Consider the following 461,373-nt stretch of genomic DNA (forward strand, 5'->3'; position numbering starts at 1 on the left):
GGCTTATGTTATTAACCTCTGTAATGGTAGTACTGCGGGAAGTGTTGGAGGTGGCGATACTACTCAGTGTGCTATTGGCAACTACCCGAATGCTGGATCTTCGCGCCCGCTGGTTTTATATCGCGCTATTACTCGGTGGATTGGCTGCAATCGTCTATGGTGAAAACCTTGCGCGAGTCTCCCAGGCAATAAATGGTACAGGCCAGGAGCTGGTGAATGCCGGAATATTAATCATAATCTATATATTATTAATAATAGTCACCACCTTGTTGTTACTTAACTACCATAAGCAGCAATACCATTTACCCATCATACAGGGCGCTATGCTACTGGCAGTCACACTCGCAATTATGCGTGAGGGGTCAGAAATTTATGTTTACCTTACTTCCTTTTGGCTGCACCCACCACTCTTACCTTCCGTAATAATCGGTGCATTGCTAGGTGCCGGTATCGGCTATAGCTTAGGTGCATTATTTTATTACTTTTTATGTAGTCTATCACCCAAATATACTTTGATGACCTCCTGTATATTACTCACCATATTGGCAGCCGGAATGATTCTTCAGGCCACGCAATTATTCATTCAAGCAAATTTACTGCCTGGGCAAGAGCCCCTCTGGGATAGCTCCCAACTATTAAGGGAGGACTCAATCCCAGGACAGCTACTCTTTGCTATAGCTGGCTACGAAGCCACACCAACCCCTCTGGAAGTAATGGCCTACGCAGGCAGTATTTTTCTTATGCTGTGCGTGCTTGGGGGTGTTTATTATAGGTGTTCCAGAGATTAACCAGTGGGTAGATAAGTTATTCCATGAGGGTTTATTTACGCCTTTTCTTATTGAGGGCATTCTCGTAAATGTAGTCTTTCATTCTTATGGCCGAATCATCCATACTTTCAAATAACACATATTCACGCAATCCTGCTTTGAGACAGAGTGTATTAAATTTTGCGGCTGGTGTGTGCTTAGTGTTCATAATATAGCTTGAAATATATAGGTCTTTTAGCCCCCATTTTAATCTGCACATGGGCTTCCATTTCCATGGGGTTATTCCTCTCATGAACACTATTTCTCTATTAAAGTCTATTTTTGTCTGCACAGGGAAGAGCTATCCCCTTAGGCCAATTAAGGTGGAGAGCAATATAGGAGATACACAGAGAACAACCCACTCAGGACCAAGATCCAGCGTGATATTAGCGATATATAAAGTTAGCAAGCTTAATTCTGCTAAAACAATAAAGATAACACAGTATGAGTTTCTCTTAATAGTTACTGTGCCATCAGTGATGATGCATTTTTGGATAAATTCATGGTCTACTAACTACTAGAATTTTAAATGTGAAGTCTTCTTCATAGTGGTTTTATCGTATATTTTATAAATAAAAATATGTAGCTGACACTGCTAGGCCAGCCACCATACCTTAACAGTTTATAAAATCATTAAGCAGTTTAACCTGCTAAGTATGAACCCTGCCGTTATCTGAAATATATATCGAAGAAGTGTCCTTAAGTATAATGGAGCTCCATAATCGTTTCATCGAATTCATCCTGATCTACGATTTTAAATCCAAAACGCTCGAAAAAAGGTTTCATGATGTCATGTCCCTCAACATAACAAATGGATATAGAATCAAAGCCTTCAAGTTTCTTTATTTCTGCTAATACGAGTTTCACTGCTTCTGAACCGTAGCCTTGACCTTGAAAGCTGATATCAATCAATAGTTGATCTATAAAGATTTCCTTTGGTTTGCCATCCCCATGATTTGGATAATATTGGATAAATCCAATGGGCTTATCCCCAAGATAAACGCCTCTATTGATATAATGATCATTAAATTTGGATGCGGCAATAGCTTCTGATGGAAGAGCAACATAGTTTTCCTGCTCTTTTGTGATATCAAGGTCAATCATATCGACCCAATTATCTTTTGTTATTTCTCGTAAGTTAATGTTCAATGATATAAATCCTTTTTATATACAATGAGAAGACTAATATTAATTTATAGAGGTGGAACACAGAGCAGTGAGTGCCTTTGTTCTACATTATTATGGGTTTACTTGAATCACTAGCTGCCGTTCTATGGTCTAAATACTTTCTTAGGCACTTGGCTTTATTGAGAGCTTTGCTCCTCAACTCGTAGTTATCACAAGCATATACATCAATTTTTTGAACAGGTAATAAGCTTCGCGAGAATTTCCTTGGCTTTCTTTTATCAGTGAAAGATTATAGATGGTTTCCGCCTTTGATGCAGAGATACATTCATTTGTCTAATAAAATATATATGAGGCTACTACAAAAAGTGGAGTCAAACAAACTAATACAAGTGTTCCATTTCTCATTATGATTTTTCGCTGCTGGTGCTGCCTGAGCAGTCCTCTAGGAACCAGTAAGAACTCCAGTTTACTGCCTGCGATTATTAAGTTTTTGTGCTCGAACATTCAGTTGGTAATCTCCAACGCTAGACAGCAAGCACACAACACCGCAAATGAAGGCGAAGAAGGCTAGAATCCAAAAAAAGACAGGTTGATCTTTGACTGTTAAAAGAATTTCTTCTGGACGGAAACGTCCCTTTGTTAGGAGGAATTTTCCATCCAGCACAAGCCAAGGAATCAGCCCTAAAAATATACCTGAAGCTATCAGCAAGTTGATAATTGGCGGCTGATGAGATTGCCTAGGGGCTCCGAATTCTATTAGTGCTTTCCAGTTCATATAAAATCTTAATACAGGGATAAGGTGGCGGTTTGGATAATATTAACGCGTCGTAAACTTGTTCAGTGACGGGTGGAGCGTACTTCAGCGAATTTTTATATCTGGCCCAATACACAATTCATTTCTGTTTCCACAAGCCATGCCAGATCTATAAAGCGACTTACCTCAACAAACGTGCACACAGGCTTTATTGTAGAGAATAGCTCTCCATGTGCTTTTGCTGCTTCTTCCCAGCGGGATATATCGGTAAGCATGATACGGGTTCTGATGATACCCGTCGGTTTCCCTCCTGCTTCTAGTATGGCCTTCATCGAAAGCTCCAGACAGTACTTCGTTTGAGCATACATATCACCAATGTAAGCTGTCTGGCCATCCTTGATAGGTGCCGTACCAGAAACAGAAATTAGGTTTCCAACTCGGCACGCTCTGGAAAAGCCTATCGGCTCTTCCAGATGAGAACCTGAGGAGATTAGTTTTCTCATGTTTCCCTACTTGAGTAAAACACCCACTGTAACGCAGTGAGTACAGGCCTGTAAGATCAAAGTTACTTCTGCAAATTACAAGGAACGAACAGCGAGTAGTTTTCTTATCGTAACAGTATTTAACCAAACTATAACAGATGCTACTGTAAATTGACCTAGCGAGTGGAGAAAGAGTTTCGGCCAGAAATCTATTTCCTCAGTTAGCAGTGGGTGCCAAACATATACAAGAGTCAAGTTTCCTGGAAATAGAAATATCTTGTACCCAGGCATACCGCCGCCCCAGACATTCCAATTTAGCGCAAATGTAATGAGCCCAATTACTAACGCTAAAGCACCGCCATAAATCGCGATGGTAGTCGACTTGAATTTACTCATCGTGCATCATATCCCTTAAAGCAGAGGTGTGATTTTATGAGCGACCTACGTCTTATGATTGTTAGATAACTAGTGATCATGATTACACTATTACTTGTTAGATTTCTATGTGTCTTGTGTGCTGAGCCTGTTCATGATTTATGGCGTTCGGGTTAGGGGCGGCTGGAGCGGAGCATAGGCAGTTCCAACCGTGTTGTTTCGCCGCGACTTCAACCCTTTCTATATGTGTCACCCACAACAGTTTTTTTCCCGCTGGGTTGGCGGACATTTTACCGTGCCATAAGAACAGAATACGCAACAATCACCAGGCTTTGGCTTAAGCAGAGTTTGGCACTGTCCACATTCATAAAAAATATACAATAACTTATAGGTATGACCTCAGTATTTTTGTGTCGGCACTTGGGGCAAGTAATCATCGTTTCTAGAACCATGGTAGCCTTAAGCTCACTCTACGATTAATGTCGTACAAATAATGTCCAAAGTAGCAGTGAGATACACATCCGCTGGCTATGCTTGTTAGCTACCTTTAAGTTTATCGGTAAACGTATGGTTGATGGCCGTGCCTTTGTTTAAAAACTTATAATTTAGCAAGTGATCCAAACCCTTGTAATTAATGTGCTCACACTGATTTTCACTCTTAGCGTTCATTTCATCGCAAATATCATTTGCCATCTGAGGCGCCGGCCAAATTTCATCATTTCTGCCGGTCATCAGCACGACTTTGGCTCTTATATCATTAACAGAAATATCTGCTTTATTCCCATCAACACGGTTCGCTAATGACTGAGCATATAGATCCCTCAAACCATTTACCGGCCTAGAGGGTTTAAACGGAACGTGAGTTAATTCCCGCCCTTTCTCCGTCCAGCTTGATGCAGGTACTTTTGTCCAGTCTTTTAAAATGCCTGCCCAAACTACTGAGCTTGGTGCTATTGCCACTACCTTTGAAATCTGCTCATCTTTTGACGCTAAGAGTAGTGCCAGTTCGGCGCCCTTAGACCAGCCAACAATTATTAACTCATCTGGTTTTACATTATTTTGACTCTTTAACCAAGACTTAGCCTCAGTGAAATATTCCAGTGGGATCTTCTCTAGTTCTAGAGGTAAACCATCGGCATTAAAATAAGCTAAAGCCAACGTTGGATATCCTGCGTCGACAACAGACTGAGCGAGCTTTTCAGGTAGCCCGCCTTCTGACCCGCCCAGGACCAACACAGCAACCTGCTGCTCAGCTGATGATGATGGATAATATTTTCCGACAAAACCGTTGTTCTCTAAATTAAAATCAATAGTAGAGGCATTTAAGCTTTGGCTCATTAACAGTGAATAAATCAATGTAGCTTTCATGATCTTCTTTAACATGCTTTTTATTTGTCCTATATGGCTAAAATTTTATTGATTACTGAAGACCTGTCTCTGTGTTAGGCTGAAACTTAACTCTACAAGGTATCTACTAAACGTGGATAAGTCTTATATCTAAGTGCTATTAACGCCCTCAACATTCTGCTTGAGATTGTTAGGCGGGACTCTTTGTGAATATCCGTTTACTTGTTTTTGCTGAGACGTACTACAAATGGGTGTCTTTCAGTTGCCCACTCATGGCAGAGATCTGATAAGTACTGAGTTAACTCAGCTTCTGTAATTTCTGGCGGAATAAATATTCCAGCGTCTCGGTGCTTACCTTCAGAACCCTGGAAGAAGGTTTTCCAGTATTTTTGGCTTCTTTCAACTAAGACTTCTCTACCGAAAATGTTGTATTTGTATCTTTCCATGATTTTAGCTACTTGTCTGATCTAATTTCGATATAAAAGGTGATCACCTTGTTGCAAGTTCAGCGCCGAAGATGTGATGTTTCGATAACATTGTTATACCTTTTTCCAGGCAATGCAATTTTCAGTGAAATTGGCTACTTCGTGGTGATTTAGTGATCTTTTTAGTGATGACTCTAACAAAGGGATCTTTGCATTTGGATTATGTAAAACTACAGCCTCTTTAGCATGGTCGTGTATCACCACAATAGCGCTAACATACGTTTTGCCATTTTTTTTTAGCAAGGCGCCTTTTCTGGATATTTCTTTAATTTCACCATTATGCTTTGCGATAAACTCTGCTCTGCCAAGCATTGCTGTTTTTAATTCCGGATAAAATAGGAGATCTTTTGTTGCAAACGGCCTGGCATCATAAAGAACTATTACGCAAGGCGAGTCAGTTACTTTGTAATTCTTAAACTGCTCACAAGCAGACTTTATACTATTCCTTATTCTCCGAGAATTAACGCTGTATACTTCACCTTTCCCTGCTTCGAAAATTTTTGAGATGGCTTCTTCATCTTCATTGGGTTCGAGTTCCTTCACTTCCCAGTAACTATCGATATCACCTAGCGGAACTAGGTAGTTAGGTGTTTTTTTATTTGGCACATTTGACTCTGGGATTCGCTCGAATGCGATGCCAAATTTTTTCAATATATCTTCTAGCAAACTTTCAGATTTAGTCATAATTAGGTAAGTCTTGGGTGTAACGCCTCAATCATCCGATGCTTTGGTGATCAGCTGCATTAACTTGTTAAGTTTTTTCTCTGTTCCTTTCTCGGCAGCTGGTTTAATAGTGGACTCTGGCTGTTTAGGGCTAGGGTCATTAAAGTAGCTAAAAAGCGAAGTTAGAATAACACCCGGAACCGCACCTAAAAGACCATTGTATGCACTATGCCTGTTAGCCCTTATTTGCTCTAAATTAAGCCTTCTTTGCCATTCGTGATTGGCAATTATAAATTGAAGGCTATCAGCTGGATATTACGCTTGCCAGCCTGCAAGATATTTATCGAAAAAAGAAGATACAAAGACAGTATCGATATCCGAACAATCTGCAAACTGCTTTTCTCTGGCTTGCTTCTCCATTAAACGATCTTCTAGTTGATGGGCTTTTTTCCTTAAGTATTCAAATTTTCTGCCTGAAACTTGACACTTATATAGTGATAATCACGACCACTATATAAGTGATTACTATTCCGGAGACAATTTCACATCAATTTTCTGAAAAGTAAGCTAAATCAGTAACTTATATTAATTTGGTACCAATGTCATATTTGAAGTGGTAGTTATAGTGACCACTACCCTAATAATTACTTGTTGGCTTAAGATATTGACCTCAATTATTTTTTCTTGTATCTGGCTTGATCCAGAAATAACAGTCACAAAGAGCTAAAAACCTTGGTCAAATTGATCACTTATGTGAAAAGGATCTGAGTTATTCAGGTGCTACAGCAATGGTTATTATTAAGCAGGAAGGGTGGTCTTGAAAAAGAGAGAATTGAAGATTTTGGGGGCTATCTACAAGCGGTAGGTTAGAACCCTATACTGCTTGTGACTACAATAAATCTTGTGTAACTAGGGCTATAAATATTTTGGCTATCATAAGTTGATTTCTACCAGCTTAAGTTACTTGATTTAAATGCTGGGTTTTAAGCCCTCCATCCTCACAGATTCATCTTAACTTACTGGCTGCCACTAAAAATTAATCCTGTTGTTTTTTTGAGCACCGCACTGCTTCTCATGCCACTAAGTTCAAATCCCTGCAGATAAAACTACTACGCCCCCCCTGAAGGGGGATGTGTGCGTTAGTACCATTTCTTTACTCTGCAATAGGTCACACCCCAGAGAGGGTGGGCACTTGTGTCAGAGTCGCTAGGTTAGAAGCACTCTTTGAGTTAGGTATAACAACAATAACTAGGTTGATCTATTTCCTTGCCTGTCATTCTCTGACAGTCATTTGCTCACAGGGATACCAGCTTTTCGCTGGGATGTATCCGACTGCTGAGCCTAGCCGTGAATGCCTGGCAATTTGAACCTCATATTGACTGTTGTGCCCTTGGCTTCTTTAACCTTTGTTGGAAGAACCTTTCTCAGCTTCAGAGCTTGCTGTTTCTCAATCGGTGACTTTGGTATTCAAATTCAGGAAATCTAGTCCTCTTGATCCGCTGTTTGTGTGATTGAGGGCTCAGATACCTGGCTTATAAAAAATAACAGCGAAAAGATGACTAAGAGAAAGCAATAATGAACAGTCCATTTCCCCTAAAAAGGCTACTGGCCAGTACAGGCCTTGTACTTGGTACACTATCTAGTGCCCACGTTAATGCCGGTACCGCTTTTGTACATTTATTCGAGTGGAGCTGGAATGATATTGCCAGTGAGTGTGAGAACTTTCTTGGGCCTAAGGGTTTTGATGCGGTGCAAATATCTCCACCCAATGAGCATATCAGCCTGTCCACCTGGTGGGCGCGCTATCAGCCAGTGACTTATACCAACTTAACCAGTCGCAGCGGTACTGAGCAGGAACTGCAAAGCATGATCAATCGTTGTCATGCAGCAGGAGTAAAAGTCTACGCCGATGCGGTAATTAACCATACGGCGGCCTGGAATGGTGGTGGCACCGGTTGGGGAGGCACTCAGTGGACCTTGCTGGACCATCCGGAGTTTTCTGATAACGACTATCACTCCGATTGCACCATAAATAACTACAATGATGCCAATCATGTGTGGAGCTGTCGGTTGAGTGGTTTGCCAGATTTGGATACTGGCTCCAGTTATGTGCAGGGAAAACTCGCTGGTTACCTGAGTAAATTAAAAGGCATGGGAGTTGATGGCTTCCGTATTGATGCCGTCAAGCACATGTCCCCCGGTGATTTACAGGCAATTGTGAATCAAGCTGGCAACCCCTGGGTTTTTTCCGAGGTTATTGGTGCTGCCGGTGAGGCCTCAGAAATCCAGCCTTACAATTATACCTTTCTAGGCCGGGTTACTGAATTTAAATATGGCACCGATGTAGCCAGCAACTTTAACGGTCAGATTAAAAATCTTGCCACTATTGGTGAAAGCTGGGGACTGCTCTCCTCCAGTGATGCCGTTCATTTTATTGATAACCACGATCGTGAGCGGGGCCATGGTGGCGGTGGGAATCTGACTTATCACGATGGAGCCAAATATAATCTGGCCAATGTCTTTATGCTGGCTCATCCCTATGGCTACCCCAAGGTAATGTCCGGGTATAACTTTACCGATACCGACATTGGCCCTCCCAGCAGTGGCCCGAATAACTGTCAAAATGGTGCCTGGGTCTGCCAGCATCGCTGGGGCAATATCGCCAACATGGTAGGTTTTCGTAACTATACCAATGGCACTGCCATGAATAATTGGTGGGACAATGACAACAACCAGATTGCCTTTGGCCGTGGCAACAAAGGATTTGTGGTGATCAATAATGAGGGTGACTCTCTGAACCAGACGCTCTACACCGGCATGCCTGCAGGGGATTATTGCAATGTGTTGGCGGGCGATAACGAGTGTAGTGGCGAGGTGATTACTGTAGATAGTAGCGGCTATGCCACCTTTAATGTCGCTGCCAACTCTGCCGCGGCAATTCATGGTGGGCAATTGGCGACGCCTTGTGACGATTGTGCTGAACCTGGTTTCCCCAGCCTTTACTTTCGCGGTACCGCCAACAACTGGGGTAGTACAGCATTCGAACAAGTGGGCGATAATACCTGGCAATTAGTTGTGAACTTTGATGGTCAGGCGGACCAGCGTTTTAAGCTGGATATTTATGGTGATTGGATAGAGAACTACGGCGATGATGGTGCCGATGGTACTTTGGATAAGACCGGTGCAGATATTTATACCTCTGTGAGCGGTAATTACCGAATCGAAGTCAACGACCAGAGCCTGAGTTACAGCCTAACTGAAGTTTCCTCAAAGCAGGCACCGGTTGCGGTTGTCACTCCCTCAGCAGTTACCGTTGCGGTCAATGAAAGTATCACGTTGGATGCCAGCGCTTCTAACGATACCGATGGCAGTGTGGTGTCTTATAGCTGGAGTAGTGGTGGCAGCAACGCTAGTGCTTCCCTGAGTTTTGCCAACGCTGGAACCTATACAGAAACCGTAACGGTAACGGATAACGATGGCCTGACTGACAGTGCCACTGCCGCCATTACTGTGACTGATCCCAACGGAGGTTATGCACAGAACTTCACGGCACTGCATTTTCGGGGAACGCCCAATAGCTGGGGCACCCAGGCCATGACTTTGATAGCAGATAATATCTGGCGTACTACGGTTGTATTTGATGGCAGTAGCAACCAGCGTTTTAAATTTGATGTAAGCACTAACTGGGATGAAAATTACGGGGACAACAATGCCGATGGTTCTCTGGAACAGGGTGGCAATGATATTTATACCAATGTGTCTGGTACTTATCTTGTTGAAGTGAATGATAAAACACTCAGTTATACCCTGACTTGTGTGGATTGCGGCAGCCATGCCTCTAATTTTGCCTCTCTACACTTTCGTGGAACGCCAAATAACTGGGGAGCTGAGGCTATGCAGTTAGTGGCGGACAACCTTTGGGAAATTTCAGTTAACTTCGATGGTCAATCCCAGCAGCGTTTTAAGTTTGATGTGAGTGGCGATTGGAGTGAAAACTATGGTGATAGTGACTCTAATGGAACTTTGGAGCAAGGTGGTTCTGATATTTACACCTCCGTTACAGGGAACTATAAGGTGCAGATGAATGATCAGACCTTGATTTATAGTCTGGTAGCCCAGTGAATATTATCTAGTATTGATACAGAAAACCCGGCTTCGAGCCGGGTTTTCTGCAATAAAAGACTGTATTTTCTAGTCAATTGTCAAGCTTGAAGATATGGCCTTCAAAGGGGAGAAGATTAAGTGTTATTCTGCCCTGGCCATTTTGGATAACCAGCTGTTGCTTCGCATTGTTGATCTGCCCTTCTAATGCATAGCTGCCGTCTTTCATTTTCCACTGTTTAAGTAGCTCATTGGGGATCATCAGTTCGAATTTGCTGGCCTCTCGATCAAAATTTGCAACGATCAAGAGTTTTTCCGTTTTATTCCAGCGCGCAAAAGAAAATTGTTTTTCCCCATAGCCGCTATCCTGTTTGCGGTTGTAGCTGTGCAAGTCCAGATAATCGCCAAGTAAGGCCGGGCTTTGTTTGGAGAAGTTGAGCAGGCGCTGGTAGAAGCTGCGCAGCTCTTTTTCTTCTTTTGTCAGCAGTGCAGTGTCAAAAGCGCCCTCATTATTCCAGCGGCGCACACTAGGTACTGACCAGTAGTCGAAAATGGTGGTGCGGCTGGCTTTGCCGAAGCCGGCATCTTTGTTGGCGGGCTCTCCTAACTCCTGTCCAAAGTAAACCAAGGTTGGGGCTGGAGAGAGCGCGGCAGACACCAGCATTGCAGGTTTGCCTGCCTCTGGGTTGCCAGAAAATTGTGGGCTGGCAATACGCTGCTCGTCGTGGTTCTCCATAAAGCGCAACATATGAGAGGAAATATCTACCAGGCTTGCCTGTACCTCTGCGATTTTATCTGCGCTGCCCTTGTTCTCCATGACCGCACGAATAGCGTCGTAAGTACCGACTTTATCGTAGAGATAATCCATTTTGCCCAGATGCAGATAATCCCGATAGCGCTCTGGAGTATAGATTTCGGCAAGTAACAGTGTGTTGGGGTTGCGCATTTTGATGGAGGAATTCAGGTAGCTCCAGAATTCTACCGGTACCATACCGGCCATATCATAGCGGAATCCGTCCACGCCAAAGTCCAGCCAGTAGTGGGCGATATCGCGGAATTTTTTCCAGGTATCCGGGACTTTCTTGTCTGCCCAAAACTGGGCGTGGGCCCGGTAGTCGCGCTCGGCATACTCCTGGGGTAGCTCAGAAAAGTTCTTGCTGTTATCGGGGCGAACGCCAAAATTAATTTTGACGGTTTCATACCAGTCGTGCATGGCAGGTTGTGCACGGCGCGCGCCATTACCGGTCCATTTCGCTGGACTCTCTACAAACTGCCCATCGACAAGATCATTGGCTTCGCCATTGAGTGGCTGATAACTGTCTTCTGCAACGGGCACGCGGAAGTCTTCGCCCACCACATAGTAGAAATTGTTGTTGCGGGCGTAGGTGACCTGGGTGTTGTCGCCAGCTCCAAAATCCTGCACGCCTTGGGGCTTATCGAGAGAATGATAGGCGCGGGCTACATGGTTAGGCACTATATCGATAATTACTTTCAGGCCGGCCGCGTGGCTGCGTTCCACCAGTGCGCGGAATTCCTGTAATCGCTCTGCTGGGTTATTGGCCAGGTCCGGGTTTACGCTGTAGTAATCCTTGATGGCATAGGGAGAGCCGGCGCGGCCTTTGACCACATCTGGATCATCGTTACTGATACCGTATTCCGTATAGTCGCCAACGAGCGCGTGGTGCAGGGCGCCGGTGTACCAGATATGGGTGGCGCCCAGCGCGTGGATTTCATTCAGTGCTTTTGGGGTAAAGTCGGAGAACTTGCCCACACCATTCTCTTCGAGTGTGCCCCAGGGTTTGTTGGTACTGTTAGTGTTGCCAAATAAGCGCGGTAGCACTTGGTAGATAACAGCTTTTTTCTCCGCAACTTTTTCAGCGGGCTGTATTTCTTCCGGGCTGCTCTCCTGGCTGCAGCCGGCAGTGCCGAATAGAGCAGCGCCCAGTAGGGAAGCCGAAAGGAGTTTGGCAATAAACAGGGAATGTAACTTCTTCATTGTTTCCTGATGACTTTAAATTTTTTTGTCAGTGAACAGCGGTTTGCTGAATTATTGATTTTTGAGCACTAAATCCAGCGGTTCTTTGTGCCAGTCAAATTTAACCAGCAGTTGCTGCTTGCGCTTGTTGTACCAGGCCCCACGGGGTGCCTGAGCAAAGTCTTTTTCACTGTCGAAAATAGGCAGGGATTCGCCGGTAACATCGAGCTGCGCAGGCACTTGTTGCCAGTTGTGGATCTTTAAATTGACCTTGCGGGATTCCGGCATACCGGTATAACCGTCTCCTTCACGCTTAAAGGCGAAGGTTAAACCCTGCTGTTTGTTTTCCGCTGAGAAATGCAGCTTCTCGTATTTGCCTTTTTCAAAAGCCTGCGCGGTAGCGCCATCATCTTCATAAACATAGCGCTCGGACTTTGCTGCTGATGGGTGCGCGTAGTAGTCCAGGATCAGGTTTTTACTGGAGTAATCGCGGCTGCTGTGAATATCGTCAATGGTGGGAATAATGGCGCCGGCCCGCACCAGTACAGGGATCGTTTTCAGGTTCACCTCTACCAGGGCCTGATCGCCAGAATATTGTTCATCAGTCCAGTAATCGAACCAGGTGCCGCCGGGCAGTTTTACCGCGACCTCATCCACATCTTCTTCCACGACCGGGGCAACGAGGAAGTCCTGCCCCCAAAGGTAGGCATCCTTGTAGTCCAGGAGAGATAGGTCACTTTCGTTTTCGAAAAACAGCGGGCGCATCAGCGGCATGCCGGTCTGGCTGTTTTCGAAGGCGAGGGTGTAGTTGTAGGGCAGCAGGCGATAGCGTAGTTTTACATACTCGCGCAGGATATCGCGGGTGCGACGATCGTGGAAAACCGGTTCGGAAGCAATATGCTCCTGGGCGTGCGGGCGGTAAACCGGTTGGAATACGCCGTACTGTAACCAGCGGATATAGAGTTCGCGGTCAAATTTCTCACCGCCGGCAAAGCCGCCCAGGTCTGAATGGGTGTAGCCAAAGCCCAGCAAGCCCATACTCAGAGCCAATTCCACCTGGGGCTGTAAGCCACCCCATTCCCGAGCGACGTCGCCGGTCCAGGGAATCATGCCGTAGCGCTGGGAGCCGGCAAAACCGGAGCGCATCATAATAAAGGGGCGACGCTCAGGGTGCTTTGCCGTTTGGCGTTCGTGCAGTAATTGCGCCCAGGCGTGGCCGAAGGCGTTGTGGATCTCATCGGCCATACCGATTGCGTGAACGGTATCGGAGGGGTGAACTTCCGGTTCACCCAGGTCGCCCCACCAGCCGGCTACGCCCTGTTCCAATAATCCGTCGTAAATATTCCAGAACCAGTCGCGGCCATCTTCAGAGAAGACATCGATCAGCCCGGTATTGCCGAAGTAGAAATCAAAACGCTTGGGTTCTCCGGCCAGGTTTTTCGCCAGGGCATTATTCGCCACGGCTTCCTGCCAGCGCTCGGAGGTGGAGAGGACAAAAGGCTCGGTCACCAGGATGGTATTGATGCCGCGATCTTTTAGGTCGGCCATCATTTTTTCTGGCTCGGGAAAGGCCTCCTTATCCCAAGCCAGGTTGCCCATATGGCCTTTGATATCCGGGCCAAACCAGTAGAGGTCCAACACCAGGGCGTCCAGGGGGAAATCTTCTTCGGCAAACTTATCCACGGTTGCGCGGACTTCAGCTTCGCTGTGATAGCCAAAGCGCGAGGCGAAGTTACCCAGGGCCCAACGGGGTGGCAGGGGCTGTTTGCCGGTAGTGGATACATAATTTTCCAGCAACTGTGGATAAGTATCACCGGCTACCACGATGTAAGCGGTGCGCCCGGCTACAGCTTCAAATTGCAGGATATCTTCTTCGTTTGCGCCCAGATCCAGGGTGCCGGTGGCAGAGTTGTCGAACAGCAGAATGTATTTGTTGCTGGACAGTACTGCTGGCAGGGAAAAATACATCTGGTTGGATTCGGTGGTGTATCCGTAATGGGCACGGTTATACAGGGGCAGGCGTTGACCGCGACGGTCCATCCCCATAACCCGCTCTCCGCCACCCAGCAGTTTTTCCTCTGGCGACAGTGCGAAACGGAATCCGCGCATCGTCTCGGTGGCAAAGAAACCACTCTCTTCACTCAGGATTTGTTCGCTACCGCGCAAGTACTCGATTCGGAAGGGAGACTTGTGGATGACTGCAGTAAGCGAGCCAGTGCGGTAAACGAGCTTGTCCCCTTTTTGCTTCAGCGTAGCCTCGGGTCGGCCGGCAGAATCGCTGGCCAACGCAAATGAGGGCAACTGCTTCAGGCCTTCGCGGCGATAATGCACCGATAGCGCTGACGGACCAACCGGGGTGAGGGTGACCTCGCCCTCACTCGTCTGTACAGTTAGTGAGTCTTCGCTCATGGTGTGATCGCGGTAGTTGCGCTGTTCAGCGGCCAGGGATTGAGCGCTCAGGCAGAGTGTAGCTGCGAGACACACCAGGCGCAGGAGTGGGAGTTTTAGGATCATCGCGCGGGACTTCAGTTGCTTGATTAGGATTCACAGTTTCGTGTTGGCCCGGCGTATACGCATGGGCCTGAGTTTATCCTAAAGCGAAGGATCTGGCCCGCATCCTCCCCTATGGGGGAGGATGGATGCTCCGGGAGTGCGTGTGAGAATGGCAGAATAAGCATAACTAGTGATGCGGTGACCTCTATGACCCAATCAGCAAGCAGCGCCGTTGCGCCGCAAGCCCAGCAACCGCGCTTGCCCTTTTGGCAGGTGTGGAATGTCAGTCTCGGTTTTCTCGGGGTGCAATTTGGCTTTTCTCTGCAAAATGCCAATGCCAGTAGAATCTTGTCTGATCTGGGGGCGGACCTTCACTCCCTGTCTCTATTCTGGATAGTGGCGCCGCTAATGGGACTGATCGTACAGCCGATCGTGGGTTCAGCTTCGGACCGGACCTGGAGTCGCTTCGGTCGCCGCAACCCCTTTATCCTTTTTGGTGCTATCGCCGCAGCCCTGGGGATGGCGTTTATGCCCAATGCCGGGATTGTGGTGGCGATAGTGGCCCCCATTATCTTTGGCGGCGTTATGTTGGCCCTGATGGACGCGGCCTTTAACGTGACCATGCAGCCTTTCCGCGCCCTGGTATCCGACATGGTGCCATCAGAGCAGCGCACCCTGGGTTACTCGATACAGTCTTTGCTGATTAACATTGGCGCCATCTTCGGCTCCATGTTGCCATTTATTCTGACCAATGTGATCGGTCTGGAGAATACCGCTCGTGCGGGAGAGGTGGCGCCCTCCGTTATATGGGCTTTCTATATCGGCGCCACAGTGCTGCTGGGCAGTGTGTTGTGGACCGTGTTGCGCACCAAGGAGTATCCGCCGGAGCAGTACAATGCCTATAAAGGTCTCGACTCCGCGCAACTTGAGCGGGAGAGACAGCAAAAAGTCCCACTGGCAAAGCGCTTGATTGGTTTTTTCCAGCTGCTAATTAAAATGCCGCGCACCATGCGCCAGCTGGCCCTGGTGCAATTCTTCTCCTGGTTTGCCCTGTTTATTATGTGGGTTTACACCACGCCCGCGATCACTCAACACGTCTGGGGAGTGGAGGCCAAGTGGTTTGACCCAGCTTACCTGGAAAGCGTCAAAGAAATTCCCGCACATATCGCTGCTGCCAAGGGTGCTGCTGGTGACTGGGTAGGAATTATTTTTGCTGCTTACTCCCTGTTCGCAGCGATCTTCTCCATTGTCCTGGCCCGTTTGTCTCAGGTACTGGGGCGTAAGCTCACCTATTCCCTATCGTTGGCACTGGGCGGTTTGGGCTACATCAGCTTCCTGTTCTTCCAGGGGGGCGATCCCACACAGGTGAATCTGTTGATTACAGAAGTTTCCGTACCCAGTGGCGCCCTGGGATTATTGCTACCAATGGTGGGTGTGGGCATTGCCTGGGCCGCTATTCTGGCGATGCCCTATGCGATCCTCTCCGACTCGCTGCCAGCGGATAAGACCGGTGTTTATATGGGGATTTTTAATTTCACTATCGCCGCACCGCAGATTGTTTCCGCCCTGGTAGCTGGCTTGATATTGAAAACAGTTTTCGAAAACCAGGCAATTTACATCATTGTTTTGGCGGGGGTGTGTATGTTGCTTGGCGCTATATCGGTAGCGCTGGTGAGGGAAAGTTCAGAACCCGAGCCCGCATTAAAGGCAACTACTACAGCTTGATAAAAAGTTGTAAAAGATCGTTAGAAAAGCCCCTATTTGGGGCTTTTTTATTGCCGGGATTCCAGGTTTTCGCAAAGTTTTCGCATTTATAGGTCTACGGAATTTTATGGCAGCATTTTGACAGTCTGGTGTGAGCGTACCTAGACTGGGCGGATCTCACCGGAAATGAATTAAATTATGTCGATATTCCCTGCAATTGATCAGGCACTAGAGGCTTTTGCCAGCTTTGTCTGGGGTCCCCCTTTATTAGTGCTACTCGTTGGTGGCGGCCTCGCGCTATTAATCTATTCTCGTGGCCGTCCCTACCGCCATCTTGGGCACAGTATTGGGCTTTTAAGTGGCCGATATGATGACCCCAATGACCCTGGCCAGGTGAATCACAGCCAAGCGCTCTCTACAGCGCTGTCGGGAACCCTGGGGTTGGGCAATATTTCCGGGGTTGCTATCGCAATTACGATTGGTGGGCCTGGGGCGATTTTCTGGATGTGGGTAACCGCCCTGGTGGGGGTGGCTACCAAGTTCTATACAGCGACGCTGGCGGTGATGTTTCGCGGTCGCGATGCCTCCGGGGAACTGCAAGGTGGCCCCATGTATGTTATTCGCGAGGGGTTGGGCCGAGGCTGGATGCCGCTCGCGGTACTGTTTGCCGTGGCGGGACTCTGCGGTATGTTGCCGGTGTTTCAGTCCAATCAAACCACGCAGCTACTGCGCGAGTCTTTTGCTGAGCCCTTGGGTTGGGTAGCGCCCGGAGGTTCACTCACTTTTGATTTTGTTATTGGCTTATTAATTGCTGTTGCATCGGCCTACGTTATTGCCGGGCGTATCCAGCGTATCGGTAAATTCTCCGCAAGAGTAGTGCCGGGCATGGTGCTGCTTTATTTGGGCATGACCCTTGTGGTAATTGCCAGCTTCTGGGAGCAGGTACCGGCAGCATTTGCGCTAATTTTCTCCGATGCTTTCAGCGGTCAAGCTATTGCTGGAGGTACTCTGGGTTCGGTAATCACAGTAGGGGTGAGCCGGGGCGCATTTTCTAATGAGGCGGGTATAGGCACAGAGTCTTTAGCCCATGGTGCAGCGAAAACCCGTGAGCCCGTTCGAGAAGGCGTGGTTGCCATGCTGGGCCCCATTGTAGACACACTGGTTATCTGCACTTGCACTGCCCTGGTGATACTACTGACTGGCGCTTGGCAGCAGGAAGGGGATATTGCCGGCGTTACCCTGACTGCACAGGCATTTTCTCAGGTATTTGGGCAGTTTGGTCCAATTTTGCTACTGCTAATGGTCCTACCACTGGCTTTTAGCACCATCGTCACCTGCTGGTATTACGGTATGAAGTGCTATGTTTTTCTTTTTGGCGGCCGCTGGCAGGGCCTTTATACCGGGCTCTATATGATACTGATTGTATTGGGTGCGGTGGCTTCTCTGAGCGCGGTCAACAGCATTATTATTGGCATGTACGCCGTAATGGCTGTGCCCACTATGGTTTCCACATTACTGCTGGCACGGCATGTAAACCGTGCAGCGCATGCGTATTTCACCCGTATGGAAGTCGCAAAGCGGGAAGGGGCAGAGGCCTCTCAATAGCAGGCGTTTTTCCAGGCAAAGAAAAGGCGGACTTAATAGTCCGCCTTTTTTATGGTGCCTTTTCACAAGTGTCTAGATTTTACCTAAGGCACAACAGATACCTTTGTGCCGACTCTGGCGTGGCGGTAGAAAATCTTCGCCATATGCCAGGGGATGCGAATACAGCCATGGGAGGCCGGGTAACCGGGTACATAACCGGCATGCATGGTGACTGGGCCATTAATCCGCATCATGTAATCCATTGAGGCTCCGCGGAAGCGAGACCCGGCAGGCTTGCGATGGCGGCGTACATCCACATTACTGCGCAGTACTTGGCCACGAGAGCTTATATAGTGACCGTACAGGTTGGAGCGGTGGCTGTACTTCTTCTGTGAAATACGAAAGTTACCAGTAGGAGTTCGATGGCCTGGTTTACCGGTAGAGACCGGGGACATGCCGGCGAGACGTCCTCCCTTATAGAAGTAGGCCATCTGGTCACTTAAGTCGATCACAATACGCGGTGTACCTTGTACATGGCCTTTAAACCACATATGCCGGCTATTTTGTGGTTGAGCTTGTTGGTATCTGCCGTATCGAGAATATGCCCTTTGGTTCCTGCTGTATCGAGAGTAGCTCCTTTGATTCCTATTGTATCGGGAGTGTCCCCTATACTCTCTCCGGTACCTGTAATCTCTGCTATATCTGGAGTGCCGGTCATAATGCCCTCCATGCCCCTGATGAGCGACATACCTTGAGCCCTGGCGGGAATAGGGATTGGAATAATCCGCAGCATAGGCCAGGGGGGCCAATATTGCCGATCCAACAACCATCAGCGCAGCGGCGAACGAAGCGTTTTTGCGTAGAGCTCCTTGTACCTTTTGTAGGGATGTTTTCTGTCGTGTAGGTATAATTTGATGGTTTTGCAGCGAAGGTCGGTTATGCATTACACACCTCTCTATTGCCAGTGGGCCGTGTAAACAACCATGGATTTAGAGCCTAACCATTGCCTGCCAGGGTGCGGTATCCCTAGCACCCAATCAGAAGCACGGCGCAGGTCAGAGATTTCCCCAAAGCAGCTCCCCGTATACTCGGCCTCAGCTGCGGGATGGGTTAGCACAGGTTTTCACCAATGCAGGTCCAAGGGATGGTAAGGTCCGTGTCTTGGGCCAGTCACATCAAAAAGGAATAAGTGAATTGCTGGTTATTAATCTCACAGACATTTGCAAGAATGGTTTGCGAAGGGATTGATAGGCGTTAGAGCTCCAATCTGAGGAATTATCTTAAAGAGACTTCTTTAGCGGGGTCTTTAGCCGATAAAGTACCAGCGGATTTGCCACATTAGTGAACTATTCACTAGCGGGATCAGGGGTTAATTTATGGAGCGTTTATTTACCTATGGCACTCTTCAGCAAGAGAATGTACAACTGGAGACTTTTGGCCGTAAGTTACAAGGATCTGAGGATACTTTAATTGGTTACCAGCTTTCTGAAATAAGAATTATAGATCCACAAGTTGTGCAAACTAGCGGCAAGGAGTTTCACCCCATACTGAAGTACACAGGGCGTTCTTTTGATACGGTTGAGGGTACAGTTTTTGAAATCTCTGCCGAAGAGCTTGCTCAGTCTGATGCCTATGAAGTGGATGCCTATCAGCGGGTTGCCGCCAAATTGAAATCTGGTATAGAAGCCTGGATTTATGCTGAGGCAAACTAAAGACGTCATTTACTAAGGTAGTTATGCTTTTATTAGAGGGCATAGGGAGGTGTTTCACAGGGGGGGATGGCCGAGGGGATGCGGATACTGCAGATCAGGCCAGCTTTTTCTCGATTTCTCTGTGAATCAATAGATATGAAACAATATTTCGATAAAGGCAAGAAGGGCCTGGTTGACCTTTCCCGTAAAGTGCCAGCTGAAATCACCGGCAGTTTAAAAGTTTTTCAAGAAGTAGTTGCCGGACTGCCAATATTTTCTTCTGCGGAGCGCAGTGAGAATTTTATGCAGAGATACGATGAAAAACATTACTTTGTGATTCCCTATCAGCTCTCACAAACTGGCTTTACTCTGCACACAATGCGTTGTTTACCTGATGATGCCCCAGAGGTAAATGATCTACCCAAACGCCGAATATTTCACTTTCCCAACTCCCATTATGAGGGGAGTTTACGTAAATTTATGGTGGAGAGCGCCGTAGAGTTATCCCTGGAAAGGGGAAATTCTGGAAAGAGTTCGCTCGAAAGACTGGCGGATGATATCGACAAACTCGATAGAAAATTGACCGTTGGTATGCTGTTAGTTGGGGGTGTTGCCGCAGTGTTTAATCCCCTGATCGGTGCCGGGCTGGCAGCCAAGGCGGTGCTGCCCGGTATGAGTGGCCTGGTCAATAAATTCGGCTTGCGCCCAGCCGGAGAAAAGCTATCGGAATTACAGAGCAAAAAAATGCTTCGTCAGGCAGAGGAAGATGTTGCCAAGCAGTTTTCCGAATCGAATACCCTCAAGGTGATCAATCCTATTCTGCAAGAATTGGAATTAGCGCTGAGAACCACTGAAGCCCAGCACGACCCATTGACCGATCCCAATTTAGCCGATGGCTCAATCCCTGCGCTGGATAGCGAGCGCAGGCGCGAGTTGACCGAGCGAGCGGTTTATCATGTATATAAGGATATTTATCTAGATAAAAAGCTGGTCAAGCTGGCTCAGCTGGGGCCGGAGGACTTGCGTTGGTTTGAGGTGCTTTTGCAAACCTAGAAAAATTAACTTTATAACTTAAGTAGACAGCCTAGTAAGTAAAATTTATATGGCTACTAGGCTGTACAATTTAGATAACGTTAATTTTTAGAAATTATACGTTATGGCAAGAGAAGATAGGGATGGTTTATACTGATTCATTTCGTAGATCGTGTGCTCCAGACTAAGCCCCCAATTATTATGGGTGAAACCAAAGGAAACACCATAGTATGGATCGCTGCCATCCGAAGACGTTTTCTCGGAGTTCATCGCGAGAACTTCTTCGTAGGGTTTTCGGAATTTTGACATACTACTTACGCTAGTGTAGCGGTGAAGAAAAACTTCTTTTGACTCATAGATCGTTTTCCATTGTTGGTAACCTAATCGAAGACCTGCGTGAAATTTTTTAGTAATATCTGTAGTTACGAGCACCCCAAGTGTCTTAGAATTTCCTGATAATGATACTTTGTAGTTGGTGTGATAAAGGTGTTCACCACTAGGATCATATTCGTCAGAGTGAGATCTAGTTAATATTTTTTGGTTGTCTTCGCTTTCTCCAAGGTCTGTATATCCACCCTCAAAAGCTAAGAAATTGTTAAGGCGAAATCCTAGGATTAAATTCCATCCCTGGGATTTTGTTACTTCGGCTATAAAGCTAGAATTTACCTGCAAGGTATCGGCATCTGCGTCAACGATGCCGTAGGATGATTTAATGTATAAATTATTGTCTTGCGCTATGTTGGGGCTAGCGAAAATTATTAAAGCAAATGCGGGTGCTAATCTTTTCAATGTATATCTCTCATTACAAAGTGCCAATTAAGAATCGATAAAATCATTTTCTTTGTGCAAAACTGCTTTGTGGCTTCCCCTTTTTCTCATGGTGGCTTGCTAATCATCTTCTTTGGGAGCTGTACCTCTAAGAGGAAGGGATATTGTAATAGATGATTTATACTATCAATGCGGTTAAATATTTATTTGATTACACGCTATTACAGGGGTTAATAAAATATTTTTATTTTCTGTTGTGCTGTTTAGAGGTTATTAGTTAATTCCGTGTCTTGAAAATGTGAGTGTATTCTGTTTGTTTTTTATCTCAGAGTTTTCGGTTGTTATTAAATATTGCTAAATTTTTCAATTCTTACATCTCCCACAAGGAAAAGTTGTAATCTTTCTAATGTTCTTTTCAAGTGTGGCATTTTCCAGTGCAGTTGCTCACTCTCAATAGAGTCCCAAACTTCTAACGTAATAAAAGTATTTTTTTCCTCTGCAGAAGCCAGTATTTTATAGCTTAAACAGCCGCTTTCACTCTTAGAGTTCACCGCCAGAGTAGTAAGCAATTCTTTTGCTTCTTTTGTAGTTCCTGCCTTTACTATTACTTTAGCCATTACAAATAGCTTACTCATTGTCTAATCTCCAATTTTCTGTTAAGTATTGCGTTTAACAACTAGAAATACACCTGCAACCATCAACACTAGCCCACAAAGTCTTTTGAGGTCCAGGCTGTTTTGCTGTGCACCTAGAAGAGCAAAGTGATCGATAGCGGCAATAGCAATTAGCTGCCCAAGCAGAACAAAGGATATAGTATTGCCAACGCCGTATTTTGGTGAAACCCAGGTGACGCTGAGTACGTAAAACGCAACTAATATCCCGCCGAGATAAAGGTGCCAGGAGATATCTTTGTGAAAACCGGCTACTTGGAAACCTTCAGTTTTAAATAAGTAAATAATAGAGATGGTCAGTCCGACAAAAAACAAAATCGTCGTAGCGAGAGCCGAGCTGCCAAGCTTCACACCTAGACCGCTATTTAACGTGGCCATCACCGGGATGCCGATTCCGGCAATTAACATTAGCGACGGATAAAGAATTGAGCTAGGCACTGCTGGAACCTCACTGAAGGGGTTTTAAGGCTATAACTGCTCATGTAGATGAGTTGTGTTGGCCCACAATGGAAGCTGAAGGGTTATGGAAAGCTGGCGCAGGGACATCAGTTTGCGCCAGCATTATTGATGCGTTATTAACGGCTAGTTTATTAACTGTTTAACGATCGCTTTACCAACAGCATGTGCACTGGCTGGGTTTTGTCCAGTAATCACACGGCCATCCTCGATGACAAATTCCTGCCAGGGTTGCACTTTGTTAAATCGAGCAGATTTTCTGCTGATAGCTTCTTCAAGCAGAAAGGGGATATCTTCAATGGTGCCAAAATCGATTTCTTCTTCTCGGGTAAATGCAGTCACAGACTTAGTTGCCAGTAAGCTTTCACCATTGCTCAAAGTGATAGGCAGCAGGCCAGCTGGTCCGTGGCACACGGCAGCAAGTACGCCGCCATTTTCATAATGCTCTGCAGATAACTTGGCAAAGTCCTCATTGCTTGCTAAGTCGGAAAGTAGACCAAACCCACCTGGGTAGAACACCGCATCGTAACTAGCAGTATTCAGCTGGTTTACTGGAATAGTGTTGTTGACACGGTTCTGGAAGTCTTCATCGGCCAATACCTGGCTGTTGACCTCATCTCCTTCAATATCTGTACCGTAGAGTGGTGCTTTGCCACCTTTAATAGAGGCAATATCGTAATCAATGCCATTTTCTTTAAGTACATGCACGACGTGAGTCAGCTCAGGGGAGTAGGTGCCATTAGCTTGGTCGGTTTCCCCGAGGGTTGCATGGTTGGTTACGGGAATAAGTACTTTCTTCATGAATCTGTCCTCTGTGTTAAGCATTCAGTGGGGAGGATTCTAGGTTGTCCCTGATAAGATGATAATATGAGATTTCTGTGAAATACTTTTGCTAAATAGCAATAATGGTGGGGTATGGATACATTTGACGGTGTAGTCGAATTTGTTGCTGTAGCTGAGTGCCAGGGTTTCTCTGCGGCCGCCAAGCAGCTGGGGTGCAGTACCAGCCATGTGAGCCGGCAGGTGGCTCGCTTGGAGGAGCGTCTGGGGAGTGCGCTTCTGGCTAGAACAACGCGCTTGGTCAGCCTGACTCAGGCTGGGGCTGTTTATTACCAGCGCTGTAAAGAGCTGGTTGTGGGTCTGCAACAGGCCAATGAACAGCTAAGCCTGCAGCAGTATGAGCTGAGTGGCACGTTGCGCGTGAGCTGCGCTGGTTTATTTGCTGAACAGTATGTGGCTCCAGCACTGATGAATTTCGCCTTACAACACCCTGACTTAAAGATCGACATTGATTTCAACAGCCGAATGGCCAATTTTGTAGAGGATGGTATCGACTTTGCGATCCGTTATGGCCGCCTTGAGGACTCTGGGCTGGTGGCTCGCAAGCTGGCTGGACGCCAGATGATGGCAGTTGCCAGCACTGAATATCTTGATCAATTCGGCAGGCCAATCCACCCACAGGATTTAAAGTCGCACAGTTGTATTGTTGCGAATAATGAGAACTGGATATTTGATATAGAAGGCACCGAGGAGTCTATTCGCGTTAATGGACGCTGGAGAAGTAATAATGCCCATACAGTGGTTAACGCATGTGAAAAAGGCCTAGGTATTGCCTATATGCCAAAAAGCAGTTTTAACCGCTCTATAGAGTCACAGCTATTAGAGCCCGTACTGGAGCCTTTTTGGGGGCGCGGAGCCAGCAGCTGGATTGTGTATCAGAATCGCCGCTTTTTACCAATACGAGCGAGAATGGCCATTGATTATCTAATGGATCACTTTTCTAGTTGGCAGGAGTAAATATGATAAATATTCTAGAAAACCTTCCGAAAAACACTGAGGTTGAGCACTTCCAGGACATCGTAAAAAGTGATGCTATACGAATTGAAAGAATTGTTTCATACGGACAGTCTTCACCGAAGGAAGGTTGGTATGATCAGAGTGAACACGAATGGGTGCTTGTACTGAGTGGTTATGGTGTGGTGGAGTTTGACTGCGGGGAGATATGTCAGCTGAAGTCTGGTGATTGCTTATTGATAAAGGCTGGAAGAAAGCACCGGGTGATTAAGACATCCTCTGATGAGGCGACGGTATGGTTGGCAATATTTTATCGCGAATAAACTTAAAATGAAGTTCAAAAATAATTGAATTTTGTAGTTTAAATATATCTTCTGTTAACCAAATTTTTTGTAATTTGTAAGTTTAAATTCTTTAATTAACTTCTCTGCACCTAAGCTATGGGTTATTTCTCTTCGATACACCAAGCAGATTTCATCTTTGAAGCCTGGTTGGTCTTTACTAACCCATTGAAGCTGATTTCTTCCAATTGTTTGAGCAACTCGACCAGGAATAATACCGACCCCGACCCCCTCAAGTGTCATATTTGTGATCAGTTCGTGGCTAGAGGAAGTAATATATTGTTTATATTTGTTATTTTTTTCCATGTTTTTTATCAGCCAGTCTGTTTGCATCAGCGCTGGGTCATAAATTAATACGTCCCTAGACTGTATTTTTTCAGGGTTATGCCAAAAACTCACCATATCATGACAGAGGTGCTTTATTATCAAATCAGGATGGGATACGGGATTTACCACAATGCCGATATCAATTTTCCAGCTGATCACTGATTCGACAATTTCCCGAGAAAGCGCGTGTTGGAAGCTTAATTCGATACCTGGATTTTGAGCAATGAATCCGGCTAGCCTTTCAGGCAGCATATGTAGTGAGATGGAGCTGTGACACCCGATAGTGAAGTGACCAACAGCTTCTTTGTTTTCGCGCAGCGCTGAGTACTTTACCTCATCCCAATCATCAAGTAACTGTTGAGCACTTTTTAATAGTCTTAACCCTGCACGAGACAATTGCACACCAGTTTTTTCTCGTATGATTACTTCTGTACCAAGCTGTCTTTCCAGCCTCTTGATAGCCGCGCTTAAACTCGGCTGCCGAATCCCTAATCTCTCTGCAGCTCTTGAGATATTTTTTGTTTTAGCAACTTCAATAAAATAATTGAGTTCATCAGCGTGTGGAAACATAGGTATAACTTATTTAGCCACTTAAAAAGCCAGTGTGTTTAAGCTGAGTCTACATCGACATTTATTTTGTTGCCATAGATATTGCCTATGGCAACCAGCGACGACATCTATTTTTCAAGTTTCAACTCCCATGCTAATTTCTTCGCCTTCCTAGTATTCAAATTATTTCTGGAGTCAGGGTGTCTACATCATCTCTAAGCTATCCGGCGGTAGCGAATGGTAGTGCGGTAACTTATGAAACTAATTTCAATTCAGTTTTAACTTTTCCTCTACATGCTTGGTATGAGTGGGGATACTTACATAATCCAATTACTGCGAGTGACATAGACCTTTCTAGAGTTAAGCACTCCTATGCATTACTGCAGGAACAGCTTGGAGATGATGGAAACCCTATCTACGGTTTGCACACAAGTTATGGAGAGAATGAACGCAATCGCTTAGATCCAAATCAGTGGAAAGAGACACAAGTCAATCTTCTGGAGTACTTAAGAGTTGGTGTTGGTGCGCCATTACCGAAATCGGTAGTCAGGCGTGCATTAAAGTTACAGGCTCTAAAAACAGCGCACGGCTTATCTGGTATCCATCCTTCCACTTATCAAGCACTTCTTAAGCTGGCCAACAGTGAAACGCTTCCGAGGGTACCTCGAAAAGGGAGCCTTGGAGCCAGTGGTGATTTGATTTCCATGGCCCATGCTATTTCACCACTATTTGAACAAGGGCCAAGAGGCCCCCGTGATGTCATTGGGCTTGTAAATACCAATGCTATGATGGCTTCCTGGGCTATTGAGCATGATTATCAGCTAAGAAAGCTATTAAGAGATTGTTTCAAATCTGTGGCATTAACCTCCATGGCCATAGGGGCGGGAGATGAACACTTCTCCGAAGGGTTGAGCTACGGAGAGGTGCACGGTAGTTATGCTCGTGCTGGCCAATTACTTACCCTGTTACGACGTGATTACCTGCGCTCCTCAAGAGTTATCGAGGGTGAAAAAAGCTTATTACAAGCCCGATATTCTGTTCGCTGTGCCCCCCAGATATTAGGCCACTGCCTTGACCTATTGGATTATTCAGAGGCAAAAATTCGTTCCGAAGCCACTGCCGTTGCAGATAACCCTCTAATTCTTGAATCAGGTCCATGGCATGGCGGATTGTTTTATGCAATTGGATTGGCAGCTTCTGCCGAGTTTATGCAGGAAATTATCCATCGCTTAGCCGAAATGCTTGATCGACAAATATTGATTTTGATGGATCATCGCTTGAATGGAGGACTGCCGGATAATTTAAATGCTGAATCGTTTAACCACTGTAAAGGAATTCATCAGTTATCGTCGGCTCTATTCCAGGAAATAAAAGCTAGATCGACACCTGTGCGTCAGATGAGTTTCTCGTGTGAAGGAAATAATCAGGATTTGGTTCCCTGCGGAATGACTGCTCTCAATAATATCAGTGACCAACTGGATAGTTTAAGGGAAATTATTCGAGCAGCGACTTTTTGCTCAGCTAGGGCAGCAATAATGCGTTCAAGTGGCGATTTGCCAGAAGCATTAAAATTAGTGAATTGGCCGCAATATACAACATCTCAATTAGAGAGCATTCTATGAAATTTAACTATTTAACAGGAAATTTTGGTATTGAGATTTCCGCTAAAGAAATTTCTGAATTAGATCTGGACACTAAGAAAACATTAAAAAATTTATGGCATGAACATGAACTTTTAGTTATCCGAGATATGGACCTGGATACTCAGGCATTTGTTAGGTTCTGCAGCTTGTTTGGGGAGCTTCAGAAGAACTATTTCTTCTTTCAAGGTCACTCAGAGGGTTATCCACAAGTTGCTAAAATTATTAAAGAGCCTGGTGAAAAGAAAAATACAGGAGGAATATGGCATCACGATCAGGGCTATTACTCCAACCCGGTAAAAGGTATCGCATTGTACGGTATTGATATTCCTCCTAGGGGTGGTGATACCCTATTTACAAGTTCAACGCTTGCTTATGAGAATCTGTCAACTGTAATGCAACAGTTAGTCGGTTCACTCAATGTGATACATACGACAGAGTTGATGCTTAAAAAACAGCCGCTGAAGAAATCAGTAAAAGGTAAAGATGGAGATGATTCAAGTATAGAACGAGCACTAAAATTGATGCCACTAGAATCTGCTATACATCCAGCAGTCTGTAAAAATTCTGTAACCGGTAAGCCTTTTCTCTACTTAAACCGAACTACCACCTCGCAATTTGAGGGAATGACATGCGATGAGAGTATGGGGCTTTTGAATTATTTATTTCAGCATATAGAAAAACCAGAATTCAATTGTCGAGTGCAATGGCGTCCTGGGACCTTGGTTATTTGGAATAATCACCAAGTCTTACACTATGCCGTCAATGATTACAATCAACGACGAGAATTACATCGTGTACATTTTTCTGCTGAAAAACCGATTAAGTACTATAAGTGATTAATTGGTGGATTTTATGAATTATTATGAGCTACGAGCTGAATTTTTACATGTCAATAGTCAGCCTGAAATTGAAAGGCAGAGTTTAAAAGATGAACAGGTGAGGCGATTATTGCGAGAATCCTTTGAAAAATCTGATTATTATCGCAAGCTAATTATAAATAATAACATTGACATAGAGGAAATAAGAAGTTTTGAAGATTTATATAAGCTACCGATTATAAGTTCGGAAGTATTTTCAACTTCTATGTCAGAAGTTAGTATGAGTTATGACAATATTGTTCGTTATTGCCATACTTCAGGCAGTACCGGTGCACCCAAGCGCGTGCCTTATACACGTAAAGATATTGAGCTGGCAATAATCTCTCAGGCTCGAAGCTATTTGCTTGCAGGTGTTGAACCATTCGATAAGTGTTTATGTGCAATGACTTATGGTCCTTGGCCTAGTGGGATGATCTGTCATGCTGCCAGTGAAATTTTTGGTCTCACTATTCCTGCAGATTCTTTTCTAGGAATTGATCATCAGCTACAGAGTCTACAAAAAGATAAGCTGAATTATATGGTTTGCTTACCTTCATTGTTACCGAGGCTAGAGCGTTACTGTCTGGAAAAAAACATATCGCCCGCGTCTTTGAGTGTTAGGAAAATATTCGTAGTGGGTGAATTGTTTTCAGAGACTTTTCGGAGTTACTATGAGGGGGTATTCAACGCCAAGTTGATTAACATGTATGCAAGTACGGAATTTGGGCTAATAGCGAGTGAATGCCAATATCATAACTTACATGTCTGGGAAGATTTTTTTCATGTAGAGGTTATTGATCCAGATACGGGTAAGTTATGTGAAGATGGCGTTACAGGGGAATTAGTAATAACAGCGCTGAAACGTGAAGCTCTTCCTCTGATTCGTTTTAACACACACGATTTGGTTGAAATGTATAAGGAGCCATGTGAGTGTGGCCAAACTGGAGCCTATTTGGGCCCCATCAGAGGGCGTCGCGATAATATGTTCACAATCAATGGGGGAAATATATATCCAATTGTGTTGGAAAATATTGTTACAGCCATTCCTGGACTCAGCTCCTTTTACCATTGCATTATTGATAAGATTGATGGGCACGATCAATTATCATTTAAAATTGAAGCTAAAGATAATGTTGATGATCAGGAGAAAGAGTATTTGGCGGGTGAGTTTTATAGAGAGTTGACTAGTTTTGATCTAACGCTTCGTATGATATTCCTTGGGCTTGAGTCTGCGTCAAGACTAAATATAGATATCCTGCAGCCTGGTATAATTAGTCAGAAATCAGGGAAGATTAGAAAAATTATAGATAGAAGGTGATTTCTGCATCATCAATATCTTTTCAGTTTGTTGTTTTTGTGGTTAAGTGTTCCCCCGTATAGATGTAGTATCTCGAGTAAGGTTGAGGCTGGCTTAAAGTTAAACATTGTTGGTTTGATAGGTGTGAATTTGGGTAAGCTTTACTTTTTTATTAATAAAAATAAAATTTCATATGGGGTGAGCTCATGTTCAGATGTTGGATTTTTGCGTATTTATTTTTGATGTCCTCTTTTTCTTTGGGGGTAGAGGTTGACAAGTCACCATTGATAGTTGGCGATTCGATAAGCTTTTCATCCGCAATCTTAGATGAAAAGCGCATGTTGAATGTTTACCTACCAGCGAGTTATCAACGCGACACTAAAAGAAGTTACCCGGTAATCTATCTTTTAGATGGTTCTATGAATGAAGATTTTGTTCATATAGCTGGTTTATTGCAATTTGGATCCTTTTCCTGGATTAATATGCTACCGGAGTCGATTCTTGTTGGAGTCGTAAATGTAGACAGGAAACGGGATTTTACATTCCCCTCAGCTAAGAAGCTGGATAGGCAAGAGTTTCCAACCTCTGGTGGTTCGGATAATTTTATAGGTTTTCTTGATAGAGAAGTTCAGCCTCTAATTGAAAATAATTATCGTGTAAATGGAGATTCTACTTTGATTGGCCAGTCCCTTGGGGGGCTTTTGGCTACAGAAATTCTATTTAAACATGCAGATCTCTTCGATAATTACATCATTATTAGTCCAAGCTTGTGGTGGAGCGGAGAGTCTCTTTTGAAACAAGTTCCTAAAGATTGCTGTGATGATAAGTCGGTCTATGTAGGTGTGGGGAAAGAAGGGGAGGTCATGGAGCGGCTGGCAAGAACTTTATTCAATAAGTTAGATAGTAATAAAAATAATATACACTTCGGTTATTTTGAACAGCTGGATCATGGTGATACGCTGCATCTTGCTGTATATGATGCATTTGATAAAATTTTTAATGCTAAATATTTAGGTGATAAAAAGGATTAATTGTGTGCAAGTAGGCAGTAGTATTATGTCCTGATTTGTTGATCAAGTGGTTCTATATTTTAAGATCATTTGTTTTTTGAAGGGAGGGTATTTATTAGCCCTTCCTGTAGCTCTTTTTTGTCCAGCTGGTGATATTTCCTCTTGATTTCATTGATATCCACGCTGGGCTTGGGAAAAGTCATTTTTAAGGACTCCATTGCATCTGCCACTATGGAGGCAATCGCAAGATTCCTAAACCATTTGTGGTTTGCGGGAATAACAAACCATGGAGCATGAGAGTGGCTGCATTTTTTTAGGATATCCTCAAAAGCCTGGGTGTAGGCATCCCAGTAGCTTGCCTCCGTATAATCGCTCTCGCTGATTTTCCAGTGTTTGCTTGGGTCATCAATACGCTGTTTAAAGCGTTTCAGTTGTTCATCTGCATCAATATGCAGGAAAAATTTTAATACCAGGGTGTTGTGGTCGGCTAATAATTGTTCGAAGTGGTTGATATGATCGTAGCGCTTGGACCAGATGCTCTCTGGTACCATATTATGCACCCGTTGAATTAATACATCTTCATAGTGGGATCGGTTAAAAATCGCCACATGTCCCTGTGCGGGGGTGACTTTGTGACATCGCCATAGGAAATCATGGGCGGCTTCTTCTTTAGAAGGCTGCTTGAAGCTGGTCACTGTACAGCCTTGGGGATTCATTGCTCCAAGCACATGATTAATTGTGCCATCTTTCCCGGAGGCATCCCGACCCTGCAGGCAGATCAATAGAGAGCGCTTGTGCTCAGCATACATAAGATACTGCTGTGCGCGAATTCTTTCATCCAATTTATCAATGACCGGCTGAGCCTCTTCGCGATTGTTATAGCAATCTTTAAAACTGGCATCGATCTTATCTAACTGTATCTTGCTGCCAGGTTTCACCTGGAATGCTTCGAAGCAATTCATAGTTTTATTTCTTCATGATAAGTTAAATGATTTATCCATACAGAATGGATTAAATATCCTGCAGACGTTGGTAGAGTAGCTTCTTCACCAGATCCAGGATAAACATCCACAAAATCATATAGAGCCAAACGAGCCCGATAATACGCCAGGGAATAGCAGGTACCAGCCAACCAAATCCACACATTAAAACCGTGAGCGCCTGAGTGCCGACAATAGCGATAAATAACTTCATTGCGGGCAGTGGCTTTGCGAAGAAGGCAGAGCGGGAGCGCACGACAAAAAGTAGTAAGTGACCGCCGGCAACAATTTGTAAAAAAATAATCGTTTGGATCTGAGACTTATCCAGGGGTATCCAGGATTGCCACTGGCTATTTTGAAGCCATTCCATACCAATCAAGAGGAGCCCCATGGTTTGTGCGATAGAAAAAATGCCGATAATGGTCGAACCCAGTAATAAATCACGCATTTCCCAGTGCACTGGCTCTTTAGGCAGCAGGGTGTTGTCGTAGGCAATAGTCATAATGGGGATATCGTCGAGCAGTGCCACTAATACGATCATGACTGGGGTGAGGGGAGAAAAACCGAAGAGGATAGTGGCAAACACCACCACCACCATAATATCCAGGGTCATGGATACCCTAAAGAGCACATAATTAATAATGCGCTCAAAGATCTTGCGTGCTTCGTCGATAGCATCCACTACAGTGGAGAGGCCCGGAGCAGTGAGAATAATCGCCGCTGCGGCACGGGCCGCATCGGTGGCGCCACTAACAGCAATTCCGCAATCAGCTTGTTTTAGGGCAGGCGCATCGTTGACACCGTCGCCGGTCATTGCCACCTGGTGCCCTCTCTCTTGTAAGGCTTTTACGATTGCGTACTTATGCTCGGGGAAAACACGGCCAAAGCCGTCGGCACGTTCAACACAATCGACCACCTGCTTGGATAAGTGGTCCATATTCTCCGAGTCGGTAAAAACATCGGCGGCGGCGTAAATATTCTGCCCAATCCCCACCTGAGCAGCGATTTCTTTGCCGATAGCGACGTCGTCGCCAGTAATCATTTTTACCTGCAGCCCGTGCTCCCTGGCCCGACTGATAGTCTGTTTGGAATCGTCCCGAGGCGGATCTTCTAAAGAGAGGATGCCAAGAAAGTCCCAGCTTTTCCCATCATTGGAACGCGCCACACCCAGGGAGCGTAAACCCCGTGCGGCGAGTTCCTGCACACAGTCTGAGGCTTTCTTTTCATTATCACCACTGAGCTTGCACAATTGCATCACCGCTTGGGGCGCACCTTTGCAATAAAACAGAGAATTTCCACTGTCATCGACTACTTGGGCCTGGGCACGCTTGATTACTGGGTCGAAAGGAGTGAATTCTTTTAGCTGGTAATTATTCAGTGCTTTCTTATCTTTGAGGCCGGCAAAAATTGCCTGATCGATCGGATCACTAGAACCTTTTTCCGAGGCGAGCGCCGCGGCGAGAATTAACTGTTCCGGGCTCTTGGCGACAAATAATTTGGGGTCGTGCAGACTTAGTTGGTTCTTGGTGAGTGTTCCGGTTTTATCGGAGCAGAGAATATCGACCCCAGCAAGCTCCTCGATAGACTCCAGTCGCGAGACTATGGCTTTTTTTCGGGATAGCGCCAGGGCACCGAGTGCGTTAGTGACAGTGATTACGGAGGGCATTGCCACGGGAATCGAGGCAATTAATAGCACCAGGACTGTGCGTAAAATATTAATAATGTCCGACCAGTGCCAGCTGGGGGCCACTACGATATCCCGATAGAGCTGGGTACCTACCAGTAACAAAGCCAGCACCAGGCACAGCACTATCAGGAAATCGCCAATATGAGTAACGGCTTTTTGCGAGTGGGAGGCGCCTTGGCCGGCACCGGCTACCAGCTTTGCGGTGCGGCCAAAAAAAGTATTACGCCCGGTGCCAATTGTAACGGCGGTCATTTCGCCGCGCTTGGCGATACTACTGGAATAACCGATGTCTCCTATTTTTTTGCTGACCGGTAATGACTCACCCGTTAGGGCAGCCTGATCGATACTGATGGATTTGCCGTCGACAAAGCGCACATCTGCGGGCACCACTTGGCCGAGCTTGATTCGTACAATATCCCCGGGAACCACATCGGCGGCGTCAATGGTATGAAAACTACCATCGCGCAACACCTCCGCTTGCGGCGCCATGCTGGCCTTGAGCGCGGCCAGGGCATTAGAGGCCTTGTGCTCCTGCCAAAATCCCGCGACGGCGTTGTAAAGGAGTAGCGCCATAATAATGGCGAAATCTGGCCAGTGACCGATAAGTGCCGATAGCAGGGCGGCGGCTTCGATCATCCAGGGAATGGGTCCCCAAAAAAAACGCAGAAACTTGAGTAGTGCGCTTTGTTCTTTCTCCTGGATGCTATTGGGGCCATAGCGTTGCAGCCGTGTCTCGGCCTCGGCCTGGCTTAACCCCTGAGGTGAGGTATTGAGTGCCTGGTAAACGGAGGGTAAATCGGCTTTCTGCAGGTCAACCTGGGAGCCTTTTAAGTCGGCTTTACTGGCGTTTCCGCTTTCGGATTTTGGCCCGGGTATTGGCACGGATCGATTCCGCCTGTTGAAAAAAAATTCCCGTCGAATGGTCCGCCTGTTAACGACAGTTGGGGTTAAATACGGCTAATCATTATTGAATGATTGGGCGGTGTATCCATATTAATTGAACATTATAGGCTGTGATCTGATGGATACCGGTAGCTAATAATTTTCACCTTGATCAGCTTAAAGATAGCCTTTTTTAAAGGTGTCCAGACTGAAGTCCCAAAAGGCTTTAACGCGTGCTGAATTGCGCATTTGAGGATGAGAAAGTAACCAGAAATGACTTTGAAACTCTTTAAGCTCGAATACTTTCTTTAGTTTGTAAGGTTGCACCATTTTTTGGTCCCCTTCGGGCAAAATGGCAAAACCCAGCTTTGCATTGGCTGCACCTGCCGCCGCCATTACCGAATTACAGTAAATTACTTTGCGACTATTCTTAAATGTTTTTTCACTCCAGCGACCAATTGGCAAACTTAAGCCGCGATAACCAATAATGTTTTGCTGCTTAATTTCATCCAGTGTCATTGGACTGCTAACCAAGTCTGGGTGGGCAAAAATATGCCAGTTGATATCAAAGAGCTTCTTGGCAATGAGGTTATCCGGAGCGCTAGGTGATCCACGAAAGGCAATGTCCGCCTCCCTCTTTTCCAGTGATAGATGTTCCGCCGAGTCTATGAGTTCAAATTCAACTTTGGGGTGGTGTAGGCGAAAGGCGGCACAGAGTTTTGGAACCACCTCATAAGAGTAAGAGCCAATTGAGGTAATACGGATAATGCCTTCCATTTCCAGGTTTTTAATGCCGGTATTCAAGGCAATGGCATTGATATTCTCGGCGGCTTTTCTGGCGTGTTCTAAAGCTGCATTTCCTTCGTCTGTGAGGAAATAGCCCTGCCTGTCCGCCACGAAAAGCTGGCAGCCAAGATCTTTTTCCAAGGCCTGTAGACGCCTCCAGGCGGTGGAATGGTTTACCCCCAAGGCTTTGGCTGCACTCTGTAGGGAACCGTGATCTGCCACGGCTATCAGATATCGAAGATCGTTCCAGTCCATTATTTTGCATTTATGCAATTATAAATTGCATAAATTGATAATTTAGTTGCCAATTTGCAGAGATTATAGTCTCCGCATCATTGATGTTCACTAGCTGGAGAGACTATGAGTCACAAAATTCTTGCCGTTTATGCCTCTGCCTTGGGGGACCACTCGACTTCTAGGTCACTGGCTAAGCACTGGCTGATACGACAGGCTGCCACTGAAGTCACCGAGTTGGATTTAAGTATTAACCCGGTTCCGCATTTGAGCGGTGAAATGGTAAGTGCCTTCTTCACCCCTGAGGAGCAGAAAAGTGCAACCCAGAAAGCGCTAACGGAGTATTCGAATAACCTTATTGAACAGGTCAAAAATGCAGATACGGTACTGATTGCAGCACCCATGTATAACTTTGGTAGCCCATCTACCCTGAAAGCTTGGTTTGATCACCTAGCGCGGGCCGGAGTGACTTTTACCTATACAGAAAATGGACCAGAGGGTTTGATTAGAGATACCAAAGTGGTCTTGGTCACGACATCTGGGGGTTTCTATAAAGATTCTGTTATTGATTTTCATGTGCCCTACATCAAGCATTTTCTCTCATTTATTGGCATCGACGATGTCACGGTCATTTATGCCGAAGGGCTGAATATGGGGGATGACCACAAAGAGACGGCCTTAACTCAGGCTAAGGTAGCTCTGGAAGCAATCTGATCTATGAGGCGCACAGCAAAGTAAAATAAAGCAAAGAAAAAAGCCGGCTTTGGGCCGGCGGAGAAGCAGACGTCGAAAGGATAAATGACGTTGCAGAGAGACAGAAAAACCAACTTATAGCCCTGGGAGAGATACTGCCGTTTTTCTGAAATTGGCAGCCGGTGGTTGTTGCCACCAGCTGGTAAAATTTTTTGACGGGCTGTTAAAGTCTGAAATTAATTCCTGAAATTAATTATTGTTTCGCAATACAGCGGCGCCAGCGGCGGGCAAAACCAGCGTGTTTTCTCTCAGCTCCATTGCAAACAGGCCTGGAGTAATATCCTCGGCCCCAAAAAACTCTTGTGGCAGAGCGTAGCTTTCCTCAGTGGCGCCTAGGTTCAGGGCGACCAGGTACACTTCCTTATCTGCGCGGCGCACGAACACCAATAAATCATTGCCGGTATCGAGTACTTCCTGTTGTGCGGTTGCCAGACTTTGGGGCAGTTGCCGGTGCCATTTTATCAATGCACGGAACTGGTTGAGCATAGAGTGCTGGCTGTCTTGCTGCAGATTCACGGCTAAGTTCCGGTGACTCTGGGAAATCGGTAACCAGGGTTTCCCGCTGGTGAAGCCGGCTTGATCAGCGGTATCGGTCCAGGGCATAGGCGTGCGGCAGCCATCGCGACCTTTGAACTCGGGCCAAAGGTTAATACCGTAGGGGTCCACCAAATCCTCAAAGGCGATATCCGCTTCCGCCAGACCCAGTTCTTCCCCCTGATACAGGCATACGCTACCGCGCAGTACAAGTTGCATCAGTAGGAACAGGGGCGCGCGCTTTTGCGCTAGCTCCGGACTAAGGCCGCGGTTCCAGCGGGTGATAGAGCGCGGAACATCGTGATTGCTAATGGACCAGCAGGGCCATCCTTTTTCAATTACCGCGCGGTTCTTTTCCAGGGTTTCGCGCAGGAATTGCGCGCTGCAATCCTCGGTTAATAAATCGAAGGAATAGGCCATATGTAGGCGCTGTTCCGTGGTGTAGTCCGCCATGATCTTATGGGTATTATCGTCACCCACTTCGCCCACGGTAACGGTACCCGGGTATTGATCCATCAGCTGGCGCACACGCTGTAAAAACACCAGGTTTTCTGGCTGGGATTTGTCGTTCTTGTGCCATTGGTAATCGTAGTGATTGACCGGCGGCAGTCCTTTTTGATCCAGCTTAAGCGGGCGGGGAGGATTATCGCTGAGGGCCTGTTGATGGAAGATAAAATTCACCGCATCCAGGCGGAAACCATCCACACCGCGATCCAGCCAGAATTTCATATCCGCCAGTAACTGCGCCTGCACCTCGGGGTTGTGCACATTGAGATCCGGCTGCTCTTTGAGGAAGTTGGCCAGGTAGTATTGACGGCGGCGGGTACACCAACGCCAGGAGCCACCACCGAAAACAGATACCCAGTTATTGGGCGGGTTGCCATCGGCTTTAGGGTCCTGCCACACATACCAGTCGGCTTTGGGATTGTCGCGGCTGCAGCGGCTCTCCTCGAACCAGGGGTGCTGATCTGAGGTGTGACTCAGAATCTGATCGATAATAACTTTCAGGCCGCGGGCATGGGCGGCCTCAATTAAGCGGTCGAAATCCTGCAGATTGCCGAAAATCGGGTCCACATCGCGATAGTCCGCCACGTCATACCCAAAATCCACCATGGGGGATTTAAAGAAGGGGGATATCCAAATAGCGTCCACACCAAGGGACTTCACGTAATCCAATTTCTGGGTGATACCTGGCAGGTCGCCGATACCATCGCCATTGGCGTCGCAGAAACTGCGGGGGTAAATCTGGTAAATAACGCTGTTGCGCCACCACTCGGTGCTGTTGCCGCTCATGGATTACTGCCTTGTCTCATTATTCGAAGGGTGGGCGGGCCCACTCAGGAAAGGATAGGGTGAGTATGGCGAAGGGCGGAGCCACGTTCCTCCTCCCCATAGAGGGGGGGAGGGGCTGACCGGGGGGATTTAGAGCGGGAGTAACAAGTTTCGGGAACTGCTCAAATAGAGATGTGGAGAAATCCTGTAGTGGAGTTTTGCGCACATCCCTGTGCCCCGACTCGCAGTTATTCCTATGGGCGGTCCTGCACCGAGCGCAGCATTTGTTCGGCCAGGGTAATCGCTTCCTGGCGGTCTTTGACATCCAGCTTTTGGTAGAGGCTGCGGATGTGGGTTTTGATGGTACTCGGCGCCACTTTGAAGTGCCTGGCGATACGCTCGTTCGAAAGGCCTGAATGAATAGCGTTTAAAACCTGCCACTCCCTTGGAGTGAGTGGTGAGTGACGCAGAAAATCCGGTACCGCGTCGCTGGCGAGAATCTCGCGAATAATAGTGTCGTCCAGCTCAATACGAATGCCACCGTCCAACTCCGGCTGTTGCTGGGCGAGTTTAATCAGTACTTGGGCCTTGTCGGTGGACGCCTCATCCAAGCCCCGTTCCAGCGCAGCCTTGAGAATCACAATCAGGGGTTTGCCAATTTGTAGAAAGCTGGCGCGAAATCCTCTACCTGCGGCCAGCAGTAGTGCCTCGCTAATGGCCTCCACGGCCTCACCGTGCTGTTCGCGCAGCCACAACAGGTGGGATTCCAGCACACGGTTGCGCAGGCGATCGGTGACTAAATGACACTCTTCCGCGACCTGTTGCAGGCGGCTCAGCAGGCGATTGGCGTCGGACCAGCGGTGCAGTTCAATCAGTGCGCGCACATGGTTGCGGCCGTGGCACTGTTCAAAGTGATTACTGGGCCTGTCTGCAACTGGCGCAGCTTGCTCCAACCAGCTGGCAATGGCTTGTCGGTTGTCCAGGGCGCGCCAAGTGCGAATACGCGCGGCATCGGCATTGGCAACCCAGTCGCGGTGGTAGCGTCCATCTGAGAGTAAGCGGTCTATGCGGGCCAGCCACTCCAGCGATTCCTCTTTTTCTCCGCGTGCCTGGGCTAGTTTCAGGAGCAGCGTGTATTCCGGCAGTAGCCAGTGTTCACCCACTTTGCGGTTGATCTGCATTCCCCGCCGGGCCGAGTGCTCGGCGCTCTCTAAATCTCCCTTTTCCCACTGCAGCTGCCCGAGCAGGCGGCAGACAAACTCGGCGATGGGCAGGGTGGAGAGGTGGTGTTTCTGCACCAGGTTGGACACCTTCTTCTGCAGTGAGGCAGATTTTTGTAGAAGCCCCTGGGCGAAGGCGATCTCACTCTGTTGGCAGATGGCCCAGGCGGCGCTGGGAATATCTCCCTCGGCGATGGCCAGGGCCTCCACCTCCAACATATGGGTCGCGGCGGGCTCTAATGCGCCCAGGCAAAAACTGGTCTCACCGGTGACAAGCAGTGCCGAAATCCGCTCGCCTAGTTGGTTGGGTTGTAAAAGTCCCAGGGCCTCTTCGGCATACTCTTTGGCCTGCAGGGTCTGGCCGCGAGCGATGGCCACCTGGGCGCGCATGGTGGCGAAAGCCCCTTCAAACTGACGCCATTGCTGTGGATCCTGCCGCTGCAGCCAGCTCTCGGCGGTGGCGAGCATTTTCTCGCACTGGTCGTATTCAAAATTCTCCCGCGCCATTTTTGCCGAGAGCAGGGTGAAGCGCGCACTCTGCTGCAACGCCTCACTGCCGAGCCATTCCAGGCAATCACGCAACAGGCGCGACTGCCCGCCGCGCAGCAGTATTTCTCCCTGGCTATCGAGCAGCTGACACAGGCGCTCGCGGTCACTGCCAGCGAGGGCATGGCGCAGGGCTTCCACCGGCTGTCCCATTTCTTGCCAGGAATCACAAGCGAGAGCGTGCAGGTGCAACAGCTGCTCTCGATTGGTGAGCTGGCGCTGCAGGAAGCGGGCGAAGACTGGATGGAAGCGGAACCACTGGCGACTGGAGTCCTGTGCCTGCAGGAAGAGTCCGCGCCGCGCCGCTTCTTCCAGCAGTTGTTGGCCATCGTTGCGGCCACTCAGGTGTTCCGCCAGCTGGGCATTGACACGGGTGAGGATCGAGGTGCGCGCGAGTAACTCGCGCAGCTCTGGCTCCAGCCTTTCCAGCACTTCTTCGGCCAGATAGTCGAGGATATGGCTGTGGCCCTGTTCCAGTTCCGTCAGGTAGCGGTCTACTTCTTGGCGATCGCGCACCGACAGGGCGAACAGTTGTACCGCCGGCGGCCAACCCTCGCTCAGGTGGTGCAGTTGTGCGGCGCGGTCGCCATCGAGATTAAATGGCAAGCGCTGCTTCAGCAGACGTGCGATCTCTTCGGTATTCAGGGCCAGTTGATCGCTGCCCAGCTCCAATAGGCGGCCTTGTACGCGCAGGGTGGCCAGCCCCAGGGGCGGCTGGCTGCGGCTGGTGAGAAGGACCCCGACGCCTGGAGGTGCGTGGCGCAACAGGAAGCGAGTGACGCTGTGCACCGCCTGGTTGTCGATATGGTGGTAGTCGTCGAGCACTATGCGCAGTTCGCTGGGCAAGCTGCGCAGTTCACCCAGCAGATGACTGATGACAGTTGTTGGATCTGGGCTTTGTGGCGCCGCCAATAAGCGACAGGTTTGCGGTACGCCTTTGCCGGTAGCGCGATGCACGCTTTCCACCAGATAACGACAAAACTGGCTCGGCTCATTGTCGCTGGCATCAAGGGTATACCAGGCCATTGGATTTTCCTGCGCCGAGGCCCAGGAAGTGACCAGCGTGGTTTTACCGTAGCCCGCTGGTGCCGTCACAAGCAGCAGCTGGTCGCTGTGGCTGTCGTCGAGCAGTGCCAGTAAGCGCGGGCGCACCAGGGTATGCTCGGGGCAGTCCGGCAGGCTGTATTTGGAAGTTAAAAGCATCGCTGCGGGCAGGATTGTTTTAAATGTCTGATTTTTATACAGGGATATTATGCACTAGCGGAGCGCTTTTGTGACAGATTTGCGCCGAGGATAGGACGACTTGCTGGATTCTCTTTGGCTAATACTAGAAGTGGCTTTGCTTATGACGGTATATTGATCGGCGGATCCAGTCAGTCTTACCGATCCAGCCCAAAGAGACAAAACAATCAGAAAGAGACCCTGCGGCCAGTTTTTGGCTTGCGATGTCCGGTGTCAGGAACACATCCCTGTGTTCACCGAGACCGGCGTAGAGCTACCCGACAGCGTTATCTGCTTTCCCGGCTGACATTCGTTGCCGTAATACACGAACGTTTGTACGCAGTGGGGGATTCTTGGATCACTGGATTATGAAAAAACAGAGTTATTTCCGAAAAAAATTTGGTGAATAACTGATGCCGTCAGGGAAGTAGGTGCGGCTTCGACAACAATAATAAAAAAGAGGGAGTTATGGCCGATATTGTGGTTTTGGCAGCGCCGGCTGTGGATGCCGCACACAGGAACTGTGTAAAGCACTTGTTTTCCATGCTCAGGGAAACCCTGGATGACGACTGGGCGCGCCTTCATTGCGATACTTTTCCTACTGTGGAAGCACTGCCAGGTAATACCCAGCGAGTATTTGAAGATATGCGCAAGTGCGAGGTGGATAGTCTGCGTGCGCGCAAATTCCTACTCAACACCCTGGCTGAGAACTCGGCGCAATTGGGGGATATCCATAGCCGTAGTGGTCTCTACGAGAGGACCCAGACAGCCATTTATCAAACTCTACAAAAGGCTGCAGCCGCCGCTGGCGATTGCGCTCCGGTGTTGCTTATCAGTCATTCGGCCAGCTGTCTTAGCTTGTCCAACTATTTGTGGGATGCCCAGCGGCCCAGCGTTAACCACGGTGTCTGGCGCGATGGCGGGCCAGCCGAGGTGCGCAAGGGCTCCGCGCGGGAGCGCTTTTTGCGCCTGAAAACCCTCAGCCATTGGTATACCCTCGGGGCCGGCACGCCGCTGTGGTTTGGGGCCAGGCAGCGCGATCAGATCCAGGCGGTGGCTACGGCCTCCCGCGGGTATCAATTCCGCTGGAAAAATTTCTATCATCCGAATGACCTGCTCGGCTGGCCTCTTAAGCCTCTCAGCCCCAGTTACAACCAAGCGGTATTTCGGGATTACGCGACAAAGCCACTGTCCGATCCAGATAATGCCCTGGCCGGTCCGCAGCTACTGCCATCGGAGGATTACTGGCGCAATGAATTGGTGTGGGAGCAGCTCGGCAAGGACCTGAGCACTCTTCTGCAAAACACCAAGCCGAAGGCAGGCGCATCCGCACAGCGATCTCGGCGGGCAGTCGCGGTATAATCGCGGCACTAGCTACTACTCCCGAATAAGGATGGGTTTTACCATGTCGCTGCAATTTCACTCCGTCCCGGTCACTCCTTTTCAGCAGAATTGCACCCTGCTCTGGTGCGAAGATAGCAAGCGTGCCGCAGTGGTGGATCCAGGTGGCGACCTGGACAAAATTCTGGCAGCGGCGCAAGAGCGCGGGCTCAACATTGAGAAAATCCTGCTTACCCACGGTCATCTGGATCATGTGGGTGGCACTGCGGCGCTGTCTAAACAATTGCAGTTGCCGGTTGAGGGCCCCCACGAGGGCGATGGTTTCTGGATCGAGCAGCTGCCGGTACAGGCGCAGATGTTCGGTTTTCCCTCAGTGGAGGTGTTCACCCCCGATCGCTGGTTGCAGCAGGGTGATACCGTGACCGTCGGCGACCAGGAGCTGGAGGTGCATCACTGCCCTGGCCATACCCCGGGGCATGTGATCTTTTTCCATCGTCCGAGCAAGTTGGCACTGGTGGGCGATGTGCTTTTTGCTGGTTCAATTGGCCGCACCGATTTCCCCCAGGGGGATCACGATACTTTGATTCGTTCGATCACCGAACACCTGTGGCCACTGGGTGACGATGTACGCTTTGTCCCGGGTCACGGTCCTATGTCCACTTTTGGTCAGGAGCGTCAGACCAATCCGTTCGTCGCCGATAAACGTTTCGGCTGATAGGCGGTATCTGCAAAACAATAATCCATCGGGAGACCCTTCCCATGCCTGTAAAGCTGAGTGTTTTCCTGTTGATTCTGGCCACTGCTATTAGTGGTTGCGCTGTTATTTCCGAGGCGGATTGCCGCAGTGGGCTCTGGTATGAGCGCGGCCTACATGACGGCGCCCGCGGGCGCTCCCAGGCGCTGGTGTACGATATCGCCAAGGAATGCCAAAGTTACGAGATTTATGTGGACAGTGAGGCCTGGTTGCAGGGCCACGAAGAGGGCGTGGAACAATTTTGTACTGCTGAAAATGGCTACGCTCAGGGACGTCAGGGGCGAAAATATGAGGGGGTATGCACTGGGCCCACCGCAGATATTTTTTTGCAGAATTACCAGCGTGGCTTGGCCGACTATCGCGTAGCGCAGCAATATCGCGATTTATTGTGGCGCCGAGATAATTTAGAACGTGAGCTTTACTCCCTACATCGCGCCCTTAGGCACAGTGATAGCGACAACCAGAGGCGTGCGCTTTACTTCCAGCACAGCCGACTCGAATGGGAGTTGCGCATGTTGGATTTAGAACTGCACCGCTATGGCCTTTTCGGCCCAGACTATTTCACGCCGGGTTTTTATCCGCGCGGCTTTTTTTCATCCGGTTTTTTTTACTGGTGAAGTTAGTGGGTTGATATGGCTAGTCAATTCAGTCATTTCCCCCGATCCCAGTTTGGATTTTCAAGAGAGTTATTCCCATGGCTATTTGGCACGTTACTCCCACCCTGGAAGAGATTAACCGTGGCACCGCCCAGTGTATGCCCGGTTATCTGGGCCTGGAGATTACCGCAATCGGTGAGGATTACCTGGAGGGCAAGCTGCCGGTGGATCATCGCACTCGCCAGCCGTTCGGTATTCTACATGGCGGTGCCAATGTGGTGTTGGCGGAAACCCTGGGATCTATCGGTGCCAATCTGCTGGTGGATACCAGTAAGTTTTACTGCGTTGGCCAGGAGATTAATGCCAATCATCTGCGTCCTGTGCCGGAGGGTGAAGTTACTGGCCGGGCCAAGCCGGTACATATCGGGCGCACCAGCCAGGTGTGGGAAATTCTGATTTACGCCCCCAATGGCAAACTGAGTTGTATCTCCCGAATTACCATGGCAGTTGTGGCTCATGCCGCTGGATAAACTTTACCGGGTTTTATTGAGGCGGTTTTTATGAGTGAAGTGCGGGAATATTTTTTTGAAGATATTCCCTACCGCCTGGTGCGTTCGGCAAGGCGCAAGCGCCTGGGTCTGGTATTGGCTCAATCCGGCGTGGAAGTTCGTATTCCTCAGCGCTGCGCTGCCCGCCACGGCCATCAGTTTTTGCAGGAAAATATCCAGTGGGTACGCGCCCAATTGCTCGCTGCCAACCAGCGTGCGGCACAGGTGCCACAATATCGGTTTGAGTTTGGTGAGCACTTTCCTTGGCTGGGTAAAATGCGCCCCTTGGAGCGCGCGTCTAATCGAGGTGGTGCGGCAATCACCGAAGAGTCCATTCATCTCTATACCTTATCGCCAACCCCCACTACGCAGCAATTACAGGGGGCCCTACAGCGCCTCTACCAGCGCGAGGCGTTGGCCCTATTAACAGAAAAGTCCCAGCGCTTGGCCGAACAACTGGACTTGCAGTTTTCCACACTGCGAATTCGGCGCACCAAGAGTAAGTGGGGGCACTGCAGTATTCGTGGAGACCTGCAATACAACTGGTTGGTATGCCTGGCACCGGAACCGGTGGTGGATTATCTGGTGGCCCATGAGGTCAGCCATTTGCGTCACCATAATCACGGCCGCGATTTTTGGCTGCTGGTACAGAGTGTTTGCCCTCGCTATAAGGAGCTGCGCCGCTGGTTGCGCGATAATGGCCACCGCCTCACGGTATAGACTTTACCGACAGGTCCCATTGATTTCAGATGTTTTGAATATTCAGTAATTTCCTATGAGCAGAAAACCGCGTTTTATCACTCCGCGTAAGACGGTAAAAAAATCTTTGCCCACCCAGGCAGAAGCCTGCGTGGAAAAATTCAGCCACGATATGCGCGGTCTTGCCCGTGTGGGTAAAAAAACAGTATTTATCGATAATGCCCTGCCTGGTGAAGAAGTGCGTTTTCGTTATAGCACTCATCGGGCTCGCTTCGATGAAGGTGTTACCAGTGAGATAATTCAGGCTTCGCCACTGCGCTGTGAACCGCGCTGCCCCCATGTGTCCCTGTGCGGGGGCTGCTCCCTGCAACACCTGCAGGCCGATGCGCAAATTGTCGAAAAACAAAAAATCTTGTTGGATCAGCTGGCCCGTTTTGGTGGTATTAAACCTGAGGAAATTTTGCCTCCACTACTAGCAGAACCTTACGGCTACCGGCGCAAGGCGCGTATCGGTATTCGCCTGGTGAAATCGGCAAAAGGTAAAAAACTCGTTTTTGGTTTTCGCAAAAAGCGCAGCAACGATTTGACCGATATCAATGAGTGCCATGTTTTGCACCCCTCCATCGCTCAACATATTCCCGCGTTGAAGCTACTGGTGGCGGAGAGCGAGGGGCGCGCGCACTTTTCCCAGTTGGAAGTGGCGGTCGGTGATGATGTGGCGGCCTTAGTGTTACGACACCTGCAGCCTTTATCGGAAGGGGATCGACAGCGCTGGCAAGACTTCGCTAAATCATCAGGTATACACATGTATATACAACCTGGTGATGCGGCTTCGATTCAGCCTCTGTGGCCAGAGAATGGCGAGAATTACCTCAGTTATCGTCTGCCAGAATTTGACCTGAGCCTGCACTTCCAGCCGATGGATTTCTTCCAGGTGAATTTCGAGGTCAACCGACAGATGGTGAGTCGTGCTGTGCAGTTATTGGACCCGCAACCCGGCGAGAGGGTGTTGGATCTTTTTTGCGGATTGGGAAATTTCACCCTGCCATTGGCACGCCGCGCCGGGGAGGTCATCGGTATCGAAGGCCTGGGTGCTCTCACTCAAAGGGGCAAGGATAATGCCGAACTTAATGGGCTGAACAATGTGCGCTTTCACACTGCCGACCTGAATGAGGAAATGGTGAAAAAGGCCTGGGCCAGTGACGGCTTCGATAAAATTTTGCTGGACCCACCGCGCGATGGCGCCCTGCAGGCGGTGCGTGGCATTGCCCGTTTCAAGGCGCAGAAAATTGTTTACGTGTCCTGTAACCCGGCGACTCTGGCGCGGGATGCGGGAGAATTGACCCAGCTGGGTTACCGTCTTAAGCAGGCCTGTGTTATGGATATGTTTCCGCAAACAGCCCATGTGGAATCCATGGCGGTATTTGAGCTGGATTCCTAAAGCCATTTATTCAATTTTTTTCCGTCTCTGTGTGTCATTTAAAAAGTCCTGAGGAGCGGAGGTAAAGCAGTTTTACCTGATGCCAGAGCAGTGGCCTGTGCGTTGGTGCGGGGGGCAAACTGGCGTAAACTGCTGGCAAACTTATCAAGCGAAGATGTTATGCAAAGCGAACCCTTAACTGATGATTTTGAAGAAAACTGCGCACGTTTTTTGCCAGAGGCAGCCGAACAGGGCTGCGTCTGGGCGCTGCAGGGGGAAGAGGGCTTTGCGTTGTGCGAATCCGAAAAGCGCCCACAGACTGAAGTGATGCCCTTTTGGTCCCAGCGGGAATTTGCCCAGGCACACTGTGAGGGCGATTGGGCGGAATACCAAGCGGTAGCTATCGACCTGGAAGAATTTATGGATGACTGGCTCACCGGTATGCACGAGGATGTACTGCTGGTGGGGCTGAACTGGAACAATGAGCTGGAAGGTGTGGAGCTGGAACCCATCGACCTGCTGGAGCAATTGGAGCAGGAGCTGCAATAAGCTGCGCCATAGTGCCCCACCCAGCGGATAAAAATTAAACAACGGGGTGTCTTAATGGAGCAGTTTCTCGGCCTGCGTACAGTAATTTACGGTGTAACAGATATTGCAGAGGCCCGTGCCTGGTATGCGCAGCTGCTGCAGAAAGAGCCCTATTTCGATAGCGATTGCTATGTGGGTTTTCATCTCGGCCATTGTGAACTGGGCCTGAATCCGGATGCGCGCAGCGCGATCAGCCGCGCGGATGGGGTGATCGCCTACTGGGCGGTTGCGGATATGGCCGCACAGGTCGAGCGTCTTGGAGCCATGGGTGCGCGACAACACAGCGATGTGGTGGATGTTGGCGAGGGCGTACTGATGGCGAGTTTTCTCGATCCTTACGGCAATATTATTGGCCTGATTGAGCAATCCCAGGCCGTGTCGGAGGATTCGAACCAGTAAACGGAGCAGTCCCCGTGAACAAACCACCAGTTTCCAGTTTTCGAAAATCTCCTGATAGCTTTGCCGCAGAGAGCCTTGCCCAAATTGGCCGGGGCTATGTGGCGCCAGACAGAGTCGCTCTGATTACGGGATGTTCCAGTGGTATTGGTCGCGAGCTGGCCCTGGCCTTGCATCGCCGCGGTACTATTGTTATCGCTACCGCGCGACGCCCGGAAAGCCTGCAGGAACTGGCGGACCTGGGCATCGCTACCGAAGCTTTGGATGTTAATAGCCAGGCAGATATTAACCGGGTGCTACACGCTCTCAAGGCCGCCTACGGTCGCCTGGATATATTGATCAACAACGCCGGTTACGGGCAGATGGGCCCGCTGATGGAGCTGGATACCCGCTCCCTGGAAAATCAATTTCGCACCAATGTATTTGCACCGCTGGCACTGGCGCGCGCTAGTGTGCCGTTGATGCGCTCGTGCAAGAGTGCTGTAATTTGTAATATCGGTTCCGTATCCGGTGTTTTGGCTACCCCTTTCTCTGGGGCCTACTGCGCTTCCAAAGCGGCCCTGCACACACTCTCGGAAGTCTTGCGCCTGGAACTGAAACCTTTTGGCATTCGCGTAATGACAGTGCAACCTGGGGCTATTGCCTCAGAGTTCGGTCGCCACGCGGAAGTATCACTGCGCGGTCTCTTGCCTCCGGATTCAATGTATAAGCGCCAGGAGGAGGTGGTGCGCGCCCGCGCTCAGGAGTCACAACAGAACGCCACTTTGGCTAGTTCCCTGGCGCGCAAGTTGGTACGTGAACTTCTACGCAAACGGCCGCGCACACTGGTGCGTATCGGCAATCGCAGCCGCCTGTTGCCCTGGCTTGCGCGCTGGTTACCGCATAAATTGCGGGACTGGATTTTATTGCGCCGTTTCAAGTTAAACCGTTTGGCGCACAAGGTATAAGTGAGGCTTAGGACTGCCTCCCCGGTGTTTTTCATTTGAGTGATTAATTACTTTTCTGCTCGATGCATTACTAAAATTATCCACATAAAATTTTTAGCCATTAACTAACAGTCGTGCCTGTGATTCAGCCAGTCCTTCACTTCTGAAAAACTACCGCGAAATAGGATAGGGCTGTCACGCTTTTCCATCAGGTGGTTGTAACCACCATCGTAATAATCTCGCAATAAACACATCACCAGTGGAATATAGGCCTCACTGTTTCCACTCTGTTGTAATTCTCGATTTGCATCCATAAGTTGTGCATCCAATGTTTGATGGCGTAATCCACCGAGGCGCTTGCGGATTTTACTCAGGTTGTTGCGCAGTTCTTCTCCCAATGTCGCTGCGGAGTTGCCAGCAGTTTTAAAGCGCGGCAGGGCCTCACACACATAATCTTGCACAATACGCCGGGCTCGTTGCTCCAGCGGTTCCTCCACCAGGACTCTGGGAGCGCTTTTCATGGCATTTTGTAATACTGGGGGCAGGGCACAGCGGCCAATAAGCCGGCTTTCATCCTCGATAAAAACTGGTCCGGTAGCTTGCGACAGCTTGAGTAAATCGATACCCACTTGGTTTTCAAAATCGATTTGAGAAGGCTGATCACAACCCGTACGGCCAAAGCTGGAGCCGCGGTGCTTGGCAATCCCCTCCAGATCGAGTGCGCGTTCTGCACCCTGGATTAACTCTGTCTTACCACTGCCGGTGTGACCGGCAATAACGATCAGCGGCAGCTCTTGGCTCAGGCCTTCTAGCTGGCTGAGCAGATAGGTGCGCATAGCCTTGTAGCCACCATCAATCAGTGGATAATCAATTCCCACATCTCGCAATAACTGCTGTGTAGTGCACGAGCGCAGGCCGCCACGAAAACAGTAAAGGTAACCCTGGGGGTGGCGATGAATAAATGTACTCCAAGCTTTGAGCCTATGCTCTACGACTTTATCCGTGGCTAGTTGCCATCCCAAATCAATAGCGGCCTGTTGCCCCTGCTGTTTGTACTCGGTACCAATTAACTCCCGTTGTTGGTCGTCTAATAACGGGTAGTTTTCTGCATGGGGAAATGCTCCGCGCTGAAACTCCACCGGTGCTCGTACATCCATCAGCGGAATATTGTGTAGGAATAGATCACGGTAATTCGTAGTATTTTTGCGCAAGGAGGGTCTCCAATATTGCTGTGGAGAGCTTCACTCATTAATGAGGGCTGACCACTCTGAGGCTCTTATAGAGTTAATCAAAGAAACTTTGGTCGATTGTAAGGCTTTTGCTTGTTTGTGCGCCAATCCGCTTTAGCGGTTAACCGAATAAAATGGCTCCAGGGTATGCCGCCACCAATAATTGAGGAGCTAGTAGAGCATTAGTCGCGAATACTTGTGGGTAATTAGCTAAAGGTGTATGTAACGCTTTGGGTTAATTTAGGGCAGGGCCCTTTATGCTCAATTAATAAATAAGAAGAAAAGATATGGTTAGTAATAGGGTGAGAATTTCAATAGGGAGCAGTTATTAATAATTTGGTATCCGTTATGGTTTGGATATCATAATTTTTAGTGAAATTTGACGCCACTAAAATACCTGGGCAGAAAATATCTCCGGATATTCCAATATTTTTATCTAATTTTACACTTTGCCCTATTAGCATAAGTCCAATTAAAATTTCTCTTAATTGTAATAATAAATATAGATTTCCTATTGGTCCATAAAACTATTGGAAGATTGCTCTCGACTTCCATTGAAACCGAGCCATTGAACTTGGTTGGCGCAAATTATGCCTCTAAATGATCAGTGAAGAGTGGTCTTCCGGCGCCTTTATTCCCGTCAATACCTTATCCTTGTATACCCTGAATGAGTTGCCCCGTGGAATTCTTCACGAGTGCTACATTCAGGAAATACGTATTTATGACCCTAGATCAGTTGCTTATTCTAATCATTATCGCGATTACGATAGCGCTGTTTATCTGGGGGCCTTGGCGCCACGATATGGTGGCGCTCTCTTCCCTGCTCGCTTGTGTGTTTTTTGGATTAATTCCCCCTGAAAAAGCATTTGCTGGATTTGGTCATCCGGCAGTGGTCACTGTGGCCTGCGTGCTGATCCTCAGTCGTGGCCTGCAGAATACCGGAGCTATGGGAGCCCTGGCCCAGCGGGTAGTGCCTCGAAGCGGCAATATCACAGTATCAATGTTACTCCTGACTGGGCTCGGTGCTCTTCTATCAGGGTTTATGAACAATGTGGGGGCTTTGGCGCTGTTGATGCCGGTAGCGGCGGATATGGCGGAAAAACAGGGCCTGGCTCCGGGTAAGGTGCTAATGCCCTTGTCTTTCGCCACGATACTCGGTGGCATGACTACCCTGATTGGAACGCCGCCAAACCTGGTGGTCTCCGGTTTCCGCGACAGCGCCGGGGCTGGCAGTTACGGCATGTTCGATTTCACCCCGGTGGGCTTGGCAGTGACCCTGGTTGGCCTGCTCTTTATCGGTCTGCTTGGCTGGCGCCTGGTGCCAGGTCGCGGCCAAGCGGGTGCGTCCAGTTTCGATACCGGGACCTACCTCACCGAGGCACTGGTTGGGGAAAAGAGCGCGGCAGTGGGTAAGAGCCTGGGTGAAATTGGCAAAGTATTGGGGGCTGAGGATGCACAGGTAGTCGGGTTGGTGCAAAGCGATGCTCGGGTAGCGGCAGTAGCGCCCTGGCAGCGGGTGCAAAGCGGGGACATTCTGGTAATCGAGGCAGAACCCGCATCCTTAGCAGCGAGTCTTACCAGGCTTGGACTCACCATGGTTGGTGGGGCTGAGACAGAAAAAGACAAGAAAGTGGTTGTACAGCTGGGAGGGGCAAAGCCGCTGCAGGACGAGGATTCTCGGGATAAGAGTAAGGAAAAGAGCGTCCCCGCCGGTGAGGAAATGCAGTTGCGCGAACTGGTTGTAATGCCCAATTCTATTTTGGTGGGGCGCTCGACTCAGTTTTTACACCTTTCGACCAACTATCAGATTAATCTGCTGGCCCTCTCCCGGCGCGGGCGCCGATCGGTGAAGCGCCTGCGTTCTACGCCGTTACAGGCGGGCGATGCCCTGCTGATGATGGGGCCGGATAACCATCTCAATAGGTTTGCCCGGGAACAGGGCTGCGTGCCTCTGGCTCAGCGGGATATCGGCATGCCGAACAAAGAGAAGGCAGTCATTGCCCTGCTTGCTATGGCATTGGGAGTTGCGGGTGCAGCCTTTGGCCTGGTCCCCGCAGCGGTCTCATTTGCTACCTGTGTGCTGGCTTTTATGGCACTCAAGGTTGTGCCGCTGCGAAACATTTACGAGGCCTTGGATGGCTCTGTGATTGTTTTGTTGGGCACATTGATTGCCGTGGCCGAGGTGATGGAAAGTACAGGGGCGGCGGACTTGGTGGCACAGGTGCTGCTGGATAGTTTGGCTCAGGGTAGTTCGGTATTGGCTCTGGTGTTGATATTGATCGTTACCATGACATTGTCGGACTTTATGAACAATGTGGCTACTGCGGCGGTGATGTGTTCAATTGCCATTAGTACCGCTGAACAACTGGCGGTGAATCCGGACAGCTTTCTAATGGCTGTGGCCATCGGCTCATCCTGCGCTTTTCTAACCCCGGTGGGCCACCAGAACAATACCTTGATTCTGGGGCCGGGGGGGTTCGATTTTGGTGATTATTGGCGCATGGGGCTGCCCCTGGAGATACTGGTGGTGCTTGTAAGTATCCCCATGTTGCTGTGGGTATGGCCGCTCTAAGCTCAGGCGATGGAGTCGTCCACAGGCTGCGCTAATTCTGCAAGATAGTTGCTACAAAAGCGCAGTATATCGGTCACTGTGACGATACCCACCAGTTCTCCTTCGCGCATGACCAGTACCGAGCCGATACCCGTATCGGCCATAGCCATTAGGATTTTATCCAACGGATCGTGGATATCGGCAATAAAGGGCCGGCGCGCGCACAGGTCGTGGACATAGAGTTGTTGCTCTTCCAGTCGGTGTCCGGGGGCGTTGGCCCTTTCGATATCTCCCTTGGAGATGACCGTTTCCAGGTCTCCGGCACGGGTTACTGGCAGATGACGCACCTTGTGCTCTTCCATTAGCGCAAGGGCATCCTCAACGGTGGCATCAATATCGATGTGATAGGGAAACGGCGTCATCAGAGCCGCTAAAGTGGGCATGTGATGAATATTATGGGTATTGGACATAGCGAGCGTCAGGTATCCAATGGTTTTTGGCAATGAGCGCTATAACAAAAGTCAGCGCAATAATTTGCAATTGGCGACTGCGGTTACAATATAGCCAAAATAGGGATGTTTGAATATCCTTTTGTTCAGGCGAATATCCACGCCTTTGTTACATTTTGTTAGCAATAACCGTGAAGATTCCTATTATATTCAAATGATAGAGCGTAAACGGTTGATATTTGTTGGCGAAAGATTATTATTCGCGACCTCAGCCGAGAAATATAATCAGTGTTTCGGTTTCAATACCGGAAAAGGCTGAAGTCGGCTAGCTTTTAATAATGCATTTGCCGAATATATCTAGCGCTGGAGTCGACCGGTGCAAGGGTATCTCGTTTTTCATTCGGCTAATTCGTAATATGCCGAATATAACATCACTTAACCGCCAGTAATCGGCTAGTGGTGCTGTTAACAATTTTGATATTTCGAATAACCGGACTCGACTCTGTGTCGGCCTCCGCCACAGTGTTTTCTCTGTATTTTTAATAACCGTCGTTGAGGTTTATTGAATGTTCCAGGAATACGAACAACTCGAACAGCAAATTGCCGAGCATCAGGCAAGAATCGAAGAACTGCAGGAGCAAATGGCTCAGGCAGAACGCAAAAAAGATGGCGTTATCGCGTTTGATAAGGCACTGGTTAATCTGGCTGCCGAATATCAGATGGAAGAAGAGGAATTCTTCGTTGCACGTGGCCGCCAGGTCGTTGAGTGGCTGGTAGACCAGCTGAATGATGAAGACGCTCCTGATTACGTACAGACTCTTAAGTCTCGCGTTGCCCGTCACCTGAAAAAAGAGGGTGATAGCCCCCGTCGCGGCCGCCGTGCTGCAGCTACTGCGAGCAAGTCTGCAGAGCCCAAGCTGGAAACCGGTCACTACCGCAATCCGTATACCGGTGCCACTGTAGAGAAGAAAAAGCGCAACCCTAAAGCGCTGAGCCAGTGGATCGATGAATACGGTCTGGAAACCGTTAAAGAGTGGAAGATCTAATTCCTTTCAGGTTTCCTATCCAGCACCGGTAATACTGGTGCTGGATAATCTCCACCAGGGAATTCTTTACATTTCTTAAAAATTTAAACGCATTCTCCTGTATTTCATCGAATATGGGTTTACTACCCCTATATCCTTTGCATAACCTCCAACCACTATTGGATTGAGAGTATCTTCTTGTGTTTACCCGAATTACCAGTCTGCTAATCATTGGCTTTATAAGTTCGCCTTGGGTCAACACTTGGGCGGAAAGCGCGACATCAAATACCAATAGCCAGGTTATTTATTTGGTGCGCCATGGGGAAAAAGAGCTGGGGCCTAATGCTGGCAAAGATCCACAACTAGCAAAAGCTGGCAAGGCCCGTGCCGAGCAGTTGGCGCGGATACTCAAAGGTGTGGAAATTGATGCGGTATACAGCACCGATTTTACTCGCACCAGGGAAACTGCCCGCCCATTGGCTGAACAGCGAGGTTTGCCGGTACAAAGCTATGATTACCGTAAATTAAAAGAGTTTGCCGTGGATTTGGACCAGGCCGGCGATCGAATCTTGGTCGTTGGGCATAGTAATACTACGCCGGAAATGGTGGCCCTTCTCGGAGGGGAACAAGGTGCTCCAATTAGAGAATCCAATGAATACGATCGCCTCTATATTGTTATTCGTGATCGAGGCCAGGTAACCACTCTGTTACAACGCTACGGTAAGGACAGCAGACAACATCACGTAGCTGAACTTTCACAAACGCAGTAGCCGCTTAGTTGTGTATACGCCAGTCGAGCAGCTCGCGCACAAAATCTCCAACAATCGCTGAGGCCGGTCCGTATCGGTGCTCGGTGAAAGCATCGCCCACACTGCTGGGTTCTAAATTTAATTCCACACTGTGTGCTCCCGCCAGGTTGGCACATTCTACAAATCCGGCAGCCGGATAGACATTGCCGGAGGTGCCAATACTGATAAACAGGTTGCACTGGCTCAGGGCTTCGTAAATCGCCTCCATCTGCAGCGGCATTTCCCCAAACCACACCACATGGGGGCGCAAGGTACCTGACAGTCCACAACAGTCGCAGTGATCGCTAACCAACAAATCCTCCCGCAGGGAAAACAGCTGGCCGCTGCTGCTGCAGCGCGCTTTGAGCAGTTCGCCATGCATATGGATCAGATGATGGCTGCCGGCGCGCTCATGGAGGTCATCGATATTTTGGGTAACCAACAAAAATTCTCCGGTGAATTCTTTTTCCAGTGCGGCCAAAGCCTGATGAGCTGCGTTGGGTACTACATCTCCAGATATTAGATGTTGACGACGTTCGTTGTAAAAACGCTGTACCAGCTGAGGATTGCGCTCAAAAGCTTCGGGGGTAGCGACATCTTCGATACGTTGGTTTTCCCATAGGCCGTCGGCCCCGCGAAAAGTACGGATACCAGATTCTGCGGAGACACCGGCGCCGGTCAGCACCACGATACGTTGATATTGCATAGGAAATAATTTCGTCAAGCTGCTGTGATTAGGGCATAAAAATATATTGGACAGTTTACGGAGATCAATATTTTATCGAAAGCCTGAAAGCTTTAGTTATGTAGAGCAAGAAAAATATTACGGTTGATAGGCATAAATCAGATGGCCAAGTTAAAGCGGCCAAGATTGACCGCTTAATTTATTGAGGTAACTTTTTTGGTTTCCTCAGTGTAATTTAAGACGAGGGCTCACCGCGCGGTTGGCCTGTCCAATGAGATAAAGCAACATCGCCTTTGGCCAGCCGTGGATTGCCGCCAGGTGCATGCGATAGAGTGAGCGGTAGGCAAAACCTGCAATACGCCCTTCTACGGTGAGACTGCCTTTTACCAGGGTGCCCATCAAATTTCCTACCGCAGTGTATTTACTCAGTGAAACCAGGGAGCCTCGATCCCGATAGTAAAAATGTTCCAGGGGTTTGTTCTCAATCAAAGCGATCAAATTGGAGGCGGTGAGTTTGGCCATCTGTTGTGCTGCTTGAGCGCGCGGCGGTACCCGCTGATCGTCACCATCGACGCAACTGGCACAATCTCCCATGGCAAAAATACTTGGATCAGTTTGAGTTTGCAGTGTGGTTTTCACCTCTATTTGATTGAGGCGATTAGTGGCGAGCCCATCGAGACGGTTGAGAAAATCGGGAGCTTTGACCCCAGCGGCCCAGACGCGAATCGCTGCGGGAATTTCCATGCCGTCACCGGTGGTGAGACCCGTGGGATTGGCACTCGCGATACTGCAACCGGTGAGTACGCGCACTCCCATTTTACTCAGTTCGCGCTCGGCGTTATTGCCCAAGCGCGCCGGCAGGGCCGGCAACAGGTGCGGTCCGGCTTCGACTACGGTGATATCAATAGCGTCCGAGCTGATTCGCCCATAGTTGCCCATCTGCTTGCTTGCATCCACCAGCTCTGCCGACAACTCCACTCCGGTAGCGCCGCCACCAACTATAGCAATCTGCAAGCTGTTGTTAGTGTGGGTTTCCAGGCGCAAAAAATGATTGAGAAGCTGCTGGTGGAATTTCTGTGCCTGCTCACTGCTGTCGAGAAAGACGCAATGATCACGTACGCCGTGAGTGTGGAAATCGTTGCTCTTGCTGCCGATACAGAGAACTAAATAATCGTATTCCAGTTCGCGGGAAGCCACCAACTCATGGCCCTCGTCATCCAGCACCGCCCCCAAAGTGACAACTCGACGCTTTCTGTCGAGAGACTGTAGCGCGCCGAGCTGGAATTCATAGCCGTTAGCGCGGGCGTGTACTTGATAGTTAAGGGCGTCCATATTGGCGTCTAATGCGCCAGCGGCAACTTGATGGAGCAGGGGCTTCCAGATATGGGTACGATTCTTATCGACCAGAGTAATTTGTGCTGTGGGAGAGTTGCGTCTTTTTCCCATGAACGGGGTAAAACTGAAATAGTGCCCGAGCCGCGTGGCTAGATGTAGCCCACTAGCGCCGCCGCCGATGATCACAATTTTTTTCATGGTGGGTGGTCTTCCTGTCGATTACTAATAAGCCGACTCCCCAATCTGTGAAGACCTATCGCCGCAATACATGGTTAGCGGCGCTTGTTTTGCTGTCAGTATCCTCCGCATTGGCAGTGATATCAACAGGCCCGAACAAGTGATGATAAATAGAAATAAAAGCGGAATGATTACACTTGGCTGTGTTCCGCCTCGCTATTGTGAGTGATTAACTGCCGCCAGTGGCCATCCCGACGCAGGCGTATCTTTGGCTGGGGGTTGCCCCTAGTGTTGATCACTCCGATGATGGCGGCCTGGCTGCAGCCACTCTGTAGTAGGGCGCGAACGCAGGCTTCAGCCTTACTGGCAGGAACAGCGGCGAGCAGGCCACCACAGGTCTGTGGATCAGTGAGTAGCGCCCAGTGTGGTAGGGATTGCCACTCCCGGGGGTTTTCCACAAAGGAATAGGCACTGGCGTTCTGCGGTTGTAGGCTGGATAACCAGCCGCGCTCAATGCACTGACGGGCGCCGGGAATCAGTGGCAGCGGCTCGGCGATTAGAGTGGCACTGAGCCCATCGGGTTTCAGCATTTCCAATAAGTGGCCGAGTAAACCAAAGCCCGTGACATCAGTGAGAGCGTGGGCGCCGTGTTGGGCGAAAACCCCAGAAGCGGCGGCATTGCTGTGCAGCATGGTCTCCAATGCCTTTTGCAGCCAGCGACCTTTGGCTTCCCCCATCCCCTCGGCGGCGAGAATGGTGCCGATGCCCAAGGGCTTACTCAATATCAGACAGTCTCCTGTGTGAGCCCCACATTTTTCCAGCAGTTGCTCGCGCTCAGCCAGGCCGTTCACAGTGAGGCCCAACTGCATCTCCGCTCCTTCGGCAGTGTGGCCACCGGAGAGTACGCAATGGTGGCGGTTGAGTTCGTAAATCGTACCGGCGAGCAGCTGTTGTAAGTCCCGTTGGGTGATTTCTTCTGCCGCGGTGGGCAAGGTGGCTAATACCTGTGCGCTCACCGGGCGGGCATGCATAGCGAACAGGTCAGAGAGTGCGTGCAAAGCGGCAAGTCGCCCGAACAGCCAGGGGTCTGCAACCGGGGCGCGCAGTTGGTCGGAACTCTGCACCAATAATTGCGAGGCGGGCAGGTCCATCACGGCGGCATCATCTCCAAGTCCGCGCAGTAGGTACTCAGATTGCTGTATGGGAAGCTTGGCCAGAGCGCCGCGTAGTACTTCAGGGCCTACCTTGGCACCGCAGCCATTGCAGCGCATGCTCGCCAGAGAGATGCCCTGGCGCTGGTTCAGTGTCTCGCGAGGTTGGGCGCTCGGCATCTCTTCCATGCTGATGGGTAGATCGCTAAAGCGCTGCATAAAGTTGCGATCAATATGGTCTTTCCAGCGCCACAGGGGGGCTCCCACTGCGGCAAGTCCATTACGCACCGCAACCGCGCGCTTGCCGCCACAGGCCAACAGGCTCAGAAAGCGCTTTTGCGGTCGGTAATTTTTCAATGGCTGTCCGGTGAGAGTGGCGCGCAGATTGTGAAACAGCACCGGCCCTTGCCGCACTGCGTAGACACCCGCCTTGGGCAGCGGCCCGGCGGAAAAACTGGCCACGTCACCGGCGGCAAAGATTTCCTGATGTCCCTGGGCACGCAGTTTACGGTCTACTACTACGAAGCCTTTATCGTCCAGAGCTAGCTGGGAATCCGCCAGCCAGGGGGGAGCACAAGCGTTGGTTGAGAGCAGCACCTGATCCAGGTCGAGTAACTCGCCATTGTTGTTGCGTACGCCCTGCTCAGTAATTTCTGATACCGGCCAGTTGTGATGTATCTCTACGCCGAGGCTATCGAGCTCACGGGCCACTAATTTTCGCGCGAGAAAAGGATAGCCTTGGGGGATTTCATCAGCTCCGTGTATCAGGTGTATTTGTACGCGCCCGGAATAGATCTGCTCCTCCAGGCTATAAGCCATTGCCATGGCCAGTTCGCAACCACCAGCACCGCCGCCGACAATACCCAGGCGCAGAGATGTGCGATTTTTCTGTACATGTCTCTGCAGTTTTTGCCAGAAGTTGTAAAAATGTCCGATAGGCTTGATGGGGATTGCCAATTCTGAGCCGGGCAGCTCACGCACCGGGGTGGCACCGACATCCAGGGACAAGAGGTCGTACTCTAATGGTGGACGCCCGAGCAGGGATACCGTGTGCGCCTTTACGTCGATATGGTGGGCACAGGCCTGAATAAAACGAGCGCCTGCAGCGCGACACAGGCGCGCCAGATCGATATGGGTGTCATCCAGTGAATAGTGGCCCGCTACCATCCCCGGCAACATGCCGGAATAGGCGGTTTGGATTTGTGGAGAAACCAATGTCAGGCGCGCACCCGGCAGCGGGTTCATTGCCCACATTTGCAACACAATGGCATGGGTGTGGCCACCGCCGACCAGAACGATATCCTGATAGTTAGGATGCTCCTGCATTTTTGCTCACTACTGATTTCTGCAACAGTTGCTGGGGTAAAGCCATTGCCCGCCAGCCAAATTCTCCCGCCGTGCAAATTCACTTCTGGATAAATTTTAGACAGCGTGAGTTGGGGCGAGACTGATCACACGACGTCAGCCTTCATTATCGCGAATCGCGACGCCAGGGTAAAAAAAACTGTGGGGCTGGTCTTTACTTTATGGGCTTGGCTGTCGTTGCAGCTTGCGTTCAACTCATTTCGCGGCGCGATTTTTCCAATGCCAACAGAGCCTGCCCGTCATAATGCCCGCTTTCATCACCTGCTGTGGTGGTTGATTGGCGGATTATTATTGCTGGAAGGCTTTTCATTCGTGCTTTCCGGTTTGGTACGCGATAAGGCCAGTACATGGATGGCCGAACGCGGACTGGATTTTCAGGCGCAACACTTTCGAGTGTCTCTGCTGGACTTAAGCTTGTTGCTTGTGGATGCGCGTGCAATCAACCGCGAAGGGAGAGGGTTTTCCGCCCAGGAAATTCTGCTGGATTACAGTTGGTGGCAGTTGCTGCGTGGTCGCGCCAATCTGCCTCGAGTCTCTATTAGTGGCGCCTATATGGATCTGCAATCTGTGCCGGGAGAATGGCGCAGAGAATGGGAGGTGGGCGGCTGGGATTTGGCACAGGTTGAGCGCAAGGATAGGGATTTTAAGCTGGCAATTGAGCGAGCACGAATTCGTAATAGCGAACTCTGCTATTTACACAAGCCCATCTGGTCTACAGCCTCCTGCGTTTACATTGGCGATATAAGAGCGCGGGATTTCACCCTGGGGCTGTGGCGCAAAGGAAATGCTCCCCTAAAAGTTGATATTGCCGCTGCTGGGATTGAATTACACGAATTATTAGCCAGAGAGAGAAAGTCTGGGCGATATAACACTACTTTGGCGCATCTGCACTTGAAGTCTGGGGATTTTCGTTGGCCTAGTTTGCGCACCGAAGCGGATGCCTTCCACGCAGAATTTTTTTCCAGTTGCCCGCCACAACAGTGGGCCGATGCGATTCACGGATTACAGCGCTTGATCGGCCACTGTGCCGCAGCGCGTCGTCTGAAAGTCGCTGGGGATTTAAAATTTGATTTTGGTCGTGTCGCTATGGCGCAGTGGCGCCGTGCCAATGGCGAAGGTGTTTTATTGCGGCGCAGCGATCAGCGTTGGCAGGACTGGCGCGCAGAAACCATTACTATCCGCGATTTTGATTATGTTCGCCCGATTAAACGGCTGCGCTGGCGTCGTGCGGGCGCTACCGCCTTCGATTGGTGTCCACAGCACTTACGCGATGCCAAACACCACTTTTGTGTGCGAGCCACTACCCTGAATCTCCCCGGTCCTACCAAGTTTGACTGGAATCAACCGCTCAAAATAATTACCGGTCCCAGTCGCGCCCAACAGGTGCGCTATGTGGATGTCGCCCAGCCCCACAGGCAGCCTCTGACAGCACAGCAAGCTCGGCTGGGTCCACTGGAGTTTGATAAGGCCAGCCGAATTCTCTCAGTGGGCAGTTTATCGGTGGATAGTGCCAGCGGCTGTGTGCCCGGTGAATTGTGGGGTAAACCCGACCACTGCGTGCGCTTAGCTGGTTTACGTGGAGAGGAAAAAGTGGCGCTGCGTTTTGGTTCGCAGTCAAAGTCGATTCCATGGGGAGCTGCTAGTGGGCCAATGTATCTGGGACAGATGCAGCTAGAGGGATTGGCAGAAGAGAGGCTGCGACTGCGTCAATTAAAATGGGAGGGTATCGACACTTTAGCATCGGATACACCTTACTCTATTCAGGATTTTTCCCTGGAATCCCTTTCCGGTTGTTTATCGCGAGGCTTGCTGCCTGAGGGCTTGGGGCCCTTGTGCGCCCAGCTCAGCAGTCTTAAGGGACGAGGTAATTTTGCCTGGCAACCAGGTGAGGATGGGTATGCCATTTTTGGCAAATTGGGGGTGCAACGACTTATGTTGGGGGAAACCCCCAGCGGTAATAAAGGGCTTTTACTACAGAAAATGGCCAACGGCAGCGGATATTTTCGCCGCGAAGCCGTTGAAGATCCCTGGGCTGCCAGCGCCATGGCATCAAGTATCGGCCCGATAGACGCGGATTATGGTACGGAGAAGGGCAATCTAGAGGAACAGGGGCCTCAGGCCAGTAACCAAATGGCCAGTGTGAATGCGCCAAACTTCAAACTGGAAAATGCCAGTTTGCAGCGCTTAGATGGTTGCTTACCAGACTCCTGGGCACGGTTAATTTACCGGGATTCTCTGCCACTTGAGGAAATGCCCACTTGCTTTGACTTTCGTGACTTGCGCCAGCAACAGCCTCTTCGCATTGCTTGGCGCGGAGGCTTTGATATTGCCACTGCAGAATTTTCTATCGAGCGTGCTCTGGCACACACGACGCAAAATCGCTCCCTGCTAAATATTGAAGACCTGAATTTACCACTGGTTAGAATCCGTTATTTACCAGCAGCGGCGCTCAGCACTTATATCGCCTTGCCTGAAAGTGCACTGGAAATACTGGATATTTGCCTACCGGATATCGCGGTACTTTCTGATATTCACATTCGCTGTATAGACCTGCAGAAGTTGCATTTAGGCGAAGCCTTCCACTTGGAGTTTGGTCGACAGCAAGCATCGGCCAATTTGAATGACTCCAGCATTGCTCAGATTCAACTGCTGGAGATGGACGGAATAGCTGCGCTGGATATTCAACAGCTTTCTCTGCCAGAATTGGAATTTCTCTGGTCCCGCAATGGTGCTGCCACTTCAGAAATAAAGTTTGACAAGCTGTCTGCAGAGTCCCTTTTGGCTTGTCTACCACAGCGACAGGGCATAATGGGAAAACTCCCCCATTGTATATACAGTCGGGACTTGCACTCTATCAATAGCAGTGGGGTGTCACTGGGAGTGACAGAATTTACCCGTGCTGCCTCTGCCGAGCCCATTTGGCAGTTTGCAAAACTTGACATTCCTCGGATTTATTTTTCCCCCGGCTCCATCGATCTCTACGATTTAACGATCGACAATATCTTAGTTTGTGGTTTACAGCGCCTGTTCCCTAGTGAAATCGATAGGGCAAACCTGGCTGACTGTATTGAAACACCACAGATAAAATTTACGGGTAACCCAATTAGTATCGGCTTTGAAAGTAGCATTGATCGGATTAGTTCTGGCGCTGTTTACACTGGTCCAATCGCTTTTTGGCAAAAAGGCAGAGATTTCCTGCAGGCAGGCCTGCAACAGTTGAGTTGGCGGGGAGTCAACTGGAATGGTGGGAAGGACTTTTCTGTTGCCGACTTAAAGATTCTCAATACCCGGGTGTGCCTGCCAGACTCCGGCAAGATTGTAACGATAGAAAGGCTTGAGCGATCCAGAGCTGGAGATACGCGGAGCTGTTATGGCGTCGATGAGCTGTATATGCCAGGTTTGCAGCGCGTATCCCTAAGTCGGCCTTTTACTCTTGAGGGCTCCTTACATTTAGCTGGTCTCTCTATTCCACGCAAAAGTACTGAGCCAATTAAAATACCCAACTTTCAGCTGGATAATATCTCTTTTGAGGGGGAGGCACTGGTACGGGTGCAGGGTGCCAGTGGCTGTTTACCCGCCGGACTTTTGAAAGACAAAAATATTGCCCCTTGTTATCAGTTGAGCCAATTACGCTTGGGAGGTATGGAAAGTCTACAAGGGGCGACCGGGAGGGTTTTTCTGCTCAGGGACATCAGTGTGGCGGAAATACAAATGCATGAGAAGGGCTTTACGCAAGCATTGTCTTTCCCGTTGTTGAAGACGCAGAGATTGCAAGTGGAGCAATTGCGTTTGGAGGGACGATCTCTAGGAGTACAACAACTACGGCTTCTGAGTATCGCCAGCTGTATTCCCGCCGGTTATTTTGATCAAGGGATTCATTGCTTCAAACTCGGAGCCGTTGAGTTGGATGGTAACTTCAATGGCGTACACGGGCTAACTCTTCCACTGTTTAAGGTTGAGAATATTGATCTTTTTTCACCACGAGGCGAATTATTAGTAGAGGGGGAGAGTATAGAGATTGCCCACTTTTCTATGAATTCAGAAGAATGGTACTTCGCCTGGGGGGAGGCCGTACATTTCCATTTCTTCAACCGGGATCCTGGTGTTCCCGAGTTTGAACGCCACAGTACCATTGGGGACTTTAGACTGTTGCATATTAAAGGCTTGAGTTTCCATAAGCGTATGGAGTTATTGACGATTGATTTTATCGATTTCCTGCGCCCACGTTTTATCTTGTTGAGGGATGAGCAGGGTCAGTTTCCGGTAACCTGGGAGATTGCCGAACTGCGAGGGATACCGATTAATCAATATCTGCATAGGAAGAAAAAACACCGGCCTCCACTCTTATACCATATTGGTGATATCCACCTACGCCATGGTACTTTTACCTGGGTGGATCGAAAACATGAGTTTCGCGCACGGCTGCCAGTACGCGATATCAATCTTAATCTCAGCGATATCAGTAATGTGGGGGAGCATCCTCCAGCTGTGATTGTCGCGAATGGCCGCCCCGGTGGATTTGGCGATATTCAATTAGGGGGGACAATAGACTACTTGGGGCAAAAAAAATGGAATGCGGATCTGACCGGTTACTTAGCTAATGTAAATCTGATACCGGCTACGCCTTATATGGCCAAGCTACTCGGTTTCAAGATACTGCAGGGGCAGATGGATGCGGTGGTGAATATCCATGTCTATGAAAATCAATTAAATGCCTTTGCCGATGTGGTGTTGGAAAAAATAAAGGTTCGGCGTGTACGAAAAGATGATCAATTACCAGTTAAGAAGAGGTTTATCCCTCTGAACCTTGCCCTTTGGTTGTTAAAAGATGGTAAGGGGAATGTGAAATTTGGTATGCCCGTAACCGGCAATATCCGCGATCCAAAATTTTCTATGGAGTATGTCTTCAGCGAGTTATTACATAAAGCCATTATGGATGCTTTATTTAGTTACTTCACCCCCTATGGTATTTATCTTTTGGCTAAATTGGCCTGGGGGCGATTTATGGCGAAGTCCTTTGATTCTATCGATTTTGCTCCCGGCAGTGCGGAGTTAAGTGGATTGGCGCTGGCACAACTTCAGCAAATGGTTGCAGTGTTACATAAACATCCGGATGCACGTCCTGGTGTTTGTGGTATTGCCAATGCCAGGGATTGGAATGCAATGTACCCAAATTCAACAATTGGTCTACGCGGTAGTCGCAGATTTTTATCAAATTTCTACCGTAGGCCGCCGATTTTCTTGCGTGAAGAATTCGAGAAGCTAGCTTTAGAACGCAGTCGAAAAGTTGAGCGCTATTTGATTGATGCAGGTATCCCGGCTGCTGAGCTTATTCCTTGCGCACCGGATTATATGGGACGTGACTTTGGTGATCCAAGAGTTGAATTTTCTAATTAATATCAGTGGTATATTTCTAAAGAAAGTTGATATTTGATGGGGTGCCTTATTCTCTATGGTGGAGATATATCATCCTCTTGGATGAGTGTTTAGTAGAAGTTTAAGTGGCTATATTTATCAGTGTGGAGATATGTTGTTATTAATAAATGAAATACTTTCTATATTCTAGCTTGCTTTATTTATCAATAAAATCTGCAAGATATTCTATGTTTTTTCAGTGAAGTTTGGGTTATAAATGCCCAAAAGGTAAATCATATTATCATATTTTGAAGTGCTTCTCAATTTTGTGACATAGTTGGGATGAGTATACCTCTCTTTGGGTAGTGCTATTTACTACTGATATTGCGACTATCTGTCAACTTATTTACTGCTATAAGTATTCAGGGATTGAATATGAGAATAATTATATTTTTCCTACTGCTGTTCTCAAGTTCTTCATTTGCTATTGAGCAGCAGCAACCTCTAAAAACCATGTCTACATGCCTGGTTATGAATAAATGGAGCTCCTGGGGGATGTGGGAATTCCAGGTTTATGCTATGGCCAGAGAAAAAATCTTAATTGGTAATAAAGAAAACCACTTTCTTATTACGGCAGACGAACCAGGTTTTCGTCATATCGTTGCGGGGGAAGTAGTGGCAAATTACCCAGAGGCAATCACCCTGAAAGCGCTTGGTAGCCAGTGTATGGAAAACTGCCCAGAGAATCACACTAAAAGAATTAACTGGTTCAAGCGCCGTTGTAAGTTTTATGAGTCTTAGATTGCCCTGTGGCAACAGTTAGTAAGTGTACGCTTCTATAGCTTTACAGAAGAGAGAGGAAAATATGAGTGATACTAATCCAGTACAGGGAAGCTGCCTGTGTGGTTCTGTGACCATCAAGGCCGAGCTGCCTTCTTCTGACCTTGGAGTCTGTCACTGTAGCATGTGTAAAAAGTGGAGCGGTGGTCCACTGTTGGCGGTGGACTGCCAGACCAGTGTGGAAATCTCTGGTGAGGAGCATGTATCTGTATTTGACTCTTCGGACTGGGCTGAACGCGGTTTCTGTTCCAATTGTGGCTCCCATCTCTTCTACCGTTTAAAGGAAACCCAGCAGTATTCAGTTCCTGCGGGTATCTTCGAACTTCCCCCAGAAGTGACAATGACCCATCAGATATTTATTGATGAAAAGCCCACATACTATAGCTTTGCCAATGAGACCAGAAACATAACCGGCCTGGAGCTGGTCACTGAATTTTCCGGAGAGTAAGTGATCACACACTCCTGGTTACTTTTGGGGGGACCATTTGTCCCCCTTTAAGGTTACTATTGTTCGCTAACAGCGCTATCGGTTTGAAAGCGGCTGTGCCCATAGCAAATCGTGGGTAATTTGGGCTATCTGGAAGCAGCATTATCAAGCTGTGAAAAGGGCCTGAAAATTTGCAATGATCAAGTAGTAATAGGGAGTGGCAGAGTGCCATGACAGAAACACAGATAGTAGAAATTTTCCTGGCCAATCAGTGGTGGTCCATAATCGCCTTGGTAGTATGTGTCATAGGTGTGACCCTGTGTTGGTTTGGGGGCCTAATGGCTGCATTGACTGCCTTGGGTAATAAGCACTGGGTTTGGGGAATTGTCACTATATTTCTTGGCCCGATTACCGGAATTCCCTATGCGTTGCGGTATAAAGAAGCGGAGTATGCTCGCTCTTTGATGCTTCGAGGAGTATGGGTGTTGTTGGTTGGTTTGGTTATTGCTATTTTGGTTTTATTTTTAGGCCGCTAGATTTATTGCGCGTTACTTTTAAGTAGCGCGTATCTCTCCCGGAATATTTCCCTACTACATTTTCCTGCTACATTTCTTTGCTACTGCAGACTGTTTTAATTGCAGGATTTATGAGATTACATTTTTTAATCTTTAAGGTTGAGTGTGATTAACTTTAGTGTTGATGCCTGCTCTGTGCTTAAAGGTTCTATATATAATTTTTTGATGTTGCTGTGTTTTTAGGGTGTTGAAAATATAAGTTATTTTTGTTCGGGTTAATTATTTCTTAATTGTGGTTTTTTTAAATTGCAGGAACCTCTTAAGTTTTGATGTCGGTTTGAGTGGGGTGTTTAATTGTTCTTGTTGAATTTGTTCAAGGTTTTCTGAAATTTTAATTTTGTTCGTTTTTTTGTGTAAAAGCTTTCGCTAGGCTTGTTTGTTTTTTAGGTTAGTGGAGAAAAATCTATTTTTCAGTTTTTAAATAGGATATTTGTACCATTTTGAGGTTATTAATATCCTTTTTCTGTGTGTGGAAATAAAAATAAATAAAATAATTGGCGTGTTTTTCTTGAAAGAGGTCCTTGCTCGTCGATAGAATTCGGCGTGTATTTTATTGTTGGGGATTCCGCAATAAACTGTCTTTAAAGGAATGATGGGTGCTTAAGGGAGGAAAGTCACATGTGTTGTTGTTTTTAGTAGCTGCTTTTGGGTTCTTTAAAGGTGAAGAGCTTTCTATTTGCTGTTGTTTTTGAGGTTGAGGTTTTTATTTTTCGATCTGTTTAGATCTCTGTCGTTTGGTTTTTTAACATGTTGACTTTTGTTCGTAACTTTTTTGTGCTGCAGGTTTTAAGTGTCAGTGCTATTGCTTATGGGTCTGCCTTGAGCGGGCCGGACATAGATATTGATGGTAAGTATTTTCTACAGCCTCAGAGTACCTTTAAATTTGGTACGATGGCTCTTTATTTGAGAGAATACAAAAATGGGAACTACACCCGAAATATCTCTTTGATGTCTCCAGGTGATGGTGATCCCTCAGGAGCTTATATAACTGTATCTTCGGCGGGTAAATATTATTATGAGTACTGGCATGAGTATTGCCAAGTAGGTGATATTGGATTTCCACCAGAAGAGGTTACATCGTGTCCGGCAAATCAGTTTAAAAAAGTTAAGTTAGGCACTCATACCGTTAACGTTATATTTCAACCAGCAGCGCCCTCCAGTATCAATTACGGCACTTTCGATAGTGATGGGGCTTACAAGGTTAGCTGGTCTTCCAGTACTGGTGCAGGCCGGTATGAGCTCTACCGTAGGGTAAATAGTGGCTCTTGGAGCAGGGTTTATAACGGTTCTGGAACTAGCTTTAATGAAAGTGGCCGCTCTAGTGGTAACTACCAATATCGTGTACGAGCCTGTAACACCGCAAAGAATTTATGTGGTGCTTATAAGAACGGCGGAACCATAAAGGTAGAGCTGACTCCATCAACCCCAACCTCTATCACTGTTCCCAGTTATACCTCCTCTAGCAGCGTTAATATCAGCTGGGCTGCCAGCAGCGGGGCTACTCGCTACGAGGTACAACAACGCAAGGATAACGGCAGTTGGTCCGGCAATATTTATTCTGGTTCATCTACCAGTACAACGGTTTCTTCCCTGAGCCATGGTAGTACTTACCGCTTTAGAGTGCGGGCCTGTAATACCACTTGTTCTGGCTATCGAGAAAGTAAAGATTTAGAAGTCTATTTCCGTCCTGGCGTACCAACACCTAAATTAAATACCACCACCAGCCTCGATGGTAAATATACTGTCAGCTGGAATACCAAGCAGTTTGCCACCAGTTATCAGTTGGTCGATGGCAGTGGCTCCACTCTGTACAATGGTTCTGGTTTAAGTAAGAGTTTCTCTGGTGTTAGCAATGGCTCTTATAGCTATAAGGTTCGCGCTTGTAATGCCAAGGGCACTTGCTCCAACTACTCCTCGTTAGTAACGGTTAAAGTCGATCGCGCTGTTGGTGTGCCCGTAGCCTCAGCTTCGCCAACCAACAGCTGGGATGGCAAGGTCAAGCTTAGCTGGAGCGAAGTTAAAAAAGGCGGTCTTACCGTTGAATATCAAGTGGTAGACAGTGCAAATAAGCAGCTTTATCGCGGCACTGCACGCAGCTACCAGCTGAGTAACTTGCAAGACGGGCGCCACTGCTACCGGGTGCGTGCACTGACCTCAACAGATCAGTCCAACTATTCACCGGAAGCCTGCGCCACCGTAGCGTTACTGAAGCCACCTGTAGCGCCTAGTTATATCACTGTACCTTCCTCTACTGGCGAAGCTTATACCGTGAGCTGGCCATCAGTTGCCGAAACTGATAGTTATCTGCTGCAGCAACGTATGAATAATGGCAGCTGGAAAACCGTGTATAACGGTGCTGGCAACAGCTATAAATACAATGCCTCTCCATTAGTATTCGGTACGCACGATTATCGCGTACAGGCCGCGAACAAAGCGGGCTCTTCCGACTTTAGTAATACCTTCACGGTAACGATGGAGCTGGATCCCACGGTACAGATTCGCAAGCAGCTGTACTACAACGAAGCCGATCAGGTACCTGCGGCCCAGGAAAATCCTGCCCAGGGTATTTTCTCCCGGGATAGAGCGGCCTTCCGCTACCTGGATCTGATGTATATCGTTGATACCAACACCAATACGGTGATTAACCCTTATGCCAGTGGTGAAGCCACGGTTGAATTTTCCAGCCTGTATGACACTGCCGAGCGTAACCGCGCTACAGAGGTAGAAGCGTTTATTTTTGAGCAGCTCACTCATCATCCCAACAATGAAAACCTGCAACGTTTCACGCTGGATGTTTACTACGATCGCGCGGTAGCGGAAATGATCCTGGCTAATGAAGCCCTGGATAATGCCCGTATTAGCCGCCTGCGTAACGAAGCGGTAGAGGTCGAAGTTGGCCATATAGAAACTGCACACCAGTTGTTGAAGGATGCCCTGGAGCAGTACAACTCCCTGCTGACCTATGCACCGGAGTTTTTAGCACAATGGGGTCCCTCCCGTGGTCAAATTAGCCCCCGCTACTACGACCCCAATGACCTGGCACAAAAAGATGTAACCCCAGCAGAATTACTGTTCACCGGTTACAAAGATGTCACCATGCTCTATCAGCTGATGAGCAAATTGGCTTCTACTAAAGTGCAGCAAGCGCGTCTGGCCGTCGTTGCCGGACAGACCAATACCACCCTGCTGGCACAAATGGTTGACGAGATGAATACGCTGCGCAGTGAGTTGATTGCTAAAGAGCAATCATTGCGTGCGATCTTCCCGAATACCGACTTTACCCAGGTGCAAGGTTTCTCTGGTCTGCCCGAAGCGGTGTATGCATGGCAAACCCATCTCAGCGATTTGGAAAACTCCGTGAGCTGGCTCACGGGCGAAACCAATATTCTGGGCCTGCCACAGGACTCAGTGTTGCTGGTACAGGGTTACGGTATCGATGGCAACACCGTGTTTGATTCCTTCAATGCACTGAGTGACTTCCTCGGTAATGACAGCAGTGGCCCTATTGCCACCGCACAGAATAGTCTCGCCGCCGCAAAAACCAGCTACGAGAACTACCGCCACAGTGCCGACAAGCTGGCCACGGAATATACCGACCGCCACCAGCAGTTGGGCAACTGGCTGTACAGCCTGTTGGGCTTGGAGTTCCCAAGTAACTGCTTTAGCAAAGACTGCATTATTGTTGAAGAGTCTGCACAGCAAGGTAGTGAAATTGCGTTGCAGGCAAACAATATCGATATCGCGCAAATCGCATTGAGCAACAACCTGCAGCGTATGGAAGACCTGCTGAGTGCGATTGAAATCGAAATCGAGCGACGTGCGGAGGAGGAAGGTATCGTCGACGGCATGTCGAAGATCATCCTGGATTACGGCTCCAAGCAGGAATCCATTTCTAAGCAAATCACCAAGATTCGTAAAGAAGCGGAGAAATCCAGAAAACGCGATGGCTTCCTGAAAGTAGTGGGTGGTGCAATTAAAGCCTACTACACCGGAGATACAAGCACGCTAGAGCAAGGTATCGATCAGGTGGTTTCTAGTCATATCAATCTCAAGAGCATTAAAGATATTGGCAAGCTAGAAGCAATGAGTATTCGCTTGGGTGCAGAAGAGCGAGCGAAGCTGAATGACAGCAGCAATAAATTGTTGGATGTAGAAAGCCGAGCGCGCGTGCGCACCATGTGGCTGGAGGCAAATACCATCGCGCTGGATATTGCCCAAGCGGAAGCTACGGTTGAGCAAGAAGTAGAACGTTTAGTCGGCATGCTGAATCAGGCACAGCGGGTTATGAACCAAATGTTCACTACTAATGCCAATCTGGCTGAACGTTATTTTGCTGACCCGATCCATGCCAGCCGCCTGACTACGGAAATGTTGCGTGCAGAGCGTCACTTTGAGGAAGCGCAGAAGTGGTTGTTCTACGCGGCCAGTGCGCTGGAATACAAGTGGCAAGAATCGTTTGTGGGATCAGTGACTGGCTCCAGAAAGGAAGACATTTTCCAAGTGCGCAATGCCCAGGAACTGAGGGATTTCTATAGTGAGCTTTTGACCTTCGATCAACTTCATAAGCTTGGAAGTATAGAGCAGGCGACGGACACCTTCTCTCTGAAGGATGATGTGTTCGGCTATGTGGATAAAATCAATGGTATTTCACAAACCTATGCACATCCGGACCCCGCTCAACAAGACGGTCCGCGGCTGAGCCCGCAGCAAGCCTTGCAGGAAAAGCTGCGCCTGTTGTCGCGTAAATACGGCAGTGATACCTGGGTAACCGTGGAATTTAGTACTGTGAAAGAATTACCGCGCAGTAACTTCTTCCTGGGGCCGGTTATTGCCGACAACGGTGATTTGTCTTGCTTGGCAACTGGTGGTAATTACCTGGATAAAATTGAAACCGTTGGTCTTAATATCCCCCTTGCATATAGCGTTAGTGGTGAAACCGAAACGCCTGCATTTTTGACTTATGGGGGCACTAGTTTCCTGCGTAGTAAAACTCCGGGAACTCTGGTGGAAAATGCGGATGGAGTTGGTATTCAGGACGAGTTTATAACTCATAGCACTCGATTCTGGGATGCCGTTGAGGGAACTGGGCTGGCGTTCAGAAATAGCTACCGTGTTTCTATGTCTGCGAACTTGGATGTGCTTAATAGTGGCACTGGTTCAAATTCCACGATTACCAGTGCATTTAAAGAACGCAGTGTCGCCGCCACTGGCTGGCGCTTGTCGCTCAAGTTGGCAGACCGTTATGGTTCACTGGTAGACCTCAATGCGGTTAAAGATGTTGAGTTGATCTTTAACCATCGTTTTAAACCGAGAAATGTTGATAGCTGTGGTGGCGATGATGGCACTGGTCCATTGTTGCTACTGCGTAAACCTGTAGTTCATTAATCTTATAAATAGATGCATCTCACATTGTGTGAGGTGCATCGTTAATTATCTTAACCTTCTTGTGCTTAAGTTTTTGTGCATATTTCGTTGTGCTTGTTAGGTTATTTTATGAATAGAGTATTTAATATTTAGCATGATAAAGATATTCAAATTGACAGGCCCACTATTTGCCGTTGGGTTTGTGTCTTTTAGTTTCTTGCCACAACATGCCCAGGCCGGGTGTAGGATTGATGGTGAGCATTCTATAGGTGGATCTAGGGGACAGGTTGTTTACGACTGTTTTGTTCAATTGCCATCTAGCTTCACACTCAGCTATTCAAATCGTAAGGCGACATTAGCCTGGAAAGAGTATACGCTCACCAGCGGAGAAACCAGACATGAAGATTACTCTCTTATTCAAACATTTAATGGCAAAGAGACAGTTTTAGATGGCTATCCTCCTTCAACTGGTTCTCGTGTTGTTAATTTAACAGCCAATGGTACTTATTCTTTTTGTTATAAAGCGGAAGGGGAGGCGGGCTTGGTTGGGCCTGGGTTTATTGGGCGCCCAATGACCAGAGAAACCTGCCGTGAGGTAACTGTTACCTCTACGCCTTCTACTATAAATTATCCGACTTTTGATAGTGATGGCTCATATTCCATTAGTTGGTCATCAAGTTCTGCAGCTAACCGCTATGAGCTATATCGCAGTATAAATGGGGGTTCTTGGAGTAGAATTTATAATTCATCTGGCACCAAGTTTAATGAAACTGGTAAATCCAATGGAAGCTACCGATATCGCGTAAGAGCCTGTACATCCGATATGTGCAGTGATTATAAGACCGGTGGGACCCTCAAAGTAGAAAAAACCCCATCAACCCCTTCCTCTATCACTGTTCCCAGTTATACCTCCTCTAGCAGCGTTAACATCAGCTGGGCTGCCAGCAGCGGGGCTACTCGCTACGAGGTACAACAGCGCAAGGATAACGGCAATTGGTCCGGCAATATTTATTCTGGTTCATCCACCAGTACAACGGTTTCTTCCCTGAGCCATGGTAGTACTTACCGCTTTAGAGTGCGGGCCTGTAATAGCACTTGCTCTGGCTATCGAGAAAGTAAAGATTTAGAAGTCTATTTCCGTCCTGGCGTACCAACACCTAAATTAAATACCACCACCAGCCTCGATGGTAAATATACTGTCAGCTGGAATACCAAGCAGTTTGCCACCAGTTATCAGTTGGTCGATGGCAGTGGCTCCACTCTGTACAATGGTTCTGGTTTAAGTAAGAGTTTCTCTGGTGTTAGCAATGGCTCTTATAGCTATAAGGTTCGCGCTTGTAATGCCAAGGGCACCTGCTCCGACTACTCCTCGTTAGTAACAGTTAAAGTCGATCGAGCCGTTGGTGTGCCCGTAGCCTCAGCTTCGCCAACCAACAGCTGGGATGGCAAGGTCAAGCTTAGCTGGAGCGAAGTTAAAAAAGGCGGTCTTACCGTTGAATATCAAGTGGTAGACAGTGCAAATAAGCAGCTTTATCGCGGCACTGCACGCAGCTATCAGCTGAGTAACTTGCAAGACGGGCGCCACTGCTACCGGGTGCGTGCACTGACCTCAACAGATCAGTCCAACTATTCACCGGAAGCCTGTGCCACCGTAGATTTACTACAAGCGCCAGCAGCGCCGAGCTATATCACTGTGCCTTCCTCTACCGGTGAAGCTTATACTGTGAGCTGGCCATCAGTTGCCGAAACTGATAGTTATCTGCTGCAGCAACGTATGAATAATGGCAGCTGGAAAACCGTGTATAACGGTGCTGGCAATAGCTATAAATACAATGCCTCTCCATTAGTATTCGGTACGCACGATTATCGTGTACAGGCCGCGAACAAAGCGGGCTCTTCCGACTTTAGTAATACCTTCACGGTAACGATGGAGCTGGATCCCACGGTACAGATTCGCAAGCAGCTGTACTACAACGAAGCCGATCAGGTACCTGCGGCCCAGGAAAATCCTGCCCAGGGTATTTTCTCCCGGGATAGAGCGGCCTTCCGCTACCTGGACCTGATGTATATCGTTGATACCAACACCAATACGGTGATTAACCCTTATGCCAGTGGTGAAGCCACGGTTGAATTTTCCAGCCTGTATGACACTGCCGAGCGTAACCGCGCTACAGAGGTAGAAGCGTTTATTTTTGAGCAGCTCACTCATCATCCCAACAATGAAAACCTGCAACGTTTCACGCTGGATGTTTACTACGATCGCGCGGTAGCGGAAATGATCCTGGCTAATGAAGCCCTGGATAATGCCCGTATTAGCCGCCTGCGTAACGAAGCGGTAGAGGTCGAAGTTGGCCATATAGAAACTGCACACCAGTTGTTGAAGGATGCCCTGGAGCAGTACAACTCCCTGCTGACCTATGCACCGGAGTTTTTAGCACAATGGGGTCCCTCCCGTGGTCAAATTAGCCCCCGCTACTACGACCCCAATGACCTGGCACAAAAAGATGTAACCCCAGCAGAATTACTATTCACCGGTTACAAAGATGTCACCATGCTCTATCAGCTGATGAGCAAATTGGCTTCTACTAAAGTGCAGCAAGCGCGTCTGGCCGTCGTTGCCGGACAGACCAATACCACCCTGCTGGCACAAATGGTTGACGAGATGAATACGCTGCGCAGTGAGTTGATTGCTAAAGAGCAATCATTGCGTGCGATCTTCCCGAATACCGACTTTACCCAGGTGCAAGGTTTCTCTGGTCTGCCCGAAGCGGTGTATGCATGGCAAACCCATCTCAGTGATTTGGAAAACTCCGTGAGCTGGCTCACGGGCGAAACCAATATTCTGGGCCTGCCACAGGACTCAGTGCTGCTGGTACAGGGTTACGGTATCGATGGCAACACCGTGTTTGATTCCTTCAATGCACTGAGTGACTTCCTCGGTAATGACAGCAGTGGCCCTATTGCCACCGCACAGAATAGTCTCGCCGCCGCAAAAACCAGCTACGAGAACTACCGCCACAGTGCCGACAAGCTGGCCACGGAATATACCGACCGCCACCAGCAGTTGGGCAACTGGCTGTACAGCCTGTTGGGCTTGGAGTTCCCAAGTAACTGCTTTAGCAAAGACTGCATTATTGTTGAAGAGTCTGCACAGCAAGGTAGTGAAATTGCGTTGCAGGCAAACAATATCGATATCGCGCAAATCGCATTGAGCAACAACCTGCAGCGTATGGAAGACCTGCTGAGTGCGATTGAAATTGAAATCGAGCGACGTGCGGAGGAGGAAGGTATCGTCGACGGCATGTCGAAGATCATCCTGGATTACGGCTCCAAGCAGGAATCCATTTCTAAGCAAATCACCAAGATTCGTAAAGAAGCGGAGAAATCCAGAAAACGCGATGGCTTCCTGAAAGTAGTGGGTGGTGCAATTAAAGCCTACTACACCGGAGATACAAGCACGCTAGAGCAAGGTATCGATCAGGTGGTTTCTAGTCATATCAATCTCAAGAGCATTAAAGATATTGGCAAGCTAGAAGCAATGAGTATTCGCTTGGGTGCAGAAGAGCGAGCGAAGCTGAATGACAGCAGCAATAAATTGTTGGATGTAGAAAGCCGAGCGCGCGTGCGCACCATGTGGCTGGAGGCAAATACCATCGCGCTGGATATTGCCCAAGCGGAAGCTACGGTTGAGCAAGAAGTAGAACGTTTAGTCGGCATGCTGAATCAGGCACAGCGGGTTATGAACCAAATGTTCACTACTAATGCCAATCTGGCTGAACGTTATTTTGCTGACCCGATCCATGCCAGCCGCCTGACTACGGAAATGTTGCGTGCAGAGCGTCACTTTGAGGAAGCGCAGAAGTGGTTGTTCTACGCGGCCAGTGCGCTGGAATACAAGTGGCAAGAATCATTTGTGGGTTCAGTGACTGGCTCCAGAAAGGAAGATATTTTCCACGTGCGTAATGCCCAGGAACTGAGGGATTTCTATAGTGAAATGTTGTCCTTCGATCAGTTGCGCAATCTCAGTGGCACTCAGCAGGCGACGGATACCTTCTCGCTGAAAGATGATGTGTTTGGCTATGTAGATGATATCAACGGTATTGCACAGACCTACCAACATCCAGACCCTGCCCAACAAGGTGGTCCTCGTTTAAGTCCGCAGCAAGCACTGCAGGAAAAGCTGCGCCTGTTATCGCGTAAATACGGCAGTGATACCTGGGTAACCGTGGAATTTAGTACTGTGAAAGAATTACCGCGCAGTAACTTCTTCCTGGGGCCAGTTATTGCAGACAATAACGATCTGAGTTGTTTAGCTGCAGGTGGATCTTACCTGGATAAAATTGAGACTATTGGGCTCAATATCCCCCTTGCATTTAGCGTTAGTGGTGAAACCGAAACTCCAGCCTACCTAACTTATGGCGGTACCAGCTTTTTACGTAGTAAAACACCAGGAACTCTGGTGGAGAGTGAGGATGGCGTCGGTATTCAGGATGAGTTTATTACCCATAGCACTCGATTCTGGGATACTGTTGATGGAGCCAACTTGGCTTTCCGTAATAGTTATCGGGTTCCTATGGCCGCTAATTTAGATGTACTTAATAGTGGTGCAGGTTCTAGTTCTACGGTGACTAATGTATTTAAAGAACGTAGTGTCGCCGCCACTGGCTGGCGCTTGTCGCTCAAGCTGGCAGATCGCTATGGCTCACTGGTAGACCTCAATGCGGTTAAAGATGTTGAATTGATCTTTAATCACCGCTTCAAATCAAGAAATATAGATAACTGTGGTGGCGATGATGGCCCTGGTCCATTGTTGCTACTACGTAAGCCTGTAGTTCATTAATCTCATAAATAGGTGCATCTCACATTGTGTGAGGTGCATCGTTAATAATCTTAACCTTCTTGTGCTTAAGTTTTTGTGCATATTTCGTTGTGCTTGTTAGGTTATTTTATGAATAGAGTATTTAATATTTAGCATGATAAAGATATTCAAATTGACAGGCTCACTATTTGCTGTTGGGTTTGTGTCTTTTGGTTTTTTGCCACAAAACGCACAGGCTGGATGTATAAAGGATGGTGAGCATTCTCTAGGGGTGAGAAATACTGTTTACGACTGCAGGGTAGACTTGCCAGCTAGCTTCACACTCAGCTATTCGAACCGCAAGGCTACTTTAGCCTGGAAGGAGTATTCTCTATCGAGCGGAGAAATAAGAAATGAAGATAATTCCATTGTTCAAAGAGTTAGCGGAAAGGAGACCGTTTTAGATCACTATCCGCCTTTAACTGGTTCTCGTGTTGTTAATTTAACAGCCAATGGTACTTATTCCTTTTGTTTTAAGGCAGAAGGAGTTATGGGGTTAGATGGGAATGGATTTGTAGGACGTCCATTTACTAGGGAGACCTGTCGTGAGGTAACTGTTACCTCTACGCCTTCTACTATAAATTATCCAACTTTTGATAGTGATGGCTCATATTCCATTAGTTGGTCATCAAGTTCTGCAGCCAGTCGTTATGAGCTTGAGCGCAGTATAAATGGGGGTTCTTGGAGTAGAATTTATAATTCATCTGGCACCCAGTTTAATGAAACTGGTAAATCCAATGGAAGCTACCGATATCGCGTAAGAGCCTGTACATCCAATATGTGCAGTGATTATAAAACCGGTGGGACCCTCAAAGTAGAGAAAACGCCATCAACTCCATCCTCTATCACTGTTCCCAGTTATACCTCCTCTAGCAGCGTTAGCATCAGCTGGGCTGCCAGCAGTGGGGCTACTCGCTACGAGGTACAACAGCGCAAGGATAACGGCAATTGGTCCGGCAATATTTATTCTGGTTCATCTACCAGTACAACGGTTTCTTCCCTGAGCCATGGTAGTACTTACCGCTTTAGAGTGCGGGCCTGTAATAGCACTTGCTCTGGCTATCGAGAAAGTAAAGATTTAGAAGTCTATTTCCGTCCTGGCGTACCAACACCTAAATTAAATACCACCACCAGCCTCGATGGTAAATATACTGTCAGCTGGAATACCAAGCAGTTTGCCACCAGTTATCAGTTGGTCGATGGCAGTGGCTCCACTCTGTACAATGGTTCTGGTTTAAGTAAGAGTTTCTCTGGTGTTAGCAATGGCTCTTATAGCTATAAGGTTCGCGCTTGTAATGCCAAGGGCACTTGCTCCAACTACTCCTCGTTAGTAACAGTTAAAGTCGATCGCGCTGTTGGTGTGCCCGTAGCCTCAGCTTCGCCAACCAACAGCTGGGATGGCAAGGTCAAGCTTAGCTGGAGCGAAGTTAAAAAAGGCGGTCTTACCGTTGAATATCAAGTGGTAGACAGTGCAAATAAGCAGCTTTATCGCGGCACTGCACGCAGCTACCAGCTGAGTAACTTGCAGGATGGTCGCCACTGCTACCGGGTACGTGCACTGACCTCAACAGATCAGTCCAACTATTCACCGGAAGCTTGCGCCACCGTAGCGTTGCTGAAGCCACCTGTAGCGCCTAGTTATATCACTGTACCTTCCTCTACTGGCGAAGCTTATACCGTGAGCTGGCCATCAGTTGCCGAAACTGATAGTTATCTGCTGCAGCAACGTATGAATAATGGCAGCTGGAAAACCGTGTATAACGGTGCTGGCAACAGCTATAAATACAATGCCTCTCCATTAGTATTCGGTACGCACGATTATCGTGTACAGGCCGCGAACAAAGCGGGCTCTTCCGACTTTAGTAATACCTTCACGGTAACGATGGAGCTGGATCCCACGGTACAGATTCGCAAGCAGCTGTACTACAACGAAGCCGATCAGGTACCTGCGGCCCAGGAAAATCCTGCCCAGGGTATTTTCTCCCGGGATAGGGCGGCCTTCCGCTACCTGGACCTGATGTATATCGTTGATACCAACACCAATACGGTGATTAATCCTTATGCCAGTGGTGAAGCCACGGTTGAGTTTTCCAGCCTGTATGACACTGCCGAGCGTAACCGCGCTACAGAGGTAGAAGCGTTTATTTTTGAGCAGCTCACTCATCATCCCAACAATGAAAACCTGCAACGTTTCACGCTGGATGTTTACTACGATCGCGCGGTAGCAGAAATGATCCTGGCTAATGAAGCCCTGGATAATGCCCGTATTAGCCGCCTGCGTAACGAAGCGGTAGAGGTCGAAGTTGGCCATATAGAAACTGCACACCAGTTGTTGAAGGATGCCCTGGAGCAGTACAACTCCCTGCTGACCTATGCACCGGAGTTTTTAGCACAATGGGGTCCCTCCCGTGGTCAAATTAGCCCCCGCTACTACGACCCCAATGACCTGGCACAAAAAGATGTAACCCCAGCAGAATTACTGTTCACCGGTTACAAAGATGTCACCATGCTCTATCAGCTGATGAGCAAATTGGCTTCTACTAAAGTGCAGCAAGCGCGTCTGGCCGTCGTTGCCGGACAGACCAATACCACCCTGCTGGCACAAATGGTTGACGAGATGAATACGCTGCGCAGTGAGTTGATTGCTAAAGAGCAATCATTGCGTGCGATCTTCCCGAATACCGACTTTACCCAGGTGCAAGGTTTCTCTGGTCTGCCCGAAGCGGTGTATGCATGGCAAACCCATCTCAGCGATTTGGAAAACTCCGTGAGCTGGCTCACGGGCGAAACCAATATTCTGGGCCTGCCACAGGACTCAGTGTTGCTGGTACAGGGTTACGGTATCGATGGCAACACCGTGTTTGATTCCTTCAATGCACTGAGTGACTTCCTCGGTAATGACAGCAGTGGCCCTATTGCCACCGCACAGAATAGTCTCGCCGCCGCAAAAACCAGCTACGAGAACTACCGCCACAGTGCCGACAAGCTGGCCACGGAATATACCGACCGCCACCAGCAGTTGGGCAACTGGCTGTACAGCCTGTTGGGCTTGGAGTTCCCAAGTAACTGCTTTAGCAAAGACTGCATTATTGTTGAAGAGTCTGCACAGCAAGGTAGTGAAATTGCGTTGCAGGCAAACAATATCGATATCGCGCAAATCGCATTGAGCAACAACCTGCAGCGTATGGAAGACCTGCTGAGTGCGATTGAAATTGAAATCGAGCGACGTGCGGAGGAGGAAGGTATCGTCGACGGCATGTCGAAGATCATCCTGGATTACGGCTCCAAGCAGGTTTCAATTAAGCAGCAGATTGCCAAAATTCGTAAAAAGGCGGAACAGTCTAGAAAGCGGGGTAGCCTGTTTAAAGGGATTGTGAAGTCGGTAGCAGCTATCGTGAGTCAAAATTGGGCTCAACTAGCGCAAACGGTAAAAGAAACCGCAGAAACCGTTGCTGAGCACAACCGCAATATAAAAACGATTAAAGATATTGGTAAATTGGAGGCAGAGAGCGCCCGCCTAGCGGCGGAAGAACGCGCGACCTTAAATGACAGCTCAAATAGACTACTGGGTGTGGAGAGTAAGGCTCGCGTGCGCACTATGTGGCTGGAAGCAAATACCATTGCGCTGGATATTGCCCAAGCGGAAGCTACAGTTGAGCAGGAAGTGGAACGTTTGACCGGCATGCTGAATCAGGCACAACGGGTTATGAACCAGATGTTCACTACTAATGCCAATCTGGCTGAGCGTTATTTTGCCGACCCGATCCATGCCAGCCGCCTGACGACTGAAGTACTGCGTGCGGAGCGTTACTTTGAAGAAGCACAGAAGTGGTTGTTCTACGCGGCCAGTGCCCTGGAATACAAGTGGCAAGAATCTTTTGTGGGATCAGTCACTGGCTTCAGAAAGGAAAGTATTTTCCGTTTGCGCAATGCCCAGGAACTGAGGGATTTTTATAGTGAAATGTTGTCTTTTGATCAGTTACGTAATCTCAGTGGCACTCAACAGGCGACGGATACCTTCTCTCTAAAGGACGATGTGTTTGGCTATGTGGATAATATCAATGGTATTGCACAGACCTACGTTCATCCGGATCCTGCCCAACAAGGTGGCCCGCGCTTAAGCCCGCAGCAAGCCTTGCAGGAAAAGTTGCGCCTGTTGTCGCGTACTTATGGAAGCGATACTTGGGTAACCGTGGAATTTAGTACTGTGAAAGAATTACCGCGCAGTAACTTCTTCCTGGGGCCGGTTATTGCAGGTAATAATGATCTGAGTTGTTTAGCTGCAGGTGGGTCTTATCTGGATAAAATTGAGACTATTGGGCTCAATATTCCCTTACTGCACAGTGTCAGTGCTGAAACAGAAACTCCGGCCTACCTAACCTATGGTGGTACTAGCTTCCTGCGCAGTAAAACGCCGGGAACCTTGATGGAGAGTGCGGATAGTGTAGGTATCCAGAATGAATTTATTACCCATACCCCGCGTTTCTGGGATACCGTTGATGGAGCAAATCTATCATTCCGCAACAGTTTTCGAGTGCCAATGGCTGCAAATCTCGATGTATTTAATAGCGGTGCAGCTTCCGTTTCTACAGTGACCAGTGCGTTTAAAGAGCACAGTGTTGCCGCCAGTGGTTGGCGCTTATCTTTCAAGTTGGCAGATCGTTATGGCTCATTAGTAGATCTCAATGCCGTTAAGGATGTTGAGTTGATCTTCAATCATCGCTTCAAGTCGAGAAATATAGATACTTGTGGTGACGATGATGATACTGGTCCTTTACTGCTACTACGTGAGCCAACAGTACAATAGTTTCATTGTTAGTACTATTTCATTAACAGTCTAATAAATTGACAATTCAGTCGCGTTTTAGTGCTTGGATTGTCTTTTATTAGATTAATAATGGTTGCTTTTCATATTTCAATATGGATGAAAATTAAAATATTTATATGAAAAATTATTTACTAAAAAGCACTGGCTTGGTAACTGCATCAATTGCAGTTGCATTTATGGCTGGTTTCTCAGAACAGGCTTTGGCAGCATGTAAACCTGAACCAGCTGAGCCAGGGACAGTCCCATTTGAATATTGTACGGTTGATTTACCTCAATATTTCAATCTCAGCTACTCAAACCAAAAAGTGACTTTGAGCTGGAAGGAATACTCCCTTTCATCTGGAGAGATAAGGAGGGAAAGTAATACAATTAAGCAAACTAGAAATGGGGTTACAACAGTTCTAGATAGTAACCCCGCAGCAACGGGTTCCCGTGTTGTCAGTTTGACAACTGGTGTTAACTACAAATTTTGCTACGAGGCATTTGGTCCTACAGGATATTTTTCAACAAAAAAAATGGCGAAATCGGCGAGAAATTCGATATGTCATTCGGCAGCAGTAACGACAATACCTGGAGCTATAAATTATCCGACTTTTGATAGCGATGGTTCATATTCCATTAGTTGGTCATCAAGTTCTGCAGCCAGTCGTTATGAACTTGAGCGCAGTATAAATGGGGGTTCTTGGAGTAGAATTTATAATTCATCTGGCACCAAGTTTAATGAAACTGGTAAATCCAATGGAAGCTACCGATATCGGGTAAGGGCCTGTACATCCAATATGTGCAGTGGTTTCAAAACCGGTGGGACCCTCAAGGTAGAAAAGACCCCGCCAACTCCATCCTCTATCAGCGTTCCCAGTTATACCTCCTCTAGCAGCGTTAACATCAGCTGGTCTGCCAGCAGCACCGCTACGCGCTATGAGCTGCAACAGCGCAGGAATAATGGCAGTTGGTCAGGTGTTTATTCAGGCCCTGCTACCAGTAAAACGGTTTCCTTCTTGGTTCATGGCAGTACCTATCGATACAGAGTGCGCGCCTGTAATACCACGTGCTCCGGCTATGTGGAAAGTGGCGACCTGCAAGTTTATATTCGTCCAGGCGTACCGTCGCCAAAATTAAATCCGGGCACCAGCCTCGATGGTAAATATGAGCTTAGTTGGGACGCTGAGCAGTTTGCCACCAGCTACCAGGTTGTAGATGGCAATGGCTCCTCTGTTTACAATGGTTCTGGCCTGAGCAAGAGTTTTACTGACATTAGCAATGGTACCTACAGCTACAAGGTGCGCGCTTGTAATGTTAAAGGCACCTGCTCCGTTTACTCTCCACCGGTCAACGTTATAGTGGATCGTGTTGTTGGTATACCGGTGCTGTCTGCAGCACCCACTAGTAGCTGGGATGGCAAAGTAAAATTAAGCTGGACAGAAATTGATAAAGGCGGTCTTACCGTTGAATATCAAGTGGTAGACAGTGCAAATAAGCAGCTTTACCGCGGCACCGCACGCAGCTACCAGCTTAGCAATTTGCAAGACGGGCGCCACTGCTACCGGGTACGCGCACTGACTTCAACAGATCAGTCCAATTACTCGCCAGAAGCCTGTGCCACCGTAGATTTGCTACATCCACCAGCAGCGCCGAGCTATATCACTTTGCCTTCTTCTACCGGTGAAGCTTATACCGTGAGCTGGCCATCAGTTGCCGAAACTGATAGCTATCTGCTGCAGCAACGTATTAATAATGGCAGCTGGCAGACTGTGTATAACGGCTCTGGCAATACCTATAAATACAATGCTTCTTCATTGGTATTCGGTACCCACGATTATCGTGTACAAGCGGTCAACAAGGCGGGCTCCTCCGACTTTAGTGATATCTTTACGGTCACCATGGAGCTGGATCCCACAGTACAAATCCGCAAGCAGCTGTACTACAACGAAGCCGATCAAGTACCGCCAGCGCAGGAAAATCCTGCCCAGGGTATTTTCTCCCGGGATAGAGCGGCCTTCCGCTACCTGGACCTGATGTATATCGTTGATACCAACACCAATACGGTGATTAACCCTTATGCCAGTGGTGAAGCCACGGTTGAATTTTCCAGCCTGTATGACACTGCCGAGCGTAACCGCGCTACAGAGGTAGAAGCGTTTATTTTTGAGCAGCTCACTCATCATCCCAACAATGAAAACCTGCAACGTTTCACGCTGGATGTTTACTACGATCGCGCGGTAGCGGAAATGATCCTGGCTAATGAAGCCCTGGATAATGCCCGTATTAGCCGCCTGCGTAACGAAGCGGTAGAGGTCGAAGTTGGCCATATAGAAACTGCACACCAGTTGTTGAAGGATGCCCTGGAGCAGTACAACTCCCTGCTGACCTATGCACCGGAGTTTTTAGCACAATGGGGTCCCTCCCGTGGTCAAATTAGCCCCCGCTACTACGACCCCAACGACCTGGCACAAAAAGATGTAACCCCAGCAGAATTACTGTTCACCGGTTACAAAGATGTCACCATGCTCTATCAGCTGATGAGCAAATTGGCTTCTACTAAAGTGCAGCAAGCGCGTCTGGCCGTCGTTGCCGGACAGACCAATACCACCCTGCTGGCACAAATGGTTGACGAGATGAATACGCTGCGCAGTGAGTTGATTGCTAAAGAGCAATCATTGCGTGCGATCTTCCCGAATACCGACTTTACCCAGGTGCAAGGTTTCTCTGGTCTGCCCGAAGCGGTGTATGCATGGCAAACCCATCTCAGCGATTTGGAAAACTCCGTGAGCTGGCTCACGGGCGAAACCAATATTCTGGGCCTGCCACAGGACTCAGTGTTGCTGGTACAGGGTTACGGTATCGATGGCAACACCGTGTTTGATTCCTTCAATGCACTGAGTGACTTCCTCGGTAATGACAGCAGTGGCCCTATTGCCACCGCACAGAATAGTCTCGCCGCCGCAAAAACCAGCTACGAGAACTACCGCCACAGTGCCGACAAGCTGGCCACGGAATATACCGACCGCCACCAGCAGTTGGGCAACTGGTTGTACAGCCTGTTGGGCCTGGAGTTCCCGAGCAACTGCTTTAGCGAAGACTGCATTATTGTGGAAGAGTCTGCGCAGCAAGGTAGTGAAATTGCGTTGCAGGCAAATAATATTGAACTTGCACAAATTGCACTGAGCAACAACCTGCAGCGTATGGAAGACCTGCTGAGTGCGATTGAAATCGAAATCGAGCGACGTGCGGAGGAAGAGGGTATCGTCGACGGTATGTCGAAGATCATCCTGGATTATGGCTCCAAGCAGGAATCCATTTCTAAGCAAATCACTAAGATTCGTAAAGAAGCGGAGAAATCCAGAAAACGCGATGGTTTCCTGAAAGTAATAGGCGGTGCGATACAGGCATACTATTCAGGGGGAACAAATACAGGTCTACTTGAACAGGGTACTAGCCAGGTAATTTCAAGTCATATCAATCTCAGGAGTATTAAAGAAATTGGTAAGCTTGAGGCAATCAGTATTCGCTTGGGTGCAGAAGAGCGAGCTGAATTAAATGACAGCAGCAATAAACTGTTGGATGTCGAAAGCCGTGCCCGCGTGCGCACTATGTGGCTGGAGGCAAATACCATTGCACTGGATATTGCCCAAGCGGAAGCCACGGTTGAGCAAGAAGTTGAACGTTTAGTCGGCATGCTGAATCAGGCACAGCGAGTTATGAACCAGATGTTCACTACTAATGCCAATCTGGCTAAGCGTTATTTTGCTGACCCGATCCATGCCAGTCGCCTGACTACGGAAATGTTGCGTGCAGAGCGTCACTTTGAGGAAGCGCAGAAGTGGTTGTTCTACGCGGCAAGTGCCCTGGAATACAAGTGGCAGGAATCTTTTATTGGTTCGATCACGGGTTCCAGGAAGGAAGATATTTTCCGCTTGCGCAATACTGAGGAGTTGAGGGATTTCTATAGTGAAATGCTGGCTTTTGATCAGTTAGGTAGCCTTAACGGAACTCAGCAAGCGACGGATACTTTTTCTTTGAAAGATGATGTATTTGGTTATGTAGATGATATCAACGGTATTGCACAGACCTACGTCCATCCGGATCCGGCTCAACAAGGCGGTCCGCGCTTAAGCCCGCAGCAAGCCTTGCAAGAAAAGCTGCGCCTGTTGTCGCGTAAATACGGCAGTGATACCTGGGTAACTGTGGAATTTAGTACTGTGAAAGAATTACCGCGCAGTAACTTCTTCCTGGGGCCGGTTATTGCCGACAACGGCGATTTGTCTTGCTTGGCAACCGGCGGTAATTACCTGGATAAAATTGAAACCGTTGGGCTTAATATTCCTCTGCTACACAGTGTCAGTGGTGAAACAGAAACTCCGGCCTACCTAACCTATGGTGGCACTAGCTTCCTGCGCAGCAAAACTCCGGGAACCCTGGTAGAAAATGCGGACGGTGTTGGTATTCAGGACGAATTTATCACCCATACACCTCGATTCTGGGATACTACTGATAGAACTAATCTGGCCTTCCGCAGTAGCTACCGTGTATCCATGACCGCGAACTTGGATGTGTTTAATAGTGGCACAGGTTCCAGCTCTTCAATGACTAGCGTCTTTAAGGAGCGGAGTGTTGCCGCGACGGGTTGGCGTTTGTCAATTAAATTGGCAGACCGCTTTGGTTCGCTGGTGGATCTCAACGCGGTTAAAGATGTTGAGCTGATCTTTAACCATCGTTTCAAATCGAGAAATATAGATACCTGTGATGACGATGGCGATACTGGCCCATTGTTACTACTGCGCGAGCCGGTAGTCCATTAACTCTCTTTTTTAATGCCTAATAATTAGAGTATTAATTCGGCAACCCAGCAGTAATCATACTGCTGGGTTGCCGTCTTTATTGAAGATTATTTTTTACAGCATGACTCACGCTGGAGTCTATCGATAAAAACTACGAGTCTTTAAAGTGTTTTTTGGGGAAACACTGATTTTAAAAACAAGGATGCTTATGCTACGCAATTTATTGCTTTCTTGCTGCATGGTTGTGTCATCTACGGCTGCTGTTGCCGCCAATGAACACACCGCTTTGCAAGCACCCGTTCTCAATCTGCCGACAGGTCCGGGCAGTATCTCCGGGCTCGGTGAGGCTTTCACCCCTAATTTAAATACCGGCACCAGTTCACGCCTAGTGAACTTGGCTGTGCCCCCTGGGCGTAATGGACTGGCTCCGGATGTATCACTGGAATACAACAGCGGGTTTGGTAACGGGCTATTGGGATTGGGGCATAAACTGGTTATTCCCTATATCCAGCGTCAAACCGACAAGGGCCTGCCTAATTATTCAGAGTGGGGTCAGGCTGATCGGCAGGATAACGACCGCGATGGTCGCACCGATGAGTTTGATGAGTTTGATACGTTTATCAATCACCTGGGCGAAGAATTAGTTCTGGTGGAAGACGGTGTTTATCGCACCAAAAATGCCAGCGATTTTGCTCGCTATGAGCGTCTGTCGAAGGGGTGGCTGGTGACCCAATCCAACGGCCTGCGTTGGTATTTGGGGCAAGACTCTAATAGCCGAGTCAGTGGCAACAACGGCATATCGGTATTCTCCTGGTATCTAGAGGCGGTAGAAGATACCCATGGCAATCGTATCGACTATCAATATCGCAAGTTGGATGATGGCGTTCAGATTTATCTGGACAGGATTCAATATAATACGAATGGCGATATGGCGGTGCAGTTTCACTATGAAGACCGCCCTGACATCCTAACAAATTATAAAGCGGGCTTTGAGATTAAAACCGCTTATCGCTTACAGCGCGTGGAAACACAATTTGCCGGGCGCCACTTACGTAAATACGAATTTTCCTATCAGCCACTAACGGAATGGCAAAGCCTCTCTTTGTTACAGGAAGTCCATTCCAGTGCAGGCGAGGGTGAATCTACGGTAACTCTGCCACCAGTGCGCTATGGCTACACCCACTACCAGCAGGATCAGGTGTTTATGTCACCGATGCCGGCTGCGAGTCAGGTACCACTGAATAACCCCGACGTTGCCTTCTTGGATATTAACCGGGATGGTTTGCCAGATGTTGTTAACACGGCACCAAATAAAGACGTTTACTGGCTTAATTTAGGTCCTGATAAAGATGGCCTGCCGCAATGGCAGAGTTATCGTGAAATGAATACTTTCACTACCAGCCGTATTTCCAGTGACTCGGTCACCTGGGCTGATATTGATGGCGCTGGTGATGTGAATCTATTGCAGTATAGCTCTGGTAGTACCCATTACTTTCATCTTGATGATAACTATAGTTGGCAGTATAGCGGTGCTATAGATGGACTCTATATTCCTCTCGATAGTCCCCATGTGGATATGCTGGACATCAACAATGACAAACGTATCGATGTCTTTGCGACGATAACCAATAGCAGCGGTAAGGTTTTATCCCATGTGGTGCAGCTGAACCATCCCGATGGCTGGTCACAGCCTATTCAATTGCCGATGCCCACAGGCACCGCAGCTATGCGTTTGGGTGATCCCAATGTCTTTCTCCGGGATATGAACGGAGATGGTCTGCCTGATCTGGTTTGGGTCAGCAATGGCTACGCGGCTTACTACGCTAACCGTGGCCTGCAGGGTTTTGCTCCCGCAGTAGTGTTTGCCAATAGTCCCGATACGTTACACAACCTCAAGAATGTTCGTGTTACTGATATCAATGCCGACGGCCGCGCTGACCTGGTGTATCTGAATGGAACCCATGTATCCATCTGGCTTAACCAGGGCCTGAACAGCAACCAACATCAATTAGCTCAATTTGGCCAGCCACAACTGATCCAGGCCCAAGGCAATGTTGCTCCCGAAGAGGTGCGCCTGGTCGATATTAATGGTAACGGCTCTACGGATATTGTTTGGTACAGCCCCGGTCGCGGTGCTAATACTTTTTATTTCGCAGAGCTATTCCCCAATGAGCAACCGAATCAGCTAAAAACGATCGACAATGGCCTGGGTGCATTGACGACCCTGGAGTACGGCTCTGTTGTTGAGGAGATGGTGAGAGACCGCGAGGGTAACAGCCCCTGGTCGCAGGGTATCCCTGTGGCAATGCAGGTACTTAAGCGCGTTGTTGTGGATGATGGCCGCGGTGGTGAACAGCAAACCACCGAGATGGATTACTGGGACGGCTTCTACGATGCTGCCGATAAAGAATTCCAGGGCTTTGCACACAGTGAAGAGCGCCGCGTGGGTGATGCCAGTACCCCGACACTGGCAACCCGCTACGAATTCCACCTGGGCCAAAAAGCCGATGGTACCGAACAGGAAGCCCTACAGGGCAAGATCAAACAAATAGAAACCCGCGATGCCTTCGGCGGAATTTTTTGGCGCGAGGAAAATCAGTGGGAGTTGCGCCAACTGCTGTCTGGTTATGCCGAGGAAAGCCGCAAAGTCGAGTTTGCGGCTATGACCGAACGCCAGCAGCATATGCTGGAGCGGGGCAGCGGTACCCCAGTGACCCTTGCCTGGGAGTATGACTACGATAATTACGGCAATACCACTTATATCAAAGAGCTGGGCCGTACCGATGGCAACTGGCAGGATGAGCGTATTACCCAATTGCGCTTCAGTGCGGAATCCGCCTCTGCACAGGGCCACTGGTTCCTGCACCTGCCGCTAGAGCGCAAGGTTACCGACCTATCGGGCCGCGCTGTGGCCAAAGAGCAGTGGTTCTACGATGATGAAAGTTTCTCCGCTGGTAATTTAGGCGCGGTCTCCAAGGGCAACCTGACCCTGCGTCGACTCTGGCACGATGCTGAGAGTGCAGATGCCTATGTTGCCGCAGAGCGCCACCGCTACGATGCCTTCGGCAACCGCATTCAAAGTTATGACCCCTTGTGGGACGCCAACACAGGCCACCAAACCAAAGTCACTTACGACTCGCAATATCACACCTTCCCAACAGAAGTGGGTTTGCATACCGGCAGCCGCTGGCTCACCGCTCGTGCGGGTTATGACAAGGGCCTCGGTGTACTTACCGACTACACCGACTTTAACGGGCAGCAGACCCAATATGGTTACGATAGCCATGGACGCCTCACCGCCATGGCCAAGCCAGGGGACAGCCTGCAACTCCCCACGGTCGAGTACGATTACCAACTGGCGCAGATGGTAGATGGTCACCGTATCAGCTGGGTAGAGACTCGCCAGCGCGAGCGGAGTGGTGCTAGCGGTACCATCGACAGCCGCCGTTTTTACGACGGTCTGGGCCGCACCCTGATGGTGCGCAGTGAAGCCGAGCAACCGGGACAGGTTGTGGTCAGCGATCACAGTAACTTTAATGCGCGCGGCCAGGTAGTGCAGACCGCACTGCCTTACTTTGCTCAGGGGCTCGCCTATCGCGCTAATGATAAAGGTCAGCACCACCGACAATATCTTTACGACGCCCAAGGGCGTACCCAGGAGGTTTATCAGCCCTATACCGCGCAAAGTGGGGAAAGTGTCTTCAATCGCATCACCTATTTGCCCATGGCACAGGTGCTGGAAGATGAAGAGCAAACCCGTGCGAACAGTGTTCACCATGGCGCCGCCAAAAAACTGGTGTTTGATGGCCTGCAAACGGCGCAGGGTGAATACCGCCTGAGGCAAGTCGATGAAATTGTTGGAGCCAATACCCAGGGCGGCATCGGTGGTGCCACCTGGTCCACCTATTACGACTACGACCTCAATGGTAATTTTACCCGCCTGCAGGATGCACAAAATAATGTGCGCACCATGCACTACGACGACCTGGGGCGCATGCGCTTCTTGGACGACCCCAACCGCGGACAGCGCTGGCAGTACTTTGACGATGCCGGCAACCTACTGGCCACCCGCGATGCCCTGGGGCAGGAGCGGCACTATCGCTACGACGGCGCCAACCGTCTCTTTGCCGAGTATCAATTATCGCCGCGAGGAGAAGCTCCCAGCGGCGCAAATTGGCAACCGGGCTTGCAGCTGGGCTCTACTTCACCGGTAGTCAGCTACCAGTACGACCAGCGCGGCGAAGAGGGCGGTGCCTTCCTGCTTGGGCGCCTGGCCAAAGTGACCGACCAAGCCGGCTTCGAGCAATGGGGTTATGACGCACGCGGCCGAGTGGTACAGCGCCAGCGTAAGATCATCGGCCCGCAAATTGACAGCCCCCTCTATACCTCGCGCTTCGCCTATGACAGTGCCGGGCGTATGACACAGCAGTTCTACCCCGACAATAGCCGGGTGAACTTCGAATACAACGCCCGCGGTTTACTCGAGCGTATCCCGGGAGTGGTGGAACGCCTGGACTATACCGCCAATGGGGTTTTGCAGCACCAAGGGCTGGCCAATGGTGTTGAAACTGATTGGGGCTTTGACGAGCGCCAGCGACTGGCTGGCTTGCGCACCCAGCGCAGCGGGGACGCCCTGCCACTGCAACAGTGGGATTACCGTTTTGATGCCGTCTCCAATGTACTCGGTATCGACGACAAACGCCCCAGCGACGCTCTCGCCGCAATGGCTGCCGAACTCGGCGCAACCAGTGCCCAGGCAGCCTCCCTGGCAAAAAATATTGTCTACAGCTACGACGATGTCTATCGCCTGACCGGCGTTGCCGACGATATCGAGCAGGTTTATTACAGCTACGACAAAATCGGCAACCTGCTGCAAGTGGGTCGCGCGAGTGTCGACTTGGCAGATATGGCTACCGCTGGAAATACCCAGATCACAGATCTGCGTTATGGCGGCAGCCATGACAATGGCAACACTGGCGCCTCCAACCGCAGCAGCCGAGGCAGCCTGCCCGGACCCCAAGCGTTGAGCTGGGCTGAAGGCCTGATTGAATACGATGACAACGGTAATCGTACGCAAGCCGGCGACCAGACCTACCACTGGGACCACGACCAGCGCCTGACTTACGCCGGTAATACGCAAACCGCTGACCAGTACGGTTATGACTTTAAACACCAGCGCCGCTTTAAAATCACCGAACGTGCAGGCGGAGCTCGCAGCGTCACTCTGTATATCGACGGAGATAGTGAAGTACGTGATGGCAAATTACTGAAGTACATCAGTGTTGGCCAGAAACGTATTGCCCGCAGTGACCAGAGTGGAGAAGTGTTCACGCCGACTGAGTATTACCTGCACACGCACGTAGGTTCTACCGACCTGACTCTGGATAAGGCTGGCAAGATCATTAATGCCTTTACCTATAAGTCTTACGGCGAGCTGGAAAATGTCTTCGGCGATAGTACCGCAGCACCTTACCGCTATGCGGGTAAAGAGTTGGATAAGTCTACAGGGTTAGGCTACTTCGAACGACGTTACCTGCAGTCTGACTTTGGTACCTTTATCAGCCCGGATCCAGTGCTAAACCATTCGGGACGTTTTGTAGATCCACAGCGTTGGACGCCTTATCGTTATGCGCGGAATAATCCAATTAATTATGTGGATCCCAATGGTGAAACGGCTATTAGGCAGTATAACCAAAGCAATAACTCCTCAGCACAAGTAAATAGTGGTATGTCGGTTAGTTATTCCAGTGGTAATGGAGTTGCCGGTGATAGTTCTAGGGGTGCAAATACGAGTAATGAAAGCAAGCTAGGTGCTCATGGGGGCGTGGTAAACAGCTCACAAAATCTAGAAAGTAAACACCATGGTAATTTAGACTTTGAACGAAAAACTGTACAAAAGAAAAATTCTTGCACCTCATCAAATCTTATTTGTAAGGCTCATACTGGAGGTGAAAAAAAATATAAAAATGATACTGATGTTCGAGATTGGTCAGAATATGGGAGATATAACCCTGAAGAAATATTAGGGTTTTATAAGTGTGGCTGTGGAGAGGGAGAAGCTGAGCTTGTTAGGGGTACTACAAAAGTTAAGCCTTATTGGAAGGAAACTAATAGTACGCTTGGTCTCTATAATACTCATTACCCTGATAATAAATGGGATACTATAAATGCAAGGTGGGTGACACAGCGGCCAATAGCAAATCCATTTAATCCACTTGAATCTCCCATACCTGAATTACAGCAGTGGGCGATTGATAAATTGGGAGTTGATGAGAGTAATTAATGAGAAAGTTGATTCTATTGGTATGTTTTTTGACAGCTTGTGCGGATCCTGTTAGTTCAGTTTCCGATGAGAAAAAATTGGTTTTCTCCATTGATAAAGGTGATTACCCTCAGGTGAAGGAAGAACTTGAGAAAGGAGTTCAGGTTAATGTTCCTGTGGGTAGGGATACTGCTCTTATGTATGCGTCTGGCGCAAATTTACTTAAGCCCGAGTATGTGGAGATAGAAAGTGGAAATAAATTAAGGTCTGTTGAGAAAGTAAGAATTATAGAGTTGCTATTGTCTTATGGGGCAGACCCAAATGTTAGAAATGATGAAGGTAAAACTGCGCTTCATTACGCTGTCATTAATGGTTGGGTTGGTACTGTCTGGTTGTTGCTTAATAATGGTGCAAACCCGAATGAGCAAGATGACTTTTTAAGTACGCCCATGTGGTATGCAATAAACCACTGTCATAAGCAGATTTTTGATTTGCTTGAGGCGTATGGAGGAGTTGTTCCAGCAGAAGAGAGCTTAAAGGATGTGAGTGATGCTTCTTGTGATATAGATATCCCTGGAAAACAGTGAGGCAATGATGTTCAGGGTGGCTCATAAATGTATTAATTTATGAGCCATTATTGTCATTCAGAATAAGTTTGTATTAGATCAAAGAGTCTAAGGGTGAATTTAGTGGTGTGACTTATAGCTGTCCGTAAAGAAGGTGAGTTTTTTTGGTGGTTGGTGCGGGGCAGTAGATTCTGATGTTTATATGCGTCTATAGAGTTATCGGTAGTGGCTTTCATTGTCATTATGTGTTGCTGCATGCAGCTCCAGTGTGGATGGTTGTAGTGTTAGTTGTGTTGCGTGATTTTTTGGTTGAGTGAGGTTCTGTTTCGCTGTTGACTTCGCTTGGTGATGATTGTCATTTTTAGTGGGTTAGGATCGGTTTTTTATTTTTCTAGGGTAATGCGATAAATTTTTAAAAAATCATTGTTGGTGGGTTATGTTCGACAATAAATTTTTATGTGGATTATTTTGGGGTGGTTTTTAAGTTGTAGATTTTTAGGTATGGACATAAGTAAATTTAGGGAGGAAAGTCATCTGCGGTTCTGTTGTATAAAGGATGGTCTTAAGCTTTTTTGCTGCTCGTAGTGGTTGTTTGGCTATTATGCGCTTTCAAAGCTTATTGGCTTTGTGTCTATGTAAATCATAGTAATTTGGTTTTTAAAATGTTGACTCTTGTTCGTAACTTTTTTGTGCTGCAGGTTTTAAGTGCCAGTGCTATTGCTTATGGGTCTGCCTTGAGCGGGCCGAGCACAGATACTGATGGGAAATATTCCTTGTCATATAAGTCTGTAGCGCCACTTGGGATAATGGGTGTATATCTAAAAGAGTATAAAAATGGAACTTTTACTCGGAATATTTCATTAGACTATGGGTTTTCCAGTTCAAACTCTACTAAATCTGTAACCGTTTCTTCTGCCGGTAAATACTTTTATGAGTATTGGCATGAACACTGTACTCCAGATATTATCTCCCCTGATGATTGGGAAGATAAAGTTACATCTTGCCCTGCTTCCCGATTCAATAGGGTTAAGTTAGGCACTCATACCGTTAACGTTATATTTCAACCAGCAGCGCCCTCCAGTATCAATTACGGCACTTTCGATAGTGATGGGGCTTACAAGGTTAGCTGGTCTTCCAGTACTGGTGCAGGCCGGTATGAGCTCTACCGTAGGGTAAATAGTGGCTCCTGGAGCAGGGTTTATAACGGTTCTAAAACTAGCTTTGATGAAAGTGGCCGCTCTAGTGGTAACTACCAATATCGTGTACGAGCCTGTAACACCGCAAAGAATTTATGTGGTGCTTATAAGAACGGCGGAACCATAAAGGTAGAGCGGACGCCATCAACCCCAACCTCTATCACTGTTCCCAGTTATACCTCCTCTAGCAGCGTTAACATCAGCTGGGCTGCCAGCAGCGGGGCTACTCGCTACGAGGTACAACAACGCAAGGATAACGGCAATTGGTCCGGCAATATTTATTCTGGTTCATCTACCAGTACAACGGTTTCTTCCCTGAGCCATGGTAGTACTTACCGCTTTAGAGTGCGGGCCTGTAATAGCACTTGCTCTGGCTATCGAGAAAGTAAAGATTTAGAAGTCTATTTCCGTCCTGGCGTACCAACACCTAAATTAAATACCACCACCAGCCTCGATGGTAAATATACTGTCAGCTGGAATACCAAGCAGTTTGCCACCAGTTATCAGTTGGTCGATGGCAGTGGCTCCACTCTGTACAATGGTTCTGGTTTAAGTAAGAGTTTCTCTGGTGTTAGCAATGGCTCTTATAGCTATAAGGTTCGCGCTTGTAATGCCAAGGGCACTTGCTCCAACTACTCCTCGTTAGTAACAGTTAAAGTCGATCGCGCTGTTGGTGTGCCCGTAGCCTCAGCTTCGCCAACCAACAGCTGGGATGGCAAGGTCAAGCTTAGCTGGAGCGAAGTTAAAAAAGGCGGTCTTACCGTTGAATATCAAGTGGTAGACAGTGCAAATAAGCAGCTTTATCGCGGCACTGCACGCAGCTACCAGCTGAGTAACTTGCAGGATGGTCGCCACTGCTACCGGGTACGTGCACTGACCTCAACAGATCAGTCCAACTATTCACCGGAAGCTTGCGCCACCGTAGCGTTGCTGAAGCCACCTGTAGCGCCTAGTTATATCACTGTACCTTCCTCTACTGGCGAAGCTTATACCGTGAGCTGGCCATCAGTTGCCGAAACTGATAGTTATCTGCTGCAGCAACGTATGAATAATGGCAGCTGGAAAACCGTGTATAACGGTGCTGGCAACAGCTATAAATACAATGCCTCTCCATTAGTATTCGGTACGCACGATTATCGTGTACAGGCCGCGAACAAAGCGGGCTCTTCCGACTTTAGTAATACCTTCACGGTAACGATGGAGCTGGATCCCACGGTACAGATTCGCAAGCAGCTGTACTACAACGAAGCCGATCAGGTACCTGCGGCCCAGGAAAATCCTGCCCAGGGTATTTTCTCCCGGGATAGGGCGGCCTTCCGCTACCTGGACCTGATGTATATCGTTGATACCAACACCAATACGGTGATTAATCCTTATGCCAGTGGTGAAGCCACGGTTGAGTTTTCCAGCCTGTATGACACTGCCGAGCGTAACCGCGCTACAGAGGTAGAAGCGTTTATTTTTGAGCAGCTCACTCATCATCCCAACAATGAAAACCTGCAACGTTTCACGCTGGATGTTTACTACGATCGCGCGGTAGCAGAAATGATCCTGGCTAATGAAGCCCTGGATAATGCCCGTATTAGCCGCCTGCGTAACGAAGCGGTAGAGGTCGAAGTTGGCCATATAGAAACTGCACACCAGTTGTTGAAGGATGCCCTGGAGCAGTACAACTCCCTGCTGACCTATGCACCGGAGTTTTTAGCACAATGGGGTCCCTCCCGTGGTCAAATTAGCCCCCGCTACTACGACCCCAACGACCTGGCACAAAAAGATGTAACCCCAGCAGAATTACTGTTCACCGGTTACAAAGATGTCACCATGCTCTATCAGCTGATGAGCAAATTGGCTTCTACTAAAGTGCAGCAAGCGCGTCTGGCCGTCGTTGCCGGACAGACCAATACCACCCTGCTGGCACAAATGGTTGACGAGATGAATACGCTGCGCAGTGAGTTGATTGCTAAAGAGCAATCATTGCGTACGATCTTCCCGAATACCGACTTTACCCAGGTGCAAGGTTTCTCTGGTCTGCCCGAAGCGGTGTATGCATGGCAAACCCATCTCAGCGATTTGGAAAACTCCGTGAGCTGGCTCACGGGCGAAACCAATATTCTGGGCCTGCCACAGGACTCAGTGTTGCTGGTACAGGGTTACGGTATCGATGGCAACACCGTGTTTGATTCCTTCAATGCACTGAGTGACTTCCTCGGTAATGACAGCAGTGGCCCTATTGCCACCGCACAGAATAGTCTCGCCGCCGCAAAAACCAGCTACGAGAACTACCGCCACAGTGCCGACAAGCTGGCCACGGAATATACCGACCGCCACCAGCAGTTGGGCAACTGGCTGTACAGCCTGTTGGGCTTGGAGTTCCCAAGTAACTGCTTTGCCGAGGACTGTGTGATTGTCACGGAGGATGCGCAGAACGGTAGTGAAATTTCTCTGCAGGCGAACAATATCGATATTGCGGAAATTGCACTGAGCAACAACCTGCAGCGTATGGAAGACCTGCTGAGTGCGATTGAAATCGAAATCGAACGACGCGCGGAGGAGGAAGGTATCGTCGACGGCATGTCGAAGATCATCCTGGATTACGGCTCCAAGCAGGTTTCAATTAAGCAGCAGATTGCCAAAATTCGCAAAAAGGCGGAACAGTCTAGAAAGCGGGGTAGCCTGTTTAAAGGGATTGTGAAGTCGGTAGCAGCTATCGTGAGTCAAAATTGGGCTCAACTAGCGCAAACGGTAAAAGAAACCGCAGAAACCGTTGCTGAGCACAATCGCAATATAAAAACGATTAAAGATATTGGTAAATTGGAGGCAGAGAGCGCCCGCCTAGCGGCGGAAGAGCGCGCGACCTTAAACGACAGCTCAAATAGACTACTGGGTGTGGAGAGTAAGGCTCGCGTGCGCACTATGTGGCTGGAAGCAAATACCATTGCGCTGGATATTGCCCAAGCGGAAGCTACAGTTGAGCAGGAAGTGGAACGTTTGACCGGCATGCTGAATCAGGCACAACGGGTTATGAACCAGATGTTCACTACTAATGCCAATCTGGCTGAGCGTTATTTTGCCGATCCGATCCATGCCAGCCGCCTGACGACTGAAGTACTGCGTGCGGAGCGTTACTTTGAAGAAGCACAGAAGTGGTTGTTCTACGCGGCCAGTGCACTGGAATACAAGTGGCAAGAATCTTTTGTGGGATCAGTCACTGGCTTCAGAAAGGAAAGTATTTTCCGTTTGCGTAATGCGCAGGAGCTTAGAGATTTCTATAGTGAGCTTTTGGCTTTCGATCAACTCCATAAGCTTGGAAGTATAGAGCAGGCGACGGACACCTTCTCTCTGAAGGATGATGTGTTTGGCTATGTAGATAATATCAACGGTATTGCACAGACCTACGTCCATCCGGATCCGGCTCAACAAGGCGGTCCGCGCTTAAGCCCGCAGCAAGCCTTGCAGGAAAAGCTGCGCCTGTTGTCGCGTAAATACGGCAGTGATACCTGGGTAACTGTGGAATTTAGTACTGTGAAAGAATTACCGCGCAGTAACTTCTTCCTGGGGCCAGTTATTGCCGACAACGGTGATTTGTCTTGCTTGGCAACTGGTGGTAATTACCTGGATAAAATTGAAACCGTTGGTCTTAATATCCCCCTTGCCTATAGCGTTAGTGGTGAAACCGAAACGCCTGCATTTTTGACTTATGGGGGCACTAGTTTCCTGCGCAGTAAAACTCCGGGAACTCTGGTGGAAAATGCGGATGGAGTCGGTATTCAGGACGAGTTTATAACTCATAGCACTCGATTTTGGGATGCCGTTGAGGGAACTGGGCTGGCGTTCAGAAATAGCTACCGTGTTTCTATGTCTGCGAACTTGGATGTGCTTAATAGTGGCACAGGTTCAAATTCCACGATTACCAGTGCGTTTAAAGAACGCAGTGTCGCCGCTACTGGCTGGCGCTTATCACTCAAGCTGGCAGATCGCTATGGCTCATTGGTAGATCTCAATGCGGTTAAGGATGTTGAGTTGATCTTTAACCATCGTTTCAAGCCGAGAAATGTTGATAGCTGTGGTGATGATGATATTGGTCCACTGTTACTACTGCGCGAGCCGGTAGTCCATTAACTCTCTTTTTTAATGCCTAATAATTAGAGTATTAATTCGGCAACCCAGCAGTAATCATACTGCTGGGTTGCCGTCTTTATTGAAGATTATTTTTTACAGCATGACTCACGCTGGAGTCTATCGATAAATACTACGAGTCTTTAAAGTGTTTTTTGAGGAAACACTGATTTTAAAAACAAGGATGCTTATGCTACGCAATTTATTGCTTTCTTGCTGCATGGTTGTGTCATCTACGGCTGCTGTTGCCGCCAATGAACACACCGCTTTGCAAGCACCCGTTCTCAATCTGCCGACAGGCCCGGGCAGTATCTCCGGGCTCGGTGAGGCTTTCACCCCTAATTTAAATACCGGCACCAGTTCACGTCTAGTGAACTTGGCTGTGCCCCCTGGGCGTAATGGACTGGCTCCGGATGTATCACTGGAATACAACAGCGGGTTTGGTAACGGGCTATTGGGACTGGGGCATAAACTGGTTATTCCCTATATCCAGCGTCAAACCGACAAGGGCCTGCCTAATTATTCAGAGTGGGGCCAGACTGATCGGCAGGATAACGACCGCGATGGTCGCATCGATGAGTTTGATGAGTTTGATACGTTTATCAATCACCTGGGCGAAGAATTAGTTCTGGTGGAAGACGGTGTTTATCGCACCAAAAATGCCAGCGATTTTGCTCGCTACGAGCGCCTGTCGAAGGGTTGGCTGGTGACTCAATCCAACGGCCTGCGTTGGTATTTGGGGCAAGACTCTAATAGCCGAGTCAGTGGCAACAACGGCACATCGGTATTCTCCTGGTATCTAGAGGCGGTAGAAGATACCCATGGCAATCGTATCGACTATCAATATCGCAAGTTGGATGATGGTGTTCAGATTTATCTGGACAGGATTCAATATAATACGAATGGCGATATGGCGGTGCAGTTTCACTATGAAGACCGCCCTGACATCCTCACAAATTATAAAGCGGGCTTTGAGATTAAAACCGCTTATCGCTTACTGCGCGTGGAAACACAATTTGCCGGGCGCCACTTACGTAAATACGAATTTTCCTATCAGCCGCTAACGGAATGGCAAAGCCTCTCTTTGTTACAGGAAGTCCATTCCAGTGCAGGCGAGGGCGAATCTACGGTAACCCTGCCACCAATGCGCTATGGCTACACCCACTACCAGCAGGATCAGGTGTTTATGTCACCGATGCCGGCTGCGAGTCAGGTACCACTGAATAACCCCGACGTTGCCTTCTTGGATATTAACCGGGATGGTTTGCCAGATGTTGTTAACACGGCACCGAATAAAGACGTTTACTGGCTTAATTTAGGTCCTGATAAAGATGGCCTGCCGCAATGGCAGAGTTATCGTGAAATGAATACTTTCACTACCAGCCGTATTTCCAGTGACTCGGTCACCTGGGCTGATATTGATGGCGCTGGTGATGTGAATCTATTGCAGTATAGCTCTGGTAGTACCCATTACTTTCATCTTGATGATAACTATAGTTGGCAGTATAGCGGTGCTATAGATGGACTCTATATTCCTCTCGATAGTCCCCATGTGGATATGCTGGACATCAACAATGACAAACGTATCGATGTCTTTGCGACGATAACCAATAGCAGCGGTAAGGTTTTATCCCATGTGGTGCAGCTGAACCATCCCGATGGCTGGTCACAGCCTATTCAATTGCCGATGCCCACAGGCACCGCAGCTATGCGTTTGGGTGATCCCAATGTCTTTCTCCGGGATATGAACGGAGATGGTCTGCCTGATCTGGTTTGGGTCAGCAATGGCTACGCGGCTTACTACGCTAACCGTGGCCTGCAGGGTTTTGCTCCCGCAGTAGTGTTTGCCAATAGTCCCGATACGTTACACAACCTCAAGAATGTTCGTGTTACTGATATCAATGCCGACGGCCGCGCTGACCTGGTGTATCTGAATGGAACCCATGTATCCATCTGGCTTAACCAGGGCCTGAACAGCAACCAACATCAATTAGCCCAATTTAGCCAGCCACAACTGATCCAGGCCCAAGGCAATGTTGCTCCCGAAGAGGTGCGCCTGGTCGATATTAATGGTAACGGCTCTACGGATATTGTTTGGTACAGCCCCGGTCGCGGTGCTGATACTTTTTACTTCGCCGAACTGTTCCCCACTGAGCAACCGAACCAGCTAAAAACAATCGACAATGGCCTGGGTGCATTGACGACCCTGGAGTACGGCTCTGTTGTCGAGGAGATGGTGAGAGACCGCGAGGGTAACAGCCCCTGGTCGCAGGGTATCCCTGTGGCAATGCAGGTACTTAAGCGCGTTGTTGTGGATGATGGCCGCGGTGGTGAACAGCAAACCACCGAGATGGATTACTGGGACGGCTTTTACGATGCTGCCGATAAAGAATTCCAGGGCTTTGCACACAGTGAAGAGCGTCGCGTGGGCGATGCCAGTACCCCGACACTGGCAACCCGCTACGAATTCCACCTGGGCCAAAAAGCCGATGGCACCGAACAGGAGGCCCTACAGGGCAAGATCAAACAAATAGAAACCCGCGATGCCTTCGGCGGAATTTTCTGGCGCGAGGAAAATCAGTGGGAGTTGCGCCAACTGCTGTCCGGTTATGCCGAGGAAAGCCGCAAAGTCGAGTTTGCGGCTATGACCGAACGCCAGCAGCATATGCTGGAGCGGGGCAGTGGTACCCCCGTGACCCTTGCCTGGGAGTATGACTACGATAATTACGGCAATACCACTTATATCAAAGAGCTGGGCCGTACCGATGGCAACTGGCAGGATGAGCGTATTACCCAATTGCGCTTCAGTGCGGAATCCGCCTCTGCACAGGGCCACTGGTTCCTGCACCTACCGCTAGAGCGCAAGGTTACCGACCTATCGGGCCGCGCTGTGGCCAAAGAGCAGTGGTTCTACGATGATGAAAGTTTCTCCGCTGGTAATTTAGGCGCGGTCTCCAAGGGCAACCTGACCCTGCGTCGACTCTGGCACGATGCTGAGAGTGCAGATGCCTATGTTGCCGCAGAGCGCCACCGCTACGATGCCTTCGGCAACCGCATTCAAAGTTATGACCCCTTGTGGGACGCCAACACAGGCCACCAAACCAAAGTCACTTACGACTCGCAATATCACACCTTCCCAACAGAAGTGGGTTTGCATACCGGCAGCCGCTGGCTCACCGCTCGTGCGGGTTATGACAAGGGCCTCGGTGTACTTACCGACTACACCGACTTTAACGGGCAGCAGACCCAATATGGTTACGATAGCCATGGACGCCTCACCGCCATGGCCAAGCCAGGGGACAGCCTGCAACTCCCCACGGTCGAGTACGATTACCAACTGGCGCAGATGGTAGATGGTCACCGTATCAGCTGGGTAGAGACTCGCCAGCGCGAGCGGAGTGGTGCTAGCGGTACCATCGACAGCCGCCGTTTTTACGACGGTCTGGGCCGCACCCTGATGGTGCGCAGTGAAGCCGAGCAACCGGGACAGGTTGTGGTCAGCGATCACAGTAACTTTAATGCGCGCGGCCAGGTAGTGCAGACCGCACTGCCTTACTTTGCTCAGGGGCTCGCCTATCGCGCTAATGATAAAGGTCAGCACCACCGACAATATCTTTACGACGCCCAAGGGCGTACCCAGGAGGTTTATCAGCCCTATACCGCGCAAAGTGGGGAAAGTGTCTTCAATCGCATCACCTATTTGCCCATGGCACAGGTGCTGGAAGATGAAGAGCAAACCCGTGCGAACAGTGTTCACCATGGCGCCGCCAAAAAACTGGTGTTTGATGGCCTGCAAACGGCGCAGGGTGAATACCGCCTGAGGCAAGTCGATGAAATTGTTGGAGCCAATACCCAGGGCGGCATCGGTGGTGCCACCTGGTCCACCTATTACGACTACGACCTCAATGGTAATTTTACCCGCCTGCAGGATGCACAAAATAATGTGCGCACCATGCACTACGACGACCTGGGGCGCATGCGCTTCTTGGACGACCCCAACCGCGGACAGCGCTGGCAGTACTTTGACGATGCCGGCAACCTACTGGCCACCCGCGATGCCCTGGGGCAGGAGCGGCACTATCGCTACGACGGCGCCAACCGTCTCTTTGCCGAGTATCAATTATCGCCGCGAGGAGAAGCTCCCAGCGGCGCAAATTGGCAACCGGGCTTGCAGCTGGGCTCTACTTCACCGGTAGTCAGCTACCAGTACGACCAGCGCGGCGAAGAGGGCGGTGCCTTCCTGCTTGGGCGCCTGGCCAAAGTGACCGACCAAGCCGGCTTCGAGCAATGGGGTTATGACGCACGCGGCCGAGTGGTACAGCGCCAGCGTAAGATCATCGGCCCGCAAATTGACAGCCCCCTCTATACCTCGCGCTTCGCCTATGACAGTGCCGGGCGTATGACACAGCAGTTCTACCCCGACAATAGCCGGGTGAACTTCGAATACAACGCCCGCGGTTTACTCGAGCGTATCCCGGGAGTGGTGGAACGCCTGGACTATACCGCCAATGGGGTTTTGCAGCACCAAGGGCTGGCCAATGGTGTTGAAACTGATTGGGGCTTTGACGAGCGCCAGCGACTGGCTGGCTTGCGCACCCAGCGCAGCGGGGACGCCCTGCCACTGCAACAGTGGGATTACCGTTTTGATGCCGTCTCCAATGTACTCGGTATCGACGACAAACGCCCCAGCGACGCTCTCGCCGCAATGGCTGCCGAACTCGGCGCAACCAGTGCCCAGGCAGCCTCCCTGGCAAAAAATATTGTCTACAGCTACGACGATGTCTACCGCCTGACCGGTGTTGCCGACGATATCGAGCAGGTTTATTACAGCTACGACAAAATTGGCAACCTGCTGCAAGTGGGCCGCGCGAGTGTCGACCTGGCAGATATGGCCACCGCTGGAAATACCCAGATCACAGATCTGCGTTACGGCGGCAGCAATGACAATAATAACAACGGCGCCTCCAACCGCAGCAGCCGTGGCAGCCTGCCCGGACCCCAAGCGTTGAGCTGGGCTGAAGGCCTGATTGAATACGATGACAACGGTAATCGTACGCAAGCCGGTGACCAGACCTACCACTGGGACCACGACCAGCGCCTGACTTACGCCGGTAATCAGCAAGCCGCTGACCAGTACGGTTATGACTTTAAACACCAGCGCCGCTTTAAAATCACCGAACGTGCAGGCGGAGCCCGCAGTGTCACCCTGTATATTGACGGAGATAGTGAAGTACGTGATGGCAAATTACTGAAGTACATCAGTGTTGGCCAGAAACGTATTGCCCGCAGTGACCAGAGTGGGGAAGTGTTCACGCCGACTGAGTATTACCTGCACACACACGTAGGTTCTACCGACCTGACTCTGGATAAGGCTGGCAAGATCGTTAATGCCTTTACCTATAAGTCTTACGGCGAGCTGGAAAATGTCTTCGGTGATAGTACCGCAGCACCTTACCGCTATGCGGGTAAAGAGCTGGATAAGTCCACGGGTTTAGGTTACTTCGAACGACGCTACCTGCAGTCTGACTTTGGTACTTTTATTAGCCCGGATCCAGTGCTAAACCATTCGGGACGTTTTGTAGATCCACAGCGTTGGACGCCTTATCGTTATGCGCGAAATAATCCAATTAATTATGTGGATCCGAATGGCGAAGCTGCCATTAAGCTAAATGATGGAAGAGGGAAGGTAGCTAATAAAGCGGAGTTACTAGCAATCGAAGCTAGGTACAAAACTATGATTGTCGGAGCCAAGAGGAAAGGTTGGGATATTGCTGCTGGTGTATTAGAAAACTTTATGAGCCAAGAAAAAGATCCTTTTGAAATACCTTCAGAATGGCTTCTTCAGCAACCATCAATTAAGGAAGGAGTAGAACTAAATAAGCAACGCTTTTACGATACCTTGATGGAAAAAGCTGATTTAATGAACTCCGGAGAAACAACTTGGGATGCGGATTATTGGGATGTTCAAGTCAAGGCAGATTTGTTTTCTGAGTTTTATTATGCTAGCGGAACCTCGACTCTTACATCATATGGATATTTCAATCTCGAAGCAGGGGGAGATGGGACAGTAACCATTACAGGTACTATTCGACATGTTTGGTATGATCGCTATGATTGGCACGATGGTTTGAGTGCGACAGTCCCAATTTTTGGAAGAGTCGGCGATGAGTCAGGAAATAAATTGGTAGAAGGTGGAAGGGCGAAGGAATTTGATATGCAATCAGAGTGGACGGAGAACGTGAAATGGTAAGTTCAATTATTAAGAGCACTATAGCTTTCGCACTCTTGATGGCTGGTGCCGAGGTGTGCGCAAAAGATCTTGAGTGTGAGTTTCGTCCGGTTTTTATGAATGTAAAACCTGGGGAGAACCCTTATGAGCTGGGATCTGAAGATTTAAGTACAGAGATTCGAGATAATCTTATGTTGATCCTTAAATATTATGGGAAGGATGTGGAGGTGCTAGGTCAGTCAAATTTAAAGATTTCCTGTGACTTGTACTCTGATTTAGATTTTCTTGTAAGTGTTACGAAAAAATCTCAAGATAAGACTTGGTTAAAACAACATGAAATGTTGAAAAAAACATATAAGAAATAGAGGTCTGGTAAACGTTAGCGTGTTGACTTTTTATAGTGCAGATAGTGGCTGAAGTTAGTGAAGCTTCTGTGTGAGATAAAGTCCGATCTAACTTACTTGCTCATTTTTTTATTAGGCTTCCAGGTACTCAGTGATTACATTTTCTGGGTGCTTGGGTGCTTGGGTGCTTGGGTGCTTGGGTGCTTGGGTGCTTGGGTGCTTGGGTGCTTGGGTGCTTGGGTGCTTGGGTGCTTGGGTGCTTGGGTGCTTGGGTAGATTTTTGGGGGAACAATTAAACTTTTATTTTTTGTTTTTTCTTCATGTCTCATATGTTTCTGTTTGAATTAGGGTTTGTTCTTCTTAATATGAACTTATAAGCCTTCTTAAAAAGATGGCAGCACTCAATGTCTCAATTAACTGTTACTCTCTATTTTTAATCTACTTAGGCAAAGCCTCTCACGATCATCAAATAAATGTTTCGCACACAATGCGACTGCCACAAAAGTACCAAACCCAGTACCCGCAGCAATCGTAAACATAATCAAAATCTGATATTTCACCGCGATAGTAGGCGCGGTACCGGCTAGTATCTGCCCGGTCATCATACCGGGTAGAAAGACAATACCGGCTGCAGCCATCATATTGATCGTTGGCATCAACCCCGCGCGCATCGCATCCCGTCGAAATTCAATACTGGCTTGCCGCCAGGTTTCCCCCAGCATTAGACGATTTTCAATAATATCCTGTGAACGCCGCATACTTTCTGTTAGTCGATCCAGGCCCAGGGCAACACCGGTCATGGTATTCCCCAGAAGCATCCCCAGTAGTGGAATAGAGTATTGCGGTTGGTACCAGGGCTGGGGGCCAATGAGAATCACCAAGCTTAATATTGTCACGCTAAATGCGGAAACCAGCATGGATAAAGTGCCAATGGCAAAACTCCAGCCTCCGCGTAGACGATATTTTTGCCGTGAGACGACTTGTTGCCCGGCAAACAATAACATCGCCAGCCCTAACAGGCTCACCCATAACAGGGTGCCTACGGCGAATAGCGCTTCCAGTATGATTCCTACAAGCGCCAGCTGTATCGCCGTGCGCACCGCCGCAATAATCAGCGGTTTACCGAGCTGTAATCGGGCAATATGGGTGCAAATTGCCAGGGCAACTACCAGTGCTGCAGCCAGCGATAACTGCCACCAGGAAAGGTCGATCATACTCATTTAGATAGTTCCCGCTCGACAAGACAGCTGCCTTGAATTTCAATATGTCTGCTGGCTACTCGTTGGATTTGCTCTCTATTATGCGCCACCCAGATGACGGGGTATTGGTGCTTGTTGATTTCACCCATAAGCCATGTTTCTACTTTGCTCGTAGTATCTGCATCCAGATTGGCAGTAGGTTCATCCAGTAAAAGTGCCTGTGGAGTGTAGGAAAGCGCACGAATAAGTGCCAAACGCTGTTTCTCCCCGGAAGAGAGCCGGCTTACCTGCCACTTTGTTGCCTCCTCGGGAAACCCCAATATTTTTAACGCTTGCTCCATCGGCTGATTAAAGTGTTCGCCCACTGTCTCGTACCACCAGGCACTTTGTGCCGGTACCAACATAACCTGGCGGCGCCACTGGTGACCAGACATAGCCTCTTGTAAATTATTGCCAAGAGAGATCTGGCCGTTGTGAGGATCGACATCGGCGATGGCACGTAGTAAGCGGCTTTTACCAGATCCTGAGGGGCCAGATAAGCAAACAACTTCGCCTGGCGCTATAGCTAGATCTACTTTCTGAAGTAAATCGTTACTCAGCTTTTCTATATGTAGTTTAGACATGATTCTTGCTGCTTACTTCTATTTATTGGGTTTCTAGGCTTCTTAAGGACTGAGGGATAAACCTGTTCTCTATAAATAAACCTGCTTCGATATTATAACCAGAATATTAATTTTCCTGATGAAATAATTTGGAAGCTAAATGTCATATTAATGGGTTAAATTTTTCATGCTAATATTTTTAGTGGCTGCTATCTGTGTCAGTTGTTAATATGATTTTAGAATGGGTTGATAGGGGGGTGAGTCTCATTGGAGGCCTATCTTCTTTTGGTATTCATGAACTCTGATGAAGAATAGCAATCTCGAAAGATTGTTAGGTGAAAATCTCCCTGTTGGAAATTGTGCTGGGTCTGCCTATAAAAAGCGGCTGAATTTAGTGCTGCTTTGAAAATATTTATGTGAGTGGTTGGTTGAGGGTGCTTGAAAAAGTTTTTAAGATAAATTTTAAAAAAATTTTATAATCCTGTTTTTTTTTGGATAGACGAAGTTTTTGTTGTCAAATAATTTAATTGTTGCATTGTTTTAAAGGTAAAAAAGGAGGGTCAAACTGAATATTGTCGAGTCCGGTGAGTATGTTGAATTAGTGTTGGTGAGAAGGTCCTGATGCATGCTTGTGTAGGTTTTTGCTTTTTATTTACTTAATGTAACTATAAATATGAGTTGGTTTAATTGGTTTTTTCACCTAGTTGGCTGCTTTTCTAGGTCAAGAAATAAGTTTCTTAAAAATGCTTGGATATATCAATCTTTCGGCTGTCTTTTCAGTTAAGTCAAGTTTGATATGTTATTTTGAGGTTAATCTTAGAATCAGTGAAATGGGTTGACACAAGACGGGTTCTTAGGTGGAAGAAAAGAAGCATGTAATGTACTTCTGGATAGCATATCCAGTGTATATGGCTAGTTGGGTAAAGGGAGATTGACTGATAAGGCAGTTAGGCCGCGGTCAGTCATGGATTAAGTGGAAACTACTGATGAGACTTTGGGGCTCAATGCTTTATGAAGACTTGCCTGAGAACCAGTTAGTCTAGGATTTGATAGTGGCGTAATGAGTGTCAGTCATCACAAAATTTATCCTTAAACCACCTGATAGACAGGAAGGGACAGAGGTCCTAAGGTAAGCCTTACAATAGATCGAACGTCTAAAACAGTATTTCCCCAGAATAGGGGAGGATTTTATGAAAACGCAGGATAAGCGTATCACCGCTGAATTCCTCGCTGCTCAGGCTGCGGGTTCATGCCGAATAGAAGGCCTCAAGGTGGCTCCTGAAGAGGAAGAGCGGATGAGAGATATCATTTCTGGAAAAGTTGATGCAGAAGAAGATATTCAGAAAATAGTGGATGCCTTCAAAGCTCAAAATACCAAAACGAAAGAATAAATTTATTAGCTTTTAGACCATTAGAGTTTTGAGACATGGATGCCTACGCCCAATATGATATTTATGAGTACGATCCGTACTTGTTGCACAATTCAGAATGCCTAAAGAACTTGTTAGGATTTACTGATACGTCATCTCTTAACGAAGCGGAAAGGGTGATCACTCAGCGCACATTGGCAGATCTGATAGCCTCTCCCGTGACTCCCACCTTTGATCTTGTACATCTATGTGAGATCCATCGACGCTTATTTCGACATGTGTACCCATTTGCGGGGAAAACAAGAAAAGTAGAGATTAGTAAAGGTAAAAAGTTTGGTAGTGAAGACGAGCGGCTCGTAGAAAAGCAAGCTTGGCGGTTCTAGCAGGCTCTTCAAATAGTCCAGCATGATGAAGGGGTTCGTTGCTCTTCACACCTTACCCTTTCAATCAAGTTCGCCGAGCGTTCACTCTGCTTTTAGGGAACTCTAAACAAAAGCCTCATTTTTTAGAACTCCCTACGGTTTATATGTAATCAAGAGTTGAGTGAAAAGTAGGTAATCAGGATTGCTTTGCCAAGTATGAAGTTTTTTGAAGATCTTGATGTTGTTTACTCGGCATATAAAAGATAGTAGTTGTTGCTTTAAAACAAGAAAAAATTTACTTTGTAAAAAATTAATAATAAGCGATTTATGGATAGTTAAAAGGCTTTAAGCTTGTAAGTAGAAGCTTTTGCCAGAGATGAAAGTGTTGCAGAGCTAATAAGCTTGATCTACTTCTTATAAGTTTTGCTGTGGACAGGTAACCAGGTTCAGGCTTGGGTCTGGCAACCCCAGTAGATGCAAGTTGCAGCAGTCTATAGTCGAGTAGCCGGGTGAAATAATTTTTGCTTTCAAGCTTACCGATGTCGAGGTTCTTCCCAATCTAGAGATATTGGCCTAGCAATAGTAACTTACCCCCCTTTGAACCTCCCGCCCCAGTCCGCCATAATCCGCTCCTTCCGAATCGAATAACGAGTGCTGTATGACCGACACCTCTGTCTATGAGGCCACAGAGCGCCTGCCGTTAAAGGAGTACACCGAGAAGGCGTACTTGGATTACTCCATGTATGTGATCCTGGATCGCGCCCTGCCGAATATTGGTGACGGCCTGAAGCCTGTACAGCGGCGAATTGTCTACGCCATGAGCGAGCTGGGCCTGAAGAATACCGCCAAGTATAAGAAGTCCGCGCGCACGGTCGGCGATGTAATCGGTAAGTACCATCCCCATGGCGATAGTGCCGTGTATGAAGCGATGGTGTTAATGGCACAGCCGTTCAGCTACCGTTACCCGCTGATTGATGGCCAGGGCAACTGGGGCTCGCCGGATGATCCCAAGTCCTTCGCGGCTATGCGTTACACCGAGTCGCGTATGGGCAAATATTCTGAAGTGCTGCTGTCGGAACTGGGCCAGGGCACAGTGGATTGGCAGCCAAACTTTGATGGCACCATGGATGAGCCCTGTGTGCTGCCGGCGCGGGTGCCGAATATCCTGTTAAACGGTACCACCGGTATTGCCGTGGGTATGGCCACCGATATTCCGCCGCACAATTTGCGCGAAGTGGTTAACGCAACGGTGGCACTGCTGGAAAACCCCAAGGCCACAGTGGAAGAGCTATGTGAGCATATTCTCGGTCCGGATATGCCTACTGAGGCGGAGATTATTACCCCGCGCGAAGACATTCGTAAGATTTACACCAGTGGTCGCGGCTCTATCAAAATGCGCGCCCTGTGGAGTAAGGAAGACGGCGATATTGTGATTACCGCGCTTCCCCACCAGGTGAGTGGCGCCAAGGTGCTGGAGCAGATCGCCCAGCAGATGCAGGCGAAGAAGCTGCCGATGGTGAGCGACCTGCGCGATGAGTCGGATCACGAAAATCCCACCCGCCTGGTGATTGTGCCTAAGTCCAACCGGGTGGAAATGGAATCGGTGATGAATCACCTATTCGCTACCACCGACCTGGAGCGCAACTACCGCGTCAATATGAATATGATCGGTATCGATGGCCGTCCGCAGGTGAAGTCCCTCGATAAGATCCTGCGCGAGTGGCTAACCTTCCGCGCCACTACCACGCGCCGCCGCTTGCAGTTCCGCCTTGATAAAGTAGAGAAGCGCCTGCACCTGTTGGCCGGCTTGTTGGTAGCCTTCCTCAATATCGATGAAGTGATCGAGATTATCCGTACCAGCGACGAGCCCAAGCAGGAGCTGATGGACCGCTTCGAGCTGACGGATATACAGGCGGATTACATCCTCGATACCAAGCTGCGCCAGTTGGCGCGCCTGGAAGAGATGAAAATTCGCGGTGAGCAGGCGGAGCTTGAGAAAGAGCGCGATACCCTGACCAAGACTCTGGACAGTGAGCGCCGCCTTAAAACCTTGATCAAGAAAGAATTACTGGCTGCAGCTAAGGAGTTCGGCGATGAACGCCGTTCGCCCATCGTGGCCCGTGAGGAAGCCAAGGCATTTAGCGAATCGGAGCTGCTATCTTCCGACCCCATTACCGTGGTGGTTTCTGAGAAAGGCTGGATTCGTGCCGCTAAAGGTCATGAGATCGATGCGGCGGCACTGAGTTATAAGGCCGGTGACAATCTCGGTTTTGCCGCGCGCGGCAAGAGTAACCAGCCGGCGCTGTTGCTCGACAGCACCGGGCGCAGTTATTCCATCGCCTCCCATACCTTGCCATCAGCGCGGGGCCAGGGCGAGCCATTGAGTGGCCGTATCAACCCGCCTTCCGGTGCCACATTTGAGGGGCTGCTCATGGGGTCGGACGACCAGCGGGTTCTGTTGGCCTCCGATGCGGGCTATGGTTTTATCGCCAAGCTTGCCGACCTGCAGTCGCGCAACAAGTCGGGCAAGGCCATGCTGACCCTGCCCAAAGGTGCTCAGGTCTTGCCGCCGCAGTTGTTAGATAGTCCCGAAGAGGCACTGTTGGCGGCGGTAACCTCTGAGGGTCGCATGCTGGTATTCCCCGTCACAGAGCTGCCGGAATTATCGAAAGGCAAGGGCAATAAGATTATCAATATCACTGCCGCACGGGCTGCTAGCCGCGAGGAAGTGGTGGTGGGAATCGCCGTGTTGGAGGGTAAAAACCAGCTGGTCGTGCATGCCGGTAAGCGCCATACCAAGATCAAGATCTCGGAAATGGAGCACTACCGCGGTGAGCGTGGCCGACGGGGCAACAAGCTGCCACGGGGCTTTCAGAAGGTCGATAGCATCGAGGTGCTGGAAAAATAAGCCTTTACTAATGTGGCACGGTAAAAGCGGTCATTGTGACCGCTTTTTTATTGCCAGTTTTTAGTATTGATAAGCCGCGCATTGATGAAATAATAAGCAGGCTTATAATGAGCGCCCTCAAAAAGGGGGAGACTATGTCAGGGATGGGCGGGTCCGGAAAAGACAGCGCAACCGAGATGAGCTTTGCGCTGCATAGCGCGGCGCGCCTGTTGCGGCGTAACTTTGACCGCCGAGCACGGGATCACGGCCTCAGCGATGCCCGCTGGCAGGTGCTCTGGCATCTGACACGGGAGCAGGGACTGAAGCAAACTGCCCTGGCGGGACGCCTGGAGATGGCACCGATCAGCCTGGCGCGCCTGCTCGACAAGTTGCAGGGCGAAGGACTGGTGGAGCGACGGCCCGATCCACAGGATCGGCGCTGTTTTAGGATTTATCCGACCGACCGGGCACAGCCGGCTATGGCGCTGCTGGGAGACCTGGCGGAGGAGACCCGCAGTCACGCCTTGGATGGCTTTACTGCGGCGGAAATAGGACAACTGCAGACGCTGCTCGGGCGGCTGCGCAAGAATCTGGTAGGCGAAGAGATTGAATGTGACTGACAAGCTGCACCTGAAGCTAAAGCCGAGTGCGATGCGCAAGCTGGGGGCCGCCCTGGGATTGGCGTTTGTCGCCCTGGCGGCCGGCTGGAGCCTGTATGGCGGCGGCGATATCGTCGAGACGCAAAACGCCTATGTAAAGGCGGATAAAGTTTCCCTGGCACCAGAAGTTCATGGTGTGGTGACCAAGGTGTTGGTCAGTGCCAATGAGCCGGTTTTTAAGGGCCAGTTGTTGATTCAAATTGACCGCACGGCTTATGAGCTGGCGGTGACCGAAGCTGAGGCGCGCCTGGCTCAGGTGCGCAATGATCTGCTGGCGCGCCGCGCCGAATATGCCGAGGCGGATGCCGCCCTGCAGCAGGCGCGCAAAGATGCAGATTTCTACCGGCGCCAACTGGAGCGCAATGAAAAACTGGGCAAGGTGGCCTTCTCTGAAGCGGAGTTGGATAGCGCCCGTCAGCAGCTGGAGCGGGCCCGCGCGCAGATCACCATCAATGCGGAAAAGCTCTCCAGTCTGCGTGCCGAGCTGGGCGGCGACCCCAGTGTGGCCCTGGAAGAGCAGGCCGACCTCAAGGTGGCCCAGGCGCAGTTGGACAAGGCCAATTATCAACTGTCGCGTACCCGTATTATTGCACCTATGGATGGCGTGATCGCCAATACCCTGCCACAAGTCGGAGAGATGGCCACCGTCGGCGAGAGCCTTCTGTTTATGGTGGGCACCAGCGGCCTGTGGGTAGAGGCCAACCTTAAAGAAACCGAGCTGGCCAGGGTGCGCACGGGCCAGCAGGCGGAGGTGACCCTCGATGCCTACCCGGACTTTGAATGGCAGGCCCAGGTGGACAGCATGAGTCCGGCCAGTGGCAGTGAGTTTTCACCTACTCCGCCGCAGAATGCCAGCGGTGAATGGCACAAGGTAGTACAGCGGGTACCGGTGCGTTTGCGCCTCTACCCCCTCAAGGATGCGCCGCCGCTCCGCGCGGGTATGAGTGCTAAGGTGCGTATCGATACCAGTGAGGATGCCAAGGTAGTATCCGCACGCGCCTCTACCGATGAGAGTGGCAGGGTGGTTCTCTAGAAGCACTTCAGTGGCTGGGATTTGCGCTGTGCGTTGGAGCGGTCGGTTTGGCTGTCAGAATCTGGCTAACCAGTGGCAATCGGCCAAAAAAAAGGCCCGCAATGCGGGCCCTGTAATTTACTCTTCGACTCTGTGCCAGGTCTGGGTGCGGTAAAGAAAACCGAGGTACCCACGCACTTTCAGGGTGTTGTCGTTTTCCAGCCAGAGCTTGCAGTCGTACACCTTGCCTTTCACCGGGTCCATAATTTCCCCGCCTTCGTATTTCTTGCCTTTCTGCACCATATTGGTGATCACGTCCATTCCTACCAGAGGCTTGCCCTTTAGGTCACCAGGGCAGTTCTCGCAAATGGTGTCATTGGGCTTCAGCAACAGCTGAACGATCTTGCCGAAGTACTTACCGTCCTTTTCATAAATTTCCACGATGGATCTGGGCTTGCCGGATTCGTCATCGATAGTGCGCCACTTGCCTACAACATCTGCGGCATTGGCCTGCAGGGCGAACAACAGGCCGAATGTGGCCAGGAGCAGGTTTCTGATCATCTGTAGGTTTTCCTCTATTCAGTGGGTGACCCAGATCTTACAGCAAGTCACTTGCAGCGACACCGCATAAGTCATCATCGGGTAAAAAAATAACCGCATACAGACGACATTTGACCGCAAATACCAGCAATTTGTTCGCAAGTTGTACCAATTTGGCCCTATTAAGAGCTACAGCTCAGCGGGATGCGCTTGCCGGATTCCGGAGGGGCACTGGCCCAGACTTCGTGTTGAGGGTGCTCGTCAAATGGGCTCTGCAGTAGCTGGCGCAGGGTACGCAAGGGTTGGTAATCACCGGTTTCGGCGGCCTCAATAACCTTCTGTGCCAAGTAGTTGCGCAATAGGTATTTGGGGTTTGCTGCCAGCATCGCTCGGTTGCGGGCGCAGGAATCACTGTGCTCACGCGCCAGGCGTCGATCGTAGTGCCCCAGCCACTGCTCGAGGGCGCTGTGCTGAGCCTCGGTGAGACATTCCTGAATTCCTTGGGCGGGACGCTCTCCGCGGTAGTGGGATAGAGCGCGGAAGAAGAGGGTATAGTCTGCCTCCCCCTGTTGTAACAACTGCAGTAGATCTGCGCAGAGAGCCTGATCGCCCTCCTCCTCGGTGGTGAGCCCCAATTTGGCGCGCATCCTCGCAGCAAAGGCATCGGTCACCTGGGGTTGGAACTGCTCCAGGCAGTCTCGCAGTGCCTCTACACTGACAAAGCCGGAGAGAGCGTGAGCCAAGGCATTCAGGTTCCAAAGTACTACACCGGGCTGCTGCTCGAAGGCGTAGCGGCCGGTATGGTCCGAATGGTTGCAGATAAAGGTGGGGTCGTAGTCATCGAGAAAGGCATAGGGGCCGTAGTCGAAGGTGTCGCCAATAATCGACATATTGTCGGTATTCAATACGCCGTGGGCGAAACCCACCGCCTGCCAGCCCGCCACCAGTTCAGCACTGCGTCTGGTGGTAAAGCGCAGCATGGCCTCTGCCTGTTCACCAATACTGAGTTCTTGGGAGTCGGGGAGAAAACGCCGGCAGATCTCGCCGATAAGCTGTTGTTGGGCCTGCAGCTGCTTGGTGTAAAACAGGTATTCGAAGTGACCGAAGCGTACATGGCTTTCGGCCACGCGGATCAACATGGCGCCCTTTTCAATTTGCTCGCGGGTTACCGGCTCGTCACTACCGACGATACTCAACGCGCGGGTAGAGCGGATGCCCAGGCCACTTAGGGCCTCGCCGGCGAGATATTCGCGTATGGTGGAGCGCAACACTGCGCGGCCGTCGCCAAAGCGGGAATAGGGGGTTTGGCCGGCACCTTTCAGGTGTAATTCCCAGCTTTTGCCCTGGTGTTCAACTTCCCCCAACAGCAGGGCACGGCCGTCGCCCAGATCCGGGTTGTAGACGCCGAATTGATGGCCTGTGTACTTCATGGCAAAGGGTCGGCTGCCGTGAAACAATTTGGCACCACACCCCAGTTGGGCCCAGTCGGGATTACTCGCCTCAGCGGCATTGATACCCAGCAGCTGCAGCACAGCGGGATTGATATCGATAAGCTGTGGATGCTTGAAGGGAGTGGGGTTGATGCGGCGGCCAAAGGCATCGCCCATATCGGCGTAGCGGTGGCTGAGGGTAACTTCGCTGAGTTTCATAGATTTTGGGTTTGGGCTAAAAATAAATGTTGCCAGGCATGTTACCGGCATTAATCGCTATTCGCAGGGACGCTTATACCGCAAGTAGGCGTAGAGGGCGTGTCTGTGATTGCCAGTGCTGCTCCTCCTGGTAAAGCAATTCCTCTATCGCCGGGCTGCTATCCAGCCATTCACGCTCAATTTGCAAGCGATAGGCATCTCCCTGGTCTGCCAAGTTGATTCCCCGCAAAGTGCGCTCTGTGCGGTCGCGATGAATAATGCTGGCAAGGCGCAGACACAGCAGTAAATCTGGGCTTGGGTGGAAACCGTAGTGCTCTTTTGGTGCTTTGATTGGACCGCGCTGGTTGCGCACTAGGTAGGCCAGGTGCTCCTGTTCGCCGTTGGAGAATCCAGCCATATCCGCATGCTTGATCATATAGGCACCGAGCTTGCGAAAGCTGCTGTGGGTGAGTGCCAGCCCCACTTCGTGTAGCTGGATGGCCCAGCGCAGTCGTTGCCTTCCCTCCAGCGGGTATTCGGGGCGCAATTGCTGCAATAGTTTGAGGGCGGTGTCGTTCACTCGGCGCACTTGGTTCTGGTCAATCTGCCAGTGCTGTACCACAGCGTCTACAGTACTGGCACGGCGATCGCCACCGTGCAGCCGTCCCGCCAGGTCATGCACTATGCCCTCGCGGATGGCATAGGGCGAAACCTCCATGTGCTGGATATCCAATTCACAGAAGATGGCGTGCAGGATTGCCAGGCCGGCGGCGAATACAGGGTGCCGCTCCTCGTCGAGATCGGGCAGCTCCAGTTCGGCGATATGCTCCACTTTGGCAACTTCTTTGGCGAGACGGTCGATATCCTCGTGCACGATATCCGCCACCTCTCCTCCATTCAGTACCCGTGAAACCGCCTTCACGCTGCCAGAGCAGCCGATAACTTCCGCTTCGGCGGCAATGTGTTGTAACCCTTGCAACTCGGCGCGGGCGGCGCGCTGTGCGCGCTTAAAGTGGTTGACGGTATTTTCACTGATCAGGCCATCGGCAAAAAAGCGCCTACTGTAGGAAACGCAACCCATTTCCAGACTTTGTAACTGTTGGGGGGATTCGCTGCCGCGCACCAGTTCGGTGGAGCCACCGCCGATGTCGATAATGCAGCGAAGCCGTGGTGGGCCGTCGGCGGCGGCCATTACGCCACTGTAAATCAGGCGTGCCTCCTCAATACCGCTAATAATTTCCACGGGCACGCCGAGAATGGATTCGGCTTCTTCGAGAAAACCATCGGCATTAGCCGCGGCGGCGCGCAGGGTATTGGTACCGACGACGCGAATATGATCCACCGGTAGTTTTTGTAGTACAGGTTGAAAGCGAGTGAGAGCGGTCAGGGCGCGCTCCGATACCACGGGGTTTAGGTGGTGGTGGGCGTCCAGCCCCTCTGCCAGTCTCACCATGGCGCGGTCGGTATGCAGGCGTACCATGCGTTGATCGCGAAATTCCGCTAACAACAGGTGGAAGCTGTTGGAGCCGAGGTCGAGCGCAACGTAGCGCTCACTTGGTGATTGCATCGACATCCTAAGACCCGTGTTAGTTAAGACGGCAAGCTACTCTACTATTAACTGTATAACCTTGTGCTCATGTTGATTATTTCAATCTGGCGGGGTCTTCCCCCTGGTTGTGGCGAAAATGCGCGTAAATCTTCCTTTCGTGAGAATAGCTCGTCATAGGTTGATGCCTGTGCCCCTATAAGTTGTTCGATATGTACTTCCCCTAAATTGGCATCGAATTCTTGGGGCAGGGAAATTCACTCCGGTTGAATATGTTTTACAAACCTTCAATACCTAACGATATCCCTCTATACCCAAAAGAGTTGAGCTGGTTGTCGTTCAATGAGCGAGTGCTACAGGAAGTTGAAGACGAAACTGTACCCATTATTGACCGGGTGCGTTTCCTGGGAATTTTCTCTAACAATCTCGATGAATTTTTCCGTGTACGTGTAGCAGATGTGCGCCGTCTTGCCGCGTTCGCAGGGGCTGAACAGGAGAAAAGACATTTTGCCAAACTACTCGGGCAAATTAATGAGCGTGTACTGCGCCTGCAGCGACGTTACGCACGAGCTTACGCTAAAGCACTGGCAGATCTCGATAAACACAATATCCATGTAGTTAGGGAAACCACGCTAACTGAGCACCAACGCACCTTTGTCGAAGAATATTTCCATCGGGAAGTGTTGCCAGAGCTGGAGCCTTTTTTTATTGATGACCTTGATACTATGCCGCTGCTTAATGAGGCGAGTATCTATTTTGCCATTTTTCTTCGTTTAAAAGATGGTATCCAGCGTTATGCGGCAATGGAAATTCCCACTAATACTTTATCGCGTTTTGTTGTGATTCCACCCCGTGAGGGAATGCGTGAAAAAGTATATATTGTTCTCGACAATATTATACGGGCCTGCTTGGTGGAGGTGTTTCGCCAGGTTTTGCCGATTCGCTCGGCCAAAGCGTATATGTTCAAGATTAGCCGTGATGCTGAGCTTGAATTGGGTGAGCAGATAACCCAAAACCTCGTGGACCGTATGGAGAAATCTCTCAAGAGGCGTAAGCGTGCCGATCCGGTGCGCCTTGCTTACGATGCAGAAATGCCTGAAGTACTCCTAAATATGGTGAAGAAAAAATTAAAAATGGGGCGCTATGATACTTATACACCTGGTGGGCGCTACCACAACTCCAAAGATCTGATGAAGTTCCCCGCAGATTCTGGGAGTTATATCTATAAGCCACTATTACCGCTGCCAACGTTACCTGGTAAGGGGGGCGCCTTTGCACATATTCGCAGTGCCGATCGGCTTTATTATTACCCTTATCATGATTTTCGCGTAATCACCAATTTGCTCGCATCTGCAGCAATTGATCCACAGGTGCGAGAAATTCGGATCAACCTCTACCGGGTTGCAAAGAATTCACGGGTGGTGGCTGCTTTGATCAATGCCGTGCGGAATAATAAAAAGGTCATTGCTGTTGTTGAGTTGCGCGCGCGATTCGATGAGTTGGCAAATATTCACTGGTCGAAGGAGCTTTCCGATGCGGGAGTAGAGGTTATTTATGGTGTTCCAGGATTGAAAGTCCACTGTAAATTGATTTCTATTCTTCGTCGAGAAGAGGGTAAGGATAAGCTTTACAGTCATTTGGGAACAGGCAATTTTAATGAGAGTACTGCGCGAATTTACTGTGATTTTAGTTTGTTAACTAATAATCAGGAGTTGGGCCAGGATGTCTACAATGTTTTCGAATTTATTCGGCGTACTCGACGTCGTCCGGTGTTTCAGCATATCGCAGTTTCACCTCTGACAAACCGTGCTGCGCTTTTGGGGGCAATAGATCGAGAAATTGAGGCCGCCCAAAGGGGCGATAGAGCTGAGTTGTTTTTTAAGTGTAATAACTTGGTGGATAGCCAGGTAGTGGAGCGGCTTTACAGTGCAAGTGCCGCAGGAGTAAAAGTAAGAATTATTGTACGAAGTATGTGCACCTTAGTGTGTGAAACAGCAGGTCTTTCTGACAATATTCAAGTTGTCAGTTTGGTAGATAAGTTTCTGGAGCATGCGCGTGTTTATATATTTTATAACGGTGGAGGGGAGATAATGTGGCTCTCTTCAGCAGATCTTATGACTCGTAATTTAGATCACCGGGTGGAAGTGACTTTTCCAATTATGAATGCTGATCACCGTGAGATGATTCGAAAAATTTTGGAGCTGCAATGGAGTGATAATCAAAAAGCTCGGATTGTGGATGCGAGACAGAGTAATACTAAAATTGCCAACTCTGGCAAAAAAAACTGTCGTTCCCAGGATGCTATATACCGCTATTTGAAGAAGCAGTCTGACGCTTGAACTTAGTTGGTTTCGACAAGAACTGGTTTGCAGGCGTTAAAAGCACTCACAGTAATTTGGCTCACTTAGTCCAGGCTGAACCCCACCAACTTTCCTCGACTGAATGAAAAGCGATAGCGTTGTCCGATTTGCAGCCATTCATAGCAAGTCGACTGGATAATCATACGTGGAAACTGTGGGGTAACTACCCAGGTCTGGAAATCATTGCCAGGTCCTCTCCCGATCAGCCAATAGTAATCCCCTCTTTTGCAAAAGGCGCTGGGTGCGCAGGGTTCGCTACCCCAAACATAGGCCAGTACATCGTATTGCATTGGCACACTGGCCTTTTCCTGAAAAGGCTGGGGCTCACTGCCGGTGAAGGTGTAGAGGTTGTCGAATGGAATTGGGCGAAACCCCTGTGCTGGAGTTGCGCAGCTGACTACTTGGGGTTTTCCTGTGATACGGGCGTGAGGAGGCGGCGCCTTTTCCTTACCGGGAATGGTCATTTCACTGGGCAGATATCCGCAGCCACTGACCGTTAATAGAGCCAGGGCCGCTAGAGTTGCGGCCCATGCAAGTATGCGCACTGATCACCTATTCGAATTGTGGGGGCCTCCTACCAATATAGCCATAGATTGAGTGCTTATTTGTTGCGGGCGATGGCCGGAGCACGGCGATGGAAGCGCCACTTACGCCGGTAGGGGAAGGCGCTCTCCACATGCCCGGCGCGGATACGGTCTTGCAGGCGTCTCCAGTATCGATAATCGTAGAGGTCGCTGTGCAACCTCTCAAAAGCTGAGCGCGCGGTGGGATTACCGGAGAAGAACAGGCGGAACTCCTCGGGGAAGACGTCCGCTTCATCCACGGTGTACCAAGGTTTGTCTGCCAGTTCCTGCTCGGGTGTTTGCGCTTCGGGAATCTTGCGGAAATTGCACTCCGTCAGCGGGCACAGCTCGTCGTAATCGTAGAAGACCACGCGGCCGTGGCGGGTCACACCAAAGTTCTTAAGAAGCATATCGCCGGGGAAGATATTGGCTGCCGCCAGTTGCTTGATGGCATTGCCATATTCCTCCATCGCTTCTCGAGTTTCCTCTTCGTTGGAGGTTTGCAAATAGAGGTTGAGAGGTTCCATGCGCCGTTCTACATAGAGGTGCCGGATAATTACCCACTTCTCATTAATGACTAGCTTGGAGGGCGCTACCTCCTGTAGCTCACGCAGTAGTTCCTCACTAAAGCGATTGCGATAGAAGATGAAATTGGTGTATTCCTGAGTATCGGCCATACGCCCAACGCGGTCTGAGCGGGATACAAATTTATATTTCTCCCGCACAATTTCTTCGGTGACGGTTTTGGGGCGATCGAAGCGATCCTTAATGACTTTGAACACCACTGGATAGGAGGGCAGGGTAAATACGCTCATTACCATGCCCTTGATGCCGGGTGCTATCACAAACTGATCGTTGCTCACCTTCATATGCGCAAGGATATGGCGGTAGAACTCGGTCTTGCCGTGCTTGTGGAAGCCGATGGAGTTGTACAGTTCCGACTTTTCCTTGAGCGGCATAATAGTGGAGAGAAAGCGCACGAAACGCGAGGGAATGGGCGCATCCACCATAAAATAGGAACGGGTGAAGCTGAAGATAATACTAGCGGAATCATTGCTGTGCAGCAGGGTATCCACAAAAATACCACCACGGCCGTTATTCAAGCAGGGCAGAATAATAGGCACCACTTCGCCATTAAAAATCATGCGACCCACTAAATAGGCGGCCTTGTTGCGGTAGAACACAGACTCCAGCATATCTACACGCAGCTGTTTTTCATTCTCCAGCTTGGCCAGCGGTGCCTCGCGTAAAAGCGCACAGATATTTTCGATATCCCGTTGCATATTTTCCCAGGGGGCGGAAAAGCTGAAGTCTTTGAGGATGTCCTCGATCATATATTCGAGTCCATCACGACCGCTATAGCTGATATAAATGCTGTAATCCCGCAGCGGTTTGTCATCTGGTGCACGAGAGGGTTTGACAAAAATATTTTTGTCGTGAATATCCGCGTGTCGGAATTGGCTGCAAAAGACCGAATTGAAGAAGGTTTCGGCAATCTCGTAGTTGCTGTGATTGGCGATTAGTTGTGCGTAGGTGGCGCGGGCATCCCGCCACAATTCCAGTTGGCTGGTATCTTTACTGGTAACTGAGTGCACTAGTTTGAGCACCTGGTTGACCTTGGTTTTGTACAGGTCGATGCGTTCCTTGTTGGCCTCATGTGCGGCCTGCCAGGAAGCGGTCTCAAAGCGCGCCTTGGCGCCCAGAGTGATGTTCTGATAGTCTGCGAAATACGCATCAAAACCATTCAGGATGGTCTTCGCGATGCGGCGGGCGGTCGGTGAGTGATTGGTCATGCACTAGACTTGGTTTTTGTGTTTCAGGTTAAGCATCTGCCTGGGGAGCATTTGGGGTGGCTGACGGGGTTAACCCGCGCCTTACCAGATTCCACCGCCCCGGCGCTTGCCGATCTCCCCGCGGCAGGGAATAAGCGGATAGTAGCACGGCACGCCGGAGTACCAGTTGAACGATTGGATCAGTAGTTTTGTCTTTTTCTTTGCGGTGATCGATCCGGTGGGCACTCTGCCGGTATTTATTGCCGTCACTTCCCGTCACGCCGAATGGCAAAAACGCAAAATCGCCTGGCTGGCCGTATTGGTAGCCGCTGGCATCTTGCTGTTCTTTTTATTGGTCGGTCAATTCCTGTTGGAGGCAATCGGTGTACCGCTGTCAGCTTTTCAAGTGGCGGGTGGCGTAGTGTTGTTCCTGTTTGCCCTCACCATGATATTTGGCGATAGTAAGCCAGAACAGGAGATGGAGATTGTCCGGGAAGGCCACGAGACCGCGATATTCCCGCTGGCGGTGCCCTCAATAGCCTCGCCGGGCGCCATGCTAGCAGCAGTGGTACTTACCGATAATCATCGCTTTGATATGATGCATCAACTCAACACTGCCACGGCGATGCTGGCGGTATTGGGGATTGTGATTGCACTATTACTAACCGCAAATTGGATCTATCGGTTTATAGGGGATGCTGGCGCCAGTATCGTCAGCCGGGTGATGGGCCTGATACTCGCCTCGGTAGCCACCACCAATGTACTACTGGGTATACAGCAGTTCTTCTCTATCTAAGCTGCCCAGTCAGAATGAGCAGGCACTTCGAACGTCAGTTGGGGTGTCTGTACAAGTTCTCTTGCCGACTAGTTTCGATTATTCCATGTTTCGATTTCCCCATGAAAGATGTGTTTTACTCAATAACAAGATGCTATTGAATACTGTATTGTACTATGGTGAAGCATGCTTTCTCTGTGACTTTATTATGCCGGTACAGCCAAAATACGTCTGAGTAATATTTTATGGCTTATTATTTTGTTTTCTAAATATCATTAATAAATGGCCAAAAGAAGACTGTAGTCACAGTTACGCCCTTTGTTTGTCAGGCAATAATCAGATGGTTGTTCACATCACTAAACCTAACTATGATTAAGTGATGCATAATGATAAGTAATTGTTTTACAAGAAATGAATTGGCTAAGAGATAAGATCTTCAAAAGACAATCCTTTATCATTTTCTTGATGTGTTCCCCTTCTGTATTTTTGTTGTCATTTTGGGAGCATCGGGAACATATTACACACCATTCTTAAGGGATTTTTATGGTGGTGAACCCACTTTTATTTATTCATGTTCCAAAAACTGCAGGAACAAGCTTTCGGTTTGGCGCATCAACATATTTTGGCGATGGTAGTATTTGTCTTGATTACGGCCCAGGATCGAAGCATACCAGCGATATTGTGAAAGCTTGGATGGGTGATAATCCTGATCTGTGGGTATTTTTTCAGAAGATGAAATACAAAAATGTTAAAATGCTTGCAGGTCATTCAAATTCAGTACGTTATCTTCCAATATTTGGGTTGGAAAATACAGTAACAATTTTGCGAGATCCAATACAGAGGTTAGTGTCAGAATATAAACACTATTCTCGACATAATGGGTATAAAGACAGTTTTAAGTCTTTTTATAGAAAGTCATCATTCACCAACCGGCAGCTAAAAATTTTCCGTAGGTTTTCCTGGCCACTTTTCGGTTTTGTTGGTTTGACTGAGAGGTATGATGAATCCCTACAGTTGCTAAATAATAAATATGGAATAGAAATACCGTATTTAACAATGAATTTAGGGCGTGAGGATCTTAAGGGGAAATATGATATTCCTCAGGACCAATTAGATGAAACGTGTATTAGGAATGCTCGTGAAATTGATCTATATGATAAGGCAGTGTCACAATTTGAATGGAGAGTCTCACTTTTCAAGAACGGCATGAAATTTGTGGCCGGCTTGCTTAGCGGTCAGGCCAAGGAACATATTCTAGGGTGTGCTATTCCCGAGCAAAGCGATGATGCGGTTGTACTGCGTGTGAAAGTTGATGGGGCCTATAAGGGCGAAGTTCTAGCGAATGAATATCGTGCTGATCTACGCGCAAATGGTGCAGGCCGTGGTGGTTTCGTCGGTTTTTCTATAGATATCTCTGGCTTTGCAAAGGGCGCAATTCTGGAGTGTGAGGTGGCTGAGACGGGGCAACCGCTAGTAAATTCTCCCTGGGTAATTCGCGGTGAAGATTAAGTCTATTGGAGAAGTGACTTTTCTTCGTTATTCCTACCGATCTTTCTATGGTCTATATTGACTGACTCTCCGGGCTATCAATCGCCAGCAAACTTATTGCCTACCTAGTAGAGGCATTTTTGAGCTGCGGATAAGAGCATGATACTAATCCCAGTTTTACTAATCTTTGGGGCCTTCTCCTGGTATATCTGCACCCTCGCTGCCGGTGGTGGGGCCATGCTGATGATACCGCTGGTCGGCCTCTTGATAGGGCCACATTTGGTGGCTCCTACGATTACGATTGGCAGTGTTATTGCCGCACCTTCCCGCGTGTTGTTGTTTTGGCCATATATTAATTGGAGCGTTATTCGCTGGATGCTACCCGGTAGTATTCTGGGGGCGATGGTTGGTGCCTATATTTATAGTCAAATGCACCCAATATGGCTTCAGCTCTTTGTGGGCATCTTCTTGATGTCCACTTTGGTTCAATATCGGCTCGGTAGAAAACAATCTTCTTTTCCAATGCGTTTACCCTACTTTTTCTTACTTGGTGTAGTAGTCGCATTTCTCTCTGGGATTATTGGTGCTATTGGCCCGGTGCAGAATCCCTTCTTTATCAATTACGGTGTTGATAAGGAAAATTTGATTGCAACCAAGGCGTTGAACACCATGGTCTTACAGGCCACCAAAATAATGACCTATCTTAGCTTTGGTGCTATCACCATGAATTTGGCAAGTTATGGCGTTGCTATTGGTATTGGAGGGATTATTGGGGTTTACCTTGGTAAGTATCGCGTCTTGCGTATGAGTACACAGCGCTTTCATTACTATATGCTCGCTCTAATGTTCATTTGTGGAGTGTTTCTCGCATTACGATCTTTGACACAAATTGTTCAGTTAAGACCAGATGTTTTTTCTGATATCACCTTACTCAGTTAGGTACTTGTCGCAAAACGAGCCTATACCGATAAGCATTGAGACAGTGGAGTAATCTCTGTGATTAAGGATTAGTAATGAATAGGGGAATTGCTGCAATGTTGTGTCTTTTATGTAAATTCGAACTTTAGTGGTTGCTAGTACCTATGGTGCTCCGATTGAGAGCCAAAAGATAGGCAAAACTTCATTGAGGGGGCGGATTGATCACTGTGAAAGCGTTAGCTAGCCAGAATGTCTCGCGTTAAGTGAGAGGCTGTCATTTACTGCTTTGGAGGAAGGCATTATAAGGGGTAAGTGTTATCCCCGCGCGCCAAGACTATGAAAGACAGAATAATAAGACTGCGGTTACTGGATCTTTGGCGTTCTATTTTTAAATATTGGTACATCCGTCCCTCTTTCTATGTTTTTCTACTTTTAACCTTCTATGTCCTTTTCCTGCCCAAGATTCCGGTATGGGCGCATACTCCTCTGGACGTGAACACCAATGAGCAGGGGGAAAATTCCACCGGACTCCATGCGATATGGCACGACAAGGGTGGAGAGAGTGATATTTATAGTGCACGACAAGCTCATGAGCAGGGGAAGTTTCGCACTTTGGAAACAGCGGGTTCCTCCGGTCTAAGCGCCGGTGTTTTCTGGTCTCACTTTACGTTGCGCAATCGCGACAGCCACCCGCTAACCCTAAATATTGAGTATGTCGATCACCAGCTGGTCGGTTTGCAAGCTTTTAGTCGGAAGGCGGGCAGTGGTGATCTCTTCCGCGAAGTGAGCAACCTTTCTATTTATGAGCCTTTTGCCCGTCGGCAGGTGGCGCATAACCGTTTTGTTTTTCCAGTGACCATCGCACCGGGGACCACTCAGGAGCTAATGGTAAGGTTCGATTCTGGCGAATTGGGTGTGGTCTTTCCCAGTCTGCGTATCTGGAGCCCCCAGGCATTGCAACAAAACAGTAAGGGTGAGACGAGCCTGATCGCTTTTCTGTTTGGAGGCTACTTTCTAATGGCAGTCTTTGCTCTGGTGGGAGCGATCGCAATCAAAGAAAAGATTCTCTATATCTATTCTTTCTACTGCGCTAGCAAAATCCTGGTGTGGGGCACGGTGCTGGGATATACCCATCAATACCTGATGACAGGCAGCTTCCACTGGGGATACGGCTCTCTTAGTGGGGCTGTGGCAATTATGGCCGGGCTTGTCTTTGCACGGACATTTCTCGAAACCCGTCAGTTCACGCCAAAGTTGGACTTCCTCTTACAGCTGATGTTGCTCAACGGTGCTTTCCTGATTGGTTGCGTGTTTTTAGAGCTGAAGGCCCTTTCCCAAATATCCATGATCATCGCATTGCTTTGTTATCCCCTGATCGTGCCCATCGCTATGATTCGCTGGCGCCAGGGAGAGAATGCTGCAGGAGTGTTTGCCCTGGGGTGGGCCACCCTAGTGCTGGGACTACTGGTGCAGGCAATGCGTGATCTCGGTTATGTGGTGCACAACCCAGTCAACTACTATTGGCCGCCGGTGGCCTCTTTTGTGGAGATGCTGGCGATTATGGCAGCGATCGGTTTAATGGTGCAGCGCCTGCGGTTACAGAAGGATCGGGCGGAAAAAAAATACCTGCAACAGCTGGAAGTATCCAAGATTGATCTTGAGGAGTTGGTGCAGTCACGCACCAGAGAGCTGGAAGCTGCTAAGGCCAGGGCGGAACTGGAGGCACGTACCGATCCACTAACTGGCATTCACAATCGCCGCAGTTTTTTTGAAGAGGCCAATCTTTTGCTCAAATTGGCTCAACGCAAGCAAATTCCCCTGGGTATATTGATGTTGGATATAGACCGCTTTAAATCAATCAATGATCGCCACGGCCACCTGATCGGTGATCAGGCCTTGTGTGCTACTGCCCGGGTAATAGCCCAGCATGTGCGTGAGGTGGATGTGTTTGGGCGCATAGGCGGTGAGGAATTTGCACTGTTGGTTAGTGCCGATGGCCCAGGTACGCTGTCTGTTGCCAAGCGTATCCATGAAGATATCGCCAAAATTATGATCAAGTCCGCTCTGGGGCCGGTGCAGTTTACCGCTAGCATCGGTGTGGCCCAGCTGCAGGGAGAGAGAGACGTGCTGGAATTATTGCAGCATGCCGACAACGCTCTCTACCGGGCCAAAAGGACCGGTCGCAATCGTGTATTAGAGTATGCGGTGGCGGAGGGCTGAGCTACTGCACATAGGTCACTGCGTTGAGCACCCTGATACGCACGTTTTCCGGTAGAGGTACCAGACCGATATTGCCGGCTTCCGATTGGGAATTTTGGCTCAACATAAAGACCAGCATCTGTCTTAGAGCCTGAGCAACATCATCTTTCTGATTGGCGTAGAGCAGCAACCAGGAAAAGCTGGTAATCGGGTAGGCATCTTTCCCTTTGGGGTCCCAGACCCAGGCGATCAGGTTGGGTGCGCCGCTCACAGGCAGTTTACTATCGGGAAATTCCACTTCTTCTAAAGCAGCTACTCCGCTCTTGGCATTGGCTTCGATAAATTGGCCCGCGCGATTTTCTAGGATTGCTACCGGTAAATTGACTATGTTGGCAAAGCCGTGCTCCACATAACCGATAGCGCCGGGTATTTCTCGTACTTTGGCCGCTACACCCTGGTTACCTGGTGCGATTTTAAAGGTCGACAGCCGGGGCCAGTCGGGTGTGCGGTCCAGGCCAATATTCTCACGGAATTCTTCACTAACGGCGCTGAGGTGGCCGGAAAAAATATAGGAAGTTCCGGAGCTCTCGGAGCGGGTAACCACTGAAATATCTGTGCGTGGTAATTTAATATCTGGATTACTGGCGGCGATGATCGGGTCGTCCCAATGGCGGATCTTGCCCATAAAAATGCCCACATAGGCTTCCCGCGACAGCTTCAATTTATCGATACCCGGTAAATTAAACACTAACACCACTTGCCCGGCAGTGACGGGTAATACAACACCTCCCTCCTTAAGCTTCTTGAGTTCATCGATTTCTATGGCCGCATCTGAGGCGGCAAAATTAACAGTATGGCCGAGAAAATCGCGGATGCCGTCGCCGCTGCTGCTCATTTCGTAAAAAATAAAAATATTGTTCTCGCGGTGGGTAAACTGGCGAAACCACTCCACATAAATCGGATAGGGGAAACTGGCGCCACTGCCCCGCAGATTAACGGGGTTTTCCGGCACCTGGGCTTGCACTTGTAGGCCGAAGAGTGAAATGCCAGCGGTCACCGCCAGTATGGCTACAAGGCGGCGTAGTACCGCGGTGTACCTCGATAACATGGGCTACCTCAACTAAAGGGTCGCCGGTCTCTTATTGGAGACCAGCGACGAGCCGCCAAAAAGGCTTCGATTAAAAAATTCTAGCAGGACCGGCGGCTTCGTGTGAAAGCGCGCCGTTCTGGGATGACTAGCTGCCCACTTCACCGCCGTCGTCCCTGTAGATGGCCAATACCGAGGGGCGCGGTGGCAGCTCCGGATTGTTATCCGGCCAGCGGTGCAAGGGGTGGTCGTAAGTAGAGTTGAGCGCGTCGGCCGGGTGTTGCACTGCGATAAACAGAGTTGTGCCATCGGGAGTAAACTCGGGGCCGCACACCTCAGCGCCCTGCGGGCATCCAAAGAAGTGTTTCGGCGCGGCGCGCATTGGCCCCTCGGTGGCCATGGCCCAGAGGCCGTCGTGAAAGCCGAAGCGCTCGCAGCCGTCAGTGGCCACCCACATGTTGCCATGAGGATCGAAGGCGACATTGTCCGGGTTGGTAAACCAGCCGTGATTAGAAATATTGTAAGTGGATTGCTGCCCGTAAGCGCCGCGCTCCACGGGATTCTCCGCATTGGGGTTGCCGCCAAGTAAAAACTGTTGCCAGCGGAATTGGTCGCTGGTGTGATCTCGGCCGGTTCTTTTACCAGGCATGGTGGGGGGCACAATTTCCAAAATATGCCCGGCAGTATTTTGGTGACGGGGATTAGCCGCATCCACACCGTCTTCGGCGCGGCTTTTATTCTTGGTTAACATCACATAGGTGCAGTCGTTGTGGGGATTGGTCTCTACATCCTCCGGGCGGTCCATGGGAGTGGCGCCCAGCAGTGCAGCGGCCTGGCGTGCGTCAATCAAGACATCTGCTTGATTGTGAAAACCGTTGCTGCTGTTTAGAGGGCCCTGCCCAAAAACTAGTGGCAACCATTTCCCACTTCCATCCGCATCAAAGCGTGCCGCATAGAGGGTGCCTTCGGTCAGTAAATTGCGATTGTGGATTGGATCTTTGGGCAGATAAGTCTCTTTGGAGACATAGCGGTAGACGAACTGATGTTCGTCGTCATCGCCGCCATAGGCCACCACCGGTTGGCCCGGTTTACAGACCAGGGTAAAGCCCTCGTGTTCAAAGCGGCCCAGGGTGGTCAGCTTGCGCGGTATAGATTGCGGGTCGTAGGGGTCGTATTCCACCATCCAACCAAAACGATTGGGTTCGTTGGGTTCTTGCTGTATATCGAAGCGTGGGTCGTAATCACCTAGGTTGCGATTGTGGGGCCTTACGCCGAAGTCACGGTGATTGCGCGCCTCGCGAGTATCCTCGACTTTGTTGGGATCTCCTTGGAAGGCGCCACCAAATCCCTCCTCGGCCACCAATACCGTGCCCCAGGGAGTCTTGCCACCGGCGCAGTTGCCAATGGTACCGAGCACCTGGGTGCCAGAGGGATCTGCGGTTGTTTGCAAGCGTTTGTCTCCGGCGGCGGGGCCACTAATTTGCATCGGCGTGGTCGCGGTGATGCGGCGATTGTAGGGGCTCTCCAAAACCGGCTGCCAGCCTTTGTCGGTACGTGTAATTTCTATTACCGAGTGGCCACAGGCGGCTAGTTCTATGGCTACATGCTCGGCACTGACTCCCCGCGTGGCACTATACTCATCGTTGTAACCAGAGAACATCAGGTGTGGTTGGGTGTACTCGTGATTTACACATAGTAGGCCGCGATCGCTGTTACCACTCTGGCAGTGGATATCTCCGTGCCCGGCAGGGGTATTCTCCGCCAATGGCATAAAGGCGATAAAGTCGTTGTTATAGCCAAAGCGTTGAGATTGCCCCTTCGCCGTCAATTGTTTCGGCTCAAATTCTTTGAGGTTAGCGACAATGGGGTCGCCCCACCGTAGCAGGATATCGGCGCTGTAACCCTGCGGTAAATGATGTTTGAAGTCCAAGCTGTGGGGAACTTCCTGAAATGAGAGATTCTCCCGATGATGCTCCGATCCGCAGCCAGGCATAAAGCTGGTTGCGGCGCCCGCAGCCGTGGCACCACCAATGGCCTTCAATAGCTTTCTACGGTCAGGGTTTTTAGGAGAATCTTTCATTGCTGCTGCTCCGTTGCGGGGAACCTAATAAAATTAAATTAACCTGACCTAATTAAATCGATGACATATCTTTTACGCAATCGATTAATTAAAAGAGGTTAATAAAAAGCGATAAATAAATAAGGATATTTAATTTATCTGGGAATTTTTCCAGCTATTTCTGAAAGCTTGATGACAGCTTAAAAAAACCGTCATGTAAAGTTCATAGTCGCCTACTAGTCTGCGCCCCAATAAATACGCCGCCGGGACTAATTGGAGTGGGACGCCATGAAAAGCACAACCATCAATTTTCGAACGCCCAACACCCCCGTTACCACGCTTGCCATAGCAGTTTTTTGTGCTAATAACGGCTTGAGTGGCAATGCTTATGCACAAGAGAGCCAGGCCCGCACCATGGAAACGGTGACGGTTACCGCTCAGGCCAACAATGCGCGCAGCGACCTGGATCGCCAGCGTGACTCCAACAAGCTGGTGGCAGTACAAACTTCTGATGCCATTGGTGAGTTGCCGGATGCCAATGTAACAGAAGCCCTGCAGCGGATGGCTGGAGTTTTTATTGCCCGCGACCAGGGTGAGGGACGTTTTGTGGGGGTGCGCGGTATTGATCCCAACTTGAATGCCGCCAGCATCAATGGCGTCAGTCTGCCCGCACCAGAAATTGGCAGTCGCGCTGTGGCTCTGGATGTCATCCCCTCAGACCTACTTGCCAGCTTAGAAGTATTCAAAACCCTTACACCGGATATGAGTGCAGACTCCATCGGCGGGGCCATAGAAATCAAGAGTATTAACGCGCTGGACTACGATGGCAGCCGCTATAAATTCAGTGTTGAAAACAGTTATAGCGAACTGCAAGAGGAGCACAGTCCAAAATATGCAGCCACCATGACCAATGTTTTCGATCTCGATGGCAACAGGCGCTTTGGTGTCGCTCTGGCAGTCAGTCATCAGCAGCGAGATTTCGGTTCTGAAAATATTGAAACCGATGGTAGCTGGGAAGCGCTTGTGGCCGAGGACGGTAGTGCGGGTATTGGGGCAACCGAAATAGAACAGCGGGATTACACGATTACTCGTGAGCGCACCGGTATGGCCGCGAATTTCGACCTGAAATTGAGTAGTGGTGCACGAATCTATCTGCACAATCTCTATTCCGACTTCTCAGATCAGGAGATCCGTCAACGCAATTCCTGGAAACTGGATGCAGAACGCGATGAGCCAGAGACGATCTCCAGACATAGCGCCATTTGGGAAGAGGCGGCACTGGAAAAATCCTTGAAAGATCGCCTGGAAGAACAGGAGATTATTTCAACAGTATTGGGTGGAGAGCATAATTTCGAACAATGGGGTCTTGCCTACGTGCTGGGTTATTCTTACGCGGAGGAATCTGAGCCACATCGCCGCGATACCGACTTTGTCCTTGAACCACTGCGCCTGGGTTATGTGGAAGCGGGTAAAACTCCGCGTATGGCAGTGGACAGTAGCGACGCTGAAAAAATATTAGATCCCGCCAATTATCAACTGGACGAGTTGGTTATTGAGGATAATTTCTCCGAGGATGAAGAGTTGAGTTTACGTCTGGATTTTACCAGGGAGATAAACTGGGGCACCTATGACTCAACGGTGCAATTTGGCCTGCACGAACGCCAGAGGGAAAAACGTGGTGATCTGAATGCCAGCGTTTATGATGGTTTTGCCGGTGACTATACCTTGGCAGATTTTGTTCGTAACGATATTGATTACCGTCTCGATACCTTCGGACCGGGAGTTAATCCAGGCAATCTCAATCGATTTATTAATCGCAATATTGCCAGTTTTGAGATGGATGAAACTGAAACCGCCCTCTCTTCTGCGCGTGATTACCAGATGCAGGAAGACATCAGTGCGCTCTACGTAATGAATAGCATCGAACTTGATCGCGCTCAATGGGTCTTTGGAGTGCGCTATGAACGCACCGATTTCAGTGCCGAAGGAATGCGTGTGATTGAATCCGAAGAGCCAGTACCCGGTGCCGATTTCATTGCCGATGAGGTCTATGCAAGTGCGGTCAATTATCAGCGCGATTACGATCACTTCTTCCCCAGTGTAAACTTCAAGCTTGATTATAGCGATAATATTGTGCTGCGTGCGGCCTACACCGAGTCCCTGTCGCGCCCCTCATTTGGCCATCTGAATCCCTCGCCGGCGCAAATTGAGTACGACGATGGTGAGCTAGAAGTGGAAGCCGGCAATCCAGCTCTGCAACCTTATGAATCTCGCAACCTGGATTTCTCCGCAGAATACTACGCGGATCATCTGGGTATGCTATCGCTGGGATTGTTCCACAAGTCTATCGATAATTTTATTGTGATGTCCGATGTTTCCAGTAGTGCGGACTTTACTCAGTATATCGGTAACCTGATAGTGGAAGAGGCCGAAATACTTCAGCCTATCAATGGTGAAAGGGCACGGATTAACGGTGCGGAACTGGCTTGGACACAGGGCTTCGATAATGGTTTCCTACTGCGTGCTAACGCGACCTTCACAGACTCTGAAGCCCGTCTAGGACTGGGGCCGGATCGTCAACGTAGCGATGGAATATCTATGCCATTCCAAGCAGATCTGGTGGGGAATTTTATTGTCGGTTATGAGCGAGACACTTTTAGCCTGCGCTTGTCTGCTGCTTTTCGCAGCGAGCGATTGCTGGAGGTAGATATGGAGGATGCATCCCGTGATCGTTATGAAGAGGATCACTTACAATTGGATCTCTCTGTGCGCTACCACTTGAAAAACGGTTTACTGCTGACATTCACCGGAGTGAATTTGACCGATGAGCCTTATTATGTGCATAACTCTGGTTTCAACGGTCAATATGAAGAATACGGGCCGACTTATGCCCTGGGCCTGAGTTACAGCACTTTCTAGCGGGACAACATCTAAAGCATTTTTAATAAAATTACGGTGTTTATTCACTGCAAGGAGCCTCACACAGGTGGGGTTCTTTCTCCGGAATTGAATGGCTCTCCATGAAACAACTGCATTTTATTATTGCGATCATGCTCGCCGCTGCGCTACTCGTTAGCTGTGGTCACGATGTGGATTCTGTTTTACGCATTAAAAAGGCCTTGCCGGAACGGGTAATTCCCTTGGGTGCGATAGACGCAGAACAGATTCTGCCGATACGGGTTGGGACTGAGCAATATTTATTGCTTGCCAGCGAGCGTCGCGGTTTGCTTGTAATAAATTCCTACGGAGAAATACTCGCCTCCCAAGAGGGAAGGGTGGAACGCCTAGCCGTGAAAGCTCTGCCTAATGAAAATTTACTGGTGGCCTCCTACGATGAGCGCCTGGCGCAAATAAATTTACATGAAATACGCCACAGTGATGCTTCAAAAAACGTAAATTTTAGGCTACTGGGTAGCCAGAAAATGCCAACTCCACAGAGTGCCCTGTGCTTTTCCCAACAAGAACAGCGCACTCATTTGTTTAGCATTGGTGAAGATGGCATAGGTCGTGAATATTTATTATTCCCAGCCCAACAACAGTGGCAGATGCAAGAAGTACGTCCACTCTATTTTGGTGAGCAAGTTAATGCTTGCGCAGTAAGCCCACGCTCCCAACGCCTGCTAGTATCTCAACCACCCATTGGAATCCTGAGCTTAAATACAAACGCGGAAAAGGATGAGCAGCGTAAATTATTCCTCAGTGCTCAATGGCTTGGTGAAGACTTCGGCAATCTATGGTTTGATGCTCGTAGTGAAAGTCTGTGGCTGAGTGCAGGTGATCAGATACATCGCTACCGACTGCCTTTTTCCTCAGAGGAACCAGAGTGGCACCTTCATATTAACGAGAACCACTCGGTAGTCTCCCCAGTATTCTTAAATGGTCAGCTCTGGGCCCTGGATGTTGGTCGGGATCAGCTGTTGGTTTTTGATGATGTGGAAAGTGATTACTTAGAAACTGAGTCTACAGGGTTTGACCGCGAGAGCGGTGATTCAATCGTCAGTGTATTTGCTCGCAATCAGACGGACCCTGTAGAGTCATTTGGTGATGCTGCCGATGATCCTGCTATCTGGGCCAATAAATCCCAGCCACAGAATAGCCTGATTTTGGCAACTGACAAAAAAAGTGGCCTGAATATTTACAATTTATCAGGAAAGCTGCTCGAACATTTTGCTGTGGGACGTGTGAACAATGTGGATATCCGCAGTATAGAACATCCGCATTATAGTGCATTAGCGGCAGCATCTAATCGCTCGACCGCCGGGGTGAACCTCTTTGCCATCACAGCTGAGGGGCATGTGGAGCACCTGGGGATACGTGCTATAAATTTGCAAGATCCTTATGGCCTATGTTTGCAGAAAACCGATAATCAACTTTTTGCTTGGGTATCGGATAAAGATGCTGCCTTGCACCAGTTTGAAATTGATCTTGGCGAGAATCCCACAGAATTTTCGTTAAAAAAGCATACAGAAATAGTCGTAAATAGCCAGGTTGAAGGCTGTGTCGTTGATGATAAGTGGCAGAGGCTCTTTTTTGCCGAGGAGGATCGGGGGATTTGGTCACTGGGCCTTAAAAAGCAACAGAATAGTGAATACCAGGCTAAATTGGTTGCTGAAGTGGATGGTCAGACCCTGGTGGATGATGTGGAAGGGCTCGCCCTCTACCTAACAGAGGATAGTGGTTACCTGATCGCCTCTAGCCAGGGTAATGACAGTTATGCGTTATTCACACGTGATGGTAATGACTTTGTTGGTCATTTTAGGGTAACAATGAATGTGCGCTCAGGTATCGATGGAAGTTCTGAAACCGACGGTCTGGATGTTACCAGCCTGAATCTTGGGCCGGAATATCCAATGGGCTTGCTTGTTGTCCAAGATGGCAGGAATCGTCTGCCCAATGCCAAGCAGAATTTCAAATTGATTGATTGGTATACGGTGAGTGAGGCATTGGGTTTGTCGGTCTTTGTTAAAAATTAACCATTTATATTTATTATGACAAAAACATGATGGAATTTTCTATAGAATTGCTATGAAAAATATCAGGGTTCGTCTTTGCTATAAACCTGATATACATAATAAAAATTGTTTTTTATATTTCCTGCTCCAAGCTATGATCTAGCGTTATTGGTTATAGTGATTTTGATTAAATTTTCCATCTGAGTCAAAAAATCAAAATTTGGTGAAAGATTAAATCTAGGGGATCTCTGAATAATTCCGTGATTCCTCTGGCCTTCAGAGTAGTTTTCAATCAAAATGCTACTTTGCAGGAATACCTAGAATTTCCAAGAAGTTGCAATACCAAATGTAAATCGCTCTGAAACCCTTGAGGGGTAGGCCATATCTGCCACGTTCCAGCTCTTGTAATAGGGATATTCGCGGCCTGCTGCGGTTAACCTCTGTAACCCTAAAGGGCCGTGGGATTATTTCGGAATTATTTAGAGGCTCCGCTGCATCTCCGATAATGATTTTTGACTTATTAATGGATTAATTGTTGGGGCAGGTTTTGTATAGGTGGTATGTTTGCTTATTAACCAGCTCTTTAAAATCCCAGCTACTAACTGCCCCTGCTACTTTAAAGCTTAAATTCAGGAATATATTCAGCTGCAATTTTATCTACAAACTGGATTGGCAATCCGCCAATTAAATTTGTAAGAACAACTATGGATAGTTTATCCTCCGGATAGTGAATCATAGTTGACGCATTTCCGCCGCTCGCACTAACTGCACGGTGATGTTTCCGATCGATAACTTGCCATCCAATAGCATAACCATTCTCTACATGATTAAACCCAGCAGTTTGGCCATTCTTTAAAGTGATCGGTGTCCAAAGAGAATGGAGGTTTTTGAGCAGCTTTTTAGACTGCAAGGCAATAAGATATTGCGCAATTTCTGTTGCTGTTGAATTCATGCCAGCTGCACTTTGTAATATGTAAGGGAATTCAACGTAGTTATTTTTGTGCTGGCCCTTATCGGAATCGTAGAGATATTGCCTTGCATGATTGCTAATAGGACGCGTCATGTGTTCAAAGCCGGCATCAGCTGTTAATTTCATATTGGCGATTTTAAGCTGATTTTCGGTAATGAATTTTGGGAAGCCACCTTGTACGTATTTATCGATTATTTTACCGATAATAACATAACCCGTCTGATTATAACTAAACTGTGTGTTTACTTCAGATTTTAAAGGTAATTATTTTACTTTGTTCCATGCAGCATCTGGGTTTCCACGAACAACCAAGTCAGCAAGATAACCACTGAAAATATTGGGCAGCCCAGAAGTGTGTGCCATTAAATGTTTTATCTTTATTGACTTCCAGTTGGCAGGTAAGTCAGTAAGGTGTTTGCCAATCTCATCATCTAAGGAAAGGCGTCCTTGCTCTGCGAGCTGTAGCAATGCAACACCCGTAAACGCCTTAGTCATTGAGTTAATTGGAAATACAGTGTTGGATCTTACCGGCACATTGTCTTGTAAATTAGATAATCCATAATTTCCCAGTTTGATTATTTCACCGTTTTTAACGATGGCCAATTGGAGACCAGGGATTTGGCGCTTATCCATGATACTTTTGATAAGATTATCCACAGAGTCTGCATATGCTGGAAAGCTGAAGGATATCATAACAACAGCTGGAATTGTTAAGCGTAGTCTAGTTAGTAATCGAAGCATATAATTCATAAACAATATATATCCTTATTGTTTTCCAATCTTGGGGGAGCTTTATAGCTGAATTGTCTTTTTTATAAAGAATATGATCAACGTTATAGCAAGACGGTTATCTTGCCATAGATTCTTAAAAGAAGGATGTTTTACTATAGAAATGTAATTATTTGTAATTTCTATTTTTCATGGATATTTATGCAGTCAATGTATTTATAGGCTAAATTATTGCTGCTCAAATATACTCAAAATTAATACACACTTCTTTATGGCGAATATCTAAGGTAGCAAGTATTTATATATTAAATATCCGTTAATCACTTTAAGTTAAGAGCAGTTAAATTTCCGGTTCCTGTTGGGTTGTACAATGTATACCTCCACCACCGGCTGCTATGCCATCAATATTGATTTGTATAATATCGCGATTAGGAAATGCTCTTTGTAATTTTCGCTTGGCTGAGGCATCTGCATAGTGATCGCCGAACTCAGGTGCTATGACCGCGCCATTGCAAACATAGAAGTTAATATATCCAGCGGCGAAATCCCTGTTGTCAAACCGCTCTCGAACTATTGAAGGTGCCTCTAATACAATAACTTCTAGTTCGCGGCCACTGGCATCCGTTACAGAGCGTAGAATCTCAAGATGCCGCTTTGTTACGGCGTGATCGAAAGAGTTGGGATCGGGATCAAAGCCGGCAACAACTACACCTGGATGTACGAAACGGGCATAAAAATCTGTATGTCCGTCAGTGATATCCATATCTTTAATGCCAGGTAACCAGATAATTTTCTCTAGACCAAGAAGCTGCTTTAATTCCCGTTCGCATTGTTGCTTACTAACACCTGGATTACGGTTATCGTTGAGCACACAACTCTCGGTTATGATCGCGGTACCATACCCATCAACCTCTATCCCGCCGCCTTCGAGTATCAGGTTAGTTTGGATACTGGGCACACCGGCCGACTGAGCAGTGAATGCAGCAACTTCTGCATCATTATCAAAATCCTGCTTTTCTCCCCAACCATTGAAGTTGAAGTCAATAGCCGCTTTATTACCGTTTTCATTTACAATAAAAACGGGGCCTGTATCACGTATCCACAAGTCATCTAGAGGGCAAACAACTAGTTCGATCTTATCTCCCATTAGTCGCCGGGCAAGTGGGAGATCTGCTTGTCGAACCAGCATTGAAACTGGCTCGTACTCCGCAATCGTCAGTGCAATTGTTGCCAAATTCTGCTGGACTTCCCTAAGGAGTTTCCGTCCCCAAATTTTGCGGCTTGCACCAAAGGCCATCCAAGTACGCAGGTGAGGCTCACCCTCATCTGGCATGTACCAAGTACTTTTACTATTCATTACTGCAAATGACTCCTTGGTGCCACTCAGTAGAGAGGCTGCAGTAAAAGCACCTAGAACCTTAACGAAATTACGACGATTGGTCATAAAGTGCCCTCCCTTTCTTAAATACAAATGATGCTACCGAAGATGACAAGTTGATTAAAAGGATATCAGGTTAACTAACCCATAGCAGCAATCCATGTATATTTTCCTCTTTTATGGCTACCAATAATTCACAATAAATATAAAGTTCACAATCATCATAAAAAAGTGATTCATTGCTTCTTAAAATACGCAATTCAGAATCATCTGAGTTTGAAAGTGTTGGCCAGTGACGTTTTTTATCAAGTAACTCAATATCTAATGGAATAAATGCCTATGAATAATCGATTATCTTAGTTCTTATTTCACCTAATGTCGGTTTTAATAGATCATATAGTTTACCTAAGCTATTCCATGAGCAACCATGTGAGCAGTAAGGCTCTTGCTGAGTATCGTTAAATGACAGATTTAATTTCTACTCTAATGCTTTTTTTGCAACAGATGCCAAAACTATTATTGTGAATTAATGTTGAAGTTCATGTCCAAGGGTCAAGCATATAATTCCATTTTTTGTAACACTTAAAATTGGTCATTTTATTGTTAGTTTTTTTCTGTAGGCATGAAAAATATACTTTTTAAATTGCCAATTTATTCACGGAGGCTTTTTCAAAGCCTTAGGATCCAGATGGGGTAAGCTTTAAACATAGAGTGTTGTTTATGGCTTAAGTAGCAGGCTTGCTGGCATCTTTGAATTGTTATCTTATTCTTGTCTGGTAGAGGGCGCTTAGATGAAAGTTGTTTTTTATCCTCTCAATTTATTTAAGCTTTTCTTTAAGGCTGCATACGGCGATCTTTCCGAGATCTAAATAACTTCCTGATGCTCAAAATCAGTTAATAAGTCTGACATTATTTGATACAGTCCCATACACTTTTTTTCGTCATGATATTATGTGGTGTCTGAAGCTGGAATAAGCATCATCACAATATCACTTTCACTTATTAACTAGGCGGAGCCCTCTAAGTCCAACTTAAACTGCCAGGAACTTAGGGGGCTTGGTGTTGAAATTTTATGCTCGGATGAGTATCGTTAGGGGGTGACGGCTATAATTACAGCTAACCATTAATATATATTTACCATCCACTAACACTATGTTTTTCGCCTACTTTGGCGATCATTCGTATCTGTTGTTTTCCACCTTCAGATCTCTTGAATACTAAAGAGCTAACAGAAACTTCATAGGATTGCTCTCCAGTCATTTTTGCTATAACTTCAGTTAAAGATTTTTCGAGATCTTCTGCAGAAATACAAATTAAGTCTTTATTTCTATCTAAATCCATTGTCTACCTCTATTCTCACCAGTTGTTACAATCAATTTCTATCGTAAATTCAATAGCGCCATCATCAGAGCATCCCCCTGATGCGTATTCAAATAGACTTATGTAAATTGAGTGAAACTTAGAACCTGTAATTTTCTCTAAGTTTTGCCTTAACTCTGCTTCTAATCTTCCTGGTGAGAGGGACTTTAGTTTTTTAGGATTTTCTTCCATAAATAAATCCATTTAACGGGAAAAGGTCATAAAATATTTAGCTCAATCATTACTGGTGTAAATTTCACCAGTCGGTATACCCTACAATAATATGTCCTCATTGTGTATATGTTCAATTCAAAATTACAATTTATGTTGTTTTTTTGTATTTTATCTCAATGTGGTAGTTTTTTAAGTCTAAGTTTTCGTGTCCATCTTTGAGTTGTGTATGCATACCTCTTGGCAATCCCTTGATCTTGATCTCAATACCGGACTCCGGGAATTTACCCTTTGCATACATTTCTATAAATCTGCTTGCCAACTTATGCCCATCATGAAGATGTTTTTCTGGCCAACCCACCAGGCTAATGTCGGGCATTCAAAATATTCGCATCCCCCTTGGATGTAACCAAATTCCATCTTTCTCGGGAGATTACATTAGAAAAACATGTTTTTGTAAAGAAGGTCTCCGTGGTTCAAAAAAAGTATCTGACCACTGATCAGGCGTTTAGAGCCTAGCGGTTTGAAAGTCTATTACAGCCCCCCCTTTGTTCTGTAATGACTTTAATAATACCAATGGTGTTTTTGAGGTGCTTAAATGATTGTACGTCCTTGAACTCACCTGACACTATAGCCATGCTGTTAGTTTATATTGTTTTTTGATATAACTCCGGTGATTACGTTTTTAGTAGTTGCCCATTGTTTCTGGCAGTAACCAAATTTTAGGTTATGACTCTGGTGTGCCATTGTTTCACATCCTTTATCATCGCCTTGTAAGTTTTATCATTAGTTTTGATTGTGCTGCGACATTCCATATTGAATAAAACAATTTTCTTTTTATTTGTAGCTACTTTGCCTGTGTCGATGTCTACTTCCAGGATGGCACTTTCTAGTTGCGAAATGTCAATACTGTCTTTTTTGCTTTGATACTTAAACCAAGATTTAATCTGCTTGGCTATATGTAGATCTACGGCGCCAGAAATAGAATGATGAGCTTCGCCCGAAAGAATATTTACAAAGATAGTGCCATCTGGTAAGTCGGACATCATTTCTAGGTCATTGCTCATGCGCCAGCCGAAAAACATTTTACAAACTATATCTGCATAATGATTTAATCGCTTCCTACGCATTTTTTTAATCCAATATTCATTGCTGGTATTTTTTGTCACTCCGTATTTTGTAATGTAAGTGACATTTCATGCCAGCTAAGCCCGCCATGATCAGAATCCGATTTTCCAAGGTGTATAAAGCCGTATTTGGCATGCATGCCAATAAGTTCAGCCTGACATATAAGGTAAATTTTTATTTTCCCTATATCCCGCATGGACTCAATAAATCTCTCCATTAACGTACTTGCCATGCCTTTCCCTTGATATTTAGGGTGAGCTACCACAGACATGATGATAATGTTCTTTCCACTCGGATCATGGCCTATTAATTCTTTGAAGTTTTCATCGGATAGTTCAACCTTATGGGTTGCTCCTGAATTAATAAAACCAATAATTTCCTCACTGTTTTCTATAACGAGAAAACCATCAGGGTAGGTCTTAATTCGCTTTAAAATTTTTTCTCTAGTTGCGGCCTCGTTACCGGTATAGGATACAGACTCAATCTCATAGCACCTATCCAGATCTAGCTCATTTGCAGTGCGAATGTTTACTTTAGACATTTTCGATTAATAGTCCTAAGAAAAAACATTTATATGGTGATTAACAGGACCTCTACCACCTTGATTTCTATTCCAAACGCATTTCTGCGCTAATGTCTCCCAAAAAACATAATAAATCAATCTGCCACTTCTAAATGGTTCCATGGTGCATACCAGAGGCTGATAGAGCAATAAATCTACAATTCTTTGAGTTTAAGAGGCGTTCTATCTTTTTGCGGAGGCTCGATAAAAAGAGTGATCAAGGTGATCTAAATCTTTCAGTAGATTCGGTCATATTTTTTGAGAGTATGTGGGGAAATAGGAATGTTGGAGGGGGAGGACGCTAAGGGTATTCCCTAGCGCCGGATGAAGAAGATTTAAATACCTAACTCAGCCCGAAGGGCTGCCATCTTTTGCGCATTTTCTTCTTTGGAGAGTGGAGTACCGGGGTCTTCTTCCAGCTTTAACTGTTCCGGGGCACCGAGTTTTTCTCCTTCCAGTACGCGCGTACAAAGCTTGCGGTAGTGCTCTGCAAATACCGGGTAGGCGATAGATTCTGGGTTGTTGGAGAGAAAATACCAGTTGGATTCACGCCCAGCATGGTAAACCGCTGGGTGACTCCAATTGTGATTGGTTTTGGGGCTGGGCGCATTGCAGGCTTCGCGGTAGGCGGCGCGGGCTTCTGGCAGGCCGTTTTCGCCGGCGGCACAGAGCTGCAGCATTTTGTGAACTGTGGGCAGGTATTCGCTCTGCAGTATCGCGCGCTTTGCGCCCTGCATAATATCCTGGGCTTCAAAAGCGGCCAGCGCTTCGAGCCACAGGCGTTTTGCGTGATGCAGGGTTTCGGTATCTGGAAATGCGGCACTGAACTGGTTGTGGTAATTCAGTTTAAACAACGCGAAGACTTCGTTAATCGCGCGCTTTTTTTCGTTCAGTAGTTCCTGATCTTGCGCATTACCAGTTTGTGTCTGTGAGTATGTCGCCGATTGAGCGGTCGCGGGTGCGCTGGTTTGCGCTGTTGTGGGCGTCTTGTGGATTGCCATAAGAGTTTCCTATTGCCAACTTGTTGCGCTCTGCCCATTGATGGCGAGCGTGACGCACAAATACGGCGTCCCAGCTTTTGCGCGCGGCGTTTTGGCCGCGCCAGTAAATAATAAATTCCGGCACCAGTGATAGGGCGAAGTCACGCTCTATCTCGCACTGGTTCACCAGATGGCTCAGGCAGTCGCCGCCGGGCTGCCAGTTGCGCGCTATGGGTTTGGCTACCGGGTTTTTCTCAATACCCTGGCAGTAGTAGGCCCATTCCTCGCGAGCGTACTCAATAAACAGCTCGCCCCAGCGCGCGCTGTGGCCACCGCGCTCTGTCCACTTGTAAATAAATTCCGGCAGCAGTTCGGCGGCAAAGCGCGGGTTGATTGCCAGGCGCTGTAGCTGTTCCCAGGTATGTTCACTGGGTTGCCAGTCGCGCGTCATGGCAGTGGGTTTGCGCTTTTCAATAAATGGAGTTTCTTGTTTCTCCCAGTCTTCCATGATCCAGTCATTGAATTCCAGATCCCAGGAAATGGATTGCTTGCCGCTGGAACGGTGATAGTCGAGGAAGCGCTGTAGGCCGCGGCTGACAAATGTACTGGGTACCCCCTCGTCGGCCAGTTTGCGCAGGGTGTCGTTGTTCGGTTGCCAGTTATCCGGCAGGGCCTGCTTGCGTTGGGCAGTAGCGCGAAAGGCTTCCCATTTGCTCTTTACCTGGCGCAGGAACAGTGAGCCAAAGGAGTGGCGTGGCTCGGCCCGTTCGCGCCAGTAGGTGACAAACTCCGGTAACTGCTCCCGCACAAAGTGTTCCGGGATACCGAGCTGGCCGATGCGCGCCATAGTTTCGGCATCTGGCTGCCAGCTGGGGGCAATGGTGTTGGCATTGCGGTTGGCTGGTGCCGGGGCGCGGCTCGGTTCCGGGGTTTGAGCCAGGGCTGTAGGGCGGCGGTGTTCACTGGGCAGGGTGAATTTGAGGACTTCACTGCTACCGAAAGGGGCTGCGCCCAGCATCAGGGCGCCCTGATTGCGCAGGCTGGTGGCTACCCGCTGGATATCTGCTGCCTGCCAGAACGGCAGAAGCAGATAGAGTTGCTCGCCGGTGGCGGTAAACCAGTCCCGCCCAGCGTAGGGCTCTGCGGGCAGGAAAGGTATCAGGTCGCCCAGGGCGGTGAGCAATACCGCTTCCTCCAGGCCAACAGTTGAGGCCAGAGTTGGGGAGATACTCAGGGGTCTTTCGGGGAGCAGGGGGTGTTTCATGGCGCGATAATAACACTCCGGCGTGGGGCTTGCGCGGCCTTTACAGTGGCTCTTTATGGCCTGCTTTTGCCAGGGCAAGGCGCGCCAGTCCAGCCGCTAAGCTGAATAATGGCGGCCCGAAAATAGGGCAGGGTAAATTGTGGCTGTAACCCGTTGCCTTACCCCTGGGGTAAGGTTGTAACTTTGTCGCCAGAAACGGTATTGAGGGAGAGCATTATGGCGAGAGAACAGCAAGCAGCGCAGACACTATTCCGCCTCAGTGGCGTGAGCTGTGCCGGCTGTGTGAATAAGATTGAAAGCGCCGTGCAGGGTGTTGCGGGGGTGCAGGATGCCCGCATAAACCTGGCCGATAAAACCCTTAAGGTGCAGGGCGCGGCGGCGCCGCAAAGTTGCATCGAGGCGGTGCGCCAGGCGGGTTATGACGCCGAGGTGGCCAAGAGTAGCGAGCGCCAACGGCGCGAAGAGCAGCGCGCCCAAGAAGAGCGCCACTATCACCAGTTGCTGTGGCGCTCCGCTATTGCCCTGGGTGTGGGCCTGCCGTTGATGGCCTGGGGCCTGATCACCGATAAGATGTCCGTCAACAGCTTCGCAGATCAGCTGGCTTGGGGCGCCATGGGGCTTATTACCCTGGCAATTCTGGTGTTCTGTGGTGGTCAATTTTTCAGTGGGGCCTGGAAAGCGCTACGCCACCACAGCGCTACTATGGATACCCTGGTGGCCCTGGGTACCGGTACGGCCTGGCTTTTTTCCATGTTGGTGGTGCTGGTGCCCCACCTGCTGCCGGAAGCGGCGCGCCATGTGTACTTTGAGGCCAGCGCTATGATTATCGGCCTGATCAGCCTGGGCCAGGCACTGGAAGTGCGGGCTCGCGGGCGCACCAGTGCGGCGGTGGAGAAACTGTTGGAGCTGCAGGACACTTCGGCGCGGGTTCTTCGCGACGGTAAAGAAGTGGATCTGCCGATTGAGCAGGTTCAGGCCGGTGACCAGTTGCGCGTGCGCCCCGGAGAAAAGATCCCGGTGGATGGCGTGGTGCTGGAGGGTGGTAGCCTGGTGGATGAATCCATGCTCACCGGCGAGCCGGTGCCGGTGAAGAAAGGCGAGGGGGACAATCTGGCTGCTGGCACCCTGAACAAGAACGGCAGCTTGCTGTTCCGGGCGGAAAAAGTGGGGGCGGACACCCGCCTGGCACAAATTATTGAGATGGTCAAAAACGCCCAGGGCTCACGGGTGCCCATTGCGCGCCTGGCAGACAAAATCTCGGCCATTTTTGTGCCGGTGGTGATGATCATCGCTGTGGCGGCGGCATTGGTCTGGTTCAACCTGGGACCGGATCCGCGCGCCGCCCATATGCTGGTGGTTCTTACCTCGGTGCTGATTATTGCCTGCCCCTGCGCCCTGGGGCTGGCTACGCCCATGTCGGTGATGGTGGGCGTGGGTAAGGGTGCGGAGTACGGTGTGCTGGTGCGCAACGGCAAGGCGTTGCAGCAGTCCTGCAATCTGGATGTGCTGGTTGTGGATAAGACCGGCACGCTCACCGAGGGCTCACCACGCCTCACCGATATCGAGAGCGAAGGCGATAGCGATGAGTTACTGCGTTTGCTGGCGAGCCTGGAACAGGGCTCGGAGCATCCGCTGGCTGAGGCGGTTGTGACTGCGGCCCATGAGAAAAAGCTTGATCTACAAAAGCCCAGTGATTTCGAAGCCATTACCGCACATGGGGTGATGGGGGTTATTTCCGGTAAAAAGATACTGCTCGGTAACAGTAAGTTAATGCAGCGGGAAAATATTCCCCTGGGTGACTGGAAGGCCCGCGCCAACAATCTGGCGGAGGCAGGGCGTACGGTGATGTATGCGGCAGTGGATGGTGTACTGCAGGGAATTATCGCTGTGGCTGATCCGATTCGGGATGATGCCGCAGCGGCCATAGCCCGTTTGCGTAAGTTGGGCTTACGCCTGGAGATGCTGACTGGTGATAACCAAGCCAGTGCCGAGGCCGTTGCCCGCCATCTTAAAATCGATAAAGTGCACGCTGAGTTATTGCCGGAAGACAAAGAGCGCATAGTGGCGCAACTGCAGAAAGACGGTGCGCGTGTGGGCATGGTGGGAGATGGTATCAATGATGCCCCAGCACTGGCTCGCGCCGATGTGGGCTTTGCGATCGGCGCCGGTACCGATGTCGCTATCGAAAGTGCCGATGTCACCCTGATGCGTTCCTCCCTACATGGAGTCGCCAATGCGGTGGAATTATCGCGGGCGACTCTCGGCAATATCAAACAGAACCTTTTTGGAGCCTTTATTTATAACACCCTAGGTATACCCATCGCCGCAGGGGTACTATTTCCGCTCACCGGCATGTTGCTGAGCCCGATCGTAGCAGGTGCCGCTATGGCACTTTCCTCGCTCACCGTGGTGAGCAATGCCAACCGCCTACGCTTCTTTAAGCCCTCGGAGGTGCACTAATGATTGCGACCTTGGTAAATACGATCGGAGTACTGCTAATTATTGCCATCATCTGGTGGTTCTGGCTGGGCCCAAGGCGCGGTGCGGCAAAGACGGTGGCGGTCAGTGAACAACTGCAAATACTGGTCAAAGATGGGGTTTATGAGCCGGATCATATTCGCCTGCCTTCGGGTCATGCCGCCACCCTGCATTTTTTACGGGAAGATCCCAGCCCCTGCTCCGAGTGGGTGATTTTCCCCGATCTCGAAATCAGTGCTGAGCTAGCGCTCAATAAAGAAACCACGGTAGAAATCCCTGCGGCCAAACCGGGAAAATATCCCTTTAGCTGCCAGATGCAGATGTATCGTGGGACGCTTACCCTGGAATAAAGTGAACTCAACCGGCAGAGGTCAGTTTATTTTCTGCGAACAAGTCAATTAAGGTGTAATTTTTTCCAGTCAGGACCGACAACATTAATAGGCCTTCAGGCACTTCCTTCAAAGCTAACCCGACTTAGAACACTTAATGGGTCATAGGAACATAGGGAAGTGCCCGGAGGAGACAGAGGGGAAGCCACTAGGTTTTCCAGAAGTGCTATTTACGATTTGGTCCCTAAATAATGAACACCTTTTTGCAAAAAACTTCTAGGGCCCTGCTGGGCCTTTCATTTACATTGATTGCTGCTGCCTTGTTTCTTGGCCAGAATGGGGGCCTGGCCTCCATTTTCGGATTTTATGGCGTTAATAGTGAGGCGGGCTTGCACATCGTTAGAATAGCCGTAGCACTACTCTTTGCGGTAGCTGCGGTTTTAGCCCTGCTATCACTGTTAAAACCACAATATATTCGCCCCCTGGCACTCCTGATTATATGTATATCCTTGGTCCCTTTGTTAAGTCTCTTCGGAAGTGCGCATTGGATCGATAGCCTCGGTGGGTTTCCCGCTATTGGCTCCGGGCAGGGCGTGATCAAGTACCTTGCCCTCACCGCGATGGGTCTGACACTGTTGAGCTGTAGTGCTTGTCAGTCAATGCGCTATATCTGGCTGAACTATTTACCAGTGGGGTTGGTTCTGTTGTGGATTGGCGGAATGAAGTTCACTGCAATAGAAGCCCAGGGTATTGAGGGCCTGGTGAGTAGTTCACCCTTGATGGCATGGCTGTATAGTGTCTTCAATATACAACAGGCCTCCAATCTGATTGGCATCTATGACTTGATCGCTCTGATCATTCTGGCTTTGGGGTTAGTCATCCGGCCCCTGTTTTGGCCGGGAATACTGCTCTGTGGTGCGGTGTTTGTGACAACTCAGACTTTTTTATTCAGCTATCCCGGAAGCTGGCAAAGCCCTGGAGTTTTGGCCTCTAGCGGCATATTTATTATTAAAGATCTTTGGTTTATTGCCAATCTGCTAATAATGATCGATATCCGTAAACATCTAAGTCACTCAGTTATCGTTAAGTAACATATTTGCGCCTAATCTTAGATATTGAGGTTTAAATAATGGTATTTTTATATTTTGGAGCATAAATGACTTCTTTGGCAGTTGGGCCTTGAGGGTTTCATTTCCTTCTGCCCCTGCCTCTAAGTAGACCTTTTATGGCGGCATAACATATGGATGATTTAATCTTTTTGCCCTTTAGCCAGTTTTTAGAAGACTCGTCTACTGAGTTAATATGTCTAGGTAACACAGGGATGTGTAGCTTTATGACTACTAAATAAAAATGAGGTGTTTATTGGTCTTCTAGTCTTGATTATTTTTTTAAGAATAATTCCTAATTTTTAGTCATATATTCAGAGAGATTTTCTTGCTGTCTAGGTAGTTACTTCCCGTTGTCTATCTGTCTAGATCTTTCTAAATATTTAAATGTGGTTTTTATTTTTCTTTTGTCAGGACAGCAAACTTAAATAGAAATTTCCTTACATGAATAATTTATTCCTTTCTTAAAATGGCAGCATGGCTTTTGGTGACAATTTTTCACTATGTTTGCATAATTGCGAAATTATTTGGAACCGTATCTAAAGGTCAAAGTCCATTAACCTGACAATAACGCCTCACAAGTATTTCTTAAATAAAGCGATGTTTACTTGGTCGGGCAAAAATAAGGAAGTAAATAAACCCAGGAAGGAAATCGCACATGCATAAATAATGGCTGTTGATATGACTTTACGAATGAAAAAAGCGGTTTCGTCACTGAAGAAACCTGCATTAAACAAAACTCTATTGGCGATGATTCTGGTGGGGGTCAGCTCTAATACAATTGGCCATGGCTACGTGGAAGAATATGGTGGAGGTGTGGCATCTGCGCGGGGTACTTTATGTAAATACCCTCTAGCCTCTACAGGTCAAAAAAACATAAATTGTGGAGCCGTTCAATGGGAGCCGCAAAGTGTTGAAGGGCCCGAAGGGTTTCCAGAGAGTGGCCCTGCTGATGGCATGATCGCTAGTGCCGGTAGTAATGTATGGTCACCATTAAATGAACAAACTGCTGACCGCTGGCTGAAAACCCCCATAACTGCTGGTAAACAAACTTTTAAGTGGCACTTTACCGCGAATCACGTAGCTCGTGACTGGAAATATTATATTACCAAACCGGATTGGAACCCCAATCAACCATTATCCCGAGCTTCATTTGATTTAAATCCATTCTGTACTATTGATGGAAATAATCAAAAGCCACCCATTGATATGCATCACGAATGCGTGGTGCCTGAGCGAGATGGGTACCAAGTTATCCTTGCTGTGTGGGATGTGGCTGATACAGCCGCGGCCTTTTACAATGTTATCGACGTAGAATTTGATGGCGATGGCATACCCGAATCAGAATGGAATCAAGGTGGAACAATTAATCCCACACAAAACTTAAAAGTTGGCGATAAAGTTTCCACACGTGTTTATAGTAGCAGTAATGAAGAGCCAGCTTATGCAACAGTGCTGGAAATTGCTACTGATGAGCAGGGTATGGCTAATAACTGGGCACATGGCCTTGCAACCAAAATCAATCAAGAACAGACCAGTATTCGCGCAGGCCAGTTTAATGGCGAAGATCAATTTAGCCCTGTCTTTGGCTCAAACCCAATATATTTACAGGATGGCAGCGGCTTAGAGCGTGTTGAAATTCATTATGAAATCAATAGTCCAACACCAGATTATGATTTAAATGTGTCAGGACTTGAGGATATGTACACAATATCTGATGATCCACTCTCACTACAGCTTGCTCTCACCGCAAAAGGAAATATCAGGGCTGAGCTAAAAGTCTTGAACCATGCTCGTGAAACACTGGCTAATTATGAAGTCAATATGAGTGACGGTCAGAGATTAGATAGGACTTTGACACTTTCAAAGTCTGAACCTGGCCATCATATGCTCGTTATTGTAACAAAAGATATTGATGGAAATTTGATTGATCAAACTACACAAGATTTCCACTTGATGGAAGACGAAACTTCTCCACCGCCAGCAGGTGACTACGACTTTGTTTTCCCAGAAGGCCTAAAATCCTATACGGCAGGAACTAAAGTAATGGGCAGTGATGGGAATATTTATCAATGTAAGCCATTCCCTAATTCTGGCTACTGTGTCCAGTGGAGCAGAAGTGCAAACCAGTATGAACCTGGCAGAGGTAGCTACTGGCAGATGGCCTGGGAAAAATTATAAATCCAACTAACCAAACAAGGCCCCACTAGGGGCCTTTTTGTATTTTACGATGTGCTTTACTTACGTTGAGCTACTCCAATAGGGCACTGGCTCTATTTAGTATGTGATTTGCAGTTTTCTATGGGTTTCATGAATTTCTTTAAAGCTGGGAATTCTAGGAGGTTTGGATAAGTAATTGTAGGCTGCTCGCATATGGCCAGCACAACGCCTAGCCGGTAAATTCCCAATGCCAGTGCCCAAGCCTGGGCAAACTATGGAGTTTATCTTCTTCGTGGGGCCTGACTTATTGAATAGTTTTACTGAGTTTAAAATGGCCCTGAAAGCATAGTAGGCATTCATGGTATTTGATATGTCCTCAGGAATACGCATAGTGGGGGCAGAAATCATGTAAGGCCAATTGGCATTCGAGGTTGAAATCACTATTGCTGATCCAATGGGCAGCTCACCATGAAAATCAGATTTAATTCGCTTTTGTAACTGATCTTCCACCTCAAACCCTAATTCATTTCTAATCGACAGGTCGAGGCCTCCATCCATAATTCCAAAACTGTTTGCTGGGCTTACCATTGCATCGGCAGGTTTTGAGAAATAATCACCCTCAATAATTTCAAAAATCTCAATATCACTAAAAACCTGATGCCATGCTTGAGTCAGCTCTTTTGATTTGTCGATTAAATATATCTTGTCAGGGAGCATTGTCTTTTACTTATATTTTGGGGGTAGGCACTTTATATCTTTGTGCTCATCAAGCACTCAATATGTCCCGTATGATTATCTACTTGCTCTTTTTGTGAGTGAAAGCCTTGAGATAGGTAAAACTGATAGCTATTAACATTCTCTTTGTAAACCGTTAGGTTTAACGGGTTTCTCTGTGATTTAGCGTGTGCTATAAGCCGTTTCCCAATGCCCTGGCCTTGGAATTCTGGATCCACAAAAAGCGCGGCTAAAGTATTGTCAGCTAGAGAGTAAAAGCCATATATCTTTGAGTGTATATCATAGATATAGGTTTCTGAGTTTGGTATATAGATATCGCGCATATTATCTATTTGAGACTCCCAGAAGTCAGCTGCGATAAAATTGTGTGCCCTAATGGAGGCTTTTAGCCAAATATTTATGATGGGCTCTATGTCGATTGGGTTGTAGCTTCTAATCATTGTCAGTATATATCCTGAGCCATTAAACCTAGGCTCAATAGCCTAAGGGAAGATTAATACGATATTGACATACCTGATTCATTTTTGCAGTTGAGTTTCCTGGGGAATCCTGATTGCTATTTAGAGCTGCCAATCAGAGTATTAAACCTGATAATGACTCAAAAACATCTCCGCAGTACGCTCCGCCAGTGCGGCTTGTTCGGTTGAGCTAGGCGGGCCGGAGAGTTGTAACATTTGTGGCCAAAAACAGCTTCCCTTAATTAAGTTGTGTATCTGCCCGCTGGCGATTTCTGGGTCCAGTGGCTTCAGTCGGCCATCGGCTGCGGCGGCTTTAATCCAGCGTTGTACGCCGGTTTCATGGGCTTTGTATTTTTCCATTTCCTGACGCAGGGCTTCCGGCTGGTGGAAGAAGTAGTCGAAGGCCATACGGTTTAGTTCAATATACTGCGGGTTGCAGATAGTTTTAATTTCCAGCGCCAAAAGCGTGTGTAGTTGAGCATAAAGGTCGCTATCCGGGTTGTAGTCACAGCCTGGGGACTGGGTTGCCTGCTGCCAGAGCTCGCCAATCAAAAACATTACCAAGGCTTCCTTGCTGGCAAAGTGGTTATATACCGTGCGCTTGGACACCTGGGCACGGGCTGCCAGCTCATCCATACTGGTTCCCTGAACGCCCAGTTCCTGAAAGGCCTGCTTAGCGGCATCAATAATGGCCTGGCGCTTAATTTCGCTTCTGGTCGGCTTCTTTTCACTCATGTGACTCTCGATATCTCTGCTTGCGCCAGGAAAGCTACCTGGCGGGAAATTAATCTAAGTGATTAATTTTACACTAACTGGTTTACTTTTTCTTCTATCAACAATAAACTGCACTGTATAGTTTACTTGGTGGCATCTATGAAGAAGCGCTGGTGGTTATTACTAGGAGTGATAGGTATGTCCGTTGGTCTATTTAATAGCTGTGCTACACAGCCGCAAAAGTTTCAAAACACGGAGACCGTTTATAAAGCGGGGCTGGGTAAGATGGTGGACATCATTGCAGCCTATGCCCGTGCTGACAGGGTGGCACCGGTACCTAGAGTACCTCTTCCCCTACAGATGATCACAAAGGAAGTACTCACAACTAATGAGGGTCAGCCAACGATCTATCGCCTGGGGCACTCATCCGTTTTGATCCATCTTGATGGGGAGTTTGTGCTTACTGACCCGGTATTCAGCGAGAGGGCTTCACCAGTACAGTGGATGGGGCCGAAACGTTTCCATCCGCTACCTTTGTCTCTACAAGATCTGCCGGCGTTAAAAGCCGTAATAATCAGTCATGATCACTACGATCACCTGGATAAAACCAGCGTGCGCACCCTGGATAAGAAAGTTGAACGCTTTATTGTTCCTACAGGGGTAGGCGATTATTTACGGGGATGGGGAGTCGCTTCAGGCAAGATTATCGAACTGGCCTGGTGGCAGTCCTTTTCAATAGGGAGTCTGCAATTTACGGCCACTCCGGCGCAACATTTTTCCGGGCGCGGCCTAACTGATAGGGATAAAACTTTGTGGGCCAGCTGGGTAATTGCAGGGCGCGAGGCACGAATCTTCTTTAGCGGTGATAGTGGTTATTTCGGTGGCTTTCGGGAAATCGGGGAGCGCTTCGGGCCCTTTGATCTAACCCTGATAGAAACCGGTGCTTACAACGATCTGTGGAGTGAAGTCCATATGCTACCGGAGGAGAGCGTGCAGGCTCATTTGGATTTGCGTGGCCGTGCCATGGTTCCTATCCACAACAGTACCTTTGATCTTGCCCTGCACGATTGGTTTGAACCCCTAGAGCGCGCGTCAGTGGCCGCAGAAGCTCATGGGGCAACAGTTCTTACGCCTGTTATCGGTGTTCCGGTGAATGTGCGTACGCCCGCCCCGACACAGGCCTGGTGGAGGAAGTTTACTGTAGAGGAACAGGTTGAGCTGGCTACTCAACCATAAAGACGGTCTTGCCAACTCAGTTGAGTATCTTTCGAGAGGGAAATGCAGATGGATAAACAATTTATATTGATAACCGGAGCTTCGTTGGATATGGGCAAGGGCTCTGCCTGAGCACTGGCTATAAAGGATTTTGTCTGCACACCTGCCCGATGTCGGGATCGAATGGGCGACCTAAATAAATAGGATTTGAGTTGTATTGGGATAGTAGTAAATGAAATCAAAGACTGTTTTAGTTACGGGAGCTTCTTCGGGAATCGGCGAAGCATTTGCGTATGAATGTGCTAAAAGGGGTGCAAACCTAATTTTGGTTGCTCGATCTGAAGACTCCTTATCGAATATCGCAACAAAAATTAATGAATTATACCCAGTAGATACAAGCTTTATTCCTATGGATTTAAGCGTAGAAGGATCTGCGCAAAAGCTCTTTGATAAAACTAAAGAGATGGGTATTGAAGTTGACATTCTCATTAATAACGCAGGTTTTGGCAAGTGGGGAGGCTTTGAAAGCTTCACTCTTGAAACCTATAGGGATATGTTGCAGCTCAATATTAACACCCTTACAGAGCTGTGTTACTTATTTCTACCAGAGATGAGACTTAAAAAAACAGGCGGTATCATTAATGTTGCCTCTGGAGCAGCCCTGATGCCGGTACCTTATGCTGGAGTCTACTCTGCATCCAAAAGTTACGTACTGAATTTTTCGGAAGCTCTGCACAATGAACTACAAGGAACCGGTGTAACAGTAACCTGCCTTTGCCCCGGTGGAACCAAGACAAATTTTGCCGAGGTGGCGAATAATCAAGTCAAGGTGGATGAAAGTATCTACGAAACTGCTGAGTATGTTGCTCAAGTAGGGTTAGAAGGATTCTTGTCTCAAAAAAGTTATGTATTGTCAGGTAAGCAAAAGTGGGCTCTGGTTTTATTTTCTCGACTTCTGAGTCGAGCGCAACTGCTGCGCCTATCGGGGAAAGTATTTAAGCGTATTGTAAGTAATGAAAAGACATAAAATTTCACTGTTTTACTAGAGCTGGATTATCCACTTGGCCTTGCTGTGGGCCTTATTGATAATCTGGAAGGGTTGTATTCCTGCTGACTCTGGAGAGTCAGAATACTGGGTTGCCGCTGAGTGGTATTTTTACGCTTCAGTTAGTAAAGGTTGCCTAAATTTCCGGGGTTAAAATGGTGATTCAATATTTTCTTGTAGCTAGTAACCGTAGTTTTGGGTATTGGATTTAGGCTATTTGAGAATCGGGTGTGTCGCCATATTCAACGCGTAGGGTAAAGATTAGAGTGGATCCTGGGTAAGTTGTCTCAAAAGATACAATGATGTCTTATTTTGCAAAGTTGTAGGATGTTGTGTTGGTTTATCTTTACTTAAAGCTATGAAAGGCTACACTCCGCGATTTTTTTGTTTTTAAATAAATGTGAGTTTTATGCCTATCTATTTACATGGCTATTAATTTTTGTGTCTAAGTTGACATTATGGTTTGCTCTGAATTAAAAACTGGGGTGTCGCTGATTGCATTGGTGATAGTAATTTCATTCAGCTAGGGAAAGTTTATGCGAATATTATTGTCAACGGTTGTTTTTATACTTGTCGTTTCTGTGGGGGCGGTGTCTGCAGGAACTGCCGAGCCAGTCTCTTTTACTCGTGGCGAAATATTGTCTTTTTATTACCAGTCAGACCTCTTGGCGCGTCAGTATCAAATTGATGTTCTATTGCCAAAAGAATACGATCCGGAGAACGATACCGTTAAATATCCAGTTGTTTATATGGTGGATGGTTATCTCGATTTTCCAATGATGGCTCCAAATTTCTTCAAGCAGAGTGTAACAGGAAAGATTCCGGCTTTTATTTTTGTAGGTATTGATTATGTTGATGATAGTTTGGGGAAGTTACGGCGTCTCGATTTGACGCCAACTGCTGTGGAGATGGATGGGGAAGTTCAGGGGGGTGGTGCGAATCAGTTTCTTGAGTTTATTAACAAAGAGTTAAAGCCCTTTATTAACAATACGTTCCCTGCTGATCAACAGGATCAGACCTTTATGGGGCATTCTTTAGGGGGATTGTTTGCTCTTCATATTTTGTTTAATCAGCCAGATAGCTTTCATCGTTACATCATAGCAAGCCCTAGTGTCTGGTGGGATGATAAAGTGATTTTTGCCGAGGAACGAATTTATGCAGAAAATAATATAGATATGGAGAAGCATATGTTCATGTTTGTCGGTAAGGAAGAAGGATTTATGGTGAAGGATATGAAGCAATTTGTGCGCAGGTTAGAGTCGCGCAATTATCCTAGCCTTAAATTGTCGAAAAAGGTATTTAAGGGGGAGAATCACCTAACGGTTCCAGTGGTGGGTTACAATATCGGAATTAGGGAAATATTTAAAGAAGATTAACGCTTTAGTTGCACGGTTGATCTTTTTTGGCGCCTCTGTGAGTTGTTCTTATTATCCTGTTTGATGTTGGGCAATTAAAGATTTAAGGTTCATAGGATGAAGAGGATAGCTTTTCAGAGGTGCCGCTATTATTAATAGTACCAATTTTAGCTAAGGGAGAATTAGTTTTGGTTTATAACCAAGCTCGAAATCCCAGAACCCACACTGTGTCGTATACTTTTTCTCCCTCCTCGCGTTCAAAATCTGCAGTTCTTCCGATATTGCGATATTGATGTATGCCAATATATGGGGAGAATTTTGGATGAAATTCATAGCGTAAGCGTATGCCAATTTCTATTTCAGATAGACCAGACCCTCCGTCTGCACTTTTGTCATTTTGCCCAAAAAAATCAAATTCTGCACGGGGTGCTAAACTGAACTTTTCTGAGAGTTTAAATGTATAAACCCCTTCTATGCGAAGGGCCGTGCTGCCGCTTCTACCAAGGAAAAATACAGCGTCCATTTCAAATGAGTAGGGGGTCTCGCCAATAATACCAATTGCAAACCAATTGCGGCTGGTATTCTCCAGGTAAAAATCATGACGAATTCCTGCGAGAATATTCCAATTAGCAGAAACTGCGTGGCTGTAAATGCCCCATAGCTCATTCTCCTCCGTCTCCCCGTTGGAGCGCTCGTAGTCTACTTCTGCGGATAGCTTGCTTTGGTCTGTACCATAGCTGATGTCCCCCTCAATGGTGGCTCCGTTATTACCTTGTAATTCAAATTGATCAAGGCTGAACTTGGCGATGGGTTTGTCTTCTCCTAGGGTTGCATCATTGTTACTTCCAGATGTGGAGTGATACTGAAGGCCATGATGTAAATCCTCTTGGGATTGTCCTTCGATAGCCAGCATCCCCATTAGTAAGGAAATAGTAATCGCTGGAGTTATTGATATTTTACGTAGAAGAATTTCACTTGCGTATCGTCTGGACTCCCGTTTACCCCATATAGGCTTGGTGCGACCTATGAGGTTCAATGAGGAGAAATCTTGCTGCAGATATGGTGAGTGAATAAAGTGTAGAGCTGAAGTGTTTATGTACGACACTTTTTGCCCTTTCTATACCATTTCTTCCTGATGTAATAATTTCATACATTTAATAGAAGTTGTTTCTGTATTCTGCCATTTTACAAAGTTTTGAGTTTGCTTGTTGTAAGGAATATTTACCAGTATAAGCATATTGCCTTTCTAATCTTTCAAATTTGATAAAATCTCTCTATTAATGAATCCTAAGAAAAAGTGTGAATTACGACTGTAAGCCAAGAGAAATTCTGGTTTCCTGCTGCATTTACTTGGCGGATAGTTTGCTGTGAACAGAATTTTTTAACGAACCGGGAGCTAAAACCAGGCGCGAAAACCGACAACCCACACGGTGCTATACACCTTTTCCCCTTCTTCACGGGCAAAATCTGCGGCATTGCCCACAACTCGTTCATGGTGAACGCCGACATAGGGGGAAAATTTAGGGTGAATTTCGTAGAGTAGACGCAATCCTATTTCTATTTGAGACAATCCGCTGCCACTGCCAGCGATTTCATCATTTTGGCCAAAGAAATTCAGCTCCAGGCGCGGAATAAGGCTCACTTTTTCTGCGAGCTTTGCATCATATTCCCCTTCCAGGCGAAAAGCTGTACTGCCGTTCCTTCCCAGAAATAGCACTGCATCCATTTCTAATGAGTAAGGGGTTTCTCCAACCAGCCCAATCGCCAGCCAATTGCGGCTGGTAGTTTCCCGCTGTAGGTCGTGTCGGAAGCCGGCGAGGAAATTCCAATCTTTGGAAATGGACCGGCTGTAGACCAGCCATCGCTCATTTTTTTCCGTTTCTCCTCCTCCCCGCTCAAAGTCTACTTCCAGCACTACTTTATTGACGTCATCTCCATAACTGAAATCGCCTTCGATTGCCGCGCCGTTCATACCGCGCCGTTCGAATTGGTCAAGGCTGAGTTTGGCTACCGGCTTGTCCCCCTCCCCGGCCATACCATTGTCCTCTCCAGCGACTGATTCTTCTGAGGGGGCTTGGAAGCTGTGGTGCTGGTCTTCCCGATTTTGCGCTTTAGCTGCTTGAAAACTTAGTTGCAAGCACAGGGTAACAATTATTATCACTGTCGCTTTGGTACAGAGAGTGCGCCTCATACCACGCGCACCTCTCGGAAAATACCGTATGTGCGATAAAGCATTTGGCAGTGTAATGCCCAGCGCCCCCGGGTATCGGCATTTACCAGGTAACTGATCTTGGCACCGGGCTGCACCATCACCGTGTGCTTGCGAGGTAGATACTCTCCGTCACCAGTTTCCAACTCACTCCATAAACCGTGCAGGTGCATGGGCTGGGTGAGTAGGGTGTCGTTCACCAGAGTGATACGTAGACGCTCGCCATAAGCCAATAATATTGGTGTGGCGTTTTTATATTTAACACCGTCAATGGACCATAGGTAACGAGCTGGATTACCGGTGAGATGTAGTTGTAGTTCTCGCTGCGGTTGGCGTTGGTCTAATGATGGTGTGAGACTGCGAAGATCTCTGTAGGTTAGGATGCGGCGGTTGTAGCGTTGCTGGTGTTCACGGAGTCCAACACCGGGATCATCCATTCCATTTTGGGGAGCGAGCGCGCGCAGGGCTACGCCATGGCCTTTTTCTGTTGGCTGGTGGATGATGGGGCTATGGCTTCCCAGGCCAGCGGGGGCCAGTTTGGCATTGCCTTCTTCTGCAGTGGACTGTCTATCAGCAGCTCTAGCACCACTGGCACGGATGAATCCCATATCGCGCTTATCGAGAATAGGGATTGGATCCATGGGGGGAACTTCGGCAGAAAGACTCTGAGCGGGCGTTAAGGTACCGCGAGCGTAACCGCCGCGATCGATCGCCTGGGCAAAAAGGGTGTAGGCTCTGTCGCCACTGGGCCTAACTACCACATCGTAGGTTTCCCCAGTACCTAGGCGGAATTCATCCATTCTCACCGGCTGAATATTCTGGCCATCAGCAGTCACCACGGTCATATCCAGACCGGGAATGCGTAGGTCGAAGATTGTCATGGCAGAGGCGTTGATAAAACGCAGCCGTACTATCTCACCGGGGGCAAATAGGGCAGTCCAATTGTCTTCCGGAGTTTGTCCATTGATCAGGTAGCTGTAGGTGTAGCCTGTGACATCAGACACATCTCGATCAGACATGCCTGCGAAGTTCCATGGGTGTCGTTCACGCCAGGTTTGCTCTATGCCTTTCGCGCGTACATCTCGCCAGAGATCTGTGGTGGTGCGGTGGCGGCGCCGGTTGTAATAGTGGCCATCTTTCTTCAGGTTTGAATAAATCCGCTGGGGAGATTCATCGCTCCAATCGGAGAGCAACACTACATAATCCCGGTCATAGGTCACCGGGTCTCCCCCAGCTGGATCGATGACGATAGCTCCGTAGAGTCCCTGCTGCCTCTGGAAGCCGGAGTGACTGTGATACCAGTAAGTTCCGCTTTGTGTGACTTTAAAGCGGTATCGAAAATTTTCCCCGGGCCTAATACCGGAGAAATTGAGCCCTGGTACACCATTCATAGGATTGGGCACCCTGATGCCATACCAGTGAATCGAAGTGTTTTTATCTAATTGGTTGAGGACATTGAGAGTGACAGTTTGCCCCTCGTGCCAGTGCAGGATTGGGCCGGGAATAGAACCGTTAACTGAAATTGCGTTGCGGGGTTGTCCGGTCAGGTTGACTGTCCTTTGGTCTACCTGCAGGGAGAAATTCTCGCCAGTTAAAGTCGTGGGAGGGGGGACTCGCGCCCTGGCGGGGGTAGGGGAGCCGGGCAGGCCCAGCAGGGCCATGCCGGCGCTGATTCCGGTTACAAAGGTGCGGCGCGAAACCGAGCCGCACCGCGGAGGTTTTGTCATCGACAGTCCTCAGAACTGTTCTCCGGCCGCGTTGATTTCTGCATAAACCACGCTGCTGCCGTCCTTGTTTAACTGCATTACCTGGTAGGGGGTGAAGCGATCGCCCATCTCCATGCCAGGGCTTCCGAGAGGCATACCGGGCACAGCCAGCCCCAGCGCACCCTTAGGCGGACTTTGCAAAAATTGCTGAATCAGCTTGGCTGGCACATGCCCTTCGAAAACATAGCCTTCCTTGGACACACTGGTGTGGCAAGACTGGTAGCGGGGTTCGATTCCGTGCTGGTTTTTGACGCCGTTGAGGTCATCGACATCCTTTGCCACCACTTCGAAGCCGCTGTTGCGAGCGTGGTCCACCCAAACTTTGCAGCAGCCACAGGTAGCGGATTTATAGGTAGTTAGGTTCTGCGCTTGAGATTCTTTGGGCTCGGTGGGTTCGGCACAAGCACTGAGAGCTAATGTAGTAACAAGCGCGGCAATTGCGGCTAAAAAAGATCGGTACATGGAATTACTCCTGTCATTCATATCAACTGACCCACCACATCGTCAGTGCAGCATAGGTGCAGCTAGTGGCGGGCAAAAAAGATTTATTGGCGAAGTTTATTGCTGGAGCCGAGGCTCAGGTGGCAATAGGAGGCCGCAGGGCGCTTTCCGGGTCGGGGGAAGGTTTAAATACTGTGTAAGCTGTTGCCAGGGAAATTGGCCGCGAAAAATTCGGGATATTGGCGGAGATTACGGCGAGGCTATTGCTCAATCCCGGGCAGCAGCCGCATTCGATACCACAGTCACCGCGGTGCTCACTGTGGCAATCATCGGCTTTATCCGCTTCGCAGTGGCCCTGTTCGCTGCTTTCCATGCTCAGCATATCTACAGGTTCCGCACAGGGCACGGCCGATGCTAGGCCGGCGAAGGCCAACAGCAGTATCAGCAACAAGGTGCGAAGGTAGGCAATATACATAAAGCAGCCCAGGAGAAGTATGCCGGTCAGTGTATGTGTGGGCAGCAGGGGGCGCAAGCACAGCGAGAGATTGGAGGAGGTTAAGGGAAAGCGTCCCGCTCTCCCTTGGTTTTATGCCTGTATTGATTCGGAGCCTACAGGGTTATCGCTTGTAAAGACTATCCTTTAGACAGGTCTTTAGGGTTTCCTCAGAGGCAAGCGATAGTCCTGATGTCGCAGCAGATCGGGTCCACATTCCAACCGCTCCAACCAGCTCAGGAAGCCCTCCTTAACTTCTTCAGAGGAAAAATACCCGCCGTGTTGAGGCACAATCATGGCCGGATTCAGTTCTCGCACCATTTTCACCCACAGACGACAGGCCCAGTTGCCTCCCATATAACGCTGGTGGAAACCTTCCATGGATGGAATATGCGCATCAAAATCGATGACTTCGCCCTCCTCTCCACCGAGAGAGGCGCCCACATCACCGGAAAACAGGATGCGGCTAACCGGATCGTAGAAACTGAAGTTGCCGCAGGAGTGCATAAAGTGTGCGGGCAGGGCCCAGATTTCGCTGTCGGCAAAAGGCAGCACCTCGCCCTTGTCGCTGATGGGAATGATACGGTCCTGCCAACGTTCACTACCGGCACGCGAGGCGACAAAGCCGGATACTAGGTGGGGCAGGAAGCGCGACCACAGTTTGGATACCGCTACCTTGCAGCGCGAGTGCAGCATCCAGCGTGGCAGTGAGGCAATGATGTCCGGGTCCTGGTGCGAGGCAAGGATATATTCCAGATCGCTCAGGTTCAGGTGGCGGCTGAGTTCAATGGTTAGGGGTGTGTAGGTGAGATCACCGCCGGGATCAATTAGCGCACCTTGGGTGCCGCGGCGAATCACAAACTGGTTGGCCTGCACTCCATCGCTGCCATTCTGTTCTTTAACCAGATCGCAGAAACGCGCAACCAGGTGAGGGCCTTGCTCAAATAAAATGTCCACGCCGCGGCCTCTCTTATTTAATTAGGTCAAGGTACTGGCTGAGGCGCTCCTTGTTGACGGCGATACGTTCACTCATTCCTTGAGCGTGTTTCTTGGCATCTTCCAGGTTGCCGGCCTGGCCTACCTGAATTACACCGACCATGCCCAAGGGCAGGTGCGGATCGCACTGGTACAGGTAAACGCCTTCCCTATTCAAGGTCACACTGACTTTCTCGCCCATGCCGCCATTCCAACTGTCGCCATCGGCTGGGGAGAGTACGGAACGGCTGTTGTGTGCCATATCGGTGGGCAGGAAGGTGACAGTATCGCCCACTGCAACGTTTAGGAACGCGGGTTCGAAAGTCATCATGCCGTCCTTGCCCTGGTTCAGCATCTTAACTTCGTGATCTGCTGCCAGGGCGGACGTCGAGGCCATGACGAGTGCGAGAAGCGCACTGCGAAGAGTAATAGACGACATATTTACTTCCTGTTTTGAGTAGTCGGTGATGTTGTAATGACTCTGCCTATAGGAGGAGGCGAGACGCGCCGGATATTAGCCCGGTGAAAATACGAAGAATTGATCTAGATCAATCGCGCAGATCCCAGAGAAAGTGGGAAAAAGTGCCAATACACCACTTGGGTAAAGGAGAGTCATATCTGTCTGTTAAGCGCTGCCCTCTGAAGGGAGATAAGGGGTAAACTGTGCGCCAATTTGACTGGGTGACACTTTGGGGGAGTAACCTTGGCTGCTAAACGCAAAACTGCCTATGTGTGCAATGAATGTGGCGCTGACTATACAAAGTGGGCGGGGCAGTGCAGTGCTTGTGGTGCCTGGAACAGCCTCTCTGAAGTGCGTTTGGGGCCGGAGCACAAAGACAGCCGCGCGGCTAATTTCACCGATGCCCAGAGTGGCTATGCCGGCGCCGCCGGTGCTGGCAAGGTGCAGAAGCTCTCGGAAATCGACCTGAGTGAGCTGCCGCGTATTCCCACTTCCGCCTCGGAACTGGATCGAGTGCTGGGAGGTGGTTTGGTGCCGGGTTCGGTGGTGCTGATCGGCGGTCATCCTGGGGCCGGTAAATCCACGGTATTGCTACAGACTCTGTGCCACCTCGCTACTTCAATGCCGGCGCTGTATATCACCGGTGAAGAATCTCTTCAGCAGGTGGCTATGCGCGCCAAACGCCTGGGCCTGCCCACTGATTCCCTGCAGCTCCTCAGTGAAACTGATGTGGAGCGCATCTGCCTGGCGGCAAAAGAAGTCAATCCACGCTTGATGGTGGTGGACTCTATCCAGGTGATGCATATGAGCGATGTGCAGTCCGCTCCGGGCTCGGTGGCCCAGGTGCGTGAGAGTGCTGCTTACCTGACCCGCTTCGCCAAGCAGACTGGTACTGCGCTGATTTTAGTGGGCCATGTCACCAAAGACGGCAGTTTGGCAGGCCCCAAGGTGCTGGAACATATTATTGATTGCTCCATATTGCTCGAAGGTACTCACGACTCTCGCTTCCGCACCCTGCGTGCCCATAAAAACCGCTTTGGAGCGGTGAATGAGCTGGGGGTATTTGCCATGACCGAGCAGGGCCTTAAAGAAGTTTCTAATCCCTCCGCTATTTTCCTGCAGCGCGCCGAGGAGATCGCCGCGGGATCGGTGGTGACTTCCGTGTGGGAGGGCACCCGTCCGCTGCTGGTGGAACTGCAGGCACTGGTGGATGACAGCAGCCTCGGTAATCCGCGCCGGGTAGCGGTGGGCCTCGACCAGAACCGCCTGAATATGCTGCTGGCGGTGCTGCACCGCCATGGCGGCGTCTTGGTCGGCGATCAGGATGTGTTTATCAATGTGGTAGGCGGCGTCAAGGTAATGGAAACCAGTGCCGACCTGACTCTTTTGCTGGCAGTTGTTTCCAGCTTTCGCAATCGGGTGTTGCCGCGGGATCTGGTGGTCTTCGGTGAGGTGGGACTTTCCGGTGAGATCCGCCCCGTGCCCTCGGGCCAGGAGCGCCTGCGCGAAGCCGCTAAGCACGGTTTTCGCAAAGCGATAGTGCCCGCCGCCAATCGCCTGAAAAACGATATCGAGGGTATGGAAATGCACTCGGTAAAAACCCTGGCGGAAGCCCTCGCCGTGATCGACATGAGCTGAGTCGGATGAGTACCCGCACGTCCAGGCGTAATCTTCTCTGCTGGCAACTATTACTCGGTGCAGTGTTCATTCTGGCCGCGAAAGTCCAGGCCTATGAGCGCATTGCTTCGTTGAACCTGTGTCTGGACCAAGTACTGCTGAACTGGGCACAACCTGCGGATATTGCCTCCCTGACTTGGCTGTCCGCCGCCGAACAGTATCGCTCCCTGCCGATTCCCGAACACGTTCAGCTCAATCGCGCCCGCGCCGAGGAGCTGCTGCCATTAAAGCCAGATCTGGTGCTTGCCGGGCAGTACGGTGCCCAGCGTGCGGCTGAGCGGCTGCAGGCACTGGGTATGAATGTGGTGACCATCCCCGATGCCTACAGTCTGGAGCAGTTGCAACAACAACTCGGTGCTTTGCAAGCCGTACTGGGCCCGCTTCCTCCGCTGCAAGAGCAGAAACGCGCGTTGGCACAACTACTCGATCAGCCCGCTGCTAAACAGCGCGCCAGTGCGGTGATTCTCTCTGCCAATAACATCACTTACGGCAGCGGCATGCTGGAGCACCAGTTGCTGCAGCGCGCCGGTTTTGACAATCTCGCCACCACTCAGGGACTGGCACGGATCAGCCTGGAAGAGGTGATTGCTCTGCAACCGGATTTGTTGGTGTTCTATGGCAGCGAGCAGCATTTCGCACTGGCTTACCTGGCCGCGCGCCACCCGGTACTTCAGCGCTATATCGATAGCGGCCGCACCTATACCCTGCCGAAGCAGCTGAGCCTGTGCCCGGTACTGGCAGTGGTGGATACACTGCAACAGCTGATGGATAAGAGGGAAGCGTTTGTACAATAAAAACGCGGTTTTGTTATTACTGGCGGCCCTGCCGCTGGCCCTGCTCGGGGCACTGGGCAGTGGCCCGGTTTCGGTGGACCTTTCCAATGCGCTGGCTGAGGGCTGGAGTGGCCAGAGCAGCGATGCGGTGATTCTGTGGCAATTGCGACTGCCCCGTGCCCTGTTGGCAATACTGGTGGGCGCTGCCTTGGGAATGGGCGGCGCCGCCATGCAGGGGATGTTGCGTAACCCTCTGGCGGAGCCGGCGCTGCTCGGTGTTTCCAGCGGTGCGGCTTTGGCGGCGGTACTGTTTCTCTATTACGGCGCGGCCTGGAAATCCGGTTGGTTGTTGCAGGCTCTGGCTATTGGTGGTGCCTTTAGCGCGGCGGCGGCGGTGTGGTTGTTGGCGGGGCGCGGCGCCAGTGCCGGACGGCTGGTGTTGGCGGGGGTGGCCATTAACGCTTTCCTATCGGCACTGATTGCACTGGCGCTTAACTATGCGCCGAGCATGTTCGCCATGCAGGAGGTGGTGTTCTGGTTGATGGGCTCGCTGGCCAATCGCGGCTGGGACCAACTGTTTTTGGCATTGCCCTTTTTAGCCGTGGGGGTGCTGTGCCTGTTTTTCACACGCAATTATTTGCGCGCGCTGGCCTTGGGTGAAGACAGTGCGGCTTCCTTGGGTTTCCAGAGCCGCGCCTATCCCTTTCTTATTTTGCTGGGCATCGCCAGTGCCGTGGGTGGTGCCGTGGCAGTAGCTGGCACCATCGGTTTTGTCGGATTGGTGGTGCCGCACCTGGTGCGCCCTCTGGTGCGCCAGGACCCCGCCCGTTTACTGTGGATCAGCGCTTTAGCTGGAGCGCTGCTGTTGCTGCTGGCAGACATTCTGGTGATTAATTTTGTCGGCGCGCAGGAGCTGCGCATTGGCGCGGTCACCGCTTTTATCGGTGCACCTTTTTTCTTCTGGCTGATTTTGACGGCGCGCAGGGGGCAGTGGTTGTGAATATGGCTAGTGAGAAAACTATTGAGGCCGCCTGCGTTGCGCTGGAATTGCAGCGAGGGCGCAAGAGTGTCCTGCAGGGAATCCATTGTGCTTTTAAGCCCTTCGAGCTGACCGCCGTGGTGGGCCCCAACGGCGCCGGCAAGAGCAGCCTGTTGCAGTGTTTATCGGGCGTCTTGTCCCCCGATGCGGGTCATGTTGAGCTGAATGGTCTCGATGCGGGGCAATTGCCGGCATCCCAGCGTGCGAGGCTGGGGGCTTTCCTACCGCAGTCGGAAACTCCGGCCTGGTCTCTCAGTGCGGCGGATATGGTGGCCCTGGGTTTACTGCCTTGGGGACGCCTGCCAGATCGCGAGCAGAGAATTCAACAGGCGTTGTTATTGGTCGATGCGCAGGAGTTTGCCCAGCGCCCGGTCACTCAATTATCCGGTGGCGAGCTGCGCCGCGTGCAATTGGCCCGCCTGTTAGTGGGGCGGGCACCGCTGCTGATCGCCGATGAACCCACTGCGGCGTTGGATATCCGTCACCAACTTCAGCTGATGCAGAACTTCCGCAGCCTGGCCGACAGTGGCAAAAACGTGGTGTTGGCACTGCACGACCTCAGCCTGGCGGCGCGCTTTTGCGATCGGATTCTCTTGATGCTGGATGGAGAATTGTTAGCTCAGGGAACACCGCAACAGGTACTGACTCCGACGTTGATTGGCGAAGCCTACGGGGTGAGTTGTGAATTCCGTTGGCGCGACGGCATCGCAGACTTTGTACCACTGGATTTGCTGCGAAAATCCAGTGGCTAGAAATTCCTGTCTCAGCCAAATCGCCTGCGCGGGGGCTGTGGCCGCCCCATTGCGGGTCCGCGGCGGAAGTCCTCGGAGGGTGTTCCTTTGTAGCAGCGCGGAATTATTGGCCACTCCTCAGTAAGGAAATAGGCATAAATACCCTGAGGAAAATCAGGGGTGCGCACAAAGCGGCCATTGCACTCATCGAGGGAGCCCGCCCCTTCAACATATTCGTAGTCCGCCACAAAGGTGCCGTCGTAATAGCCGCCAGGTTGCTTGTTGCTTGTTGGCCGATGTCCAGATTTCACCCGATAGCTGGAGTGCATTTTTACTACATCAGTCTCCTCATTCATGTCATCGCCATAACCATATAGTGCGTAAATGGGAAAACCATCTGCGGCCCAACCAATCAGTGGTGAATGATGCTGCGGGGTAACTTGTAGTCTTGCCAATAGTCCGGTGGGCAGACCGTGATAATGGTAGGCCCCGTTGGGCTGGACATGGGCGTAGTTGTCGTCAACGCCGAGGGGAACTGCACCGGAGAGCGCCTCATAGCGCCAGAGGCCGCGATTACCCAGGTACCACTCTGCGGCGCTGGGATCAAAGGGCACGCCGTTAATGCCAATACCAAAATTTTGCAGGCTTACTGGTGTGGATTTTTTTGCCAACTTGGGGGCTGCGGGTACTCGGTATTTGTAGCGTTGGGTTTCGATTTTGTGGGGATTGCCGGAGTTTGGGAAGGCACCGGTTTTATGCGTGGAGATACCGTTGGCTTCAATCACCCGCCAGGGCCCCTCGATTGTGACTTTAACGCGGCTGGTGGTGATTGGGCTGTGGTCGGCGGGAACCCTATATTGTAATCCCTCCGACTGCACCACCCGATGCCTGCGCGCCGGTGGTCTGCCGTTAGCGCGCTCTTGAGAAGGGATTCTGGCAATAGCCAATGTGCCCGTCACACAGACCGGAGCCTGATCTTCAGATAAGCGCAAGCATTGGCCGCTACTGTGACCGATGCTACAACTTGAGCCGGAGGTTAACCCTTGGCAGGCTTCCACGGTTGTTTCCGGCAGGTGTCCCAGAGCTGCCGGGGTGACACAGGTGAGGCCCACTAATAGCCACTTTTTCATACTGCATTCTCGAACTGCGAGGCCCGCAAGGGCCCCAATGATTTACTCGTTATTTTCTTTTCGATCTTTGCCCGGTCTGCGGCCTTCCATTTTTGTGGGAACACACACCAGTTGCTCTTCTCTAGGGGGCATGCGGCAAGTGCCTTCCAGGGTACCGTGCGGCGTTTCCACTTTGCAGGCATCACCCTTCGACATGGCCTTGCAGGCATCAAAGGCTTCCTGAGGAGGTTTGCGTGGCTGTGCGTTTGCAGAGGAAATCATGGCCATTAGGGCGACAGATAATAAAACCTTGTACATGGTGCTCTCCATTGAAGGCAGCTGGACAGCGCCTGCACTGAAGAGCAGGCGCGGGCGATTAGCGGCGGCCAGTATCCCCCTTCCTGGGAGGTGTTTTTTAACCAGCCGCTGATAGCCAACATAGTTCAGGAATGCGCAAGGAATGTGGATTTTTGGTAAAGAAGTGTGCAAGCGAGTAAGGGCTGAGTGGTGTTTGAAAAACAGATTTTTATTGAAAATTACCCCGTGGATTTAACGTCTCACTTTCGCTGGGGAAGCGCCAGCCACGCTGTTATACTTGCCGCCGCTTTGGGTGCCCAGCAGTGTATTTACACTTGGCTGGGGTAAACGGGAAGTCCGGTGATGTGTACACAGAGTCCGGCGCTGCCCCCGCAACGGTAAATCATTTTTCTTTACAAAATGATAAGCCCGATACCGGCCCTCGGCACTAAGCCGGAGTTTTTATATCTGGCCTTGAGGATAAAGCGGAGGGCTTTGTCTGGTCAGTGTGCCCGCCTGGGTTGCGCACCGATTGTACTCACCCTCCCTCAATCCGTTTTTCTGTTCGAGATTGGGGAACCACAATGAAAAAAACTTTATTAGCCGCTGCCGTCTTTGCCGCGGTGCAACCGCTATTGTCTGCGGCTGCGGACCTGGAAGAAATCACAGTGACTGCCAGCCGTCTGGATCTGCCCAAGAGCCAGCTGGGTGTCTCTGTTTCAATTCTTAATGCTGCCGATATTGAGCGATTGGGTTATACCAGCCTGCTGGATGTGATGCGCACTCTGCCAGGTGTTGCTGTCAGCAATAGCGGCGGAGCGGGTAAGGTCAGTTCCTTGTTTATCCGTGGGGAAAGTAATTTCCGCACCCTGGTGTTACTGGATGGGGTGAATATTGCCGACCCGACGGGTTTACAGGTAAGTACCCAATTGCAGCACTTGCAGGTTAGCGATATTGAGCGTATTGAAGTCCTGCGCGGGCCCCAGGGCATGCTTTACGGTGCCGGCGCCGGTGGCGTGATTAATATTATTAGCAAAAGGCCTGCTGAGAGTGTTAACGCCAGTGCCTCTGTAGAGGTGGGTCGTTACGGAAGCCAGAATACCAGTGCGAACCTTGGGGGAAGCATTGAATCCTGGTACTACGATTTAAGTGTTTCTGACTTTTCCACTGACGGTTTTAATGCAACCGAAAAAGATTCTTCTGGTGAGGAAGATGGTTACGATAATTTTACCACCAGTGCACGTCTCGGTTACCAGATAAATGAAAATCTATCTCTCGAGAGCCAGTACCGCAAGGTGGATACTGAGACTGAGTACGACAACTGTTTTTCGGATTCTCCTAATGATTGCCTGAGTCGCTTCGACCAGGAATTTTTCATCTTTAGTAGTCATTACCAGTTTGCCAACTGGAATCATAGAGTAAGCCTTTCTCAACAGGAGATTGACCGCGAAGAGGGTATCAGCCCTGGGGCCTTTCCATTTATAACAAACGGTAAAATTCGTGAGGCAAATTATATCGGCAGCAATACCTTGAACAGTGGAAAACTGCTGTGGGGCGGAGAGTATGAACAGCAGAAATATGCTACAGAGTTTGCCGATGAGGTATTGGAAAGTACTGGCTTCTTTACGGAGTGGCACAGTGATTTCGCCGAAACAGTTTTCTATACCCTAGGCTACCGTCGCGATAACCTGGAGACTGAGGATCACAATAGCTGGCGTGTCTCTGCAGCTCTACCTGTTTCTCTAGGTGATGATCAGCAGCTTAAGTATCGCGCGAGTTTTGGAACTGGTTACCGTGCTCCGAGCCCGTACGAATATACTACCAATGCTTCTTTGGGGGCTGAAACCAGTCGTGGTTATGAGTTGGGTCTGGAATACCAGTGGGCACAATTATTACAGGCTGAGCTGACCTACTTCGACCAGGAGATCAGCGATGCTATTTTTTATAATTACACAACCTGGTCTTATGAGCAGGATGATGGTGATAGTCAATCTGAGGGGGTGGAACTGTCCTTGGGCGGCAACCTTAATAGCAACCTGGATTGGTCTATAACTGGCACTTGGCTGAACTCAGAGGACTTCACAGGCGCTCAGCGTGGCGGAGTTCCCCAGAGGGTATTTAACTTCGGCCTCAGCCAACAATGGCTGGGAGATAAGTTGACTCTGAGTGGTAACTGGCAGCGGGTTGAGGATCGTATTGATGGTTATACCGGAATCGCTCTGGAGAACTACAGTAAGGTTGATCTGAATGCCGTCTATCGGGTCTCCCCCAATATGCGGGTTAATCTACGCGGTGAAAATATGTTGGACCGGAACTATCGCGAAGTTGCGGGTTATTACACAGCAGGCGCAGCAGTTTATGCCGGTATAGAATTTAGCCTATAAAAATGTTTGGAGAGATAGCCCCTTGGGCTATCTCTCTGTTCACTCTCTTCTAACGATTCAACCCCGGTGTTTCTCTTTCCGGCGGCTACTATTGCAGCGTCTAGTTTTTTCCGGGAGCTATTTTGTGGCGGTATTTAGTAATGATGGCGTGGAATTGCATTTTGAAGTTCGCGGAAGGGGCCCGCGCTTGGTGTTTCACCCTGGTACCCTCAGTGATCTCAGGGTAGCCCCGACTATTTTCGACTCCCCGTTGGCGAATCGGTTTGAAATCTTAACCTTTGACCCCCGTGGCATCGGTCAGTCTAATTCACCCATCGATTCTCCCAATATGGCCGATTACGCCCTAGACCTTAAACGACTGATGGATCATCTCGATTGGCGGGATGCGTATCTACTGGGAGAATCATTTGGTGGCATGGTCGCTCAGGAATTTGCATTGCAATATCCCCAGTTGGTGCGAAAACAGGTTTTATTGGTAACCAGCTCCGGAGGCCGCGGAGGCGCTTCATTCCCGTTTCATCAGTACGATATTGAGGCTATGAGCCTCGAGGAAAAAGTGAATCTATGGGTGACTGCGGGCGATAGCCGCCTGCAAAGTGCCGATGGTATACATTCAGAATCAGCACTTTGTGCTTTTTTAAGTAAATATTATCGCCAGGTCTGCGAACTGGCGGCAAGCAAGCCTGACGGAGCCCAGTGCCGTATTCGACAGCTTCAGGCGAGAAAAGGCCACGATACTTTTGCTCGCCTACCGACTCTGGAGGTAGAAACGCTGATCTGTGCCGGGCGCTACGATAGTGTCGCCCCTTTTGAAAATCAGCGGGCTTTATTTCGGCAGATTCCCAATTCGCGCTTGGGCATTTTTTCCGGTGGCCACAATGTTCTCTGGCAGGATGATCTGATTTGGGATTTTATTTCTGCATTTTTAGCAATGACAGAGTGAGAAGCCTCTGAATAACGACGCACACTTGAGTGCAATCTGCACGCTCCCTTTACTTTAAATGTTTGATGGTCTTTATGAGTTCAGAATCACAGGATAAAAAGAGTCGACATAAGTCACGTATGCAGAACCGTAAAAAAATTGTGGATGAGGCGGTTTCTAAAGCGCTGGAGGAGCGCGGCATAGTGATTCTCTATACCGGCGATGGCAAGGGTAAAACCACTGCGGCGATGGGCACGGTCACACGTGCCCTGGGCTTCGGTTACTCTACCGTGGTGACTCAATTTATTAAGGGCACCTGGGAGTGTGGAGAAAAGAATCTTCTAATGGGCGCCGCCCACCCGTTACAGTGGCATCAAATGGGCACTGATTTCACCTGGGAAACCCAGGATTTTGAGGCCGATAAAGCTGCGGCAATGGCACTTTGGGAGAAGGCGCGGGAGGCGTTGCGGGATGAGCGAGTTTATCTGGTGGTTTTGGATGAGCTCACCTACGCGCTGAATTACCGCTGGTTGGACAAAGAAGAGGTAGTACAAGCGATACAGCAGCGGCCCAGGGAGCAGACGGTTGTCATAACCGGGCGTGGGGCCAAGCAGTACCTCAAGGATGTAGCCGATACTGTGAGCGAAATGTGTTCGGAAAAACACGCATTCAATACCGGTATTGCCGCTCGCAGAGGCATAGAGTGGTGATTGTGAAGTCGTGCAATGAGTAGAAGCTTTGAATAGAGGAGCTAAATAGAGACTTAAGCTGAAGCAGGGTTTACGCAGCCAAAGCCTCTTGTCAGCAGTGCTTATTCGACTTCAGCTAACTCTTGTGCGGCTTCGCGGGCTACTATCTGTGCCATCAGCTGGCGTCTGACTCGCATTGGGGTGGTGGCAAACCAGCGATAACAGGCGCGGTTGAAAGAGCTCTGTTCGCGATAGCCCAGCATATCCGAAATCTGGGACATGGGGGGTTGTTTACCGCTTAAATAATACTCTGCACGCTCCCGGCGAATGCGATCCAAAAGATCCTCAAATACCAATTCCCGGTCCCTCAGCCTGCGCTGTAGAGTACGCTTGTGCATACCCAGCTGATTGGCGACTTCTTGTAGGCTGCACCTTTTTAAAGGCATCAGGCAATAAATCAGCTGCTGCACCTGTTCCACCAAACTGGCTTCCCCCTTTTGCAGAAGCTCTTCGATATAGGTTTTCAATAGTGGACGCAGGCTGGGATTGCATTTCTCTGTAGGTTGCAGCAGGGAGCTGCTATTCAGGATAAATGCATCAGTTTCCTTGCCGAAGTGTACGGAAACCCCAAAGAAGTTTTCGTAATGGTCATGTACGGGGCGCTCGGTTTTTAGGTGAACACTTTCCAGCTGAAAATTACTCCCACAAAGGTGTTGTAGAGCTACCAATGAAACACCGAGTAGAAACTCGCGGGATTGTTGCTGGGGGGGAGGAGCGTCCTCGGTAAGCTGAGCTTCCAGGTCATCGATACACAGAAAACTTAGATGCGTGTGTTTCCCCTTTTTTGTGAGTTCAACTCGCAGATTATAGGGAGAATTGCCTAGCTGTTTTATCGCTGTGTTAAGGAATTCACCCAAAGTAAGGGACTGCAGTACAGCTGCCCCAAGAGAACCCAGTGCGGCAGCCCCCTGACTGTAGGCAAGACGCAGTCCAAAGTCGGCGCAGTTCAACTGGCTAGCGGTCTTGTTCAGCAGCTCAGCCACTTGATCTAGTGCCAGATACCCATCAAGGCTCTCAACCTGTTGGGGGTTAATACGGGAACTGATCAGCAGGGCTTCGGGGCTACCTTTTAATTGGCTCACCAACTCGTAAAAGCCTGTTAACAGGGTCGTTCTTATTTGTTGAGTCAATTTTTATAAATCCTGTGAATCCCCTGGAAAAAATTACTTTTATACATTTCCCAGGTGGAGAAGGGTTAATCCAGCGGAATAGATCGGATCTGGGCGGACGCCAAAGATAAAAAAGAGCCATATGGCTCAAACTGTTTATCTAGTGAAGGCTTCTTTATGACTGGTTTAAAGGACAGTCTCTCTGGCCAGGGCCTGCTCTGTGTCGACGTCCTGTAATGTCGGTAATGGAGGGCAATAGCAATCTTTACCCTTCAAAAGGGCAAGGTAGGGCACAACCACGGTGCTCGTCCTGAGCGGAAAAATGAATGATAGTTAGATCAGGGCAGGTCTATGCTGGCGATAATCCGCGTATCGATCTCCGCAAAACGTTATTACTGCGTAATGTTACTCGTTTTATTTAGGTGTTTTAAAGGCCAAAGATAACTTGGGGGTACTTCCCGGAAGTTGCCGCATGGGAAATAAATCTTTTTATTGTTGTTTTTTAGGTATTTTATCCCTAATTTTTTAATTTAAGTATTTTTTGTTTTATGACGACTGCGTCACTGGGAATATAAATTTTTTAGTCTGGACGGAGAAAAAATTTAATATTGGCTCAATGGTACCAATTATATCAGGGGTCGTGGAGGATTAGATGAGACGCTCGAGATCTTTCAATTACAGAATTGATCTTAAATGTGCATATTTCTTTCACAATTGAAAAGGCCCGCTAAAAAGCGGGCCTTTTCAATAAGTGGGTTTTAGCCACCATAATAAGTTGCTGCACCGGGACCAACGGGGAGGCCCAGGGCAAATACCCAGATATAGAACAATGCAGTCCAGCCAACAAAGAAGAAGATGGAGTAGGGGATCATTGTGGCGATCAGTGTTCCCATACCCAGATCTTTTTTATAGCGGGCGGCGAAGGTGATGATCAGACCGAAGTAGCTCATCATCGGGGTAATGACATTGGTAACCGAGTCGCCAATTCGATAAGCAGCCTGTATCACCTCAGGCGCATAGCCCAGCAGCATCAACATCGGCACAAAGATTGGAGCGGTAACGGCCCACTGTGCTGAGGCACTACCCAGCATCAGATTCACAAATCCGCACATCATGATAAAGAACAGGAATAGCAGCGGGCCTGTCAGGCCGATGCTCTGCAGGGCATCGGCGCCCAGTACGGCGAAGATAGTCCCCAGGTTGGTCACCTTGAAGAAGGCGACGAACTGCGCGGCGAAAAATACCAGCACGATATACATGCCCATGCTGTTCATACTTTTGGCCATGGCATCAATGACATCACGGTCATTCTTCATGGTGCCCACCACCTTGCCATAGACAAAGCCGGGGATAGCGAAGAACACCAGGATAAGAGACACAATACCTTTCAGGAACGGCGAGCCGGCTACCAGGCCAGTTTCCGGGTTACGCAACACACCCCACTCGGGCACAATCGTCAGGGCAAATACCGCGGAGACAGCCAGAACCGCAAGGCCAGCGTACTTAAGGCCGCGTTTTTCATCGTCGGTAAGCGTACCAAGTTTGTCCTGACTGAGATCAACGGAGGCCTCATTGGGATCGTACTTACCCAGCTTGGGTTCAACGATGGCCATTGTGACCCAGCTGCCAACAATGGTGATCAGGAAGGTACTGACGATCATAAAGAACCAGTTCACTTCCGGGCCAACGCTATAAGTTGGGTCAATCATATGGGCTGCAGATTCGGTGATTCCCGATAGGAGTGGGTCCACCGTCCCTAGTAGCAGGTTAGCACTGTAGCCTCCAGATACGCCGGCAAAGGCAGCCGCTAAACCGGCGAGTGGGTGGCGGCCAAGAGAGTGGAAGATCATGGCGGCGAGAGGGATAAGTACCACATAGCCAAGTTCAGAGGCTGTGTTGGAGATGATGCCGGCGAATACCACGATCACGGTGACTGTGCGCTTGGAGGCTTGCAGCACCAAGCCGCGAACGGCGGCACTCAACAACCCGGAGTGCTCGGCGATACCTACTCCAAGAAGGGCTACGAGAACGGTACCCAGTGGCGCGAAGCCAGTAAAGTTATTCACTAGACCGGTGACGATCATCCGAAGGCCGTCGCCACTTAATAGATTGAAGACCTCAATTACCCCATCGGGATCGCGTCCCGCAGCACCCACCGGGCGTGGGTCTGCCACAGAAAGGCCAAAGTAGGAGGCTATACCGCTTAGAATCACCACACCCACAGCAAAGAGCGCAAAGAGCGTAATGGGATGGGGGAGCAGGTTGCCGAGCCATTCCACCACATCCAGGAAGCGGGTAAAGGCCGTTTTGCGTCCGGGCGGGCTATCCTGCTGGTCGCTGGGGGAGGTCGTTGTGGTCATTGTGTGTCCTCAATTTAGTTGGCGAGTAGCCCTAATTGCCTCTGGGATACCCGTTAGCCCAATAATTGGCTGAAAAATGTGCTAAGTGCGCGATCATACACAAAAGTCCTTTAGGTAAGAATGCCCGCACCGGAATGTTCTTGGTTAGTGGGTCGGCAAAGTCGGAAAGTAAAAAGCCCTACGTGGAAGAGGGCTATATTGGCAGGCGGCGGGAAATGAAAAGCACCTATGCGTAGGGAATTGAAGCTTAAGAGCTGGTATTTAACGTTTTAGATGACTTGTTCAAGCGACAGACAAGCCGCCTTTGCATTCCCGAATATGCCATAATCCGAAAACTCAGCAGTCAACCCAGCGGTGAAATAATGAAGATTGGAGTTTTAAAAACCGACGATGTGCGCAAGGAGCTGGTGGGCGAATACGGTGAATATCCGGAGATGTTCGCAGATCTATTGCGCAGCCAGGACCCCACACTGGAGTTCTCCACCTATGAAGTGCAGCACGGCCAGTACCCGGCCCAGGTCGATGAGGTGGATGCCTACCTGATTACCGGCAGTAAAACCGGTGTCTATGATGACAAGGAATGGATTCCTCCACTGATGGACTTTGTGCGCAAGCTGCATGACCAAAAAAAACCAACTATTGGAATCTGCTTTGGTCATCAGCTGATTGCTCAGGCATTGGGTGGAAGGGCTCGGAAATCCGATAAAGGCTGGGGGTTGGGAGTGCATTCCTATGAAATGCAGGAAACCCCCTCCTGGATGTCGGAGCCTACGAATAGCTTCAACCTGTTGGTTACTCACCAGGACCAAGTAGATACCCTTCCTCCCGGCGGTCGAGTACTGGCTTCCAGCGAATTCTGCCCAATGGCGATGCTCCAGGTTGATGACCACATGCTCACCTTCCAGGCCCACCCGGAGTTTACCAAACCTTATTCCAATAGCCTGATGGAGTTACGTCGAGAAGCTTTTGGTACAGATGTGGTGGAAAAGGGCCAGGCCTCCCTGCAAAACGATATTCACGAGAATATGGTTGCAAAATGGATGCTGGAGTTTTTACGCAAGTAGCTTTATTCAAGGGGTAGATAATACTGCCCCTTGAGTTCGCCATTTAGTTTTCAATATTCTTCCTTCTTATTCTTAAATTGACAAGATGAATTGATGATCATCTTTCTGATGATTTAATAAAATCTTCTCGTTTATTGATTTAGACCTGAGACGGACTGTCTCTGCCTCCCTTTCTTTTTATCCCGTGATGATTTTGAAGTTTTGTTTGTGTGTTCATTTGCGTCCCATTTAGTGCTTTCTAAATATTTTTTTGATTTGTTTTTGTTGGGGTGGATATAGAATCTATTTTTTTGGCGTTAATAATATTTTTCATTTTAAATAAGTTTTTATGCCTGTTGTGTTAGTTGTTTGAAGGGGAATAATATGGCGGTTTTAGCTGGTTGAATCACTATTTTATTAGAGTTGAAAATGGGGTCGCTGGGGGACGATCATCGGTTTAAGTAAAGCTTGTAAATAATAAATTATAAATTTATTGATAATCAAAAGGATGGCTTTATGAAGAACTTCAAGCGAGTGCTGCTGGCTGCATCTATTAGCTTGCCGGTTATTGGGGGGCAAGCGTTGGCAGCAGGCAACGTGAATGGGTCTATTGATGGGACAGTTATTAGTAGCAGTGGTAACGACCTGAGTGGCGCTACAATTATCATAGAAAATGTTAAAAATGGCTTTAGAAGGACTATGTCCACGGGTGAGGATAGTGACTTCCGTGTGAATTTGCCCACAGGCATCTATAAGGTGACTGTTCAGAAAGATGGCTACCAGCCCGCGGTGGTTGAAGCCGTTGCCGTTTCAATAGGTAGCTCTACCAAGTTGGATATACCGTTGATATTGGGAGATCTGGAGGAGGTGGTTGTAGTGGGGGAGGCGATTCCCCAGATCCGCACTGGCACGGCGGAATCTGCACTGAATATAGGCTTGTCAGATATAGAGATGTTACCGGTTGCTCGTAATATTGAATCGGTTGCTTTATTGGCTCCTGGTACTGTTTTAGGTGATTCTGGGTTTGGTGAAGATAAGGATCTTATATCGTTTGGGGGGGCTTCCGTAGGAGAAAACGCATATTACATTGATGGCCTCAATGTCACTAATTTCCGCAACGGGTTGGGTGGATCATCGGTACCTTTTGAATTTTATGACCAGTTCCAAATAAAAACGGGGGGATATAGTGCTGAATTTGGTCGCTCTTTGGGGGGAGTGTTCAACGCCGTTACCAAGAAAGGCTCCAACGAATTTGAATATGGTGTTGTTGCCTATTATGAGCCGGCAGCCTTGCGTTCAGAAGCACCGGACTCTCTCTCTGCAGATGGGACTCTCTATGACTTAAATTCGGAAAATGAGGAGTCCAAGTACACAACAGATTATTATGTTAGTGGCCCTATCATTCCGGATAAATTATTTTTCTATGCCCTTTACGAACAGCAGGAAACGGTTGAAGAATTCACCACAAGAGGAAGTCCAAGCAGATACAACGATAGAAGTATTGATGATGATTTCTGGGGAGTCAATTTAACCTGGAATGTAACTGATAACCATATCCTCTCTTATATGCAATTTTCAGACAAGCGCACCAGGGAAAATGATCAATTCAATTACGACTATTTTAATAGAGATAAAAAAGAGTATACGGGCACTAAGTGGGATAAGCGTGGCGGAGATAACTGGCTGGTTCGTTATGATGGTCAGATAACAGATAATTTCAGTGTTTCTATGCTCCATGGCCAGAATGAATACTCACTCACTACAATTAGTACAACAGATTTGGAGTGCCCTTACGTAAGGGACTTTAGTGCCGGTGCTTTACCTGGGAATACGGATGAAAGACCGGGGTGTCAAGCCAGTTCTAGGGTTCAAACTGGGGGTGATGAAAGAGTAGCTGATCGCATTGACTTTGAATGGGTGATTGATGATCACACGATACGCTTTGGCTACGATCAGGAAACTAACTCATCCTCCTCCAAAGAAACCTATTCGGGTACAGGATTAAGAGCTGGTGGGGGTGTTTACTATAGATACTATACGTACTTGCCGGATGTAGAGCTTCCAAATGGTGGAATAGTGCCACCTACTAACGGCGCTGAGACTCCAGTGCATATAGTATCTTATCGGGTTGGCGATGTAGAAGGGGACTTTGAGGTTGAGTCAAAAGCTTTTTATATCGAAGATACCTGGGATATTACGGATACACTTACTTTAAGTGCAGGAATTCGTAATGAAACTTTCTCCAACTTTAATGGAGAGGGCGATACTTTTATTGAAATTGATGATCAGTGGGCGCCACGGTTAAGCTTCTCTTGGGATCCCGGTGGTGATGGTGAGTCCAGAGTATATGGCAATTGGGGTCGTTACTTTATGCCTATCGCTTCCAACACCAATGTGCGCTTATCTGGCGGTGAATTGGGGTTTGAAAGGTATTTCATTTTTGATGGAGAATACGATCCGAAAACATATGCCCCTACAAATGTTGGTGCCGATGGCGTTCCTACATCTGAAGAAGTTGGATCCGCAAGGGTAACTTCAGATGGTAATGTGCCGGATAGTGCTCAGCTCTCGGATAAAGACCTCAAGCCTATGTATCAGGATGAGTTTATTCTTGGTTATGAGAGGCTTTTTGCTGATGACTGGACATTGGGAATTAAAGCTACCTATCGTGATTTAAAATCACATATTGATGATGTGAGTATTGACCATGCGGTAGATGCTTTGGGATATGAGCACACTGGTGATGGTCATGGTTATGTGCTTGCAAACCCGGGAAGTGATATCACCATACCTTACGATCGTTATGGAACGGGCGAGTTGGAAATGACAACATTTTCGGCTGAACTGCTTAACTATCCAGAGGCCAAAAGGACTTATAAGGAGTTAGAATTTTCCGCGAAGCGCGCCTTTGATGGTATTTGGGGTTTAAGTGCGAGTTACACCTGGTCTCAGAGTAAGGGGAATAGTGAGGGGTACGTTAAGTCGGACAACGCCCAGGATGATGCTGGGATTACCCAAGATTTTGATTTCCCCGAGTTGATGGATGGAGCCAACGGATATTTGCCAAATGATCGTACTCATAAAATAAAAATTTATGGGAACTATCAGGTGATGGAGAATCTTTTGTTGGGGGCTAATTTCCTTTTGCAATCAGGACGTCCAATTAACTCCTTTGGTGCTGGCCATCCCGATGGAACCCCGGCTTATGGAGATACTTATTATGTGACTGACTCAAATGGAAATCTTATTAAGACAAGTCGAGGCAGTAGAGGGCGAACTAGTTGGGTCAATCAGATAGATTTATCCCTTGTCTATAGTACTCGCATTGGTTTGGCTGATGTGGAGCTTAGAGCTGAGGTCTTTAACCTGCTTGATGCGGATGCTGAAACAGAGGTTTATGAGTTTGCTGAGTCAAGTCCCGGTGTGTTAGATCCAAGCTGGGGGGTAAATCAAGAATATCAAGTCCCTCGGTATTTTCGCTTTGGGGCAAGTGCTAGGTTCTAGCTAAAACTTATTGTAAGTTGATATTTTTTGCTGGAGGTCTTCTATAAAAAGAAGGCTTCCTTTATCGAGAGTGTTCATGTTTGCTCTCAAGGCCTAGTTTATGCTGGATAAAAAATCATCATCCACCATTTGAATCCTTACTCCGATAGGTTCGTCAATCTGAAATATACTTCTAGCTGTATTGTCAAGCTCAATGGCCATGCTTTGTATCACCTCATGAGTGCGATGAGGTGTTCTATTACAGAGAATTTCGATATAACAACCGGCCGGCTCAACCTGCTTGGATTCGATCACGACAACTGGAATTTTTTCTCCCTCTGTTTCCAGGCGCTTGGTCACTATCTCATTGAAGATATTGGCTGCAGAGTCAGGAATTATCTTCGAGACTTCTACAAATATTTTACAGCTGGACATATGTGGAATTCCTAATATCTCTATTGAAGAGGCTCTCGCTTCTTCGAGCAACTAATATACAGTTAGTGTAGCTGTTAAAAAATAAGCTGCTAATTTTACAAATCTATTAGGGTATCACTGGCAATATCAGGGTCATTAATGGGGGCGCTGTGCACTGTTGTTGTATATTTAATTTTCTAGTTATTTTGGTTTTTACCTAGTGTCTGCTTGAATGAAAAAGAGGTGTGTAGAGTTTTTCTGTACGCGATGTAAGTGCAGTCTAACCCTGATCCAACAAGCTTCGATATATTTACAGAGTCTAGATAAGTTCTAACTGGATAGGGTAAGGTGGCTCTCCACCTAAGCTATATCATTCGGATTTGTTATATCAAAACTGGAGGCTGAGGTAGGCATAAAACATTGGCTTCCCCGAACTAATAGGCTATTAGCGAATCTCTGGGCCCTGTTTTCATGGCAGCTACTCATAGAGGCAATGGCTCACCTGAGTGGTAGCAGCATTGTGATAAATCAAATGCTGAATACGGTCTCTTAATTTATCAGCTAAAGTGGAGGCTGTGATTCCACCAAGGCCGTGCCCAACTACCGATATTTCTTGTAACTCCTTCCATGCTATCAGGTTGACTATATCGTCAAAGAAAGTACTGATACCCACCTTAGTGGAAAGGAGGTGTTGGCACTCACCTAGGCCTGTTTGGGTTAGGCTAAAGACCCAGCGCGAGCCTTTGATTGACTTTAGATCAGTACCAATCACTATGAAACAGACCGTGTATCAGTACCAGGGTTTTTGTAATTGGCTGTAATTTTATCGTCAATCTACTCAGTATAGAGCGTAGAAGTCCTCAGATGACCCCAGAGGTATTGCTTGATATCCTAATTTCACATTTCAAATATCTAAAGAGGGGTGACTTATCAGCCCTTGCCTTTTTAGGTATTTCCAGGCCTGCTTGAGCTGTTATCACGGGTTTGATCGGGATGTGAAACTTCTCCAGTAAGTAAAATTTCTTCGAATTTGACTATCAGATAATAGAGAATTAGATTTGGCGCCGCGGCTCACAGATCACACTGGTTTCGCATAAATACAATGAATATCTTTCTCGCCTTAACTGGTACAAACAGGGTGAATCGTATTGCCAACACCGTTTATTCAAACTTCCCGCGCGATCAACTCCGACTCAATCTACTCTCTAGCGCTGATAAGCACATTAGGGGTATTTCTATTGCTGGGCTGGGGGATATGGTTTTTTTTTAAAGAAATCACAGTTTATAGCGTTAGTGACCAGGCGAGACTTGAACAAGAGCAGAATACTGTACATGTCAGCACCCAGAGTACAGGAAGAGTAGTTGCTATTACTGCCTCGCTAGGAGATACCTTGAGAGAAGGAGACTTGCTGATAGAGCTGGATACCAGGGCATTTGATTTGGATCTAGATGGTGATCTTCGAGTATCTCAGAGCCTCTCGGATCAATTATTGGGAATAGAGCGAGAGGAGCGTTTACGGGATAAAAAATTTACTGAAGACGACAAGGCTTTAAGTGATCAGCTGAAGCTACTCCAAGAACAGCACAAACTTCAGATGAACAACCAGCAGATTCAGGCAGATGTGGCGGAGCGCTATGAACGCTTGCTGAAGAAACAGCAAAGCTCTGAACTTGATTACCTTGCAGCTAAACGTACCTATCAGCAAATGGCCATGGCCACCCTCGCATCGGAAGCGGCAATAAGAGCAACCCATGATCGCCGGGAACAATTGGCTAGCGAGTACCAGTTATCCATGAGTGAATTGGAACAGCGTCGAGCAGATCTACATAGACAGCTGGCGGAGGTGGATACTCGCATTCAACAGAGCACCTTGGCGGTAGATGAACAGCGTCTGCGTGCGCCTATCTCCGGTAAACTTGCTTCACTGGCGGATATTCAGGAAGGGGAGGTATTAGTCGCGGGGCAGCAGATTGCCACACTACAAGCTGAGGGTAATATCACCGTACAGGCGTTTTTCTCTCCTGCCCTTGCTTTGGGACATATTCGTTCAGGGCAGAGTGCGCGAGTAAAATTAGATGGGTTTTCCTGGGCGCGTTATGGTCAGTTACAGGCCCGTGTAGAGCGGGTCGCTAGTGCTGTGCAAAAAGGAAAGATTCTCGTTGAGTTATCTCTCCGTGGAGAGATTCCCCCACAGTTGCCGCTATTGCATGACCTACCAGCAAGGGTAGAGATTGCCACTGGAGTAAAGACACCATATCAGTTGCTATTGCAAAGTGCTGGCGACTTCTTATCAGGGCAAAAAGAAAGTAGCGTAAATTCGTTGGAGACCCTGTAGTGAAGGGACAAGTTCGCTGGTTGGTTCCCGAAGTTGTGCAAACTTCCAATATGGATTGTGGCCCTGCATCCCTTAAGAGCTTGCTTGAAGGCTTTGGTGTAAATGTACATTACGGCCACTTGCGTGATGCCTGTCAAACTGATGTAGACGGCACTTCTATTAATACCCTAGAGAAAATTGCGGTTGAGCTGGGGTTGGATGCGGCACAGATGGTCGTGCCCAAAGATCACTTACTGTTAGGTTCAGCTGGCTACTTGCCGGGGCTGGTGGTGGTGCGCTTGCCCAATGGTAATACTCACTTTGTTGTGGCTTGGCGTAATCACCGGGGAATTATGCAGGTTATGGACCCAGCCTCGGGAAGGCGTTGGCCCAGTGCGCGACACTTTCTCGATGAGTTGCATATCCACACTATGCGCGTTCCGCCGCAAGGGTGGAGAAGTTGGGCTGGAGGAAAAGATTTTATCGATCCCCTGCAAGAGCGGATGGAACAGCTGAGAATTTCTAAATCCATCAGCGAAGTAATGTGTGAGCAAGCCTTGAAGAAAGGGGACTGGCTCTCACTGGCATTTCTAGATGCCAGTGTAAGAATGTTGGCAGCGCTCGTTGGCTCTGGTGCGGTACGACGAGGGGCAGAAACAAGTGCATTGTTGCAAAGGCTGATAAGTGACTTTTCAGAAGACACGATTAACGCTTATCAACTAGTGCCACAGAGCTATTGGTGTGTACGCCCTTCCAGTTCTCCCGGTACTGAAGAAGTTGACACAGTTGAGCTTGAACCAGAGCTGTTGGAGTTTAGCGGCGCCGTAATAGTCAGCGTAAAGGGAGTACGTGAAAGGAAAGAAATCAAACCTAAATCGGAGGCTCTAAGCAAAGCTTTACAAGTACAGTCAATAAGCCCACTCCGTCAGTTATGGAAGTTTTTGCGAGAGGATGGTTTGCTTGCCCCGAGTATCGTGATGCTAGCGATGTTTGCTGCGGTGCTTGGTGTGATGGTTGAGGCACTGCTATTTCGAGGTTTGATCGATATCCACTCGGAACTAGCTACGGAGGTGCAGAGAATCGGCGCTGTCATTTTATTACTGGGATTTATGTTGACACTCATACTTGTGCAGTGGCCGATGACCAAGCTGCAGCTAATTATTGGTAAGCACTTGGAAAATCGTTTTCGCATGCGCTTTCTTTCCGCCTTGCCGAAAATACCAGACCATTTCTTTCAAAGCCGCCCAACCTCAGATACCGCAGAGAGAGGTCATCGTATAGCAGCTCTGAGAGAGTTGCCTTTACTGGGGGGAGGGATACTGTTCAAAGGGTTGTCACTGCTCGCAACAGCTACTGGTATCGTTTGGATAGCGCCCACAACCGCGCCTCTGGTGTTATTAATAACGGGGTTACAGGTAGTTATCCCTCTGTTATTTCAGCCAGTACTTAGTGATCATAATATGCGTGTCCAGACCCATACTGGCGCTCTGGCTAGATTTTATATGGATGCCCTGCTGGGAATAATACCAATTCGTACACACGGTGCTGGAGAGTCTGTTCGCCGTGAACATGAAAGTTTGCTCACCGAGTGGATTAAAGCAGGCTATTCCTCTTTGCGTTTCCAGCTTAATAGCCAAGCGGTGCAGCTGATTGTGAATGGGGTTCTCACTTGTGTACTGGTGATTTACTGTGTTCAGATCCTGGGGGCAAGTCCCTACTTACTTCTGCTTATTTATTGGGTATTGGCACTACCGCCACTGGGGGAAGATATCGCACAGTTAATGCGGAGCTACCCTCGTCATAGAAATACCTTGTTGAGAGCTTTAGAGCCACTGCAAGCGGTTACAGTTGGTGCTAGTGAAGAGTCTTTTAAAGATTTAGGGGTTCAACCTTTAAAAGAGCCTGTATCATTTCGTTTTGATAATGTCAGTGTTAAAACCTGTGGCAGAAGTATTCTTAAGAATATTAATCTGAATATTGCTTCAGGAGAGCATATCGCCATTGTTGGTTCATCTGGTGCAGGCAAGTCGAGCTTGGCCGGTTTATTGTTGGGTTGGCATAACCCTGAGAGTGGAATCCTATTGTTAGATGGCGAGAAGTTACAGGGTGAATTACTGTGTCGTTTTCGTCTAAGTTGTGCTTGGGTCGACCCTGTAATACAACTTTGGAATAGCAGTTTGCTGGATAACCTACACTACGGTAATGACTCCTCTTCCTCCTTGTTCCCAACACTACAACAGGCTGATCTATTAAACCTAGTTGCCTCCTTGCCTGATGGTTTACAGAGCACCTTGGGGGAAAGTGGTGCGCTTGTCAGCGGAGGGGAGGGGCAGCGCGTGCGATTAGGTCGTGCTCTAGGCCGAGAGTCTCCAGCTTGTGTCATTTTAGATGAGCCGTTTCGCGGGCTAGACCGCGGGCAACGCCAGCGCTTACTTGCTCGTGTAAGGCGAGTATGGAAAGACACCACCTTAATTTGCATCACTCATGATATTTCAGAAACCAAAGATTTTCCTCGCGTATTGGTGGTAGAAGATGGGCAAATTATTGAGGATGACGCACCCGCAAATCTGGAAACACAAACTGAATCTCGTTATGTCCAACTTCTTACAGCGGAAAAGAGACTCTGGCAAGAGTGTTGGCAAAGTGCTGATTGGCGCCATCTGCGTATGGAACAAGGGCGAATTACTGAGCTTCAATCGGCAATAAAAAAACGGGCTCAAGATAGAGGCGCTGTGCAGTCTCAAGAGGTGCATAGTGAAACCTGAAGCTTCCATAAGCAAGCTGCGCCATCTCTGTTGGCCTGCTGCCCAGCTAGATGGTGCAGTGAAAGCCCTGGCTCTTCATAGCGGCCTTGAGCCTGCAGTTCCTGACTCCGAAAGCAAAGCGCAAGTATATTGGGATACAGATGCGCGCTTACAGTTACAGGCAGAAGCTTTCGATTTAAATATTGAGCGAGTTAACTGCAAATATGGGGAGTTGGAGCAGATGCTGGTTCGGGCCGCACCAGCCTTACTGTGTTTGCGCTTTGCGGAGGGGGAATATTTCATCGCTTTGTGTGGTGGTAATCGTCGTTTTTTACATCTTCTTACGCCATCACAACAAGTCGTAAAGCTGCGTCCAGGTCAAGTGTTGAGAGCACTAACAAGCGCACAAGAAACACCTCAGCGTCAACGTATTGCACGCCTACTGGATAGTGCCGAAATAGTTGGGCGACGGCGTAAAAAAGCCACAGAGGCATTATTACGAGAAAATCTAGTAGGGCTAGAAATCGATGATTGCTGGTTGTTGCGGCAGCCTTCCCATCGCTCTTTTTGGCAGCAGCTGCGCCAGCATCGCCAGCATTTACGCTTTCTAAGTATGATCACCTGCCACACAATACAAATACTCTTGTTTATAGCCAGCTGGTGGTTGATAGGTCGTGCTGTTCTTGATGGCCATGTAGATAGTGGCTGGCTGGTAGCCTGGGTATTATTACTGATAACACAGATCCCCCTTTCACTCTTAACTGCTCGGTTACAAGGTTCCATATCGCTAGAAACCGGTGCACTGTTGAAGCAGCGCTTACTCGCCAGCGCTTTGCGAATAGATCCAGGCAAGGTGCGGCATATGGGTTCGGGACAGATACTTGGGCGTGTTTATGATGCAGAAAATATAGAAGCCAGTGCGCTACAGGCGAGCTTTATGCTACTACTCGGTGGTGTAGAGCTGGTATTGGCTTTCATGGTGCTACAGCTAAGTCTTGGAACTCCAATATCGTTGGGGATTTTGACCATATTTTTACTTATAGCCATCGCTTTAGGGCGTGCCCAGTATTTGGCTCGTCGATACTGGACTGGTCAACGTTTGAGTATGACCCACCGTCTAATTGAGAAAATGCTTGGCCATCGGACTCGATTGGCACAGCAGAAACCTTCGGATTGGCACCGGGGGGAAGATCAGGAACTGGAAGAGTATTTGCGAAGTTCTACGGCAATGGATGGCAACATGACTCGCCTCGTCGCATTTTTGCCACGTTTCTGGTTGCTATTGGGTATAACTGGCTTGGTGCCTGTTTTTGTCAATAGCAATACTGAGAGTGGGCAAATTGCTGCGGCTTTGGGGGGGGTACTGCTTGGATATCGCGCAGTACTGAAAGGCATGACAGGGTATTCCAGTGGACTCAGCGCCCTGGTGACTTGGGAAAAAGTGCGTGAACTTTTTTCCTTGGAGGCTGCTTTAAAGCGGGGCGTTACCTCTATCTCATTGGCCAATAAAGTTCATTCAGACATACAAGGGCCCAAGCAGCCATTGTGCTATATCCGTGACTTAAGTTTTAATTACCCTAATCAAGACAAGATGGTCTTAAAAAACTGTAAGCTGAGTATTTATCCTGGTGATCGAGTAGTTTTACAGGGGGCTTCTGGTTCAGGTAAATCTACTTTTGCAAATGTGATTGCCGGTATCCAAAAGCAAAGAGAGGGTATATTACTTATTAATGGGTACGATAGAACCAGTATTGGTGCTGAGTATTGGCGCAGGCTGGTTGCATCAGTACCACAATTTCATGAAAACCATGTACTTGGCGATTCTTTCTTATTTAATTTATTAATGGGTGATGAATGGCCACCAAAGGCGGAGAGTGTTCGTAGAGCCTATAAAGTTTGTGATGAATTAGGTTTGACTCCACTGATTAAAAAAATGCCTGCAGGGATGTTACAGATGGTGGGAGAAATGGGGTGGAGATTATCTCACGGTGAGATGAGTCGCTTATTTATTGCACGGGCACTTTTACAGAATTCCGAGTTGTTGGTACTGGATGAGAGTTTTGCAGCTTTAGATCCAGACAATTTAAGACGATCGTTTCATTGTGTACAAAACTATTCGAATAGCTTGATTGTGATCGCTCACCCATAATTTTTGGTTAATTGTGGTGTGACAGGTATAAAGCGGGTTAAGCTATGTTTATCCAGCACCGTTGTTGGATGCAACTATTGCCTTACTATTAAAAGGAGCAAGCATATGTATATAGACACTGATATTCAAGCTGGACCAATGACAGGAATTGATCCTCCCCCCCAAGCTATGGCTATGTCTGCCGCATAATAGTTAATCCTCTAAGGTGAGGAGATAGATTTTCGCCTTAGAGGGATTTTATTTGGGGTTGTAACGCTGTAGGTGAAATAGGTGTGGAGTTGATAGTTTTTTCAGAAATATTTTTGTGCTGCATTGTTGATTTTACAGTTTAGTTGCTTTTTTGGTTTATTATGCGGCTCCCTTATGAGGTTAATAAAGATGTGGTTTTTTTGTCAGTAACCCCTTATTTTTTTCTAATTGTAGATTCTAATCTAGTCTGCTATTTTATAAGCGGTGGATGTTGGTTTGTTGTGAAATTTTAATGTGCGTAAATAATTTTACTTCCTCTTTAATTGAGAGTTGTTTCTAATTTTTGTGTAGCTGAAGGGCTGCCAAAAAGTTCACTTCCTTTGTTGGTGATGGTGATTTTATTTCTTGCTTGGCGCAGTTTTAATTTTTTCTGGTAGCGGGAATCTTGAAGCAGGGCTAAATGATTCTCTCATTTAGTGGTCAAATGACAGTAATTATTCAGTTGTGCAAGGGTTTACTCAATTTTCAGCTTCAGGCATGTCATTTGAGCTCCCTATCATCTTATTGCCTTGAGGTTTTTCTGTCCCTCTTGTGTGGGCAGATACGGTCGATTCCGCGACTCAGCGGCTATCTCTAGGAGGATAAGAGTCTGCCGGTTTGTCATACTCTAAGCGATGCATTTTTGTGTTTATCAGGTAATTGACGTAATAAATTTACTTCTGCAGATAATGTCGAAATAAGGGGGGTATCAGTGGGATGGCTTTGTCATTGACTACCATCATCCACTTTAAATCCGTACCAAACTTGATTTATCCGGTTTCATGGTTCCTTTTTGCTGATATAAAGCAGCAGTTAGAGAAATCTCCTTTCCCGTTGAGCAAAGACTTTTGGTTCAGTTGCTGCAGATATTTCTCTAGGCTTGTAAGAAAACTCCTTACTCTTCCCTAAATTGAAGCCCTCTTCAACAAATATTCAGTGATGGATAGTGGGAGGTAGGGTCTTTTCATCGTGCTCCTGAATACAAAGCCCATAGGGTATGATTATTAAGTGTTTGATTGTCAATGAGCTTTTGCCCTCCTTTCTTCATTTTAAACCAGTAGGGAAGAGCTTGATTTATTCCCGATGATCATCAATCAATTCATACTTGAATCAACTCACTACTAGGGGCCTTTTTAATTGGTGTATGGAAATTTCCGATTTTAAATTGTGAGGCGGATCCTATCGAAAAAGGGGAGGGGTGAGTATTAAGATCGACATTAAGCCTGATCCAGAAACTGCAATTGATTCAGCTGTTGGATATTTTAAAGCTTATTTTGAGTATAAAAAATGGTAAAAAGATAATTAGATCAAAGTGAAACTGCTGTGCTGCATAAAGCTAGCGGTTTAACGCGTGGTTTTTTTAAATCTTAAATTTTACAAAAAGAGAACATAAAGCAAGTCGAAAATTATATTCAAGTGAGTCCTAGTGATGGATTTGATCCGGCTCCATCTGTCGGCAATTAAAAAAGCTGGAGTAGTAATTTGAATTAATATCGAGCTAGTATAAAGCCCGCATTACGCGGGCTTTTTTATTCTTAGGTTTTCAGCTTCTTATAATGCATCCTATGAGGCGTTGCATCCTCACCTTTGCGCTGCACAAAGTCCTCGTGATACTCGGTGTAGTTACCTTCAAAGAAGACCGCTTCACTCTCACCCTCATAGGCGAGGATATGGGTGGCAACGCGGTCCAGGAACCAGCGATCGTGCGAGATTACCAGGGCGCAGCCTGGGAAGTTGAGCAGGGCTTCTTCCAGGGCGCGCAGGGTTTCGATATCCAGATCGTTGGAGGGTTCGTCCAGCAGCAGTACGTTGGCGCCCTGCTTGAGGGTGTAGGCCAGGTGCAGGCGTCCGCGTTCACCACCGGAGAGTTCGCCTACGCGCTTCTGCTGGTCACTGCCCTTGAAGTTAAAGCGGCCAACATAGTTGCGCGAGCCCACTTCGTAGTTGTTGATCTTGAGCATATCGTGGCCGTCTGAGATGGCTTCCCATACGGTCTTGCTGTCATCCAGATTTTCACGGCCCTGCTCAACGTAGGCGACCTTAACGGTTTCACCGGTCTTGATCTCGCCGGAGTCCGGCTGCTCGGTGCCGCTGATCATACGAAACAGAGTGGACTTACCGGCACCGTTGCCGCCGACGATACCTACAATTGCGCCCTTAGGCACGCGGAAAGACAGGTTGTCGATCAGCAGGCGCTCGCCGAAGCCTTTGCTCACACCTTTAAACTCAATCACATTGTCGCCGAGACGCTCGCCGGGCGGAATGTAGATTTCGTTGGTCTCATTGCGGGCCTGGAAGTCCTGGGACTGCATTTCTTCCAGGCGGGACAAACGGGCCTTGTTTTTGGACTGACGGCCCTTGGGGTTTTGGCGGGCCCACTCGAGTTCCTTTTGCATGGCTTTGGCGCGAGCCTGTTCGCCGCGCTGCTCTTGCTCCAGGCGTTTTTCTTTCTGTTCCAGCCAAGTGGTGTAGTTGCCTTCCCAGGGGATGCCGTGGCCGCGATCCAGTTCCAGAATCCAGCCGGCAACATTGTCGAGGAAGTAGCGATCGTGGGTGATGGCAACCACAGTGCCGGTGAAATCGTGCAGGAAGCGCTCCAGCCAGAATACGGATTCCGCATCTAGGTGGTTGGTGGGTTCGTCGAGAAGCAGCATATCCGGGCGGGACAGCAGCAGGCGGCAAAGGGCCACACGGCGTTTTTCACCGCCGGACAGATTGTTGACGTCCGCATCCCAGGGGGGCAGGCGCAGGGCGTCTGCGGCAACTTCCAGGCGGTGCTCCAGGTTGTGGGCGTCCCAGGCCTGGATAATGTCTTCGAACTGTTGCTGTTTCTTGGCCAGGGCATCGAAGTCCGCGTCGGGCTCGGCGTAATCGGCGTAGACCTGCTCCAGGCCGGCAAGGGCGTCGATGGCTTCGTGTACACCGTCCTCTACGTTGCCGCGCACGGTCTTGCTGGCATCGAGTTGCGGTTCCTGGGGCAGGTAGCCGACCTTGATGCCGGGCATTGCGCGGGCTTCGCCGTTAAAGTCCTGATCGACCCCAGCCATAATGCGCAGCAGGGTGGATTTACCTGCGCCGTTGAGACCGAGTACGCCGATTTTGGCGCCGGGGAAGAAGGAAAGGGAAATGTCCTTCAGAATTTCGCGTTTGGGGGGCACTACTTTGCCCACCCGGTTCATGGTGTATACGTATTCAGCCATTTGGGGTTCCGTAACTGGGTGTTGCAATCGCTCAGATTTTGCGCGCAACTTATCAGTTTGCGTAAAAAGTGCAACCGCGCCGCCAAGCATGTCGCCGTTGTACTCGCGTGTGGCTGACGTTGAATCTGATCTGTGCTTAACTGCGACGCTAATTAGTACAAGAGCAATAAGACAGATAGCAATGGATCAGGACTCCCCGGTGTTGTTCTCCCGGCGCGGCGCATTGGCGATCGCGACCCTCAACCTGCCCAAGGCGCTTAATGCGCTCAACCTGCAGATGATTGATCTGCTTTCAGTGCAACTAGGTCAATGGGCGCATGACGATGACGTGGCCGCTGTGTGGATAGAAGGCAGTGGAGATAAAGCCCTCTGTTCTGGGGGCGATGTAGTGGCGCTGTATGAGCAATCGGCCGCCTACGGTGAGACGCCGGAATATAGTTACACGACTGAATTCTTCTCTCGTGAATATCGCCTCGATTACCAAATACACACTTATCCGAAGCCGATTGTGGTCTGGGGGGGCGGTATTGTGATGGGCGGTGGTATCGGCATTATGGCAGGTGCCAGCCACCGTATTGTGACTGAAACCACACGTATGGCGATGCCGGAAATCACTATCGGCTTATTTCCCGATGTGGGTGGAAGCTGGTTCCTGAACCGTATGCCGGGTCGCCTGGGGCTTTTCCTGGGGCTGACAGGGGCTCAGTTTAATGGGGCCGATGCCCTATTTGCCGGTATGGCCGACCGTATTATTGCCCAGGATCAGCGCGAGCCCGTGTTGGCGGCGCTGGCGGCGCTGGATTATTCGGCCAGTAGTGCGTTTAACCACCGCCTTGTAAGCGATTGCCTTAAAAGTTGCGAACTCTCCCCATTGCAGCGGCCGGAATCACAGCTGCGTGAACACTACGACCAGATTCAACAGCTTACCGACTTTGCCAGCCTGCCTGAGGTTTGCGCGGCAATCAGCGCCTACCAAGGAGTGGATAAATGGCTGCAGCGTGCCGCCACTACTCTGGCCGGTGGTTCGCCATTGACCCCCTGGGTGGTGTGGGAGCAGTTGCGACGTACGCGCCACTTGTCTCTGGCCGATGTGTTTAGGATGGAGCTGATTCTTGCGGTAAACCTCTGTGCCAGTGGTCATTTCAAGGAGGGGGTGCGGGCTCTATTGATTGACAAGGATCGCACGCCAAAGTGGCGGCCTCTTAGCATGGAGGAAATTAGTCCACAACAGCTGGAGAGCTGTTTTACTGCTCCCTGGAGCAGGGCGCATCCGCTTGCGGATTTATAAAGCGACCCGGGCCGCTTTGCGCACGGGATACCAACAACAAAATATGGAGTGGCTTTTATGGAAAAAATAGCCTTTTTTGGTCTGGGGAATATGGGCGGCCCTATGGCGGCCAATCTGGTGAAAGCCGGTTTTAGTGTGGCGGCTTTCGATCTCAATCCCACGGCTCTGGCGCAGGCGCAAGAAGATGGCTGTAGGCCCTGCGACTCCCCAATGAAGGCGGCTGAGGGGGCTTCCATTGTGGTCTCGATGTTGCCCAGTGGTGCGGCGGTGAAAGGGCTTTATCTGGGAGAAGAGGGGCTGCTGAACCGCCTGGCTGAGAATACTCTGATTATCGATTGCTCAACCATCTCTGCAGAAGATGCCCGCCTGGTAAATGAGGCCGCATCTGAGCGGGGCCTACTCGCCATTGATGCGCCAGTTTCAGGGGGTACCGCGGCAGCTCAGGCTGGTAGCTTGTGTTTTATGTGTGGAGGTGAAGAAGCGGCAGTAGATGCCGCGCGGGCGCCGTTACAGGCGATGGGCGCCAAGATTTTTCATGCCGGCTCGGCTGGGGCAGGACAGGTGGCAAAAATTTGTAACAACCTGCTTCTGGCGATCCATATGACCGGTACCGCCGAAGCCCTGCAGTTGGGGGTCGACAAAGGCTTGGACCCCAAGGTCCTGAGCGAGATCATGATGCAGAGCTCTGGCAACAATTGGTCTCTGGCCAATTACAACCCCTACCCAGGTGCTATGGAGAATGTACCTGCGGCAAATGGTTACTCTGGTGGTTTCACCGTGGCGTTAATGCTGAAAGACCTGGGGCTCGCCATGGATGCTGCAACTACCAGTGCCTCTTCCACGCCTATGGGGGCTCTGGCAAAAAACCTTTATCAGCTACACGGAGCCAGTGATGAAAACCAGAAGTTGGATTTCTCCAGTATCCAGAATATGTTCCGCCGCCCGGCAGGTGGTCTGACCTGGTAGGTATCTAGCTTCCGCGGGCTCCCTCCTCAGTTGATTGTTTCTGGCCAGTACCAGAGAGGGAGCTTTGCTTCGGTGTCGCCTAACGTTAAAAATTTGGACCAGTTCGCAAAATTGGCAATAGGTACCAATTACTAGCCCCCTAGCCGTTCCTTCATTACCCCCCTATCGCTATCTTCGCTGCCCCGCTCGGAAGGCCATCTGATGATTGGCAAGACAAGTGTTATGGGCAATACGCTGCTTTTAATTCCGCGAAATTCTACAGCTTGATTTGGATCAAGCTCACGATTGCGGCCAGCGGTTAACCTGCCTGCGACTTGTGATTGTGCCTGGAGGGGGCCTTCCAAAGTCGGGAAAAATGCTAAATCGCTATATGGAGAAGTTAATGAATCGTATAACTGCTTGTGCGACAGCCGCCCTGACAGCCGTACTTTCTGCACCGGTACTGGCCTACGAAGAGGGCAGCTTTATTTTGCGCGGTGGTATGGCCACAGTAGCGCCCGACACCAGTTCCAGCGCACTGTCTGCGAATGGGAGCAAGATTGGTAATACTGGGGTTGATGTGGACAACGGCTCAGCCCTGGGTCTGACCGGTGTGTATATGTTCCGCGATCACTGGGGCGTGGAGCTGGTTGCAGCAACGCCTTTTAGTCACGATATCGAAGTTGTTGGTGAAGGCCTTGGCAACTTTGATCTGGGTGAAACCAAGCATTTGCCACCCACTCTGTTAGTGCAGTGGTACCCAATGGATACTCAATCCACAATCCAGCCCTACGTAGGACTGGGGGTGAACTACACCGCTTTCTTTGATGAGGAAGTTAGCAGCACCGGTAATGCCACCCTTAAAGGCATTGGCGCAACTGGAGACTCAAAACTGTCCTTGGATAACTCTTTCGGTCTGGCGGCTGAAGCGGGTATCGACTTCGCCTTCGGCGCAGATCAGCGCTGGTTGTTTAATATGTCCGTGTTCTGGATGGATATTGATACCGACGCCACCGTAAAGGTACCTGGTGTGGGTAATGTCACCGCTAAAGTAGATATCGACCCGCTGGTTTATATGGCGGGTCTCGGCTACCGCTTCTAAGGTGGCAGCACTCTAGTTTTGGAGTGTGGCAGTCGTTGCGGTTTTCCCCGTGGGAGCTCGGCGACTGCCTTTTAGTTTGTGCGGGAGGCTGTCGCAAACAATTGATTGAGGTTGTGGAAATATGATGCAAGAGACTAAAAGCACTATAGGTGGCCTATCAGAACAACTGTTATCCCGATACAGTGGCCCCTGCCCGCGCTACACCTCTTATCCCACAGCCGATAGATTTAAACCTCTGGATGGCAGCATCAAACCTTGGGATGCGCTAAAAAATATTCGCAGCTTATCCCTGTATGTGCATATCCCCTTTTGCCGTTCTCTCTGTTATTTCTGTGCTTGCAACAAGGTAATTACTTCCCAATACGGTCTCGCCTCCAGCTATCTGGATAACCTCTTGCAGGAAGCTCGCTGGTATCGGGACAAGGTGGCCCAGGTACCGGTCACCCAGTTGCACTTGGGAGGTGGTACACCCACATTCCTCAGCGATGGAGATATGCGCCGCTTGATGGAAGGACTGGGTGAGATTTTTGATTTACGCCCAGGCGATGGAGTGGAGTACAGCATTGAAGCCGATCCACGCACCTTGGAGCTGGAGACCTTGGATACCCTAAGAGAGCTCGGATTTAATCGCTTGAGCCTGGGCGTGCAGGATTTTGATATCGAGGTGCAGAGATCCATCAACCGAATTTGCAGTGCCGACCAGGTGACTGAATTAACGGTTGCGGCGCGTGAGCGGGGATTCGAATCTATCTCCTATGATCTGATTTATGGTTTGCCCAAACAAAACCTCAGCAGTTTGCACAGCACCCTGGATAAGGTGCTAGATTTACAGCCGGATCGTATTGCCCTCTATCACTATGCGCATTTACCCCATCGTTTTAAAGCCCAGCGTCTTATCGATACGGAACTTATTCCCTCCGCCTCAGAAAAAGTAGCAATGCAGCTGGCTGCGGTAGAGCACTTGGGCCAGGCCGGTTATGAATTCCTGGGTATGGACCATTTTGCCCGGCCGGGAGATGAGCTGGCCAAGGCCGCTCATGCGGGGATGTTGCAGAGGAATTTCCAAGGCTACACATTAATGCCCGCCGATGCGTTAGTTGGACTGGGGGCTTCCGCAATCAGCTACAGCCGTAATGGTTTCTGGCAGAACCTGCACCGTCTGAAAGAATATACCCAGGCCGTGACTGAGCGGGGTAATGCTTCGTGTCGAGGCTGGTTAATGAGTGATGAAGATAAGTTGCGTCAGTGGGTTATTACTGAACTGATGTGCCGGTTAAGCCTGGATAAAACTGAGGTTGAGCGTCGCACTGGCGTACCTTTTAATCAATACTTTTTCCAGGAGCTTAAAAGACTGGAACCCATGTTTGAGGATGGTCTTATTTATCAGGATGAAAAAAAGATCAGCGTCACGGAGCAGGGGCGCTGGTTTGTACGCAATGTTGCCTCGGCTTTTGATATTTACTTACACAGTCAGCTAACTGATGCGCAATATTCTCGTGTTCTTTAATGTTCTACAGGAGACGATTGTCTTCACAGCGGGTACAATAGCCGCAAATTAGTTTACCGACTGGTTTAGTATGATGGATTCCTCAGTAGCGGTTAGTTGCAGCAACTGCTCGGTTAGACGTTTATGCCTGCCTGCGGGGTTATCTCAAGCAGATATCGATCGACTAGAGCAGGTTACGCGCCGTAAGAAAATTGTAAAAGCCGGTGAGACCTTGTATCGCTCCGGTGATCCTTTTGCAAACCTTTACGCTATTCGTTCAGGCAGTTTTAAAACTGTGGTTATCGCAGCGGATGGCGATACGCAGGTCACTCACTTTGCCCTGCCAGGTGAGCTGTTGGGGCTGGATGCCTATAGTAGCCGCGTACACCCCAGTTACGCTGAGGCGCTGGAAGACAGTAGTGTCTGCCTGTTGCCCTTTACCCAGCTGGAATTACTGGCTAATCAGGTCACCGCGTTGCAGCAACAGATTTATAGTATTTTTTCTGAGGAGCTGCGTCAGGAAAATGATATTTTAATGCTGCTGGGCAAGCGATCGGCTGATACCCGCTTAGCGGCTTTGCTGATTAATATTTCCAGCCGCTATGCTCGCCGCGGTTATTCGCACAGTGAATTTGTGTTGTCTATGCCGCGCACAGATATTGCCAATTACCTTGGATTAACTGCAGAAACCGTAAGTCGATTATTTTCACGTTTTCAAAAAGAAAAGCTGATTAAGGTAAGTGGCCGGGCGGTGGAAATACTGGATATGATCAGTCTCAGTGAACTGGCCGGAACCCATTACGGTTACGATGAAGACTGATTAAGCACTCTATCAGAGTTTGATAGGCTTAGTTGATTAAAAGGGCCCAGGCTAAATAATTAGCAGGCCCTATAAAATTTTTCAAATTTTTTACGTTAGAGTTGCCTTAATTAAATAGCGGCGATGACCTCGGCCCATTTTCGTTGTTGTTCTTGCGAAATATAGCTGGCCTTAAAGCTGTTGATAGCCAGCTGTTTTGCCTGTTTCTTGGTCATGCCAAGACTTTCACTCAGTGCTTGGTAATTGCGGTTTACGTAACCGCCGAAATAGGCCGGATCATCGGCATTTACCGTGACACAGAGCCCGCGCTCCAATAACTGTAATATGGGATGCTGGCTCATATCGTCGTAAACACACAGTGCGGTGTTGGACAGAGGGCATACAGTGAGGGGAATTTCCTGATCGATAAGTCGCCCAATCAGAGCCTCGTCTTCCACACAGCGCACGCCGTGATCTATGCGGCTTACATCGAGTAAATCCAGGGCCTCTTTAATATATTCAGCTGGCCCTTCCTCCCCCGCATGAGCGACCCTCTCCAGGCCTAATTCTTTAGCCATGGCAAAGACTTGCTGGAATTTGCTGGGGGGGTGTCCCAGTTCTGAGGAGTCCAGGCCAACACCCTTAATAAATTCCAGGTAAGGTTTGGCGGATTCCAGAGTAGTGATGGCCTCTTCCTCACTCAGGTGGCGCAGGAAGCAGAGAATCAGGTGGCTACTAATTCCCCACTCAGATTCGGCATCTTTTAAGGCGCTGTGGATGCCCCGAATAACCACACCGATATCAATACCCCTTTCTGTATGGGTTTGGGGGTCGAAGAAAATTTCAGTGTGCACAACATTATCTTCACGACAGCGCTGCAAGTAGGCCATGGTTAGATCGTAAAAGTCCTGTTCATGGATAAGGACCGAGGCTCCCTGGTAGTAAATATCCAGGAAGGACTGCAGGTTGTGAAACTTATAGGCAGCCTTAATTTCCTCAACACTGGAAAAGGGGATTTCAATTTTATTGCGCCGGCTAAGCTCGAACATTAGTTCTGGCTCCAGCGAGCCTTCAATGTGCAAATGCAGCTCTGCCTTGGGGAGAGTCTTAATAAAATCCAGATCGGCGATGCTCATAGTAATAACTGTATTGGAGATAAGTGTGGGAGCTGTTACCCGGGCCGGAGGCATCGATTCAACAGCCGGAAAAATTGGCGGTAATGGTAACAGCTTCTTCCTTATGGCTGAAAAGCCATTCACTAACCTGCCGGCCCGGGCATGGCTGGTGAAGCCGCAAGACTATAATAATGTAAACTAGATGGTTTACTTTGTGGGTTAAAGGTGTAACATACACCAGGCAGTGTACTTTTTCTGAGTGTTGGAGTGGGTCTATGGGCAAAGTAGTACTGATTACGGGAACATCTACAGGTTTGGGGCAGAGTTTGGCCACCAAAATGGCGAAGCGGGGGTATGTTGTCTACGCCACCATGAGGGATTTGGACAAAGTGGGCCCACTGCTGAAAGATGCCGGGCTTGGGCACAAGCTCAACGTTTTAGCGCTAGACGTGCAGGATGCAGGAAGTATTCAACATGCTGTGAACACCATTATTGAGGAGCAGGGGCGTATCGATATTTTGGTTAACAATGCCGGTGCCGGCTTTGTGAAAACCACCGAAATGGCCTCAGAAGCAGAGACACAGTGGGTTATGGATGTGAACTTCCACGGGGTAGTGCGTTGCACCAAGGCGGTACTCCCCCATATGCGAAAGGAACGCAGCGGTCGGATTATCAACATTTCCTCTGTGGGTGGGTTAGTGGGGCAGCCGTTTAATGAACTTTATTGTGCTGCCAAGTTTGCTGTAGAGGGGTACACAGAGGCTATGGCTAGCTATATCCAGCCCAGCTTTAACATTCAGTTCACTGCGGTTGAACCTGGTGGCATTTACTCTGAATTTGCCAACAGTGTTTTATCTCAACTGCAAGTGGATGGTGGTGTGCCAGAAGGGGATTACCAGGGCTTATTCGCACAATATCTGAGTGGTATCCAGAGGCGCACACCAGAACAAACGGCCCGTCTTTACCAGAGTGCCGGGCAGGTGGCGCAGGTAGTTTTAGATGTTGTTGAAAGTGAAGATCCACCGGTTCGGGTCCGTACTTCTCCTTGGGCCAATGAATTTTGTGCTTATAAAACGGATGCAGATCCAAGTGGTAAAGCTCAGCAGAAAATGGTGATAGATACCCTGTTATCTGCCAATCAATGATTTACCGAAAAGTTCATTGATTTCGCAGGCCTTTGTTTATTTAGATAAGCCCAGAAGTACCCGCTAGTCATTATTTTCATGTAGAAGAGTAATGTCTGAAATTGTGTAAACGTAGTATATATTAGTCCGTTATTTTAGAAAGATGGTTGGCCTTGATACTAATTTTTTAATATTTAGTGTTTTATTTCTGAGTGGCGACGCTTTTCAATAATACCGTTACAATTTTCCTATATTGTAAAAAGGCGATTTGGGTATGGCTGATTCACCAGTGGCAGTAAGTTGCAGTAATTGCTCTGTCAGGCGTCTCTGTTTGCCTGCGGGCCTGTCTCTGGAAGAGATTGATCGCCTCGAACAGGTCACTGGAAAAAAGAAGGTCATAAAGGCCGGAGAATCTCTCTACCGGGCTGGCGATTCATTTCAAAATCTCTACGCGATTCGCTCTGGCAGTTTTAAAAATGTAGTAATTGCCGCAGATGGTGATACCCAGATAACACATTTTGCCCTGCCGGGAGAATTACTTGGCCTCGATGCTTATAGTACCCGTGTTCACTCTAGCTATGCTGAGGCGTTAGAAGACAGCAGTGTCTGTCTTCTGCCTTTTGCTCAACTGGAAGTACTGGCGCAACAGGTTCCGGCCTTGCAGCAACAGATTTACAGCATTTTTTCCGAAGAGTTGCGTAAGGAGAATGAAATTTTAATGCTGCTTGGCAAGCGTTCTGCAGATACTCGCCTTGCCGCATTGCTTATGAATATTTCCAGTCGCTATGCCTGTCGAGGTTATTCCCCCAATGAATTTATCCTTTCAATGTCGCGTACAGATATTGCCAATTACCTAGGATTAACTGCAGAAACGGTGAGTCGTCTGTTTACTCGATTTCAAAAGCAGGGGGTTATCCAAGTAAATGGCAGGGTAGTGCAGATTCAAAATTTACTGGGGCTTAGTGAAATAGCGGGAACCCACTGTGGTTATGAGGGCGAGGTTTAGAAGTCTTTGAAGTGGCGAAAGTTTTTTCTGGAGAGGATAAGGGTTTGAGTCTCAAAAAATAAAAAAGGGGGCGAAAACGCCCCCGGAATCCACTACTTATCAGGAGTGTGTGGAGAAAGCTAATTCCTTTTCTGCACCTTTTTTCTCTACTTCTTCCGGTGCTTGTGACAGCCAGTCCATGGCCTCGTGCTGCTTTTCAAAGTAACGCACTTCGCCACTTACAAACCATCCTCCAACTTTGGTGGCCAGCTGTTGCCAGCCTTCATCCCCAAGTACAGCAATGCGGCAGAATTCATTGCCATGTTTAAGGGTTAGCTTGAATTCATCCCAAATCGCGTGCAGACCCCAGCCCTCAAAATCCCGCAAGTCAATCAGCATTTGTACCTGTGGTTTTTTAACGCCCTCAAGAGCATACTCTAGCAAAGGCGTAATATATTCGTAGTCCTCATGGGTCAACTGCCCAACAGCTTTGATATACAGGAAGAAATCATCATCAATTCTCTCCATACCAATAGAGATTCCGTGACGCTTGATTTTCATGTCTCCGCCTTTTTATAGTTTGTGAAATGACCCGGTCATCTTAAGCAAATACTTGTGAGGGTGTTTCTGGTTGAGTCAGATATTCGCGTAAAGATTCATATACATTTCTGGTGTTTTTATCGAAAAAAGGATCTCTTAACTGCTTGACCTGCCTGTATATTTGTTTCCAGTCTTCTACTTGTAGATATTGCTCTATTTGAGGGAAAATCGCAGAATTTTCCAGCTCAATATGATTTCGCTGTAACTGCAAATAGCTATTACTAGCTCCTTGTAACACTCTCCGCTCAACCATGGCGTCATTGGCTACGGCATAGAAAAGTGCACACATATGCTTGGTGGTTGCAGCAATTTTTTCGTGCTGCATCTGCGCTTCATAAATAGCACTTCGGTCATGCACAGGTTTGGTCAGCAAGCGAGCAAGAATCAAGTCTTCTACCGGATGATGATATTTATCTGGGTAAACAGAAAAATAATCCAGTGCGTCAAGAATCAGAGAGAGGGTGTTAGGGTCTCGCTCATGAGTTCCAAAAAGGTCCTGTAGCAAGCGCTCAAAGGCATTGAGCATTTGCTGCATATTTTTATGGTCTAAACAGAGTTGTCGGTAGATGTTGTTCATCCCAGACCTCCGCGATCAGTTTCGAAGCTTATTGTTGCCAGCAGACTCGAGAGAGGAATTGATGTGGATCAAGTAGCGAAAAAAAAGTGGTACAACCTGAGGATTTTGGCGCAGTAAAGAAATTAAAGGGCACCATTTTAAAGATTATCCAAAACCAGTTGTCGAGTTAGAGTCATACAAAGGCTGTAAAATAATGAAATTGAGCTCAAGCATGTTAATTGCCACGCAGGGTTTGAGTATTAAGTCCCTCACTTTTATTTTGTAGGCTGAGTGCTGTGGTGCACTCTTATCACAGGGATCAACGGTTAAATCAATAGGAGGATAGGCCATACATTTCTATTGGTGTCCTACCGGTCCACACAAGCTGGTGGCGGGTATAAGTCACTGGTGTGAGAATGAGGCAGTGACTGGTGATCCTAGTATGGTTTTGGTGTTGGCTTAGCTTAAGGGCCAGCAGTGACAAGGTATTTGAGTAAAACAAGCTTTTAAAGAGGTGGCTTATGAGTCCGGCCCCTGAATTGCTCATTTCTAAGGCAATCAATAGTCCAAAACACGGCTAACTGGCCGGGTTTTGGTTTTCGCGCAATCCCTGTGGCCTTGGTGTACAATGCGCGCCTTTCTAAAATGCTCAGGATTCTTTGAGTAGTCAGTGGGGCCTATTGGCGCCTGAGGCCAAGTTGCAAGGCCTGAGCACAGTGGTACCTAGTTACACCAGTCTCTACTCAGCCCGCATTACCGAGGGAACACCATGTTTGATTCATCTGTCACGCTCGCTTCTTACGATCCCGAAATCTGGGAAGCTATCCGCGAAGAGGATTCTCGCCAGGAAGACCACATTGAGCTGATCGCCTCCGAGAACTACACCAGCCCACAAGTCATGGAAGCCCAGGGCAGCAGCCTCACGAATAAGTACGCAGAAGGTTATCCGGGTAAACGCTACTACGGTGGCTGTGAGTATGTGGATAAAGTGGAAACCCTGGCGATTGAGCGGGCCAAGGCACTGTTTGGTGCGGATTACGCCAATGTACAACCGCACTCTGGCTCCCAGGCCAACTCGGCGGTATATCAAGCCCTGTGCGCCCCCGGTGACACCGTGCTGGGAATGAGCCTGGCTCACGGCGGCCACCTGACCCACGGTGCCCGCGTCAACTTCTCTGGCAAAATCTACAATGCGGTGCAGTACGGCCTGAACCCGGAAACCGGTGAGGTGGATTACGAGGAAGTGGAACGTCTGGCTCTGGAGCACAAGCCCAAGATGATCGTGGCAGGTTTTTCCGCCTACAGCCGCGTCATGGATTGGGCGCGTTTCCGCGAAATCGCCGACAAAGTGGGTGCCTACCTGTTTGTAGATATGGCCCACGTAGCCGGTCTGGTTGCCGCTGGTGAATACCCATCGCCTATTCCCCACGCCGACGTGGTGACCTCCACCACTCACAAGACCCTGCGCGGACCGCGCGGTGGCATTATCCTGGCCCGTGCCAACGAAGAGATCGAGAAAAAACTGAACTCCGCGGTATTCCCCGGTGGTCAGGGTGGCCCGCTGATGCATGTTATCGCGGCCAAGGCGGTTTCCTTTAAGGAGGCCATGAGCCCAGAGTACAAGGCTTATCAGAAGAAGGTGGTAGAGAATGCCCGCGCTATGGCGGAGACTTTCCTCGACCGCGGTATCAATATCGTTTCTGGCGGCACCGATGATCACCTGATGCTGGTGGACCTGATCGGTAAGGAATACACCGGTAAAGATGCCGATGAGGCCCTGGGCAATGCCAATATCACGGTGAATAAAAATGCGGTGCCTAATGACCCGCGTTCTCCCTTCATCACCAGTGGACTGCGTGTCGGTACTCCGGCGATTACCACGCGCGGTTTCGGCGTGAAGGAAACCCAGCAGCTGACCCATTGGATCTGCGATATCCTGGACGCGTTGGAAGGCGGCGATGTTGAAGCCACCATCGCCGATGTGAAGCAAAAAGTTCTGGAGATCTGTGCACAGTTTCCTGTGTACAAGAAAGCCTAATTTAGCTTTGCTGGAAAAAGCGGCTCGGTGAGCCGCTTTTTTTATGGCTGTATCACAGTGTGCTGCACCGCAGCGGTGCGTGGTGCAGTCACAGGGGGCAACGGCTGTGATAAACTGCGGCCCATTTTCCATTCCCCTGGGGACGATCCCACATGCACTGTCCTTTCTGCAGCGCAGAAGAAACCAAAGTAGTCGATTCCCGCCTGGTGGCGGAGGGCGATCAGGTGCGCCGCCGGCGCGAGTGCCTCGAATGCCATGAACGTTTCACCACCTTTGAAAGCGCAGAGCTGCTGTTGCCCAGGGTGATCAAACAAAATGGCCAGCGCGAGCCCTTCAATGAAGACAAATTGCGCGCGGGCATCCAGCGCGCGGTAGAGAAGCGCCCGGTCAGTATCGAGCGGGTGGAATCCGCAGTCTCCCAAATCAAGCATGCACTGCGCGCAACGGGTGAGCGCGAGTTGCCCGCAAGGGCCATCGGTGAGTTAGTTATGGAGCAGCTGCGCGAGCTGGATGAGGTCGCTTATGTGCGCTTTGCCTCGGTGTATCGACGCTTTGAAGATGTCAGCGACTTCAGTGAAGAAATTGAGCGCCTGACCAGTAAGGAAAACCAAACGCAATGAGTCAAATGGCTGTAGAGAGTGCCCAGGCACTGATGGGCCGCGCTATTCAGCTGGCGGAGCGCGGTCTCTATACCACTATGCCGAACCCCCGGGTCGGCTGTGTGATCACCGATGCTAATGGCCAAGTAATTGCCGAGGGCTGGCATAAGCGTGCTGGCGAACCCCACGCTGAAATAGAAGCCCTGCGCGATGCGGGCGAGCGGGCCCGCGGCGCCATCGTCTATGTGACCCTTGAACCTTGTAGCCACAGTGGTCGCACAGGTCCCTGTGCTGAGGCACTGGTACAGGCCGGTGTCGCCCGCGTGGTTTACGGTATGGAAGACCCGAATCCCAGGGTTGCCGGAAGCGGTTTGCAGAAACTGCGCGATGCGGGCATTGAGGTAGAGGGGCCAGTGCTGGAAGAGCGCTGCCGTGCGCTCAACCCGGGTTTTATCAAGCGTATGACCTTGGGGTTACCCCTGGTGCGCAGCAAATCTGCGATGAGTTTAGATGGTCGCACCGCCATGGCCAGCGGTGAATCCAAATGGGTTTCGGGCCCGGCTGCGCGCGCCGATGTGCAGCGCCTGCGTGCGCGCAGCTGTGCAGTGGTAACTGGCGTAGAGACTGTGCGATTCGACAACCCGAATCTCAATGTGCGCGCCGATGAGATGGCGCTGGAGCTGCTCGAAGCGGAACAGGCTGCAGAAGTTCAGCCCATGCGCGTTATTGTCGACAGCCAGCTGCGCACGCCGGCAAAGGCCTTTATTTTGCAGGGGGACGCCCCCACACTGGTGTGCACTACTGAGCGCGCCGATCCAGAGCGCCGCCAGCGACTGGAAAACGCCGGTGCCGAAGTTGTCGTTTTGCCTCAGGACAAGGACGGTCGGGTAGACTTGCTTGCCCTGCTCAAAGAGTTGGCCCGACGCGAATGCAATGAAGTACTGATAGAAAGCGGTGCGATCCTTTCCGGTGAGTTTCTCTACCGGGGGCACGTAGACGAATTGATTGTCTATCTGGCGCCCAAGCTGCTCGGCAGCACGGCACGGCCGCTGTTTGAATTGCCCATTGAGCGTATGGGCTCGGTGCTGCCGATCACGATTACCGATATGCGCGCGGTCGGCCACGACTGGCGCATCACCGCAACCACGGATATCGAGCGCTGATGTTTACTGGAATTATTGAAGCGGTCGGCGAGATTGCCGATCTGCAGCCGCGCGGTGGGGATCTGCGCGTGCGCGTTAGGAGCGGCAAGCTGGACCTCGCCGATGTACAGCTTGGCGATAGTATCGCCACCAACGGGGTCTGTCTGACCGTAGTGGGGCTGCCCGGTGATGGCTATTGGGCGGATGTTTCCGCGGAGACGCTGGATGTCACCAGTGTCAGCAGTTGGAAGCGCGGGGATAGGGTCAACCTGGAGAAGGCATTGACCCCACAAACCCGCCTTGGCGGCCATATTGTCAGCGGCCATGTGGACGGTATCGGCGAGGTGGTGTGGCGTAAATCCGAGGCCCGTGCCGAGCGTTTTCGCCTGCGCGCACCGGATAATCTGGCTCGTTATATTGCCCACAAGGGCTCGATTACTGTCGATGGTACCAGTCTCACCGTTAACGCGGTGGACGGTGCTGAGTTTGAACTCACCATTGTGCCGCATACCTTGCAGGAAACGATTATGCAGGGCTACGTGGCTGGCACCCGGGTCAATCTTGAGGTGGACTTGATCGCACGCTACCTGGAGCGCCTGCTTCTTGGCGAGGAGGCGGCCAAATCCAGCGACGGTGGTATGACACTCGAATTTCTCGCCCAGAACGGGTTTTACAAGCGCTAGCTGGCTTTATCCCGGCATGCCGCGCCAGTGAGGGCGGGTGAGTGTAACTGCAGGGAAAGCCGCTCAATTTGCAATTGATTAATTTATCCAGAGTTAGCAATGGAATTAAATACGGTTGAAGAACTGATCGACGATATCCGCCAGGGCAAAATGGTGATCCTGATGGACGATGAGGATCGCGAAAACGAGGGTGACCTGGTGATGGCAGCGGAGCAGGTGCGCGCCGAAGATATTAACTTTATGGCTACCCATGCCCGCGGCCTGATTTGTATGCCCATGTCCAAGGAGCGCTGTGAGCAGCTGGACCTGCCGCTGATGTCGCGGGATAACGGTGCCCAGTTCAGCACCAACTTCACCGTCTCTATCGAAGCTGCCGAAGGGGTGACCACCGGTATTTCCGCTGCGGACCGTGCGCGTACCGTGCGCGCCGCCGTAAATAGAAATGCCAAACCCAGCGATATCGTTCAGCCCGGACATATTTTCCCGATTATGGCCCAGCCCGGTGGCGTACTGAGCCGTGCCGGCCATACTGAGGCCGGCTGTGATCTTTCTCGCCTGGCGGGTTTCGAGGCGGCCGCGGTAATCGTTGAAATCATGAATGACGATGGCACCATGGCACGCCGCCCGGATCTGGAAAAGTTCGCCAAGGAGCACAACCTGAAGATCGGCACCATTGCCGACTTGATTACTTACCGCGCGCTCAACGAGAAAACCGTGGAGTGCGTCAACGAACGCAAAGTGCGTACCGAGTTTGGCGAGTTTAAACTGCGCACCTATCTCGACAAGGCCCGCCGCGAGCGCCACTTCGCCTTTATTAAAGGCGAGCCCACGCCGGAGGAGCCAACCCTGGTGCGCGTACATGTGGGCAACACCCTGCGAGATGTGCTCACGATTCAGCGCGGTGATGAAAAATTTGTCCCCTGGACTTTCCGCCGCGCCATGCAGCGCATCGAGAAAGAGGGCAAAGGTGTGGTGGTATTGATCTGCCATAACGAGACCACCGAGGAAATCGAGGAGAGTATCGATTGGCTGATCAGCGGCAAGCAGCAGCGCCCCAGCCAGGACTTAGTGTACAAGCAGGTGGGTACTGGTTCGCAGATACTGCGTGATCTCAAGGTGCGCAAGATGCGCCTGATGAGTGCGCCGTTTAAGTTCAGCGCTATTTCCGGTTTTGAACTGGAAGTGGAAGAGTACTTGAACGTCGAAGAGTAATAACAGAATGTTTCCCGGCGCATTTGAAATGGCACGGGTATGGAAAGAAATACGGATTGGACATTATGAGCAACATTCAAGTGATTGAAGGGGATTTTGTCGGCAGTACAGGTAAGTACGCGCTGCTGGTGAGCCGTTGGAACAGCTTTGTGGTTGAGAGCCTCAAAGATGGCGCCCTCGATACCTTGCGCCGCAAGGGCATCAAGGATGAGGATATCACCATCTATTACGCCCCCGGTGCCTTCGAATTCCCGCTGGCCGCGCAAAAGCTGGCGGAAACCAAAAAATTTGATGCGATTATTGCACTGGGCGCGGTGATTCGTGGCGGCACTCCGCACTTCGAATATGTCGCTGGTGAGTGCACCAAAGGTCTGGCTCAGGTATCCCTGAATACCGGTATTCCGGTGACCTTTGGTGTGTTGACTGTGGACTCCATTGAGCAAGCTATCGAGCGCTCCGGCACCAAGGCTGGCAACAAAGGTTGTGAAGCCGCCGAAACCGCCCTGGAAATGGTTTCCCTACTCGGCAAAATCTAATTGCCACAGCGCCGGCCAGTTGCGTTGGCGCTGTCCATTCTGAGAAGTATCTACCGGAAAAGACAATGACCGTAACTGCATCTGCCCGCCGCAAGGCGCGCCACTACGCCATGCAGGCGCTCTACCAATGGCAAATGGCCGGCGCCAGCCTCAATGCGATTGAAGCCGAGTTCCATACCGACAACGATATGAGCAAAGCCGACGTGGAATATTTCCGCGATATCTTCCACGGGGTAGCCAAAAACCTCGACGAAGTGGAAGGCGCTTACTCCTCCCATCTGGATCGCAAAGTGGAAGATCTGGACCCGGTGTCCCGCGCCCTGCTGCGCATGGCCACTTATGAACTGAAAAACCGCATCGATGTGCCCTACAAAGTAGTGATTAACGAAGCAGTGGCACTGGCGAAAAAATTCGGCCCCACCGACGCTTTCAAGTTCATCAACGGCATCCTGGATAAGACTGCTGCAGACCTGCGCGCTGCGGAAGTGGCTGCAGACAAGAAGTCCTGAAGTCACGCTTATGGGAACTGCGCCGGGCGAATTTGAAATTATCCGCGATTTTTTCGCCAGTGCTCCTGTGGGCGAAGGGGTTGCTCTGGGTATAGGTGACGACTGCGCTCTCCTGCAGGCACCCGCCTCGGGGCAGCTGGCCACCTCTATGGATACCCTGGTGGCAGGCCGCCACTTCCCCGCTGATGCGGACCCCGCTGCTATTGCCGCGCGTGCACTCAGGGTTAATCTCAGTGACCTGGCGGCAATGAATGCGCGCCCGCTCTGGTTTACTCTGGCCCTGACCCTACCTGACAGTGATGCAGTTTGGTTGCGCAAATTTGCCGATGGCCTGCTGCAGACCGCGGCACAGTTTGGTGTTTCTTTGGTGGGGGGCGATACCACTGCGGGCCCTTTGTCGATCACCATTCAGGTGATCGGACACACGGAATCGCCACTGCGCCGAGATCTTGCCGGCCCCGGTGATCACGTTTATGTCAGCGGTCCTCTAGGTGCTGCTGCCGCCGCTCTGCCGGTGGTGCTGGGAGAGCAGCGGGTGAATGCCGATGTGCAGTTGCAGTGTGAACGCGCCTTCTATTATCCCGAACCCCAATTCCCTGTGGCTGCGGCGATTGCCGAGTTGGCCAGTGCGGCTCTGGATATTTCCGATGGTCTGCTCGCGGACCTGGGACATATTTGTGAGTCCAGCGGTGTCAGCGCTGATATTCATCTGGAGCGATTGGCCGTTTCTCCCTTGGCGCAAACTCTTGCCGCAGAGAAAGCAATGGCTCTGGCTACAGGCGGTGGCGATGATTACCAACTCTGTTTTACCGTTCCCCAGCAGCGGGTTGCAGATTTGGACCAACTGGGCCTGAAAGTAACTGCTATCGGCGCCCTCGTTGAGGGCGGTACCGGGGTGCGCTGCTGGCATAATGGCAACCCTTGGTCGCCAGCTGTCACTGGCTATCAGCATTTTTAAATGGTATTGGCCCGGAAGTGCCGGTGGTGGCTTTGGAAATAAGACAATGAGAATACATAACCCCAGTTTTTCCGAGCTTTTGCGCGATCCTACTCTGCTGCTGGCTTTTGGTTTTGGTTCGGGGTTGGCACCCAAGGCACCGGGTACTTTTGGCACCCTGGTTGCCATACCTTTTTGGTGGCTGATGAAAGATCTCCCCCCATCTTGGTACCTGGGAATCCTAGTGGTGACGGGTTTAGTGGGGTGTTATTTATGTGGCGCTGCGGCAAAGAAGCTCGGTGTACATGACCATGGGGGCATCGTTTGGGATGAGATGGTGGGCTACTGGCTCACTATGTTTATGGCCCCGGCTGGCTGGATTTGGGCACTTTACGGTTTCGTACTTTTTCGCCTGTTCGATATCGCCAAGCCACCGCCCATCGGTTGGGCAGATCGGCGGGTACAGGGTGGCGTCGGAATTATGCTCGACGATATACTGGCCGCCGTTTATGCGGCTTTAATATTGCAAATAACCGTGTTTTTTGTAGGGGGTTAGCGGATAGGGATTATCGATGCACAAGGCATTTTGGCTTCTGCTGGGGTTACTGGTTTCCAGTACAGCCTGGGCACAACAGGTACAGCTGAAGGGTTTGTTTGGCGATAGCGCCATGCTGGAAATCGATGGCCGCCAACGCATTCTTAAGGCAGGCCAACAATCACCGGAAGGGGTTGGCCTGATTGAATCGACGACCAGTTACGCGCGTGTTCGCGTGAATGGACGCGAACAGAAGCTCACCCTGGATGCGCCCATCGCCGCAAGCTATGCCCAGGCTGAGCGCGCCGAAGTGCGTTTGATGGGAGATAGTCGTGGCCATTTCAATACCGATGCCTGGATTAATGGGATGCGGGTTCCGGTGATGGTGGATACCGGGGCGACCACTCTGGCAATCAATTACCCCACCGCCCAGCGTCTGCGCTTAAATCTTAATGGTGCCAAGCGCATACCGGTGTCGACGGCCAGTGGTATCACCAGTGCTTATTTGATCAATCTCAGCAGTGTCACTATCGGTGGCATTAAATTACACAATGTAGAAGCTACCGTGCACACTGATAACTTTCCCCAAGTGGTGCTTCTGGGAAACAGTTTTCTCGGCCGGTTAGATATGGAACAGCAGAGGGGTGTGCTGATACTGCGCGCCCGCAACTGACGTGAAGAGGTATTAAGTTGACCATTCGTTATGTGGAATCCTCAAAGCTGCCCACTTCCTGGGGTATGTTTGAAATGCACGGCTTCGAGGAAGTGGAAACCGGTAAAGAGCACGTGGTGCTCACTATGGGGGATTTCGACACCAATGAACCCTTGTTAGCCCGCATTCACTCGGAATGCCTGACCGGTGATGCCCTGTTTTCCCTGCGTTGCGATTGTGGTGCCCAGTTGCAACATGCCATGCACCGCATTGCCATGGAAGGACGTGGAGCTATTTTCTACCTGCGCCAGGAGGGCCGTGGCATAGGCCTTTTAAACAAGATCCGTGCTTACCATTTGCAGGATTGCGGTGCGGATACCGTGGAGGCCAATGAGCAGCTCGGCTTTGGCGCCGACATGCGGGATTATTCAATTCTGAAAGCGATGATCGACCACCTGGGTATTCATGCCATTCGCTTGATGACCAATAACCCGCGCAAAGTAAAAGCGTTGGAGGACTTGGGTATAAATGTGACTGAGCGCCTGCCGCACCAGTCCGGGCGCAATCCTCACAATGCCAAGTATTTGTCCACCAAGAAAGGCAAGCTTGGCCATTTGATTGAAAATGAGGATGAGGAAGGGAAAGAAGAAAAATAACTTTTAACCTCCTTCAGACACCCCCACAAAAAAAGGCCGGATAATCCAGGCCTTTTTTTGTGGAAATTAATTAAAGTCAGCTCGAGTATTTGGAGTTCGGCTTTGAATAATTCAGAAGCTCCTAAAATATTGGGCTTCTAATCTTTAAAGACCTTGCCACCTTTCATCACAAAGTCCACGTCTAAGAGTTCCTCAATATTATCCAGTGGCGAGCCATCGGTGGCGATAATATCGGCGTACTTACCGGACTCAATGGTGCCCAGTGAATCGCTCATATCGATCAGGTCGGCGGCGTTAACGGTAGCGGATTGTAGGATGGCCATATTGTCCATACCGGCTTCACTCATCAGTACCGCCTCGCGGGCATTGATGCCGTGCTTGGATACACCTGAGTCGGTACCGAAGGCAATTTTTACTCCGGCATCGACCGCTTTACGGAAATTGCCGCGCATATCTGTGCCAACACGAATGGCTTTTTCCTTCTGAGCCTCAGATAAGACATCGGTATTTTTTGCCAGCTGTACCACGGTATCGCCGGCGAGGAGAGTCGGAACCAGGTAAGCGCCGGTTTCTTTAAATAGCTTATGGGCGCGGGGACCTGCGTAGGTGCCGTGCTCAATACTGTCTACACCGGCCTCCAGTGCGGCGATAATCCCTTCTTCCTGATGCGCATGACTGGCCACTTTGCGACCCATGCGCTGGGCTGCCAGGACCACCTCTTTTAGCTCATCGATTTCCATCTGCTGGCCGGTACCTGTAGCGCGATCGGTAAGTACACCACCGGTAGAGGTAATCTTGATAAAGTCAGCGCCGTATTTGATTGCATGACGGGTCGCGCGGCGGCAATCATAGGGGCCGTCGCATACCGTTCTGGTTTTATCGTCATGCAGTGCCATTAACTCGGGGCTGACTCCACTGATATCTGCGTGCCCTCCGGTAATACCCACTCCGCCGGCTGCGATAATACGTGGGCCATCTACCCAGCCATTATTGATAGCATCGCGCATCGCATACATTTCTTCACCGCTATTACCCGCATCGCGTACAGTGGTAAAACCTGATTTCAGAATACGCATGCCAAACATTTGCGAGCGCATTTGGGTCAATGGCATGGACATCTTTAGGGCTTCGGAATCGTTTTTGGGGCCCAACTCAGTTTGCAGGTGAACGTGCATATCCATTAAGCCCGGCATTACGAAGCTGTCCTTAAGATCAATGACTTCGGCATCATCTCTGTTCACATAACCAGGGCGGATGGAAGTAATCCTGCCATCCTCGATTATTACGCTTTGCTCTTTCAAAGGTTTTTTACCGGGAACACTGAGCAGTGTGCCTGCGTGGATAATGGTTTCTGCCAGTACTGAGGAAGAGAAAAGAGTCGCTGCGATACTGCTGAGAAGGAAACGCTTCATGATTTGTACACCTATTTATTATTTAGGCACACGCTAAATCAATCTGCGGAATATGACAATTCTGGGTTTATTATTTGGTGAGAGCCGGAAATAAGTTTCTAAAAAATCCAAAAAAAGACCGGAAAATCCGGCCTTTTTTAATCTGCAGAGAATTAATATCTGCGGCGTGGCTGCACAAATACTGCGGTAGTTCGGCCGGGCAGGGTAAAGGTGCCGCTGCTCCGATCAAATTTCACTTTGTGCAGGCGTGAGTCTACCGAGCGGCGCTGACGTGGATGCTTGAACAGGTACTCACCAATAAGGTTTTCGCTGCTAAATTCCACCATTTCATTATCGCCATTAAACAGCACCACAATACGTTCAAAGCGGCGATCGATGCTGCCATTGGAATCGGATAACTCCATCACAATCAACCCAGGAATCTGGTCGGGTCCAGTGTTGAGGAAATTGAGGTGTGCCTCTACGGACTCTGCATCAGACAAGCGGAACAGGGGAGAGCTTTTGCGAATCGCCAGCTGCTCGCGGAATAGAGCGGAGCTCCACAAACGGTGCCGGCGCTCGGGAGCCAATTCCGGGTTTGCCAGTAAAGGTTGCATCAGGGACCAGTTATCTTCGTTTTTATCCGCGATAGGCAAACCTATACCCCAATTATCGGTGGCGAGGCTGAAGTCCAGTGCATTAAACCAGTCACCGGAGTTGTAACTGTCCCGATCCATCGACTTTGAGCGCAGGAAATCCTGGCCTGCGTGGATAAACGGCACTCCCTGGGCGAACAGAACCAGGGAATTACTGAATGCCTGGATACGCACTCGTTCAGCCAAGTCGGCGCTGTCGCTGGCTTTGATCTGTACTCCGTCGAACAGCGTCTCGTTGTCGTGGGCGGCAATATAATTAATGGATTCCTGCGGGTCGGCGGTATAGCCGGTGGGCTGGCCGTTATAGACTAGCTCGCTGCCGGTAATGATATTGCCGTTGGCATCTTCAAAAGGATAATCCGCCAGGTTGCCGGCGAGGGAAACGCGGACTTTATCTGCCAGGGTTAGCAGTGTGGCACGCTCATCTTCTCCCTCAAACTTACCGTTGCTGTCGGTGAACAGACCGGTACCAAAGCCCTGCTCCTCAAAGCCTCCGAAGGGGTTGCCACCACGCACGGAATCGCGCAGGCGATCGTTAAAGGTGCCGATACCGCTGCCGGCCATATTGCCCTGGCGGGCCTGTACAAAGCGAGCATCGTCAGCCACCTCGCCAAAATTCCAGCCCTCGCCGTACAGATAGATAGCGTTGCCATCGACACCATCGGCTGCCGGGGTCAGTGATTGCAATGCCGCTTGCGCCTTGAGGATATTGTCGAGGCTATGGTGTCCCATGAGATCGAAACGGAAGCTGTCCACCTTATAGGCCCGGGCCCAGGTGACCAGGGAATCGATCATCAGCTTTTCCATCATGGCGTGCTCACTGGCGGTATTTGCGCAGCAGCTGCTCATTTCCACACCGCCCTCCAGATTGCGGCGGTGGTAATAGCCGGGGACGATTTTATCGAGTACGGAGTTGTCGTATTGGCCATAGGAGCTGGTGTGGTTGTAAACCACATCCATCACCAGTCGCAGGCCGGAGTGGGATAGCCCTTGCACCATTTGACGGAATTCGCGAATGCGCGCAGGTCCATCGGGAGCGCTGCTATAGCTGCCTTCGGGGACTGTGTAGTGCAATGGATCGTAGCCCCAGTTAAAGCCATCGGTATCGCGAACAGAATCCACCTGGGCCTGCTGCTCGCTGCTGTCCGATGCGTAGTCTGAGAGGTCCGGGGTTTGCTGCTGCTGGGTGCGATCTTCATTGACTGTGGCAAAGTCAAAGGCCGGCAGCAGGTGGATATGGGTGAGGCCGGCGCGGGCCAGTTTATTGAGGTGGCGCATGCCGTCGCTGTGCTTGCGGGTGAAAGCCTTGAAGGTGCCGCGCTCTGCTTCGGGGACAGTTTGATCCGCAATACTGAAATCGCGTACGTGCAGCTCGTAGATACTGATATCTTCCGGCTGGGTTAACTTGAGCTTGCGCAGGCGGTCCCAACCGCGCGGCTTCAGGTCCCGGTCATCCAGGTTGACGATCTGGCTTTTGCCGCTATTGATGGAGAGACTCAGGGAGTAGGGGTCGGTGACCAGGTTGGTTTCAATCTGGCGGCTGAAGTAGGAGTACACCTCGACCTCGTAGAGGTAAAAGCTGCGGTCCCACTGCTTATCGATATCGGCACTCCAAACCCCGGTAGATTCATCGCGCAGCATGGATACCACCTGATCGGCGCTATTGCTGCTGGGGTCTGTAAACAGGTGCAGCTTTACTGCCCGTGCAGTGGGTGCCCAAAGATCGAGCTGGATAATCTCCTCGCCGACACGAGCACCGAGTTCACCGTCGTAGTAGAAGCGGTCATCGAGGGCGCCGGCCATCTGTACACCAGTCGCATCCAGTAACTTGCCCTCTGCATCGTAAGCGGCGAGGGCGAGCTGCTGGGTGACCAGATCACTAGTGGAAGCCTGCCCCGGCAATTGCCAGGCACTGAAACTGGCCAGGTGTGGGAATTTTTGTTGGGCGCTGTCGGGCAGGGTTGCGATAGAGGTGAGATCGATGGTGCCATCGGAGCGGATATCACCGTCCTCCAGTTTTAGCTCGGCGCTGTTGCTGTAGTGCAATTTAACCTTTGCACCTTCCTGCACCTGGATATCCCAGGCAAAGCTGCTGGCATCCACCCAGTGCGCTTTATTGCTGCTCAGGTCGCCCTTGGCGAAGCCGTCACTGCTGACGGTTACTTCTTTACTATTCGAGTCAAAAGCAAAGTAGATTTCGTCGTAATCGGCAGCCACGGTAAAGCTGACGTTAGCTCCATTGTTGCCGTAGCTCTCCTCCCAGCCTTCGTGCAGGGCTACCTTGAATTCATAGGAACCGGCAGGCAGCGCTGAGGTGATAAAGGTGTAGGTGCCATCTCCATCGGCATCCTGCATCCAGCTGCGTAGGCAACTGGGTTGCCAGTCTCCCGGACACCCGAGCAGGGATTGGAAGTTGCCGGCTACAGCGGCGATCACGCTATTGTGGTTGTCGGTGATCCAGTGAGTCTCGTGGTCGTAGATAAATTTAACTTCGCGGGCCTCATCCAGGCTGAGGGAAATATTACCGCCGTCCTGCTGGCCGCCCCAGCCATAATTTTCATCCCAGCTGTTGTTGAGAGCGGCTTTGTACTCCCAGTTGCCGGCGGGTATCCAAAAGCTGCCTTGCCATTTGTCGTCTTCGCTGTCATAGCGGAGCAGGGTGGCAACACAACCTGGTTGCCAGTCGCCATCGCAGCCCAGTTGGCTTTGTAGGTTGCCGGGAATATTGACCTCTGTGGGATCTGGTGTGTCAGATGCCCAAACCGGTAATTGGATGGAGCAGAAGACTGCCCCCAGAATCAGCCCCGCCCTTGTGCCGGGGCCTGTAAATTTTGTTGTTGGCATAGCGCTTCCCATTTTTTGTTGTACTTGTTGCGGTTCTCTCAGTTGGTATTGAATCGCAGTCACGCATTGACGGCCTCCCACCCCGAGGAGGTGGAGGTCTGGGGGAGGTGGTTGGGGGTGTCATAAAACCTTTATAAATTCGTCACTTGGTGGAAACACTCGCAGGAGAAGATGCTTCCCGAGTAAACGTGATGGCGAAAGAAAAAGCCGGATCTATACTCAACTGATCGGGTTATAGTGAGTCGAGAAAGGTGATGCACTCGCTGTAATCGGATTCGAAGGCCGGCTTTTGCCGGCTTTGCTTTTTGTGGCGGGGCAATTACTAAGAGGCTTCCCAGGATTACAGACTTGCTCCTGTCCCCTGGTAGTGCTAATTTGCCCATAACCCGCCAAGTACAATGGCGGAGTCCAAAACTCAATAACTGCGGAGGATGATTGATGATTGTTGCAACCCTCCGTCGGGTCCAGTAGCAGCCTCCAGCTGCCCACGCCCGGCGATAGATTCCTAGACGTCGGGCTTTCCCTGAGAAAGCTCTGTTGGCCGCGTATCTGCGGTCGCTTGGTGCTTTGTTGCGCCCAGAGGGTTTCAATCTTGAGTAAATCTCACTTTACCCGCCGGTCTGTTAATAGATTCGGCACTAAATCCCCATCTATCAAAATTGAGCGGGAAGCTTCTCCGCTACAAAAACTTGGTTGGAAGTCTTTTTTCCAACAGCAGCTGACACTCGACGAACTCGAACAGTGTTTGCCGCTGCGGGTTATGGCTGTACACCGCAGTCGCCTGGAATTGGCCGGCGAGAAGGGGGCTGTGTCCCTTCCCCTAACCGGGAGTCTTGTGGCTAATTTGCCGACGGTGGGGGATTGGTTGTTGTTAGAGAAGAGCAGTGGATATTTTATGCGTTTGTTGAGCCGTAGCAGCCAGTTTGAGCGCATGGCACCTGGGGGGCATCAGGTGCAGATGATCGCCGCCAATGTCGATAGTGTTTTTATTGTTTCGTCCCTGAATGATGACTTTAACCTCTCACGCATTGAGCGCTATTTGGCTCTGGCGCGGGAGTCCGGTTGCCGCCCACACTTGATACTGACTAAGGCCGACCTGTGTGAAGATACTGCCCCTTTTCTTCAGGCTTTGCGCCCATTCGGTGAATTACCTGTTGCAATGGTAAATAGCCTGGATCAAGAAAGCGTGGCACAGCTGCGCCAGTGGTGCTTACCTGGGGAAACTATCGCGCTGTTAGGTTCTTCTGGAGTGGGTAAATCCACTTTGCTAAATGCGCTGTCTGGCGAATCCCTGGCTGAGACTGGGACCATTCGTGAAGCCGACAGCAAAGGGCGCCACACTACACGGAAACGCTCTCTTCACTCCCTGAGTTGGGGAGCGTTGTTACTCGATAGCCCTGGAATGCGGGAGCTGGGGTTGGTGCATGTTGAAGATGGCGTGGCGGAGACTTTTTCTGATATTGAGGCCTTGTCCAGAGAGTGTCGCTTCTCTGACTGCCAGCACCAATCGGAGCCAGGCTGTGCGGTACAAGAGGCAATAACGGGCGGTTCGTTGGATGATCGGCGCTTGCGCAATTGGCAAAAACTGCAACATGAACTAAGCCGTAACGGTCAAACTCTGGCGCAGAAACGGGCAGGGGAGAGAGCGCTATCCCAGATGTATCGATCTGTGCAAAACCAGGCGCGTAAACGTAAGTATCACGGAGAGGATTGAAAAAATGACTGCCTCTTTTTTTACACCTCTATTTTTTTAAGCGCTATTTAACCAGGCTTTGAAGGGCAGCATTCGCTGCCCTTCAAAGCCTTTATACAAGCTAGCGGGCCAATTTTAATGTGACTACCCCGACGATAATTAACAGTACTCCGAGATATCGTCCGAGACTGGCTGTCTCACCAAAGAAAATGACTCCCATCAGAAAGGCACCGGCCGCACCGATACTGGTCCAGACGGCATAGGAGATGCCAATGGGAATCTCTCGCTGGGCCAACCACAATAAAAACCCACTGAGGCCAATAAATACGACCGCCATTACAACACCCAGCAGGCGAGTCGATGTCTCTTGGGATATTTTTAGCCCCAGCACCCAGCCTATTTCACAAAGACCGGCCATTAACAGGTAGAACCAGGCCATGCTTTTCCTCTTTAAAGGGTAATTTTTAAAAAATCTTATTTCGACCTCCTCTTGGAGGTTAGGTCGGAGAATAGCTATCTGCCACTTTGCCTAGAAGTTAGGGGAAATAGATTGACTAATTTGCAGATGACGCCTTTTTATAGCGTGTTTTTACTTCGGTATAGCTTTTGACAGGGAGCTTGATAGCTTAATGCGGAAGGAGACTTTGAGAGAAGTAGGGGAAGTGTGGGAAAACCCTGCCCAGGTCCTGTATGGTTGACTGATATCGAAGGAAAAATAAGCTGGAAGCATGTTAATAAAAACCAAGAGCCTGGTGCTAATACTTTTGTCGGTCAGTCAGGTGGCTTTGTCGGATTCGGCGAAAATAGAGTCGGTCGTTGTCACAGCCAGTCGTGTTGAGAAACAGTTTCAGGATTATCCAGAAAGTTTCTCCATGGTTGATCGTTTCGAGTTAAAGCTGATTAAGCACAATCATATCCAGCAAAGTTTAGTGCGGGTTCCTGGGGCCAATGTGGCAAGGGGTAACGGCCAGGAATATTTACCCGCATTGCGTTCGCCAGTACTGTCTGGGGCTGGAGCCTGTGGCAGTGTGCTGACAATGGAGGATGGCATCCCTCTGCGGGCACATGGATTCTGCAATATTAATGAGTTGTTTGAATCCCATAGTGAAATGGCTCAGAGAATTGAAGTTATTCGCGGCCCGGCCAGCACCCTGTATGGTTCCAATGCTATGCATGGTGTCGTGAATACTCTGAGTCCGGAAATTGAAGAAAATACCAAGTCCTTTTCTGGCATTTTAGGCTTTGAAGGTGGTCCTCACGATTACTATCGAGCCAGTATTTCGGCAGAATCTAACTTTTCTAACAAAGGCAGAGTGCGAGCAGATCTTTCCCTGGCATCTGATGGTGGTTATCGGGACCACTCTGGTTACGATCAACAAAAGCTCAGCCTTTTGCACTCTGTCACTACAGGGAAGACACAAATCCGTTCTCGTCTGGCAGTCACGAATTTAAATCAGGAAACAGCGGGTTATATCGAAGGATACAATGCCTATCGGGATGATCAGCGGGACAGGGAAAACCCGAATCCAGAAGCATTCCGCGATGCCTCCGCGGTACGGCTTTACTCCATTCTCGATATTGATTTGGGCTCGGGAAAAAAGCTATCACTGGCCCCTTATCTTAGAAAAACAGATATGCGTTTTCTGCAGCATTATTTGCCGGGGCAGGCGTTGGAAGAAAGTGGCCAGGAGAGTATCGGCTTGCGGAGTAGCTATCTTTTTAGCTGGGAAGGCAACTTGGAAGTAGTAATGGGGCTAGATACAGAATTTACTCAAGGCTACTTACGAGAACTGCAAAAAGATCCAACTGAGGGATCAGATTTTTTGCGGGAGACTATCCCTGTAGGTAAGCACTATGACTATCAAGTAAATGCTTACAGCGTTGCTCCTTTTACTTTGGCTACCTGGAATGTTACCGATACTTTAAAGCTTTACAGCGGTGTACGTTTTGAGTCGGTACAGTATGACTACAACAATAAAATGCTTTCTGGCCGTACGGCCGAGGATGGTCTCCCTTGTGGCTTTGGTGGCTGTAGGTTTAGCCGGCCAGAAGACCGCAAAGACAGTTTCCAGAACTGGTCACCCAAACTAGGAGCTACTTACGATTTCACATCAGGCCTGCAATTATTTGTCAATATGGCTCAAGGATATCGGGTTCCCCAGGCAACAGAACTTTATCGTTTACAGCGAGAACAAACTGTTGCCGAATTGGAGTCCGAGCAAATCAGCAGTATTGAATTGGGGGTACGAGCTATTAAGGAAAACCTTTCTTATGAGCTCGTCGCTTATGGAATGCGCAAGCGCAATGTAATTTTTCGGGATACGGAGTACTTTAACCAATCGAATGGGAAAACCTCACATCGCGGTGTAGAGATGGCTCTTGGCTATAAATTTGCTCAGGACTGGCGACTGGAAGCTTCTTCCAGTTATGCGGAGCACCGTTATCGAGGTGAGCGAGAGCTGAGGGGAGTACTACTGGATGGCAATCTTGTGGATTCAGCTCCCAGGGCTTTCGGTAGCTATCGCCTGCAGTGGCAACCTCGGCAAGGTATAAACGCTGAACTGGAGTGGTTGTATCAGGGGCGCTATTACACCGACCCCCAAAATCAGCATGAATATTCTGGGCACAACTTATTGAACCTGCGAGCCCGGTGGGAATTTGATCGTTGGGCTCTCTCAGCAAGGATGTTAAATCTAACCAATAGGGCTTACGCAGAGCGAGCGGACTATAGCAGCTTTGCTGGGGACAGGTATTTTCCTGGGGAGCCACGCGCAATCTATTTATCTGTATCTTCAGAGTGGTGATTTGATTAGAGGGCTTTTAGCGGAGACTTCAGTCATAAAAAAGGGCAGGAAATACCTGCCCTTTCGTTTATCTAGCCTGCAGAGATTTGTGATGTTACAGGGGGAGTAACCTGGGCCGATGCAGAGCCCTGGCTTTCAATCCAGCTGTTCATTCGTGTTTCGAGAATATTTAAGGGCAGGGCACCGGCGCCAAGAAGGGCATCGTGGAAGCTGCGGATATCAAAGTTATTGTCGAGTTTCTCTTCTGCTTTTGCACGTAGCTCCTTAATTTTTAATTGCCCTAATTTATAGGCCAGTGCCTGTCCAGGCCAAACCAGGTAGCGATCAATTTCCACGGTGACATCGTGCAGAGGCTTGGCACTATTTTCCATAAAATAGTCAATTGCCTGCTCACGGCTCCAGCCCAGCTGATGCATGCCGGTGTCTACAACCAGACGCACGGCGCGCCACATATCGTAGGTCAGCGCCCCAAACTCGCTGTAGGGATCTTTGTACAAACCCAGGTCATAACCGAGGCTTTCGGAGTAGAGGCCCCAGCCTTCCACAAAAGCGGTATAGAGAGCCATGCGTCGCAATGGGTGAATATCAGCTTGCTCCTGGGCCAGGGCAATCTGTAAGTGGTGGCCAGGCATTGCCTCATGTACCGTCAGCGCTTCCATTTCCCATTTGGGTCGACTGGGCAGGTTGTAGGTATTGGCAAAGAAGATACCCGCGCGGCCGGCTTCGTTGGAGCCAGGCTGGTAATAGGCTGTGGTCTGTGACTGCTCCGAGTAGCCGGGAATGGGTTTAACTCCATAGGGCAGCCTGGGCAAGGTACCAAACAGGGCGGGCAGCTCGCTATCAATGCGCTTGGCAATATCCCGGTAGTCTCGTAACAGGGCCTCACGGCTGGTGTGGTAAAAGCGTGGGTCATTGCGCAGGAATTCTGTAAAGGCCTTGAAGTCACCTTGGAAGCCTGTTTTCTGCATGACAGCTTGCATCTCTGCACGGATACGCTTCACTTCGGCCAAGCCTATGCGGTGGATTTCTTCCGGGCTAAGGTGAGTGGTGGTGCTCTTTTCTACTTTGTAGGCATACCAGCGTAGACCGTCTGGGCGACTGCTGAGGGCGATGCCTTTCTGTGCTTCAGGAATGTATTCCCTTTCGATAAATTCCGCCATGTCTCGCCATGCCGGTAATAACTGGCTTGCGTAGATGGCGAGGGCGCGCTGGCGCAGGCTTTTTTGTTTCGCTTTGGGGATGGCGCTGGGCATTTCCGCAAAAGCACTGAGTAGAGGACTCTGCTCGGGAGTTGTGGGGATCAGCGCGCGGATCTGCCGGGGTAGATCACGCAGAGTGATTTGCGGCGGAGTAACCCCTTTTCTTAATCCCTGCTGCATTAGCGTCTGTGTCTGTGTTACCAAAGTTGGTAGCTTTGATAGGCGTGCCAGAATATCTTCGTAATCAGCAACCGTACTGCGCGGCATACTGTTGAGTACATTCGGCACATCGAGCTGGATACCGCTCATATGGGTAATGGGTTGTAGATGTTCGGGGAACTGGAAGCCCTTCACCCCACCGAGCAAATCCTGGTAAAGCAGTTGGTAGTCCAGTTGTTGCTGCTCGGGTAACTCGCTGACATCGAGGTTGCGGGTAGCACCTAAAAGTTGACGAGTCTGTTCTTGTCGAGCCTCAATGCCTCTCTTTGAGTTGTCTACCCAGCGATCATTTTGCCCTGGATAGCCCTCATAAGTGGCCTGGCTGGGAAAGCTTTCCATAATCCAGCGATAGCGCAGATCCTGTAGGGCCACCAGTCTTTCAGAGGCATTCTCTTTCGGCAGCGCCCGATAGGCCTTCTTAAAATCTTCCTGTTCCATAGCGGTTGCATTGAGGCTGGCGAACAGACCGATGGATGCGACAAGAGTTTTCTTGAGTAGTGACATCTTTCCCCCAAGGCGTGCGGAAATTGATTGATAGAAGGGCGTTAAGTCACGCGGTATCGTCAAATCAATAGTAAGCGGCTGAGTTGTGGTTCAGGAGCCCGATATCCCAGATGGTTATCGGGCCCTTATGGTTAGTTTGCGGCTGCGGCGCGGTCGTTAAAATTGTGCCGGTTAAGCAGCTGCAGGCGCCGGCGGATTTGTTCCTCAATGCCGCCGGCATCGAGGCCTATCTCTGCGAGCAGGTCTTTGTGTTTGCCGTGCTCAATAATGCGGTCCGGCAGGCCCAGTTGCAGTACGGGCAGGGTTCGCGCAGAGCTGTTGAGATACTCCATAACGGCGCTGCCAGCACCTCCGGCGACGGTATTTTCTTCGATGGTGACCAGCAACTGATGGCTGTCGGCCAGTTCATCAATCAGCGCTTCATCTAAAGGCTTGACCCAGCGCATATCGGCGAGAGTGGCGCCCAGGCGCTCAGCCGCTGCCGTAGCGGGGGCGAGTAGAGTGCCGAAATTCAAAATGGCCACGCCGCTGCCTTTACGCAGTAGGCGGCCCTTACCGATAGGTAACTCGCGCATCTCTTCTTCTATTGCGGTGCCCATACCGGTACCGCGGGGATAGCGCACAGCGGCGGGCCCCTCGTACTTGTATGCGGTATAGAGTAATTGGCGGCATTCGTTCTCGTCGCTGGGTGCAGCGATGGCGAGGTAGGGCAAGCAACGCATAAAGGTCAGATCGAAGCTGCCTGCATGGGTTGGGCCGTCTTCACCTACAAGGCCGGCGCGGTCGATGGCGAAGGTGACATCCAGGTTTTGGATAGCAACATCATGCACCATTTGGTCATAGCCGCGCTGTAGGAAAGTAGAGTAAATGGCCACAACCGGCTTTTGGCCCTCGCAGGCGAGGCCGGCAGCGAGAGTAACGGCGTGCTGCTCGGCAATAGCTACGTCTTGGAAGCGTTTTGGAAAACGCTTGGAAAACTCTACCATGCCAGAGCCCTCACACATGGCGGGGGTAATTCCGATTAGGCGCTCGTCCTTTTCGGCGGTGTCACACAGCCACTGGCCGAAAATATCCTGATACTTGGGCAGCTTCTTCCTGCCCGGCACAGCCACCTGGACTTTGCTCTCTGGCTCCAGCTTATTCAATGCGTGGTAACCCACCGGGTCGGCTTCAGCCGGACCAAAGCCTTTGCCTTTGGTAGTGGCGATATGCAGTAGCTGGGGACCGGGCTGGCTGCGCAGGTTGCGCAGGGTGTGCACCAGATCGTGCATGTTGTGCCCATCCAGTGGCCCCACGTAGTTGAAGCCCAGTTCCTCAAACAGTGTGCCGGGAGTGATCATGCCTTTAACATGCTCTTCGGTGCGGCGCGCCAACTGCCAGGCCTTGGGAATAGCCGATAAAATCTTGCGGCTGCCCTCGCGCATATTGAGATAGGTTTTGCTGGCAAGAATCTTGGCGAAGTAGGTAGCCAGGCCTCCGACATTTTTAGAGATCGACATGCTGTTGTCATTGAGCACAACCAACATGTCCCGGCCTGTGTGAGACGCGTGATTGAGCGCTTCGAAGGCCATGCCAGCGGTCATAGCGCCGTCGCCAATCACCGCCACGACTTTGCGCTCGTCGGGGGAGCCCAGGGCCATTCCCAGGGCGGCACCGATAGAGGTACTGGAATGCCCCACGCCGAAGGTGTCGTAGGGGCTCTCACTGCGCTTGGGGAAGCCTGACAAGCCGCCTTGCTGGCGCATGGTAAGCATCTGCTCGCGGCGGCCGGTGAGTATCTTGTGAGGATAGGTTTGGTGGCCCACATCCCAGACCAAGCGGTCCTCTGGCGTGTTGTAGATATAGTGCAGGGCGATGGTCAGCTCCACCACACCGAGACCGGCGCCGAAGTGTCCGCCGGTTTGGCCGACACAATACAACAGGTACTCGCGCAACTGGTTGGCGAGTTCGGGCAGTTGGCGTTCATCGAGTGCGCGCAGCTGTGCCGGCTCGTCAATGACGTCAAGCAGCGGTGTATGCGGGCGTGTGCGTGGAATTTCTTCGAGCATCAAACGGTTCAATTGCTACAGATGGTATTAGTGAAGGGGATTGTATGCCTGTGAAGGGCATATTGCATCCCAATGACGGGGTAGAGATCCCGACTTAGTGGCCGCGTTGGACGATATAATCGGCCAGCTGCTTCAGTAGTAGTGTATCGCCGGGCAGTGTTGAAAGGGCACTTAAAGCCTCCCCGCGCAAGCCCTGGAGCTTCTCTTTTGCGCCTTTGAGCCCCAGTAGGGAGACATAAGTCGGTTTGTTGAGAAGGGCGTCTGCGCCCTGAGTTTTACCCAGAATGGCAGTATCTACTGTGACGTCAAGGATATCGTCCTGTACCTGAAAAGCCAGGCCAATGGCTTCTGCGTAGAGGGTTAGCGCTTCCAGTTGGTCGCTGGTGGCACCACCGTGCAGCGCGCCCATGCGCGCACTAGCGCGAATAAGGGCGCCAGTTTTCAGGCGATGCATCGCTTCTAGTTGTGCCAGGGTGAGGGTTTTATCCACAGAATCCAGGTCGATGGCCTGACCAGCAACCATCCCCCGGCTGCCAGATGCCTTTGAGAGCTCTGCAATAAGTAGTAGCTTCAATGCGGGTTCGGTGTTATCGGCCAACAGCAGTTCGAATGCCTGGGTTTGTAGTGCATCACCGGCGAGAATAGCGGTGGCCTCGTTGTAGGCGATATGACAAGTGGGGCGACCCCGGCGCAGGTCGTCATCATCCATGGCTGGCAGGTCATCGTGCACCAGTGAATAGGCGTGGACGCACTCAAGGGCAGCGGCGCTGGCGTCGCATCTGGCAGGATCAAAATCCACCCCACGGAAGACCTGGGCACAGGCGTACACGAGTGCTGGGCGCAGGCGTTTGCCAGGGCCCAGTGCGGCATAGCGCATGGCCTCAAAGAGCTTATTGGCACCGGGAATAGATTCTGTCAGCGTGTCGCGGATACGGCTTTCGACACGCTGAGAGGAATCCTTGAGGAATGCACTCAGCTCGGCGGGCAGGGTAGGGGAGCTCACTTAGGAATCGCCTGAGGAGTTATCGGCTTCGAACGGCAACTCGCGAATACTACCGTTCTCCTCCATCAGCATTTTGACCTTTTGCTCGGCGCTGGCGAGTTTTTTCTGGCACTCACGGGTGAGTTTGACCCCTTGCTCAAAGTCGGCCAGGGCCTCCTCCAGGGGCAGGTCTCCTGCCTCCAGGCGTTCTACTAATTCTTCAAGAGCCTCCAGGCTCTGTTCAAAACTTGCCGATTTTTTCTTTGCCGCCATAGCATCGCCTCGTAATTGCGGGGCAACCTTAGCCGCTGGCGCGGCAGGGGTCAATTGGCACGGAGTAAGGGGTAAGAGGGAGTTATTGCAAAGCCTCCCTTGAAAGCAGGTAGTGGGCCAATGCTTTTTTCTGCTCCTCGGTGAAATCATATCTGGGCATCGGGGGGGTTGGCGTATCAAAATAGTCCGCCAGGCTTTGCACGGTGTACTTTTTGTTGAGCCCTGCTAATGGTACCTGTTGCTGGTGGCACTGCGCACAATTGTGGCTCAGGTATAGCGCTCTTCCCTCGCGCGCGGCGGTGGCATCGGTTGGTGGTGGTTTTTTGGGTACCCTAGGTGTGGTAGGTGTTCTCTCCGCGGATAACTTTACTTTTTGTGGGGTAGCGGTGGGTGAGAGACGATAGATGGCCCCCGCGTAATCGTCTGATATATAAATATTGCCCTTGCCATCTTCGGCAATTGCCACTGGCCTGCCAGAAACCTCCTTGCGGTTGTTGCTGAGGAAGCCCCAGAGGAAATCCCGCTGGGTGATTTTCCCGCCTTCATCCCAGTGTAGAGATACCACTTTGTAACCATCTTTCACGCTTCTGTTCCAGGAACCGTGCAGTGCTACTAAGGCAGCGCCGCGATAACCTGTCGGTTGTTCCGGACTTCGCAGGAAGCGGATGCCTAGTGGGGCATTATGTGCGGCGAACTCGTGTACAGGGGGGAGGGAAGCGGCAATCATTTCTTTGATGGTGGGGTCTTCATCGTCGATAAAGTCCGGGTCCGGTACCCGGTCACCATAGGCGTAGGGCCAGCCGTAGAATTTGTCGGCTTGGATAAGGTTGAGCTCATCGGGTGGCAGGTTGTCACCCAGCCAGTCGCGACCATTATCTGTGGCATAGAGGCCGCCATCTTTGGGAGACCAGTCAAACCCCACACTATTGCGCAGGCCGGTGGCGAATATTTTGAGGTCACTGCCATCGGGACGCAGGCGCATAATACTGGCGCGTCGGCGATCTTTTTCTACACAGACGTTACAGCTGGAACCGCTACTGAGGTACAGCCAGCCATCCGGTCCCTTTTCAAGGGTTTTGGTCCAGTGGCCGCTGTCTGCCAAGCCTTCGACGATTCTCTGGTAACGCCCTGCCAGGCGGGCATCGGAGTGATCAAAGGGCACTCTGCCTACAGCATCGCTTTCCGCTATATATAGCCAGTTCTCATGCAGTAGAAGTCCGTGTGGGCGGTTTAAGTCTCCAATTAAGATGCGCTGGCTGTCGGCGCGCCCATCACCGTTACGATCGGGGGTTAACAGGGAAACCTGTCCCTTCTTGGGTTGGGATACGAGGATATCCCCCGAACGGGTTATTGCCAGCCAGCGAGCATTGGGCACATTATCTGTAAATAGTTGTAGTTGATAGCCAGTGGCGGTTGTTAAATTTTGAGTGACCTCCTGCTCGCTGGTTTTCGCGCCTCCAATGATTTGGCGCCAGGGAACGCTAATACCCGAAGAGACTGCTGTGAAGGCGCTTGAAACAACGGCGCTGAAGATAAGCAAAAAAATTAGCGTATATTTCAACGTCTTTTTCCCTGTTTCGATTGAACTTGAAATAAAGGTGTTTATAGTGGCCGCGCTCATGCACTGAGCTCCGTTTTAGCACAGTGTACTCATCGAGTCTCCCTCTCATTTATTAAAGAAATATTTCATCTTGTGAGATATGTCTTACATAAAATTCAGCAGATTACCCCTACTCTTTTTTCGCCTAATGTCCATAATTAACTGGCAGGGACGCAAAAGGGACTGCAACTCTGCGGCAAAGGATAAAAGGAATGCGCCGCTCGCCCTAAGGATATGGGCACCATCCTGTGAGACGCACCGCCCGGGCCGGATTGCCTGGGCGGTGTTTTACATGCTCGAAGACTTTATATTTGTTCAAATAAATTTTAATAGTAATTCTTTACTTAATCTGCGTCCTCTCTAATCGTTAATTATTCATGGTCGGTACTTTTTGTAAGCCAGGTCTGCTTCTATCTGGAATTTGTAATATTTATCCGCTTTAATGATGAGAGGTCGGCCATTATTGCTCGGGCCGGTGGAGGATGGCGCATTCAGCAATCAATCATTAGCAGTGCCCGTTTACGCTCTGGCATTCTCTCACTGCCGGACTCTTGTCCTCTCGCCATTGAAATCATCAGCGGGTTATCGCCCTTATCACTTTAACGCCTTATCCAAACTGGACTCTCAAGTTCAGGCTTATTTGTCTATCTCTTTCTTCCAGGCAGCATGTCAAATCAGATACTTGAGTGCCGGAAAAGCATCCGCTTGGTTAGTTGTAGTAGTAGGCCGGGTTCTTCTGTCTAACTGCGGGGAGGCGAAGTCATGCAAGCACGCATTTTGCGCCTGAATTTGGCGGGACAGCCATTGGACTGGCTCACTTGGCAGGAGGCTTCCTGTTTATACGTCCGGGATCTGGTTACCTGGTCTTTGGGGGGCATAGTACAGAGGGTAAGGGGCGGGTTTAATCGGAATGGAGAGCGTTCGGCCCTGGATCTGGCATCAATTATCGCCTGTGGCGGTGCTCGAATGGCGCGGCCACGCAACCGTCCGCCGCTTACTAACCGCGCACTTTTTTTTCGTGATGTGCACACCTGCCTCTATTGCGGGAGTATTTTTAAGTCAGCTGAGCTAACTCGAGATCATGTTATCCCAGTGTCGAAGGGAGGGATGGACTCTTGGGAAAATGTGGTCACAGCCTGTCGCCGCTGTAATCAGCATAAGGGCAATTTTTTACTTGAAGATATTGATATGGAATTACTGGCTCTGCCCTTTTGTCCCAATGCTGCAGAATATCTGGCTTTGATTAATAGTGAGCGGATTCGCGGGGATCAGATGGAGTTTCTGCGCAGCCAATTTTCCCGTAGACGGCAACAGGATTGGTTGTTGCACTAGTTGTGTTTCGTTTACTGACATTAAAAAAAGGGGCTATTGCCCCTTTTTTTAATGTCATTTTTCTGAGTGGAGTTCAAGGTAATATTTATTTAACCGATTGTTTTACCGCGGAACGAATTTGACCAGTCAGATATTCAGTAAAATCATGGCCATGGTTTTGCATCATTTTGGGGAACATAGAGTTGGGAGTCATTCCGGGGAAAGTATTGACTTCATTTAGGTAGAGCTCCCCTTCGTCTGTTAGGAAAAAATCGATGCGAGAGAGATCTTTCAGCTTTAGGGCCTTAAAAGTACGTATCGAGACTTCCTGAATCCAAGCCAATTGCTCTTCGCTCAGACCCTCAGCTTTAATAAATGTCTCGGCGCGACTGCCTGCGGCATATTTTTCCTTATAGGTATAAAAAGTATCCGCTGGCGCGCGGACCTCACCGGGATGAGTGGCTATGAGCTCTTCGCCATAAGTGTAAACTGCCACCTCGAGTTCGCGGGCATTGAGGGCTTTTTCTACCAATACATAGGATGAGAGGGTAAAAGCTTCTGCGATTGCATCTTCCAAATCTTCCTTGTGGCTGACTTTAAAGCAGCCAACCGAGGAACCCTGGTTTGAAGCTTTGATAAAGACCGCTTCCCACTCTTCCAGTGCGGCGTGGGCCTTACTCAACTCTTCAGCCTCCAGGCTGTGTAGAAACAGATAGGGGGTGTTATCGATCCCTAGCGCGCTCAGCCACATTTTCGTTTTAATCTTGTTAAAACAAATTTTGCTCGCCTCCGGTGCTGAACCGAAATAGGGGATGCCGAACATCTCGAGTTGGGATTGCAGGTCGCCAGTTTCTCCTGGGTAACCGTGAATTGCTGGGATGACGTAATCGACATCCCAGGCATTGCCGGCTTCATCGCGAATCTTGCCATCGTAAAAGATATGATAGACGCGACCTTCTTTATCAGTCAGGCAGCCGCTAGCATCCATCTCAACTCGCATCAGGGCGATATCTTCAGATTCGGCCAATTGTCCTTCAATAAAATCTGCGGTGCGCAAGGACACTTCGTGCTCGCTGCTGCCACCGCCGCAGATAAGCAAGGTGTTGATCATAAAGTTATTCCATCGTGGTGCCAGCTGGAGGTGCCAGTAAAACCTGCTGGCACTGCTGCGGTATCGTCTTGGGTTTGGGTTTTGTCGGCTGGGCCTTAGTGCCGTTCAGTATTGCGTAGAATTCTTCGCTGAACCACCAGTCCAGGTCATTCCCGCAGGGTGTGGTGCGCACTGGAGCCTGAGGCTTGCAGTCACTGCTGCCGGCCGGGCAGGCAAGCCGCACATGAAAGTGGTAATTGTGTCCCCACCAGGGGCGTACTTTGCGCAGCCATTCATTATCGACGCCCGAAATTTCACATAAGTGACGCTTGATGGTGGGATGGACAAAAATCCGCTCTACCCGCTGATCCTCTGCGGCCATTCGCAGGATCTTGGGGACTCGTTCATCCCAATTTTCTTTGACCAGGCGATGTTCGCGAGTATCCGCCAGAGGTATAGCGGAGATATTATCGCGCTCCCACTCTGTCAGTGCCCGCTCTGCGGCGCGCTTGTCTTGTGAAAACCAAATATCCACATCAAGGCCGGTCTGATGGCTACTGTGCCCTCCACTGCCAAAGGGACCACCTCGCGCCATGGACATATCGCCGATCTGAATTCTGCCGAGATTATTCCGTGCAACACTCCGGGAAAAGTCCTTGAGGAAGGCGATGGTGTCCGGATGGGCGAAGTGGCGATCGCGGCCGGTGCGCACCAGTTGATAGCCCTCGCCACGTAGAGGCAGGGTTTCTCCTCCCGCGAGACAGCCATTGGTATAGGTGCCTATGCTGGCTGGGTTCTGTGCGCTGGGGCTCTCACTCTCCTCCCAGGGGTTGGCCTGGGCCTGATAGCTCAGGATGGCGGTGGCTAGAGCCAGAGCGCTGGCGAAGAGCTTGGTATTGGCGAACAGTTTGGGGCGATTAAATAAGAGAGACATAAATCCCTAGTTACCGATAAGTCTGGTGGTCGGGTTGCGCTGGGCGCGGACCCGACGAGTATAGACTGACAGTTTACTAGCTCTGTGACGCAAGTATCTCTTTACAGTTCCCTATCAGTTGGTCCATTTCCTGATCTGTGCCAATAGAGATACGCAGGTATTCACTGATGCGGGGCTTATTGAAGTATCTCACCAGAATGCCCAGTTCGCGCAGTGCCAGGTAGAGGGCCTCGGCACCAGGGGCAGGGGGCTTCGCCAGTATGAAATTCGCTTTGGAAGGTATAACTTCAAACCCCAGTTCAAGCAGTGCCTCTTCTGTGCGAGAGCGTGTGGCGACAACCTTGCTGCAGTTGTTTTCATGCCAGGCCCTATCGCGGATGGCTGCAGTAGCCACTTCCTGTGCGATGGCATCGATAGGATAAGAATTGAAAGAGTTCTTGGCGCGCAGCAGCCCCTCAATCAGGTGTTCCTGCCCCATAGCAAAGCCGAGGCGCAGACCTGCCAGAGCATAAGACTTAGACAGGGTGTGAATGACCAGCAGATTGGGGTATTGCTCGATCAATTGGGCGGCACTTTCCCCCCCAAAATCGATGTAGGCTTCATCAATGATCACCACTCGCTCTGGTTGTAGCTGCAGTAGTGCTTCAATTCTATCGAGTGATAAGTAGCGTCCTGTCGGGGCGTTGGGATTGGGGATAATAATTCCAGCGGCAGTACCCGAGAAATCCTCCACATTGAGACTAAAGTCTTCTGAGAGGGGAATACTGCGGGACTCTATGTCGAAAAGCTGGCAGTACACCGGGTAGAAGCTGTAGGTGATATCAGGAAACAGTAAGGGTTCGTTGCGGCGGAAAAAGCTATAAAAACTTAGCGCTAGAACCTCATCGGAGCCATTACCGACGAAAACTTGCCTGTCATTCAGTCCATATCGCGTGGCAATGGCTGCGCGCAACTCACAGGACTCTGGGTCGGGATAGCGACGCAGGGCTTCGGCAAAATCTTTCTGTGCCAATAGTGCCAGTGCTCGGGGCGAAGCGGGGTAGGGGTTCTCGTTGGTGTTCAGTTTAATCAGAGTTGTACCGCTGGGCTGCTCACCGGGAGTGTAAGGTTCCAACTGTTCCAGGCCGGGGCTCCAAAACACTGTATTCACTGCTCTACCTCTGCGTTCTCGTTTTCTGCGGGAGAGCTCTCCTTGCTCTCATTTTCCGGCTCTTCTTTTTTGATAGGAATATCAAATAGTGCGGCCGAACCGGTGATAAATTCCTGCATGGGCACCGGCTTACGCAACAGCATATTATCGTATTTGAGCTCAGTGGAGAGCGCCGGTGTTTCTCGGAAGTCATCGATCGAGCTGATCGTTTCCACCAGACTGAGGCCTAAAAAGCCGAGCGGCAGTACTAGTGCTACCGCCCAGCGCCAGGCGCGCCCTAGGTTGGTGGCCAGATAACAAGCGCACCAGAGCATAGTGGGCAAAATGACAGCGAGTACCAGGAAGTCCAGAACCTCCATGGTATCCCCTATGGCGAAGTTGTAATTCAGTATACTGCCGAACCACTCCCAGACGGCGTAAGTGAGTACGCCCATAGCGGCGATGGAAAGGTGGGCAAAAAAGTGTGTTTCGTGGCGGACCACCCTGCCTACAAAAGCCCAGGCACCCGCATAAATAACCAAGCCGATCACCGCACTGACTAAGATGTTGACGGCGATGGTCCACTGATAAGTACGCGCGTAGCCGAGGTAGCTGAGCAGTACCGTGGACAGAGCTACGGCGAGTACCAGGAGTGTGGCGTACAGAGGGTTGGATAGGCTGGCAAACAGATTTTCCAGCGAATGCAGAGGGGTGGCCTCGGCAACATCGTCATCGCAATTAAATATTCGTAAGCGCGACTTACCACATTGTATTAGATCCCCAGAGGTAATCTGATGGGAGGAGATCTCCCCCGGCTTAACCGATCGGTTTTTCAGATTCCCCAGTAGCTGGCTGCCATTCACCGTATTCAAATCGTGCAGAATATAACTGCCATCTTCTTCCCGACGAATTTCTGCATGGCGCCCATCTGTGTGGATGTCTTCCAAGATTGCATCGTTGCTATAGGCGCGGCCCAGGGTGAACTTTTCACCTTCCATTCGGTAGCGCACCTGCACCCGGTGAGCGCGGTTGAGTTCTTCAATTATCAGTGCCATTGGATTTCGCTCGTGAACTTCTCGGCAAAGGCGTCGGCAGACTCCCGGGTAAAGCCGGATAGAGTAAAGTGGCTGACCAGCGCGCGATTCTTCTGGTCCACGCTGAGGCTCAAGAAAAAGATATCGTATAGATCGGGGAAGTTTTTATAGCGTCTTACACAGTAACTGGTGCGGCTAATTAACGGTTTTTTACTGCGCTCTGGTTTGGATACGGGGCCATTGTCATTGCGCGGCTGGGAGGTAAAGCTCTGGCGGCAGCGGAAGTTGGTGACATCCTCTTCACCGGCACTGTTGCCAGGATAAAAAGTGCTCATCTGATGCTCGTATTCCGCATAAAACCGTGCCGGTAGAAGACCCTCAGATTCTAGCCAGAAAAACTCGTACTCCACCCGACCGGTGTTAAAGTCGTCGGAGAGAAAAATCACATCCTGCCCAGTACAACCTTTATCGATGCGTTTAATAGGATTGTCGCTATCTTCCTCACTGTTGCCCCAGCACTTAATGGCGGGCACTATTTCCCCAACAACCTTGGCCTCGCCGAGGGAGCGGCGCTGCCAGTCCGCCTCCAGTATGGAGTCGATAATACGCTGTTGATTGTCGAGCAGCTGCTGGTAGGTGACCTTTTGTAGGTCCAGTGCCACATTGCGTTGATGGAAGTGCTTTAACAAATTGATCAGTTTATCCACCGGAACCAGGAAGCTTACCTGGTTACCGGCAGTTGCCACATTGATCCCCACTACTTGGCCGCGAGTATTAATAGCCGGGCCACCACTCATGCCGGGATTAATAGAACCGGCAAAATGAATACGATCGTAAAAACTACCTCCGGCGATACCGTTGTAAGTGCCAGGGATCAGGGTCATCCCTAGATCCAGAGGATTACCGAGGGAGACTATGGTTTCGCCTTGCTTTGGGGTTTCGGTGGCGAGTTGCAAGTATTCTTTGCCTGGCTTGTCTTGGCGTAGTAGCGCCAAGTCGTTGACGACATCGATATCCAAGAGCTCCAGGGTGCCCTTGGTGCCATCGGTTGAAAGATATTCCAGTATATATTTATCCGGATCGCTAACTGCTTGCGCGACAACGTGGTAATTGGTGGCGAGTAGACCATCGGCGGAAATCTGGAATCCTGAGCCGAGCCCGGCTTTCGAATTAGAAGATTTTTCAATTAAGCGTATTTGATAGAGGCTACCGCGATAGTCGCTGTAAAGCTGCTCATATCCCTGTGCCAGCGCCAGAGTTGAGAGACAGAAGAGCACCCAGGCCAGAAAGTGGGCAGAAAAATTCGGCATTTTGTTTGATTAAATTATGGACAGAAGCGGTGATACTACGGGATATAGGGTAGTGCAACAAGCGGGCCACGGCAGGGGATAATTACTGCGCGCCCGCTTTTCAGCTTTTTACAGGTAGTCGGTGATTTTCGGTTGTGCTTCTACAACTTTTTTATGTGATTCCAGATAGAAGCGGGTGAAGGTAGCATCCGCTTCTTGCGGTGAGATAAAGCCCCCACTAAATCCAGGGCTAACAGGGTCAAGATGTAAGCGCGCACAGCTGATCACATGAGCCGCTAGCTGAGCCATATTTTCATCTCCCACCGATATTCGGATTGTGGTTGCGAATATACCCGCCGCTTCCATGGCCTGAGGAGAAAGTTCGGAGTGAGAAGTAAGCGCGGGGCAAAGTACCATGGTATTGGTCTGTCCCAGGCTTACCATCTGTCCAAACGCGGGCTCCAGCGCATCGAAGAAACTTTTGAAAGCCTCAGTGGGAATCTGTGCCGCTTCCATATCAATACTAAATAATGGGGTTGGCAGCTGATAGCGCATCAAGGCTTTGCGTAGCTTCGCGTTCGGATGGCTTTCCACCGCATGGCTGTTCACACGAATTTTGCTGTGACTGGCGAAGAAATGGCTGAGGCACTGGGTATTGATACACTTGGTCAACATACGCATTTCCAGAGTGCGCATACCACAGTGCACCTCCCAGGCTTTATCCGCATCTAGGAAAGCGCCTTTGATGTAATACACATCCCAGAACATGCACTGATCCCAGTTCAGCCCCTTAGCACTGTCGCCCTTGGGAATAAACATACGGTGGTTTTCCCCAATCACCACGCCAGCGGTTGCGGCACCGGTGCCGCCAATGTCTTTGGTGTAGGAGTGCACAACAAAGTCTGGACGCTCCTCGCGATCTTGGCGTCGTAGTGGTTGATAAAGGAAGGGGGTGGCCAGGGTGGCATCCAGGCTGATCAGAATATTTTCCTGGTGTGCAGCCTTACAGATAGCGGGTAAGTCCAACATGATACCGTGGGGGTTACAGGGCGATTCGATATAGACGTGGAGCTTGGAGCCTTGCTGAAGGGCATCGGCGTAATCGCGCTGTGTGTCGGCCAGTAGTTTTTCGAAGTCTTTACCGCTGGTGCCGTCAAACCAAACCAGCTGGATCGCCAGTTTGTCTGGGCGGGCGTAAAAATCCTGTAAGAGTTGGTGTACGCCGCCATAGATATTGCGCGAGACGATCAAAATATCGTCGCGGCGCAGCTGATTGGAGAGTAGCGCGTCAATGGCGGCCATACCGGAATTGAAGTTCCAGGCCATATACTCATTGGCTGCCGGTCCGCACTCCAAATCCACAATGGCGTTGGCCAGGGAGATAGAGGTGGGGTTGAGTAGGCGCGAGTAAATATCGTGGCTGGGTTCACGGCCGCGGAAGGCGTCGTCTACCCACTCGGTACATGCATAGATATAAGTGGCGGTGCGTGCAATCACCGGCGTAGCAGAAAAAATCGCTGGGATATTATCGAACAGTGGGTAGCCACCGCGGGTGGTGATATTGAAATCATCTCCCTGCAGACTCTGAAAGCTGGCACGCAACGGATTTTGAAGGGTGTCCAATAGTTTTGCCAGCTGGAAACTCATAAAGCGCTTGGCATTGAAGTAGGCAATCTTGTCGGACCGATCCAATCGGTTCAGAGTTTCGCTTACCTGACTCCACAGCTGATTCAAGTTGCCCTGTGCTTGATATAACAGCGCCGCAGTTTGCTCCAGTAAGCGCCCGTGCTCCGACTCCCGATCAATACAAAAATGCTGGAGTTGCTCCCGAGCAAGCTCCGCAATACTAGTGGCCTCAGTGCTGTTGCGTCGGGGAGAGAGAATTTTTACATCTTCGAGATTCGCTTCCATCGTATCCTCATTAGATGATGCTTTTTGTTATTAGATGACTCTAACAGCCTAAGAGAAAGGATAAAATACTTGGCGTGTAATTCCTTGTAATTGGCCGTGATAGACCTGTAATTCCTGAATTCGTAAAGTAGCGACCAGTTGAGGGGGTACGGGAGATTGTGAAAGCGGTTCCCTGCCACGGATGGGCAGCCCCCACAACATTTCGGATGGATTTTGTATTCTCGCACTGTTGGAGGTGCGAGAAGTGGGAAGAATCAGCGCAAGCTGAGCGGACAAGCTGGAACCGACGGGTGCAGAGTCTTAGTCGGACCTTGTGGATGAGCTTGCCCGAGGCACGGATGCCAAATTTTGCTCTTGATAGTGTTGTTGTAACCGTCGATGGTTGGGACCATCATTCCGGGCCGGCAGTGGCTATACTGCCGGCTTTTTTTCAGAGCTGAACTGGTTATCATGACGCAGTCACAGACGTATTTTACACGAGTAAAAGCGTCTTTGAATGACACCAAATAACAAATGCTTACAAGGGGATGAACGATGAGCACTTGTGCCGACTTACCCGTACTGGAGTGCGAGGTACCTGAAGAGGGCTTGAAGCTGGGTCTGGTTTTACGGCCCAGAGAGCAAAAAGATGGTGAGCCGCAGTACTGGCCGCTGTTTAATGCCGATAATCCAGAAGAGCATTTTGGCAATATGCTTTTCAAAACCCATAAGGGTGGTGTGGTTACACTGAAAATCACCCTGGATTTATCTGAAGTTCCAGGGCGTGAGTTGGAATTTGTTCGCTACAAGCAAGGCCATAAGTTGGACGGTATTATCGCTTTAACTCCCGATTTTCGTCATCAATTCCGTGCACGTGCGAGGGAGGTAGATGGGGACTACACTAAGCTGGTAATTAAAATCAGAGATCATGACCGAATCCCGGATCGGTTTAATTTCCTGTGGATGTGTGTGGATCCGGCAACTGGGATGCACTTTGTTTCAGGTGATCCGCAAACAGGGGTTGACCCGCTCCCGCCTACTGAGAATTAAGGACAAATAGCCTCTTTCACTCTGGTAGACGTTTGATACTGGGTGCAGAGTCGCTGAAAAGCGGGTAACGCGAACCACTCTGCCCCCATTCCCTGATTAAGAAGTTGCTCTAGATGGTAATTAGATGATTGCCACTCTTTAGCGAGAGAATACACCTGTGCCGAAGCATACTTTACGAAAGTATCATCTGGAGATTCTCTTAAGAGCTCTTTTATTAAGAATATGGATTCAGAAGTATTGCCTAGATAAGCAAGGGCCTGTGCGCGGAATTGCCTGGAGCGCATATCATCGTTTCTTTCCGTCAGGGTAATAATTTTTGCAAATGCTTCATCAGCACTATGTTTGTCTGAAAGCATTAAGTAAGTTTCAGCAACTTGGAAAGAAATATGTATATTGTCAGGGGAACTGTCTAGGATTCTTTTGAAAACTTCTAAGGCTTTCAGGTATTTTTTCTGAAGAAAGAAGATGATTCCTAAGTTAGAGTTTGTCCGCCAACTGCGAGCATCTTTAGGAACCGATAAGATTGCTTTTTCGGCAAGTTGTAAATTACCATTTTCCAGCTCAATAGCCCCGAGGAGGGCGTAGGCGGGATAGTACTTGGGGGAATCCTGAAGAAGTTGCTCTAGTACCGACCTTGGGGATATATAGTCCCCTGCCGAAAATTGATTTATCGCGATAAGGTATCGATTCAGAGCCGATGGGCGGAGTGCTGCTGCTTGCTTGGCATAGGCTACACCTTGCGAATAGTTTCCTTGCATATATTGAAAGCGCGAGAATTGGGCAAGCAGGTGGGCGGAAGGGTGCCCCTTTGCCTGTAGTTTCTTTAGGGTTGCCTTAAAACCTTTTCCATCGGGCCCAACTGATTGGATTAATAGCTTAGCCTCAAGTAAGGCAGTTTGATGTTTATTTGGAATTTCTGCATTAGCAAGAACTCTCAAGGCTCTTGTAAGAATCTTTGTGTTATTGGTGGCCATATACCTAGTCGCTGCTTCCCAGGAATATAAAGAATAGAGATTTATATTTCTTGGATATTTAAAAATCAGTTCCTCTGTTGCCTCTAAGTCAGAGGGCAACATTGGCTCGCTATTGCCGCGCTTGGCTAGAATCGTAAGGTATTGCCTATAATCGGTGGGCTCCATCCGTATATCGCTGGTATTCTCCTGCCTGTAGTTTGTAGGGAAGAGCTCTAGCGCGGCATTACGGATGATATACTGGGCCTCCTGGCGTTCCTCGCTGAGGAAAACAAAGCTGCTTTGACTTTTAATTTGGCTATCCAGGGGGTCGACCCTCTGCAGTTCAATATTGCAACGCTGTTGCATACAGTCTATTCGTGCTTGAAGAGCGTCGGTGACACCTTTGTCTCTGAGTTCTTGGAGTTGTTCTTCTAGAGAGCTGCCAGCTTGGGGGGAGTGGCTGACCAAGGCGCTAGATCTGAGGCCTGAAGGAGTGCTCATAAGAGCCTGGCGTACCATGGCGTTGACAAGAGTCGTTGCGTCATTCCCCCCATTTACCTCACCATTCAGTTCAATGGGTAGAACCGCGATATACTGCGCTGGTAACTGCATGAAAGTTTGCCAGCCTAGGTATGCGGCAATTACTAATGCAGCTGCAAAGGCAAAGACTTTAGATGCAAGCTTGTTTTTTTTGCGAGGCTTAATCAGTAGTTGGGTGACCGTCTCAGAATACTGTTGGGTATTCGCATCAATACCATGCTTTCGCACCAGTTCGAGAGCCTCTGAGACCCTTTCTGCTGACTCAGGGCGTTGTTCTGGGCGCTTAGCAAGTAATCTGTCTAACAATGCAGCGAGTGGCTTGGGTATTTCTGGCCAAGTCTGTTGCGGTGGAATATGGGGTTTGCTGGTAATTTGCTGAGCAAAAGCCAGTGCGCTCTTGTCACCACGCTCAAAGGGTTTACGTCCACATAAGAGTTCATAGGCAATACTGCCCAAGCTAAACAGGTCGCTGCGGGCATCCAGGGTTGTACCCTGTAACTGCTCGGGAGACATGGCCTGTACACTGCCAGCGATATGGTCTTCCCTAGTAAGTTGCTGGTCGCAGTCTAGGGCTTTGGCGATTCCGAAATCAGTAATTTTGGCTACGCCATCATTGGTGACAAGGATATTCTCGGGCTTTAAGTCCCGGTGGATAATTCCCAGGCAGTGGGCTTTACCCAATCCCTGGCAGATCTGCATCAGCAGATCGAGTTTCTCAGCTAGCGTGGCATTGCGCTCACGCATCCACTCTTTGAGGGTAACCCCTTCAACCAACTCCATAACCAGGGCAATATTGTGGTCTTCCTCCAGAACATCGTACAGACGTACAATGTTGGGGTGGTTCAGTCTGGCTAATAATTGCGCTTCGCTGCGAAAACGGGCTTCGGCAGAGTTGCCGGTCATATCAGAGCGCAGCTGCTTGATGGCGACCTTGCGCCCCAGCTTTACGTCTTCAGCCAGATAAACAACACCCATACCGCCGGCGCCAAGGGTGCGCTCTACCCTATAGCGACCTTGATATACCTCAGCTTTCTCCAGCGCAACTACGTCCATTGTATTTAGTTCTTTTCGGATGGATAGGGGATTCTACCCGATAGTACATTTTCGTGAAGCTATCTGTCTCCATTTCAGAGGAAATGGTTCACGTTATTCCATTTCTTTTGGATTGCTATCGGTTGCAAAAAGTGACTGCCTAATGTCTACAAAGTCTTTATTTTCAGAGGAAAAGCGCTGGAGTTTCAGTACTCTAACATCTTTGGTGAGTCCACCCTGGCGGAAAGTCATATGTGACATGAATGGCTTTACTGCTTATAAAGGCAAACAAAGGGGGGCATAAGATCCGTACCTTAAGCGTGATTGCTATACGTACGGATCGATTCTTTTGAGCTACGAATAGCGATAAGGCCTAAGCCCCAAATTACGCTTCCTGCAGCTCGGTCTTCGATTCCAATTGAGTGCCTTTATAGATTTCAAACTGGTGGCAGCCCAGGCGGATTTCCCAGGAGCGTCGCTCTACTAAGTTTGAGGTATCTACGGCATCTGGCAAGGATTCAGAGATTTGCTTGCGTGCGCGGAAAATCTGGGTGTTCAGGTGGTTGACGGTGATACCCAGTTCGTGAGTGGCTACCTGAATGGAAACCCAACCTTGGGAATCTGTATCCATGTCATTTTGCATATCACGGAAGCGTGCTCTAGCCAAGTATAACAGCAGGTAGTTGTGAATTCGTGCGGGCAGGGACTGCTTCATACCCTCTCGCTGCAGCTGCAGTTGTACATGTTCCTCGTGGGAGCTGACAGAGAAGCGCAGGCCGAAATCTGTAATGGATAACTGCTGTAAAGAGAGTTCTTTGGTTGCCCCTTGGTTGTCGGCGAGAAACAGTTGCCAGCTCTGCAGGCCGCAATCAATACGATCCCCATGATTGACCATGCTTTTGCTGCCCCCTTCGCCGGTGCTACCGGTAAACTCGTATTGCCATTGGGCGGTAACGGGGCTGAAATGCAAGCTGGCGAGGGGCTCGCTCTCGTCCGGTAGCAGGTGGTATTGCTCCAATAGCTGGGCTTCACCAGTCTTCAGGTCAATCAACAAGTTTTCTGGGGCGTCGAGATTCTCGACAATCCAAGCGGGGTTATTGACTCGCCCGAAACAGATCTTGTCGCCGGTTTGCAATGGGTAGCTCTTGGCTGGAACCAGTTGCTGGCCATTTAGCCAGGTTCCATTGCGACTAAGATCGCGAATATTCCAATGCGTGCCGGTCCACTGAATGGCCGCGTGAATACCAGAGATTTCGGCACTGGTGATACGGGTATCCACGGCCCCTTGACGGCGGCCGATGGTGTGGTGTGCCATCAGGTATACGGGTTGGTCCCTATCTGGATGCTGTAAGCAAGCCATTATCTTGTCCTTTTTCTCCGGGTTGCGTCGGGCGCTGAGCTAGAGCTGCTTGCCAGAATTGTTGGCAGTTCAATGCTGCAGATGGGATTGCTCACTCGGCAGCAATAAAAGTAACCTACAAGTGCTATTGTCCAGATTCTTTGAGATTCGCTCTACAAGGCCAAGAGAGTCTGGCTATTTTCCCCCTCTAAGGGAGAAGTGGGCGCTCACTAGAAGTCTGGCTGTAAATAAGTTTGAGGTTCTTTATACCTACTGTGGAATGATTGTAATCACTGCTACTACTAATGGTTGCTATTTTCACTGAAAAACTTTGCTGTCGTCAAAAGTAGCGTAATAGTTTGTGCTTACTAATTGTGAACTGGTTAAAATTTTAAGTGCTTTCAGTTTCTTTACTGCCATCTGGGCTAGCTGCCAGATGTCTTTTCTCCAGTATTTAGCGAGAGCCGAGAGATTCTTTAGGTATTAGCTTTAGGGAGCTGAAGGCCATTTGGCACTAATCTAATGGATCTGCTAGCGCTTAAAAATGCCATTTTTGCGGCAGTTTCTGCCAAGTGCTGTTAAATGGGTATTTGAGGGATAGGAGCCCGATTTGTTGTAAATCGGGCTGTCAAAGGAATAAGAGTTTCTAAATAGGTTTAGATACGGATGCCTTCAATATCCAGAATCATTTCAACCTTCTGGGAGGCTGGGCCCAGATTGTAGTCGATACCGAAATCCTTCAGATCAAACTCTGCAGTGCCACTGAAGCCCTGACGGTAGCCACCCCATGGGTCCTTACCGCCCCCAATATTGGTAACGTCGATAGTTAGCGGCTTGGTTACCCCACGTAGGGTTAGCTCACCTTTCAGCAGTGCCTTTCCGTCTTCTGTTGGTTCAAAGCTGGTGCTTTTGAAGGTTGCTGTGGGGAATTTTTCCGTGTGGAGGAAGTCGGAACCGCGCAGGTGCTTGTCGCGCTCGGCGTGATTACTGTTAAGGCTGGTTACGTCGATATTGACGTTTACAGTAGATTTTTCCGGTGCCTTGTCATCATAAAAGAATGAACCGTTGAAATCGTCAAAGCGTCCATAGAGCCAGCTATATCCCAGGTGTTTAATGCGAAACTGGACGAAGGCATGGGCGCCTTTGGTATCGATTTTATATTCCGCCGCTTGGGCTGTGGTGCCGAGCAGGGCAGCGAAAAGAAGGGCGGTGAGCTTCTTCATAGGGAGATTTCCTTTTTTGTGGTTGTAACTGTATTTTGCTTATTCGGACGGGTCGGCATGCCAGATAGTCCAAGCATCCTGCGAAGTGTTACGTCCTTGTCGAAAAAATGATGCTTCAATGCCGCCAGGGCGTGAAGGCTGACCAGGATGATCAGGGTCCAGGCCAGAATTTCGTGAAGGCTCCCGGCAATATCTTCCTGATTGGGAATGTCTTGGATAGTAGCCGCTACGCTAAACCAACCGAATACATCAATGGGGCGTCCATCGGCGGTCGATATCAGGTAACCCGATAGCATAATGGCCAATAGAAGCAGGTAGATGAGGTTGTGTATGCCACTGGCAGTGAGTGCTTGCCAGCGAGGTGTTCCTGGGGCAGCCCTGGGGGTGATATTCACTGAACGCCACAGTAAACGAAGCACCAGAGCAATCAAGAGCAAAATACCTATGCCTTTATGGATGCTGGGGGCCTGCTGATACCAGGGGTCATAATAGGACAGCTGACGCATCCACCAGCCGAGCACAAAGAGGCCTATGATCGCTGGGGCCATTAGCCAGTGCAGCATAATCGCGACCCAGCCGTAGTTATTTTGGTTGTTACGAGCTTGCAAGCTCTTTCTCCAAGTGTGTTTATTGATCGGGTAAATTGATGAGGCTTTAGTATGCTGATTTGATTAGCCTCGAATCCCGCCAGGGTTTTTCTTTCTGCTTGAAGAAGGTCTGGAGAGGCTACATTCGCACTCACCCCGTTAGCGGATTATAACTTGGCGCTAGGGTATCGTTTTTGTTGTCTATGACCAATGGCTGAAGGGAATCTTTGCGAGAGAGATCAATAAGGCTCAGGTGACGAATAAAAGAGACAGAAAGCGCAAAAATTGTGCTGTTAGTGGTGGCGGCTCCGATTACCCTCACGTTCTGCGGCAAGAAGAATCCGCTCGCAGGCCCCTCTGTCCAGGGCTGTAGATCGCTGTGCCAGCTGCTCAGCCAGCCAGCTGGTGGAGTGATGTTCGCGGTCCAGGGCTAATTGTTCAAGCTGCCAGATCACGTCGAGCATTAACTGCCGCTCCAGTTTGTCTTCAGTTTCCTGGCTGGAGAACAGCCGTGGCTCTAGCCTCTCCAAGTCGCTGCGCTTCAATACCAGTTCTGCCAGGCTAGGGTACCAGCGGCCACTGAAGGGCTCAGGGCGTTGATGATAGTCAAATGTGATACGCAGGCGATTGCCCTCGGCGTCCTCGAGTAGAGGGGTGTCTTGCTCATAAGCGGGTAGGGCGGGGCTGTGTCGCAAGATACCGACAAGGGCCCGCCAGTCACTGCGGTTCTCTGAGCACAGGCGCAGTGGCTCAATCAATTCCCTCTGCCCCTCGCGATTGAGAAAGATCAGTTTCTGCCCCGGACGATACCAGTAGAGATCGAGGAGCTTTTCCTCGGCTAAATCTGCAAGATGGATGCTGGTTAGGGGTTCCTCCGCTAGGGCGCTCAAGTGGCTGACGGCCTGCTGGACACTCAGCCATTGCTTGCGATGGAAATGTTTGCCATTGGACGTGGTCATGCGCTGCTCCAGCCTCGCGTTAAGCTCCCCAAATTTTAGCAACCCTGAAAAACCACTATAAGTGGCTTATAGGCTTGGCAAGTGATAAGTGAAGTCACATTTGCTGGCTATGATCCAATCGAGCCGTGAATTATCGCCAGATTTATTCAATTGTAGGAATATTAAAGTGGTTCTGATTGAGGAGGCCTGGGAACACCTATTACATTGCCAGGATATTAGTTTAGCAGTGGAGCATTGGTATAGGCTCGGCTCAGGAAACTGTGACTGGAGATTATTAACACAGAGACTGGGATGAATTGGTGGGTCATGCCATTGGCTGGAGATGTACAATGGCACTTTTATTTACCTGGGGTGCTTATGAAGTTACGAAATGCTCTTTTACCGCTGTTTCTCTCTGCAACCCTGTCAGCACCTGTTGTCGCTGGTGTGTCTTCTCAGGCACAGGAGACTTCTGACTATGCAGTTGAAAAATATGAAGAAGCCATGACTGAGACCTTAGCGAACTTGGTACGCTTTGAAACGGTAGCTCGCGAAGACCTGCCTTTGGAACGCAACCCTGAGTTTAAAGGCTTCAAGGACACTCTACAGGATAAGGCTCGGGAGCTGGGGCTGGAGTATCAGGATTTCGGTCATGTGGTGGTAATTGCCCTGGGTGAGGGGACAGAGAAAGTGGGAATTGTTACCCATGGGGATGTCCAGCCAGCCAACCCATCCAAGTGGCAGAAAAGTCCGTTTGTGTTGGATGCGGAAAGTGAGTCAGGCAAGCTGATTGCCCGTGGCAGTGAGGATGATAAAGGTCCGATCGCTACGGCCCTTTATGCTATGAAAGCGATTAAGGATCAGGCGGTGCCCATGAAGCGCAGGGTTGAACTTCTGGTCTATTTGGCGGAAGAGTCTGACTGGGAGCCCCTCAAGGAATTCCTGAAAACTTATCCTATCCCTGCCTACAACATCACCATCGACGCTAATTATCCGGTAGTGACTGCCGAGAAGGGCTGGAGTGAGGTGCAGGTCACCACTGCTGGTGTACTGGCAGCGAACTTCGATAAGCCTTATATAAAAAGTTTCTCAGGTGGCTATTTTCGTAGCCAGGTGCCGGATGAGGCGCGCGCGTTGTTGGGAAATGTTAATGCTGAGCTAGTTTCGGCTATCCGCGCTCGCGCCGCTCAGAACAAGCTTGTCTCATATGAGTTTAAAAGCGGTAATGGCTTTTTAGAGGTAGTGGCTCGCGGTGTGGCTACCCACAGCTCAGAGCCTGAACATGGGGTAAACGCGATCGCCTATCTTGCGGATGCGCTCAGTGTGTACGATTGGCCCGCCAATGACGCTGGTGCGACGGTGCGCTATCTGAATGACTTGGTGGGCACAGGGGTCCTGGCTGAGAAGTTTGGCAGTATCGCTTATCGCGATGCATTTATGGGTCCAATGACGGCGGCTGTCACCATGGTGAAAGAGACTGAATCTGGACTGATCAGCCACCTCAACCTGCGTCGCCCCACAGGTAAAACAGCCCCGCAGCTAGAAAAGGAGATTGACTCTACCTTGGCCGAGTGGCAGGAACTTTCGGGTATCACATTGGCAGATACAAAAGTGATTTTGGGGAACCCCTACCGAGTCGACGATGCTCCTCACGTGAAACCTTTGCTAGAAGTTTTTCGTCATTTCACCGGTATGGAAAAGGCTGAGCCGGTCGCGATTGGTGGTTCCACCAATGCCAAGCTATTACCTAATGCTGTGAGCTTTGGGCCCTCTATGCCTGGAGTTGCTTATTCCGGGCATTCGGAACATGAATTTATTACCGTTGAACAGTTTCGGCTGAACCTAAAAATGTATACGGCGATGATGATTGAGGTGGCTAACCTCTAGGCTGGTGAATCTGTGAGTTGTTGAATAAGAATAAGAATGTGGGCGCCAGAGTTTACTATGTAAAAACGGTTTTCTCAGGCGTCCGTTAGGAATCTCTTTTACCACTATTTTAGAAGCATAAGATGTTAAATTTTCTTCCCTCGGCAGTGTTGTTGATATTGGCTTCGGTGTTGCTGGTCATCAGCACAATCCTTTGCTTTATTCCCATTTTGTTTTTTGTAGTAGTGCGATTGATTTTTCCATTTTCAGCGCTGCGCAAAATCTACACATCCATTTTTATGTCGATTGCTGAAGCCTGGATTACCATGAATAAAGGCTGGATGAAACTTACGCAAAAGACAGAGTGGGATGTGAAAATTGGAGGGGAGCTGAAAAAAGATGGCTGGTATCTGGTAACCTCCAATCACCAGAGTTGGGTGGATATCTTTGTACTACAGTCAATTTTTAACCGAAAAATCCCTTTCCTGAAATTTTTTATCAAGCAGGAGCTTATCAAGGTTCCTGTAATGGGGATCTGTTGGTGGGCTCTGGATTTTCCATTTATGAAGCGTTATAGCAAGGCATATTTGGAGAAGCATCCGGAAATGCGCGGCAAAGATCTGGAGTCGACCAAAAAGGCTTGTGAGCGCTTTAAATTAATTCCCACCAGTATTATGAATTTCCTTGAAGGTACGCGTTTTACTCAGGAAAAGCATGATAGGCAGGGTTCCCCTTTTAACTATTTGCTCAAGCCCAAGTCTGGTGGTATTGCTTTTGCCATGCAAAGTATGGGGGAGCAACTTAACCGCCTGTTAAATGTAACCATTGTCTACCCAGATGGTATCCCATCATTTGCGGATTTCCTTGCGGGAAAAGTGAAACGCGTAGTCGTTCGGGTGGAGCAGATTCGCATACCAGATAAATTTTTCACGGCTGATTATATGAATGACCAGGTATTTCGTGCTGAATTTAATCATTGGGTGTATAAACTTTGGCAGGATAAGGATCAATTGATCGGAAACCTATTGAGTGATTCTAAAGGGGCTTAAGAGGCGCAGGCTATTTTTATGGCGAATGCTACTTAAGAAGGCTTGAGGGGCTGTTTTTTCAGCCCCGCCTTCCCAACAGATTTCCTCAATGAGGAATCAATCAAAGCCAGATGGGTAGCTGAGCACGAATTTCTTCTGGTTGGCTTTCTACCAGATTCTTACCGGTCTCTCCGGCAACGGTGGCACGAGTAGGCGTTTTCAATGCATCGCGCAAGCTCCCCACCATATAGGGTTCAGCCACAATATATAACTTTTCAAAGCGGCCTTCTTGGCGCCCACGCTCCAGTGTATGGGCAATTTTCTTGGCAAAATCTTCACCACTGCGGCGGTGTAGATTTGCAAAATTTCCCATCGCATGGCGGCCCTGGCCGTAGCTGTCGAAGCTGCGTCCAGGTGCATCGCTATCTATTTCGCGTCCTGATAGTCGGGATTCTGGATGGAGTAGGGCTTGAATTTCATGGAGGTTGCCGGCGCGTTTTTGTGCTTCAAATATTCTGGCTTGCGATTGGTTGGCCACAAGAACCCATGCTAAAGCCATGAGCGTATCCTCATTCTTTTACTCTCTCTTATCCTAGTTAATTTCAGCGCCATCCACTATCTGTCTGGATTTAATTGGGTAACTATCTGATTTTTTTCATTTTCCAGAATATTGGAGAGTTAATTGTGGATAGAGGAGTGGGATTTGCCTGCGATGCTTTTCGGTTCATTTCGTAGAGCGTTATAGATTTTCTAAATAGATGAAATCTAAATATTCACAGTTGTCTTTATGCCTTTTGTGATGGTTATTGCAGGCACATATTCCTACCGAATGGCGTGAGATTACCTAGAATGAAATCAAGATGTGAGAGGCGCAAGCCGGATCCATGGGTCTAGCTTGCGCCTCTTACGACATAGCGGTAGATGGAGGTTGTAAGTATGAGTCTGATACCCAGAGGTTCCCTGCTGGATCTGGATAATATGTTTGAGCAGATGTTGTCACCTGGCCGCGCTATCGGCAGTGAAAGGGAGGGATTTTTCTCACCACGTATCGACGTGAGTGAACGGAAAAACAAATATGAAATCAGTGCCGAACTGCCCGGTGTTGGTAAGAATGATATCAATATCACTTTGGAGAATGGAGTTTTAACCCTAGAGGCGGAAGTACATCGCGAGATCAAGGAAGAAAAAAATGGCCGGATTCTGCGACAAGAGCGCCGTTATGGCAAATTCCTGCGTAGTTTTAATCTGGGGGAGGATGTTCGAGAAGATGAAATTGATGCGAATTTCAAAGATGGCATTCTGACTCTGACTGTCCCCAGACATGAAGGACATCCGCCACAGAGAAAGCGTATCGAAGTGCACTGATTTTTTCATGCGACGGGCTTCCGTCGCTTTAAAAGTATGTTTTCAGTATTAGTTGAGGTAAACAAATGAAAGTGAAACAGGCAATGCACCAGGGTGTGACCTGGTGTACACCAGATACCTCTCTACAGGAATTGGCAAAAATCCTGCGGGACGAGGATATCGGAGCGGTTCCCATCGGTGAAAACGATCGATTAGTGGGTATGGTGACCGACCGAGATATCGTATGTCGCGGTGTTGTGCAGGGAGGCAATCTTTCTTCCCTAACTGCCCGTGATGTAATGACTGAGGGCATTGAGTGGTGCTGGGAAGAGGATGACCTACTCTCCGCAGTACACAAAATGGAACAGCAGCTGCTACGGCGAATGCCAGTTCTAAATAGTGAGAAGCGCATGGTCGGCATTCTCAGTCTCGGCGATATCACCTCAGCCATTGCCAGTAAGCAGGGTGGTCACTTCGCCTCTGCGGTTTCGGCTCACCACTAGTTTCCGTAGCCCCATTATGGGGCTTAACTTATTTTTCTGGGCCCTGTGAGGGGAATTCTCCGATGGGGCCCAGTCTTATTTTACTTTCTTATTGATTCATAGGTTCTGGTAGGGTTGCACGAATTAGCGAGTGAGGGCGTATACTCCGCACTTTTTGAGGTAATCCATGGCGGTCAGTCAGGAACAGCTGCTTCAGCGCAGTGGTGGTCAGTGCGAACTCTGCAAAGCTCAGGATAATTTGGAAGCTTATGAACTGCCGGAGTCCCCTGTCGGGACGGAGGGCCATTTACTCCTGTGCCAGACCTGCCGCGATCAGCTGAACAATCCAGCCGAACTCGACAGCGCTCATTGGCAGTGTTTATCTGACTGCATGTGGAGCCAAGAGCCGGCGGTGCAAGTTTTGGCCTGGCGGCTTCTCAAGCGCCTGTCTACGGAAACCTGGGCGCAGGATTTACTAGACATGCTTTACCTTGATGACGATCTTCTTAACTGGGCCCAAGCCGGCGCACTACCTCAAGCGGGCGACATTCTTGTTCACCGCGACAGCAACGGCGTGCAACTGCAGGCAGGTGATAGTGTGACCATTATCAAGGATCTGGATGTAAAAGGGGCCAGTTTGGTGGCCAAGCGCGGTACTGCAGTTCGTGGTATCAGTTTAACGGATAACCCAGAACACATTGAAGGGCGTGTCGAGGGGCAGCGTATCGTTATCCTGACTAAGTTCGTCAAGAAAATTGGTTGAAACTCTATTGATTGCCAGCCTTAGATACAGGACTAGTTTACGAAGGGAAGGGTGGTTTCCTATCACATTTCAGTCTTGTGAAGATTACTGGAATAAATTTGCCCTGTTATCATCCCTGGGATACTTCCCTAGGACTTTAACCGCCTGGCATTGGCCGTAGATCCCAATGCTAGCTGGTGCGCCTGGCTATGGCCGTGGTTGTAGCTGTGACAGGCAGTGGAGATGGATTGATGAGCCCCACCTATGAAATTCGCAGCGGCACCCTCGCGGGTTTCAACACTCTGGTTCCCCAGTTGGGCGGAATACCTTCGGATTTGCTCGCTGAGGTTGGCCTACCCGTGGATTGTATGCGTCGCCCGGATATCTTGATTCCAATCTCTACTCTGATCGACTTGTTAAACCTGTGTGTGCGTGAGCTGCAATGCAATGACTTTGGCTTGCGGCTGGCGGAGCAGCAGGGCCTGCGTATGCTTGGAGTGTTGGGTAAGTTGGTGCTCAAAGAGAAAGACCTGGATGCCGCGCTGAGTGCCAGCCACCGCTACATGGTATTACACAACCAGGCTGATCACTGGCGAATAATTGAGCGCGATAGCAGACTCTACGCTTATCGCATTAGCCATTATGAAGGGCTCGGAGTAGCTGAGCAGTACAGCGAGCTGGCCTTGGGCGCCGCCTGCAGGCTATTTAGGGAGTTGGCTGGAACGGATATTCGCCCGCGCCAAGTGCATTTTTGCCATGTACCGGTTTCTTCACTCCAGCGTTACCGTGAGTACTTTGAAGCTGAGGTATTTTTTGCCAAGGAATATGATTGTCTCGTGTTTGATGCTGAAGTGTTAGAAAGGCCTTTGAATGCGGCTAGTGAGGGATTGGTGCAATATTTTGAGGAATTTACCCAGTTGCTCATTCAGGGGCAAAGGGGGGATATAGCGAGTCAAGTGCGGACGCTGATCTTGCAGACATTGGGGGCCCAACAGCATAACCTGGCACAGGTTGCCCAACTGGTGGATACCCCTGTTCGCACTTTGCAGCGCCATTTACGTGCTGCCGGCACCTCTTTCAAGCAGCTTTTACAAGAAGCGCGCATGGAAACGGCGCGATGGCATTTACGGTCCTCAAATATTGATATTGCTCTACTGTCGGCGAGCCTTGGTTATACCGATACCAGTGCCTTCTCCAAAGCTTTTCGCACTGTGCATGGGAATTCCCCCTTACAGTGGCGCAAGCTACAACATTGATTTTTACTTCTAGGTTTTTCAAAGGGTATTTACCCGGCAGTGTCCCACCTGATTTCAGTATCCTATTTTGTCCTTCCCTTTTTGCCTCATAAATACTGGCAGGCTATGCTGGGCACCTGTTGATTGAAACAACGACCAGTAAGGAATAACACCATGGGTGCAGAGACGATTCGCTGTAAAGCCGCTGTGGCCTGGAAAGCGGGCGAGCCGCTTTCTATCGAGGAAGTTGAGGTGATGCCGCCGCAAAAAGGCGAGGTACGTATCAAGCTGACGGCTACCGGGGTCTGCCATACCGATGCTTTTACACTTTCGGGGGAGGATCCGGAGGGTGTCTTCCCCGCGATCCTTGGCCATGAGGGAGCGGGTGTTGTGGAGTCGGTGGGTGAAGGAGTTACCAGCCTGGCGGTTGGGGATCATGTTATCCCGCTCTATACCCCCGAGTGTGGCGAATGTAAGTTTTGTTTGTCTGGCAAAACGAACCTCTGCCAAAAAATTCGAGCAACCCAAGGTAAGGGTTTGATGCCGGATGGCAGCACGCGTTTTTCGATCAATGGAAAGCCCATCTATCACTATATGGGCACCTCCACTTTTTCTGAGTATACGGTATTACCGGAAATCTCCCTGGCGAAGATTAATCCCGAGGCGCCACTTGAGGAAGTTTGCCTTCTTGGCTGTGGTGTCACTACGGGGATGGGAGCGGTGATGAATACCGCTAAGGTAGAAGCGGGTTCAACCGTGGCAATCTTTGGCTTGGGAGGAATTGGCCTATCGGCAATTATCGGGGCCAAGATGGCGGGTGCTGAGCGTATTATTGGCATCGATATTAATGAAGATAAATTTGCCCTGGCAAAAAAACTCGGTGCGACAGAGTGTATTAACCCCAAAAATTATGAACAACCCATCCAGGAAGTCATTGTCGATCTTACCGATGGTGGAGTGGATTACTCCTTCGAATGTATTGGTAATGTAAATACTATGCGGTCTGCGCTGGAGTGTTGCCACAAAGGTTGGGGCGAGTCTGTAATTATTGGCGTTGCCGGTGCGGGTCAGGAAATCAGTACGCGCCCCTTCCAGTTGGTTACTGGTAGGGTGTGGCGCGGCACTGCATTTGGCGGAGTGAAAGGTCGCTCTGAACTTCCGGATTATGTCGAGCGCTATCTGGCCGGGGAATTTAAGTTGGATGACTTTATTACCCACACGATGCCCTTGGATAATATTAATGAGGCCTTTGATTTGATGCACAAAGGCAAGAGTATTCGCAGCGTCATTCATTACGAAAACGTTTGAGTGGGATAACCTATGTCAATTGAGCTTGTCAGTAGCACCAGATCGTTTGATGGGTTACAACAAGAATACCGGCACCGCTCCGCTGTGTTGAATTGCACTATGCAGTTTTCTATTTTTTTGCCTCAGGGTACAGACAGCGAAGAAGGGCATCGCTACCCGGTGCTTTATTGGTTATCGGGCCTGACTTGCACCGATGCTAATTTTAGCCAGAAAGCGGGCGCCCAGCGTATGGCTGCAGAGCTGGGTATTGTGCTGGTCATACCAGATACCAGCCCTCGTGGAGAGGATGTTGCCGATGACCCCTCCTACGACCTTGGCCAGGGAGCAGGGTTCTATGTGAATGCCACTCAAGAACCCTGGAAGCAGCACTACCGCATGTATGACTACATAGCGGCTGAATTACCGGCGCTAATTGAAGGGCATTTTCCGGTAAGTAAGAAGCGCGCCATCAGTGGTCATTCCATGGGAGGTCATGGCGCCCTGGTTATTGGCTTGCGTAACCCTGAGCGATATACCTCAGTTTCAGCATTTAGTCCGATCTGTAATCCGATCGCTTGCCCCTGGGGAGAGAAAGCGTTTGGTGCATATCTGGGCGCAGATACAACCTGCTGGGAAGGTTACGATGCGAGTGTTTTAGTAGGGCGAGCGACAACGCACCTTCCGATACTGGTCTCCCAGGGCGATGAAGATCAATTCCTTGAGCAGCAGTTACGACCCGAGGCCCTGCAAATGGCCGCCGAAGCTTGTAGCTATCCTCTGCGACTGGAGCACCATGCTGGATATGATCATAGCTACTTCTTTATCGCCTCATTTATTGAGGAGCACCTGCGTTTCCATGCGGATTACCTCTTGAGTAACGATAAAATTCCTGCCTAAAGCTGCTGTCATATCGTTTAGAGCTGCGCTGCAACCGGGCACTTTATAATTGCCCGGTTGTAATACATGAGCTTTTTATCGAGCTTACCTGGGTGTCTTTCACCTATCTGATTGAGCGGCAACTGCACGACATTCACCGTGTATCTCTGCCCGGCCTTTCTCGAAAGTCTGTTCAATCGGGAACCAGCCGTTAGAACAGAATCCATTTTCATTTATGAGGAGTTCCACCCTCGCCATTGCCATTTTCTTAATATCGCCTGAGTTTGATTGACTGTGGCCAGGTTTACCAGAGCTGGGCTTGCCCTTTGCTGGTTTACCCTTACCGCCCATTCCGGGGCCACCGTTATGTTTACTGCCGTGGCTTCCATCGTCATGGGGCGCTGCCCTCAGGCTTGCCTTATATACAAAGCGTTTGTGTCCTAGTTCAGTGATATCAGCAACAAAAGATTCGTTAGTGGGAACCTTAGGCGTGGAGCTACAGCCGAAGATGAGCAGGGAAGCTCCCATAGTAGAGAGGAGGTTAGCCTTCATTGTTGTTATCCTGTGAGTAATTAGTTTCCAGTATGACCTTTGCCCTGTACTAACGTCGGTTAAGCAGAGTAAACAATTGTTAAGGTCAATCAATTCAATAAGGTGTTTCTTTCTTAGGGGTCTTTACCGGATATTTTCTTCTTACCTAAATAAGTTACTCTTGAAATCTGTGTTTTATATATGCGTAGAGGTCTACCCAGATTATTTTTACTATGATCTATGGCTTGATGATGGGAAAAGGGCCTAAAAAATATAGTGATTTTATAGTTCTATGGCAATTTATAGAGGAGAAATAGAGAGCAGATTTTCAGGTTTGATTTTAGGGTGCACAGTGTCTCCTCGGCAGCTGGAGAGACTTATTTTCTGACGCGCTAGGAAGTTGTCTTCAGTCACAAAGACCTGTAAAAAAGTCATAATCTGACAACAAAATGTTGTTACAGGCTTTTAAAAATACTTGTTTTCCACGAACTCACCCTGGTTTTGACCGGCGGCGGTACGTCCTTGTATTGTCTCACTTATCTGCTGTGATTTACGGTAAGGAACTATAATTTTCCTAGGCGCAATAAAGTTTTATCAGGCTCGTCGCCTCTGAAAAGAAAGCAATCCGACAGCTGTCAGCGTTTTTAATACTGAGGTCCAAGCACTCATATTTGGTTTCGTTGGCTTTCCTTTGCCAATAAGGGCCAGCTGTTGTTCATACCAAGTGACATCCAGCATAGCCATAAAATCCAGTCTGGGAATACCTGTGGTGAGCTTTTTCAATGTTATCTTATGGTTGCCATCCGATAACAGTTTGTGCGATAGCCGTGGGTCAACCGCTAATGGGCGGGCTAGGCCGATCATATCCACGGCATTTGATACAAGGGCGGCCTCCATGGCAGCTGCGGAACGGAAGCCACCGGTGACTACGACAGGAATTTGCAACTGTGCACGTGCCTTTTCTGCATAATCGAGAAAATAGGCCTCTCGCTTGATAGTGCTTTCTTTCACATTGGCACCAACCATACTTGGGTTTTCATAATTGCCGCCGGAGATTTCAATTAAGTTAATACCTTCATCCTGCAGGGCTTTCAGAACCTGCATGGATTCCTCTTCACTGAACCCACCTTTTTGAAAATCTGCTGAATTGAGTTTTACGCCTACCGGAAAATCTTCACCAACGGCTTCGCGAATAGCGCTATATACCTCGCGTAAAAATCGTAAGCGATTTTCTAAGGTACCTCCCCACTGATCATTTCGCCGATTGTGGTGAGGGGATAGAAACTGATTGATCAGATAACCATGAGCAGCATGTATCTGAATCCCAGTAAATCCAAACTCTTTCGCCTGTGCTGCGGCCCAGGCAAATTTTTTAATGATAATTACTATTTCATTTTCAGTGAGTTCTCTCGGGCGGTTGAAGGTCTTCTCTAAGCCATTAGCCAATGGAATTGCAGAAGGTGCGACGGGTTCGGTACTTAAAAAGCTGGGTGTTTGCTTGCCAGGATGATTTAATTGCATCCAGATTTGTGTACCGTTTTGGCGCCCAGCTTGGGCCCATTTCCGGAACAGGGAAAGGTCCGACTTCTCGTCTAATACCACATTCCGCGGCTCACCAAGAGCTGTTCGATCAACCATGACGTTGCCGGTGACCAGTAAACCTGTGCCTCCTTCTGACCATGTGCGATATAAGTGAATCAGCTCCTCGGTGGGGGCATGATTGGGATCCGCTAATTGCTCACTCATAGCAGATTTAAACAAGCGGTTTTTCACACTGGTTCCCGGCAGAATACTCAGTGGACGAGCGAGAGGTGTAGCTCGATCGGTGTTTTTTAAGGCGTTGATACTATTTTTCAAAATGAATGTCCTGCCTGTAAGTTTTAATACTGGCCAGTGTTTGTCCCCCTTGTTGCGTCACCAAGGTGCTAAAAAACGTCCGTAGCTGTCGGAGTAAATCATTGGGATCACCGGATACCTGGTATTGCAGAATACTGCCCTGCCAAACGCTATAACACAGTGTCGCAAGGTTATCGGCGGGGACGTCACTGCGTAGATCTCCTTGATCTTGGGCCAAATGTAATATCGACTGAAGATTTTCCAGCCACCTGTGCTCTACAGACTCAATGGCTTCACGGCAAAGAGGACTGGCCTGGGCTACCTCGGCTGACATCGCTCCGAGTAGACAGGCACAAGACTGACCAACTTTTACTTTGTTTTGAACACGGTTATGAAAGCAGCACCAGAGCTGGATCAAGCCAGGTGCCTGATCCAGGTTTATTATCGTCTGCGCTAGTTCCGCATCAATCTGCTGGCCGTAGCGGTGAATAATGCTGGCTACGAAGGCCTCTTTACTGGGGAAATAGTTGTAGAACGAACCTTTGGGTACACCTACTGCATCCAGCACCTGCTTGATACCAGTGCCGTGATATCCCTGGCTGGTCAGCATTGCGGTACCTGCTTCTAACAGTGCTTCTTTGGTGTTTTCGCTTTTAGGTGGTCGAGCCATAAATATTAGACCGGTCGTCTATTAACTGGTGATCAATATATGACCGATCGTCTTGGAATGCAAGAGGGAGTGTTTTGTTTTGGTATTTTCTAGGCTAGGGATCAGGAAAAGGTTACTTATATGGGGGGATTGGCCCCGACGACCTATTAATCATTGGCCACACACAATAGTTTACTGAAATCGAAAATACTCTTTCAAAATAAAATTTATTCAGAAATTTTGAATCAATGTAAGGCTTTTTGTGCTCTTTAATTGGTTATTTTTGGTTTAAATTACCTATTTTGCTAGGGGGGCTACTCTTTTCATCGCCGCATATTGAGATGGTTCCTCTATCAACTTGCCTGCTCCGACTATAGAGTCTCCCTCAGAGTTAGATAAGTAAATGGATCGATTGTGATTGAGTTCGCGGTGGAAACTGGGAAGAGCTGCGACCTGGATATCTTTGGCAGCAAATTGTTATGGAGGGAGGTGAGAACTGTTTTAATAGAAGAAGTAAGTTGGTTCTTTTTACTGATTTTGTTTCGTCAAAAGCCAGCCCCAAGATTGTCTTCAGGAACTGCGAATATCGATGATGCAGAGTAAATGACGGTAAAGTAGGACAATTGCAGAAGGTTTGATTGTCACTCTGTTAAATTCAGAAAGAGAGCTCGATGCCCTCCGTTATCTGAAGATTACATTGTAGAATTCAAGGACTTTGTTGCTTGCAGAGAAAGTGGTTTAACGCCTTTCTTAACGCAGATTTGCGCCTAGCATAAAACACTAAAACAAAGAGCCCTTCTATGAAAAGAAAACTGCTTGCCCTACTTAGCTGTACAACCTTTGCGGGACTCTGTTCCGCGGATACGTTGACTATTGAGCGAATATTCTCCGATCCGGCCCTTGGAGGCACAGCGCCCCGTGCCCTTGAGTACTCTCCCGATGGTAGTCGGGTAACTTTTCTGAAGGGGCGCGATGAAGACTATAACCGTTACGATTTGTGGGAATATAACATTGCCGATAAAGAGTCCCGTATCCTGGTGAATTCCGATAGCCTGCACAGTGGTCATGAGGAATTGTCCGATGAAGAAAAAGCCCGACGCGAGCGCCAGCGAATTTATGGCAGTGGCATTATGGAATACAGCTGGTCGGAAGATGGTAAGTCCCTGTTATTTCCGTTAGCTGGAGATGTTTATTACTACGGCCTGGATAGTAAATCCGCGCGGCGCTTAACTGAAGCTGAAACTTTCGAAACCGATGTGCGGGTTTCCCCTAAAGGGCGTTATGTTTCTTTTATTCGCGACCAGGATATTTTTGTTGTTGACCTAAAGAATGGTAAAGAGCGTGCATTAACCAGTGATGGCCACGGGCCTATTAAAAATGGTATGGCCGAATTTGTTGCTCAGGAAGAGATGGGGCGCATGAGCGGATACTGGTGGTCACCAGATGACCGTCATATCGCCTTTCTGCAGGTGGATGAGTCTCCGGTGGATAAGGTGACTCGCAGTGAAATCTATGCTGATCGCATTGACCTGATTCAGCAACGCTATCCCGCCGCAGGGAGAGCGAATGTAAAAATTCAGCTGGGCATTCTGAATGTAGAAACCGGTAAATCCCGCTGGGTAAACCTTGGTAATGAGCAGGATATTTATATTCCTCGCGTGCAGTGGGCGCGCGATAATCTACTGACTTATCAATGGCAGTCCCGCAATCAACAGAAGTTGCAATTGCGTGCTTTTGATCTGAAGACGAACACTGGTAATACCCTGTTGATTGAGTTCAGTGATACCTGGGTAAATTTGAGTGATGATCTTCACTTCTTGGAGAATAAAGATCAATTTATCTGGTCTTCAGAGAGAGATGGTTTTAAACATCTCTATCTCTATGATCTAAGTGGTAAATTGTTGAACCAGATCACTCAGGGTGACTGGGTAGTGGATGAAGTTGAAGCGATTGATGAGAATCAGGGCCTGGTGTATTTCACCGGGCGTAAAGATACTGTGATAGAGCGACATTTGTATCGAGCGCCATTCAATGGGGATGGAAAGATACAACGTATCTCTAGCAAGAAGGGAATGCATGATATTGAGTTTTCCCAAGATGCCTCGGGTTATATCGATAAATTTTCCAGTGTAAATACCCCGCCTCAAGTAAGCTTGCATAATGCCAGTGGCGAACTAACGACCTGGCTGGAAGAAAATGCGGTTATTAATGGGCACCCTTTACACCCATACAAAGCTGATTGGATTACTCCTGAGTTCGGTACCATTGAATCCCCTCTGGGACACCAGCTTAATTATCGACTTTATAAGCCAGCTAATTTTGATGCATCAAAGCGTTACCCGGTTATGGTTTATGTCTATGGTGGACCCCATGTTCAGGTAGTTACCAATAGCTGGGATAAAGCCTTTAACCAGTTTATGGCCCAGCAAGGGTATGTCGTTTTTTCTCTGGATAATCGAGGTTCTGCTAACCGCGGAACGACTTTTGAGAACCCCATTTTTAAAAATATGGGTAGCCCTGAAGTTGAAGATCAGGTTACTGGGGTGAAATTCTTGCGCACACTACCTTTTGTCGATAGTGAGAATATTGGTATCTTTGGGCACAGTTATGGGGGCTATATGACTCTTATGAGTATGTTTAAAGCGGGTGACTATTTTAAGGCAGGTGTATCCGGTGCTCCTGTTACCGATTGGTCCCTTTATGATACCCATTATACTGAGCGTTATATGGGGAAACCCGAGACCGATGCGGATGCCTATCAGGCTTCATCAGTTTTTCCGTACACTGAGGGACTTAAGGGCTCCCTGTTGATTTATCACGGTATGGCGGATGATAATGTCTTGTTTACTAACACCACCCGACTGATCAAACAGCTGCAGGATAATGGCCAGCAGTTTGAATTGATGACCTACCCTGGCAAGAAGCATAGTTTGCGCGGTAAACAAACTCGGATTCACCAGTACATAATGATCAGAGATTTCTTTGATCGACATTTACGCAAAGATAGCTAATTTTAGTTATATTATTTTCTGTATATCAGGACCCCAGGCAAATAAAGCTTGGGGTTTGATCAGTGAAGTACTGATACCATCCTTATTCCTTCTACATTTTTTGTACCAAGTCTCCAATCATCCCAAGAACATCTCTATTTGTCTCATATTGTGTTCAATCATTTTTGGTGATTGATATTTTTTGTTTACTTTCTTTCTCATGGATTATGTTGTTTGAGGAAATTGGGAGTGCAAATAATCTACTAAGTGATTTTTGGTGGATCTGTTCAGGAATATATTGGGTTAGGGTGAATTATGTTGAATAGAATTGGTGGTAGATTTATTGTATTAGCTGCATTGATAAGTTTTTTTGGATGTGCTGGTGTTGGAACTGAAAAAGAGATGCCGTCACAGGAAGTAAGTCGCGAAATGGTGGGAGTTGAAGCAGAACTACTATCTGCTTATATGCAGGACCAATCCCTATTGACTCTAGTTGATGCGCGAACAGTGGGGGAGTTTGAGGCTGGACATGTAAACGGTGCAATTAATGTCCCTCTAGGTGATTTCGATGAAATGAGAGAGCATTTAACAATAGGTCTTGACGAGATGGTATTGGTTTACTGCAAAAGTGGCACACGGGCAAAAAGATTGGCAAATAAATTATTTGCAGTCGGCTATAAGGATGTCAGAGTTGTATCATCGCACCAGTTGAAATTTATTGAAGGAGAAATAATTTTTGCAAACTTGGATTAAAGTTTGATGTGGGTAAAAGAGACAAGGTAAACCGGCTGATATGCTGGTTTACCTTGAAGTAATTATCGTAAGAACCATTTACTGACTAGCTGTGTCAAAACGATCCAGATTCATTACCTTAGTCCAGGCTTTAGAAAAATCCTGCACGAATTTCTGCTGAGAGTTATTGAAGGCATAGACCTCAGCGACTGCTCTGAGCTCAGAGTTGGAGCCAAAGATTAGATCCACAGGGGTTGCCGTCCACTTTACCTTACCGGTTTTGCGGTCGCTACCCTCATAAACCCCCTCTGCTTTATCGGATTTTTTCCATATTGTGGACATGTCTAGTAAGTTGACAAAAAAGTCGTTAGTGAGTATTCCTGGTTTATCGGTAAAGACGCCGTTTTTCGATCCATCAGTATTGGCGTTCAGCGCGCGCATACCACCAATCAAAACCGTCATTTCTGGTACAGTGAGGGTCAACAGACTGGCGCGGTCCACCAGCATCTCGGTGGGTGTACGGCTATTATTACTGCTGAAATAATTGCGAAAGCCGTCGGCTGTGGGCTCAAGCATGGCGATGGAATTAACATCAGTCTGTTGCTGGCTTGCATCGGTACGACCGGGCTTGAAAGAAACGCTGATCTTTTGCCCCCCATCCGCAGCTGCTTTCTCAACAGCGGCAGTGCCACCGAGAACAATAAGGTCGGCGAGAGAGACTTTCTTACCCCCAGATTGGGCACTGTTAAACTCTTGCTGAATTTTTTCTAGCTGTGCTAGAACCTTGGCAAGTTCCTCTGGGTCATTGACTGGCCATTGTTTCTGGGGATCCAGCCGTATACGTGCGCCATTTGCTCCTCCACGCATATCTGAGCCGCGAAAAGTCGAAGCAGAGCCCCAGGCCGTTCTTACCAGCTCAGGCACGGTAAGGCCTGAGGAGAGGATTTTCGTTTTAAGTTGGCCGACATCATTGTCATCTATTAGAGGGTGATCGACTTTTGGTACTGGGTCTTGCCAGATCAGATCCTCTTTGGGAACTTCCACACCCAGATAACGCGCTTGAGGGCCCATATCGCGGTGAGTCAGCTTGAACCATGCCTTGGCGAAAGCGCGTTTAAATTCCTCAGGATTTTCCTGAAAGCGCTTGGCAATTTCCCGGTAACTGGGATCAAACTTTAAAGATAAATCGGTGGTAAACATGATTGGTGCATGCCGCTTGTTTTTATCAAAGGCGTCTGGCACCAAGTTGGCCGCAGCTTGATCATCTGGGATCCACTGTACTGCACCAGCAGGGCTCTTGGTTTTTACCCAGTTAAACTTGAATAAGTTATCCAGGTATTGTTGGCTCCAGTTAATTGGAAGGGCCGACCAGGCCCCTTCAAGCCCAGAGGTCATTGTGTCATCGGCATTACCCTTACCACACTTGTTTTTCCAGCCCAGTCCCTGTTGCTCAATTGGGGCTGCTGCCGGTTCTGGGCCTAAGCAATCGGCTTTTACCGCGCCATGAGCCTTGCCAAAAGTATGGCCACCAGCGATCAGAGCAACCGTTTCTTCATCGTTCATGGCCATACGAGCAAAGGTTTCACGAATGTCGATAGCCGCAGCCTTGGGATCAGGATTACCGTTAGGACCCTCTGGGTTTACATAAATCAATCCCATCTGAACGGCCGCCAGTGGTCTTTCTAACTGGCGATTACCGGTGTAGCGCTCATCGGCCAGCATCTTTGTTTCCGGGCCCCAATAAACCAGATCTGGCTCCCAGTCGTCTATACGGCCACCGGCAAAGCCGTAGGTCTCAAATCCCATGGATTCAAGAGCAACGTTGCCAGTGAGCACCATTAGGTCAGCCCATGATAGATTGGCGCCGTATTTCTGCTTGATAGGCCACAGCAGACGCCGTGCTTTATCTAGATTGGCATTATCTGGCCAACTATTCAGAGGGTCGAATCGCTGCTGCCCCCCCCCTGCGCCTCCGCGTCCGTCGTTAACCCGGTATGTACCTGCGCTGTGCCAGGCCATTCGGATCATAAAGGGGCCATAATGCCCATAATCCGCAGGCCACCACTCCTGGGAAGTTTTTAACAGCGTTTCAATGTCACTCTTTACTGCTTTGAGATCCAGTGTTTTAAAAGCCTCGGCATAATTAAAGCTTCCTCCCATGGGGTTAGACTTTGGGGAGTGTTGCCGCAAGGGGCGCAGATCCAGCTGATTGGGCCACCAGAATTGGTTTGATTTAGGTTGGAAGTCCTTTGGGCCCTGGCGGGTGACGGGATCGGTCACTACCTCCTCCTCAGCAGAATACGTATTTGACGCCAATAATGACAGTGTGATGAAAAGAGCGGTACCGAGTGAAGCTCTATAGAAACGCATTGCAATCATCTCCATACGATAAGGAATGCAGATTACAGCTTTTTAATTTGGTCTTTCTTACGAATTTAAAGAGGTATATAGCCTATATTGGCGACGTAATTTTTGCGAGCTTTGTCGGACCAAGCAGCTGAGAAAGAGTTTTATTTCCAGTAGATGATAAGTAAATAATATTGGCTAGGTGGTTTTTGGGGGGGATATTGGACGTTATCCTTTTTTATCTATCGTGATTTTATAGGTGCTAATCACCTGTGTCTTTGATGAATAATTTCTAAGGATTAAATGTAATCTATTTGGTTGTTAAGCTTCTTTAAAAACTTAATTGTTGAAAATGACGAAATAAATACGGGTGCCTAACACTATTTTTTAATATTGGTGGCTTTTATGATGTGTGAGCGATAGCTTCTTTGGGAAGTTAAAACAAGACCACCTCAATACGCAGAGATAAGCTGTTGCGTTCAGGTGTGCTGGCCCATGATTCTATTTTCTTATTCTAGGGCTAAGCCTATGGCAATGATTTATAAGGAGATTCTGTATGCGTATTTTTTTTATTTTTGGGGTGCTTTGTCTTTTATTGATGGCTTGTGGTGAATATTCACAAAAATCGACCAAACATTCTGAGGAACTGAATGCCAAAGTTAAGCCGGCGAGTAAAGTTACCAAAGCGCATAACTTGTCTGTAGCGAAGCAATTGCCTTTCTCCAATGACTTGGATTTCCGCCTAGCCAAACGTGGGTTTATTGCCACGATTCCGGGAGCACAGGTTACAAACGCTATGGGAAGAGAGGTCTATGGACTGGCTCAGATGCAATTTCTAGATGGGGCGCCAAAGGATACAGTTAATCCGAGTCTTTGGCGGCAGGCTCAACTTAATGCTTTGAACAATGGGTTGTTTGAAGTTGTTGAAGGGATTTACCAGGTTCGCTCACTAGACCTAGCCAATATGACCTTGATCAAAGGGGAAACGGGATGGATTGTTATCGATCCCCTAACCTCTATGGAGACAGCTGCTGCTGGCTTGGCCCTGGCTAATAGGGAGTTAGGCAATAGGCCTGTTAGCGCTGTAATTTTTACCCACAGCCATGCGGATCATTTTGCCGGTGTAGCGGGAGTTCTCACCATGCAACAGCTAGCCGAAGGAAGTGTGGAAATTATCGCGCCTGACGGATTTTCCGAGGAAGCAATCAGCGAGAATGTCCGCTCGGGCAATGTGATGCAGCGGCGGGCGCTCTACCAATTTGGGGACCTGTTACCATCCAGCCCAGATGGATTTGTGTCCTCGGGTCTTGGCAATCGCGTGTCTGATGGAGAGCACGGTATTGCAACGCCTACACAGTTGATTCCCGAAGAAGGGGCAGAGATGAAAATAGATGGTGTAGATATCATCTTTATGAGCACCCCTGGAGCCGAAGCTCCCACTGAGATGGTCTTCTTCTTTCCCCAGTTTAACGCCCTATGTATGAGTGAGATTGCCAATCACACTTTACATAATATCTATACGCTTCGTGGTGCTAAAACTCGGGATGCGCTGGCGTGGAGTCGCTACATAGAGAGAGCCATGGAAAAATTTGGTGGAGATACCCAGGTGGTTTTCAGTAGCCATCACTGGCCCACCTGGGGAAATAGTGAGGCGCTGGATTACCTAGTAAAGCAACGAGATCTCTACAAATATATTCACGATCAGACTCTACGCCTGGCTAACCATGGCCACGACATGATCGAAATCGCCGAACAAATACAATTGCCAGAGGCGCTCTCCCACACCTGGGCTAACCGGGGTTATTACGGTACGGTCAATGTGGGCGCAAAAGCGGTGTACAACCGTTATCTAGGATATTTTGATGGGAACCCTTCCAATCTACACCCACTCCCTCAGGAAGAAGCCGCGCTTCACTATGTAGAGTATATGGGGGGGGAAGAAGAAATAATGAAACGGGCACGGCAGGATTTTTCCCAGGGAAATTACCGTTGGGTGGCGATGGTGTTAAAGCACTTGGTTTTTGCTGAGCCAAAAAATCAGGAGGCACGTTATTTATTGGCGGATGCTTTCGAACAGCTGGGGTATCAGGCGGAGTCTGGAATTTGGCGCAATTTTTATTTAAGCGGTGCCAGGGAGTTACGCCACGGAGTTGAGTTCCGTGAAGAGATGCAGCCGCCGGAAGAAATTGTAGCGCGGGTGCCTCTACAACTTTTATTCGATGCCATGGCGGTGCGCCTTAATGGGGAGAAGGCGGCGGAAGCGGATATCCGCTTAAATATTGAGATGACGGACAACAAAAATAAATACTTAGTGGTCGTTAAAAATGGAGTTTTACACGGTTATCCAGATCGACACAGTGAAGACCCCTCAGCGAGTTTGGCACTAAGTAGCACCGACCTGCGACTGATGTTCAGTGGTTTGGTCGGTGCTCCCACCATGATCAAGGAGGGGCGCTTAAAGGTGCGCGGCAATCCCTTGGCTTTGATCCAGTTTGGCAGACTCTTCGATAAGTTTGATAGGAACTTCAACCTGGTGACCCCTTAATTGGGAGATGCCGGGTAAGGTGGGCAACAGTTTGTCGGACCTCATATCACCCGTTACTCGTTGCGGTATGAGTCCCTGATAAGTGGAAGCGGCCGGCTTCGCTTTTAGAGCAAAATTGTTACAAGTAGCCTCAACTTTGAGTGCCGGTGACATGCCGATTTCCTTGGAAGTGAAGTCCACACCGTTAATACCACTGCGCGCGGCAATAACAAGCCCGGTATTTATACCGCTAAGCCAACTATTGAGAAGCCCGGAAGACAGAAGATCGATACTTTCTAAACCCTTATAAAAAGGCACAAAGCTCTCTGCCAGATTGCCACGTACCGATGAGCCCCCCACAGAGTTCCAGGTGGCGTTTTCCTCACTCCAGTTATTGGCGGCCTGGTAGATACCGAAAGTGCTACCCGATCGATTCGTGACATTCAGCTGCAGAGTGGCAGAGCTGATAGAGGAGCAGCCGGAAAGACTGCCTAGATCAAATTTAATCAGTGTGTAGAGTGTCCCATAGGTGTGGTCACTCCCATCGGCCAGTAGTCCTTCGGGGTCATGGTTAAAATTACTTGATGCGTAACGGGAGGAGATAAACACATCATCGCTTATTGGTAGGGAAAAGCTGCCGTTACTATCTGAGCTCTCTTGAATCACGCTGCGACCAGCGTTATTAGCGATCAAATTCATGGATTCCCCCAGGCGGTTGGCGGTCCACCAATTCACATTATCTGGCAGGATGAGTGGATCGGCGGCACGCGCCTCCCGAGTCAGAGTTTCTGCAGTGTCATCGAACTGTGCGGTGCGCACTACCAGTCCACTTTCACTCACCTGGATGACCTTAAACTGCTGGATACTGGCCATGTCGATGGTCCAGGTTTTGGCGTCGTTAGCGGAACGCGCTGGAGCGCCCCAACTCCCTTCCCCCACGTAAACGGTACCGCCGTTGGTGGTGGTAGAAAAGTTATTGCCACTGGGTATCACGGCCTCAGTCATTTTGGTGAGATGAGTATCGGATTCCACCACCAGGTTCATCGCATAGTCGTAAAATGGCTGCGCCCACCAGTTAAATAAAGTGGGATTGTCAGACTTGCCGCTGTAATGGGGGAACATGGGCTTGTGATATTGGGCGAGACGCCAGCTGGCGGCGCTGCCATAGCTGGATAAATCGCTCGACAGCCAATTATTCATTGCGCTGGCGTAAGAGGACCATCCACTATTCTGAAACTGGCTATTTAAGGTGTAAATACGCAGTAAAGGTGACACCTGCACGGCACCATAAGTGTCGCTGGGCGAACAGTCTCCATCGCCATTAAAATCCACGCCGAAGACTTCGCAGATGGTCGAGTAATTATCATCTTCGTGATTGCCGTGAGTGGGGATCAATGGGTAGATTCGCTTGTAGCTATAACCATCAATCGTATCGCTGGAGTAAGTCAACTCCCAGTCGTCGAGGAATTCTCGCATTTCTGAGGCGCTATTGGCATTGGTGAAGTCGCCGCCATGCATCACTGCGAGAGGGCGTATTTTAGCTAGCAGAGTATTTCCCTGGCGACGAGTGGTATGTCCTGTGCGGGTATCACCACCGGCAATTACTACAAAAGGCGCGTTTTCTGCTGGAGCTGTCCTAAACCAAAATCGCTCACCACAGCCATTTTGGTCACATACACGAAAATAAACAGGAGAGTCCGCATTCAAATTTTGCAGGCGTACAAAATGGCTGGTGATACCGCTATCGAATGTTTCGCTATTGCTGACAAATGCGCTGTTCCAGCTGCTTTCATTGGTGGAGTAACCGTAGCTGACATAGGGATTACTGCTGTTGCCATCTGGAGAAAAACCGATGACAGCACTGCTGGAAGCATCGCCATCCCAGGCAAGGCGGTAGTGTTTGGTGGCGGCACTGACGTTGACTGCCAGCAACAATGTCGAAATAGTGAGAGCGGGGCCTATATATCGTCTCATTGCGGAAATTCCTCTGCAAAGTTGGGACTTTTTGTGAGAGGCCACCGCCTGGAGGGGGCAGGTTGGTGGCGCGCAGGAATTATTGGGGAACGATGTGACAGATGCTTGAACGATTGGTTACCAAGCGTGTGAAAGCTGCATTGCGATAGGGAATTGTGACGGTTTGCCCATTTATAAAATTGACCGATGCGCCACCGACTTTTAGATAGGAGTAGATGCCTTCGAGGGGGAGATCGCCATCACTGGTCCAGTAATCACCGCGCTGGGTTTTGGGGAAGTATCCAGTTTCGATACTGGGGCTTCCCGGCTGTGCGTCTGGAGCCACCAGTGAACGCAGTTCGCTGGCGGAGGGCAGGCGCCAATGTTTTGCATCACAGAGTTGTTCCCGGTTAGTGTGCCGGATTAAATCCTCTGTGTCACAGCGCTCTGCTTCGAAATAACAATCTCCATTATTGGCAACGCCCTGATTGTTTAATAGTCGCGAATAAGTCCAACGTCCATCGTGAATGTCCTCACTATCTGTCTTGACCTCCCACAGCAGACCGCTGCGGCTATCGCAGACACAGGACCAGGGGCCCTCCCAGGTATCCATTACTTTTCCCTCAGCGCTCACTTTTAGAAGGTGGTATTGCTGCGGTTTTGGAGCCTGTGGTGTGTGGATAACGGCAGCACCAATCAGACAGGCGGGGAGAATAAAAATCAAAAAGAGTCGCGTGATCATAGCGCTTTACTCAGATTCAGTTGGATGGCTCTGGTATGACGGGTGTGGGCAACTTGTGCGCGATCAAATGCGGAAACCCACAGGCAGGTGCCATCTTCGATAGGAATGTCCAGGGGAGAGGCTGTATTTAATTTGCGTACAAGCTCTAGCGACCAGTATCCATCACGCCAAATACCTTTGGCTCTAACATCCGCACGATCACCCTCGAAGCGATTGGAGGTATAAAGTACCGAAGGCATTAGAGTTCCTGGTGCTATCCGGTCGCTTTCTGCTGAGTAAGGTTGGTAATCAAACCAGGAGATGGTCCAATCAAGCTCCTGGCCTTCTTTAACATTTTGAAAGGGAGCCAATACATTAGCATCACTAGGCAAGCGTTTAGGAGTGATGCCAGTGGGGGAATACCATTTCCAGTTCAGTAAATAAGCACCGGATTCCTTTGCATCCTGTTGGTAACCTGCCGTGTAGCGGCGTTTACCTGCACGCACTTTATCTGGCGCGCCGATAAAATTGTCATCCGCCAGATACATTTTATTAGTGCGTACTGCTTTCCAGTGCCAAAGATCGTGAAGTTGCCCCGATTGGCTGTAGTGATACCCCTTGCCATGCCAGTTTGATGGCTTGTTTGCCAGTGGTGAACGTCCGAGATGGGCGGTGCCAGCACCTCCGAAGTCACAGTGACTGGAAAGTAACAAGGCAAATTTGTCTTCGTAAAAATTCTTTTCATCAAAATTCTCAAAGCCTTGCTGCTGGATCTTCCAACCTTGATCCGTTTTTATCAGGGGTAAATGAGTCAGGCTTTCTGTGGGATCCTGCCAGGAAATATGAAAATAAATCTCCTCACCATTTTGCAGAGCTTTGAGATGCACATCAGTACGACCCTGATAAAAATTTGCGCCGCCATCGGTACTGATTTTTAGTGGCTGAGCTTTTGCCCATTGGGGTTCATCGGCATGGCCATCAATATCAATGATCGTATGGATAGGAATTGAGGTTACCGGCAGTTGATAATAAGAAAATTTGGTCAGAAGCAGCCAACCGCTGAGCAGAAAGATGGGCAGCAAACTACATAGCAATGCCAGTTGAACTCTTCTGTTTGTGGCTGGCTTGAGGATATAGAGAAGAGCACTTTGCCCGAACTGCAGTAGATAAACGCCTGCGTGTAGAAAAATATAGACGCTGAGTCCAAGCGCGGCGAAAAAATGTAATATTCGGACCAGTGATAACTGGCCTATCCCAGTAAAGAGCAGCCAGCCACTGGCCAACGAGATGCCAATGAGGCTAATGCCCCCCCAGGTGACTACTCGGTGGTAATTCCATTGTTTATGAGCGCATGATTGTTCAATTCGATAAAGTCGAATAGCATTCGAGTATAAATAAGAAAGGGCAACCAGCGAAAGCAGGAGTGCAGAGAAGAAATGTACACTGTGTACCTCTCCCTGGGGCAGCAGTTCTTCAATTGAGGCAATGGCGGGTTTAGTGAGTGTGGCAATACGCAACCCACTGAAAAGACTGCAGATCACTGCTATTGCTAATGCAGCATGCAGCAGTATCCACATGGGGCTTTTTGATCTGTCAGACATAATTAGGCCCTAAAAAAGCCCACAGGCTATCGGCGGGATATGACAGTTTAGAGAAACTTATGTGGCTCTGAGAAATGGTTAAAACTCATTACTCCGCCAAAATGCAGTCTTTGCTAGAAAAGTGATGTAGGGAGATACGTTGAAAATATTTAAGTCATGCTTAATTAAGTTGAAATTGCAGGCAGTCTTGGCGACGCTAAGTTTTACTTACAGATTTAAGAGCTAAGTTAGTCGCGTAATGGCGTTATTTTGAAGCTTTCTCGTACTTCGAGGATTTCTGACAGGGCGCTTAGTTGTGGCCTATCTTTGCGCCAGTTGAAGTCTTCGTGCCGAAAATCTAGGTATGAAAGTGCTGAGCCGAGCGCAATTTGTAGAAGACAAAATGTCTGGGGAAATTGAAGGACTCTGGCTTCAAAAAAATCCAGGGTACGATTGATTGCACTGTTGTAGCGCTGCCACCAAAATTCTGACTGAAGCCCTTCACGCCCGCGAATTTTCTCTACCTGTCTGTGAACCAAGATCTCCATTAGACCTGAGGACACACTATAGAGTGTTTTTAAATTCCAGTCATTGTCTATCGCAGAGCTGAGGTGGCCATCTCCAAGTTGTTTATCTAGGAACTCACAGATCACTTCGCTATCCATAATAACGTTGCCGTTATCTAAGGTCAGGCAGGGAACTTTACCTAAAGGATTATTGGATATTAAATCATTTGTATTGTGAAAAGGGTGAGAAAAAACCTCACTAACGCGGGAGTGTAACTTGAGTTCTTCTATAACAATTCGGGTTTTTCGGGCAAAGGGGGAGGAGTAAGTCAGAAAGAGTTGCATAACGGCGCTTAATCACTCAGCCACTCTATATGGTCGGCATTGGTGATGAGGCGCCGCTAATTTTGCAAAATAACTACTAATGATGGGGAATGACATCAGTAATACGGTTATAGAGGTGTTGTTTGAGATAGGCGCGTTGTTTTTTTAGTCTTGAATAGTGATCGTCATCAGTGCCGATGCCACTATCCTGCAGTCCTCTAATTTGTTTATCCAGTTTTCGATATTGGTCGTTATCTAGCTTGAATTCTACGTCATTCCTGATCAGGTGCTTGATAGTATCGGCGTACTCGGGAAAATCCAACTCCAGCTCATGCGCGGCTATGGACATAGAAAACCTCCCCTCCATTCAGTTAAAGCATCAAGGGTAATATTAGTTTGTGAATTTGAAGTCACAAAAACCACCACCAAGAAGCAGACTGGGCTGCTAATCATTGGACGATGATTTACCCCCGTTGTTTCAAGCTGATAACGTATTAGGCGGCTAATTTTTAGGTGTGAAAAGGTTGTTCAATTATAGGATTTCTTGAAGGCGGTATTCTTTATGAAGAAAAATTCTAACAAAAGAAAATTTTAGAATGCCAGTTTTTTTAGAGAGTATGCTTGTGATTGATCAGAAGTTTACTCTGAGTGTGTCGTTTATGACATTGTAAGGCGAAAGCGATGGTGAAATGTTAATGGCTTTCAGTATTGCCGCATTCGTAATTTTTATATTGATAAAAAATGAAATTTAACTAATTGGAAGTTTTGTTGGCTGGGTACACAAAAAAGCCTGGCAAATATTATTGCCAGGCCCTAGGTGTGTCGATATTATCTAAATTTTAATTAATAAAATTTAGGCTTTATGCAGAGGCTTCTAATGGAGCAAAGCGCAACTGACGTCTTTGCAACAGCTCTCCGAGATACAGCTTTAAGTAAGCTGCAGCGGCACGCTTGCCCTCTGCGGCGGCTTCCTCGGTAATTCTTCCGAAACGCGAGTATGCCTGGGAACAAAACGAATCATTGATATTGATGGCGCACATAAAACGGTCGCGCCAGTCCTGTGATGGAGGCAACTCAAATTCACGAGACAGATTCTTAATCAACGTATCTGCCAAGCGCCAGTTGTTTTCCATCTGTAATTGACGTAGAGCCCAGCTGGACTGTGGCCCGTAGTGTACTTTGAGTGCGGAGATATTATCTTCGTAATAACTACGCACTAAGTCGCACAGGTGGTAGAGCATATCTTGCCAGCTATCCGCTGGTGAGAAATCAGAGTGCCCCAGTACCACATCGCCAAATGACTTGTAGTGACGTTCCGCCAGAGCGGTAAGGCTGGCATCTACGCTTGGGAAAAAGTGGTACACGGATGCAGCTGGGACCCCAGCTACCTGGCTCAGATTGGCTAGACTTATGTCCGTGGAATCCTGCTCGGCAATGAGGGTTTCCAGCGCGTCGAGAAGCTTTTCATACTTCTCACGGCCGTTTTTACGTTGTGGTTTGCGCGGACTAGCAGTGTCGCGCCGGCTAATAGCACGTCGATCGATTTGGTTCAAATTCACCTCCCCTTAGACAAGCGCAGTTGGCAAGCGCCAGAAGTGCGCTTTACTTCCTTGTAAAAAATTGTCTTCTGGAATTGATGATTATTATCGTACCAATTTCGGGGAGCAAGGGGATTTTGTTCGAATTGTGGGATAGTTCCGCGCTGGCGGATTAATTTTGATCAAGTGTTACTATCCCACACAATTCGAAAAAGGTTGTGCTAATGGTAGTGAAGTTCGGAAGCTTTACCGCGAAACACATAGTACGAGAATGCCGTATAGATCAGTATGATCGGCACTACAATCAGGGCGCCCACTAAAATGAATTTCAGTGAAGCGGTGGCACTGGCTGCCTGCCAGATATTCAGCTGCCCAGGCACTATGTCGGGAAAGAAGCTAAAAGCCAGGCCGATAAAGCACATCAGAAAAATAGTCACTACCAATGTGAAGGGCAGCGCACTGTGCCTATCGTTGGCTTTGGGTAACCTGGCCAGCAGGAGGTCATTAAAAATAAAAGCCAGAAAACACAGGGTGGGTATCAGGAGTACGAACATCACCAGTGGATAGCTGAACCAACGATCAAAAACGGCTGGATTGACCAGTGGATTGATCGTGGAGACTGAGACTACGCCAAGGAGAGTCGCCCGCCCAGTCCGACGCGCCCAGCGTACGGCGCGTTCCTGCAACAGTGACTCGGTTTTCAACACCAACCAGGCCGAGCCCATATAGCTGTAGGCGGCAGTTACCCCCAAGGCACTGACTGCAGAGAAAAGCTGTGCCTGCCAGCCAGGCTGGAACCCCATCACATATTGCCCCAGCATATAACCCTGGGCCAGGCTGGTGATTATGGATCCTGCTTTAAACGTCCTGTCCCAGGCGAGCTTGTGTCCCACGGCTGCTTTGGCGCGGAAGTCAAAAGCCACGCCGCGCAAAATCAGGCCCACCAGCATTATCGCCGCTGGTATATAGAGGTGCATCAGCACTAGGTTGTGGGCGATGGGAAAGGCGATAAGCAGCAGGCCGATGGCGAGCACCAGCCAGGTTTCATTGGCATCCCAGAAAGGACCAATCGAGGCAATCATGGTGTCCCGCTGGGGCTCGTCTTCCTTACCCAGGGGGAGGAGAATACCCACCCCAAGGTCGTAACCATCCAGAATGGCGTAAACCAGTACTGCTAGACCCATTAGGCCGATAAAGACAACGGGTAGCCAATAGGCTGCGGATGATGCGGCCTCATTCATGGGATTCCCCCTTGGATTGCTCTTGGGTGGATTTCGGTAGGTTGGTCAGGCTGCCACCGGCGAGAGGTTCTTTGGTTTCAAACTCCTCCACTTTGACCGATTTCAAAGCCATTACTTTTAGGGTGTGAATATAGGCATAGAGCAGGATGACATAGACAAGCAGATATAGGGTGAGAGAGAAGCCCACATGGGAAGGTGGAATCTGGGTTACGGCATCTGCGGTTTTGAGAACCCCGGTCACAAGCCATGGTTGCCGACCAATTTCAGTGACATACCAGCCTGCTAAGGTGGCTACCCAACCTGCGAACGTCATTCCTACCAGGGTTTTGAGCGCCCAGTTGGGTAGCTCTTTGCGCCGCCAGAGGAGGTAGCAACCTCCCCAGGCGACAGCCAGCATTAATATCCCCATACCCACCATAATTCGGAAGGCGAAGAAAACGGGTGCAACCGGCGGATGATCATTGGGGAATTCTTCGATACCTTTTATTTCTCCATTTAAATCATGGGTCAGAATAAAGCTGGCCATTTTGGGGATAGCTATCTCGAAATGATTGGTCTTCTTCTCACCATCGGGTATTGCAAATAGTAATAGTGGCGCGCCCCTTTCGGTCTCCCATACTCCCTCCATTGCCGCCACTTTCTGCGGTTGGTACTTAAAAGTGTTAAGACCGTGTAGGTCGCCGACAAAGATCTGGACTGGAATAAAAACAGCTGCCAATACCAACCCGGTTTTTAGTGCTAGCCGCGGTGCACGCTTTGGGTCACCTTTAAGTATCCGGTAAGCAGAGATACCTGCGACAAAGAAGGCTGCAGTGAGACCAGAGGCCAGTAGCATATGAGTGAGGCGATAGGGGAAAGAGGCATTAAAAATAATAGCCAGCCAGCTCTCTGGGTAGGCGACACCATCTCGTAGTTCAAAGCCGGATGGGGTCTGCATCCAGGAATTGAGTGCAATGATCCAGAAGGCGGAAAGTGTGGTGCCAATAGCCACTACAAAGGCTGAGAAGGTGTGAACTTTGCTGGGGACACGATTTATTCCAAACAACATGATACCTAGAAAAGTGGCTTCCAGAAAAAAAGCGGTAAGCACTTCATAACCCAAGAGAGGCCCGGCGATATTGCCAACCCGTGCCATAAACCCTGGCCAGTTGGTACCAAATTGGAAAGACATAGTGATGCCACTAACGACACCGAGCGCGAAGGTTAGGGCAAAGACCTTTACCCAAAAACGATAGGCTCTCATCCAAACAGGATTATCAGTTTGGTCGTAGCGAAGCTTGAAGAAAACAATAATCCAGGCGAGGGCTATTGTGATGGTGGGAAAGAGAATATGAAAACTGATATTGGCCGCAAACTGTATTCGGGAGAGGATCAGAGTATCTAGCATGGGAGCCTCTGCTGGTCGGACTAATTTATTAACCAGATAACCGGGCGACTCTTCCTGATAGGCCCGGGGGTGCCCGTTAAACACCATTGCAGGAGTATGGACCCACGGTGTTTATTGAGCGGCTGCCGACGTTGTGTCGGCGGCGGTTTACCCTTTTACCGCCTGTCTTGGTTGCCCAGCGGGCAATTCAGGTATAGGTTTATTCTGGAGCCTTTCCTCCTGTCATTTTACTTTTCAGCTCCAGTAGCTTGACGATGCCGGAGCCCAGTTTCATTAGCTTGAGTAAATCGTCGTGTTCCAGCTTGCTCAGGGTGTTGGCAAACTCTTCAAGTAATTCCAGCAGACTGTAGACTTCTTGAATTTTTTCCTGGGCCTGTGCTTCTTGTTCATCCTGAGGCTCATTGAGCAAGAGCTGGCGCAATAGGCTCAGGGTGGGGTCCAGTTCACGTTTACGTCGCTCTTCAAATACAGTTCGAGCAAGCTCCCAGATGGACCCTGCAGCGGTGAAATAGTCTTTTCGGTCACCTGGCTGGTGCTGTAGCTCAACAAGGCGCCAGGCTTGCAGTTCTTTGAGGCCCATACTCACATTGCCGCGACTGATCTTCAGTGCCTGAGCCAGCTGCTCGGCATTTAGGGGGGAAGGGTGGATGGTAAGCAGGGCAAACATCTGGCCCACGGTGCGATTAAAACCCCACCGGCTGCCCATTTCTCCAAAGTGCAGTACAAAAGCCTGGGCTTGACTGGATAGTTTCATTTTCTTCTTAAGTTTCAGAAATTTCTGAAAATTGTAAATGTAAATTGATCCAAGTCAATAAATAATTGGAAAAATTTTGTTTTAAGTTTTTTGCTTTGGGCTGTAGATAAGTAAATTGTCAGGGAGGGCGGGCCCACAAGTAGTGGTAGGCAGAAAGTGTTTTCTCTCAGGACGTTATGGGTATTTCAGAGGGAGTGATGCCTGTGCTCTACGCGGCCAGTCGCTAGGTACAATAAAGCCGCGACCCATTTCACCTTCTTGGCCCATAAGAGCAAAACATAGAGGCTTATCAATTGCTGAGCTCTGAAGTCCGGCCATAAGTTGCTCAAAAGAGACGCCGTGGGGCTCTTCCCATTCTATTGATGCTAGCCAGGCTTTTTTGGGAAGTTGGAGCCAGCGCAGGCCTACTGAGATATTTCCTTGAGTGGCAAGGTTTCCGAGGGTTTCCAAGTCGGTCCACCAATTACTATTGCATAGTTGTTTCAGATTACCCCCAGCTGTCCGATTACCAAGAGTTGGTAATCGGTTAAAGAGTCGGCCTGGCATCAGCGTCCACTGCCGATCAATATAAAGCTCCTGAGCTTCTAATAGAGTTTGTACGGATTGTTGCTGGATGAGAGGCAGTTGATGTTCCGCCATACGCTTTAATTTGATATCCAGGCGATCCTTGAGGCCTGGGCCAACCCAGAAGCCGACGGGCTGAGCGAGGTAGAACTTCACCGCAACCTCCCAGTGCTCGCAGCGATTACTGGGTAGGTGGTGAACGACAAAGTCCAGTTCGCCGAGAGTTCTACCCTCAATACGCAGGGGCAGGTTCTGGTGCAGCAACTGGTAATCTGGGTGGTATTGAAAAGCGAAAGACCAGAGTCGCTCAAAGTAAACGCCAAGCCGGTTGGTGGGTTTGTGTCGGTCGCCTTCAATCAGGTATGTTTCGAGCTTATCTATTAATTCTTGTTTGACTTCTTTGCGGGAAAAATAAGTGTGCAATTGGTTGCGGCGAGCCATAGGTAGCCATGGCAGGTCAATGGTGCTAGTTGATTTGTCACTAGTATCAACAATATCGCTACTGCCCAGGGACCAAAGTAGGTTGGACCAGTCATCTACAACAGGTCTGTGAAGTCGATTGGTCATATAAACCCTGTCAGCGGCAAAAAAACTCTCTGATTCTACCAGAGTCGGCACTTGACTTGGGACTGTGCTAGGGTTCATCTTCCAGAGAGATATTTAATAATAAAACTGCTGTCCCCCTATATCTCACCTCGTGTGGATTACCCGTTTTTGCCAAAGCGTAATCTACATGGGATATGGGGAGATATAGCCAGACAATAATAAAAAGAGGAGGTGAATGTGGAATCAGGGCCTATGATCTCGATCGGTCTACCCATCGCACTGTTTATCATTATGGTGGGCATTGGAATGACCCTGACCGCCAGGGATTTCCATCAGGTGACGGTAAAACCAGGTGGGTTAGTGGTGGGCACACTTGCCCAGATTGTACTTATGCCAATTGTGGCTTTTGTTCTGTGTTGGGCGCTCAGTTTACCCGCACCGATAGCTGTGGGTTTGGTGATTATTGCAGCCTGCCCGGGTGGAACGACCTCAAACCTTTTTACGTTACTCGCTCGCGGTAATGTAGCGCTCTCCATAGTGTTAACGGTTTCGGCAAGCCTAATTACGATTCTGACCCTGCCATTCTTCACCAATTTTGCCCTGCGCCAATACTTTGGAGCAGAGCAGGAAATCGTTCTCCCTTTTGCTAAAACTGTGGCCATGTTATCGGTGATAGTCTTGCTGCCCGTGGTGATTGGCATGTTGATACGGGCTTGGAACCCTCATTTGGCCAGCCGCGCTGAGGGCATTGTAAGTATTTTTGGGGCGCTGGTACTGGTCATTTTAGTGGTGGGATTGGTGTGGGGTATGAGAGACCGGATTGGAGAGCTCATGCTGTTGGCCGGCCCCTCTACAATTTTGCTGAATTTACTGGGGGTGTTGACTGGCTTAATCATCAGCCACTTTTGTGGGCTCTCCCGGCGGGATGGCCTGGCAGTAGCTACCGAGCTGGGCATCAAGAACGGGACTATTGGTCTCATGGTAACCCTCACACTGATGCACTCCAGTGAAATGTCGGTGCCTTCAGCTGTATATGGAGTGCTTATGTTTCCATCGGGGATGTTGCTTGCCTATTATGGTCGCAAGAAAGCGCGCGAAGCTGGGGAGGCAGACGCGGCGCAAGCTGGCGGGGTCGGATGAAATCCTCTCAGTCCAACAGCTTTATATAGGTATCCAAGTGCGAGATATCCGGCACACTGATGCGACCGTAAGAGCACTCTATTAGTCCCTTGGATTCAATATTCTTTAATACCCGGTGTACTCCCTGCCGGGTCATCCCCATGGTGTTGGCGAGTAGTTCTTTGGTGAGGCGGAAACTGGTTGGGCCACTTTTTTCGCCGCCGTTGTGCATTTGGGCCATAAAAAGCAGACGTCGAGCAATTCGCGCTTCGGTACCACGTAGTACATCGTCCTGGATAATGGACATTACTGTCCAAAGCCTGAGGCTAATTTGTTCCAATGCTATTGGGTAGGCTTCGGGGTGTTGTTTCATTTTTGCCCTCAAGATTTCACCCGGAATATCGACTACAGCACAGTCCGTGTGAGCGCTTGCTCCAAATACTCGCGGAGTGCCAGGGCAAAATACGGTATCACCAAACCAAGCTCCACTATCTAAAATCGCAAGGGTCGCTTCGCGCCCGGCAAAATTACTGGAGCATATTCTTACTTGTCCTTCAGCGATAATTGAAAGGCGCTCCTGATGGGAGCCCGAAGGGTAGATGCTATCACCCTGAGAAAAGTACTGGCATTGTGCCTGTTGGGCTAAGAATTCTCGAGCCTGACTGGGTAGGCCTGCTAGTAGTGGGCATTTATCAAGGAAAGTAATGTTTTTATTCATTCGCCAAGTGTAAACAATTTGACAGTGTTTACAGCAGGGATGATTCAGAATTTGAGCTCTGATAAAGCTGGGGAGAGGACGATGAAACTGGAAACCATACCTTCACTTGAGGGACGCGTTAGCGATGAAGAGTGGCAATTACGCATAGATTTGGCGGCGGCTTACCGATTGATCGCCTATTTTGGGTGGGACGATACTATTTTCACTCATCTCTCTGTACGTATTCCTGGGCCGGAATCACACTTTCTTATTAACCCTTTTGGAATGTTTTTCGATGAAATTACTGCTTCCAGCTTGGTAAAAATCGATTTGCAGGGGGAAAAAGTGGATGAAAATGCGGCAATGGTGAATCCTGCAGGGTTTACTATTCACAGCGCAATTCATGAAGCGAGGAAAGATGCCCACTGCGTTATACATACCCATACTACTGCTGGGGTAGCTGTATCTGCTCATGCTGAGGGGTTACTGCCAATCTCGCAGCAATCACTATTTCCCCTTTCAAGTATTGCCTACCACGACTATGAGGGAATTGCTGTGCGCAAGGATGAAAAGTCACGTTTGGTGGCTGACCTGGGATCAGCAAACTATATGATCTTGCGCAATCACGGACTGTTAACCTGTGCTTCTACTATTCCTGATACCTTTTTAGCAATGTTTATATTGCAACGTGCCTGTGAAATTCAGGTTACAGCTCTTGCTGGTAACCGACCACTCACTCCGGTGCCTCAAAATATTGTGGATAAAATAGTTAGTGAAGGAGATATGGTTACCAGTAATCAAGGGGGGCTATTGGCTTGGCCTGGATTTTTAAGGAGGCTGGATAGAGTTAACCCTGGGTATACTGAATAGCATCTGTCCCAAATGCCCTGAATATGATTTTAGGTTCTATATTTCAGGGCATTGATCAAAAATTTAAGATTTAAACTGGATACTGGGGAATTAAGCGCCACAATGAAAGGAACCCTGATTTAGACCTGGCTAATGGACTTTACTTTCAACAAAATGGAATTAATGTAGGCTTATCGCCACCAATGAGTCCTCGAAGGCTAATCAACGGTATTCTAACATGCTCCAGTACTTTCTTAAAAAAAGATTAAAAAAACATGACTCTAATAATAATTTAAAGGTGGAGTCTCTGGTTTTAGGTCATCTTCTAGGCTTGAAGGCTCTAAATTGTGAGTCATCCGGCGTTGGCAATGATAAGCCGCATAATATTGTCGTTTCGCTGACTTCTTATAATAAGCGTATTTATGATGTTTACTTATGTATAGAAAGCCTTTATCAACAATCCTTGAGAGCAGATGCAATAATTCTATGGTTATCCTTACGTGATTTCCCCGATAGGAGATTACCTGAGATACTTCGAAAACAGCAGGCTAGAGGCCTACAAATTCATTTCGTGGAGAATGATTTTGGGCCTTATATGAAATATATGTATGCCTTTGATATGTTTCCAAATAGTCTCATTGTCACTGTGGATGATGATGTGCTTTATCCTTCAGATACTATCGATTTACTATATCAATCTTATTTGAGAGCTCCCTCACATATCCATTGCCATAGGGCACATAAGATTCTGTTAAACGGAAAAGGGGAATTGAAACCTTACGAAAGTTGGCGCTCTTATGGGCTAAATAGTGAGCCATCTCCTTTCCTTTTTGCTACGGGAATGGCTGGGGTTTTGTACCCTCCGGATTCATTACATGAGGATGCTTTCAATAGTAAAAAATTTATGGAGTTATGTCCTGCTGCTGATGATGTTTGGTTGAAGGCGATGAGTTTATTGCGAGGAAAATATGTTACTAGGGTTCCAGACTATCGATACTGGAGGGAACGCTTTCTTACTATTCAGGGGTCACAGATTCAACAGTTAAAGGAGATCAACTTGAGAGGCACAGGTGGTAATGACTGCAAGATTAAAAGGGTGTTTTCAGAGTATCAATTACTTGACTATTTACAGGAGCGAAATCAGCCTGTTTTAAGTCCTCACTAGGGGGTGACTTGGGTGAAAGACTAGAGCTGCCCCAGATAGGGGTAAGCTACTCAAGCACTTTTTTTTAGGTGAAAGAAACTGCCCCTCGGCCTTTAATTGGGTTTTTGTCCTAAATATGGTGTTTGAGTGGCCATTGGCTGTGGCATCTGGCATAATCTGCCAAGTTTGTACCCACTTCCGCCCTCTTCTCTTTTGATGGTGTTCCCAAGCTGAGCGGATTGCTGTTCGGCTATTCGGTACAATAGGTTGAGTTTGCTGGATGGCCCTGAATGTTCCAATATTTTTTAAAGAAGCGCTTAAAAAAGCACGACCTAAACAATAATTTGAAGTTGGAAGCACTTGTTCGCTGCCAGTTGCTTGGTCTACACGCTTCAAGCAACACAGATCCGGGAGTGGGAAATGCTAAGAGACATAATATTGTTATATCTCTAACGTCCTTCGATAAGCGAATCCACGATTTATATTTGTGTATTGAAAGCCTCTTCCAGCAATCCCTTAAGGCTGATGCAATTGTTCTTTGGTTGTCTACCAAGAACTTTCCAAATAAGACTTTGCCCGAGACCCTTAAAAAGCAACAGCAAAGAGGGCTGCAAATATTTTTTGTTGAGGAAGATCTGGGACCCTATAAAAAATATGCTTATGCTTTTGAAAGATTTCCTGACAGCCTGATTGTTACTGTTGACGATGATGTTCTTTATCCGCCGGATATGATTGATTTACTTTATCAGGCATATGAAAAAGATCCATCCAAGATTTATTGCCACAGGGCTCATCGAATGCGTCTAGATAAAAAAGGAGCACTACTGCCTTATGGAAGTTGGGAAAGTAGCATAAGGGACACAGAGGCATCTCATTTAGTCTTTCCAACTGGCATGGGGGGAGTTATGTATCCTCCAAACTCCTTGCATAAGGATGCGTTTGACCCCGAAAAATTTATGACCCTGTGCCCAAATGCAGATGATATTTGGTTGAAGGCAATGAGTATTAAAAGCGGGACTTTGGCTGCGCGTATTTCTGATTCCCGTAGCTGGAGACATCGCTTCTTAATGATTCAGGGCTCACAAGAATATGCATTAATGAAGGAAAATCATAAGAACCGTCAGGGGAATGATTGCAAAATTAAGAAGGTCTTCTCTGAATATGACATCTATGATTTGCTGAAATAGTAAAAGATTGAATTGTCGTTGAGATGAGAAGCTAGAGTCTACCATTTATAACGAAACCCAAGCTCTAGCCCTCCTACAAAACTGTCCCCAATACTCTCCAGGCCGCTGCTGAAAAATAATTCGGTATAGATTGAACAGTGGTCCCCACATTCCTCATAACTAGCCCCCATTCTTAAGTCTGCATACCAAAAATCTGGTTTTTGGTAGAGGCGGGCCCCAGAAACGACTAAGTCAGTTTCCTGGTTGAGATTTAGAGTGACCCCGGGAGTTACATAGTAACCAAAGCGCTCCAGAGGTAGGGAGCCGTACATATTTCTACTTGATTTACGCTGGCTTTTGCGCTTTTCAAAAGTGGTTCCTAGGCGCAATAAAAACCCATTATTATTAATATCTCCTACTTTTACAGCGTAGGTATCTTCGAAATCCTCTGCTTCCTCAGAGGTATAAATAAGTTGTGCATGGGGGGTAATAGAATAATAATCATAGAGCTTGAAGCTCCACCCTCCTTCTACAGAAAATCCATAACCATAGCCCTCACTGCTATTGCGAAGAGCACGTAGGTCTTCTGCGTCGAAGTTAAAGTCAAACCAACTTAGCTTAAACTGAGTATCCAGGTATAGGCCTTGGTAGCCATACCAGGTTAAATAGCTACTGACGCCATATGTTTTGGCATCTATATTGCCATCACCAAAAAATGATTCTACTGTATTTCTTGAATCGCCATAGTGCAAAGCCAAACTAACAATCGGTGTAGTGTCAAGAATTAATAGGTTGAGAGGAAAGTCGATACCAAACTGAAATTGATAATAAGTTTGATCCCAACTTGCCCAGGTGGTGGACTCTTTGGGAGTTGTAGTTATATAGCGTGCGCCATTACGTAGCCATAGTCCCTTGCGATCAATAGCGGTTTCCAATGAACTGGTGTAATCGGTGTTATAGACGTCCCGATAACTGCTACCAACCCAATAACGATTGCCTACACGACTCCGCAATGTGGAGGGGATATTTAAAGAGCGCAGCACTTGCGGAAGGGTTTCATACATTACCGCAGCGGGCTGCCAGCGAATCATACCGCCTTTGGGAAGGCGACTTGAATTACTTACCGTAGAACGTAGATACCAATTACCATCCTCATTTCCAGTTTCGTCACTGTGGTGCAGGGTATAGGCGTATGCTCCACCAATAGTTGCTGGTTGCTCATCCTTGGTAATGTAGTCGCCGTTTAAAATAAAAGCATGTTCAGTAGAGTCACCCTCGATAGAAATTAGTTTTATTCCATCGTCTTGGGTACGTGCGCCAGTGCCGTTGCGATTATAAACGGTTACATAAGTTGATCCGCTGGTATCCCCTCTGATGATTAACCGGTCACTGCCGGCAGAACTGTCATTGAGTGCTACATCTAACCACAGGCGTCCGTTTTCGCCGCTATAGTGTCCATAATTATTATCACTATCTTTTTGAATGATTAGAGTGTTGAATTCTTTATTCGTAAGATCGATAGTGCCGTCGTTAGCAACGTTGCCGGTAATTCTATACTCTTTGGCATCTATAAAAATTTGGCCGCCCCATTTGATGTGTAACCCTAATGGATTGTTTTCAGCGTCTTGGCCGCCGCCAAGATTTAAACTGCCCGTTAAAATAATTTTTGAACTACCCCAAACAACAACACGTTCCCAGTTGGTTAGTTTGTTGCCATCCACACGATAGTCTAGCTTGAAAATCAGTGTGTCGATATCCCCATCTTCTGCACTGAGGTCATCACCACCATTTAAAATTGCATCACCCTCGAAAGAATAGGAGTCAATGACTAAGGTATCTGATCCAGTACCACCGCGTATCTCATTGCTAATTCCCTCATCCCAATGGATGTAATCATCTCCCCCGCCGGCATCCAGGTAATTAAAAATGAAACCTCCATCCAGAGTAATTTGGTCGTTACCTTCGCCACCCCAAACATGAAAGGTGAGCCCGTCTAAAATTTGAATATTATCGTCACCAGCTCCGCCATAAATCCCTCCGCCATTGAGGTAATTACCAATGTCGCTATTGCGATTATCCAGTACGATTAGATCGTTTCCATTTCCGCCAAAGACAGAATCTTTAACTATTGCCCCTTTCACATGAATGGCATCATCGCCTTCGCCACCGAAGGCGCTATTGATAGTACCGCCATTTAAATCTAAGGTATCATTGCCGCCTAGTGCATCGACATCGGCCTCTTCTGCATCATTATCTTCGTCACAGGTTATTTGATCTGCGCCACTAGTACCCGTATTACTCGGAGTACACTGCGCAATGGCTTTCAAGGGGAAAATAATCGCTAGTGTCAATGCGGGAGAAAAAAGTAAAGCATTAATCCACTGGCGGACGAAAAAGTTTGATTTATAGTTTTCCATTGGGGTATCTGCACTAAGTTTCATTTACAGAGTTCCGCCATTCAGAACTTGGTGCCAATGCCAACATTGATGATCCATGGATTGTAATCGAAGTGTGCGTAGAGGCGGTCTGATCCTAACTCTGTGGGGAAGTTAACTGTGGGGTCGGTATCTGATAAGTAGTAAAGAGCCGCCAGATTAATTAACAGAGGATAACGAAATTGACGGAAATCTAGGTTGAAGTCGATTCCCCCTTGAAGAGCCCAATCCCAGGAATGTCCCATATTAAGAGCCCCTGGCGCCACTGACATACCTGAGTCCATCAAATATTCATCAAATTGGCGGCTGATAGAAACCGTATGGTAATCGGTATAGTTAATACCGGCGCCTAGATAGGGTCGAAAAAAATAGGATGGATCGAGAAAATACCAGTTAGCAAAGGCGAGAGTGGTCGATACCTTAAAATCCCCCAGTTGAATTTGGCTGCTGCCTGGGTTGCCAGTAAAATTGTCGAGAGTCACATCATAGGCAGCACTGTTAATGTGCATCAGCTCGAACCCCAAGCGGTCTGAGGGGCGCCATACTCCGGAAATTTGCCAAGTTTGTGCTGTGTCTATTTCCCAGGTCGAATTATATAAGTCCCATTGTTGTAATACCCGGTATTTCAGTGAAGTTCCGGCATCATTGGGAGCAACATAACTGAGCCCGAAGCGAACTATAAATTCACCCCAGTCAATGTTGCGCCAATCCTCTTGAGCTTTAACACTGATTGTGCTTGTGGCTAAAAGGAATATAAAGAGTCTGAAAATTATTCCCTGGATTTTCATCGTTATACCTTTCTGTGAAAATCGATGACGGCCGGCGCCATTTATTGTTTCTCGTTGCATTAGATAACTGGTGATTTTGGACTCACCAATAGGTATCCAAAAAGTAGCAGGATTCGGCAGGTGCAGAGGAAATTTGACGAGTATTAAATCGGGATTTTTTGGTGGACGATTGGCTATCAGCCAAGAGGTTTAACCTGTGTGCGGAGTTAGCCAATTCAAATACTGAATTTTTCTGTGCTTTTACACTATGGATTATTGATTGGGAGATAGAGGCCAAGCGATACCGCTCTCTACCGGTACCTTCTCAAGGTTGCGGGCATACTCAAGAAATTCTGCGGCGGCAGGAGATAATGGACGGGACTTTCGCCTGGCCAGATACCAATGGGTAATAATTGGCAGTGATTCCACTTCTAAAATTGACAGGCCGGAATGGCCGCCAAATGCGAGAGTATGTTCGGAGAGAATAGATACCCCGAGCCCTGACATTACAGCGTGCTTTATCGCTTCATTACTTTCGATGGTCATGCGAATATTGAGGTTGATATGTCTCTCCTGTAGGAAACGCTCAATGGCGTGACGGGTTCCAGAGCCCTCCTCTCGCCGCAGGAAGGGACCGCTGGCAAACTCTTCAAGGGGAATTTTTTTTCTACCTGCTAACGGGTGCTTCTCCGGTGCTATGGCCAACAGTCGATTGGGCAGGAATTCCACCAATTCCAGATCAGGGTTTTTGGGAGGATGGCTGAACACATAAAAATCATCCTCATCCTCACTGGTGTAGTCGATGATCTGCTGACGATTACCCACGCGAAAGAGAATATCCAACTTTGGATGCTGCTCGTAAAATTCGCCAATCAGGTGGGGAATAAAATATTTGGCGGTAGTGACGACTGCCAGTTGTAAACGCCCTGTTTCTAGACCGCGCAGTCTGGCTAGCTTTAATTCCAGATATTCATAGCTCTTGAGGATTTCTCGGGCACTGTCCACCAGAGTCTGTCCGGCTTCAGTGAATTGCAATTGCTTGCCTACGGCGTAGTAGAGGGGCAAGCCTACGGCACCAGACAACTTGGCCAACTGCATGGATACACTGGGCTGAGTCAGGTGCAGCGCTTTTGCGGCGCCACTGATACTACGGTGTTCATATACTGTAAGTAAAACCTCCAACTGCCTGACAGTGCCGATGCGGGAGTGAGCTCTGCTGGATAACATGATTTTTCTTATTCATAGATAAAAGATGATAGTTGGCATAATCATTATCTATTTTTATCTATTGGTCTACCTAGGGATAATGCGCCCACTTCAATCTATAGGGGGCCTCTGCATGCACAAGTCACAACTTTACTTTGGTACCTTGGTAGGACTGTTAGTTATGTCCATTGGATGGATATTGGCGCTGGTTGGTATTGATGCCGCCGCACTAATGGTGGTGGGGCTGGTGGTGGTGCTTGCCAATGTGGGGTACGTGCTAATGAAGCGTGTTCCCCAGAAAATTCGACTACCCCTATCTGAACTCCGTGATCGCTCCAAGCGCGGGAAGCACTGATCATGCAGCTGGATGTTGTAGTTGGTTTCTTCATCCTTGGGGCTCTGGCGCAGCTGGTACGTAGTGATTTACGCCTGCCCACCGGTCTCTACCAAAGCTGTGTGATCTTTCTACTGCTGGCTATAGGGCTCAAGGGTGGGGCGGCGCTCAGTACTTATTCCGCTTCCACCCTGATTCCTCAATCTCTCGCAATTTTGGCCTTTGGTGCACTGCTTCCTTTGTTGGCCTTCCCGCTTCTCTATTGGATAGGCAAATGGAGTCGGCTGGATGCAGCGGCTACTGCAGCCCACTACGGGTCGGTCAGTGTGGCAACCTATGCTGTGGCGGTGGCCCTGTTGGAGGCGAAGGGTATCGATTATGAAGCCTATTTCCCCTTATTTGTTGCCCTGCTAGAAGTTCCGGCTATCGTGGTGGGAATTCTTCTAGCACGGAAATCGATGCAGAACAGCAACAAGGGGCGCCTGGCTCATGAACTGACTTGCAATCAGGGGGTTCTTCTCCTGCTTGGCGGGATCGCCATCGGCGCCTGGGCCGGTGAGCGTACTGCAACAGTAATGCCTTTCTTTGGCCAGTTATTTCACGGTGTACTGGCTCTTTTTCTGCTGGAAATGGGCAGAGTCGCGGCGGCGCGACTGGCAGATGTGCGCGGGCAGGGTGCGTTCTTGCTGAGTTTTGGTATATTTATGCCCCTGCTAGGCGGTGCGGCCGGGGGTGCCCTGGGAGCATTACTGGGGTTGTCGGCGGGAGGAATTTTCCTGCTGGCAGTACTCGGTAGCAGCGCCTCCTATATCGCGGTACCCGCAGCTATGTCTGTGGCTCTGCCGCAGGCCAATGCCAGCGTGTCCATCACACTGTCCCTGGCGATAACGTTCCCTTTCAATGTCCTGGTGGCGATTCCCGTCTACCTGGCGTTTGTTCAACATTGGAGTTAGCCGCAAGTGAAATCACTGCCCTTTGAAAAAGTCACCATCGTTATGGGGTCGCGATCGGATTGGCCCACCATGGCCAATGCCACCAAACCCTTGAACGAGCTGGAGGTTCCTTTTGCCACTGCGGTTGTGTCCGCTCACAGAACCCCCCAGCGTCTGGTGGAGTTCGCCAGTGAAGCCCACAAAAACGGCACCCAGGTGATTATCGCCGGAGCTGGTGGCTCTGCCCACCTGCCGGGAATGATTGCCGCTATGAGCCCGCTGCCAGTGATTGCCGTGCCTGTTGAAAGCCGTTTTATGACCGGAATGGATAGCCTTCTTTCCATCGTGCAGATGCCCAAAGGTATCGCCGTGGCTACCCAGGCGGTAGGTGCCTCTGGGGCTTATAACGCGGGCCTGATGGCGGCACAGATGCTCTCCCTGGGCGATGCTGAACTACAGGAGCGACTGATCGCTTGGCGCGAGCGTCAAACTGACCAGGTTCCGCTAAGGGTGGAGTGAAGTCAGTGAGTGAAGTAACCAGACATATCGCTATTGTCGGCTGCGGGCAGCTGGCGCAGATGATGGCACAAGAGGGTAAGCCCCTCGGTATAACATTTAGTTTCCTGGCGGAGAAGGACGAGGACGCGGGTTGCGTTGAAGGCCTCGGCACAATAGTCAGGCTGGATGAGGCGGGCAGTGGCGAGGATTTATTTCAGGCACTTGGCTGCCCTGAGGTGATTACCGCCGAGCGTGAGCAGGTGGATGTGGCGCTGTTGAGAGCGTTGCAACGCTTCTGTCCCGTTTACCCAGACCCCCATGTTTTTGAGAAAGCCCAACACCGCTTGAGAGAGAAGAGGGCTCTTACTGAGAGTGGTCTTCCGGTTGCGCCTTTTATGCCGGCGCAGGGACGCGATGAATTAATGAACGCCTTGGATAAGCTCGGTTATCCAGCGTTTATCAAGAGCTGTGAAAATGGCTATGACGGTAAGAACCAGTGGCGGGTGAAAGATGCAGCAGAGCTGCAGAAAGCCATAGAAGAGGCCAAAGATCTGCCCTGCGTGGTGGAAGCCTCGGTAGATTTTTCCTGTGAGGTTTCCCTGATCGGTGCCCGCTCTGTTTCAGGGGAAGTAAAGACTTACCCATTAACTGAGAACCTGCACCGCCAAGGTACGCTGTTACTCTCCAAGGCGCCTTATCAGGATGAGCAATTATTGGCCAGTGCCCGTGCCTATTTGCAAAAGTTGATGGATGACTGGGACTATGTGGGCGTACTCTCAGTGGAGTGCTTTGTCACCAGTGAAGGCTTGCTGGTGAATGAAATTGCGCCACGGGTCCACAACAGTGGTCACTGGACTTTAGTGGGTGCGGGCACCAGCCAATTTGCCAATCATTTGCGTGCGATATTGGATATGCCACTGGGGGACACCGACTGCCCGCGGCCCGCTGCCATGGTCAATATGCTTGGTGTGGATCGAGCGCCAACAGGCAAGAATGAGGGAGTTTGGCTCTATGGCAAGACGCTCCGTCCCGGGCGTAAGATGGGCCATGTGCTCTTAGTGGATGATAGTTCAGCAGAGCTGGCTCAGCGCTGTGAGGCGATGATTGCCGATCTCTATCAGCAGTAACTGATTCACCTGGGCAGGATCTACTTTAAGTCCCTCTTCGGGTTTTTGAAGCGGGGGCTGGCGGTCCTGCCTCGCCACATAGGGGTGCCTACCCGATAGGCTGCTCGCGCAATCATATGCACCCCGATGGGCACAGTGAAGAGCAAAAATAGCAGCGCCGCCACTGCGCGTGCGGTTACCTGGGTATCGTGGAACATTGCGGCTACGCCCCCCAGTAACAGTCCGCAGCACAGGGTGGCGGCTTTGCCCGAAGTGCTCATGCGAGTGTAGAAATCCGGCATTCGTAACAAACCCAAAGCCGCACTAAAACCGAATAGGCTGCCCACTAGCAAAAGGGTAGCAATAAAAACCTCATCGAATACCACTGCCACCTCCCTCTTGTAATACGGTCTTTTTTCCGCTTTTCTCGATAAAGCGGGCGAAGGCGACACTCACCAGGAAGGCTACCAGCGCCAGAGCAATGGCCGCACTCAGATAGGCTGGCTCTCCCGAGGCAATCGCCAACAGAGCGCAATAGGCCACAGCAAGAATATTCAGCACATCGAGGGCTACAACCCGGTCTGCCAGTGTTGGACCGAGAAAAATTCGCATAAAACACATGGCCAGAGCCAGCAATAAAATGAGTGATGAGACATTAATGGCCGCTACGATTAGCGGCGCGTTGATATCAACGATAGTACTGTGCATCAGGAAAACGCCTCCCGCACGCGCTTCTCAAATCCCAGATGAATTTCCTCACGAAAAATATCTGGGTCATCAACGAACATAGTGTGTACCAAAAATTCAGAGTTATCCGGAGTGATTTCCAGAACTACCGTTCCCGGTGTGAGTGATATTAAATTCGCCAGTATAAAAATCTGGGTTTGATCGGTTATTTCTAGAGGTAGCCGCACTACCTGTGGACGGCTTTGTAATTTTGGTGAGAACACCTCCAAGACTGCACGTAAACTTGAAAGTACCAGTTCCTGTAGAAAAAAACTGCCTAGGCGGATTAGACGAGGTAGACGCTGGAAGTACTTGGTTCCCTCAGGGATCTTGGGCGAAACCCGCAATGCCAGATAACCGACAAAATAACCAAAACAAAAGTTTGTCAGTGTCGCATTACCGGTCAGGGCCGACCAGCTAATGGCCAATATTAAATTGAGTAAAAATACGCGCATAATCAGTGGTTCCCCGCGTATTGGGTTTCCATTCCCAGTACTGCCTCAATGTAATCACTTGGATTCAACAATTCCCCTGCCGCGGCCAGTGAGTAGTCGATTAAAGGGCCCGGTACCAGCCCGAGCACTAGAGTGATCAGGGCTAGTAATGCCACCGGCAATAGGCGCTGGTAGCGCTCCTGCTGGGGAATATTCTTTAAACTCTGACAATAGTCCTTCGGGTGGTCCTTTAAAAAAGCTTCCGCCCAAATTTTGCTCATGGAAAACAGGGTCAGGGCTCCGGTAATTAAGGCCACGGCCACAACCCAGTAAGCGTCTAGATCTAGGCTTGCCTTCAATAGCAATAGTTTGGCCCAGAAACCCGACAACGGTGGAAAACCGGCCAGGCTGAAGGCGGCGATAAAGAAAAAAACAGAAAGCAGTGGACTGGCCCGATAGAGGCCTCCAATCTGGCTTAATTCGTAACTGCCTGTCAGGCGTTTGGCAGTACCACTGATAAGAAATAAATTGGTTTTGGCGACGATATTATGAATGGTATAAAAGATCGCTCCGGCCAATGCCAGTGGCGTATCGAGTGCCAAGCCCAGTACCAAGAAGCCAATCTGGCTGATGATATGGAATGCGAGAATTTTACGAAATTCATAATGTGCAGCTGCGCCCAATACGCCGGTGAGCATGGTCAATAATGCAGTGCCCAGCAAAATAGTGTGGGGGAACTCCAGCTCACTGGGAAAAATAAGAGTGAAGGTGCGGATTAAAGCGTAAACCCCTACCTTTGTAAGTAGGCCGGCAAAAACTGCGGTCACTGTGACAGGTGGTGCATGATAAGAGGCGGGCAGCCAAAAAAATAATGGAAAAATGGCAGCTTTAATACCAAAGGCACAGATAAATAACACCGCCAGAGCAGAAACAGCAGTGGGGTTATCCACAGTGGTTAAAGAGACATGCAGCTGGGCCATGTTCAAGGTGCCTGTTAGCCCATAGGTCATGCCGATAGAGGTCAGCATTAGCAATGTGGAAACTAGATTAAGTGCTACATATTTAATTCCGCCATCCAGTTGAATACGATCTCCACCAAGCACCAGCAATGCGAAAGAGGCAATCAGCATCACCTCAAACCAGACATACAGGTTGAATAAATCTCCAGTAATAAAACTACCGCAAACTCCAGCCAGTAATAACTGGAAGAAACTATGAAAGCCCAGTTTAACCCGGTATTTCCTGATATCAGACAGGGAAAAGACCGATACACAGAATCCAACGATACCGCTAATCAGTAGCATAATGGCGCTCAGCCGATCTGCGACTAGAGTGATACCGAATGGCGCAGCCCAATCTCCCATCTGTGCCGCACGGGTGCCGCCTGTTTCCACCAAGTACAGAATGATAAAGGTCACACCGAGTAGAAGTGTGCAGCCAAAGACAGAAATAGCACCACACAGGCGCTTTCGCCCTCGCGCTGGAAAAGTGGCGAGTGCGGTAAGGATTGGTACTAAGAAGGGTAGGGCCAGTAACCAGCTCAAGGGGATTTATCCCTCTTGGGCAAAACCGGCTCGGCAATACGCATCGAATCCACATCCAGGGTGCCGAGTACTTTATAGGCCTGAGCAATCAGGGCCAGAGCAAAGGCCAGTAGGCCAAATCCAATCACAATGGCGGTAAGGATTAATGCCTGAGGCAAGGGGTTGGAAATTGGCCCAGGAGCAACTTCCATGCCTTTTGGAATTAGGGGAGGGGCGGCGCGAGTGACGCGCCCCGCGACAAATATTGCCAAGTTGGCGGCATTACTAATGAGTATCAGCCCAAAAAGATAATGTAGTAAATTTCTGGCCAACATCAGGTAGACACCGGTAGCGATCAGAATGCCAACAACGAGAGCGAGTGGACCTTCCATCTTAGTTGGACTCCTCCAGGGCAAAAATCAGGGTCAGCACAGCGCCGAGCACTGCGAAATAAACCCCGATATCAAAAATCAGTACATTGCTAATAGTGATTCCGCCAGTATTTTTACCACCGGTAATCTGCAGCCACTGTCCTGAGAATGGCGCTTCACCAGAAAAAAGGCCCAGCATTCCGGAAACTGCGGCGATGAGTACACCGCTCGAAGCCAAAGTGCTCGGGGGAATCTTTAGGGCACTCTGTGCGGACTCCATACCCCAAGCGATGGCAAATAAGGCAAATGCGGAGGCGGCGATCAAGCCAGCAATAAATCCTCCTCCTGGATAATTGTGCCCACGCAGTAACATATAGATAGAGAACAATAGAATCAGAGCTACCAGTACTCGGGTTGCGGTTTGAAGTATCAGTGAATTCATTGCTTACCTCGCCGCAATTGATGGCCGAGTAGGGTGACTGCAGCCACAGCCGCAGTGAAGACCACAATAATTTCTCCAAATGTGTCCAGTGCTCGAAAGTCCACCAAAATGACGTTGACGATATTGCGGCCATGGGCTTCCGGAACCGATGCTTTTTCAAAAAACTCGGTGGTTGGGCTCTCCAGAGGTGTCTGTAGTACCGCAAGTAAGCTGAAGGTGACCAGTAGACCTAAAACCGCGCCGAGGGTGGCATCTCGTGGGCGGAACAATACCTTTCGACCGGGATTAAATACTGGTAGGCGCGGCAGGATTGCCGCAACCAATACCAGGTAAAGGGTTTCCACTAGCAGCTGGGTGATCGCCACATCCGGTGCGCCAAGAAATAAGTAGATCAGGGCAATTCCCACTCCTAGGGCTCCCAGGGCACAGATGGCAATAAGTGGCTTGCGCGCCGAGCCCGCCATATAGGCCCCTCCCACGGTCAATAACAGGGCGGCCCATTCCTTTAGGTTGAGGCGTGGCCAAGCGTATTCCATAGGAAATTGTCCACTGCGTATCAGGGCATAAGCGAGGGCCAGGGACACAGTGACAAAAATTACTGTTAGGTAACGCCGCATAATACCGTTTTGTAGTATACGGGTTTGTAGTGCGGCAAAGGCTTTGAGTAAATCCAGAGATTTATCCCACAACTGATCGGCATTGGTGGGCGCATATTTGAAATCCCAGGCCAACCAAGCACGCATGCGTCGTAAGCCCAGATACATGGTGACTCCTAAAACAAAAGTGAGAATACTCATCAGCAGGGGAATATTAATGCCGTGCCATAACTTAAGCTTGATGGTCTCTGGGATTCCCAGAACTGCGCTCAGTGCCGGTTCTACCAAGCCGCCACCAACAAGATCTGGCGCCATACCGAAAGTAAGGCCCAAGCCACTCAAAATTAACGGGCTAATCCACATGCCCAGTGGTGCTTCTTGAACATTGGATATATGTTGCGGCTTTTTTTTCCAGAACGGTTTGATCGCCACCATTCCCGCTACGGTTACCGTGACGGCATTGACAAAAACCGCCACTGTGGCAACCAGCGCCGGTTCTGAGGCCACTGCTAAAGCGCCTTCATATTTAAGCTCTTTGCCGATAAATCCTAAAAAAGGTGGAAACCCGGCCATGGAGAGAGCCGCCGCTGAAGCCGCAATCACAGTAATATGCATTGAGTGGCCGAGTCCGCCCAGTTTGTTGAGATTGCGTGTGCCGGCCTGTTTGTCGATAATGCCCACCACCATAAACAGTGCCGCTTTGTAAAAAGAGTGCACGATAAGAAAGGTAATGGCAGCGGCCACAGCAGCCGAGGCATCGGAGCCCAGGAACATGGTCAGGGTACCTAGCGCAATCAGGGTGGTATACGCCAGGGCCAACTTCAGATCGGTTTGTCGCAGCGCCGCCAAGGCTGCAACCGCTGCCGTAGCGGCACCCGTACAGGTCAAAATCCATTCCCAATACTCGGTATGTGCTAACACTGGATGCATACGCGCGAGCAAGTAAATACCAGCTTTTACCATGGTGGCTGAGTGAAGATAGGCACTTACTGGAGTAGGGGCGGCCATAGCATTGGGCAGCCAGAAATGAAAGGGCAGCTGTGCAGACTTACAAAAGGCGCCTATTAATATCAGTATTAAGATCGGTAAATAAAGAGGGCTTGCTCGTACAGTTTCACCGGTAGCCAATACCTGGACTAAATCGAAACTCTCTGCCAGAGAGGCGAGTAGTAGTAACCCAACGAGTAGGCACAACCCACCTAGTGTGGTGACCAGCAAGGCTTGTAAAGCAGAGCGACGTGCAATGGCGCTGGTGTTGTTATAGCTAATTAGTAGATAGCTGGAAATGGTTGTTATTTCCCAAAAAACAAATAGGGTAATTAAGTCTCCCGCCAGAACCAAACCCAGCATCCCCACCATAAAAAGGTAGAGGTAAAAGTAAAATCGGCGCAAATCGATGTCGCCGCGCATATAAGCGGCAGCATAGATGGTAACAAAAATTCCAATGCCACTAATTAATAGGGCAAAAAGGAAGCTCAGGCCATCGACATAAAAACGCAGGTCAATTCCCAGTGCTTCAACCCAGGTAACGCCAAAGGAGAATTCCTTACCGGCTGAAATATCCGGCATATGCACCATTAAGATAATGGTGAAAATAGTCGGAAGCACAGGTGAGAGTAGGGATATCCATCTCCCTGGCGTAGCCTGATCGATTTTGCGACCTTCCGTGTCGCCCACTGCGCCCATCAATACATCCCCGATTGCCTCGATCTATTTTAGGAGGGAATTGGCAATAGAGCTGGCGCGGAATCTTAGTATCGAGATTATTATGTTGCTGTCGATTGGAATACTGTTCAATTAATACGAATCGAATTGAATGGAAATTACGACTAGCTACCTCTATATATACTTTTTAGGAGTGTTTTTGCCAAAAGTAATTGTCAATCAGCTAGTTGGAAATAATTCTTATTAGAATCGCTTAAAAACCTGGATAGGGTAACCGTCAATTACAGAATCTGAGGTATTTAGGGGCTCAAGCTAAATATCTTGGTGAGTGTCGGTTTGTTCGACTAAGAAATTTATCTTACTTAGAGTCAGATGTTCTTCTGAGGGTATGAATTTGCGCCATATTGCATAAATAGAAGTAGGATAATAATTTGATGGTAGAATACCTGTTATTTAGAGGCTTCCTGGGTAGTTGAGCAAGATAAGAATTTCACTAATTTCATAAATAATATGCTTAACGGATGCAACTATGGGTCGGTCACTTAACGAACATCCTGAGCTAAAGATCCTAGATCAAGATTTATTCGAGTTGGTGCGTGGGGTGGAAATTCTTGCGGCAATTGAGCCAAGAAATTTTCGTGCGATGAAAGAAGATTTTTTCTCGAAGAAGTTTTCCATTAATCCTCAGTTTGTATACCGTGAACAAAAAATGGACATATTTCAGCGCAAACGGCTGCTTTATGCCCTTCCAGTAGAATCCCTGCCAGATGAGGATCTGACTCAGCTATATAGCGATATCATCGAATCTTATGTCGATAAATTGGATCAGTTTCACTCTGTGGGAACGGATGATTTTGTTTATAACTCCTTGCGTTACTTTGGAGAGCCCACAGATAAGGATGTAAATAATGCCAATTTTATTCTGCACTTGCCTGATGATTTGGAATCTAGTGATGATCGGTTTCTGAATGCTAATGAGATGATGAAGTATCTCAGTGACTTCGCTAATAGACAGGGCTATAGCTACGATATTCGCATCGACGATCATATGATTGCCAATGCTTTGGTGGCTGGTAGTACGATTAAAATCAACTCCCATGCCAATATTTCGGAGACTGAGGTCTCTGCGTTGGCTCACCATGAGCTGGGGGTTCACCTGGTCACCACTCTTAACGCCCGTAGCCAGACGCTAAAAATTCTAGAGTTGGGTTGCCCGGTCAATACAACTACTCAGGAAGGCTTGGCAATTCTGTGTGAGTTCCTGGCTGGATACCTCACTCTGCCAAGACTAAAAGTATTGGCCTTGCGGGTGGTTGCGGTGCAATCCATGTTACAAGAGAGGGATTTTAAACGTACTTTTATCCTGCTCAAAGAAAAATATCAGGTGGAGGAAAATCTGGCCTTTACGATTACTACGAGAGTCTATCGAGGTGGCGGCTTCACCAAGGATTATCTTTATCTACAAGGTTTTCATCAGATGTTAAATGCCATGGAAAACTGTAAGGATTTTAATAACCTAATGACCGGTAAGGTATCAGTGGAATGTCTGCCTCTTGTTTCTCGGTTGATTGATAAAGGCTATCTGCATGCACCACATTTTATCAGCCCTGCGATAAAAGAACCGCAGCCTATTGATCCCGTTAAGCGGTTTATTGCCCATGCGATTAAATAATTTTTTAGAGAATCTTACCTAGATTCAGTTGGCTGGTAGGTCAAACCACAGGGCCGTGATGCTATTCTTTATCGCTTTCAGTTGTACTTGTTTCTTGAATAAACCCAGGCCGTCCCCTGAGGCCAGTATAGATTTATTATTTACACTGGCCTCACCTTCAATGACATGTAAGTAGCCGGGCCGCTCACGGGTTTGTATTGTAATGCTTTCTCCGGTATTTAATTGCAAACGGTATAGACTGGTATCCTGATGTATGGAGAGTGTGTTTCCGCTTCCATCGGGGGTGATAAGCGCAGTCAGCTTATCCCGTTGTGGGATTGACTGCTGTTCGTAACTGGGTTTTATGCCTCGGCGATTCGGTTCAATCCAGATTTGCAGAAATTTAAGCTGCTCCGTTTGTGAGTGGTTGTATTCCGAGTGAGTGATGCCGGTTCCCGCACTCATCCTCTGAATCTCTCCAGCTGATACGACCAAACGATTACCCTCACTGTCTCTATGTTCAATCGCACCCTGCAAAATGTAGGATATAATCTCCATATCCCGATGGCCATGAGTATCAAATCCTGCACCAGGTATAACAGTGTCATCATTGATAACACGCAGTACAGAAAACCCCATATGATTAGGGTCGTAATAATGCCCAAAAGAAAAGCTATGTCTACTGTCTAGCCAGCCAAAACGGGCTCTACCACGTGTTTGTGAGGGTCTGTAATAATACATAGCCTGATCCCTATTAATAAGATTGGTTGTGATGATAGGGCTATGATAGATAATGGTTACGAAAACAAATATTGGATAAAAACGGACAAGTAATTCGCCTTAATCGAATGAATGGCCTCCAACTTAACATTCGTCTATCCCATCTTCCCATGCTAAAAAAGAGAAAGCGATAAAGAAATATGGATCTATGGAGAAGAAAGGAAGCAGGAAAAAATGAAGAATAAGCACTATTACTCAGAGGCTGGCATCTCCAGGGTTAGTAGGCGCAGTTCTCCAATAAATTCCCGAGCCACAGGTCCAAGCTTATCCTGGTCTTTGAAGTTTATATAAAAACTGGTGGAACGTGTCCCACCTTTTTTTAAGCGAAGCAGCTTCAGAGTCCCATCATTGAGTGAGTCAGCCACCAGTGGCATAGGCAGCCAGGCGAACCCCATGCCCTGGGTGATTAAATCTAGAGATGCACGCAAACTACCTACTTTCCAGCGTTGCTCTGCTCCCAGCCAGCCGGAATCCCGGTTTGTTTGAATCGCCGAATCCCGCACAATAATCTGCCGATAGGATTTTAGATCTTCAAATGTCAACTCACGGTCAAACTGGAGTAGTGGATGTGCATTGTGAGCCACGGCCACAAATTTGATACGGCAGATTTCATCGTTGAGGCTGTCATCCATGGTAAAGGCCGAAAGGCCCAGGTCTACGAGTCCTTCCTGAATTAATTCGTTGGTACCGGATAAAACAGTATCCACAATATCAATATTGACCTGAGGGTAGATTCCAGACACTTTCTCTAAGGCCTGGAAGACTACCTTCTGTGGAAAGGCTCCATCTACCGCAATGCGTAACTCCGATTCCACCCCTTCACTCAGGCTATCTGCAATAGCCTCAATACGAGATACCTCTTCCAGTAGGAACTTGCCACGACGCAGCATTAATCGACCAGCTTCAGTAAGTACTACCTTACGCCCCGATACTTCAAATAGCTTAACACCGAGTGACGCTTCCAAGTTCGTTACCGCATGGTGAATACTGGATTGGCTCTTGTGAACCACCGAGGCTGCCTGATTAAAACCGCCAGCATCTACAACGGCCTTGAACATCCGCCATTGCTCAAGGGTGGTCTTTTGCATGAATTTTCCCTCTTCTAAGAGCCATTTCAGAAAGGATACATTATTTCTTGATTTTACAGAATGATAGTGAAAATTATTGGTGGTACTCCTGTGAAGCTTTGAAAGTAATTGTTTCTCCGGCTTGGTAAGGCGCTATGGAAGGGGAAAAATGTCGGTATCTCCTTGTGTTGTATCTTTACACTTGTTGTCCAGGGGAGGAGATAATGAGCGAATTAGCGGTTTTGTTTTTGAATACATCAAAGCCAGTCGGATGAAAAGCAAGATAAGCTCTGAATTGAGTCTGGTATTGCTCATGCCTCTTTTGAAATAGATACAGAGAAAAATATGAATACGCTTCTATTGATATTGAAAAGGTTTGTTGCTTTACCGTAATGGTCTTGGCTAAATCTCAACGTCTTATATTCTCTGGCATATTAATCTTTGTATTCCGTACATGGAAAATCTCGAAATTAGCTTGCTCAGTAATTAACTCTGTGAGTTGTAAACTATTGTGACGTGGTTTATCTGCAAACAGACTCACGCTTTAAGACCCCAAAGTAAAAAGGAGGCCGCGTTGCGGCCACTGTAAGGATATGTGGATAAGTGTGCAGTAACGGCTTTTTGGGCTAGGCTTAACTCCGATTGTGAGGGTTGGTGTAATCGATATCCGGTCCCACTGGAATTATCTGAGTTGGATTGATCATTGTGTGACTAAAGTAGTAATGCCGCTTGATATGGTGAAAGTTCACGGTCTCTGCAACTCCGGGCCACTGATATAGTTCGCGCACATAATTGCTGAGGTTAGGGTAATCCTCAAGGCGTTGACGATTACACTTGAAGTGTCCGTGATAGACTGAATCAAAGCGTATAAGGGTAGTAAATAACCGCCAGTCGGCCTCAGTGATTTTTTCTCCTACTAGATAGCGTTGTTGGCCTAAAATATTCTCTACCCGATCCAGGGCATCAAATAAATTTGTATAGGCTTCTTCATAAGCTTCCTGAGTTGTGGCAAAACCGCTTCGGTATACGCCGTTGTTGATATTTTCATATACTAGTTCATTAATGGTATCAATTTCCGTTTGTTTTTCCTCAGGGAAAAAGTTCTGCGTATCCCCGCTAATTTCATTAAATGCTTGATTAAACATACGGATAATTTCTGAAGATTCATTGCTGACAATAGAATTTTGCAGCTTATCCCAAAGTACTGGCACAGTAACGCGACCAGTGTAATCAGCTTTATTACGTGTATATAACTGGTGTAGGAACTGATAACCAAACAGCGAGTCACCGCTGCTGCCCTCATCGGTATTAAAACTCCAACCATGTTCAAGCATGTCCGGGCTGACTATAGAAACACTGATGTGCTCCTCCAGTTTTTTTAACTTTCGGAAAATTAAGGTGCGATGTGCCCAGGGGCAAGCCAGCGATACATATAAATGGTAACGCCCGGATTCCGCCTTAAAGCCACCTATACCGCTAGGACCTGCGCTGCCATCAGGGGTAATCCAATTGCGCAGTTGAGCAGCCTCTCGCTTAAAAGACCCACTGGAATCTTTGGTGTCATACCACTGGTCTTTCCATTGGCCGTTGACTAATAATCCCATGTTTCTCTCCTGAATCAGTATTCGTGCTAATCGGCCCTGAGGTAGCCAGGGCGAGATAAAAGTATGTTGGCTAAATTATCAAATGGTATTTTTACGCTTATCGATGCTTAAGTGCCCGGCGCCATGAGCGGCCAGTACCAGGAAGCCGCCAGCCATAGCCATGTTTTTAAAGAACATCAAAAATTGCATCTGATCGGCTAAGTTATGGTGATACAAGGCCGCGGTTAGCAGGCTGAATGCCGCAAATGCCAGGGCGGCAAGGCGAACATGGAAGCCGACGATCAATGCCAGGGCTCCGCCAATCTCAAATAAGATTACCAGTGGCAGAAGGAATTCTGGCAGGCCGCCCATAGCCAAGTACTGGGCGCTGCCCTCATAGTTCTGAAGCTTATTCACTCCCGCTAGTATAAAGATTGATGCTAGGCCGATACGCCCACTGAGGTCGGCGATGTCTGCAAACAGATTCGAGTTTGTACTTGTCTGGGCTGTGGATAAAGTAGAAGTGGTCATAGGGATGCTCCTCAAATGTGAATAAGTGGATAACACTGGGTTTTGGCTAAGTAGTCGATGTCTTTAAGGAGCAGTTTAGTGATATTTAATAGAATGAAAATTGGTATAAATAGGCTTATTCATTCTGATAAATAGAATGATGGGGCGGTGTGCTGAGTACCTCAGAAGTGGTAGCCGATACCCAGGGAGTAAACAAATGGGTCTATATCCACATTCACCCGAATGTGAGAGCTATCATCAGTTCCAGAGCGAAAATGGATCTTTGCCTTGGTATCAATATCCAGATACCAAATAGCCGCGTTAAACAACCAGCGGCTCTCCCTGCCAAAGGCGACATCTATACCAACCTCCCCGGCAAGTCCCCAAGAGTTGTCCAGCTTGAGTCTTGCCCGTGATTCGGCTCCGAGAACTGTCTCAAAGTAGTTCTGGGCTACACGGTTGATATGCTCGCTGAAAAAATGGGTGTAATTTACTCCAACACCAATATATGGCTGCACCCAGGATTCTGTGCATACCGGATACCACTGCAACGTAAGGGTAGGAGGCAGGTGTTTGATATCCCCCAGGCGAACCCTGCCCAGAGGTTCCCCGGTATTTGGGTCTGGCAGGCCACTCACCTTAAGGTCGTGTTTGAATGGCAGTGCAGCCAAAAGCTCCAGCCCCCAGTGATCGGCGAATAACCAGGTGCCTGTAAAGCTCACGGAGTAACCAGTATCCACGTAAACTCGTGTATCAGGCAGTATGGTGCCATTTAGACGCAGATTGTCGGAATCGTCGTTGGGAGCTACTGCAGCAGCGCCAACACGAATTATAAAGTCTCCTTTTTTATACTCTGCCAAAGCTTGGCTACTAAAGAGTAAGGCGGCAAAAAGCGTTATTGCCAACTGAAGCCGTTTCATTTCTTGCTTCCCTGCGCATTTTATCGAAATGGAGTTACGCATTCAGTGTAGTTGGTCGGCAAATTGGCGGTTAGGGTAACGCGTTCTTTGATGTGATAAGACGTCTTTAGCAGGAATATATAGATGGGATCTGTGCCAAGCCTTTGTAAGTATTGCTTCAAAAGATAGAGCATATGGAGTTCTTGTATAACCCCACACAAATCATAACTAATTTAACAACTGTAAATAGTAATGGGCCTAAAAAGGCCCATTACATTTTTGAGATAAGCTGATCAGTATTTTTGGTATTTTCAATTTCTGGGGGTCAGAAATTTCTGATACTGGAATGCAGCCCCCAGCATGCACAGCCCCACCAACATACAGACCACAATCTTTTGTATCAGGGAAAAGTCCTGCATATCCCACAGTACAATTTTTAGTGCAGCAATGCCGAACAACATGAGTGAGAGCTTCAGTAACTTTTTGGTATCAGGTTTTAGGGTTTGGAATAGTAGCAGTGTTGCATGCACCACTAAGGCAAATGATATTGCCGGTAGCCACATGGTTTCCAGCACTTGGGCCAGCAGCGCAATATAAGCTGGGATGGCTGTAAGGTGTAGCACCCACAGGTTAAACAGCCTTCGACCGGGCCATACGGCTCTATTGGCGAAAAAGCGCTGATAAACCAACAGTGAAGCGATTCCCAGGGCCACCAGGTTATACAGTCCCAACACTGGCGCCTTGGTGGAATTGGCAATGACTGCTGCAACTTGCAACAAGGTAATAAACTCAAACAGGCGCAGACTTAGCATATAAAGCGGGGTCAACTGGTTGCGCAGCGGCGCTAGTTGAGGTTTAAAAATATACAGACCGGCGAAGTACAGCTGGCATAGTAAAAGTGCCAGTGCCAAGTCACGGCTTAGCGCGTAGCTAATAATAAGTAGCGTTGCCGCGAGATAGTAAAAGGCCAATGGAAAGAGTGGCTTAAGTGCCCGATGCAGGGCCAACCGCCAATCCTGGCCGACTGGCTTCCGCCGCAATCCCTGGCCGATCCACAACAGTGCCGCCATTGATACCAGCCCCAACAGCAACCCACTCAAGGCAAACCCTTGCCAGTTGGCGAACTCCTGCAGAGCACAACTGATTATTGCTACAAAGCCTGCGCCTGCGATCAATATGCGCAGTTCCTGTTTTAATATCTCCAGTTTCAGGCGTGTATAAAGTGCCAGGGCGATAGCGCCAGACAGCCAAACAGCGATGGGGAAGTAGTCGTTGGCCTTATAAAGTACTGTTGGTAGGAAAAATATTGGCACCAGAGCGTAAAACAGCTTGCGCAAATTGAGTGCCAGAGAGAAGCCAGTGGATTGCATACCCAGATGTTTATACAGAGCTGCAATCATCCACAAGCTAAGGAAGGCCTCTACACTAGCGATCTTTCCGTAAGGTATTTGATCGTAGAAATGCAAGTTACCCACAATCGATGCACTCGCGAGTAGTGGGATAAACAGCAGTAAGTAATGGCTGAGTCCAAACCATTCACTAAATGCTGAGCCAGTGCGCTTGCCGTGCCAGATTAAAAAGCCCATCGGTAGCAAGGCAAGCAGCCACATACCCTGGGGCCAGAGGATGCCAACAGATAGCAGAAAGCTTGCGGATAAAAACACCACAAAAGCGTTATCTGCGAAAGAGGTTAAATGGTGCTCTCTAGGAGTAATCCGATCTGCGCAGTGCTGCAACAGTCGGGCTAATGCGAAGGCAGCCGCACAGAGCGCCAACCAGTTACCCCAACCAGCATCTGCGCTTAATGACAGCAACATTGGTGCGGGAACAACTCCGCCAGCTACCCAGTTCAGAGCTTGCCACAGCATGGTAACGCCAGCTGCAGATAGGGCGATGTAACCCTCGCTTCTTACACTGATAAAACCAAAACGGGCACCGAGAAAAATCAGCAACAATCCCTCTAGGCACCAGACAATCCCCAATAAAGCGGGACTGCACAACGCAAGGATTGCCAAGCCTGCCAGTAATCCACCGTGTAGTAGAGACATATTCTGTACAACACGGGCGGAAATGCTGGTGGCGTTGTAGCCAAACAGCCAGCGTGAATAAATGGCCAGAGCCATCCAGGGTAGAAGGTTCAGCAGCCACACAATGCCCAGTGCGTTACTGTTGGGTGCCAGCGACCAGCTGATGTGGATAAACAGCACCAGGTTTGCGGCAATAATAATCAGGCGTTTCCGTTCCAGCCCCCTGGACTCTATCAATTCAGCGCTTAGTCCTCGCAGAGCGTAATGGGCAAAACCATAAAAGAAGCCGTGTAGTATTAGTAATGGCCCCCAGGTAGATGTAGCCTCATCCAGATTTGAGACGGAAAACTCCAGCATGCCTGCGCTCAGTACCATGGTTACGATCGCAAGCTGTGGCCAGCGTATTTGCCTGGACAAATGCAGCATCGCCAGGGCGAGAGCCAATAAATAGCTGAGATAAACAAGTGCGGAAGGATCAAAATGATTCGCCACCAAAGGCATGGTGGCGCCGCCCAGCAGGGTCACCATAGACACCACGCGTGTCTCAAACAATAGGGCCAGTAAGTAAGAGAGCCCTGTTGTCGCCACCAACAGGCCGACCCCAACAGCAATAGGTACTAATTGATAGTAGGACCCGGCAAAGTACCCGCAGAGGTAGAGAAGAATCACCCCAAGCGCTATCAGCCCAGAGCCGTAGTCCGCCATATGGGGCATACGCCGGCTGAAAGTCACACCGCCAATAGTTGTGGCTGCTGCGACAACAAAGCCCAGGGTAACCTTGCCAGCCGGGCCCAAATAGTTATTGAAAGAGAACTGCAGCAAGTATGCGAAGCCAAAGACCAGTGCCAGTATGCCGGCAGCGGTCATAAAGAATACCGGGGCCTTACCCTGGCGCTGGTAATGGCGATAAAAGTTTGCAAGGGGCTCCCACACGCGACTCAGTGGTTCCAGAGCTGGTGCCACTAGGCTTGCTAATCCCTCCTGCAACCAGGGTGTGACTACTGATACTTTTCTGTTTTCTTGTGGAATTGATTTGGATTCAGCAGACGCGGTTGTAAGGGGTATGTTTGCTGGCTGGGTTGGCTCAATGGTTTGCCGGGACTCAGAGGGGGAGCCCATAAGTAGGGCTAAATCATCCTCTAACCCAGTAGTGTTTTCTAACAAGGCATCTTTGTTTTCTGTATTGCCTCGATTGAGTTGTGCCTCAAGGGCGGAGAGTCGCCTTTCGAAGGTCTCCAGCCGACGCCGGTTGTCACGTTCCAGAAGGGCTAGTTCAGCCCGGAGCGACAGCAGTTCACTTTCCATAACTTGCTCTTATCGTTTTGGTCGAGACTATCCCGTGACTGTTCTTACAACAAGTGTCTAGTTAATTGCACGGGCTTAATCGATCATTTTTCTATCGCCTTCTTTAATGTACCTGAGTAGCCAAAGATAAGGCCCAGCACCGGCAAGGAGATTTCTACTTCAAATTGGTAGAGCCCATTCACAACGGCTTTTCCAGCGGAAACCCTTGGCCTGAATATTGTTGGAATAGGAATACGAAAAAGTGATACCGATTGCTGTAGCCATTGCCAGTTGCCCCCCTCTGTTGAGACCCCTAGCTGTATTTTGACAGGGCCAGTGGATTCCACCCAGTAACCACCTTGTTGGTAGGTCTTTACTGGCTGGAACTCTGAGGTAACAGTATGGGTTCTAGCAAAAGTGCGGGACCAAGTCAGTTTTTCTGGGGAGTGATGGATGTCTACAGAAAAAGGCACTTTGCCAGCTGTCGTTGGAGCCCCTAGCTTGTGCGCCATTCGCCGACCAATCCAGCCGGCGACGCCGGAACCAAAACGGATATCCACCTCCCCATACAGCTTGGCACCTTGCGTATGCAGGTGCTGCAAAAGTGGATTCAATTCACTAAAACTAGGCCCAAACCAGTTGATGACAGCAGTATTCACTGGTTAATACTTAAAGAAATCACTAGAACTCTTTTGTTTTCTGCAGTGTTCAAGCCTTAGGGCGAACTACAGCTCGCATTGCGCAGTAAATGGTTTTATCACCATCCTTAACCAGCACTTCAGAAGACTCAGAAATCACCTGGGATACAACGAGGTCTGAAACACTAACCACCTCCATTAGCTCTTCCTTGCAGCCTGCAATATTGGCGGCATTAGAAATGGCAGAATCGTAACTGGTTTTGTGGGAGAAACCTCTCTCTTCCTCACCGCGGCGGCTGCGTTGAATACTTTGATAAGCCTCTTTGCCCGCATCCACGGTATCGCCAATAACACGGCCGGGTTTGACTTCGAGTTGCATACAGGAAGTGGTGGCAAGAGTAATGGCTATAAGGGCAAAAAGTTTGTTCATTTTTCGATCTGAATCCATTTGACATTGAAAACTGACGTAGAGTTTTGAGACACGCTTGTTACGGTCGCAAAAATTACCCGCGGGATCTTATAGGGATATTGTCAGCAATCAAGTGACTTAGTGGGTAGATAGGCCCAACAGATGGTTAAGAACAGCCAGTCAATAAGTGAAGCCTGAGATTTGTCACAGTTCTCAGATTTTCCGGAACAGGTGAGGTTGCTTATATTTAAAGCTACCGGGTGTAAGAAATTTACTAGCTAGTACGACAAATCTAGGTAAGCAGCCAAACTTGCCTATTTATTGAAATTTTCAACCCTTCACTTGGGATATTATTAGCATGAAAGTATTTCACCGCACCCTGTTCTTAGCTATCTTACTGCTCTCTATGCCTTTCGCATCAGCCGGAGAGCCCTTCTCCGAAGAGCGCTTCAAAGAGCTGCAAGCTGCCAAGCAACCCGTATTGATTGATGTGCGGGCAGACTGGTGCCCTACCTGCAAGAAGCAGGGCATAATTCTTGCGCAGTTCCAGAAAGATAACCCCCAGTGTGGCCTCACAATCCTTAATGTGAATTTCGACAAGCAAAAAGAGTGGGTAAAGCATTTCCGTGCGCCCAGGCAGTCAACTCTGCTGCTCTATCGTGGGGACAAGCAAGTATGGTTCAGTGTTGCTGAAACACGCGCTGATGTTATTCGCCAGAATATCTTTAACTCAGTTAAGGCCTGCGGCGAAAATGCTTGAAGTCAGCGCCATCCCCCTGGCCTTGATTGCGGGCACACTTAGTATTCTCTCCCCCTGTGTTTGGCCACTGGTGCCAATGGTGGTTGGCGCCTCCAGTAGTGCTGGGCGCTGGGGGCCTTATGCGCTCGCCGTAGGGCTCAGCTTGTCATTTGCCCTGGCTGGAACTGTACTCAGTTTCCTGCTGGTTTCTTTAGGGCTGGACCCAGAGCTATTTCGCTATATTGCTGCAATCCTGCTTGTGGCCGTTGCCCTTATTCTACTGATCAAACCCCTTTCCGACTGGGTGACTCTGCGTTTGTCGAAAGTTACCGCAGGGGCGAGCATTACTAGTGATGGCGCCTGGGCCGGACAGTTTGGTATCGGCTTTCTCACAGGAATTATCTGGTTGCCCTGCGTAGGTCCCACGCTAGGTGCAGCAATCGCGCTTGCTTCCATGGGCCAGCAACTAGGCCAGTCATTTATGGTGATGTTTTCTTTTGGGCTTGGTACCGGCGCTGCGCTACTGGTGGCAGGCGGGCTATCACGGAAAATTTATAGCCGCTTATCACCATCAGTTGGTGCTTTTGCTGTTGGTGGCAAAGTAGCACTTGGTGCCATACTTTTGTTGCTTGGGATTATGGTGTTGAGTGGCTTTGATAAAGTCCTGGAAACCTGGGCTCTGAACTGGATTCCTGAGTGGACTTTTAGTTTTTAATAATCATCTCAAAATAAATCACTATTTAGTCGAGGTGTCCAAAGCGACTAATAGTTATTTTAGTGTCTAGAAAAACACTGAAAATTACCTCAGGAATCCAAGAAGTTTTACGAGTAAGTTTAAAGCCCCAGTAACCTTCAATTACTGGGGCTTTTTTATGTCCTGTTAAGGAACTGTTAAAAATTATGGCTGGTAAGAAGGGTAATCGGTATAGCCTTCATCGGTACCGCCATACATGGTTTCCGGGTCAACCTTATTAAGAGGCCAATCATTGCGAATACGTGTGGGAAGGTCCGGATTGGCAATGAAAGGGCGGCCAAAACCAAAGATATCTCCGTTACCCGCCTGCAGCACCCGCAAAGCCTTCTCTGGGGAATACTTGCCGGCATACATGATGCGCCCGCCAAAGATCTCTCGTACTTCCTGGTAGAAATTCTCAGGTAAATCCGGTGCATTATCCCAATCCGCTTCTGCTAAAGATAGGTAAGCAATTCCCGCCTCGTTCAATAGTTTGATAGCTTCGATATAGGTTGTGTGTGGGTCACTCTCCACCAGGCCAAGATAAACACGGTCCTCATCGGTACTTTCAAACAGCGGAGCAAATCGAACGCCGAGACGATCATTACCTACCTCTGCTGATACCGCTGCAACAATCTCTTTGAGGAAACGCAGTCGGTTCTCCAGGCTACCGCCATACTCGTCATCGCGTTGGTTGGTATGCTCAGAAATAAACTGGTTTACAAGATAACCATTGGCACAATGCAGCTCAACACCGTCGAAGCCTGCTTCCAAAGCATTGCGTGCTGCCTGGGCATAGAGCTGCACCAGTTCTTTAACTTCTTCTGTTGTCAGCGCGCGAGGATCACTGGGTTCAGCCAAAGCACCTTGCCCTGGCCCTGTCTCAATAAATACCTTTACCGCATCTGCTCGGATTGCAGACGGCGCAACGGGAGCCCCTCCACCCGGCTGCAGTGATGTGTGGGATACACGCCCCACATGCCAAAGCTGGGCAAAAATAATACCGCCTTGATCGTGTACGGCTTTGGTCACTTTTTTCCAGCCTTCGATCTGGTCCTGTGAATAAATTCCGGGAGTCCAGGCATAGCCCTGACCCCGGGGCTCAATTTGCGTGCCCTCTGTAACCATAAAGCCGGCACCGGCACGCTGAACGTAGTAGTTGGCCATTAAGTCATTAGCGATGTTGCCAGGCTGTGAACTACGCGATCGGGTAAGCGGCGGCAGCACAATACGGTTTTTCAGGGTGTAAGGGCCCAGGTTGATTTCACTGAACAGTGCTTCGTTTTTCATAACTACTTTCCTGCTAAAAGCTTATTGCAGTGAGGTTTAAAAAAGACCGTAGGGCTTTTCATTAAGGCTGATGAAGATATTCTTCTTCTGGGTATAGGCATCGATCATCGACTTATGGGTTTCGCGCCCGATACCGGATTTCTTGTAACCGCCGAACGGTGCATGGGCAGGGAGTTCGTGGTAGGTATTCACCCACATGCGGCCAGTTTCTACCGCTCGTGCAACGCGCAGTGCACGGTTGATATCCTGGGTCCATACAGCACCTGCCAAGCCGTAATCGGATTGGTTGGCCATCGCTATAACTTCCTCCTCAGAGGAGAAAGGAATCACTACCACAACTGGGCCAAAGATTTCTTCCTGTGCGACTTTCATAGCGTTGTCGGCATGGGTAATTATTGTAGGTTCAATGTAAAAACCCTTTTCCAATCCCGGTTTTTGTAGCCGCTTACCGCCGGTAAGGATCTTCGCACCTTCTTCTTTGGCAATATCTATGTAGCCAAGAATACGGTTCATTTGCGCTTCACTGATCTGGCTGCCCATCTGTGTATTAGGGTCCATCGGATCGCCGACATTTACAGATTCAAACTTGGCTTTTAATTCAGTGGTAAAACGGTCGAAGATAGTTTCGTGGACAAAAAGGCGGGCACCAGATTCACAGACTTGTCCCTGGTTCAGCAGGATAGAAAGGGCTCCGCCTTCCAGTGCTTTTTCCCAGTTTGTGTCGGGGAATACGATATTGGCCGACTTGCCACCCAGCTCCAATGTAGCTGGCACCAATTTATCAGCCGCAGCTTTGGCCACGTTATAGCCGATGCCGGTAGACCCGGTGAAGGCCAGCTTCGCGACTTTAGGGTGATCCAGTAAAGCCTGGCCCGCTTCTGGGCCTACGCCGGTGACAACGTTCACTACACCATCTGGTAATACTTCCTTGAAAATCTTGGTCAGCTCCAGCAGGGTGGACGAAGTCATCTCGGATGGCTTAATCACTACGGTGTTACCGGTTGCGATAGCGGGTGCTATCTTCCAGGCAGCCATCAGCAGAGGGTAGTTCCATGGGATTACCTGACCGACTACACCCATTGGCTCGCTGAATACCAAGCTCATGGTTTGATCATCAATCATCACCGCTTCGTCGCTGTGAGAGCGGATAACCCCTGCAAAGTAGCGAAAGTGGTCTATGGCCAGTGGGATATCAATATTTGAAGTTTCGCGAATTGGCTTGCCGGTTTCCAATGCCTCAAGGTGGGCGAAAAATGCTTTCTTTTCTGCAAGCATGTCTGCAATTTTGAGCAGTGCATCCTGTCGTTCAATAGCGGAAGTAAGTTTCCAGGTGGGGAACGCCTTTTCTGCCGCAATGACAGCAGCATCGACATCACTTGAATCGGCCAATGGTATGCGAGTCAGTAATTCGCCTGTAGCAGGATTGAGGCTGTCCATCGTACGCCCCGAGTTGCTATTAACCCATTCACCACCAATAAATAATTTATAAGATTCCTGAGGAGCAAAGCGCTTAGTGGGTCGGCTCATATCTATCTCCAGATAATTAGAAGAGTAACTACTTGGGCTATTAAATAGCCCCAGCCAGATGTGGCTGTGCCTTACGATGGTGGGAATAATAGATAGGCAAAGATACAATTAGAAACAACTACTCTTTGTCCTGGTTACAAATATGAATGGTATAAGTCGGTTAGACCTGAAACAGCTACGTATATTGGAAGCGCTACTGCAAGAGAGAAACCTATCGCGGGTAGCGGAAAAGGTAGGGTTAACCCAGCAAGCAATCAGTGAACAGCTGCGTAAGTTGAGGGAAGTATTTGATGACCGTCTGTTCATTAGGCAAGGCAACGGCATGGTGCCCACTCCTATTGCCGAACAACTGGGCGGCAGGATCAGCAGCATTTTAAAGGATATAGAGTCACTGCTGACCCCAATAGCTTTTGACCCGGCAACCTATAAGGGGGTTTTTAGCATTAGCGCCACAGACTATGCGATTCAATCGGTACTACCCCAACTACTAGAGGTTGTCCGTAAATCTGCCCCAGAGCTTAAAGTTATCGTCAGGGATTTTGAAACAGATAACCTAAATCAATTAATGGTTGCCGGCGAGATCGATCTAGCGCTCACTTTCCCTGATTTCATCCCGGATGACCTGCCTTACAAGCTGTTATTTGAAGAGCAACATGTTTGTATTGCAGGAAAAAAATCTCCTCTAAAGGGCAGGTCATTGACTTTGGCTGACGTAGCCGAGCTTCCACAATTGATTATTTCGCCTTCTCGCCCGAACTTGAGAGGGTCTCACGATGAATGGTTTGCTATGCAAGGACTAAAGCGCAATATCGTAATGTCAGTACCTTGCTTTTCAGCCGCACCAGATATTATTGCTGCCACCGACACAATTGCTTTTTACCCCTCAAGATTGCTGCCTAATAAGAAAGTGATTCCTCTTAATTTGGATACACAAACCCCAAAATTCGAAGTCATTGCAGCATGGCATAGCCGATCAAATCACAGCCAGCTCCATATGTGGGTAGTTGATCAGCTTATGAAATTATTTACGTAGCTATGTAGTTCTTTAATTGAGCTTTAGCAATATTAAAGTCCGTATCATATCGTGATGGAATAGTAAGATGGTTTCTAGGAAACCATCTTATTTTTTTAGAAATAAAAAGAGTGTATTGTCGTAATGCTATTGCCGTAAGAAAAGCTCAGCCACTTCCTTTTTAGCGGCAACAACATAGGTAATCATCAGGTTCTCTTGATTAACATCGGTCAAGTAATCGATATCCCTATGCATTTCCTTCAAAATGGAAAAGTTATCGGTGTCGAGATTGTATGACCACAGCTGATCGTTTTGATTGATTGAGTAAATCACATTATCTTCGATAACAAATTTCTTTTCGCTACCTTGATCAACCAGCTTCTCAATAAGCTGGTCTTCCGCGGCGCCAGGTTGCCAGAAGCGATTCATATGATCTATATAGATCAACCGGCCATCTTTAGCTCTTTGGGCCCAGCTAACTGGTTTTTCATTGATAAACCTGGGCTCAAGGCTATCCAAGTTGACTTCTGAAAATTTTGTAATCCCTTTAATCGTCAAGGATAATAACGCTGAATTATCGATACTGTCCCACTGGAAGAGCTGATCAACAGGCGCATTCAGTGGCAAGCTCTCTACACGGCCATCCAAGAAAATTTTATTGAGCTTGTTATTGGCATTTACCAGGATACTTTGTCCATCGGCAGACCAATGGATACCGTCGATATTGGTATCGATTGGAAACTGAGATACCTGCCGTAAATCACTACCATCAGTCACCCACACCTGGTCTTCACCAGAGCGCCTGGAGGTAAACGCAATCAAGTTGCCATTGGGTTGGAAAATCCCGTCATCCTCCCCGGAAATCGACCGTGTGGCGCTTGGGTAAATTGTGCTGACATCTTCTTCTGAAGGTGTGGTGTTAGCCCCAGCTAGGTTTAGCGGTATCGAGGCAATATCACTATCGTATTGCCCTTTAATAACCAGTGCTCTATGTCCACCTGGATGAAAGTCTGGAGAGCTGGCGGATTGGTCCAGGGGTAACTGAATTTTACTGACCTTGCCATCATAAGTGAGAGAGAAGAGTCTTCGCCCTGTACTAAAGATTAGCTCATCCTCTCTCGGTGAAAAGTTAGGGGAAATGGCTCTGTGTTCAGATATTTCATCTGGATAGTCAATCGGATGGCTGGTTAAAAGCGCCCCCTTAGAATCCAGCATATCGATATAAAGCTGGCCATCTTGATGATAGCTTGTGACGGCTATTAAATCGTCATTGATTGAATAATCAAAGTGGGCTAGGTTTCCCTCTTCCAGATCATAAAGGACTCGACTGGTATTATCCCTGACTGAATAGTTGATCAAGCGCCAACGGTTAGTCTCTTTATGCAAAATAGCGAGATCATTGTTATTTAACCATACGGGATTCTTAATGGCCGAGTTCCTACAGCGCATTAAAATATTTGGCTGCTGTGGGCTTGCTAATGCCTTTTGGAAGTCCAGGCTTATCAGGTTGTAACAGGTATTCTGGGTTAGCGGTATGGTACAGTCTTCTTCGGAAATAAATACCAGTTTCTTGCCATCCGGTGATAATGTATGGCGGCCATAAGTGCCCCATTCGGGAGTTAATTCCGTTTCCTGCTGGGTATGTATATTCCTGGCCCAGATTTTATTCACACAGAGCTTATCTAAATAGCGGTTAAATATAATATATTCACCATCAGGCGAATATGAGGGGCCAAACTCTTTGTGATCCGTAGCCGTTACTGCCTGTAATCGATCAAATATAAGCTGAGCGTTTTGCTTGGGTGAAGAGTAATTAAATCCAAAAAATATCAATAATACCATCCCGATTAGCGCAAATATTGGGAATCTATTTGGTTTAACTGACTGGATTTGATAATCCGGATTGCTTGGTTGTATATCTATTACAGGCTCAGGGAGTGCAGGGGGAGCAGGAGAGAGGGCGTCTTCTTCCGGTGCTATCTTATCCTGTGGAATAGAATCACCATCTTGCCAAACAATATCACATTCCAGGCTATAACCCTGTTTGGCATGAGTTCTAATATAAGACTGTTGCTTTCGGTCCTCGCCCAAGGCTTTTCTAAGTTGCGCAATACTTCTTTGCAGCGTATTTGGTGTGACTATTGTATCGGGCCAGACCTTAGATAGTAGCTCATCCTGGCTCACTACCTTTCGCTGATGCTTTGCCAAGTGGGTTAAGACAGCAAGGGCTTTTGGGGGGATAGTTTGTGATTGCTCATGTCGGGTGATCTGGTTTCTGGATAAATCAATAAAGAAGTCACCCACCCAATATTGTGAAGCCATTGATGTATCTACCTGAGCAAAATTTGAGCTGAATTTTTGCCATCGATACTAGCATAAACCCTGATTACAGCTAAAGCGCATCATGTAAGCTATTGATAAATGGACATTTTATGCCGGCAGCATAAAGTCATCCAAAAATCAGGAGCACTTCAGGTGTTTCACAGGCTTCTTGCTTAGATTAAGCGCTTCTCCGATCACTTGTAACGGTATAAATATTGATATGAAAAAGCGCTTACTAGTCGCCCTCTTCTTGTTGCTACCTATAACAGCCCTTAAAGCAGGTGAGCATAAGGCCCTGGAGTTATCCACAATCCAAGTAATACCCATTCAGGATTCCAGCAATAACAGAGAATACGAGCTGTTTATTAAGCTGCCTGAGAAATATAAGGAGAGTGATACTAAAAAGCATCCGGTTATTTACTATACAGATGCTTTATGGGCAGTTGAAATACTATCAGCCACCACAGAGTACGCACTGGAAGATGCCATTTTGGTGGGTATTAGTTGGCAGAAGGATATGGCCGGTGCTGAAAAAGAATGGTCGAGTCGATATCGGGACTTTAAACCGGCAGTTCTCTCTAATAAAAAGGATAAAAAATCATATAAAGGAGAGGCCCATCAGTATCTCACCTTTATAAGAAATGACGTTATAAAGTATATAGAAAGCAATTACCGCGGGAATCCAAATAATCGGACTTATTTCGGTTACTCATTCGGGGGGCTCTTTGGTGTTTATGCTTTAATGAGCCAACCGGATACTTTTCAAAACTACATTATCGGTAGTCCATCAAGATTGATAGGCACTTATATGGATTCTCGGCTTGAATCAGAGCCTAACAAACCATTGATGGAACTACCCAAGCAAACAAACGTATTTATTGCTTACGGAGAATTAGAGAAGGAGCTGGGCGCTACGGTAGAAAGGTTCGTTAGTGAGTTAAAGGAGCAAGAATTAGCTAACTTAGCTCTGGAGCCTGCGGTTATCGAATCCGCGAATCACACTACAGCTTTCCCGAAGACTTCAGTGCGCAGTATTTATTGGCTTGCCGATAAGCTGAAACACTAATCAATGGTATATCGAGACATATTAATAAAAACTTCAAAGTTAAATTGAGGATATAAGATGATTTTTAAGAAGCTAATCACAATCGGCCTATTGTACGGCATAAGCGCGACTGTAGGCGCGGGAGCCTTACAGGCACCAGAAATAAATATGGCCGACTATCGTAGTGACCTCCCAAGCCTGGAGAGATCCACTCCAAAGCTAAAAAAAGCATTTATTGATACAGCTCCAACGGATAGAAAAGACGGTATTCCTGTTGGTGAGATAGATATAATTAAGGAAAGCTTGCAAAAGCTGGCCCAGGAAATAGCCGATAATCAACATACACCTTACGACAGCTTGCTTATCGCCCAAAATAACAAGCTGGTATTTGAATCCTACTATTCCCTTGGCCGTGTCAACTTGCCTCACCCGCAAGCATCTGCCACCAAGGCCTATACCGCCCTGGCGATTGGGCGGGCGATACAGTTAGGGTATTTGACCATGGAAGACTTGGACAAGCCTGTCACTTCCTTCCTGAAAGGATTGGATAGGAAGCAGCTTGCTAAAGGCGCAGACCTTATCACATTGAATCATGCCATGAGCATGCAGTCAGGAATTCGAATTAAAGAGGAAAAACTGAGTGCCTTACTGGAAAACAAAGAGCAGTTAACCGGGAAAAAGCTGGCCCAAATCTATCTAAGTCACAGTAAGCCGATAACCTCAGATTCGCAAACTTATTTATATCAAGGCTCAGACCCAATGATTGCAATGCTGGTTCTGGATGCCGTAGTTCCCGGTTCCGCCAGCGACTTTATTAAAAAAGAGCTGCTGGAGAAGATGGGGATAGATATCTATCACTGGAAGGAAGCCGTTAGTGGGGTGCCCCAGGCAGGGTCAAGAGCCATGATGACATCTCGCAGTATGGTAAAGTGGGGTACATTGGTACTCAATAAAGGCAAATGGAATGGCCACCAGCTGATTCCGGCAGCGTTTATCACCAAGGCCACTGGTAAGGTAGCTGTTCCTACAGATGATGAGTTTGACTACACCAATTTCTCCTACGGTTATTTCTTCTGGCGAACCCCTCTGAAGGTTGGCGACAAGAAATACCTAGCGAAATTTGGCTGGGGCGGTGGTGGCCAGTATGTTATCTCTATTGAAGAACTTGATTTGGTGATTGCGATCACCGGCCGCGGCGATGAAGAAAAAACTCTGGGCTTGATTGAACAACGTATTTTGCCGGTTTTTGTATCTTCTGCATTAAGTGGTACAGCCGGCTAAATTGTTACATTAATTAACATTGCCTAGGCGTTGTTAAAGTTTTCTGTCCAGCATTTAGGACCTTTGGAATAGGGAAACCCTAAATGCTGGACAGATTGTTCGATTATACAAGGGTTGCGGTAGTTATCGTTTTTGAAGTAGTAGGACCAAAGCAGGATTGTTAGGGCTCACTCTACTGGGAAAATTTGCTTTTTATCCCCATTGTCTTGCCTCTGTTGTCTTTTGATTCTCCTATAAATCTCTTCGCGGTGAACCGCCAAGGTCTTGGGGGCGATTATACCTACCCGCACCTGATTACCTTTAACTTCTAATATTGTGACTGAGACGTTTTCCCCAATCCTGAGGTTCTCGCCTGTACGGCGGTTTAAAATCAACATATTGGTTTCCTAATGAGACGCAAAGCATTGGCAAACCTCCCGCAACGGGAAGGCCAGGAAAGTAATATCGGTTGCGGGCATTAGGAGGGGCGCGAGAACGGTAGGCGTAAAAGAAAAAAAGGCGGGCGCTAGACTCCCAGTGCTTGGGGAATCGCCTCAGGTTACTGAATTTGCAACCTTTTATTGAAGACGAGTGGGTTTCTAGCGTACCATTCATGGAGCCATTTTGATAGGTTAGATATCAACTTGGTTAGCTGGCCCCGGGTGTTGCCGCACCTTGGGTCAGCGCCTTTTACTGTCTCTTACGTCACGCTACCGTTCTCCTTTGGGAATGGGTCTTTTATAAAATTCTTGTTTTATCTTGGGCGGTTGGCTTGTAGAAGCCGGTTTGATCACGGCCCAAAATATTGATAAGTATCTATCGATTCTACGCAGCTTTGACGCTGAAGAAAACTTAATAAAATCCAATAAGATTATTTGGGCGCCTATATTTCTTATGAGTTCATTTTGCCGAATGGCAATTGCTCATTGAAAATGGAATCCAAAATAGTGATCCTTTTAATGAGAACTATGAACCGTTAATCCTATTGGATTCTTCAATCCATTGTTGGTTAAAGCCTGCTCTTTTGGTATAGCCGATGAAGATATTCATTAACTTTTCCATGCAGGTCTCAAGATCGACATCAATATATGGTTGTCCATCGATTTGATAATCTTTAGCTGCCTGATCTGCCATTTGCCAGAAAAACTGAGTCAGTAGCTTAGTTTCTTCAGTTGAAGTGATATCTCTTTTGCCAAGTAGAATGTCTTCGGCTAGTTGATTTTTTAGCTTGTGGGAGTAGTGAATTGCTATATGTCTCACAAGAAGGTCATTTTCATTAAATTTCATCATGAATTAAGATTTTCACGTTCTAGACTTTTCTATTTAGATACTATTCCCACTGGTCTTTTATAGACCCAGGTATCATCGTCTTTGCCTAAATCACATAAGAATATGGTATATATGTGATTTAGACTTTGACTTCCTCAATTTTTAAATAACAGTTAAGTATTCTCCAAGAACAATCAATTCCTCATTTTCATCTTCTAATACTATTGGTGAATATCCATAAGCATTAGTTTCTGGTTTTAGGACTACTTTTTTATTGATAGTTATGTCTTCATCGGAGGTTTTCTCGCTACTGTACTTCTTAACGGTGTAGCTTCCTCCGTGATCAGGGTCGTCAATCTCCCGGTGTTGAACAAGAACAATCTTACCGTTGCGTGAACCACTTGGATTTGCTTTGAATAGACACCAGGATCCATTTGGAATTCGACGATTCATAGATTCGCCAACTACATGCATTACAAACATATTTTTACTAATGTTGATATGTTCAGGTAATTGTACCCATTCTAATTCCTCTACAGCCTGGGCTTCACTAAAATTTCCAGCTGCTGCATGTAGATTGTAGATTGGAACATGGACTTTATATGGTTGAGCTTCATCATAAGATACAACTGGTAAATCCAACCCTTGATACGGATATGACTCCAGCTTATCCTTATTATTCTCTCGCCTAGCTAAGGTTTTAAAATAGTCGCGGGTTTCTGGGTCAGTGCAAAAAATATAGCAGCCTTTCTGCCCGCGAGTCATAAGAGTTCGATAGGTATTTTTAATTATTTCTGTAGTCAGTTGGCGTGCCCTGCTAGGGTTTTTCTTCAGTATGGTCTTAAAGCCACGAATAGAACGGTCATTCTTAGAGCGCTTTAAAGCATCTGTGACAGCAACACCATCACGAATAACAAAATCATCACCAATAATTACGCCAATATAGTCAAGTTCTAGTCCCTGGCAAGTATGAATGCAACCTATCTGCTCTACTGAATTTTCGGCAATCAACCACAGGCTACCGTCATCTGTTAAATTCCATTGTGCCTTAAAGTCATATTCAGGTATGACGATATCAAAGGCTGATTTATCCTTTTTACTTGGCCAGTTCCAGCAATAACCTGCAACAATCCGAGCTTTGTTTGTTAAGCGATTTTTCTCGAATATTTCTTTCCTAAGATGATTCGGATCATCAAAAACTTTAACTTCGTAATCTATATCATCAAGAGTAGGGTTGGCGGTTTCTTGAATTTGTAAGCTATTGTCTACCCAAGCCAAATACCCGTCAGATCCATTGCAGCGAAATTGGGAGGGCAGGCTAACTTCAGTTGTAGTTGAGTCTAGCTTAGTTGCCCACTGTTTAATGGCTTCTATGCTACCTATATCTTGTAAGGTTACTCGCTGAGCCTCATCAATAAAAAAAACACTTAACCTTGATCCTACTATCAGTTCTTTAATCTGATTTTCACCTAGATTCCCATATAGGCCTGATTTTTCGTTAAGCCTATGAGCTTCATCTATTAACAAAGCACCAAATTTATTTTCTTCAGTGTCAATATATGTTCCTGACCCTTTAAACATCTGATCTATATGGGTCTTCTTTCTGGTGCCTGAAAGCTTATTTTTAAATACCTCACGTGGGGCAGCATTTTTTGAAACATACTGTACAAGTATTTCTCGCTTCGTAAGTTCTGCAAGTAGATTGATAGCTAGTACCGATTTTCCTGTTCCAGGCCCCCCTTTAACAATCAGGGTATGTTTCTCTCCTTGTTGGGCTTTATGAGCGAGATCAAGTGCTGTCTCGTATACTAACTTTTGCTCGTCAATCATTAGAAACTCTGGATTACCATTTAGCATGGACTCCAGTGCATCTGCGAGGTTCTTAGATGGTTTAATGACCCCATGTTCGATGCGATACATTATGTCATCGCTATCGCCATATTTCACATACTGCTTAAGAAATTCGGCAAGTTTTAGGGCGTCTGGTGATATAAATACAGGTGCTTTAGCGGTATGTGAATCATAGAAAGGATCATTAATAACCTTACGCGACTTCATATTATGAAGGTATGCACATGGCTTTAAGCGGATTGACTCTTGCCGGACAGTCTGATTGTAGTCCTCTATCAGTGCAGAGTAAGACCAAGCTTGATATGAAGGATGGTTAGTTTCTTTCTCTCCATGTTGAAAGCGTGTTTTAACAATAGCGTCTTTATTGGTCTTCTTTACTTCCTGCCATTGTTTGAGCTCAACGATTACCGCAGTGTCATTACGATCATGGTCTTTGCCTGTAAGAATAAAGTCAACACGACGGTTAGTCATTGGCAGGTTGTACTCTATAGCCACACCTGCAGAAGCTGGTATTGTCTCATCCCAAAGAACTTGTGACATATATTGTAGTGAATTTTCCCACGATAGTTTTTCATTTCGGGGCGAGTTGCGATTAAGTTTGCGCAGTACTTCCTTGTCAATGATTTCAGCAATTCGATTGGAGCGTACATCATCAATAAACTCCCTTTTAGTGGCTGAATATACAATCACAAAATATATCCTTTTAGTTACTCATATTCGCTATATTTTTTCGAACACCCTTTGACTTTATCAATGGGGTACTTGGTTTCATTTTTTTGTAGTTTTTGCTCAACTGCTGTTCCTATATCTATCTCGACTTTATCTGCTAGGCGAACCAGATATAGCTGAATATCGGCAATCTCATCGGCAACTGCTTCAAGTTGTTCAGCTTTTAATGAATAAGACTGTTCTTCGGTTAACCATTGGAAGTGTTCTAATAGCTCACTTACTTCAACACTTAGAGCCATTGAGAGGTTTTTTGGAGAGTGAAATTGGTTCCAATTGCGAGCGTCAGAAAATTCTTGCATTTTTTGACGAATGGCTTTTAGGTCATTCATAGAGATAAATCTTATTTAGGGGAAGTTAATAATTCAAGAAACACTATATATAAACTTAAATTAGAATCATATAACTTATGTATGATTATTATTAGTTCACTTCATTAGAGGAAGCCAATAAGGGTAGGGAAGCTCTGTGAGAGGACGTGATTCTGATATCAAATGTACTATTGGCTTGATGCAGAGGTCTTATCCATAAATTCAGTTGGGGGACTGTTATGCTAATGAGGGTCTTGTTCAACCGATGGCGGGAGTCGAAAAGTCGCCTTACGTTATTGATTTTAACAATATATGGGATGTAACTATTCGAAACTCGTTAAAAAATCCGTTCAGGTGACCTCTGTGCTGGAATAAGTGGTGAGGCATAAGCGGATGTTTAGCGTTTTGGGCCTTTATAACCTCTATTGATTTTTGCTCTTATTGTATCTCTATTGTTGCTAAGGAATTTGGATTTTCGAGCGAGGAAATAGTGAGTGCTAGAGATTTCGGTGCTTCCAGATTTTAAATTAACCAATTTATATTTGCCTTCATGAGAACCAATTGAATAAATGACGATGTCCCCATTCTTCGTCGTGAAAAGTTTAACTTCGTTTTTGTATAAAAGATCTCTTATTTCTTGCTTGGGATGCTTGAATTGATTGGCGTAGTCGGAACTAGCTATAGCAACACTGGGTCTAACGGTTCTAATAAAAGCCGATGTCGTAAATCCGTTGTCCGCTCCGTGGTGCGCAAGAATCATGACGTCGGTTTCTTGGTTGATGGTTCTTTGTCTTCTCAATCCCGATGCAATGTTGTTACATTCGACATCACCAAGGCTTAAGACATTGAATGAACCTGATCTAAAATGCTTCACGGTTGAGTTGTTGTTTGAGCTTGTTTCATCAATATATTTTGGATGGTGGAGGGTATCTCTATATCCGTAACTTTCTGCCTTATCTAAGCTCCTAATATATGAGGGTGTTATTCCTATACTTTTTCTATTTCCTCTGTCTTTTTCCTCATATTTCTTAATTATACTAAGGCTTTCCTTCCCTGCTTCAGTGTGTGGAGTATAGCCAGGATATTCAATTTTTTTTGGGTTAAAGTTGGTGAGTATTTTCTCTAGCTGGATTGGGGAGCAATGATCTATATCCCAAGAGGTGATATGTAAGTCGTGAATTTCATTTGTGTTACATAAATGCATTTCTTGCTTGATGCTATCTTCATTAGCTTCGTTATATCGTGCCTCTAAGAGCGTAAATTTTGTGCCGTTAAAGTATGAGAAAGAAGATCCTGCATTTCCAAGTTGATATGCTCTAAATCGTGTGACTTTATTTTTAATTGGCACTTTCATCACCGTTTCAGTTTATGTATCGTTGTTAGTCAAGGTTCTTTTTGTGATGTAGTCTGTCTGCTTTTTATAAGAAAAGCCAAAAATTGTCACTGTCATTGCAAGTAATACATATTTCAAATGGGGTGTAAGGTCTGGATGTCCACTTGTAAATTGGTTGCTGGCTATTAATATACACAAAATTATCAAGCCAGAAAATATTGTTCGATACATGTTGTTCGTTTCAGATAGGAGTTCTATTTTGGGGTCCGCTTTAGATGCTTTGATAAAGTCTGAATAGTCACAACGGTCAACTATGCCAAAGCGCTTAAATAAAGGTTCAACTACTAATGAGCCAAAGCGACTAATAATTAACCCAATGAAATAGTATAGAAATAACCCTTCTATGATCGACTCTTGTAGCAAAGGTAGAGAAAAGTAGCGGTCAGAAATAACACAAAAAACTACACCTGGGAATAGGTAGTTAAATATGTTGTAGGATGATAGTTTTTCTAAAATTTTTTCCATAAATAATCCAGTTTGTGATGTTTTAAGACTCAAGTTTGCCCTGAAAAAATATAACAACAATTAGTTGAAATATGGGTAGATAACTTTTAGTTGGCTAGAGGCTGTTTCATAACTTGAAATCGGCTATTCTCACGCAATTACATAGAAAAAAGGCCAGCAATAGTGAGCCGATTCAAGTCAGAGTTAACCAATGATCAATGGAAATTGATCGAACCTTGTCTTCCTGAGTTAAAACGAGGAAAGGGAGGCCCAAAACCCATTGATAATCGAGCTTGTTTTGAGGGCATCCTATGGCTTTTGCGTTCTGGAGCGCGATGGAAAGATCTTCCTTCACATTATCCATCACCGAGTACATGCTGGAGAAGGCTTCAATTTTGGGAAGAGCAAGGAGCTTGGTTACAGGCATGGAGAAGATTTCTGGAGCTGTTGGATCAGCAGTCTTTGCTTAACTGGGAGGAGGTCTTTTCTGATGGCAGCTTTGCACCAGCAAAAAAAGGGGCTTCGAAATCGGGAAAACCAAGCGGGGCAAGGGTTCAAAGTGGATGGTGGTGGTCGATGGCGAAGGTATTCCACTGGGAGGCACCATTACTTCGGCCTCACCAGCAGAAGTGAAGTTATTACACCCATTACTTGATGTTACGTATAAAAACACAAAGATTCATCGCTTAGTTTATGATAAAGCGGCGGACTCGGATCCTCTTAGAGATAGCCTGTTGAGTCGTGGAATTGACCTTATCTGTCCACACAGGAGAAATAGGAAAAAAGTCTCAAGGCAGGATGGCAGAAAGCTTAGAAGGTACGCTCGCCGTTGGAAAGTTGAGAGGACTTTTGCGTGGTTGGGAAATTACCGCCGTTTAGTTGTTAGATGGGAGCGATATTTGTCCACTTATCGTGCTTTTTTCTATATTGCATGCATGTTAATTACGTTAAAGAAGTTATGAAACAGCTTCTAGTCATTTTTAATTGCTGAAGTTCTGATTGTTCCATTGTGCCAATACCCTCCGTTGTACGTGCGGCCAAGAAAGAAGAACATCGCACTAGTCATTAAGCTCATGGATAGGACGGTTGTATAAAAAGGATTAATATCTCGAGAAGTATCGAACTCAGGCAAAGTATAAATTACTAAGTAAATCCAGATGGCAGATACGTATAAACTAATGATTTGATTGATTTTAGATACTGACAGTGGCGAAGGGCCTGTTACTAAATGATGGCATTTCTCTTTCCAGTCTTGACTTTTCCGTTCTTTAATCAGTGTTTTCCAAGGTTTAGTTTTTCTCCGCGTGAGGACAACTTTATAAAGTGGTCCAGTCACAGAATCCTCTAGAGAGTCGACATGCTTCTCCCAGTTTTCTTGCCATTGCTTACTCCCACGATTTACGCAGAACCATGCAATTGAAAAAACAAAACCTAAACAAGACAAAATAACAGCAAGGTCTTGTTTCAGGTCTGACTTGGAGGCTTGAATAGCAATATATCCAGCAAAGATTGCCCCTATAAATGTCCAAAAATAGGTTGCACGCTTCCAGTAGAGTTCTATCTCAAATTTCCGAATATCTAAGGCATGCTCTAAAGCTTTCTTCCTTTTATTCGCAGGGAAAAGCTTACTCTCATATTGTTCTTGGGTGATGTCAGTAGTAGGCACTTATCTCTCACTTAAGGGTTGGCTGCTTATTAAATGAACAGATTTTCGTATCTCTATTATTTAACGTGTAAAGGGTTAGTTTCGTAGGATCTTAGGAAATTCACTGGGAATCAATAGATCGACCAAACATGGCTGGCATCTAGTTTGGGATTGCTTGCAGCTTGACCAATTTGGGGTTATGGCATTCAAAATTAGCTTTAATTTGAAACAAAAAGATAAAGTGTACGATCGTACCTATTTGGTGGAGGATTAATGGTGGTACTTTGACTAGAGATTGCAAAGGCTTCGAACTAACTTCAAACCTGAGTATGTATGTACTTTGCGCCAGAGGCCCGAATTAGCTAGCTGTATATCGCGAGCCTTGGTTGGTCATTCAGGCTGTTTTCACTAAGTTGTTAGATGTTGTTTAGGGATTAATAAAGGGGTTAAGAAAACTTACGGTTTTGCCAAGTACCTGCACGATTCACTGCCCAACGCCACCTATGTCGGTTTTACCGGAACCCCCATCGACGCCACCCTGGATGTCTTTGGCCCCACGGTGGATCGCTACACCATGAATGAATCGGTGAAAGATGAAATCACCGTGCGCATTGTGTATGAGGGCCGCGCGGCGAAGGTGATTCTGGATAACGACAAGCTCAAGGAAATTGAGGAGTACTACGCGGAGTGTGAGAAAGACGGCGCTAACGAGTATCAAATAGACGAAAGCAAAAAAGCCATGGCCAGTATGAACGCCATACTGGGGGACGAGAATCGTATCCGCGCCCTGGCCAAGGACTTTGTCGCCCACTACGAAAACCGCCTGGCAGAGGGCTCCACCGTCGCCGGTAAAGCGATGTTTGTGAGCAGCTCCCGCCCGATTGCCTACCAGTTCTATCAAGAGCTGGAAGCCTTGCGCCCCGAGTGGTTTGAGGTATTGACCTGTGCCGAGGGTGAGCAGTTAACCGAGAAAGAGCGCAAGGAGCTAAAACCCTCCGAGCGGGTCCGTATGGTGATGACCCGCAACAAAGACGATGACAAGGTGCTGTGGGACAAGCTCGGCACCAAGGAAGATCGCAAAGAACTGGACCGCCAATTCAAGCAGGCCAAATCCAACTTCAAAATCGCCATTGTGGTGGATATGTGGCTCACCGGCTTTGATGTGCCGTTTCTCGATACCTTGTATCTCGATAAGCCGGTATCAAAGCACAACCTGATCCAGACAATTTCACGGGTAAACCGCAAATTTGAGGGTAAGAGCAAAGGGCTGGTGGTGGATTATATTGGTATCAAAACCAATATGAATAAAGCGCTAAAAACTTTCGGCGGTAGTAGTGATGACAACTTTGAAGATATTGCCGCTTCGATTGTCGAAGTGCGCAACCATCTGGATTTGCTCAATATGGCCTTCCACCACTTCGACAGCAGCGGTTACTTTAGCGGCGACCCGGTAAGCCAGCTCAACTGCCTCAATGAAGCGGCCGAATATGCCCTGCAAACCGAGAAGACCCAAAAGCGCTTTATGGATATCGCCAAGCGCTTAAAGGCGGCCTATGACATCTGCTGTGGCAATGAGGAAATCACGCAAAAAGAGCGGGACCAGATTCACTTTTATTTGGCCATCCGCTCCATTATTTTTAAACTCACCCGGGGCGACGCCCCAGATACCGCACAGATGAACGTCAAAGTCCGCGAGATGATCGCCGAGGCGATTCGCAGTGATGGAGTGGAAGAGATTTTTAAGCTGGGAGAGGAGAAGGGCGGTGGCCCCGTCGATATTTTTGATGAGGACTATTTGGCCAAAATTGAAAAAATCAAACTGCCGAATACCAAGATTAAGCTCTTGCAGAAGTTGCTGGAAAAAGCCATCGGCGAAGTGGCCAAAACCAATAAGATGCAAAGCGTCGATTTCAGTAAGAAGTTCAAGGCCCTGGTAGAAAAGTACAACGAGCGCAAGGAAGAGGATGTTCTGGTCAGCAGTGTGCTGGAGGACTTCTCCAACGAGATTATCGACCTCTACCAAGACCTAAAAACTGAAATGACCTCATTTACAGATATGGGGATCAATTACGAAGAAAAAGCCTTCTACGACATCCTCAAATCCCTCTCGGTAAAGTACGACTTTTCTTACCCGGAAGACAAGCTGGTCGAATTGGCTAAACGAGCCAAACAAGAAGTCGACAGCGTCGCCAGCTTCCCCGCCTGGAATCAGCGGGATGATATTAAGGCAGAGCTGCAAGTGAAGCTGATTCTGCTGTTAGCGGAGTTTGGTTACCCACCGATTGCCAATGATGATGTGTTTAAAGAGATTTTGGAGCAGGCGGAGAACTTTAAGAAACATCAGGTGGAGTTGGTATAAAATTTGTACTTTTTAATCTTGAGATATTCTCAATCGCAGGCGTACAATTTATAGGCATTTAATGTCCGAAGGTGAAATACATGAGTGAAAGGAAGCGAGTAAAAGAGGCCTTTACCCCAAATAAGGCATCCTTGGAAAAGGTTGCAAAAGGGTTTGAGCGTGCTAAAACTAAAGCCGATAAGGCCAAGAATAGTAGCAGCCCCATTGACTACGTGGAAGTTAAATAGATAACGGCTGGGCCTTATAGTGAAAGAAGGAACAATTAAAGTATTCGTCCGCAAAGAGCTTGATCAGGAAAGTCAGACCAATAGCGATTTGCGAGCACTTATTAGTGACTTTAAACGTTGGAAGTCTGGAAATACGGTTCACTACTTTGGTAAGGATGTTCCATATCATGACCCAAAGCCTTACGCAGAAAGAGCCAAGTTGCGTCATGTACATATTCTTGACAAAGTAAAGACTGTGCATATTCGTGCAGGAACCAGTGATAGTGCATTGATTTATACAGAAGCTTCGATGACACCTAACACATACTATGTGATCGACTTTATTGCTGCCGGAGCCCACCAAAAAGCGCGGGATTTCAATTACATGAATTGGCTGATCGATAAAGCTGAACAGTTTCGGATGAGGAAATAACAGTGGCCGAAGACAGTAGTTTTCAAGCTATGTGGCAAGAAAAAAGTGAGCCAACAGCACCTGGTGAGTATATTGTTGCAGTTCGTTATCCTCATGGATTTGGTGCTTACGATGTGGCTTCATGGGCAGATGGTCAATGGCAACTCGGATACAGTGCTGAAATAGTAGGTTGGATTCCTCTAGCGGAGCTGCTTGGTGGAATAGACGTGGGTTGGCCAGCACAAGATGAAGAAAGTTTCGGCAAGCCGTTCCGTAAACAGTTTGAAGAACATCGTAAGAAGAATCCTCTCTCTGACACTGATGATGATGACTTCGTAGAATTTAAAGATTGAGAGTAAATAATATTTTTTATCTAAAGGCGCTGTAGCGCCTTTTTCATTCCCATAATAATCAGGCATTGGTGCAGGCCAAGTCCTGGGATGAAAGCCCTCTTAGAAAACTGGATTGGGACTGGTCCAGGGAATATGACTTGTATTCATTTACCAACCCAAAGCGTTTTGAGCTGAGTATTTGGCATCGCCATCAGTTGTGCGCACTGTCATTGGGGCGTCCCAAATGGAGTGGGGCACGGCTTCGGCTAGACTCCCTCGAAGCGGCACCACATAACCACCCCCTGCGTACGAAGATTTTACCTCTAACACTGTTGGCATTGGAGGAATATCCAGAGCAGATAGGCGCTCATGGGATTCGTATCATGAAGCCTGTTAACGAAAAGGTACGCGACTATTACTCCAGCAAGGGCTTCACTTATAACTCTCGTGGTGATTACTGTTGGAGGAGCATAGTATGACCAATGAAAAACGTCCGCTAAAGGGCACTCCTGAAAATGAAAAGTGGAGAAAGGAGCGCGCCAAAAAGCGAACTGAAGAGCTGTTATCAGGTTCTGAATATGTGGATCAGACGGGGCTATTGAGTGGGGGTAAAGATGCAATGCGGGATGATAATCCCGGTGGGAAGCCGGATTTAAAAGACGTTAAGAGGTAGGCTTCGAAATCGTGGCCAACCGTCATAATGGATTGAGTGCGTACTAAAAGATATTACTACATACTTTTGCCGACTTCGTGCTTATTGGCTTTAGGCTCAATCACGGCTAACGGCTAACGGCTAACGGCTAACGGCTAACGGCTAACGGCTAACGGCTAACGGCTAACGGCATACCGGGTTTGAGGTAGAGGACGATATCGGCGGATTTAACGGTTTTACGCGCACCGACTTGCCCGCGCGCAATCACTTTGTCATCCCGCAGCTTTACCTCTTGGCGCAGCTGGTTGAGCCGGTCCCAGCCGGCTTGTTCACTGGTGGGGAGGATATATTTACTGATGATATCCGCTTCGGAAAACTGATTCTTGTCCATTTGATGCAGGCCTACAGCGGGCCCATTACGATTTTTGAATGATTATTACGACTAAATCTATCACAGGATGGGCTTTAGGGGGATGTGATTGGGGGAGTTAGTTTGGGGGAGTTAGTTTGGGGGAGTTAGTTTGGGGGATGGTTGTTTAGCAGCAGAAGTAGGTGTGTATCAGGTGGATAAATGTGGAGGGCATCTGTAACTATCCAAATGTCTTTGGGTTTGATGCTAGTAAGGACCAAATTTTTTACTGAATAGCTCTGCCAAGTGTGTTTCAACACCCTTTAGGTTCTCTGCATCGTCGAGTAAATCAGCCAGGCTGTCTTCATCAATTGAATTTTTATCAAGGGTTTCAATGTGATTTAGGTAGTGACGTATTGAGTTGAGAATTAGGGTTATATCGGAATAGGGGAGTTTTAGGTTAAGGGTTTCCATAATTGTTTTCGTTTGTTGTTATCTATTTAGGGGTGTTGCTTTATAGCTCTTGGGATTTCCAAATCATCTACGATACCTTCTTTCAGGTTGTCTGGTTCATCAGGACTGTTCTGGGTTGCTTCGCTGTGACGCTTTTCTATATCAGGCAATAGTCCTTCAAGTCGCTTCTCCGCGTCTTCAAGGGCCTTTTTTATTTGATCGTTCATATATTTATCTCAACTTCAAAACGCAGTAATCCGGTAGGGAAGGCTTGTGCGTAGTATTTACATATTTTTACCATTTCAAAATTTATTATTGAACGACCGTTGATTTTGAAAGCCTTGGTCGTCACTCGAAAGATGAGAATATTCTATTTGGGTTCTTTATTATTGCTGAGCTTTGATTTGTAGTGGGCGTTCAGCTTAGATTCGAGTTGCTTTAATCGGGCGACAATATCCTGAAATTGTCCAGGATCTTGAAGAAACATGCCTCCTTCAAGGGATTCCTCATGGTCTGCAGTGAGGAGCGCGAGTCGGTTTTGGTCGGGGATCAGTTTTAATTCGCCGCGCAATACCGCTTCGAACTCGACGCCCTTTTCAGACCAGCGGGCAGACTTCATAGTTACAACGTCTTCCATGGCTTTCTGGGTCTCAAAAGGGTTTGCCAGTTCGGCAATAATGATTTTATCTGTGTCGGACCAGTGGCGGGCTAATCGGTAGGGGTCTGGCTCTTTAGTCTGCGTCGAGAACTGGTGAAGGGCGGTCAGCTTTTCACACAAGATATAGTCGGGATGATAAGCGCTAACCGATGCCGTTGGATAAGAGAGGTTGGCTCCGGCTAGCTCTGGTACTTCAGTGAGGTAACAGGTGATGGGGCTGCGAACGGTTGGTTTGCCGCGATTTCTGCCGCCGAATTCCAGAAGGACATAGTCTAGTGTGTAGGTTTCCACCTCTGTGATCAGGCGTGGATAGTGTATTTCCACCTGTTCACCCTTGGAGCCCGTGACATATTCGGCACTGAGTCTATCTATACCATATTGTGTGAAGCGTGCGTTTAAGGTATCGACCAGATTCTGTGTCCATTCTTCCAGGCGTTTTGTTTGAGCATTGCGAAACTTCTTTTTTTGATTTCCACTTTGGGTGGTGGTCTTCCAATCTGCCGCTTCGTCTTCGCTTTTTGCTAGTGCTCCCCAATGAATGGAGAGGTCAATATCTTCCGAGAATCGATCAATGGCAGAGAAGCATTTGCTGAGCGCAGTACCACCCTTGAAGGCAACGTCCATACCCCCTAGAAGTTCTTCGTCATAAAGCAGGCGGAGAATCTCTACTACCCAAAGATCCTTTTCCAAATATTGAGCTGGCAGGCTAGCTGGATGGTATTGGGCGCCTGCACGCAATAGATCGGCTAATTCTTTACGCCCCCTGTTGGAGGTGTAGTGGTTGAGAATATTGGTCATTTTATGGTTTTTCTAGTTTCTCTGATTGAAACAATCCACCTCTCTGGCAGATTGGAATGTTCCAACTTTTTGAGGGTCTCGCGGGCTTCCGTCTTTCCCAGTCTCAACCGGGCGATGGCAAGTTTTACAATGCGGGGAGAAGCGGATTTGGAGGGGATGGTGGAAAGCCCACGTAAAAGCGCCCCTTCCGGTTTCTGACCCCATTTCAGCTTTGAGGCGCTGGTGTGCTTGGCTACCACTACTTCATTGCCCACCCTAAATTCCTTGCTGGGGCCACTGGTCCAAAAGATGGTTTTCATTGGCGCCTGCGTTTGCAGGCCGAGGCGGTAGGCTTCTTCCTGCCCCTGTGGAACGAGCTTGTGCTTATATTGCCTTGCCCAGACGATGGCGACCTTTGTTGCACTGGGTTGGACCTTTAAGCCAGGTATTGAAGAGATGGTTTTGGGGCGGGCATACAACCCCTTGGAGACACGTACGAGCTCCCCGGCCTTTACTAAGCGACTTAGAGCTTTCTGTACAGCCGTTTCACTCCCAAGCGTGTACAGGCGGTTGACAGGGAAGGGTTCGCCCCGTTGGAATCGCTTGATTCGTTGGTGGACGCTTTTAGAAACTGACACTGTAATAATCCTGACACTACCGATGATAGATTGTTTTATTCTAGCCCCCGTATCCTGTAGCTTTCAAGAAGTTTTATGTCAGGATAATTAGGTTTACCTGAAGTCAATAGTGTAGGATAAATTCGCCTACTGTAAGACATATTGGCAAGTTGAGGCCTTTAGGGCTATCAACCATGGGCCCAGGCCTCGCAGCGCGCAGGAATTGGTCAAAACACATATACCTATTGCTTTATTAATCATATATTTCGTGATACCTAAAAAAAATAGCGAAATCTATACATATTGATACAGAAGTGTATAAATTATTGAAAAATCTATGCATATCTTGCATATCTTTATAATTTGTACAGCCCAGAAAGGATCGCCATGCCATATCAAGTACAGCCATTACCCATTGGGGATGAGGCTAGGCTGGAAACTAAACCGGTCCTGAAAAAAGCTGCCTCTGCGCACCGATATTTGGCGGAGCTCAAAGGTGTGTCGGCCTCGATTCCTAACGAAGCTATTCTTATCAATACCCTCACGTTGCAGGAGGCGAAAGACAGTTCTGAAGTTGAAAATATCATCACCAGTCACGATGATCTTTATAAAGCCGAGCTTTCCACAGATTACCTCACTACTGCGACCAAAGAAGTTCAAGATTACTCTGTTGCCTTGAAGCAGGGCTTCGAACAAGTCAGGCATCAAAAACTTATCCGCCTAAACGATATTTTAGATATTCAGCAAACCTTAGAGCGGAATAAGGCGGGCTTAAGAAAGTTGCCAGGTACAGAGCTTAAAAATCAGCAAACCGGTGAAATTGTCTATACACCACCGCAAGATAGCCAAGAAGTCGAACGGCTAATCAATAATCTCGTCGAATACATCAATGATGAATCGCTCTCCGATTTAGACCCCTTGGTAAAAATGGCGGTCATTCATTTTCAGTTCGAATCGATTCACCCCTTCTACGATGGCAACGGCCGTTGCGGGCGTATCCTCAATATTTTGTATCTAGTAACGCAAGAATTGCTGGATTTACCTGTGCTGTATTTGAGTCGTCACATCATTCGAAATAAAGGTGATTACTACCGAACTTTACAGGAAGTAAGAGATAATAACGATTGGGAGTCTTGGTTAGTTTTTATGTTGACAGGGATTGAGCTTACAGCGAGGCAAACAATCTATCTAATTCAAGAAATCAAAAGCCTGATGATGCGCTATAAACATGACATTCGAGGGCAGCTTCCCAAAATTTACAGCCAAGATTTGCTGAATAATCTATTCAGGCACCCGTATACAAAAATTGAATTTGTGGTAAACGATCTTGGAGTGACACGCTTGACCGCCACCAAATACCTGGATCAACTGGTTGAAAGCGAGTTTTTACAAAAACAAAAAATTGGGCGAGTTAACTACTATATCAATACACCACTCTGTGATTTATTTATTCGTAATCCTGATGCGCCAAAGCTCTAAATAGTGATTTAAAGTCGAACTAACATGCCAAAGAGCGAAGCTGTATTTGGATCACATCCCATCTTGGCTAAGAAGGTTGCTTAGTTTTAGAAACTGAAGGTGCCCTAGTTTTGATCTGGAAATAAAAAAGGCCAACCTTGCGCTTGGCCTTTCTTGATTTGGTGGAAATGACGAGACTTGAGTAGTTGGCTGTAGCTACCGTATTTGCTCGGTTTCTGTTTGGTTTAATTACAAAACCCCACAGATACCCCCACCACTAGAGCAAAGTAACCTCCAATTTGGCGCGTGATTTATCCGACTCAAATATGCCCTAGGCTCTCTCTATACGTCATGCCCCAGCAGGCATTCCTGGGGCGCTTACTGATGTGAAAAAAACCTTTATCGATATCAATAATTGTTTACAGGCGAGCGGCCTCCTTGACTGTGGGGAGACCTTTCTCTCGTGTATAAGTGCATCTCGTGAGTATTGTAAAGAGTGCATCACATGATCGATGGTTGAGGCTTTGTTCTTTTTGAAGTGAGGGGCTAAGTGGGTTCTTTAAGGTATTTTTTTAACTTGGTTAATGGGTAGAAATGTGGGTATTCCTAACACAATACTGATTCGTCCCCACTTATTTAGAAGGCTCCGACAGGCATTGAGCCTGCCGGATGAAAAACGTCCAGCGCCTAGAGAATTACTAAAAGGGAAATCGAGACTATGTATTACTAGTCACTCTTTTAGAACCGACGTACATCGCAAATAACCGAAGGCCGATGGTAATTAATAAAATCATACTTGGCGCTGTATGAGCGGGTATTGCCTTTAATTGGGTGACCTCTGTTTGAATGGTCGTCGCTTGATCTGGATTGGATAGGTGCTTTGAAACCTGGCTGAAGTTTTTCTTAAGTAATTTATCGAACGATTGAATTTTTCCCGCAAGCATATTCAGGAGTTCCAATTCGGTCTTGCCTTCCCCTGGTAGCTTTCTTATCTCCCCGTCAATCTCACCACCAAGCCTTTCCCATTCTTCTGCGAGGAAGTCTTCAAGTGATGAGAGCGTCTTAAGCTTCGAGTTCGTGGATTGTTTGGCTCGGTAGGCATTTTGTCCATGAGCGCCGGTCGCCATCATTCCACCAAAGTGCTGTACGCTACGTTTAGCAGTATTCAGGTTCTTGCTGATTAATCTGAGTTTACCCAAGATTTCATCCAAGGTCATACCTGTCGGCTCTCTCTTAATCCATGCCAGAGCGGTGTTAACCAGTCGACTCACCTGTACCTTGGTTGCATGTTCGTTGATAGACATACCCTTTTATCCTCGTAAATCCATTGAAGAATGTGTTCTACCTCTCTGATTTGAGATGCATGTGCCACATTCAGGTTTTTGCTTGATGAAAACGCGAATTCTAAATTAAATCTGCCGAGTGTCGGGGTCTAATAGAGTACGGGCCATTGCACGGAAGCTGTGGACGGTCATTGTTTCATTGTCATAGCCCAGTGACCTGAGCGCAGTCTTCACACCGTTATCAGACAGTGGCCGGCTCTGGTCTCGAGCTGATGGGAGAACATATTTGCCATGACCTGTTAGCGGCTCCAGTTCTTGCAGTAAGGCTAGAGCCTGTTCAGCAAAAGGGATAATGTGTGGCTGGCCCATTTTTATTTTTTCGCTGGGCAGTTCTATGTGCGTGGCATCCCAATTGATTTCCGCCTACTCAAGTTTTCGCAATTCTCCAGGGGGGCAGAAGAGGGGAGGGGATAGTTTTAGGGCTGCTCTTACTACTGGGGAGCCCTGGTATTCGTCTATGGCTGTTAGTGGGTGCCCAACTTCAGCAGGGTCTGTAATTGCTGTCAGATGCTTTTTCTTGGTGGCTGTGAGTGCGCCGGCCAAGTCTGTGGTGGGGGCACGGTCGGCCCTTCCGGTATTTGTAGAGCCAGTATGCACGTTGGTACAAGATGCAGCTGTCAGCTCCCCTTCCAGACATGCCAGTAACAATGCCCTCGTAATACAATCGGGCACCCAGAGTAAAAAAATAAGAAGTAGAGCTCGGCTCCAGGTTTGTCTTTGCAAAGATGATGGTATCTGTTATTGATGGGGTGTATAACAAATCCCATTAATAGTTTATAGGGGCTAACTTCTTAGTCTATAAATTGAGCTGAAATTTTGGTCTAGGCTAGTTGTGTACCTCAGGCTAGGGCCCATATCTGGTGGCTGTTGCAACCTTCACCGATTGGGCCTACTTAGTAATTATCAAGTTGACTAGTTGTGTGTCAGATTGGTGCTGAGTAGAGGGCCGTGGAGCTTCTCAAGCAGAATTGAATTCTTGAAAGCCACAGTGTAAACATCAAAAGTATCAATAAAATCTCAATCTATTCTAGTAATTTGGTTTATTGGTGGGCCATTAAAAATATACTTTGTAGTTAATGGTTCCTACTGGCCAATATCTTCATGCCAGATTTCAGGATGTTGCTGAATAAATTGATTCATAAGACCAATACATTCAAGGTTATTAAGAATAACCAAGCTTACACCTTCAGACTTGAGTAATGATTCATCGCCTTGGAATGTTTTATTTTCACCGATAACAATATACTTAATTCCGAATAGGCGTATGGCCCCACTGCACATTGGGCAGGGTGATAAAGTCGTGTAAACAGTGCACTTTTGGTAATCTGTAGAACATAATTTTCCCATATTTTCCAGTGCGCTCATTTCAGCATGCTTGATAACACTGTTTTGCTGGACGTGCTGATTGTAACCTCTGCCGATAATTTCACCATTCAGCACTATTACACAACCGACAGGAATTCCTCCCGTTGCTAAACCTTTTCGTGCCTCATTAATGGCTTCTTGCATGTAAACGTCATGGTTAGCTTCACTCATTACAGCTCTCTGTTTTAGGTATTAAGAATATTTTAATCAAAGAATGTAGAGCATATTATTAATACATCACTGCATTAGTGAACTACCGACTAGGATCAGTGTAAACAGGCGCTAGGTTGCGCTATGTCGGCGATATTTTGGGGGGGGCTGAAAGGGGTCTCAGTGAATTGACGGTATATTTCATACCTTGATTCGGCATCGCTGTGAGTTGCTAGCATGTGTCTTCCTTGCTGCTAATGATCACGCCTTTTTGCAGATGATTTAAATAACTTCTTTTTAAACAGATGTTTGGATTTTAGGGGCTGATTTTAGGGGCTATAGAAAGATAGACTGGTAAATTTGCGTGTCATCAAAGTGACTGGAGTGATCGTCCTAGAATTGTGAGCTGGTCGGTAACCCAGTGGTTTTTAGTTGGTTTGTTTAGTTCTATTTAATGGGATTTTTGAATTGTTAGTAACCTAAATAAACGCTAATGGTGAGCTTTTTGAGACCGTTAATGTTCGCCATCAATAAGCTATGCCAAAAATTTTCGTCGGAGGAAGATTGAGTAGGCAGTCGACCAAGCAATAAAAAAGGCCAACCTTGCGGTTGGCCTTTTTCAATTTGGTGGAGATGGCGGGAGTCGAACCCGCGTCCGTCAGCACTCTGCCAGAGGCTCTACATGCTTAGCTCCGTCTATTGATTTAACCCATTACAGCCCGGCGGTCAGGACGTATAGGGCGATCCCGTAAAGTGTTTAACCGCTTGCCCACGAGTATGGCTTGCGGCGATCCAGTTCTGTATAACAGTCTACAGCGCGATACTGGAACCTTGCTGAAGACTGCTAAGGGACGAACCCTTAGTTAGTGCTTCACAAGCTGCTTACGCAGCGAGTTGGGCACCGTAGTTGTCGTCGTTGGCAACTAATAAAATACAGCTTTGGATTAACGTGATTCGCTGCCATCACGGCATGCACCCAAGGTTTCGTCACCGGCGTCGAATCCAAGTCATCCCCGATAAGAAACACTTTCGTGTGTCATCTAAGTATACCCCAAACTCGGCCATTGCAATAAATTTTTATGCGCCAAGGATTTTTGGGAACTTTGATCAGGGGCAGGGGGAAAGCGGGGTGCCCCGGCAGCAGTGCCCGCCGGGGTAGTTAGAAAAGGCGTTACAGTATCGATTGGGCGAAGGCTACCAGGATCAGCAGTGGGCACACGATGCGCACATACCAGGGCCAGATCTTCCAGAACAGGGTGTGCTCAATATCTTCGTGGCCTTTCTTCAGCTCGCTCAGTAGCTGGTCTCGGCGCCAGATCCAGCCGGCAAAGATACACAGCGCAATACCCAGCAGGGGCTGGCCGTATTCAGTACTGATGCTGACTGCCAGTCCAAACAGGCTGTCGAAGTTGTAAATAATGGTGCTGCTGATGGCAAAGATCACCAGGCCCACCCCTGGGGTGGCAATACGGCGAGGGATGCCCAGGTTCTCAATAGAGAAAGCCACCGGTACTTCCAGCATAGAGATAGAGGAGGTGAGGGAGGCGATCACCATCAGGGCAAAGAAGGCAATGGCGACGAACACGCCGGCTTCGCCCATGGTATCGAACAGCGCTGGCAACACCTGCAGGATCAGGTTGGGCCCGGCGATGAGGGCGCCGTCGGCAGCGAAGATCTGGGTGCCGGCTTCCTGGGCCACATACATGGCGGGCAGGATCAGCAGACCTGCGGTGAAGGCGATCCCCACATCGATCAGAGTGACCAGGGCGCCGAGGCGCGGCAAGCTCTCTTGCTGGCTCAGGTAAGAGCCGTAGATCAGCATGGTACCCACCCCTAGAGACAGGGAGAAGAAGGCCTGGCCCATTGCAGAGATCAGTAGCTTCGGGGTGAAGTGACTGAAGTCTGGCATCAGGTACACCTCCAGGCCGGTAAAGGCACCGGGCTGGGTGAGTACATAGGCGATCAAAAGCAGCAGCAGGATAATCAGCGAGGGCATCAACAGGGTGGACCAGCGCTCAATGCCCTTCTCCACACCGCTGGCAATAATCAGCATGGTGAGGCCACTGAAGATTGCGGTAAAGATCAGGTTGCGCTGGGTACTGTTTTCTGTGAGCCATTGGACGGCTTCCTGGGCGCCAAACAGGGCGGCGAAAGGCTCGGCCAGGTGGGCCACCATCCAGCCGGCCACAATAGCGTAAAAACTCAGAATCAAAGAGGCTACCAGGATGCCGCCAAAGCCGGTGAGGCCACCGAAGAAGCGGCTCACAGGGCCAATAGAAATAGCCCGCAGTGCCTGCACCATATTGCGCCGCGCGTAACGGCCAATGGTAAGTTCGGCCATCAGCGCCGGGTAGGCGAGGGCGAAGGCCAAAAACAGATAGGCCACTACAAAGGCGGCGCCGCCGTTGCTGGCGGCCTTGGTGGGGAAGCCCCAAATGTTGCCGAGACCAACGGCGGACCCGGCGGCGGCCATCAAAAAGCCAATATTCGAGCTGAACTGTCCTCGCGGTGCACTCATAGTAAATCCCGTAATTATTCTTCTAGTTGTCTCTGTGCACTACTTGTGCGTGGCGCGCATCAGGCGCTGCTTTTCACGGTTCCAATCCCGTTTCTTCTCGGTTTCGCGTTTGTCGTGCATAGCCTTACCCTTGGCCAGGCAGATTTCGCATTTGATCAAATGGCCTTTCCAATACAGCGCGGTGGCAACCACGGTGTGCCCCTTTTGCTCCACGGCGGCGATCAGCTTGGACAGCTCGCGCTTGGTGAGCAGCAGGCGGCGGGTGCGGTCGGGCTCGGTCACATAATGGGTGGAGGCGCTGGCAAGCGGCTGGATATTGGAACCCAGCAGCCAGGCTTCGCCATTTTTAAAAATGACATAGCTGTCGGTGAGCTGGGCCTTGCCCTCACGACAGCTTTTCACTTCCCAGCCCTGCATCTCAACGCCCGCCTCAAACTTCTCCTCTATGAAGTAGTCGTGACGGGCCTTCTTGTTGAGGGCGATGGTATTGGATGTTTGCGCTTTCTTTTTCTTGGCCATGAAAACTTCTAGTGACTAGATAAAACTGTGTCCAAAAAACTTCAGGGCCACGGTGTTGATAAAGATCAACAGCAGTATCAGAGGGATAAAGGTGCCCAGGGAGAAGTTTACGTATTTTTGTGAGAAAGAGCCGGCAAAGGCGGAGTCGCCCTCTTGCAGCTCCTTGTCAAAGTTGGCTTTCTTCCATTTGTAGATCACAAACAGGCACACCAGCAGGCCGTTTAAGGGCAGGATGGTGTCGTAGAAAATGATCTCAACTAAATCGAAGAAGGACTTGTTAACGCCGGCCAACTGTACAAATTCAGTGAACCAGTTGACCATGCCAAAGGAGACGGCGCAAGCGATGGCCAGTACAAACTGTACTCCGGCAACCCAGTAAATGGCTGTTTTACGTTCCATATCGCGCTCGTCGCGCAGGGTGGCGATAGGTACTTCAATAATGGAAACCAGGGAAGTGATCGCTGCTACCAGAACCAGGAAGAAGAAGATCGCAGCCACGGCACTTGCGCCGGCATAGCCGATGCTGTCCTGCAAGGCAAGGAAGATCTTCGGCAGGAACAGGAAGATCATTCCGGCAGAGGACTCGCTTAATTCGGAGGGATCAATCTGCGGGTTGAAGTGGAAAATACTCGGCAGAATCAGCAGGCCCGCAGTAAAGGCCACCATGGTATCGGTAATGGCAACGGCGCGGGAGGAACCGGGGATAGAGTCTCGCTTCTTCATATAAGAGCCGTAGGTGATCATGATGCCCATACCCAGAGACAACGAGAAGAAGGCCTGGGCCATGGCTTTGCTCACCACGTTGCCATCAATTTTGCTGAAGTCTGGCACCAGGTAATACTTCACACCGAGGATGGCGTTATCCAGGGTCAGGACAAAAATCACCAGGCCCAGCAGCATTACAAACAGCATCGGCATCAGGGTTTTTGCCGCACGCTCAATACCGTCTTTAACCCCCATAGCGAGAATGGCGTTAATAATCAGCATCAGTACCACCAGGTAAATAAATACCTTGGGTGTATTGATAAAGTGGATAAAGAAATCCTGGGTGGCGAGCAGGTTGAGATTACCGGTGACGGTTTCAATCAGGTACCCGAGTACCCACACAGTAACCACTAAATAAAATACCGCGATCATAAAAGGCGTGATCAAGGCTAGCCAGCCGGGGATACGCCACAGGTGTGAACCGTTGGAGAGTTGACGATAGGCACCTACCGGGTCTTTATCGGAGCGGCGTCCCAGAGCCAATTCCGCCATCATAACGGGCAGGCAGATCAGAAAAACAAAGAGGGCATAGACCAGTAGGAAAGCACCGCCTCCGCTCTTGGTGGCCGCTACCGGGAATGCCACCAGATTGCCAATACCAACTGCGGAACCAGCTGCGGCCAGGATAAAGCCCAGCCTTGACCCAAAATGCTCTCTCACTGCGGTCATAGTACTCTCGCTATTATTTTTTATCAGATACAGCTTTCGTTTTTGTTTTCCAGCGGGGCCGGGTATGTCCCGCCGGCAAAAAATGCGATTGTTGCAGGAATTCTCTTGCTTGAGTAGCGCCGACTGGCAAAATTAGCGGCCGAACGACAATCCCAGGCGATTTCGCCTGGCGGACTGGATTTGACAACAGGAATGACTGAAATAGAGCGCAGCGCGCTGGTGATGTACAGCGCGGAACAAATGTTTGATCTGGTCAATGATGTGGCCAGCTACCCACAATTTTTACCGGGGTGTCGCGGGGCTGAAATTCTGCACCGGGACGAAGAAACCCTGGAGGCACGGTTGGATTTATCGCGCGCGGGTATTCGTCAAAGTTTTACCACGCGCAATCAACTGGTGCGCCCGACCAGCATGACCCTGACTCTGGTAGACGGTCCCTTCGAAAATTTTACCGGGCATTGGATGTTTACTCCCCTGGCTGAGAGCGCCTGTAAGGTGACTTTTTCACTGTCGTTCTCCATGAAGAGCCGTTTGATCGCCGCCGCCGCAGGTAAGCTTTTTAGTGATCTGGCCAATCAAATGGTGGCGGTAATGTGTGAGCGTGCCGAGGACATTTACGGGAAGCCGCAATGACAGAAGAAAAAATGATTTCGGTAGAGGTGGTTTACGCACTGCCCCATGAACAGCGGTTGATGCGGCTACTGGTAAAACCGGGCACTACGGCAAGGGAGGCTCTGATTCGTTCGGGTATTCCAAAAGAGTATCCGGAAGTGGACCCGGATAGTGCCAAGATGGGTATCTTTGGCCAGGTTCTGGGGAGCAAAGGATTGGCGCCGGCAGAGAGCTACGAGTTGCAGCCGGGCGATCGGGTGGAGGTTTACCGCCCGTTGATCGCCGACCCGAAAGAGGCGCGCAAACAACGCGCCGAGAAGGCCAAGCGTATGGCCGAGAAAAAGAAAGGTGCCGAAGACGCTTAGGCTTAGGGCCAGTCAGCCGGCTGCAAGTCACCGCTGGTGGATACCAGGGAGTCTTCGTCAAAATAAACGCTAAAGCGCTCCTGGCTGATATCACCCTTCTTGTCGCGAATGCGGTTGACGTAGTCCCAGCGGTTGGGATTGTAAGTGTCTTCCAGCAGCGGGGTGCCGAGAACAAACTGTACCTGGCGGCGGGTCATACCGGGCTTCAGCTGGTCGATCATCTCTTGGGTAATGATATTGCCCTGCTGTACCTCAATGCGGTGCACACCGGGAAACTTAACCAGCGTACAGGCGCCGAGAAAGGCGCAGAGGCTGGCGATGGCGATAAATTTCAGGCTAGGCGGCATTCATTGCTCCATTATGTTCTTTCACACGGCACCTCTCGTACAAATTTTAAACGGTTGCCCGGAATAGGACCCTATGCGTAGGGAAAGTTCCCTTCCTCTGCGATTTCCCTCTCTCATGGTGCCTGGGGTTCCGCTGACTCCGTTCGGCATGGGATAATACCCGAAGAGCCGGCTCGCTGACAGGCGGGAATCTGTGGTCTTATTCGGGTATAGACCTTTTCAGTGAGCTGATGCAAGTAAAGACAATTCATAAAATCCTGTCGGGAAATATTTATTCATGTCGAACGAAAACCAGGAATTGCGCAAGGCTGGCCTGAAGGTCACCCTGCCGCGGGTTAAGATTTTGCAATTGCTTGAAAGCACCAGCGAGCAGCACTTGAGTGCTGAAGATGTGTATAAGCTACTGCTGGAAGCGGGGGAAGATGTCGGTCTGGCTACCGTCTACCGGGTACTGACCCAGTTTGAGAGCGCGGGTCTGGTTGTTCGCCACAACTTCGATGGCGGCCACTCCGTATTCGAGCTGGATCGTGGTGATCATCACGACCACATGGTGTGTACCGATACCGGCAAGGTGATCGAGTTTCACAATGAGGAAATTGAGGAACTGCAGCGCCAGATCGCCGATGAGCACGGCTACGAGCTGACAGGCCACAGCTTAGTGCTGTACGTGAAGGAAAAAGAGAAGTAATCCAGTCGGGTGCGGCGTCCGCCGCACCCATCTTATGCCCGCTTACTGTTGTGGCTGGCAGGGCGGCGTGTACAGCTCTGGGAATTTACCGACCTTATCCGCGTAAAACTCCCTTAATTTGTTCAGTTCTGCCTCCAGGTTTTCCCCCAGTTGGGCGATAGGGCCAATTCCCACTTCTTTCTTGGAGAAATTGATAAAGCCCAATACCAGAGGCACCTTGGCACTGCGTGCAATATGGTAGAAACCGGACTTCCAGCGCTCACCCAAACCGCGGGTGCCCTCCGGTGGGATGGCAATAACCAGCTCTTTACGCAGCTTAAACTGGCGCACGGTGGCATCTACCAAGTTGTTAGCCTTGCTGCGGTCTACGGCGATACCGCCGAACCAGCGCATGGGGCCGCCCAGGGGGAACTGGAACAGTTTGTCTTTGCCCATCCACTGCGGGGTCATCTTTAATTTGAGTGCGGCGAGAATAAAGTAGTAGCCGTCCCAGTTAGTGGTGTGGGGAGCCCCGATCAATACATATTTTTTCAGTTTTAATGATTGCTGATCGCCGTTAACGCGCCAGCCGTGAAACTTCAGCAGCAGCTTGGCAACTTGGCGCAGCAGCGGCGTGATAATCGGGGTATTAAAAATCGTTCTCTGCATAAACTCGGCCGATACTACTCAAACAAAGTTAAACAAGCGGCTCAGTATATGGTGACTTCTGCCGCCAGACCCAGTCATATTTGGTCTATTTGTCCTAAAACGGCATATATCACCGGCAGGCCGGCTATTTTGCCGGATTGTTGGCGGTTATTTATTGATCTGCGAGATATGATTGCCCACCGCTCCATTGAAAGTGATGGGCTGTCCTGTTGGTCAGCTTTGAAACTCGGCTGAAGGGCTGTTCTGAGATTGCCCTGGGGGCAGCTCAAAGGGTCCTGGTCAACATCTCTTCCGCATGGGCCAGTGACTGCGGGCTGGGTTGCCCTCCGAGCATGCGTGCGATCTCTTCACGGCGCTCGCCGTTTTTCAATTCACGCAAAGCCACAAACGCCTGCTCACCATCACTGTGCTTCTCCACCAGATATTGGCGGTGGGCTCGCGCAGCCACCTGGGCCAGGTGGGTGACGCAGATCACTTGGCCGCTACAGCCATTGCGGGTCTCTCCCAGCTGGCGCAGCAGGCGGCCTACCACGTCTCCAGTGGCGCCGCCGATACCGACGTCCACTTCATCAAAGACCAGGGTGGGGGTGCGTGAAGTCTGTGCCGTGACCACCTGTACGGCGAGGCTTACCCGAGAAAGCTCACCGCCGGAGGCGATCCTGCCCAGTGGGCGCGGTGGCTGGCCGGGGTTGGTGGAAATTAAAATTTCCACTTCCTCCAGGCCGTGGCTGCAAGGCTTGTCGAGAGCTTGTAAGGCAAGTTCGACCTTGGCGTGCGGCATGGCCAAATCCACCAGTTGCCGATTGACCGATTCGGCGAGTGTGATCGCTGCCCCACGCCGTAGCTCGCTTAATTTTGCTGCGACTGCCCGAAACTCTTTTTCCAGTTTGCTGCAGGTTTCGGCGAGGCGCTCCAAGGTATCTTCCGTGCCGATATCTTCCAGTTCCTCTTGCAGCTGTCGCTGCAGGGCCGGTAGCTCACTGGGTTGTACACGGTGTCTGCGCGCCGCCTGGTAAATAGCACTGAGGCGCTCCTCAACTTCACTGAGCCGCTCAGGGTCCATCTCGAAGCGATCGATATGTCGCGACAAAGTACCGGCCGCTTCGTCGATCTGAATTCGCGCACTATCGAGCATCTGCGCCACCTCGACCAGGGCCGGCGCCTGTTCGGGCATGGCGGAAAGCAGTTGCAGGGCGCGGTGCAGTTGTTCGGCGATATCGCCCTCACCGCCGGACAGCAGCGCGGCCAGCTGATAGCTGCCGTTAAGAATATCGCCGGCATTGGCCAGCTGACGCTGCTCGCTCTCCAGGGCCTCTATCTCACCTTCGCTCAAATCCAGTTGTTCCAGCTCGCGCAGCTGGTACTGCAGTAGGTTGCGGCGCGCCTCGGCCTCCTCAACGCTGTCGGCCAGATTGCGGTAGCGGCGGTATTGGTCCTGCCAGGTCTTGTAGCGACTGCGGGTTTCGGCGGCCAGTTCCTGGGCTTGGGCGTACTCATCGAGCAGGCGGCGGTGGGTTTCCTTCTTCAGCAGGGACTGGTGCTCGTGCTGGCTGTGGATATCAATCAGTTGCTCACCCAGGGCGCGCTGCTGCAGCAGCGTCACCGGCTGGCCGTTGATATAGGCCCGTGAGCGGCCATCGGCGCCGATGGTGCGGCGCAGTATCACTTCCTGCCCGCTATCTAGCTCCTGGGAATTAAGCCAATCGCTGGCGTTGGGGTAGCCGGAGATATCGAAGGTGGCACTGATATCGGCGCGGTTGGCTCCAGCGCGTACCAGTTCGGCACTGCCGCGACCACCCAGGGCGAGCCCGAGTGCATCTAGGGTGATGGATTTGCCCGCGCCGGTCTCGCCGGTGAGGGTGCTGGTACCTGGGCCGAACTCCAACTCCAGTTGGTCCACCAGGGTGAATTGGCTGATAGACAGGTGCAGCAACATATAGAGATCGCTTCTGTGTCCTTTTCTTATGGGTGGGTCTGAATACCCAATCAGTGGTTATTTATACAGTATTCCTTTCTGGTTAGCTATAGCGTCAAGCGCAGATTCTCCAGCTATTGCGCGCTAGCGCAAAAAACCACTTGAACTGTGCGGGGATGGCCCCATATAGCCCCCAGAGCCCGCAGGACGGGCCCAACTCATTACTGACAGAGTCGACGCGACGGAGAAAGCAGTGGCCAGAGAGCGCAGCGAAGAAGATCAGATTACAGAGGGGGTGCAGCCGGAAGCACTGGCTGATGAGCACCTGACAGCGACAGACGAGGCGGCTTCCGCGGAGATTGAAGATCCCACCGCGACCGAGCGCGAGCAGGCTGAGCAAGCATTGCACGAAGAAGCCGAAAGTGCGGATACGCTGCACGATGAAATTATCAAGCTGCAAGAGCAGTTAGTGGTGCAGAAAGACCTCGCTCTGCGCGCCCAGGCTGAGGAGCAGAATGCCCGTCGCCGCGCCCAGCAGGATGTGGATCGCGCACGCAAATTTGCAGTGGAAAAACTGCTGCAGGATTTGTTGCCGGTTGTGGACAACCTGGAGCGCGCCCTCGCCACCATTGATAGCGCTGATGAAAGCAATAAAGCATTGGTGGAAGGTATCGAGCTTACTCACAAATCTTTCGTCGACACCCTGACGAAAAATTCTGTGGAAGTTGTCGATCCAGCGGGTGAGCCCTTCGACCCAGAGTTGCACCAGGCCATGACCCAGGTGCCGAATGGGGAGGTGGAGCCGAACACGGTTCTAGAGGTATTTCAAAAAGGCTATCGCCTCAACGGTCGACTGGTTCGCCCGGCCATGGTTGTGGTTAGTAAGGCCCCGTAACGGCAAATGCGTGAAACGGCCTTGAATTTCGCTGGCCGGCACCAATATAGCTGACATCAAGAATTATTCGCGCGCTGCATACAGAACAGAGCTGGCAGCGCGTAACAAATGAGGATTTTACAGATGGGAAAAATTATCGGCATCGACCTGGGTACCACCAACAGCTGTGTGGCGGTACTGGATGGTGACAAAGCGCGTGTAATCGAGAACGCCGAAGGCGATCGTACTACACCTTCTATTGTTGCCTTCACTGACGACAACGAAATCCTGGTAGGTCAGTCTGCCAAGCGTCAGGCGGTGACCAATCCCCAGAATACTCTGTTTGCGGTTAAGCGTTTGATCGGTCGTAAATTCAAAGACGACGTTGTGCAGAAAGATATCAAGATGGTGCCTTACACCATCACTGAAGCTGACAACGGCGACGCTTGGGTAGAAGTGAAAGGCGATAAAAAAGCTCCGCCGCAGATCTCTGCCGAAGTTCTGAAGAAAATGAAAAAGACTGCAGAAGACTTCCTCGGCGAGAAAGTTGACGCTGCAGTAATTACTGTACCGGCTTACTTCAACGACTCCCAGCGCCAGGCCACCAAAGACGCCGGCCGTATCGCGGGCCTGGACGTTAAACGTATTATCAACGAGCCGACTGCTGCTGCTCTGGCCTACGGCCTGGACAAGCAGGGCGGTGACCGCACTGTAGCGGTATACGACCTGGGTGGTGGTACCTTCGATATCTCCATTATCGAAATTGCCGACGTAGATGGTGAGAAGCAGTTCGAAGTACTGTCCACCAATGGTGACACTTTCCTCGGCGGTGAGGACTTCGACCTGCGTCTGATCGAATATCTCGCAGACGAGTTTAAGAAAGACCAAGGCATCGACCTGAAAGGCGATCCCCTGGCGATGCAGCGCCTGAAAGAAGCTGCAGAAAAAGCCAAGATCGAACTGTCCTCCAGCCAGCAGACTGAAGTCAACCTGCCGTATATCACTGCAGATGCCACCGGTCCCAAGCACTTGGTGGTTAAGCTGACCCGCGCCAAGCTGGAAAGCCTGGTAGAAGATCTGGTTACCCGTTCCTTGGAGCCGGTAAAAATCGCTCTGCAAGATGCCGATCTGTCCGCCTCCGGCGTAGACGAAGTGATCCTGGTTGGTGGTCAGACCCGCATGCCGCTGGTACAGCAGAAAGTCACCGAGTTCTTCGGTAAAGAGCCGCGCAAAGACGTTAACCCAGACGAAGCTGTTGCCATGGGTGCCGCTATCCAGGGCGCCGTACTGTCCGGAGATGTTAAAGACGTACTGCTGCTGGACGTAACCCCGCTGACCCTGGGTATCGAAACCATGGGTGGCGTTGCGACTCCGCTGATCGACAAAAACACCACTATCCCCACTAAGAAGTCCCAGGTGTTCTCCACTGCGGAAGATAACCAGACTGCGGTAACCATTCACGTGGTACAGGGTGAGCGCAAGCAGGCTTCCCAGAACAAATCCCTTGGTCGTTTTGACCTGGCCGATATCCCGCCGTCCCCCCGCGGTGTACCGCAGATCGAAGTGACCTTCGATATCGATGCCAACGGTATCCTGCACGTACACGCGAAAGATAAGGCCACTGGTAAAGAGCAGTCCATCGTGATCAAAGCTTCCTCCGGTCTGTCCGAGGACGAGATCGATAAGATGGTTCAAGACGCAGAGGCGAATGCCGAAGCGGATAAGCAGTTCGAGGAGTTGGTGCAAACCCGCAATACCCTCGACGGCCTGATCTCTGCTACCAAGAAGACCTTGGAAGAAGCTGGCGACAAAGCCACCGCTGAAGAAAAGTCTGCAATCGAAGCGGCTATCAAAGAAGCGGAAGAAGCGGTGAAAGGCAACGACAAGGCTGCTATGGAAGCTGCCACCACCAAGCTGACCGAAGCTTCTGGCCCGGTTGCACAGAAGATGTACGCCGAGCAGGCCCAGGCCGCTGGCGCTGAAGGTGCCGCTGGTGCAGGCGCTCAACAGGGCGAGCAGCAGCAATCTTCCGCTGGCGACGATGCGGTAGATGCAGAGTTCGAAGAAGTAAAGGACGACAAGAAAGAAGGTAAGTAAGCGTTCGCTTGCATTTCGGGTGGCAGCTTTTAAAGTGGCCGCCGGAGAACTTCAGGGGCGCGGCGCCTTCTTTTTAGGCCCCGCGCCCTGTGTTGTTTCAGGTATCCATCAAAGTTTGTACAGAGTTCGCAGTTTGGTGGTGCTCCGCAATGCGGGGCTTGGTTAGAAACCGAGAAGTAGAAAGAGTTTGGCCGTTCTTGATGCCGGACCAGAGAACATAGTTTTATGTCGAAACGCGATTATTACGAAGTCCTCGGCGTCGAGCGCGGCGCTTCGGATGCAGAGCTGAAGAAAGCCTACCGCCGGGTGGCGATGAAGTTTCACCCGGACCGCAATCCCGATGATGCGGAAGCAGAAAACAAATTCAAGGAAGCCAACGAGGCCTACGAAATACTGTCCGATTCGCAGAAACGCGCGGCTTATGATCAATTTGGTCACGCCGGTGTAGAAGGGCAAATGGGTGGTGGCGGCGCCGGTGGCTTCGGCGGTTTCTCCGATATCTTCGGCGATGTATTTGGCGATATCTTCGGTGGGGGCGGTGGCGGCCGTCGGGGTGGCCCCGCGCGCGGTTCAGACCTGCGTTACGACTTGGAACTGGACCTGGAAGACGCAGTGCGTGGTACCACGGTCAAGATCCGTGTGCCAACGCTCGCTTCCTGTAATACCTGCCACGGTTCAGGCGCTAAGCCAGGTTCCTCTCCGCAGACCTGTAGCACCTGTGGTGGTGCCGGTCAGGTGCGTATGCAACAGGGCTTCTTCTCTGTTCAGCAAACCTGCCCCAACTGTCGCGGTCGCGGTACCACTATCTCCGATCCCTGTGGCAGCTGCCACGGTCGCGGTCGGGTTGAAGAGACCAAGACTCTGTCCGTTAAGGTTCCGCCTGGTGTGGATACTGGCGATCGTATCCGCCTGTCCGGTGAGGGTGAAGCTGGCCCCGATGGCGGGCCCGCTGGTGATTTGTATGTACAGGTGGTGGTGAAGGAGCACGAGCTGTTCCAGCGCGATGGCAAGAACTTGTATTGCGAAGTGCCCATCAGTTTTGCTGCTGCAGCACTGGGGGGCGAACTGGAAGTGCCGACTCTTGATGGTAAGGTGAAGCTAAAGATTCCCGCAGAGAGCCAAACTGGCAAGCTGTTCCGCCTGCGTGGTAAAGGTGTCACTCCGGTGCGCGGTGGCGCTACCGGCGATTTGCTGTGTCGGGTTGTAGTGGAAACACCGGTAAACCTTTCTGGTAAACAGAAAGAGTTACTGCAGGAATTTGCCAATACCCTGAGCGAAAAGAAAAATGCACCACGCCAGACTGGTTGGTTTGAAGGGGTGAAAAACTTCTTTGGGGATATGAAGCTTTAACTTTAAGCGAGCATCCCCAATCGCTATTCGACCATCGGTAATTTAGGGCTTATATAGTTGCTTAACGGATGAGCTCTTTTAAAAGTTAAAAGCAGGAAGAATAGCGAAAACTGGCCCGGTATCTCTGCCGGGTTAGTTGCCCTGGGCAGAACGGGCCCTCAGACGGGCAGCCAGTGCCATCAATAATTCGTGTTGAATCTTACCTAACTCCCTCATCTGTTGTTTTTTTAGTATCCCTTCCAGTTCTTTGTTTGCCTGCGCGCTAATCGCGGCCAATTGCGCACCGATTTCCCCGCGCTGCTTAGGCGTCAAAATCAGTTTAGGGTTGTCCAAAACGCCATAGCCATCCAGTACGGCTTTTTTCTCTGCAAGGCTCTTTTGCAAGATGGGCAGTACTACTTTTTCTTGGCCAGGGGTGAGCTGCAGACGCAGCGTCACCCAATCTGTAATGTCGTCATATTTCTCCCAGAAGTCTGGGTTTGTAGTTTGCTGTTGTGCGGATACGGGCGCACTGCCAAAGGCCAGGGTTAAAGAAATAACCACCACCAATAAATGTGGCAGGTGGTTTGATCGAATCATTAGTCGCATGTTGGCGCTCCATTTACCCCTCTGGCTTAAGCCTAGCATCGTGATTTGTCATTGCTTTCACTCAATTTCAGTTAGTTGGTAATAAAAATATGTTTTGTTATTTCCTCTATGGCTGGAAGTTTTATGGTCAGTTTGGTCCCCAAAAATGATCACTTTTTAAGATTGAGTTTTTGTAGCTGCTTTCTGGTATGGCGAGGTAAGATTCGCAGCAATATTGGGCGTAGACAGGAGTGTTGTTGTGGCAGTAAGAGTTGCGATCACCGGGTTTGGCGGGCGTATGGGAAGGGCCTTGGCGGAGGCACTGCTTTTAAGTGATGAGGCTGAGCTCAGCGCGGCAGTTGTACGGCCGGGCTCCAGCTTGGTGGGGGCAGATGCCGGTGAAGTTGCGGGCCTCGGGCGCAACGGCATCGCCATTGTTGATAGCCTGGATAAAGCCGACTTCGATGTACTGATCGACTTTACCGCGCCACAGGCAACTGTGGATAACTCTGCCTATTGTGCAGCCAACGGACGCCCCATTGTTATTGGCACTACCGGTTTTGACTCTGAGCAGAAAAATCAGGTGCTGGCTAATGCGGGCAAGGTACCGTTGTGCCTGGCCAGTAACTTTTCCACCGGCGTAAATTTGTGCTTCAAGTTATTGGAGACCGCTGCACGGGTAATGGGTGAAGATGCCGATATAGAAATTGTTGAAGCGCATCACCGTCACAAAGTGGATGCGCCTTCTGGCACTGCGTTAAGCATGGGAGAAGTCGTTGCCGAGACCCTGGGGCGGGATCTGGAGAAAGTGGCGATTTATGGCCGCGAGGGCCAGACCGGTGCCCGTGAGCGCGACACCATTGGTTTTGCCACTGTACGCGGCGGCGATGTGGTCGGTGAGCACTCTGTACTGTTCCTGGCTGAAGGGGAGCGCGTAGAAATTAGTCACCGCGCCAGCAGTCGTCTCTCTTTTGCCCGCGGTGCGGTACGCGCAGCGATATGGTTGATGGGAAATAAGCAATCGGTGCGTGCGCCGGGCCACTACGATATGCGCGATGTGCTGGGATTAAATTAATTGGATCACACAAAAAAAATCGGTAAAGGGGCGGCCTTTATTTAATAGTTCTAAGGCACTAGTTATACGGTTGATCGATAGGCGAGCCTTATTTTTATAGTGAAAGTCAATACTTCGGGTTTTCGACCCTTTAGGTAAACCAAAAATTTTTTGAGGATTTTTTGTTTGGAAAAAAAGCTGATTGTCGGCAGTGAAGAATGGTGTGCGTTTCCCGGTCTGGGTATCCCCGCAGTTAAGGCCCGGGTGGACTCCGGGGCTAAGACTTCTTGCCTGCACGCATATAATATTCAGACGTTTAAAAGGGATGGTGAGCCCTGGGTAAGCTTTGAAGCGCATCCATTGCAGCACCAGCGTCGGCCGACCGTGCGCTGTGAGGCTCGTATTCTCGACAAGCGTCTAGTACGCAGCTCCTCAGGTGAGTCGGAGCGGCGCCCGGTAATTCGTACCGCGCTTTCTATCGGCGGAAGTGTCTGGGATATCGAATTGACCCTGACCAACCGTGACAGTATGGGCTATCGCATGTTGTTGGGGCGCGAGGCCATGCTCGGCCGCATGATGGTGGACCCCTCGGAGAGCTTCTGTCTGGGTGAACTGCCAAAAAGTCAGCTGGATGAATTTTATCGGGACGAGCACCATATCGCCGGCACCGGCTTGCGTATCGGGCTGTTGGCCTCGAATCCGGATCTTTATAGCAACCGCCGCATCATGGAAGCTGGTGCCGAGCGCGGCCACCGGATGACCTTCCTGGATGTTCGCCAGTGTTATATGAAGCTCGATGCCGATGAGCCTGAAGTACATTATCGCGACGGCAGAATTCTCAACAATCTGGATGCCATTATCCCCCGTATTCGCCCCAGTCAGACTTTTTATGGCTGCGCCCTCACTCGCCACTTTGAGAGTCTGGATGTGTTTGCCCTGAATGGCTCTGCCGCGATCAGCCAATCGAGGGATAAGCTATTTTCCCTGCAGTTGTTACAGCAGAGTGGTTTGAGTATTCCCACTTCAGGCTTTGCCAACTCGCCGGTAGATACCAACGAGTTAATTGACATGGTGGGTGGGGCGCCGCTGATTGTGAAGTTACTGGAGGGTACTCAGGGCCGCGGAGTGGTGTTGGCGGAAACCCGCAAAGCCGGCGAATCGGTGATTAATGCGTTCAAGTCACTTAAAGCCAATTTGCTGGTGCAGGAGTTTATCCGTGAGGCCCAGGGCAAGGACCTGCGCCTGTTTGTGATTGATGGCCGCGTTGTGGCCTCGATTCAGCGAGAGGCGGCACCGGGAGAGTTCCGCGCTAATATTCACCAGGGCGGCACCGCTTCGGTGGTTAAAGTCACAGTAGATGAAAAGCGCATAGCCATTAAAGCGGCCAAAGCGCTCGGGTTGAAAGTGGCTGGTGTGGATATTATTCGTTCGCGTAAAGGGCCGTTATTACTTGAGGTGAACTCCTCCCCCGGTCTCGAGGGTATTGAGAGTGCCACGCGCAAGGATGTGGCCGGTGCGATGATTATGTCGATCGAGAAGGCGCTCAAATGGCGTCCCGTAACAAAAACCCAGGATGGAAGTGCCGACTTGGATAACCGTGTACCCGAGTAATCGACAGTGAACGGGGCGCCGACGGTGCAAAGCTCGGTGGGCTAACCTTCAAAGGTGGCCGGGCTTTTCGCTGGCGCGCCGTTCGAGCCTCGGCAGTGATTGATTGCCCAGGTATCCGCCGATAGACACTTTCTGCCGGAACCGCGCCTTCCGTCGGCAGAAGGTGTGAACTCCAGGGTATCAATGACCGTGAAGACACTCTTTGCCAGACTTTCTATCACTCGCCCATTCCTGACGATTTCCCTGATATTGGGCCTGTTGCTTGCTCCCTTGGTACAGGCCGCAGTACACCTTTCGGATACCCCCCTGGGGCGGCGTGTCATGGTGGATTACATCGTGCACTTCGCCTACAACCTGCAGTGGCCGGTCAACGCATTTGATAATTACAGTGCCCCCTTTAAGGTGTGTTTGATGGGAGGGGATTCCCTCGGCGAGCAGCTGGCTCTGCGCTTCAAGAATCAGCGTATTGATGGGCGCCGGGTGGCGCTGGAGAAAATTGGCTTCAAAGATATACTGCGCGCGCGCAAATGCCAGATTGTGGTTCTCGGCTCTATGGACCGCTCGAGCCTGCTAAAGACGCTGGTTACAGTGGAGTTCTTCCCCGTTCTTACGGTGAGCGATGCCGAGCGCTTTGCGGCAACTGGCGGCATGATTGAATTTGCCGATAAAGGCGGCGAAGTGGCGCTGCGCATGAACAAAACCATGCTGGAAAAGGCCGAGCTAAAAATGGGCAATAGCCTCTTTCGCCTCGGGCAGAAGCTGGAGTAAAGAGAAGTTTTTCGTCAGGTTTGGCGTATTTTTGCACTAGCGTCTAGAAGCGAATTCGCGTAGAATCTGCGCCCGAATTTGGGCCGGTGTCGCGAAGCTGAATCGCGCAGCGCGAGCCCACCAAAAAAAGCCGGTGGCAAGCATCGGCCAATATGTGAGAGCCGCGCGTGAACAGATTTTTAAAGCGAGATGAAGCTGCGATGTTTCATCTCGCTTTTTTATGCGCGCGCCAGTCAGGAGCCGCGTGCTCCGAAGCCCACAAACCCCGCCCGGAAGCAGTTCTGAAGATTGGAGTTCAATTTGACTAAAGCTGTCCCTACGTCGGAGGCCTTCATGCCCCACAACTTTATGCAGAGTACAACTCCCGCACTGCTGGTGCTCGCTGATGGTAGCGTCTTTGAAGGACGCGCAATCGGTGCCCTCGGCAGTTCTGTTGGCGAGGTAGTGTTCAACACATCCATGACCGGCTACCAGGAGATCCTCACCGATCCCTCCTACGCCCGCCAGATTGTGACTCTGACCTACCCGCACATCGGCAACACTGGCACCAACCAGGAAGACGAAGAGTGCGCTGATATCTGGGCCGCCGGCCTGGTAATCCGCGACCTGCCGCTGCTGGCCAGCAGCTTCCGCAACGAGCAGTCCCTGGAGGACTACCTGCGCGAGCGCAATATTGTCGGTATCGCCGATATCGACACTCGTCGCCTGACCCGCCTGCTGCGCGACAAGGGTGCACAGAGCGGTTGCATCGTTGCCGGTGACAATATTGACCGCGAAGAAGCCCTGGCCAAAGCCAAGGAATTTGCCGGTCTGAAAGGGATGGACCTGGCCAAGGTAGTGAGTACCAAGGAAGCCTACCCCTTTAGCGAAGGTACCTGGGAACTGGGCGAAGGCCACAAGGCCGCGCCGGAACAGCCCTTCAAAGTGGTGGCTTACGATTTCGGTGTGAAGCGCAATATCCTGCGTATGCTGGTGGATCGCGGCTGTGACATCACCGTAGTACCGGCGGAGACCCCGGCCTCCGAAGTACTGGCGATGAATCCCAACGGTGTATTCCTGTCCAATGGCCCCGGCGACCCCGAGCCCTGTGAATACGCGATCACTGCTATTCGCGAAATCCTGGACGCGGGCATCCCCACCTACGGCATCTGCCTGGGCCACCAGTTGTTGGGCCTGGCGGTGGGCGGTAAAACTGCCAAGATGAAGTTCGGTCACCACGGTGGTAACCACCCGGTACAAGACCTGAACAGCACCAAGGTGATGATCACCGCGCAGAACCACGGTTTCGAAGTGGACGCCGACAGCCTGCCGGACAATGTGGAAGTTACCCACAAGTCCCTGTTCGACGGTACCTTGCAGGGTATTCACCTGAAGGACAAGCCTGCCTTCAGCTTCCAGGGACACCCGGAAGCGAGCCCCGGCCCACACGATGTGGCGCCGTTGTTCGACCACTTTATCGATTTGATGAAAGAGCGCGCCTAAGGGCGTAGCCGCCCAGGGTAGGGCATTTAACCGCCGCTTTTGCGGCGGTTTTAACAAGAAACGAATGAAATTTAGCGCAGCCGGCCTTTGCCGGTAGTAGAACGGAAGAAAGATGCCAAAACGCACAGATATCCAAAGCATTCTGATTATCGGCGCAGGCCCCATCGTGATCGGCCAGGCGTGCGAATTTGACTACTCCGGCGCCCAGGCCTGTAAGGCGCTGCGCGAAGAGGGTTACCGGGTGATCCTGGTGAACTCCAACCCGGCCACCATCATGACCGACCCGGCCATGGCCGATGCCACTTACATCGAGCCGGTGGAGTGGCGTACCGTTGCCAAGATTATTGAGCAGGAGCGTCCCGACGCCATCCTGCCTACCATGGGTGGCCAGACAGCTCTGAACTGCGCCCTGGACCTGGATAAGCACGGTGTCCTGAAGGAGTTCAATGTCGAGCTGATTGGTGCGGACAAAGACGCTATCGAGAAAGCGGAAGACCGCGACCTGTTCGACAAGGCGATGAAGGCCATCGGCCTGGAAACTCCGCGCGCCAAGATCGTCCACTCCATGGAAGAGGCGAAGAAAGTGCCGGAAGAGTTCGGCTTCCCGGTGATTATCCGTCCGTCCTTCACCATGGGTGGTTCCGGTGGCGGTGTGGCCTACAACTGGCCGGAGTTTGAAGAGATCTGTAAGCGCGGTCTCGACCTCTCCCCCACCAACGAATTGCTGATCGACGAATCCCTGCTCGGCTGGAAAGAGTACGAGATGGAAGTGGTTCGCGATAAGAACGACAACTGCATCATCGTATGTTCCATCGAGAACTTCGACCCGATGGGCGTACACACCGGTGACTCCATCACCGTTGCCCCGGCGCAGACGCTGACCGACAAGGAATACCAGCTGATGCGCAATGCTTCTATCGCGGTATTGCGCGAGATCGGCGTTGAGACTGGCGGCTCCAACGTACAGTTCGGCGTTTGCCCGAAGACTGGCCGCGTAGTTGTGATCGAGATGAACCCCCGCGTATCCCGCTCCTCCGCACTGGCCTCCAAGGCCACCGGCTTCCCGATCGCCAAGGTCGCGGCCAAGCTGGCAGTGGGTTACACCCTGGACGAGTTGCAGAACGATATCACTGGCGGTGCTACCCCGGCGTCCTTCGAGCCGTCTATCGATTACGTTGTTACCAAGATCCCGCGCTTCACCTTTGAGAAATTCGGTGAAGCCGATGCGCGCCTGACCACCCAGATGAAGTCTGTGGGTGAAGTGATGGCAATTGGCCGTACCTTCCAGGAGTCCATGCAGAAAGCCCTGCGCGGTCTGGAAGTGGGCAGCTTCGGCCTGGAAAGCAAGATTGACCCGAGCAAAGACGGCGCTGAGACCCGCCTGCGCAGCGAACTCTCCGTTCCGGGTGCCGAGCGCATCTGGTACGTGGGCGACGCCTTCCGAATGGGCATGAGCGTCGGCGAAGTTTACGACCTGTCCGGTATCGATCCCTGGTTCCTGGTTCAGATCGAAGAGCTGATCAAAATCGAAGAGCCGCTCAAGTCACTGCCTACCTCGGCGCTGACCACTGAGCAAATGCGCTTCCTCAAGCGCAAAGGCTTCTCCGATCGCCGCCTGGCGGACCTGCTGGGGGTGAGCCAGAAGACTGTGCGCGAATTCCGTCACAAGCTGGGTGTATTCCCGTCTTACAAGCGCGTGGACACCTGTGCTGCTGAGTTCAGCACCTCTACTGCTTACATGTACTCCACCTACGATGAGGAGTGCGAAGCGCAGCCGTCCGACAAGAAGAAAATCATGGTACTCGGCGGTGGCCCCAACCGTATCGGCCAGGGCATCGAGTTCGACTACTGCTGTGTACACGCCGCACTGGCGATGCGCGAAGACGGTTACGAGACCATCATGGTCAACTGTAACCCGGAGACTGTTTCCACCGACTACGACACTTCCGACCGCCTCTACTTCGAGCCGGTAACCCTGGAAGACGTGCTGGAAATTGTTGCCAAAGAGAAGCCGGAAGGCGTGATCGTACAGTTCGGCGGCCAGACTCCGCTGAACCTGGCGCGCTACCTGGCCAACGAAGGTGTGCCGATTATCGGTACCACACCAGAGCAGATTGACCGCGCTGAAGACCGCGAGCGCTTCCAGCAGATGATTATGCGTCTCGGCCTCAAGCAGCCGAAAAACGCCATCGTGCGCTCTGTCTCCGAAGCCATCCAGGCGGCGAAAGATGTGGGTTACCCGCTGGTTGTGCGCCCGTCTTACGTATTGGGCGGCCGCGCCATGGAGATCGTCTACAAAGAAGACGAGCTGCTCACTTATATGAAAGAGGCGGTACAGGTTTCCGACGAAGCGCCGGTACTGCTGGACCACTTCCTCAACGCCGCTATCGAGGTGGATATCGATGCGGTATCCGATGGCAAGGACGTTGTGATCGGCGCCATCATGCAGCATATCGAACAGTGTGGTGTTCACTCCGGTGACTCCGCTTGCTCCCTGCCGCCTTACAGCCTGCCGGCGGATGTGCAGGACCGTATGCGCGAAGAAGTGAAGGCCATGGCTCGCGAGCTGGGCGTAGTTGGCTTGATGAATACCCAGCTGGCCTACCAGGACGGCGAGATCTACGTGATCGAGGTGAACCCGCGCGCTTCCCGTACTGTACCTTTCGTCTCCAAGTGCATCGGCACTTCACTGGCGAAAGTGGCTGCGCGCTGTCAGGCGGGTATCAGCTTGCAGGAGCAGGGCTTTACCGAAGAGATCGTACCGGACTACTACTCCGTTAAAGAGTCTGTATTCCCGTTCAACAAGTTCCCGAAAGTGGACCCGATTCTCGGCCCCGAGATGAAATCCACCGGCGAAGTGATGGGCGTAGGCGCTACCTTCGCAGAAGCCTTCGACAAGGGCCTGGTTGCCGCTGGCGACCGCCTGCCGGAGTCCGGACGCGCATTTATCTCTGTGCGTGACTTCGACAAGGCCGACGCAGTGGGCGTAGCTCGCGATCTGGTGGAGCTTGGCTTCGAAGTCATTGCCAGCCGCGGCACCGCCAAGGTCTTGCAAGAAAACAATATTCCCGTTACAACCGTCAACAAGATGAGTGAAGGTCGCCCGCATATCGTCGATATGATTAAGAACGACGAGATTGCACTGGTAGTGAACACTACCGAAGGGCGCCAGGCGATTCGCGACTCTGCGGATATCCGTCGCAGTGCCGAGAACCACCAGGTGTGTTACACCACCACCCTGGCAGCGGCCCAGGCCATGGCGATGGCCATGCGCCAGGAGCAGCCGCTACAGGTTCGCCGCCTGCAAGACCTTCACCAGCGTGTGGTAAAGCTGTCTTAATCATCTAAAAACAATCCGTCATTTCCGACCGGGCCTTGTGGCAACACAGGGCCCGGTTGCGTAGTAACAATAATGGAGGTCCCACAGTGAACCGGGTACCAATGACCGTTGAAGGCGCGGAAGCGCTGCGTTCAGAACTGGATAATCTGAAAAAAGTCGAGCGCCCTGCGGTGGTAGAGGCCATTGCCGAAGCACGCGAACACGGTGATTTGAAGGAGAACGCCGAATACCATGCGGCGCGGGAAAAGCAGGGCTTTATTGAGGGTCGTATTCAAGAGATTGAAGCCAAGTTGTCTCACGCTCAAGTGATCGATGTGAAGTCGATTGAGCCCAGCGATAAGGTAATTTTTGGCACCACGGTAACGATTATTCACCTGGATGACGATGCTGAAGTGACTTATAAAATCGTGGGTGACGATGAAGCGGATGTGAAAAAACAAAAAATCTCAGTGAACTCGCCGATTGCCCGCGCACTGATTGGTAAAGAAGTGGGAGAAGTCGTTGTTGTGCATACGCCTTCCGGCACGGTGGAATATGAAATCGATACTGTAGAGCATCTATAAAAAGATCTCTTAGTAAGAAAAAGGGCGGCCAGAGGCCGCCTTTTTTCTTGGGGGCAGGAGCAGCTTTACTGGTGAACGAAACTGTTGTTACTGTCGCCATGTTGGTGAACTTTGGCGGTTTCATTGTAGCCAAATTGGGCTACTAAGCTGTTGTTATGTGAACCAATCTGAGTGACCTCTGCATAGTGGTTTTCGCCTATTTGGCCTATATAGACATCATTGCCATAGCCAACTTGCATAGTTTTTCCGAAGTGGTGGCTACCGGCTTGAGAAATATCTCCTTCGTTATACCAACCATCTTGGTACATATGAGCTTCATGGCCATAGCCGATTTGACGGGAATCAAGATCGTTGTGGCCACCTCCTGCCTGAATTAAGTGAGCCTTATGGCCTTCACCAACTTGAAGAGCATCAGCTCGATTCATTTCGCCAACCTGTGAGAGCATAGCTTCACTGCCGTAGCTGCCTACTTGAGTGACAGTAGCGTAGCCATAGTCGCCGTTTTGTAAAATAGTCGCCTGGTTATTAGCGCCAGACTGTTGATAAGTCCAGGCGGTATTCCCGTGGCCTTCCTGAGCATGGTAGGAGAAGCTATGGTGCTCATCAAACTGGAAAGTTAAGGAGCTATTGTCGATACCCAATTGCTCACTCATAGCGGTGTTGCCAGATCCCCCATTTTGAAAGGCATTGGCATAATTACTGTAGCCATCCTGATATTGAAGAACCGTGCTGTGGTGTTCATGGACCTGGATACTAACCGCCGTGTTGTGTGCCCCGTGTTGTTCTTGATCAGCCAGGTTATGATGGCTACCGGGGCCGGCTTGATCAATATAACCGAGTTGATCCATACCGTTTTGATCCTGGTAAGCGGTATTGTTATCGGCCATGGCTGCACCGCTGATTACAAAAGCAATAGCGGCAGCGATTGGGGTTAAAGTCTTCATGAGTATCTCCATTACTACTTGAAAAGAGCATCGCGTTGGGGTTCAGCATTTACCGGCTGAGCGGGAGCACAGCATAAGTCACCCGAGTATTTTGTAGTAAACCGCTAAGCTAGGATTAACGGCGAAACTATAAATTACTCAGATATACACTCGCTGTAAGTGCCTGTGCAAAAAGGTAGAATCGAAGGGAAATCAAAGATAGGAAATAGCTGATTCATTTTGATTGGCATCCCTGTTACTGCTTAGGAGTCCATAAGTTCGTTCCGTCTTTATTATTGTTGCTTCAGTGTCTAAGAAAAGCCATAGGATATAAGTTTGATTTACCTGGGAGATAAGTTTTAGTCGGAAATAATGATAAAAAAATTAACTACGAAATTTGTTTTTAATGGGGAATATATACAGCCGCTCCGGGGAGGGGTTTATTGGGGGTAAGTAAATAATTACAAATGCCAAAGATCGTTCCTGATCTTTGGCATTTGTAGGGGAAGCAATGTTTACTGATGTACTATAGCTGTGTTGCCGTAGCCGGTTTGGGTAATATTTGCAGACTCAGAGAATCCGCTCTGAATAACTGTAGCCGTATTCATACCACCAGATTGATTGACCACAACCAAATGGCCCCCACCCATGGCGCCACCTCCTGACTGCATAATCGTTGCCCGGTTCATGTAGCCATCTTGAGTCACAAACGCGCTGTTATACCAAGAGACTTGGACAATCGTGCTGTAGTTGCTTTCTCCCATTTGGACAATGTCGGCCTCGTTGTGCATATCAGCCTGGGTTATTTCGGCAGTGTGAGAAATACCTGATTGAGAGATACTGGCATAGTGTCCGGTGCCCTCTTGTCTAATTATGGCCTCGTGATAAGAACCATCTTGGAATATGTAAGCTTCAGCATTGAAGCTGGCATACTGCCCAACTAAAGCTCCATGGACATTACCAATTTGCTCAATAACGGAAATGTTGTCACTTCCCAAATGTTGATGAATTTCTGCTTCATTTCCTGCACCATTTTGGCGAATGGTTGCTTGGCTATTTTGAGTGGCAATTTGGTAGGTATTGGCACGGTTATCCATGCCAGTTTGGTAAATCAGGGCATTATTACCTGAGCCCCCCATTTGTAGGCTGTAAACGTCATTTAATTTTCCCTCTTGAACTTGGTGTATCAGGCTATCAATTACATTGGTCTGGATAGACTCTGCATTATTGAGGTTGCCGTTCTGAGAAATCTTTACGCTGTTGTCTATGGCACTATTATCGGATTGATCAATCAATACCTGATTGTTATTGCCACTTTGCTCTAATGACGTTGAATTCCCCGCTGCATATGTAAGTCCGCCATAAGACATCATTAATGCCAGCGAAAGAACTGGAAACTTCCTCACGTTCAACTCCTGTTTACTGCTGTGTCCATTTTGGTTCAGTGTATTTCTAGGCTAGCTATGTGTTCAGTATTTTGAAGGTAATAGCTTGCTGATTTAACTTTAGACTAGCTGGTATGGAATAAAGGCTATTGGCGTTGGGTACTTTGGTTTGTGCTTATTAATTTAATGGAAGAGGATGACAGGTTTAGTTTTTTCCAAAAAAAACAGAGTGAAATGAGCTTGATGTCGCCTTTTAAGCTGATCCACCTGAGGTTAAATTTTAGTTTTTTATCTTGTTCTATTTAGTAAGTATAAAGACATTGACGTCATCAATTTGAGAGGAGGCTATGTTATTATCGTTGGTTCGTTGTACTGTAGAAATAAGGTTGGAACTACACAGTCTGTGTCGCATCAATTGTAGTACTGCTGTCGATTTGAGTTATAAGCGCCGTATCCATGTTGCTACCGGACTGGGATAAGATTGCTAGATTGCTAGATTGATCAGTTGCAGCATAATTATCTATGATCTGCTGAATGGTAACGGAGCGGTTGTAATTTTCTATTTTATTAACAGTCACAATGTTTTTCTCCAATTAATCTGTTGTCACTTACATTGTTGTTTCCAGGTTTAACAAAGTGAGTTTGATTTTTACAGCGTTTTTGAATGGAGTAAGAGGTATTGCTAGAACCTCCAGCTTGATAGATTGATGCGCTTTTCGTAACGCAGTATTGGGTGACATCGAGAGTATTTAAATTACCGATAACCTGCACAGCGGTTAAGGTATTTCCGTCAAGAGCACCTCCTGTTTGAGCAATAGTTGCAAAACTTTAGTTGGTGTTCGTTTGATTTATCGTAGTTAATTGTGGCGCAAAGCCACCCTGAAAAATTTCAGCTGCTGAATTGTTGACAGATGTTTGGCTTGTGGCTGTTTCATACATATTGTCTATTTGGCTAATCACGCCAAAAGAATTGAGAGTATTATCCTGTAAGGACTCTGCCTTATTCATATTGCCTGTCTGCCTATGACTGATAACGCTATTTTTGCTGTGATTTGTTTGTTGAGAAAAAGATTCATTAAAACCATCATTCTGAACGATGATAATGATATTGAAGTTAACTATTGGGTCTTTAAATGGAAAGGCTAGGTTCTCGTTATCATTTTGATTGAGAAAGACATTGTTAGATGTCAGTACATCACTTGAAGTATAAGCTATTAATATTCCAGCTGTAATCGAAGCATATTTCTTTATGGATTACTCCTTAGAGACATCAAGTCCAAGTTATAGAAGGGGTGGCTTACAATATGGTTATAGAAATATAACGAAATTGTTGTCACTTATAATGAAGAATAAATTGTATTAGCTTTAGCATAAGATACATCTCTCGGCTTCAAGTAATAATTACAATTTCCTTATGATGCAAGCAAATTACCTTGCAGTCTCATAAAAAATTTATTCTTTGATATTCTATCCCGGATCGCTCGGCATACCTTCGCAAGCCGGTAATAAATACATCCTGAGACTGATCAATATGGGATACCTCTCCAAGAACTCTGCAATTGATTTCTGAGAGTGTCCGATCTTGTTCTGGCTGTAAATCTGGTATCGTTCGTTCTAACTCAGTTGGTAGTAGCTCATCAGTGTCTTTCTCTAAGTCGGGAGAGATGCCGACTCTACAAGCTGAGCTCTCCCTTACCAGTTGCACTTATTATTCGAAACCAAGTGTATTTTAATATTCTATAGATTCAAGAATGGTTATTAGGCGGAAATACTTGGTTGTATCTGATGATGGCTAGAAAGAGTATTTTAGATTTTAATGAACTAATTTTAGTTGGATAGAGGTGGTTGATTGTAAAGCTGACCGGTTATAGCCAGCTTTTGAGACTTATGGGAAAATATACATATTACCATCGCCAATTTGGTTGATCACTTGGAAGTTACCGTTACTTGCTTGTGTCACCATGATAACGTTCGAATTACCATCCTGCGTTGCTAAGAAGGTGTTGGAGTCACCGCTTTGAGTTAAGTCATACTCATTGAGATTACCGCCAACTTGAGTTATGTCTGATATGTTCATGTCACCCCTCTGAAATAGATCTACAACATTAAATTGACCAGATTGTTTGGCCAGGGCCAAGTTGTCATCACCAGACTGGATGTGTACAGCTAGGTTAGATTCCCAGGATTGCACGATTTCACTGGTGTTACTATCCCCTGTATGTGTGACATCAATGTAATTGTCCTTGCCGAACTGGTAGGAATAAGATGTGTTGCCTGAACCTCCGTTCTGGATAACTAATCCAGCTTGGGTATTACCAATCTGGGTTGCATAAGCAGAGTTAGAGTTGCTATTTCCTTGTTGTATTTCGATTTTATTATTTCCAATGAAAAGCCCCTTTTGGTTAATAGTAGCCCTGTGTCCAGATCCATTAAACTGACCCATTGTGGCTGAATTAGTATTTTTAGTTTGGTTGACAAAAATACTACTTGAAGAAGTATTTCCCTGATTAGTAAATACGACCTGGCCGCGTAAACCGCTTTGAATAACTAATGCTTTTGAATCGTTAGTAAAGGACTGAGTAGTGGATGCGCTATTGTTATCATTTACTTGGGTGATGAAGGCAGTAGAAGACGATGAATTATTCTGCAGCGAAACTATCGTGTTCCTGTCGCCAAATTGTAAATGACTAATTGCACTACCATTAGTGTTATTAATCTGCTCTATTTTTGAGGAGTTTAAATCGCCAACCTGATAAATGAGAATGGTACTATTAGATACAGTGCCTTCTTGTACCGGTGTGACAGTATTTCCCATGCCATTTTGCAAAACAATTACGGTGTTGGCAGCTACACCGCTTGTGGTAATTGTCAGGAAAATGCCTAAGGGAATGGAGATGCACTTTTTCATGGGGTGCTCCTTAGAGATATCAAATTTAGTTTAAAAGTATTTTTACTAGAGAGATAGTCAAGGCAGTGCCGGAAGCTGGCGTGAAAATTGCTTTTCCTGGTGTTGAAGTAAATTATGAAGTTTTCAGGTGATTCAATTGGGTGCATGGTATGTATTGAGTTTTAGGGAAGATAAAATGTACTTTGAGATTAATGGTTTTATGCTATGTGAAGTTTTGTGGAAAATTTCTTGTTTTCCATGAGAGGTAAGTCTCATTGATCTAAGAAAAAAGTATGTCTTATATTTTTATAAATATTTTAGCGTCATACCGTGTCTGTTTTTATCAGGGAGGTTTCAGATTGGTGAGTCTGGAGTTTTCTTGGTGTTTTTAATGGGGTGCCTTTCTATATTTGTTAGTTTCTGGTTGTTAAGGTGGTTCCCCTTAACTATATTACGGTGAATTATTAAATGATGCTTTTTAGAAAAGTTCTTTTAATTCTGTATGTATCTAAGTTATTTTATTTGAGGTGATGCGAAATGAGTGGATGAATTAAATTTCTTGATGGGTTGAGGGATTATGGAGGTTTTTTTGATTTAACTTGTAAAAATGTAAAGTGTTTGGAATGTAAAAAATATTTTATTGAATTAAAGATCTGATCCTGTTGGGGGCAGCTCAGATAGACGCTTGGCTGGTAATTCTATGGAAAAATGAAAGTATTGCCATCGCCAATTTGACTAATAGCCATTACGCTACCATTATTGGCTTGCATAACAGATATTAAATTGAAATTCCCAGTCTGTGTTGCTCTAAATGCATTGGAGTCACCACTCTGGGTGATAAGATATGTGTTCATATTACCTCCAGACTGGGATATGGTAGAAATATTCATATCACCTGATTGAACAGTTAAAGAAAAGTTATCGTTAGATAGTTGCTCAATAATCAGGAAGTTGTTATTTCCCGATTGGTTGACAAAAGCTATATTATTCTCCCAAGTCTGTAAAATTTCACTAGTGTTGCTATCTCCTGACTGTGTTACGTTAAATTTATTCCTCTTTCCTCTCTGTTGTGAGAGAGACATATTATTTGATCCACCTACTTGTGAGATGAATAGGCTATGCAAGTCACCATCCTGATCGGCAACAATAGTGTTGAAATAACCATTACTTTGCAGGGTGGTAAGATTATTCTCACCAATATCACTAGCTACTTGGTTGAAAAAAGCAGTGTTAGAAATACCATTGAACTGACTCACTGAGGCAAAATTAGAGCCATTATCCTGATTTACCGTAGCAGAGTTTGAGGTGACATTTCTCTGGTGAATAAGTGCAGTTTGAGCTAAAGAGCCACTTTGATGAATAGTGGATCCTGAGTCAATTGTTGAGATTTGAACAGAAGTGGCTTCGTGATTGTTGTCCACTTGATTAATAAGGGAGAATGAGTTCGATGTATTTTTTTGTTGTGATTCAGCTTTATTCATATCACCAGATTGAGTGTGGCTAATAGCACTAGAGTTGGTGTTATTAGTTTGCTCTGGATAGGATTCATTATAGTCCCCAACCTGATTGATAATGATGGTGCCGTCGATTACAGAGGCATCCTGAACTGGCGAAGCCAGGTTTCCAACACCATTCTGGTTTAGAATGACGGTATTGGCTATGCTGTTACTCGCAGCAAGAACTATGGTTATTCCTGCAAAGACGGGGGTATAAATATTCATTAGTTACTCCTTTACGATATCGTCCTTAGATTGAAAATTATTTTCCTAGGGATGATATCTAATCAGCAGTGAAAGCTTTTCGTGAAAGTTGCTTTCCTTAGCGTAAGGGAGGTCACTCAAGGTTTTCCATAGATTTACAAGAAGCGATGCTCTTCTCTAAGTCACGGAGAATTACATATACCTTGTGAATATCCGCATTCCATTAGTTTAATTTTGGAGGAGAAGTGCATATTAACCATGAGAGATTAGTCTCATTTAGCTAGGTAGAAAGTTTGTATCCTACTATTTTAATATTTAGGTGTATTGAATAATATATTTTACATAACAATAGCAAAGTAATAATCTCCTATGTATCTATACCATCTATAAATTAAGTGCGATTGTGGTGAGAAATTTGACCCGGTAAGGTTATCTTTATGAAAAATTATAATATGATATTACTAGAACAGCATAAAGGCATTACCATCTGTTTGTTTTACTGCTGATATTAGATTTGAGTTACCGTTTTGAGCTTTATCAAAGGTGTTATTATTTCCTTACTGATTTACAAAAGCTATATTGCTTTCCCGCTCTTGCCAGATTTAATTCGTGTCACTATCACCTGACTTAACATCGTTAATTTGCTTTTCTCATTCCGTTTGGCCAGAGAGAGAAAGTATTTTTAGATCCACCTAACTATCAAAATAATACACCATTCAAACTGTCATATTAAATGATTTCTATGCCATTAAAGCTATCGAGAGGCTGTATTACAGTAACGCCACTGCGTCTGTTTGAGTCAATGTAGTGATATTAGAAATAGTACCAAATTGGTTTGCGGGTACAAAGTTAATGCTTTTTCATGATTGACCCTTGCAAAGCCACTTTAAAAGATTGATGCACCAGAAAAATTAAAAGAGAGCTAAGACTTTTGGCATTTTTTCTGTTCATTTATTTAATAAATGTAAATGAATCAGAGGTATTATCGCTGATGCGACCATGTCTTATTCATGCTGACAACTCGTGTGTGGATAATAAGACTTTGACTAATTTTATTAATTTTCTCAGGAGTTGAAGAGAGCCGGTAAATGAGAGTGACATTATTAGTTGCATTATTAGTTACAGTGCCATCTTGGGGGAACAATCAGAGTATTGGCCGTCGCACCGCTTATGAAATTACCATTAAAACACCTAAAAGCTTGTTCATAACTTCTTTAACCTAATCAGTCTGCAGGCAATAATGGAATTTTTTCGTCATCAACTACCATCATCCACTTAGTACCATTGCCTCGTTTTTTTTCTGACTTCAGATTCCCTTTTGGGGCTGAAGCAAAACTGCTGTCCGAGAGGTCTCTTTTCAGCTAAGCAGAGATATTTTCTAGAACAATCCAATATACTTTCGCAAGCCTCCAACCAAGTGCCTTACTTTTTCTGATGTGGGGGTAGACTATTTAGGTTTTGAAAAGTTGCAATTGGGTGTTTGGTATGTAATTGAGTTGCTGGGTAAATAAAATTCACCTCGTGATTATTGGCTTGCCGCTGTGTAGAATTTTATGCTTTTCATGAGGGAATATCTCATTTATCTAAGAAAAAACTATGCCTTCTGTTTTTATAAACATGTTAGCGCCAAACAGTATCTTTTTTCTATGGGGATTAGGTTGGTGAATCTAGTTTTTATTTTGTTTTGTAGTAAAATACTTTTCTATGTTAAATAATTTTCGGTCGCCAAGGGGGCTTAGTTGTATTGTGATTCATTACTGGCGAAATTTTATTATTGTTGTAACTATCAAAGTAATTATACTTGACATACTTAGAGAAAGTGGTGAGTTGAGGGTGTATGGCAAGTTTTTCCAGGTCATATTTAAAAAATATATGAAGTATTTAGTTTGCAAAAAAAACGTTAAATTAAAAGAGCTGACCCTGTTGGGGTCAGCTCAGATAGAAGCTTGGCTGGTGAGTTTATGGGAAAATGAAAACGTTGTTATCGCCAATTTGACTAATAGCCATCATGCTACCATTACCTGCCTGTACGACCGATATTAAGTTAGAATTGCCAACCTGTTCGCCATTAAATACGTTAGCATTTCCACTCTGCGTAATAAAGTACTGGTTCATGTTACCACCAGATTGAGTAATGGTGGATTCGTTAAAGTCACCAGACTGAACCACACCAACCACGTTAAATTGATCGGTCTGTTCTGTCCATGCATAGTTATTGTTACCAGATTGGTTGTGTGCAGCCATGTTAGATTCCCAGTACTGCTCGATATGGCTGTGGTTGTCGTCACCTGATTGTGCAACATTTAGCTCATTATATTTACCAAATTGGTAGCTGTAGGAGTAATTACCCGATCCCCCATTCTGGGAAACAAATCCAGTTTGGGCATTACCAATTTGTGTGGCCTCAACAGTATTGGAATTGCCATTTACCTGTACTACTTGCATTTCGTTGTTGCCAATGAAATGCCCTTCCTGATTAACAGTGGCAACGTTTCCTGATCCATTAAACTGAGATACTATAGCAAGGTTGGAATTTTTTGTTTGGTTTACTGTAGCGTGGTTTGAGAAGACCGTACCCTGATGGATCCATGCCATCTGACCGCCCCATCCACTTTGTGAAATGGATGCAGATGAGCCGATAGCTGAGGTTTGAGTAGTGGTGGCGCTATTAGAATCAGAAGTCTGGGTTATGAACGCTGTTGAAAATGAGGCAGCATTCTGTATAGATGTGGCCCCATTTGAGTCACCGACTTGAGTGTGACTGATCCAGCTATTGTTGGTGAAGTTCTGCTGCTGAGGAACAGAGGAGTTAAAGTCACCAGTTTGGTTAACGATGATGGTGCTATTGAAAACAGTGCCGTCCTGTACTGGAGCAACAGAGTTTCCGGCCCCATTTTGATTAACAATCAGGGTGTTGGCCATGGCGCCACTAGTGGCAAGAGCCATTAACACGCCAGCAGCAATTGGTGTGTACTTGTTCATTGGTTACTCCTTAGAGATATCAGATTTGGCTTGAAAATTTTTTGCTAGAGAGATTATCAAAACAGCATCGAAAGCTTGCGTGAAAATTACTTTTCCTGGTGTGGGGAAAAATCGTTGAGGGCTTTTTCCAGGAGTTTCAATTGGAAACTGGGTCCGTATTGATTTCTAGAAAAAAGCATAGGTACCTCGTAGAATTCAGCTTGATGCTGAGTAGAGTCTTGTGGGGAAAATACGAAACAGCCATAGGAGATAAGTTTCGATCACCTAGGAAGAAAGTATGTTTTTCATCTATGTAGATAATCGAGTGTCACCGAGTTTTTGCTTAAATAACAGTGAGCTATAGGATAGTGAATTTAGCGAAAAAAAATGGTGGTAGTCCTTCTTTTTGGACCATTGACTTTAATAGGGTCACAAGAAATTTTCTTTCCTATAAGATATTTTGAGCATAAAAAAGGCGGCCAAATAGCGGCCGCCAAAGGATATTCTCTCTCTAAGGAACTACAGTAAGAGCTACTGTAGAATGAAGCCGACGTTGAAGGCTCCAGCTTGACTTGCTAGGGCGGTTTCATTTAACCCAAACTGGATTGTGGTATGAACGTTCGCGAGCCCAAGCTGCGAGGTCGCAGCATCATGACCTATACCTGTTTGGGTGATGGTGGATACGTTAAGAATTCCAGCTTGCGCGGAGAATGCATCGTTGAAAGCACCAACTTGCGCATGTGCAGAGAAGTTACCAAAGCCAGCCTGAAGCATCAGTGAGTCGTTACCTAAGCCTGCTTGAAGAACGAGAGCATTATTTAGGATTCCGGCTTGTGAAGAGTTTGAACTATTCAGTAAACCTGATTGCGCATGGGTAGCAATGTTAAGAGTGCCAAGTTGATTAGCAACCGCGGTACTTCCAGCAGAAAAAACCTGGGCAATATTAGCAATGTTAAGGCTGCCAGCCTGATTGACGAGCGCGCTATTTCCAGCGCTAAGAATTTGAGTTACTGTTGCAAAGTTTGCAGTGCCTAATTGGTTAATAGCGGCAAGATCCAGGGTTGATGCAGCTTGAGTGACCAAGCCAAAGTTAACATCTCCAGCTTGATTAATTAGTGCCGCTGATGCAAAGGAAGATGCAGACTGATCTGTAATGCCGACATTTCCGTCACCTACTTGGGTAATAGAAGCGGCATTCAAAGCTCCGCCACTTTGTATGGAATCGGCACTGTTCAGGTTGCCGGTTTGAAAGTGGTTGATAACATTGGTGTCACTGCCGAAAGTTTGCAGTGCGTTAGAATCATTGAAGTTGCCAACTTGAGTTTGAAAGACCAGATTATTATCGTTACCCGGACCTACCTGAGTGGATAATGCCGCATTGCCAATGCCAACTTGGGTTTGTGAGGTGAAGTTACCTGCTGCAAAAACGCTGCCACTTGTAGCGATAAGAATTGCAGCTGCGATTGGTGTTAACGCCTTCATGCGATACTCCTTTACTCTTGACGTTTTGATCCAGCACACATTGTGCTGAAATTACTGACATCATCCAGATGTCATGGATTCACAATGCAGGATTCCTAAATTCCTGGAATAAGCTACATCGTTGAATTCTGGCTGAATAAAATAATCAGCGATTAATACTTCAAATTGCTAATTTACTTGGTTGGCTTAACTACTCTTGTGCCTATGGGGAGGTATGGTGTCTCCCAGATACTACATTGGGGACCACTCTTGAGAGAGGGCCAGTTTGGCTTTGAGAAATTGATCTCTAAACAACCTAATGTCTGCATGACAAAATGTCCAAGAGGTGTAAAACAACATTTGATCAGATATGTAATGAGTTTTGTCTGTAAAGCGGAGATACGCTATAGGACATAAGTCACTAATAGATAGGAATATAGTTCTTTTGTTGTGGCTTGATTTTTAATGTGTGATTTGGCTTTTAAAAGAATTAGGTTTCATAGGCGGATATTCCGCTCAAATGGCCACGACTTATGTTTTTACGCAGATAGAACGTTATGGATCACAAAATTGAAGAATTTAATAAGAACAGTGGGTTGTTATTTTTCAGCTCTAATTTTGTCGTTAAGATGTTTTCATGGGAATCTGTCAGGCTGCTAATTCTGACACATATGTGAGATGTTATATTTAAGGAGGCTCAAAGGCGCGTAATTTCAGTCAAATTGGCGGATAGAGGTAGTGGTCGCAGTGCCTATTACCGTTACAGAAGTGTGTAAGCCATGACCACTTTGATAGATATTAACTTTGTGTAACATACCAATTTCTTCCACATAAGCACTGTTCTGTGTGCCAAATTGGGATATGCCTGCGGAGTTAGCTGTACCATATTGCTCTATATTAATCAGATTTTCATAGCCCACCTGGATTAATCCGCTTAGGTTTTGTTCACCTATTTGACGTGAAAGTACAATGTTATTTTCGCCTGCTTGTGTTACAGAAAGACTGTTTCTATTACCATCTTGATGAGCAGAAGTATAATTGGTTCGGCCCGACTGCCGCACGTTAACATTGTTCACGCCACCTTCTTGGTTGATTACTGTGAGATTGGAGACTGATAGAAGATTAGCTGCGCTCAATTCGCTGCTTAAGGCGAGTTCACTGCTGGCATCCAAATCAGAGGCTGTACAATTTTTTGCATATCCCCCGGTATATAACCCGATGAATATTGGGAGTAATATGAGGTGATTTTTCTGACTGCCAAACATAAATTCCTCTACTTCATTGTGCTGTCTGATCTCAGTTCACCATCACATAATGACGGTACTGTCGTTTAAATAGTATTGCAGTATGGGATTGTTAATTTCATCGGGATTCGCTAAGGCCCAGGAATTATGCACAATCCCCTCACTGATCAAGTGAATCACTGCAGATTCCATAGCTGAAAGCATAGCAAGTTGTGCTGGCTCGTTATATGTTACCCCGGCTTCTAACTCCAGTAAGCGTCGGAACTTAACATAACGAAATACATCGGCACTGATTGCTTTGGAGTAAACAGTTTTTGATGTCAATACAGAGTGCAATATTCTGCCTGAGCGTATATCGATTGCTCTTAGATTGACCGTCACCTGGTCGACGCGGTATTGCTCATTGGCACCGATGCCAAAGTATCTTGCTCCGGCACCGCCGGTTTGAATATTTTGATCGTAGGCGACAATTCCGCCTTCAAGCAATACGTTAGCTGCAATTAGAGTTGGTAGAGGAATATTATTATTGGCTGGAGCATCAGGTTTACTGAGCCCGGCACGTATAATTTTTCGCTCGGTTAAAAGGTTTTGTAAGCCTTCACGCTCCAATGCGATAAACCAGCCGGATTCATTGAGTACATCGGTCAACATAGCGGCTCCACCCTGAGTAACCGCAGTGGAGAAGCTACTGTTTGGTGCTGGCTTGTATTGTCCGGTTTGATCGCGGAAACTATATACAGCAGCCAATATCTTCCCTTTAGGTTCAGGAAGATTTACCAAATCCCGATAGGTATTCATTCGTGGGGTCAGCATAGCATCAGTCCGCCCAGGGCCAAATAAGGCATCACCAAGGCTTTTAAATGCTGAGCATCCGCTTAGTGTGAGAGTAAACGCCAGTGCGGGCAAGGCTAAGGCTTTTGTTATTGCATTGCGCATTGCCAGTTTTCCTTCAGTGTTGATTCTTATCTAATTTGTGGGATTGAGACCACTGACAACGATCTCACTTTTGTCCCCAGTACTTCTGTCTGTGATTAGTACCGTAAGAACGCCATCGTTATCGACGATCTGTACGATAAAATCGTCGGTAATTAACTCACCACTATTGCCATCGCCGACATCCGTTAGCAGTTGATTGAGTAGTCTTGTTTCCAATGAGTCAGTAAAGCGATCCAGGGCACTTGGTTGTTCGTAGAGACTGTCATGCTTGTCGGGGTCTTCGTGGCTATCCTGAGATTGCGCGTTTTGCAGCAAGTAGGTTCCATTAAGAGGATTGCCGCCAAAATTCGGGTTTACTGGCTCATAAATTAATTCAGTCGCGTTCACAGAGCCACACGAGAATAGGGCGGCTACCAGGCTAGCTGGATAAACAAGGTAATTTTTGTTCATTAGAATTCCTCCTTTCCCAAATCAAAATTATCTATTAGGGCACTGCTCACGCGATCCTTTAAGACCGCTTGATGAATATATTGGGCTGCTTCGTCTGCAAGGCGATGAATATTGTTGGTGCTTGGGCTGATAAATCGTCGAAATACAATTTTGTCGTTGTAGGTAACCCATATTAAGTTTCCCCAACGAGCTGAGGGTCGCTCGTAAACTGTTAAATTGTAAGTGGCATCTGGATAATTCAGATTTCTATATTCACTAAGATATCTGGCAAAGTCGTGGCCTGTTCGAGTAATTGTTCTGTCGATATTAAACCCGCTGATTTCATCCTCAAGTCTTCCTGAGTCAGTGTCTGCAGGAGGAACTTGGGTGTCATCCTGAGCAAAGACTACAGTTGAGAGAAGAATGATAATCAGCGGGGTTAATCTCATATTCTCTCTTCCTGGAGATTGAGTTTTGCCCAGTTGCTAGCTTGTAAGCGATTCTTCACGCCGATTTTCCGAAAAATGTTATACATGTGATTTTTAACGGTGTGTTCGCTCAGGTGTAGTTTCGTAGCGATGACGCTATTGGGTTCTCCCGTTGTTAGTTGCCCTAGGATTTCCTGTTCTCTACGAGTGAGAGGAAGGGGGGATTGCGAATTATCAGCGTGACTGCTTTCACAGCTGTGAATGGCTGTACTGAGTCTTTGAATAAGTCTTTCCTGGCTGATGTTATTGTCACACAACAAATAAAAACCACTTTGCCGTAGTTTTTCTGAGATGTGGGTTGGTAAGTCGGCAGGAAAGTTAATAAGAATTGCTTTTGAGTGTCTGATTTTCTTTAAATCAGAAAGAAAATCCTTAGAGTAGCTGTTGGTGCCAATCTGCCAGCAATCAATAATTATCGCCTCGTAGTGTTGTAAACAGTGTCTTTGTTTTCCTATACAGGCTTTTTCCCATGGCATGGGAATAGACTGAGAAAACAGTGAAAATAAAAGATCGCCCTGAAGGCCGGAATTGCTAAAAAAAAGAACCGGCATATACCTCGTACCTCTCCTTGAAACAAATGGAATCCTCTCAGTTTGAAGAGCGGAATCCGTTGTCGACTCCTGTCGTTTAAGTTTCCTGGTTGATCTTTGAAGACCACAAAAAAATATTGCTGTTAACGCTAAGTACCTCTTTGTTTAGGGAAAATAACTCATTTCGTGAGAATTTAGTTTGGAGTGTAGTCGTGGGTGTGAGGTATTCTGGAAAATATGATGCCTGTTTTTATTTCACGGTAAGGGAGCAGTGAATGATGTCGTCAGTAAATTTTATTGGTTGAATTTTATGTGATTGATTAAGCTTTACTTTTTGCTTGTGAGTTTGTCTCTATTTTGAATGGGAAAGTTGGCTGGGGGTTGCTGGTTAGGAATAGTCGGTTGGGTGCGAGCGTTGATTTCTAAGATTCTTTCTTTCTAAAGCTTGCTTGTGAATATATGGCAAATTTAACTCTGAAGTTAAAATATACCTATGAGGGTAGTTACTTAGTGATTGTTTTTTAAGTGACTTGTGGAATATGTCACTGATGTAGTCTTTAGATGAGGTTGGGGGTTTTTGGCAGGCGGGAAAGTGCTGGTATGAACTCTGGTTTATGGTATTCCCAGGGTGAATATTGTGAGTAGTAATGCTGGGATGACTGTGGTCCAATTTTTACCATTAGGAAGCAATAAATAGATAGTGAATCATGCCTGCTAGCAAGTGACGCAATATAGCAACACAAAGTGTGACATTTTAGGCGATTGTCAAAGCTTCAGCTGTTAGGATGTGATATCGCTCGGTTCCACAGGGAAAAGTAACGTCATGAGTCACCTATTTGAGACACTACCATCCTGGCTATGGGTGAGTTTGGCGGTTATTACATTTTTCTTAGCTAGAGGGCCTATTCATAGAAGTATTTATTCCCTGGCAAGGCTATTTCATCGCTCATTATTGTTTTCTGCAAACGCTGTTGAGCTTGCCGGGCAGGGCCTCCGTGAACGCAATCGAGAGGTACTGCTGGCTAGAGGTCGTGAGGTAACAGAGTGGCAAATTGAGAGGGAGTTTGAGCGAATAGAAAGTAGTTTAAAGCGGGATATGGCACAATATCCTACGTTGCATCGTCATTTGTGTGAGCAGATGACAACCATAGATGATGATTATGTGCGTAGCGCAGAGGTTCCTCCAGAGCCATCAAGCTGGGCCCGGGCAATCCGCTCTGTGGCGGAAATTCCTACTCCAGACGATACAGTTGTGGCAGATGTGTTGGAGACTATTAATCACTCTATGCGCAAGGCTGAAAATAAAGCTCTGGAGTCTTATCGGGAGTCTATAAGGGAGCGTCATCAGCTACTAAAGCGCATGATGCCTGGTTGGCGTTCCATATTGAAAACTCTGGGAAGAATGAATAAGAGTGTGGAATCTGTAATTTACCGTAGCAAAGTATTGGATGAGCATATGTCACGCTACGAGGAGATATTACAGGAGAGTGATCGTAGTTTACGCCTTCTATCCACCTCGTTTTTTAGTCGTTTTTTTATCTCTTCACTGGTATTGCTTTTGATAATGGCAGGGATTTGGTTGAATCACCAATTAATTGCCAGGCCAGTGGCAGAAATCATTGGAAGTAACAGCTTTCTGGGGGGATATGGAACAGCGGATATTGCTGCTTTGGTTTTAATCTTAATACAAACTGTCACTGGTATTGTGGTTATGGAGTGTTTGAGGATTACGCGATTATTTCCCTCGATCTCCGCATTAACTGATTCAGTACGGAAGCGTTTGCTGTGGTTTGGGATGCTTCTACTCTTGTGTTTGGCCTCTATTGAGGCGGGACTATCACTCTCAAGGGAGTTACTATTACAACAGGATCAGTTGCTTACGGGGTTATCTGAAACGAGCGGTTCTGCTGTTACTGAGATAAACGCTTACTGGACTCTCGGGCTCGTACAAATGATGTTGGGTTTTACGCTCCCTTTGGTCCTGGCCTTTATCGCAATACCTTTGGAACAATTTTTACCTTCTGCCCGCACGGTGTTTGGTAGTGTCTTAGTATTTTTCCTGAATGTGTTATCAGTGGGTTTACGTCTTCTGGCGGTTATTGCAATAAATTGTGGCACACTCCTTAATCGTATCTATGACCTAATAATATTTCTGCCTCTTTGGTTGCAGCATACTTATAGGCAGTTTTGTAAGGCTTCAGAATTAGATGTTGCGTCGGATAAGTCGAAATCACCAGTAAGCCAATCCAAGTCAGAAATAAATATTGAGAAAGAAGTGTCTACAGGAGGAGCCGCTAGTGTCTGACTGCTATTTAAGTAATGATTGCAGCCCAGATAAATCAATTTAGCGTCTTTTTATTGATCTTAGGTTTTTGAAATAGATGTCAATGTTACTTATTTTTTTATTTCTTTTGCTTGTGTTGTTCCTATATGCCCGCTCGGGCATTGCGCCAAAATCAGCATTAAAGCTACCTTTATGCAAAGGGCCTATGGTTATCGCACATGGCAATGATTGTGGCAATGGGCTTTTCCCGGGGAATACTCAGGAATTTCTGCAAAATATGGTGATGCAGGGGGTGGATGCTATTGAAATAGATGTTTGGCTTAGTGCTGACGGGCATTTGGTTTTACGCCATGATCCTGATCTGGAAGATTCAACCGATGGTAGTGGGTTTATAGAGGACTTTACCCTGGCTCAACTGCGTAACTTAAATGCAGCTCACCACTGGAGTCGTGACCAAGAATCTTACCCCTATCGACATAAACCTTTGAAAATAATTACCCTAGAAGAGGCTTTACAGATAGTGGGTAAGACGCCACTAATATTGGATATAAAAAGTAAACAGTTACGGGCCGCACGACAGTTGAATGCTTTGCTCGAGCGCACTGGCAAGAACAGTCAGATTATCGTCTCCTCATTTAATCACAAGGTTCTACTGGAATTTCGACGATTGAGCCCGGAGACGGCGACCGGTTCTACAAGCTGGGAGGCGACCCTTCTATTTTTTGCCCAGTTACTGCGTGCGGAAAGCCTGCTAGCCCCCCGTTATCAAACTATGCAATTGCCCATGCAATTTTGGGGGCTCAATGTGGTTTCCAGGGGCACTATGCGTGCGGCGCGTAAGCTTAACCTGCACGTCTCTGTGTGGACTGTAAATGGGCGGGCCGATCTACAGCGCTATATCGATATGGGAGTGAATGGTATTGTTACCGACCGCCCGGATGTATTGATGAGTATGTTGCCCAGTCGGGAGCCAAAGGTAGAACCAAAGCTACTTGAACGGGCTTCCTAAATTGAGCAACATTGCAAAAACAATATGACAATAACAACAGAGAAATGTTTATGAAGCAGATTGCAGGTATTGGGGTGCTGTTAGCGTCTCTAATCAGCACCCCGGTATTGGCGGAAGACCGCTTTACCAAAGTAGAAATTAGTAGTGAGCCGGTGGCAGGAAATGTTTATATGCTCCAGGGGGCCGGCGGCAATATCGCAGTACTGGTCGGAGAGGACGGCACCTTTATGGTGGATGACCAATATGCGCCACTCACCGCAAAAATACAGAAAGCGGTGGCGGGTTTGGCAGATCAGCCGCTGCGCTTTGTGATCAATACCCATTGGCATGGCGATCATACTGGCGGCAATGAAAACCTAGGTAAAAGCGGCGCCCTGATCGTTGCCCATGAGAATGTGCGTAAACGTGTGAGTACCGAACAGTTTATTGAGGCTTTTAAGCGTAAGGTTGAGCCCTCACCGCCGGCAGCACTGCCGGTAATCACCTTTACCGATGCCACTACTTTTCACTGGAATGGCGATGAGGTGAAGGTGCAGCATGTTGGCCCAGCCCATACCGATGGTGACTCTATTGTGCATTTCGCCAAAGCCGATGTGATTCATATGGGTGACATCTATTTTAATGGCACTTATCCATTTATCGATCTTTCATCTGGCGGTTCGGTGGATGGCATGATTGAAGCAATGGACACCGCATTGGCGCTTTCTGGCGAAAACACCAAAATCATTCCAGGACATGGCCCTCTGAGTAGTCCTGAGGAGTTAAAAGTGCAACGGGATATGTTGCAGACCCTGAGGGATCGTATCCAGAAGCTGGTTGATAATGGTCAAAGCCGTGACCAAGTCATTGCTGCCAAACCCACCAAAGATTTTGACGAACAGTATGGACAGGGTTTTATGACACCAGATATATGGACCGGTATTGTGTATGACTCCCTGGCTGCAAAATCCAAGACGTCTTGATCCCATATTGATGGTGACGATTAAAAGTTACTGAAATAAAAAGGCCCGGATATTTCTATCTGGGCCTTTTTGTTTAGGGGCTTTCTTGAGCCCGGCTATTAAAGCATCTGTAGTTATCAGGATGCTTGGGGTTCAGCATCATTTAACTCCGTTGGAGTTTCTACTGCTATCTCTGTTTTCTCCTCTCGCACTCGGAACCAAGCTGCATAGAGAGCTGGCAGGAAGATCAGGGTCAAGCCAGTAGCAACGATTAGTCCCCCCATAATGGCGACAGCCATGGGGCCGAAGAAGTCACTGCGTGACAGTGGAATCATCGCCAATACCGCAGTCAGAGCGGTTAAAACGATCGGGCGGAAACGCCGCACAGTGGACTCAATAATTGCCTCCCAGGTACTCAAGCCCTGGCTGATATCCTGCTGTATTTGATCCACCAGAATGACGGAGTTGCGCATAATCATACCGGCCAGGGCGATGGTGCCGAGCATGGCGACAAAACCGAAGGGTTTGCCGAACAGCAGCAGGAACAAGGTAACCCCGATCAGTCCCAAAGGCGCGGTGAGGAAGACCATGGTGGACAGGGACATGCTGCGCAGCTGCAGCATCAGTAGGGTGAATACCACCAAGATAAATAGCGGCATACCGGCATTCACTGATTTTTGTCCACGCTCGGATTCCTCCACACTGCCACCAACTTCCAACAGGTAGCCCGGTGGCAGTTGTTCTCGAATGTTTTGCAGGCGCGGCCAGACTTCATTCACCACGGTTGCGGGCAGTTCTTCACCATAAATATCGGCACGTACTGTGACGGTGGGCAGGCGATCGCGGTGCCAGATAATCCCTTCCTCGAAGCCGTACTCCAGGGTGGCAATTTGGTTCAGGGGGACACTGCGGCTGCTGTCGGTTTGCACCGCCAGGTTACCCAGTTGGCTGAGGGCGTAGCGTTCCTGCTCATCGCCGCGCACACGCACGTCAATCAACTCATTGTCTTCGCGGTATTGGCTAACGGTAATACCGGTGAGTGAGCTTTGCAGGGCGCGGGAGAGCGAGGCGCTGTTCACGCCCATAGCACGGGCGCGGTCCTGATCGATATTCAGGTTGACGGTTTTACTCGGTTCCTCCCAATCCAGGTGGACGTTGGTGACCTTGGCATTTTCCCGCACGCGCTCGGCAACCTGACGGGCCAGGCTGCGCACTTCACCAATATGCTCACCAGAGACGCGGAACTGCACTGGATAGCCAACCGGTGGGCCATTTTCCAGGCGGGATACCCGGCTGCGCAGAGTGGGGAATTCCTGCTCCATGGTTTCGATCAGCCAGCTGCGTATCTGCTCGCGCTCCTCTACGTTACGTGTCATCACTACAAACTGGGCAAAGCTGGCCGCGGGTAACTGCTGGTCTAATGGCAGATAGAAACGCGGTGAGCCGGTGCCCACATACACCACATAGTTTTCCACTAGGTCATTTTTATCCAGCAGGGTTTCCAATCGCTTGGCCTGGTACTCGGTGGACTTCAGCGAAGCGCCTTCGGCCAGCTTGAGATCGACTAACAGTTCCAAACGCCCGGAAGAGGGGAAGAACTGCTGGGGCACCAGGCGGAAAAGTGCCAGGGAGCCAATAAAGATCGCCAGGGTTGCCACTATGACAGTTTTGCGGTGGCGCAGGCACCAGGTGATCAGGCGGCGGAAGCGCTGGTAAAAGGGCTTCTGGTAGGGGTCTTGAACCTCGCCACTGTGATTGTGGCGAGCCAGATTGGGTAAAAGGTAATGGCCCAGGTAGGGCACGAATATGACTGCGGCAATCCAGGAGACAACCAGGGAAAGTGTGACCACCTGGAAGATTGAGCGGGTGTATTCCCCGGTGCCGGATTCCGCCGTGGCGATGGGTAGGAAACCGGCGGCGGTGATTAAGGTACCGGTGAGCATGGGGAAGGCAGTACTGGTCCAGGCGAAGCCGGCGGCTTTCAGGCGACTGAGCCCCTGCTCCATTTTAATGGCCATCATTTCCACGGCGATAATGGCATCGTCCACCATCAGGCCAAGGGCGAGTACCAGGGCGCCCAGAGAAATCTTGTGTAAGCCGATATTGAAGTAATTCATCAGTGCGAAAGTCATGGCCAGCACCAATGGTATCGATAGCGCCACGATTAAGCCTGGGCGGCTGCCAAGAGAGAAAAAACTCACCAGCAGGACAATGCCCAGTGCCTCAGCCAACACTTGCAGGAATTCCCCCACACCGCGTTTCACCGCCGCGGGTTGGTCGGACACCTTGCGTAACTGCATGCCGATCGGCAGATCTTCCTGCAGCTCGGCAAAGGTGGCGTCCAGCTGTTTGCCCAGCTTGAGGATATCACCGCCTTCTTTCATGGAAACGGCCAGGCCGATGGCGTCCTCGCCCATAAAGCGCATACGCGGTTGTGCAGGATCGCTGAAACCGCGGTGTACTTCGGCAATATCACCCAGCCTCTGGGTACGCCCGCCGGCAGTGATGGGAAAGCGGCGTATTTCATCGACCGAGTGAAATTGACCGCTAACGCGAATGCGCACGCGGTCGCTCACCGTATCTACAAAGCCCGCATCGGCGACCTGATTTTGCGACTGCAGTGCGCTTTGCACTGCACTGAGGGGAATGCCCAGAGAGGCGAGCTTGGTGTTGGAAATTTCCACCCAGATTTTTTCATCTTGCAGCCCCAGTAATTCCACCTTGCCCACATTCTTGACCCGCTGCAGTGCCAACTGCAGGCGCTCGGCATAGTCTTTCATCAGGGCGTAATCGAAACCGCTGCCGGTTAGCGCATAAATATTGCCGAAAGTAGTGCCGAATTCGTCATTAAAAAACGGGCCCTGGATATCCGGTGGCAGGGTCTGGCGGATATCCCTGACCTTTTTGCGTACCTGATACCAGAGATCGGGGATGTAGCGCGAGTGCATATCGTCGCGGGCGACGAACAACACCTGGGATTGGCCGGGACGGGAGAAAGAGGAGATGCGCTGGTAGTCACCAGTCTCCAGCAGTTTTTTCTCCACCCGCTCGGTAATTTGACGGGACACCTCCTCGGCACTGGCGCCGGGCCAAAGGGTATTGATCACCATTACCTTGAAAGTGAAGGGAGGGTCTTCGCTTTGCCCAAGTTGTGTGTAGGAGGCAGCGCCCAGCAATCCCAGCACGATCATGGCGTAGAGTACCAGCGGGCGGTTTTTCAGCGCCCATTCGGAAAGGTTAAAGCCCATGGTTATTTCTCTGTATGGAAGCACGGATTGATCGAACTAACAGTGCTTCGGCAATTTCATCGGAGCGCGTTTTAGCGTTCAGTCCAGTTGTTATTTTGGGGTGGTGTTTAGTTAGTCCTGCTGGGCAAGCGCGCGGTCCGGATCGATTGGGCGATTCATACGGTCCACGGGACGAATCTGTTGTCCCTCCAATAACAGGTGAGTACCAGCGGCAACGATCCAATCATCGGCGCGCAGGCCAGAGAAAATCGGTACAAATTCTTGGCCGAAGGCACCTACGGTGACTTCGGTTTTATGCAGGGTTTGTTGTTCGCGGTTCAGTACCCAGACAAAGGCTTTGCCGTTATCGGCGCTCACTGCCGACATGGGTACTTGTAAAACATCGGTGGCCACTGCTTTGGGAACGAATACTCGGGCGCTCTGACCTATTTCAATGCCGGTGGTCTTATTGGTAAAGGCCACGCGTGCTTCAAAGGTGCGGGATACCGGATCTGCGGCGGGGGAGAGTTCCCTCACCTGGGCGGGGAAGGATTTACCGGGCTGCGACCAGAGTTCTACGGTCAAAGGTTGGCCGACACGGAAATGGCTAATTGCCTGCTCCGGTAAATCGATGCGCACTTCGCGTTCGCCGTCGGCGGCAAGTTCGAAAATCCCCTGACCAGCGGCGACAACCTGGCCAGCCTCGGCCATGCGGCGGGCGATAACACCGCTCTCTGGAGCTTTCAGTTCCGCATAGGCGGCTTGATTACGCGCTACGTCTAATTGCGCCTTGGCTTGTTGCAGGCGCGCATCGCTGGCTTCGAAACGGGTCTCCACCGCATCGAACTGTGATTGGCTGACCAGCTGGCGCTCCAATAGTTTGCGGTGGCGCCCCAGCTCGCTGCTGGCCAGGCGCTGGTCTGCCACGGCGGAGGTGAGGCGTGCGCGTGCGGAATCCAGTTGTAGGAGCAGGTCTTCGGTATCCAGTTCAGCCAGCGGTTGGCCCTGCTCAACACGGTCGCCTACATTAACCAGGCGCCGTTGTAATTTGCCACTGATGCGAAAGGCCAAAGCGGGTTCGAAGCGGGCTCGCACCTCGCCGGGATAAAAATCCTGTTGGGCACTGGCCACTTGTGGCTGGACCATCACCGCTGGGCGGGGTTTTTCTAATTGTTCGGTGGACTCTGATGGCGCGCAGGCGGACAACAGCAGGCTGAACGACAGGGCAGCGAAGAGTAGCGATCGGTACATAGGGGCTCCCTTCCTCGGCGGCGAGGCGACAAGGTAAGTCCGGAAGTGGACGAGTCATGGCCGGGCGGCCGGTAATGTTATACTAGCGAGTATAGTAAATTTATTAAACTGGCGAGTCCAGTATATGGAGTGCTATGTCTGAACAGACTCAGACGGCCGCCCAGCGCGGGCGTCCCAAGGATCTGGCCAAACGCCAGGCCATTCTCGATGCAGCCAAAGAGCTGTTTCTGACCAAAGGCTTTGCCGCTACCAGTGTGGATGCGGTGGCCTCTGCTGCGGGCGTATCGAAACTGACGGTGTACAGCCATTTCTCCGATAAAGAGACGCTGTTCAGTGCTGCGATTACCTCCCGCTGCGAGATGATGATGCCCCTGCCCATTTTCGATCTGAAAGAGGGGGATTCGGTGGCAAAAGTACTGGAGCGCATTGGTCAGGCTTTTCTAAGCATGGTGGATAGCGAGGATAGTATCCGCCTGTTACGGCTTTTATGTGCTCTGGCGGCGCAGGAATCAAAACTTGCTCAGTTGTTTTTCGATGCGGGCCCCCAGCGCATCCTTCGAGATATTGAGCAGTTGCTGCGCCGCGCTGCCGAGATGGGCAAGTTGCAGGTGGCAGACCCGGCTGAGGCCGCCGAGGACTTTATGGGCATACTGCTGGGTTGCCGGCACATGCGGGTATTGATCGGTTGTTGTGAGGTACAGGCCGAGGGTGAGCGGCGCGAGCGGGTGCGTAAGGCAGTGGCGCTTTTTATGCGGGGGTACCGCTGACAAGCTACTGGTTGGGGTTTTCCGGCATCGCTGGGCAACGGTTGATATCGCCGCTTATTTCCAGCCAGCCCGGCTTGTTTTGGTAGTAGACGTAACGCTCTGGTCGGATAAATACCGGGTCGTCGAAGGCGCCCCCAGCTAGGCCGCGAAGCTCTGGGAGAAATTCCAGTGTCCAGCTGAGGGCGCTGCCGCATTGCCCACAAAATTGGCACTCTATCCAACGGCCCGCATCGGACATTAACCGGTGACTTTTCAGCCTGCCTCGAATGAACTCTACATTGTTTTTTTCGAAATACACTGATACGCCTATTAAGCTACCGGTGCGTTTCCGACACCAGCTACAGGAACAGAGGCTCACTCGGCGCGGCTGGCCAGTGGCGCGAAATCGTACGAGGCCGCAGGCACAGCCACCTTCGTGAAATTCCTCCATCCCTAAACTCTCACCGATCAGGTTTTAATGCGGTAACCGGTGCGGAAAATCCACCAGACTGTTACCAGGCATAGGAAAAGGAAGAGTAATGTCATTCCCACGCTGAGGCCCAGGTTTACATCGGCCACACCGTAGAATGCCCAGCGGAAACCACTGATCAGATAAACCACCGGATTAAACAAAGTCACTTTTTGCCAGAACTCCGGCAGCATACTGATGGAATAAAAAGCCCCACCGAGAAAGGTTAAGGGGGTAATAATCATTAGCGGAATAATTTGCAGTTTTTGGAAGTCATCGGCCCAGATGCCGATAATAAAGCCGAACAAGCTAAAACTAACGGCGGTTAGCACCAGAAATGTGACCATCCAGAATGGATGAAGGATTTCATAGTCCACAAAAAATCGCGCGGTGAGAAGGATTAGTAGCCCGAGCAGAATTGACTTGCTGGCCGCAGCGCCGACATAGCCGGCAACAATTTCAAAGGGGGATACCGGTGCCGATAGCACTTCATAAATAGTGCCTGAAAATTTCGGGAAAAAGATGCCGAAGGCGGCGTTGGCAATACTTTCTCCCAAAAGCGCCAACATCAACAAGCCTGGGATAATAAAGGCCCCGTAGCTCACACCTTCGATGTCTCCCATACGCGAGCCGATAGCGGCACCAAAAACAATAAAGTACAGGGATGTGGAGAGTACCGGAGAAGCGACACTTTGTATCAATGTGCGCCAAGTCCGTGACATTTCAAATTTGTAAATTGCCGCAATACCATACCAGTTCATTATTGTGCCTCCCCACTGAGTTGCTCCTCGCCTTGGTGCTGTGCAGAGTGCACCAGATTGACAAATATTTCTTCGAGAGAACTCTCCCTGGTATATAAATCGCGAAATTCAATATTTGCAGAGGTGAGGCGGCGAAGGAATTCCGTAATACCGGTATTTTCACTCTTGATATCGAAGCGATAGATGAGTTCACTACCATCTCCGTTGAGGCGCAGAGGCAGGTCGGAGAGGCTGTCAGGAATAGTTTCCAGAGGCGTGGGTAATTGTAGGCTGAGCTCTTTTTCCCCCATTTTTTGCATCAAAGTTTTTTTATCTTCAACCAATACTAATTCACCGCGATTAATAACACCGACCCGGTCGGCCATCTCCTCCGCCTCTTCAATATAGTGCGTGGTGAGAATAACGGTTACGCCTGAGTCGCGCAGGTCGCGCACCATCCCCCACATATCCTGGCGCAGTTCCACATCGACCCCGGCGGTGGGTTCGTCCAGGAAGAGCACGCTGGGCTCATGAGATAAGGCCTTTGCGATCATCAGGCGTCGTTTCATACCGCCGGACAAGGTGACTATTTTGTTGTCTCTTTTTTCCCATAGGGAAAGCTGTCGAAGGATTTTCTCCAGGTAAGCGGGATTGGGCGGCTTGCCAAACAAGCCGCGGCTAAATTGAATTGCGCCAAGCACGCTCTCAAAGGAATCTGTGGCAATTTCCTGGGGGACCAAGCCAATTTCGCGCCGTGCGTGGCGGTAATCACGTTGGATATCGTAACCATTGACTGTAACGTTGCCCTGACCAGGATTGACGATGCCACAGATTATACTGATCAGAGTCGTTTTGCCGGCACCATTGGGGCCGAGCAGTGCGAAGATCTCACCCCGTTGAATATCTAAGTCAATACTTTTTAGGGCGTTAAACCCACCACTATATGTCTTGTCGAGACCTCTAACAGAAATTATCGGTTTCACTTTCTCTCCTAAGCGTGGCCTTGCAGGCGGCTCGGCCAAAATATTTTTAGTGTGTATAGATCCTACTGCAAAAACATTTTTGCGGAGGGCTTCGGTTTTAACCAATGCAGGAGCAGTGCCAGGGAGGCTAAAAGTAGCAGCGTAGTGCTGGCTGCGGAAAAACCACTGGCGAGGCCAAAACGTTCTATCCAGGGCTGGCTGATAAATGGTGAGATAAATTGTCCGATAAAAACACTGGCGGCGAGAGCTCCAGATATTCGCCCACGAATGTTGGGAGTGGCAGATTCCAGCCCGGTGGCAAAAATATGGGGGATCAATGTCCCCATACCGCAGCCGTAAATCGCGGTGGCCATTATTATTGCATTAAATGAATCTGCCTCGGCGATCAGCCCCATACCACAGGCCATAACAGTAAAACCTAACACAAAAACGCCACTTTTTCCCAAGTAGTTACGTGCCAGAGGGTAGAAAACCAGTGAAGCCAGGGCACCCATTAAATTGCTGGCAGCAATGGCAATGCCCGCGAGGCTGGGGGTGTCTGCTCCAATCTCTTTTAGCAGGAATGGGAGCTGTGTGGGAATCAGGAAAAAGATAAGACTGTTTAGTAAGGCTGCACCCAGCAACAAGGCGAATGCTGGCCAATCGGGATTTCCATTCGTGACATTGTTGGGGAGTGGTTCAATACTATTGCGTTTAGGTTCTGGCAGAAAACGCAACACGGCAGGGATTAGTAGTAGTGCCACTGCGTAAATAGCAAAGGGCGCGCGCCAATGTAAATCTGCCAAGAGTCCACCGGCCAAAAGGAAGACAACTCCGCCGAGGCTGATAAAGGCGCCCTGCTGACTCATATAGGTTTGCCTTTGAATGGGGCTGAAATAGTCACCTACCAGGGCGGTGACTGAAGTCATTGTGCCCGCCACTGCAATTCCCAGAAGGATGCGACTGGCCAAAAGTCCCACCAAGCTTTCCTGTAACAGTGCAGAGATGCCGGCCAGGGCATAAACAGTTACCGCCAGTAACAGCAATTTCCTGCGACCATAACGGTCGGATATAAACCCGGCGATAGGTGCAAATAGAGCGATCATTAATGCCGGTAGGCTCAAAATCAGGCGACTGAGCAGGGCAATATCTTCATGTTGGGCAAAATGTGCCTCCAGCGCCGGTAAGGATGGCGCTATGGTGGCACCAGACATAATTGTGAGCGCCGCCAGGCACAGCAATGTGAATCGCATCGGCACCGGTATAGCTGATTCCGCCATTTCGCGGGTTGGTGCTGCGCTGTTAAGTATCACCGGCGCCCTCCGCTATCGGTTTCTCTATTCTCTACGCTCATGGAGGTGATTGGTTGGCATAGCCCCTCTTGCACCGCCAGGCTGATACTTTGACTTTGTGCTGCCACTAAAAGGGAAGTGGCAGTTGTAGCCGGTACTTCTATGACTGGGTAGGTTTGTTTGCTGTTACGGTTCATCATGATTCTCCCTGGGCTTGCAATGGAATGCTGCGCAGTGTAAAACCTCAAGTAATATTGAGGTCAATAGTTATCGGAGACATCTGATGTCTGATACCAGTGAAAAGAAAGAGTCGGTTTGTGGAAACAAGAAATGCCGTCGTGAGATGACCGTAGGTGAGGTTGCAGAGCGTAGTGATGTGGCGGTGAGTGCGCTGCATTTTTATGAAAGTAAAGGGCTGATCAGCAGCTGGCGCACCAGCGGCAATCAGCGGCGTTACTCGCGGGACGTATTGCGACGTGTGGCTATTATCAAGGTGGCACAGAGCACTGGTATTCCCCTCGCCGAAATTCGTGAGGCCCTGTCTAATCTTCCTGATGGGCGTACACCCACCGCGAAGGATTGGGCCAAGCTTTCCGCCGGCTGGCGTGAGGAATTGGACCAACGCATTCGCCAGCTTACCCAGCTGCGCGACCGTTTGGAAGGCTGTATCGGCTGCGGCTGTCTTTCCATGGTGAGCTGCCCGCTCCGCAATCCAGGGGACCAAGCTGCAGAGCAGGGGGCTGGGGCGCGCTATCTGGATATTGGCAAGTAACGAGGTATTTTTGCGGGGTGAACTATTCGGCCCCTGAGATATTTGATTGAAACTACTGGAAAATTTTCCGATAAAAATCCAGAGTGCCCAGCCATGCGTCCTGCGCGGCTTCCTGGTTATAGGCCAGCGGCAGACCAAATTTCTGCCCGCGCTCAGTTGCAACAGGATTGGTGAAGCCGTGCAATACGCCGGGGTAGCTCACCAGGGTAAATTTGGCCTCGGCCTCCTGCATCTCCGCCACAAAAGCGCCGACCTGTTGCGGTGGGATCATGCTATCGGCACCACCGGTGTAAACCAATAATTCCGCTTGGACTCCCCCTTTTTTAGTATGAACCTCGCTGGCCAGGGCTCCGTGGTAGCTGACCACGCCACGAAGTTCCACACCGAGGCGTGCCATGGTCAAGGCTACGCCACCACCAAAGCAATAGCCCTGAGCAGCGACTTGAGTTTCCTCGACAACTTTATGCTGTTGAAGCAGGGTGAGGGCGGTGCGGAAACATGCCTCGAGGGATACAGGATTCTCAAGTGCCTCATCGCGATACTGCTGGGCTTCAGCGGGATCATCGGTTTGCTTGCCACTACCAAACATATCCACCGCAAATGCACAGTAACCCTGTCCGGCGAGCCTTTCCGCCTGCTCGCGTACAAAGGCATTGTGCCCCCACCATTCGTGAACCAGCATAACGCCGGGACGTTTTTTTTGAGTTGTGTCGTCCCAGGCGAGATAGCCGCTATAGGACTTGCCATCTACCGCATATTCGATCACTTCGGTTTTCATCGTTGCATGTCTCTCTGGCGAATGATGGATACTGTTATTTCAATAATTTGGGGGGGCCTTTGAGTTCCACTAAATTTTGCTCGGGATCATAAATATAAATTGATGGGCCCATGCCTTCGGCACCGTAGCGCTGTTGTGGCGCGGAGGGGTCAATATTCTTCCCCTTCAAATAAGCAATGATTTTATCGGCTTCGAAAGGGTCTATACGCAAACAGAAATGATGTAAATTACGCCCCTCTATGCCTGGGGCTGCACCACCCTCGCGACCGATGCCTTGATCAACTGGAACCAGATCGATCAATGAGTGCCCTGCGCGCAACTGATAGAGACCCAACTCCTTATTCTCTCGCTCCATGGTGCAGTCGAGGACTCCTTCATAAAAATCGCGCATTGCAGCCAGGGATTTAACCCTCAGCACTACATGGTCAATATGTTGAATTTTGAACACTGGAATTCCCTATAATTGTGGCGGGCGCTAATCTGGCGAATAAAAAATAATACAAATAACCGCCACCGCTGCTAAAAGCCAATAATGGCTGTGGTTGAAAGCTTTGATCCAAATATCTGCGCCAGTGTATTAACGGCTCTAAGTGTAGGGGGTGTGAGGCTTTATGGGCCAGGTGGGGCGTGTATTGCAACTAGTGCTGTGCCTTTGCGCGGAGTGCTGGTTGAGAAAAGCGCAATCCGCGCATTTGGATATGAATTTATCGAACAATATTGGCCTTAAGCGCTATAAGCCTTATCAAATTTCTCCCGCAGGCCTTTTGCCGATCTGACAATCTCTGTTTCCAGCACCGCCGCAACTGCCTGGTTCTGTGCATTTTGCTGCAGCTTCGTGCGCAGCAGCTGGGAAATCTCTGGCTTGCAGGAACCACAGCGGGTCCCGCAACCCAGGGCGTCACCCAGTGCATCAATCGAATTGACCCCCTGGTTGATCGCATTTTCAATCTGTGGATGTGAAACCTGCATACAGGCGCACACTATGCGTTCACCTGGTGGAATTGCCTGGAGAAACTGGGCAGGGTTTTCAGGTATTTCCAGTTGTAGGTAGCGTTCCAGGGTGCGTCGGTCAGGAAGCGTCTGCCAATCATTACTGGAAAAAATAAGCAGCTCTATTTGTTCGCTACAAGCGAGCCAACGCTGGCTATTTAAGGTCTCTATTTGTTGCCAGCGTATATCTGGATTTTCTTGTAGTAATTGGGCACCCAGTTGGCGGCCATTTAAGGGGGTGCTGAGCGCCAACTCAAAGCGATATCCATTTTGACAGGGCACTCGATACCAGTGCAGTAGATTTTCTTCCACATGTGTCTGTAGCCAGCGCCAAAGGTTTTGTGCCAGTGGTTCCGGGCAAATAAGGGTGACAAAGCTCTTACAGTCGAGGGCTTGCAGCTGAACCGGTACCTGCTTAAATTCGGGCTGACCGGAAATTGGGTCTACTTCTGCTGCGGCAAGGGCGCTGACCTTAGACTCTTGGGCCAAGGTCTGGCTCCAATGAATAGGAGCGAATAGCTCACCGGGTTTTTGGCCACTGTTTAAGACCGCACGTCCGCACATTCTACCCTGGGCACTGTGTAACTCTACCAACACGCCCTCGTCTATACCGTATTTACGCGCGTCTCTGGGGTTTATCTGAATTTCGGCAATCTCACTGTGATCCAGCAATTTCCGCGCGCGGCCGGTACGGGTCATGGTGTGCCATTGGTCACGTATGCGGCCGCTGTTTAGCCATAGGGGATAACCAGGGCTTATTTGTTGCTGGGGTGTACGCGGCTTGACAGCAATAAAATTGGCTCGACCAGTTTCAGTGAAAAATTTTCCGTTGCCAAATAATCGTGCACTACCCTGGGGATTTTCCCGATTTACCGGCCACTGTACTGGTTCAAGCGCATTGTATTCATTTTGCTCGATATTACTAAAGAGTGAGATATCAAAGGCGCGACTGCCGTTATTTTCGAAACCTGACAATTGTGCATGTTCTCGAAAGATATCTGCGGGATGGGTAAAGTTAAACTGCTCGCGGAACCCTAGGCGGCTGGCCAAATCACAGATAGCCTGCCAGTCGTGACGCGCCTCTCCAGTGGGATCGATAAAAGTGCGCTGCCGGGAAATACGCCGCTCTGCATTGGTAACTGTGCCATTTTTTTCTCCCCAGCCGGTGGCCGGCAGTAGTACATCGGCACAGCGGGCGGTATCGGTATCGGCGATGCAATCGGAAACAATCACCAGCGGACATTTACGTAGTGCCTCAGTCACCCTCTCTGCTTCAGGCATACTCACCGCGGGATTAGTGGCCATAATCCAGATTGCTTTGATCTGGCCGGTCTCCACTGCATGGAACATATCCACCGCTTTTAGTCCGGGGGCCAGTGCCATATTGGGAGCATCCCAGAAGCGCCGCACCCGATCGATATCACTCTCTTTAAACTCCATATGGGCGGCGAGCATATTGGCCAGGCCGCCTACTTCACGCCCCCCCATCGCGTTGGGTTGGCCGGTAATAGAGAAAGGACCAGCTCCAATCTTGCCAATGCGACCTGTTGCCAGGTGGCAGTTAATGATTGCATTGTTTTTGTCTGTGCCGCTACTTGATTGATTAACCCCCTGTGAGTAAAAGCTAAGTGTTTTTTCCGTTTCGGCAAACAAACGGAAGAAAGCTAATAACTTTTCTGCAGGTACACCACAACTCAGTGCAGTTTGCTGTAGGGACCAGTGCTGGGCCGCTTCCAGAGCCAGCTCAAAGCCTTGGGTATGATGCTGAATATAGTGGTGATTGAGGCGGTTGTGCTGGGCGAGGAAATTAAGCAGACCATTAAACAGTGCTGCGTCGCTGCCGGGATTTATCGCCAAGTGCAGATCGGCCATCTCGCTGGTAGCGCTAGCCCGCGGATCAACGACTACTATTTTGGCCTTGCCTGCCTGCATACGCTGGAACAGTATCGGGTGGGTCCAAGCGGCATTAGAGCCTATTAAAACAATAAGGTCTGCCTCTTCGAGATCCTCATAACAACAGGGCACGGCATCTGCACCCAGGGCGCGCTTGTATCCTGCTACGGCTGAGGACATGCAAAGGCGTGAATTGGTATCAATATTGGCGCTGCCAATAAACCCCTTCATTAATTTATTAGCAACATAATAGTCTTCAGTAAGGAGTTGCCCGGAAAGGTAAAAAGCTACTGAATTCGGGCCGTGCTCGTGAATATTGCGGGCGAATTCATCGGCCACATAAGACATAGCGGTATCCCAGTCACAGGCTTCGCCATGCAAATGTGGGCGTAAGAGTCTCCCATGCTCACCGAGTGTCTCCCCAAGGGCTGAGCCCTTAACACACAAACGGCCAAAATTAGAGGGGTGCTGTTTATCACCTGTGACGGAAATTACAGAAGTACTTTGCCGCTTTTCCTTGTTAATAGTTACTCCACAGCCCACCCCACAATAGGGGCAGGTAGTGCAGGAACGCTGGGTGCTTAGGTATTCCTTTACTGCCATTATTATTCTTGCTTATTTATCACAACCGATATAAACGGTATTTCCATTAAATGCTAAAGGGTAAGTGGCAAGCTGGATATTACCATCCTCCATACAAACGCCATCTTCAAGGCGAAAGTGATGTTTATAAAGTGGTGAGGCAATAGTTAATTCACCATCCAGTTCTGCGATTATTCCCCGTGAAATAATGCCAGCTTGTGCGATCGGGTCCCAGTTGTCAACGGCGTAAAGTTGTCGCTCTTGCCCCGGTAAAAAAAATAGGGCGATACCTTTCCTCTCAGGTTTTGCTAGATAGTCCGTTTTTTCTGAGGAGGTATCGCCCCAAAGGGCACACACCCCGGAGTTGCTGACTAAATCTGATCTTTGGCAGATCGGCAGCCAATGGGGGTGGGTTATGGCATTGGATGTATGTGAGCTTTGTCTGGCGCTGGCTTGGTGCATAACAATTTCCTTGCGGGATTAAGAGAAAAATCAGCAATTGAAATTAAATTTTCATAAATTAAATGTATAGGATTGTCTCTATGCAGATTCAGCAGTTTCTATTATTTCTTCAATAGTTGCAGGGCGGGGCTGGCCGCGTTCCTTGACGAAAATAATATTGTCATCGCTCTCATTGCTGTTAACAAACTGACGAAATCGTTTAAGTTTTTCCGGATCGTTGATTGCGGACTTCCATTCACACTGATAACTATCGACAACGCGTTCCATCTGGATTTCCAGCTCGGTACAGATTCCCAATTTGTCATCGATAATGACTTCACGTAGATAGTCGAGTCCGCCATCAAGGCTTTCCAGCCATACCGAGGTGCGCTGCAATTTATCGGCAGTACGCACATAGAACATCAGGAAACGATCGATATAGCGAATCAGGGTTTCATCATCCAGGTCGGTAGCGAATAGATCGGCGTGGCGCGGGCGCATGCCGCCATTGCCGGCAACAAATAAGTTCCAGCCTTTTTCTGTGGCGATAACGCCCACATCCTTGCTCTGCGCCTCGGCGCACTCGCGTGTGCAGCCCGATACAGCCATCTTTATTTTGTGTGGGGAGCGAAGCCCCTTGTAACGGTTTTCTACACGTAGGGCCATGGAAACACTGTCTTGCACACCAAAGCGGCACCAAGTACTACCTACACAGGACTTTACCGTGCGCAGAGATTTGCCATAGGCATGGCCGGTTTCAAATCCCGCATCAATGAGTTCCCGCCAAATTTCCGGCAGTTGTTCCAGGCGTGCGCCAAACAAATCGATACGCTGGCCACCGGTAATTTTGGTGTAGAGGTTATAGCGTTTGGCAACATCGCCAATCACGATGAGTTTCTCTGGTGTGATTTCTCCACCGGGAATACGCGGTACTACAGAGTAGCTACCATTTTTCTGCATATTCGCCATAAACGTATCATTGGTATCCTGCAGGCCAACGTGGGCTTGCTCCAGGATATGTTCATTCCATAGGGAGGCGAAAATAGAGGCGGCGGTGGGTTTACATACTTCGCAGCCCTTGCCGCTACCATGCTTTTGAAGGAGATCATCGAAGGTTTTAATTTCCTCCACCTGAATAATGTGGAACAACTCTTGGCGACTATAGGGGAAGTGTGTACAGAGATGATTGTTGACCTCCATTCCCAGAGCGGCTAATTCACTATCGACGATATCCTTCAGCAATGCGGCACAACCACCACAACCCGTGGAGGCCTTGGTGGCATCCTTCACTTCAGCCAAGGTATGACAGCCGCCATGTACAACATCCAGAATTTGCCCTTTACTCACGTTATAACAGGAGCACACGGTAGCATTAGTGGGGAGAGCGGAAGCACCAAGGAGTGATTCCGCTCCGTCAGTTGAGGGAAGAATCAGTTGTTCCGGGTGCTCTGGCAGGTCGATATCATTGAGATGATATTGCAGAAGAGTATCGTAATCCCCAGTATCACCAACCAGTACAGCGCCGAGCAGTTTCTGGCCTGTAGCATCGGTTATCATACGCTTGTACACGCCGCTCTGCTCATCGACAAAAGTAATCGCTGCAGCGCCTTCGCTGCGGCCGTGAGCATCGCCAATAGAGCCAACCTGCACACCGAGAAGCTTTAATTTAGTGCTCATATCGGCACCATTAAAAAACGTCTCCATGCCGGTGAGCTGTGCGACGGTGGTGCGAGCCATACTGTAGCCTGGAGCCACCAGGCCAAAAATTTGCCCCTCATAGAGAGCGCACTCACCGATGGCAAAAATGTTGGGGTCTGATGTACGACAACGGTTGTCGATGACAATACCTCCTCGCTCACCGACTTGCAGTCCTGAGGATTTTGCCAGCTCATCTTGAGGGCGAATTCCTGCAGAGAACACGATCATATCGGTAATCAGTTCGTCCCCCCCTTTAAATTGCATACACAAGCGGCCGTCAGCGTCTGTAATAAGTTCGGTAGCTCGGCTGGTATGTACAGTAACGCCAAGGGCCTCGATTTTTTTTCGCAGTAAATTGGAGCCGCCCTCATCAAGCTGAGTGGACATCAGTCCTGGAGCAAATTCCACCACATGGGCGTCAAGCCCTAGGGTTTTCAAGGCGTTTGCCGCTTCCAAACCGAGCAGGCCACCACCGACAACGACGCCACTTTGCGCGTTAGACGCAGCTGCGCGAATCGCATTCAAATCTTCGATGGTGCGGTAGACAAAGCAGCGCTCGTGTTGATGCCCTGGGATGGGGGGCACAAAAGGATAGGAGCCAGTAGCGAGGACCAATTGATCATATCTATGTAAGCTTCCAGTCTGGGTGGTAACAGTTTGCTTTTCGCGATCGATGGAAGCTATCGGATTGTTGAGCTCTAGCTCAAAACCCCATTGTCGATATTGCTCAATATGACCCATAGCCAAATCTTCCGCACTGCACCCAGCGAAGTATTCGGATAGATGTACTCGATCATAAGCAGGTCTGTTTTCCGCACAAAAGACTGTGACGATAAAACCGGTGCTTTCATTTTTTTCTGCCAGCTGCTCAAGAAAGTGGTGCCCGACCATGCCGTTACCAATCACAACCAGCTTTTGCTTTTTTGTCTTTTCAGTCATTGATATTCCTGCCATCTAGAAGCGATTCTCTTGGCAGGAGGGGCGGATGATATGACAAGGGCGCCTCCTCTTCTGCCGAAGAGTACAGGCGCCGTTGCCTCGAATTGGGGGATAATTTTGTTGGTCATTAAATACATTCAATCTTCATGCCAGTATTTATCCCAGGGATGGCGCCTATCCGCTCCTATTGTCCACAATTTTTGCGGTATGTTGGTGCAGAAAACTTTTTTTCTGCTCTGAATTGGTGCTTAGTTAAATTTTGTGGAATATTAAACGGGAAATGTCATCTTAAGTTACTGAGAGGCAAATGAGGGATTAACCAAGAGGGGGCTTTAGAAAATATACAGAAGGTGGGAAAGCAGTAGGATCAGCGCTATGAGCTGCCAGAATAAAATTGGATTTTTTTCCAGTAGAGGATGGTTCTGGGCAGGTTTGAAGGTTGGATTGGGATGCTGCAGGTCCTGGATAAATTCGGATAGGCTATCGTATCTTTGTTTAGGATTGGGGGCACAGGCTTTTTGCAAGGCACTATCTATCCAGTGGGGGATATCCTTGCGGTGCACATATGCATTTGTATAACGCAATTGTTGATAACTTTTGAGGTGATAGTGCAGATTGCCGAGGCGCTCAGGGTAGGGATATTTTCCTGTGAGTAATTCATAGGTAATTACTCCGAGAGAAAAAATATCTGAACGATGGCTGGCGCTATCGCCAAAAAAGAATTCAGGAGCCGCATAATTCTTACTGCCTGGAGTATCAATTTCTGTGAAATGTAATTGCTCCCTAAGGCCTGGTCCATCGACCCCTCCGAGGTCAATGATCACTAGACGACCATTGTTGCGGATCATAATATTCTCCGGCTTCAGATCGCCGTGTACAATCTCTAATCGCTGCAGGCTGCGCAGGGCACTTACCAGCTGAGAAAGTAATTCCCTTACCTGGGATACTTCTGGCTGAGGGTTAAGTTGCATCCACTGTCGCAACGTCTGCCCCTCAATATATTCGAGAACATGATACAGGCAAGCGCGTTCGGCTCTTGGAGCGTATAGCTTGATAATCCCTGGATGATTTATTCGCCTGCCGGTCCATTCTTCGGCGATAAAACGCTCGATATAGTTTGGATCATCACAGTAATTTACCGATGGCGTTTTCAGTGCGCGAAGCTCTCCGGTCATATGATCTTGGGCCAGGTATAGGTGGCTACGTTTACTGGCATAAAGCTCCTGCAAAATAAGAAAACCATCGAGTTTTTGTCCTGGGTTCAGATCGGGAGCGAAGGGAAGCGTTCGGCTGTGCATTGCCAATTCGTCGCATTGAGGAAAGTCCAGATTATTAACCCTGGCGACGACTGCACTCAGGTTATCTTTGGAACCTGATTTTAGGGCCGCATCAATGAGTTGTTGTGGTGTAGTTTTGTCAAACTCAGAAAGTCTTTTCTGGATAGAAATCTCTGGCAAAAAATCGTGGATGCCATCGCTACTCAGTAAATAAATATCACCGGTTTGCAGTGCTTCACAGCGGTAGTCCACTTCAATATGGACATCCATTCCCAGGGCTCTACTGAGAAAAGTGCGCCCAGGAGACAGCTGGTGGCTGTGATCACGCGTGAGGCACTCAAGCTTGCCAGCGCGCAGGCGGTAGATACGTGTATCGCCGATATGCACCATGTGGGCGCTGGTACCTTTAAAAATCAGGGCTGAGAAAGTGGTCAGCCAACCCCGCTGGATTTCCACACTGCCTCCACTTTGCCGGTATAGCCAGCTGTTGAGGGAGTGGAGTACTCGTGCAACAGCATGGCGAGTAGACCAGGTTTCCGGTGTGCTGTAATAGTCCGAGAAAAAACCGTTGATGGCTGCACGAGCAGCTTCGCCGCCGGCCTCGGCGCTGGCGACGCCATCCGCTACTGCGGCGAGTGCGCCATAGCGCTTTAACTCTAGCCTCTCGGGTAGCCGTACGGCACAAGCATCATCATTGTGTTGGCGATGACCGGAACAGGTAGCACTGAAAATTTGCAGAGCATGCAACTCTTTACTCTGCAAATTTTTAGAAGCTCCATGGGCGTTTTGTATCCCTACCGGAGTTTTTGTGTGCTGTTCTTTATCAGGCGACATCGATCATCGACACGCTGCCATCTGGGTGTACCTCAGCCATTTGACCCTCAGGTTCCTCCAATAATAACAGTGCTGTAAAGCCGAGAAGTGCGGTGATGCCGATAACCATAAAAAATGTTTGGTAGGAAACCAGGCTTAACACGGTGAGATAAAAAACTGCCCCGACATTGCCGTAGGCCCCAGTCATACCTGCGATCTGCCCGGTAAGACGGCGCTTGATTAGAGGGACTACAGCAAATACAGCCCCTTCACCGGCTTGCACAAAGAAAGAGCAGGCCATGGCAGCGGCTACCGCCAAGTAGAGTGGCCATTCGGCATCAATCAGGCTCATGGTGAAGTAACCCAGTGCCAGGCCTGCAGTTAGTATCAGCAAGGTGGGTTTGCGTCCCCAGCGATCACTGATTAAGCCGCCTGCTGGACGAGACATCAAGTTCATGAAGGCATAAGCTGAGGCAAGTAATCCCGCTTTTACAGGGTCTAGGGTAAAAGTCTCAGAGAAAAACAGTGGCAACATGGATACTACTGCGAGTTCTGAACCAAATGTAGCAAAGTAGAGAAGATTGAGTACGGCTACCTGCTTAAATTTATAACGATGTACGGGAGCCGGTGGATTAGTGAAAATCTCCCGGTTGATGCTATATGTCTTGCGTGCATCCAGTAGGTAAAGTAAGCCGAGCCCACAATAAATCAAGGTGGCAGCGAGACTGGAAATCAAGTTTACACCGCTTGAAAGTTTCCAGGTCAACAACGCCAGTGCGGCATACATTGGTACCTTCATAATCAGTAACAGTACAAAGTCTCCTGAGCTAGTGACCTCCATAGCCCCTATTTTTTTTGGTTTGAAATAAGTGGAGCCCTTGGGGGTATCGGTAACTGAGAAGTAGTAAATCACACTATATACCAGTGCAATAACTCCGGTGATTCCAATCGCATAGCGCCAGCCATTGTCGCCACCAAAAAATAGAGCGATGGTCGGTAAGCTCATAGCGGCAGCGGCAGAGCCAAAATTACCCCAACCGCCGTAAATTCCCTCAGCAGTGCCCAGTTGACGGGCGGGGAACCATTCGGAAACCATGCGGATACCAACGACAAAACCAGCGCCAATAAAACCGAGCAGAAAGCGACCTATTGCCGCCTGCATAAAGTTATCCGCTAAGGCAAAAATAAAGCAGGGTACACTGCCGATAGCAAGCAACAGGGAGTAGGTAAGCCTGGGACCGTATTTATCGGTGAGCATCCCGATTACTACTCGTGCTGGAATGGTTAGGGCTACATTTAAGATCAGTAGCGTTTTTACCTGATCAGGAGTCAATGACAGGCTTTTCGATATTGCCATCAATAATGGGGCATGATTAAACCAGGCAAAAAACGTAATAAAGAAGGCCACCCAGGTTAGGTGAAGAATCTTTATCCTTCCTCGAAATGAAAAAAGATTGAGGGATTCACTAGACATGCGTATTTCCTTTATTTGCATACTTCACAGGCATAAAAAAAGCCCACCACCGCGCCCCTTTGGTCGCAGTCAATGGACTCCATTGCCCGATATTTTTGTTGAAAGAGCGATTGACTGTGCGAATGCGCCTAGCGGCAAGCCATTGCACCATCGATATATTCTCATTCAATTAATGTGCCATTATTTCTTGGAATTGAGGAAATCCACAGTTTGATGGTATAGCTCTGGCCTGAAGTTTTGACTGTTTATCGTTGCTATCTCACTAAACCCCCTGCACATCTCTATTAACTGCCGGGCTTTTGTCTCACAGGGACGACCGTTATCATTATCGATATGGGCAAACAGGTGCCAGCCTGGATTGGCTATGATATTGGTGTTGCGGCGGTAGAGAATCTGATCATTCAGGGAGCGCTGCAACAGTGACTCTGGTAAATTCAGATAGTGTTTCTGTGATAATAGTCCGGCGGCTTCGCAGCGATTTTCTCTTGCTATTAGCCAGGAGCAAGCTTTCAGTAATGCTGCACGCAAAGCTAGATGGCTGACCGGGTTGGCCTTATGCCAGCTTTGGGTCACAGCTAATACTTTTTCCGGCATTGCCGGTAATAGTGTATTGCAGGCCGTAACAACCACTCCAGTACCCTTTTGGGCTGCAAGGCTATTCCATGGTTCGCCAACACAGTAACCATCAATAATGCCGCTGAGAAGGCTTTCCAGCATTTGTTCGGGGGGTAATATAATAAGCTGTATATCCCGATCCGGATTCACACCTGCGGCCTGTAACCAATGGCGCAACTGTAGTGTGTGACTGGAGAATGGGTAAACCGTGGCCAGTCTTATAGGTGAGATGCCAGTGTTTTTCTGCAGGTACTGTTTTAGTGCTACACCAATATCAGTTTTCGTTTCTTCTGTTGTGTAGTGCTGCAGGCGTTGATAGAGATCCTCAGAGAGGGTAATGGCGTTGCCATTACAACTGAGAATCAAACCACTGATAAGTCGCTCTTTGCAGTCAGGTAGAGTTTCTGGGAGCGTTAATAGCATAGGGGCCAGCATGGCTGCTGCATCGGCCCTACGCCCGATCAATTTATCGCGCAGAGTTGCCCAGGAAGTCTCCCGCTTTAACTCCACCTCAAGGCCAAATTGACTAAAGTAACCTTTCTCCTTGGCAACGATTAGGGGGGCGCTGTCGGTGAGTCTCAGATACAGCAGCTTGATTGATTTCTTTTCCGGGTACAGTAAGGAAGACATTAGGGATTCAGTGCTCGCTCTGAAAATATTGAATAAGCTGTTCGGCTACCGCGTGCATGGTGGCATTACTACTCATGGCAAGATTGCGCAAAACCTTATGCGCATCCTCCTCGTTGAGTTTTTTCTTGGCCATTAGTAATCCTTTGGCTCTTTCAATGGTTTTTCTATCACTGAGTTGCTGTTGGGTTTTCTCAAGTGATTGTCGCAACAGCTGAAAGCTCTTGAATTGAGCCATGGCAATTTCTATTGCCGGGGCAACTCTTTCGGTAGTGATCCCCTCGGCCATATATGCGCTGACCCCAGACTCAACTGCGCGACTGATAAAGTCCGCACTGTTGTGGCTGGAGAACATAGCTACTGGTGTCGGTGCCTCACGATTAACGATGGCAAGGCTCTCTAGGATGTCTCTATCAGGGGATTCAATGTCGATCAACACCACATCGGGGCGATATTTCTCTACTTGGAATAGAAGCCCTTCGGCACTGCTGATTTGCGCAACAATAGTGTATCCGGCAGATTTTAAACACTCACAGACATGGTGAGCGCGTTCTTGATTATCATCAACCAACATGATGGCAGGGCTAATATTCGTCACGACTTGAAGTGGCACTCGTTTGTGGCTAGATAGACGGCTTGTCAAAGTACAATCAAAACTTGTGCCAAAATCGTGAGAGAGGGGCAAATAAAATAAATTCTTCTAATTCCATGAAGTACAGTATGAGATATCCGTTGTTTCTTATTACGCCATTTTGGAACTATTGATCTTTTAGTACAAGAGGAGTTTTTGAGAGGAAATCTGGCCTGGTCACTTTGAAATGAAGATGCTAAAGAAGTTTTTTGAAACCATTTCCAGGTGGGCATATGAAAAGAATTTATATCATTATCAATTTCTGATAGGTGAAAGATCCTATTGCCAGGTTTTTTTTGTGATGATTAGCCTAATGAGAAAGAACTTTTAGGGAATTAACAAACCCAATTGTTTGGCCAGTGTGAAACCAAAGAGTATTTGTATTATTTAAGTTGGCCCGATTCCTTTGTTGCTTCTCACGGGTGAAAGAAAGTTCCTTTTCACAGTTTATTCTTTTTTTGTCGCTGTGACCTTATGATGTGCTTGAATTAATGTTGCAGCTGTAACTTATTAATAGCCTTATAAATTTCACCAATTGTGGCTATTAGATAGCTTCTCTTTCAATCCCAGTTTGCTGAGTTTACACTCGGCCTGACTATAAAATGGGCAAACTAGTCCTTTTTGAGGTGGATGTAGTTGTAAATTCATAATATTAAATATGAGGGGCACGGCGGTGATAATAGCCATACCTAGAGAGACCGTAGAGGGGGAGACGCGTGTTGCGGCAACTCCGGAGAGCGTAAAGCGATTAATTGACTTGGGTGTTTCTGTTGTTGTACAAGCCGGGGCTGGTGAAAAGGCTAGCTTTGCCGATGAGTTATATCGACAAGCTGGTGCTGAGATCCGTGGGGATATAGTGGCTTGCCTAAAGGGGGCGGAAGTTGTTCTTAAAGTGCAACCGCCAACGGATGAAGAGTTGGCTTTAATCCCTAAGGGGGCAACATTGATTGCCTTCTTAAAGCCAGCACAAAATGCCGAGCTCCTACAAAAGCTTGCCGATAATGATATTAACGCACTTGCCGTAGAGTCCATCCCCAGGATTTCCCGGGCCCAGAAAATGGATGCGCTCAGCTCCATGGCTAATATTGCCGGCTATCGTGCCGTCATCGAAGCCGCACATAATTTTGGTCGTTTTTTTACCGGGCAAATCACCGCGGCGGGGAAAATCCCTCCTGCCAAAGTTCTCGTTATTGGTGCCGGTGTTGCCGGACTCTCGGCAATAGGTACAGCTAAAGGTATGGGAGCCATTGTTCGGGCATTTGATACCCGAGCCGAGGTGCGTGAACAAGTAGAATCCATGGGGGCCGAGTTTCTCACAGTAGAGGTGGAAGAGGAGGGCTCGGGTTCTGGCGGATATGCCAAGGAGATGTCGAAGGAATTTATTGAAGCGGAAATGGCGTTGTTTCGCGAACAGGCCAAGGATGTGGATATTGTTATTACGACGGCATTGATACCCGGTAAACTGGCACCAAAACTATGGCTTGCCGATATGGTTGACAGCATGGCGCCTGGCTCTGTGGTGGTGGATCTGGCGGCAGAAATGGGGGGGAACTGTGATTACACTGTCCCTCATCAGAAAACTGTACATAGCGATGTGACAATCATTGGCTACACCAATTTACCCAGCCGCGCAGCGGCACAATCTTCCCGGTTGTACTCCACCAATCTCTCCCATTTACTCAGTGAACTCACTCCGAAAAAAGATGGTGAAATAAACCTTAATTTTGAGGATGAGGTTATTCGTGGGGCAACTGTGGTTAAGTCAGGGGAGATCACCTGGCCGCCTCCCACTCCCAAGATCTCTGCGCAGCCCCAGAAGCCAACAAAAGCCGCAGAGGAAACCAAGGTTTCCCTCGAAGAAAAAGTTGAAAAGCGCAAATCTCCCCTATCTATTTTTGTTTTCTGGGCAATCGCTGGAATATTACTTCTTTGGCTTGGCCGGGTAGCTCCATCAGACTTCGTTTCACACTTTACCGTTTTTGTGCTGGCCATTTTTGTCGGTTGGCAGGTAATTTGGAATGTCACCCATGCCCTGCATACCCCATTGATGAGTGTTACTAATGCGATTTCTGGGATTGTTGTGGTGGGGGCATTGTTGCAATTGGGAGCTACTGGTTCTGGGCTTGTAACCTTGCTGGCCTTTGTTGGTGTACTTGTAGCTAGTATCAATATATTCGGTGGTTTTTTTGTTACCTACCGGATGTTGAAGATGTTTCGTCGTTAAGAAGGGAGATAAGTGATGAATGGTATGATTGCAATGGCTTATCTTTTTTCCGCGGTAATGTTTATTTTAAGTCTGGGCGGTTTGTCCAGTCATGAAACTGCGCGCCGGGGGAATATCTACGGAATGGTTGGTATGGCGGTTGCCATAATAGCCACTATTTCCGGTATTGCCTCCGGCGCTTACTGGATGGTGATTATTGCCATGGTGGTGGGGGCTGTAATAGGCCTGTCACTCGCAAAACGCGTGGCTATGACGCAGATGCCGCAGATGGTAGCCCTTCTGCACAGCTTCGTTGGCCTTGCGGCAGTTTTAATTGGTTGGGGAGGCTTTCTCGATCCTCGAGTCAATCTCCATGGTTCTGCACATGTTGTGCACAGCACAGAAATTTATCTTGGGGTGTTTATTGGGGCTATCACCTTAACGGGGTCACTTGTTGCTTTTTGTAAGCTACAGGGCATAGTTTCCGGTAAGCCCTTGATGTTGCCGGCTCGGCACTGGCTTAACCTAATTGCGATCCTGGCCTGTATCGTATTAGGTGTGCTCTTTGTGCCTGCAGAAGTGAGTGGGCCTACGGTTATCAATCTACTAGTGATGACCGCTATTGCTTTATTGTTAGGTATCCACTTAGTGGCTGCTATCGGTGGGGCTGATATGCCGGTGGTTATCTCCATGCTGAACAGTTACTCAGGATGGGCCGCAGCGGCTACTGGATTTATGCTAGGCAATGATCTGCTTATCGTAGTTGGTGCACTCGTTGGTTCTTCCGGTGCGATCCTCAGCTATATTATGTGCCGCGGTATGAATCGCTCTTTTATCAGTGTGATTCTCGGTGGTTTTGGCTCTGACGGTGGGGAAGTCTCCGATGAGGAAGTCGAGGGTGAGGTGATTGCCATTGACCAGCAGGAACTTGTCGATGACCTCAAGAGCGCCGATAGCATCATTATCGTGCCTGGGTTCGGAATGGCTGTTGCCCATGCGCAACAAGCCGTCAGCGACTTGACCGATCGCCTGCGCGGTATGGGTAAAACAGTGCGTTTTGGTATCCATCCTGTTGCAGGGCGACTGCCGGGCCATATGAATGTCTTACTGGCCGAAGCCAATGTGCCTTACGACATAGTTTTAGAGATGGATGAAATTAATCCCGACTTCCCCAGCACCGACTTGGTACTGGTGATCGGAGCCAACGACACTGTTAACCCCGATGCCGTAGAAAAGCCCGGCTCTCCAATTGCTGGAATGCCTGTAGTGGAAGTTTGGAAAGCGCGCAAAGTGGTGGTGCTTAAACGTTCTATGGCCTCTGGTTATGCGGGTGTGGCAAATCCCCTGTTCTATAAAGAGAATACTCGTATGTTGTTTGGCGATGCCAAAGACAGTCTGCAGGGTGTAATTGGGAGGGTTTGCGACTAATAAAATAGCGCCTGATGTTTAATCATTAGGTGGCCATTACCCAATGGGGCTGAGACGCTGATACCAGATTGGTATTGGATGTTTCAGCTCCATTTGTTTTTTCAGAGTGAAATTATTCTTAAATTACTTTGACTATCGCTGGCTTTCATTAATAGTGATAACCTCCCCTACTTTAATAGTATTAGAAAAAAATATTAAAGGAGCTGGGGGATGGGGACCCGTTTTCGTAAACTTGCCTTGCAAGGAATGATGGCGTTTGGAACGCTTGCTCTGATTGCTTGTGGTAGTGGCGGCGGCAGCGGAGATGATACGCCTGAAAGAACGAATGCTACGGGTACTGCTGGTAATGCAGAGCTTCCTACCCCGGCTGGAGCATCTTGGGTAGAGAATAACTTTTTGCCATCCTCGACTTTTGTAGCTAGATGCGTCTCACCAAGAACTGGTACCGACCCAGCAACTGGCTACGAATATATCGATCAGCTGGGAACACACGTCGACGAAAACAACTGGCTTCGTTCCATGAGTAATGAAGTCTATCTTTGGTACGATGAAATTACAGATAAGGATCCGGCAAGCTTTGATGACTCTTTGGCTTACTTTGATCAGCTGAAAACTTTTAAGAAGACGTCCTCCGGCCGAGATAAGGATCGTTTTCACTACACGATTCCGACCAGCGAATGGTTATCGCAAACCGAGTCCGGAATCTATGTTGGCTATGGACTTCAGTGGGCACTTCTATCGAGTGAGCCACCACGAAAGGCAGTAGTTGCTTACCTAGATGAAGAAAGCAATGAAAGTTTGCCAGATATTATTGCTCGGGGTGCTGAGGTGATCAGTGTGGATGGAGTCGACTTGGCCAATGGTGAAGATATAGATACGCTAAATAATGGCCTGTGGCCAGAGAAAGAGGGTGAATCCCACACTTTTGAAATTAGGCCAGTGGGTTCTTCCACGATTGAAAAGGTTACTCTAGTTGCCTCAGCAGTGAAGTCTGATCCAGTTCAGTTTGTAAAGACCGAGGTGACGGGCTCCGGTCGCAGAGTGGGCTATATACTTTTCAATGATCATATTGCAACAGCTGAGGCGGAATTAATTAATGCAGTTACCCAGTTAGATACTGCTTCTGTTGAAGATTTAGTGTTGGATTTACGCTATAACGGCGGTGGGTATTTAGATATTGCCGCAGAGTTAGCCTATATGATTGCTGGTACAGTAACAATTGGCCAGCCCTTTGAGCGGACCAAGTTTAATAATAAGCATCCAGAGACAAACCCAATCACAGGGAAACCAATTGACTCGACCCCGTTTCATACCTCTGCGCTTGGGCTTATAGATGAGGGTTTGAAAGGAGCCCCTTTGCCTACATTGAACCTTCCACGTGTATTTGTTTTGACCAGTAAGAATACTTGCTCGGCCAGTGAAGCTATTATTAATGGCTTGCGCGGAGTAGATCTAGAGGTTATTCAGATTGGTGAAACTACTTGTGGCAAGCCCTATGGTTTTTATCCGTTGGATAATTGTGGTACTACTTATTTCACAATTCAGTTTTCTGGTGTGAATGCTAAAGGCTTTGGCGATTATTCAGATGGGTTTGTCCCTAATGGTACCGATAATACAGCTGCTGATTTGCCGGGTTGTCATATCGGCGATGACTTTTATCATCTTTTAGGTGATGCCAATGAGGCTCGTTTTGCGGCAGCCCTCAACTATATTGAAACAGGGGAGTGTGGTGATATAGCCGTTAGTGCATTTTCTGAGTCTGGTATCAATTCACGCATTCCAGTATCAAATGTTCAAGTGCCAAAAGAAGCATCTCGTAGCAATCGGATAATGGTGAGATAAAATGAAAATTGCAGCCCTGATAGGTTACTGCTGTCTTGCCGTTATATGCTTGGGATGCGCCTCTCAGTCAAATATTCAGAGTGTCCAACCGGCGCTTTTGAAAAAGGTTAGCCCAGAAGTTACTGCGGAGATACAAGTGCTGGTTTCAGAAGCCTTGGGTGGGGTTAAAGTTACTCTGGGCTCTGAAGTGTTTGTAGAAAAAAGTATTCTGGTCGTTGAACGTAATCGGCAGCATATGGCATTAATTGGTCGAGATATGACGAAGCCCATCAAATTCCAGTTACTTACGGATGGGCGGAAGTGTTGGCTTGCTCGACTTTCTAGCGATGAGATGTGGGAACTGTCTGTACCCTGTGAGCTTGCTGTTGATGAAGATACTTGATGGAGATTATCAAGAAACGGCAGAGGCCGCTTCTTGATAAAACATCAGCGCAGCAAGTTAGACTTGCGTACATCCGGCTTCTTCGCAGCTCGATAGATTAAAGCGATTTTACCAATCTCCTGGATCAGTTCAGCAGAGGATTTCTGGCAGAGCACCCCTACAATCTGATGTCTGACTTCACGGTCAGCGATCATCAGCTTTACCTTGATCAGCTCGTGATCTTCCAGTGCACGTTCCAGTTCTTCCATCACGCCCTCGCTGAGCCCATTGCCCGCTACAGTCACGACAGGTTTGAGATTGTGACCGAGAGAGCGCAGTGCTTTTTTGCGGTCGGCGGTTAAAGGCATACAATACTCCATTACCACTTTGTGGATATCGATATGGGAGTGACCAAAAGCCTTGATCTTCGTCAGCAGTTGTTTGGCTGACCCGATCGCGGCTTATGACCGCTCTTACTAATAAGCTGTAGTGATTGTAGGCATTGTACCCGATGGGCCGATCTAAGAGCAGCCACCGCTGGCTGCGTGAACATTTTAATGACCATTACGTCAAACAGTCCCAGAAAGAGGGCTATCGCTCCCGTGCCAGCTACAAGCTGCAGGAGTTGCAGGATAAGGACCGCCTGTTCAAGCCAGGCATGACGGTTGTCGACCTGGGCGCTGCACCGGGAGGGTGGTCTCAGGTGGCGATGGAGCTAGTGGGGCACAAAGGCCGGGTTTTGGCGTCTGATATATTGCCGATGGACCCCCTGGCCGGTGTGGACTTTGTGCAAGGTGACTTTACTGAGGAGTCAGTGCTCAACGAGCTGCTGCAACATCTTGGCGATGAGATGGCAGACCTTGTGATTTCCGATATGGCCCCCAATATGAGTGGGATACGCGATGTTGATCAGCCCGCCTCCATGTATTTGGTAGAGTTGGCAGTAGATATGGCCCGGCAGGTATTAAAGCCCGGCGGTGCTTTTGTTGCCAAAGTCTTCCAGGGAGAGGGGTTTGATGAGCTGATCCGCGACTTGCGCGCGAGCTACAACAGTGTTGTGACTCGTAAGCCCGGCGCCTCCAGGCCTCGCTCTCGCGAAGTCTATTTGGTGGCCAGGGGCTTTAAGGGCAATTAGGCGCGAAGGCGTATTTCTAGTCTGCCTGCTCGATATGGTATAAGCAGTATTCCTATTGGGCGGCAGGGCTGTTGTCTCCTACACCTATACTGATTTGATGGGTATAGATAGGATTGGCACAGCAAAATGAACGGATTTTGAGTGCGAAAGCGAGAGGGCTATCCCTTTGAATGATATGGCAAAGAACCTTGTACTGTGGTTGATCATCGCGGCGGTGCTGCTGATGGTATTTCAGAATTTTAAGCCGCAGACACGGGATGAGGCTCTCAGTTATTCCGACTTTGTTCAGGATGTGCAGTCGGGACAGGTGAAAAGCGTCGTTGTGGATGGTCTGGTGATTACTGGCGAAAAAGCCGACGGCAGTCGCTTCAAGACTATCCAGCCACAGATTATTGACGATGAACTCACCAATGAGTTGGTGCGCAGTAATACCCAGTTCGTTGGCCGTGAACCTGAATCTCCCAGTATCTGGCAGCAACTCTTGGTAGCGAGCTTCCCGATCCTCATTATTATTGCCGTCTTTATGTTCTTCATGCGCCAGATGCAGGGCGGTGCTGGTGGCCGTTCCGGGCCTATGGCTTTTGGTAAAAGTAAAGCGCGCCTATTAGGCGAAGATCAGATCAAGACCACCTTCGCCGATGTTGCGGGTGTGGATGAAGCAAAGGAAGAAGTACAGGAGCTGGTAGAGTTTCTACGAGACCCCACTAAATTCCAGCGCCTGGGCGGTAATATCCCCCGTGGTGTACTGATGTGTGGTCCTCCCGGAACCGGTAAGACCCTGCTGGCTAAGGCCATTGCCGGTGAGGCAAAAGTGCCCTTCTTCTCTATTTCCGGTTCCGACTTCGTAGAAATGTTTGTCGGCGTGGGTGCTTCCCGCGTCCGTGACATGTTCGATCAGGCCAAGAAGCAAGCTCCCTGCATTATCTTTATTGATGAAATCGACGCCGTAGGCCGCCACCGTGGCGCCGGTGTTGGCGGTGGTCATGACGAGCGTGAACAGACACTCAACCAGCTACTGGTAGAGATGGATGGCTTTGAAGGCAATGAAGGGGTGATCGTGATTGCCGCCACTAACCGCCCGGACGTACTCGACCATGCTCTGTTGCGCCCCGGTCGATTCGACCGTCAGGTTTTTGTCGGCCTACCGGATATCCGTGGCCGCGAGCAGATTCTGACTGTGCATATGCGCAAGGTACCACTGGATGACAAGGTCAATGCTCAGACTATTGCGCGGGGTACACCCGGTTTCTCCGGTGCCGATTTAGCCAACTTGGTGAATGAAGCTGCCCTTTTTGCTGCTCGCGCCAATAAGCGTACGGTGACCATGGAGGAGTTTGAGCGCGCCCGTGACAAAATCATGATGGGTGCCGAGCGCAAGTCCATGGTGATGAATGAGAAAGAGAAAGTGAATACTGCTTATCATGAAGCGGGTCATGCGATAATTGGTCGCCTGGTCCCAGAACATGATCCGGTACACAAAGTCACCATTATCCCTCGCGGCCGTGCACTGGGTGTTACCCAGTTCTTGCCTGAGGAGGATAAGTACAGCCTTTCCAAACGTGCGATTGAATCCCAGTTGTGTTCACTGTTTGGTGGTCGTATTGCCGAAGAGATGACCCTGGGTATAGATGGTGTGACAACTGGTGCGTCCAACGATATCGAGCGCGCTACCGACTTGGCACGTAGTATGGTGACCAAATGGGGACTCTCTGAGAAACTTGGTCCTTTGCACTATGGAGAAGATGAAAGTGGCCAGCCGGGGCAGGGTAACCCGGTTTCCGGCAAGACCTCTAATGATATTGATGAAGAAGTTCGCCGTATCATTGATAGCTGCTATGAACGTGCCAGCCAGTTGCTAGAGGAAAATCGGGATATCCTTGAAGCGATGAAAGATGCCCTGATGGAATATGAAACCCTGGACGCAGAACAAGTGGACGACCTGATGGCTCGTCGCAAAGTGCGTCGACCTAAAGACTGGGAAGACAACAATTTTGGCTCCGGTGGCAACAGCTCAACCGATGAAGCGGATAAAACGGATACATCTGAGGTCTCTACGGAGGCAGACAAGAGTAACCCGGTTGGTGGCCCGTTAAACGAGCACTGATTCTCAGCGAAATATTCAAATGGCATAAGCGGAATGTAGGTCGGGATGGCGTCAGTCCACCCCGGTTCGACATTCCGTTTTTTTATCTCTGTATATGAAAATTACCTGTGGAAAACACACACTAGACCTCTCCTCACCGGTAGTGATGGGGGTTCTCAACACCACCCCAGACTCTTTTTCCGATGGTGGCAGTTACTATCAGGCTGGCATGCTAGACCTGTCTCTTGTCTTGCGCCGGGCCGAGCAAATGCTAGACGAGGGGGCCGCAATTATTGATGTGGGTGGGGAGTCTACTCGACCTGGAGCTTCTCCTATTTCTGAGGAGGAGGAGCTCGACAGGGTACTTCCCGTGGTAGATGCAATTTGTACGAGGCTGGATGTCGTCGTCTCGGTAGATACCAGTACACCAACAGTGATACGCGAAGCCGCTAAAGTGGGAGCAGGGCTTATCAATGATGTTCGTGCACTTGAGCGAGAGGGTGCACTTGAGGCTGCCGCGCAAACAGATTTACCGGTATGCCTTATGCATATGCAAGGACAGCCGGATACCATGCAAACTTCCCCCAATTATAGAGATGTAGTAACGGAAGTCGCCCATTACCTGGCGGGCCGTATTGAGGCCTGTGGTGCGGTGGGAATTAACCGAGAGCGCCTCTTGCTGGACCCAGGCTTTGGCTTTGGCAAGACCGATGCTCATAACCTGGCTTTATTAGGTGCCTTGTCGCAATTGGGCCCAGCGGATGTCCCTATACTGGCTGGCTTGTCGCGTAAGTCGATGATCGGGCGCCTGTTGCAGCGAGAGGTGGAGGATCGGCTTCCAGGTAGCCTCGCACTTGCTATGCTAGCAGCCCAGCGAGGGGCAAAGATTTTACGGGTACACGATGTTGCAGAGACAGTTGATGTTCTGCGATTACAGCAAGTTGTCGAGGGGTTTAAAGCCTAATTCTTACAAACATTAGCCTCCTAAAATTGTAGAGGCATTTTTAAAATTTTTACAAATTAAATGCGGCGTAGTTAGCTGCAGTAGAGAACAGAAATGGAAAGAAAGTACTTTGGCACTGACGGAATTCGTGGACATGTGGGAAAGGGGCCAATAACCCCGGACTTTATGCTGAGGTTAGGGTACGCCACCGGTAAGGTACTGGGAAAGATGTCCGCGGGTAAGAGGTCCAGTCGCCCCTATATTTTAATTGGCAAGGATACTCGAGTGTCCGGCTATATGTTTGAAGCTGCCCTGGAGGCGGGTTTAATCTACTCTGGAGTTGATGTGGGCCTATTGGGACCCATGCCTACCCCTGCTATTGCCTACCTCACTCGCACTTTCCATGCTCGGGCGGGAATTGTAATCAGCGCCTCCCATAACCCTTTTCACGATAACGGCATCAAGTTCTTCTGTGCCGAAGGCTACAAATTGCCCGACGAGGTAGAGCGCGAGATCGAAGCTGCGCTCGAACTTCCCATGGAAGCGGCGGAAAATCTAGGCAAGGCATATCGAGTAGATGATGCGGCCTCGCGTTATATCGAATTCAGCAAAGCATCCACACCTTGGAACTTTTCTCTGGGTGGTCTCAAAATCGTTCTTGATTGCGCAAACGGGGCCACTTATCACATAGCACCAAAGGTCTTTCGAGAGCTGGGGGCAGAAGTGACTGCCTTAAGTGCTAGCCCGGATGGACTAAATATCAATCTGGAGTGTGGCTCTACCAAACCCAAGCAGTTACAGAGCGCAGTAGTGGAGCAAGGTGCAGATCTCGGGATCGCTTTCGATGGTGATGGCGACAGGGTTTTGTTTGTTGATCGTAATGGTGATCTTGTCGATGGAGATCAGCTGCTCTTTATTATTGGTCTTTACCAGCAGGAGCATCTTGGTGGCTGTAAGGGCATTGTCGGTACCCTGATGAGTAATTACGGCTTTGAGTTGGCCCTGCGGGAGCGCAATATCCCGTTTGAGCGCGCTAAAGTTGGCGACCGCTATGTGCTCGAAAAAATGAAGGCCAATGGCTGGATGCTGGGTGGTGAATCTTCTGGCCATATCATCTGCGCCGATGCCTCAACAACCGGAGACGGCATTGTTGCTGCTCTTCAGGTGCTTCGAGCCCTTTCTGAATTTGGCCTACCTCTGCACCAGCTCAAGGCGCGCATGCAGATGCTTCCCCAGCACATGATTAATGTGCGACTTGGACATCGCGATGGTATACTTGACCATCCGGAAGTTATGGCAGCGGTCAGTGATGCGGAGCTTCAGCTCGCTGACAATGGTCGTGTTCTGCTGCGTCCCTCTGGTACTGAGCCCCTTATCCGGGTAATGGTGGAAGGCCGTGATAGCACTCAGGTAGAGCAACTGGCACAGCAGATCTCCGCTGTAGTACAAAGGGTTGGGGGCGGCTGAGCCCTTCATTAGGGGTGCTCCTGAGGCGTTCTATAGGGCGCCATCAGTGAGATAGGCAAACTCGTATATTTTTGGTTGTATGTTGGCGGCAATGTCGCTAAGATTTGCGCCCCTTAAAGGAGCACACATGCGAATACCGCTGGTAGCAGCTAACTGGAAAATGAACGGCAATAAAGCCTTTGCCGAACGTTTTTTTTCTGACTTTGACTTGCAGGCTATTGCCGCTCACGTGGTTGTTTGCCCGCCATTTCCTTATATTCCCCTGGTGTCCCAGGTAGCAGAAGATAGGGAGCGCTTTAGTGTTGGTGCGCAAAACCTCAGTCAGGAATCCAGTGGCGCGTATACCGGTGAAATATCCGCTGAAATGCTACTCGACTGGAATGCTCGCTATGTCATTGTTGGGCACTCCGAGCGCCGCAGTCTCTATGGGGAGACAAGCGAGCTGGTAGCCAAGAAGTTTGTGGCTGCCCAGCAGGCTGGTTTGATCCCGATCCTTTGTGTCGGGGAAACCCTGCAAGAGCGTGAGCAGGAGCGCACCCTTGAGGTGATCGCAAATCAGCTTAAAGCTGTTAGCGACATCATCGAAAGTGATACCTGGAAGCATTCAGTTGTGGCTTATGAGCCTGTTTGGGCAATAGGCACAGGTAAAACTGCAACGCCTGAAGAAGCGCAGGACGTTCACCAATTTATTCGGGGTGAGCTCGGTAATGTCGGTGAGCAGGTACAGATTTTATATGGCGGTAGTGTAAAATCCGCTAATGCCAGCGCCCTGTTTGCGCAGGCTGATATTGACGGCGCCCTTGTGGGTGGCGCTTCGCTTGATGCGAAAGAGTTCGCCGCAATTTGTCGCGCTGCTGAATAATATTCAGCGAGCGGATTAGGGAATACTAAAAACGGGTTAGCACAACCCCGGTAGAGAGTTTCCAGAAAATGGAAGAAATTGTTTTAGGTATACACGTTCTGGTTGCATTGGGTATTATCGGCCTGATTTTATTGCAGCAAGGTAAGGGTGCCGAGGCCGGTGCCTCCTTTGGTGCAGGTGCATCTCAGACAGTTTTTGGTAGTCAGGGTGGCGGAAATTTCTTTTCCCGCTTGACAGCAATTCTTGCTACTGTATTCTTCGTCACCAGTTTGGGGCTGGCCTTTCTAGCTCGCCAAAACGCAGATGCCGATGTCGATGCAAATCTGCCGCAAATACCCGCTGCAGTTGAGCAAGTTGGACCGGCCAACGAGTTGCCAGAAATCGAAAGCGATATCCCGCAACTTGAATCAGATCTGGAAGCCGGTGATGTTCCTCAGGCTCCGACTGAAAGCAGCGATTCGCAAGAGCCAGCTGTAAATCAGGAAACTGATTCAGAGGAACAACAGTAAAGATTTTTGCCCAGGTGGTGGAATTGGTAGACACGCTATCTTGAGGGGGTAGTGAGCTATGCTCGTGCGGGTTCAAGTCCCGCCCTGGGCACCACATCAAGATCCGAAGAAGTTCGGAATCATCCAGAAAGCCCCGTAAATCGGGGCTTTTTGCTATCTGGAGGTTACACAGCCCTCCGCTCTAGTTCATTGTCATCTGGTGCTACATTTGGTGCTACCTAGTTCAATTTAGAAACTGGTAGCACCACCATGGCTCTGACAGATACTCAAATCAAGCAGGCCAAACCAAGCGATAAGGATCAGTGGCTTACGGATGGACAGGGGCTGCGCCTGTTGATCAAACCTACTGGCTCCAAGTATTGGCGGCTTAAATATCGATTCCAAGGAAAGCAAAAGACGTTGGCCTTGGGCGTTTACCCCTCTGTAAGTCTCAAACAGGCGAGGCAAAAAGTAGCTGAAGCAAAACAACTGCTAGCAGAGGACCGCGACCCTTCAGCACAGAAACGAGTTGAGAAGCACCAAGCCAGAGTCAGTATTGACCGGAGTTTTGCTGCTGTTGCTGAAGAGTGGTGGAACCACCAGAAAGGAACCTGGACAGAGGACCATGCCAACCGTGTATGGACTAGGCTACGAGATAATACCTTCCCTCGAATTGGCCAAAGGCCCATAGCCGATCTTCAGCCCCAAGATGTAATAGCCATTGTCCGCGATATTGAGGAGCGGGATGCGATGGATGTTGCGCAACGGGTTTTGCAAGATATTCGTCGTGTTTGTCGCTATGCGGTTCAGGTTGGCAAGCTTACGCATAATCCCGCGATTGAGTTAACGGGTATTTTGCGTGGCCGAAAAAGTAGCCATCGGGCTCCCCTCCCGCGAGAAGAGTTACCCTGCTTCCTGAAAGAGTTAGACCTTTACCAGGAGCGAGGGCGGATATTAACCAAGCTCGCTATCCAGTTATTGATACTCACCTTTGTTCGACCTGGCGAATTACGTTGTGCACGTTGGGAAGAGTTCGACTTTGAATCCTCTCTTTGGCGAATCCCCGGTGAGCGTATGAAGATGGGTACCGATCATATTGTGCCGCTGTCTTCACAAGCTCTTGCTGCACTTGAAGAGTTGAAGTCTTTAACTGGCCAGTACTCTCTGCTATTCCCCTCTGAGCGGGAAAGGGCTCGGCCCATGTCTGATAACACTATGCGTAGGGCAATTTTTAAAATGGGCTGGGACGGCTCCCAAGAGGGAAGAAGTAAAGCAAATCCCCATGGCTTCCGCGCTACTGCTTCCTCAATCCTGAATGAGACCGGCTTTAATCCTGATGCCATTGAAAGGCAGCTTTCCCACATGGAGAGGAATGGGGTAAGGGCTGCATATACCCACCACGCTCGTTATATGGATGAGCGAAAAGAGATGATGCAGTGGTGGGCAAATTACCTTGATGAGATGCGAGGAAGTGGAAAGGTAGTTCCTATTTTTGTGAAGCAGGGTTAACACAAAGTTAAACACTAAGAGGAACAATCGCTCTCGCCTTTATTTTTAATCCAACAGGGAAATAGATATGTAATCTTCTTTTCAGAAAGCTAGGGAAATTTTTCGAATTGAAGACTATAAAAAACTAAATGAGAAAAAAGACCTTTCTCTATTTAAATTTTTGCTAGATCGATCAAATACTTGCTCATGGCTATTACATTTGACTGGGGGAAACTTTTTTAAACGTAACTCAAACAATTCAGAACTAGCAGAGGAAATGAGATCTTGCCTCACAGCTTTTAGAGAGGATGATGCTGATTATAGGAAGCTTAAATCCTTTGATATACGTGATTACGTTTCCCTTGAACAATACGCTGAAGAACCGATTGACTCCTCAACTTGGACACCCGCTTGGCTAAGATCACAAAAATATAGCTGTTCTTCAGTAAAACCAATGGGAGTTGGAGATGTTATTAGGATGTTTGATGATTTGGGAGATGGTGCACTAAAGGGCTTTACTGATGAAGAGTTTGCCGAGGACGTGGCTGAATCGAGGGCTCGATATCATCGTAATGAGGAGGTTTTCCCTGAATTAGAAGATATATCAATTAATCAATATTATCGTGAAGCTTATGACTATCATCATGGCCTGGCAGCATTGAATATTGATTTGATGGCAAGGGATGAGCAGATAGTTTCAGAGTTAAAAGAACTGCTACCGAAGCTACGAAAATTATTACAGGCTGCTCCTGAAAGACTATTAGACCCAGGTTTTAAGGGTCAGCTGTTTTTGGGGCCATCATTACAAAAGCGTGATACCCGCCGGATCGATATGAACAAAGTAAGGGATTATCGTGTTCCGGAATTGATTGACCTATATATCTGGTCCGTGGTTGAGGGGGAAATTTTATCAAATGCAGATTATTTGAGGCTTGTTTTTCCTGGAGATACATTAACTGATGAACTAGTTAATGAGGATAAGATTAAGAAAGTCTGCCTGCCATATGCTTTTCGCTGCATGGAAACCGAGTTATTAACAGCTCTTCATAGGTCATTAGATTGGGAGCAAAAATCTCATTGGAAAAATAGCGCTTCTTAAAATTCTGAATTTTGATGCTACCTAAAGGTCCGGCGATCGCCTTTTAAAGCTGGTTCAATCTCCTCACCGCCACAGACTTTCACTGTGGTTTGTTAAAGGAGACTGAATATGACCCTCTCAAATACTCATCCCCAAATGCCGGATGTTTTACCTAGCCCGCCGAGCGACCATATTTTGCGCCTACCAGAGGTAGAGCGTCAGACTGGGCTCAAGAAAACTTACATCTACGCCTTGGTGAAAAAAGGTGAGTTCCCCACCCCTATCAAACTTGGTGAGCGCGCCAGTGGTTGGCTTTCCTCTGAGGTCTGCCAGTGGGTGCAAGATCGAGTTGCCATTTCTCGTGCGGGAGGTAAGTAATGACTCTTCGCACCTACTCTTCCTACACACACCAGCAAGTAGCTGAATTTGCTCGAAGCTATCGGAAAACAGAAAGCGCTGAGTTTGAGCAGAAAATACTTCTCTCAAATTTAAACCTGAGCCCTGAAGATCGGAAACTCTTCCTCAGCTCTATCATGGAGACATTTGATATGGGCTGTCCTATCCCTGGTTATGAGTTGCTTTTGTTCCTATGGCCAACGGGTGAAGCAGCGTTTCTAGCGGTAGGTTCTGATTCATTTCACCCTATTATTGATCAGCAACATGGCCGTGCCCATTGGTATCTCTCCTCCCCTAATACAATAGCACTTGGCCTTCCTGATACTGAGGTGGTGAACCTTTACCGCCTTAGAGCAGGTCTCTCTCTGGGAGGTTGGTTAGTTTGGGATGGTATCCAACTCGAATACCACCCATCAGAGGAAGCTGATGCCCTAGAGCTTCGCAATGGAGGGTTTAAAAATGTCAGCTAATATACGTGCCCTCGCCATGCCATATTGCCTTGATTTACAACCGTGTGGTCGCTATGCATTACTGAATCGCAAGTATAAGCCAGTTGGTTTTAGCAGCAGATCATTTGTCTACTATGAACAGTACCCTGTACTTTTCAATGTCAGAATTACACCCAAAAGAGCGGCAGCAATCTCCTTGAAAGGAGATCCTGATCCGAGGCGAATTTTTCTTTATAACGATGGTTGTGTTCCTACCGACAACTCAGAAACCTGGCTTTTTTATCAGGCTAAATTAGCGATCCTGGCACGACTACATCATTACAGTGATGATGAATATCACGAACAGGACAAAGCAAAACGCATCCGTCTGGCCAACTTACGCGATGCAAAACGGTTTACGGAACCTAAGGGCGTAGCGGTTTCCCTACCGCCAAATTTATCACCACGGTAAATATGATTATTGCCTCTATTCGGGGCGATCTTACCCCCTCTTTAAAAAGAAGGTGCTACATGTGTGCAGGTGTTACAGCATGGCGGAAAGCCCCGTATTTACTGGCTTTCCGCTGTCACACCTTTCTGTTACCCCAAGAGTGTTACAGCAAAAAGGTGTAACAGGAGTGAGGCCCGCAGTTCTGCTGGAAGCCTTATGGGGCGGGGGTTAAAGCTAAAATATAAGGAAAGCTAATGGCACGCTTTGATATTAAACGAGTGGCAGACCTCGCCCTTGATCGGGCAGATGAAGTCTTAGCGCACTGGGCTCCAGATGGCTCATATCAGGGAGCTGAATATATTGCTCTTAACCCAATTCGATCTGATAGCAGCAAGGGGTCCTTCTCAGTAAATCGCAACACTGGCGCATGGGCGGATTTTGCAGCAGATGAAAAAGGTGGGGACCTCGTATCGCTGGTTGCCTATCTTGAGGGGGTAAACAATGGAGAGGCAGCACAAAGGCTTGCTGCATTTCTGGGGCTCTCTGAAGGGGAGTCTATACCGCCTAGCTCAACCTATAAGTCGAAACCCAAAAAGCCAGCCGGTAACTTCTGGGAAGCCGTATTGCCGGTACCTTTAGAAGCAGAGCAGTCTTGCCCAACAACCCATCCCCATAACGGTAAACCCTCTAAAGTTTGGGAATACCGGGGACAGTGCGGCTCACTGTTAATGAAGGTGATGCGTTTTGACATTCAGAAAGGAGATGCAAGATCAAAAGACTATCGCCCCTTAACCTATTGCCGGGATTCGAATGGTCGTAACTCTTGGAGATGGAAGCAGCCGGTAAAAAAGCGGCCACTCTATAAGCTGGATTTATTGGCAAAGCGCTCTAAAGCTCCGGTATTGCTAACCGAAGGTGAAAAGGCTGCAGATGCAGCTGCTAGCCTGCTGCCGGGTTATGTTTCCATGACCTGGCCTGGCGGCAGTAAAGCGCTGGGTAAAGCAAATTTTAAGCCCCTACATGGAAGGGAAGTACTTCTTTGGCCGGATAATGATGCAGCAGGTAAAGACTGTATGCTTAAGCTGGCTGCGATGCTGCACACTATGGAATGTAAGGTTTCTATGGTGTGTTTAGAGTCCTTAGGACCTAAGTGGCCAGCTAAAGGCGATGCGGCTGATGTGGAAGCTGCCGGTATTACAAAAGAGCAGCTTACAGCCTTAATTACAAAGGGAAAGTTTTTAACGTCCTATCAACCTGTGGCAACAGAACATCAAGCCCAAAATAAGGGAGTAAGTAATAAAGGGGCTGAGTCTGGACAATTTGTAGTAAATGATCGTGGAGTTTTCTTCCCGGTTCAGGGGGCAGAAGATGAGCCTTCACTCATGAGAATCTGTGATCGCCTGGATGTGCTTGCTTTAACTCGTGACCCTCAAGGAAGAAACTGGGGTACGTTGGTTCGCTTCCTTGACCCTGATGGCATTGTTAAAGAGTGGAATATACCCAGTGAGTACCTAGCGACTGAGGGCGGTGCGGAAGTACTCAAGCAGCTGTATAGCATGGGCCTTCGTGCTGAGGCAGGGCAGCAACCAAGGCGCAGAATCGTTCAGTACTTACAAACGGCAAAAAGCTCTAATCGCTATGTCCTGGTGAATAAACTCGGCTGGCATGGCAATGCCTACTTACTACCGAATGAAACCCTGGGAACGCCTGTAGAACCTCTGTATTTTTACTCCACTAGCCCGGATCTCAATAAGATAAAGTTTAGTGGAGGGCTTCAGCAATGGCGTGAGCATGTGGCGAGCTATTGTAAGAACAATACCCGGCTTTTATTTGCGGTTTCAGCAGCGTTTGCAGGGCCTCTACTAAATCTCATTGGTATGGAAACGACCGGCTTTCACTTCTTTGGTGATAGCTCCCAAGGAAAAACGACCTTACTTAAAGTGGCAGCCTCTGTTTATGGCGGGCCTGACTTTGTTCGCACCTGGCGTAGTACTGATAACGCGCTGGAAAGTATTGCTGCCTCCCACTCTGATGGCCTTTTAATTCTTGATGAGATCAGCCAATGCGATCCCCGTATTGTGGGGGATATTGCCTATATGCTGGGGAATGGCACTGGTAAAGCAAGGGCTAATGATCGCGGAGGCGTACGCGGGAATGCGTTTGAATGGAGGCTTGTCTTCCTCTCTACAGGAGAGCGCACGCTTGGCCAGCAGATGGCTGAAGTGGGTAAGAAAGCAAAAGCCGGGCAAGAGGTAAGACTACTGGCTATTCCCTCAGATACAGGGAGTGGTGCCGGTATCTTTGATGAACTGCATGGGTTTTCCGGGGGGGCTGCGTTATCGCGCTATATGGTTGAGAAAGGGTCCTTATTCCATGGCGTGGCCCTTTATACGTTTATCAGAGAGCTTTGCGCTAGCAACTTGGAAAAGCTGGCAAGCCAGATTCGTCGAGAACTTGTGAACTTTGCCGCAGAGCTGTCTGATGATGTGAGTGGTCAGGTACGAAGGGCAGCAGAGAAGTTTGCTCTCGTTGGTTTTGCTGGGGAGCTAGCTTCCACTGCGGGAATTACAGATTGGCCAAAAGGCATGGCGATGGAAGCGGCCAAATCCTGCTTTAGTGCTTGGGTATCAGCCCGTGGCGGTGTTGGAAACCTGGAGGACCGACATACCTTGGCGGCTCTGAGGCTATTCTTTGACCTCTACGGAGAGTCCCACTTTACCCGTTGGGATCGAGAAGACTTCACGGCTGATGATCACACTGTTCGTACTTTGAAGCGTTGCGGCTACCGGAAAACGCTACAAGACAGTAATGCCCTTGAGGGACAGGCTTGCTCTGAGACTGTTTACTACGTTTACCCAGCTACGTTTAAAGCAGAGGTTTGCAAGGGGCTCAGTGATCGAAAGGCAAAGACACTACTAGCCGCCTGTGGTGCTTTGGAGCGTGATGGCAACGGGAAATACTCGATACCAACGCGCTTGCCGAATAGTGGGCGTAACCCTGAACGGGTGCTAATCATTCGACCTCACTTGATTCCTGTTGAAGATGATGGAGAAAAGGGACTACTTAAGAAAAAGGCCGCGTAGCCCATACCGTTTACAGGTGTTGTAAGCGGTGTGCAGCCGTTTACACTCTCCAAATAAGTAACTGCCTATTTGGTAAACAATTAGCTTTTAGGGGATAAACCCAAAGCTTGCCGGTGGCTTTAGTTGGCCAATTTCAAAGTGCACTCTATTTGCAGCTTTGCGAACCAGACTATGTGTAATCGTGTACTATCCACCCAGATATTCAAGCTTTACACAAAGCCTGCCTCAGTAGACGATGCCTCTTCGGTATTAAATTACTTAGGCATTTAAAGGTTTTAGAATCAAACACCAACATTTTACTATCCTATCTTTTCAATTAGGATTACAAACGGTCTGTGGGGCTCAATACACCTTTGCCGCCCCGATTCACAACATGAGTGTAAATCTCCATAGTGGATATATCCGCATGCCCTAGTAGCTCCTGAATTGTCCTAAGATCGTAGCCAACTTCTAATAGGTGAGTGGCGAAACTGTGCCGGAATGCATGTGCTCTGGGCGGCTTGTTGATGCCAGATTCCTGCACAGCACGCCGTAACTGCTTTGCAAGTGCCGAAGGATGAAGATGATGCCGTCTTATCACGCCGCTACGGGGGCAAGGGCCAACGCGCGAAGCTGGAAACAAGAATTGCCAAGCTGTGGTACGGGCAGCAGAGGGGTACTTCCGCTCTAATGCATCCGGCATATAGACATCCCCATAGCCATTTGCGATATCCCATGCATGAGTTATTTCGACCTGTTGAATTTGAGTGCGCAGGTCAGGTATCAGGCCTTGTGGAAGTATTGTGGTTCGGTCTTTATTACCTTTGCCTCCCCGTACGAACACATTGTTACTGCCAAAATCGATGTCCTTAACTCTCAATGATAAGAGTTCGGCACATCTGAGCCCTGTGCCGTACATTAGTTTAACTTGAAGGCAGTAGACACCTTTCAGCTTTGAGATAATGGCTCTAATCTCTTCCCGACTGTAAACAATTGGAAGGCGACGATGTTGCTTTGCAGGCGAAAAGCCAATGTTGGAAGTATCAACCCCCAAAAAACGTTTATAAAGATATACCAGCGCATTTAGCGCGATCCGCTGGGTGTTAACTGAACAATGCCGATTTACCGACAGGTGGTTTAGGAACGCCTCGACCTCGGCAATACCGATTTCCCGAGGGTGTCGTAGTTTATGAAAGTGAATAAAGCGTTTTATCCAGTGAACGTAAGTCTGTTCAGTCCGATAGGCTAGACCTGCCTCACGAATATGAAGTCGAACGCTGGGGATGAATTTGGTTGAATGCCTGGGAAGCCTGTGACGAATATCATCCATGATAGTACCCTCACAACTGTATATAAACACAGTTATGGGTGCAATAATCACAGGTGTCAAGCCCCGAATTATAGAGCCATGGCTGACATCCGCAGAAAGGTTCCCCCTAACTTATTGATTTAATTGCGGGTAAAATGTGTTCAAGAGCAGGAGGTGTTACCAGGCGACTTGAGCCGATGGCTTACTATCTCTGGTTATTATTTGATCGTAAATTTATAACCTACAGTAAATAAAGGCTTTTTTACATAGCTTGAAGGGTCTACTTCAGAAATAGTGGCCAAATCGATAGTGAGCCACTGGCTCTTTAATAAACTGTTAACTTTCCAGGAGCATCGAGATCAAAGCGAGTGAATTTCCAGAATTAGTTGGTTCACTATCAAAGGAGTGGAAGGTGTACTTCTACGAGTCACTTGCACACAATCTGACCGTATCCGCTAGGCTAGTTTGGTCAAACGATGACACCTCGGATTCTGAGAAATTAGATCAGCTAAAGTGGCTTAATGAGATTCAGCACCGTGTGACGTCAAAGATTCAAGTTGAGCGCACTAAGCGGCATGAATGGCCAGAATTAGAGTTTATAGAGATGGCCAATCACTATGTAAAGTTGTGCCCAGCCATTTCAGGCATGGTTGCCGGCGCAATTTCAAAATCATATGAGCATGTAGCTAGTGTCAAAAGTTAACAAATCAATCAACTTCGCGCCTTCGGCGCCGGACAGCTTACACTACACTTCGCTTCGTTACAGCTGCCGGTTATTGAGGCGTTAACTTAGTATGAAGCATCCTTCTGGATACACAATTGAAGACGTAATTGAGCTTGGAAAAGAAAAGCGATCTCAGTTCGATTATAAAAAATTTAACCCTGATTTCATGGGGCTGGTGTTTTTAAATGAAGATAGAGGTTGGCCTATAACAAGCAGTTATCGCCCAGCTCATCAGGTAACACCTGATATCCTTACTACTGGCGAGCAAATGTTTTTTGAAAACGACATATTAATACCTGGGGAGTCCGCACGCGCATATATAAGATTACTTTCCCCTGAGCACTATCCGCACTGTTTGTATATTGGAAAAGAACTAAATATCAACGAGGGTTCAAGAGTTGTTGGGCGAGTAAAGGTTTTGGAGGTCTACAATGATCTTTTGCTGGCGGCCAGTTAACAAGTTGTGGCAGCGAGGGCGCTTCGCGCCGGGACAGCTTACACTGCGTTCCAGCTGCCCCTGCACAAAGCGTTATGTACCCAGAATATGAGAGATAAACGAGCCATATTTGCGACAGTTGAACTCTGGTGTTCCGAGCGCAAAGGCATTTTTTTCGCAATCTTGGTTACGCTAGGCATTGGAGTACTCTTCCTATATGTCGGCCTGCCTAAAAGCACTGAGCTTGTTTCGGGTGTCGCGCAAGCTCAGGTCTATGATGGCAGCCAAACTGGAAATGAGCCTAAGCTCTCGGTCAAATTAGCTAACGGCAGCTTAGTTCATGTGGCGGTAAGCTCTCCTGGTCAAGTAAAAATAGGCTCAGAACTTTGCCTATATAAAAAGACAAGCCATGCAGGTACAGTACACTATTCAATTAAGGCAGTTGGCAAATGCACATAACAAATTTAGGCATGCGACGTCTGCTGCGCAGCCGCACATGCTAAAGGCGTTACATGCTTAGGTAAAAAATGAAATTTAAAGTGTTTGCAAACAACCAGCTAATTGGTGAGTCCGAACTAGAAAGCGGAGATCCGCCCATGGGAGTTGCCTTCGGTGATTTAGTGCCTAATAAAAATTATGCACAGCACCAAGAGGTTTTTGAAACACAAAATTTTGACACTATGTCAGGTCTAAATTTGCAAGTACAAACAGAAGCAGGTTTAGTGCTTGAACCTTGCAGCGGTATTGGTATCGAAGACCTGTCAAAAGAAGCAGGCGAAACCTGCATACAAGTAAATGTATTGGGGTTAGATTCAGAGCTTTACGATGAATTATTTGCTAATCATGTAGCGGCATATGAAGCGCAGTTTAAGTAGTCAGCATGTAACAAGCGTATCCAGGGGAATGCTAAAAGCTGCGTTGCACTCAGCTTTTATCATCCCCTGATCCGGGCGTTAAGGCATCATGAGAACTACCCTGAAGCTAGTCGCAATAATTTCAGTGTTTTTAGCTTTGACCTGCGCTGTATTTCTTGGTTTCTACCAATGTGGTGGTTACATTTGGGTTCGGCAAGCTGTTACTGCGGTAGCTGGAGTAAGTCTTGTATTATCTGTGGTTAGCAGTTATCGAATCTCTGGTAGCTCTCTAAAAATCGCAGTGGGTGTGACAGCTGTACTTATAGTTCTTCTTGTCATGTCTTGGTACAGTGGTCAGGCACTGTACATTACACCCAGTAGTATTTCTGAGTTTTTCGGCCCTGGCTGCTAGAAAGCCTTAACAAACACAGGCAGTTTGCTACGGCCCTTCGGGCCTTCGCGGGACAGCTCACCTTGTGCACATTCTGCGCGGTCGCTTTGCTCCCATTTTCGCGCAAAATGTGCACAAGATAAGCCGCCCCTGCTGTGGGCGTTAAGCATGATTAAATATCTTTGGATTCTCATAGCATTTACTTTTTTGCTGTCGGCTTACAACTGGTACGAAGAAGGCTATTTCAGTTTTTTGGGCTTTTGCTTAGCAAACCTTGGCGCTGTAGCTGCGCCAATATTGGCTACTCTGATCCTGCAAGGTGTTTCTAAATTATCAGGCTTGCCCGATCTACAATTCAAATTTTCGGCCGTCCTTGCTGTGGTCTTAAGCCTGGTTGCATATGCTTACTACGCCTTGAACGGTCGCGCTGAAAACTCAGGCACTTCAGCCGCACAAATGCATGTTATCGTGGCACCAATAGTGCTCTTGTCTTTTACTCTGTTAACATCGTTAAAGGCTTTGTTGACAAGCGTTGTATTTAAGTTGTCGGAGGGGAAAAATGCTTAACAAACACAGGCAGATTGCTCCGGCCCTTCGGTCCTGCGCGGGACGGCCTATGCTACGCTTCGGCCGCCCCTGCTGTGGGCGTTAAATTCTCAAGGAGATACAAGTGAGAAGTTTTATAGTTGCAGTGCTGGCTGTCCTCTTATCGGCTTGTGGCGCAACAATACAAACATATGAATCATACTCAGAACCAACCGGTGTTGAGAAAACAGCATCGATTGGTAGTGAGCTATACCGAGTTACAAAAACCAGGGATTTACCAAATGCTTTCGGGAAAGCTGACATTTTCGGAGGCAAGGTCAATTCAGGCTTCAGTGAATTGCGCTTTATGGGTATCACTCCTGAAGGAGCAATTATTTTTAGGCTTACGAATGTTGATATTGAATCAAATGAGACAACTATGAGTAGGTACGGTAGTAGTTCTACAACGGTATATTCAAATACTACAGCCAATGCTACCGTTGTTGGCAGTTCCGCATATGGTTCTGCTAATACAAACACTACAATCCACCACTACGAAAAGCCAAAGTCAACCGTTACGCAGTTACCTCCGAATACTGTGGAGTTTTTATTTAATCCAAATGAAAAATTGCTAAAACTAGATGGTTTAGTAGTTGAAATCATCAAGGTTACAAGTTACTCAATTAGTTATGTGCTCCATAGGCAGTAAAGTATTTAACAAGTACAAGCAGGTTGCTACGGGCCTTTGGCCCTTCGCGGGACGGCTTACGCTACGCTCTAGCCGCCCCTGTTGTAGTCGTTATGTGCTCTAGGGGTTAATGTGGCGTAACTTTCAACTGGAGTTTGATTTTGAGTAAGGCAGATAAGCTGACTAAAGATGAAATGAATCAAATGTTTCAGTTAATCAAAAGGTATTCTGAAACAGAAATGGATCAATGGGATCTTTGGAAATTTGATACAAAATATGAAAAGGTATATGTATCTTTTTCACGTGAGGTTCCGAAATCTGAGGAAGATGCATATTTTGAAATTTCTCATTTGCTGTATGACTGATCAGCAGAAGTTTAGCGGCTCAAAATCTTTGGTGTGTCCACCACATAACAAAGTTAGCCAACATCAGTCGCTTCGCTCCTTGGACAGCCTTGTCATTGCGCCAGCCGTGCATGGCTTCGCCATTGTTGCACAGCTACCACAACAACAAGTCAGCCGTTGCTAACGGCGTTATGTTTCAGAGAGTCATGAATAAAATAGTAAATATTAGTGAAGTATTTAGCTGGTTGTTTCTACTTGTCTGGTTGCTATTGTCACTCAGGCAAGGCTGGGGAGGCGTGCTTTACGGCTTGCCGATGGCGTTTTATTTAGCAGCACTCTTACTATCTGTTGGCAGTGGAATGTATGAAGCTCTATCAGCGCAAAGAGAAGCATCGTACAGTGTAGTGCTGCGGCGTTTTATACCAGGTATTTTTTGTGCCGTGTTCTTTGTTTACATAATAGCTTTGGGCTTAAGCAAGTGAAAACATAACAAGTGACTATGGTCCTTTGTCAAGTATTTAAGCCATTTTCTCATCCCAGTAAGTGTTGTTTTTTACCATTGTATTTAGGATGGTAAGTTGCTTCCTCATACAAGCGATAAGGGCTACTTTCTTTGGTTTACCAGCAGCGACCAGGCGCTCATACATTGGCTTTAATTTAGGGTGGCATTGTATTGCCGACATCATAGAAACAAACAAAACCGTGCGTACACGATGTCTCCCACCTCGAATATAGCGCTTACCCTGGAATCTGCCGCTATCACGATTCATCGGGGCGATACCCACAAGGGCCGCAATCTCTTTGCGGTTCAGCTTGCCCAGCTCAGGAAGTTCGCTCATTAGCGTGTAAGCCAGTACATTGCCGACTCCTTTAGCGCTTAATAAGAGATCGCGTTTTTGTCGCCACTCGGCAACGCTGTTAACAAGTTTATCAAGTTGCTTATCGACTCCTTCTAGCTCTTTTTTGATGGCCTTTAAGATAGCCTGAATGGGCTTGTGAACAGACTTAGGCATTCTCTTGAGGCGATTCTTTTGCATTGTGCTCATTTCTAAGCACTGGTTCCTGACCGTCAGCAAATCACTGATATTTCTTAGTTTTTCTGGTTTGATCGATGACAATCTTGGCTTCATTGCTTCACCAAAATGTGCGATATCAATTGCATCCAGCTTATCTGTTTTTGCGAGCCGCCCCGCTGACTTTGCAAAGTTTCTTACTTGTGAAGGATTGCAAACAACTATCGGCAGTCCCGCTTTATGAGCAGCACAGACAAATTCTAATTCTAGCCTTCCTGTGGACTCGATCAATACTCTTTCAGGTTTAAGAGGTTGTAGTTGTTTAATGGCATCCTTAATACCATTTTTATCATTGGTAACACTAAAGAATTGGCCATTAGGTCTCACATAAATATCGAGTTGTTTACTGCTGGTATCGATACCGACATTGATCTCTTGAGGTTCCATAAGATAAGCTATCTCCGCCTTGCTATTCGGGCTCGAGGCCCACATGACTATTCGAGTTATGCCTAGTGAGTGTCTGTCACGTTCATACTTGTTAACGGTCTTTATGAACCGGCGCAGCAACGGACTGTGACAAACAAGGCCTTCGGTGGCCGCCGAAGGTGGGTCTCAATTTACCCGTTAGCGAAAAGGATTTTCAACATCAGAATTGGACAAGAACAACCATACAAGCGTAGGCACGGGAAAAATTTTCCACTGCGCTCCAAATTTTCCCATGCTACGGGCGTTAAGCATTTTTGATAGATAGTTATGGAAGAAATTTTAGGTGGAACAATTCGGGTTGTTGGCAGGTTCCTGTTTGAGGTTGTGTTTGGCCTCATCATAGATTTACTGTTCCACATTCCTGGCTACTATATCTGCAAGCCATTTTCGGGCAATGGCCAAGAACCAAAGCCAGGCTGGGTCTTTCTGTTCAGCATTATCTTTTGGGTGGTAGTAGGGTTGTTAGCTTACGGCGCCTATTCGCTGCTTGGTGCGGAACCCAATGCTTAACCAGGCCAGGCTGTACACTCCGGCGCTACGCGCCTCCGCGGGACGGCCTACGCTATGCGCTGCGCCCATTAGCTGCGCAGGCCGCCCCAGCTGACAACGTTATGTGATTTGAGTGAACGCAATGAAAGCCTTATCATTTTTAATAGTCCCTTTGGTGCTTTCTTCAATTAATAGCCTTGCTTCGGAAGCAAACCCAATTACGCAGATCGACAAACTTTTAAAAAGGCATGTGGACGAAATAAGAAAATCCGAAAATCTGGTCGGTCTTGGTGCGGTAGTCATTCAGGACAGCAAGATCATTGGACTTTCGGTTAGCGGCGAGCGTAAAAAAGGCGATGGTGTTCTCGTCTCACAGCAGGACCTATGGCATATTGGTTCCATTACTAAATCTTTTACGGCTACGATGATTGCTCGCCTGATTGAAAAAGGTGATTTGAAGTGGGATACATCTATCAAAGATGTTTTTCCTGACGAAAAGGACATCCATACAGAGTGGAATGATGTGACTCTAGGCAACCTGCTTGCACATACATCGGGAGCAACACCCAATTTCTCGCTTTTGGTTAGCTTAAAAAATCCAAACGCTGGTAGTGAAAGAACGGCTGCAAGAGAATCAGCAGTGCGATATATACTCTCTCAGCGGCCTGAAGTAACGCCAGGTGGCACCTTTGTATATTCAAATGTCGGATATACGATTGCAGGTGTAATAGCTGAAAAGAAGGCAGGAGTTTCATGGGAAAATTTAATTAGAAAAGAGGTTTTTTCACCTCTAGGGATTGAGAGTGGCGGCTTTGGTGCCCCTAAAGACATAGAGGGGAAATTGAGTCAGCCATGGGGGCATAAAAAATTATTTGGTTTTACTAAGAGTGGAAAAGATGATAACACGCCAATAATTGGACCTGCTGGTACAATACATTTATCGCTTAATGATTTAGCGTTGTATGCTGATGAACATCTTCAAGGCATACAAGGGCGTAGTTCATTCCTAAAAAGAGAATCGTTTCAGCGTCTACATCATCCAAACCTTAATAGCTATGCTTATGGCTGGGTAATTGGTCCACCGGAAGAGTTAGGTGTTGGTAATGTTCATTGGCACAACGGCTCAAATACTATGTGGTATGCATTGCTTGTAATTTTACCAGATATCAATGCCGCGATAGCCATAACTTCTAATGACGGAAACTTTAAAGTTTCCGAGTATTCTGCTTGGGAAATAGTCAAGCGTTTAGCAAAACCATTAGAGATTGCACATAAAGAATCTATGAACTTGGACACTATAAAGAGCACTGGTTATTGAGGCTTTATGTGAGCACAAGGAAAGAGCTATGGGCGTAAATCTGAAAGAGATTGATGGAGTAAAAATTCAGCCAAAACACTTAGCCTCATGTCACTGCGGCTTTGTAAAAATTGAACTGGATCTACCTGATGGTCTTATTGATCTTCGGCGTTGTGATTGCTCTTTGTGCCGCAGGAGAGGTGCAATCGCCGCATCAGTATCGCTAGATGGCATTAATGTCTTAGAAGGGCAGGAACATTTAAAGCTCTATCAATTCAATACTAATACAGCGAAACACTATTTCTGCGGTAATTGCGGTAATTGCGGTATTTACACACATCACCAAAGACGCTCTAACCCTACTCTATACGGTTTCAATGTGGCGTGCCTGGAGGGTGTAAATCCTCTCAAAATCGGTGTTGTCCCAACATACGATGGGGTAAACCATCCGGCGGACCGAGGGTAACTCACATAACAATCAGCGGCAGAGCGGCAGCCAACGCTGGGCGTTAAGTTTACAGAAATATTATGGATTTAAGCTGAAACCCATTTCCTGAATATCGAAACTTCTCTTTTAATGCGATCCATGACGACTCGGAGGGTTTTCGAATACTTTTAGAGGCTAACTGTGACAGGTTCTCTAATAAGCAAGCATTACGTATAAGGTTTCCGCTGGCTGGCCCTATGTACTACCACCGATCAGATGAAAGCTTTTTATTATCGCCTGAAAGTACGATAGGTAATCCAGGCGTTACATTTCAGCGAACAAGAACATCAGATTTAATTGAGCGATTTCACATGTTTAGCTGCAATATTTATCGAGAAGATTCTATTGTTCATTATTGTATTTATACTGATAATGAGTGTGTTGAGGTTCTATCAGTAGTTGAACCCATCTGTGAAAATTTGTGGCACCAGAAAGCTAAACAATTAGGCGGTGTCTGCTGGTGATTCAATTTTGATAATTGGCTCATTTTCTTGTTTGATGTTTCCCATTAGCCTTCCTGTATACATCTTCCTCTTAGTATTGAGCTAGGATGATTCATTTTCCTGTAGAGAGCGTTTAAGTGGAAAGATAAGCCCTGGGAGGATGGCCTTTTCCTCCTCGGTGAGAGCCTTCTACGAGAGATACGGATATCAGTACATCGCCAAGGGCAACTACCTGACAAGAGATATATTATGATGACTGATAAAGATAAAGTGAAACGCCTGGCTGAGGCCAGACAAAAGAAAGGCTGGACGCAAAAGGAGATCGAAGAATTTGCCAAGCGCCGCAGCCATGAACTAAAGAAAATTTCCGAGGATACTGAGGAGCCTGATCACCTCGCCTCTGGCACCCAAAAAACCATCGAAGAGATATGCAAGGATGACGACAAAGAAGACTAAGAAACTGTCAGATTTAGAAAAGCAACAGGTGCCTCAGAAGGGAGAGATATCCCCAGAAGAAGCTCGCACTAAGGCCACTATTTTTGCGGCTCAGATTAAGGCTCGGATGAAAAGTAAAGGAGCTAAGTTGAAATGAGGGGGTACCCCCTTGTTGAGCAATCAAGATTGCAGTAGAGGTATGTATTTTGGTCAACATGCGCAGAACAGGTCATTATCAACGTTAACCCGGGGGACCTTTCTATCCTGTCCAGTATTACTTACTACTCTGGTGGCAAGTGTGACATCAATATTTATAACTAATCATCCATTGCATATTGCTTTCATTATTGCTTTCGGGCTGGCAATTCTTGCAGCTACTGGAATCATCAACCCGCTTCGCGTGAATTTTTACTCTCCTTTCTTAATTTAGCCCTGCTCAAAATCTGCCTGCCTCAGTGGTTTGACCATAGTGAGGACAGGCTTGGCTCAAGCATTTTGTCTTTTACTGATTGATTCGCTGTAAGACGCTATCGGTTCTGAAATGTTTGGTCACAAGATTACTAGTTGTACCTAGCCAAAATTGCTTCACTTTAAAAGTATGCTGTAACACCTTTGGACTGTGAGACATTGGGGGTAACAGAAAGGTGTGACAGTGCAAAGCCAGTAGCCATGCGGCTTACAGCGATTCTGTAACACCTGTACACCTGTAACACCTTTATTTGATAGAGGTAGGAGTTGGCTGCTCCCCCCTCACCCCTTTGGCTAGACTGGGACTGCGGAGTAGGGGGTATCATCAACTTGTGAGATGTTGGGGGGATGCCCTCAACAGAATATAGAGAAAGCATTTCTGAATTACTTTAGGGACTCCACTCGTAACGGATTGGCGAATCTATTTGACTGTGGTTTCTTCTCGTACAGGATCGGTAGATTGTGCCGGCCCCTGATGGTAGGAGTGTGAGTTTAATTCACTCCCATTTGTATTGGCCCAGACTGTGAATATCTACCTGATGTAACGAAGTAGCTCTAGTTTATGACTGAGCCTTAGGTGGGCGACGGCATCTAATATTTCTGCTACTGGGGCAGAGTGTAGATTAACTGCCCGCTAATCGGTTTGGTGGCTATGGCTGAACTCTAAGCCAAGCTTAGGGTTCAACGGGTCCTCCTGAGGAGCCAACACACGGGTAATTCGGCCCCCGCTCTGTTAACAGATATCTGATTTTTCCTAGGGGGGTTATACCTTCCTTAGAGTCAGTCAGTGGTAAACCCCTAGTTCGGGGTTTGGTGTTCTGAGCAGCTGAACCCACGGGGGGTAGGTTGGATATCTGGCAGCCTTGTATCCGGCACTGCCGTCCTAGCTTAGATTTCACAATGGCTTAATTCAGGTAGGGGGGAGTGATAATTAGGTAGTTGTTCTGGGAGTTTCAAACCGACAAAGCGTCGGTTTTTGTCTGGCAGTGAAAACCGGTGATTTGCCGGTTTTGGAGGTGATGAAACATAGGCGACCTGAATGCTGAGGTGACGTCGCGATTCGCGGCTCCATCTTATGCGCTCAAGAAGCCGTTCATACTCAAGCCGATCCCCTGTCGAATGCTAGCCAAACCGCCAGATTCGCGGTTTGAGGTACATGGAAACAGGCTAAGGCTAGGGTCAAATTCAGGTGGTACGGCAAGATGTGTATAGAGGCTTCAGTGGTACGTACTGCTGTTAAACCCCTCTAGTTGGGGGTAGGAATTCAAAGTGGTGCTACATATGGTGCTATTTTTCTGTTGAAGCTCCATGTGTATCCTGTAATTACTGGCCTATAGAGTGATTTTCAAGTCCCGCCCTGGCACCATACATGAAACTGAGAGAAAACCTCAGTCAAATCAAAGAGTTAAAAGGAGGCTTAGGCCTCCTTTTTTATGTCTGGCACTCCGCTGGCACACAATTGGTACACACTCATGCACCTGTTGAAGCGCCCGAATAGCCCCACCTGTATTTCAATTTTCGCCTCCCTAAATCATCGCGGTTCTTACTCTTCTCCTTACATACAGTTGACAGAGATAAGGCCTCTAAGAGAGCGTTATACCTAGCAAGGAAGGTCAAGCAATGGTACTGGTTGGGTATGGACTACGAGCTGATAAAATGTAACGCTAACGAGCAGGCAATTAAATTTCGTGATGATTGGCTGGATGAGTTCTTGAGTAAAGGGGGATACGCTCTACATAGCTATGATACAAAGCAGTTTTTAGCGGAATATTTAGGGGAGAGTGTTGAGAGTGGTCATCAGGTTCAATTGGATTTAGAGGAGACCGAGGAAGAGTTTCTTAGTAGCGGTGTAAGACCTGAAAGAAAAGCTACAACACTTCAAGCGCGGATAGGGAGGTTGCAGAGACAGTTATTGAGGGCTCAACGGCGCCTTGTTTCTGGCCTGTCTATTCCTAATGAAGTTGGGGTGCCCCTTCTCCGAGGGGAGAGAAACTGAAGCATTTAGTTCAATTGAGCACTCAGTTCTTTCTTCAAAATACTTGTCGACGATACACATCTGCTACACAATTTTTGATCAACCATTCTTGAATGGCTCGTCTAGTAGCGTATCTTGTTGGTAATACTTGGATTTCACTATGTATGTTCATAGCCCCGCCTAGGCACCACATCAAGATCTAAAGAAGTTCGGAATCATCCAGTTAACTCCGAATTGTAGGGCTTTTTGATTTTTATCGCTTCTCTAATTTTTACTGGGTCATCCCCCCAAAAAAATCTATAGAGCATATTGTTGTGGCTGGTTTTAATTTGTTCGGTGAAACAGCTGATCCAGAAATGTGCCCCATATTTTTCGAAGATTTATCCATTGATTAGGTAGTGAATCTGGACTCTGTAATTCAGTGTAATTGGAATGTGATATACGGCTGTTGCTAGCTTTTCTTTGACGTTGAATACTTACTCTTACCATAAACTCTGATTTTGGCTCAATAAAAACCTAGTAATTCTTGAGTTCTTTTACTCTTTTAGTTGGTTCTATTCATGCTTTAATAAAAGTTGACGCCTCTACAATACCAAGCACCTAGCTATGACTACTGAAAGGGATTAAAAAAGGAAATTTTTAAATGAAATATCGGTATGTGCTAACAAGAATAAGCATTCTGAAAGGATTGTTAACTTCTTTTATAGTACTGCAATCTATTACAGCTTTATCTGATGTAAATCGAATCGACTTTGATTTGGATGATGATGGTTTGATAGAAATCAATGATTTGGCAGATTTCAATGAAATTATTAATAACTTGGAAGGCGCTTCGCTTTATGGGGTGAGTACAGGCTGTACTTCCAGTGGGTGTCGGAGATTTGAATTGAATGCAGTCTTTGACTTTAAGGTAATCAATGCTAATGGAGATCATGCAATTCTTACCAGTGAGCAGGATCCATACATAGGTTCTTGTGCTAAAAATGAGGCTAGTGAAAGTGGTGTATCGCTTTCAGTTGGTATGCTTTTGCCTATTGCGCAACTAGTCAAAAATTGCCCAGGCTGGCAAGTGAGCTGGAAATCTGACATAAATTTGAGTGAGGCTGAACACGGGGGGCAACTGGCTGGAATTCCACATGATGTGATGATCATAAATGATAGTGTATATGTTGGAAGCGAAGTCAATTCAGGGGGGGAAAGCTTTCATCACATTCTCGGTGAAGGTCATGGGCAAGACTATTTTCCATCCTCCGATGGACATGAAATAATCGCCCCTACTCTCGGAAATTATATAGCGAGCCTTGCTACTTATTTTCATCAATCGGACTTGCCATCTCACCAAGTTTTTACAGATTTACCGCAAGTTTACAGTGACGCAGGTGAGGTCACAGTAGATATACAAATGGCTCTATATCATACCGATGAACCGTATAGCCTTGCCTATAGTTGGAGTAGTCCAACACTGGTGCCGCTAAATGGTTTTGACAAAGATAGTTTTATTTTTGATCCCGCTGAAATAAATGGAACTCATGAAATTAATCTTGAGGTTACACATTCAAGTGGAGGTTCAACCAGTACTACCACTTTAATTCGGGTTGAAGAGTCATTGCCAGAGCTGAGCGATACTGAAGACACTGATGGCGATGGTCTCAGTGATCTTGCTGAAGGTGTTATAGATTTAGATAAGGACAAGATCCCTGATTATCTTGATAAAAAAGGAGATGGTAATTTATTACCAGTAGATATTGGCGGAGCACAAATTCAAAGTGTTGAGGGTGCATTCTTGGTACTTGGGGACAGCGCTTATATGGCAGGTAGGTATTCAAGCAATATTACTCTTAGTGATATTGATAAATTTTACAGTGAAAATCTTGCTACTCAAAATAATTATCAATTCTTACATGGAATTTTTGATTTCATCGTACGAGAAGCCGATATTGGCAGTAATACTCAGGTTGTAATTCCACTAAAAGCAGCTCTTCTTGCGGATGCGCGCTATATAAAATATAGGCAGGGTGTTGGCTGGGTGGACTTTGTTGAGGATGATAAAAATTATGTCGCCTCGGCTTTTGGTAAGCTTGGTGCCTGCCCTTCTCCGGGGAGTGATGAATATAAATCAGGTCTTAAAGAAGGGTATTATTGTTTGCAATTAACTATAGAGGATGGTGGTCCTAATGATGCTGATGGAGACGTAAACGGGTCCATAGTAGAGCTTGGAGCTATTGCTACACTAGGTGTTACTGAACCAGTAGTGACCATTAAATCGGAAGAGATTGATAAATATAATTTCCAGGGAGAGGGTGAACAGGTGGTTCTTTCCTTGCTACTTGAAAGTGATTCTGCAGATGCGGTTTTGAATGGCCTTACCTTGAAGGCTGAGGGTAGTCTAAATGAGGTTGAGGATCTAAAAAAGGTAAAGCTATATTTTGATGCCAACAGTGACGGTACAATAGAGTTCTCGGAACATATGGGAACCGCTCTGTACGCAAGTGACAATTCAACCTTGACTTTTACCTTGGATGATAAGCTCCAGCTGCCTGTTGGTGAAACACGATGGTTCGTTACTTATACTTTTTAAGTCTAATTATAATTTGTAGTATTTGGGGGTCACGAGAGAAAATATTATGAAATTAGATATGAGAAAGGTTAAAAATACTGGTGGAGCGGTATTGGTGTTAGTTTTGTCAGCATGCAGTGACTCATCTAGAAAAATTACGCTCCCGGAATCAACTGTCGAGTCAGTGAGTAAAGCTTTTTCGGTTGAAGTGAAATCTGTTTCAGTCGAGCGATTAAGTACAGGTGAGGTTGTTGAGGTTGATGCTTCCATGGCAAAGAGTGAAAGTCTTACGTATGAGCCAGGTGTCGATTAGCAAATTTTCTCTGTAGATAGTTTCTTAATTTAAGCCCCGTATATCGGGGTTTTTAATTTTGTTGCTTGAGGTTTGCTGGTGTTGAGTAGATGGGTTATGTTTTAAATTTGCAATATTTATGGTCTATATAAGTCGAAGCGAGCCGATCTATCATTGATATACCTGACTGTTATTACCTTGCCCTACTTGATGCAAAGAGGCCCGGCTACTAGAGTTGTTTTGCACTATTTTTTGTCGGTTCCCATTTCCAATCTGGACACTTTCAATAACGCTAAAATTACTTTTCTGAATAATTGAAAGGCTATTTCTATCGCCAAGCTGCTTGGCAATTATGTTTAGGTCACTTCCCATTTGATGAAAGGTTGACTGATTTTCATTGCCAATCTGGCGAGTAAGGATGGTGAGGTTCTCTCCAGTTTGATCAATGCCTGTAACATTTTTATTGCCTTGTTGTTCATTAGAAGTGTTAATGTTTAGACCGCTCTGGTTAATGGTGAGTTGGTTAGCTGAGCCAAACTGATTGGAGTTAATGCTGCTTAACTCAGTACCTTGCTGATTGACAATTACTTGATTGTTGGAATTGGTTAGTTGTATGCCTTTGCTTTTTTCAATGGATTTCTGGCTTGGGTTATCAGATGTGTGGTCTCCACTCTGGCGTAAGACAATAGTGTTGTTGCTACCATTTTGTGTAATTGAAGTCAGGTTGTTATCCCCTTTCTGAAATATACCGGAAGTGTTGTCAGAACTGCTAGCCTGGCTGATTAAGACCGCATTAGAGTTCCCAGTCTGTCGAATTTGTAAGCTATTCCTAGCAGATAAGCTTTGTAAGATTCCTACATGATTTTTGGCTCCCTGCTGAAATATATCGACATTGCTTTTATTTGTTGTAACTAAATTAATAAATGTAGAATTTTTTTGGTTCAGTTGAGTAATGGAGATAGTATTGAAAAAGCTAGATTTGCTTTCCTCTGCAGCGGTATGCTGAACATTGCCTTCTTGATGTACTTTTATAGTACTGGATATGCTCCCTTCTTGTTTGGTAATGAAATAATTTGAACCTCCTATCTGAGTATTGATGACTCTATTTTTGTCTCTAGAAATTTGGTTTGTGTTTGAATAGTTTTGGTTGCCCTGTTGATTAATGAAGATGTTGCTGTTGATGCTGTTAGTCTGGGTGGCAGATAAAATATTTTTACTGCCAAGTTGGCGATTAATAATGGATGAGGTTATGGTTCCTGGCTGAGAAATATTTGCCTGATTTAAGTCGCCTATTTGAATGGATTGTATGCTGCTTCCAAGTGTTTCGTCATTTTGCTGGGTGTTCACAATATTCTTATTGCCATTTTGAATGCTCCTCCTGAAATTATTGTTATTTTTTTCTGTTTGATCGCTGCTGGAGTTGAGGTCTGTTTGTAAGTGATCCTGAGAGTTATGATTCCCTGCGGCAAAGGCTGTAATGCTAATAAATGTAATTATCCCTGTGAATAAGTTGCAATATGGCTTCATGTGTGACTCCTTTACTGCGTGAGTCTGAAATAAATGGCAGGTCTATATTGAGGTCTAATTGTTTTTTTGATTCTTTAAGTGGAAAATAAGATTTTACTGATCTCCTTCGTGGATTTAGAGGGAGTCCCGTTTATACGAGAGTGTTCTATTTAGCGTTGGGTTTGGTCTTTTGGAGTTGGTTCCCTTTCTAAGTAAATCTTCTCATAAAAGTATCAATAGGTGTCAGATTCTCCGCCATGGGAAATAAGTGTTGAAATTATGAGAAAAAAGTATGGGTTTGGCGTATGTTGCCTTTTTTGTGATTCTGTATATACCTAGAGTGAAGGTCTGAAAAGATTTGGCAATTTATTCTACGAATTGTTTTATAGTTTTAGGCGCTTTATTGATTATTTGAGTAAACATTATAGGAATATTTTCTTAGATTTATTGAGTGTCCATTTCTATATGTGCACTGGCGGATTTATTATATTGAGGCGCTATTGAGAGGCCATGCTTTTGATTGTGTCGCCCCAGCTTTTTTCGGTTAAATGATAAAGCCAGCGATTTTAATATGCATGGAGTCTAGATATGGATATTGTTGTGCTGAGGAAAAATAAGAGTTCGGCCTGTATCTCAAATGACAGTAATGCTGTTGGTATATAAATATAGATAAACGTAAGGCCACCTAACCCCAACTCTTGTAACCATTTATTGCTTATGCCACCGCAGTCTATGCTGCTTTGGGGCTTATTAAAGGTGTGTAGTTAGCGAGAGGTTTAAGCCGCCAGAGTATTACCAGATTTTAACGTTAAGATTATGAGGAGGGATTCTTCTTGTCTCATTTATCACGTCGAGATTTCTGTCTTGGTACCTTGGCGGCATCTCTATTGGCTAATTCTAATATGAGGGCGCAAACCAATGGCACCTGGGATTCCTCTACAAGGCCTGTACTGCCAATTCCTCCGGAGTTGAGGGCGGACTCAGCCGGAAAAATCAATCTAGTAGCCAAGCCAGCAGAGAAAGTATTTCTCAAGGGAGTAACAACGCCGACCTATGGCTTTAATGGCCCCTTTTTAGGCCCGGCTTTGCGCTTGCGCAAGGGTGAAACGGTAACGGCCAACGTACATAATCAGTTGACCCAGAATGTAACTGCACACTGGCATGGCCTGATTGTGCCGGGTCATGCCGATGGTGGTCCCTATATGCCCATCAAGCCGGGCCATTCATGGACTGCAAAATTACCGATTATCCAACCGGCGGCGACACTTTGGTTTCATCCGCATCTCTATCCCACCACTGCCGAGTTGGTACTTAAGGGGCTGGCAGGGCTGATTATCATTGATGATGAAAATAGTGATGCCTTGCCTCTGCCCAAGCGCTGGGGGGTGGATGATATCCCTGTGATTATCCAGGATAGGCGCTTTAACAAAGACGGCAGCTTCTTTCATCGCTTTAATGAGATTACGGTTGCAGCGGGCTATTGTGGGGATATCTTGCTTACCAATGGCGTGGTCAACCCGGTGGTTAATCCCCCAAGAGGATGGGTGCGCTTCAGGATTCTGGACGGATCAAACGCTCGTAACTACCGACTCTCCACTAGTGATCAGCGGCCCTTCTATGTGATTGCCACAGACGGTGGATTTCTACCGGAACCCGTAGAGGTTAAAGAGTTACCCATAGCTGCCGGGGAGCGTTACGAGGTAATGGTGGATGCCCGCAATGGCCAGCCCTTTGATTTTATAACTCTACCAGTGCCCCAACAGGTGATGCGGTTGCCCCCATTCGATGGGCCTGTAGTGTTTCTCAGTGTGGTGCCTACTAATGAGGAGGGGCGGGGTTCTTTGCCTGAGCGGCTGGTATCAATGCCTGAAATACCGGCTAAGCTGCCGCCGATCAGCCAGAAGTTGATAATGCAGATGAACCGCTCGCAGATCGCAGACAAACTTATTGATGCGACCGGATTGGAAAAAATGGTAGCCTCGGGAAAAACGGACCCTGCTGTGGTAGCTAGGGTGCTCAAACTCATCACTGAGGCGCCGGCGTTGCCTTTGAAAGCACAATTGACCGCTAATGCGGTTAATGGTGTTTCATTTTCATTCACTGAGCCAGGGTTCAAAGCCCCCATTAATACAGACTTGCACTGGCGAATTTCTGAGGGCAAAGACACTATGCTACACCCGGTCCATATTCACGGTTGCCAGTTTCGCCTGGTTAAATTTAACGATGCTACGCCACCGGCCTATATGCGTGGCTGGAAGGATACTGTGCCTATATCCAATGCCGGTAGTGCAGAAATCTATGTACGTTTTCCTTTGGAGGCGATGCCGGATATGCCCTACATGGTGCATTGTCATGTTCTGGAGCATGAGGACTCTGGAATGATGACAGAGTTTAGTGTGGCTTAGTAAAGAGGGCCGCGCGGTATTATTGCTCTCTTTAAAACTCAACCACAAACCTACTGAGTCTTCTTTTAACAAATGGTAGATGATTAGCTGCGGCTAATAAGGCAGAAAATTCGAGCCTGGTGAGAAATGATTGTGAAGTGACAATTTTTCTTCCTCGCTCTGTGATATCTATTACCTTCTTATCTTCCCGACGGCGTAGCGACGAGTAATTATCCAGCTGGCCTTCTGCAATACATTTGGCTAGCTCGGCTGCATCGGCGATACCCAAATTCATACCTCGTCCGCCAACTGGAGAGTGACAATGTGCAGCATCACCGGCTAGATGTATTCTGCCCTTGGAGTAGCTCTGTGCCTGACGGATAGATATCTTGAAGACCCCTTCCCGCCTCACCTTGTGAATTCTTAGCGGCAGCGGAAAAATTTCCAAAACCTTCTCGCGGTTACCAACAAAGCGATAGCGATTTTTACCGATGGGGACTGACACTGCCACTATTCCCGGCTTGGTTTGCGTGAGGGTGAACATTTGCGGATGAGGCCAATCATCCAGTTCCACATCGGCGATTGACCAGTCTTCGTTTAAATCAAATCCGGGATAGGGGATATTGGCGCCTTGTCGAACTGCGCTGCGAACACCATCTGCGCCGATAATCAGATCGAAGCTACTCTCCTCTCCACTGGATAATTGAGCTATAACGGATTGCGCTTCCTCATGAAGCTCATTGAGTGCGAGTTTATACTCGACTTCCACACCCATGGAGGCCAGAGACTCCGCTAAGATTGTTTCGGTGCGGTCTTGGGGTAACCCCAATATGGTAGGAAAATAAGAGGTACTTGAATGCAGCGGCAAGGTCAAAGCAAGATGGTTATCTTGATAGATACAAGCATTTTGAATGGGCACCCCCTCTTCAATCAGCCTTTTAGATACACCGGAGTGTGATAGTAGCTCTAAACTTTTAGAGGTAATACCAACGGCCCTACTCAGAGTAGAGGCACTATCACGTTTATCTATGATCCTGGCAAATATATTCCGGCGTGCTAATTCCACGGCAAGAGTAAGACCAGTTGGTCCCGCACCGACAATCAGTACCTTCATAATAGCAAACTGTTGTTTTCCTTATCACAACGATAGTACAGCTCTCAAGGGAAGTATCTGGTTGGTAAAGTACAAAATGGATGGCTGTGAATCGATACCTTTATGACTTTTTTAAATGTACCGGTCATTAATCGTTTTATTTGTAGATTGCTTTTCTTGTTTTCAGAACTGGCGGCATCCTCAATAAGATCTTGGGCTGCCAGTATTGATTTCTTTGGAAGGTGCATTTATAGGTATCACAATATGTAGTGATTCATTTAGCTCTCTATCAAATCTTTAACCGTTTACAAGCTTCTCAACAGGTTAGTGGGGTGGCATCTTTAAGAGAACAACAAATTATTGGCTGTGACTTAGCTTGTTCTGAGTTGTTTCGGTAGAGTCATCACTAGGCTCTTGCTGTAATTTCATTGCTCTTTTCACAAGGTTTTGGAAGTTTGAACACTCCAGCTGATTGTCCTCTGGGCAATTTGCCACATGCCACAAACCATCGCGCATAGCTTCTAGGCGGCGGATATTCTTATCCACTGCATCGGCCTTTTCGAGCAATTGCTCCCGATCAATATTGGGTTTTCCGTTGTATGTAAACATACTAGCGATCTCATCGAGAGAGAAGCCCGCATAGCGTGCCAGAGCTATTAGAGAGAGCTGCTCCAGCACACTGATATGGAAGACTCTGGCAATACCTCGTCTACTGATAGATTGGATCAGACCCTTCTCCTCATAATATCTAAGGGTAGAGGAGGGAAGCCCACTGCGCTTCGCGACTTCGCGAATATCTATATCCTGTTGACCACTCATCTGTATTGACCTCAAGCAGACTTGAAGTTGTATCCTAGTTTTCACTGACTCTGCTGGCAACCCTTCATTACTTAGTGGGTAGAGCCTGGAAGAGAAATAGAAGTTGTGATACATCCGATGCCTTATTGGCTCGTATCTTTATCTTTATATCGATTAGATTCCAAATAAGTTTCTTAATGTTGCTTTATTTTAATGATTGCTAATCTCAGAGTCATCAGAGGTTGCTCTAATTACGGGGGGTCATTGATGCTAAGCCTGGCATTATGACTTAATGCCTTGAGTGCGATTAGTACCAATATCTTGCTCTTTGATCTATTAGTTTTTTTCTCTGTGTTTTTTTAATGTTTTTCTCTATTTTTTCATATGGCGGGAAACAGTTGCTAGGTAATCCTGGTTGTCCTTTAAGGGTAATTCGTATGAGGCTCAAGCTGGGCTGTAGGTTGAAGGGATAAGTTCGATAGCCGATTCAATTGTAAAGCTGGAGTTGAGGCTGAATGGGAATTGATAGTTTTACCAGAGATTTTCTATTGAGGCTCTAGCCCACTCATAGGGAAAGGGAGGGCTGTTAAGCTGGATTGTTGGAAGTACGAGAGAAATTGCTCTGGAGAATGACATTTGCTCGTTTAGTTTTTTTACATTTGCCGACAGCCTGAAATATATAAATATGGAAGAAATATGCAAAAGATTATCTATGGAATGATATTTATGTGCTTTTTGTGTATTGATTTGTCTGTTTTATTAAAAATTAAATTTCTATTTAAGATAGGCTGAGTTGAATCTAGGCCGAGGTGTTTTTCATATGCTTTGGAATAGCTTTCCTATTTGCTTCCGCTTCCTAGTACTTTATGTGTGCTTTGAGGTGGCTGTTTTGTAAAGAATTGTTTTTTATGGTGGGAACCATTCTGAGAAGGTTCTATCGAATTTGCAGTGTATGTATGGGGTTTTGGCTATAAAGCGCAGAAAAATTTTAAGTATTTGTTGAAGGTATCATATGGCTCAGTTTATCTGTGCCGAAATAAGAGTGCTAATTGGATGGAAATATTATTCCTCTCAATGCCTGGGGCTAAAGTCAGATGGTTTATAAATTCTGACCACATAATTAGAAATTGAAAACCCACTACAGAGTTTAACGATAAAATCTTAGCCCGGGCTTCTTGTAATAACACTAGCGTGCTGAACTACCTCCTTGCATACATCCATTTTTGAATAGAACCCTAAAAATGAATAGTGGAGACTCTATGAGCCACCTTTTTATTCGTACAGCGATTGCTTCGGCATTGATCATTGGTGCCCAGGCTGTGGCAGCCGATCAGCCCGCAGAAGACTATGTGGAAGGCCAGCATTACCGGGGAGGTAGCCAAGTTTGCTATGGCGGCGATCTTTTTAAAGCGCAGTGGTGGGCTACTGCAGAACAGCGTCCAGCTGAGGCCCTGACTGCGCAGAACACCTGGGATTCCCCCTGGATCGTGCAAGAAACAGGAGTCTGCGACGCCTCTGATGATAGTAGTGACAGTGATCATTCCGATAATCACAATGACAACGACAATTCTGATTCCGGAAATTCTGCTGGTTCAGATAATTCCGGAAATTCTGCTGGTTCAGATAATTCCGGTAGTGATAGCTCCAGTGACGTAGCCGCTTACCAATCCGGGCAAAGCTATCGCAAGGGTAGTGAAGTTTGCTATGCCGGCGATATTTTTGTTGCGCAATGGTGGGCAAATGGCAGTGATTTACCCTCTGATGCACTGACAGCGGAAAATACTTGGGATTCACCTTGGGTTCGCAAAGAGGCCGATGGATGTAGCGTTAACGATGAAAACAATGGAAGCGAAAACGGCGGAGACTCTGGCGGTAATAACGGCGGTAATAGTGGAGGGGATACTGGTAACAGCGGTGATACCGGCAATACTCCGATCTCTCTCAACCTGTCTACTTCACAAACGCAAGTGACTGGTGGTGGTACGGTGCAGCTCAGCGCTAGTGCTTCCGGCGGTGATAGCGCGCTCAGTTATAGTTGGGCACAGCTCTCACCGAGCGCTCCTAAAGCGGATATCGCCTCAGCGACAAGCGCCTCGACTTCTGTGACTCTGCCGGCCACAACCTATGATGTGAACTTTGTTTTTAGTCTGATTGTCAGCGATGGTGAAACCAGTGAGGAGGCGCAGGTTACAGTGAAAAACCTCGCCATTGACGCTGGTAACGGTGATGACGCAAATGATAATAGCAACTCAGGTGGTGCAGTGAATGCGGTGATCTCCGCTTCTGCCAATAGTGTGGGCTGTACTGGCAGCATTACTCTGGATGGTTCTGACACTACCGGTGGTAGCGGTATGAGCTATATCTGGAGCCAGACAGGTGGCCCTTCCATCAAGCTCTCAAACTACGTGGGCAGCTCCACTCAGGCGGTATTGTCTGAGGTTTACAGCAATGTGACCTATACCTTCCAGCTGACGGCTACCGATTCTTCTGCGGCCAGTGACGTTGCAGAGGTAAGCATCAATCAAACGGGTTGTGCCTCCGCAAGTGGTCATGTCATGGGCTTGAGTGAACTGAAGGCGGAGGAGAGTGCCCGTACCACTGATTCGCTTCTGCAAGAAGTGAAAAATACTGTTGAGACCCGAGATAACGCGATTGTGGAAGCGGTTCAACCCGGTCGCAGTGCTAACCCGACAAATGTTCAGCGTGTTGAGAGTATTATTTCTGAGGATACCTGGGACTATTTGTTCCCCCTGCGGGCCGATGCATACACTTACACCAATTTCCTGCGCGCAGTGGCCAAGTTTCCGGCTTTTTGCGGCGACTACACCGATGGTCGCAATTCCGATGCAATTTGCCGTAAAGCGCTGGCAGTTATGTTTGCCCATTTTGGCCAGGAAACCGGTGCCCATGCGGCGGCCTGGGATGAGCCGGAATGGCGTCAGGGTCTCTACTGGATTCGAGAGATTGGTTGGACTGAGGAAACTTCCGGTGGCTATGGCGCCTGCGAACCCAGCAGCAGCTGGGCGGCGGATGTATGGCCCTGTGCCATCAATGCCGATGGCGGTTACAAGAGTTATTTTGGCCGCGGTGCCAAGCAGTTGAGCTGGAACTATAACTACGGGCCTTTCTCTCAGGCCATGTACGGTGATATTTATACACTGCTGGAAAATCCGGAGCTGGTTGCGGATACCTGGTTGAACTTGGCGAGCGCTATTTTCTTCTTCGTGTATCCACAGCCGCCCAAGCCGAGCATGTTGCATGTGGTTGATGGGACCTGGGAGCCCAATAGTGTTGACCGGGCCAATAACCTGAGTTCCGGTTTTGGTGTCACTACCAATATTGTGAACGGCGCTATCGAGTGTAGTAAGGGTTCAGAGGACGCTCGCTCTCAGAATCGCATGGACTACTACAAAAGTTTCACCGACTATTTGGGCGTGAACATTCCTGCGGATGAAGAGTTGGGATGTGCCAATATGGGTCAGTTTGAGACCGGTGGTGCTGCCTCCCTGAGTATCTATTGGGATAAGGATTGGGGTTGGTCTGCCGACAATCCCAATAATGAGAGTTTTGCCTGTCAGTTGGTGAACTATCAAACCGCCTACTCCGCACTGAATCAAGGCGATTACGCTAAATGTGTAGAGGGTAATTTTGATATGACTATCGATTACCAAAACTAACTAATAGTGGCGACTTAAAATCTGGGGCCGTAAATATGCGGCTCTTTACTGATCAGTGGGCCCGGTAGCAAGTATTGCTACCGGGCTTTGTACAGATAATTTTTATACAGTCTGAAGCCAAAGCAAGTTTTTCGGCAATAAAAAATTGGGTTAAGAGTTTTCATCCAAGACCTGCTGTACCAGTGCAGAATCCACATAGGCAGTGCCTTCAGTAATTAAGCCATTCTCAAATTTAACAATCCAACAGTAGGTATTGTTGTACCTTCTACCATTTAATGCGATGCAGGTGCTCTCCATTTCAACCACCGCATAGTCCCCGTCGATTAGTATTCGCTTGACCTCCATCATTACCTTACCTCCTTGGAGTACCTTGCCAATTCCATGAAAGGCACGCTCAACCAATTCTCTCTTGGAGGAATATTCACCAGCCATAGCATGGGTGCCCTTTACAACCCAGTGCACATTGTCCGCAACGTGCTCTAAAAATGGCTGGGGGTCGGTATGGAGAGCGTTGAATACCTCTTCGACAGTTTTCCGTTCGAGCATATCGGTAGCTCTCCACTAGATTAAAATTAATAGTGTTTTCGATAAAGTGCTGGCAGATATGAATATAGCGCACGGGGATCGTATATGGTGTAACAGTAAATGGTGAGTACAAAAAGATAGCTAGGGTGGTTGCTATAGAATAACAGCCCTATTACTTTTGCCTGGCTCGACTGTAAGTGTAGTCTGGCCTAAACCTTTAACTATGACGGTAAATCGCTTTAAGTAAGCGGGGTTATATCGTAAGTGTGAGCCATTGTAGTTACAGTGTGTACATTGGATGTTATTCACAGCTGGTACTGATATCTATATATTATTTTTTTGTTTGTTCGTAAAAGTCCGACTTCAAGCGCAGGCGACTACTTTCCGCCTCTGCCTGGCGCTGAAGTCGGTTTACTGCATTGGATCGGCTTTAGTGGCGGATCAGTTCCAGAACAGCTTAATAGAACCCTTCCCAAACCACTGTTAATGGCACTACTGCTTGTCTTTACCTAGGTGCCGGTCGATGGCGGAGTTTGAATCAGGATGGGTTTCACTATTCTCATCCTGAGGAATTAAATTCATGACGCATAGGATTAAAATCCGAATTATACTGCCTCGTTTTCACTGTGCCGTGAGATACCCTAATTCATTTCTGAGAGTAACTTTCCGGACTCACCTTGTTACATGGGTAAGTGTTGGTGATAAAACGGGAAGGCGGTATGAGAGAGAAGTGTAGAAATCCTGGGAAGAAAGTAGGAGGCTATTGGTTGGCTACAGTTTATAAGGGGGTTTTCTCAGTAATATAGGACTTTGTTATCAGTAATTAGATCCCGGCTCTTAAAATATCAAATTGAACCCTCTCCTTTAAAGTTTGAGATCAACTTTTTACTTCTAAAATTGTGAATAGATTGAGCCGATAAATTCAGCTATTGGCAGCCTGGAGCACCTATGGCAGCGGCAAAAGAGGCACTTTCAAAAAAGCAGATCATTGCTCTAACCGCATTAACCTTTGCGATTTTTCTAATCGCCAATGACTTTACAGCTTTCTCTGTGGCAATACCGGCTATGCAGAGGCATTTCCAGGCAGATATTTCTACGATGCAGTGGGTAATTAACGGTTATGCACTGGTATTCGGTGTGTTGATTGTCACCGGAGGTCGCCTGGCTGATATGTTTGGGCGTCGCCGTCTGTTTTTTATTGGCAGCAGTATTTTTATTCTGTTTTCTCTATTGGGTGGCTTTGCGGTTAATGTCTGGATGCTATTGGGCAGCCGGGCGCTGATGGGGGTGGGTGGGGCCTTGATGTGGCCGGCAATTCTTGGAATGACCTATCAGATTATGCCAGGGGATCGCGCTGGACAGGCTGGTGGTTTGATTATGACAGTTTGCGGGTTTGCCAATTCGGTTGGGCCGCTACTCGGAGGCCTGCTTACTGATTTCCTTAGTTGGCGTTGGATATTTCTTATTAATTTCCCTATTGCGCTTATCGCTATGTTGATTAGCTGGCGAGTAATTGATGATGACAGCCCAGAAAAATCTGGTGAGCAGGTGGATTATGCAGGAATTATTTTCTTGTCGATTTCTTTATTAACACTCTTGCTGGCTCTGGATTTTGTTGTGGATATGGGCTTGAGTAGCTCCTTGGTTTTGGGTTTGCTTATCGTTTCTGTTATTACATTTTGTTCTTTTTCCTGGGTGGAGGATCATGCGAGGGTAAACCCGCTCATCCCTGCGGATGTGGCAACAAATGGACGATTTTTTACTGTGGGCATTACAACGCTGTTACTTTCCGTGATTTTTGTCTCGATGTTGCTTTATGTACCACAATTTTTAATAAAAGAATTAAAATTCTCCGCTGTCTGGTCTGGTGCCGGCTTGCTGCCAGTTATGATTACTTATGGAGTTGTTTCCTATGTTGCTGGCAGGCTCTATGCCATGCTTGGGGCCAAGGTGATTTTGTCAGCGGCAGCTATCTTTCTTGGCGGAGGGATGTTTTTGTTATCGAACCTCTTGGAGCACACTCGTTACATTCATTTAGTGCCAGGCTTAATTTCTTTGGGAATTGGACTGGGTCTATTTTTTCCCACCATTACCACTGCTGCTGTTACTGCAGTGGGCCCTGATCGAGCTAGCCTTGCTGCAGCCCTGATTTTTATGTTTCAGATTATTGGTGGGGCGATAGGGTTGGCAATGAATACCACCATAGTATCCTTGGCCCCGAGTTTAGCCACAGGTATTGATCGTGCGTTTGTGGTCAATGCTTACTTGGCTTTATTGGCGCTGCTGGTATGTGTTCTGTTTGTACGAGGAAAGCCTGCAGATAACAAAATGTAAAATATAAATCCTAGTTGTTTAATTGTTGATATTTCGGTGTTTATAAATTTTATCGATAGCCAGTGAGGATTCTTTGAATAAAGTTGTTGGCTTACTAACTTAAAGTTGAACTTTAAGTTAGCGGTTTTTTGCTGAGGTTGCTTTTTTGTCAATCATTATTTGATTTTTTATGGGGAAAATGCCCGCTTTTTGTATAGGGTTATAAATTTTATAAACTATGCCCCTTGCCTATTAACTAATAGGGTTGATTGGGGGAAAATAAGCGGAGTGCTCAATTCTTAGAATGGACTCTCAGGTGTTAATTCATATTGTGATGAATCATCAGGCTGGCATTACATTGGGCATTGAGTAGAAACGGGACTTATTGGTGCTGACCCCTTTCTTGGCTCCTGCGTTTAAATTGCTGGTTTCGAAGCAGTGATAATGGCGTTGTGCAGTGCGTGTTAACTGTGAATGGAGCCTTGTGAAGGCAAATACCTGCCCCGGGAGAATTAACCTCCCTTTGTTTAAGGAGAAAAGATTGTGATACCCATTGTCGACCGCGCGAGCGCGGAATCCATCGCCCCTTTCTGGCGCATGCCTTTTCGACCTTTCTTTTGGGGTGGTGCCCTGTGGAGCATGATCGCATTACTGATCTGGCAGGCCTCTCTGTCCGGTTGGCAGCTGCCCGCCCTACGTGTGGGGGTTGCCTGGCATTCCCATGAAATGTTGTTTGGCTTTGCCGCGGCAGTAGTGGTGGGCTTTTTGGGTACCGCCATGCAAACCTGGACCGGAATTCCCTCACCAAAGGGGACTCAGCTAATAAGCCTGGTGGGTTTATGGTTGCTGGCACGCCTGGGATATCTCTTTGCGGCAGTGCCTCTGTGGATGCCGGTCGTGGCCGAGGTATCTTTCTTCCTACTGGCTGCATTCTTGTTAGGGGCGCGTGTACTGCGCACAAAGCAATGGCGCAACTTATTTGTACTGCCGGCTATGCTGGCCTTTGCTGGACTGGCGGCCAGCCACTGGTTGTTACCCGCTGCACAGAGCCGGGTGGCGTTGATGGCTCTGCTCTTGGTGACGGCGATTATTTTGGTGATTGGTGGCAGGGTTATTCCTTTCTTTACTGCGCGGCGCTTCCATTTGAGCCCGCGTGAGAAGTTACCCATTGTGGAATGGGGCACGCATATTGCGGCCGTACTCTTACTGCTTAGTGTGGCCCTGGATTTGCCCAAGATGGTTTGGGCATTGCTGGCCATTACCCTGGGTGTTTTGCAGCTGGTAAGAGTGTTGCGCTGGCATCCCACCAAGATCTGGGCGGAGCCCATGGTTTGGTCCCTACACCTCAGTTATTGGTTGGTGATTTTGGGTTGCTTTCTCGCTGCTTTGGCCTGGAGCGGAATCGCACCCGCTTGGCAGAGCCCAGCGCTACATGCTTTTGCGGTGGGTGGCATTGGTGGTTTGATTCTGGCTATGACCAGCCGTGTGAGTTTGGGGCATACCGGCCGTATTTTACAGGCGCCGCGTCTTATGCCGTTGGCGTTTGCCGCACTGGCGTTATCCGCCTTGGCCCGTATTTTCTGGGCGCCGGCTCCCAGTGGCTTTCTCGCGGCTATTGTTGCCTGGGTGCTGGGTTACTCACTTTTCCTGATTTACTACACCCCAGTTCTATTTCAACCCAGAGTAGATGGTCACCCAGGCTAAAACTTACAAAAGGTTGTGAGGTGCGGCTTTGCCTATTTGCAAGCGGCACCGTTGTTCCTTTCAGGGGGTGTCGGCTTTATCAACCTGGGGGAAACCATCGAGTTCTGGTACTTTGCCAAGGTCCTTGTCCCAATCGGCTTTACTGGCCATAAAGATATGTGCATTGGGTCTGATGGTTATGGGGCTGTTAAGGCTGCCAGCGGGCACTGCCAGTAATCCTGCTTCTTTGTCGGCAAAGGGCAGGGCGGATCCGCACTGACCGCAGAAGCTTTTTACGTGCCGGGTTGAGGGGAGTTTAAAGACTTTGATGAGTTCTTCCCCGTGGTTCCAGTGGAGCTTGGCCGAGGTGGAAAAGAGGCTGGCGGCATGGGCGGAACCAGTGTCTTTACGGCAGTGGTCGCAGTGGCAAAGGAAGAAGCTTTCAAAAGCCCCCTCCACTGTGAACTGGACTTCATTACAGAGGCATGAGCCTTTGTGATTCATTTTTTTCTCCATTTATTTTTTTGTGGCAAAGGATTTTTTGTGCGTGAAATCTGACGATCGTGCAGTGACTAAGAACTACTTGTCCTTTTCGACTACATCAATCACGCCGCTAAGGTATGGCACTGCGTTACCGGAGATGATCACTCGCTCCCCATCAAGCTGGCAGTGTAGCAGGCCTCCGCGTTTTGAGGCTTGGAAGGCTATCAGGTTTGATCTTCCCAGTTTTACTCCCCAGTAGGGTGCCAGTCCAGTGTGAATGGAGCCGGTTACTGGATCTTCAGCACCGCCATTGGTGGGCCAAAAATACCTGGATATAAAATCGTATTGCCTAGATTGTGCGGTGACTACCACATCATAGGGAGCGAGTTTTGCCAGCCTGGCGGGGTCCTGCTGCACCTGTAGGATATCCTCTTCTTCAGCGTAAATGGCAAAGTAGGCTTGATTGTTGCGCAGAACTTCTCTCGGTGTGATCGATAGCCCTTCGAGCAGGTCACAGGGAATGTTAGCTAATGGCTGTGGGGTGCGGGAGGGAAAATTCATAGCGATCAGGCCGTCCCCTCTATGAGTGACATGCATCTCACCGACTGCCTCGGCAAATAAATCCAAAGCTTTTAAATGTGGGTGCTTTCGAAAGACTACAAAAGCAGAGGCCAGGGTGGCGTGGCCACAAAAGTCGATTTCGGTTAACGGAGAAAACCAGCGGATATGATATTCGCTGTCGCTGCGTTTGAGTAGGAATGCTGTTTCCGAGAGATTGTTTTGTGCGGCGATGGATTGCATCAAGGGCTCGCTGAGCCACTTTTCAGTAATGATTATCCCTGCAGAGTTGCCTCCAAATTGGGCGCTGGTGAAAGCGTCGACGATATCGATTTCTACCTGCATATACGATCCTTTGTATGTGTCTATTCTCTTGTTGCGCCTGCCTTGAGGTTTTCTGATTTGTATCAGTTGCTCCGCTGTTACTCCAGCATACAGTGAGCTTCGATCGGTAGATAACAAAAGTTATTTATCACAAGCAGAAATTGAAGTGGGATGTTCTAGGGGGGGGAGGATGCTGCACACAGATGTCGCGATTGTAGGGGCGGGTCCTGCGGGTCTGGCTTTGGCGCTTATGCTGGCTGCTCGGGATTGCAGGGTAACGTTGCTGGAGCGCCAGGATGATGAAATGCTGGCGTGTCCAGCGAACGATGGGCGGGAAATTGCGCTCACTCACAAATCCGTAAGATTGTTGCAGTCTCTGGGAGCCTGGCAGCGGCTGAAGCCCGAGGAGCAGAGCTCGCTGCAGTCTGCGCAGGTGGTGGATGGCGATTCCCCCTCTAGTCTGGACTTCGATACTCGGGGGCGAGGTCCACTGGGCTTTATTGTGCCCAATGCTGCAATTCGGCGGGTGCTTTATGAAGCGGTGCGTGAGGATAGCAATATACAGCTGCTGCCTAATAGTAAGGTGATTGGCACACGTTGCGAGACGAGTCGGCGACTGGTACAGCTTGAAGGGGGGCAGGTTGTTACTGCGGCCTTGTTGGTGGCGGCGGACAGCCGCTTTTCTGAGGTGCGTCGTATGGCAGGGGTTGGCGCAGATATGCGCGACTTCGGCAGGGTTGCGGTGCTAGGTCCGGTGCGCACAGAGCGGGAGCATGGTGGCGTTGCCCGGGAGTGTTTTCGCTACGGTTCAACCCTTGCTCTACTGCCAATGTCCGATGCGCAAACCTGTTCGGCGGTAGTGACGGTATCCGCCAATTGTGCCGAGGAAATGATGGCCTACAGCGATAGGGAATTTGCGGCCCATGTACAGAGGGAGAGCGCTGGGGCTCTTGGGGCTGTTGAGGCGTTCAGTAGGCGCCATTGTTACCCGCTGGTGGCAGTTTATGCCCATCGATTTCTTGCTGAGCGCTTTGCCCTGGTGGGAGATGCTGCGGTGGGGATGCACCCCGTTACGGCGCACGGTTTTAACCTGGGCTTGGCCGGCGCGAATACTCTGGCTAGCCAATTGCATAATGTAACGCGGCTGTATCAGCCGGCGGGGCTCTCCCTTGCGTTGTCTCGCTATCAGGCTCAGCACCGTTTGGATTCGCACCCTATTTATACCGGTACTAACCGGGTTGTGGACCTTTTCACCGATGATCGACTGCCAGCGAAATTATTACGCAAAGCGATATTGCGTATCAGTGAACATTTTCCACCGGTACGGCGTGCCATAGTGCACCAGCTCACCCGCTAAACAGCAAGGCTTGATGTGATGAATACACACAGGGCCGTGGCATTGGAAGTAAGGATCGGCATATGCAGTGGGCTATATTTGCGGGATTTTCTTCCTTTTCTATACTGATCAGCGAGGTATATTCGAGGCTGTTCCCGACTGAAGGGGAAAACAAATGCCAATTGTGGCTTGACTCATGGGGACGCTAACCATAGAATGCGCAGCCTCTTGAGTGGTTGGGCTGGTCCCGCCGCAGGGAAACAAAGGTCAACCAGGCTTTGTTTCTCGGAGTTGTTGCGGGGTGGAGCAGCCTGGTAGCTCGTCGGGCTCATAACCCGAAGGTCGTAGGTTCAAATCCTGCCCCCGCTACCAATTTTGCTTTTAGCAAAAACTTTGATGTGCATTTGTTGTTGCGGGGTGGAGCAGCCTGGTAGCTCGTCGGGCTCATAACCCGAAGGTCGTAGGTTCAAATCCTGCCCCCGCTACCAATTTTGCTTTTAGCAAAAACTTTGATGCGCATGTGTTGTTGCGGGGTGGAGCAGCCTGGTAGCTCGTCGGGCTCATAACCCGAAGGTCGTAGGTTCAAATCCTGCCCCCGCTACCAAATTTTGCATTCATGCATACTGGCTGCATGAATGTGCGGTCAAAGCCCCGTCAGGGGCTTTTTCGTATCTGCAAGAAAAGTTGCAGATAATTTTCGAAGTGGGCCGCAGGCCCATTTTTTGTATGTGGTGACGTAAATGGCGAGCAAACGCGAATTGCTGGAAGAACTTCTGGCGCCGGTGGTGGCATCGCTGGGGTGTGAACTGTGGGGGATCGATTATCAGACCCATGGTCGCAACGCGCTGCTGCGCATCTATATCGATTCTGAAAATGGCATAGGTGTGGAGGACTGCGAGAAAGTCAGTCGTCAGGCCAGTGCCGTACTGGATGTGGAAGACCCCATTAGCGGTAGATATACCCTGGAGGTCTCCTCCCCAGGACTAGACCGTCCCCTGTATAAGCTGGAGCAGTACGAGCGTTTTGCCGGTGCCCAAATCGAGGTGCGCCTGCGTATGCCGCTCGACGGTCAGCGCAAGTGGCGCGGCCTGCTGGCCGGTGTGGAAGGGGATGAAGTCGTTCTGCGCGTGGACAGTGAAAATGAATACCTGCTGCCGATCGACAGCATCGAGAAAGCAAATATTATTCCCCAATTTACCAAGTAACCTGTAGGAGCCTGAGCTCAGGCGATTTTGAGGCACAGTTGCATGAACAAAGAGATCTTGCTGGTAGCCGAGGCGGTATCCAACGAGAAGGGCGTTGACCAGGAGATTATTTTCCAGGCCATCGAAGCGGCATTGGCAACGGCCACGAAGAAGCGCTACGACGAAGATTCAACCATTGAGGTTATCATTGATCGTCGTTCGGGCGATTACGAGACTTTCCGCAGCTGGGAAGTAGTCGGTGATGAAGTCCTGGCGGAGCTGGGTACCCAGTTCACCCTGGAAGAAGCCCATGAAAAAGATGCTGAGCTGAAGGCCGGTGATATCTACCGCGAGCAGGTAGAGAATGTAGAGTTCGGCCGTATTGCCGCGCAGACCGCAAAGCAGGTTATCGTGCAAAAAGTACGTGAAGCCGAACGTGCCAAAGTTGTAGACGAGTACCGCGATCGCGTAGGCGAGATGGTCAGCGGCACTGTGAAAAAAGTGACGCGCGACTTTATTGCTGTGGACCTAGGGAATAACGCCGAAGCGCGCCTGCCCCGCGACCAGTTGGTTGGCCGTGAAATTTTCCGACTCGGTGATCGTGTGCGCGCAATTCTGTTGGAAATCCAGCCGGAAGCCCGGGGCCCTCAGCTAATGCTGAGCCGCTCTTGCCCGGAAATGATTATCGAATTGTTCCGCATTGAAGTGCCGGAAATCTCCGAGCAGGTAATCGAAATTAAAGGCGCGGCCCGCGATCCCGGCCTGCGTGCAAAAATCGCAGTAAACACCAATGACGGCCGTATCGATCCTGTCGGTGCTTGTGTGGGCATGCGCGGTGCGCGTGTTCAGGCAGTCTCCAATGAGCTGTCTGGTGAGCGTGTAGATATCGTGCTGTGGGACGAAAATCCGGCCCAGTTTGTAATCAACGCCATGGCGCCGGCGGAAATTGAATCCATCGTTGTCGACGAAGACACCGGTTCTATGGATGTGGCGGTAGCTGAGGAAAATCTCGCTATGGCTATCGGCCGCAGTGGCCAGAATGTTCGCTTGGCTTCAGAGCTGACTCAGTGGCAAATCAATGTCATGAGTTCCGACGAGTGGCAGAATAAGCAGGAGGCTGAATCCAGCTCCATCATGCAGGTGTTTATCGATCGCCTGGATATTGATGAAGATGTCGCCGCTGTACTGGTGGAAGAGGGCTTTACCTCCCTAGAGGAAGTGGCTTACGTGCCCATCGAAGAGATGCTCGGAATCGAGGGCTTCGATGAGGATATCGCCGAAGAATTGCGCGCCCGAGCCAAGGATTCCCTGCTCACCCAGGCCCTGGCCTCTGAAGAAAAGCTGGATGCTTCTGAGCCCCAGGAAGATCTGTTGAATATGGATGGTATGGAGCGCCACCTGGCCTTCCAGCTGGCCAGCCGCGGTATTTCCACGATGGAAGACCTGGCGGAACAAGCGGTGGATGACCTGCTCGATATCGAGGGTCTCGATCAGGAGCGCGCCGCAGCGCTGATTATGAAAGCGCGTGAGCCCTGGTTTGCCGACGATGATGGCGAGCAGGCTTAAACACACCGCAACAAGTATTACGTATAAGTAACCCCCTCCGACCAAGTGACTTTTAGGAGAGAGAATGGCCGAAGTAACAGTTAGCGAACTCGCCAAATCGGTTGGTGCCACCGAAGACCGTCTGCTCAAGCAGATGAAAGAAGCGGGTTTGCCTCACACCTCTGCGAATGCAGTGGTGTCAGATGAGGAAAAGCAGGTCCTGCTCAGTTTCCTGAAAAGCAGTCACGGGGAGCAGGGCGCTAGCCCACGCAAGATCACCTTGAAGCGCAAGACCACAACCACGCTGAAAACCGGCTCTGGCACCGGCCGTAAAACTGTAAACGTGGAAGTGCGCAAGAAGCGCACTTATGTGAAGCGTCCACAGGCTGAGCTTGAAACAGGGGCTGGTACCGAGAGCGCTGCCGAGGTGGAAGAGGCTCTTCAGGGCGCGGATGCTACTGCTATCACAGAAGCGGAAGCCAAAGCAGCCGCTGAAGCTAAAGCAGCAGCGGAAGCCAAGGCTGCCGCTGAAGCTGAGGCCGCTCGTCGCGCTGCTGAGGAAGAGGAAGCACGTTTGAAGGCTGAGGCAGAGGCGAAGGCCGCTGCCGAGGCAGAAGAGAAGGCTCGCGCGGAAGCTGCCGCAGCAGAAGCCGCTAAAGAAGCACAGAAAGCCGATAATAAGGCAGAGGGTAAACCCGTAGATAATGTAGCGAAAAAGGCGGAACCCGCCGCACCCATCCGCTCAACGTATGTAGACGATATTGAGGCGATGCGTATCGCCGCGATGGAGCGTCGCAAGCAGCAGGCTGAGCAAGAGAAGCGCGAGTTAGAAGAGAAGAAGGCGAAAGTAGAAGCCGACCGACGCGCCGCCCAAGAGAAAAAAGAGAAGGCTGCTCAGGCCTCTCAGGCTGCTAAGGCGAAGCCCACCAAAGCTACGGAGAAAACCGAAGAGGTTAAACCCTCTTTGCGCCGCAAGCTAGAAGCCGCCCCAAGCGAAGCTGCTCGTGCTGAGGACGAGCCCCGCAAGCGTCGAGGTCGTCGCTCCAAGTCCGGCCCGAAGAAGTCCAGCAAAACCTCTCTGTACGAGCAGGCACTGGAAGTATTTGAGGAAGATGAAGCCAGCAAGCGCAGCACGCGCTCCCTGTCTCGTCCGAATCTGAAAATTAAACCGACTCATGGGTTTAAACGGCCCACGGAGAAGCAGGTGTACGAAGTACAGTTGGGCGATACCATCACCGTCGCAGAACTGGCCAAGCAGATGAATGTGAAGGCTGGGGAGCTGATCAAGCGCCTGATGAAAATGGGCGAGATGGCTACCATCAACCAGAGCCTGGACCGTGAGACTGCACAGTTGATCATCGAGGAAATGGGCCACAAAGTCGTAATGCGCTCCGAGACCGAGCTGGAAGACAGCTTGGTGGCGCATGCCAAGGCTCAAGAGGGCACCGAGGTTACCCGCGCACCGGTAGTAACCGTAATGGGGCACGTCGACCACGGTAAAACCTCTTTGCTCGACTATATCCGCAAGACCAAGGTGGCTTCTGGTGAGGCTGGTGGTATTACCCAGCATATCGGTGCCTACCGAGTGAAAACCAGCCAGGGCGAGATCGCGTTCCTGGATACTCCGGGACACGCCGCCTTTACTGCCATGCGTGCCCGCGGTGCTCAGGCCACCGACGTGGTAATCCTGGTAGTGGCCGCCGATGATGGCGTTATGCCGCAGACCGAGGAAGCCGTGAATCATGCCCGCGCCGCCGGTGTACCGCTGGTTGTTGCCGTGAACAAGTGCGACAAAGAAGCCGCGGATCCCGATCGCGTGAAAAATGAGTTGGCCGCAAAAGACGTAATCCCAGAAGACTGGGGCGGCGATACCCAGTTCATCAACGTATCCGCGCATACTGGCCAGGGTATTGATGACCTCCTGGAAGCGGTGTCCCTACAAGCGGAAATGCTGGAGCTGAAGGCCAAGGTAAATGTACCGGCCACTGGCGTTGTGATTGAGTCCCGCCTGGAAAAAGGCCGCGGTGTTGTTGCTACCCTGCTGGTGCAGAATGGCGAATTGAAGCGCGGCGACATTATCTTGGCTGGTCAGAGCTATGGTCGCGTACGTGCCATGACCAACGAGCACGGCAAGCAGGTGAAGGAAGCTGGTCCGTCCACCCCAGTAGAACTGCTGGGTCTGGATTCCACCCCGAATGCCGGTGACGAGTTCATGGTGGTTGCCGATGAGCGCAAGGCCCGTGAGGTGGCTGAACAGCGCGCTGACAGCGAGCGACGCGATCGTATGCAGCGCCAGCAGGCGGCCAAACTGGAAAACATGTTTGCGGATATGGAAGCTGGCGAGCGCAAGGTGCTGCCGGTTGTCATCAAGGCCGACGTGCGTGGTTCCCTGGAAGCTATTCTGGGTGCACTGGCGGATATCGGTAACGAAGAGGTTTCCGTAAATGTAGTCTCCAGTGGTGTGGGTGGTATCGCCGAGAACGATATCAACCTGGCACTGACTTCCGGTGCTATTGTACTGGGCTTTAACACCCGTGCCGATGTTGCAGCGCGTAAAACTGCAGAGACCGAAGGCGTAGAGATTCGCTACTACAGCGTGATCTACAACCTGCTCGACGAAGTGAAGCAGGCACTGTCTGGTATGCTGGAGCCGGAAGTTCGCGAAGAGATCGTGGGTATTGCCCAGGTTCGCGATGTATTCCGCTCACCGAAGTTTGGCGCGATTGCCGGTTGTATGGTTATCGAGGGTACCGTTTACCGCAACAAGCCGATCCGCGTGCTGCGCGACAACGTTGTAATCTACCAGGGTGAGCTGGAATCCCTGCGCCGCTTCAAAGACGATGTGCAGGACGTGCGCAACGGTATGGAGTGTGGTATCGGGGTGAAGGACTACAACGACGTTAAGTCCGGTGACCAGATCGAAGTTTACGATATCGTCAAGGTTGCCCGCGAACTGTAAAGCGTTCCGGCACCTGGTGAAGGAAAACCCGCGCGGCTTTGGCCGTGCGGGTTTTCCTGTCTTTAAACCGCCATTCTCAATAGGTAAACAATGGCAAGAGAATTCCAACGCGCCGACCGCGTCGCCGATGCTATGCGTCGCGAACTGGCCCAGCTGATTCAGCAGGAAGTGCGCGACCCGCGTCTGGGCATGGTCAATATCAACGATGTTGAAGTCAGCCGTGATCTGACCACCGCAAAAGTGTTTGTCACCTTTGTGGGTGAGGACGACCGCAGTAAGATCAATACCTCGATGGAAGTGCTTAACAAGGCCGCAGGTTTTCTGCGCAGCCAGTTGGCGCGCGCCATCCAGATACGCACCATCCCGCGTCTGTATTTCCGCTACGACGAGACCTCGGTGCGTGGCCAGGAGCTCTCCGCTCTGATCGACAAGGCGGTGCGCGCCGATCGCAAGCACCAAGACGACAGCGACTCTAACGAAGATTGATCCATGGGCCGCAGACCAAAATGGGGCCGGCCGGTTCACGGCGTGCTGTTATTAAACAAGCCCGCCGGTATTACCGCCAATGACGCCCTGCAGAAAGCTAAACGACTCTTTTTTGCCAATCGCGCCGGTCATACCGGGGCCTTAGATCCACTGGCAACCGGTGTGCTGCCGATCTGTCTTGGCGAAGCCACCAAGTTTTCCCAGTACCTGCTCGATGCTGACAAGCGTTACCGCAGCACCTTTGTCTTCGGTATGACCACTGCCAGTGGCGATGCCGATGGCGATGTACTGGAAACCAAAGATGCTTCCGGTTTGACCGAAAAAGCAGTGCTCAAGGCCATGGAAGCCTTTCGCGGCAGTATCAAACAGGTGCCCTCCATGTATTCCGCCCTTAAGCACAAGGGGCAGCCTCTATATAAGCTGGCGCGCCAGGGCTTGGAAGTGGAACGCGAAGCGCGTGAAGTGGAAATTTTTGAGTTTGAACTGCTGAGCTTTACGCCGGGTGCACAGCCTCGTGCGGAAGTTGAGGTGCACTGCTCCAAGGGAACCTATATTCGCAGTATTGCCGAGGACCTGGGCCAAGCTCTGGGTGTAGGCGCCTATGTGGAAGTACTGCACCGCAGTGCCGCCGGCCCCTTCGATGAAGCCGACGCAGTGACCCTGGATGAGCTTACAGAAGAGCGCGGTGAAGATAAGGCAGAAGTGCTCGATCACCACTTGTTGCCGATGGATTCTCCAGCGTCTTCACTGCCCAAACTCGTCCTGCCGGACGACTCTGGTTACTATGTGCGTCAGGGGCAACCGGTAATGGATTTGCAGGTCTACCGTATCGGTACAGAAGGTGATATGGTGCGCCTCTTCCTGGAAAACGGTGATTTTCTGGGCGTAGGAGAAATTACCGACGAAGGGTGCGTGGCACCACGACGTCTGGTAAGTGGCACTTGAATGGAAGCTGCTTTTTGGTGAAAGCCAACATTCGGTAACCCGCAAGGTGTCCGCGCGGCGCAGCCGCATTCACGATTAGCTGGTCTGTAAATATGCACGGGCCAGCCGAATCTTTTAAAGCATATTACGACGAGGTAATTCGTTATGGCACTGTCTGCAGTTGAAAAAGCAGCCATCCTGAAAGAGCACGGCCAATCTGAAGGCGATACCGGTTCTCCGGAAGTCCAGGTAGCCCTGCTGACCGCTAACATCAACAAACTGCAGGGTCACTTCTCTGCGCACAAGCAGGATCACCACTCTCGTCGTGGTCTGATTCGCATGGTAAACCAGCGCCGTAAGCTGCTGGACTACCTGAAGCGCAAGGATCTGAATCGTTACGCACAGCTGATCGCCAAGCTCGGCCTGCGTCGCTAAGACCCTGGAATGCCCGCCTCTGGCGGGCATTCTTTTTTAATGCTTGCTGAAAAGTGGCCTTACTGTCATTTTTCAGAAGTCGCACTGCACAGGCCAGCGGAAAACAACCCGAGCTGGATGTGTAGTGTTTGCACCGGCCACCCCAGGTCGGTGGTGGCACATCCCCGTGCCGCCTCGGGTGAGGCTTTCGGAACTCTCTCCCGGGCAACTATGTAGGGGTTACTGGAATGGGCCAGTAACCGTAAGGAAATAGGAAAAAACTAGTGAATCCAGTAAGCAAAACTTTCCAATACGGACAACACCAAGTCACCATCGAGACCGGCCGCATCGCGCGCCAGGCAACCGGTGCTGCCCTGGTTAGCATGGGTGAGACCGTCGTCCTGTGTACTGTTGTCGGCGCTAAAGAAGCCAAGCCAGATCAGGGCTTCTTCCCGTTGTCCGTGCATTATCAAGAAAAAGCCTACGCGGCTGGCAAAATTCCCGGTGGTTTCTTCAAGCGTGAAGGCCGTCCGTCTGAAAAAGAAACCCTGACTTCCCGTCTGATCGATCGCCCGATCCGCCCGCTGTTCCCGAATGGCTTTATGAACGAAGTTCAGGTGATGTGTACCGTTCTCTCCGCTGAGAAGGACATGGATCCGGATATCGCTGCCATGATCGGCACTTCTGCAGCGCTGTCTGTTTCCGGTATTCCTTTCGCAGGCCCAATCGGTGCTGCGCGCGTGGGTTACACCCAGCAAGACGGCTACCTGTTAAACCCGGGTTATGAAGCTCTGAAGACCTCCGAGCTGGACATGGTCGTTGCCGGTACCAAAGACGCTGTGTTGATGGTGGAATCTGAAGCGCAAGAGCTGCCGGAAGACATCATGCTCGGTGCTGTGCTGTATGCTCACCAAGAGATGCAGGCCATCATCAAGGTTTGTGAAGAACTGAAAGCGGAAGCGGGCAAGCCCCAATGGGACTGGCAGGCACCTGCAGAAAATACCGAGCTGAAAACTGCCCTGGAAGGTCAGTTCGGCGAGAAGGTTGCCGAAGCCTACCGCATCACCAACAAGCAAGAGCGCAGCACCCGCCTGGCGGAACTGCGCAGCGAAGCCGCTGAAGCCCTGGCTACTGAAGAAATTAGCGCCGATTTGGTAAAAAGCTACTTCGGCAAGCTGGAGAAGAAACTGGTGCGCGGCGCTGTAGTGCGCGGCGAGCCCCGTATCGACGGTCGCGACAGCAAAACTGTACGCTCGATCGCAGTGGAAGTTGGTGCTCTGCCCAAGTCCCACGGCTCTGCGTTGTTCACCCGTGGTGAGACCCAGGCTCTGGTAGTGGCTACCCTCGGTTCCACTGGCGATGCACAGATCATCGACGCCCTGGAAGGTGAGCGCAAAGACTACTTTATGCTGCACTACAACTTCCCTCCCTACTCTGTAGGTGAAGCGGGTCGTGTAGGTGCTACCGGTCGTCGCGAAATCGGTCACGGCCGCCTCGCTCGTCGCGGTATCGCTGCGGTTCTGCCGAGCCCGGACAGCTTCCCCTACACCGTACGTGTGGTTTCCGAGATCACTGAATCCAACGGTTCCAGCTCCATGGCTTCCGTATGTGGTTCCAGCCTGGCGCTGATGGATGCGGGTGTTCCGCTGAAGGCACCGGTAGCCGGTATCGCTATGGGCCTGGTGAAGGAAGACGAAGGCTATGCGGTTTTGACCGATATCCTCGGTGACGAAGACCACCTCGGCGATATGGACTTCAAAGTAGCGGGTACCGCCTCTGGTGTAACCGCGCTGCAGATGGACATCAAGATCGAAGGTATTACCGAAGAGATCATGGAAACCGCTCTGGAGCAGGCGCTGCACGCACGTCTGCACATCCTCGCGGAAATGAACAAGGTGATCGACTCTTCCCGCACCACCGTGAATGAGAACGCACCGCGCTACGCGACCCTGAAGATCCATCCGGACAAGATCCGCGACGTGATCGGTAAGGGTGGTGCGACTATCCGCTCCATCACTGAAGAGACCGGCGCCTCCATCGATATCGAAGATGACGGCACTATCAAAGTCTTCGGTGAAGACGGTGAGAGCCTGGAAGCGGCGGTAACCCGCATCGAGGAGATCACTGCGGAAGCTGAGATTGGCGCTATCTACGAAGGTACCGTGGTACGTATCGTAGACTTCGGTGCGTTCGTTAATTTCCTGCCGGGCAAAGACGGTCTGGTGCATATCTCCCAGATTGCTGAAGAGCGCGTAAATGCCGTAACTGATTACCTAAGTGAAGGTGAGAAGATTAAGGTTAAGGTGCTCGACGTTGACCAGCGCGGACGTATCAAGCTGTCCATCAAGGAAGCAAAGGCTGACCAAGCCGCTTCCGAAGAGGCGAAACAGGGTTCCGAAGAGGCATAAACCTCTCGAGCTGATGAAGCCTGAAAAAACCCGGCCCAGTGCCGGGTTTTTTTGTCGCTTTTCAAAGTGGCTTCACACGGAATAAAGGCACTTGCCCCAGGGATTTTTCGGTTAGAATTTGTCGAAAAAGGGGAAAATTTTGCACAACTACTGGCTTCTCGATGCACTCCTTGGGCTCGCTAGCCTGCTGGTTGCCAACCAGTATTGGTATCTCACCCGCGCGCGCTTTCAATCGGCAGCTCTGATAATCGTGGCCGCCCTGATGATTATGGCCCTGGCCGCCCTGGTGGGCGCTTATCGCTATGGCATTGATCCTGGAGTGACAGAGCTGCATCGGGCACTTGCGCAGATCTCCGGTTTTGCCTCCTTCCTGCTGATCGGCATAGGTCTTGCCTGGGCACGCCTGGAAATATCTTGGGGCCGAGATACTCGCGCGCCGGCTTATCTGGTAATGGTTTTGATATTGGCTGGGGCAATTGGTCTCGCGCAAAGTACCAGCATGTCAGCCCTTACAGTGATCGACCTCTTTTCTACTGTGGGGCTGGTACTGTGGTTAATGGTAGCATTATTGGAGCTGATAGCGCCGCGCCGGCTCAAGCGCAACCAAGCCCTGGTAATTGGCGCTGGTGCACTGTTAGTAGTGTTTAATGGGCTCTTTATTGGCACCGGAGCTTCACGACTGTTGGGCCTTGCCCGTACTAATTGGTTCCACCTACTTCTTGCCCTCTCAATTTTATCTCTATTGTGGGCACGTCCATTATTTAATCTGGATCAATCTAATAATGAGTGAAGTTATCTTGCCGCTGCAGGGCGGTTGCCACTGTGATGCTGTGCGCTTTCGTGCGATACATCGTCGCCAAAATGGAGAGCCGCTGGTGGCGCACGCCTGTAATTGCTCTATGTGCGAAAAGGTGGGTTACTTACATCTGATCGTACCTGCGGCAAACTTCCAGCTGGAGCGGGGAGAGGGAGCCCTCACTTGTTACACTTTTAATACGGGTGTGGCAAAACACTATTTTTGCCGTCATTGCGGTGTAAAACCCTTTTACATACCGCGCTCCAATCCCGATGGTTACAGCCTCAATGCGCGTTGTCTCGATATTGTGCCGCAGGAATTAGAAGTCGAGCCATTTGATGGGCAAAATTGGGAACAGAATGCTGCGGGATTAGCGCACTTGAGTCAGGCCGAGTAATCCGTATGCGTTATGTCTGGATGTTCTTGTAACTTAATTTTGTTTGTTGGGTGAGGTTTAAGAGCGCTCCTATGGGGTGCAATTTTTTAAATGAAAGTTCAGTAAATGGAAGTCTATGTCCATGGAATCTGAGCACGTTCGTGCAACCTTGCTCGATCGAAATGGATCGGGCCGAGAAGTGGCTTGGCCGGAGGTGGAGTCTTGGCATCCCCGCCAGGGGGTGTTGTGGCTCCATTTTGATAGTGCTTGCGAAGAGGTTTTAGCTTGGGTAAGCGATAGTAGTGAATTGCCTACTGTGGTTAAAGAAGCATTACTGGCCAAAGAGGTGCGACCGCGTACCCTGGCTGTAGGTAATGGATTATTTCTAGCTTTGTGTGGAGTCGATCCAAAGCATAAAGCACGGAGAGAGAGCCGGGTCTCTATTCGAATATGGGTGGAAGAGAATCGTGTCATCAGTATTGGTAAGAGACGCCTGTTGGCTGAGGAGGATTTGATCTCCCGGTTGAGCAGTGGTTGTGGGCCACGGGGGACAGCGGCATTGGTAGTGTCCCTGGCAGATTTACTAGTGCTGCGTATGGGAGACCGGGTTGATGACTTTGAGGAAAAGGTCGATGAACTTGAGGATCAATTACTCGAATGGTCGGTGAAAGATCTGGGGGCGAATCTGGTTCAGTTTCGTAAGAGGACAATAGCATTGCGCCGATACCTCTGCCTACAGAGGGAGGTTTTAACTCGTATGCAGCAGGAGTCGGCTCCCTGGTTTGATGAAGGGAGCCATATCCTACTAGCGGATATTAATGAGCGCCTGCAGCGGCATATCGATGATATAGATACAATTCGTGAACGGGCGGCAATTGCTCAAGAGGAACTACTAAGCCGTAGCTCCGAACAGCTGAATAGTCGTATGTATGTATTGTCGATGGTTGCAGCAATTTTCCTGCCTCTGAGCTTTTTAACTGGATTGTTTGGAATTAATGTTGGTGGGATTCCATGGGCTCAAGCTCGAGAGGGATTCTTGGTATTTTGTATTTTGTTAGTAGCTGCACTTGCCGGACAAATCGCCTTTTTTTATTGGAAAAAATGGCTCTAAGGCTCCCTCCACGTTGCAGTGGAAGGAGCCCTTTTAGGGATTAGTGTTTAACCCAGGAAAAATCTACAAAAACTGGGTCGTGGTCGCTTAACCCAGAATAGGTTGCAGAACCGATAAAATAATCAGTGACTTCCAGCGTGTAGTTGGGATTATTGTTGATGATTACTACATGGTCTGTATCATTTTGTAGCTCATCGGAGCAGGCTTCCAGGCTGGTGTCATTGCCAGAGAGCATATATTGGCAGGCGTGCTTACCGCCGGTTTTTTCGAAAAAGGCCTTCCAGGTTTGGTAGTTGACACCGCGCCAGCCATCATCATTTTCGTCGAATGCCATATTGAAATCGCCTGCCAAAATAACAGTGGCACTATTTGAGTGGGAGACAATCATATCGGCGATTTGATCAAGCTGCTTTGCCTTGGCGTTTAGGTCGGCATCCTGATGGCCCGCATCCATGTGGGTGTTATAGATATGTACATGGTAGTTCTCCGTCACTTCAACGTTGGCCACGGTGAAACCTTTCTCGGTATCACAATCGTTTCCTGAGCATTTATCAAAAGTTTCCTCTTCATAAGTGGCAAAGGAATAATCGTTATCGTCGCGATTGTCCCGGTCAAAGGGAAATTTGGAAAAAGTCAGCAAGCCGTTACCAAAAGAGGTGCCGCCACCTTTCCAGTGTTTTGAACGATAGGGAACCGTATCGTTGCTCAGTTTGTCATCGTCATCCAGGTAGTTGGCTTTGGTTTTACTCCACACCTCCTGCATTAACCAGAGATCCTTGGGGGCGTCATTAAAAGTGCGGATAATTTGTTTGAAATCTGACTTACTGTTGCCACCAATACATTGTAAAAATCCATCCATGTTATACACCATCATGTCAAAGCTGCCTGAGTTGGCATCTTCGAAGCTGGTGTCACCATACTCGTAGCCATCCAGATCTTTTGAGCCCGTGTCATCCACATCATCGATAAATTCGAACCAGTTGCATGAGGTGATCGCATCCCATACATCCTCAAAATCTGCCGCGCTAGCGGGATAGCTGATCAGTAGAGCAAGGGATATACAGATTTTTTTTATCATTTTTTATTCTCCATGGTTCTTATCGCCGGTGGATTGAAATTAAAAAGGCGTGGCCTTTTTGTCTCGGTCTTTGATTTTTCGAGGGTGGGATAATGGATAGCGTAGATTACAAATTGGAGTAAGGATGGTTTTTTTTATTTTATTTTTTACTTTAATTGACGTTAATTTGTACGCTTTGCCAGGAAAATACTCAGCGTCAGAAAAGTTAGACACTAACAGGCCGGTCAGTTGAGATTATCCTGACAATAAAGCGGCGCCAGCTACACGATTGCTCACAGGTTTTTCTGCGTCAGTATTTTCTGGTTGGCAATTAAGGAAATAACCTAGTCGCAGAGCACTTTCTTTAACTTTATTAGAATATGGCCCTGCGTGGTATTGGGTGTGGTTTCTATATGGCGCGGCTATAAAGAAGGGAGGTCAGTAGTGAGTTTGCTTAAGCAAAAATAGTCACCATTTGCCGGGATATAGCGACGAGTCTGCCCGCGTTATCCCAAAGGCGCGCCTGGATCACCGCATAGCCATCTTCAGCCTGCTCCACCTCTGCCAAATATTGCCACCAGTCCGACGCGCTGCGTTGTGGTAGCGGTTCCATCAGCTCCAGCGTCCAGGTGAGTGAGCTGGCTGGTGCTGGAACTTTTAGCATCGGTAGAGTAGCTGGTGGCCAGGCGTCGATGAGTGTGAGTAGATGGCTAATGCCTACAGTAGATTCGCTGCCGTCTTTAAAACGCACCCAACCACCCAGTTGCCGTTCCGTGGTGCCACTGAAGGGGAGTTGGCCACGAGCGATGCGATAGTCATATTTCTGAGTGAATTCTGGCACCACACCCTCGATATAAGGTAGGGCGATACATTTATCCGGGCTGGCAAACTCAGGAGCAGCAGGGGTGTCGACTTTAACGGAGGATTCCCTGCCGCTGCCAAAACTGGCAAGTCCAGCGAGCACAGTTGCGTTATTTTGCTGTAATTGGCCCTGCACCTGGGTGACGGAGCGGCCTGCACGCAGTAGCTGTGCTTCGACTTTTACCGCATCCGCGCTAACCGGGCTGACGAAGGAGAAGGTGAGTGAGCGTAAACTGCTTTCTGCAATCACCTCCGCTGCCATTTTCTCATAGAGCATGGCAGCAACCAGGCCGCCAAAAGTGGCGCGGCCCTGGCTCCAGCCTGTCGGTACCACATTGGCGCCATGTTTATCGCGCCAATCAAGGAGAAGTTCATCAAAAGTCATAGTGTTATCGCTGGGAGAGCGGGCTTTGTGCAGTCCGCCGGAGGAGGTGTCTGGGCCACTGCACTGTCGTTAAGTGGCCCCGTAGAAACTTAATTGAAAGTGTGGCTGTCTTCTGGGAATACGCCGAGTTTAACGTCCCCTGCATACTTGCGCAGGGCACCGGGGATATCGCCGGCCTCCACTAAAAAGTTCTTGGAAAATTTCGGCGGCTGTTCGGTAAGGCCGAGGATATCGTTGATAACCAGGACTTGGGCATCGGTATCGCGCCCAGCGCCGATACCGATTGTGGGCATGGAAACTGACTCTGTGATGCGTTTGGCCAGGGCGCTGGGCACGCATTCGAGCACGAGCAGGTCGGCGCCAGCCTGATCTAGGAGGATCGCATCTTCCAACATTTGTTCGGCGTGTTTTTCGTCGCGCCCCTGAACCCTATAGCCGCCCAGCTTGTGAACGGACTGAGGAGTGAGCCCCAGGTGAGCACAAACAGGGATACCGCGGTCTGTCAGCATTTTGACTGTGTCGGCAAGCCA

The 461,373-nt window shown here is 48.7% G+C and carries 365 protein-coding genes, 4 tRNA genes, 1 other RNA gene, 5 pseudogenes and 1 riboswitch (1 of these 376 running past the window's edge); of the genes and pseudogenes, 191 read left to right on the forward strand and 184 right to left on the reverse strand.

The genetic code is table 11. The features are described 5' to 3' along the window. Positions 1 to 5: 5 nt before the first annotated feature. Positions 6 to 788, forward strand: coding sequence for an FTR1 family protein (locus ACJJIT_RS01255; RefSeq protein WP_444899694.1), 783 nt, complete (start codon positions 6 to 8; stop codon positions 786 to 788). Positions 789 to 1,505: 717 nt separating this feature from the next. On the opposite strand, the gene ACJJIT_RS01260 is transcribed toward ACJJIT_RS01255, so the two are convergent. The 7 genes from ACJJIT_RS01260 to ACJJIT_RS01290 form a co-directional block, all read right to left on the reverse strand. After that, positions 1,506 to 1,955 (reverse strand): GNAT family N-acetyltransferase, encoded by a 450-nt coding sequence (locus ACJJIT_RS01260; protein WP_444899695.1) that lies wholly within the window; start codon positions 1,953 to 1,955, stop codon positions 1,506 to 1,508. A gap of 445 nt (positions 1,956 to 2,400) precedes the next feature. Beyond that, on the reverse strand, positions 2,401 to 2,709 hold the full coding sequence (locus ACJJIT_RS01265; protein WP_444899696.1) for a hypothetical protein: 309 nt from the start codon (positions 2,707 to 2,709) through the stop codon (positions 2,401 to 2,403). 95 nt (positions 2,710 to 2,804) lie between these two features. Next, positions 2,805 to 3,191 carry a Rid family hydrolase gene (locus ACJJIT_RS01270; protein WP_444899697.1) on the reverse strand — a complete coding sequence of 129 codons (387 nt, stop codon included), beginning with the start codon at positions 3,189 to 3,191 and terminating at the stop codon, positions 2,805 to 2,807. A 603-nt stretch (positions 3,192 to 3,794) separates the two neighbouring features. Further along, positions 3,795 to 3,926, reverse strand: a complete 132-nt coding sequence (locus ACJJIT_RS01275) for a GDCCVxC domain-containing (seleno)protein (protein ID WP_444899698.1) — start codon at positions 3,924 to 3,926, stop codon at positions 3,795 to 3,797. Positions 3,927 to 4,082: 156 nt separating this feature from the next. Beyond that, positions 4,083 to 4,928, reverse strand: coding sequence for an acyl-CoA thioester hydrolase/BAAT C-terminal domain-containing protein (locus ACJJIT_RS01280; protein WP_444899699.1), 846 nt, complete (start codon positions 4,926 to 4,928; stop codon positions 4,083 to 4,085). Positions 4,929 to 5,110: 182 nt separating this feature from the next. Beyond that, positions 5,111 to 5,338: a DUF7661 family protein gene (locus tag ACJJIT_RS01285; RefSeq protein ID WP_444899700.1), complete on the reverse strand. Its 228-nt coding sequence runs from the start codon at positions 5,336 to 5,338 to the stop codon at positions 5,111 to 5,113. A 93-nt stretch (positions 5,339 to 5,431) separates the two neighbouring features. After that, positions 5,432 to 6,061 carry a hypothetical protein gene (locus tag ACJJIT_RS01290; protein ID WP_444899701.1) on the reverse strand — a complete coding sequence of 210 codons (630 nt, stop codon included), beginning with the start codon at positions 6,059 to 6,061 and terminating at the stop codon, positions 5,432 to 5,434. 1,554 nt (positions 6,062 to 7,615) lie between these two features. Between ACJJIT_RS01290 and ACJJIT_RS01295 the strand changes: the two genes are divergently transcribed. Then, the gene (locus ACJJIT_RS01295; RefSeq protein WP_444899702.1) at positions 7,616 to 10,162 is read left to right on the forward strand and encodes an alpha amylase C-terminal domain-containing protein; all 2,547 of its coding nucleotides are present in this window, start codon (positions 7,616 to 7,618) and stop codon (positions 10,160 to 10,162) included. A gap of 73 nt (positions 10,163 to 10,235) precedes the next feature. Here ACJJIT_RS01295 and ACJJIT_RS01300 read toward each other — a convergent pair whose 3' ends face one another. Both ACJJIT_RS01300 and ACJJIT_RS01305 read right to left on the reverse strand, forming a co-directional pair. Next, positions 10,236 to 12,137: an alpha-amylase family protein gene (locus tag ACJJIT_RS01300; RefSeq protein WP_444899703.1), complete on the reverse strand. Its 1,902-nt coding sequence runs from the start codon at positions 12,135 to 12,137 to the stop codon at positions 10,236 to 10,238. Between the two features lie 51 nt (positions 12,138 to 12,188). Further along, positions 12,189 to 14,630, reverse strand: coding sequence for a TIM-barrel domain-containing protein (locus ACJJIT_RS01305; RefSeq protein ID WP_444899704.1), 2,442 nt, complete (start codon positions 14,628 to 14,630; stop codon positions 12,189 to 12,191). A gap of 186 nt (positions 14,631 to 14,816) precedes the next feature. On the opposite strand from ACJJIT_RS01305, the gene ACJJIT_RS01310 reads away from it, so the two are divergent. Further along, complete coding sequence (locus ACJJIT_RS01310) at positions 14,817 to 16,334, forward strand: MFS transporter (protein WP_444899705.1); 1,518 nt, start codon at positions 14,817 to 14,819, stop codon at positions 16,332 to 16,334. Between the two features lie 177 nt (positions 16,335 to 16,511). Continuing rightward, positions 16,512 to 17,918: an alanine/glycine:cation symporter family protein gene (locus tag ACJJIT_RS01315; RefSeq protein WP_444899706.1), complete on the forward strand. Its 1,407-nt coding sequence runs from the start codon at positions 16,512 to 16,514 to the stop codon at positions 17,916 to 17,918. 83 nt (positions 17,919 to 18,001) lie between these two features. On the opposite strand, the gene ACJJIT_RS01320 is transcribed toward ACJJIT_RS01315, so the two are convergent. Together ACJJIT_RS01320 and ACJJIT_RS01325 are read right to left on the reverse strand one after the other, a co-directional pair. Continuing rightward, positions 18,002 to 18,409 (reverse strand): L,D-transpeptidase family protein, encoded by a 408-nt coding sequence (locus tag ACJJIT_RS01320; RefSeq protein ID WP_252083479.1) that lies wholly within the window; start codon positions 18,407 to 18,409, stop codon positions 18,002 to 18,004. Continuing rightward, entirely contained in the window at positions 18,406 to 18,645 is a 240-nt protein-coding gene (locus ACJJIT_RS01325) for a hypothetical protein (RefSeq protein WP_444882909.1), read from the reverse strand. The genes ACJJIT_RS01320 and ACJJIT_RS01325 overlap by 4 nt, the downstream gene beginning before the upstream one ends. Positions 18,646 to 19,273: 628 nt before the next feature. On the opposite strand from ACJJIT_RS01325, the gene ACJJIT_RS01330 reads away from it, so the two are divergent. Beyond that, entirely contained in the window at positions 19,274 to 19,609 is a 336-nt protein-coding gene (locus ACJJIT_RS01330) for a gamma-glutamylcyclotransferase family protein (protein ID WP_444882908.1), read from the forward strand. A 135-nt stretch (positions 19,610 to 19,744) separates the two neighbouring features. Further along, complete coding sequence (locus tag ACJJIT_RS01335) at positions 19,745 to 20,641, forward strand: hypothetical protein (RefSeq protein ID WP_444899707.1); 897 nt, start codon at positions 19,745 to 19,747, stop codon at positions 20,639 to 20,641. An 87-nt stretch (positions 20,642 to 20,728) separates the two neighbouring features. Here ACJJIT_RS01335 and ACJJIT_RS01340 read toward each other — a convergent pair whose 3' ends face one another. The 4 genes from ACJJIT_RS01340 to ACJJIT_RS01355 form a co-directional block, all read right to left on the reverse strand. Continuing rightward, positions 20,729 to 21,409 (reverse strand): outer membrane beta-barrel protein, encoded by a 681-nt coding sequence (locus tag ACJJIT_RS01340; protein WP_444899708.1) that lies wholly within the window; start codon positions 21,407 to 21,409, stop codon positions 20,729 to 20,731. Positions 21,410 to 21,732: 323 nt separating this feature from the next. After that, on the reverse strand, positions 21,733 to 22,023 hold the full coding sequence (locus ACJJIT_RS01345; protein ID WP_444899709.1) for a putative quinol monooxygenase: 291 nt from the start codon (positions 22,021 to 22,023) through the stop codon (positions 21,733 to 21,735). 21 nt (positions 22,024 to 22,044) lie between these two features. Continuing rightward, positions 22,045 to 22,497, reverse strand: coding sequence for a DMT family transporter (locus ACJJIT_RS01350; protein WP_444899710.1), 453 nt, complete (start codon positions 22,495 to 22,497; stop codon positions 22,045 to 22,047). Positions 22,498 to 22,641: 144 nt separating this feature from the next. Beyond that, complete coding sequence (locus ACJJIT_RS01355; RefSeq protein ID WP_252083466.1) at positions 22,642 to 23,316, reverse strand: type 1 glutamine amidotransferase domain-containing protein; 675 nt, start codon at positions 23,314 to 23,316, stop codon at positions 22,642 to 22,644. Between the two features lie 114 nt (positions 23,317 to 23,430). Here ACJJIT_RS01355 and ACJJIT_RS01360 point away from each other — a divergent pair, with 114 nt between their 5' ends. Together ACJJIT_RS01360 and ACJJIT_RS01365 are read left to right on the forward strand one after the other, a co-directional pair. Beyond that, entirely contained in the window at positions 23,431 to 24,312 is an 882-nt protein-coding gene (locus ACJJIT_RS01360) for a LysR family transcriptional regulator (RefSeq protein ID WP_252083465.1), read from the forward strand. Positions 24,313 to 24,314: 2 nt separating this feature from the next. Continuing rightward, positions 24,315 to 24,632, forward strand: coding sequence for a cupin domain-containing protein (locus ACJJIT_RS01365; protein ID WP_444882902.1), 318 nt, complete (start codon positions 24,315 to 24,317; stop codon positions 24,630 to 24,632). Between the two features lie 54 nt (positions 24,633 to 24,686). Here the strand turns inward: ACJJIT_RS01365 and ACJJIT_RS01370 are convergent, their stop codons facing one another. Continuing rightward, on the reverse strand, positions 24,687 to 25,547 hold the full coding sequence (locus ACJJIT_RS01370; protein ID WP_444882901.1) for a LysR family transcriptional regulator: 861 nt from the start codon (positions 25,545 to 25,547) through the stop codon (positions 24,687 to 24,689). 179 nt (positions 25,548 to 25,726) lie between these two features. On the opposite strand from ACJJIT_RS01370, the gene ACJJIT_RS01375 reads away from it, so the two are divergent. The 4 genes from ACJJIT_RS01375 to ACJJIT_RS01390 all read left to right on the forward strand — a co-directional run bounded on the left by ACJJIT_RS01375 (position 25,727) and on the right by ACJJIT_RS01390 (position 30,354). After that, positions 25,727 to 27,148 (forward strand): aromatic amino acid ammonia-lyase, encoded by a 1,422-nt coding sequence (locus tag ACJJIT_RS01375; protein WP_444882900.1) that lies wholly within the window; start codon positions 25,727 to 25,729, stop codon positions 27,146 to 27,148. Next, a complete protein-coding gene (locus tag ACJJIT_RS01380) occupies positions 27,145 to 28,005 on the forward strand; it encodes a TauD/TfdA dioxygenase family protein (RefSeq protein WP_444899711.1) in 861 nt (286 codons plus the stop codon). Before ACJJIT_RS01375 ends, ACJJIT_RS01380 begins: the two co-directional genes overlap by 4 nt. 16 nt (positions 28,006 to 28,021) lie before the next feature. Then, positions 28,022 to 29,344 (forward strand): phenylacetate--CoA ligase family protein, encoded by a 1,323-nt coding sequence (locus ACJJIT_RS01385; protein WP_444882898.1) that lies wholly within the window; start codon positions 28,022 to 28,024, stop codon positions 29,342 to 29,344. A gap of 185 nt (positions 29,345 to 29,529) precedes the next feature. Beyond that, positions 29,530 to 30,354, forward strand: a complete 825-nt coding sequence (locus tag ACJJIT_RS01390; protein ID WP_444899712.1) for an alpha/beta hydrolase — start codon at positions 29,530 to 29,532, stop codon at positions 30,352 to 30,354. 65 nt (positions 30,355 to 30,419) lie between these two features. Here ACJJIT_RS01390 and ACJJIT_RS01395 read toward each other — a convergent pair whose 3' ends face one another. The 3 genes from ACJJIT_RS01395 to ACJJIT_RS01405 form a co-directional block, all read right to left on the reverse strand. Further along, entirely contained in the window at positions 30,420 to 31,295 is an 876-nt protein-coding gene (locus tag ACJJIT_RS01395) for a polyphosphate kinase 2 family protein (RefSeq protein WP_444882896.1), read from the reverse strand. A 49-nt stretch (positions 31,296 to 31,344) separates the two neighbouring features. Further along, positions 31,345 to 33,882 carry a plasma-membrane proton-efflux P-type ATPase gene (locus ACJJIT_RS01400; RefSeq protein WP_444899713.1) on the reverse strand — a complete coding sequence of 846 codons (2,538 nt, stop codon included), beginning with the start codon at positions 33,880 to 33,882 and terminating at the stop codon, positions 31,345 to 31,347. A gap of 177 nt (positions 33,883 to 34,059) precedes the next feature. Beyond that, entirely contained in the window at positions 34,060 to 34,923 is an 864-nt protein-coding gene (locus ACJJIT_RS01405) for a LysR family transcriptional regulator (protein ID WP_444899714.1), read from the reverse strand. 105 nt (positions 34,924 to 35,028) lie between these two features. Between ACJJIT_RS01405 and ACJJIT_RS01410 the strand changes: the two genes are divergently transcribed. Then, the gene (locus ACJJIT_RS01410) at positions 35,029 to 35,616 is read left to right on the forward strand and encodes an FMN-dependent NADH-azoreductase (RefSeq protein WP_444899715.1); all 588 of its coding nucleotides are present in this window, start codon (positions 35,029 to 35,031) and stop codon (positions 35,614 to 35,616) included. A 228-nt stretch (positions 35,617 to 35,844) separates the two neighbouring features. Here ACJJIT_RS01410 and ACJJIT_RS01415 read toward each other — a convergent pair whose 3' ends face one another. Then, positions 35,845 to 37,482: an alpha-amylase family glycosyl hydrolase gene (locus ACJJIT_RS01415; protein ID WP_444899716.1), complete on the reverse strand. Its 1,638-nt coding sequence runs from the start codon at positions 37,480 to 37,482 to the stop codon at positions 35,845 to 35,847. Between the two features lie 233 nt (positions 37,483 to 37,715). After that, the gene (gene malT, locus ACJJIT_RS01420) at positions 37,716 to 40,430 is read right to left on the reverse strand and encodes an HTH-type transcriptional regulator MalT (RefSeq protein ID WP_444899717.1); all 2,715 of its coding nucleotides are present in this window, start codon (positions 40,428 to 40,430) and stop codon (positions 37,716 to 37,718) included. 486 nt (positions 40,431 to 40,916) lie between these two features. Here malT and ACJJIT_RS01425 point away from each other — a divergent pair, with 486 nt between their 5' ends. The 9 genes from ACJJIT_RS01425 (at position 40,917) to ACJJIT_RS01465 (ending at position 47,737) form a co-directional block, all read left to right on the forward strand. After that, a complete protein-coding gene (locus tag ACJJIT_RS01425) occupies positions 40,917 to 41,810 on the forward strand; it encodes a hypothetical protein (RefSeq protein ID WP_444899718.1) in 894 nt (297 codons plus the stop codon). Positions 41,811 to 41,853: 43 nt separating this feature from the next. Next, positions 41,854 to 42,504 carry an MBL fold metallo-hydrolase gene (locus tag ACJJIT_RS01430; protein ID WP_444899719.1) on the forward strand — a complete coding sequence of 217 codons (651 nt, stop codon included), beginning with the start codon at positions 41,854 to 41,856 and terminating at the stop codon, positions 42,502 to 42,504. 44 nt (positions 42,505 to 42,548) lie between these two features. Next, positions 42,549 to 43,160, forward strand: coding sequence for a DUF2799 domain-containing protein (locus ACJJIT_RS01435; protein WP_444899720.1), 612 nt, complete (start codon positions 42,549 to 42,551; stop codon positions 43,158 to 43,160). Between the two features lie 77 nt (positions 43,161 to 43,237). Further along, a complete protein-coding gene (locus tag ACJJIT_RS01440; RefSeq protein WP_152455066.1) occupies positions 43,238 to 43,669 on the forward strand; it encodes a hotdog fold thioesterase in 432 nt (143 codons plus the stop codon). A gap of 30 nt (positions 43,670 to 43,699) precedes the next feature. Further along, positions 43,700 to 44,407, forward strand: a complete 708-nt coding sequence (locus tag ACJJIT_RS01445) for a M48 family metallopeptidase (protein ID WP_444899721.1) — start codon at positions 43,700 to 43,702, stop codon at positions 44,405 to 44,407. 55 nt (positions 44,408 to 44,462) lie between these two features. Next, positions 44,463 to 45,827, forward strand: a complete 1,365-nt coding sequence (rlmD, locus tag ACJJIT_RS01450; protein ID WP_444899722.1) for a 23S rRNA (uracil(1939)-C(5))-methyltransferase RlmD — start codon at positions 44,463 to 44,465, stop codon at positions 45,825 to 45,827. Positions 45,828 to 45,986: 159 nt separating this feature from the next. Then, positions 45,987 to 46,355: a DUF2750 domain-containing protein gene (locus ACJJIT_RS01455; protein WP_252086029.1), complete on the forward strand. Its 369-nt coding sequence runs from the start codon at positions 45,987 to 45,989 to the stop codon at positions 46,353 to 46,355. Between the two features lie 54 nt (positions 46,356 to 46,409). After that, on the forward strand, positions 46,410 to 46,793 hold the full coding sequence (locus ACJJIT_RS01460) for a VOC family protein (RefSeq protein WP_444887301.1): 384 nt from the start codon (positions 46,410 to 46,412) through the stop codon (positions 46,791 to 46,793). A gap of 14 nt (positions 46,794 to 46,807) precedes the next feature. Next, entirely contained in the window at positions 46,808 to 47,737 is a 930-nt protein-coding gene (locus tag ACJJIT_RS01465) for an SDR family oxidoreductase (protein ID WP_444882884.1), read from the forward strand. 104 nt (positions 47,738 to 47,841) lie between these two features. On the opposite strand, the gene mnmH is transcribed toward ACJJIT_RS01465, so the two are convergent. Beyond that, positions 47,842 to 48,927 carry a tRNA 2-selenouridine(34) synthase MnmH gene (gene mnmH, locus ACJJIT_RS01470; protein WP_444899723.1) on the reverse strand — a complete coding sequence of 362 codons (1,086 nt, stop codon included), beginning with the start codon at positions 48,925 to 48,927 and terminating at the stop codon, positions 47,842 to 47,844. Between the two features lie 739 nt (positions 48,928 to 49,666). Between mnmH and ACJJIT_RS01475 the strand changes: the two genes are divergently transcribed. Then, positions 49,667 to 51,517 carry an SLC13 family permease gene (locus ACJJIT_RS01475; RefSeq protein WP_444899724.1) on the forward strand — a complete coding sequence of 617 codons (1,851 nt, stop codon included), beginning with the start codon at positions 49,667 to 49,669 and terminating at the stop codon, positions 51,515 to 51,517. 2 nt (positions 51,518 to 51,519) lie between these two features. Here the strand turns inward: ACJJIT_RS01475 and ACJJIT_RS01480 are convergent, their stop codons facing one another. Continuing rightward, positions 51,520 to 51,966 carry a CBS domain-containing protein gene (locus ACJJIT_RS01480; RefSeq protein WP_252083444.1) on the reverse strand — a complete coding sequence of 149 codons (447 nt, stop codon included), beginning with the start codon at positions 51,964 to 51,966 and terminating at the stop codon, positions 51,520 to 51,522. Between the two features lie 545 nt (positions 51,967 to 52,511). Between ACJJIT_RS01480 and ACJJIT_RS01485 the strand changes: the two genes are divergently transcribed. Both ACJJIT_RS01485 and ACJJIT_RS01490 read left to right on the forward strand, forming a co-directional pair. Beyond that, the gene (locus tag ACJJIT_RS01485) at positions 52,512 to 52,991 is read left to right on the forward strand and encodes a DNA binding protein (protein ID WP_252083443.1); all 480 of its coding nucleotides are present in this window, start codon (positions 52,512 to 52,514) and stop codon (positions 52,989 to 52,991) included. A gap of 179 nt (positions 52,992 to 53,170) precedes the next feature. Beyond that, positions 53,171 to 53,740: a SixA phosphatase family protein gene (locus tag ACJJIT_RS01490; RefSeq protein WP_444899725.1), complete on the forward strand. Its 570-nt coding sequence runs from the start codon at positions 53,171 to 53,173 to the stop codon at positions 53,738 to 53,740. Positions 53,741 to 53,744: 4 nt separating this feature from the next. Here the strand turns inward: ACJJIT_RS01490 and cobB are convergent, their stop codons facing one another. The 3 genes from cobB to selD form a co-directional block, all read right to left on the reverse strand. After that, a complete protein-coding gene (gene cobB, locus ACJJIT_RS01495) occupies positions 53,745 to 54,464 on the reverse strand; it encodes a Sir2 family NAD+-dependent deacetylase (protein ID WP_444899726.1) in 720 nt (239 codons plus the stop codon). A 204-nt stretch (positions 54,465 to 54,668) separates the two neighbouring features. After that, positions 54,669 to 55,976, reverse strand: a complete 1,308-nt coding sequence (locus ACJJIT_RS01500; RefSeq protein ID WP_444899727.1) for an NAD(P)/FAD-dependent oxidoreductase — start codon at positions 55,974 to 55,976, stop codon at positions 54,669 to 54,671. A gap of 170 nt (positions 55,977 to 56,146) precedes the next feature. Then, entirely contained in the window at positions 56,147 to 58,432 is a 2,286-nt protein-coding gene (selD, locus tag ACJJIT_RS01505) for a selenide, water dikinase SelD (protein WP_444899728.1), read from the reverse strand. 258 nt (positions 58,433 to 58,690) lie between these two features. Between selD and ACJJIT_RS01510 the strand changes: the two genes are divergently transcribed. The 13 genes from ACJJIT_RS01510 to ACJJIT_RS01570 all read left to right on the forward strand — a co-directional run bounded on the left by ACJJIT_RS01510 (position 58,691) and on the right by ACJJIT_RS01570 (position 104,230). Further along, positions 58,691 to 63,868 carry a DUF748 domain-containing protein gene (locus ACJJIT_RS01510; RefSeq protein ID WP_444899729.1) on the forward strand — a complete coding sequence of 1,726 codons (5,178 nt, stop codon included), beginning with the start codon at positions 58,691 to 58,693 and terminating at the stop codon, positions 63,866 to 63,868. 393 nt (positions 63,869 to 64,261) lie between these two features. Beyond that, positions 64,262 to 64,627 (forward strand): hypothetical protein, encoded by a 366-nt coding sequence (locus ACJJIT_RS01515; RefSeq protein ID WP_252083437.1) that lies wholly within the window; start codon positions 64,262 to 64,264, stop codon positions 64,625 to 64,627. A gap of 64 nt (positions 64,628 to 64,691) precedes the next feature. Beyond that, entirely contained in the window at positions 64,692 to 65,114 is a 423-nt protein-coding gene (locus ACJJIT_RS01520; RefSeq protein ID WP_252083436.1) for a GFA family protein, read from the forward strand. Positions 65,115 to 65,323: 209 nt separating this feature from the next. Continuing rightward, entirely contained in the window at positions 65,324 to 65,629 is a 306-nt protein-coding gene (locus tag ACJJIT_RS01525; protein WP_444882875.1) for a hypothetical protein, read from the forward strand. Between the two features lie 786 nt (positions 65,630 to 66,415). Further along, positions 66,416 to 71,053 carry a fibronectin type III domain-containing protein gene (locus ACJJIT_RS01530; protein ID WP_444899730.1) on the forward strand — a complete coding sequence of 1,546 codons (4,638 nt, stop codon included), beginning with the start codon at positions 66,416 to 66,418 and terminating at the stop codon, positions 71,051 to 71,053. A gap of 550 nt (positions 71,054 to 71,603) precedes the next feature. Then, on the forward strand, positions 71,604 to 75,872 hold the full coding sequence (locus tag ACJJIT_RS01535; RefSeq protein ID WP_444899731.1) for a fibronectin type III domain-containing protein: 4,269 nt from the start codon (positions 71,604 to 71,606) through the stop codon (positions 75,870 to 75,872). Positions 75,873 to 76,380: 508 nt separating this feature from the next. Continuing rightward, on the forward strand, positions 76,381 to 80,697 hold the full coding sequence (locus ACJJIT_RS01540) for a fibronectin type III domain-containing protein (RefSeq protein ID WP_444899732.1): 4,317 nt from the start codon (positions 76,381 to 76,383) through the stop codon (positions 80,695 to 80,697). A gap of 536 nt (positions 80,698 to 81,233) precedes the next feature. After that, positions 81,234 to 85,517: a hypothetical protein gene (locus ACJJIT_RS01545; protein WP_444899733.1), complete on the forward strand. Its 4,284-nt coding sequence runs from the start codon at positions 81,234 to 81,236 to the stop codon at positions 85,515 to 85,517. A 187-nt stretch (positions 85,518 to 85,704) separates the two neighbouring features. Continuing rightward, on the forward strand, positions 85,705 to 91,779 hold the full coding sequence (locus ACJJIT_RS01550; protein WP_444899734.1) for a toxin TcdB middle/N-terminal domain-containing protein: 6,075 nt from the start codon (positions 85,705 to 85,707) through the stop codon (positions 91,777 to 91,779). After that, entirely contained in the window at positions 91,779 to 92,345 is a 567-nt protein-coding gene (locus ACJJIT_RS01555) for an ankyrin repeat domain-containing protein (RefSeq protein WP_444899735.1), read from the forward strand. Before ACJJIT_RS01550 ends, ACJJIT_RS01555 begins: the two co-directional genes overlap by 1 nt. A 641-nt stretch (positions 92,346 to 92,986) precedes the next feature. After that, positions 92,987 to 97,639: a fibronectin type III domain-containing protein gene (locus ACJJIT_RS01560; protein ID WP_444899736.1), complete on the forward strand. Its 4,653-nt coding sequence runs from the start codon at positions 92,987 to 92,989 to the stop codon at positions 97,637 to 97,639. A 187-nt stretch (positions 97,640 to 97,826) separates the two neighbouring features. Continuing rightward, a complete protein-coding gene (locus tag ACJJIT_RS01565; protein WP_444899737.1) occupies positions 97,827 to 103,886 on the forward strand; it encodes a toxin TcdB middle/N-terminal domain-containing protein in 6,060 nt (2,019 codons plus the stop codon). After that, positions 103,880 to 104,230 (forward strand): hypothetical protein, encoded by a 351-nt coding sequence (locus ACJJIT_RS01570; protein WP_444899738.1) that lies wholly within the window; start codon positions 103,880 to 103,882, stop codon positions 104,228 to 104,230. The genes ACJJIT_RS01565 and ACJJIT_RS01570 overlap by 7 nt, the downstream gene beginning before the upstream one ends. 392 nt (positions 104,231 to 104,622) lie before the next feature. On the opposite strand, the gene ACJJIT_RS01575 is transcribed toward ACJJIT_RS01570, so the two are convergent. Both ACJJIT_RS01575 and ACJJIT_RS01580 read right to left on the reverse strand, forming a co-directional pair. Further along, positions 104,623 to 105,429 (reverse strand): ABC transporter permease, encoded by an 807-nt coding sequence (locus ACJJIT_RS01575; protein WP_444899739.1) that lies wholly within the window; start codon positions 105,427 to 105,429, stop codon positions 104,623 to 104,625. Further along, complete coding sequence (locus ACJJIT_RS01580) at positions 105,426 to 106,031, reverse strand: ABC transporter ATP-binding protein (protein WP_444899740.1); 606 nt, start codon at positions 106,029 to 106,031, stop codon at positions 105,426 to 105,428. Before ACJJIT_RS01580 ends, ACJJIT_RS01575 begins: the two co-directional genes overlap by 4 nt. A gap of 1,169 nt (positions 106,032 to 107,200) precedes the next feature. Here ACJJIT_RS01580 and ACJJIT_RS01585 point away from each other — a divergent pair. The 4 genes from ACJJIT_RS01585 to ACJJIT_RS01600 all read left to right on the forward strand — a co-directional run bounded on the left by ACJJIT_RS01585 (position 107,201) and on the right by ACJJIT_RS01600 (position 112,321). After that, complete coding sequence (locus tag ACJJIT_RS01585) at positions 107,201 to 107,401, forward strand: antitoxin VbhA family protein (protein ID WP_444899741.1); 201 nt, start codon at positions 107,201 to 107,203, stop codon at positions 107,399 to 107,401. Positions 107,402 to 108,400: 999 nt separating this feature from the next. Beyond that, a complete protein-coding gene (gene parC / locus ACJJIT_RS01590) occupies positions 108,401 to 110,650 on the forward strand; it encodes a DNA topoisomerase IV subunit A (protein WP_444899742.1) in 2,250 nt (749 codons plus the stop codon). Between the two features lie 107 nt (positions 110,651 to 110,757). Then, the gene (locus ACJJIT_RS01595; RefSeq protein WP_444899743.1) at positions 110,758 to 111,249 is read left to right on the forward strand and encodes a MarR family winged helix-turn-helix transcriptional regulator; all 492 of its coding nucleotides are present in this window, start codon (positions 110,758 to 110,760) and stop codon (positions 111,247 to 111,249) included. Beyond that, positions 111,242 to 112,321 carry an HlyD family secretion protein gene (locus ACJJIT_RS01600; RefSeq protein ID WP_252083418.1) on the forward strand — a complete coding sequence of 360 codons (1,080 nt, stop codon included), beginning with the start codon at positions 111,242 to 111,244 and terminating at the stop codon, positions 112,319 to 112,321. The genes ACJJIT_RS01595 and ACJJIT_RS01600 overlap by 8 nt, the downstream gene beginning before the upstream one ends. A gap of 117 nt (positions 112,322 to 112,438) precedes the next feature. Here the strand turns inward: ACJJIT_RS01600 and ACJJIT_RS01605 are convergent, their stop codons facing one another. From ACJJIT_RS01605 to ACJJIT_RS01615, 3 genes are all read right to left on the reverse strand, one after another. Further along, positions 112,439 to 112,861 carry a DUF2147 domain-containing protein gene (locus ACJJIT_RS01605; RefSeq protein WP_444882859.1) on the reverse strand — a complete coding sequence of 141 codons (423 nt, stop codon included), beginning with the start codon at positions 112,859 to 112,861 and terminating at the stop codon, positions 112,439 to 112,441. Between the two features lie 161 nt (positions 112,862 to 113,022). Continuing rightward, a complete protein-coding gene (locus ACJJIT_RS01610) occupies positions 113,023 to 114,489 on the reverse strand; it encodes a protein adenylyltransferase SelO (protein ID WP_444899744.1) in 1,467 nt (488 codons plus the stop codon). 73 nt (positions 114,490 to 114,562) lie between these two features. Then, the gene (locus ACJJIT_RS01615) at positions 114,563 to 116,035 is read right to left on the reverse strand and encodes a Ppx/GppA phosphatase family protein (protein WP_444899745.1); all 1,473 of its coding nucleotides are present in this window, start codon (positions 116,033 to 116,035) and stop codon (positions 114,563 to 114,565) included. 251 nt (positions 116,036 to 116,286) lie between these two features. On the opposite strand from ACJJIT_RS01615, the gene ppk1 reads away from it, so the two are divergent. Continuing rightward, positions 116,287 to 118,353, forward strand: coding sequence for a polyphosphate kinase 1 (gene ppk1 / locus ACJJIT_RS01620; RefSeq protein ID WP_444900883.1), 2,067 nt, complete (start codon positions 116,287 to 116,289; stop codon positions 118,351 to 118,353). Positions 118,354 to 118,418: 65 nt separating this feature from the next. Here ppk1 and ACJJIT_RS01625 read toward each other — a convergent pair whose 3' ends face one another. Both ACJJIT_RS01625 and aceK read right to left on the reverse strand, forming a co-directional pair. Further along, entirely contained in the window at positions 118,419 to 118,919 is a 501-nt protein-coding gene (locus ACJJIT_RS01625; protein ID WP_444899746.1) for a hypothetical protein, read from the reverse strand. A gap of 56 nt (positions 118,920 to 118,975) precedes the next feature. After that, positions 118,976 to 120,730, reverse strand: coding sequence for a bifunctional isocitrate dehydrogenase kinase/phosphatase (aceK, locus tag ACJJIT_RS01630; protein WP_252083412.1), 1,755 nt, complete (start codon positions 120,728 to 120,730; stop codon positions 118,976 to 118,978). A gap of 166 nt (positions 120,731 to 120,896) precedes the next feature. Between aceK and ACJJIT_RS01635 the strand changes: the two genes are divergently transcribed. The 4 genes from ACJJIT_RS01635 (at position 120,897) to ACJJIT_RS01650 (ending at position 126,110) form a co-directional block, all read left to right on the forward strand. Then, positions 120,897 to 121,505, forward strand: a complete 609-nt coding sequence (locus tag ACJJIT_RS01635) for a MarC family protein (protein WP_252083411.1) — start codon at positions 120,897 to 120,899, stop codon at positions 121,503 to 121,505. Positions 121,506 to 122,027: 522 nt separating this feature from the next. After that, positions 122,028 to 122,993, forward strand: coding sequence for a sulfotransferase family 2 domain-containing protein (locus ACJJIT_RS01640; protein ID WP_252083410.1), 966 nt, complete (start codon positions 122,028 to 122,030; stop codon positions 122,991 to 122,993). A gap of 138 nt (positions 122,994 to 123,131) precedes the next feature. Then, positions 123,132 to 123,911, forward strand: coding sequence for a sulfite exporter TauE/SafE family protein (locus ACJJIT_RS01645; protein WP_444899747.1), 780 nt, complete (start codon positions 123,132 to 123,134; stop codon positions 123,909 to 123,911). Between the two features lie 315 nt (positions 123,912 to 124,226). Further along, the gene (locus ACJJIT_RS01650; RefSeq protein WP_444899748.1) at positions 124,227 to 126,110 is read left to right on the forward strand and encodes a diguanylate cyclase; all 1,884 of its coding nucleotides are present in this window, start codon (positions 124,227 to 124,229) and stop codon (positions 126,108 to 126,110) included. Between the two features lies 1 nt (position 126,111). Here the strand turns inward: ACJJIT_RS01650 and pstS are convergent, their stop codons facing one another. Further along, positions 126,112 to 127,197: a phosphate ABC transporter substrate-binding protein PstS gene (pstS, locus tag ACJJIT_RS01655; RefSeq protein WP_444899749.1), complete on the reverse strand. Its 1,086-nt coding sequence runs from the start codon at positions 127,195 to 127,197 to the stop codon at positions 126,112 to 126,114. 127 nt (positions 127,198 to 127,324) lie between these two features. Further along, positions 127,325 to 129,256: a PhoX family protein gene (locus tag ACJJIT_RS01660; RefSeq protein WP_444899750.1), complete on the reverse strand. Its 1,932-nt coding sequence runs from the start codon at positions 129,254 to 129,256 to the stop codon at positions 127,325 to 127,327. Between the two features lie 267 nt (positions 129,257 to 129,523). Between ACJJIT_RS01660 and ACJJIT_RS01665 the strand changes: the two genes are divergently transcribed. Both ACJJIT_RS01665 and ACJJIT_RS01670 read left to right on the forward strand, forming a co-directional pair. Next, positions 129,524 to 132,154, forward strand: a complete 2,631-nt coding sequence (locus tag ACJJIT_RS01665) for a TonB-dependent receptor (RefSeq protein ID WP_444899751.1) — start codon at positions 129,524 to 129,526, stop codon at positions 132,152 to 132,154. Between the two features lie 101 nt (positions 132,155 to 132,255). Beyond that, positions 132,256 to 134,208 carry a phytase gene (locus ACJJIT_RS01670; protein ID WP_444899752.1) on the forward strand — a complete coding sequence of 651 codons (1,953 nt, stop codon included), beginning with the start codon at positions 132,256 to 132,258 and terminating at the stop codon, positions 134,206 to 134,208. 595 nt (positions 134,209 to 134,803) lie between these two features. Here the strand turns inward: ACJJIT_RS01670 and ACJJIT_RS01675 are convergent. The 9 genes and pseudogenes from ACJJIT_RS01675 to ACJJIT_RS01715 form a co-directional block, all read right to left on the reverse strand. After that, positions 134,804 to 135,907: pseudogene (locus ACJJIT_RS01675) on the reverse strand (serine hydrolase domain-containing protein). 319 nt (positions 135,908 to 136,226) lie between these two features. Next, a complete protein-coding gene (locus ACJJIT_RS01680; protein ID WP_444899753.1) occupies positions 136,227 to 137,330 on the reverse strand; it encodes an agmatine deiminase family protein in 1,104 nt (367 codons plus the stop codon). A gap of 1,068 nt (positions 137,331 to 138,398) precedes the next feature. Continuing rightward, positions 138,399 to 138,605, reverse strand: coding sequence for a hypothetical protein (locus ACJJIT_RS01685; RefSeq protein ID WP_444899754.1), 207 nt, complete (start codon positions 138,603 to 138,605; stop codon positions 138,399 to 138,401). 15 nt (positions 138,606 to 138,620) lie between these two features. Next, a complete protein-coding gene (locus tag ACJJIT_RS01690) occupies positions 138,621 to 138,815 on the reverse strand; it encodes a hypothetical protein (RefSeq protein WP_444882846.1) in 195 nt (64 codons plus the stop codon). A gap of 130 nt (positions 138,816 to 138,945) precedes the next feature. Next, positions 138,946 to 139,173, reverse strand: coding sequence for a hypothetical protein (locus tag ACJJIT_RS01695; RefSeq protein ID WP_444899755.1), 228 nt, complete (start codon positions 139,171 to 139,173; stop codon positions 138,946 to 138,948). 343 nt (positions 139,174 to 139,516) lie between these two features. Next, positions 139,517 to 139,924 (reverse strand): hypothetical protein, encoded by a 408-nt coding sequence (locus ACJJIT_RS01700; RefSeq protein WP_444899756.1) that lies wholly within the window; start codon positions 139,922 to 139,924, stop codon positions 139,517 to 139,519. 35 nt (positions 139,925 to 139,959) lie between these two features. Next, a complete protein-coding gene (locus tag ACJJIT_RS01705; protein ID WP_444899757.1) occupies positions 139,960 to 140,463 on the reverse strand; it encodes a GNAT family N-acetyltransferase in 504 nt (167 codons plus the stop codon). 356 nt (positions 140,464 to 140,819) lie between these two features. After that, positions 140,820 to 141,485: a replication protein P gene (locus tag ACJJIT_RS01710; protein ID WP_444899758.1), complete on the reverse strand. Its 666-nt coding sequence runs from the start codon at positions 141,483 to 141,485 to the stop codon at positions 140,820 to 140,822. Then, positions 141,397 to 142,728: a DnaT-like ssDNA-binding domain-containing protein gene (locus ACJJIT_RS01715; RefSeq protein WP_444899759.1), complete on the reverse strand. Its 1,332-nt coding sequence runs from the start codon at positions 142,726 to 142,728 to the stop codon at positions 141,397 to 141,399. Before ACJJIT_RS01715 ends, ACJJIT_RS01710 begins: the two co-directional genes overlap by 89 nt. 216 nt (positions 142,729 to 142,944) lie before the next feature. On the opposite strand from ACJJIT_RS01715, the gene ACJJIT_RS01720 reads away from it, so the two are divergent. The 4 genes from ACJJIT_RS01720 to gbpA all read left to right on the forward strand — a co-directional run bounded on the left by ACJJIT_RS01720 (position 142,945) and on the right by gbpA (position 148,822). Further along, positions 142,945 to 145,188, forward strand: coding sequence for a heavy metal translocating P-type ATPase (locus ACJJIT_RS01720; protein ID WP_444899760.1), 2,244 nt, complete (start codon positions 142,945 to 142,947; stop codon positions 145,186 to 145,188). Next, a complete protein-coding gene (locus tag ACJJIT_RS01725; protein WP_444887260.1) occupies positions 145,188 to 145,556 on the forward strand; it encodes a cupredoxin domain-containing protein in 369 nt (122 codons plus the stop codon). The genes ACJJIT_RS01720 and ACJJIT_RS01725 overlap by 1 nt, the downstream gene beginning before the upstream one ends. A 230-nt stretch (positions 145,557 to 145,786) precedes the next feature. Further along, a complete protein-coding gene (locus tag ACJJIT_RS01730; RefSeq protein WP_444899761.1) occupies positions 145,787 to 146,626 on the forward strand; it encodes a DUF417 family protein in 840 nt (279 codons plus the stop codon). Between the two features lie 684 nt (positions 146,627 to 147,310). Beyond that, on the forward strand, positions 147,311 to 148,822 hold the full coding sequence (gbpA, locus tag ACJJIT_RS01735) for an N-acetylglucosamine-binding protein GbpA (RefSeq protein WP_444899762.1): 1,512 nt from the start codon (positions 147,311 to 147,313) through the stop codon (positions 148,820 to 148,822). Between the two features lie 96 nt (positions 148,823 to 148,918). On the opposite strand, the gene ACJJIT_RS01740 is transcribed toward gbpA, so the two are convergent. The 3 genes from ACJJIT_RS01740 to ACJJIT_RS01750 all read right to left on the reverse strand — a co-directional run bounded on the left by ACJJIT_RS01740 (position 148,919) and on the right by ACJJIT_RS01750 (position 150,729). Continuing rightward, positions 148,919 to 149,518: a macro domain-containing protein gene (locus tag ACJJIT_RS01740; RefSeq protein ID WP_444899763.1), complete on the reverse strand. Its 600-nt coding sequence runs from the start codon at positions 149,516 to 149,518 to the stop codon at positions 148,919 to 148,921. 32 nt (positions 149,519 to 149,550) lie between these two features. Continuing rightward, on the reverse strand, positions 149,551 to 149,976 hold the full coding sequence (locus ACJJIT_RS01745; RefSeq protein WP_444899764.1) for an N-acetyltransferase: 426 nt from the start codon (positions 149,974 to 149,976) through the stop codon (positions 149,551 to 149,553). 141 nt (positions 149,977 to 150,117) lie between these two features. After that, positions 150,118 to 150,729 (reverse strand): TetR/AcrR family transcriptional regulator, encoded by a 612-nt coding sequence (locus ACJJIT_RS01750; protein WP_444887253.1) that lies wholly within the window; start codon positions 150,727 to 150,729, stop codon positions 150,118 to 150,120. Between the two features lie 138 nt (positions 150,730 to 150,867). Between ACJJIT_RS01750 and ACJJIT_RS01755 the strand changes: the two genes are divergently transcribed. The 3 genes from ACJJIT_RS01755 (at position 150,868) to ACJJIT_RS01765 (ending at position 154,344) form a co-directional block, all read left to right on the forward strand. Next, the gene (locus ACJJIT_RS01755; protein WP_444899765.1) at positions 150,868 to 151,944 is read left to right on the forward strand and encodes an MBL fold metallo-hydrolase; all 1,077 of its coding nucleotides are present in this window, start codon (positions 150,868 to 150,870) and stop codon (positions 151,942 to 151,944) included. A gap of 211 nt (positions 151,945 to 152,155) precedes the next feature. Then, positions 152,156 to 152,950: an SDR family NAD(P)-dependent oxidoreductase gene (locus ACJJIT_RS01760; RefSeq protein WP_444899766.1), complete on the forward strand. Its 795-nt coding sequence runs from the start codon at positions 152,156 to 152,158 to the stop codon at positions 152,948 to 152,950. Positions 152,951 to 153,504: 554 nt separating this feature from the next. Further along, complete coding sequence (locus tag ACJJIT_RS01765; RefSeq protein ID WP_444899767.1) at positions 153,505 to 154,344, forward strand: alpha/beta hydrolase; 840 nt, start codon at positions 153,505 to 153,507, stop codon at positions 154,342 to 154,344. 172 nt (positions 154,345 to 154,516) lie between these two features. On the opposite strand, the gene ACJJIT_RS01770 is transcribed toward ACJJIT_RS01765, so the two are convergent. The 7 genes from ACJJIT_RS01770 to ACJJIT_RS01800 all read right to left on the reverse strand — a co-directional run bounded on the left by ACJJIT_RS01770 (position 154,517) and on the right by ACJJIT_RS01800 (position 160,604). Further along, positions 154,517 to 155,236 (reverse strand): copper resistance protein B, encoded by a 720-nt coding sequence (locus tag ACJJIT_RS01770; RefSeq protein WP_444899768.1) that lies wholly within the window; start codon positions 155,234 to 155,236, stop codon positions 154,517 to 154,519. Positions 155,237 to 155,719: 483 nt separating this feature from the next. After that, on the reverse strand, positions 155,720 to 156,514 hold the full coding sequence (locus ACJJIT_RS01775) for a copper resistance protein B (RefSeq protein WP_444899769.1): 795 nt from the start codon (positions 156,512 to 156,514) through the stop codon (positions 155,720 to 155,722). Then, entirely contained in the window at positions 156,511 to 158,259 is a 1,749-nt protein-coding gene (locus ACJJIT_RS01780) for a copper resistance system multicopper oxidase (protein ID WP_444899770.1), read from the reverse strand. The genes ACJJIT_RS01775 and ACJJIT_RS01780 overlap by 4 nt, the downstream gene beginning before the upstream one ends. A gap of 9 nt (positions 158,260 to 158,268) precedes the next feature. Continuing rightward, positions 158,269 to 158,760 (reverse strand): DUF411 domain-containing protein, encoded by a 492-nt coding sequence (locus tag ACJJIT_RS01785; protein ID WP_444899771.1) that lies wholly within the window; start codon positions 158,758 to 158,760, stop codon positions 158,269 to 158,271. Between the two features lie 115 nt (positions 158,761 to 158,875). Further along, positions 158,876 to 159,214 (reverse strand): hypothetical protein, encoded by a 339-nt coding sequence (locus ACJJIT_RS01790; protein ID WP_444899772.1) that lies wholly within the window; start codon positions 159,212 to 159,214, stop codon positions 158,876 to 158,878. A 177-nt stretch (positions 159,215 to 159,391) separates the two neighbouring features. After that, positions 159,392 to 160,189 carry an MBL fold metallo-hydrolase gene (locus tag ACJJIT_RS01795; RefSeq protein ID WP_444899773.1) on the reverse strand — a complete coding sequence of 266 codons (798 nt, stop codon included), beginning with the start codon at positions 160,187 to 160,189 and terminating at the stop codon, positions 159,392 to 159,394. A gap of 13 nt (positions 160,190 to 160,202) precedes the next feature. Next, entirely contained in the window at positions 160,203 to 160,604 is a 402-nt protein-coding gene (locus tag ACJJIT_RS01800) for a pseudoazurin (RefSeq protein WP_444887243.1), read from the reverse strand. Between the two features lie 306 nt (positions 160,605 to 160,910). On the opposite strand from ACJJIT_RS01800, the gene radA reads away from it, so the two are divergent. The 4 genes from radA to ACJJIT_RS01820 are packed head-to-tail and all read left to right on the forward strand — an operon-like array spanning position 160,911 to position 164,908. Continuing rightward, complete coding sequence (gene radA / locus ACJJIT_RS01805) at positions 160,911 to 162,305, forward strand: DNA repair protein RadA (protein WP_444899774.1); 1,395 nt, start codon at positions 160,911 to 160,913, stop codon at positions 162,303 to 162,305. A 5-nt stretch (positions 162,306 to 162,310) separates the two neighbouring features. Then, positions 162,311 to 163,138 carry an ABC transporter substrate-binding protein gene (locus ACJJIT_RS01810; RefSeq protein WP_444899775.1) on the forward strand — a complete coding sequence of 276 codons (828 nt, stop codon included), beginning with the start codon at positions 162,311 to 162,313 and terminating at the stop codon, positions 163,136 to 163,138. Then, a complete protein-coding gene (locus ACJJIT_RS01815) occupies positions 163,128 to 164,117 on the forward strand; it encodes a FecCD family ABC transporter permease (RefSeq protein WP_252083381.1) in 990 nt (329 codons plus the stop codon). The genes ACJJIT_RS01810 and ACJJIT_RS01815 overlap by 11 nt, the downstream gene beginning before the upstream one ends. Positions 164,118 to 164,119: 2 nt before the next feature. Beyond that, positions 164,120 to 164,908 (forward strand): ABC transporter ATP-binding protein, encoded by a 789-nt coding sequence (locus ACJJIT_RS01820; RefSeq protein ID WP_444899776.1) that lies wholly within the window; start codon positions 164,120 to 164,122, stop codon positions 164,906 to 164,908. An 11-nt stretch (positions 164,909 to 164,919) separates the two neighbouring features. Here ACJJIT_RS01820 and ACJJIT_RS01825 read toward each other — a convergent pair whose 3' ends face one another. Together ACJJIT_RS01825 and ACJJIT_RS01830 are read right to left on the reverse strand one after the other, a co-directional pair. After that, the gene (locus ACJJIT_RS01825; RefSeq protein ID WP_444899777.1) at positions 164,920 to 166,017 is read right to left on the reverse strand and encodes a YHYH protein; all 1,098 of its coding nucleotides are present in this window, start codon (positions 166,015 to 166,017) and stop codon (positions 164,920 to 164,922) included. A gap of 42 nt (positions 166,018 to 166,059) precedes the next feature. Continuing rightward, positions 166,060 to 166,314 carry a hypothetical protein gene (locus ACJJIT_RS01830; RefSeq protein ID WP_444899778.1) on the reverse strand — a complete coding sequence of 85 codons (255 nt, stop codon included), beginning with the start codon at positions 166,312 to 166,314 and terminating at the stop codon, positions 166,060 to 166,062. A gap of 273 nt (positions 166,315 to 166,587) precedes the next feature. Further along, a riboswitch (cobalamin riboswitch) is annotated at positions 166,588 to 166,751 on the forward strand. Between the two features lie 126 nt (positions 166,752 to 166,877). Between ACJJIT_RS01830 and ACJJIT_RS01835 the strand changes: the two genes are divergently transcribed. From ACJJIT_RS01835 to cobO, 3 genes are all read left to right on the forward strand, one after another. After that, a complete protein-coding gene (locus ACJJIT_RS01835) occupies positions 166,878 to 168,677 on the forward strand; it encodes a TonB-dependent receptor plug domain-containing protein (RefSeq protein WP_444899779.1) in 1,800 nt (599 codons plus the stop codon). A gap of 124 nt (positions 168,678 to 168,801) precedes the next feature. After that, on the forward strand, positions 168,802 to 169,620 hold the full coding sequence (locus tag ACJJIT_RS01840) for an alpha/beta fold hydrolase (protein WP_444899780.1): 819 nt from the start codon (positions 168,802 to 168,804) through the stop codon (positions 169,618 to 169,620). A 74-nt stretch (positions 169,621 to 169,694) separates the two neighbouring features. Beyond that, complete coding sequence (cobO, locus tag ACJJIT_RS01845) at positions 169,695 to 170,309, forward strand: cob(I)yrinic acid a,c-diamide adenosyltransferase (protein WP_444899781.1); 615 nt, start codon at positions 169,695 to 169,697, stop codon at positions 170,307 to 170,309. A 101-nt stretch (positions 170,310 to 170,410) separates the two neighbouring features. Here cobO and ACJJIT_RS01850 read toward each other — a convergent pair whose 3' ends face one another. After that, on the reverse strand, positions 170,411 to 171,478 hold the full coding sequence (locus ACJJIT_RS01850) for an AraC family transcriptional regulator ligand-binding domain-containing protein (RefSeq protein WP_444899782.1): 1,068 nt from the start codon (positions 171,476 to 171,478) through the stop codon (positions 170,411 to 170,413). A gap of 737 nt (positions 171,479 to 172,215) precedes the next feature. Continuing rightward, positions 172,216 to 173,817, reverse strand: coding sequence for an AbgT family transporter (locus ACJJIT_RS01855; RefSeq protein ID WP_444882814.1), 1,602 nt, complete (start codon positions 173,815 to 173,817; stop codon positions 172,216 to 172,218). A 362-nt stretch (positions 173,818 to 174,179) separates the two neighbouring features. On the opposite strand from ACJJIT_RS01855, the gene ACJJIT_RS01860 reads away from it, so the two are divergent. Continuing rightward, positions 174,180 to 174,881, forward strand: a complete 702-nt coding sequence (locus ACJJIT_RS01860; protein WP_252083372.1) for a glutamine amidotransferase-related protein — start codon at positions 174,180 to 174,182, stop codon at positions 174,879 to 174,881. 495 nt (positions 174,882 to 175,376) lie between these two features. Beyond that, complete coding sequence (locus ACJJIT_RS01865; RefSeq protein WP_444899783.1) at positions 175,377 to 178,364, forward strand: TonB-dependent receptor; 2,988 nt, start codon at positions 175,377 to 175,379, stop codon at positions 178,362 to 178,364. A gap of 93 nt (positions 178,365 to 178,457) precedes the next feature. Here ACJJIT_RS01865 and ACJJIT_RS01870 read toward each other — a convergent pair whose 3' ends face one another. Next, positions 178,458 to 178,778 carry a hypothetical protein gene (locus ACJJIT_RS01870; RefSeq protein ID WP_444899784.1) on the reverse strand — a complete coding sequence of 107 codons (321 nt, stop codon included), beginning with the start codon at positions 178,776 to 178,778 and terminating at the stop codon, positions 178,458 to 178,460. A 1,127-nt stretch (positions 178,779 to 179,905) separates the two neighbouring features. Here ACJJIT_RS01870 and ACJJIT_RS01875 point away from each other — a divergent pair. From ACJJIT_RS01875 to ACJJIT_RS01885, 3 genes are read left to right on the forward strand one after another with little or no spacing between them, the layout of a single operon-like run. Then, on the forward strand, positions 179,906 to 181,093 hold the full coding sequence (locus ACJJIT_RS01875) for an HlyD family secretion protein (RefSeq protein WP_444899785.1): 1,188 nt from the start codon (positions 179,906 to 179,908) through the stop codon (positions 181,091 to 181,093). Continuing rightward, positions 181,093 to 183,837, forward strand: a complete 2,745-nt coding sequence (locus ACJJIT_RS01880) for an ATP-binding cassette domain-containing protein (protein WP_444899786.1) — start codon at positions 181,093 to 181,095, stop codon at positions 183,835 to 183,837. The genes ACJJIT_RS01875 and ACJJIT_RS01880 overlap by 1 nt, the downstream gene beginning before the upstream one ends. Beyond that, on the forward strand, positions 183,827 to 185,965 hold the full coding sequence (locus ACJJIT_RS01885; RefSeq protein ID WP_444899787.1) for an ATP-binding cassette domain-containing protein: 2,139 nt from the start codon (positions 183,827 to 183,829) through the stop codon (positions 185,963 to 185,965). Before ACJJIT_RS01880 ends, ACJJIT_RS01885 begins: the two co-directional genes overlap by 11 nt. Positions 185,966 to 187,728: 1,763 nt before the next feature. Here ACJJIT_RS01885 and ettA read toward each other — a convergent pair. Further along, positions 187,729 to 189,393 (reverse strand): energy-dependent translational throttle protein EttA, encoded by a 1,665-nt coding sequence (gene ettA, locus ACJJIT_RS01890; protein WP_444899788.1) that lies wholly within the window; start codon positions 189,391 to 189,393, stop codon positions 187,729 to 187,731. 181 nt (positions 189,394 to 189,574) lie between these two features. Between ettA and ACJJIT_RS01895 the strand changes: the two genes are divergently transcribed. The 5 genes from ACJJIT_RS01895 to fnr (ACJJIT_RS01915) all read left to right on the forward strand — a co-directional run bounded on the left by ACJJIT_RS01895 (position 189,575) and on the right by fnr (ACJJIT_RS01915) (position 195,034). Beyond that, complete coding sequence (locus ACJJIT_RS01895; protein ID WP_444899789.1) at positions 189,575 to 190,681, forward strand: enoyl-CoA hydratase/isomerase family protein; 1,107 nt, start codon at positions 189,575 to 189,577, stop codon at positions 190,679 to 190,681. 57 nt (positions 190,682 to 190,738) lie between these two features. Beyond that, entirely contained in the window at positions 190,739 to 191,647 is a 909-nt protein-coding gene (mmsB, locus tag ACJJIT_RS01900; RefSeq protein WP_444889365.1) for a 3-hydroxyisobutyrate dehydrogenase, read from the forward strand. Between the two features lie 382 nt (positions 191,648 to 192,029). After that, positions 192,030 to 192,728 carry an OmpW/AlkL family protein gene (locus ACJJIT_RS01905; protein WP_444882803.1) on the forward strand — a complete coding sequence of 233 codons (699 nt, stop codon included), beginning with the start codon at positions 192,030 to 192,032 and terminating at the stop codon, positions 192,726 to 192,728. A 124-nt stretch (positions 192,729 to 192,852) separates the two neighbouring features. After that, positions 192,853 to 194,235 (forward strand): oxygen-independent coproporphyrinogen III oxidase, encoded by a 1,383-nt coding sequence (gene hemN, locus ACJJIT_RS01910; protein ID WP_444899790.1) that lies wholly within the window; start codon positions 192,853 to 192,855, stop codon positions 194,233 to 194,235. Between the two features lie 73 nt (positions 194,236 to 194,308). Beyond that, positions 194,309 to 195,034: a fumarate/nitrate reduction transcriptional regulator Fnr gene (gene fnr, locus ACJJIT_RS01915; RefSeq protein ID WP_444882801.1), complete on the forward strand. Its 726-nt coding sequence runs from the start codon at positions 194,309 to 194,311 to the stop codon at positions 195,032 to 195,034. Between the two features lie 110 nt (positions 195,035 to 195,144). Here the strand turns inward: fnr (ACJJIT_RS01915) and ACJJIT_RS01920 are convergent, their stop codons facing one another. Continuing rightward, positions 195,145 to 196,149: an adenosine deaminase gene (locus ACJJIT_RS01920; protein ID WP_444899791.1), complete on the reverse strand. Its 1,005-nt coding sequence runs from the start codon at positions 196,147 to 196,149 to the stop codon at positions 195,145 to 195,147. A gap of 25 nt (positions 196,150 to 196,174) precedes the next feature. Between ACJJIT_RS01920 and ACJJIT_RS01925 the strand changes: the two genes are divergently transcribed. The 3 genes from ACJJIT_RS01925 to fnr (ACJJIT_RS01935) all read left to right on the forward strand — a co-directional run bounded on the left by ACJJIT_RS01925 (position 196,175) and on the right by fnr (ACJJIT_RS01935) (position 198,258). Continuing rightward, complete coding sequence (locus tag ACJJIT_RS01925) at positions 196,175 to 196,330, forward strand: hypothetical protein (protein WP_444899792.1); 156 nt, start codon at positions 196,175 to 196,177, stop codon at positions 196,328 to 196,330. A gap of 73 nt (positions 196,331 to 196,403) precedes the next feature. After that, a complete protein-coding gene (locus ACJJIT_RS01930) occupies positions 196,404 to 197,273 on the forward strand; it encodes an SDR family oxidoreductase (RefSeq protein WP_444899793.1) in 870 nt (289 codons plus the stop codon). Between the two features lie 253 nt (positions 197,274 to 197,526). Further along, the gene (fnr, locus tag ACJJIT_RS01935) at positions 197,527 to 198,258 is read left to right on the forward strand and encodes a fumarate/nitrate reduction transcriptional regulator Fnr (RefSeq protein WP_444899794.1); all 732 of its coding nucleotides are present in this window, start codon (positions 197,527 to 197,529) and stop codon (positions 198,256 to 198,258) included. Positions 198,259 to 198,357: 99 nt separating this feature from the next. On the opposite strand, the gene ACJJIT_RS01940 is transcribed toward fnr (ACJJIT_RS01935), so the two are convergent. Beyond that, positions 198,358 to 198,798: an STAS/SEC14 domain-containing protein gene (locus ACJJIT_RS01940; protein WP_444882796.1), complete on the reverse strand. Its 441-nt coding sequence runs from the start codon at positions 198,796 to 198,798 to the stop codon at positions 198,358 to 198,360. Between the two features lie 40 nt (positions 198,799 to 198,838). Next, the gene (locus ACJJIT_RS01945) at positions 198,839 to 199,414 is read right to left on the reverse strand and encodes a hemerythrin domain-containing protein (protein WP_444899795.1); all 576 of its coding nucleotides are present in this window, start codon (positions 199,412 to 199,414) and stop codon (positions 198,839 to 198,841) included. Between the two features lie 748 nt (positions 199,415 to 200,162). Between ACJJIT_RS01945 and glyA the strand changes: the two genes are divergently transcribed. From glyA to ribA, 11 genes are all read left to right on the forward strand, one after another. Beyond that, complete coding sequence (glyA, locus tag ACJJIT_RS01950; RefSeq protein ID WP_252083354.1) at positions 200,163 to 201,431, forward strand: serine hydroxymethyltransferase; 1,269 nt, start codon at positions 200,163 to 200,165, stop codon at positions 201,429 to 201,431. Between the two features lie 152 nt (positions 201,432 to 201,583). After that, a complete protein-coding gene (gene nrdR, locus ACJJIT_RS01955) occupies positions 201,584 to 202,051 on the forward strand; it encodes a transcriptional regulator NrdR (RefSeq protein ID WP_252083353.1) in 468 nt (155 codons plus the stop codon). Next, positions 202,048 to 203,193 (forward strand): bifunctional diaminohydroxyphosphoribosylaminopyrimidine deaminase/5-amino-6-(5-phosphoribosylamino)uracil reductase RibD, encoded by a 1,146-nt coding sequence (gene ribD / locus ACJJIT_RS01960; RefSeq protein WP_444899796.1) that lies wholly within the window; start codon positions 202,048 to 202,050, stop codon positions 203,191 to 203,193. The genes nrdR and ribD overlap by 4 nt, the downstream gene beginning before the upstream one ends. Beyond that, positions 203,193 to 203,855 carry a riboflavin synthase gene (locus tag ACJJIT_RS01965; protein WP_444899797.1) on the forward strand — a complete coding sequence of 221 codons (663 nt, stop codon included), beginning with the start codon at positions 203,193 to 203,195 and terminating at the stop codon, positions 203,853 to 203,855. Before ribD ends, ACJJIT_RS01965 begins: the two co-directional genes overlap by 1 nt. A 99-nt stretch (positions 203,856 to 203,954) precedes the next feature. Beyond that, entirely contained in the window at positions 203,955 to 205,067 is a 1,113-nt protein-coding gene (gene ribBA / locus ACJJIT_RS01970) for a bifunctional 3,4-dihydroxy-2-butanone-4-phosphate synthase/GTP cyclohydrolase II (protein ID WP_252083351.1), read from the forward strand. Positions 205,068 to 205,132: 65 nt separating this feature from the next. Then, positions 205,133 to 205,603 (forward strand): 6,7-dimethyl-8-ribityllumazine synthase, encoded by a 471-nt coding sequence (gene ribH, locus ACJJIT_RS01975; RefSeq protein WP_152454910.1) that lies wholly within the window; start codon positions 205,133 to 205,135, stop codon positions 205,601 to 205,603. Between the two features lie 65 nt (positions 205,604 to 205,668). Beyond that, positions 205,669 to 206,112, forward strand: a complete 444-nt coding sequence (gene nusB / locus ACJJIT_RS01980) for a transcription antitermination factor NusB (RefSeq protein ID WP_152454909.1) — start codon at positions 205,669 to 205,671, stop codon at positions 206,110 to 206,112. Between the two features lie 10 nt (positions 206,113 to 206,122). Beyond that, entirely contained in the window at positions 206,123 to 207,070 is a 948-nt protein-coding gene (gene thiL, locus ACJJIT_RS01985) for a thiamine-phosphate kinase (RefSeq protein ID WP_444899798.1), read from the forward strand. Between the two features lie 46 nt (positions 207,071 to 207,116). Beyond that, entirely contained in the window at positions 207,117 to 207,605 is a 489-nt protein-coding gene (locus ACJJIT_RS01990; protein WP_444899799.1) for a phosphatidylglycerophosphatase A family protein, read from the forward strand. Positions 207,606 to 207,621: 16 nt separating this feature from the next. Next, positions 207,622 to 208,257, forward strand: coding sequence for a retropepsin-like aspartic protease family protein (locus ACJJIT_RS01995; RefSeq protein ID WP_444887219.1), 636 nt, complete (start codon positions 207,622 to 207,624; stop codon positions 208,255 to 208,257). 17 nt (positions 208,258 to 208,274) lie between these two features. Further along, a complete protein-coding gene (ribA, locus tag ACJJIT_RS02000) occupies positions 208,275 to 208,892 on the forward strand; it encodes a GTP cyclohydrolase II (RefSeq protein WP_252083347.1) in 618 nt (205 codons plus the stop codon). 137 nt (positions 208,893 to 209,029) lie between these two features. Here ribA and ACJJIT_RS02005 read toward each other — a convergent pair whose 3' ends face one another. Continuing rightward, positions 209,030 to 210,304, reverse strand: a complete 1,275-nt coding sequence (locus ACJJIT_RS02005; RefSeq protein ID WP_444899800.1) for an amidohydrolase family protein — start codon at positions 210,302 to 210,304, stop codon at positions 209,030 to 209,032. A 152-nt stretch (positions 210,305 to 210,456) separates the two neighbouring features. Further along, on the reverse strand, positions 210,457 to 213,783 hold the full coding sequence (gene pulA / locus ACJJIT_RS02010) for a pullulanase-type alpha-1,6-glucosidase (RefSeq protein ID WP_444899801.1): 3,327 nt from the start codon (positions 213,781 to 213,783) through the stop codon (positions 210,457 to 210,459). A gap of 592 nt (positions 213,784 to 214,375) precedes the next feature. Between pulA and rsgA the strand changes: the two genes are divergently transcribed. Next, positions 214,376 to 215,497, forward strand: a complete 1,122-nt coding sequence (gene rsgA, locus ACJJIT_RS02015; protein ID WP_444899802.1) for a ribosome small subunit-dependent GTPase A — start codon at positions 214,376 to 214,378, stop codon at positions 215,495 to 215,497. Positions 215,498 to 215,597: 100 nt separating this feature from the next. Here the strand turns inward: rsgA and ACJJIT_RS02020 are convergent, their stop codons facing one another. After that, positions 215,598 to 215,915, reverse strand: a complete 318-nt coding sequence (locus ACJJIT_RS02020) for a DMT family transporter (protein WP_252083343.1) — start codon at positions 215,913 to 215,915, stop codon at positions 215,598 to 215,600. 289 nt (positions 215,916 to 216,204) lie between these two features. On the opposite strand from ACJJIT_RS02020, the gene ACJJIT_RS02025 reads away from it, so the two are divergent. Beyond that, complete coding sequence (locus tag ACJJIT_RS02025) at positions 216,205 to 218,280, forward strand: TonB-dependent receptor (RefSeq protein WP_444899803.1); 2,076 nt, start codon at positions 216,205 to 216,207, stop codon at positions 218,278 to 218,280. A gap of 71 nt (positions 218,281 to 218,351) precedes the next feature. Here ACJJIT_RS02025 and ACJJIT_RS02030 read toward each other — a convergent pair whose 3' ends face one another. The 5 genes from ACJJIT_RS02030 to ACJJIT_RS02050 all read right to left on the reverse strand — a co-directional run bounded on the left by ACJJIT_RS02030 (position 218,352) and on the right by ACJJIT_RS02050 (position 225,066). Further along, a complete protein-coding gene (locus tag ACJJIT_RS02030) occupies positions 218,352 to 220,202 on the reverse strand; it encodes a DUF885 domain-containing protein (RefSeq protein WP_444899804.1) in 1,851 nt (616 codons plus the stop codon). Between the two features lie 131 nt (positions 220,203 to 220,333). Further along, positions 220,334 to 222,250, reverse strand: coding sequence for a 1-deoxy-D-xylulose-5-phosphate synthase (gene dxs / locus ACJJIT_RS02035; RefSeq protein WP_444899805.1), 1,917 nt, complete (start codon positions 222,248 to 222,250; stop codon positions 220,334 to 220,336). Positions 222,251 to 222,344: 94 nt separating this feature from the next. Next, positions 222,345 to 223,253, reverse strand: a complete 909-nt coding sequence (locus ACJJIT_RS02040; RefSeq protein WP_444899806.1) for a polyprenyl synthetase family protein — start codon at positions 223,251 to 223,253, stop codon at positions 222,345 to 222,347. Continuing rightward, the gene (locus ACJJIT_RS02045) at positions 223,254 to 223,505 is read right to left on the reverse strand and encodes an exodeoxyribonuclease VII small subunit (RefSeq protein ID WP_444882781.1); all 252 of its coding nucleotides are present in this window, start codon (positions 223,503 to 223,505) and stop codon (positions 223,254 to 223,256) included. It abuts the gene before it with no gap. An 82-nt stretch (positions 223,506 to 223,587) separates the two neighbouring features. After that, positions 223,588 to 225,066, reverse strand: a complete 1,479-nt coding sequence (locus tag ACJJIT_RS02050; RefSeq protein ID WP_444899807.1) for a PQQ-dependent sugar dehydrogenase — start codon at positions 225,064 to 225,066, stop codon at positions 223,588 to 223,590. A gap of 801 nt (positions 225,067 to 225,867) precedes the next feature. Here ACJJIT_RS02050 and ACJJIT_RS02055 point away from each other — a divergent pair. Beyond that, the gene (locus ACJJIT_RS02055) at positions 225,868 to 226,437 is read left to right on the forward strand and encodes an HNH endonuclease (protein WP_444882779.1); all 570 of its coding nucleotides are present in this window, start codon (positions 225,868 to 225,870) and stop codon (positions 226,435 to 226,437) included. An 85-nt stretch (positions 226,438 to 226,522) separates the two neighbouring features. Here the strand turns inward: ACJJIT_RS02055 and ACJJIT_RS02060 are convergent, their stop codons facing one another. The 6 genes from ACJJIT_RS02060 to ACJJIT_RS02085 all read right to left on the reverse strand — a co-directional run bounded on the left by ACJJIT_RS02060 (position 226,523) and on the right by ACJJIT_RS02085 (position 233,803). Next, positions 226,523 to 227,527 (reverse strand): D-alanine--D-alanine ligase, encoded by a 1,005-nt coding sequence (locus ACJJIT_RS02060; protein WP_444899808.1) that lies wholly within the window; start codon positions 227,525 to 227,527, stop codon positions 226,523 to 226,525. Positions 227,528 to 227,531: 4 nt separating this feature from the next. Beyond that, positions 227,532 to 228,440, reverse strand: a complete 909-nt coding sequence (mepA, locus tag ACJJIT_RS02065; RefSeq protein ID WP_444899809.1) for a penicillin-insensitive murein endopeptidase — start codon at positions 228,438 to 228,440, stop codon at positions 227,532 to 227,534. A gap of 76 nt (positions 228,441 to 228,516) precedes the next feature. Continuing rightward, the gene (hisC, locus tag ACJJIT_RS02070) at positions 228,517 to 229,590 is read right to left on the reverse strand and encodes a histidinol-phosphate transaminase (RefSeq protein WP_444899810.1); all 1,074 of its coding nucleotides are present in this window, start codon (positions 229,588 to 229,590) and stop codon (positions 228,517 to 228,519) included. Beyond that, positions 229,587 to 230,624 (reverse strand): FHA domain-containing protein, encoded by a 1,038-nt coding sequence (locus ACJJIT_RS02075; protein WP_444899811.1) that lies wholly within the window; start codon positions 230,622 to 230,624, stop codon positions 229,587 to 229,589. The genes hisC and ACJJIT_RS02075 overlap by 4 nt, the downstream gene beginning before the upstream one ends. Beyond that, on the reverse strand, positions 230,615 to 231,913 hold the full coding sequence (locus ACJJIT_RS02080; RefSeq protein WP_444899812.1) for a S1C family serine protease: 1,299 nt from the start codon (positions 231,911 to 231,913) through the stop codon (positions 230,615 to 230,617). Before ACJJIT_RS02080 ends, ACJJIT_RS02075 begins: the two co-directional genes overlap by 10 nt. 108 nt (positions 231,914 to 232,021) lie before the next feature. After that, the gene (locus ACJJIT_RS02085; RefSeq protein ID WP_444899813.1) at positions 232,022 to 233,803 is read right to left on the reverse strand and encodes a trans-sulfuration enzyme family protein; all 1,782 of its coding nucleotides are present in this window, start codon (positions 233,801 to 233,803) and stop codon (positions 232,022 to 232,024) included. A 534-nt stretch (positions 233,804 to 234,337) separates the two neighbouring features. Here ACJJIT_RS02085 and ACJJIT_RS02090 point away from each other — a divergent pair. Further along, on the forward strand, positions 234,338 to 234,832 hold the full coding sequence (locus ACJJIT_RS02090) for a hypothetical protein (RefSeq protein WP_444899814.1): 495 nt from the start codon (positions 234,338 to 234,340) through the stop codon (positions 234,830 to 234,832). Here ACJJIT_RS02090 and ACJJIT_RS02095 read toward each other — a convergent pair. The 5 genes from ACJJIT_RS02095 to ACJJIT_RS02115 all read right to left on the reverse strand — a co-directional run bounded on the left by ACJJIT_RS02095 (position 234,829) and on the right by ACJJIT_RS02115 (position 241,465). Further along, a complete protein-coding gene (locus tag ACJJIT_RS02095; protein WP_444899815.1) occupies positions 234,829 to 237,378 on the reverse strand; it encodes a protein kinase domain-containing protein in 2,550 nt (849 codons plus the stop codon). The genes ACJJIT_RS02090 and ACJJIT_RS02095 overlap by 4 nt on opposite strands. A gap of 364 nt (positions 237,379 to 237,742) precedes the next feature. Then, entirely contained in the window at positions 237,743 to 238,717 is a 975-nt protein-coding gene (locus tag ACJJIT_RS02100) for an FHA domain-containing protein (RefSeq protein ID WP_252083327.1), read from the reverse strand. Between the two features lie 635 nt (positions 238,718 to 239,352). Beyond that, a complete protein-coding gene (locus ACJJIT_RS02105) occupies positions 239,353 to 239,919 on the reverse strand; it encodes a YceI family protein (RefSeq protein WP_252083326.1) in 567 nt (188 codons plus the stop codon). After that, positions 239,916 to 240,527, reverse strand: a complete 612-nt coding sequence (locus ACJJIT_RS02110; protein ID WP_444899816.1) for a cytochrome b — start codon at positions 240,525 to 240,527, stop codon at positions 239,916 to 239,918. Before ACJJIT_RS02110 ends, ACJJIT_RS02105 begins: the two co-directional genes overlap by 4 nt. A 272-nt stretch (positions 240,528 to 240,799) precedes the next feature. Further along, entirely contained in the window at positions 240,800 to 241,465 is a 666-nt protein-coding gene (locus tag ACJJIT_RS02115) for a hypothetical protein (RefSeq protein WP_444899817.1), read from the reverse strand. Between the two features lie 357 nt (positions 241,466 to 241,822). On the opposite strand from ACJJIT_RS02115, the gene ACJJIT_RS02120 reads away from it, so the two are divergent. Together ACJJIT_RS02120 and ACJJIT_RS02125 are read left to right on the forward strand one after the other, a co-directional pair. Then, on the forward strand, positions 241,823 to 243,331 hold the full coding sequence (locus ACJJIT_RS02120) for a dipeptidase (protein ID WP_444899818.1): 1,509 nt from the start codon (positions 241,823 to 241,825) through the stop codon (positions 243,329 to 243,331). A 122-nt stretch (positions 243,332 to 243,453) separates the two neighbouring features. Then, positions 243,454 to 244,359 (forward strand): acyltransferase, encoded by a 906-nt coding sequence (locus tag ACJJIT_RS02125; RefSeq protein WP_252083322.1) that lies wholly within the window; start codon positions 243,454 to 243,456, stop codon positions 244,357 to 244,359. A gap of 100 nt (positions 244,360 to 244,459) precedes the next feature. Here ACJJIT_RS02125 and ACJJIT_RS02130 read toward each other — a convergent pair whose 3' ends face one another. Next, the gene (locus ACJJIT_RS02130; RefSeq protein ID WP_444899819.1) at positions 244,460 to 244,897 is read right to left on the reverse strand and encodes a host attachment protein; all 438 of its coding nucleotides are present in this window, start codon (positions 244,895 to 244,897) and stop codon (positions 244,460 to 244,462) included. Positions 244,898 to 245,274: 377 nt separating this feature from the next. Between ACJJIT_RS02130 and ACJJIT_RS02135 the strand changes: the two genes are divergently transcribed. The 6 genes from ACJJIT_RS02135 to fghA all read left to right on the forward strand — a co-directional run bounded on the left by ACJJIT_RS02135 (position 245,275) and on the right by fghA (position 250,325). Continuing rightward, entirely contained in the window at positions 245,275 to 245,703 is a 429-nt protein-coding gene (locus tag ACJJIT_RS02135) for an Hsp20/alpha crystallin family protein (RefSeq protein ID WP_444899820.1), read from the forward strand. A 65-nt stretch (positions 245,704 to 245,768) separates the two neighbouring features. After that, positions 245,769 to 246,185 (forward strand): CBS domain-containing protein, encoded by a 417-nt coding sequence (locus ACJJIT_RS02140; protein ID WP_252083319.1) that lies wholly within the window; start codon positions 245,769 to 245,771, stop codon positions 246,183 to 246,185. A 166-nt stretch (positions 246,186 to 246,351) separates the two neighbouring features. Then, positions 246,352 to 246,927 (forward strand): PhnA domain-containing protein, encoded by a 576-nt coding sequence (locus tag ACJJIT_RS02145; protein WP_444899821.1) that lies wholly within the window; start codon positions 246,352 to 246,354, stop codon positions 246,925 to 246,927. A gap of 188 nt (positions 246,928 to 247,115) precedes the next feature. Then, positions 247,116 to 248,162, forward strand: coding sequence for an AraC family transcriptional regulator (locus ACJJIT_RS02150; protein ID WP_444899822.1), 1,047 nt, complete (start codon positions 247,116 to 247,118; stop codon positions 248,160 to 248,162). A 153-nt stretch (positions 248,163 to 248,315) separates the two neighbouring features. Further along, entirely contained in the window at positions 248,316 to 249,449 is a 1,134-nt protein-coding gene (locus tag ACJJIT_RS02155; protein ID WP_444899823.1) for an S-(hydroxymethyl)glutathione dehydrogenase/class III alcohol dehydrogenase, read from the forward strand. A gap of 12 nt (positions 249,450 to 249,461) precedes the next feature. Then, the gene (gene fghA / locus ACJJIT_RS02160; RefSeq protein WP_444887199.1) at positions 249,462 to 250,325 is read left to right on the forward strand and encodes an S-formylglutathione hydrolase; all 864 of its coding nucleotides are present in this window, start codon (positions 249,462 to 249,464) and stop codon (positions 250,323 to 250,325) included. Between the two features lie 99 nt (positions 250,326 to 250,424). Here the strand turns inward: fghA and ACJJIT_RS02165 are convergent, their stop codons facing one another. From ACJJIT_RS02165 to ACJJIT_RS02175, 3 genes are all read right to left on the reverse strand, one after another. Then, positions 250,425 to 250,856 (reverse strand): hypothetical protein, encoded by a 432-nt coding sequence (locus ACJJIT_RS02165; protein WP_444899824.1) that lies wholly within the window; start codon positions 250,854 to 250,856, stop codon positions 250,425 to 250,427. Between the two features lie 573 nt (positions 250,857 to 251,429). After that, on the reverse strand, positions 251,430 to 252,692 hold the full coding sequence (locus tag ACJJIT_RS02170) for an NADH:flavin oxidoreductase/NADH oxidase family protein (protein WP_444899825.1): 1,263 nt from the start codon (positions 252,690 to 252,692) through the stop codon (positions 251,430 to 251,432). Next, positions 252,682 to 253,341 (reverse strand): TetR/AcrR family transcriptional regulator, encoded by a 660-nt coding sequence (locus ACJJIT_RS02175; protein ID WP_444899826.1) that lies wholly within the window; start codon positions 253,339 to 253,341, stop codon positions 252,682 to 252,684. The genes ACJJIT_RS02170 and ACJJIT_RS02175 overlap by 11 nt, the downstream gene beginning before the upstream one ends. A 779-nt stretch (positions 253,342 to 254,120) precedes the next feature. Between ACJJIT_RS02175 and ACJJIT_RS02180 the strand changes: the two genes are divergently transcribed. Both ACJJIT_RS02180 and ACJJIT_RS02185 read left to right on the forward strand, forming a co-directional pair. Further along, complete coding sequence (locus ACJJIT_RS02180) at positions 254,121 to 256,331, forward strand: DPP IV N-terminal domain-containing protein (protein WP_444899827.1); 2,211 nt, start codon at positions 254,121 to 254,123, stop codon at positions 256,329 to 256,331. A 294-nt stretch (positions 256,332 to 256,625) separates the two neighbouring features. Then, positions 256,626 to 257,063, forward strand: coding sequence for a rhodanese-like domain-containing protein (locus tag ACJJIT_RS02185; RefSeq protein ID WP_444899828.1), 438 nt, complete (start codon positions 256,626 to 256,628; stop codon positions 257,061 to 257,063). 78 nt (positions 257,064 to 257,141) lie between these two features. Here the strand turns inward: ACJJIT_RS02185 and katG are convergent, their stop codons facing one another. Then, a complete protein-coding gene (katG, locus tag ACJJIT_RS02190; RefSeq protein ID WP_444899829.1) occupies positions 257,142 to 259,412 on the reverse strand; it encodes a catalase/peroxidase HPI in 2,271 nt (756 codons plus the stop codon). Positions 259,413 to 259,944: 532 nt separating this feature from the next. On the opposite strand from katG, the gene ACJJIT_RS02195 reads away from it, so the two are divergent. Further along, on the forward strand, positions 259,945 to 261,933 hold the full coding sequence (locus ACJJIT_RS02195) for an alkyl/aryl-sulfatase (protein ID WP_444899830.1): 1,989 nt from the start codon (positions 259,945 to 259,947) through the stop codon (positions 261,931 to 261,933). Here ACJJIT_RS02195 and ACJJIT_RS02200 read toward each other — a convergent pair. The 10 genes from ACJJIT_RS02200 to ACJJIT_RS02245 all read right to left on the reverse strand — a co-directional run bounded on the left by ACJJIT_RS02200 (position 261,844) and on the right by ACJJIT_RS02245 (position 273,047). After that, a complete protein-coding gene (locus ACJJIT_RS02200; protein WP_444899831.1) occupies positions 261,844 to 263,886 on the reverse strand; it encodes a DNRLRE domain-containing protein in 2,043 nt (680 codons plus the stop codon). The genes ACJJIT_RS02195 and ACJJIT_RS02200 overlap by 90 nt on opposite strands. Before the next feature lie 79 nt (positions 263,887 to 263,965). Next, positions 263,966 to 264,607, reverse strand: coding sequence for an Lcl C-terminal domain-containing protein (locus ACJJIT_RS02205; RefSeq protein ID WP_252083307.1), 642 nt, complete (start codon positions 264,605 to 264,607; stop codon positions 263,966 to 263,968). Beyond that, complete coding sequence (locus tag ACJJIT_RS02210; protein ID WP_444899832.1) at positions 264,604 to 266,187, reverse strand: ethylbenzene dehydrogenase-related protein; 1,584 nt, start codon at positions 266,185 to 266,187, stop codon at positions 264,604 to 264,606. The genes ACJJIT_RS02205 and ACJJIT_RS02210 overlap by 4 nt, the downstream gene beginning before the upstream one ends. A gap of 227 nt (positions 266,188 to 266,414) precedes the next feature. Next, a complete protein-coding gene (locus ACJJIT_RS02215) occupies positions 266,415 to 267,017 on the reverse strand; it encodes a glutathione S-transferase N-terminal domain-containing protein (protein WP_444899833.1) in 603 nt (200 codons plus the stop codon). Positions 267,018 to 267,093: 76 nt separating this feature from the next. Then, positions 267,094 to 267,345: a YdcH family protein gene (locus tag ACJJIT_RS02220; RefSeq protein WP_252083304.1), complete on the reverse strand. Its 252-nt coding sequence runs from the start codon at positions 267,343 to 267,345 to the stop codon at positions 267,094 to 267,096. 511 nt (positions 267,346 to 267,856) lie between these two features. Further along, entirely contained in the window at positions 267,857 to 268,549 is a 693-nt protein-coding gene (locus tag ACJJIT_RS02225) for a TetR/AcrR family transcriptional regulator (RefSeq protein WP_252083303.1), read from the reverse strand. A gap of 206 nt (positions 268,550 to 268,755) precedes the next feature. Beyond that, entirely contained in the window at positions 268,756 to 269,775 is a 1,020-nt protein-coding gene (locus tag ACJJIT_RS02230) for a cytochrome d ubiquinol oxidase subunit II (protein ID WP_444899834.1), read from the reverse strand. Continuing rightward, positions 269,768 to 271,162: a cytochrome ubiquinol oxidase subunit I gene (locus ACJJIT_RS02235; RefSeq protein ID WP_444899835.1), complete on the reverse strand. Its 1,395-nt coding sequence runs from the start codon at positions 271,160 to 271,162 to the stop codon at positions 269,768 to 269,770. Before ACJJIT_RS02235 ends, ACJJIT_RS02230 begins: the two co-directional genes overlap by 8 nt. 199 nt (positions 271,163 to 271,361) lie before the next feature. Further along, complete coding sequence (locus ACJJIT_RS02240; RefSeq protein ID WP_444887187.1) at positions 271,362 to 271,916, reverse strand: GbsR/MarR family transcriptional regulator; 555 nt, start codon at positions 271,914 to 271,916, stop codon at positions 271,362 to 271,364. 174 nt (positions 271,917 to 272,090) lie between these two features. Further along, entirely contained in the window at positions 272,091 to 273,047 is a 957-nt protein-coding gene (locus ACJJIT_RS02245; RefSeq protein WP_444899836.1) for a DUF1853 family protein, read from the reverse strand. Between the two features lie 216 nt (positions 273,048 to 273,263). Here ACJJIT_RS02245 and ACJJIT_RS02250 point away from each other — a divergent pair, with 216 nt between their 5' ends. After that, complete coding sequence (locus tag ACJJIT_RS02250) at positions 273,264 to 274,166, forward strand: bile acid:sodium symporter family protein (RefSeq protein ID WP_444887185.1); 903 nt, start codon at positions 273,264 to 273,266, stop codon at positions 274,164 to 274,166. Positions 274,167 to 274,173: 7 nt separating this feature from the next. Here the strand turns inward: ACJJIT_RS02250 and ACJJIT_RS02255 are convergent, their stop codons facing one another. Then, positions 274,174 to 274,863 carry a Crp/Fnr family transcriptional regulator gene (locus tag ACJJIT_RS02255; RefSeq protein ID WP_444899837.1) on the reverse strand — a complete coding sequence of 230 codons (690 nt, stop codon included), beginning with the start codon at positions 274,861 to 274,863 and terminating at the stop codon, positions 274,174 to 274,176. 81 nt (positions 274,864 to 274,944) lie between these two features. Here ACJJIT_RS02255 and ACJJIT_RS02260 point away from each other — a divergent pair, with 81 nt between their 5' ends. The 3 genes from ACJJIT_RS02260 to ACJJIT_RS02270 all read left to right on the forward strand — a co-directional run bounded on the left by ACJJIT_RS02260 (position 274,945) and on the right by ACJJIT_RS02270 (position 278,022). Continuing rightward, positions 274,945 to 275,712 carry a class II aldolase/adducin family protein gene (locus ACJJIT_RS02260; protein ID WP_444899838.1) on the forward strand — a complete coding sequence of 256 codons (768 nt, stop codon included), beginning with the start codon at positions 274,945 to 274,947 and terminating at the stop codon, positions 275,710 to 275,712. 217 nt (positions 275,713 to 275,929) lie between these two features. Then, entirely contained in the window at positions 275,930 to 276,856 is a 927-nt protein-coding gene (locus ACJJIT_RS02265; RefSeq protein ID WP_444882743.1) for a hypothetical protein, read from the forward strand. A gap of 269 nt (positions 276,857 to 277,125) precedes the next feature. Beyond that, a complete protein-coding gene (locus tag ACJJIT_RS02270) occupies positions 277,126 to 278,022 on the forward strand; it encodes a glycosyltransferase (RefSeq protein ID WP_444889418.1) in 897 nt (298 codons plus the stop codon). A gap of 38 nt (positions 278,023 to 278,060) precedes the next feature. On the opposite strand, the gene ACJJIT_RS02275 is transcribed toward ACJJIT_RS02270, so the two are convergent. From ACJJIT_RS02275 to ACJJIT_RS02285, 3 genes are all read right to left on the reverse strand, one after another. After that, complete coding sequence (locus ACJJIT_RS02275) at positions 278,061 to 280,442, reverse strand: autotransporter family protein (RefSeq protein WP_444899839.1); 2,382 nt, start codon at positions 280,440 to 280,442, stop codon at positions 278,061 to 278,063. Positions 280,443 to 280,459: 17 nt separating this feature from the next. Further along, positions 280,460 to 281,224 carry an OmpW/AlkL family protein gene (locus ACJJIT_RS02280; protein ID WP_444887180.1) on the reverse strand — a complete coding sequence of 255 codons (765 nt, stop codon included), beginning with the start codon at positions 281,222 to 281,224 and terminating at the stop codon, positions 280,460 to 280,462. 252 nt (positions 281,225 to 281,476) lie between these two features. Then, on the reverse strand, positions 281,477 to 282,430 hold the full coding sequence (locus tag ACJJIT_RS02285; protein ID WP_444899840.1) for a LysR family transcriptional regulator: 954 nt from the start codon (positions 282,428 to 282,430) through the stop codon (positions 281,477 to 281,479). 112 nt (positions 282,431 to 282,542) lie between these two features. Here ACJJIT_RS02285 and ACJJIT_RS02290 point away from each other — a divergent pair, with 112 nt between their 5' ends. From ACJJIT_RS02290 to ACJJIT_RS02305, 4 genes are read left to right on the forward strand one after another with little or no spacing between them, the layout of a single operon-like run. Continuing rightward, positions 282,543 to 282,764: a hypothetical protein gene (locus tag ACJJIT_RS02290; RefSeq protein WP_444899841.1), complete on the forward strand. Its 222-nt coding sequence runs from the start codon at positions 282,543 to 282,545 to the stop codon at positions 282,762 to 282,764. Between the two features lie 2 nt (positions 282,765 to 282,766). Beyond that, on the forward strand, positions 282,767 to 283,696 hold the full coding sequence (locus ACJJIT_RS02295) for a sodium-dependent bicarbonate transport family permease (RefSeq protein WP_252083289.1): 930 nt from the start codon (positions 282,767 to 282,769) through the stop codon (positions 283,694 to 283,696). A 6-nt stretch (positions 283,697 to 283,702) separates the two neighbouring features. Then, positions 283,703 to 284,194 (forward strand): 5-(carboxyamino)imidazole ribonucleotide mutase, encoded by a 492-nt coding sequence (gene purE, locus ACJJIT_RS02300; RefSeq protein ID WP_444899842.1) that lies wholly within the window; start codon positions 283,703 to 283,705, stop codon positions 284,192 to 284,194. A gap of 5 nt (positions 284,195 to 284,199) precedes the next feature. Beyond that, positions 284,200 to 285,300: a 5-(carboxyamino)imidazole ribonucleotide synthase gene (locus tag ACJJIT_RS02305; protein ID WP_444899843.1), complete on the forward strand. Its 1,101-nt coding sequence runs from the start codon at positions 284,200 to 284,202 to the stop codon at positions 285,298 to 285,300. Between the two features lie 20 nt (positions 285,301 to 285,320). Here ACJJIT_RS02305 and mnhG read toward each other — a convergent pair whose 3' ends face one another. Genes mnhG through mbhE form a run of 7 tightly spaced genes read right to left on the reverse strand, consistent with a single transcriptional unit; the run spans position 285,321 to position 291,057 of the window. Then, complete coding sequence (gene mnhG / locus ACJJIT_RS02310) at positions 285,321 to 285,665, reverse strand: monovalent cation/H(+) antiporter subunit G (RefSeq protein WP_252083287.1); 345 nt, start codon at positions 285,663 to 285,665, stop codon at positions 285,321 to 285,323. Further along, positions 285,652 to 285,987 carry a cation:proton antiporter gene (locus ACJJIT_RS02315; protein WP_252083286.1) on the reverse strand — a complete coding sequence of 112 codons (336 nt, stop codon included), beginning with the start codon at positions 285,985 to 285,987 and terminating at the stop codon, positions 285,652 to 285,654. The genes mnhG and ACJJIT_RS02315 overlap by 14 nt, the downstream gene beginning before the upstream one ends. Then, complete coding sequence (locus ACJJIT_RS02320) at positions 285,987 to 286,460, reverse strand: Na+/H+ antiporter subunit E (RefSeq protein ID WP_252083285.1); 474 nt, start codon at positions 286,458 to 286,460, stop codon at positions 285,987 to 285,989. Before ACJJIT_RS02320 ends, ACJJIT_RS02315 begins: the two co-directional genes overlap by 1 nt. A gap of 2 nt (positions 286,461 to 286,462) precedes the next feature. Further along, positions 286,463 to 287,983 carry a Na+/H+ antiporter subunit D gene (locus tag ACJJIT_RS02325; RefSeq protein ID WP_444899844.1) on the reverse strand — a complete coding sequence of 507 codons (1,521 nt, stop codon included), beginning with the start codon at positions 287,981 to 287,983 and terminating at the stop codon, positions 286,463 to 286,465. Next, positions 287,980 to 288,354 carry a Na+/H+ antiporter subunit C gene (locus ACJJIT_RS02330; protein WP_252083283.1) on the reverse strand — a complete coding sequence of 125 codons (375 nt, stop codon included), beginning with the start codon at positions 288,352 to 288,354 and terminating at the stop codon, positions 287,980 to 287,982. Before ACJJIT_RS02330 ends, ACJJIT_RS02325 begins: the two co-directional genes overlap by 4 nt. A 1-nt stretch (position 288,355) precedes the next feature. Further along, complete coding sequence (locus ACJJIT_RS02335) at positions 288,356 to 288,775, reverse strand: Na+/H+ antiporter subunit B (protein WP_444882734.1); 420 nt, start codon at positions 288,773 to 288,775, stop codon at positions 288,356 to 288,358. Next, positions 288,772 to 291,057 carry a hydrogen gas-evolving membrane-bound hydrogenase subunit E gene (gene mbhE / locus ACJJIT_RS02340; protein ID WP_444899845.1) on the reverse strand — a complete coding sequence of 762 codons (2,286 nt, stop codon included), beginning with the start codon at positions 291,055 to 291,057 and terminating at the stop codon, positions 288,772 to 288,774. The genes ACJJIT_RS02335 and mbhE overlap by 4 nt, the downstream gene beginning before the upstream one ends. 508 nt (positions 291,058 to 291,565) lie before the next feature. On the opposite strand from mbhE, the gene ACJJIT_RS02345 reads away from it, so the two are divergent. Continuing rightward, positions 291,566 to 292,708 carry a flavohemoglobin expression-modulating QEGLA motif protein gene (locus ACJJIT_RS02345; RefSeq protein WP_444899846.1) on the forward strand — a complete coding sequence of 381 codons (1,143 nt, stop codon included), beginning with the start codon at positions 291,566 to 291,568 and terminating at the stop codon, positions 292,706 to 292,708. Positions 292,709 to 292,732: 24 nt separating this feature from the next. Here the strand turns inward: ACJJIT_RS02345 and ACJJIT_RS02350 are convergent, their stop codons facing one another. The 8 genes from ACJJIT_RS02350 to ACJJIT_RS02385 all read right to left on the reverse strand — a co-directional run bounded on the left by ACJJIT_RS02350 (position 292,733) and on the right by ACJJIT_RS02385 (position 301,905). Then, a complete protein-coding gene (locus tag ACJJIT_RS02350) occupies positions 292,733 to 293,428 on the reverse strand; it encodes a pirin family protein (RefSeq protein ID WP_444899847.1) in 696 nt (231 codons plus the stop codon). Between the two features lie 230 nt (positions 293,429 to 293,658). Then, a complete protein-coding gene (locus ACJJIT_RS02355) occupies positions 293,659 to 294,555 on the reverse strand; it encodes a LysR family transcriptional regulator (protein ID WP_444899848.1) in 897 nt (298 codons plus the stop codon). 611 nt (positions 294,556 to 295,166) lie between these two features. Then, the gene (locus tag ACJJIT_RS02360) at positions 295,167 to 296,138 is read right to left on the reverse strand and encodes a glutathione S-transferase family protein (RefSeq protein ID WP_444899849.1); all 972 of its coding nucleotides are present in this window, start codon (positions 296,136 to 296,138) and stop codon (positions 295,167 to 295,169) included. Between the two features lie 78 nt (positions 296,139 to 296,216). Continuing rightward, positions 296,217 to 296,648, reverse strand: a complete 432-nt coding sequence (locus ACJJIT_RS02365) for a DoxX family protein (protein ID WP_444899850.1) — start codon at positions 296,646 to 296,648, stop codon at positions 296,217 to 296,219. 161 nt (positions 296,649 to 296,809) lie between these two features. After that, entirely contained in the window at positions 296,810 to 297,547 is a 738-nt protein-coding gene (locus ACJJIT_RS02370) for an OmpW/AlkL family protein (protein ID WP_444899851.1), read from the reverse strand. A gap of 290 nt (positions 297,548 to 297,837) precedes the next feature. Further along, on the reverse strand, positions 297,838 to 300,858 hold the full coding sequence (locus ACJJIT_RS02375; protein WP_444899852.1) for a DUF2339 domain-containing protein: 3,021 nt from the start codon (positions 300,856 to 300,858) through the stop codon (positions 297,838 to 297,840). 83 nt (positions 300,859 to 300,941) lie between these two features. Next, on the reverse strand, positions 300,942 to 301,496 hold the full coding sequence (locus tag ACJJIT_RS02380) for a DUF4166 domain-containing protein (RefSeq protein ID WP_444899853.1): 555 nt from the start codon (positions 301,494 to 301,496) through the stop codon (positions 300,942 to 300,944). 49 nt (positions 301,497 to 301,545) lie between these two features. After that, positions 301,546 to 301,905 carry a hypothetical protein gene (locus ACJJIT_RS02385; RefSeq protein ID WP_444899854.1) on the reverse strand — a complete coding sequence of 120 codons (360 nt, stop codon included), beginning with the start codon at positions 301,903 to 301,905 and terminating at the stop codon, positions 301,546 to 301,548. A gap of 337 nt (positions 301,906 to 302,242) precedes the next feature. Between ACJJIT_RS02385 and ACJJIT_RS02390 the strand changes: the two genes are divergently transcribed. Continuing rightward, a complete protein-coding gene (locus ACJJIT_RS02390; RefSeq protein WP_444882722.1) occupies positions 302,243 to 302,644 on the forward strand; it encodes a thioredoxin domain-containing protein in 402 nt (133 codons plus the stop codon). After that, positions 302,637 to 303,338, forward strand: a complete 702-nt coding sequence (locus ACJJIT_RS02395) for a cytochrome c biogenesis CcdA family protein (protein WP_444899855.1) — start codon at positions 302,637 to 302,639, stop codon at positions 303,336 to 303,338. The genes ACJJIT_RS02390 and ACJJIT_RS02395 overlap by 8 nt, the downstream gene beginning before the upstream one ends. A 183-nt stretch (positions 303,339 to 303,521) precedes the next feature. Here the strand turns inward: ACJJIT_RS02395 and ACJJIT_RS02400 are convergent, their stop codons facing one another. Both ACJJIT_RS02400 and ACJJIT_RS02405 read right to left on the reverse strand, forming a co-directional pair. After that, on the reverse strand, positions 303,522 to 304,646 hold the full coding sequence (locus ACJJIT_RS02400; RefSeq protein WP_444899856.1) for an alkene reductase: 1,125 nt from the start codon (positions 304,644 to 304,646) through the stop codon (positions 303,522 to 303,524). A 36-nt stretch (positions 304,647 to 304,682) separates the two neighbouring features. Continuing rightward, positions 304,683 to 306,173 carry an aldehyde dehydrogenase family protein gene (locus tag ACJJIT_RS02405; RefSeq protein WP_444899857.1) on the reverse strand — a complete coding sequence of 497 codons (1,491 nt, stop codon included), beginning with the start codon at positions 306,171 to 306,173 and terminating at the stop codon, positions 304,683 to 304,685. 142 nt (positions 306,174 to 306,315) lie between these two features. Here ACJJIT_RS02405 and ACJJIT_RS02410 point away from each other — a divergent pair, with 142 nt between their 5' ends. Beyond that, positions 306,316 to 307,206: a LysR family transcriptional regulator gene (locus ACJJIT_RS02410; RefSeq protein ID WP_444899858.1), complete on the forward strand. Its 891-nt coding sequence runs from the start codon at positions 306,316 to 306,318 to the stop codon at positions 307,204 to 307,206. Between the two features lie 126 nt (positions 307,207 to 307,332). Here ACJJIT_RS02410 and ACJJIT_RS02415 read toward each other — a convergent pair whose 3' ends face one another. Continuing rightward, positions 307,333 to 308,856 (reverse strand): hypothetical protein, encoded by a 1,524-nt coding sequence (locus ACJJIT_RS02415; protein ID WP_444900938.1) that lies wholly within the window; start codon positions 308,854 to 308,856, stop codon positions 307,333 to 307,335. A gap of 369 nt (positions 308,857 to 309,225) precedes the next feature. After that, positions 309,226 to 309,507 (reverse strand): annotated as a pseudogene (locus tag ACJJIT_RS02420) (winged helix-turn-helix domain-containing protein); the annotation flags it as partial. Positions 309,508 to 309,727: 220 nt separating this feature from the next. Here ACJJIT_RS02420 and ACJJIT_RS02425 point away from each other — a divergent pair. Together ACJJIT_RS02425 and ACJJIT_RS02430 are read left to right on the forward strand one after the other, a co-directional pair. Further along, positions 309,728 to 310,573, forward strand: a complete 846-nt coding sequence (locus tag ACJJIT_RS02425) for an alpha/beta hydrolase (protein WP_444899859.1) — start codon at positions 309,728 to 309,730, stop codon at positions 310,571 to 310,573. Between the two features lie 57 nt (positions 310,574 to 310,630). Continuing rightward, positions 310,631 to 311,833 (forward strand): serine hydrolase domain-containing protein, encoded by a 1,203-nt coding sequence (locus ACJJIT_RS02430; RefSeq protein ID WP_444899860.1) that lies wholly within the window; start codon positions 310,631 to 310,633, stop codon positions 311,831 to 311,833. Between the two features lie 167 nt (positions 311,834 to 312,000). Here ACJJIT_RS02430 and csrA read toward each other — a convergent pair whose 3' ends face one another. The 6 genes from csrA to ACJJIT_RS02460 form a co-directional block, all read right to left on the reverse strand. Then, complete coding sequence (csrA, locus tag ACJJIT_RS02435) at positions 312,001 to 312,210, reverse strand: carbon storage regulator CsrA (RefSeq protein WP_444899861.1); 210 nt, start codon at positions 312,208 to 312,210, stop codon at positions 312,001 to 312,003. A 568-nt stretch (positions 312,211 to 312,778) separates the two neighbouring features. Further along, positions 312,779 to 313,099, reverse strand: a complete 321-nt coding sequence (locus ACJJIT_RS02440; protein WP_444899862.1) for a hypothetical protein — start codon at positions 313,097 to 313,099, stop codon at positions 312,779 to 312,781. A gap of 144 nt (positions 313,100 to 313,243) precedes the next feature. Then, entirely contained in the window at positions 313,244 to 315,622 is a 2,379-nt protein-coding gene (locus tag ACJJIT_RS02445; protein ID WP_444899863.1) for a DNA/RNA helicase domain-containing protein, read from the reverse strand. Positions 315,623 to 315,639: 17 nt separating this feature from the next. After that, entirely contained in the window at positions 315,640 to 315,990 is a 351-nt protein-coding gene (locus ACJJIT_RS02450; RefSeq protein ID WP_444899864.1) for a nucleotide pyrophosphohydrolase, read from the reverse strand. Positions 315,991 to 316,366: 376 nt separating this feature from the next. Then, complete coding sequence (locus tag ACJJIT_RS02455) at positions 316,367 to 317,323, reverse strand: ComEC/Rec2 family competence protein (RefSeq protein ID WP_444899865.1); 957 nt, start codon at positions 317,321 to 317,323, stop codon at positions 316,367 to 316,369. Between the two features lie 12 nt (positions 317,324 to 317,335). Next, positions 317,336 to 317,827: a hypothetical protein gene (locus ACJJIT_RS02460; RefSeq protein ID WP_444899866.1), complete on the reverse strand. Its 492-nt coding sequence runs from the start codon at positions 317,825 to 317,827 to the stop codon at positions 317,336 to 317,338. A 162-nt stretch (positions 317,828 to 317,989) separates the two neighbouring features. On the opposite strand from ACJJIT_RS02460, the gene ACJJIT_RS02465 reads away from it, so the two are divergent. Together ACJJIT_RS02465 and ACJJIT_RS02470 are read left to right on the forward strand one after the other, a co-directional pair. Then, the gene (locus ACJJIT_RS02465; protein WP_444899177.1) at positions 317,990 to 318,439 is read left to right on the forward strand and encodes a transposase; all 450 of its coding nucleotides are present in this window, start codon (positions 317,990 to 317,992) and stop codon (positions 318,437 to 318,439) included. Further along, positions 318,325 to 318,768, forward strand: a pseudogene (locus ACJJIT_RS02470) (IS5 family transposase); the annotation flags it as partial. The gene ACJJIT_RS02465 and the pseudogene ACJJIT_RS02470, both read left to right, overlap by 115 nt. Before the next feature lie 8 nt (positions 318,769 to 318,776). Here the strand turns inward: ACJJIT_RS02470 and ACJJIT_RS02475 are convergent. After that, positions 318,777 to 319,472 (reverse strand): RipA family octameric membrane protein, encoded by a 696-nt coding sequence (locus tag ACJJIT_RS02475; RefSeq protein WP_444899867.1) that lies wholly within the window; start codon positions 319,470 to 319,472, stop codon positions 318,777 to 318,779. A gap of 412 nt (positions 319,473 to 319,884) precedes the next feature. Here ACJJIT_RS02475 and ACJJIT_RS02480 point away from each other — a divergent pair, with 412 nt between their 5' ends. The 6 genes from ACJJIT_RS02480 (at position 319,885) to ACJJIT_RS02505 (ending at position 323,433) form a co-directional block, all read left to right on the forward strand. Further along, on the forward strand, positions 319,885 to 321,810 hold the full coding sequence (locus ACJJIT_RS02480) for a type I restriction endonuclease subunit R (RefSeq protein WP_444900884.1): 1,926 nt from the start codon (positions 319,885 to 319,887) through the stop codon (positions 321,808 to 321,810). A gap of 80 nt (positions 321,811 to 321,890) precedes the next feature. Then, positions 321,891 to 322,037 (forward strand): hypothetical protein, encoded by a 147-nt coding sequence (locus ACJJIT_RS02485; RefSeq protein WP_444899868.1) that lies wholly within the window; start codon positions 321,891 to 321,893, stop codon positions 322,035 to 322,037. Between the two features lie 19 nt (positions 322,038 to 322,056). Continuing rightward, a complete protein-coding gene (locus ACJJIT_RS02490) occupies positions 322,057 to 322,449 on the forward strand; it encodes a type II toxin-antitoxin system YafO family toxin (RefSeq protein ID WP_371842273.1) in 393 nt (130 codons plus the stop codon). 2 nt (positions 322,450 to 322,451) lie between these two features. Beyond that, positions 322,452 to 322,781, forward strand: a complete 330-nt coding sequence (locus ACJJIT_RS02495; protein WP_444899869.1) for a hypothetical protein — start codon at positions 322,452 to 322,454, stop codon at positions 322,779 to 322,781. Between the two features lie 68 nt (positions 322,782 to 322,849). After that, positions 322,850 to 323,239, forward strand: a complete 390-nt coding sequence (locus ACJJIT_RS02500) for a hypothetical protein (protein ID WP_444899870.1) — start codon at positions 322,850 to 322,852, stop codon at positions 323,237 to 323,239. Continuing rightward, the gene (locus ACJJIT_RS02505) at positions 323,236 to 323,433 is read left to right on the forward strand and encodes a hypothetical protein (protein ID WP_444899871.1); all 198 of its coding nucleotides are present in this window, start codon (positions 323,236 to 323,238) and stop codon (positions 323,431 to 323,433) included. The genes ACJJIT_RS02500 and ACJJIT_RS02505 overlap by 4 nt, the downstream gene beginning before the upstream one ends. Before the next feature lie 157 nt (positions 323,434 to 323,590). On the opposite strand, the pseudogene ACJJIT_RS02510 reads toward ACJJIT_RS02505, so the two are convergent. The 5 genes and pseudogenes from ACJJIT_RS02510 to ACJJIT_RS02530 form a co-directional block, all read right to left on the reverse strand. Continuing rightward, positions 323,591 to 323,803: pseudogene (locus ACJJIT_RS02510) on the reverse strand (hypothetical protein); the annotation flags it as partial. A gap of 225 nt (positions 323,804 to 324,028) precedes the next feature. Beyond that, a complete protein-coding gene (locus tag ACJJIT_RS02515; RefSeq protein WP_444899872.1) occupies positions 324,029 to 324,235 on the reverse strand; it encodes a hypothetical protein in 207 nt (68 codons plus the stop codon). Between the two features lie 26 nt (positions 324,236 to 324,261). Further along, on the reverse strand, positions 324,262 to 324,441 hold the full coding sequence (locus tag ACJJIT_RS02520; protein WP_444899873.1) for a hypothetical protein: 180 nt from the start codon (positions 324,439 to 324,441) through the stop codon (positions 324,262 to 324,264). 143 nt (positions 324,442 to 324,584) lie between these two features. After that, complete coding sequence (locus ACJJIT_RS02525) at positions 324,585 to 325,670, reverse strand: nucleotidyl transferase AbiEii/AbiGii toxin family protein (protein WP_444899874.1); 1,086 nt, start codon at positions 325,668 to 325,670, stop codon at positions 324,585 to 324,587. Next, positions 325,667 to 326,287 carry a DUF6088 family protein gene (locus ACJJIT_RS02530; RefSeq protein ID WP_444899875.1) on the reverse strand — a complete coding sequence of 207 codons (621 nt, stop codon included), beginning with the start codon at positions 326,285 to 326,287 and terminating at the stop codon, positions 325,667 to 325,669. Before ACJJIT_RS02530 ends, ACJJIT_RS02525 begins: the two co-directional genes overlap by 4 nt. 366 nt (positions 326,288 to 326,653) lie before the next feature. Here ACJJIT_RS02530 and ACJJIT_RS02535 point away from each other — a divergent pair, with 366 nt between their 5' ends. Then, positions 326,654 to 327,745, forward strand: a complete 1,092-nt coding sequence (locus ACJJIT_RS02535) for a Fic family protein (protein WP_444899876.1) — start codon at positions 326,654 to 326,656, stop codon at positions 327,743 to 327,745. 695 nt (positions 327,746 to 328,440) lie between these two features. On the opposite strand, the gene ACJJIT_RS02540 is transcribed toward ACJJIT_RS02535, so the two are convergent. The 7 genes from ACJJIT_RS02540 to ACJJIT_RS02570 all read right to left on the reverse strand — a co-directional run bounded on the left by ACJJIT_RS02540 (position 328,441) and on the right by ACJJIT_RS02570 (position 335,053). Further along, on the reverse strand, positions 328,441 to 329,028 hold the full coding sequence (locus ACJJIT_RS02540; RefSeq protein WP_444899877.1) for a hypothetical protein: 588 nt from the start codon (positions 329,026 to 329,028) through the stop codon (positions 328,441 to 328,443). A gap of 105 nt (positions 329,029 to 329,133) precedes the next feature. Next, positions 329,134 to 329,424: a tyrosine-type recombinase/integrase gene (locus ACJJIT_RS02545; protein ID WP_444900885.1), complete on the reverse strand. Its 291-nt coding sequence runs from the start codon at positions 329,422 to 329,424 to the stop codon at positions 329,134 to 329,136. 726 nt (positions 329,425 to 330,150) lie between these two features. Then, entirely contained in the window at positions 330,151 to 330,603 is a 453-nt protein-coding gene (locus tag ACJJIT_RS02550) for a nucleoside deaminase (protein WP_444899878.1), read from the reverse strand. A 604-nt stretch (positions 330,604 to 331,207) separates the two neighbouring features. After that, positions 331,208 to 331,597, reverse strand: a transfer-messenger RNA (tmRNA) gene (gene ssrA, locus ACJJIT_RS02555). A 156-nt stretch (positions 331,598 to 331,753) separates the two neighbouring features. Next, positions 331,754 to 333,100 carry a sodium-dependent transporter gene (locus tag ACJJIT_RS02560; RefSeq protein WP_444889457.1) on the reverse strand — a complete coding sequence of 449 codons (1,347 nt, stop codon included), beginning with the start codon at positions 333,098 to 333,100 and terminating at the stop codon, positions 331,754 to 331,756. Between the two features lie 39 nt (positions 333,101 to 333,139). Continuing rightward, positions 333,140 to 333,619 (reverse strand): SsrA-binding protein SmpB, encoded by a 480-nt coding sequence (smpB, locus tag ACJJIT_RS02565; protein WP_444899879.1) that lies wholly within the window; start codon positions 333,617 to 333,619, stop codon positions 333,140 to 333,142. A gap of 15 nt (positions 333,620 to 333,634) precedes the next feature. Next, positions 333,635 to 335,053: a sodium-dependent transporter gene (locus ACJJIT_RS02570; RefSeq protein WP_252083247.1), complete on the reverse strand. Its 1,419-nt coding sequence runs from the start codon at positions 335,051 to 335,053 to the stop codon at positions 333,635 to 333,637. 192 nt (positions 335,054 to 335,245) lie between these two features. Between ACJJIT_RS02570 and ACJJIT_RS02575 the strand changes: the two genes are divergently transcribed. Continuing rightward, the gene (locus ACJJIT_RS02575; RefSeq protein ID WP_252083246.1) at positions 335,246 to 335,686 is read left to right on the forward strand and encodes a type II toxin-antitoxin system RatA family toxin; all 441 of its coding nucleotides are present in this window, start codon (positions 335,246 to 335,248) and stop codon (positions 335,684 to 335,686) included. Continuing rightward, positions 335,683 to 336,030 carry an RnfH family protein gene (locus tag ACJJIT_RS02580; protein WP_252083245.1) on the forward strand — a complete coding sequence of 116 codons (348 nt, stop codon included), beginning with the start codon at positions 335,683 to 335,685 and terminating at the stop codon, positions 336,028 to 336,030. The genes ACJJIT_RS02575 and ACJJIT_RS02580 overlap by 4 nt, the downstream gene beginning before the upstream one ends. A 2-nt stretch (positions 336,031 to 336,032) precedes the next feature. Here ACJJIT_RS02580 and ACJJIT_RS02585 read toward each other — a convergent pair whose 3' ends face one another. Further along, positions 336,033 to 336,377: an outer membrane protein assembly factor BamE gene (locus tag ACJJIT_RS02585; protein ID WP_252083244.1), complete on the reverse strand. Its 345-nt coding sequence runs from the start codon at positions 336,375 to 336,377 to the stop codon at positions 336,033 to 336,035. A gap of 277 nt (positions 336,378 to 336,654) precedes the next feature. On the opposite strand from ACJJIT_RS02585, the gene fur reads away from it, so the two are divergent. Continuing rightward, positions 336,655 to 337,065 (forward strand): ferric iron uptake transcriptional regulator, encoded by a 411-nt coding sequence (gene fur / locus ACJJIT_RS02590; RefSeq protein ID WP_252083243.1) that lies wholly within the window; start codon positions 336,655 to 336,657, stop codon positions 337,063 to 337,065. A gap of 42 nt (positions 337,066 to 337,107) precedes the next feature. Here the strand turns inward: fur and ACJJIT_RS02595 are convergent, their stop codons facing one another. Together ACJJIT_RS02595 and recN are read right to left on the reverse strand one after the other, a co-directional pair. After that, positions 337,108 to 337,713, reverse strand: a complete 606-nt coding sequence (locus ACJJIT_RS02595; RefSeq protein WP_252083242.1) for a 1-acyl-sn-glycerol-3-phosphate acyltransferase — start codon at positions 337,711 to 337,713, stop codon at positions 337,108 to 337,110. 265 nt (positions 337,714 to 337,978) lie between these two features. Continuing rightward, complete coding sequence (gene recN, locus ACJJIT_RS02600) at positions 337,979 to 339,649, reverse strand: DNA repair protein RecN (protein ID WP_252083241.1); 1,671 nt, start codon at positions 339,647 to 339,649, stop codon at positions 337,979 to 337,981. A 232-nt stretch (positions 339,650 to 339,881) separates the two neighbouring features. Between recN and grpE the strand changes: the two genes are divergently transcribed. From grpE to dnaJ, 3 genes are all read left to right on the forward strand, one after another. Continuing rightward, complete coding sequence (gene grpE, locus ACJJIT_RS02605) at positions 339,882 to 340,523, forward strand: nucleotide exchange factor GrpE (RefSeq protein ID WP_444899880.1); 642 nt, start codon at positions 339,882 to 339,884, stop codon at positions 340,521 to 340,523. Positions 340,524 to 340,646: 123 nt separating this feature from the next. Further along, positions 340,647 to 342,599, forward strand: coding sequence for a molecular chaperone DnaK (dnaK, locus tag ACJJIT_RS02610; RefSeq protein ID WP_252083239.1), 1,953 nt, complete (start codon positions 340,647 to 340,649; stop codon positions 342,597 to 342,599). A gap of 225 nt (positions 342,600 to 342,824) precedes the next feature. After that, positions 342,825 to 343,949, forward strand: coding sequence for a molecular chaperone DnaJ (gene dnaJ, locus ACJJIT_RS02615; RefSeq protein WP_252083238.1), 1,125 nt, complete (start codon positions 342,825 to 342,827; stop codon positions 343,947 to 343,949). A 132-nt stretch (positions 343,950 to 344,081) separates the two neighbouring features. Here dnaJ and ACJJIT_RS02620 read toward each other — a convergent pair whose 3' ends face one another. Then, on the reverse strand, positions 344,082 to 344,537 hold the full coding sequence (locus ACJJIT_RS02620) for a hypothetical protein (RefSeq protein WP_444899881.1): 456 nt from the start codon (positions 344,535 to 344,537) through the stop codon (positions 344,082 to 344,084). Between the two features lie 238 nt (positions 344,538 to 344,775). On the opposite strand from ACJJIT_RS02620, the gene dapB reads away from it, so the two are divergent. The 7 genes and pseudogenes from dapB (at position 344,776) to greA (ending at position 353,334) form a co-directional block, all read left to right on the forward strand. Then, a complete protein-coding gene (dapB, locus tag ACJJIT_RS02625; RefSeq protein ID WP_444899882.1) occupies positions 344,776 to 345,591 on the forward strand; it encodes a 4-hydroxy-tetrahydrodipicolinate reductase in 816 nt (271 codons plus the stop codon). 165 nt (positions 345,592 to 345,756) lie between these two features. Next, a pseudogene (locus ACJJIT_RS02630) lies at positions 345,757 to 346,158 on the forward strand (ATP-dependent zinc protease family protein); the annotation flags it as partial. 84 nt (positions 346,159 to 346,242) lie between these two features. Beyond that, the gene (rimK, locus tag ACJJIT_RS02635; RefSeq protein ID WP_444900886.1) at positions 346,243 to 347,181 is read left to right on the forward strand and encodes a 30S ribosomal protein S6--L-glutamate ligase; all 939 of its coding nucleotides are present in this window, start codon (positions 346,243 to 346,245) and stop codon (positions 347,179 to 347,181) included. Positions 347,182 to 347,364: 183 nt separating this feature from the next. Next, a complete protein-coding gene (locus tag ACJJIT_RS02640) occupies positions 347,365 to 347,949 on the forward strand; it encodes a YfiR family protein (protein WP_444899883.1) in 585 nt (194 codons plus the stop codon). Positions 347,950 to 348,282: 333 nt separating this feature from the next. Beyond that, on the forward strand, positions 348,283 to 349,431 hold the full coding sequence (gene carA / locus ACJJIT_RS02645) for a glutamine-hydrolyzing carbamoyl-phosphate synthase small subunit (protein ID WP_444899884.1): 1,149 nt from the start codon (positions 348,283 to 348,285) through the stop codon (positions 349,429 to 349,431). A gap of 112 nt (positions 349,432 to 349,543) precedes the next feature. Further along, the gene (carB, locus tag ACJJIT_RS02650; protein ID WP_444891977.1) at positions 349,544 to 352,771 is read left to right on the forward strand and encodes a carbamoyl-phosphate synthase large subunit; all 3,228 of its coding nucleotides are present in this window, start codon (positions 349,544 to 349,546) and stop codon (positions 352,769 to 352,771) included. Between the two features lie 86 nt (positions 352,772 to 352,857). Beyond that, a complete protein-coding gene (gene greA / locus ACJJIT_RS02655; RefSeq protein ID WP_252083232.1) occupies positions 352,858 to 353,334 on the forward strand; it encodes a transcription elongation factor GreA in 477 nt (158 codons plus the stop codon). Positions 353,335 to 353,399: 65 nt separating this feature from the next. Here greA and ACJJIT_RS02660 read toward each other — a convergent pair whose 3' ends face one another. The 13 genes from ACJJIT_RS02660 to ACJJIT_RS02720 form a co-directional block, all read right to left on the reverse strand. Beyond that, positions 353,400 to 354,278 (reverse strand): hypothetical protein, encoded by an 879-nt coding sequence (locus tag ACJJIT_RS02660; RefSeq protein WP_444899885.1) that lies wholly within the window; start codon positions 354,276 to 354,278, stop codon positions 353,400 to 353,402. A gap of 494 nt (positions 354,279 to 354,772) precedes the next feature. Further along, a complete protein-coding gene (locus tag ACJJIT_RS02665) occupies positions 354,773 to 355,663 on the reverse strand; it encodes a hypothetical protein (protein ID WP_444887139.1) in 891 nt (296 codons plus the stop codon). A gap of 371 nt (positions 355,664 to 356,034) precedes the next feature. Then, complete coding sequence (locus tag ACJJIT_RS02670) at positions 356,035 to 356,220, reverse strand: hypothetical protein (RefSeq protein WP_444899886.1); 186 nt, start codon at positions 356,218 to 356,220, stop codon at positions 356,035 to 356,037. A gap of 250 nt (positions 356,221 to 356,470) precedes the next feature. Continuing rightward, on the reverse strand, positions 356,471 to 356,650 hold the full coding sequence (locus tag ACJJIT_RS02675) for a hypothetical protein (protein ID WP_444899887.1): 180 nt from the start codon (positions 356,648 to 356,650) through the stop codon (positions 356,471 to 356,473). Positions 356,651 to 357,527: 877 nt separating this feature from the next. After that, on the reverse strand, positions 357,528 to 358,550 hold the full coding sequence (locus ACJJIT_RS02680; protein ID WP_444899888.1) for a hypothetical protein: 1,023 nt from the start codon (positions 358,548 to 358,550) through the stop codon (positions 357,528 to 357,530). A 677-nt stretch (positions 358,551 to 359,227) separates the two neighbouring features. Further along, complete coding sequence (locus tag ACJJIT_RS02685; RefSeq protein ID WP_444899889.1) at positions 359,228 to 360,250, reverse strand: hypothetical protein; 1,023 nt, start codon at positions 360,248 to 360,250, stop codon at positions 359,228 to 359,230. A 1,938-nt stretch (positions 360,251 to 362,188) separates the two neighbouring features. Beyond that, a complete protein-coding gene (locus ACJJIT_RS02690; protein WP_444899890.1) occupies positions 362,189 to 363,211 on the reverse strand; it encodes a hypothetical protein in 1,023 nt (340 codons plus the stop codon). Positions 363,212 to 363,721: 510 nt separating this feature from the next. Then, on the reverse strand, positions 363,722 to 364,672 hold the full coding sequence (locus tag ACJJIT_RS02695) for a hypothetical protein (RefSeq protein WP_444899891.1): 951 nt from the start codon (positions 364,670 to 364,672) through the stop codon (positions 363,722 to 363,724). A 692-nt stretch (positions 364,673 to 365,364) separates the two neighbouring features. Continuing rightward, entirely contained in the window at positions 365,365 to 365,916 is a 552-nt protein-coding gene (locus ACJJIT_RS02700; RefSeq protein WP_444899892.1) for a hypothetical protein, read from the reverse strand. A gap of 42 nt (positions 365,917 to 365,958) precedes the next feature. Beyond that, positions 365,959 to 366,831 carry a CsgG/HfaB family protein gene (locus ACJJIT_RS02705; RefSeq protein ID WP_252083224.1) on the reverse strand — a complete coding sequence of 291 codons (873 nt, stop codon included), beginning with the start codon at positions 366,829 to 366,831 and terminating at the stop codon, positions 365,959 to 365,961. A gap of 30 nt (positions 366,832 to 366,861) precedes the next feature. Continuing rightward, a complete protein-coding gene (locus ACJJIT_RS02710; protein WP_444887132.1) occupies positions 366,862 to 367,281 on the reverse strand; it encodes a curli assembly protein CsgF in 420 nt (139 codons plus the stop codon). Then, positions 367,281 to 367,709, reverse strand: a complete 429-nt coding sequence (locus tag ACJJIT_RS02715) for a CsgE family curli-type amyloid fiber assembly protein (RefSeq protein WP_444887131.1) — start codon at positions 367,707 to 367,709, stop codon at positions 367,281 to 367,283. The genes ACJJIT_RS02710 and ACJJIT_RS02715 overlap by 1 nt, the downstream gene beginning before the upstream one ends. After that, entirely contained in the window at positions 367,706 to 368,299 is a 594-nt protein-coding gene (locus ACJJIT_RS02720) for a response regulator transcription factor (protein WP_444887130.1), read from the reverse strand. The genes ACJJIT_RS02715 and ACJJIT_RS02720 overlap by 4 nt, the downstream gene beginning before the upstream one ends. An 802-nt stretch (positions 368,300 to 369,101) precedes the next feature. On the opposite strand from ACJJIT_RS02720, the gene ACJJIT_RS02725 reads away from it, so the two are divergent. The 3 genes from ACJJIT_RS02725 to ACJJIT_RS02735 all read left to right on the forward strand — a co-directional run bounded on the left by ACJJIT_RS02725 (position 369,102) and on the right by ACJJIT_RS02735 (position 372,533). Continuing rightward, complete coding sequence (locus ACJJIT_RS02725; RefSeq protein ID WP_444899893.1) at positions 369,102 to 370,583, forward strand: hypothetical protein; 1,482 nt, start codon at positions 369,102 to 369,104, stop codon at positions 370,581 to 370,583. 184 nt (positions 370,584 to 370,767) lie between these two features. After that, positions 370,768 to 371,571 (forward strand): glycerophosphodiester phosphodiesterase, encoded by an 804-nt coding sequence (locus tag ACJJIT_RS02730; RefSeq protein WP_444899894.1) that lies wholly within the window; start codon positions 370,768 to 370,770, stop codon positions 371,569 to 371,571. Between the two features lie 50 nt (positions 371,572 to 371,621). After that, a complete protein-coding gene (locus ACJJIT_RS02735) occupies positions 371,622 to 372,533 on the forward strand; it encodes an MBL fold metallo-hydrolase (protein WP_444899895.1) in 912 nt (303 codons plus the stop codon). A 116-nt stretch (positions 372,534 to 372,649) separates the two neighbouring features. On the opposite strand, the gene ACJJIT_RS02740 is transcribed toward ACJJIT_RS02735, so the two are convergent. Then, entirely contained in the window at positions 372,650 to 375,760 is a 3,111-nt protein-coding gene (locus ACJJIT_RS02740) for an efflux RND transporter permease subunit (RefSeq protein ID WP_444899896.1), read from the reverse strand. Positions 375,761 to 375,871: 111 nt separating this feature from the next. After that, the gene (locus ACJJIT_RS02745) at positions 375,872 to 376,990 is read right to left on the reverse strand and encodes an efflux RND transporter periplasmic adaptor subunit (protein WP_444887125.1); all 1,119 of its coding nucleotides are present in this window, start codon (positions 376,988 to 376,990) and stop codon (positions 375,872 to 375,874) included. A gap of 134 nt (positions 376,991 to 377,124) precedes the next feature. On the opposite strand from ACJJIT_RS02745, the gene ACJJIT_RS02750 reads away from it, so the two are divergent. Further along, a complete protein-coding gene (locus ACJJIT_RS02750) occupies positions 377,125 to 377,757 on the forward strand; it encodes a TetR/AcrR family transcriptional regulator (RefSeq protein WP_444899897.1) in 633 nt (210 codons plus the stop codon). Positions 377,758 to 377,761: 4 nt separating this feature from the next. Here the strand turns inward: ACJJIT_RS02750 and ACJJIT_RS02755 are convergent, their stop codons facing one another. The 5 genes from ACJJIT_RS02755 to ACJJIT_RS02775 form a co-directional block, all read right to left on the reverse strand. Continuing rightward, a complete protein-coding gene (locus ACJJIT_RS02755) occupies positions 377,762 to 378,187 on the reverse strand; it encodes a GFA family protein (RefSeq protein WP_444882668.1) in 426 nt (141 codons plus the stop codon). Between the two features lie 17 nt (positions 378,188 to 378,204). Continuing rightward, the gene (locus ACJJIT_RS02760) at positions 378,205 to 378,966 is read right to left on the reverse strand and encodes an ABC transporter permease (protein ID WP_252083213.1); all 762 of its coding nucleotides are present in this window, start codon (positions 378,964 to 378,966) and stop codon (positions 378,205 to 378,207) included. After that, positions 378,966 to 379,928, reverse strand: a complete 963-nt coding sequence (locus ACJJIT_RS02765; RefSeq protein ID WP_444882667.1) for an ABC transporter ATP-binding protein — start codon at positions 379,926 to 379,928, stop codon at positions 378,966 to 378,968. Before ACJJIT_RS02765 ends, ACJJIT_RS02760 begins: the two co-directional genes overlap by 1 nt. A 62-nt stretch (positions 379,929 to 379,990) precedes the next feature. Beyond that, complete coding sequence (locus tag ACJJIT_RS02770) at positions 379,991 to 381,220, reverse strand: MFS transporter (protein WP_444899898.1); 1,230 nt, start codon at positions 381,218 to 381,220, stop codon at positions 379,991 to 379,993. Then, complete coding sequence (locus tag ACJJIT_RS02775) at positions 381,217 to 381,396, reverse strand: hypothetical protein (RefSeq protein ID WP_444889478.1); 180 nt, start codon at positions 381,394 to 381,396, stop codon at positions 381,217 to 381,219. The genes ACJJIT_RS02770 and ACJJIT_RS02775 overlap by 4 nt, the downstream gene beginning before the upstream one ends. 86 nt (positions 381,397 to 381,482) lie before the next feature. On the opposite strand from ACJJIT_RS02775, the gene soxR reads away from it, so the two are divergent. Continuing rightward, positions 381,483 to 381,971 carry a redox-sensitive transcriptional activator SoxR gene (gene soxR, locus ACJJIT_RS02780; RefSeq protein WP_444887120.1) on the forward strand — a complete coding sequence of 163 codons (489 nt, stop codon included), beginning with the start codon at positions 381,483 to 381,485 and terminating at the stop codon, positions 381,969 to 381,971. A gap of 52 nt (positions 381,972 to 382,023) precedes the next feature. Here soxR and ACJJIT_RS02785 read toward each other — a convergent pair whose 3' ends face one another. The 9 genes from ACJJIT_RS02785 to ACJJIT_RS02825 all read right to left on the reverse strand — a co-directional run bounded on the left by ACJJIT_RS02785 (position 382,024) and on the right by ACJJIT_RS02825 (position 394,696). Next, on the reverse strand, positions 382,024 to 382,749 hold the full coding sequence (locus tag ACJJIT_RS02785) for a dienelactone hydrolase family protein (protein WP_444887119.1): 726 nt from the start codon (positions 382,747 to 382,749) through the stop codon (positions 382,024 to 382,026). A 34-nt stretch (positions 382,750 to 382,783) separates the two neighbouring features. Continuing rightward, positions 382,784 to 383,197, reverse strand: a complete 414-nt coding sequence (locus tag ACJJIT_RS02790; protein ID WP_444899899.1) for a VOC family protein — start codon at positions 383,195 to 383,197, stop codon at positions 382,784 to 382,786. Positions 383,198 to 383,472: 275 nt separating this feature from the next. Then, the gene (locus tag ACJJIT_RS02795) at positions 383,473 to 386,235 is read right to left on the reverse strand and encodes a nitrate reductase (RefSeq protein WP_444899900.1); all 2,763 of its coding nucleotides are present in this window, start codon (positions 386,233 to 386,235) and stop codon (positions 383,473 to 383,475) included. 12 nt (positions 386,236 to 386,247) lie between these two features. Beyond that, the gene (nirD, locus tag ACJJIT_RS02800; RefSeq protein WP_252083207.1) at positions 386,248 to 386,676 is read right to left on the reverse strand and encodes a nitrite reductase small subunit NirD; all 429 of its coding nucleotides are present in this window, start codon (positions 386,674 to 386,676) and stop codon (positions 386,248 to 386,250) included. A 78-nt stretch (positions 386,677 to 386,754) separates the two neighbouring features. Then, a complete protein-coding gene (nirB, locus tag ACJJIT_RS02805) occupies positions 386,755 to 389,292 on the reverse strand; it encodes a nitrite reductase large subunit NirB (protein WP_444899901.1) in 2,538 nt (845 codons plus the stop codon). A 332-nt stretch (positions 389,293 to 389,624) separates the two neighbouring features. Further along, on the reverse strand, positions 389,625 to 391,403 hold the full coding sequence (locus ACJJIT_RS02810) for a protein kinase domain-containing protein (RefSeq protein ID WP_444899902.1): 1,779 nt from the start codon (positions 391,401 to 391,403) through the stop codon (positions 389,625 to 389,627). Further along, positions 391,393 to 392,856: a NarK family nitrate/nitrite MFS transporter gene (locus ACJJIT_RS02815; protein WP_252083204.1), complete on the reverse strand. Its 1,464-nt coding sequence runs from the start codon at positions 392,854 to 392,856 to the stop codon at positions 391,393 to 391,395. The genes ACJJIT_RS02810 and ACJJIT_RS02815 overlap by 11 nt, the downstream gene beginning before the upstream one ends. Before the next feature lie 180 nt (positions 392,857 to 393,036). Beyond that, positions 393,037 to 394,101: a CmpA/NrtA family ABC transporter substrate-binding protein gene (locus tag ACJJIT_RS02820; RefSeq protein WP_444899903.1), complete on the reverse strand. Its 1,065-nt coding sequence runs from the start codon at positions 394,099 to 394,101 to the stop codon at positions 393,037 to 393,039. Positions 394,102 to 394,108: 7 nt separating this feature from the next. Next, positions 394,109 to 394,696, reverse strand: a complete 588-nt coding sequence (locus tag ACJJIT_RS02825; RefSeq protein WP_444899904.1) for an ANTAR domain-containing response regulator — start codon at positions 394,694 to 394,696, stop codon at positions 394,109 to 394,111. 706 nt (positions 394,697 to 395,402) lie between these two features. On the opposite strand from ACJJIT_RS02825, the gene ACJJIT_RS02830 reads away from it, so the two are divergent. The 4 genes from ACJJIT_RS02830 (at position 395,403) to ACJJIT_RS02845 (ending at position 400,584) form a co-directional block, all read left to right on the forward strand. Then, positions 395,403 to 396,953 carry a Re/Si-specific NAD(P)(+) transhydrogenase subunit alpha gene (locus tag ACJJIT_RS02830; RefSeq protein ID WP_444899905.1) on the forward strand — a complete coding sequence of 517 codons (1,551 nt, stop codon included), beginning with the start codon at positions 395,403 to 395,405 and terminating at the stop codon, positions 396,951 to 396,953. Between the two features lie 15 nt (positions 396,954 to 396,968). Further along, complete coding sequence (gene pntB / locus ACJJIT_RS02835) at positions 396,969 to 398,360, forward strand: Re/Si-specific NAD(P)(+) transhydrogenase subunit beta (protein ID WP_444882653.1); 1,392 nt, start codon at positions 396,969 to 396,971, stop codon at positions 398,358 to 398,360. A gap of 210 nt (positions 398,361 to 398,570) precedes the next feature. Continuing rightward, a complete protein-coding gene (locus ACJJIT_RS02840; RefSeq protein ID WP_444899906.1) occupies positions 398,571 to 400,202 on the forward strand; it encodes a S41 family peptidase in 1,632 nt (543 codons plus the stop codon). Between the two features lies 1 nt (position 400,203). Next, the gene (locus tag ACJJIT_RS02845) at positions 400,204 to 400,584 is read left to right on the forward strand and encodes a hypothetical protein (RefSeq protein WP_444899907.1); all 381 of its coding nucleotides are present in this window, start codon (positions 400,204 to 400,206) and stop codon (positions 400,582 to 400,584) included. A 44-nt stretch (positions 400,585 to 400,628) separates the two neighbouring features. On the opposite strand, the gene yhbY is transcribed toward ACJJIT_RS02845, so the two are convergent. After that, positions 400,629 to 400,931 carry a ribosome assembly RNA-binding protein YhbY gene (gene yhbY / locus ACJJIT_RS02850; RefSeq protein WP_444899908.1) on the reverse strand — a complete coding sequence of 101 codons (303 nt, stop codon included), beginning with the start codon at positions 400,929 to 400,931 and terminating at the stop codon, positions 400,629 to 400,631. Positions 400,932 to 401,074: 143 nt separating this feature from the next. On the opposite strand from yhbY, the gene rlmE reads away from it, so the two are divergent. The 13 genes from rlmE (at position 401,075) to ACJJIT_RS02915 (ending at position 414,465) form a co-directional block, all read left to right on the forward strand. Continuing rightward, positions 401,075 to 401,698: a 23S rRNA (uridine(2552)-2'-O)-methyltransferase RlmE gene (gene rlmE / locus ACJJIT_RS02855; RefSeq protein ID WP_252083196.1), complete on the forward strand. Its 624-nt coding sequence runs from the start codon at positions 401,075 to 401,077 to the stop codon at positions 401,696 to 401,698. Positions 401,699 to 401,873: 175 nt separating this feature from the next. Then, a complete protein-coding gene (gene ftsH, locus ACJJIT_RS02860; RefSeq protein ID WP_444882650.1) occupies positions 401,874 to 403,802 on the forward strand; it encodes an ATP-dependent zinc metalloprotease FtsH in 1,929 nt (642 codons plus the stop codon). A 94-nt stretch (positions 403,803 to 403,896) separates the two neighbouring features. Continuing rightward, a complete protein-coding gene (gene folP / locus ACJJIT_RS02865; protein ID WP_444899909.1) occupies positions 403,897 to 404,745 on the forward strand; it encodes a dihydropteroate synthase in 849 nt (282 codons plus the stop codon). Positions 404,746 to 404,838: 93 nt separating this feature from the next. Beyond that, on the forward strand, positions 404,839 to 406,191 hold the full coding sequence (gene glmM / locus ACJJIT_RS02870) for a phosphoglucosamine mutase (RefSeq protein ID WP_444882648.1): 1,353 nt from the start codon (positions 404,839 to 404,841) through the stop codon (positions 406,189 to 406,191). 127 nt (positions 406,192 to 406,318) lie between these two features. Continuing rightward, on the forward strand, positions 406,319 to 407,053 hold the full coding sequence (tpiA, locus tag ACJJIT_RS02875) for a triose-phosphate isomerase (protein WP_444899910.1): 735 nt from the start codon (positions 406,319 to 406,321) through the stop codon (positions 407,051 to 407,053). 68 nt (positions 407,054 to 407,121) lie between these two features. Continuing rightward, a complete protein-coding gene (gene secG / locus ACJJIT_RS02880) occupies positions 407,122 to 407,562 on the forward strand; it encodes a preprotein translocase subunit SecG (protein WP_252083192.1) in 441 nt (146 codons plus the stop codon). Positions 407,563 to 407,570: 8 nt separating this feature from the next. Then, positions 407,571 to 407,656: transfer RNA gene (locus tag ACJJIT_RS02885), tRNA-Leu, on the forward strand. Between the two features lie 155 nt (positions 407,657 to 407,811). After that, positions 407,812 to 409,050 (forward strand): tyrosine-type recombinase/integrase, encoded by a 1,239-nt coding sequence (locus ACJJIT_RS02890; RefSeq protein WP_444899911.1) that lies wholly within the window; start codon positions 407,812 to 407,814, stop codon positions 409,048 to 409,050. A 256-nt stretch (positions 409,051 to 409,306) separates the two neighbouring features. After that, positions 409,307 to 410,128, forward strand: coding sequence for a DUF6387 family protein (locus tag ACJJIT_RS02895; protein WP_444899912.1), 822 nt, complete (start codon positions 409,307 to 409,309; stop codon positions 410,126 to 410,128). A gap of 108 nt (positions 410,129 to 410,236) precedes the next feature. Beyond that, positions 410,237 to 410,485: a helix-turn-helix transcriptional regulator gene (locus ACJJIT_RS02900; RefSeq protein ID WP_444899913.1), complete on the forward strand. Its 249-nt coding sequence runs from the start codon at positions 410,237 to 410,239 to the stop codon at positions 410,483 to 410,485. Next, positions 410,485 to 410,973, forward strand: coding sequence for a hypothetical protein (locus ACJJIT_RS02905; protein ID WP_444899914.1), 489 nt, complete (start codon positions 410,485 to 410,487; stop codon positions 410,971 to 410,973). Before ACJJIT_RS02900 ends, ACJJIT_RS02905 begins: the two co-directional genes overlap by 1 nt. Further along, positions 410,963 to 411,403, forward strand: a complete 441-nt coding sequence (locus tag ACJJIT_RS02910) for a hypothetical protein (RefSeq protein WP_444899915.1) — start codon at positions 410,963 to 410,965, stop codon at positions 411,401 to 411,403. Before ACJJIT_RS02905 ends, ACJJIT_RS02910 begins: the two co-directional genes overlap by 11 nt. A 233-nt stretch (positions 411,404 to 411,636) precedes the next feature. Beyond that, positions 411,637 to 414,465, forward strand: coding sequence for a DUF927 domain-containing protein (locus ACJJIT_RS02915; protein ID WP_444899916.1), 2,829 nt, complete (start codon positions 411,637 to 411,639; stop codon positions 414,463 to 414,465). 322 nt (positions 414,466 to 414,787) lie between these two features. Here ACJJIT_RS02915 and ACJJIT_RS02920 read toward each other — a convergent pair whose 3' ends face one another. Next, positions 414,788 to 415,774, reverse strand: a complete 987-nt coding sequence (locus ACJJIT_RS02920) for an integron integrase (RefSeq protein WP_444899917.1) — start codon at positions 415,772 to 415,774, stop codon at positions 414,788 to 414,790. A 773-nt stretch (positions 415,775 to 416,547) separates the two neighbouring features. On the opposite strand from ACJJIT_RS02920, the gene ACJJIT_RS02925 reads away from it, so the two are divergent. The 6 genes from ACJJIT_RS02925 (at position 416,548) to ACJJIT_RS02950 (ending at position 420,197) form a co-directional block, all read left to right on the forward strand. After that, entirely contained in the window at positions 416,548 to 416,934 is a 387-nt protein-coding gene (locus ACJJIT_RS02925; protein WP_444899918.1) for a hypothetical protein, read from the forward strand. Between the two features lie 506 nt (positions 416,935 to 417,440). Then, positions 417,441 to 417,788, forward strand: a complete 348-nt coding sequence (locus ACJJIT_RS02930) for a hypothetical protein (protein ID WP_444899919.1) — start codon at positions 417,441 to 417,443, stop codon at positions 417,786 to 417,788. 538 nt (positions 417,789 to 418,326) lie between these two features. After that, a complete protein-coding gene (locus tag ACJJIT_RS02935) occupies positions 418,327 to 418,725 on the forward strand; it encodes a hypothetical protein (protein ID WP_444899920.1) in 399 nt (132 codons plus the stop codon). A 103-nt stretch (positions 418,726 to 418,828) separates the two neighbouring features. Beyond that, positions 418,829 to 419,392 (forward strand): hypothetical protein, encoded by a 564-nt coding sequence (locus tag ACJJIT_RS02940; protein WP_444899921.1) that lies wholly within the window; start codon positions 418,829 to 418,831, stop codon positions 419,390 to 419,392. Between the two features lie 140 nt (positions 419,393 to 419,532). Then, positions 419,533 to 419,736: a hypothetical protein gene (locus tag ACJJIT_RS02945; RefSeq protein WP_444899922.1), complete on the forward strand. Its 204-nt coding sequence runs from the start codon at positions 419,533 to 419,535 to the stop codon at positions 419,734 to 419,736. 185 nt (positions 419,737 to 419,921) lie between these two features. Next, a complete protein-coding gene (locus ACJJIT_RS02950) occupies positions 419,922 to 420,197 on the forward strand; it encodes a hypothetical protein (protein ID WP_444899923.1) in 276 nt (91 codons plus the stop codon). Positions 420,198 to 420,233: 36 nt separating this feature from the next. Here the strand turns inward: ACJJIT_RS02950 and ACJJIT_RS02955 are convergent, their stop codons facing one another. After that, entirely contained in the window at positions 420,234 to 421,175 is a 942-nt protein-coding gene (locus ACJJIT_RS02955) for an IS110 family transposase (RefSeq protein ID WP_444899924.1), read from the reverse strand. Between the two features lie 306 nt (positions 421,176 to 421,481). Here ACJJIT_RS02955 and ACJJIT_RS02960 point away from each other — a divergent pair, with 306 nt between their 5' ends. From ACJJIT_RS02960 to ACJJIT_RS02990, 7 genes are all read left to right on the forward strand, one after another. Then, positions 421,482 to 421,724: a hypothetical protein gene (locus ACJJIT_RS02960; protein ID WP_444899925.1), complete on the forward strand. Its 243-nt coding sequence runs from the start codon at positions 421,482 to 421,484 to the stop codon at positions 421,722 to 421,724. Positions 421,725 to 421,845: 121 nt separating this feature from the next. After that, the gene (locus ACJJIT_RS02965) at positions 421,846 to 423,021 is read left to right on the forward strand and encodes a serine hydrolase domain-containing protein (RefSeq protein WP_444899926.1); all 1,176 of its coding nucleotides are present in this window, start codon (positions 421,846 to 421,848) and stop codon (positions 423,019 to 423,021) included. A gap of 28 nt (positions 423,022 to 423,049) precedes the next feature. Continuing rightward, entirely contained in the window at positions 423,050 to 423,466 is a 417-nt protein-coding gene (locus ACJJIT_RS02970; RefSeq protein WP_444899927.1) for a GFA family protein, read from the forward strand. Between the two features lie 713 nt (positions 423,467 to 424,179). Continuing rightward, on the forward strand, positions 424,180 to 424,386 hold the full coding sequence (locus ACJJIT_RS02975) for a hypothetical protein (RefSeq protein ID WP_444899928.1): 207 nt from the start codon (positions 424,180 to 424,182) through the stop codon (positions 424,384 to 424,386). Between the two features lie 2,083 nt (positions 424,387 to 426,469). After that, a complete protein-coding gene (locus ACJJIT_RS02980) occupies positions 426,470 to 426,829 on the forward strand; it encodes a hypothetical protein (protein WP_444899929.1) in 360 nt (119 codons plus the stop codon). Between the two features lie 622 nt (positions 426,830 to 427,451). Further along, complete coding sequence (locus tag ACJJIT_RS02985; RefSeq protein ID WP_444899930.1) at positions 427,452 to 429,386, forward strand: hypothetical protein; 1,935 nt, start codon at positions 427,452 to 427,454, stop codon at positions 429,384 to 429,386. Between the two features lie 46 nt (positions 429,387 to 429,432). Beyond that, positions 429,433 to 429,678 carry a hypothetical protein gene (locus ACJJIT_RS02990; RefSeq protein ID WP_444899931.1) on the forward strand — a complete coding sequence of 82 codons (246 nt, stop codon included), beginning with the start codon at positions 429,433 to 429,435 and terminating at the stop codon, positions 429,676 to 429,678. Positions 429,679 to 429,828: 150 nt separating this feature from the next. Here the strand turns inward: ACJJIT_RS02990 and ACJJIT_RS02995 are convergent, their stop codons facing one another. Continuing rightward, the gene (locus tag ACJJIT_RS02995; RefSeq protein WP_444899932.1) at positions 429,829 to 431,184 is read right to left on the reverse strand and encodes a hypothetical protein; all 1,356 of its coding nucleotides are present in this window, start codon (positions 431,182 to 431,184) and stop codon (positions 429,829 to 429,831) included. Positions 431,185 to 431,996: 812 nt separating this feature from the next. Here ACJJIT_RS02995 and cueO point away from each other — a divergent pair. Further along, positions 431,997 to 433,568 carry a multicopper oxidase CueO gene (cueO, locus tag ACJJIT_RS03000; protein WP_444899933.1) on the forward strand — a complete coding sequence of 524 codons (1,572 nt, stop codon included), beginning with the start codon at positions 431,997 to 431,999 and terminating at the stop codon, positions 433,566 to 433,568. Between the two features lie 31 nt (positions 433,569 to 433,599). Here cueO and ACJJIT_RS03005 read toward each other — a convergent pair whose 3' ends face one another. Beyond that, entirely contained in the window at positions 433,600 to 434,661 is a 1,062-nt protein-coding gene (locus ACJJIT_RS03005; protein WP_444899934.1) for an FAD-dependent oxidoreductase, read from the reverse strand. 336 nt (positions 434,662 to 434,997) lie between these two features. Continuing rightward, positions 434,998 to 435,459, reverse strand: a complete 462-nt coding sequence (locus ACJJIT_RS03010; RefSeq protein WP_444899935.1) for a helix-turn-helix domain-containing protein — start codon at positions 435,457 to 435,459, stop codon at positions 434,998 to 435,000. Between the two features lie 1,238 nt (positions 435,460 to 436,697). On the opposite strand from ACJJIT_RS03010, the gene ACJJIT_RS03015 reads away from it, so the two are divergent. Then, positions 436,698 to 439,115, forward strand: a complete 2,418-nt coding sequence (locus ACJJIT_RS03015; protein ID WP_444899936.1) for a glycoside hydrolase family 19 protein — start codon at positions 436,698 to 436,700, stop codon at positions 439,113 to 439,115. A 150-nt stretch (positions 439,116 to 439,265) separates the two neighbouring features. On the opposite strand, the gene ACJJIT_RS03020 is transcribed toward ACJJIT_RS03015, so the two are convergent. Next, a complete protein-coding gene (locus tag ACJJIT_RS03020; protein ID WP_444899937.1) occupies positions 439,266 to 439,661 on the reverse strand; it encodes a nuclear transport factor 2 family protein in 396 nt (131 codons plus the stop codon). A 927-nt stretch (positions 439,662 to 440,588) separates the two neighbouring features. Between ACJJIT_RS03020 and ACJJIT_RS03025 the strand changes: the two genes are divergently transcribed. Both ACJJIT_RS03025 and ACJJIT_RS03030 read left to right on the forward strand, forming a co-directional pair. After that, the gene (locus ACJJIT_RS03025) at positions 440,589 to 441,974 is read left to right on the forward strand and encodes an MFS transporter (RefSeq protein WP_444899938.1); all 1,386 of its coding nucleotides are present in this window, start codon (positions 440,589 to 440,591) and stop codon (positions 441,972 to 441,974) included. A 522-nt stretch (positions 441,975 to 442,496) separates the two neighbouring features. Continuing rightward, positions 442,497 to 443,657, forward strand: coding sequence for an NnrS family protein (locus tag ACJJIT_RS03030; RefSeq protein WP_444899939.1), 1,161 nt, complete (start codon positions 442,497 to 442,499; stop codon positions 443,655 to 443,657). 60 nt (positions 443,658 to 443,717) lie between these two features. Here ACJJIT_RS03030 and ACJJIT_RS03035 read toward each other — a convergent pair whose 3' ends face one another. Both ACJJIT_RS03035 and ACJJIT_RS03040 read right to left on the reverse strand, forming a co-directional pair. Next, positions 443,718 to 444,140: a GFA family protein gene (locus ACJJIT_RS03035; RefSeq protein WP_444883896.1), complete on the reverse strand. Its 423-nt coding sequence runs from the start codon at positions 444,138 to 444,140 to the stop codon at positions 443,718 to 443,720. 75 nt (positions 444,141 to 444,215) lie between these two features. After that, positions 444,216 to 445,022: a PhzF family phenazine biosynthesis protein gene (locus tag ACJJIT_RS03040; protein WP_444899940.1), complete on the reverse strand. Its 807-nt coding sequence runs from the start codon at positions 445,020 to 445,022 to the stop codon at positions 444,216 to 444,218. A gap of 169 nt (positions 445,023 to 445,191) precedes the next feature. On the opposite strand from ACJJIT_RS03040, the gene ubiM reads away from it, so the two are divergent. From ubiM to ACJJIT_RS03110, 14 genes are all read left to right on the forward strand, one after another. Continuing rightward, on the forward strand, positions 445,192 to 446,358 hold the full coding sequence (gene ubiM / locus ACJJIT_RS03045; RefSeq protein WP_444899941.1) for a 5-demethoxyubiquinol-8 5-hydroxylase UbiM: 1,167 nt from the start codon (positions 445,192 to 445,194) through the stop codon (positions 446,356 to 446,358). Positions 446,359 to 446,632: 274 nt separating this feature from the next. Beyond that, a tRNA-Met gene (locus tag ACJJIT_RS03050) sits at positions 446,633 to 446,709 on the forward strand. Between the two features lie 39 nt (positions 446,710 to 446,748). Next, positions 446,749 to 446,825, forward strand: a tRNA-Met gene (locus ACJJIT_RS03055). 39 nt (positions 446,826 to 446,864) lie between these two features. After that, positions 446,865 to 446,941 (forward strand) — tRNA-Met (locus ACJJIT_RS03060). A 136-nt stretch (positions 446,942 to 447,077) separates the two neighbouring features. Continuing rightward, the gene (gene rimP / locus ACJJIT_RS03065; RefSeq protein WP_252083179.1) at positions 447,078 to 447,542 is read left to right on the forward strand and encodes a ribosome maturation factor RimP; all 465 of its coding nucleotides are present in this window, start codon (positions 447,078 to 447,080) and stop codon (positions 447,540 to 447,542) included. A gap of 42 nt (positions 447,543 to 447,584) precedes the next feature. After that, positions 447,585 to 449,087, forward strand: a complete 1,503-nt coding sequence (nusA, locus tag ACJJIT_RS03070; protein WP_444899942.1) for a transcription termination factor NusA — start codon at positions 447,585 to 447,587, stop codon at positions 449,085 to 449,087. Positions 449,088 to 449,151: 64 nt separating this feature from the next. After that, positions 449,152 to 452,025 (forward strand): translation initiation factor IF-2, encoded by a 2,874-nt coding sequence (gene infB / locus ACJJIT_RS03075; RefSeq protein WP_444899943.1) that lies wholly within the window; start codon positions 449,152 to 449,154, stop codon positions 452,023 to 452,025. A gap of 90 nt (positions 452,026 to 452,115) precedes the next feature. Continuing rightward, positions 452,116 to 452,511: a 30S ribosome-binding factor RbfA gene (rbfA, locus tag ACJJIT_RS03080; protein WP_252083176.1), complete on the forward strand. Its 396-nt coding sequence runs from the start codon at positions 452,116 to 452,118 to the stop codon at positions 452,509 to 452,511. A 3-nt stretch (positions 452,512 to 452,514) separates the two neighbouring features. Further along, complete coding sequence (truB, locus tag ACJJIT_RS03085) at positions 452,515 to 453,456, forward strand: tRNA pseudouridine(55) synthase TruB (RefSeq protein ID WP_252083175.1); 942 nt, start codon at positions 452,515 to 452,517, stop codon at positions 453,454 to 453,456. A 144-nt stretch (positions 453,457 to 453,600) separates the two neighbouring features. Then, the gene (gene rpsO, locus ACJJIT_RS03090) at positions 453,601 to 453,870 is read left to right on the forward strand and encodes a 30S ribosomal protein S15 (protein WP_252083174.1); all 270 of its coding nucleotides are present in this window, start codon (positions 453,601 to 453,603) and stop codon (positions 453,868 to 453,870) included. Between the two features lie 263 nt (positions 453,871 to 454,133). After that, complete coding sequence (gene pnp, locus ACJJIT_RS03095; RefSeq protein ID WP_444899944.1) at positions 454,134 to 456,257, forward strand: polyribonucleotide nucleotidyltransferase; 2,124 nt, start codon at positions 454,134 to 454,136, stop codon at positions 456,255 to 456,257. A 139-nt stretch (positions 456,258 to 456,396) separates the two neighbouring features. Next, positions 456,397 to 457,047 carry a hypothetical protein gene (locus tag ACJJIT_RS03100; RefSeq protein WP_444899945.1) on the forward strand — a complete coding sequence of 217 codons (651 nt, stop codon included), beginning with the start codon at positions 456,397 to 456,399 and terminating at the stop codon, positions 457,045 to 457,047. Next, positions 457,040 to 457,450 carry a GFA family protein gene (locus ACJJIT_RS03105; protein WP_444899946.1) on the forward strand — a complete coding sequence of 137 codons (411 nt, stop codon included), beginning with the start codon at positions 457,040 to 457,042 and terminating at the stop codon, positions 457,448 to 457,450. Before ACJJIT_RS03100 ends, ACJJIT_RS03105 begins: the two co-directional genes overlap by 8 nt. 115 nt (positions 457,451 to 457,565) lie before the next feature. Further along, a complete protein-coding gene (locus ACJJIT_RS03110; RefSeq protein WP_444899947.1) occupies positions 457,566 to 458,540 on the forward strand; it encodes a zinc transporter ZntB in 975 nt (324 codons plus the stop codon). Positions 458,541 to 458,580: 40 nt separating this feature from the next. Here ACJJIT_RS03110 and ACJJIT_RS03115 read toward each other — a convergent pair whose 3' ends face one another. From ACJJIT_RS03115 to panB, 3 genes are all read right to left on the reverse strand, one after another. Next, positions 458,581 to 459,618: an endonuclease/exonuclease/phosphatase family protein gene (locus tag ACJJIT_RS03115; protein ID WP_444899948.1), complete on the reverse strand. Its 1,038-nt coding sequence runs from the start codon at positions 459,616 to 459,618 to the stop codon at positions 458,581 to 458,583. A 433-nt stretch (positions 459,619 to 460,051) separates the two neighbouring features. Further along, the gene (locus tag ACJJIT_RS03120; RefSeq protein WP_444899949.1) at positions 460,052 to 460,843 is read right to left on the reverse strand and encodes an acyl-CoA thioesterase; all 792 of its coding nucleotides are present in this window, start codon (positions 460,841 to 460,843) and stop codon (positions 460,052 to 460,054) included. An 89-nt stretch (positions 460,844 to 460,932) separates the two neighbouring features. Beyond that, positions 460,933 to 461,373 carry the 3' portion of a 3-methyl-2-oxobutanoate hydroxymethyltransferase gene (panB, locus tag ACJJIT_RS03125; RefSeq protein WP_252083167.1) on the reverse strand. It continues 372 nt past the right edge of the window, so only the last 441 of its 813 coding nucleotides appear in the window; its start codon lies off the right edge, out of view — the gene reads right to left on this strand; its stop codon occupies positions 460,933 to 460,935.

It is taken from the genome of Microbulbifer mixtoriginis (SeqCode), from assembly GCF_052467515.1.

Coding starts and splice junctions, on each gene's coding strand:
- ACJJIT_RS02125 (WP_252083322.1), top strand. CDS start 243,454: ATGTTAAATTTTCTTCCCTCGGCAGTGTTGTTGATATTGGCTTCGGTG.
- csrA (WP_444899861.1), bottom strand. CDS start 312,210: ATGTTGATTTTAAACCGCCGTACAGGCGAGAACCTCAGGATTGGGGAA.
- ACJJIT_RS01740 (WP_444899763.1), bottom strand. CDS start 149,518: ATGCTCCCTGACAAGATATATTTAATCGACAAATCAAAAGAGCTGACT.
- ACJJIT_RS02540 (WP_444899877.1), bottom strand. CDS start 329,028: ATGTCTATCAACGAACATGCAACCAAGGTACAGGTGAGTCGACTGGTT.
- ACJJIT_RS01760 (WP_444899766.1), top strand. CDS start 152,156: ATGAAATCAAAGACTGTTTTAGTTACGGGAGCTTCTTCGGGAATCGGC.
- ACJJIT_RS01830 (WP_444899778.1), bottom strand. CDS start 166,314: ATGTACAAGGTTTTATTATCTGTCGCCCTAATGGCCATGATTTCCTCT.
- ACJJIT_RS01820 (WP_444899776.1), top strand. CDS start 164,120: ATGGCTAGTGAGAAAACTATTGAGGCCGCCTGCGTTGCGCTGGAATTG.
- ACJJIT_RS02585 (WP_252083244.1), bottom strand. CDS start 336,377: ATGCCGCCTAGCCTGAAATTTATCGCCATCGCCAGCCTCTGCGCCTTT.
- ACJJIT_RS01605 (WP_444882859.1), bottom strand. CDS start 112,861: ATGATCAGAAACCTGCTCCTGGCCACATTCGGCCTGTTGTTCGCCCTG.
- ACJJIT_RS01425 (WP_444899718.1), top strand. CDS start 40,917: ATGGCCGATATTGTGGTTTTGGCAGCGCCGGCTGTGGATGCCGCACAC.
- ACJJIT_RS01415 (WP_444899716.1), bottom strand. CDS start 37,482: ATGAGCGGCAACAGCACCGAGTGGTGGCGCAACAGCGTTATTTACCAG.
- ACJJIT_RS02210 (WP_444899832.1), bottom strand. CDS start 266,187: ATGTCTGACAGATCAAAAAGCCCCATGTGGATACTGCTGCATGCTGCA.
- smpB (WP_444899879.1), bottom strand. CDS start 333,619: ATGGCCAAGAAAAAGAAAGCGCAAACATCCAATACCATCGCCCTCAAC.
- ACJJIT_RS02215 (WP_444899833.1), bottom strand. CDS start 267,017: ATGCAACTCTTTCTGACTTACTCCTCCCCCTTTGCCCGAAAAACCCGA.
- ACJJIT_RS01835 (WP_444899779.1), top strand. CDS start 166,878: ATGAAAAAAACTTTATTAGCCGCTGCCGTCTTTGCCGCGGTGCAACCG.
- ACJJIT_RS01395 (WP_444882896.1), bottom strand. CDS start 31,295: ATGAATTGCTTCGAAGCATTCCAGGTGAAACCTGGCAGCAAGATACAG.
- fnr (WP_444882801.1), top strand. CDS start 194,309: ATGGATTCCTCAGTAGCGGTTAGTTGCAGCAACTGCTCGGTTAGACGT.
- ACJJIT_RS02060 (WP_444899808.1), bottom strand. CDS start 227,527: ATGATCAACACCTTGCTTATCTGCGGCGGTGGCAGCAGCGAGCACGAA.
- ACJJIT_RS02705 (WP_252083224.1), bottom strand. CDS start 366,831: ATGCGCAATGCAATAACAAAAGCCTTAGCCTTGCCCGCACTGGCGTTT.
- ACJJIT_RS02950 (WP_444899923.1), top strand. CDS start 419,922: ATGAATAAAATAGTAAATATTAGTGAAGTATTTAGCTGGTTGTTTCTA.
- secG (WP_252083192.1), top strand. CDS start 407,122: ATGGAAGAAATTGTTTTAGGTATACACGTTCTGGTTGCATTGGGTATT.
- ACJJIT_RS01530 (WP_444899730.1), top strand. CDS start 66,416: ATGTTGACTTTTGTTCGTAACTTTTTTGTGCTGCAGGTTTTAAGTGTC.
- ACJJIT_RS01705 (WP_444899757.1), bottom strand. CDS start 140,463: ATGTCTAAAGTAAACATTCGCACTGCAAATGAGCTAGATCTGGATAGG.
- ACJJIT_RS02640 (WP_444899883.1), top strand. CDS start 347,365: ATGACCGTGAAGACACTCTTTGCCAGACTTTCTATCACTCGCCCATTC.
- dnaK (WP_252083239.1), top strand. CDS start 340,647: ATGGGAAAAATTATCGGCATCGACCTGGGTACCACCAACAGCTGTGTG.
- ACJJIT_RS02965 (WP_444899926.1), top strand. CDS start 421,846: ATGAAAGCCTTATCATTTTTAATAGTCCCTTTGGTGCTTTCTTCAATT.
- aceK (WP_252083412.1), bottom strand. CDS start 120,730: ATGACCAATCACTCACCGACCGCCCGCCGCATCGCGAAGACCATCCTG.
- ACJJIT_RS02760 (WP_252083213.1), bottom strand. CDS start 378,966: ATGAACTGGTATGGTATTGCGGCAATTTACAAATTTGAAATGTCACGG.
- ACJJIT_RS02485 (WP_444899868.1), top strand. CDS start 321,891: ATGAGTGAAAGGAAGCGAGTAAAAGAGGCCTTTACCCCAAATAAGGCA.
- truB (WP_252083175.1), top strand. CDS start 452,515: ATGGGCCGCAGACCAAAATGGGGCCGGCCGGTTCACGGCGTGCTGTTA.
- ACJJIT_RS02695 (WP_444899891.1), bottom strand. CDS start 364,672: ATGAAGGCGTTAACACCAATCGCAGCTGCAATTCTTATCGCTACAAGT.
- mbhE (WP_444899845.1), bottom strand. CDS start 291,057: ATGGGCGCAGTGGGCGACACGGAAGGTCGCAAAATCGATCAGGCTACG.
- ACJJIT_RS01515 (WP_252083437.1), top strand. CDS start 64,262: ATGAGAATAATTATATTTTTCCTACTGCTGTTCTCAAGTTCTTCATTT.
- ACJJIT_RS01360 (WP_252083465.1), top strand. CDS start 23,431: ATGGATACATTTGACGGTGTAGTCGAATTTGTTGCTGTAGCTGAGTGC.
- tpiA (WP_444899910.1), top strand. CDS start 406,319: ATGCGAATACCGCTGGTAGCAGCTAACTGGAAAATGAACGGCAATAAA.
- ACJJIT_RS02450 (WP_444899864.1), bottom strand. CDS start 315,990: ATGAATGACCTAAAAGCCATTCGTCAAAAAATGCAAGAATTTTCTGAC.
- ACJJIT_RS02100 (WP_252083327.1), bottom strand. CDS start 238,717: ATGGCTTGCTTACAGCATCCAGATAGGGACCAACCCGTATACCTGATG.
- ACJJIT_RS01870 (WP_444899784.1), bottom strand. CDS start 178,778: ATGTCCAGCTGTAAAATATTTGTAGAAGTCTCGAAGATAATTCCTGAC.
- rlmE (WP_252083196.1), top strand. CDS start 401,075: ATGGGCCGATCTAAGAGCAGCCACCGCTGGCTGCGTGAACATTTTAAT.
- ACJJIT_RS01325 (WP_444882909.1), bottom strand. CDS start 18,645: ATGTCGCTCATCAGGGGCATGGAGGGCATTATGACCGGCACTCCAGAT.
- ACJJIT_RS02240 (WP_444887187.1), bottom strand. CDS start 271,916: ATGAAACTATCCAGTCAAGCCCAGGCTTTTGTACTGCACTTTGGAGAA.
- ACJJIT_RS02385 (WP_444899854.1), bottom strand. CDS start 301,905: ATGAACAAACTTTTTGCCCTTATAGCCATTACTCTTGCCACCACTTCC.
- ACJJIT_RS02955 (WP_444899924.1), bottom strand. CDS start 421,175: ATGGAACCTCAAGAGATCAATGTCGGTATCGATACCAGCAGTAAACAA.
- ACJJIT_RS01390 (WP_444899712.1), top strand. CDS start 29,530: ATGTTCAGATGTTGGATTTTTGCGTATTTATTTTTGATGTCCTCTTTT.
- ACJJIT_RS02815 (WP_252083204.1), bottom strand. CDS start 392,856: ATGTCTAGTGAATCCCTCAATCTTTTTTCATTTCGAGGAAGGATAAAG.
- ACJJIT_RS01940 (WP_444882796.1), bottom strand. CDS start 198,798: ATGAAAATCAAGCGTCACGGAATCTCTATTGGTATGGAGAGAATTGAT.
- ACJJIT_RS02410 (WP_444899858.1), top strand. CDS start 306,316: ATGAATGGTATAAGTCGGTTAGACCTGAAACAGCTACGTATATTGGAA.
- ACJJIT_RS01290 (WP_444899701.1), bottom strand. CDS start 6,061: ATGACTAAATCTGAAAGTTTGCTAGAAGATATATTGAAAAAATTTGGC.
- ACJJIT_RS02675 (WP_444899887.1), bottom strand. CDS start 356,650: ATGAATAAGGCAGAGTCCTTACAGGATAATACTCTCAATTCTTTTGGC.
- glyA (WP_252083354.1), top strand. CDS start 200,163: ATGTTTGATTCATCTGTCACGCTCGCTTCTTACGATCCCGAAATCTGG.
- ACJJIT_RS02370 (WP_444899851.1), bottom strand. CDS start 297,547: ATGAAACGGCTTCAGTTGGCAATAACGCTTTTTGCCGCCTTACTCTTT.
- cobB (WP_444899726.1), bottom strand. CDS start 54,464: ATGCAATATCAACGTATCGTGGTGCTGACCGGCGCCGGTGTCTCCGCA.
- ACJJIT_RS02235 (WP_444899835.1), bottom strand. CDS start 271,162: ATGCTAGATACTCTGATCCTCTCCCGAATACAGTTTGCGGCCAATATC.
- ACJJIT_RS03040 (WP_444899940.1), bottom strand. CDS start 445,022: ATGCAGGTAGAAATCGATATCGTCGACGCTTTCACCAGCGCCCAATTT.
- malT (WP_444899717.1), bottom strand. CDS start 40,430: ATGCTTTTAACTTCCAAATACAGCCTGCCGGACTGCCCCGAGCATACC.
- ACJJIT_RS02140 (WP_252083319.1), top strand. CDS start 245,769: ATGAAAGTGAAACAGGCAATGCACCAGGGTGTGACCTGGTGTACACCA.
- pstS (WP_444899749.1), bottom strand. CDS start 127,197: ATGTTATCGAGGTACACCGCGGTACTACGCCGCCTTGTAGCCATACTG.
- ACJJIT_RS01775 (WP_444899769.1), bottom strand. CDS start 156,514: ATGAGGCGCACTCTCTGTACCAAAGCGACAGTGATAATAATTGTTACC.
- nusB (WP_152454909.1), top strand. CDS start 205,669: ATGACCGTAACTGCATCTGCCCGCCGCAAGGCGCGCCACTACGCCATG.
- fghA (WP_444887199.1), top strand. CDS start 249,462: ATGTCAATTGAGCTTGTCAGTAGCACCAGATCGTTTGATGGGTTACAA.
- ACJJIT_RS01385 (WP_444882898.1), top strand. CDS start 28,022: ATGAATTATTATGAGCTACGAGCTGAATTTTTACATGTCAATAGTCAG.
- ACJJIT_RS01305 (WP_444899704.1), bottom strand. CDS start 14,630: ATGATCCTAAAACTCCCACTCCTGCGCCTGGTGTGTCTCGCAGCTACA.
- ACJJIT_RS02720 (WP_444887130.1), bottom strand. CDS start 368,299: ATGCCGGTTCTTTTTTTTAGCAATTCCGGCCTTCAGGGCGATCTTTTA.
- ACJJIT_RS02890 (WP_444899911.1), top strand. CDS start 407,812: ATGGCTCTGACAGATACTCAAATCAAGCAGGCCAAACCAAGCGATAAG.
- ppk1 (WP_444900883.1), top strand. CDS start 116,287: ATGTTTTACAAACCTTCAATACCTAACGATATCCCTCTATACCCAAAA.
- gbpA (WP_444899762.1), top strand. CDS start 147,311: ATGGCTGTTGATATGACTTTACGAATGAAAAAAGCGGTTTCGTCACTG.
- ACJJIT_RS01610 (WP_444899744.1), bottom strand. CDS start 114,489: ATGAAACTCAGCGAAGTTACCCTCAGCCACCGCTACGCCGATATGGGC.
- ACJJIT_RS01280 (WP_444899699.1), bottom strand. CDS start 4,928: ATGTTAAAGAAGATCATGAAAGCTACATTGATTTATTCACTGTTAATG.
- ACJJIT_RS01475 (WP_444899724.1), top strand. CDS start 49,667: ATGACCCTAGATCAGTTGCTTATTCTAATCATTATCGCGATTACGATA.
- ACJJIT_RS02750 (WP_444899897.1), top strand. CDS start 377,125: ATGTCTGAACAGACTCAGACGGCCGCCCAGCGCGGGCGTCCCAAGGAT.
- ACJJIT_RS01435 (WP_444899720.1), top strand. CDS start 42,549: ATGCCTGTAAAGCTGAGTGTTTTCCTGTTGATTCTGGCCACTGCTATT.
- ACJJIT_RS01895 (WP_444899789.1), top strand. CDS start 189,575: ATGGATCAGGACTCCCCGGTGTTGTTCTCCCGGCGCGGCGCATTGGCG.
- ACJJIT_RS02360 (WP_444899849.1), bottom strand. CDS start 296,138: ATGGGATTATTAGTCAACGGCCAATGGAAAGACCAGTGGTATGACACC.
- ACJJIT_RS01535 (WP_444899731.1), top strand. CDS start 71,604: ATGACCAGAGAAACCTGCCGTGAGGTAACTGTTACCTCTACGCCTTCT.
- ACJJIT_RS02335 (WP_444882734.1), bottom strand. CDS start 288,775: ATGAATTCACTGATACTTCAAACCGCAACCCGAGTACTGGTAGCTCTG.
- ACJJIT_RS02785 (WP_444887119.1), bottom strand. CDS start 382,749: ATGAAAACCGAAGTGATCGAATATGCGGTAGATGGCAAGTCCTATAGC.
- ACJJIT_RS02730 (WP_444899894.1), top strand. CDS start 370,768: ATGGTTATCGCACATGGCAATGATTGTGGCAATGGGCTTTTCCCGGGG.
- ACJJIT_RS01660 (WP_444899750.1), bottom strand. CDS start 129,256: ATGAAAGATTCTCCTAAAAACCCTGACCGTAGAAAGCTATTGAAGGCC.
- ACJJIT_RS01445 (WP_444899721.1), top strand. CDS start 43,700: ATGAGTGAAGTGCGGGAATATTTTTTTGAAGATATTCCCTACCGCCTG.
- ACJJIT_RS01510 (WP_444899729.1), top strand. CDS start 58,691: ATGCCAACAGAGCCTGCCCGTCATAATGCCCGCTTTCATCACCTGCTG.
- ribH (WP_152454910.1), top strand. CDS start 205,133: ATGAGCAACATTCAAGTGATTGAAGGGGATTTTGTCGGCAGTACAGGT.
- ACJJIT_RS01345 (WP_444899709.1), bottom strand. CDS start 22,023: ATGAGTAAGCTATTTGTAATGGCTAAAGTAATAGTAAAGGCAGGAACT.
- ACJJIT_RS01685 (WP_444899754.1), bottom strand. CDS start 138,605: ATGGATTTAGATAGAAATAAAGACTTAATTTGTATTTCTGCAGAAGAT.
- ACJJIT_RS02975 (WP_444899928.1), top strand. CDS start 424,180: ATGATGACTGATAAAGATAAAGTGAAACGCCTGGCTGAGGCCAGACAA.
- ACJJIT_RS03025 (WP_444899938.1), top strand. CDS start 440,589: ATGGCAGCGGCAAAAGAGGCACTTTCAAAAAAGCAGATCATTGCTCTA.
- katG (WP_444899829.1), bottom strand. CDS start 259,412: ATGCGTTTCTATAGAGCTTCACTCGGTACCGCTCTTTTCATCACACTG.
- rimP (WP_252083179.1), top strand. CDS start 447,078: ATGGCGAGCAAACGCGAATTGCTGGAAGAACTTCTGGCGCCGGTGGTG.
- ettA (WP_444899788.1), bottom strand. CDS start 189,393: ATGGCTGAATACGTATACACCATGAACCGGGTGGGCAAAGTAGTGCCC.
- ACJJIT_RS01785 (WP_444899771.1), bottom strand. CDS start 158,760: ATGTACCGATCTTTTTTAGCCGCAATTGCCGCGCTTGTTACTACATTA.
- ACJJIT_RS01730 (WP_444899761.1), top strand. CDS start 145,787: ATGAACACCTTTTTGCAAAAAACTTCTAGGGCCCTGCTGGGCCTTTCA.
- ACJJIT_RS01330 (WP_444882908.1), top strand. CDS start 19,274: ATGGAGCGTTTATTTACCTATGGCACTCTTCAGCAAGAGAATGTACAA.
- ACJJIT_RS01285 (WP_444899700.1), bottom strand. CDS start 5,338: ATGGAAAGATACAAATACAACATTTTCGGTAGAGAAGTCTTAGTTGAA.
- ACJJIT_RS03035 (WP_444883896.1), bottom strand. CDS start 444,140: ATGAATCACAAAGGCTCATGCCTCTGTAATGAAGTCCAGTTCACAGTG.
- ACJJIT_RS02265 (WP_444882743.1), top strand. CDS start 275,930: ATGCTCCAGTACTTTCTTAAAAAAAGATTAAAAAAACATGACTCTAAT.
- ACJJIT_RS02725 (WP_444899893.1), top strand. CDS start 369,102: ATGAGTCACCTATTTGAGACACTACCATCCTGGCTATGGGTGAGTTTG.
- nrdR (WP_252083353.1), top strand. CDS start 201,584: ATGCACTGTCCTTTCTGCAGCGCAGAAGAAACCAAAGTAGTCGATTCC.
- pntB (WP_444882653.1), top strand. CDS start 396,969: ATGAATGGTATGATTGCAATGGCTTATCTTTTTTCCGCGGTAATGTTT.
- ACJJIT_RS03010 (WP_444899935.1), bottom strand. CDS start 435,459: ATGAGTGGTCAACAGGATATAGATATTCGCGAAGTCGCGAAGCGCAGT.
- ACJJIT_RS01920 (WP_444899791.1), bottom strand. CDS start 196,149: ATGAGCATCGCCGATCTGGATTTTATTAAGACTCTCCCCAAGGCAGAG.
- ACJJIT_RS01565 (WP_444899737.1), top strand. CDS start 97,827: ATGCTACGCAATTTATTGCTTTCTTGCTGCATGGTTGTGTCATCTACG.
- ACJJIT_RS02200 (WP_444899831.1), bottom strand. CDS start 263,886: ATGAGACGATATATAGGCCCCGCTCTCACTATTTCGACATTGTTGCTG.
- ACJJIT_RS02990 (WP_444899931.1), top strand. CDS start 429,433: ATGAAATTAGATATGAGAAAGGTTAAAAATACTGGTGGAGCGGTATTG.
- ACJJIT_RS01825 (WP_444899777.1), bottom strand. CDS start 166,017: ATGAAAAAGTGGCTATTAGTGGGCCTCACCTGTGTCACCCCGGCAGCT.
- ACJJIT_RS01460 (WP_444887301.1), top strand. CDS start 46,410: ATGGAGCAGTTTCTCGGCCTGCGTACAGTAATTTACGGTGTAACAGAT.
- ACJJIT_RS02290 (WP_444899841.1), top strand. CDS start 282,543: ATGCACAAGTCACAACTTTACTTTGGTACCTTGGTAGGACTGTTAGTT.
- ftsH (WP_444882650.1), top strand. CDS start 401,874: ATGGCAAAGAACCTTGTACTGTGGTTGATCATCGCGGCGGTGCTGCTG.
- ACJJIT_RS02085 (WP_444899813.1), bottom strand. CDS start 233,803: ATGGAAGCGAATCTCGAAGATGTAAAAATTCTCTCTCCCCGACGCAAC.
- ACJJIT_RS02980 (WP_444899929.1), top strand. CDS start 426,470: ATGGACTACGAGCTGATAAAATGTAACGCTAACGAGCAGGCAATTAAA.
- ACJJIT_RS01995 (WP_444887219.1), top strand. CDS start 207,622: ATGCACAAGGCATTTTGGCTTCTGCTGGGGTTACTGGTTTCCAGTACA.
- fnr (WP_444899794.1), top strand. CDS start 197,527: ATGGCTGATTCACCAGTGGCAGTAAGTTGCAGTAATTGCTCTGTCAGG.
- ACJJIT_RS02155 (WP_444899823.1), top strand. CDS start 248,316: ATGGGTGCAGAGACGATTCGCTGTAAAGCCGCTGTGGCCTGGAAAGCG.
- ACJJIT_RS02660 (WP_444899885.1), bottom strand. CDS start 354,278: ATGAAGACTTTAACCCCAATCGCTGCCGCTATTGCTTTTGTAATCAGC.
- ACJJIT_RS01855 (WP_444882814.1), bottom strand. CDS start 173,817: ATGACCACAACGACCTCCCCCAGCGACCAGCAGGATAGCCCGCCCGGA.
- ACJJIT_RS02440 (WP_444899862.1), bottom strand. CDS start 313,099: ATGAAATTTAATGAAAATGACCTTCTTGTGAGACATATAGCAATTCAC.
- ACJJIT_RS02905 (WP_444899914.1), top strand. CDS start 410,485: ATGACTCTTCGCACCTACTCTTCCTACACACACCAGCAAGTAGCTGAA.
- ACJJIT_RS02220 (WP_252083304.1), bottom strand. CDS start 267,345: ATGTCCATAGCCGCGCATGAGCTGGAGTTGGATTTTCCCGAGTACGCC.
- ACJJIT_RS01640 (WP_252083410.1), top strand. CDS start 122,028: ATGGTGGTGAACCCACTTTTATTTATTCATGTTCCAAAAACTGCAGGA.
- ACJJIT_RS02570 (WP_252083247.1), bottom strand. CDS start 335,053: ATGACCGCAGTGAGAGAGCATTTTGGGTCAAGGCTGGGCTTTATCCTG.
- ACJJIT_RS02020 (WP_252083343.1), bottom strand. CDS start 215,915: ATGGCCTGGTTCTACCTGTTAATGGCCGGTCTTTGTGAAATAGGCTGG.
- ACJJIT_RS02405 (WP_444899857.1), bottom strand. CDS start 306,173: ATGAGCCGACCCACTAAGCGCTTTGCTCCTCAGGAATCTTATAAATTA.
- ACJJIT_RS02150 (WP_444899822.1), top strand. CDS start 247,116: ATGGCCGTGGTTGTAGCTGTGACAGGCAGTGGAGATGGATTGATGAGC.
- ACJJIT_RS01765 (WP_444899767.1), top strand. CDS start 153,505: ATGCGAATATTATTGTCAACGGTTGTTTTTATACTTGTCGTTTCTGTG.
- ACJJIT_RS02285 (WP_444899840.1), bottom strand. CDS start 282,430: ATGTTATCCAGCAGAGCTCACTCCCGCATCGGCACTGTCAGGCAGTTG.
- ACJJIT_RS02055 (WP_444882779.1), top strand. CDS start 225,868: ATGCAAGCACGCATTTTGCGCCTGAATTTGGCGGGACAGCCATTGGAC.
- ACJJIT_RS02330 (WP_252083283.1), bottom strand. CDS start 288,354: ATGGAAGGTCCACTCGCTCTCGTTGTTGGCATTCTGATCGCTACCGGT.
- ACJJIT_RS02690 (WP_444899890.1), bottom strand. CDS start 363,211: ATGAACAAGTACACACCAATTGCTGCTGGCGTGTTAATGGCTCTTGCC.
- ACJJIT_RS02740 (WP_444899896.1), bottom strand. CDS start 375,760: ATGGGCTTTAACCTTTCCGAATGGGCGCTGAAAAACCGCCCGCTGGTA.
- ACJJIT_RS02920 (WP_444899917.1), bottom strand. CDS start 415,774: ATGGATGATATTCGTCACAGGCTTCCCAGGCATTCAACCAAATTCATC.
- ACJJIT_RS02735 (WP_444899895.1), top strand. CDS start 371,622: ATGAAGCAGATTGCAGGTATTGGGGTGCTGTTAGCGTCTCTAATCAGC.
- ACJJIT_RS01710 (WP_444899758.1), bottom strand. CDS start 141,485: ATGGCAATCCACAAGACGCCCACAACAGCGCAAACCAGCGCACCCGCG.
- rbfA (WP_252083176.1), top strand. CDS start 452,116: ATGGCAAGAGAATTCCAACGCGCCGACCGCGTCGCCGATGCTATGCGT.
- ACJJIT_RS02460 (WP_444899866.1), bottom strand. CDS start 317,827: ATGGAAAAAATTTTAGAAAAACTATCATCCTACAACATATTTAACTAC.
- ACJJIT_RS02745 (WP_444887125.1), bottom strand. CDS start 376,990: ATGTACCGATCGCTACTCTTCGCTGCCCTGTCGTTCAGCCTGCTGTTG.
- ACJJIT_RS02245 (WP_444899836.1), bottom strand. CDS start 273,047: ATGACCAATCGACTTCACAGACCTGTTGTAGATGACTGGTCCAACCTA.
- ACJJIT_RS02030 (WP_444899804.1), bottom strand. CDS start 220,202: ATGTCACTACTCAAGAAAACTCTTGTCGCATCCATCGGTCTGTTCGCC.
- ACJJIT_RS01355 (WP_252083466.1), bottom strand. CDS start 23,316: ATGAAGAAAGTACTTATTCCCGTAACCAACCATGCAACCCTCGGGGAA.
- ACJJIT_RS01270 (WP_444899697.1), bottom strand. CDS start 3,191: ATGAGAAAACTAATCTCCTCAGGTTCTCATCTGGAAGAGCCGATAGGC.
- ACJJIT_RS02535 (WP_444899876.1), top strand. CDS start 326,654: ATGCCATATCAAGTACAGCCATTACCCATTGGGGATGAGGCTAGGCTG.
- ACJJIT_RS02900 (WP_444899913.1), top strand. CDS start 410,237: ATGACCCTCTCAAATACTCATCCCCAAATGCCGGATGTTTTACCTAGC.
- ACJJIT_RS01265 (WP_444899696.1), bottom strand. CDS start 2,709: ATGAACTGGAAAGCACTAATAGAATTCGGAGCCCCTAGGCAATCTCAT.
- nirB (WP_444899901.1), bottom strand. CDS start 389,292: ATGACTGAAAAGACAAAAAAGCAAAAGCTGGTTGTGATTGGTAACGGC.
- ACJJIT_RS01810 (WP_444899775.1), top strand. CDS start 162,311: ATGAGTACCCGCACGTCCAGGCGTAATCTTCTCTGCTGGCAACTATTA.
- ACJJIT_RS02560 (WP_444889457.1), bottom strand. CDS start 333,100: ATGAGTGCACCGCGAGGACAGTTCAGCTCGAATATTGGCTTTTTGATG.
- parC (WP_444899742.1), top strand. CDS start 108,401: ATGACCGACACCTCTGTCTATGAGGCCACAGAGCGCCTGCCGTTAAAG.
- ACJJIT_RS02205 (WP_252083307.1), bottom strand. CDS start 264,607: ATGATCACGCGACTCTTTTTGATTTTTATTCTCCCCGCCTGTCTGATT.
- ACJJIT_RS02320 (WP_252083285.1), bottom strand. CDS start 286,460: ATGCGCGTATTTTTACTCAATTTAATATTGGCCATTAGCTGGTCGGCC.
- ACJJIT_RS01545 (WP_444899733.1), top strand. CDS start 81,234: ATGGCGAAATCGGCGAGAAATTCGATATGTCATTCGGCAGCAGTAACG.
- carA (WP_444899884.1), top strand. CDS start 348,283: ATGCCCCACAACTTTATGCAGAGTACAACTCCCGCACTGCTGGTGCTC.
- ACJJIT_RS01310 (WP_444899705.1), top strand. CDS start 14,817: ATGACCCAATCAGCAAGCAGCGCCGTTGCGCCGCAAGCCCAGCAACCG.
- ACJJIT_RS02515 (WP_444899872.1), bottom strand. CDS start 324,235: ATGGAAACCCTTAACCTAAAACTCCCCTATTCCGATATAACCCTAATT.
- ACJJIT_RS02075 (WP_444899811.1), bottom strand. CDS start 230,624: ATGGCACTGATAATTGAAGAACTCAACCGCGCTCACCGGGTGCAGGTG.
- ACJJIT_RS02505 (WP_444899871.1), top strand. CDS start 323,236: ATGACCAATGAAAAACGTCCGCTAAAGGGCACTCCTGAAAATGAAAAG.
- ACJJIT_RS03110 (WP_444899947.1), top strand. CDS start 457,566: ATGTCCATGGAATCTGAGCACGTTCGTGCAACCTTGCTCGATCGAAAT.
- ACJJIT_RS01715 (WP_444899759.1), bottom strand. CDS start 142,728: ATGAAACACCCCCTGCTCCCCGAAAGACCCCTGAGTATCTCCCCAACT.
- ACJJIT_RS01560 (WP_444899736.1), top strand. CDS start 92,987: ATGTTGACTCTTGTTCGTAACTTTTTTGTGCTGCAGGTTTTAAGTGCC.
- ACJJIT_RS02400 (WP_444899856.1), bottom strand. CDS start 304,646: ATGAAAAACGAAGCACTGTTCAGTGAAATCAACCTGGGCCCTTACACC.
- ACJJIT_RS02080 (WP_444899812.1), bottom strand. CDS start 231,913: ATGCCGAATTTTTCTGCCCACTTTCTGGCCTGGGTGCTCTTCTGTCTC.
- ACJJIT_RS02810 (WP_444899902.1), bottom strand. CDS start 391,403: ATGTCGCCTGATAAAGAACAGCACACAAAAACTCCGGTAGGGATACAA.
- ACJJIT_RS02175 (WP_444899826.1), bottom strand. CDS start 253,341: ATGGCTCGACCACCTAAAAGCGAAAACACCAAAGAAGCACTGTTAGAA.
- ACJJIT_RS01945 (WP_444899795.1), bottom strand. CDS start 199,414: ATGAACAACATCTACCGACAACTCTGTTTAGACCATAAAAATATGCAG.
- ACJJIT_RS02165 (WP_444899824.1), bottom strand. CDS start 250,856: ATGAAGGCTAACCTCCTCTCTACTATGGGAGCTTCCCTGCTCATCTTC.
- ACJJIT_RS02255 (WP_444899837.1), bottom strand. CDS start 274,863: ATGAATAAAAACATTACTTTCCTTGATAAATGCCCACTACTAGCAGGC.
- ACJJIT_RS01295 (WP_444899702.1), top strand. CDS start 7,616: ATGAACAGTCCATTTCCCCTAAAAAGGCTACTGGCCAGTACAGGCCTT.
- ACJJIT_RS01645 (WP_444899747.1), top strand. CDS start 123,132: ATGATACTAATCCCAGTTTTACTAATCTTTGGGGCCTTCTCCTGGTAT.
- ACJJIT_RS02680 (WP_444899888.1), bottom strand. CDS start 358,550: ATGAAAAAGTGCATCTCCATTCCCTTAGGCATTTTCCTGACAATTACC.
- folP (WP_444899909.1), top strand. CDS start 403,897: ATGAAAATTACCTGTGGAAAACACACACTAGACCTCTCCTCACCGGTA.
- ACJJIT_RS01725 (WP_444887260.1), top strand. CDS start 145,188: ATGATTGCGACCTTGGTAAATACGATCGGAGTACTGCTAATTATTGCC.
- ACJJIT_RS01480 (WP_252083444.1), bottom strand. CDS start 51,966: ATGTCCAATACCCATAATATTCATCACATGCCCACTTTAGCGGCTCTG.
- ACJJIT_RS02130 (WP_444899819.1), bottom strand. CDS start 244,897: ATGGCTTTAGCATGGGTTCTTGTGGCCAACCAATCGCAAGCCAGAATA.
- ACJJIT_RS02430 (WP_444899860.1), top strand. CDS start 310,631: ATGATTTTTAAGAAGCTAATCACAATCGGCCTATTGTACGGCATAAGC.
- ACJJIT_RS02520 (WP_444899873.1), bottom strand. CDS start 324,441: ATGAACGATCAAATAAAAAAGGCCCTTGAAGACGCGGAGAAGCGACTT.
- ACJJIT_RS02715 (WP_444887131.1), bottom strand. CDS start 367,709: ATGAGATTAACCCCGCTGATTATCATTCTTCTCTCAACTGTAGTCTTT.
- cobO (WP_444899781.1), top strand. CDS start 169,695: ATGAGTTCAGAATCACAGGATAAAAAGAGTCGACATAAGTCACGTATG.
- ACJJIT_RS02275 (WP_444899839.1), bottom strand. CDS start 280,442: ATGAAACTTAGTGCAGATACCCCAATGGAAAACTATAAATCAAACTTT.
- ACJJIT_RS02090 (WP_444899814.1), top strand. CDS start 234,338: ATGAGCACTTGTGCCGACTTACCCGTACTGGAGTGCGAGGTACCTGAA.
- soxR (WP_444887120.1), top strand. CDS start 381,483: ATGTCTGATACCAGTGAAAAGAAAGAGTCGGTTTGTGGAAACAAGAAA.
- ACJJIT_RS03020 (WP_444899937.1), bottom strand. CDS start 439,661: ATGCTCGAACGGAAAACTGTCGAAGAGGTATTCAACGCTCTCCATACC.
- ACJJIT_RS03005 (WP_444899934.1), bottom strand. CDS start 434,661: ATGAAGGTACTGATTGTCGGTGCGGGACCAACTGGTCTTACTCTTGCC.
- ACJJIT_RS02045 (WP_444882781.1), bottom strand. CDS start 223,505: ATGGCGGCAAAGAAAAAATCGGCAAGTTTTGAACAGAGCCTGGAGGCT.
- dxs (WP_444899805.1), bottom strand. CDS start 222,250: ATGCTCGAAGAAATTCCACGCACACGCCCGCATACACCGCTGCTTGAC.
- ACJJIT_RS01335 (WP_444899707.1), top strand. CDS start 19,745: ATGAAACAATATTTCGATAAAGGCAAGAAGGGCCTGGTTGACCTTTCC.
- ACJJIT_RS01690 (WP_444882846.1), bottom strand. CDS start 138,815: ATGGAAGAAAATCCTAAAAAACTAAAGTCCCTCTCACCAGGAAGATTA.
- ACJJIT_RS01315 (WP_444899706.1), top strand. CDS start 16,512: ATGTCGATATTCCCTGCAATTGATCAGGCACTAGAGGCTTTTGCCAGC.
- ACJJIT_RS01365 (WP_444882902.1), top strand. CDS start 24,315: ATGATAAATATTCTAGAAAACCTTCCGAAAAACACTGAGGTTGAGCAC.
- ACJJIT_RS02595 (WP_252083242.1), bottom strand. CDS start 337,713: ATGCAGAGAACGATTTTTAATACCCCGATTATCACGCCGCTGCTGCGC.
- nirD (WP_252083207.1), bottom strand. CDS start 386,676: ATGCACCAAGCCAGCGCCAGACAAAGCTCACATACATCCAATGCCATA.
- ACJJIT_RS01500 (WP_444899727.1), bottom strand. CDS start 55,976: ATGAAAAAAATTGTGATCATCGGCGGCGGCGCTAGTGGGCTACATCTA.
- ACJJIT_RS02525 (WP_444899874.1), bottom strand. CDS start 325,670: ATGACCAATATTCTCAACCACTACACCTCCAACAGGGGGCGTAAAGAA.
- ACJJIT_RS02025 (WP_444899803.1), top strand. CDS start 216,205: ATGTTAATAAAAACCAAGAGCCTGGTGCTAATACTTTTGTCGGTCAGT.
- ACJJIT_RS02135 (WP_444899820.1), top strand. CDS start 245,275: ATGAGTCTGATACCCAGAGGTTCCCTGCTGGATCTGGATAATATGTTT.
- ribBA (WP_252083351.1), top strand. CDS start 203,955: ATGGAATTAAATACGGTTGAAGAACTGATCGACGATATCCGCCAGGGC.
- ACJJIT_RS01410 (WP_444899715.1), top strand. CDS start 35,029: ATGAGTCACAAAATTCTTGCCGTTTATGCCTCTGCCTTGGGGGACCAC.
- ACJJIT_RS02620 (WP_444899881.1), bottom strand. CDS start 344,537: ATGCGACTAATGATTCGATCAAACCACCTGCCACATTTATTGGTGGTG.
- ACJJIT_RS03105 (WP_444899946.1), top strand. CDS start 457,040: ATGAGTGAAGTTATCTTGCCGCTGCAGGGCGGTTGCCACTGTGATGCT.
- ACJJIT_RS01790 (WP_444899772.1), bottom strand. CDS start 159,214: ATGTATATTGCCTACCTTCGCACCTTGTTGCTGATACTGCTGTTGGCC.
- ACJJIT_RS01555 (WP_444899735.1), top strand. CDS start 91,779: ATGAGAAAGTTGATTCTATTGGTATGTTTTTTGACAGCTTGTGCGGAT.
- fur (WP_252083243.1), top strand. CDS start 336,655: ATGTCGAACGAAAACCAGGAATTGCGCAAGGCTGGCCTGAAGGTCACC.
- ACJJIT_RS01770 (WP_444899768.1), bottom strand. CDS start 155,236: ATGCTGGCTATCGAAGGACAATCCCAAGAGGATTTACATCATGGCCTT.
- ACJJIT_RS03015 (WP_444899936.1), top strand. CDS start 436,698: ATGAGCCACCTTTTTATTCGTACAGCGATTGCTTCGGCATTGATCATT.
- ACJJIT_RS01430 (WP_444899719.1), top strand. CDS start 41,854: ATGTCGCTGCAATTTCACTCCGTCCCGGTCACTCCTTTTCAGCAGAAT.
- rlmD (WP_444899722.1), top strand. CDS start 44,463: ATGAGCAGAAAACCGCGTTTTATCACTCCGCGTAAGACGGTAAAAAAA.
- ACJJIT_RS02915 (WP_444899916.1), top strand. CDS start 411,637: ATGGCACGCTTTGATATTAAACGAGTGGCAGACCTCGCCCTTGATCGG.
- ACJJIT_RS02095 (WP_444899815.1), bottom strand. CDS start 237,378: ATGGACGTAGTTGCGCTGGAGAAAGCTGAGGTATATCAAGGTCGCTAT.
- ACJJIT_RS01755 (WP_444899765.1), top strand. CDS start 150,868: ATGAAGAAGCGCTGGTGGTTATTACTAGGAGTGATAGGTATGTCCGTT.
- ACJJIT_RS01440 (WP_152455066.1), top strand. CDS start 43,238: ATGGCTATTTGGCACGTTACTCCCACCCTGGAAGAGATTAACCGTGGC.
- ACJJIT_RS02365 (WP_444899850.1), bottom strand. CDS start 296,648: ATGACCACTTCTACTTTATCCACAGCCCAGACAAGTACAAACTCGAAT.
- ACJJIT_RS02550 (WP_444899878.1), bottom strand. CDS start 330,603: ATGAGTGAAGCTAACCATGACGTTTACATGCAAGAAGCCATTAATGAG.
- ACJJIT_RS02260 (WP_444899838.1), top strand. CDS start 274,945: ATGAAACTGGAAACCATACCTTCACTTGAGGGACGCGTTAGCGATGAA.
- ACJJIT_RS01700 (WP_444899756.1), bottom strand. CDS start 139,924: ATGCGTAGGAAGCGATTAAATCATTATGCAGATATAGTTTGTAAAATG.
- ACJJIT_RS01595 (WP_444899743.1), top strand. CDS start 110,758: ATGAGCGCCCTCAAAAAGGGGGAGACTATGTCAGGGATGGGCGGGTCC.
- ACJJIT_RS02455 (WP_444899865.1), bottom strand. CDS start 317,323: ATGAAAGTGCCAATTAAAAATAAAGTCACACGATTTAGAGCATATCAA.
- ribD (WP_444899796.1), top strand. CDS start 202,048: ATGAGTCAAATGGCTGTAGAGAGTGCCCAGGCACTGATGGGCCGCGCT.
- ACJJIT_RS02180 (WP_444899827.1), top strand. CDS start 254,121: ATGAAAAGAAAACTGCTTGCCCTACTTAGCTGTACAACCTTTGCGGGA.
- ACJJIT_RS02995 (WP_444899932.1), bottom strand. CDS start 431,184: ATGAAGCCATATTGCAACTTATTCACAGGGATAATTACATTTATTAGC.
- ACJJIT_RS01520 (WP_252083436.1), top strand. CDS start 64,692: ATGAGTGATACTAATCCAGTACAGGGAAGCTGCCTGTGTGGTTCTGTG.
- pulA (WP_444899801.1), bottom strand. CDS start 213,783: ATGCCAACAACAAAATTTACAGGCCCCGGCACAAGGGCGGGGCTGATT.
- ACJJIT_RS02840 (WP_444899906.1), top strand. CDS start 398,571: ATGGGGACCCGTTTTCGTAAACTTGCCTTGCAAGGAATGATGGCGTTT.
- ACJJIT_RS01380 (WP_444899711.1), top strand. CDS start 27,145: ATGAAATTTAACTATTTAACAGGAAATTTTGGTATTGAGATTTCCGCT.
- yhbY (WP_444899908.1), bottom strand. CDS start 400,931: ATGCCTTTAACCGCCGACCGCAAAAAAGCACTGCGCTCTCTCGGTCAC.
- ACJJIT_RS01745 (WP_444899764.1), bottom strand. CDS start 149,976: ATGATTAGAAGCTACAACCCAATCGACATAGAGCCCATCATAAATATT.
- ACJJIT_RS02350 (WP_444899847.1), bottom strand. CDS start 293,428: ATGTATTATTACAGACCCTCACAAACACGTGGTAGAGCCCGTTTTGGC.
- ACJJIT_RS01670 (WP_444899752.1), top strand. CDS start 132,256: ATGAAACAACTGCATTTTATTATTGCGATCATGCTCGCCGCTGCGCTA.
- ACJJIT_RS01800 (WP_444887243.1), bottom strand. CDS start 160,604: ATGGCCTCGACGTCCGCCCTGGCAGCAGATCACGAAGTTAAGATGCTG.
- ACJJIT_RS01255 (WP_444899694.1), top strand. CDS start 6: ATGTTATTAACCTCTGTAATGGTAGTACTGCGGGAAGTGTTGGAGGTG.
- ACJJIT_RS01300 (WP_444899703.1), bottom strand. CDS start 12,137: ATGAAGAAGTTACATTCCCTGTTTATTGCCAAACTCCTTTCGGCTTCC.
- ACJJIT_RS01990 (WP_444899799.1), top strand. CDS start 207,117: ATGAGAATACATAACCCCAGTTTTTCCGAGCTTTTGCGCGATCCTACT.
- ACJJIT_RS02820 (WP_444899903.1), bottom strand. CDS start 394,101: ATGTCTTCCTTACTGTACCCGGAAAAGAAATCAATCAAGCTGCTGTAT.
- ACJJIT_RS02390 (WP_444882722.1), top strand. CDS start 302,243: ATGAAAGTATTTCACCGCACCCTGTTCTTAGCTATCTTACTGCTCTCT.
- ACJJIT_RS01650 (WP_444899748.1), top strand. CDS start 124,227: ATGAAAGACAGAATAATAAGACTGCGGTTACTGGATCTTTGGCGTTCT.
- ACJJIT_RS02425 (WP_444899859.1), top strand. CDS start 309,728: ATGAAAAAGCGCTTACTAGTCGCCCTCTTCTTGTTGCTACCTATAACA.
- ACJJIT_RS02230 (WP_444899834.1), bottom strand. CDS start 269,775: ATGAATGAGGCCGCATCATCCGCAGCCTATTGGCTACCCGTTGTCTTT.
- ACJJIT_RS02115 (WP_444899817.1), bottom strand. CDS start 241,465: ATGACCACGTCCAATGGCAAACATTTCCATCGCAAGCAATGGCTGAGT.
- ACJJIT_RS02575 (WP_252083246.1), top strand. CDS start 335,246: ATGACTGAAATAGAGCGCAGCGCGCTGGTGATGTACAGCGCGGAACAA.
- ACJJIT_RS02345 (WP_444899846.1), top strand. CDS start 291,566: ATGGGTCGGTCACTTAACGAACATCCTGAGCTAAAGATCCTAGATCAA.
- ACJJIT_RS02355 (WP_444899848.1), bottom strand. CDS start 294,555: ATGCAAAAGACCACCCTTGAGCAATGGCGGATGTTCAAGGCCGTTGTA.
- thiL (WP_444899798.1), top strand. CDS start 206,123: ATGGGAACTGCGCCGGGCGAATTTGAAATTATCCGCGATTTTTTCGCC.
- ACJJIT_RS02775 (WP_444889478.1), bottom strand. CDS start 381,396: ATGAACCGTAACAGCAAACAAACCTACCCAGTCATAGAAGTACCGGCT.
- ACJJIT_RS01695 (WP_444899755.1), bottom strand. CDS start 139,173: ATGCCCGACATTAGCCTGGTGGGTTGGCCAGAAAAACATCTTCATGAT.
- ACJJIT_RS02795 (WP_444899900.1), bottom strand. CDS start 386,235: ATGGCAGTAAAGGAATACCTAAGCACCCAGCGTTCCTGCACTACCTGC.
- ACJJIT_RS02280 (WP_444887180.1), bottom strand. CDS start 281,224: ATGAAAATCCAGGGAATAATTTTCAGACTCTTTATATTCCTTTTAGCC.
- ACJJIT_RS02970 (WP_444899927.1), top strand. CDS start 423,050: ATGGGCGTAAATCTGAAAGAGATTGATGGAGTAAAAATTCAGCCAAAA.
- ACJJIT_RS02375 (WP_444899852.1), bottom strand. CDS start 300,858: ATGGAAAGTGAACTGCTGTCGCTCCGGGCTGAACTAGCCCTTCTGGAA.
- ACJJIT_RS02120 (WP_444899818.1), top strand. CDS start 241,823: ATGAAGTTACGAAATGCTCTTTTACCGCTGTTTCTCTCTGCAACCCTG.
- infB (WP_444899943.1), top strand. CDS start 449,152: ATGGCCGAAGTAACAGTTAGCGAACTCGCCAAATCGGTTGGTGCCACC.
- dnaJ (WP_252083238.1), top strand. CDS start 342,825: ATGTCGAAACGCGATTATTACGAAGTCCTCGGCGTCGAGCGCGGCGCT.
- ACJJIT_RS02395 (WP_444899855.1), top strand. CDS start 302,637: ATGCTTGAAGTCAGCGCCATCCCCCTGGCCTTGATTGCGGGCACACTT.
- ACJJIT_RS02960 (WP_444899925.1), top strand. CDS start 421,482: ATGGAAGAAATTTTAGGTGGAACAATTCGGGTTGTTGGCAGGTTCCTG.
- ACJJIT_RS02005 (WP_444899800.1), bottom strand. CDS start 210,304: ATGAAGCGTTTCCTTCTCAGCAGTATCGCAGCGACTCTTTTCTCTTCC.
- selD (WP_444899728.1), bottom strand. CDS start 58,432: ATGCAGGAGCATCCTAACTATCAGGATATCGTTCTGGTCGGCGGTGGC.
- carB (WP_444891977.1), top strand. CDS start 349,544: ATGCCAAAACGCACAGATATCCAAAGCATTCTGATTATCGGCGCAGGC.
- hemN (WP_444899790.1), top strand. CDS start 192,853: ATGCAAGAGACTAAAAGCACTATAGGTGGCCTATCAGAACAACTGTTA.
- ACJJIT_RS02195 (WP_444899830.1), top strand. CDS start 259,945: ATGCGTATTTTTTTTATTTTTGGGGTGCTTTGTCTTTTATTGATGGCT.
- ACJJIT_RS02105 (WP_252083326.1), bottom strand. CDS start 239,919: ATGAAGAAGCTCACCGCCCTTCTTTTCGCTGCCCTGCTCGGCACCACA.
- ACJJIT_RS01525 (WP_444882875.1), top strand. CDS start 65,324: ATGACAGAAACACAGATAGTAGAAATTTTCCTGGCCAATCAGTGGTGG.
- ubiM (WP_444899941.1), top strand. CDS start 445,192: ATGCTGCACACAGATGTCGCGATTGTAGGGGCGGGTCCTGCGGGTCTG.
- ACJJIT_RS02910 (WP_444899915.1), top strand. CDS start 410,963: ATGTCAGCTAATATACGTGCCCTCGCCATGCCATATTGCCTTGATTTA.
- ACJJIT_RS02580 (WP_252083245.1), top strand. CDS start 335,683: ATGACAGAAGAAAAAATGATTTCGGTAGAGGTGGTTTACGCACTGCCC.
- ACJJIT_RS03115 (WP_444899948.1), bottom strand. CDS start 459,618: ATGATAAAAAAAATCTGTATATCCCTTGCTCTACTGATCAGCTATCCC.
- ACJJIT_RS01405 (WP_444899714.1), bottom strand. CDS start 34,923: ATGGACTGGAACGATCTTCGATATCTGATAGCCGTGGCAGATCACGGT.
- ACJJIT_RS01455 (WP_252086029.1), top strand. CDS start 45,987: ATGCAAAGCGAACCCTTAACTGATGATTTTGAAGAAAACTGCGCACGT.
- ACJJIT_RS01575 (WP_444899739.1), bottom strand. CDS start 105,429: ATGAGTATGATCGACCTTTCCTGGTGGCAGTTATCGCTGGCTGCAGCA.
- ACJJIT_RS02145 (WP_444899821.1), top strand. CDS start 246,352: ATGGCGGTCAGTCAGGAACAGCTGCTTCAGCGCAGTGGTGGTCAGTGC.
- ACJJIT_RS02845 (WP_444899907.1), top strand. CDS start 400,204: ATGAAAATTGCAGCCCTGATAGGTTACTGCTGTCTTGCCGTTATATGC.
- ACJJIT_RS01905 (WP_444882803.1), top strand. CDS start 192,030: ATGAATCGTATAACTGCTTGTGCGACAGCCGCCCTGACAGCCGTACTT.
- recN (WP_252083241.1), bottom strand. CDS start 339,649: ATGTTGCTGCACCTGTCTATCAGCCAATTCACCCTGGTGGACCAACTG.
- ACJJIT_RS01540 (WP_444899732.1), top strand. CDS start 76,381: ATGGGGTTAGATGGGAATGGATTTGTAGGACGTCCATTTACTAGGGAG.
- glmM (WP_444882648.1), top strand. CDS start 404,839: ATGGAAAGAAAGTACTTTGGCACTGACGGAATTCGTGGACATGTGGGA.
- ACJJIT_RS02930 (WP_444899919.1), top strand. CDS start 417,441: ATGAAATTTAAAGTGTTTGCAAACAACCAGCTAATTGGTGAGTCCGAA.
- ACJJIT_RS01750 (WP_444887253.1), bottom strand. CDS start 150,729: ATGAGTGAAAAGAAGCCGACCAGAAGCGAAATTAAGCGCCAGGCCATT.
- ACJJIT_RS01865 (WP_444899783.1), top strand. CDS start 175,377: ATGAAGAACTTCAAGCGAGTGCTGCTGGCTGCATCTATTAGCTTGCCG.
- ACJJIT_RS02295 (WP_252083289.1), top strand. CDS start 282,767: ATGCAGCTGGATGTTGTAGTTGGTTTCTTCATCCTTGGGGCTCTGGCG.
- ACJJIT_RS02985 (WP_444899930.1), top strand. CDS start 427,452: ATGAAATATCGGTATGTGCTAACAAGAATAAGCATTCTGAAAGGATTG.
- ACJJIT_RS02755 (WP_444882668.1), bottom strand. CDS start 378,187: ATGGAGGAATTTCACGAAGGTGGCTGTGCCTGCGGCCTCGTACGATTT.
- ACJJIT_RS01930 (WP_444899793.1), top strand. CDS start 196,404: ATGGGCAAAGTAGTACTGATTACGGGAACATCTACAGGTTTGGGGCAG.
- mmsB (WP_444889365.1), top strand. CDS start 190,739: ATGGAAAAAATAGCCTTTTTTGGTCTGGGGAATATGGGCGGCCCTATG.
- ACJJIT_RS01580 (WP_444899740.1), bottom strand. CDS start 106,031: ATGTCTAAACTACATATAGAAAAGCTGAGTAACGATTTACTTCAGAAA.
- ACJJIT_RS01585 (WP_444899741.1), top strand. CDS start 107,201: ATGAAAACGCAGGATAAGCGTATCACCGCTGAATTCCTCGCTGCTCAG.
- ACJJIT_RS01615 (WP_444899745.1), bottom strand. CDS start 116,035: ATGCAATCACCAAGTGAGCGCTACGTTGCGCTCGACCTCGGCTCCAAC.
- ACJJIT_RS01965 (WP_444899797.1), top strand. CDS start 203,193: ATGTTTACTGGAATTATTGAAGCGGTCGGCGAGATTGCCGATCTGCAG.
- ACJJIT_RS01550 (WP_444899734.1), top strand. CDS start 85,705: ATGCTACGCAATTTATTGCTTTCTTGCTGCATGGTTGTGTCATCTACG.
- ACJJIT_RS02685 (WP_444899889.1), bottom strand. CDS start 360,250: ATGAATATTTATACCCCCGTCTTTGCAGGAATAACCATAGTTCTTGCT.
- ACJJIT_RS02710 (WP_444887132.1), bottom strand. CDS start 367,281: ATGAACAAAAATTACCTTGTTTATCCAGCTAGCCTGGTAGCCGCCCTA.
- ACJJIT_RS01665 (WP_444899751.1), top strand. CDS start 129,524: ATGAAAAGCACAACCATCAATTTTCGAACGCCCAACACCCCCGTTACC.
- nusA (WP_444899942.1), top strand. CDS start 447,585: ATGAACAAAGAGATCTTGCTGGTAGCCGAGGCGGTATCCAACGAGAAG.
- mepA (WP_444899809.1), bottom strand. CDS start 228,440: ATGTCTCTCTTATTTAATCGCCCCAAACTGTTCGCCAATACCAAGCTC.
- rpsO (WP_252083174.1), top strand. CDS start 453,601: ATGGCACTGTCTGCAGTTGAAAAAGCAGCCATCCTGAAAGAGCACGGC.
- ACJJIT_RS02935 (WP_444899920.1), top strand. CDS start 418,327: ATGATTAAATATCTTTGGATTCTCATAGCATTTACTTTTTTGCTGTCG.
- ACJJIT_RS03120 (WP_444899949.1), bottom strand. CDS start 460,843: ATGACTTTTGATGAACTTCTCCTTGATTGGCGCGATAAACATGGCGCC.
- ACJJIT_RS02895 (WP_444899912.1), top strand. CDS start 409,307: ATGAGATCTTGCCTCACAGCTTTTAGAGAGGATGATGCTGATTATAGG.
- ACJJIT_RS02270 (WP_444889418.1), top strand. CDS start 277,126: ATGTTCCAATATTTTTTAAAGAAGCGCTTAAAAAAGCACGACCTAAAC.
- ACJJIT_RS01370 (WP_444882901.1), bottom strand. CDS start 25,547: ATGTTTCCACACGCTGATGAACTCAATTATTTTATTGAAGTTGCTAAA.
- ACJJIT_RS01680 (WP_444899753.1), bottom strand. CDS start 137,330: ATGACCAATCGTCGTAATTTCGTTAAGGTTCTAGGTGCTTTTACTGCA.
- ACJJIT_RS01780 (WP_444899770.1), bottom strand. CDS start 158,259: ATGACAAAACCTCCGCGGTGCGGCTCGGTTTCGCGCCGCACCTTTGTA.
- ACJJIT_RS02315 (WP_252083286.1), bottom strand. CDS start 285,987: ATGCACAGTACTATCGTTGATATCAACGCGCCGCTAATCGTAGCGGCC.
- ACJJIT_RS02185 (WP_444899828.1), top strand. CDS start 256,626: ATGTTGAATAGAATTGGTGGTAGATTTATTGTATTAGCTGCATTGATA.
- ACJJIT_RS02700 (WP_444899892.1), bottom strand. CDS start 365,916: ATGTTTGGCAGTCAGAAAAATCACCTCATATTACTCCCAATATTCATC.
- ACJJIT_RS01860 (WP_252083372.1), top strand. CDS start 174,180: ATGAAGATTGGAGTTTTAAAAACCGACGATGTGCGCAAGGAGCTGGTG.
- ACJJIT_RS01570 (WP_444899738.1), top strand. CDS start 103,880: ATGGTAAGTTCAATTATTAAGAGCACTATAGCTTTCGCACTCTTGATG.
- ACJJIT_RS01485 (WP_252083443.1), top strand. CDS start 52,512: ATGTTCCAGGAATACGAACAACTCGAACAGCAAATTGCCGAGCATCAG.
- ACJJIT_RS02925 (WP_444899918.1), top strand. CDS start 416,548: ATGAAGCATCCTTCTGGATACACAATTGAAGACGTAATTGAGCTTGGA.
- ACJJIT_RS01720 (WP_444899760.1), top strand. CDS start 142,945: ATGGCGAGAGAACAGCAAGCAGCGCAGACACTATTCCGCCTCAGTGGC.